The 461,373-nt window shown below is 43.3% G+C and carries 410 protein-coding genes, 2 pseudogenes and 5 riboswitches (2 of these 417 only partly in view); of the genes and pseudogenes, 325 read left to right on the top strand and 87 right to left on the bottom strand.

The genetic code is table 11. The features are described 5' to 3' along the window. Nucleotides 1–130 carry the 5' end (the start) of an SGNH/GDSL hydrolase family protein gene (locus tag K2225_RS10005; RefSeq protein ID WP_220584597.1) on the bottom strand. Its footprint begins 785 nt before the window's first position, so 130 of the gene's 915 nt are visible here — the first part of the coding sequence; the start codon lies at nt 128–130; its stop codon lies off the left edge, out of view. Nucleotides 131–303: 173 nt separating this feature from the next. Here K2225_RS10005 and K2225_RS10000 point away from each other — a divergent pair, with 173 nt between their 5' ends. Then, a complete protein-coding gene (locus K2225_RS10000) occupies nt 304–2,583 on the top strand; it encodes an ATP-dependent DNA helicase (RefSeq protein WP_220584596.1) in 2,280 nt (759 codons plus the stop codon). A gap of 54 nt (nt 2,584–2,637) precedes the next feature. Here K2225_RS10000 and K2225_RS09995 read toward each other — a convergent pair whose 3' ends face one another. Continuing rightward, on the bottom strand, nt 2,638–4,086 hold the full coding sequence (locus tag K2225_RS09995; protein WP_220584595.1) for an HsdM family class I SAM-dependent methyltransferase: 1,449 nt from the start codon (nt 4,084–4,086) through the stop codon (nt 2,638–2,640). A gap of 112 nt (nt 4,087–4,198) precedes the next feature. Here K2225_RS09995 and K2225_RS09990 point away from each other — a divergent pair, with 112 nt between their 5' ends. Then, a complete protein-coding gene (locus K2225_RS09990) occupies nt 4,199–4,696 on the top strand; it encodes a carboxymuconolactone decarboxylase family protein (protein ID WP_220584594.1) in 498 nt (165 codons plus the stop codon). Between the two features lie 127 nt (nt 4,697–4,823). Then, a complete protein-coding gene (locus K2225_RS09985) occupies nt 4,824–5,411 on the top strand; it encodes a biotin transporter BioY (protein ID WP_220584593.1) in 588 nt (195 codons plus the stop codon). Between the two features lie 33 nt (nt 5,412–5,444). Here K2225_RS09985 and K2225_RS09980 read toward each other — a convergent pair whose 3' ends face one another. Continuing rightward, a complete protein-coding gene (locus K2225_RS09980) occupies nt 5,445–5,846 on the bottom strand; it encodes a hypothetical protein (protein ID WP_220584592.1) in 402 nt (133 codons plus the stop codon). A 181-nt stretch (nt 5,847–6,027) separates the two neighbouring features. Between K2225_RS09980 and K2225_RS09975 the strand changes: the two genes are divergently transcribed. Then, nucleotides 6,028–7,128, top strand: coding sequence for a M24 family metallopeptidase (locus K2225_RS09975; protein WP_370632736.1), 1,101 nt, complete (start codon nt 6,028–6,030; stop codon nt 7,126–7,128). Nucleotides 7,129–7,288: 160 nt separating this feature from the next. Here the strand turns inward: K2225_RS09975 and K2225_RS09970 are convergent, their stop codons facing one another. Beyond that, on the bottom strand, nt 7,289–7,468 hold the full coding sequence (locus tag K2225_RS09970; RefSeq protein ID WP_220584590.1) for a hypothetical protein: 180 nt from the start codon (nt 7,466–7,468) through the stop codon (nt 7,289–7,291). Between the two features lie 179 nt (nt 7,469–7,647). Beyond that, complete coding sequence (locus tag K2225_RS09965; RefSeq protein ID WP_220584589.1) at nt 7,648–8,247, bottom strand: nuclease-related domain-containing protein; 600 nt, start codon at nt 8,245–8,247, stop codon at nt 7,648–7,650. Nucleotides 8,248–8,379: 132 nt separating this feature from the next. Here K2225_RS09965 and K2225_RS09960 point away from each other — a divergent pair, with 132 nt between their 5' ends. The 10 genes from K2225_RS09960 to K2225_RS09915 all read left to right on the top strand — a co-directional run bounded on the left by K2225_RS09960 (nt 8,380) and on the right by K2225_RS09915 (nt 18,387). Continuing rightward, nucleotides 8,380–8,727, top strand: a complete 348-nt coding sequence (locus K2225_RS09960) for a lmo0954 family membrane protein (protein WP_220584588.1) — start codon at nt 8,380–8,382, stop codon at nt 8,725–8,727. 22 nt (nt 8,728–8,749) lie between these two features. Beyond that, a complete protein-coding gene (locus K2225_RS09955; RefSeq protein WP_220584587.1) occupies nt 8,750–9,391 on the top strand; it encodes a PspA/IM30 family protein in 642 nt (213 codons plus the stop codon). A 67-nt stretch (nt 9,392–9,458) separates the two neighbouring features. After that, nucleotides 9,459–10,178 (top strand): cell wall-active antibiotics response protein LiaF, encoded by a 720-nt coding sequence (liaF, locus tag K2225_RS09950; protein WP_220584586.1) that lies wholly within the window; start codon nt 9,459–9,461, stop codon nt 10,176–10,178. Continuing rightward, entirely contained in the window at nt 10,175–11,215 is a 1,041-nt protein-coding gene (locus K2225_RS09945) for a sensor histidine kinase (RefSeq protein ID WP_220584585.1), read from the top strand. Before liaF ends, K2225_RS09945 begins: the two co-directional genes overlap by 4 nt. Beyond that, nucleotides 11,212–11,844: a response regulator transcription factor gene (locus K2225_RS09940; protein WP_220584584.1), complete on the top strand. Its 633-nt coding sequence runs from the start codon at nt 11,212–11,214 to the stop codon at nt 11,842–11,844. Before K2225_RS09945 ends, K2225_RS09940 begins: the two co-directional genes overlap by 4 nt. Before the next feature lie 656 nt (nt 11,845–12,500). After that, entirely contained in the window at nt 12,501–13,199 is a 699-nt protein-coding gene (gene rpiA / locus K2225_RS09935) for a ribose 5-phosphate isomerase A (RefSeq protein WP_220584583.1), read from the top strand. Between the two features lie 82 nt (nt 13,200–13,281). Further along, nucleotides 13,282–14,808, top strand: coding sequence for an RQC-minor-2 family DNA-binding protein (locus K2225_RS09930; RefSeq protein WP_220584582.1), 1,527 nt, complete (start codon nt 13,282–13,284; stop codon nt 14,806–14,808). A gap of 405 nt (nt 14,809–15,213) precedes the next feature. After that, entirely contained in the window at nt 15,214–15,858 is a 645-nt protein-coding gene (locus tag K2225_RS09925) for a DUF4166 domain-containing protein (protein WP_220584581.1), read from the top strand. 13 nt (nt 15,859–15,871) lie between these two features. Continuing rightward, a complete protein-coding gene (kynA, locus tag K2225_RS09920) occupies nt 15,872–16,708 on the top strand; it encodes a tryptophan 2,3-dioxygenase (RefSeq protein WP_220584580.1) in 837 nt (278 codons plus the stop codon). Between the two features lie 296 nt (nt 16,709–17,004). Next, a complete protein-coding gene (locus K2225_RS09915; RefSeq protein ID WP_220584579.1) occupies nt 17,005–18,387 on the top strand; it encodes a polysaccharide deacetylase family protein in 1,383 nt (460 codons plus the stop codon). Between the two features lie 54 nt (nt 18,388–18,441). On the opposite strand, the gene metX is transcribed toward K2225_RS09915, so the two are convergent. Together metX and K2225_RS09905 are read right to left on the bottom strand one after the other, a co-directional pair. Next, on the bottom strand, nt 18,442–19,494 hold the full coding sequence (gene metX, locus K2225_RS09910) for a homoserine O-acetyltransferase MetX (RefSeq protein WP_220584578.1): 1,053 nt from the start codon (nt 19,492–19,494) through the stop codon (nt 18,442–18,444). A gap of 23 nt (nt 19,495–19,517) precedes the next feature. After that, complete coding sequence (locus K2225_RS09905; RefSeq protein ID WP_220584577.1) at nt 19,518–21,212, bottom strand: O-acetylhomoserine aminocarboxypropyltransferase/cysteine synthase family protein; 1,695 nt, start codon at nt 21,210–21,212, stop codon at nt 19,518–19,520. Between the two features lie 108 nt (nt 21,213–21,320). Further along, nucleotides 21,321–21,431, bottom strand: a riboswitch (SAM riboswitch). A gap of 136 nt (nt 21,432–21,567) precedes the next feature. Between K2225_RS09905 and K2225_RS09900 the strand changes: the two genes are divergently transcribed. The 3 genes from K2225_RS09900 to K2225_RS09890 all read left to right on the top strand — a co-directional run bounded on the left by K2225_RS09900 (nt 21,568) and on the right by K2225_RS09890 (nt 24,171). Further along, entirely contained in the window at nt 21,568–21,765 is a 198-nt protein-coding gene (locus K2225_RS09900) for a DUF2188 domain-containing protein (RefSeq protein ID WP_220584576.1), read from the top strand. A gap of 694 nt (nt 21,766–22,459) precedes the next feature. After that, entirely contained in the window at nt 22,460–23,680 is a 1,221-nt protein-coding gene (locus K2225_RS09895; RefSeq protein ID WP_220584575.1) for an NAD(P)/FAD-dependent oxidoreductase, read from the top strand. A 35-nt stretch (nt 23,681–23,715) separates the two neighbouring features. Then, entirely contained in the window at nt 23,716–24,171 is a 456-nt protein-coding gene (locus K2225_RS09890; RefSeq protein ID WP_115823467.1) for a hypothetical protein, read from the top strand. 60 nt (nt 24,172–24,231) lie between these two features. Here the strand turns inward: K2225_RS09890 and K2225_RS09885 are convergent, their stop codons facing one another. After that, the gene (locus K2225_RS09885; protein ID WP_220584574.1) at nt 24,232–25,077 is read right to left on the bottom strand and encodes a TetR/AcrR family transcriptional regulator; all 846 of its coding nucleotides are present in this window, start codon (nt 25,075–25,077) and stop codon (nt 24,232–24,234) included. 115 nt (nt 25,078–25,192) lie between these two features. On the opposite strand from K2225_RS09885, the gene K2225_RS09880 reads away from it, so the two are divergent. Next, entirely contained in the window at nt 25,193–28,336 is a 3,144-nt protein-coding gene (locus K2225_RS09880; protein ID WP_220584573.1) for an efflux RND transporter permease subunit, read from the top strand. Nucleotides 28,337–28,462: 126 nt separating this feature from the next. Beyond that, a complete protein-coding gene (locus tag K2225_RS09875; RefSeq protein WP_220584572.1) occupies nt 28,463–29,428 on the top strand; it encodes an NAD(P)/FAD-dependent oxidoreductase in 966 nt (321 codons plus the stop codon). A 123-nt stretch (nt 29,429–29,551) separates the two neighbouring features. Here the strand turns inward: K2225_RS09875 and rarD are convergent, their stop codons facing one another. Then, entirely contained in the window at nt 29,552–30,457 is a 906-nt protein-coding gene (gene rarD / locus K2225_RS09870; protein WP_220584571.1) for an EamA family transporter RarD, read from the bottom strand. Between the two features lie 108 nt (nt 30,458–30,565). Next, nucleotides 30,566–32,155 (bottom strand): FAD-dependent oxidoreductase, encoded by a 1,590-nt coding sequence (locus K2225_RS09865; RefSeq protein WP_220584570.1) that lies wholly within the window; start codon nt 32,153–32,155, stop codon nt 30,566–30,568. Nucleotides 32,156–32,301: 146 nt separating this feature from the next. On the opposite strand from K2225_RS09865, the gene K2225_RS09860 reads away from it, so the two are divergent. From K2225_RS09860 to K2225_RS09840, 5 genes are all read left to right on the top strand, one after another. Beyond that, the gene (locus K2225_RS09860; RefSeq protein WP_220584569.1) at nt 32,302–33,552 is read left to right on the top strand and encodes an EAL and HDOD domain-containing protein; all 1,251 of its coding nucleotides are present in this window, start codon (nt 32,302–32,304) and stop codon (nt 33,550–33,552) included. 105 nt (nt 33,553–33,657) lie between these two features. Beyond that, nucleotides 33,658–34,086 (top strand): MarR family winged helix-turn-helix transcriptional regulator, encoded by a 429-nt coding sequence (locus K2225_RS09855; protein ID WP_220584568.1) that lies wholly within the window; start codon nt 33,658–33,660, stop codon nt 34,084–34,086. Beyond that, complete coding sequence (locus K2225_RS09850; protein WP_220584567.1) at nt 34,086–35,279, top strand: MFS transporter; 1,194 nt, start codon at nt 34,086–34,088, stop codon at nt 35,277–35,279. Before K2225_RS09855 ends, K2225_RS09850 begins: the two co-directional genes overlap by 1 nt. A gap of 73 nt (nt 35,280–35,352) precedes the next feature. Next, nucleotides 35,353–36,537: a methionine gamma-lyase gene (gene megL, locus K2225_RS09845; protein WP_220584566.1), complete on the top strand. Its 1,185-nt coding sequence runs from the start codon at nt 35,353–35,355 to the stop codon at nt 36,535–36,537. 189 nt (nt 36,538–36,726) lie between these two features. Then, the gene (locus K2225_RS09840; RefSeq protein WP_146815125.1) at nt 36,727–37,224 is read left to right on the top strand and encodes a PTS sugar transporter subunit IIA; all 498 of its coding nucleotides are present in this window, start codon (nt 36,727–36,729) and stop codon (nt 37,222–37,224) included. Nucleotides 37,225–37,258: 34 nt separating this feature from the next. Here K2225_RS09840 and K2225_RS20050 read toward each other — a convergent pair whose 3' ends face one another. Then, a complete protein-coding gene (locus K2225_RS20050) occupies nt 37,259–37,393 on the bottom strand; it encodes a hypothetical protein (protein ID WP_255574373.1) in 135 nt (44 codons plus the stop codon). Between the two features lie 103 nt (nt 37,394–37,496). Here K2225_RS20050 and K2225_RS09835 point away from each other — a divergent pair, with 103 nt between their 5' ends. The 3 genes from K2225_RS09835 to cls (K2225_RS09825) all read left to right on the top strand — a co-directional run bounded on the left by K2225_RS09835 (nt 37,497) and on the right by cls (K2225_RS09825) (nt 41,182). Continuing rightward, the gene (locus tag K2225_RS09835) at nt 37,497–38,954 is read left to right on the top strand and encodes a glycoside hydrolase family 32 protein (protein ID WP_220584565.1); all 1,458 of its coding nucleotides are present in this window, start codon (nt 37,497–37,499) and stop codon (nt 38,952–38,954) included. An 81-nt stretch (nt 38,955–39,035) separates the two neighbouring features. Continuing rightward, nucleotides 39,036–39,578, top strand: a complete 543-nt coding sequence (locus K2225_RS09830) for a transcription repressor NadR (protein ID WP_220584564.1) — start codon at nt 39,036–39,038, stop codon at nt 39,576–39,578. A gap of 161 nt (nt 39,579–39,739) precedes the next feature. After that, nucleotides 39,740–41,182, top strand: a complete 1,443-nt coding sequence (cls, locus tag K2225_RS09825) for a cardiolipin synthase (RefSeq protein WP_146815130.1) — start codon at nt 39,740–39,742, stop codon at nt 41,180–41,182. A 780-nt stretch (nt 41,183–41,962) separates the two neighbouring features. On the opposite strand, the gene K2225_RS09820 is transcribed toward cls (K2225_RS09825), so the two are convergent. Continuing rightward, complete coding sequence (locus K2225_RS09820; RefSeq protein ID WP_220584563.1) at nt 41,963–43,111, bottom strand: S1C family serine protease; 1,149 nt, start codon at nt 43,109–43,111, stop codon at nt 41,963–41,965. A gap of 192 nt (nt 43,112–43,303) precedes the next feature. On the opposite strand from K2225_RS09820, the gene K2225_RS09815 reads away from it, so the two are divergent. The 3 genes from K2225_RS09815 (at nt 43,304) to K2225_RS09805 (ending at nt 45,905) form a co-directional block, all read left to right on the top strand. Continuing rightward, complete coding sequence (locus tag K2225_RS09815; protein WP_220584562.1) at nt 43,304–43,990, top strand: response regulator transcription factor; 687 nt, start codon at nt 43,304–43,306, stop codon at nt 43,988–43,990. Further along, the gene (locus K2225_RS09810) at nt 43,987–45,318 is read left to right on the top strand and encodes a sensor histidine kinase (protein ID WP_146815136.1); all 1,332 of its coding nucleotides are present in this window, start codon (nt 43,987–43,989) and stop codon (nt 45,316–45,318) included. Before K2225_RS09815 ends, K2225_RS09810 begins: the two co-directional genes overlap by 4 nt. Before the next feature lie 65 nt (nt 45,319–45,383). Continuing rightward, nucleotides 45,384–45,905, top strand: coding sequence for an acyl-CoA thioesterase (locus K2225_RS09805; protein ID WP_089653695.1), 522 nt, complete (start codon nt 45,384–45,386; stop codon nt 45,903–45,905). 38 nt (nt 45,906–45,943) lie between these two features. Here the strand turns inward: K2225_RS09805 and K2225_RS09800 are convergent, their stop codons facing one another. The 3 genes from K2225_RS09800 to K2225_RS09790 form a co-directional block, all read right to left on the bottom strand. Then, entirely contained in the window at nt 45,944–46,666 is a 723-nt protein-coding gene (locus K2225_RS09800; protein ID WP_220584561.1) for an ABC transporter ATP-binding protein, read from the bottom strand. Between the two features lies 1 nt (nt 46,667). Next, the gene (locus K2225_RS09795; RefSeq protein WP_220584916.1) at nt 46,668–48,278 is read right to left on the bottom strand and encodes an ABC transporter permease; all 1,611 of its coding nucleotides are present in this window, start codon (nt 48,276–48,278) and stop codon (nt 46,668–46,670) included. 191 nt (nt 48,279–48,469) lie between these two features. Continuing rightward, entirely contained in the window at nt 48,470–49,594 is a 1,125-nt protein-coding gene (locus K2225_RS09790) for a Fe(3+) ABC transporter substrate-binding protein (protein ID WP_220584560.1), read from the bottom strand. Between the two features lie 325 nt (nt 49,595–49,919). Between K2225_RS09790 and K2225_RS09785 the strand changes: the two genes are divergently transcribed. The 3 genes from K2225_RS09785 to K2225_RS09775 all read left to right on the top strand — a co-directional run bounded on the left by K2225_RS09785 (nt 49,920) and on the right by K2225_RS09775 (nt 54,821). Next, on the top strand, nt 49,920–51,341 hold the full coding sequence (locus K2225_RS09785) for an alanine/glycine:cation symporter family protein (protein WP_220584559.1): 1,422 nt from the start codon (nt 49,920–49,922) through the stop codon (nt 51,339–51,341). Nucleotides 51,342–51,537: 196 nt separating this feature from the next. Continuing rightward, nucleotides 51,538–53,430, top strand: coding sequence for an ABC-F family ATP-binding cassette domain-containing protein (locus K2225_RS09780; RefSeq protein ID WP_220584558.1), 1,893 nt, complete (start codon nt 51,538–51,540; stop codon nt 53,428–53,430). A 143-nt stretch (nt 53,431–53,573) separates the two neighbouring features. Beyond that, nucleotides 53,574–54,821: an aminopeptidase gene (locus tag K2225_RS09775; protein ID WP_220584557.1), complete on the top strand. Its 1,248-nt coding sequence runs from the start codon at nt 53,574–53,576 to the stop codon at nt 54,819–54,821. A gap of 42 nt (nt 54,822–54,863) precedes the next feature. Here K2225_RS09775 and asnB read toward each other — a convergent pair whose 3' ends face one another. The 3 genes from asnB to K2225_RS09760 form a co-directional block, all read right to left on the bottom strand. Continuing rightward, nucleotides 54,864–56,747, bottom strand: a complete 1,884-nt coding sequence (asnB, locus tag K2225_RS09770) for an asparagine synthase (glutamine-hydrolyzing) (RefSeq protein ID WP_220584556.1) — start codon at nt 56,745–56,747, stop codon at nt 54,864–54,866. A 107-nt stretch (nt 56,748–56,854) separates the two neighbouring features. Beyond that, nucleotides 56,855–58,015 (bottom strand): hypothetical protein, encoded by a 1,161-nt coding sequence (locus tag K2225_RS09765; RefSeq protein ID WP_220584555.1) that lies wholly within the window; start codon nt 58,013–58,015, stop codon nt 56,855–56,857. Then, nucleotides 57,997–58,545: a sigma-70 family RNA polymerase sigma factor gene (locus K2225_RS09760; RefSeq protein WP_370632733.1), complete on the bottom strand. Its 549-nt coding sequence runs from the start codon at nt 58,543–58,545 to the stop codon at nt 57,997–57,999. The genes K2225_RS09765 and K2225_RS09760 overlap by 19 nt, the downstream gene beginning before the upstream one ends. Nucleotides 58,546–58,804: 259 nt before the next feature. Here K2225_RS09760 and K2225_RS09755 point away from each other — a divergent pair, with 259 nt between their 5' ends. The 3 genes from K2225_RS09755 to K2225_RS09745 all read left to right on the top strand — a co-directional run bounded on the left by K2225_RS09755 (nt 58,805) and on the right by K2225_RS09745 (nt 62,204). Continuing rightward, nucleotides 58,805–60,283, top strand: a complete 1,479-nt coding sequence (locus tag K2225_RS09755; RefSeq protein ID WP_220584553.1) for a phytoene desaturase family protein — start codon at nt 58,805–58,807, stop codon at nt 60,281–60,283. Between the two features lie 62 nt (nt 60,284–60,345). Beyond that, on the top strand, nt 60,346–60,519 hold the full coding sequence (locus K2225_RS09750) for a hypothetical protein (RefSeq protein ID WP_220584552.1): 174 nt from the start codon (nt 60,346–60,348) through the stop codon (nt 60,517–60,519). 158 nt (nt 60,520–60,677) lie between these two features. Continuing rightward, nucleotides 60,678–62,204: a BCCT family transporter gene (locus tag K2225_RS09745; protein WP_220584551.1), complete on the top strand. Its 1,527-nt coding sequence runs from the start codon at nt 60,678–60,680 to the stop codon at nt 62,202–62,204. Nucleotides 62,205–62,332: 128 nt separating this feature from the next. Here K2225_RS09745 and kynB read toward each other — a convergent pair whose 3' ends face one another. The 3 genes from kynB to recQ are packed head-to-tail and all read right to left on the bottom strand — an operon-like array spanning nt 62,333 to nt 66,415. Then, nucleotides 62,333–62,965 carry an arylformamidase gene (kynB, locus tag K2225_RS09740; protein WP_255574371.1) on the bottom strand — a complete coding sequence of 211 codons (633 nt, stop codon included), beginning with the start codon at nt 62,963–62,965 and terminating at the stop codon, nt 62,333–62,335. An 11-nt stretch (nt 62,966–62,976) separates the two neighbouring features. Beyond that, entirely contained in the window at nt 62,977–64,254 is a 1,278-nt protein-coding gene (gene kynU, locus K2225_RS09735; RefSeq protein ID WP_220584550.1) for a kynureninase, read from the bottom strand. Between the two features lie 19 nt (nt 64,255–64,273). After that, nucleotides 64,274–66,415 carry a DNA helicase RecQ gene (gene recQ, locus K2225_RS09730; protein ID WP_220584914.1) on the bottom strand — a complete coding sequence of 714 codons (2,142 nt, stop codon included), beginning with the start codon at nt 66,413–66,415 and terminating at the stop codon, nt 64,274–64,276. A 111-nt stretch (nt 66,416–66,526) separates the two neighbouring features. Between recQ and K2225_RS09725 the strand changes: the two genes are divergently transcribed. From K2225_RS09725 to K2225_RS09710, 4 genes are all read left to right on the top strand, one after another. After that, nucleotides 66,527–67,462 (top strand): NADP-dependent oxidoreductase, encoded by a 936-nt coding sequence (locus K2225_RS09725; RefSeq protein WP_220584549.1) that lies wholly within the window; start codon nt 66,527–66,529, stop codon nt 67,460–67,462. Nucleotides 67,463–67,756: 294 nt separating this feature from the next. Continuing rightward, nucleotides 67,757–69,217 (top strand): circularly permuted type 2 ATP-grasp protein, encoded by a 1,461-nt coding sequence (locus tag K2225_RS09720; RefSeq protein ID WP_220584548.1) that lies wholly within the window; start codon nt 67,757–67,759, stop codon nt 69,215–69,217. Next, complete coding sequence (locus K2225_RS09715; protein ID WP_220584547.1) at nt 69,210–70,172, top strand: alpha-E domain-containing protein; 963 nt, start codon at nt 69,210–69,212, stop codon at nt 70,170–70,172. The genes K2225_RS09720 and K2225_RS09715 overlap by 8 nt, the downstream gene beginning before the upstream one ends. A 23-nt stretch (nt 70,173–70,195) precedes the next feature. Continuing rightward, nucleotides 70,196–71,047 (top strand): transglutaminase family protein, encoded by an 852-nt coding sequence (locus K2225_RS09710; protein ID WP_220584546.1) that lies wholly within the window; start codon nt 70,196–70,198, stop codon nt 71,045–71,047. 37 nt (nt 71,048–71,084) lie between these two features. Here K2225_RS09710 and brnQ read toward each other — a convergent pair whose 3' ends face one another. Then, nucleotides 71,085–72,404, bottom strand: coding sequence for a branched-chain amino acid transport system II carrier protein (brnQ, locus tag K2225_RS09705; protein ID WP_220584545.1), 1,320 nt, complete (start codon nt 72,402–72,404; stop codon nt 71,085–71,087). Between the two features lie 670 nt (nt 72,405–73,074). Between brnQ and K2225_RS09700 the strand changes: the two genes are divergently transcribed. Further along, complete coding sequence (locus tag K2225_RS09700) at nt 73,075–74,931, top strand: cation:proton antiporter (protein WP_220584544.1); 1,857 nt, start codon at nt 73,075–73,077, stop codon at nt 74,929–74,931. Nucleotides 74,932–74,970: 39 nt separating this feature from the next. Here K2225_RS09700 and K2225_RS09695 read toward each other — a convergent pair whose 3' ends face one another. After that, the gene (locus tag K2225_RS09695) at nt 74,971–75,153 is read right to left on the bottom strand and encodes an SE1832 family protein (RefSeq protein WP_220584543.1); all 183 of its coding nucleotides are present in this window, start codon (nt 75,151–75,153) and stop codon (nt 74,971–74,973) included. A gap of 127 nt (nt 75,154–75,280) precedes the next feature. Between K2225_RS09695 and K2225_RS09690 the strand changes: the two genes are divergently transcribed. The 4 genes from K2225_RS09690 to K2225_RS09675 all read left to right on the top strand — a co-directional run bounded on the left by K2225_RS09690 (nt 75,281) and on the right by K2225_RS09675 (nt 79,309). Then, nucleotides 75,281–76,126 (top strand): GNAT family N-acetyltransferase, encoded by an 846-nt coding sequence (locus K2225_RS09690; RefSeq protein ID WP_220584542.1) that lies wholly within the window; start codon nt 75,281–75,283, stop codon nt 76,124–76,126. 219 nt (nt 76,127–76,345) lie between these two features. Beyond that, the gene (locus K2225_RS09685; protein ID WP_220584541.1) at nt 76,346–76,900 is read left to right on the top strand and encodes a TRAP transporter small permease; all 555 of its coding nucleotides are present in this window, start codon (nt 76,346–76,348) and stop codon (nt 76,898–76,900) included. Between the two features lie 30 nt (nt 76,901–76,930). Further along, nucleotides 76,931–78,196, top strand: coding sequence for a TRAP transporter large permease (locus K2225_RS09680; protein WP_220584540.1), 1,266 nt, complete (start codon nt 76,931–76,933; stop codon nt 78,194–78,196). Between the two features lie 75 nt (nt 78,197–78,271). Then, nucleotides 78,272–79,309: a DctP family TRAP transporter solute-binding subunit gene (locus K2225_RS09675; protein WP_220584539.1), complete on the top strand. Its 1,038-nt coding sequence runs from the start codon at nt 78,272–78,274 to the stop codon at nt 79,307–79,309. A gap of 219 nt (nt 79,310–79,528) precedes the next feature. On the opposite strand, the gene K2225_RS09670 is transcribed toward K2225_RS09675, so the two are convergent. Together K2225_RS09670 and K2225_RS09665 are read right to left on the bottom strand one after the other, a co-directional pair. Then, entirely contained in the window at nt 79,529–80,713 is a 1,185-nt protein-coding gene (locus K2225_RS09670) for an MFS transporter (RefSeq protein ID WP_220584538.1), read from the bottom strand. 79 nt (nt 80,714–80,792) lie between these two features. Continuing rightward, nucleotides 80,793–81,869 (bottom strand): AI-2E family transporter, encoded by a 1,077-nt coding sequence (locus tag K2225_RS09665; RefSeq protein ID WP_220584537.1) that lies wholly within the window; start codon nt 81,867–81,869, stop codon nt 80,793–80,795. 137 nt (nt 81,870–82,006) lie between these two features. Here K2225_RS09665 and pepT point away from each other — a divergent pair, with 137 nt between their 5' ends. From pepT to K2225_RS09640, 5 genes are all read left to right on the top strand, one after another. After that, entirely contained in the window at nt 82,007–83,239 is a 1,233-nt protein-coding gene (gene pepT, locus K2225_RS09660; RefSeq protein WP_220584536.1) for a peptidase T, read from the top strand. Nucleotides 83,240–83,554: 315 nt separating this feature from the next. After that, entirely contained in the window at nt 83,555–84,331 is a 777-nt protein-coding gene (locus K2225_RS09655) for a TerC family protein (protein WP_220584535.1), read from the top strand. Between the two features lie 107 nt (nt 84,332–84,438). Further along, on the top strand, nt 84,439–84,633 hold the full coding sequence (locus K2225_RS09650) for an SE1561 family protein (protein ID WP_146815196.1): 195 nt from the start codon (nt 84,439–84,441) through the stop codon (nt 84,631–84,633). Further along, the gene (locus K2225_RS09645; RefSeq protein WP_220584534.1) at nt 84,630–85,085 is read left to right on the top strand and encodes a GNAT family N-acetyltransferase; all 456 of its coding nucleotides are present in this window, start codon (nt 84,630–84,632) and stop codon (nt 85,083–85,085) included. Before K2225_RS09650 ends, K2225_RS09645 begins: the two co-directional genes overlap by 4 nt. A gap of 17 nt (nt 85,086–85,102) precedes the next feature. Next, nucleotides 85,103–85,552 carry an OsmC family protein gene (locus K2225_RS09640; protein WP_220584533.1) on the top strand — a complete coding sequence of 150 codons (450 nt, stop codon included), beginning with the start codon at nt 85,103–85,105 and terminating at the stop codon, nt 85,550–85,552. Between the two features lie 66 nt (nt 85,553–85,618). On the opposite strand, the gene K2225_RS09635 is transcribed toward K2225_RS09640, so the two are convergent. Next, nucleotides 85,619–87,280, bottom strand: coding sequence for a glycoside hydrolase family 13 protein (locus K2225_RS09635; protein WP_220584532.1), 1,662 nt, complete (start codon nt 87,278–87,280; stop codon nt 85,619–85,621). Nucleotides 87,281–87,575: 295 nt separating this feature from the next. Next, nucleotides 87,576–87,725: riboswitch (FMN riboswitch) on the top strand. Between the two features lie 165 nt (nt 87,726–87,890). Here K2225_RS09635 and ribD point away from each other — a divergent pair. The 9 genes from ribD (at nt 87,891) to K2225_RS09590 (ending at nt 97,010) form a co-directional block, all read left to right on the top strand. Continuing rightward, on the top strand, nt 87,891–88,967 hold the full coding sequence (gene ribD / locus K2225_RS09630) for a bifunctional diaminohydroxyphosphoribosylaminopyrimidine deaminase/5-amino-6-(5-phosphoribosylamino)uracil reductase RibD (protein ID WP_220584913.1): 1,077 nt from the start codon (nt 87,891–87,893) through the stop codon (nt 88,965–88,967). Then, entirely contained in the window at nt 88,967–89,617 is a 651-nt protein-coding gene (gene ribE, locus K2225_RS09625; RefSeq protein ID WP_220584531.1) for a riboflavin synthase, read from the top strand. Before ribD ends, ribE begins: the two co-directional genes overlap by 1 nt. A gap of 12 nt (nt 89,618–89,629) precedes the next feature. Beyond that, nucleotides 89,630–90,823, top strand: coding sequence for a bifunctional 3,4-dihydroxy-2-butanone-4-phosphate synthase/GTP cyclohydrolase II (locus K2225_RS09620; protein WP_220584530.1), 1,194 nt, complete (start codon nt 89,630–89,632; stop codon nt 90,821–90,823). Between the two features lie 16 nt (nt 90,824–90,839). Next, the gene (gene ribH / locus K2225_RS09615; RefSeq protein ID WP_146815208.1) at nt 90,840–91,307 is read left to right on the top strand and encodes a 6,7-dimethyl-8-ribityllumazine synthase; all 468 of its coding nucleotides are present in this window, start codon (nt 90,840–90,842) and stop codon (nt 91,305–91,307) included. Nucleotides 91,308–91,493: 186 nt separating this feature from the next. Beyond that, nucleotides 91,494–92,918 (top strand): cryptochrome/photolyase family protein, encoded by a 1,425-nt coding sequence (locus tag K2225_RS20200; RefSeq protein ID WP_220584529.1) that lies wholly within the window; start codon nt 91,494–91,496, stop codon nt 92,916–92,918. Nucleotides 92,919–92,992: 74 nt separating this feature from the next. Continuing rightward, the gene (locus tag K2225_RS09605; protein ID WP_220584528.1) at nt 92,993–94,234 is read left to right on the top strand and encodes an aminopeptidase; all 1,242 of its coding nucleotides are present in this window, start codon (nt 92,993–92,995) and stop codon (nt 94,232–94,234) included. Between the two features lie 170 nt (nt 94,235–94,404). Next, the gene (locus K2225_RS09600) at nt 94,405–95,418 is read left to right on the top strand and encodes an acyltransferase family protein (RefSeq protein ID WP_220584527.1); all 1,014 of its coding nucleotides are present in this window, start codon (nt 94,405–94,407) and stop codon (nt 95,416–95,418) included. A 68-nt stretch (nt 95,419–95,486) separates the two neighbouring features. Next, on the top strand, nt 95,487–96,287 hold the full coding sequence (locus K2225_RS09595) for a GNAT family N-acetyltransferase (protein ID WP_255574451.1): 801 nt from the start codon (nt 95,487–95,489) through the stop codon (nt 96,285–96,287). 57 nt (nt 96,288–96,344) lie between these two features. Further along, nucleotides 96,345–97,010, top strand: a complete 666-nt coding sequence (locus tag K2225_RS09590; protein WP_220584525.1) for a type 1 glutamine amidotransferase domain-containing protein — start codon at nt 96,345–96,347, stop codon at nt 97,008–97,010. A 279-nt stretch (nt 97,011–97,289) separates the two neighbouring features. Here K2225_RS09590 and K2225_RS09585 read toward each other — a convergent pair whose 3' ends face one another. Beyond that, a complete protein-coding gene (locus K2225_RS09585; RefSeq protein ID WP_220584524.1) occupies nt 97,290–98,642 on the bottom strand; it encodes a YjiH family protein in 1,353 nt (450 codons plus the stop codon). A 196-nt stretch (nt 98,643–98,838) separates the two neighbouring features. Between K2225_RS09585 and K2225_RS09580 the strand changes: the two genes are divergently transcribed. After that, nucleotides 98,839–99,807, top strand: a complete 969-nt coding sequence (locus K2225_RS09580) for a YbgA family protein (RefSeq protein WP_220584523.1) — start codon at nt 98,839–98,841, stop codon at nt 99,805–99,807. Between the two features lies 1 nt (nt 99,808). On the opposite strand, the gene K2225_RS09575 is transcribed toward K2225_RS09580, so the two are convergent. The 3 genes from K2225_RS09575 to K2225_RS09565 form a co-directional block, all read right to left on the bottom strand. Further along, complete coding sequence (locus tag K2225_RS09575; RefSeq protein ID WP_220584522.1) at nt 99,809–100,675, bottom strand: fructosamine kinase family protein; 867 nt, start codon at nt 100,673–100,675, stop codon at nt 99,809–99,811. A gap of 13 nt (nt 100,676–100,688) precedes the next feature. Continuing rightward, nucleotides 100,689–101,588 (bottom strand): GNAT family N-acetyltransferase, encoded by a 900-nt coding sequence (locus K2225_RS09570; protein ID WP_220584521.1) that lies wholly within the window; start codon nt 101,586–101,588, stop codon nt 100,689–100,691. A gap of 205 nt (nt 101,589–101,793) precedes the next feature. Then, entirely contained in the window at nt 101,794–103,911 is a 2,118-nt protein-coding gene (locus K2225_RS09565) for a choice-of-anchor J domain-containing protein (RefSeq protein ID WP_220584520.1), read from the bottom strand. Between the two features lie 224 nt (nt 103,912–104,135). On the opposite strand from K2225_RS09565, the gene K2225_RS09560 reads away from it, so the two are divergent. The 5 genes from K2225_RS09560 (at nt 104,136) to K2225_RS09540 (ending at nt 109,617) form a co-directional block, all read left to right on the top strand. Continuing rightward, nucleotides 104,136–105,800, top strand: a complete 1,665-nt coding sequence (locus K2225_RS09560) for an ABC1 kinase family protein (protein WP_220584519.1) — start codon at nt 104,136–104,138, stop codon at nt 105,798–105,800. Continuing rightward, on the top strand, nt 105,797–106,105 hold the full coding sequence (locus K2225_RS09555) for a phasin family protein (RefSeq protein WP_220584518.1): 309 nt from the start codon (nt 105,797–105,799) through the stop codon (nt 106,103–106,105). The genes K2225_RS09560 and K2225_RS09555 overlap by 4 nt, the downstream gene beginning before the upstream one ends. Before the next feature lie 312 nt (nt 106,106–106,417). Continuing rightward, nucleotides 106,418–107,116: a cytochrome c oxidase subunit II gene (gene coxB, locus K2225_RS09550; RefSeq protein ID WP_220584517.1), complete on the top strand. Its 699-nt coding sequence runs from the start codon at nt 106,418–106,420 to the stop codon at nt 107,114–107,116. A gap of 24 nt (nt 107,117–107,140) precedes the next feature. Further along, nucleotides 107,141–109,048 carry a cytochrome c oxidase subunit I gene (locus K2225_RS09545; protein ID WP_220584516.1) on the top strand — a complete coding sequence of 636 codons (1,908 nt, stop codon included), beginning with the start codon at nt 107,141–107,143 and terminating at the stop codon, nt 109,046–109,048. Beyond that, a complete protein-coding gene (locus tag K2225_RS09540; RefSeq protein ID WP_220584515.1) occupies nt 109,045–109,617 on the top strand; it encodes a cytochrome c oxidase subunit 3 in 573 nt (190 codons plus the stop codon). Before K2225_RS09545 ends, K2225_RS09540 begins: the two co-directional genes overlap by 4 nt. Nucleotides 109,618–109,805: 188 nt before the next feature. Here the strand turns inward: K2225_RS09540 and K2225_RS09535 are convergent, their stop codons facing one another. Beyond that, entirely contained in the window at nt 109,806–110,522 is a 717-nt protein-coding gene (locus K2225_RS09535) for a YwaF family protein (protein WP_220584514.1), read from the bottom strand. Between the two features lie 73 nt (nt 110,523–110,595). On the opposite strand from K2225_RS09535, the gene K2225_RS09530 reads away from it, so the two are divergent. From K2225_RS09530 to K2225_RS09515, 4 genes are all read left to right on the top strand, one after another. After that, nucleotides 110,596–110,814 carry a uracil-DNA glycosylase gene (locus K2225_RS09530; RefSeq protein ID WP_220584513.1) on the top strand — a complete coding sequence of 73 codons (219 nt, stop codon included), beginning with the start codon at nt 110,596–110,598 and terminating at the stop codon, nt 110,812–110,814. A 124-nt stretch (nt 110,815–110,938) separates the two neighbouring features. Further along, nucleotides 110,939–112,282 carry a sodium-dependent transporter gene (locus tag K2225_RS09525; RefSeq protein WP_220584512.1) on the top strand — a complete coding sequence of 448 codons (1,344 nt, stop codon included), beginning with the start codon at nt 110,939–110,941 and terminating at the stop codon, nt 112,280–112,282. 652 nt (nt 112,283–112,934) lie between these two features. Then, complete coding sequence (locus tag K2225_RS09520) at nt 112,935–113,234, top strand: YwdI family protein (RefSeq protein WP_220584511.1); 300 nt, start codon at nt 112,935–112,937, stop codon at nt 113,232–113,234. Nucleotides 113,235–113,246: 12 nt separating this feature from the next. Then, entirely contained in the window at nt 113,247–113,615 is a 369-nt protein-coding gene (locus K2225_RS09515; protein WP_220584510.1) for a DUF423 domain-containing protein, read from the top strand. Here the strand turns inward: K2225_RS09515 and K2225_RS09510 are convergent, their stop codons facing one another. From K2225_RS09510 to hemQ, 4 genes are all read right to left on the bottom strand, one after another. Continuing rightward, on the bottom strand, nt 113,616–113,864 hold the full coding sequence (locus K2225_RS09510; protein ID WP_146817745.1) for a hypothetical protein: 249 nt from the start codon (nt 113,862–113,864) through the stop codon (nt 113,616–113,618). Nucleotides 113,865–113,953: 89 nt separating this feature from the next. After that, nucleotides 113,954–114,466 carry a spore coat protein GerQ gene (gerQ, locus tag K2225_RS09505; protein WP_255574362.1) on the bottom strand — a complete coding sequence of 171 codons (513 nt, stop codon included), beginning with the start codon at nt 114,464–114,466 and terminating at the stop codon, nt 113,954–113,956. Between the two features lie 21 nt (nt 114,467–114,487). Next, nucleotides 114,488–114,910, bottom strand: a complete 423-nt coding sequence (locus tag K2225_RS09500; RefSeq protein ID WP_220584509.1) for a cell wall hydrolase — start codon at nt 114,908–114,910, stop codon at nt 114,488–114,490. Between the two features lie 215 nt (nt 114,911–115,125). Beyond that, nucleotides 115,126–115,863, bottom strand: coding sequence for a hydrogen peroxide-dependent heme synthase (gene hemQ / locus K2225_RS09495; protein ID WP_220584508.1), 738 nt, complete (start codon nt 115,861–115,863; stop codon nt 115,126–115,128). Between the two features lie 257 nt (nt 115,864–116,120). Here hemQ and pta point away from each other — a divergent pair, with 257 nt between their 5' ends. Continuing rightward, nucleotides 116,121–117,092 carry a phosphate acetyltransferase gene (gene pta, locus K2225_RS09490; protein ID WP_146817739.1) on the top strand — a complete coding sequence of 324 codons (972 nt, stop codon included), beginning with the start codon at nt 116,121–116,123 and terminating at the stop codon, nt 117,090–117,092. Nucleotides 117,093–117,171: 79 nt separating this feature from the next. On the opposite strand, the gene lipL is transcribed toward pta, so the two are convergent. Further along, nucleotides 117,172–118,014 (bottom strand): octanoyl-[GcvH]:protein N-octanoyltransferase, encoded by an 843-nt coding sequence (lipL, locus tag K2225_RS09485; RefSeq protein WP_220584507.1) that lies wholly within the window; start codon nt 118,012–118,014, stop codon nt 117,172–117,174. A gap of 234 nt (nt 118,015–118,248) precedes the next feature. On the opposite strand from lipL, the gene K2225_RS09480 reads away from it, so the two are divergent. From K2225_RS09480 to K2225_RS09450, 8 genes are all read left to right on the top strand, one after another. Continuing rightward, on the top strand, nt 118,249–119,544 hold the full coding sequence (locus K2225_RS09480) for an HD domain-containing protein (RefSeq protein ID WP_220584506.1): 1,296 nt from the start codon (nt 118,249–118,251) through the stop codon (nt 119,542–119,544). Between the two features lie 13 nt (nt 119,545–119,557). Next, nucleotides 119,558–120,058 (top strand): YwgA family protein, encoded by a 501-nt coding sequence (locus K2225_RS09475; RefSeq protein ID WP_220584505.1) that lies wholly within the window; start codon nt 119,558–119,560, stop codon nt 120,056–120,058. Nucleotides 120,059–120,159: 101 nt separating this feature from the next. After that, a complete protein-coding gene (locus K2225_RS09470; RefSeq protein WP_220584504.1) occupies nt 120,160–122,184 on the top strand; it encodes an ABC transporter permease subunit in 2,025 nt (674 codons plus the stop codon). Then, nucleotides 122,181–122,390: a GNAT family N-acetyltransferase gene (locus tag K2225_RS20035; protein WP_255574360.1), complete on the top strand. Its 210-nt coding sequence runs from the start codon at nt 122,181–122,183 to the stop codon at nt 122,388–122,390. Before K2225_RS09470 ends, K2225_RS20035 begins: the two co-directional genes overlap by 4 nt. Then, nucleotides 122,383–122,742, top strand: a complete 360-nt coding sequence (locus tag K2225_RS09465; RefSeq protein WP_370632732.1) for a GNAT family N-acetyltransferase — start codon at nt 122,383–122,385, stop codon at nt 122,740–122,742. The genes K2225_RS20035 and K2225_RS09465 overlap by 8 nt, the downstream gene beginning before the upstream one ends. An 82-nt stretch (nt 122,743–122,824) precedes the next feature. Next, nucleotides 122,825–123,367 (top strand): YwhD family protein, encoded by a 543-nt coding sequence (locus K2225_RS09460; protein WP_146817727.1) that lies wholly within the window; start codon nt 122,825–122,827, stop codon nt 123,365–123,367. 100 nt (nt 123,368–123,467) lie between these two features. Next, nucleotides 123,468–123,695 carry a hypothetical protein gene (locus tag K2225_RS09455; RefSeq protein ID WP_220584503.1) on the top strand — a complete coding sequence of 76 codons (228 nt, stop codon included), beginning with the start codon at nt 123,468–123,470 and terminating at the stop codon, nt 123,693–123,695. 152 nt (nt 123,696–123,847) lie between these two features. Then, nucleotides 123,848–124,189, top strand: a complete 342-nt coding sequence (locus tag K2225_RS09450; RefSeq protein ID WP_220584502.1) for a YolD-like family protein — start codon at nt 123,848–123,850, stop codon at nt 124,187–124,189. 393 nt (nt 124,190–124,582) lie between these two features. Here the strand turns inward: K2225_RS09450 and K2225_RS09445 are convergent, their stop codons facing one another. Further along, nucleotides 124,583–126,634, bottom strand: coding sequence for a transglycosylase domain-containing protein (locus tag K2225_RS09445; RefSeq protein WP_220584501.1), 2,052 nt, complete (start codon nt 126,632–126,634; stop codon nt 124,583–124,585). Between the two features lie 139 nt (nt 126,635–126,773). Here K2225_RS09445 and speE point away from each other — a divergent pair, with 139 nt between their 5' ends. The 6 genes from speE (at nt 126,774) to K2225_RS09415 (ending at nt 131,817) form a co-directional block, all read left to right on the top strand. Continuing rightward, nucleotides 126,774–127,604 carry a polyamine aminopropyltransferase gene (gene speE / locus K2225_RS09440; RefSeq protein ID WP_220584500.1) on the top strand — a complete coding sequence of 277 codons (831 nt, stop codon included), beginning with the start codon at nt 126,774–126,776 and terminating at the stop codon, nt 127,602–127,604. 5 nt (nt 127,605–127,609) lie between these two features. Beyond that, on the top strand, nt 127,610–128,482 hold the full coding sequence (gene speB, locus K2225_RS09435; protein WP_220584499.1) for an agmatinase: 873 nt from the start codon (nt 127,610–127,612) through the stop codon (nt 128,480–128,482). 98 nt (nt 128,483–128,580) lie between these two features. Then, a complete protein-coding gene (locus K2225_RS09430) occupies nt 128,581–129,027 on the top strand; it encodes a hypothetical protein (protein WP_146817680.1) in 447 nt (148 codons plus the stop codon). An 84-nt stretch (nt 129,028–129,111) separates the two neighbouring features. Then, entirely contained in the window at nt 129,112–129,552 is a 441-nt protein-coding gene (locus K2225_RS09425) for a YwiB family protein (protein ID WP_146817678.1), read from the top strand. Then, a complete protein-coding gene (gene argS / locus K2225_RS09420; protein WP_146817675.1) occupies nt 129,549–131,216 on the top strand; it encodes an arginine--tRNA ligase in 1,668 nt (555 codons plus the stop codon). Before K2225_RS09425 ends, argS begins: the two co-directional genes overlap by 4 nt. Nucleotides 131,217–131,637: 421 nt before the next feature. After that, entirely contained in the window at nt 131,638–131,817 is a 180-nt protein-coding gene (locus K2225_RS09415; protein ID WP_089654841.1) for a XapX domain-containing protein, read from the top strand. A gap of 4 nt (nt 131,818–131,821) precedes the next feature. On the opposite strand, the gene cls (K2225_RS09410) is transcribed toward K2225_RS09415, so the two are convergent. After that, nucleotides 131,822–133,006: a cardiolipin synthase gene (cls, locus tag K2225_RS09410; protein ID WP_220584498.1), complete on the bottom strand. Its 1,185-nt coding sequence runs from the start codon at nt 133,004–133,006 to the stop codon at nt 131,822–131,824. 211 nt (nt 133,007–133,217) lie between these two features. Here cls (K2225_RS09410) and K2225_RS09405 point away from each other — a divergent pair, with 211 nt between their 5' ends. The 8 genes from K2225_RS09405 (at nt 133,218) to icmF (ending at nt 144,734) form a co-directional block, all read left to right on the top strand. Further along, nucleotides 133,218–135,350 carry a heterodisulfide reductase-related iron-sulfur binding cluster gene (locus K2225_RS09405; protein ID WP_146817668.1) on the top strand — a complete coding sequence of 711 codons (2,133 nt, stop codon included), beginning with the start codon at nt 133,218–133,220 and terminating at the stop codon, nt 135,348–135,350. A 171-nt stretch (nt 135,351–135,521) separates the two neighbouring features. Then, a complete protein-coding gene (locus tag K2225_RS09400; RefSeq protein ID WP_220584497.1) occupies nt 135,522–136,709 on the top strand; it encodes an acetyl-CoA C-acetyltransferase in 1,188 nt (395 codons plus the stop codon). A 13-nt stretch (nt 136,710–136,722) separates the two neighbouring features. Further along, nucleotides 136,723–137,574: a 3-hydroxybutyryl-CoA dehydrogenase gene (locus tag K2225_RS09395; protein ID WP_146817663.1), complete on the top strand. Its 852-nt coding sequence runs from the start codon at nt 136,723–136,725 to the stop codon at nt 137,572–137,574. A gap of 21 nt (nt 137,575–137,595) precedes the next feature. Continuing rightward, on the top strand, nt 137,596–138,741 hold the full coding sequence (locus K2225_RS09390) for an acyl-CoA dehydrogenase (RefSeq protein WP_220584496.1): 1,146 nt from the start codon (nt 137,596–137,598) through the stop codon (nt 138,739–138,741). A gap of 12 nt (nt 138,742–138,753) precedes the next feature. Continuing rightward, nucleotides 138,754–139,893: an acyl-CoA dehydrogenase gene (locus K2225_RS09385; protein ID WP_146817659.1), complete on the top strand. Its 1,140-nt coding sequence runs from the start codon at nt 138,754–138,756 to the stop codon at nt 139,891–139,893. A 12-nt stretch (nt 139,894–139,905) separates the two neighbouring features. Further along, the gene (gene meaB / locus K2225_RS09380) at nt 139,906–140,844 is read left to right on the top strand and encodes a methylmalonyl Co-A mutase-associated GTPase MeaB (RefSeq protein ID WP_146817657.1); all 939 of its coding nucleotides are present in this window, start codon (nt 139,906–139,908) and stop codon (nt 140,842–140,844) included. Nucleotides 140,845–140,846: 2 nt separating this feature from the next. Continuing rightward, a complete protein-coding gene (locus K2225_RS09375; RefSeq protein ID WP_220584495.1) occupies nt 140,847–141,473 on the top strand; it encodes a TetR/AcrR family transcriptional regulator in 627 nt (208 codons plus the stop codon). A 15-nt stretch (nt 141,474–141,488) separates the two neighbouring features. After that, nucleotides 141,489–144,734, top strand: coding sequence for a fused isobutyryl-CoA mutase/GTPase IcmF (icmF, locus tag K2225_RS09370; RefSeq protein ID WP_220584494.1), 3,246 nt, complete (start codon nt 141,489–141,491; stop codon nt 144,732–144,734). Nucleotides 144,735–144,829: 95 nt separating this feature from the next. Here icmF and K2225_RS09365 read toward each other — a convergent pair whose 3' ends face one another. After that, nucleotides 144,830–145,144, bottom strand: coding sequence for a hypothetical protein (locus K2225_RS09365; protein ID WP_220584493.1), 315 nt, complete (start codon nt 145,142–145,144; stop codon nt 144,830–144,832). 251 nt (nt 145,145–145,395) lie between these two features. On the opposite strand from K2225_RS09365, the gene rpoE reads away from it, so the two are divergent. The 49 genes from rpoE to K2225_RS09120 all read left to right on the top strand — a co-directional run bounded on the left by rpoE (nt 145,396) and on the right by K2225_RS09120 (nt 191,423). Further along, nucleotides 145,396–145,938 (top strand): DNA-directed RNA polymerase subunit delta, encoded by a 543-nt coding sequence (gene rpoE / locus K2225_RS09360; RefSeq protein ID WP_220584492.1) that lies wholly within the window; start codon nt 145,396–145,398, stop codon nt 145,936–145,938. Between the two features lie 312 nt (nt 145,939–146,250). Continuing rightward, nucleotides 146,251–147,855, top strand: coding sequence for a CTP synthase (locus tag K2225_RS09355; RefSeq protein WP_220584491.1), 1,605 nt, complete (start codon nt 146,251–146,253; stop codon nt 147,853–147,855). A gap of 445 nt (nt 147,856–148,300) precedes the next feature. After that, nucleotides 148,301–148,672: a response regulator gene (locus K2225_RS09350; protein ID WP_220584490.1), complete on the top strand. Its 372-nt coding sequence runs from the start codon at nt 148,301–148,303 to the stop codon at nt 148,670–148,672. Between the two features lie 158 nt (nt 148,673–148,830). After that, complete coding sequence (gene fba, locus K2225_RS09345) at nt 148,831–149,694, top strand: class II fructose-1,6-bisphosphate aldolase (protein WP_146817642.1); 864 nt, start codon at nt 148,831–148,833, stop codon at nt 149,692–149,694. A gap of 122 nt (nt 149,695–149,816) precedes the next feature. Further along, on the top strand, nt 149,817–150,458 hold the full coding sequence (gene fsa / locus K2225_RS09340) for a fructose-6-phosphate aldolase (RefSeq protein ID WP_220584489.1): 642 nt from the start codon (nt 149,817–149,819) through the stop codon (nt 150,456–150,458). A gap of 67 nt (nt 150,459–150,525) precedes the next feature. Further along, nucleotides 150,526–151,812, top strand: a complete 1,287-nt coding sequence (locus K2225_RS09335) for a UDP-N-acetylglucosamine 1-carboxyvinyltransferase (protein WP_146817638.1) — start codon at nt 150,526–150,528, stop codon at nt 151,810–151,812. 57 nt (nt 151,813–151,869) lie between these two features. Beyond that, on the top strand, nt 151,870–152,838 hold the full coding sequence (gene glpX, locus K2225_RS09330; RefSeq protein ID WP_089654857.1) for a class II fructose-bisphosphatase: 969 nt from the start codon (nt 151,870–151,872) through the stop codon (nt 152,836–152,838). A 456-nt stretch (nt 152,839–153,294) separates the two neighbouring features. Continuing rightward, nucleotides 153,295–154,581 (top strand): transcription termination factor Rho, encoded by a 1,287-nt coding sequence (gene rho / locus K2225_RS09325; protein ID WP_220584488.1) that lies wholly within the window; start codon nt 153,295–153,297, stop codon nt 154,579–154,581. A 177-nt stretch (nt 154,582–154,758) separates the two neighbouring features. Further along, nucleotides 154,759–155,004: a type B 50S ribosomal protein L31 gene (locus K2225_RS09320; protein ID WP_220584487.1), complete on the top strand. Its 246-nt coding sequence runs from the start codon at nt 154,759–154,761 to the stop codon at nt 155,002–155,004. Nucleotides 155,005–155,301: 297 nt separating this feature from the next. After that, nucleotides 155,302–155,925: a thymidine kinase gene (locus tag K2225_RS09315; RefSeq protein WP_220584911.1), complete on the top strand. Its 624-nt coding sequence runs from the start codon at nt 155,302–155,304 to the stop codon at nt 155,923–155,925. Between the two features lie 722 nt (nt 155,926–156,647). Continuing rightward, nucleotides 156,648–157,334, top strand: a complete 687-nt coding sequence (locus tag K2225_RS20195) for a Na-translocating system protein MpsC family protein (protein WP_220584486.1) — start codon at nt 156,648–156,650, stop codon at nt 157,332–157,334. 15 nt (nt 157,335–157,349) lie between these two features. Then, on the top strand, nt 157,350–157,640 hold the full coding sequence (locus K2225_RS09305) for a four-helix bundle copper-binding protein (RefSeq protein ID WP_220584485.1): 291 nt from the start codon (nt 157,350–157,352) through the stop codon (nt 157,638–157,640). A 991-nt stretch (nt 157,641–158,631) separates the two neighbouring features. Next, nucleotides 158,632–159,033 (top strand): LptM family lipoprotein, encoded by a 402-nt coding sequence (locus K2225_RS09300; protein ID WP_220584484.1) that lies wholly within the window; start codon nt 158,632–158,634, stop codon nt 159,031–159,033. 221 nt (nt 159,034–159,254) lie between these two features. After that, nucleotides 159,255–160,325 (top strand): peptide chain release factor 1, encoded by a 1,071-nt coding sequence (prfA, locus tag K2225_RS09295; protein WP_220584483.1) that lies wholly within the window; start codon nt 159,255–159,257, stop codon nt 160,323–160,325. Nucleotide 160,326: 1 nt separating this feature from the next. Beyond that, on the top strand, nt 160,327–161,187 hold the full coding sequence (gene prmC, locus K2225_RS09290; protein ID WP_220584910.1) for a peptide chain release factor N(5)-glutamine methyltransferase: 861 nt from the start codon (nt 160,327–160,329) through the stop codon (nt 161,185–161,187). An 88-nt stretch (nt 161,188–161,275) separates the two neighbouring features. Continuing rightward, nucleotides 161,276–161,872 (top strand): stage II sporulation protein R, encoded by a 597-nt coding sequence (gene spoIIR / locus K2225_RS09285; RefSeq protein ID WP_220584482.1) that lies wholly within the window; start codon nt 161,276–161,278, stop codon nt 161,870–161,872. Between the two features lie 54 nt (nt 161,873–161,926). Further along, nucleotides 161,927–162,238, top strand: a complete 312-nt coding sequence (locus tag K2225_RS09280) for a hypothetical protein (protein ID WP_220584481.1) — start codon at nt 161,927–161,929, stop codon at nt 162,236–162,238. Nucleotides 162,239–162,467: 229 nt separating this feature from the next. After that, nucleotides 162,468–163,502, top strand: a complete 1,035-nt coding sequence (locus K2225_RS09275; protein WP_370632749.1) for an L-threonylcarbamoyladenylate synthase — start codon at nt 162,468–162,470, stop codon at nt 163,500–163,502. A 69-nt stretch (nt 163,503–163,571) separates the two neighbouring features. Continuing rightward, the gene (locus K2225_RS09270) at nt 163,572–164,099 is read left to right on the top strand and encodes a manganese efflux pump MntP (protein ID WP_255574445.1); all 528 of its coding nucleotides are present in this window, start codon (nt 163,572–163,574) and stop codon (nt 164,097–164,099) included. A 71-nt stretch (nt 164,100–164,170) separates the two neighbouring features. Then, nucleotides 164,171–164,779, top strand: coding sequence for a low molecular weight protein arginine phosphatase (locus K2225_RS09265; RefSeq protein WP_220584478.1), 609 nt, complete (start codon nt 164,171–164,173; stop codon nt 164,777–164,779). A gap of 275 nt (nt 164,780–165,054) precedes the next feature. After that, on the top strand, nt 165,055–165,495 hold the full coding sequence (gene rpiB / locus K2225_RS09260) for a ribose 5-phosphate isomerase B (RefSeq protein WP_220584477.1): 441 nt from the start codon (nt 165,055–165,057) through the stop codon (nt 165,493–165,495). 157 nt (nt 165,496–165,652) lie between these two features. After that, the gene (locus K2225_RS09255) at nt 165,653–166,216 is read left to right on the top strand and encodes a TIGR01440 family protein (RefSeq protein WP_220584909.1); all 564 of its coding nucleotides are present in this window, start codon (nt 165,653–165,655) and stop codon (nt 166,214–166,216) included. Nucleotides 166,217–166,239: 23 nt separating this feature from the next. Continuing rightward, entirely contained in the window at nt 166,240–167,496 is a 1,257-nt protein-coding gene (locus tag K2225_RS09250) for a serine hydroxymethyltransferase (RefSeq protein WP_220584476.1), read from the top strand. Between the two features lie 300 nt (nt 167,497–167,796). Then, on the top strand, nt 167,797–168,429 hold the full coding sequence (upp, locus tag K2225_RS09245) for a uracil phosphoribosyltransferase (RefSeq protein WP_220584475.1): 633 nt from the start codon (nt 167,797–167,799) through the stop codon (nt 168,427–168,429). A 30-nt stretch (nt 168,430–168,459) separates the two neighbouring features. Then, the gene (wecB, locus tag K2225_RS09240) at nt 168,460–169,608 is read left to right on the top strand and encodes a non-hydrolyzing UDP-N-acetylglucosamine 2-epimerase (RefSeq protein ID WP_220584474.1); all 1,149 of its coding nucleotides are present in this window, start codon (nt 168,460–168,462) and stop codon (nt 169,606–169,608) included. Between the two features lie 178 nt (nt 169,609–169,786). Next, on the top strand, nt 169,787–171,946 hold the full coding sequence (locus K2225_RS09235) for a S8 family serine peptidase (protein WP_220584473.1): 2,160 nt from the start codon (nt 169,787–169,789) through the stop codon (nt 171,944–171,946). A 294-nt stretch (nt 171,947–172,240) separates the two neighbouring features. Beyond that, nucleotides 172,241–172,459, top strand: a complete 219-nt coding sequence (locus K2225_RS09230) for an AtpZ/AtpI family protein (protein ID WP_089652065.1) — start codon at nt 172,241–172,243, stop codon at nt 172,457–172,459. Nucleotide 172,460: 1 nt separating this feature from the next. After that, on the top strand, nt 172,461–172,829 hold the full coding sequence (locus K2225_RS09225) for an ATP synthase subunit I (RefSeq protein ID WP_146817601.1): 369 nt from the start codon (nt 172,461–172,463) through the stop codon (nt 172,827–172,829). 24 nt (nt 172,830–172,853) lie between these two features. Continuing rightward, complete coding sequence (gene atpB, locus K2225_RS09220) at nt 172,854–173,576, top strand: F0F1 ATP synthase subunit A (RefSeq protein ID WP_089652063.1); 723 nt, start codon at nt 172,854–172,856, stop codon at nt 173,574–173,576. 50 nt (nt 173,577–173,626) lie between these two features. Further along, nucleotides 173,627–173,839, top strand: a complete 213-nt coding sequence (gene atpE / locus K2225_RS09215) for a F0F1 ATP synthase subunit C (protein ID WP_014644824.1) — start codon at nt 173,627–173,629, stop codon at nt 173,837–173,839. A gap of 21 nt (nt 173,840–173,860) precedes the next feature. Then, nucleotides 173,861–174,034: a hypothetical protein gene (locus K2225_RS09210; protein WP_220584472.1), complete on the top strand. Its 174-nt coding sequence runs from the start codon at nt 173,861–173,863 to the stop codon at nt 174,032–174,034. Between the two features lie 36 nt (nt 174,035–174,070). Beyond that, nucleotides 174,071–174,592: a F0F1 ATP synthase subunit B gene (gene atpF / locus K2225_RS09205; RefSeq protein ID WP_220584471.1), complete on the top strand. Its 522-nt coding sequence runs from the start codon at nt 174,071–174,073 to the stop codon at nt 174,590–174,592. Further along, a complete protein-coding gene (locus K2225_RS09200; protein ID WP_220584470.1) occupies nt 174,589–175,137 on the top strand; it encodes a F0F1 ATP synthase subunit delta in 549 nt (182 codons plus the stop codon). Before atpF ends, K2225_RS09200 begins: the two co-directional genes overlap by 4 nt. 15 nt (nt 175,138–175,152) lie before the next feature. Further along, nucleotides 175,153–176,661, top strand: coding sequence for a F0F1 ATP synthase subunit alpha (atpA, locus tag K2225_RS09195; RefSeq protein ID WP_146817597.1), 1,509 nt, complete (start codon nt 175,153–175,155; stop codon nt 176,659–176,661). A gap of 33 nt (nt 176,662–176,694) precedes the next feature. Continuing rightward, entirely contained in the window at nt 176,695–177,558 is an 864-nt protein-coding gene (locus tag K2225_RS09190) for a F0F1 ATP synthase subunit gamma (RefSeq protein WP_220584469.1), read from the top strand. Nucleotides 177,559–177,599: 41 nt separating this feature from the next. Next, a complete protein-coding gene (gene atpD / locus K2225_RS09185; RefSeq protein ID WP_146817593.1) occupies nt 177,600–179,009 on the top strand; it encodes a F0F1 ATP synthase subunit beta in 1,410 nt (469 codons plus the stop codon). 72 nt (nt 179,010–179,081) lie between these two features. Next, a complete protein-coding gene (locus K2225_RS09180) occupies nt 179,082–179,486 on the top strand; it encodes a F0F1 ATP synthase subunit epsilon (protein ID WP_146817591.1) in 405 nt (134 codons plus the stop codon). A gap of 205 nt (nt 179,487–179,691) precedes the next feature. Continuing rightward, on the top strand, nt 179,692–179,925 hold the full coding sequence (locus tag K2225_RS09175; RefSeq protein ID WP_220584468.1) for a DUF1146 family protein: 234 nt from the start codon (nt 179,692–179,694) through the stop codon (nt 179,923–179,925). A gap of 102 nt (nt 179,926–180,027) precedes the next feature. Continuing rightward, the gene (locus K2225_RS09170) at nt 180,028–180,735 is read left to right on the top strand and encodes a YwmB family TATA-box binding protein (RefSeq protein WP_220584467.1); all 708 of its coding nucleotides are present in this window, start codon (nt 180,028–180,030) and stop codon (nt 180,733–180,735) included. Between the two features lie 34 nt (nt 180,736–180,769). Further along, on the top strand, nt 180,770–182,080 hold the full coding sequence (gene murA / locus K2225_RS09165) for a UDP-N-acetylglucosamine 1-carboxyvinyltransferase (RefSeq protein WP_220584466.1): 1,311 nt from the start codon (nt 180,770–180,772) through the stop codon (nt 182,078–182,080). 127 nt (nt 182,081–182,207) lie between these two features. Then, nucleotides 182,208–183,233, top strand: a complete 1,026-nt coding sequence (gene spoIID, locus K2225_RS09160) for a stage II sporulation protein D (RefSeq protein ID WP_220584465.1) — start codon at nt 182,208–182,210, stop codon at nt 183,231–183,233. A gap of 584 nt (nt 183,234–183,817) precedes the next feature. After that, nucleotides 183,818–184,756, top strand: coding sequence for a stage II sporulation protein SpoIIQ (spoIIQ, locus tag K2225_RS09155; RefSeq protein ID WP_220584464.1), 939 nt, complete (start codon nt 183,818–183,820; stop codon nt 184,754–184,756). A 339-nt stretch (nt 184,757–185,095) separates the two neighbouring features. Beyond that, on the top strand, nt 185,096–185,377 hold the full coding sequence (gene spoIIID / locus K2225_RS09150; protein ID WP_220584463.1) for a sporulation transcriptional regulator SpoIIID: 282 nt from the start codon (nt 185,096–185,098) through the stop codon (nt 185,375–185,377). Nucleotides 185,378–185,632: 255 nt separating this feature from the next. After that, on the top strand, nt 185,633–186,631 hold the full coding sequence (gene mreB / locus K2225_RS09145) for a rod shape-determining protein (RefSeq protein ID WP_220584462.1): 999 nt from the start codon (nt 185,633–185,635) through the stop codon (nt 186,629–186,631). A 30-nt stretch (nt 186,632–186,661) separates the two neighbouring features. Beyond that, complete coding sequence (locus K2225_RS09140) at nt 186,662–187,486, top strand: flagellar hook-basal body protein (protein ID WP_220584461.1); 825 nt, start codon at nt 186,662–186,664, stop codon at nt 187,484–187,486. Nucleotides 187,487–187,503: 17 nt separating this feature from the next. Continuing rightward, nucleotides 187,504–188,322, top strand: coding sequence for a flagellar hook-basal body protein (locus tag K2225_RS09135; RefSeq protein WP_220584460.1), 819 nt, complete (start codon nt 187,504–187,506; stop codon nt 188,320–188,322). A 21-nt stretch (nt 188,323–188,343) separates the two neighbouring features. Beyond that, on the top strand, nt 188,344–188,679 hold the full coding sequence (locus K2225_RS09130; protein ID WP_220584459.1) for a DNA-directed RNA polymerase subunit beta: 336 nt from the start codon (nt 188,344–188,346) through the stop codon (nt 188,677–188,679). 321 nt (nt 188,680–189,000) lie between these two features. After that, nucleotides 189,001–190,332: an FAD-dependent oxidoreductase gene (locus tag K2225_RS09125; protein ID WP_220584458.1), complete on the top strand. Its 1,332-nt coding sequence runs from the start codon at nt 189,001–189,003 to the stop codon at nt 190,330–190,332. Next, nucleotides 190,329–191,423: a class I SAM-dependent methyltransferase gene (locus tag K2225_RS09120; RefSeq protein ID WP_220584457.1), complete on the top strand. Its 1,095-nt coding sequence runs from the start codon at nt 190,329–190,331 to the stop codon at nt 191,421–191,423. The genes K2225_RS09125 and K2225_RS09120 overlap by 4 nt, the downstream gene beginning before the upstream one ends. A 44-nt stretch (nt 191,424–191,467) precedes the next feature. Here K2225_RS09120 and K2225_RS09115 read toward each other — a convergent pair whose 3' ends face one another. Continuing rightward, nucleotides 191,468–191,614 carry a lmo0937 family membrane protein gene (locus K2225_RS09115; protein WP_115823967.1) on the bottom strand — a complete coding sequence of 49 codons (147 nt, stop codon included), beginning with the start codon at nt 191,612–191,614 and terminating at the stop codon, nt 191,468–191,470. 145 nt (nt 191,615–191,759) lie between these two features. Here K2225_RS09115 and fabZ point away from each other — a divergent pair, with 145 nt between their 5' ends. Continuing rightward, complete coding sequence (gene fabZ / locus K2225_RS09110; protein ID WP_160910949.1) at nt 191,760–192,182, top strand: 3-hydroxyacyl-ACP dehydratase FabZ; 423 nt, start codon at nt 191,760–191,762, stop codon at nt 192,180–192,182. 306 nt (nt 192,183–192,488) lie between these two features. Next, the gene (locus tag K2225_RS09105; RefSeq protein ID WP_220584456.1) at nt 192,489–192,779 is read left to right on the top strand and encodes a hypothetical protein; all 291 of its coding nucleotides are present in this window, start codon (nt 192,489–192,491) and stop codon (nt 192,777–192,779) included. Between the two features lie 236 nt (nt 192,780–193,015). Here K2225_RS09105 and K2225_RS09100 read toward each other — a convergent pair whose 3' ends face one another. Then, nucleotides 193,016–193,195, bottom strand: coding sequence for a YjfB family protein (locus tag K2225_RS09100; protein WP_220584455.1), 180 nt, complete (start codon nt 193,193–193,195; stop codon nt 193,016–193,018). A gap of 209 nt (nt 193,196–193,404) precedes the next feature. Here K2225_RS09100 and K2225_RS09095 point away from each other — a divergent pair, with 209 nt between their 5' ends. The 3 genes from K2225_RS09095 to K2225_RS09085 all read left to right on the top strand — a co-directional run bounded on the left by K2225_RS09095 (nt 193,405) and on the right by K2225_RS09085 (nt 198,765). Further along, complete coding sequence (locus K2225_RS09095) at nt 193,405–194,025, top strand: hypothetical protein (protein WP_220584454.1); 621 nt, start codon at nt 193,405–193,407, stop codon at nt 194,023–194,025. A gap of 328 nt (nt 194,026–194,353) precedes the next feature. After that, entirely contained in the window at nt 194,354–195,688 is a 1,335-nt protein-coding gene (locus K2225_RS09090; RefSeq protein ID WP_220584453.1) for an efflux RND transporter periplasmic adaptor subunit, read from the top strand. Then, nucleotides 195,688–198,765, top strand: a complete 3,078-nt coding sequence (locus tag K2225_RS09085) for an efflux RND transporter permease subunit (RefSeq protein WP_220584452.1) — start codon at nt 195,688–195,690, stop codon at nt 198,763–198,765. Before K2225_RS09090 ends, K2225_RS09085 begins: the two co-directional genes overlap by 1 nt. 127 nt (nt 198,766–198,892) lie before the next feature. Here the strand turns inward: K2225_RS09085 and K2225_RS09080 are convergent, their stop codons facing one another. Both K2225_RS09080 and K2225_RS09075 read right to left on the bottom strand, forming a co-directional pair. After that, nucleotides 198,893–199,264, bottom strand: coding sequence for a PilZ domain-containing protein (locus tag K2225_RS09080; RefSeq protein WP_220584451.1), 372 nt, complete (start codon nt 199,262–199,264; stop codon nt 198,893–198,895). A gap of 89 nt (nt 199,265–199,353) precedes the next feature. Further along, the gene (locus tag K2225_RS09075; RefSeq protein ID WP_220584450.1) at nt 199,354–200,076 is read right to left on the bottom strand and encodes a CBS domain-containing protein; all 723 of its coding nucleotides are present in this window, start codon (nt 200,074–200,076) and stop codon (nt 199,354–199,356) included. A gap of 879 nt (nt 200,077–200,955) precedes the next feature. Between K2225_RS09075 and K2225_RS09070 the strand changes: the two genes are divergently transcribed. After that, nucleotides 200,956–201,285: a helix-turn-helix domain-containing protein gene (locus K2225_RS09070; RefSeq protein WP_089652036.1), complete on the top strand. Its 330-nt coding sequence runs from the start codon at nt 200,956–200,958 to the stop codon at nt 201,283–201,285. 15 nt (nt 201,286–201,300) lie between these two features. Here the strand turns inward: K2225_RS09070 and K2225_RS09065 are convergent, their stop codons facing one another. Together K2225_RS09065 and K2225_RS09060 are read right to left on the bottom strand one after the other, a co-directional pair. Beyond that, nucleotides 201,301–201,834, bottom strand: a complete 534-nt coding sequence (locus tag K2225_RS09065) for a phosphatase PAP2 family protein (RefSeq protein ID WP_220584449.1) — start codon at nt 201,832–201,834, stop codon at nt 201,301–201,303. A gap of 50 nt (nt 201,835–201,884) precedes the next feature. After that, nucleotides 201,885–202,649, bottom strand: a complete 765-nt coding sequence (locus K2225_RS09060) for a sugar phosphate isomerase/epimerase family protein (RefSeq protein WP_220584448.1) — start codon at nt 202,647–202,649, stop codon at nt 201,885–201,887. A 212-nt stretch (nt 202,650–202,861) separates the two neighbouring features. On the opposite strand from K2225_RS09060, the gene K2225_RS09055 reads away from it, so the two are divergent. The 3 genes from K2225_RS09055 to K2225_RS09045 are packed head-to-tail and all read left to right on the top strand — an operon-like array spanning nt 202,862 to nt 203,608. Next, a complete protein-coding gene (locus tag K2225_RS09055; RefSeq protein ID WP_220584447.1) occupies nt 202,862–203,059 on the top strand; it encodes a hypothetical protein in 198 nt (65 codons plus the stop codon). Nucleotides 203,060–203,095: 36 nt separating this feature from the next. After that, nucleotides 203,096–203,341 carry a hypothetical protein gene (locus K2225_RS09050; protein WP_220584446.1) on the top strand — a complete coding sequence of 82 codons (246 nt, stop codon included), beginning with the start codon at nt 203,096–203,098 and terminating at the stop codon, nt 203,339–203,341. Between the two features lie 48 nt (nt 203,342–203,389). After that, complete coding sequence (locus tag K2225_RS09045) at nt 203,390–203,608, top strand: hypothetical protein (protein ID WP_220584445.1); 219 nt, start codon at nt 203,390–203,392, stop codon at nt 203,606–203,608. Here the strand turns inward: K2225_RS09045 and K2225_RS09040 are convergent. From K2225_RS09040 to K2225_RS09030, 3 genes are read right to left on the bottom strand one after another with little or no spacing between them, the layout of a single operon-like run. After that, nucleotides 203,593–203,883, bottom strand: a complete 291-nt coding sequence (locus tag K2225_RS09040) for a hypothetical protein (protein WP_220584444.1) — start codon at nt 203,881–203,883, stop codon at nt 203,593–203,595. The genes K2225_RS09045 and K2225_RS09040 overlap by 16 nt on opposite strands. Nucleotide 203,884: 1 nt before the next feature. Continuing rightward, nucleotides 203,885–204,208, bottom strand: a complete 324-nt coding sequence (locus K2225_RS09035) for a hypothetical protein (RefSeq protein WP_146817536.1) — start codon at nt 204,206–204,208, stop codon at nt 203,885–203,887. 5 nt (nt 204,209–204,213) lie between these two features. After that, nucleotides 204,214–204,411, bottom strand: a complete 198-nt coding sequence (locus tag K2225_RS09030; RefSeq protein WP_146817534.1) for a hypothetical protein — start codon at nt 204,409–204,411, stop codon at nt 204,214–204,216. A gap of 43 nt (nt 204,412–204,454) precedes the next feature. On the opposite strand from K2225_RS09030, the gene K2225_RS09025 reads away from it, so the two are divergent. Further along, nucleotides 204,455–204,871: an Hsp20/alpha crystallin family protein gene (locus K2225_RS09025; protein WP_220584443.1), complete on the top strand. Its 417-nt coding sequence runs from the start codon at nt 204,455–204,457 to the stop codon at nt 204,869–204,871. On the opposite strand, the gene K2225_RS09020 is transcribed toward K2225_RS09025, so the two are convergent. After that, a complete protein-coding gene (locus tag K2225_RS09020) occupies nt 204,865–205,302 on the bottom strand; it encodes an Hsp20/alpha crystallin family protein (protein WP_220584442.1) in 438 nt (145 codons plus the stop codon). The genes K2225_RS09025 and K2225_RS09020 overlap by 7 nt on opposite strands. 365 nt (nt 205,303–205,667) lie before the next feature. Here K2225_RS09020 and K2225_RS09015 point away from each other — a divergent pair, with 365 nt between their 5' ends. The 15 genes from K2225_RS09015 to K2225_RS08945 all read left to right on the top strand — a co-directional run bounded on the left by K2225_RS09015 (nt 205,668) and on the right by K2225_RS08945 (nt 221,314). Next, nucleotides 205,668–206,975, top strand: coding sequence for an ABC transporter substrate-binding protein (locus K2225_RS09015; RefSeq protein WP_220584441.1), 1,308 nt, complete (start codon nt 205,668–205,670; stop codon nt 206,973–206,975). A 176-nt stretch (nt 206,976–207,151) separates the two neighbouring features. Continuing rightward, nucleotides 207,152–208,012: a carbohydrate ABC transporter permease gene (locus tag K2225_RS09010; protein WP_089652024.1), complete on the top strand. Its 861-nt coding sequence runs from the start codon at nt 207,152–207,154 to the stop codon at nt 208,010–208,012. After that, nucleotides 208,012–208,836 carry a carbohydrate ABC transporter permease gene (locus tag K2225_RS09005; protein ID WP_220584440.1) on the top strand — a complete coding sequence of 275 codons (825 nt, stop codon included), beginning with the start codon at nt 208,012–208,014 and terminating at the stop codon, nt 208,834–208,836. The genes K2225_RS09010 and K2225_RS09005 overlap by 1 nt, the downstream gene beginning before the upstream one ends. Nucleotides 208,837–208,940: 104 nt before the next feature. After that, nucleotides 208,941–209,981 carry a LacI family DNA-binding transcriptional regulator gene (locus K2225_RS09000; protein ID WP_220584439.1) on the top strand — a complete coding sequence of 347 codons (1,041 nt, stop codon included), beginning with the start codon at nt 208,941–208,943 and terminating at the stop codon, nt 209,979–209,981. A 49-nt stretch (nt 209,982–210,030) separates the two neighbouring features. After that, nucleotides 210,031–210,753 carry a ThuA domain-containing protein gene (locus tag K2225_RS08995; protein ID WP_220584438.1) on the top strand — a complete coding sequence of 241 codons (723 nt, stop codon included), beginning with the start codon at nt 210,031–210,033 and terminating at the stop codon, nt 210,751–210,753. Nucleotides 210,754–210,767: 14 nt separating this feature from the next. Beyond that, the gene (locus K2225_RS08990; RefSeq protein ID WP_220584437.1) at nt 210,768–211,808 is read left to right on the top strand and encodes a Gfo/Idh/MocA family protein; all 1,041 of its coding nucleotides are present in this window, start codon (nt 210,768–210,770) and stop codon (nt 211,806–211,808) included. After that, nucleotides 211,805–212,842 carry a Gfo/Idh/MocA family protein gene (locus K2225_RS08985; protein WP_220584436.1) on the top strand — a complete coding sequence of 346 codons (1,038 nt, stop codon included), beginning with the start codon at nt 211,805–211,807 and terminating at the stop codon, nt 212,840–212,842. Before K2225_RS08990 ends, K2225_RS08985 begins: the two co-directional genes overlap by 4 nt. 22 nt (nt 212,843–212,864) lie before the next feature. Continuing rightward, nucleotides 212,865–213,833, top strand: coding sequence for a sugar phosphate isomerase/epimerase family protein (locus tag K2225_RS08980; protein WP_089652018.1), 969 nt, complete (start codon nt 212,865–212,867; stop codon nt 213,831–213,833). A gap of 186 nt (nt 213,834–214,019) precedes the next feature. Beyond that, complete coding sequence (locus K2225_RS08975; protein ID WP_220584435.1) at nt 214,020–214,715, top strand: YesL family protein; 696 nt, start codon at nt 214,020–214,022, stop codon at nt 214,713–214,715. A gap of 100 nt (nt 214,716–214,815) precedes the next feature. Further along, nucleotides 214,816–215,253: a histidine utilization transcription antiterminator HutP gene (hutP, locus tag K2225_RS08970; RefSeq protein WP_220584434.1), complete on the top strand. Its 438-nt coding sequence runs from the start codon at nt 214,816–214,818 to the stop codon at nt 215,251–215,253. 119 nt (nt 215,254–215,372) lie between these two features. Continuing rightward, the gene (gene hutH / locus K2225_RS08965) at nt 215,373–216,914 is read left to right on the top strand and encodes a histidine ammonia-lyase (protein ID WP_220584433.1); all 1,542 of its coding nucleotides are present in this window, start codon (nt 215,373–215,375) and stop codon (nt 216,912–216,914) included. Further along, the gene (gene hutU, locus K2225_RS08960; RefSeq protein ID WP_220584432.1) at nt 216,898–218,562 is read left to right on the top strand and encodes a urocanate hydratase; all 1,665 of its coding nucleotides are present in this window, start codon (nt 216,898–216,900) and stop codon (nt 218,560–218,562) included. The genes hutH and hutU overlap by 17 nt, the downstream gene beginning before the upstream one ends. Next, complete coding sequence (gene hutI / locus K2225_RS08955; protein ID WP_220584431.1) at nt 218,562–219,842, top strand: imidazolonepropionase; 1,281 nt, start codon at nt 218,562–218,564, stop codon at nt 219,840–219,842. The genes hutU and hutI overlap by 1 nt, the downstream gene beginning before the upstream one ends. Further along, on the top strand, nt 219,805–220,743 hold the full coding sequence (gene hutG / locus K2225_RS08950) for a formimidoylglutamase (RefSeq protein WP_370632731.1): 939 nt from the start codon (nt 219,805–219,807) through the stop codon (nt 220,741–220,743). The genes hutI and hutG overlap by 38 nt, the downstream gene beginning before the upstream one ends. Nucleotides 220,744–220,900: 157 nt before the next feature. After that, nucleotides 220,901–221,314 (top strand): hypothetical protein, encoded by a 414-nt coding sequence (locus tag K2225_RS08945; RefSeq protein ID WP_220584429.1) that lies wholly within the window; start codon nt 220,901–220,903, stop codon nt 221,312–221,314. 59 nt (nt 221,315–221,373) lie between these two features. Here K2225_RS08945 and K2225_RS08940 read toward each other — a convergent pair whose 3' ends face one another. Next, the gene (locus K2225_RS08940; RefSeq protein WP_220584428.1) at nt 221,374–222,309 is read right to left on the bottom strand and encodes an LCP family glycopolymer transferase; all 936 of its coding nucleotides are present in this window, start codon (nt 222,307–222,309) and stop codon (nt 221,374–221,376) included. A 224-nt stretch (nt 222,310–222,533) separates the two neighbouring features. Between K2225_RS08940 and K2225_RS08935 the strand changes: the two genes are divergently transcribed. Further along, nucleotides 222,534–222,905, top strand: coding sequence for a hypothetical protein (locus K2225_RS08935; protein WP_220584427.1), 372 nt, complete (start codon nt 222,534–222,536; stop codon nt 222,903–222,905). Nucleotides 222,906–222,949: 44 nt separating this feature from the next. On the opposite strand, the gene K2225_RS08930 is transcribed toward K2225_RS08935, so the two are convergent. Next, a complete protein-coding gene (locus K2225_RS08930; RefSeq protein WP_220584426.1) occupies nt 222,950–224,161 on the bottom strand; it encodes an ROK family transcriptional regulator in 1,212 nt (403 codons plus the stop codon). 249 nt (nt 224,162–224,410) lie between these two features. Between K2225_RS08930 and K2225_RS08925 the strand changes: the two genes are divergently transcribed. The 9 genes from K2225_RS08925 (at nt 224,411) to K2225_RS08885 (ending at nt 236,748) form a co-directional block, all read left to right on the top strand. Next, the gene (locus K2225_RS08925; protein WP_220584425.1) at nt 224,411–225,724 is read left to right on the top strand and encodes an ABC transporter substrate-binding protein; all 1,314 of its coding nucleotides are present in this window, start codon (nt 224,411–224,413) and stop codon (nt 225,722–225,724) included. Between the two features lie 381 nt (nt 225,725–226,105). Continuing rightward, nucleotides 226,106–227,071 carry a carbohydrate ABC transporter permease gene (locus K2225_RS08920; RefSeq protein ID WP_370632730.1) on the top strand — a complete coding sequence of 322 codons (966 nt, stop codon included), beginning with the start codon at nt 226,106–226,108 and terminating at the stop codon, nt 227,069–227,071. Beyond that, nucleotides 227,068–227,898, top strand: a complete 831-nt coding sequence (locus tag K2225_RS08915) for a carbohydrate ABC transporter permease (RefSeq protein ID WP_220584424.1) — start codon at nt 227,068–227,070, stop codon at nt 227,896–227,898. The genes K2225_RS08920 and K2225_RS08915 overlap by 4 nt, the downstream gene beginning before the upstream one ends. A 15-nt stretch (nt 227,899–227,913) precedes the next feature. Then, entirely contained in the window at nt 227,914–230,130 is a 2,217-nt protein-coding gene (locus tag K2225_RS08910) for an alpha-galactosidase (RefSeq protein ID WP_255574352.1), read from the top strand. A gap of 17 nt (nt 230,131–230,147) precedes the next feature. After that, on the top strand, nt 230,148–231,320 hold the full coding sequence (locus K2225_RS08905) for a galactokinase (RefSeq protein ID WP_220584423.1): 1,173 nt from the start codon (nt 230,148–230,150) through the stop codon (nt 231,318–231,320). Further along, complete coding sequence (gene galE / locus K2225_RS08900; protein WP_220584422.1) at nt 231,317–232,306, top strand: UDP-glucose 4-epimerase GalE; 990 nt, start codon at nt 231,317–231,319, stop codon at nt 232,304–232,306. The genes K2225_RS08905 and galE (K2225_RS08900) overlap by 4 nt, the downstream gene beginning before the upstream one ends. 15 nt (nt 232,307–232,321) lie before the next feature. Continuing rightward, nucleotides 232,322–233,830 (top strand): UDP-glucose--hexose-1-phosphate uridylyltransferase, encoded by a 1,509-nt coding sequence (gene galT, locus K2225_RS08895; RefSeq protein ID WP_220584421.1) that lies wholly within the window; start codon nt 232,322–232,324, stop codon nt 233,828–233,830. Between the two features lie 14 nt (nt 233,831–233,844). Next, entirely contained in the window at nt 233,845–234,795 is a 951-nt protein-coding gene (locus K2225_RS08890) for an aldose epimerase family protein (protein ID WP_220584420.1), read from the top strand. Then, on the top strand, nt 234,796–236,748 hold the full coding sequence (locus K2225_RS08885) for a beta-galactosidase (RefSeq protein ID WP_220584419.1): 1,953 nt from the start codon (nt 234,796–234,798) through the stop codon (nt 236,746–236,748). A 158-nt stretch (nt 236,749–236,906) separates the two neighbouring features. On the opposite strand, the gene K2225_RS08880 is transcribed toward K2225_RS08885, so the two are convergent. Both K2225_RS08880 and K2225_RS08875 read right to left on the bottom strand, forming a co-directional pair. Beyond that, the gene (locus K2225_RS08880; RefSeq protein WP_220584418.1) at nt 236,907–238,277 is read right to left on the bottom strand and encodes an LVIVD repeat-containing protein; all 1,371 of its coding nucleotides are present in this window, start codon (nt 238,275–238,277) and stop codon (nt 236,907–236,909) included. 247 nt (nt 238,278–238,524) lie between these two features. Next, nucleotides 238,525–239,946 carry a hypothetical protein gene (locus K2225_RS08875; protein ID WP_220584417.1) on the bottom strand — a complete coding sequence of 474 codons (1,422 nt, stop codon included), beginning with the start codon at nt 239,944–239,946 and terminating at the stop codon, nt 238,525–238,527. Between the two features lie 149 nt (nt 239,947–240,095). Here K2225_RS08875 and K2225_RS08870 point away from each other — a divergent pair, with 149 nt between their 5' ends. Further along, nucleotides 240,096–240,905 (top strand): DUF3100 domain-containing protein, encoded by an 810-nt coding sequence (locus K2225_RS08870; RefSeq protein WP_220584416.1) that lies wholly within the window; start codon nt 240,096–240,098, stop codon nt 240,903–240,905. 3 nt (nt 240,906–240,908) lie between these two features. Next, a complete protein-coding gene (locus K2225_RS08865) occupies nt 240,909–241,361 on the top strand; it encodes a lysine exporter LysO family protein (protein WP_220584415.1) in 453 nt (150 codons plus the stop codon). A 156-nt stretch (nt 241,362–241,517) separates the two neighbouring features. On the opposite strand, the gene K2225_RS08860 is transcribed toward K2225_RS08865, so the two are convergent. Further along, on the bottom strand, nt 241,518–242,240 hold the full coding sequence (locus tag K2225_RS08860; RefSeq protein WP_220584414.1) for a DsbA family oxidoreductase: 723 nt from the start codon (nt 242,238–242,240) through the stop codon (nt 241,518–241,520). A gap of 115 nt (nt 242,241–242,355) precedes the next feature. Between K2225_RS08860 and K2225_RS08855 the strand changes: the two genes are divergently transcribed. From K2225_RS08855 to K2225_RS08835, 5 genes are all read left to right on the top strand, one after another. Further along, nucleotides 242,356–242,727, top strand: a complete 372-nt coding sequence (locus K2225_RS08855) for a cbb3-type cytochrome c oxidase subunit I (protein WP_146817472.1) — start codon at nt 242,356–242,358, stop codon at nt 242,725–242,727. Nucleotides 242,728–242,775: 48 nt separating this feature from the next. Then, entirely contained in the window at nt 242,776–243,597 is an 822-nt protein-coding gene (locus tag K2225_RS08850) for a peptidoglycan-binding protein (protein WP_220584413.1), read from the top strand. Nucleotides 243,598–243,817: 220 nt separating this feature from the next. Beyond that, nucleotides 243,818–244,003 carry a hypothetical protein gene (locus tag K2225_RS08845; protein WP_146817468.1) on the top strand — a complete coding sequence of 62 codons (186 nt, stop codon included), beginning with the start codon at nt 243,818–243,820 and terminating at the stop codon, nt 244,001–244,003. Nucleotides 244,004–244,024: 21 nt separating this feature from the next. Further along, nucleotides 244,025–244,321 (top strand): DUF4212 domain-containing protein, encoded by a 297-nt coding sequence (locus K2225_RS08840; protein WP_220584412.1) that lies wholly within the window; start codon nt 244,025–244,027, stop codon nt 244,319–244,321. A 15-nt stretch (nt 244,322–244,336) separates the two neighbouring features. Further along, entirely contained in the window at nt 244,337–245,998 is a 1,662-nt protein-coding gene (locus K2225_RS08835; protein ID WP_220584411.1) for a sodium:solute symporter family protein, read from the top strand. A 68-nt stretch (nt 245,999–246,066) separates the two neighbouring features. Here K2225_RS08835 and K2225_RS08830 read toward each other — a convergent pair whose 3' ends face one another. Both K2225_RS08830 and K2225_RS08825 read right to left on the bottom strand, forming a co-directional pair. Then, on the bottom strand, nt 246,067–247,548 hold the full coding sequence (locus K2225_RS08830) for a gluconokinase (RefSeq protein ID WP_220584410.1): 1,482 nt from the start codon (nt 247,546–247,548) through the stop codon (nt 246,067–246,069). Nucleotides 247,549–247,562: 14 nt separating this feature from the next. Continuing rightward, a complete protein-coding gene (locus K2225_RS08825) occupies nt 247,563–248,420 on the bottom strand; it encodes a MurR/RpiR family transcriptional regulator (protein WP_220584409.1) in 858 nt (285 codons plus the stop codon). Between the two features lie 350 nt (nt 248,421–248,770). Between K2225_RS08825 and K2225_RS08820 the strand changes: the two genes are divergently transcribed. The 5 genes from K2225_RS08820 to K2225_RS08800 all read left to right on the top strand — a co-directional run bounded on the left by K2225_RS08820 (nt 248,771) and on the right by K2225_RS08800 (nt 253,161). Beyond that, nucleotides 248,771–249,820, top strand: a complete 1,050-nt coding sequence (locus K2225_RS08820; protein WP_220584408.1) for a TRAP transporter substrate-binding protein — start codon at nt 248,771–248,773, stop codon at nt 249,818–249,820. Nucleotides 249,821–249,895: 75 nt separating this feature from the next. Then, nucleotides 249,896–250,435 carry a TRAP transporter small permease gene (locus K2225_RS08815; RefSeq protein WP_220584407.1) on the top strand — a complete coding sequence of 180 codons (540 nt, stop codon included), beginning with the start codon at nt 249,896–249,898 and terminating at the stop codon, nt 250,433–250,435. Beyond that, complete coding sequence (locus tag K2225_RS08810; RefSeq protein WP_115823919.1) at nt 250,432–251,712, top strand: TRAP transporter large permease; 1,281 nt, start codon at nt 250,432–250,434, stop codon at nt 251,710–251,712. The genes K2225_RS08815 and K2225_RS08810 overlap by 4 nt, the downstream gene beginning before the upstream one ends. 273 nt (nt 251,713–251,985) lie before the next feature. Continuing rightward, complete coding sequence (locus K2225_RS08805; protein ID WP_115823988.1) at nt 251,986–252,882, top strand: AEC family transporter; 897 nt, start codon at nt 251,986–251,988, stop codon at nt 252,880–252,882. A gap of 15 nt (nt 252,883–252,897) precedes the next feature. Next, nucleotides 252,898–253,161 carry an HPr family phosphocarrier protein gene (locus tag K2225_RS08800; protein ID WP_220584406.1) on the top strand — a complete coding sequence of 88 codons (264 nt, stop codon included), beginning with the start codon at nt 252,898–252,900 and terminating at the stop codon, nt 253,159–253,161. 23 nt (nt 253,162–253,184) lie between these two features. Here the strand turns inward: K2225_RS08800 and K2225_RS08795 are convergent, their stop codons facing one another. The 4 genes from K2225_RS08795 to K2225_RS08780 all read right to left on the bottom strand — a co-directional run bounded on the left by K2225_RS08795 (nt 253,185) and on the right by K2225_RS08780 (nt 254,984). Then, nucleotides 253,185–253,745: a transposase gene (locus K2225_RS08795; protein WP_220584405.1), complete on the bottom strand. Its 561-nt coding sequence runs from the start codon at nt 253,743–253,745 to the stop codon at nt 253,185–253,187. A gap of 197 nt (nt 253,746–253,942) precedes the next feature. Next, on the bottom strand, nt 253,943–254,140 hold the full coding sequence (locus K2225_RS08790; protein ID WP_220584931.1) for a hypothetical protein: 198 nt from the start codon (nt 254,138–254,140) through the stop codon (nt 253,943–253,945). 35 nt (nt 254,141–254,175) lie between these two features. Beyond that, nucleotides 254,176–254,460, bottom strand: a complete 285-nt coding sequence (locus tag K2225_RS08785) for a hypothetical protein (protein ID WP_089652072.1) — start codon at nt 254,458–254,460, stop codon at nt 254,176–254,178. Nucleotides 254,461–254,504: 44 nt separating this feature from the next. Then, nucleotides 254,505–254,984, bottom strand: coding sequence for a sigma-70 family RNA polymerase sigma factor (locus K2225_RS08780; protein WP_220584404.1), 480 nt, complete (start codon nt 254,982–254,984; stop codon nt 254,505–254,507). 162 nt (nt 254,985–255,146) lie between these two features. Here K2225_RS08780 and K2225_RS08775 point away from each other — a divergent pair, with 162 nt between their 5' ends. Then, nucleotides 255,147–255,641 carry a sigma-70 family RNA polymerase sigma factor gene (locus K2225_RS08775; RefSeq protein ID WP_220584403.1) on the top strand — a complete coding sequence of 165 codons (495 nt, stop codon included), beginning with the start codon at nt 255,147–255,149 and terminating at the stop codon, nt 255,639–255,641. Between the two features lie 32 nt (nt 255,642–255,673). Here K2225_RS08775 and K2225_RS08770 read toward each other — a convergent pair whose 3' ends face one another. After that, nucleotides 255,674–256,054: a hypothetical protein gene (locus K2225_RS08770; protein WP_220584402.1), complete on the bottom strand. Its 381-nt coding sequence runs from the start codon at nt 256,052–256,054 to the stop codon at nt 255,674–255,676. A gap of 150 nt (nt 256,055–256,204) precedes the next feature. On the opposite strand from K2225_RS08770, the gene K2225_RS08765 reads away from it, so the two are divergent. After that, nucleotides 256,205–256,693 carry a VanZ family protein gene (locus K2225_RS08765; RefSeq protein ID WP_255574348.1) on the top strand — a complete coding sequence of 163 codons (489 nt, stop codon included), beginning with the start codon at nt 256,205–256,207 and terminating at the stop codon, nt 256,691–256,693. A gap of 91 nt (nt 256,694–256,784) precedes the next feature. Here K2225_RS08765 and thrB read toward each other — a convergent pair whose 3' ends face one another. The 3 genes from thrB to K2225_RS08750 are packed head-to-tail and all read right to left on the bottom strand — an operon-like array spanning nt 256,785 to nt 260,042. Then, nucleotides 256,785–257,696 (bottom strand): homoserine kinase, encoded by a 912-nt coding sequence (gene thrB / locus K2225_RS08760; RefSeq protein ID WP_220584401.1) that lies wholly within the window; start codon nt 257,694–257,696, stop codon nt 256,785–256,787. After that, nucleotides 257,693–258,748, bottom strand: coding sequence for a threonine synthase (gene thrC / locus K2225_RS08755; protein WP_146817438.1), 1,056 nt, complete (start codon nt 258,746–258,748; stop codon nt 257,693–257,695). The genes thrB and thrC overlap by 4 nt, the downstream gene beginning before the upstream one ends. A 1-nt stretch (nt 258,749) precedes the next feature. Next, a complete protein-coding gene (locus K2225_RS08750; RefSeq protein WP_220584400.1) occupies nt 258,750–260,042 on the bottom strand; it encodes a homoserine dehydrogenase in 1,293 nt (430 codons plus the stop codon). A 454-nt stretch (nt 260,043–260,496) separates the two neighbouring features. Here K2225_RS08750 and K2225_RS08745 point away from each other — a divergent pair, with 454 nt between their 5' ends. From K2225_RS08745 to K2225_RS08710, 8 genes are all read left to right on the top strand, one after another. Next, nucleotides 260,497–260,736 (top strand): hypothetical protein, encoded by a 240-nt coding sequence (locus tag K2225_RS08745; RefSeq protein WP_220584399.1) that lies wholly within the window; start codon nt 260,497–260,499, stop codon nt 260,734–260,736. A 466-nt stretch (nt 260,737–261,202) separates the two neighbouring features. Beyond that, nucleotides 261,203–262,909, top strand: a complete 1,707-nt coding sequence (locus tag K2225_RS08740) for a phospho-sugar mutase (protein ID WP_220584398.1) — start codon at nt 261,203–261,205, stop codon at nt 262,907–262,909. A gap of 231 nt (nt 262,910–263,140) precedes the next feature. Beyond that, nucleotides 263,141–263,596: an IDEAL domain-containing protein gene (locus tag K2225_RS08735; RefSeq protein WP_220584397.1), complete on the top strand. Its 456-nt coding sequence runs from the start codon at nt 263,141–263,143 to the stop codon at nt 263,594–263,596. A gap of 254 nt (nt 263,597–263,850) precedes the next feature. Next, nucleotides 263,851–263,985 (top strand): anti-repressor SinI family protein, encoded by a 135-nt coding sequence (locus K2225_RS08730; RefSeq protein WP_220584396.1) that lies wholly within the window; start codon nt 263,851–263,853, stop codon nt 263,983–263,985. A gap of 82 nt (nt 263,986–264,067) precedes the next feature. Beyond that, on the top strand, nt 264,068–265,258 hold the full coding sequence (locus K2225_RS08725; protein ID WP_220584395.1) for an AraC family transcriptional regulator: 1,191 nt from the start codon (nt 264,068–264,070) through the stop codon (nt 265,256–265,258). A 443-nt stretch (nt 265,259–265,701) separates the two neighbouring features. After that, entirely contained in the window at nt 265,702–265,938 is a 237-nt protein-coding gene (locus K2225_RS08720; protein WP_220584394.1) for a helix-turn-helix domain-containing protein, read from the top strand. A 70-nt stretch (nt 265,939–266,008) separates the two neighbouring features. Further along, nucleotides 266,009–266,569 carry a hypothetical protein gene (locus K2225_RS08715; RefSeq protein ID WP_220584393.1) on the top strand — a complete coding sequence of 187 codons (561 nt, stop codon included), beginning with the start codon at nt 266,009–266,011 and terminating at the stop codon, nt 266,567–266,569. 588 nt (nt 266,570–267,157) lie between these two features. Then, on the top strand, nt 267,158–268,243 hold the full coding sequence (locus K2225_RS08710; RefSeq protein WP_220584392.1) for a glycosyltransferase family 4 protein: 1,086 nt from the start codon (nt 267,158–267,160) through the stop codon (nt 268,241–268,243). Nucleotides 268,244–268,281: 38 nt separating this feature from the next. On the opposite strand, the gene K2225_RS08705 is transcribed toward K2225_RS08710, so the two are convergent. After that, on the bottom strand, nt 268,282–269,298 hold the full coding sequence (locus K2225_RS08705; RefSeq protein WP_220584391.1) for a GNAT family N-acetyltransferase: 1,017 nt from the start codon (nt 269,296–269,298) through the stop codon (nt 268,282–268,284). A gap of 502 nt (nt 269,299–269,800) precedes the next feature. On the opposite strand from K2225_RS08705, the gene K2225_RS08700 reads away from it, so the two are divergent. The 9 genes from K2225_RS08700 (at nt 269,801) to K2225_RS08660 (ending at nt 283,383) form a co-directional block, all read left to right on the top strand. Beyond that, complete coding sequence (locus tag K2225_RS08700) at nt 269,801–271,078, top strand: nucleotide sugar dehydrogenase (protein WP_220584390.1); 1,278 nt, start codon at nt 269,801–269,803, stop codon at nt 271,076–271,078. A 12-nt stretch (nt 271,079–271,090) separates the two neighbouring features. Further along, nucleotides 271,091–271,801 (top strand): WecB/TagA/CpsF family glycosyltransferase, encoded by a 711-nt coding sequence (locus K2225_RS08695; protein ID WP_146817402.1) that lies wholly within the window; start codon nt 271,091–271,093, stop codon nt 271,799–271,801. Nucleotides 271,802–272,391: 590 nt separating this feature from the next. Further along, nucleotides 272,392–274,617 (top strand): cell wall-binding repeat-containing protein, encoded by a 2,226-nt coding sequence (locus tag K2225_RS08690; RefSeq protein ID WP_220584389.1) that lies wholly within the window; start codon nt 272,392–272,394, stop codon nt 274,615–274,617. Between the two features lie 35 nt (nt 274,618–274,652). Further along, nucleotides 274,653–275,513, top strand: a complete 861-nt coding sequence (locus tag K2225_RS08685) for a hypothetical protein (RefSeq protein WP_220584388.1) — start codon at nt 274,653–274,655, stop codon at nt 275,511–275,513. A gap of 20 nt (nt 275,514–275,533) precedes the next feature. Next, the gene (locus K2225_RS08680) at nt 275,534–277,915 is read left to right on the top strand and encodes a cell wall-binding repeat-containing protein (protein WP_220584387.1); all 2,382 of its coding nucleotides are present in this window, start codon (nt 275,534–275,536) and stop codon (nt 277,913–277,915) included. Nucleotides 277,916–278,410: 495 nt separating this feature from the next. Then, nucleotides 278,411–279,937 (top strand): murein biosynthesis integral membrane protein MurJ, encoded by a 1,527-nt coding sequence (gene murJ / locus K2225_RS08675; RefSeq protein WP_220584386.1) that lies wholly within the window; start codon nt 278,411–278,413, stop codon nt 279,935–279,937. Beyond that, nucleotides 279,934–280,830, top strand: coding sequence for a PIG-L deacetylase family protein (locus tag K2225_RS08670; RefSeq protein ID WP_220584385.1), 897 nt, complete (start codon nt 279,934–279,936; stop codon nt 280,828–280,830). The genes murJ and K2225_RS08670 overlap by 4 nt, the downstream gene beginning before the upstream one ends. Before the next feature lie 16 nt (nt 280,831–280,846). Beyond that, entirely contained in the window at nt 280,847–282,289 is a 1,443-nt protein-coding gene (locus K2225_RS08665) for an O-antigen ligase family protein (RefSeq protein ID WP_220584384.1), read from the top strand. Nucleotides 282,290–282,300: 11 nt separating this feature from the next. Next, the gene (locus K2225_RS08660; RefSeq protein WP_220584383.1) at nt 282,301–283,383 is read left to right on the top strand and encodes a glycosyltransferase; all 1,083 of its coding nucleotides are present in this window, start codon (nt 282,301–282,303) and stop codon (nt 283,381–283,383) included. A 234-nt stretch (nt 283,384–283,617) separates the two neighbouring features. Here K2225_RS08660 and K2225_RS08655 read toward each other — a convergent pair whose 3' ends face one another. Next, nucleotides 283,618–284,421 (bottom strand): nuclease-related domain-containing protein, encoded by an 804-nt coding sequence (locus K2225_RS08655; RefSeq protein WP_220584382.1) that lies wholly within the window; start codon nt 284,419–284,421, stop codon nt 283,618–283,620. Nucleotides 284,422–284,675: 254 nt separating this feature from the next. On the opposite strand from K2225_RS08655, the gene K2225_RS08650 reads away from it, so the two are divergent. The 17 genes from K2225_RS08650 (at nt 284,676) to wecB (K2225_RS08570) (ending at nt 308,299) form a co-directional block, all read left to right on the top strand. Next, complete coding sequence (locus tag K2225_RS08650; protein WP_220584381.1) at nt 284,676–286,280, top strand: ATP-binding protein; 1,605 nt, start codon at nt 284,676–284,678, stop codon at nt 286,278–286,280. Then, nucleotides 286,261–286,938, top strand: a complete 678-nt coding sequence (locus tag K2225_RS08645) for a response regulator (RefSeq protein ID WP_220584380.1) — start codon at nt 286,261–286,263, stop codon at nt 286,936–286,938. The genes K2225_RS08650 and K2225_RS08645 overlap by 20 nt, the downstream gene beginning before the upstream one ends. Before the next feature lie 227 nt (nt 286,939–287,165). Further along, nucleotides 287,166–288,173: a tripartite tricarboxylate transporter substrate-binding protein gene (locus tag K2225_RS08640; protein ID WP_220584379.1), complete on the top strand. Its 1,008-nt coding sequence runs from the start codon at nt 287,166–287,168 to the stop codon at nt 288,171–288,173. A 55-nt stretch (nt 288,174–288,228) separates the two neighbouring features. Continuing rightward, nucleotides 288,229–288,687, top strand: coding sequence for a tripartite tricarboxylate transporter TctB family protein (locus tag K2225_RS08635; RefSeq protein ID WP_220584378.1), 459 nt, complete (start codon nt 288,229–288,231; stop codon nt 288,685–288,687). Between the two features lie 16 nt (nt 288,688–288,703). Beyond that, entirely contained in the window at nt 288,704–290,221 is a 1,518-nt protein-coding gene (locus K2225_RS08630) for a tripartite tricarboxylate transporter permease (RefSeq protein WP_220584377.1), read from the top strand. Nucleotides 290,222–290,695: 474 nt separating this feature from the next. Then, nucleotides 290,696–292,141, top strand: a complete 1,446-nt coding sequence (gene zwf, locus K2225_RS08625; RefSeq protein ID WP_146817702.1) for a glucose-6-phosphate dehydrogenase — start codon at nt 290,696–290,698, stop codon at nt 292,139–292,141. 39 nt (nt 292,142–292,180) lie between these two features. Beyond that, entirely contained in the window at nt 292,181–293,593 is a 1,413-nt protein-coding gene (gndA, locus tag K2225_RS08620) for an NADP-dependent phosphogluconate dehydrogenase (protein WP_220584376.1), read from the top strand. A gap of 259 nt (nt 293,594–293,852) precedes the next feature. After that, on the top strand, nt 293,853–294,302 hold the full coding sequence (locus K2225_RS08615) for an RDD family protein (RefSeq protein ID WP_220584375.1): 450 nt from the start codon (nt 293,853–293,855) through the stop codon (nt 294,300–294,302). A gap of 476 nt (nt 294,303–294,778) precedes the next feature. Beyond that, nucleotides 294,779–295,948, top strand: a complete 1,170-nt coding sequence (locus K2225_RS08610; RefSeq protein ID WP_370632729.1) for a glycosyltransferase family 4 protein — start codon at nt 294,779–294,781, stop codon at nt 295,946–295,948. Further along, on the top strand, nt 295,949–297,262 hold the full coding sequence (locus K2225_RS08605) for a glycosyltransferase (protein WP_220584373.1): 1,314 nt from the start codon (nt 295,949–295,951) through the stop codon (nt 297,260–297,262). Nucleotides 297,263–297,265: 3 nt separating this feature from the next. Next, nucleotides 297,266–298,210, top strand: coding sequence for a hypothetical protein (locus K2225_RS08600; RefSeq protein WP_220584372.1), 945 nt, complete (start codon nt 297,266–297,268; stop codon nt 298,208–298,210). 2 nt (nt 298,211–298,212) lie between these two features. Further along, on the top strand, nt 298,213–300,912 hold the full coding sequence (locus K2225_RS08595) for a glycosyltransferase (protein WP_220584371.1): 2,700 nt from the start codon (nt 298,213–298,215) through the stop codon (nt 300,910–300,912). An 11-nt stretch (nt 300,913–300,923) separates the two neighbouring features. Beyond that, the gene (locus K2225_RS08590; protein ID WP_255574342.1) at nt 300,924–303,389 is read left to right on the top strand and encodes a heparinase II/III domain-containing protein; all 2,466 of its coding nucleotides are present in this window, start codon (nt 300,924–300,926) and stop codon (nt 303,387–303,389) included. A 16-nt stretch (nt 303,390–303,405) separates the two neighbouring features. Beyond that, nucleotides 303,406–304,686 (top strand): nucleotide sugar dehydrogenase, encoded by a 1,281-nt coding sequence (locus K2225_RS08585; RefSeq protein ID WP_220584370.1) that lies wholly within the window; start codon nt 303,406–303,408, stop codon nt 304,684–304,686. Then, nucleotides 304,683–305,486 carry an ABC transporter permease gene (locus tag K2225_RS08580; RefSeq protein ID WP_220584369.1) on the top strand — a complete coding sequence of 268 codons (804 nt, stop codon included), beginning with the start codon at nt 304,683–304,685 and terminating at the stop codon, nt 305,484–305,486. The genes K2225_RS08585 and K2225_RS08580 overlap by 4 nt, the downstream gene beginning before the upstream one ends. A 15-nt stretch (nt 305,487–305,501) precedes the next feature. Continuing rightward, nucleotides 305,502–307,145: an ABC transporter ATP-binding protein gene (locus tag K2225_RS08575; protein ID WP_220584368.1), complete on the top strand. Its 1,644-nt coding sequence runs from the start codon at nt 305,502–305,504 to the stop codon at nt 307,143–307,145. Nucleotides 307,146–307,204: 59 nt separating this feature from the next. After that, nucleotides 307,205–308,299, top strand: a complete 1,095-nt coding sequence (gene wecB, locus K2225_RS08570; protein ID WP_220584367.1) for a non-hydrolyzing UDP-N-acetylglucosamine 2-epimerase — start codon at nt 307,205–307,207, stop codon at nt 308,297–308,299. A gap of 36 nt (nt 308,300–308,335) precedes the next feature. Here wecB (K2225_RS08570) and K2225_RS08565 read toward each other — a convergent pair whose 3' ends face one another. Next, entirely contained in the window at nt 308,336–310,285 is a 1,950-nt protein-coding gene (locus tag K2225_RS08565) for an InlB B-repeat-containing protein (RefSeq protein WP_220584366.1), read from the bottom strand. A gap of 277 nt (nt 310,286–310,562) precedes the next feature. Here K2225_RS08565 and K2225_RS08560 point away from each other — a divergent pair, with 277 nt between their 5' ends. The 28 genes and pseudogenes from K2225_RS08560 (at nt 310,563) to K2225_RS08430 (ending at nt 339,412) form a co-directional block, all read left to right on the top strand. Next, nucleotides 310,563–311,321, top strand: a complete 759-nt coding sequence (locus tag K2225_RS08560) for a YveK family protein (protein ID WP_220584365.1) — start codon at nt 310,563–310,565, stop codon at nt 311,319–311,321. After that, a complete protein-coding gene (locus K2225_RS08555) occupies nt 311,311–312,006 on the top strand; it encodes a CpsD/CapB family tyrosine-protein kinase (RefSeq protein WP_220584364.1) in 696 nt (231 codons plus the stop codon). Before K2225_RS08560 ends, K2225_RS08555 begins: the two co-directional genes overlap by 11 nt. Before the next feature lie 199 nt (nt 312,007–312,205). Next, on the top strand, nt 312,206–312,973 hold the full coding sequence (locus K2225_RS08550; protein WP_220584363.1) for a tyrosine-protein phosphatase: 768 nt from the start codon (nt 312,206–312,208) through the stop codon (nt 312,971–312,973). A 253-nt stretch (nt 312,974–313,226) separates the two neighbouring features. Continuing rightward, nucleotides 313,227–315,065 carry a polysaccharide biosynthesis protein gene (locus tag K2225_RS08545; protein WP_220584904.1) on the top strand — a complete coding sequence of 613 codons (1,839 nt, stop codon included), beginning with the start codon at nt 313,227–313,229 and terminating at the stop codon, nt 315,063–315,065. A 21-nt stretch (nt 315,066–315,086) separates the two neighbouring features. Continuing rightward, nucleotides 315,087–315,971, top strand: coding sequence for a UTP--glucose-1-phosphate uridylyltransferase GalU (galU, locus tag K2225_RS08540; RefSeq protein WP_220584362.1), 885 nt, complete (start codon nt 315,087–315,089; stop codon nt 315,969–315,971). 145 nt (nt 315,972–316,116) lie between these two features. Then, nucleotides 316,117–317,232 (top strand): DegT/DnrJ/EryC1/StrS family aminotransferase, encoded by a 1,116-nt coding sequence (locus K2225_RS08535; RefSeq protein ID WP_220584361.1) that lies wholly within the window; start codon nt 316,117–316,119, stop codon nt 317,230–317,232. Next, a complete protein-coding gene (locus tag K2225_RS08530; RefSeq protein WP_220584360.1) occupies nt 317,232–317,903 on the top strand; it encodes a sugar transferase in 672 nt (223 codons plus the stop codon). Before K2225_RS08535 ends, K2225_RS08530 begins: the two co-directional genes overlap by 1 nt. Then, a complete protein-coding gene (locus K2225_RS08525; RefSeq protein ID WP_220584359.1) occupies nt 317,896–318,978 on the top strand; it encodes a DegT/DnrJ/EryC1/StrS family aminotransferase in 1,083 nt (360 codons plus the stop codon). The genes K2225_RS08530 and K2225_RS08525 overlap by 8 nt, the downstream gene beginning before the upstream one ends. After that, nucleotides 318,978–319,955, top strand: coding sequence for a GNAT family N-acetyltransferase (locus K2225_RS08520; protein ID WP_220584358.1), 978 nt, complete (start codon nt 318,978–318,980; stop codon nt 319,953–319,955). The genes K2225_RS08525 and K2225_RS08520 overlap by 1 nt, the downstream gene beginning before the upstream one ends. Before the next feature lie 4 nt (nt 319,956–319,959). Beyond that, nucleotides 319,960–320,430: a GNAT family N-acetyltransferase gene (locus K2225_RS08515; protein ID WP_220584357.1), complete on the top strand. Its 471-nt coding sequence runs from the start codon at nt 319,960–319,962 to the stop codon at nt 320,428–320,430. Nucleotides 320,431–320,432: 2 nt separating this feature from the next. Beyond that, complete coding sequence (locus K2225_RS08510) at nt 320,433–321,437, top strand: GNAT family N-acetyltransferase (protein WP_220584356.1); 1,005 nt, start codon at nt 320,433–320,435, stop codon at nt 321,435–321,437. Continuing rightward, on the top strand, nt 321,437–322,651 hold the full coding sequence (locus tag K2225_RS08505) for a glycosyltransferase family 4 protein (RefSeq protein WP_220584355.1): 1,215 nt from the start codon (nt 321,437–321,439) through the stop codon (nt 322,649–322,651). Before K2225_RS08510 ends, K2225_RS08505 begins: the two co-directional genes overlap by 1 nt. Before the next feature lie 14 nt (nt 322,652–322,665). Next, nucleotides 322,666–323,751 (top strand): glycosyltransferase family protein, encoded by a 1,086-nt coding sequence (locus K2225_RS08500; protein WP_220584354.1) that lies wholly within the window; start codon nt 322,666–322,668, stop codon nt 323,749–323,751. A 106-nt stretch (nt 323,752–323,857) separates the two neighbouring features. Then, nucleotides 323,858–325,051 carry a glycosyltransferase gene (locus K2225_RS08495; protein ID WP_220584353.1) on the top strand — a complete coding sequence of 398 codons (1,194 nt, stop codon included), beginning with the start codon at nt 323,858–323,860 and terminating at the stop codon, nt 325,049–325,051. Continuing rightward, entirely contained in the window at nt 325,038–326,384 is a 1,347-nt protein-coding gene (locus K2225_RS08490) for a hypothetical protein (RefSeq protein ID WP_220584352.1), read from the top strand. Before K2225_RS08495 ends, K2225_RS08490 begins: the two co-directional genes overlap by 14 nt. Further along, nucleotides 326,381–327,379: a beta-1,6-N-acetylglucosaminyltransferase gene (locus K2225_RS08485; protein ID WP_220584351.1), complete on the top strand. Its 999-nt coding sequence runs from the start codon at nt 326,381–326,383 to the stop codon at nt 327,377–327,379. The genes K2225_RS08490 and K2225_RS08485 overlap by 4 nt, the downstream gene beginning before the upstream one ends. A 48-nt stretch (nt 327,380–327,427) precedes the next feature. Beyond that, nucleotides 327,428–328,756 (top strand): glycosyltransferase family protein, encoded by a 1,329-nt coding sequence (locus K2225_RS08480; RefSeq protein ID WP_220584350.1) that lies wholly within the window; start codon nt 327,428–327,430, stop codon nt 328,754–328,756. After that, nucleotides 328,756–330,213, top strand: a complete 1,458-nt coding sequence (locus tag K2225_RS08475; protein WP_220584349.1) for an oligosaccharide flippase family protein — start codon at nt 328,756–328,758, stop codon at nt 330,211–330,213. Before K2225_RS08480 ends, K2225_RS08475 begins: the two co-directional genes overlap by 1 nt. 167 nt (nt 330,214–330,380) lie before the next feature. Beyond that, nucleotides 330,381–330,518, top strand: a complete 138-nt coding sequence (locus K2225_RS08470) for an NAD-dependent epimerase/dehydratase family protein (RefSeq protein WP_220584348.1) — start codon at nt 330,381–330,383, stop codon at nt 330,516–330,518. Next, complete coding sequence (locus K2225_RS08465) at nt 330,514–331,197, top strand: nucleotide sugar dehydrogenase (protein ID WP_220584903.1); 684 nt, start codon at nt 330,514–330,516, stop codon at nt 331,195–331,197. Before K2225_RS08470 ends, K2225_RS08465 begins: the two co-directional genes overlap by 5 nt. Then, nucleotides 331,176–331,569: pseudogene (locus tag K2225_RS08460) on the top strand (UDP-N-acetylglucosamine 2-epimerase); the annotation flags it as partial. The gene K2225_RS08465 and the pseudogene K2225_RS08460, both read left to right, overlap by 22 nt. A 28-nt stretch (nt 331,570–331,597) precedes the next feature. Further along, nucleotides 331,598–332,593, top strand: a complete 996-nt coding sequence (gene galE / locus K2225_RS08455; protein ID WP_220584347.1) for a UDP-glucose 4-epimerase GalE — start codon at nt 331,598–331,600, stop codon at nt 332,591–332,593. 355 nt (nt 332,594–332,948) lie between these two features. Beyond that, a pseudogene (locus K2225_RS08450) lies at nt 332,949–334,225 on the top strand (nucleotide sugar dehydrogenase). A gap of 740 nt (nt 334,226–334,965) precedes the next feature. Beyond that, nucleotides 334,966–336,003, top strand: a complete 1,038-nt coding sequence (locus tag K2225_RS08445) for a GDP-mannose 4,6-dehydratase (RefSeq protein WP_220584902.1) — start codon at nt 334,966–334,968, stop codon at nt 336,001–336,003. A 1,158-nt stretch (nt 336,004–337,161) separates the two neighbouring features. Continuing rightward, complete coding sequence (locus K2225_RS08440; RefSeq protein ID WP_220584346.1) at nt 337,162–338,295, top strand: Shedu immune nuclease family protein; 1,134 nt, start codon at nt 337,162–337,164, stop codon at nt 338,293–338,295. 591 nt (nt 338,296–338,886) lie between these two features. Next, nucleotides 338,887–339,021 carry a hypothetical protein gene (locus K2225_RS20020; protein WP_255574339.1) on the top strand — a complete coding sequence of 45 codons (135 nt, stop codon included), beginning with the start codon at nt 338,887–338,889 and terminating at the stop codon, nt 339,019–339,021. Nucleotides 339,022–339,024: 3 nt separating this feature from the next. Continuing rightward, a complete protein-coding gene (locus K2225_RS08435; protein ID WP_220584345.1) occupies nt 339,025–339,252 on the top strand; it encodes a DUF6241 domain-containing protein in 228 nt (75 codons plus the stop codon). 16 nt (nt 339,253–339,268) lie between these two features. Then, on the top strand, nt 339,269–339,412 hold the full coding sequence (locus K2225_RS08430; RefSeq protein WP_220584344.1) for a DUF6241 domain-containing protein: 144 nt from the start codon (nt 339,269–339,271) through the stop codon (nt 339,410–339,412). A 179-nt stretch (nt 339,413–339,591) separates the two neighbouring features. Here K2225_RS08430 and K2225_RS08425 read toward each other — a convergent pair whose 3' ends face one another. Together K2225_RS08425 and K2225_RS20135 are read right to left on the bottom strand one after the other, a co-directional pair. After that, on the bottom strand, nt 339,592–339,999 hold the full coding sequence (locus tag K2225_RS08425; RefSeq protein ID WP_220584343.1) for an ATP-binding protein: 408 nt from the start codon (nt 339,997–339,999) through the stop codon (nt 339,592–339,594). Next, complete coding sequence (locus tag K2225_RS20135; RefSeq protein ID WP_370632748.1) at nt 339,989–340,051, bottom strand: hypothetical protein; 63 nt, start codon at nt 340,049–340,051, stop codon at nt 339,989–339,991. Before K2225_RS20135 ends, K2225_RS08425 begins: the two co-directional genes overlap by 11 nt. 425 nt (nt 340,052–340,476) lie before the next feature. Between K2225_RS20135 and galE (K2225_RS08420) the strand changes: the two genes are divergently transcribed. The 12 genes from galE (K2225_RS08420) to K2225_RS08365 all read left to right on the top strand — a co-directional run bounded on the left by galE (K2225_RS08420) (nt 340,477) and on the right by K2225_RS08365 (nt 355,943). After that, nucleotides 340,477–341,466, top strand: coding sequence for a UDP-glucose 4-epimerase GalE (gene galE, locus K2225_RS08420; RefSeq protein ID WP_220584342.1), 990 nt, complete (start codon nt 340,477–340,479; stop codon nt 341,464–341,466). 192 nt (nt 341,467–341,658) lie between these two features. Next, complete coding sequence (locus K2225_RS08415; RefSeq protein ID WP_220584341.1) at nt 341,659–342,198, top strand: hypothetical protein; 540 nt, start codon at nt 341,659–341,661, stop codon at nt 342,196–342,198. Nucleotides 342,199–342,776: 578 nt separating this feature from the next. Beyond that, nucleotides 342,777–344,006, top strand: coding sequence for an ABC transporter substrate-binding protein (locus K2225_RS08410; protein WP_220584340.1), 1,230 nt, complete (start codon nt 342,777–342,779; stop codon nt 344,004–344,006). A 12-nt stretch (nt 344,007–344,018) separates the two neighbouring features. Continuing rightward, the gene (locus tag K2225_RS08405) at nt 344,019–345,755 is read left to right on the top strand and encodes a cache domain-containing sensor histidine kinase (protein ID WP_220584339.1); all 1,737 of its coding nucleotides are present in this window, start codon (nt 344,019–344,021) and stop codon (nt 345,753–345,755) included. Next, nucleotides 345,745–346,899: a response regulator transcription factor gene (locus K2225_RS08400; RefSeq protein ID WP_220584338.1), complete on the top strand. Its 1,155-nt coding sequence runs from the start codon at nt 345,745–345,747 to the stop codon at nt 346,897–346,899. Before K2225_RS08405 ends, K2225_RS08400 begins: the two co-directional genes overlap by 11 nt. Before the next feature lie 300 nt (nt 346,900–347,199). Beyond that, the gene (locus K2225_RS08395) at nt 347,200–348,471 is read left to right on the top strand and encodes an ABC transporter substrate-binding protein (protein ID WP_220584337.1); all 1,272 of its coding nucleotides are present in this window, start codon (nt 347,200–347,202) and stop codon (nt 348,469–348,471) included. 79 nt (nt 348,472–348,550) lie between these two features. Continuing rightward, nucleotides 348,551–349,468 carry a carbohydrate ABC transporter permease gene (locus K2225_RS08390; RefSeq protein ID WP_370632728.1) on the top strand — a complete coding sequence of 306 codons (918 nt, stop codon included), beginning with the start codon at nt 348,551–348,553 and terminating at the stop codon, nt 349,466–349,468. A gap of 12 nt (nt 349,469–349,480) precedes the next feature. Beyond that, a complete protein-coding gene (locus K2225_RS08385; RefSeq protein WP_220584336.1) occupies nt 349,481–350,326 on the top strand; it encodes a carbohydrate ABC transporter permease in 846 nt (281 codons plus the stop codon). A gap of 19 nt (nt 350,327–350,345) precedes the next feature. Continuing rightward, nucleotides 350,346–351,755, top strand: coding sequence for a glycoside hydrolase family 32 protein (locus tag K2225_RS08380; RefSeq protein WP_220584335.1), 1,410 nt, complete (start codon nt 350,346–350,348; stop codon nt 351,753–351,755). A 15-nt stretch (nt 351,756–351,770) separates the two neighbouring features. Beyond that, nucleotides 351,771–352,379 (top strand): YesL family protein, encoded by a 609-nt coding sequence (locus tag K2225_RS08375; protein WP_220584334.1) that lies wholly within the window; start codon nt 351,771–351,773, stop codon nt 352,377–352,379. Nucleotides 352,380–353,109: 730 nt separating this feature from the next. Continuing rightward, nucleotides 353,110–353,520 (top strand): DUF6241 domain-containing protein, encoded by a 411-nt coding sequence (locus K2225_RS08370; RefSeq protein ID WP_220584333.1) that lies wholly within the window; start codon nt 353,110–353,112, stop codon nt 353,518–353,520. Between the two features lie 563 nt (nt 353,521–354,083). Next, nucleotides 354,084–355,943 carry a zinc ribbon domain-containing protein gene (locus tag K2225_RS08365; protein ID WP_220584332.1) on the top strand — a complete coding sequence of 620 codons (1,860 nt, stop codon included), beginning with the start codon at nt 354,084–354,086 and terminating at the stop codon, nt 355,941–355,943. Nucleotides 355,944–356,101: 158 nt separating this feature from the next. On the opposite strand, the gene K2225_RS08360 is transcribed toward K2225_RS08365, so the two are convergent. Continuing rightward, complete coding sequence (locus tag K2225_RS08360) at nt 356,102–356,956, bottom strand: hypothetical protein (protein WP_220584331.1); 855 nt, start codon at nt 356,954–356,956, stop codon at nt 356,102–356,104. A gap of 496 nt (nt 356,957–357,452) precedes the next feature. On the opposite strand from K2225_RS08360, the gene K2225_RS08355 reads away from it, so the two are divergent. After that, complete coding sequence (locus tag K2225_RS08355; RefSeq protein WP_220584330.1) at nt 357,453–358,565, top strand: hypothetical protein; 1,113 nt, start codon at nt 357,453–357,455, stop codon at nt 358,563–358,565. A 184-nt stretch (nt 358,566–358,749) separates the two neighbouring features. Here K2225_RS08355 and K2225_RS08350 read toward each other — a convergent pair whose 3' ends face one another. The 5 genes from K2225_RS08350 to K2225_RS08330 all read right to left on the bottom strand — a co-directional run bounded on the left by K2225_RS08350 (nt 358,750) and on the right by K2225_RS08330 (nt 365,042). After that, nucleotides 358,750–360,249, bottom strand: a complete 1,500-nt coding sequence (locus tag K2225_RS08350) for a sodium:solute symporter family protein (protein ID WP_220584329.1) — start codon at nt 360,247–360,249, stop codon at nt 358,750–358,752. 95 nt (nt 360,250–360,344) lie between these two features. Further along, nucleotides 360,345–360,767: a Zn-ribbon domain-containing OB-fold protein gene (locus tag K2225_RS08345; RefSeq protein ID WP_220584328.1), complete on the bottom strand. Its 423-nt coding sequence runs from the start codon at nt 360,765–360,767 to the stop codon at nt 360,345–360,347. Beyond that, on the bottom strand, nt 360,764–361,924 hold the full coding sequence (locus tag K2225_RS08340; RefSeq protein WP_220584327.1) for a thiolase family protein: 1,161 nt from the start codon (nt 361,922–361,924) through the stop codon (nt 360,764–360,766). The genes K2225_RS08345 and K2225_RS08340 overlap by 4 nt, the downstream gene beginning before the upstream one ends. After that, on the bottom strand, nt 361,924–363,867 hold the full coding sequence (locus K2225_RS08335) for an acetoacetate--CoA ligase (protein WP_220584326.1): 1,944 nt from the start codon (nt 363,865–363,867) through the stop codon (nt 361,924–361,926). The genes K2225_RS08340 and K2225_RS08335 overlap by 1 nt, the downstream gene beginning before the upstream one ends. A 20-nt stretch (nt 363,868–363,887) precedes the next feature. Continuing rightward, nucleotides 363,888–365,042: a thiolase family protein gene (locus K2225_RS08330; RefSeq protein ID WP_220584325.1), complete on the bottom strand. Its 1,155-nt coding sequence runs from the start codon at nt 365,040–365,042 to the stop codon at nt 363,888–363,890. Between the two features lie 71 nt (nt 365,043–365,113). Next, nucleotides 365,114–365,221, bottom strand: a riboswitch (SAM riboswitch). A 67-nt stretch (nt 365,222–365,288) separates the two neighbouring features. Continuing rightward, nucleotides 365,289–365,393, bottom strand: a riboswitch (SAM riboswitch). Nucleotides 365,394–366,901: 1,508 nt separating this feature from the next. Here K2225_RS08330 and K2225_RS08325 point away from each other — a divergent pair. After that, nucleotides 366,902–367,609, top strand: a complete 708-nt coding sequence (locus K2225_RS08325; protein ID WP_220584324.1) for an EAL domain-containing protein — start codon at nt 366,902–366,904, stop codon at nt 367,607–367,609. A gap of 167 nt (nt 367,610–367,776) precedes the next feature. Here the strand turns inward: K2225_RS08325 and K2225_RS20190 are convergent, their stop codons facing one another. Then, on the bottom strand, nt 367,777–369,195 hold the full coding sequence (locus K2225_RS20190; protein WP_220584323.1) for a cell wall-binding repeat-containing protein: 1,419 nt from the start codon (nt 369,193–369,195) through the stop codon (nt 367,777–367,779). A gap of 399 nt (nt 369,196–369,594) precedes the next feature. Between K2225_RS20190 and K2225_RS08315 the strand changes: the two genes are divergently transcribed. The 7 genes from K2225_RS08315 (at nt 369,595) to K2225_RS08285 (ending at nt 378,557) form a co-directional block, all read left to right on the top strand. Continuing rightward, nucleotides 369,595–369,813: a hypothetical protein gene (locus K2225_RS08315; protein WP_220584322.1), complete on the top strand. Its 219-nt coding sequence runs from the start codon at nt 369,595–369,597 to the stop codon at nt 369,811–369,813. A gap of 366 nt (nt 369,814–370,179) precedes the next feature. Next, nucleotides 370,180–370,959 (top strand): halocin C8 precursor-like protein, encoded by a 780-nt coding sequence (locus K2225_RS08310; protein ID WP_220584321.1) that lies wholly within the window; start codon nt 370,180–370,182, stop codon nt 370,957–370,959. 257 nt (nt 370,960–371,216) lie between these two features. Continuing rightward, entirely contained in the window at nt 371,217–371,396 is a 180-nt protein-coding gene (locus K2225_RS08305) for a hypothetical protein (protein ID WP_220584320.1), read from the top strand. A gap of 832 nt (nt 371,397–372,228) precedes the next feature. Next, a complete protein-coding gene (locus tag K2225_RS08300; RefSeq protein WP_220584319.1) occupies nt 372,229–373,863 on the top strand; it encodes a cell wall-binding repeat-containing protein in 1,635 nt (544 codons plus the stop codon). A gap of 315 nt (nt 373,864–374,178) precedes the next feature. Continuing rightward, nucleotides 374,179–374,784 (top strand): pyroglutamyl-peptidase I, encoded by a 606-nt coding sequence (locus K2225_RS08295; protein WP_220584318.1) that lies wholly within the window; start codon nt 374,179–374,181, stop codon nt 374,782–374,784. Between the two features lie 171 nt (nt 374,785–374,955). After that, nucleotides 374,956–375,411: a recombinase family protein gene (locus tag K2225_RS08290; RefSeq protein WP_220584317.1), complete on the top strand. Its 456-nt coding sequence runs from the start codon at nt 374,956–374,958 to the stop codon at nt 375,409–375,411. 326 nt (nt 375,412–375,737) lie between these two features. After that, entirely contained in the window at nt 375,738–378,557 is a 2,820-nt protein-coding gene (locus tag K2225_RS08285; RefSeq protein WP_220584316.1) for a PQQ-binding-like beta-propeller repeat protein, read from the top strand. 130 nt (nt 378,558–378,687) lie between these two features. Here K2225_RS08285 and K2225_RS08280 read toward each other — a convergent pair whose 3' ends face one another. Continuing rightward, the gene (locus tag K2225_RS08280; protein WP_220584315.1) at nt 378,688–380,103 is read right to left on the bottom strand and encodes an alanine/glycine:cation symporter family protein; all 1,416 of its coding nucleotides are present in this window, start codon (nt 380,101–380,103) and stop codon (nt 378,688–378,690) included. Nucleotides 380,104–380,309: 206 nt separating this feature from the next. Here K2225_RS08280 and K2225_RS08275 point away from each other — a divergent pair, with 206 nt between their 5' ends. Further along, entirely contained in the window at nt 380,310–380,603 is a 294-nt protein-coding gene (locus K2225_RS08275; protein ID WP_220584314.1) for a YrhK family protein, read from the top strand. A 150-nt stretch (nt 380,604–380,753) separates the two neighbouring features. On the opposite strand, the gene K2225_RS08270 is transcribed toward K2225_RS08275, so the two are convergent. Beyond that, complete coding sequence (locus K2225_RS08270) at nt 380,754–381,617, bottom strand: 5'-methylthioadenosine/S-adenosylhomocysteine nucleosidase (RefSeq protein ID WP_220584313.1); 864 nt, start codon at nt 381,615–381,617, stop codon at nt 380,754–380,756. Nucleotides 381,618–381,767: 150 nt separating this feature from the next. Beyond that, nucleotides 381,768–381,871, bottom strand: a riboswitch (purine riboswitch). An 858-nt stretch (nt 381,872–382,729) separates the two neighbouring features. After that, nucleotides 382,730–383,107: a PilZ domain-containing protein gene (locus tag K2225_RS08265; RefSeq protein ID WP_220584312.1), complete on the bottom strand. Its 378-nt coding sequence runs from the start codon at nt 383,105–383,107 to the stop codon at nt 382,730–382,732. Nucleotides 383,108–383,326: 219 nt separating this feature from the next. Between K2225_RS08265 and K2225_RS08260 the strand changes: the two genes are divergently transcribed. From K2225_RS08260 to glpK, 5 genes are all read left to right on the top strand, one after another. Further along, nucleotides 383,327–384,367 (top strand): lactonase family protein, encoded by a 1,041-nt coding sequence (locus K2225_RS08260; protein ID WP_220584311.1) that lies wholly within the window; start codon nt 383,327–383,329, stop codon nt 384,365–384,367. Between the two features lie 315 nt (nt 384,368–384,682). Continuing rightward, the gene (locus K2225_RS08255) at nt 384,683–385,297 is read left to right on the top strand and encodes a hypothetical protein (RefSeq protein ID WP_255574333.1); all 615 of its coding nucleotides are present in this window, start codon (nt 384,683–384,685) and stop codon (nt 385,295–385,297) included. Nucleotides 385,298–385,426: 129 nt separating this feature from the next. After that, nucleotides 385,427–385,591: a hypothetical protein gene (locus K2225_RS08250; protein ID WP_220584310.1), complete on the top strand. Its 165-nt coding sequence runs from the start codon at nt 385,427–385,429 to the stop codon at nt 385,589–385,591. A 330-nt stretch (nt 385,592–385,921) separates the two neighbouring features. After that, nucleotides 385,922–386,752 (top strand): MIP/aquaporin family protein, encoded by an 831-nt coding sequence (locus tag K2225_RS08245; protein ID WP_220584309.1) that lies wholly within the window; start codon nt 385,922–385,924, stop codon nt 386,750–386,752. Nucleotides 386,753–386,776: 24 nt separating this feature from the next. Then, entirely contained in the window at nt 386,777–388,270 is a 1,494-nt protein-coding gene (gene glpK, locus K2225_RS08240) for a glycerol kinase GlpK (RefSeq protein ID WP_220584308.1), read from the top strand. Between the two features lie 128 nt (nt 388,271–388,398). Here glpK and K2225_RS08235 read toward each other — a convergent pair whose 3' ends face one another. After that, complete coding sequence (locus K2225_RS08235) at nt 388,399–390,135, bottom strand: ABC transporter ATP-binding protein (protein ID WP_220584307.1); 1,737 nt, start codon at nt 390,133–390,135, stop codon at nt 388,399–388,401. Between the two features lie 198 nt (nt 390,136–390,333). On the opposite strand from K2225_RS08235, the gene K2225_RS08230 reads away from it, so the two are divergent. The 4 genes from K2225_RS08230 (at nt 390,334) to K2225_RS08215 (ending at nt 399,567) form a co-directional block, all read left to right on the top strand. Next, nucleotides 390,334–391,263 carry an aldo/keto reductase gene (locus K2225_RS08230; protein WP_220584306.1) on the top strand — a complete coding sequence of 310 codons (930 nt, stop codon included), beginning with the start codon at nt 390,334–390,336 and terminating at the stop codon, nt 391,261–391,263. A gap of 234 nt (nt 391,264–391,497) precedes the next feature. Then, the gene (locus K2225_RS08225) at nt 391,498–392,619 is read left to right on the top strand and encodes a M20 peptidase aminoacylase family protein (protein WP_220584305.1); all 1,122 of its coding nucleotides are present in this window, start codon (nt 391,498–391,500) and stop codon (nt 392,617–392,619) included. A 457-nt stretch (nt 392,620–393,076) separates the two neighbouring features. Continuing rightward, a complete protein-coding gene (locus tag K2225_RS08220; protein WP_220584304.1) occupies nt 393,077–397,057 on the top strand; it encodes a cell wall-binding repeat-containing protein in 3,981 nt (1,326 codons plus the stop codon). A gap of 32 nt (nt 397,058–397,089) precedes the next feature. Then, nucleotides 397,090–399,567, top strand: coding sequence for a cell wall-binding repeat-containing protein (locus K2225_RS08215; RefSeq protein WP_220584303.1), 2,478 nt, complete (start codon nt 397,090–397,092; stop codon nt 399,565–399,567). Between the two features lie 110 nt (nt 399,568–399,677). On the opposite strand, the gene K2225_RS08210 is transcribed toward K2225_RS08215, so the two are convergent. Beyond that, a complete protein-coding gene (locus tag K2225_RS08210) occupies nt 399,678–402,221 on the bottom strand; it encodes a cell wall-binding repeat-containing protein (RefSeq protein WP_220584302.1) in 2,544 nt (847 codons plus the stop codon). Nucleotides 402,222–402,472: 251 nt separating this feature from the next. Between K2225_RS08210 and K2225_RS08205 the strand changes: the two genes are divergently transcribed. The 3 genes from K2225_RS08205 to K2225_RS08195 all read left to right on the top strand — a co-directional run bounded on the left by K2225_RS08205 (nt 402,473) and on the right by K2225_RS08195 (nt 409,640). Beyond that, nucleotides 402,473–402,991 carry a BsuPI-related putative proteinase inhibitor gene (locus tag K2225_RS08205; RefSeq protein ID WP_220584301.1) on the top strand — a complete coding sequence of 173 codons (519 nt, stop codon included), beginning with the start codon at nt 402,473–402,475 and terminating at the stop codon, nt 402,989–402,991. Further along, nucleotides 402,988–405,051 carry a S8 family serine peptidase gene (locus K2225_RS08200; protein WP_220584300.1) on the top strand — a complete coding sequence of 688 codons (2,064 nt, stop codon included), beginning with the start codon at nt 402,988–402,990 and terminating at the stop codon, nt 405,049–405,051. Before K2225_RS08205 ends, K2225_RS08200 begins: the two co-directional genes overlap by 4 nt. Before the next feature lie 353 nt (nt 405,052–405,404). Next, nucleotides 405,405–409,640 (top strand): cell wall-binding repeat-containing protein, encoded by a 4,236-nt coding sequence (locus tag K2225_RS08195; protein WP_370632747.1) that lies wholly within the window; start codon nt 405,405–405,407, stop codon nt 409,638–409,640. A gap of 438 nt (nt 409,641–410,078) precedes the next feature. Here K2225_RS08195 and K2225_RS08190 read toward each other — a convergent pair whose 3' ends face one another. After that, entirely contained in the window at nt 410,079–412,406 is a 2,328-nt protein-coding gene (locus K2225_RS08190) for an immune inhibitor A domain-containing protein (RefSeq protein WP_220584899.1), read from the bottom strand. Nucleotides 412,407–412,670: 264 nt separating this feature from the next. Next, nucleotides 412,671–413,783: a hypothetical protein gene (locus K2225_RS08185; protein ID WP_220584298.1), complete on the bottom strand. Its 1,113-nt coding sequence runs from the start codon at nt 413,781–413,783 to the stop codon at nt 412,671–412,673. Between the two features lie 694 nt (nt 413,784–414,477). On the opposite strand from K2225_RS08185, the gene K2225_RS08180 reads away from it, so the two are divergent. From K2225_RS08180 to K2225_RS08125, 12 genes are all read left to right on the top strand, one after another. Then, nucleotides 414,478–415,242: a tyrosine-protein phosphatase gene (locus K2225_RS08180; RefSeq protein ID WP_220584297.1), complete on the top strand. Its 765-nt coding sequence runs from the start codon at nt 414,478–414,480 to the stop codon at nt 415,240–415,242. A gap of 211 nt (nt 415,243–415,453) precedes the next feature. After that, nucleotides 415,454–416,395 (top strand): hypothetical protein, encoded by a 942-nt coding sequence (locus K2225_RS08175; RefSeq protein WP_220584296.1) that lies wholly within the window; start codon nt 415,454–415,456, stop codon nt 416,393–416,395. A gap of 354 nt (nt 416,396–416,749) precedes the next feature. Beyond that, the gene (locus tag K2225_RS08170; RefSeq protein WP_220584295.1) at nt 416,750–417,676 is read left to right on the top strand and encodes an NAD-dependent epimerase/dehydratase family protein; all 927 of its coding nucleotides are present in this window, start codon (nt 416,750–416,752) and stop codon (nt 417,674–417,676) included. A 32-nt stretch (nt 417,677–417,708) separates the two neighbouring features. Continuing rightward, nucleotides 417,709–418,464 (top strand): YveK family protein, encoded by a 756-nt coding sequence (locus K2225_RS08165; protein WP_220584294.1) that lies wholly within the window; start codon nt 417,709–417,711, stop codon nt 418,462–418,464. Further along, nucleotides 418,448–419,083, top strand: coding sequence for a CpsD/CapB family tyrosine-protein kinase (locus tag K2225_RS08160; protein WP_220584293.1), 636 nt, complete (start codon nt 418,448–418,450; stop codon nt 419,081–419,083). The genes K2225_RS08165 and K2225_RS08160 overlap by 17 nt, the downstream gene beginning before the upstream one ends. A gap of 29 nt (nt 419,084–419,112) precedes the next feature. After that, complete coding sequence (locus tag K2225_RS08155) at nt 419,113–420,606, top strand: oligosaccharide flippase family protein (protein WP_220584292.1); 1,494 nt, start codon at nt 419,113–419,115, stop codon at nt 420,604–420,606. After that, the gene (locus K2225_RS08150) at nt 420,578–421,819 is read left to right on the top strand and encodes an O-antigen ligase family protein (protein ID WP_220584291.1); all 1,242 of its coding nucleotides are present in this window, start codon (nt 420,578–420,580) and stop codon (nt 421,817–421,819) included. The genes K2225_RS08155 and K2225_RS08150 overlap by 29 nt, the downstream gene beginning before the upstream one ends. A gap of 24 nt (nt 421,820–421,843) precedes the next feature. Continuing rightward, nucleotides 421,844–422,905, top strand: coding sequence for a glycosyltransferase family 4 protein (locus K2225_RS08145; protein WP_220584898.1), 1,062 nt, complete (start codon nt 421,844–421,846; stop codon nt 422,903–422,905). Between the two features lie 738 nt (nt 422,906–423,643). After that, nucleotides 423,644–424,573, top strand: coding sequence for a glucosamine inositolphosphorylceramide transferase family protein (locus tag K2225_RS08140; protein WP_220584290.1), 930 nt, complete (start codon nt 423,644–423,646; stop codon nt 424,571–424,573). 43 nt (nt 424,574–424,616) lie between these two features. Then, nucleotides 424,617–425,969: a sugar transferase gene (locus tag K2225_RS08135; RefSeq protein WP_220584289.1), complete on the top strand. Its 1,353-nt coding sequence runs from the start codon at nt 424,617–424,619 to the stop codon at nt 425,967–425,969. A 17-nt stretch (nt 425,970–425,986) separates the two neighbouring features. Further along, on the top strand, nt 425,987–426,760 hold the full coding sequence (locus tag K2225_RS08130; RefSeq protein ID WP_220584288.1) for a glycosyltransferase family 2 protein: 774 nt from the start codon (nt 425,987–425,989) through the stop codon (nt 426,758–426,760). Nucleotides 426,761–426,799: 39 nt separating this feature from the next. After that, a complete protein-coding gene (locus K2225_RS08125) occupies nt 426,800–427,855 on the top strand; it encodes an acyltransferase family protein (protein WP_220584287.1) in 1,056 nt (351 codons plus the stop codon). Nucleotides 427,856–427,896: 41 nt separating this feature from the next. Here K2225_RS08125 and K2225_RS08120 read toward each other — a convergent pair whose 3' ends face one another. Continuing rightward, nucleotides 427,897–428,235 carry a VanZ family protein gene (locus K2225_RS08120; protein ID WP_220584286.1) on the bottom strand — a complete coding sequence of 113 codons (339 nt, stop codon included), beginning with the start codon at nt 428,233–428,235 and terminating at the stop codon, nt 427,897–427,899. 230 nt (nt 428,236–428,465) lie between these two features. Between K2225_RS08120 and K2225_RS08115 the strand changes: the two genes are divergently transcribed. Beyond that, a complete protein-coding gene (locus tag K2225_RS08115; protein WP_220584285.1) occupies nt 428,466–429,407 on the top strand; it encodes an LCP family glycopolymer transferase in 942 nt (313 codons plus the stop codon). A 349-nt stretch (nt 429,408–429,756) separates the two neighbouring features. Here K2225_RS08115 and K2225_RS08110 read toward each other — a convergent pair whose 3' ends face one another. The 3 genes from K2225_RS08110 to K2225_RS08100 all read right to left on the bottom strand — a co-directional run bounded on the left by K2225_RS08110 (nt 429,757) and on the right by K2225_RS08100 (nt 433,422). Continuing rightward, nucleotides 429,757–431,115, bottom strand: coding sequence for a GntP family permease (locus tag K2225_RS08110; RefSeq protein WP_220584284.1), 1,359 nt, complete (start codon nt 431,113–431,115; stop codon nt 429,757–429,759). Nucleotides 431,116–431,131: 16 nt separating this feature from the next. Beyond that, nucleotides 431,132–432,253: a glycerate kinase gene (locus K2225_RS08105; RefSeq protein WP_220584283.1), complete on the bottom strand. Its 1,122-nt coding sequence runs from the start codon at nt 432,251–432,253 to the stop codon at nt 431,132–431,134. Nucleotides 432,254–432,375: 122 nt separating this feature from the next. Beyond that, nucleotides 432,376–433,422, bottom strand: a complete 1,047-nt coding sequence (locus K2225_RS08100) for a CdaR family transcriptional regulator (protein WP_220584282.1) — start codon at nt 433,420–433,422, stop codon at nt 432,376–432,378. A 304-nt stretch (nt 433,423–433,726) separates the two neighbouring features. Between K2225_RS08100 and K2225_RS08095 the strand changes: the two genes are divergently transcribed. From K2225_RS08095 to K2225_RS07970, 26 genes are all read left to right on the top strand, one after another. Next, nucleotides 433,727–434,896, top strand: coding sequence for an acyl-CoA dehydrogenase family protein (locus K2225_RS08095; RefSeq protein WP_220584281.1), 1,170 nt, complete (start codon nt 433,727–433,729; stop codon nt 434,894–434,896). 19 nt (nt 434,897–434,915) lie between these two features. Continuing rightward, the gene (gene fabG, locus K2225_RS08090; protein WP_220584280.1) at nt 434,916–435,680 is read left to right on the top strand and encodes a 3-oxoacyl-ACP reductase FabG; all 765 of its coding nucleotides are present in this window, start codon (nt 434,916–434,918) and stop codon (nt 435,678–435,680) included. A gap of 18 nt (nt 435,681–435,698) precedes the next feature. Continuing rightward, nucleotides 435,699–436,133 carry a MaoC family dehydratase N-terminal domain-containing protein gene (locus K2225_RS08085; protein ID WP_220584279.1) on the top strand — a complete coding sequence of 145 codons (435 nt, stop codon included), beginning with the start codon at nt 435,699–435,701 and terminating at the stop codon, nt 436,131–436,133. Beyond that, on the top strand, nt 436,130–436,549 hold the full coding sequence (locus K2225_RS08080) for a MaoC/PaaZ C-terminal domain-containing protein (RefSeq protein WP_220584278.1): 420 nt from the start codon (nt 436,130–436,132) through the stop codon (nt 436,547–436,549). Before K2225_RS08085 ends, K2225_RS08080 begins: the two co-directional genes overlap by 4 nt. A 15-nt stretch (nt 436,550–436,564) precedes the next feature. Next, nucleotides 436,565–437,794 (top strand): acyl-CoA dehydrogenase family protein, encoded by a 1,230-nt coding sequence (locus K2225_RS08075; RefSeq protein ID WP_220584277.1) that lies wholly within the window; start codon nt 436,565–436,567, stop codon nt 437,792–437,794. Next, nucleotides 437,784–438,557 carry an SDR family oxidoreductase gene (locus K2225_RS08070; protein WP_220584276.1) on the top strand — a complete coding sequence of 258 codons (774 nt, stop codon included), beginning with the start codon at nt 437,784–437,786 and terminating at the stop codon, nt 438,555–438,557. Before K2225_RS08075 ends, K2225_RS08070 begins: the two co-directional genes overlap by 11 nt. 21 nt (nt 438,558–438,578) lie before the next feature. Continuing rightward, on the top strand, nt 438,579–439,751 hold the full coding sequence (locus K2225_RS08065; RefSeq protein ID WP_220584275.1) for a thiolase family protein: 1,173 nt from the start codon (nt 438,579–438,581) through the stop codon (nt 439,749–439,751). 74 nt (nt 439,752–439,825) lie between these two features. After that, nucleotides 439,826–440,395 (top strand): TetR/AcrR family transcriptional regulator, encoded by a 570-nt coding sequence (locus tag K2225_RS08060; protein WP_220584274.1) that lies wholly within the window; start codon nt 439,826–439,828, stop codon nt 440,393–440,395. 71 nt (nt 440,396–440,466) lie between these two features. After that, a complete protein-coding gene (locus tag K2225_RS08055) occupies nt 440,467–440,889 on the top strand; it encodes an acyl-CoA thioesterase (protein WP_220584273.1) in 423 nt (140 codons plus the stop codon). A gap of 1 nt (nt 440,890) precedes the next feature. After that, nucleotides 440,891–441,658, top strand: coding sequence for an SDR family NAD(P)-dependent oxidoreductase (locus K2225_RS08050; RefSeq protein ID WP_220584272.1), 768 nt, complete (start codon nt 440,891–440,893; stop codon nt 441,656–441,658). A 57-nt stretch (nt 441,659–441,715) separates the two neighbouring features. Then, entirely contained in the window at nt 441,716–443,395 is a 1,680-nt protein-coding gene (locus tag K2225_RS08045; RefSeq protein ID WP_220584271.1) for a long-chain fatty acid--CoA ligase, read from the top strand. A gap of 66 nt (nt 443,396–443,461) precedes the next feature. After that, nucleotides 443,462–444,325, top strand: a complete 864-nt coding sequence (locus tag K2225_RS08040) for a branched-chain amino acid ABC transporter permease (RefSeq protein ID WP_220584270.1) — start codon at nt 443,462–443,464, stop codon at nt 444,323–444,325. Continuing rightward, nucleotides 444,326–445,354 carry a branched-chain amino acid ABC transporter permease gene (locus K2225_RS08035; RefSeq protein WP_220584269.1) on the top strand — a complete coding sequence of 343 codons (1,029 nt, stop codon included), beginning with the start codon at nt 444,326–444,328 and terminating at the stop codon, nt 445,352–445,354. 2 nt (nt 445,355–445,356) lie between these two features. Next, a complete protein-coding gene (locus tag K2225_RS08030) occupies nt 445,357–446,121 on the top strand; it encodes an ABC transporter ATP-binding protein (RefSeq protein ID WP_220584268.1) in 765 nt (254 codons plus the stop codon). Next, nucleotides 446,114–446,821 (top strand): ABC transporter ATP-binding protein, encoded by a 708-nt coding sequence (locus tag K2225_RS08025; RefSeq protein ID WP_220584267.1) that lies wholly within the window; start codon nt 446,114–446,116, stop codon nt 446,819–446,821. Before K2225_RS08030 ends, K2225_RS08025 begins: the two co-directional genes overlap by 8 nt. A gap of 51 nt (nt 446,822–446,872) precedes the next feature. Further along, nucleotides 446,873–448,096, top strand: a complete 1,224-nt coding sequence (locus K2225_RS08020; RefSeq protein ID WP_220584266.1) for an ABC transporter substrate-binding protein — start codon at nt 446,873–446,875, stop codon at nt 448,094–448,096. A 332-nt stretch (nt 448,097–448,428) separates the two neighbouring features. Further along, a complete protein-coding gene (locus K2225_RS08015; RefSeq protein ID WP_220584265.1) occupies nt 448,429–449,637 on the top strand; it encodes an acyl-CoA dehydrogenase family protein in 1,209 nt (402 codons plus the stop codon). 159 nt (nt 449,638–449,796) lie between these two features. Further along, nucleotides 449,797–451,023, top strand: a complete 1,227-nt coding sequence (locus tag K2225_RS08010) for a hypothetical protein (RefSeq protein ID WP_220584264.1) — start codon at nt 449,797–449,799, stop codon at nt 451,021–451,023. A 34-nt stretch (nt 451,024–451,057) separates the two neighbouring features. After that, on the top strand, nt 451,058–452,734 hold the full coding sequence (locus K2225_RS08005; RefSeq protein WP_220584263.1) for a sigma-54 interaction domain-containing protein: 1,677 nt from the start codon (nt 451,058–451,060) through the stop codon (nt 452,732–452,734). 2 nt (nt 452,735–452,736) lie between these two features. Then, on the top strand, nt 452,737–453,645 hold the full coding sequence (locus K2225_RS08000) for a ketopantoate reductase family protein (protein ID WP_220584262.1): 909 nt from the start codon (nt 452,737–452,739) through the stop codon (nt 453,643–453,645). A 315-nt stretch (nt 453,646–453,960) separates the two neighbouring features. Beyond that, nucleotides 453,961–455,109 (top strand): acyl-CoA dehydrogenase family protein, encoded by a 1,149-nt coding sequence (locus tag K2225_RS07995; RefSeq protein WP_220584261.1) that lies wholly within the window; start codon nt 453,961–453,963, stop codon nt 455,107–455,109. A gap of 48 nt (nt 455,110–455,157) precedes the next feature. Next, complete coding sequence (locus K2225_RS07990) at nt 455,158–457,122, top strand: TRAP transporter permease (RefSeq protein ID WP_220584260.1); 1,965 nt, start codon at nt 455,158–455,160, stop codon at nt 457,120–457,122. Nucleotides 457,123–457,143: 21 nt separating this feature from the next. After that, nucleotides 457,144–458,151, top strand: coding sequence for a TAXI family TRAP transporter solute-binding subunit (locus tag K2225_RS07985; RefSeq protein WP_220584259.1), 1,008 nt, complete (start codon nt 457,144–457,146; stop codon nt 458,149–458,151). 19 nt (nt 458,152–458,170) lie between these two features. Continuing rightward, entirely contained in the window at nt 458,171–459,814 is a 1,644-nt protein-coding gene (locus K2225_RS07980) for a long-chain-fatty-acid--CoA ligase (protein ID WP_220584258.1), read from the top strand. After that, nucleotides 459,789–460,655: a 3-hydroxyacyl-CoA dehydrogenase family protein gene (locus K2225_RS07975; protein ID WP_220584257.1), complete on the top strand. Its 867-nt coding sequence runs from the start codon at nt 459,789–459,791 to the stop codon at nt 460,653–460,655. Before K2225_RS07980 ends, K2225_RS07975 begins: the two co-directional genes overlap by 26 nt. Before the next feature lie 14 nt (nt 460,656–460,669). Next, a protein-coding gene (locus K2225_RS07970; RefSeq protein WP_220584256.1) for an adenine nucleotide alpha hydrolase family protein crosses the window boundary here: on the top strand, nt 460,670–461,373 show its 5' portion. The gene runs 556 nt beyond the window's last position; only the first 704 of its 1,260 coding nucleotides appear in the window; it begins with the start codon at nt 460,670–460,672; its stop codon lies off the right edge, out of view.

Here is a 461,373-nt window from a genome sequence, read left to right as displayed (position 1 = left end):
CCTTTGTTTGCTCTGAGACGTTATATTCAGGCGACGGTTCTTCTTCGGGGGTATATATAAAAGCGGCTACGATAAAAAAGGCGATCACGAAGGAGAGTGCGACGGCTGCCATCCATCTCCATTTTTTCAATTCTGAATCCCTCCTGAAGGGTAATCTCACTTCTATTATATGTTCTTCCCATCCGATGGGAAATGAAAAGTTTTAACCACAATTATATCATGGTCCTATACAATAGACATACGGAAAAGAGTGTAAGAAGATGAGGGTAAGAAAACAAAACCACTTAGCAGGGAGGGAAATCGATGGACACACAAATGACGATTTCCGTTCGAGACCTTGTTTCTTATGTGTACAGGACGGGAAGTATAGACGAACGTTCCCAAACGAATACATCGCTCGTGGAAGGAACGGCCATACATCAGGAAGTACAAAAGAAATACAAAGAAAAGGACGAATCAGAAGTATTTCTGGAATATGAGTTTCATCAGAAAGGGGTAAACCTAAAGGTCCAGGGCCGATGCGATGGTTTATTGGACACGGAGGAAGGGCCGGTGATTGATGAAATCAAGTCTACTTCAAGGGATCTTGAGGAAATTGATGATACCACTTATCCCCTATACTGGGCTCAGGCAAAAGGGTATGCCTTTATCTATGCAGCCCAGAAAGAGCTTAAGAACATCCGGGTGCAGTTGACGTATGTCCAGAAAAAAACGAAAGAAAAGAAGCGGATTCTACGGACATTTACATACGAGGAATTGCATCAATTCATGGAAGATACAGTCAGTGAATACGCGTCTTATGCGAGGATTCTTCTTCATATTCGAGAGCAAAAAGAAAAAACAGTCCCAGATTTAAACTTTCCATTTCCGAGTTATCGTGAAGGTCAGCGTAAACTAGCGGGTAGTGTTTACCGCACGGTTGAAGAGAAGAGGAACCTGTTTGCGCAAGCGCCGACAGGGATTGGAAAGACGATCTCCACCCTCTTCCCGGCAATTAAAGCGTTGCAGCTGGAAGGCTTGGAGCGAATCTATTATTTAACGGCCAAGACGATTACAAGAGCCACAGCTGAAGAAGCTCTACTGAAGATGGCAGAGAGGGGACTCAGGCTCCGGTCGGTTACTTTGACGGCCAAAGATAAAATCTGTTTCCAGGAAGAGACGATATGTCAGCCGGAATACTGTGAGTTTGCCGACGGTTACTATGATCGAATTAATGGAGCTGTCGTCGATATTCTCCTTCATGAGACACAAATGACACGTTCGGTTATTGAATTCTATGCAAGGAAACATAAGGTTTGCCCTTTCGAATTTTCATTGGACCTTACAGATGTGTGTGATGTGATCATTGGTGATTATAATTACATCTTTGACCCTAGGGTTTCTCTGAAACGTCTGATGCCAGATCGGAAGAAAAAAACAGCACTGCTCGTGGATGAAAGTCATAACCTTGTAGAGCGTGCTCGTGAGATGTATTCAGCTTCCGTTGCCAAGCAATCTTATGAAAGGATTGCGGTAGATTGGGAAGGCGAGGAAGAGAACTTGGTTAAAGTGGCTGACGCCATCGGAAAAGACTTAGAGCGTTTTTATTCTCGCAAGGAGGAAACCATACAACTGGAACAGGTGCCTGGAGAGTTGGAAGAAAACATAGAACGCTTCCTGGCAGAGGCGGAGTCGCTTTTGCAGGAGAGCACGGAAGGGGAAAGATCTGAACAGCTGCTGGATGTATATTTTCAGTCGCAGAGATTCCTGAAAATCCTCGAATATGTAGACGGACACTATCGATTGTTGGGGGAAAGTACGGGTGAGGGAGACTTTATATTAAAGCTGTTTTGTCTCGATCCTTCACACGTCCTGCGGGAAACGACGAAAACCTTCAGGTCAGGGGTGTTTTTTTCAGCAACTCTTTCACCATTTGCTTATTATAAAGAGATGCTCGGGGGGACCAAAGAAGATTATATCTTACATTTACCATCACCTTATGACCCATCGCAAATTGATGTAATGATCACCCCTTTGTCGACCAGGTACAAGAGCAGGGAGAAGACGGTTGGCGAACTGACCAAGCGCCTCCAAGATCAGGTGGAACTCCACGAAGGGAATCATCTTTTCTTCTTCCCTTCCTATCATTACATGGAAATGGTTTATCGCGAATTCAAAAACATCTCTTCTGTGGATGCGGTCATGCAGGAGCGTGGAATGGATGAAGAAAGAAGAGAAGACTTCCTTGCTCAATTTGAGGAAGGAGGACGACTCGTCGGTTTCGCCGTGCTGGGAGGTATATTTTCTGAAGGTGTAGACCTTCGAGGAGATCGGTTAAACGGCGTAGCTGTAGTAGGTATCGGACTTGCTCCCAGGAGCTTTGAAAAGGAATTGATCAAAGATTACTTTAATCAAAAAGGGAGAAATGGCTACGATTATGCTTATGTTTACCCAGGTATGAACAAGGTGTTGCAGGCGGGAGGGCGGTTGATCCGTTCAGAAGAAGATCACGGGTCGATTCAGCTTGTCGATGACCGCTTTCTTTCGCGCAAATATTTGCAGCTTCTACCTGATGATTGGGGAAATTATCGAATTCTTAAATGATTTGATTTCCCAGGAAATATTGTGGCGGAAAAGAAGAGGAGAGGGGGAGAAGAGTCAAATCTTCTCCATAATATCATGGCAGAAATCATGGACTTTTGAACGACTGGAATTCGAGATTTTATAAATTTCATAAACGGTTTGATCCACCAGCGACTGCCATTCATTCGTTTGAAAAGATGGATCCTCTTTCTTCTTATCAACGATACTCCGAGCTGTTTCAATCATTACCTGCTTTTGCAGAGGGTCGGGTTCTATGTACGGAATCTTTTTGATGTAGCCAGACGTGATCATGTTGGTTCGGTTGAGGACTTTTCTCACCATATATTTCATCAACTTGCTGTTTAACAGACTGAGAAAGTAGTACAGATCTTCCTCGTGTTCTGGAAAGAGGTTGGCGTTCACACCGAACAAGGATCCTTCTGGAAGTAAGGCAGCGGAGAAGTCCACCCCCATGGACGAGCAGGTAATGCCTTTCTGGTAGAAATAGGAGCGGTTCCGGACCGTGAAGTTCGTATTTCTCTTGACATATTCCGGCCAATTTTCGTGAATGTAGTATTTTGGTTCATAATACCAGGCATCTTTCCTTCCGCCATTTTTATAAAAAGGAATCCATCCGGGAGGCACCTGTCCGTCCTTGAATGACCGTAAGAAAGAACGGTCGTTTCCGGTGGATATACCTGTCCCTCCTTTAAGGACATTTCCCAGGTTTCTGTAAGAGCCTTCGAAGTGTTTCAGGATATCTTCAGGCACATTGATCGCAAAATTACTAGCAGGCATCTGCTTATACTTTTGCTGGGATAGGTACTGGATGTGGTCCGCTGGTGGATGATTGTAATTTTGCTCGTACAGACGGTCCACCAACCTCATTTGTGTGGGGGTAACTGCTCCTGTTCCTTTTTTCTTAAGAGTAATGATGGCTGTCCGTACATCAGCCTTCCCTTTATGGAAAAGACGTCTTGGAGCGAGAACGATTTCTCTGATTTCGGTCTCTTTTAGTAGAAATTCACGAAAGCTTTTGTAGTAGATATTTGTAAGGAATGAGTCTTGTACAATCATTGTCATTATTCCGCCGGGTTTCAAGCATTGTATGCCTTTATGAATGAAGAGGGAATATAAGTTATGAATACCAACCTTTCCAAAATCACGTTGAATTCTTTCTCGATTTTGGGAAAAGTAAGGACTTTGACGTTTAGATTTGTAGGGAGGATTGCCGATGATGGCGTCATATTGCCCTGGTTGAACAACCTTTAGAAAATCTTCATAGTGGAAATGAATATCAGGATGAGGAGCAGCTGTTTTCCGGTCGATATCAAAAGCATAGAGGTTTTCTGGTGAAAGGCCTTCTTCCAACAATGTATGGATGAAAATGCCGTCCCCGGTTGCGGGGTCAAGGATCTTCATGTTGCTCTTTGTAGGGAGTTCTGATAAAAGCTTCCGAGTCATATAATGCACCGTTTCTTTCGGGGTTGTATATTGCCCCATCGTCCTTTGAGGAGAAAACATATACTCCCCCTCCTACTTTTTGAGTCTATACTACTATAAATTAAGGAATAAGTCACCATTTATTAAGTAATTATTACCTAGTTAAAAAGAATGATGAAGGAGTGTTTCAGCAATGCCATGGATTAAACCTGTAAAACAAAAAGATATGAAGGAACTTAACGTACAAAACACTATTCCAAACCCGGCTCCGTTATTTGATCGGCTGCTGGCGAATCATGAAAAATTATATGAAGCTTTTCTCCCTTTGCAGAAAGCGATGAAAGAAACAGACTTTCCGGACGACTTGCGAGAAGCGGTAATCACGTTCGTTTCCATGAAGAATGGCTGTAAATACTGCACGGATAGTCACTCCAAATTACTTGAAGAGCTGGTAGATCAAGAAGATGTGTTGAATTGGCTCAGCCATTACAAGGAATCTGACATGAGTGAGGAATGGAAAGCTGTACTCACTTATGCGGAAGGCTTAATTGCAAAACCCGTAGAAGTGACGAAAGAAGATGTGGATCGTTTGAAAGAGCAGGGGTATGATGAGGAGGATATAGCAGCGTTGAATCAAATCGTTGCTTATACAAGTTATACGAACCAACTTTCGATGGGGTTGGGTTTATAGAAAAAAGAGCGCCGGTTTTTAATGGCGCTCTTTTTGTTAACTGCAAAAAAACTTAGTTGACATTATGGTGTGAATTCTCGTATCTTAATAATAGTTAAAGAGATTTTATATGTAGGAGGACACCGTAATGAAAACATCTCGTTTATCGGCTTACGACATTACCTTGGGAAGCTTATTCGTTGCTCTCATGGCGATTGGAGCCAACATCACCGCATTCATGCCATTTCTACAAGTCATGGGTGTACCGCTGACGCTTCAAACATTCTTTGCTATTCTCGCAGGACTCGTGCTGGGAAGCAGATTAGGCTCATTCTCTGTATTTGTCTATGTTCTTTTAGGACTGGCAGGAGCGCCGATTTTTGCTGGATTCTCGGGGGGGATCTCGGTTTTGATATCCCCGACTTTCGGATTTATTGTTTCCTATGTAATCTTAGCGTTCTTTGTTGGTAAGATTGCGGAGTCTAAACGAAACCTGCCGACTTATATCACCGCAGCCCTTGTCGGCATTGTGTTGAACTATTCTATCGGTGTCAATCTTTTCTATCTCGCTCTGAATTTCTGGGTTGGAGGAGACGGAATTGGGTTCGTTTTGGCTTGGTCAAGCATGGTGCCATTTTTAATTAAAGATATAGCCTTAGCCATTGTAGCCGCTTATTTTGCTATCCGACTAGAAAAGACACTGTTACAACGTACGCCGTTAAGGCAAGCCGCCTAAGAAAAAAGATCCGCTTCTATGAGCGGATCTTTTTTATGCGTTTTCTGAGATTTGTTTTCCATGTACGAAAGTCATGATCGCAAATAGTACAAAAGCAATTAGAAGGACTGTCCCTCCAACGATGAAGAAAATTGTATTGAACGTGCTCAAGCCTGGAAGTGGCTGGGTATAGTACAGCCACATTCCAAGGGTTAAACCGAACACACCAAAGAAGGATGTCCATACGTGCGCTGTCGCGAGCTTAGAATCCTTGGGTATGGAGAACACTCTATAATAAATACCGAACGCAAAAAGAGAAAGCCATCCAACAACGAGGATGTGAGCGTGAATCGCGCTTAGTTGCAATCCCCCACCGCCGGCCATATGAGAACCCATAAATGCGCCAATTAGTGCATAAATGGCAGCTACCCGCACAAAAAAACGAGTACGGTCCATAACTGTTCACCTCCTATTTTTTATTCACCTTTCGCCATTATATCGGATGCTCTTCGTAATGAGAATGGAAAAGGTGAAAGTGTCGCTAAACGTTCACTCTCATTTTTCGGACTTTTGTGTCATTTGGATTGGTACAAAGATTGAGCTATGATGAAAAAAGAAGCGAAGAGGAGTGATGAATGTGGAACATCGATTAGAACAATTTTCTCAATACCTAAAAGATACGAACGTTGATGCAGCGTTTATTAATTCAACAGAGAACTTTTTCTATTTAACAGGATTCCATACGGATCCTCATGAAAGGTTGCTGGGATTGCTTGTTTTCCCTGAAGCAGATCCGATTGCAGTCCTGCCTGGGATGGAAAAAGGGCAAATCCGTGAGGCTGGATGGACCAAGGAAGTGATTGGATATGCCGATCACGAAAACCCATGGCAGTTGATGGCGGACAAGATGAAAGAAAACGGCATTGCAAATGTGAAAACAGTAGGGATAGAAAAACAAGTTCTTTCCTACGGCCGCAGTGAATCCTTTTTTGAGCTCTTTGAAGATGTGAAGATTGAAGATATTGAAGGGCAATTGAACGACATGCGTGTTGTCAAAGATGATCATGAAATCAGCATTATGAAAGAAGCGGCGGAGCTTGCTGACTTTGGTGTGAGCGTTGGTGTGGAAGCCCTTGAAGAGGGAATCACCGAAATGGAAGTTCTCGCTAAGATTGAATATGAATTGAAGAAAAAAGGCGTCGCGGAAATGTCCTTCTCCACGATGGTCCTGTTCGGTGAAAAGTCAGGTCAACCCCACGGGAATCCTGGTGACCGTCGTCTGAAACCAGGGGACTTTGTTTTATTTGACCTTGGCGTTGTATGGAAAGGATACACATCCGATATTACCCGTACCTTTGCCTATCGTTCGGTGAGTGAGGAGCAAAAGGCGATTTACTATAAAGTAAAGGAAGCCTTGGACGCTTCACTTGCAATCAGTAAGCCTGGAACTCGAATCGGTGATCTTGACCAGGTCGCACGTGACATCATTTCCGATGCAGGTTACGGGGACAAGTTCCCGCACCGCATTGGGCACGGTCTTGGAATCAACGTCCATGAATTTCCATCCATGAGCCACTTGAATGATGGCGTCTTGAAGGAGGGCATGACATACACGATTGAACCCGGGATCTATGATCCGGAAGTCGGCGGGGTTCGTTTGGAAGACGATGTACTCGTTACAGCAGACGGATATGTGACACTGACGAAAACGCCAAAGGAACTGCGTATTATTGAATAAAAGAAAGGCCGCCTTTTTTGGCGGCCTTTTTTTTATGAATGGGGGTGAATGTCCTCTAACTAGCAGTCAATGTCCTCGTTCTCGTCTTCATTGTCCTATAACTCCGTTTTAATGTCCCCTAACTACCGTTCAACGTCCTCTAACAAGTGTTTAATGTCCTCTAACCCAAATCGGGGAGGATATATTTCGAATACTTTCCTCTTGCAATTACTTTTACACAAGCGTCTCTTAATAGTTTATGAGCGACTTTTCTAGATTCAAGTCCTACAAACCAGCGAAACTCTGCATTCGTAATCTCATTTCTACAGAAAATCAGTTGGTAATCTTTTAAAGCTCTCATGTGGGCATTCCTAGACTTCGCTCCGCATTTAGGGCAACACCAGTGATCGCGCCTTCGTTCCACGCCTATGATGTGGCACCCAAGGCACGAGACACCGGGAAGCAGATCATCCTTAGTCAACTTAAATTTGTTCATCACTGATGATGGATAAGAGGAACGTTTTTGCTTGATCGTCTTCATTAAATGTTCCTGTTGGTGGGGCAGAGAGGTGGCACCATGATGAGAAAGTTGTTCAATGATTTTTGGCAGTTGTTTTGGTCTGACGATCTAGCTCTCTTATTCTCTGCGTCCTCGCCGATGGTTGTAACCTTTGTTCCATGATTGGGAATGACAATCAGAGAATGAATGGGGAGCACAGGGAGTTGATTCATATGGAGCCAACGGGAAAGTTGAAAGGTTTGATGATGGACTTGTAAAAATGGATCTTGGAACACGTCTTGTCGGTCTTCCATAATTCTAACGAGCTGATGGTTATCAAAATCAAAATTGAGCTCACCCTTCATGTTTTTTACTTCAAGGATGATTAAAGAAGAAGGGGTGAAGAGAAGGAGGTCCAGTTGGAAGTGTTGGATGCCATCGAACAATTCGACGTTCTTCATCGTGGGAAGGTCGGGGAGGTACTGAAGGTAGAAATCTGTGGTGGTTTCACCGTGATGACCGGCATTCAGTTTCATAAGGTGTTCATGAATGTCTTTATGGAAAGGGTGTGTTCCATCCAGGCGGGGAAGTAAAGCCTCTGCTTGTCTATGCTCCTTCGATTTGGTTCTGCTCTCAATCAATAAAATCACTCTCCTTTTCCTTTATCATACTATACGTCTCTGGTCTTAGTTGAAAATATATCTCTGGCTCATTACGGCAGAAATTTATTCTCGATATGATAAAGACAAGAAATCAGCAAGGAGGGAAAAACGATGAAGAAATTTTTACTATTCCTGACCGGATTAGTCGCCCTTACCGTATTGCTCGCTAATTTAGGACCGATGATCCTCCTGGGTGTCAGTGTCTGGTTGCTCTATGTTGTGTTCAAACAGTTCATGAAAAGTGATTCCACAGCCGGAAAGATCGGCTGGGTCGTTGTCGGACTGATCATTCTCAGCGTAGCCGTCTCTAATATTTATGCTGTGATTGGTGTAGCCGCTGCTTTTGCGCTTTACTGGATCTATAAAAATTGGACAAGCAAAAGCGAAGAGATACGTTCAACCAAATCTGATGATCCTTTTACCAACTTTGAACGTCAATGGGCAGAAATGAACAAATAAACAAAAGGAGAGATACACAGTTATGGCTAATTTATTTACGAGGTTAAAAGACTCCATTACCGCTGACTTGCATGAGGCGTTGGATCAAAAAGAACAAAAGAACCCAATCGCGATGTTAAATCAATACTTGCGTGAAAGTGAAAAAGAAACCGAGAAAGTAAGGAAACTTGTGGAGAGGCAGTATCGGTTGAAAGATGAGTTTTCCCGTGAATTCCAGAAGGCACAGGATATGGCGGACAAGCGCAGACGTCAGGCTGAAGTTGCTGAAAAAGCAGGGGAATCCACGATGTATGAATATGCCGTCAAAGAGCAGCAGGAATATGAATCAAGAGCCGATCGCCTTCAAGCATCAAGAAGAGACAGCATCGAACAGCTGGAAGCTCTTGAGCGCAAATACGAAGAAATGAAGCATAAACTGAAGGACATGCATTTGAAACGGATGGAACTGATGGGGCGCGAAAATATTGCACGTGCTCATCACCGGATGAATCGTGTGATTGAGGACACAGCGGACAAGCCTTATTCCAGATTTTCAGAAATCGACCGTTACATTGAGGACTTGGAGTACAAAGTGAACAGTGCCTACTACCACAATACGTTTGACAGTAAGATGGCACAGTTGGAAAAAGAAATGGAGAAACGGGAGGAAGTACCTGCTAAATAGAAAACATGGTATGATGAAGGCGCAGATTTCTGCGTCTTTATCGATTTAAGAGAGGAGGATGACCTTTATGCTTAAAAAGCTATCGACTGATACGATCAACACAATTTTAATCATAGGGGTGATTCTCCTCGTTGTGGAGATCGTCTTCTTCAACGGTGGACTTGTATTTTCTGTCCTTTTTTCCGGAGTTCTTATGTATATCGGATGGAAGAACTACCGGCCGTTGTGGAGAAAAATCCTTTTTTGGATTGGTTTGATCAGTTTAATCTTCACAGTTTTAAGTATGATTGCTGTAAGATTTCTCGTCATAGCATTGATTCTCATGTTCCTGAGAGATTATTTTAAATCCAAAGAAAATCCGGAACATATCCGACCTGAAATCATTGATCATCACCAGGAAATCCCTGACCAGGAACCCGTGTTAAGGCAGAAGTTCTTTGGAGATGATGCTACACCTAAAACCTCTTATGAATGGACGGACATTAACATTCATGGTGGGTTTGGGGATAGAATTGTTGATTTGAGTCAGACGGTGCTCCCTCACGATGAGGCGGTTATTTCCATACGTCAGTGGATTGGTAACCTGACCGTTTATGTCCCTTATGAAGTCGAGGTCAGCATCCACCATAGTGCGCTCATTGGACGTGCTTCCATCTTTCAATATAAGAAGTCGAAAGTGCTTAACCAGGTTCTCTCTTACCAAACCGATGGGTATCGAAAAGAAAAGCCGCGCGTGAAAATTATCACGTCTGTAGTTTCCGGAGAGCTTGAGGTGAAACGCGTATGAATGTATGGCAAAGACAATTGTTGTCCGGCATCCTGACTTTTTTCGGGTTCACTATTTTGTTGTTGGCCATTACATTCTATGCCTTTCCATTTGGCTCGTGGGGAGAGCTTTTGGAACAGGAGGTATTTGATCTTCCATATATTTTCTTCGTTTTATTCATTTCTTTATCTTTCGGGTTTGTAGTCGGAGTCATCCAGGGATGGTTTTGGCGCAGGCAGCTCTTCAACATTGAACATCGTGTGTCAGAATTAACGAAGGGAAACGAGCTTGTGGATGAAGAGGTTGATCTGAAAGAGATGGAGCAGATCGACCTTGCTCTTAAACAACTGGAAGAAAAAATGACGAAACAAACGGAGCTTGCTCAACGTATGGTTACAGAGAGAGCGGAAGAACGTGAAAAGAGTCTGCAGGAAGTGGTGATTCAGGAAAGGAATCGTCTTGCTCGGGAACTTCATGATTCCGTCAGTCAGCAATTATTTGCAGCGTCTATGATGATGTCTGCCATTAATGAAACCGATTCAGGTGATTGGCAGGCAACGAAAAAACAAATGCAGATGGTTGAACGCATGATCCACCAGTCTCAGCTTGAAATGAGAGCCTTGCTTCTACATTTAAGACCAGTGGCACTCAAGGATAAGTCTCTGTCAGAAGGGGCAGAAGAGCTGCTTTATGAACTCACACAAAAAGTACCAATGAAAATTGATTGGTCCGTAGAACCTTTGCAACTTGAAAAAGGCATTGAAGATCAGCTTTTCAGGATTCTCCAAGAATCGGTATCCAACACCTTAAGGCATGCAAAGGCTCATTCCTTGAGTGTCATGTTAATTGAAAGGGATCATAACATTATCCTGCGCATCGTCGATGATGGCATAGGTTTTGATGTGGAAGAAGCGAAGACGAGTTCATATGGACTGCAGAACATGCAGGAACGAGCGTTTGAAATCGGGGGGACATTAAAAGTTGTAAGCGTGAAGGCACAGGGAACCCGCTTAGAAGTGAAAGTCCCTCATCGGATAAAAGGAGGCGAGGAAGAATGATTACCGTATTATTTGCTGATGATCATGAAATGGTGCGCATCGGTGTATCTGCCTATTTATCTGCACAACCAGATATCGAGGTTATTGCGGAAGCGGACGATGGAAAAGCGGCGGTGCAACTCGCATTGGAACATCGGCCTGATATCATCTTGATGGATTTGGTCATGGACGAGATGGATGGTATTGAAGCGACGAAACGTATTACCGCGCAATGGCCGGAAGCAAAAGTTATCATCGTCACAAGTTTTCTGGATGATGAAAAAGTGTACCCCGCACTCGAAGCAGGAGCGACGAGTTATATGTTGAAAACTTCGAAAGCAGAAGAAATTGCCAAAGCGATCCGTTCTACATATGGAGGCCAGTCCATACTAGAGCCTGAAGTAACAGGCAAAATCATGACAAAAATGCGTACGCCAGCTGAAGTGGAACTTCACGATCAGCTTACAGCAAGAGAGAAAGAAGTTCTCCTTTTAATGGCGGAAGGAAAAACCAACCAGGAAATCTCCGATCAATTATTCATCGCCCTGAAAACCGTAAAAGTACACGTCAGCAACATCCTTGGAAAACTCCAAGTATCCGACCGGACCCAAGCTGTCATCTATGCCTTCAAACACGACTTAATCAAGTAAAACCTCGACCAAGGAGCGGTCGAGGTTTTTTTGGATATATAGATGACCCGACATTAATTAAACGCTTGTTCAATAATGTGGCAGGATTGTTGAAGACTCAGTTTCGATGCTTTTTTTGAGTGGATGGGGTTGCGGGGAATAGCTCGCTTTCGGTAAAGGGGTTTGTTTCTCTATACAACGAATGGGGTGGTTGGGAAGCAGCGAAACTTCCGCGTGAATGGATTGGCTGGCTGGAGAGATCCCACAGAGCTCTAGATCGAGGAGGATCTCCATCATTCCCGCAGGAAAGCGAGTAGCTTTCCTGCCACCCCTGACGCTCAGTTCAGGCAACGAACTCCGGGTATTTAGAAACTGATTCCTCAATAAATGAGCTTATATGGAGAATCATCTTCGGAGTTATTGATTTAATGTAACGAGTACGATGGCTGAGATGAGGATGAGATAGAAGATGAACAACTTCCAGTATACTCGTTTCAATTCCATCCCCTTCTTTCTTTAGAACAATGGATTACCTTATATTTATGTGAAGGCAACGTTAAGAATGACAAAGTTTTGTTATGTGAAAAGGAAGGGGGTACTTCATCTGATACACTTTCTTTACCACCCATGCTTGTTTTCCAAGTCGTTCGGGAATACCAAAGAAAGAGGTGATACCTGTGAAATGGAAAAATAAACTAGCTGATCAGGCGATCTGGTCAGGGGAAATTTCAAATCGTGAACGAAAAGATAGAGTCGCTCAACAAGTGAGCCGCTTTGTAAAAAATGGAGATGTCATTGGTATTGGATCGGGATCGACATCATTTCTTGCTCTTGAAAAGATTGCTAAAAGAGTAGCGGAGGAGAAGCTGGAAATATTGGCCGTCCCTACTTCAAAGGAGGCGGAAATGAACTGCAGTTACTATGGACTGACAACGACTTCTCTTCTTAATCATCAACCGGATTGGGGATTTGATGGTGCGGATGAGGTGGATAGGGAAGGTCGTCTCATAAAAGGAAGAGGGGGAGCGCTATTTGCTGAAAAGCTTGTGATGGCAAGCGCTGCAAAAACGTATATTTTAGTTGACGAAAGCAAGCATGTAGCTAAGCTGGGAGAAAAGTTTGCGATTCCATTAGAAGTGGACCCACGAGCGGTTCATCTTGTAGAAACAGCCTTGCAAAAATTTAATTGTCATGATGTGCAGCTGCGTATGGCGAAAGCAAAAGACGGACCGGTTATAACCGAGGCTGGCAATGTGCTGATGGATGTGGGGTTTGCTCAGATACCCGATACGTTGGAAAAAGAGCTGAGTGCCATCCCAGGTGTCATAGAAACGGGGCTTTTTATTGGGTATTCCGTGGAAATTTTAACAGTATGACGCCCATTTTACTTATATTTATTGGTACATCGTAATACTTTTTCTATAATAGTAGTAAATCCTTATTCAAAGGGGAATCATTATGGGACTGCCAAACAGGATTGCTTACCAGGATCAACGATACCCGTATGTAGTACTTGCACCGATCGGAAAGAAGAACAAACAAATCCGGTCGATTGGACATAAATTTGAACGGGGGTTACTATCCAGGCTTAACGACGCAATCGTGGATCAAATCAACGACAATGCTCTTGATGTTGCGAAAATTCGCCCCTACCTAGGGTTGTCAGGAAGAGCTGTCCTACCGGTTTCTTTTGAAAAAGAAGAAACAATCCACCCACATTTGTTGCGCCCAGAATTGTTTTTATGGAGGTCCTTGTCGGAAGAACATGGACTACCTTTTAAAGAAGAGTTTTTATACAGTACAGATTTCACTCAACTCTCCTCGGAACAACTACACGAACATGTAGGGGAGGTACTTGAGGACTATCTGTTCTTATCCCATATAAGTAAACACGACCGCAAGGATTGGATCGATAAAATAGCTGTCGCTTTTCATAATCACCCCATCGTACGATTGTTCCATGAAAAAAGGGAAGTCATTGATGCGGTTGAAGTCATGAATCAATCCGCCCTCATATCGGTTCTTAATTACCCGGAGGATGTGGCCTATTGGCGGCACAGAGTCAACATCGTCATGCGCCCTTTCCGCACTTTACCGGCAGATTGGTTGGAAGGAAGAGAAGGAAGCTGTGCTCATAAGAAATCACTCACCTTTCTTTCAAAGGAGCGATGTATCTGTTGTTCTTGTGAAAGATGCGACTATACCCTGCTTTATTATATTGATGAAGACAGAGTTGCTCTTGAAGAGGAGTTTGATGTGGAGCGCGCCACAAAGCGAGTGATAACCATTGAGAAGCAGTTCAATGAAATCGCTGAACAAAATCAGCGCCTCCTCGAACAATTGGTTCAGTTAAGGGGTTTGAAAAAACAGTTGACTGTCGCCAGAAAAACGCTTGATGAAAGTTTAGATCTCGTCAAACAAATTCAACGCTACCAGCGGAAAGCAGAAGATATGGAATCGCATCCCCTCCTTTACATGTATGATAAATTAAATCGGAGCCGGATCCCAGAACGGACGTCTGACTCTGAACTGTTGTGGCTTTCTAGAATAGAGCTCGATGACGTAAGAATGTTAAAGGAACTACGGAATTGGCAAAAGATTGTTCCGGAAAGTGTATATCCAATGACAAGCCACGTATTAGAAGAGTTGAAAAATAAGTTGAATGAGGTTCGCTATGAAGAGGATGATGTGATCATTACCGTCAAAGGGAGATCGCTCACCTATGCAGAAACTCAACAAGTGCTTGACTTGATCTACTATTATGGAACAGATTACCCGGCCCATACCTTAGTACAAGTGCTCGCTGGAAAAGCGACTAACAAGCTGAGACAACTCCATTTACACGAAACGCGGTGGTTCGGCATCCTTGCAAGCTGGCCTGAAAAACATATTCAAAAGCTTTTCAATCAGCTCGAAAAACAGGGGTGGCTTATGAAACAACAAAAAGGCTACACCATCAGCGACTACGCAGAAGAAGTCATGTGATGGCTTTTTATGATGGGAGGTAAAAGCAAGGTTCGAGTGGCCGTTTCTCACCATCTTTCGTCAGCTCTTATCACGGGGGTCCTCTCAGGCACTCCGTGAATTTGATATACGGTAAGCGCTTTTGTGAAACTCCCACTATTCTACAAACTCAAGGAATAAGACCTGCTGAAAGGCAGGTCTTATTTCGTTGCATGTATAATAGAAAGCGGTTACTTATGCTATAATGCCATTACATACATCAGAGAAAAGAGGTTTCTAAATAAAACCATATTCTGATTTGATTCATTTCATGCTTTATATTCACCCTATTTAAAAATGGAACGTTACATAAATGCGCAGGGCCATTAATGGATAACCATCCACAATGAAATACCGATGGCACCCTGTTATGGGAGGAGTTTTTCTATGAAGTCGATTTTTCATCGAGCACTAGGTGAGCAATTCCATCATCTTCATCCTGAGCTTCAAAAGAAATACGGTTTGACGAGTAAACAAAACTTAATGATCCTTGGACAAGGGAGAATGACTGAAATCAGAGGGACACATCCATTGCTTCGTCCTTTTCTTCAGGTAGGAACAAAAGATCACCTCGTCTTTGCAGAACGAGGGAAAGATGTCCCGTTCACCCTTGAGAATTATATCTATGAAGATGAAAGAGGACGTGAAACAATCAGTTGGATTCGGAGGTTTTTCTTTCCGTACTCTATTCGAGGGTTTGATGCAGCCATGCGATTTGATGAGGAAAAGGGCTGTATCGTTGATGATCTAGGAAAAACAGGACTCATACAAACCGAGCTGGACCTCCATGTCACAGCAGAAGGCGGTCTTTATATGGAGTCGAAAGCAATGAATGTGGATGGCCTTTTGTCCATGGCCAATCCGACGACCAGTGTGTACGAACATTATGATGAAGAGGAAGGCGCTTTTCGAGTTCATGTACACGCCGAACACCCCGTCTTAGGGACGCTTCTTATGTATGAGGGGACGGTTCATACGGAATTTCTACCGATGACTTTCAACAACATCCCTGAACGTGGGGTATTGGATTAAAGGAGGACCACCAGTGACCACTCGTAAAAATGATGGCAGCGAGAAAGTCCATACTGATTTTTCAAGCCGAATGACCTATGGGGAATACTTGAACTTGGAGGAACTGCTATCTGCTCAAAATCGTCTATCCACTCACCATGATGAAATGCTTTTTATTATCATTCATCAAGTCAGTGAACTATGGATGAAGTTGACTTTGCATGAACTTCAAGCAGCTATAGAAGCGATTAGAAAAGATCACATGCAGGCGGCTTTTAAGATGCTGGCTCGAGTATCCAGCATTCAGAAACAGATTATTCAAGCCTGGGATGTCCTTTCAACATTGACTCCATCAGAATATATGGAGTTCCGCGATCACCTTGGGCAGGCTTCCGGCTTCCAATCTTATCAGTACAGAATGATTGAATTTGCATTGGGGTACAAAACTTCTCATGTTTTAAAGATCTACGAGAAAGATCCTGATTTGCAACGTCATCTCGAAGCGGCCTACCGTGCACCAAGTCTCTATGATGTTGCCATCGAAAAGCTATCTGATTCCGGTTTTCCGATCCCAGGAAAATTATTGGGCCGAGATTACACGCAGCTGTATGAAAAAGATGCCAGCGTAGAAGCTGCCTGGACAAATGTCTATAAAGATGTGGAACAATACTGGGACTTGTACCAATTGGGGGAGAAGCTTGTTGATATTGAAGACAGTCTCCAGCAATGGCGTTTCCGTCACATGAAAACAGTCGAACGAATCATCGGTCACAAAAAAGGGACAGGCGGCTCCTCCGGTGTGGGCTATTTAAAGAAAGTCCTCGATCATCGTTTTTTCCCCGAATTATGGGACGTCCGCACCAACATCTAGAACTCTCCTTATGGGAGAGTTCTTTTTTTATTTCGCTATATGATAGGATTCTGGATGACTCAGAAACCCCACAGGACGCAGTCCCAGAAGACTCAACGCGCTCCCACGGAAAGCATGCCATTCCTCGGTGCTCCAATCTAATCAACCAAAGAAACTGAGTTTTTAAGAATAGGGAGCGATTTAGGAAAAGGGAGTTGCCGAATTAACTTAATTTACTGAATATATCTAAGCGATTACGCCTTTGTTACATTTGTGTTACAATAGATTGTGTGACTATGAGATAAAGAGGGAAAAGCATGAGACAACCGATTATATATACCATCTTGTTTGTTTTGTTGACGGCGTCCGGCTGTTCTTTCATTGCAAATGCTAATGAAGAGTCGGGAGAAAAGACGGATATTCAGGTCATGTATGACGTTAATATAGAAACAGATATTAGTGAGTTTGAAGAGTATCATATGACCGCACATTATCCACAAACACCGAATAACCAAATCGACCAAACCATTATAGATTATGTAAATCAGCAGAAAGCTTTATTTAAACAAGAAAGTTATAAAAGTAAACAAAAGAATGATGGAAGCCAGGCGCATGAATTGCACATTGATTTTGAAGTCATTCATCAAAATCAACGTTTTTTCGTTGTAAGGTTCATAGAAACGATAGACCTTGGTGCAGGCGGAGTTACGACCAACCAAACCATCATGAATTTTGATAAAAAGAACGGAAAAGCTTTATCACTGGAAGAATTATTTAAGGAAGATATCTATTATGTCGATCGTCTCCACGAGTGGACGAAAGAGAAGATGAGCGACTCAGGTGAAGGAAACTCAAAGCTTATGGATAAGGTTGAGGCGAAACCTGAATTTTACGAAGATGTCGCTTTTACGGGGGAAGGGGTGCTTGTTTTTATAGATGCCCCAGCTAGTCAAGAACCATACCGTGTGATGATCGAGAAAGATAAAGTATCCAGGCTTCTTCGTTCAGAGTACACAGATGCCTTTAAAGAGGCACCTGATGTAGCGGATAACACGACTTCAGAGGACCAGGGAACCGACAATCATTACAAGGACTTTTCTCTAGATAACCATTTACATGGGGAAAGGAAAGAAGTGGCTTTAACCTTCGATGATGGTCCTCATCCGGGAGTAACGAGGGAAATCCTTGATGTACTGGACAAGTATGAAGCGAAAGCCTCTTTCTTCATGATCGGGAAACGGGTAGGTTACTATCCTGAAGTGGCTCGTGAAGTGAGTGAACGCGGGCACGAGATTGGAAACCATACGTGGAATCACCCACGTTTGGGACGCTTGTCAGACGATCAGATCAACCAGCAGCTTACTTCTACTCAAACGATTCTGGAGCAAGTGACAGAGCAGAAGGTGGATTTACTACGTTTACCTTTTGGAAACCTTCCTTCTGCGAACGATCAGGAAGAAGGCATTATTGTGCCATGGACGATTTATAGTGAGGATTGGGAAGATCTAAAACCGGAGACAGTCGCTGAGGATATCCTTTCAGAAGTGGAAGAAGATTCCATTGTTCTGCTTCACGATCTTCAACATTCTACAGTAGAAACCGTAGATCTCTTATTAGAAGGGCTGTACGCTGAAGGGTATGAAGTTGTTCCTGTCGGTCATATCATTGATAAACAAGAAAACCGTTCCGTTTTAGATTGAAAACGGAACGGTTTTTTATTTTGCACTTCTTCAGATAGAGTCATCACGGTGAAATTATATTAATTGTTCTGCTACCCATTTGCCCCAACGGTCAAACTCTACAAGAAATCCGTCATGCCCATAGTCGGTGTGTATGTGGTGGTGCTCTCCTTTTTCGCAGGTGGCAGAGAATGGCTGGATTAATGCTTCTGGATAAAGAAGGTCATGTTCAAAACTGAAGGTGTGAACCTCTGCTTTGTATTGCTTCGCTGCTTGTGCCCATCCATTTCTTCCTCGGCCGATATCATGGTTGTTCATCGCCTCAAGAAGGTAAAGATAGCTGTTGGCATCAAAACGTTCTTTAATCTTATCCCCTTGGTAATCCAAATAAGATTGAATTTCATAAGAGGTATCGGCGTGATAGGACCGGTCAAACCTTTTTTCAAATAAGGTACTGCTTCGGTACGTGACCATTCCGGTCATTCGGGCAATCTCGAATCCCCTTAAGTCTTCGTTTGAATGATAGTCTCCATTTCGAAAATGAGGATCACTCTTTATCGCTCTAGCACCAATATGATTAAAAGCGATGCCGTAATCACTTAGATAGGGAGTTGCTGCGAGGATAAATAATTTTCCCATGAAATCAGGGTAAAGGAGCCCCCATTCGTACGTCTGCATACCTCCAAGTGATCCTCCTGCTACCGCATGGACATGATTGATGCCTAAGCAGTTTAATGCTTCATATTGAGCGTGAACCATATCACGAATGGTTACTTTGGGAAATGTCTGACGGTACGGTTTGCCTGTGTCCGGGTTAATGCTCGCAGGCCCAGTAGACCCGTGACACCCGCCAAGAACATTGAAGGTGATTACTTGGTATCGATTGGTATCAATTGGACAATCTTCACCAATCAAACCGGCCCACCAGCCACGTTCATCCCTTGAACCGACAGCGAGCTGGTTGCCCGTTAATGCGTGGCATACGAGGATGACCGGAGCATTTGTCGGCCCGTATCTCTCGTAGGCAAGTTCGACATTCCCGAGCGTTTCACCAGACTCGAATGTGAAAGTGCCAATCGATATCGTTTGATTGGTTCGTGGGTGACTGGCGGGGTTTTTTAATGACATGCTTATCATTCTCCTTTCTTTCACTAGACTGATACGAGGGAAGTGGAAATATCTTTCCCCGATCGGATGTTCACGATAGCTTCATAAAGGCTTACCCCGGAAATGATGGCTGCATCTTCGTAGTTGATTGGTTTTCGTGACCAGAGTAGTGTCGGTTTTACTTCTTTCGCTATGTTCAAGATCTCCTCATCCGCTTCCTCAACATAGACAATATCCCAGTTGACATTCGTTTCCCTTTGGAGTTCCTCAATGTTAGAGAAGGACACAACTTCAAATCCCAACCTTTCCAACTTGTGCTGCTCCACAAGATGAGAACTCGCGCCTACAATCCCGATTACTCTTTTTCTCAACTCCCCGTTCGAACGGTCCAGGGATGAAGATAAAACGGGCACCGCCGCGTGTTTGCTTTTACCGTATGCTTTTCTATATCCGTTGGCATGATAAATGGCATTGTCCAGGTCCTGAATTAAATCTTCTACAGACTCTAACCCGACAGACAAGCGGACAAGCTCTTCTGTTACCCCAGATTTACTCAGGTTTTCATCGCTTAATTGCTGGTGAGTGGTAGAGGCTGGATGGATAATTAAAGATTTGGCATCCCCGACATTGGCTACATGCGACCAGATGGTGCTTTGATCGATAAGTTTCCGACCGGCATCGCGTCCTCCTTTAATCCCGAAAACAACGATTGATCCATGGCCGTAATGAAAGTACTTTTCGGCTAAGGAGTGAGTGGGGTGGTCTTTTAATCCTGGATAATTCACCCATTCGACGCCTTCGTGTTGGCTTAAATATTCGGCAATTTCCAAAGCTTGATTCGCATGTGTCTTCACTCGTAAGTGTAAAGTTTCCAGTCCCTGCAGGAGTAAGAATGCATTTTGAGGGCTCAGGCAGGCGCCGATATCCCGAAGTAGCTGTACACGCAATTTTATAGCAAAAGCAGCAGGGCCAACATCCACCCCGAATCGGATGCCGTTATAGCTTTCATCCGGTTCTGTGAATCCTGGGAACTTTTCATGGTTCCAGTTAAAACGTCCACTATCGACGACAACTCCACCGATGGCCGTTCCGTGTCCGCCAATCCATTTCGTGGCGGAGTGCACGACGATGTCAGCACCCCAGTCGATCGGTCTGCACACATACGGGGTAGCGAATGTGTTATCAATGATAAAGGGGATGTGGTGGTCATGTGCGACATCTGCAATCGCTTCAATGTCCAGTATATTTAAACTCGGATTTCCGATGGTTTCCGCAAAAATTGCTTTTGTGTGAGGAGTAATCGCCTTGGCGAATGATTCGGGATCCTCTCCTTCAACAAAATGGACATTGATTCCATAACGGGGAAGGGTGTGGACAAATAAATTGTATGTCCCTCCATAAAGGTTTGTGGAAGTCACGATATCGTCTCCGGCTTTAGCGACATTCAGGATGGCCATGGTGATGGCAGACATGCCGGATGCTGTCGCTACTGCAGCAGCGCCGTCTTCAAGAAGGGCGATCCGCTGTTCAAAAACATCGACGGTCGGGTTTCCGATGCGTGAATAAATGTTGCCCGGTTCCGCCAGGGAGAAAAGGTTTTGAGCATGTTCCGTGTCATTGAAAACGTATGATGTCGTCTGATAAATCGGTACAGCACGTGAACCCGTAGCGGGATCAGGTTCTTGACCACCGTGAAGCAAATTTGTTTCAGGGCCGAACGTATGGAATGGTAAACTCATGGGAAAATTCCTCCTTTGATTTTTTCCTAGGGTATCCGCTTTCTCGAAGAGGGAAAACAAAAAGCCCTCTTCTGTAAGTAAGAAGAGGGCTTATGTATCTCATACCTCCCCTTATCTTTCAGATCATGTGACCTGTAGGATGTAGCACCTTTTCAAGGTTTTCACTTGAAGGTTGCCGGGCGTCGTAGGGCCTAATCCCTCTGCCGCTCTCGATAAGAGTTGTTTTTATTTAATTTTTCTGACTTGTTTTAAAATTATAAAGCCGTCCTTTCTTATTGTCAAACCATTTCAATACGTTTGAACCCTCCCTGCTGTGGGAATGGATAATTAAGTCTATGAGATAGGAGTGAAGTTCATGAAACAATATAGTGTTGTACCTAATAAAGATGTAACCGGCTGGTTTGTAAAGATCGAGGATGTCGCTCCGACAGACCTTTATGATGAGCGTGATACCGCTGTTACTAAAGCGGAAGAAATCGCAAAAGAAAACAAACCGAGCAAACTTCAAATCTTGGATCAAAACCATGAAGTTGAAGAAGAGCGCACCTACTAACTAAAACTCCCCACCGCGGGAGTTTTTTTATGGGCAATTATCTATAATCATTTATTAAAGTATATGGCGGGATTGTGTAAGACTCGATTTCGAGATGTTTGAGTGCGTTTAGGGGCTCCGGGAAACAGTTCGCTTTCCATGGGGTGGGCGGTGAGCCTCCTCGGACTTCGTCCTGTGGGGTCTCACCTGTCCCACATGTCCCATAGGAGTCTCACCGTTTCCCTCCGCCCCTTGGCCGTATGAGTGTCTCGAAACCACTTCTAGAATATGCAGTTATTCAACTTGATGGGAGTATAAGGATAAAACTCCCATGCCCAGGTTTTTGAATCCCGGGAGCTTGATACAGGGCGCTTTATGCTTATAACAGTAGTATAGTGGAAGACGATCCAAATGGGTAAAGGGGTTCGTTTCTCACATTCATCGAATGGGGTGGTTGGGAAGCTGCGAGACTCCCGCGGGAATGGATGGGCTGGCTAGACCCCACAGAGCGGAGCTCGAGGAGGCTTGCCGCCATCCCCGCAGGAAAGCGAGCGGCTTCCCAACCACCCCTAGCGCTTATTATGGCAAGGAACCACGGAAACATTTCGAACTGAGTCTTCAACTTAAGGGAGCTTATCTACAACTAACCACTCTAGAGTTTTCGTGGTGCTGCAGTTATCATGGAGGTAAACGATACTTGAAGGTGTGTTCAATTATGAATGATCAATATGATGTCATTATCGTCGGTGCACGTGTAGCCGGCGCAAGTTTAGCTATTTTATTAGGAGAGATGGGGAAGAAGGTCCTCCTTGTTGATAAAGCCAGTTTTCCAAGTGATACATTATCCACACATTTTATGTCCCACACAGGATTCTTAGAAAAATTAGGTGTGCTTGAGCAACTCGAAAGGTCAGGTTTGAGAAAAGTAGCGAGAATGAGGACCTATATTGGAAGTAGTTTCGTAGAAGGGCCGAGGACCTCCTATACCATCATCCCTAGAAGAGACAAACTTGACTCTATGCTGATACAACGTGCGCTCACTTTCCCATCCGTCAATTTTAAACCTGAGACGTCGGCAAGAGAACTGATCTGGGAAGAAGGGAAAGTCGTCGGTGTCCGTCTATTAGAAAAAGGGGAAATTAAAGATGTCCATGCTGATCTAGTTGTTGGGGCTGATGGGAAAAACTCGAACATTGCTCATTGGACAGGTGCAGAGAAGTATGAAGAAACGAAGCCTTTGCGCCCGGTGATCTACGGATATTTTGAGGGGATAGAACCTTTACCCGAACCTGCTACAGAGATCTTTCTTCATGAAGGTAGAATCGGCTTTGTTTTTCCAATGGAGTCGAACCGGGACTGCCTGGGCATAGAAATCCATCCAGAAGAATTCAAAGCGATGATGAAAAACCCGGAAAAATCTTTTAAACAAACGTTTGATCAATTGTACGGAATGAAAGCAAGAATGAAAGGTGCTAAGCTTCAAGGGAAAATCATTGGAACACCTGGCATGCCGAACTTTTTCCGAACGGCTTATGGTGAGGGCTGGGCGTTAATTGGAGATGCTGGTCACAGCAAAGACCCGAGTACAGGTTTAGGAATCAATGATGCCTTTATGCAGTCATTTTTATTGGCCGATGCCTGCTTGCAAATAGATGAAGGAATCTTGAAAGAAGAGGCGATGAAGGATTTTGCAAGGAAGAGGGATGAGCAGCTTCTCCCTGGTTTCCAAATGACGCTTCAATACATCCAGTCCCTAAGAAAATGGACAGATAATGAAGTGGCTCTGTTTCAATCGATGGCAGCAAATCCAATGGTATGGAACAAACTTGTCCCGAATTTATCCCGCCATTTAGAAAACGATGCTGCTGATTTTCCTCTTCTTCATACAGCGATGCAAATGGAAGCAGAACAGTTCGGTTTTAAAAAGGAATCCTAGCAATAAAAGTCGAATGTAGTAATGAGGTGATCAAGGTGGAATGGACGAAAGAAACTGCATTTACGAAATTGCAGGAAATCTATAATGATAAAGTCATGCAGGATGAAAAACGGAGAGTCTTCCAACAAGTGCACAACCATTTGCAGCAACATCTCGATGATCTGGCGGTCCAATCCGGGTTGAAAGAAAAAGCGCAGGAACAGCTGAAATTCTTTAAGGAATATACGTTTATGCCAGGAGACAACTTGTTTCAGTCGATGCGCTATGTATTCTTAATTGCTCGTGGTGAAAAAGAAAGAGATCCAGAAGAGACACGACAGCATTTGAATCGCATTTACCGTTCGCTTTACCAACCGGCAGGACTTAAGAATCCTTATATTCCTGATTCCTTTTGGGAAACCCCGCTTGGTGTAGCTTGTTTAGTAGCAGAAGAAGGCGTAGAAGCTGTCTATCCAATTCTCGATGAAGTACTAGAAGCAGAACGTGTATAATAAAAAGCTCAGGCTAGTCCTGAGCTTTTTACTATAACCATGGTCCTGTACAAAGATTTTTTATAACTGGTAGAACTTTTTCATACGGTCAATGGCTTCTGTGAAACGTGAGTATTCCTCAAGGTTGGTAATCATTCCCTTTAAAATGGCAGAGCGAGGCTGATCCCTCTTCATCTCTTCCGTCAGGACATGCACCGTATCTTTAATCTCCTGGTCACCTTCATTGGCTAGTTCTTCTAAAATCAATAGCAGCCGCTCTTTTTCTTCCCCGGTGAAGTTAACAGGTAAGAGCTGGTGCATGGTACCTCCTGTAATGACTGGTTGGTCACCACTCTTTTCAAAACCTTCGACGATATAGTCTGTCCTACGTATCATCGCTTCCGAAAGGGCTTCAAGGTTCAAATCAGCCCCCTCGATAATAATTAGATCCATATATCCTTTGAACATCCCCTGCAGAATTAGACTGACTTCCCATACAATTTCATCCACCCGCTTATGATAGATGTTTTCCAAGTGGCTTTTGTAGAAAAGATAAGAGTTCACCCGCATTTGAGTAAGGAATTGCTCAATATTTTCATTGAACGGTATGGCTTGTTCCCGGATTTGCATAATGATGAATTCACGGTGATCGGCCAGTTCTTCAAATGTGACCTGCAACTGTTTCTTGAACTTAGTACGGTCATCAGCATCGAGTTTTTGAATTTCATCAATGCGCGTCTGAATCCGCTGATAGTAATAATTAAAAATGTCCAGGAGCAAAGCGTCTTTCGATTTGAAATGGAGATAGAATGCTCCCTTCGATATCCCGCATGCACTTGCGATTTCCTGGACGGAAGTAGAGCTGAATCCTTTTTTTGCAAACAGCTTGATGGACTGTTCGATAATATATATTGACTTTTGTTCCATGGTTGTCGCTCCTTCAAACTTGGAGAAGTTGATGTTTTCTCTTGACCTCTGACCGGTTGGTCATTTATATTTTATAGTGTTGTGACTAACTGGTCAATAAAGGGGAGAGTTGAATATGAGACGAATCATCGATTTTTCGATGAATAACAAATTTGCGATTTGGCTTATGACAATCCTCATTACCGCTGCAGGATTATATGCAGGATTGAATATGAAGCTTGAAACGATACCGGATATTGAGCCGCCGATCATTACGGTGACCACGACGTATCCAGGGGCTACACCAGAAGAGGTGGCTGATCAAATATCAGAACCACTTGAACAGCAAGTGAGCAATTTGAGTGGAGTGAAAACGGTCAGTTCTTCCTCTTTTCAAAATGCTTCTTCGCTTCAGTTGGAGTATAGCTTTGATAAAAGTTTAGACGAAGCAGAGGATGAATTGCAAGAAGCTGTCGATCAGGTGACTTTACCGGAAGGAGCAGAAGAGCCTTCCGTATCCCGTCTGAACTTCAACGCTTTTCCTGTCGTGAGCTTGAGTGCCATCAATGGAGATGGATCTCTTGAACAATTGACGACAACTGTAGAAGAAGAGGTTGTCCCTTCTCTTGAGGGACTTGAAGGTGTCGCGGATGTGCAGGTTTCCGGGCAGCAGCTTGAGGAAGTCCGAATCGACTTGAATGAAGAAGTATTGAATGAACGGGGGCTCGACCAAGAAACCATTACACGTTTCATTCAAGGGTCGGATGTTTCTTTCCCGTTAGGTTTGTACACGTTTGATGATACTCAAAAATCTGTCGTCATTGATGGAAATCTTACAAGTGTAGAAGAATTGAGAGAATTGCAGATCCCTGCTATTCCTTCTGCGGGAGGGGCTCAACAAGGTCAACAAATGCCTCCAGAAGCGCAGCAAGGAGGTCAGGGACAGGGAGCGGCGACTGGTGAGATGCCGGCCATGGATGGCATCCCGACCGTTACTCTAGGTGAAATTGCTGATGTGGAGATCGTTGGAGAGGCTGAATCCATCTCCCGTACCAACGGGGAAGATTCCATTTCCCTGCAGATTATCAAATCACAAGAAGCGAATACAGTTGATGTCGTAAACCTTGTAAAAGAAGAAACAGAATCTTTCCAGGAAGAGCTGGATGGGGTCGAGTTTGTTTACTCCTTTGACCAAGGCGAGCCGATTGAAGAGTCTGTCAGTACCATGCTTAATAAAGCGTTGTTTGGTGGGATTTTCGCTGTACTCGTCATTTTGTTGTTCTTGCGCAACATCAAGACGACACTCATTTCAGTCATATCCATTCCACTATCTTTACTGATTGCCATTCTGTTCTTGAACTGGATGGACATCACATTGAATATCATGACTCTCGGTGCCATGACGGTCGCCATTGGACGTGTGGTGGATGACTCGATTGTCGTTGTTGAAAATATATACCGGCGGATGTCGTTATCGGAAGAGAAGTTAAAAGGAAAAGCATTGATTCGTGAGTCGACCAAGGAGATGTTTATGCCGATCCTTTCTTCGACGCTTGTAACGATCGCTGTGTTCCTGCCACTGGGCCTTGTTGAAGGTACAGTCGGTCAAATATTCTTACCGTTTGCACTAACCGTAGTTTTTGCCTTGTTAGCATCTTTACTTGTGGCTGTTACCATTGTACCGATGCTTTCACATTCTCTTTTAAAAGAATCGAAGATAAAGGGACGTTCACATGAAGAAGGGGCAGGAAAACTCGCTCTCTTTTATAAAAAAGTCCTTAACAGCACACTGAACCATAAAATCATCTCAAGCATTATTGCTGTCTTGGTTCTTGTCGGAAGTATCGCACTTCTTCCACTTGTAGGAACAAGTTTCCTTCCTGAGCAAGAACAGAAGATGGTCGTTGCAACATTCAGTCCTGAACCGGGCCAAACGTCAGACGACGTGGAACGGATCGCTGAAGATGCACAGCAGTTCTTCATGAACCGTGATGGAGCAGAGACGGTTCAATACTCTGTCGGTGGCGAAAACCCAATGAACCCTGGGGCTTCCAATCAAGCAATGTTCTACGTGGAATATGCTGATGACACCGAAGAATTTTCGGAAGAAACGCAGCGCGTCATAGATAGCTTGAATGAACAGACCGAAAACGGCGAATGGATGAGTCAGGACTTCTCTGGAGCAGGATCAAGCAGTGGCCTTGAACTGCGTGTGTACGGCGATAATACAGAAGAAATTAAACCGGTCGTAACTGAAGTTGAAGAACTTCTTGCCGATGAAGAGAATTTGAGAAACGTCGATTCCAGCCTTTCAGAATCCTACGAGGAATACACCCTTATTGCTGACCATGAGCGTCTAAGTGAATTAGGGCTTACAGCCGCTCAAATCGGTATGGAGCTCGGACAGAACCGTCAGGAGCCCGTGATTACGACAATTGAACGGGATGGAGACGAACTGAATGTCTATCTTGAAGTAGAAAAAGAAGACATTACTGGAATTGAAGACTTAACTGAGAAAGAAATTACCTCCCCAACGGGTCAGACAATCGCCATTAGTGAACTTGTCGAAGTCGAAGAGGGAACAACTGCTGATACGATTACACGGAGAAATGGACGCGTGTATGCAAGTGTCAGCGCAGAGATTACGGTGGATGATGTAGGTGCCGTTTCTCAACAAGTCAATGAAAAAGTACAGGATATTGATACGCCGTCTGGAGTTGAAATTACCCAAGGAGGAGTAGCGGAAGACATCAATGAATCCTTTTCCCAATTAGGGTTAGCGATGCTCGCTGCTATCGCGATTGTGTACTTGATCCTTGTTGTCTTCTTTGGCGGAGGACTTGCGCCACTAGCAATCCTATTCTCCTTGCCGTTTACCATTATCGGAGCGGTTCTTGGATTATTGATCAGTGGAGAAACGCTTAGTATTTCTGCCATGATCGGTGCATTGATGCTGATCGGAATTGTTGTGACCAATGCGATCGTTCTCATCGACCGTGTCATTTATAAAGAGAAAGAAGGCTTCTCTACACGCGAAGCGCTGCTCGATGCTGGAATGACTAGACTCCGCCCGATCTTGATGACAGCCCTTGCCACAATTGGAGCCCTGCTTCCACTGGCGCTTGGATTTGAAGGTGGTTCAATCATCAGTAAAGGTCTTGGAGTTACGGTTATCGGAGGGTTAGCGAGTTCCACACTGCTAACACTACTCATCGTACCGCTTGCGTACGAAACATTAATGAAGTTCCGTAGACAGAAAAAGACAGAAACTACGAAATAGATTTTGGTAGAATAAGAACATCCTCACATGATGAGGGTGTTCTTTTTTGTATTTAATAGAACGTTGATTGTTTTTATTGATATGGCAGTGGGAATGGACTATAAATCGTTGAATGGAGGGGTTCGGATGGAACATTATGAAATTACGATCGTAGGTGCCGGACTGTCTGGGATAACAGCAGCACGGAGACTAAAGAAACAAGGAAGAAGCAATCTATTGTTAACAGATAAAAGTAAGAGTGTTGGCGGACGATTGGCAACGAGAAGAGTAGCAGATGGACGGGCCGATCATGGTGCGCAATTTTTCACTGTGAGAACAGATGAGCTTGCAGAAGAGGTGCAGGATTGGCTCGAACAAGGGTGGATAAAACAATGGTTTGGAGAGAAATACCCTCGCTATACCGCTGTTCAGGGAATGAACGGCCTTGCTAAGCAGTTAGCCGCAGATCTTCCAACTTCCTTACATACAAAAGTAGTCAAACTGCTTGAAGTAGAGGGAGGATACCGCCTTTATAGTGAAGATGGAAAGGAGTGGCAATCAGATAAAGTACTTCTGACGATGCCCGCCCCACAAATCATCGAACTTTTGAAAAAAAGTGAGGTGGAGGTGGATGAAGAAGAATTAAAACAACTCAAGGACATTTATTTCGAACCGACGTATGTTGGCATCTTCCAATTCAATGAAGAGACGGAACTGCCAGACGGTGGTCATGTAGATGTTGGCTTGCCTGAAGGAATGGAACGGATGGTCGATCATCGGAAAAAGGGGATATCAGATGATACCATTGTAAGCGTCTATATGGAATCGGAATGGTCCCGTAAACATTATGGCGAAGATTATGTGATGTCATTAATTAAAGAAAAAGCCGCTGGGTACTTGAACTGGAAGCAGCTCGAGTCTGAACAGTTGAAGCGTTGGAGATACGCCCAGGCCAAAAAAGTAATGCGGCAGCCTTACGTCGATCTATCCGGGGATGGACGTCTCGTAGTCGCCGGTGATGCGTTCTTAAGATTGAATGATGAAGCCGGACGTACGCGCTTTGAAAGTGCTTATCTCTCAGGAAAAGATGCGGCAGCCTATTTGAGTTGGTGAGTTTATTTCAGGCTTTCTGCCTAACATAGCGAAAGGTCATCCGTTTCGAGGATGACCTTTCGCGCCAAAGGAGCCCCGGTCAATCTGAAAAAAGGTTGGGCGCATGCATGACGCCCAACCTTTTTAGCTTGCTTTCGCTTCATATTTTTTCAATCGTTTCATTCGTGTGACAGTATAAACTGCGAGTCCTGCCCAGATGAGGGTGAAGGACACAGCGTGAACATCCGTAAATGGCTCATCATATAGGAAGATGCCTATAATCAACATAATGGTAGGGGCGAAATACTGAAGGAATCCCACCATTGATAAGGGGATTCTTTTTGCCCCTGCCGAGAATAAAAGGAGAGGAATCGCTGTGACGATGCCGGCTCCGAAAACGATAGCCGTCGTCCATGACCAAAAGTCGATCGATTCCCATTGTCCGGTCTGCTGTTGAAAAAGAAAGACCATAGCTATTGGCGTGACAATCAACGTTTCGATCGTCAAACCGAACATGGCATTCAGAGGTACGAGTTTTTTCAGAAGGCCGTAGGATCCAAAGCTGAAGGCAAGTAGCAAAGCTAGCCACGGGACGGAACCGAAGTTGACCGTCATATAGATCACCCCTAAAGCTGCTAGTAAGAAGGCGAGCCACTGGGCTTTTGAAAATTTTTCTTTTAACACAATCATGCCGAGCAGAATGCTGACGAGTGGATTGATGTAATAACCGAGACTTGCTTCAACGACGTGGTCCGTGTTGACCGCAAGAATGTAGGTGACCCAGTTGATACTGATCGTGATGGAGGCAAGGGTGATGCCGATCACCTGTTTTTTATTTTTCACGATTTGCCGGCATTCCCTCATAAATTCCTTATGTTTCCTAGCAATTAAGATGACAAGTCCCATGAAGAGGAAGGACCAGATGATGCGGTGAGCCAGGATTTCGAAAGCGGGAATCTCCTGAATCATTTTCCAGTATATGGGCAGTACGCCCCACAATATGTAAGCTCCGGCCGTATAAAAAATGCCAAGTTTTTCTTCATTGATCATGGTGAGGACCCTTTCGTGTGTCGGGATATTTGTTTATCCGGTTCATTATATCACCGTTCGAAAGGGGAAGCTTGAAAAATGCATGGCCCATAAGATGGGCCATGCATATTAAGGTTGTTCCCCATGTTCTTCCTCGTTACTTTCTCCTAAAGGAGCGTGGAAATCCTGGGGTTCTTCTAATGCAATTTTCATTAGAGGCTGATCAGCGGGTCCTTCGACAACCGTTCCATCATAGGAAAAGCGCGAACCGTGACATGGACAATCCCACGTATGTTCCCCACTGTTCCATTCCACTTCACACCCCATGTGGGTGCAGGTGGTGTCGAGGACATGCAGCTTTCCTTCGTCATCTCTGTACGCACCGGCTCTTTCTCCGCGCCACTGGACGACCATTCCTTCTCCTTTTTTGAGAGAATTCGGGCGATCCGCTACAAGTTCCAGTTTCCCTTCGACCAGGTGTGTAGCAACATCGAAGTTCTGGGATAAGAATTGTTTCATGCTTGGATCGGACTTGAAGCGTGTAGGTTTGAACAGTTCATGAAAGAGAGATTCCTCACCAAGAACATAATCACAAAGCAGCTTGGCTGCGAGTGTCCCATTCGTCATGCCCCATTTACGGAAACCTGTAGCGATAAATACGCGATCATTGTTCCTTGTGATCGGTCCAATGTAAGGGACTTTATCAAGTGTGGTGAGATCTTGCGCCGACCATTGAAACAGTTTCTTTTTAATGCCGAACGTCTGGGCAGCGAATTCTTCCAGCGCATTGTAATGGAACGATGTATCCACCCCTTGGCCCGTTTTGTGGCTTTCCCCACCGATCAACAATACAGGTTTTCCATTGTACTCTGCCGTACGGATCGAGCGTTTCGGCTCATCGATCGACAAATACATCCCCTCAGGCACTTCTTTCTCGGGTTCAATGGCAAGGAGGTAGGAGCGCTCGGCATACATGCGGCTGAAATAGAGCCCTTTTCCATCATAGAAAGGGAAATGGCTGCATGAAACCAACTTCTCGCAGGCAAGCGTATGGCCATCTCCTGTTTGGATTTCAATACGGTCCTTCTCTTTCACATCTGTTGCTTTTGTATGTTCAAAAATCTCTCCGCCCAGATGAACAAATTCTTCAATGAGTGCAGCTAAGTATTTGATAGGGTGGAAGCGGGCCTGATTCTTCATGCTGAGTGCTTTGGTTGCTTCCATGTCAAAAGGGAGGGCGTCAATCGTGCCACCTGGAATGCCCAGCTTTTGATAGGCCTCGTACTCATTTTCCAGTTTATGTGCGCCTTTTTTCGTAGTAGCGAAGAGGTAAGCCTCTTCTTTCACCCAGTTGCAATCGATTTGATATTTATCAATCCATTCCTCCATGGACTGCAAGGCGCTCATTTGGGCCTGATAATATAGCGAAGCTTCTTCTTCACCAAAGTGTTTTATCAATTCATGGTAGATCAACCCGTGTTGAGCGGTTACTTTTGCATTTGTATGACCGGTCGTACCATTTACCAGTTCATCCGCTTCAATAAGGGTTACTTTTTTGCCTGCTTTTGCTAGAAGGTAAGCGGTCGTAATCCCGGTGATCCCGCCACCGACAACAGCCACCTCTGTCGTTGTATCCTCTTTCATAGCTTCAAAAGACGGTAATGACATATTCTCGCGCCATATAGGTTCTGGTTGAGTCCATTTCTCGTGTTGTTCCATGAGTTTCCCTCCTGAAGTGACTCGTTTCTCTCAGTCTTTCCCTCTCCAAAGGTTTCATGTATTTTTCCATGGAAAAATTAACAACATTTAGGCTTTATAGTATACTTGAACAAGATGGGAAGAAACGCATGAAGGTGGTAAGCAGGATGGAAGTATTCGTGGCGCGGCAGCCGATTTTAACAGTCGAGAATGATGTATATGCCTATGAACTACTGTACCGGAACAGTGAAGAAAATCGGTTTGTACCGATGGATGGGAGCCAGGCAACCTCAGAAGTGTTGATGAACAGTTTTGTTACGATCGGCTTAGAGCGCTTGTCACACAATAAGCCGTGTTTTATCAACTTTACGGAGGACCTTCTGCTCGAACAAGTCCCTGAATACTTCAATTCTGAACAACTGGTGGTGGAAATCCTTGAACACGTTTCTTTCAGCCTCGATCTCATCAGAGTGTGCAGAACTTTGAAAGAAAAAGGGTATTTGATTGCTCTTGATGATGTCATCAATATAGACCAGCCATCCGTCTATGAATTACTGCATTATGTCGATATTTTAAAGGTGGACATCCGTGCAGTGACAGACGAGAACCGGTTGCGTATCATTCAGTTGGGAGAAGAGTATGGGGTGACGTTGTTAGCTGAAAAAGTGGAAACGCACGACGAACATCAACGTTGTATCGAGGAAGGGTTTTCGCTATTCCAGGGATTTTATTTCAGTAAACCAGTCATCGTGAAGGGGATGGATATCCCATTTCTTTCGTCCACCTATTTTCAAATGATTAAAGAGCTCACAGCTACAGATGGCGAAATTAATATTGAAAAAGTAACGGAAATTATGGAACAGGATCTAGCCCTTACCTATAAATTGCTGCGATTGATCAACTCGTCTCAACAACGGACAAGAGTCCCGATTCAATCCATTAGACAAGCGGTGATGCTCTTAGGAACAGAGGGTTTGAAAAAGTGGCTGTATGTATTATCGGTCGAACAAACGACAGCGGCCACTTCAACACAGTCTCAGCTTGTCATCAAAACAAGTCTCGTTCGTGCCAAATTGTGTGAACAGATGGCCGTGAGAATCAGGGCGGAGAAGAAGGCGGATGGATATTTCCTGACAGGGTTCATGTCACTGATCGATGTCATCACTCAACGTCCTGCCCACGAAGTGATTGGGTCGTTACCGCTCGATGAAGAGATCAAAAAAGCGCTAGAGGGGCAGCAAAATACATACCGGGTCGTGTTGGATTTGGCTGTAGCGATGGAAAAAGCAGATTTTGAATGGTTGGAAAACCACTTGGTTGAATGGAATTTATCCTATTCGGAAGTGTTTGAAGTATACGGCCAGGCCATTGCATGGTCCGAACAGCTCTATCAAGATCACTTTACCCACAAGGTGTAAGATGGATGAAACGGACGATTTATGATAAAGTTTTTAGATGCTCTCGTAAAGGGAGCGCTTTTTTTGCTGAGAATGTTACCTAGGTAATGAAAAGGGGGGATCATTTTGAGTTTAATCTTTCACCACATCCAACAATTGTCAAGAAAGGTAAACCAATTCCTGAATGAAGGATTGCAGGATGAGGACATTTATATGTCTCACTGGGCGGTATTGTTTCAATTGCACAGCCATGGAGGATCAATGACACAGGCGGAACTCAAAGAGCGTTTGAATATTGAAGCACCACCATTATCGAGGGTCATAGCTAAACTTGAGTCTCTCGGGTATATCCATAAAAACAAGAGCACCGATCAGCGAACGAATGATATTACGATGACGAAAGCAGGAGAAGACCGTTATCCGGTATGGCAGCAGGCCATACAAAAAGCGGAAACGCGGTTATTGGAGCGTTTTGGAGCGCAGAGGGAAACCGTATTGGAAGAGCATGTGCGCACGCTCTCACGCTTGATTGAAGAAGAAAGGGGAAGAAGCTGATGGAAAGACAACCTCGTTTATGGACGGCTAGTTTTCTTAATGTATGTGCAAGCAATTTCCTCGTATTTTTAGTCTTTTATCTTCTGTTCGTCACCATGCCGATCTATACGATTGAATCCATCGGAGTGGCCGAGGGAGAAGCAGGATTAATTATCACGGTCTTCCTGCTTGCAGCCATCCTCATTCGTCCATTTTCGGGGCAGTGGGTGGAATCCTCTGGACGTAAGCCTGTGGTCGTGATTGCTTTAAGTATATTTTTAGGGAGTTCTTTTTTGTATCTATGGTTTGACTCCTTTTCAGCGCTTCTAGTCATTCGTTTCATCCAAGGCATCGGTTTTGGGATGGGGACGACAGCTTTAGGGGCTATTGCTGCTGATGTGGTTCCAGATCAGAGAAAAGGGGAGGGGCTCGGTTATTTTGCGATGTCGATGAACTTCGCGATGGTCATCGGTCCTTTCCTGGGACTTACTTTAATTCAAAATGCAGGCTTCACAGTGATGTTCTATGTTTGTGTTGCTCTTGCCGTTCTGGCGCTACTCACAGGGATTGTTATCCGCGTGGATCCTCTGGCTGCACCTGCAAAGAAAAGCATAGTACCTAGCATGCACAACCTTTTAGAAAAGCCTGTCATTCCCATCGCGTTAACAGGTGCCGTCATGGCGCTAGCCTATGCGGGAGTGTTATCTTTTGTTTCTGTCTATGCAAACCAGCTGGGCCTTGCGGAAGCGGCTAGCTACTTTTTCGTCGTCTATGCTTTAGTGCTGCTTGTCTCCCGTCCCTTTACAGGAAGATGGTTCGACCAATATGGAGAAAATGTCATCGTCATTCCATCCATTCTTATTTTTGGTGCAGGGATGCTGATTTTAAGTTTTGCTAACACGGCTTTTGTGCTGCTGTTAGCCGGCGGGTTGATTGGACTGGGGTGGGGCACGCTCGTCCCGAGTTTGCAGACTATCGCGTTGAAGAAAGTGCCAGAAAGAGCAGGTTCAGCTACAGCGACCTTCTTTACGATTTTTGATATTGGCATTGGAGTAGGCTCATATGTCGTTGGAGCGATTGCAACAGGGATCGGATTTTCTTCCCTTTATTTCAACAGTTCTTTTGTCGTCTTGGGAGCTGTCGTCCTTTATATGCTCCTGCACGGAAGGAAGGTTCGTTCGAACGCTGACCATAGAATTGAATATAGTAGATAAGAAGGAGGTCTTTTTCTCCTTCTTTTGTTAAAATTAATTGAAAACGCTTACAAAGTGAAGGGGGAAGACCGTTTTGAAAAACAAAGAGAAGCGGATAGAAACAGCGATGATTCATAATCATGAAAAAGCAGAGAAATATGACGGAAGCTTGACGACACCAATCTTTCAAACCTCTACCTTTTCTTTCTCTTCTGCGGCTGAAGGGGAGAGGAGATTTGCTGGAGAAGAGGAAGGCTTTATTTATACAAGACTCGGGAACCCGACGGTACGAACATTGGAAGACCGCATCGCTACTCTCGAGGGAGGAGAGCGGGGCCTTGCTTTTGCTTCAGGCATGGCTGCGGTATCAGCGGTATTAATAGCACTCACAAAAGCTGGTGACCATGTGTTATGCTCGAACGGTCTTTATGGCTGTACTTATGGTTTGCTGCAAATGTTTGAAGAAAAATATTCGATCACGCACGACTTCAGTTATATGGAAACAGAGGAAGACGTCAGGGCGAAAATCACTCCTGATACCCGATGCATTTTTATTGAGACCCCCATCAATCCCACGATGAAAATCATTGATCTAGCCATGGTGGCACGTGTTGCGAAAGAGCATGATATACCTGTGGTTGTCGACAATACTTTCTGTACCCCATATCTACAACGTCCATTGGATCTTGGGTGTGATATTGTTTTGCATAGTGCTACCAAATACATCGGTGGGCACGGAGATGTCATTGCCGGTCTTGTCGTGGGCAAAAAAGCGTTTATGGATGACTTGGCGATGTCGCAACAGAAAGATATCGGAGGTGTCCTTTCTCCATTTGATGCGTGGCTTTTACTTAGAGGCTTAAAGACTCTCCATGTCCGTATGGACCGCCACAGCATAAATGCTCATGATTTGGCCAAAAGGTTGGAAAACCACCCTGAAGTAAAACAAGTGTATTATCCAGGGATGGAAGGGAACGGGCAATTCCCTATTGTTCAAAAACAAATGAAAACAGGGGGAGGCGTGCTCGCTTTTGAAATCGAAGGGGGTAAAAAAGAGGCGCAGGAATTTATGGACCGGCTGAAACTGATTCAGATTGCCGTCAGCCTGGGGGATGCAGAAACTCTGATCCAACACCCCGCCACCATGACCCATGCCGTTGTCCCAGAAGAAAAGAGGCAGGAAATGGGTATTGGGGACACCCTCATACGCTTATCCGCCGGCCTCGAATCTGTTGAAGATCTTTGGGAAGATCTCGAGCAGGCTTTGAAGGACGTATAACTTCATACAAACAATCAAGAGCTCTATGGCTAAATCATAGAGCTCTTTTACTATTCACAAGAGAGTCTTCCATAATAGAAAGCTGATATGTGTTTATCCATCATCACATGGGGAAAAGTAATACCAGTGTGAAGAGAAATAACGCTTAAGCTTGTAGCTTAAAAAAAACATAGAAGGGACGATGGAGTTATGTTAAAAAAACTATTTGGTAACAACAAGAGTGTTGAGGAACAGATTATTGCTCCGGTAAATGGAAAAGTGGTTCCTTTAGATGATGTTGACGACCCTGTATTCAGCCAGCGAATGATGGGGGATGGCGTAGCCATTGAACCAACCGACGGAAAAGTAGTGAGCCCGGTATCCGGAGAAATCGTCCAGCTTTTCCCTACCAACCACGCTGTAGGAATTAAAACAAAGTCAGGTGTGGAAGTCCTTGTACACATCGGTCTTGAAACGGTTTCTATGGAAGGCGAAGGTTTTGAAGGGCATGTGACTACCGGAGACAAAGTAAATGCCGGCGACCATCTGATCACGTTTGACATGGACCTTGTAAAAGAAAAAGCGAAAAGTACGATCACGCCTGTAGTGATCACTAACTATGACGATGTCGTCGAAAACTTCGATCCATCTTATAGTGACGACGCCAATGCTGGCGAATCTACCATCGCGACACTGAAAACGAAATAATCAAATCCGCAAAGCCTGAGGTACCTCTAGTACTTCAGGCTTTTTCTACATATAAAACTTCACAGAATTTATCAGTGGGTGGCAGGTATTTATCAGTGACTTCAGGCCCTTTATCGGTGACTTTGGCACATTTATCAGTCACTTCAACGATTTTATCAGCATCAGCCATCCGTCCCGAGAGTAATTGGAGCTTTCATGGCGGAGGAGGATGGGATGTTTTATAATGGGGCAGGAAGGAAGACGGATAAGTTAGAAAAAGGAGGAGAAGATTTATGTCTAAACAGGACAAAGAGCTGCGTAAGAAAGTGGAGACAGAAATACAAGAACATAATCAAACTGTAGAAGCGGACACATATCGTCAGAATTACCATCATATGCCGCCTGTCGGGTTAATGAACGACCCCAATGGATTGATTCAATGGAAAGGTACCTATCACCTCTTTTATCAATGGATGCCTTTCGATACAGCTCATGGCACAAAATACTGGGGGCATTACACATCTGAAGATCTTGTGAATTGGAAGCATGAAGAGATTGCTCTGACTCCTTCTGATTGGTATGACAAGGACGGTGTTTATTCGGGCAGCGCGATTGTTCATAATGATCAACTGCACCTTTTCTATACCGGAAATATTGAAGGAGAGGATGGACCGGAGGCAGAATATCAATGTCTTGCTATGTCCCGGGATGGCCTGAACTTTGAGAAAAAAGGCGTCATTATCGAAACTCCCAATGGTTATTCGAGCCATTTTAGAGACCCTAAAGTATGGAAAAAGGGCGATCAATGGTACATGGTTGTCGGAGCTCAAACAGTAGACAAGCAGGGAAAGGCCGTCTTGTTCCGCTCCAATGATCTCTATACATGGGAGCACGTAGGTCCCATCGCTGGCGGTCATGAAGGGAAACTGGGAGAGTTCGGTTATATGTGGGAGTGTCCGGATCTATTCGAACTGGATGGTACAGACGTGCTTATGGTCTGTCCGCAGGGCCTTGAGGCTGTTGAAATGGATTATGCTAATACATATCAGAGTGGGTATTTTCTTGGGCAATGGGACGAAACTGCTGAAACATTCCACCATGAAGATTTTCGGGAGCTTGATCGAGGCTTCGAGTTCTATGCTCCTCAAACCACACGAGATGAAAAAGGGAGAAGGATACTATTTGGATGGATGGGGGTTCCGGATCAATATGAACAAGCGCATCCGACGGTTGAGCATGGATGGGTCCATTGCTTGACGATTCCGCGCGAATTGAAATGGAATGGTGAAAGACTTATTCAAACTCCCGTTCCTGAGCTTGCCCATATGCGTGGACCAGTATTGATGCATTCATCAATTACGATTGAAAATGACCAAAAAGCGGTAAGAGGAGTACAGGGGAGATCGATTGAGTTGAATATTGATTTTGAATCACTGGAAGACATGTTCGCTATCGAACTTTTCCAATACGCCTCTTTAAGTTACAAGGACCATGTTGTCACATTATCGAGGCCACATTTAGAAGATCGATCAAAAACAGAGTTCCGTCGGGTGAGATTGGAAAAGGGATTGAAGGATCTTCGTTTGTTTATCGATCAGTCGTCACTGGAAATTTTCATCAATGGTGGGGAAGAAGTATTTACTTCTAGAATTTATCCTCAAGCGGAAGAAGAACACATCCTCTTCACATCATTAGGATCCACCACTTTCTCTGTTGAAAAGTGGGACTTGAAAGGTTACGAGTATTCTTAATGGCACTCGAGGGTTACTTTCTGAATGCCTTATTAATGTGGTAAGATAATTTTATGCAAATTGGACGAAGGGGTCATGTCTATGAGTCAATCTTCAAAGAAAATGAAAGCGAATGAACGAAGAGAGTATATTCTCGCTTTATTAAAACAAAAAGGTGCTCCTGTTACAGGTAGTTCTCTTGCAGAGGAAATGAACGTGACCCGGCAAGTGATTGTCGGTGATGTTTCCCTGCTGAAAGCAAAGAATGAGCCCATCGTCGCTACAAGTCAAGGGTATATGTACATGATGGATGGAAAAGAGGAATTGCCTTATCAGCGTACGATTGTTTGCCAGCATCAAGGGGAAGAAACAGAACAAGAACTCAATATCCTGGTCGACCATGGTGTCCATGTCCAGGATGTCGTTGTCGAGCATCCGATTTATGGTGATTTAACAGCAAGACTGAGAATTTCGAATCGCCGGGATGTAAAGAAATTCATCGAGAAAGTAAACAGCACCAACGCCTCTTACTTACTTGAATTGACAGACGGCATCCATACCCATACCATAGCGGCGGACAGCCAGGAAGCCCTCGACGAGGCAGAAACGGCATTGGAAGAAGTAGGTATATTGATGACGAAATAGAAGTGAAATCTTGAAAAGAGATAGGCGTTCTGAAAGGAGTGCTTATCTCTTTTTACTATTGTTTACAATGAACAAATGCCAGGCATGTCTTAATCAATGAATGAACGGAATATGATATATTTAAATCATGATTTCTTGTTAGAAAAAGGAAGGTGGCCACGTTGAACATCCTGCCTATTTTTGTAAGTATTATTCTGACCTTGAACGTGCTTCTTGCTTTAGCCATCATCTTCCTTGAACGAAGAGATGCTAGTGCAACATGGGCCTGGTTGATGGTATTACTATTTATCCCTGTAGCAGGTTTCTTTCTTTATTTAATTTTCGGGCGCCGACTCAGCAATAAGGAAATATTCACCTGGGACAAAAAAAGTCGTCTTGGACTTCTTACAGCTGTACAGGAACAATTGACAGCCATCAAAAATAATGATTTGAAAGTCCAGCATAAAGATATCATTCCATATGAAGACTTGATCTATATGCACCTGAAAAACAATGATGCGCTATTGTCGCAGAATAACGAAGTTGAAATTTTCACAGATGGTCAAAAGAAGTTTCATGCACTTATTGAGGATCTTGAAAAAGCAGAAAATCATATTCACTTGCTTTATTATATTTTAAGAGACGATAACCTGGGCCATCGCCTTGCGGATGTGCTGAAAAGGAAAGCAAGGGAAGGGGTGGAAGTTAAGCTCTTGTATGATGACATGGGTTCGAGATTGTTGAAGCGTTCATACAAGAAGAGCTTAAAAGAAGCCGGCGTGCAAGTCGAGTCGTTTTTCCCTTCCTTCATCCCTAAAGTGAACATGAAAATCAACTACCGCAATCATAGAAAACTTGCAATTATCGACGGGGAAATAGGCTATATCGGCGGTTTCAACATCGGAGACGAATATTTGGGCTTTAATAAAAGGTTTGGATATTGGCGGGATACCCATTTGCGTGTGGAAGGAGAAGCGGTGAATAACATGCAGACACGCTTCATCCTGGATTGGAACCATGCTTCACGCAGGGATATTGTCTATGAACAGAGATATTACCAGGCCAAACCGAAAGGCGACGTCGGGATGCAGATTGTCTCTAGTGGTCCTGACTCGGAGTGGGAACAAATTAAGCATGGATACTTAAAGATGATTCTTTCAGCCAAAGAGTATGTGTACATTCAAACCCCATACTTTATACCAGATGACAGCTTGCTTGATGCGCTCCGCGTAGCGGTCCTGTCAGGCGTGGACGTGAGAATCATGATCCCCAACAAACCGGACCATCCATTCGTGTACTGGGCAACATTTTCAAACATTGGGGATATGTTAAAAGCAGGTGCCAGCATTTATGTGTATCAAAAAGGTTTCTTACATGCCAAAACCATTGTCGTTGATGGGAAAATTGCTTCCGTAGGTACAGCCAATATTGATGTGCGAAGCTTCCGGCTAAACTTTGAAGTAAACGCCTTTTTGTACCATCCAGAAGTCGCGCAATCATTAGCCGACCGTTTCCATGAGGACATTGTCGAGTCGACAGAGCTTACATTCAAGCTCTATCAATCCAGAACAAAATGGATCCGCTTCAAAGAAGCCATCTCAAGGCTATTATCACCAATCCTATAATTATTTTACTCTTCGAGATTGTAAGAGAACCAGTTTCGAGGCGTTTTCGGGGTTCGTTGCTTAGTTTAGCGCCAGGGGTGGTTGGGAAGCCACTCGCTTTCCTGTGGGGGAGCGCCGAGCTTCCTCGGGCTACGCCCTGCGGGATCTCGCCTATCTCCTTCTCCCACGGGAGTCTCGCAGCTTCCCTTCCACCCCTTTCTATGTAAGGGAGAAACGAACCCCTATAACTCAGAAAGAATGTTATCTACAGCTCCTGTGCTATAGGCAAAAAGCGTTCTATATCAAGTAGCTGAAATCTAATTACCTGTTCCATGTGCTCAAACAAACACCTCCATTTAAGTTGGAAGTAGGTTGTCTTAGAAGTGGTTTCGAGACACTGATATGGGAAAAGGGGCGGAGGGGAATGGCGAGACTCCTGCGGGAACAGAGTGCTTGGTGAGACCCCGCAAGGCGTTAGCCTGAGGAGGCTCACCAAGCTCCCGCGGAAAGCGAGCTATTCCACGGAGCCCCCATCCACTCAACAAAAGTCTCGAAACTGATCCTTACACAATCCTGCCATATTTAAATAAATTAAAAAGCCCTGCGCATCTTGCGCAGGGCTTTTTGAGAGAGGTTGTTTTGGTATTGGTTTTCCTTTGTAACACGAGAAAGGCTGAAGGGGATCCTTTAATCTAATAGCTATTTGGAGGGGGGATCGTTCGTATCTATTGGATGCGGAATCCCCATCAGCGTTTCTACTTTTCAATCTTTCTTCATCACGTATTCTTCATATCTGTTCAATTATTGAGAGGTTAGCGTGATTTGGACGGTGGTTGGTTTGCCGTCACGGTAAACTTCAAGCTCAGCTGTATCTCCGTCTTGTGCTTGGTTGTAGAGATACTGTCGCAAGCTGATGAGAGACTCGATTTCATTGCCGTCGATGGCGGTGATAACATCATACTTTTCGAGTCCTGCTTCATCAGCAGGGGAACCTTTTTCGACGCCTTGGACGAGGACGCCTTCAGTCACTTTTTCTGGCAACCCTAGTTCACGTTGTAACACAGGGTTAGGGATTTGGTTCAAGTCTTGCAGGGAAACTCCCATATAAGGACGCTCAACTTCGCCGTTTGTCTCTAAGTCTTCGATGACAGGTTTAGCAACGTCCATAGGGATTGAGAATCCAATTCCTTCAACTTCTGCTTTTGCGATTTTCATAGAGTTGATTCCGATGACTTCGCCTTGCAGATTGATGAGCGCACCGCCACTGTTACCTGGGTTGATGGCTGCATCGGTTTGAAGGACTTCGGTCTGCCAATCTGGCTGTTGGTCACCGTTAATATCGACTGGAATATTACGGTTCAATCCACTGACAATTCCTTTCGTCACGGATCCTGCGAACTCCATGCCCAACGGGTTACCGATGGCAATGGCTGTTTGCCCGACCTCTACGTCACTGGCTTTACCTAATTCAGCAACCTTTTGCACATGTTCGCTATCTATTTGTAAAACGGCCAGGTCTGTTAAAGGGTCACTACCTTTTAGTTCGGCTTTCACTTTTGTTCCATCACTCAGAATGACTTCAAGTTCGGAAGCATTTTCGATGACGTGATGGTTGGTGGCAACAAAAGCTTTTCCGCCTTCCTTCTTATAAATGACCCCGGAACCTGTACCGGCTTTTTTAGCCCCTTGTCCTGTATTCTGGACATTACTGATTCCGACAACCGCTTCGGAAGCTTCATTGACTGCTTGAGTCACTTCCTCCTGGTTTTTCCCGAGATTCAGTTCATTGGCTTGTGCTGTGGGCTTTTCTGTATTGATATCTATGGAAATGCCCTGCCACTGAAAAACGGTGGTGACTAGAAAAACAGCTGCAATGGCTCCTAAAACACTAAAAGCTAAACCGGAACGTTTGTATTGTTTCTTATCATTTCGCTTCTGCTCATCAAACATTAGAGAAACGACGCCCCTTTCAATAAAATTCGCTGTTGTTCTTTGGTGTTTCCCTCTGACAATTTTTATTCTACGACAGAGATATGGAATGACTTTGGTGTAAATGTGGAAAAAGTGTGGAATGTAGGAGTAATCCATTAAAATATGAGAGAATAAAGCAAAAGCAGACGTGGATAGAGGAGGATACCATCTATGAATCAGATGATTGGACTTGTAGAAGATGATCCGAATATTCGAGATATTGTAGAAGGTTATTTAAATAAAGAAGGGTATCAGGTTATAGCTGTTGATACGGCAGAGAAGGCCTGGGATATTTTTCAGGAACAGACCCCTGATCTTTGGGTGCTGGACATCATGCTTCCTGGGATGGATGGCTATGAGTTTTGTAAAAAAATACGTCAGACTTCAGAAGTTCCGATTATTATTATTTCAGCCAAAGATGAAGAGGTAGATAAAATCCTGGGTCTGGAACTGGGTGGAGACGACTATTTAACCAAACCTTTCAGCCCAAGAGAGTTAGTGGCAAGGGCGAAGCGCCACTTGAAGCGTTGGCAGGCCATGAAGCCCAGCGCAGATGATGATCAGGACACCATCGTAGCTGGTGAACTTGAATTGAAGGATGCGGAGAGACAAGCTTATTTCCAGGGGGAAGAGATCGAAGTGACAACAAAGGAATTTGAAATGCTTAAAATCTTAGCATCTCAAGAGAATCGCGCCTTTGCCCGTGAAGAACTGTTGATCAAAGTATGGGGAGAAGATTATTACGGAAGTGATCGTGCGGTCGACGACCTGATCAAGCGATTACGCAAAAAGATGAAAGACCTGCCGATTGAAACGGTTTGGGGACATGGATATCGATTGAAGGAGAAGCGTACATGAAGCTTTTGTATCAATTGAATGCCGCTTTTGCAACGTTAATCATTGTCATTATGTCTATCACTGCATTTTTTATCTACTCGCTGCTTATGGACATGCTTATTCAAGATGAACAGCGCCAATTGAAGGGGAGAGCAGATCTTCTTGTGGACATCATCAATGATCAAGATCCTGAGAGGAGTCCTGAACTCTCCCAACTATTGCAGGACCGAAATTACCCGATCGTCTTATTCGATCGTGAGAACGACGAGATTTTGTTTCGTACTATGCCTGCAGTGGTTGCATTTGCATGGGTAGAGCGTTATGAAGAGGAACTCATCGATCAGGAAGTTTGGGAAACGATGGGGGAAAAATACGTGGCTTATGATTTTCCTGTAAGTAAAGACGAGAATCAGGTTCTGGTCATGGCGACCCCCCTCAATGATTTACAGGCGGTCCAATCTGTTTTCGCCTCGCGTATGATCGTTGTTTTCCTCATTGGGTTATTGCTCGCGATCGTCCTTAGTTATGTATTGACATGGCGCCTTGTAACCCCTCTTACGAAGCTGAAAGAAGAAGTGAAAAAAATTGAGAAACGCCAGTTTTCCGATGTGAAAAAGGTACACGCTTCTGGTGAAATTGGTGAAGTGGAGCAAAGCCTCAGGCACATGGCTGCAGAACTCTCGAGGTACATACATTCCCAAAAACAGTTCTTTCAAAATGCTTCCCATGAGCTTAAAACCCCATTGATGTCCATTCAGGGGTACGCGGAGGGAATCAGGGATGGAGTATTTGAAGGAGAAGCGGCAGAAAAGGGCTTGAATGTCATGGTGAGCGAAACCGATCGTTTGAAAAAGATCGTCAATGAAATGATCCTGTTAGCAAAGCTCGACAGCAGCGAGGACGTGTATAACCCGGAAGGAACGGAGATATCTGATGTCATTAGTCAAGCGAGGGACCGGTTGTACCCACTTGCTAAGGAAAAAGGGATTGAACTAAGAACGGAAGACATTCATTCCTACTATACATTCGTTGACAGAGAAAGAGTGCTGCAGGCGATGATCAATATATTGAGCAATGCTGTCAGACATGCGGAGAGTACGGTAACGATGACAACGGAGATAGGGAAGGGCTCGTATAGAGTGAAAGTACTTGATGACGGACACGGCATCCCGGAAGAACTTCTGCCTCAACTTTTCGAACGTTTTATCAAAGGAAAAGAAGGGGAAACAGGGCTTGGGCTTGCCATATCCAGAGCGATTATTGAACGGAGTGGCGGGGAAATCCATGCCTACAACCGAAAAGACGCAACGGGTGCAGTTTTTGAAATTGTATTCCGTGAAAAAGAGTGAGAAATACCAAACATGGTATAATAGAAGGCAGAGAACGATTCCATATGGAAGTGAGGGAATACAGAATGGAAGCAAAACCTTGTATCGATTCATTAACAGTAAAAAGTTCACACGTTTTACCTCCGGATACCAATAGTCATGGTACGTTATTCGGGGGAAAGCTAATGGCACATATTGATGATGTAGCAGCGATTGCAGCTGTAAGACACGCCAGAAAGCCGGTCGTGACGGCGTCTACAGATTCCGTCGATTTTCTGCAGCCGGTTTTTGAAGGAGACACCATTTGTCTGGAAGCGTTCGTAACATGGACCCACAATACGTCCATGGAAGTGTTCGTCAAAGCAACAACTGAAAACCTGCTGACTGGTGAAAGAAAGGTTTGTACGACTGCTTTTCTATCCATGGTAGCCGTGGATGAGAAAAATGAACCTTCCCCTGTACCAGGGGTGTATCCTGAATCAGACGAAGAAAAGTGGCTGCATGAGAACGCTCAGAAACGCCATGAACATCGGAAAAACAGAAGAAAAGAATCCAAAGAGCTTGCTGAGAAGTTTGGTACCAGCCTTCCTTGGAAACGCGATTGCTAAAAAAGCTTGGCTGCCGTTATAGGTAGCCAAGCTTTTCTTTATTTGAGCCGAACGAGCTCAGGTTGACGCACTTCATCTTCAGCACGGGTCGTTGTACAAAGGGAATCCCAATCGTGGGCAGCCCCGTCTCTCATGGTAATGATACGGTCAGCAATGGCTCTCGAGTCTTCACGGTCGTGAGTGACGAAGATAGAGGTCGTACCTGTTTGTTTAATGATTTCTTTCAATTCACTTCTAATTTTGATTTGAAGGTCTGCATCCAAGTTACTGAACGGCTCATCCAAAAGAAGAAGGGAAGGTTCAGGTGCAAGAGAGCGAGCCAGAGCGATTCGCTGCTGCTGTCCGCCACTTAATTCATGAGGGTATCTCTTTGCATAGCTGCTCATGTTCACCAACTCAAGCACTTCGTGGACGCGGTTCTTTCTTTCTTTTCTTTTCCAATGCTTTAATCCGAATTGCACATTTTCATAAACCGTCATGTGGGGGAACAGGGCATAATCTTGAAAGACCATGCCAATCCCTCTTTTTTCGGGAAGGACAAAAGTCCGTTCATCAGTCATCGTCTCGCTGCCGATTTTTATGATTCCCTTGGAAGGTGTTTCAAGACCACACAAAAGGCGGAGCACGGTACTTTTTCCACTGCCACTTTCACCAAGAATGGAGATGATCTCTCCTTTTTCAATATCGAGGTTGAAATGGTGGATCGTCAAATTTTTTGCGTTTTTATAACCGAAACAGAGATCTTTGATTTGAACGTACATATCAATTCGACTCCTTTTCTAAAACTTGATGAAAAACAAAAACGGCAATGGCACTGATGACAACGATAATGATAGAGGCAAGAGCGGCCTCATGGATTTGTTCATCACTCGCATATTTAAAGGCATTCGTGGAAAGCGTTCCAAAATTAAAGGGCCTCAGGATCAAGGTGAGCGGCAATTCTTTAATGATTTCGATAAAAGCGAGCAGGAACCCACTGATCAGTGGTGCTTTGATCATTTTCAAATCGACTTTGAAAAAGGTACGTGTCATGTTCATGCCGAGCATTCTTGAAGCTTCCGTGTACTTATTTCCGATCTTATCAAAACCAGATTCGATGGAATTGTACCCAATCGCAAGGAAGCGGATGATGTAGGCAGAGATTAAGATGACCAGACTCGTACTCAGGAATAGACGACTTTCTAAACCAGTAGATTCATAAAAGCGTGAAAGCCCACTGTCTATACCGATAAACACGGTACTGATTCCGACCGCGATGACGGCCCCCGGAATGGAATATCCTAAGATCGTAACTTTTGCTGCGGACTTTGATAAGGCGCTTTGATGCATTCTGGAAAAGTTCGCGATAATCACAGCAAACAGGACAATCAGTAAGGCACCAACGAAAGAGACGAGCAGTGAATTCCATATGAGTGTCGTAAATTCAGGAGATGCGATTTTTTCAAAAGTTAACAACATCCAGTCGATGAGTTGCACGAATGGAATGAGAAATCCTAATAAGAAAATAAACAAACAGTATCCAAAAGCCCCCCATGCCTTCCAACCGATTAAACGGGTAGGGTGGAGGGGACGAGCTTTAGCCGTTGTCGATGCATATTTTTTACGGCCACGGAGAACTTTTTCTAAAGTAAGGATAGCAAATACAATAAACATGAGGGTCGCTGATAGTTTGATGGCTGAATTTAGATCATTCATTCCAAACCATGTTTGAAAAATCGCTGTACTGAACGTCGGTACACCGAAATATTGGACCACTCCATAGTCATTTAAAACTTCCAAGAGCACAAGACTCACGCCACCGACAATCGCTCCACGCGATATAGGGAGTACTACTCTGAAAAAAATATCTACCGGAGAGCGGCCGAGGAGCCTGGCATTTTCAATGAGTGATGCGGACTGGTTAGCTAGAAAAGCTCTTGTGATCGTGTACACATAGGGAAAGAGAAAGAGCGTGAATATAAAGACGGCCCCCGGCAGGTTGAGAATATTGAAATAGACTTGATCCACCTTAATGTCCCAGTTGTTTCTTAATGTCGTTTGAATGACGCCTGTATAATTCAAGATTCCATTGTATGTGTACCCCGCAATATAGGGCGGGATGGCCAGTGGCAGAATCAGCCCCCATTTGAAGAACTTCTTCATAGGAAACTCATAGGCTGACACGATCCATGCTAAACTCGTACCGATGATGATGGTTAGAATACCTGTAAAGACTATAAGCAAACCGGTATTTTTTAATAAATCCGGCAAGATGTATTCCTGGATGTGATTCCAGTTTTCAGCCTTTTGTGTAAAGAAGTTGAAGAGGATCGTCATGTTGGGAATGAGAATCAGAATGACAATCGCCAGGCTGAGGATCGACCAAATATTCATATACCCAGGAAGCTTACGTAACAAATTCAAGCGTGACACGTCCTTTATCCTACCAATCGCTCAGCCTTGAATGAAAAAAGCCGGAAAACTTTCTTCATTCAAGGTTGAGTCCGCTTTAATGATAACAGTTCTCAACTGTTTTGTATAGAAAAAACCGCATCATGGTGGGCATGATGCGGTTACAAAGCTTATTATTTCCAACCGACTTCATTCATGATTTGAATCGCACGGTCGTTGTTCTCCCCAAGTTCATTCAGACGAATGTCTTGTTCTTTGAACTCACCCCAGCTTTGCAGAAGCTCGGAAGGCTCTACATTAGGGTTGACTGGGTATTCATAGTTTGCTTCAGCAAATTGTTTTTGTGCTTCCTCATTGGAAAGGAACTCAATGAACTTCTTCGCGTTTTCTGTGTTTTGGCTGCTCGCTGTCACACCCACACCACTGATGTTTACGTGAGTACCTGTTGTATCCTGGTTAGGGAACATAATTCCTAACTGTTCAGCAACTTTAACTTCTTCTTCATCTTCAGAATTCAACATTTTACCCATGTAGTAGGTATTCATAACGGCAACATCACCTTCACCGGCAGCTACAGCTTTTGCCTGGTCACGATCTCCGCCTTGAGGCTCACGGGCCATGTTATCCACGATACCTTGTGCCCATTCTTTCGCAGCTTCTTCACCTTCAGTAGCAATCATAGAAGCGACAAGGGACTGGTTGTAGATGTTAGAAGATGAACGAATCAAGACTTTATCCTGGAACTCATCTTTTGTAAGATCCATATAAGTCTGAATGTCTTCTTCATTTACACGTTCTTTGTGATAAGCAATGACACGAGCGCGTTTCGTTAATCCGAACCAGTTGTTGTCTTCATCACGGAATTTCTCCGGAATGTTTTCACTTAAAACATCACTTTCAATCGGCTGCAGAAGCTCTTGGGACTTCGCGCGGTGCAGACGGCCAGCATCCGCTGTAATCAGAAGGTCAGCTTCAGAAGCTTCGCCTTCACGGTCAAGACGTGCAATCAACTCATCGTCTTTTCCTTCAATAACGTTAACTTTAATGCCTGTTTCTTCCTCGAACTTGTCGTAAAGCTCTTGGTCTGTGTCATAGTGACGGCCAGTGTAAAGGTTTACTTCTCCACCTGTTTCTTCAGATGCGTTTTCTTCGCTAGTCTCTTCGTTACTTTCTTCCGTCTGTGTTGTCTCTTCTTCATTTGATTCTGTAGCTTCTTCCTGATCGTCTCCGCCGCAAGCAGCGAGTACAAACATAGAAAGGATAAGGATGAAGCTCATTAAAAACCATTTGTTTCTCATGTTCTTTCCACCTCTTATGTAAAATTTTTATCATCCATTGATAATGATTTTCATTCCAGATTCAATTCTAATAGATTTAGCAAAGAAGTCAAGTGAATATTGAGAATTTTTTTCATTTAGATGATCAGGCAGGGTTCTATAAGACTCGAAACCGATGTACAAACGAATGGGAGTATGGGTGGAATATGGGTTGTATGATATAGGAAGTAGAGGAGGGGAGATACATATGGTAAAATAGTTGAGTTCTTGTCATCGTGTGTTTGTTTGTAAGCGATTATGGGAAAAGACTTAAAATGGAAAATATTATTTAAAAGAGGTGAAGGATATGGTGGAAAATATACTTACTTTTCTGAACGATTGGATGTGGGGGACCATTCTCGTTGCCGCCTTGCTCGGCCTAGGGTTATGGTTTTCGATTAAGCTGAATTTTGCCCAGTTCACATACATACCGGAAATGTTCCGCGTTCTTTTTGATAAGCGGTCAATTTCTGCAGAGGGCAAAAAGGGAACCTCTCCCTTCCAGGCTTTTGCCATCAGTACCGCATCCCGTGTCGGTACGGGAAACTTGGCAGGGGTAGCCGCTGCGATTACGGTCGGTGGGCCTGGCGCTGTTTTCTGGATGTGGATTGTAGCTATTCTCGGCGGAGCCTCAAGCTTTATCGAAAGTACGCTTGCACAAATCTACAAAGTTCCCGAAAAGAATCAGTATCGAGGCGGCCCGGCCTATTATATTGAAAAAGGGTTGAAGAACAGAGGACTGGGAATTGTTTTTGCCATAACGATCACATTTACGTATGGGTTGGTTTTCAGCTCTGTACAGTCCAATACGATCCGTCTAGCTTTTGAAAATTCCTTTAATATGGACAAATGGTTACTTGGTGGAATTCTTACTTTTATTGTAGCTCTTATTATTTTTGGTGGGTTAAAACGAATTGCACAAGTAACTCAGTTCATCATTCCGATTATGGCTATTTTCTATATCATCCTTGCAGCCTACGTATTGGTTGTGAATATCGGACAGGTGCCAACGATGTTTGGACAAATCTTCGCTGGTGCTTTCGGTTTTCGTGAAGTTGCTGGAGGTACTTTCGGGGGGATGATTCTAATTGGAATTAAGCGTGGGTTATTCTCCAATGAAGCAGGTATGGGTAGTGCGCCAAACGCAGCCGCTACATCTGAGGTCACGCACCCGGTCAAACAAGGTTTGATTCAGACGTTGGGTGTATTTACAGATACGTTGCTCATTTGTAGTGCTACTGCCGTCATTATTCTCTTTGCTGGAGATTATGTAGGCACAGACCTTGATGGAATTCAACTGACTCAGGAAGCGTTTGAATCCCAGCTTGGCGCATGGGCGGCTATTTTTATTGCTATAGCCATCTTTCTTTTCGCATTCAGTTCGATCATCGGGAATTACTACTATGGAGAGACGAACATTGAATTCATTAAAACAAGCAAACCAGCGATCTTTATTTACCGAGTAGCTGTATTGTTTATGGTCATGTTCGGTGCGATTGCTGAATTTGGTCTTGTGTGGTCACTGGCTGACTTGACGATGGGGATCATGGCGTTGATTAACTTGTATGCAATTTTCCGTTTGTCATCTGTGGCGTATGCGGCATTGCAAGATTATCGTAAGCAGAAGAAAGCAGGAAAAGATCCGGTCTTTTATCAAGATCACCTTCCGGGTGTCGACGGGATGGAATACTGGAGAAGAGATCAATCCTCAGAGAAAGAACAAGGATAACAAACATAAACAGCCTCAGGATTTCGTTCCAGAGGCTGTTTTTATTATTGCGCGAACGGGCATCCATTTATAGGATGCCCGTTCGCGCCAAACGAGGTCCGAATCGCGCCAAACGAGAGTAGGAACGCTCCATCAGTCTTTACACTCACAGATGTGATATGATGGAAAGAGATATTCAGTAAAAGGAATGAGCGGAATGAGTTTATTATCAGTCAATCAATTGAGTAAAAGTTATGGAGATAAAGATCTATTCGACGACCTTACCTTCACGATTTCCAATCAGCAGCGAATCGGCCTAATCGGAGTGAACGGGACAGGGAAATCTACGCTTATGAAGATTCTAGCAGGCATAGAGAGTGCTGATTCAGGGGATATGGATCATGCGAAGGATTTCACTGTGGAATATCTGCCACAGGAACCTGAACTGGATGAGAGCCATACGGTTCTTGAACAGATCTATCACGGTGATGCTGAGATTATGGTCATCATGAGATCCTATGAAAAAGTGCTGTTGGAACTAGCCGCTCATCCTGAGGATCCCAAAGTCCAGGAACGTATGCTTGACCTACAGCAAAAGATGGATGAAAAAGGAGCCTGGGAAGCGAACACGGTGGCTAAAACAGTTCTATCCAAATTGGGGATCGAGTTTTTTGATAAGAAGATCAGCGAACTTTCTGGAGGACAGAAAAAAAGGGTCGCTATTGCGAAAGCTCTGATTCAGCCGGCTGACTTGCTATTGCTGGATGAGCCTACCAACCATCTTGATAATGAAACCATCGAATGGCTGGAAGAGTATCTAGCTTCCTATAGAGGATCACTCGTTGTCGTCACACACGACAGGTACTTCCTGAATCGTGTGACGAATTTGATTTATGAACTTGATAAAAGCCGCTTATATATTTATGAAGGAAACTATGAAACATTCCTTGAAAAGAAAGCGGAAAGAGAAGAGTGGGAGCGTCAGGCTGAGCAAAAACACCAAAACACGCTCAGGAAAGAGCTGGCCTGGTTGAAAGCTGGTGTGAAAGCGAGAACGACAAAACAAAAAGCTCGTAAACAACGAGTAGAAGCCATGAAGGAAGAAACCTTTGATACGAAGAAAGAAAACGTTGATATGGCGATTGGTTCTACAAGATTAGGAAATCAGGTGATTGAGCTGGAGGGAGTCTCTCACAGCTTCGGAGATCAGTCGCTGATCGATGCTCTGGACTACCTTGTGGTGCCGGGTGAAAGACTTGGAATCATCGGTCCGAATGGATCAGGAAAAACGACATTGCTGAACATCATGGCTGAACGCATTCAACCGGATACAGGGAATGTCCACATCGGTTCAACCGTGAAAATAGGCTATTATACACAGGATCATGGAGAGCTTGATGAAAGTCTGAAAGTCATTGAATATATAAAAGAAGTAGCGGAAGTCATTACGACAGCTGATGGTGATGAAATTACAGCGGAACAGATGCTTGAGCGATTTTTATTCCCTCGCCCGCAGCAGTGGACGTATATCAAACGCCTATCTGGCGGAGAGCGTCGCCGTTTGTATTTGCTTAGAGTGCTGATGAGCGAACCGAATGTCCTATTCTTAGATGAACCGACCAACGACCTCGACACAGAGACGCTCAGTGTGCTGGAAGACTACTTGGAACAGTTCCCTGGTGTCGTCATCACCGTTTCACACGACCGTTATTTCCTGGATCGTGTTGTAGATCGCCTGCTAGCTTTTGAAGGTGATGGAAAAGTCCGGAGGTTTTATGGCAATTACACGGAATACCTGGAAAAGAGGAAAGATGAAAAGCAAGAAGAGCAGGTTGACAAGAAGCCTTCCGCCCAAGAAGATACACGCCGTGCCAATCGGAAACGCAAGTTATCTTATCGTGAAAAGCAAGAATGGGAGACGATTGAAGATGATATAGCGGCTCTTGAGGAGAAGGTTGTGAGCCTCGACGAACAGCTTGCGGCAGAAGCGACAAACTATGACCGGGTCCAGGAACTATCCAAGGAAAAAGAAGAAGCCGAATCAGAACTGGAAACAAAAATGGAGCGTTGGGAAGAACTATCCTTAATTGTTGAAGGGGTAGACGAATAGTAAGGGAAAGGAGAGTGGGAAGCAATAGTTTTCCACTCTCTTTTTTCAATGAGGAACAGTGCCATTCACTTGCTTCTTTTTGTAGTTCCGTGCGTTTTATGGAATAATGAATACGGATACAAGCTAACAGGAGGAATGTGAAAATGAAAATGCCAAGCATTGAAAACTTGGAAAAATATGCGGAATTAGCTTTGCGTACAGGCGTCAATTTGCAACAGGATCAATTGCTAATGATCAATTCTACGATTGCCGGTGCGGAATTCACACGCATCGTCGCACGTAAAGCTTTCGAAATGGGAGCAAAAGATGTACATATTAACTGGGGAGACGATGAACTGACGCGCATGAAATACGAACATGCCGACCAGGAGACGTTATCTGACGTTCCAGAATGGCAGAAGCAGCAATACACGTACTTCGCAGAACAGGGAGCGGCCATTCTTTCCATTCGCTCGACAGACCCTGATCTTCTAAAAGGCATTGATGCGAGCAAAGTTGCAGCTGCAACCAAAGCGAGATCAGAAGCGATGTCCAAGTTCCGTGACTATACGATGAATGACCGCATTCAATGGTCGATCGTCAGTATCCCGATCCCTAAATGGGCACAGAAGATCTTCCCTGGACAAGATGAAGATACAGCGGTTGAAAAGCTATGGGAGCAAATCTTCAGCATTGTCCGTGTCGACAGAGAAGATCCGGTATCTGCATGGGAAGAGCATAACCAAACATTGATCAAAGCTCGTGAATACTTGAATAAAAAACAGTACCAGAAGTTGATTTACAAAGCACCAGGTACAGATCTTGAAGTAGCTCTGCCTGAAGGGCACATTTGGAAGGGCGGACCTTCGAAGACGGTGGAAGGTAACGTTCAATTCAACCCGAACATGCCGACGGAAGAAGTGTTTACAGCACCGCATAAGTATGGGGTAGATGGGGAAGTTTCCAGTACGAAACCGTTGAACTATGGTGGAAACGTCATCGACAATTTCACACTGACGTTCAAAGAGGGGAAAGTCGTGGACTTTACAGCGGAAGAAGGCGAAGAAACCCTCAAGCACCTTCTGGAAACAGATGAAGGATCACGCAGACTGGGAGAACTTGCACTTGTCCCACACGAGTCACCGATATCTCAGTCTGGTCTGATTTTCTACAACACACTTTATGATGAGAACGCTTCTTGTCACCTTGCGCTTGGAAAAGCTTATCCGAATAACATGACAGGCGGATCAGATATGAGCGCAGAAGAGCTTGATCAAAATGGTGTAAATGATAGTTTATCTCACGTTGATTTCATGATGGGATCCGGTGAGCTTGATATTGATGGCGTACGAGCAGACGGAACGACAGAACCCGTCATGCGAAAAGGAAGCTGGGCAATTTCATTTGAATAAAACTACAAAAGCCGGCAGCGTGTCAGACGCTGCCGGCTTTTTTTATGCATAAGCGAGTTGAGTTTCTTCTTCTTGAAGGTGAACCTCTCCTCCAAAATAGACATCATACCATTGAAGGAACACATAAACCGTCCAAATATAACGGTGATGATTTCCTTTTCCTTCATAATGGTCGTCCAAGTATTGGACTAATGCTTGGGTGTGGAAAAATTCCTGAGCTGTTTCAGATGTTAAGGATGTTTTCACTAAATCATAGTATTCTTTCTGTCTCAGCCAATCCCGGATAGGGACTGGAAAGCCGACTTTTTTACGGTTCGCCCATTCTTCAGGGAGCACAGCCTTAGCGGCTTCTCTGAGGGCATATTTCGTGTCCTTGCCATTTGCTCTTAAAGAAGGAGCGAGGGAGGAAGCGACTTCCATTACTTTTGCATCCAAAAAGGGAACGCGTAACTCAAGAGAGTGGGCGGAGCTCATTTTATCCGCTTTTTGAAGGATATCCCCAGGAAGCCAATGATGAAGGTCAGCGTATTGCATCTTCGTCGAATCGTTCGCTCCCGAAACTTGGGCATAGGTCTTTGATAAAAGGTCTGCTGGTTTGCGATTTTGCCGGTAAGCAGGTTTAAGGACTTTGTGAGCGTCTTCAGGGCGGAAGACTTTCGCATGGCCGATGAATTTCTCTTCAATCTTCTCTCCACCACTCGTCAAAAATGAGGTGATCCTATTTTTAGGAAGCTTAGAAGAAACACTGGCAATGGATTTACGAATCGTAAACGGCACTTTTTCATAAATCTTCTGTTCAGGACTGATCTTATACCAATCATACCCTCCGAAAAGTTCATCAGCTCCTTCTCCTGAAAGAACAACCGTCACATGTTCTTTAGCCAATTCACTTAAGAAGAAAAGAGGGACGGAGGACAAGTTCGCATGAGGTTCATCCATATGATACTGAATGGTAGGGACCGCCTGGAAAAAATCATCGGCTGATATCAACCGTTTATGGTTTTCAACTTCTATTTTTTGTGATAATTCTTCAGCAAGGGTCGTTTCATTAAACATGCCTTCATAATCTTCAAAGCCGATCGAGAACGTTTTATTCGGTTTCAATAGGCTCGTCACATAGCTAGAATCAATGCCACCTGAAAGGAAGGAACCTACTTCAACATCACTGATTTTGTGATGCCGGATGGAATCATCCATCGCTTCCTGGATATTCTTAATGGCTTCGTTTAAATTTGTTGTTTCCTCAGAATAAGAGGGCTCCCAGTATGGCCGTATTTCATAATTACCACCATCATGAATCATGTAGTGCCCGGGAGGAAGTTTGTAAACTCCTTCAAAAAATGTTTCCTCCATAGCTGAATATTGAAAGGTGAGATAAGGTTGCAAGGCTTCATCATTAAAGGACTTCCGAAATTGAGGGTGAGCAAGAAACGATTTAATTTCAGACCCAAATAAGAAGGAGCCGTCTGTCGTTTCCTGTGTATAATAAAGCGGTTTAATTCCAAACATGTCTCTGGCAATAAAAAGTTGTTTTTCAACTTTGTCCCATATGGAAAAAGCGAACATCCCCCGTAACTTCTGCAAGATATCAGGACCGTATTGCTCAAAGCCGTGAAGGACAACTTCACTATCCGCCTGACTATGAAACGTGTGCCCTTTTAGTAGTAAATCCTCTCTCAAATTCTGAAAATTATAGATTTCCCCATTAAAAACCATCACATACCGTTCATTTTCACTAAACATTGGCTGGTTACCATTTTCAGAAACATCGATGATCGTCAGTCTCTGAAATCCTAAGCTGATTTCTCTGTTTGTATATGAACCTTGATTGTCTGGTCCGCGGTGATGAATTTTTTCCATCATGTCCTGGATAAGCGTGTGGTTTTCCACTCCTTTTTTATTGAATATTCCAACGATTCCACACATGGAAATACCTCCTTTAAAAATCCTATTCCTATTATAAGTAGGGGAGGGGATTGAAGTTCGCCTCCGGTTGGAAGCGGATCCCCATACCCTTTTCTGTTTTTCTGTTCTTACCACCGAACATCCATACCTTCAAATTGTAATTCTTCGTAATTAGGAACAACGGCCGGATCGACCCTGACGATATTCAAAGATTTCAGTTCAAGAATGTCTTCAGCGGTTCCTCTAAAGGAAGAATTAATCAAATTCAAATACGTAATGGTTTGTAGGCCTTCTTTAACACGACTCAAATCGTCGACGGTAGGACCGATGAAAGTCGCCTGATCCAAGTAAGGAACTTCTTTTAATAACTCGCCAGGAATAATGGCTTGATTAAGCTTCAGAACGAAAAGCGACTGCATTGCTTTGAAATATTCAATATCTTCATCCACTTCATAGATGCCACTTAAATGGGAGGCGTTAATCGTCAATTCTTCTAAATATAATAGATCGCGCTTGGTGATGGCATCCGGCTCTTTATCTACGGATCTTGCGATGGAGCGAAGGATTAAGTCATCCATGACAACGAGGTCATCGGGATTTTTAACCTTGATGAAGTTTCGATTGCGCTCGTGTACTTTGTAGTTTTCTTCAATTAGATCTCCTTCTTCTGATAGGTAAAGGATTGTCGCTTCATTTAATAAAACACGCTCTCCCCCCTCTACCCAGTTAAGCTTCATAGATATTTCTATCTCGCCATTTTCAAAGGCCTCTTTTGGGGGAGGTGAAGGGCCTTCATAAGCAGACTGGTTTCCTGATTCGTTCGTGCTGGCGAATGCATAATAACTCTCAAACAATTTATACTCGTTTCCATTTGCATTCTCTGTATCTGCTAGTTTGGATTCAACTTCGGTTCCTGAAAATTGATCAATGACGACTTTCATCTTACTTTTGCTCGGCATAGATGTAATAACTTCCTTGAGCTTTTCAACCTTTACAAGAGTAGGTTCTTCTGGATCCGGACTAGGAGGAGGTGGCGTTTCTTCCATTGGTTCTGACTCCTCTTCTGTAGGTGAAGAAGATTGCTCAAACCAGTCCGTCTTCAGAAAGGTATAATAGGATCCGCTCAAAACAATGAAAGCAAGGAGGACCGTAACCAGTTTCGGAACAGCAGGGAAACGTAACCGCCGATTGGGCTTCTTTTTATAAAAGCGCTGCTTGTCTTTATCTGTGAATAAAGGATCCTCGCCAATTTGACGATTGATTGCTTCTTTTATTCGTTGATGATCCACGGGTCTATCCCTCCTTCATCTGCCTTTTCTCTAAGCAGTTGACGTGCACGCTGCATCCTTGTTTTGATCGTGCTTAAAGGCGTTCCGGTCGCTTCAGCAATCTGTTTCTGCGTCATATCTTGTTGGAAAGTGAGAATCATGACTTCCCGATATTTGATTGGGAGGTGAAGGATGGCTTCCGCTATTTCATCCCACTGTTCTTTTTGCACGACTCTTTGCTCCGTGTAGTTCGGGGCTTTTTGTTCCCGCCATTTATCTGTAGCGATTTTGATGCGGTGAATAGGGGATCGTAAATAATCTTTGCATCGGTTGATGGCGATTCTCATCGCCCAAGTTTTCAATTGGGAATCTCCGTTGAACCTATCCCACTTGCGATAAATCTGTAACAAAACATCCTGAAAGATATCGTCTGTGGTATGGTGATTCTTCACATATGTAAAAATGGTTCTTTTCAACGTTTCTCCGTATTGGTCCATTATGTACTCAACCGCTTGCTCGCGTGTGTAATGAGTTTGTGTATGTCCGGACACCAGGCGTTCCTCTCCTTTCCTCTTCATTAGACGAGAGTCTCATCCAAAAGGTCTGCAAAAATACAAATTTCTTCTAAAATCCATTAATCTTCTCCACTAAAGCTCCAGCCCCATGGAAAGCGAACTGTTTCCTGGAGCTCCTAAATGCACACAACCATATCGAAATCAACTCTTACACAATACTTCCAAATTATACAAGAACATTCGTTACGCCTAAAAAGGGGATGATGGGGGAAAAGAAGAGGAGGGAGGTGAGCGGATGATTTATGATGTTGGAGTTGTAGGTGCAGGCTTCGGTGGGCTGGCAGCTGCCGCTTCACTCGCCAAAAAAGGAATGAAAGTGGCCGTTTTTGAAGCCTCGAATGAACTTGGGGGTAGTGCAGGAAAATTCGAACGCAACGGCTACCGGTTTCAGTCAGGGGCCACCCTTGGTATGGGATTTGAAGAAGGAGGGGTTCTCCGTCGACTCTTTGATCAGTTAAACATCGATCCTCCTGCCATGACGTTATTGGATACGATCATGGATATCCACATGCCGGATCGCACCATTCATTATTTTCGTGAGCGAAGCCGCTGGTACGAAGAGATTCAACGAGTCTTTCCAACACAGTCTTCTGCTATACAAGCGTTCTATGATGAAGTGTACAGGGTGGGGGCAGTGGTCGATCAATTAACGGAAGACCTTCCTGTGTTTCCTCCACGAACCTTCAAAGATTTCATGCATTTCGTACCTTTAGTAAAAAAAGAAGCATTGAAACTGCTCCCATTTATGAACCAGACGGTAGAAGAGCGGCTGAAAAAGTATGACCTTCATAACCATCGTCTCTTCCGCGTGTTTTTGAATGGTGAATTAATGGATAGTGTACAAACAAGCGTTGAATACTGCCCTGCGTTTCTCGGGTATGCCGCGTTACAAACATTCCATAAAGGCGCTTACGCTGTGCATGGGGGTCTTGCAGCGGTTGCCGAACGTTTGGCATCTTTCATTAAGGATTCAGGGAGCGACCTTTATATGCGGCATCCTATTCATAAAGTAGAGAAAAACGGCGGGCACTTTGAGTTTCATACGAAACGGGATCGAGTCTTTCGGGCGCAAAAGGTGCTATTGAACAATTCTGTTCACAATTTCCATGATACGGTATCAAAGGATATGGGTAAACAATCCTATATTAAAGCGTTAAAAGAAGAAAAAAGGGATTCATGGGGAGCGTTTATCATACATGGAGGCGTGGACGGGGAAGTTTTTGAGGGAGAAGACGCCGTGTACCATCAGTTTATTGACCCGCAAAAACCGGACGACCTCCATGATGGGGGGCAGTTTTTAATGTCATTATCTGACCCTCAGGATTCGATGATGGCCCCTCCTGGAAAGCGCTCGTTAACGATTTCTACTCACACATCCATTTCACCCTGGTGGAATTCAGAACAATACGAAGCAGATAAGGAACATATGAAGAACCGACTCCTGGAGACGGTGGATTTTTACTTTCCGAGCTTTAAAGAAAAGTTAGACATCGTTCTGCCGGGAACTCCGATCACTTTTCAAAAGTGGTTGAGAAGAAAATATGGAAAAGTGGGCGGCTACACCCCAACAGGAAAATATAGCTGGCTCAACAGCTATTCCATTCGCACCGGAATTCCGGACGTTTATCAGTGTGGGGATACGGTTTTTCCTGGCGCAGGCACACTTGGGGTGACACTGTCAGGCATGACCGCAGCAAAGGAAATGATGAGATGATTAATGAAAAGCGAATAGGGAATAAGAAAAGAAAAGGTGAAAGAGAAAGGAGATAAACTTGTATGTATAACGATGGAAGTAATGAAATGCCGGGATTCCAAACAAATCCTAATAACTATGATGAATGTCAAAGGTGTGGCAAACCGCTTCAGATTAAAGAAGAAAGAGAGATCAACCTTTGTAAGGAATGTCAGAATAGGCAGGAAGATCATAAGGTGGAGTCAAGAGAAGATTAAAGAGAAGCGATCTCTTGTAAGGGGTCGCCTTTTTCATGCCTTTTTTTCTAAAAATCATTCCCGTAAAGGATAAAGGAAATATCTTTACACCATAATAAAAATAGTGATAGAGTTGTACATTGTGCATTCAAACACATTATGAATTAAAGGAGATAATTATGGATAATAAAAACTCAGGCCGTATTGACTGGCCGGTATTTGTCATAAGTGGAGGATTATTAGTCCTTTTCGTTATTCTTGCACTCATTGATATTGATCTAATCGAAATGATCGTTAGTGATAGCTTTGCATGGTCAGCCAAGTACTTCGGTGCTTTTTGGCAAGTGCTCATGCTTGCTACATTCTTTGTTGGTTTATATTTAGCCTTTTCCCGTTATGGAAAAATCAGAATGGGGGATATGGAGAAACCTGAAATAGGATTGTATAAATGGCTGTCGATCATTATGGCAACCCTATTGGCAGGCGGAGGTGTTTTCTGGGCAGCCGCTGAACCGATGTGGCACTTTTTGACTGTGCCTCCATCTCAGTCAGGAATTGAAGCCGGAACAGAAGCGGCAATCAACCCGGCCCTGGCGCAAAGCTTTATGCACTGGGGATTCCTGGCATGGGCTATTCTAGGTACGATTAGTGCTGTTGTTATGATGTATGGTCACTATCATAAAGGAATGCCGATGAAGCCTAGAACGTTACTCTATCCGATTTTCGGTGAAAAATTACGCCACAGCTGGATCGGGACGGTCATTGATGCCTTCTCCGTGATCGCTGTAGCAGCAGGAACGATTGGTCCAATCGGTTTCCTAGGTTTGCAAGCGAGTTACGGTCTTCAGGAAATTTTTGGAATTCCTAATCAGTTCAGCACGCAATTTTCCATTATTTTTGCCGTTGTGATTATCTCGACGATTTCAGCTGTCACTGGTTTATATAAAGGGATACAAATTCTAAGTAGCTTTAACGTACGCATGGCGATTGGACTAATGGCGTTTATTGTCATCTTTGGACCAGGTGGTTTTATTATTGACCACTTCCTGGCAGGATTCGGGTATTACGTGGATCAATTCATTCCGATGAGTACGTATCGAGGAGATGAAGGTTGGCTATCTCTATGGACAGTCTTCTTCTGGGGATGGTTCATTGGGTATGGACCGATGATGGCCATCCTTGTGAGCCGTATTTCAAGAGGCCGGACAATTAGGGAGATCATCATAGCCGTATCTGTCTTTGCTCCTGTTATTTCTACGTTCTGGTTTACAGTGCTTGGCGGATCAGGGATTTTCTTTGAATTAAACAATCCTGGATCTGTATCCAACGCACTGAATGAAGCAGGGAACCCGGCAGCAATGTTCGCCATTACTGAACAGTTCCCATTAGCGACCGTTATTTCTCCGTTATTCCTGATTTTAACGATTCTGTTCGTTGTAACGACGAGTGACTCCATGTCCTACACGATTGCCATGGCCGTCACAGGAGAAGGAAACCCGCAAAGCTGGCTTCGAGTGTTCTGGGCCGTTTTGATGGGCGCGATCGCTGTCATTTTGTTAATCACAGGAGACAGTGGGATTACTCAGCTCCAAAACTTCATTGTGGTAACAGCTGTTCCAGTATCCATTCTTCTACTGCCAATGATTTGGCTCGCCCCTAAAGTAGCGAAGAAGATGGCCATCGACCAGCGAATTACGAAGAAATAATATAGGATGCAAAAAATGCCCAGGATAACCTCCTGGGCATTTTTTATACAATCATTTCACTTTCCTGAAAACCACGTCATCATAGTAGTTTCACCCATACATTAGGGAACAGATTTGGGTGAGGCTGACTAGGATGCGTCGGTGCTGCGTAAAACGGCACGGACGGGGCTGCCGTCGGCTTGTTCCATTTTTAGTGGGAATGCAAAGAGCTCATAAATTCCTTCCGGTACTTTAGAAAGATCAATTCCTTCAAGGATCAAGATGTCATTCTGATACAAGGTGTGGTGTCCTTTTAACTCTTTACTCGTTTCTGGATCAACAGAAGGGGTATCAATGCCGATGAGGTCGATGCCCTGCTGTTTTAAAAATGGACCTACATCATCCCCAATGACCGTGTACTGATCAGGGAAGCGGGTGCGGTCTTTCCAGCTGCCTGTATGGAACAAAACTTTACTTACCTTGCTGAAGTCTACGTCTTCCAACAACTTTCCAGTAACGACCGGTTCATCTTGTATACACACGACTAGAGCCTGACCGGAAAAACGGTCGACGGGAAGGTCTGCGATTTTTAAGCCATTTGAATCATAGTGGTAGGGGGCATCCACATGTGTGCCAATGTGGTTGCTTCCTTTAAATTGGCCGACATTAACTGATCCTGTATCTTCCATGGACCATGTCAGCTTGTATTCAAATGGCTCGTCTCCCGGCCAGGGAGGCGTATTATTGTTCAGTTTCATCGTAATATCAATGAATTTCATCATCATAGACCTCCTTAGGCGATGGTGTCTCTTTCATTTTTGAACTGCTTTTGCTTTTCACTCTCCATGATTTCTTTCAAGCGTAATACAACGTCATACACATCTTCGTAAGATGTATAAAAAGCGATCGGCGCAAGGCGGATGACGTTCGGTGAGCGAAAGTCAGGAATGATCGCTTCTTGTTTGAGAGCTTTACAAATGCTTGCGGCCTCGTCATGGACAAGACAGACATGGCCTCCGCGGCGTTCATCATTCAAAGGGTTGCCGATTTTGAACCCGTATCCCGATAGTTCCTGATGGATGAGATCCATCAATAAACGAGTGAGCTTCAATGATTTGTTTCTAATCTGCTGGATGCCCGCTTCTTCAAAAAGTTCCAGTGACCCTATGAGCGGTGCTGAACTGAGCACATGAGGGGTTCCGATCTGAAAAGCTCCTGCGGATTCAGCAGGAGTAAGTTCGTGGCTCATGTCGAACTGCTTGTCTTTATCTGAACTGAACCAACCTGCAAGCCCCGGGGTTTTTCCGAGGTGCTTTTCGTTCACATACAGTCCGCCCACCCCGCCGGGTCCACTGTTCAAATACTTATACGTACACCATACAGCAAAGTCAACACCCCATTCGTTCAAGCGGTGAGGAAGGGCTCCGATTGAATGGGCAAGGTCAAAACCGACGATGATGCCGTATTCATGAGCTGCCTTGGTTATTTTCTCAATATCCAGCAGCTGCCCACTACGATACAAGACAGAAGGCAGGAGGAGAACAGCAATGTCTTCGTCCATTTCTTTAATGATGGTATCTTCCGATAATGTATAGCCATCTTCACTTTTGACGCGGATCAAATGTTCTTGAGGGTCTAACCCGTGCCATTCGATTTGGCTCTTCATAGCGTGAATGTCCGAGGGGAAGTTCAGTTCATCCGCCAGAATTTTCGTCCGTCTTCCGGCCGGCTTATAAAATGTCGCCAGCAACTGATGAATATTGGATGTAATGGAACCGGTATTGATGACTTCCTCAGGTTTTGCTCCGATAAGAGGCGCGGTCAGAGCCCCGATTTTCTCTGACATGTAAAACCATGGTTCTTCTCCTTCCGTCCATCCCCCGATGGCATGTTTCTTCCAATCATTTAGTGAGGTGGAGAGGGTTTCCTCAGAACGTTTCGAAAGCAAACCAAGGGAATTCCCATCCATATAATAAAAACCTTCCTGGTAAAATTCACGTTTAAATGGCTTTAGCGGGTCTTGTTGGTCCAATGCTTTTACATCTTCTCTTGAAATTACAGGTTTAGTCATCAATTTTCCTCCTCGACGATCATTCATTAATCAAGTTATGCTTCATAAGGACAGCCTTGATCATAGAGTAGGAATACCCCTCAGGCAGAGACTCTTTCAAGGGCTTCAATTTACGCTCCTCCATTTGATCGTAGGCTTGCAAAATATGACGTTCTTGTTCTTCATCAAACCAGCGGTCCCAATCGATCTCATACCCCTCTTTTCCCGCTCGGAAAATATGGTTCTCAATCGTTTGTTTGCCTATGCCTCTTTCTTTTGCTATTTCTTTCACGTCATTTCCCTGTTCCCAAAGCTCGTAAGAAATGATGTGACTGGGGCGATCATCAAACGGATCTTTCTTTTGAACAGAAGGTTCCGTCGAGCGAGTCGGAGTGGATTTCGTCTCTGTCGCTTCGCCCCACGGGCGCGTTTTTTCTAGGAACTGCTCTCCATACTTCTCGAACTTTTGCTCCCCGATCCCTTTGATGTTCATCATCTCTTCTTTGCTTTCCGGGAGATGAATACTCAAGTCCTTAAGGGTGGCATCAGAGAAGATGACGTAAGGGGGGAGGTTGCTTTCATCTGCGATCGACTTACGTAACTGTCGCAACTCTTCAAAGTATTGCTCATTGTATTCGGTTTTCTGTTTCTTCGTTGTGGATTCAACCAGCATTAAGACAGGTTGATTTCCTTTGATGACAGAAACAGCTTCATTTGTCAGTTTTAATGAGGGATAACGTCCTTCGCCTGTAGATAGGTAACCTTCCGCGGTTAAAAACTGAATGAACCGAGTCAGTTCTTTTTCTGTATAATTCGGCATGATGCCATAGGTCGATAACTGTTGGAAGTGGAACTGCTTTACTTTTTGGTCGGAAGAACCTTTGAGAACCTTTGCTGTAAGACCTGTTCCGAACCTTTCACCCATGCGTTTCACACAGGACAATACCATTTGTGCTTCTTTAGTCATATCCTGTTCTTCACCATCGTGGGTGCAATTCGTACACTTCCCACACGGCTCAGAGTCTGTCGGATCATCAAAGTAATCGAGAATGTATTGCTGTAAGCAGGAATGGGTATGACAATAATTCACCATGGCTTGAAGTTTCGTGTACTCATCCTTTTTCTTTTCTTCATTGGGGGACTGATCGATCAAAAAACGCTGCAGGTTAATATCCTGGCTGGAGAAAAGCAATACACAGTCGCCAGGCTCACCATCACGACCGGCACGGCCGGCTTCCTGGTAATAAGATTCAATATTCATCGGCATGGAATAATGAATGACATAGCGGACGTTTGATTTATCGATGCCCATCCCGAAAGCATTGGTTGCAACCATCGTAGTCACTTCATCCTGAACAAAATCCACCTGTGCTTGTTTCCTTTGATGCTCTGTCATTCCCGCGTGATATTTTCCAGCGGCATACCCTTTTTTCGTTAAAAGGTAATGAAGCTGATCGGCATCCTTACGCGTGGCCGTGTAAATAATACCGGATTCATTGGGAATTTGAGTCAAATATTCACTGATGAATTCTCGTTTGTCACGACCTTTAATAATACGGAACGATAAGTTGTCCCTTGCGAACCCTGTATTGATGACATTCCTATCCTCAACATCAATCAATTCTTTAATGTCTTTAATTACTTCCTGGGTCGCTGTGGCTGTCAGCGCCATGAGGACGGGAAGGTTAGCGACCTTCTTTAAGGTAGGTACAATAGACCGGTAGCTTGGACGAAAGTCATGTCCCCACTGGGAAATACAGTGGGCTTCATCAAAGGCGATTAACGAAAGGGGGATACTGTTAATGGCAGCTAAAAAATTTGGTGAGTCAAACCGCTCAGGAGCGACATACACGAAAGAATAGCGGCCGTTTTCCATATCCCTCAGTCGTTGTTGCTGCTCTTGGTGGGAAAGGGAGCTGTTGATGTAAGTAGCGGCCACTCCATAGGAATGGAGGGCATCCACTTGGTCTTTCATCAAAGAGATCAACGGGGATATGATGATCGCTGTTCCTTGCAAAGTGAGTCCGGGGATTTGATAGCAGAGGGATTTTCCGCCTCCTGTAGGCATAACCGCCAAAGTGTTTTTTCCTTCTAAAACATGAGTGATGGCCTCTTTTTGACCAGGGCGGAACGAGGGATAACCGTAGTATTGTTGGAGAATATTTTCGGCCTGCTGAATCATCGTGATCATCCTTTTATACATAATCTTCTTTCTCCCACATCTTATCATGTTTCACGTGAAAACTGTGGGGAAAACTAAAGAAGTCATACTTCTAAAAAGGAGAGATTATACATGAAGGCTATTGTTATTGAGCAATATGGAGATAGAAATCAATTAATTGAAAAAGACGTGGAACGCCCGGTTCCAAGTGAAAGTCAGGTCATCGTGGAATTGCATGCGACATCCATCAATCCAATCGACTGGAAATTGCGTGAAGGGTACTTGAAAGAAATGTTGGATTTTGATTTTCCTATCATTTTAGGATGGGATGCAGCGGGAATCGTCGCGGAGGTTGGTTCTGCAGTACAAAACTTCAAAGTAGGCGATCGCGTTTTCGCTCGCCCGGATACAACGCGATTCGGGACGTATGCTGAGTACACAGCTGTGGATGAGCATCTTTTAGCCCATCTTCCTGAGAATGTTTCATTTGAGGAAGCGGCAGCGGTACCATTGGCAGGTCTTACTGCATGGCAATGCCTAGTGGATTTTAGTGACATTAAAGAAGGAGATCATGTGCTCATCCATGCAGGTTCAGGTGGTGTCGGCCATTATGCGATTCAGATTGCGAAACAAAAAGGAGCTTATGTAGCAGCGACAGCCAGCGGAAAGAATCAGGAGTGGGTAGAAAAACTGGGTGTCGATCGCTTTATCAATTATAAAGAAGAGGACTTCTCCGAGATATTGAGTGACTATGATATCGTCCTCGATACCCTCGGGGGAGAAATTCAGGAAAAAAGCTTTTCTGTCCTGAAAGAAGGAGGCCGTCTACCGTCCATCGTTCAGCCACCGGATGAAGATCTCGCAGCCAAGCATGGTATCAAAGCAGGATTTGTCTGGCTTGAGCCGAGCGGAGAAAAACTGGAAAAACTGGCTTCCATGATGGAATCAGGAAATTTAGTATCTGTCATCGGACATCGCTTTGATCTTAGTGAGGAAGGGTTGAAAGAAGCTCACAGCGTCAGCGAAACCCACCATGCTAAAGGTAAAATTGTCATCAACATTAAATAGGGTCTACCCCTTCACACCGGACCAGGTCATACCAAAAACGGATGACCTGGTCCGGTTTTTTTATCTAAATATGAACTTCGCATAAGCTCCCTTTACCAAGTTGGATTGTCTTCCGCTATCCCGATTGTTAAAAGTCCACTCACTGAAAGTCTCAAAACGGAGTCTTCCACAATCCTGCCAGTTACTTTAAGAACTCGAAACGACAATTGTTGTGTAAATTTTCTTACAATTTATGAGTGAGTAGAGTAAACTAAGGGTAAAGGATTTGTAGTAAGTAGGAATGGAGGAGAGGTCGTGCTAACTAATTATCAAACGGGAGTTTACTTTGATGAAATGATGAAACAAGATGGTGAGCCGAAAAGGCACTACCAATGGTTTTATCAACTGGTCAATCAATTTACAGAACGCGATTTGATGAAAAAGCATGAAACAGCTCAGCTTAATTTTCTTAGACAGGGCATTACATTCACCGTGTATAACCACACGGGGGGAACAGAGAGGACGATGCCGTTCGACTTTGTTCCAATCATCATTCCGAGGCAGGATTGGGAAGAAATTGAAAAAGGGATGAAGCAGCGGATGACTGCTCTCAACCATTTTTTAGAAGATATTTATCATGATCAGGAAATAGTAGAAGCGGGAATCATACCAAGAGAGTTGATCGAGAACAATCCTTATTACTACAACAAACAAGTCAGTGGGATAGACATTCCTTTAAGGAATCATATATTCCTTGCCGGAGTAGATTTGATTAGAGATGAAAATGGTCAATATCGAGTATTGGAAGATAATTTGCGTAATCCTTCTGGGATGTCTTATGTTTTCCAAAATCGTTACGTTATGAGACAAGTGTATCCTGAATTATTCTTCCAACATTCCATTGAAACGTTGGAGCATCAATTGTCAGAGCTTCACCAGGCGGTGACCAGTCATTTGCCTGCCAACGCAGATCCTCATAAATCGGCGACCGCTGTTTTATTGACGCCGGGAATTTACAACTCTGCTTATTATGATCATGTCTTTCTTGCTCAGCAGATGGGAATCGAACTGGTCGAAGGTAGAGATTTGATTGTCAAAAATGATGTTGTCTACATGAAGACCATTAAAGGGTTGAAGCGTGTGGATATCATTTATAGAAGAATCGACGATGACTTCCTTGATCCTGAAGCGTTCCGGCCTGACTCGGCCCTCGGGGTATCCGGGTTGCTCAGGGCTTATCGAAAAGGGAATGTATCGATACTTAATGGCATTGGCAATGGTGTAGCGGATGATAAAGCGATGTATGTGTATGTTCCGGATATGATTCGCTTCTACCTCGAAGAAGAGCCAATTATCCCGAACGTTGAAACCTACTTCCTTAGTGATCCTGAGCGTCTGGATTATGTGCTGGACAACATCCATGAACTGGTTGTGAAAAATGTAGGGGCTTCAGGTGGTTATGATATGCTGATAGGTCCTCAGTCCGAAGAAAGTGAACGAGAAGAATTCAAGAAGAAGATCATTGAAAATCCTCATCAATATATTGCTCAACCCACCATTAAATTATCAAGGGCTCCTGCTTATCAGGAAGGTAGATTTTATCCATGTCACGTGGATTTACGCGTATTTGTCATGAATGGTGAAAAGACAAATGTACTTCCTGGCGGGTTATCACGAGTAGCGCTCAAAGAAGGCTCTCTTGTGGTGAACTCCTCTCAAGGTGGAGGAGGAAAAGATACGTGGATTTTGACAGAAAGTGGTGATCACCATGCTTAGTCGTGTAGCAGATTCTCTTTACTGGATGTCACGAAATATAGAACGAGCTGAAAACAATGCAAGGGTCCTAAGTGTCCAGCTCATTCACATGTTGGAAGCACAAAATCAGGAGGCAGCGGATCGGGACTGGGAAGAAATTGTGGAAGTCTGTGCTTCCGCCAAAGATTATTACAGCTTATACGATCGCTTAGACAGGGAGACGATGATCCAGTACTTGACTATTAGTCCATTTAACGTTAATTCTCTTATGAATTGTATGAATTTTGCCCGTGAGAATGCCCGTTCGACAAGGGATATACTTCCTGAAGAACTGTGGGAAGTTTTAAATGCCTTCCATTTGGACCAAAAGGATTGGCAGGAGCTCCCGAATACGAGACAGCATACCCAGGACTATCTGGATCGAGTAATTAAAACTTCCATGACGTCACAAGGGGTCATTGAGTCCAGTATGAGCCGTGGAACTCCCTATACTTTTATTAAAGTAGGGAAATGGCTGGAGCGCGCGGAGAAAACGGCAAGAATATTGAATGTGACATGTGAAAAGAACAGAAAAGAGGCGGATGTTCCGACTGATCACTACTATTATTGGCTGACAGCTCTACAGTTTCTAAACGGTTATGACGCATACATTAAGGAACACCCGCCAACGATGGAGTCCAAACATGTCCTCAGCTTTTTGATTAAAGAAGGGACGTTCCCTCGGTCGATTCGTTATTGCATGGATCATGTTATGGAAGCGGTCAACAAACTTGAAGGTGGAAAAATCTCTCACTATTCTGAAGACCTTTTTCAAATGCTTGAGCTCATTCAAGATGAAATTACGAGCACGAACATAGAGGAAATGGATATGAATGAGCTGATGTCATTTCTCGATCATTTCCAAGATCGGTGCATGACACTGAGTCGTATGTTCTCACAAACCTATTATCTAATTGAACCGGTTCACGTCAAGTAAAGGCTATCCAGGAGGAATACACTGTGAAGTTCCAAATTGAGCATACCAACACCTTTTATTATGATAACTTCGTCGATCAAAGCATGAATCATATACGTTTAAAACCAAGAACGGATGAATGCCAGAGGTTACTGGCTTACCGGACTGAAATCACTCCAGGTTCGATGACGAAAGAACATATTGATCTCTGGGGGAATCATGTGGAAACTTTCTTCATTCCCGAGAAACATGAACATTTAACGTTAAAGACAACGTCAACGGTCAGTATCCAAAAAAGCCCATTCATCCGTATGATTGAATGTTCAAGTGAAATGCAGACGATTTTCCATTCAGAACTTTTCCGTCATCACTATTTGGCTTACTTAAATGAAACCCCTTATACTTTCCTGTATAAAGAACAACACGAAGAGATTATCAATGAAGTCGGTGACGCAAAAGATCCAATCCGTTTTTCATTAAGGCTGATGGAATACATCAATCAATCCATAAGATACGATACGACGACCACCCAAGTGAATACCAAGGCGTATGAATCATGGCCGTTAAGGGCCGGCGTGTGCCAGGATTATGCACACGTCATGATTGGGATCTTGAGATCCCAGGGTATACCTGCCCGGTACGTAAGTGGATATCTGTATGTAGGAGAAGATTCAGCACTTGTGGGTGATGCGGCCACACATGCATGGGTAGAAGTGATGGTTCCCGGAATCGGCTGGGTGGGTCTCGACCCTACCAATAATGTCGAAGCATTAGAACAGCATATCAGAATTGGGACAGGAAGAGATTATGCAGACGTCAGCCCGCTTCAGGGAGTATATCGTGGAGGCGGACAAAACCTTGATGTGAAAGTTAGTGTAACGCTTCTAGAACAATAAAAAATCCCTCTCCTTCAAGGAGAGGGATTTTCATACGTCATCCGTTTTGGAAGCTTTCTTTATGACGTGGCTGTCCTTTGAAATAATCGATCAATAAGCCGATAATTCCACCAACAATCGCTGGGAAGACCCAACTTAGGTTCAGTTCAAACAATGGCAGTTGACTGATCAATGGTTCGATGGATGATACATCTGCGCCAAAAGCTACGAGCCCATCATAAACCCCTATGACCGAAGTCAATAGAATCGCGCCTCTGTAAACATAAGGTGAGTGATTGAAGAGGGGGCTCATGAATGTTAGAGCCACCAGAACAATGGTGATCGGATAAACGAACACAAGAACCGGAACAGAATAAGCAATGATTTGGTTTAATCCAATATTAGAGATCGCAAAACTAATCAAAGTTACTACTATGATGACATGGTGATAAGTCATTCCGGGAACACGCTTGGAAAAGAACTGGCCACAAGCAACTGTCAGACCGATGCAGGTTGTCAAACAGGCTAGTCCTACAATAACACCAAGCAATAGCGTCCCTACATCTCCATACATGATTTGTGCAGCACCCGCAAGGATGGCACTTCCATTATCAAAGGAACCTTCTGTTGCCATTCTTGCTCCAATCCAACCAATGGCCACATAAACAGTAGTTAGTCCAATCGCTGTGACTAAACCTGCTTTCAATGTCCGGCGGGTTAATTCTTTTGGATCGGTGACGCCGCGATCGCGGAAGGATGAAACCACAATGATTCCGAAAGCAAGAGAAGCAATCGCATCCATGGTCAGATACCCCTCAATGAATCCTGTGAAGAAAGGTTGAGCCTGATATTTTTCCCCTGCTGGCTGAATCTGTCCATCCAGCATAAAAAAGCTTCCAATAACGAGGCCAAGGATAGCTAAGAATAATGTAGGGGTTAAGATCTGCCCCACACGATCCACTAGTTTAGATGGATTGCGGCTGAGCCAGTAAACAAGTACAAAGAATAAGACCGTAAAAATGAATAGCGTCAACGATTTGCCGTTGGTAAAGGGAACGATGCCTGTTTCAAAAGCAACGTTGGCAGCCCTTGGAATAGCAAAGAAAGGTCCAATGACAAGATAGACCATCGCCGTAAATAATAATCCGAACCTTGGGTGGACACGTCCAGCTAATTGAACAGCCCCGTTGCGGACAAGCGATATCGCCGCGACTGTCACGATAGGTAACCCTACACCAGTAATGACAAAACCGAAAATAGCCGGGAAGTAGGATGTTCCTGACTCAATACCGAGGGATACAGGATAAATCAAGTTCCCAGCACCGAAAAACAAAGCGAACAGTGTGAATCCAATAAAAATTGTGTCTCTTGCTTTCATACTGGCTCCTCCTCATAGATGTCTGTATATTTTACGTAAAAAAAGCGCTCTTATCCAAAAGATGAGCGGCAATAATCAAGGCTTCTGCATGATTTTCGTTATTGAAAAGTGAATGAGATTAACGCACCGCCGTAATACTATCAATGTCATACCTTTCTGTCAATTATTTTTTTAGAAAATTTAAAAGGTTATGATTACCATACCATTTTTTGTGTGATTCCCTTACAAATTAAGGGTTTATTCAACAATCTGGCAGGTTTGTGGAAGGCTCGAATTCAAGATGCTTTGGGGTTCGTTACTGAATTGAACGTCGGGGTTGGCGGGGAAGCTACTCGTATAGCTCCATCGCCTAGACACTCGCGTCATAAGCAGGGCGATTCCGCATTTGAACACTTTCCTGTGGGAGAGTGGCGAGCTTCCTTGGACTTCTTCCTGCGGGACCTCGCCTATCTCCTTTCTCCCACGGGAGTCTCCCAGCTTCCACACACCCCATCCATTCAACAAAAGTCGAAACTAAGTTTTCAAGTAAAGGGAGCGATATTGGAAGAAGGTTTGATGGGAAAGGGAAGTTTTTTACAGACAATTTAGTTTACAGATGCGGGAGAGGCATATAGAATATGTCTATATTACTCGAGGGTCGTACATACACCTTATAGAAGGAGACTGTTCAATGATAGATTCGTTACTATTGCAACTGATGTTAGTGGGGTTTCTCGGCGTAGGATCACAGTGGATAGCCTGGCGCTTTCGATTGCCTGCCATTGTCGTCATGTCCATCGCCGGTCTCTTAGCCGGGCCTGTACTAGGCCTCATGAATCCTGAACAGGACTTCGGAGAACTTTATAAGCCGATCATATCCTTGGCCGTTGCTGTCATTCTTTTTGAAGGAAGCTTGAACCTCGATATGAAGGAAGTGAAAGGTTTAGGCCGTCCCGTATTCAGGATTGTGACATTCGGTGCGTTTCTAAGCTGGATATTGGGTTCATTAGCGGCTCATTATGTGGCAGGTTTGTCCTGGGCTGTCGCTTTTACAATCGGGGGGTTATTCATTGTTACAGGTCCGACTGTAATCCTTCCTTTATTGCGTCAGGCTAAGTTAAAACCTCGGCCAGCTAAAATCTTGAAATGGGAAGGGATCATTGTCGATCCGATTGGTGCACTACTAGCGGTATTTGCGTTCGAAATCATTCTATTCCTGACGAACAATGATCCTTCTGCGTTATTGATGTTCTTTGCCGCTTCCGCTTTTGCTGTCTTTCTTGGCTGGGTTTGCGGAAAAGGGGTTGGCTGGATGTTCGAAACAGGGTACATCCCTGAGTTCCTTAAATCGCCAGCCGTCTTTGCCGTTGTTATTGCTTGCTTTACAATTGCTGATGAAATCATGCATGAAACGGGGCTGTTATCTGTTACTGCGATGGGGATGACTCTTGCGAATATGCACATTTCATCCATTGCAGATATGCGGCACTTTAAAGAAAATATATCTTTATTGTTGATCTCTACCATCTTCGTCATGCTTACCGCTTCCCTCACAGTCGAAACTTTGGTGGAAATCTTCAACATTCAAATCATTGGGTTTGTAGCTCTAATGTTGTTTGTCGTCCGCCCCTTGTCGATTTTCCTATCTACTGTGGGGACGGATTTATCTAAATCAGAGAAGCTTCTGGTCGGTTGGATCGCACCAAGAGGGATTGTGGCCCTGACGGTTGCCAGTTATTTTGCGAGTGTCCTTTTAGAAGAAGGATTTGAAGATGCATCGATTCTTATATCCTTGACCTTTGCTCTTGTATTTACAACCGTTGTGGCACATGGATTCTCTATAGGCTGGCTTGCGAAAAAGTTAGGACTGTCGATGGAGGGGCCACCGGGGGTTCTCATCGCAGGAGGGAGTGCATTTACAACAGGTCTTGCTAAGACATTGGAGGACCTTAAAATTCCCGTTCTTCTTACAGACTCTTCGTGGCAGCGACTGTCCCGTGCCCGTTCCCGTGGGATTGAATCTTATCATGGAGAAATTTTATCTGAACAAACGGAGTATTATTTAGATATGACACCTTATGAGTATCTGGTTGCCGCTACAGAATTAGATTCTTACAATGCCCTCGTTTGTACGACTTTCGTACCGGAATTTGGTCGTAACAACTCATTCCAGCTTAGTTTAAGTAATAAAGAGGGGGACGATTTGGAAGATCTTGTGCATACAATTGGTGGGAGGGTCCTATTTGAAGAAGGGGCTTCCTGGGAAGAATTGAACGCTAGAGTGGAAAATGGCTACGTGTTCCGCAAAACGACGATTACAGAACAATATACTTTCCAAGACTACATGAAGAATATGGATCAACACGCCATGCTCTTATTTTCGAAGAGAGCCTCAGGAAAAGTTGAGTTCTTCACTCCGGAGATGGAGTATAAGGCAGAAAACGGCGATGTCATCGTTTCCTTAATGCCTCCAAGTAAAGAATTTGAAAAAATTCAGGAAAAGCTTGAGGGCCAGCGAAAAGATAAAGAAAACCAAAAGAAATCTTAAATTAAAAAGACGGAGGATAACAGGATCCTCCGTCTTTTTTTATTGCTCTGCCTGAGCCAGTTGCTTATTCAGTTCCTTTAGCTCTTCTTCCATACGAGCCAGCTGTTTTTCTGCATTTTGCACATTACCTCCGGCAGCTTCAAGCTTATCTAAGTCCCCTTGGATGCGGATATAATCAGATTTTAAGAAAGTGATTTGATCTTGGATTTCTTTTTTTGTCATGGTTTATTCTTCCTTTCTTTATGTTGTTCCACTTATCATTGAGACGTATAATGGAAAGAAAAATTCATCTTATTCAGAATTTCACCAAAAAACTGGTTTAAAGCAAAAAGAAAAGGGGTACTTACTGATGACTATAATTTATGAACACGATCCAATCAAGTTTCATGAACAAGTGGAACCATTACTCCTGGATAAGGAAGCAGAAAACAACCTGCCTTTGGGTATTTTAGAACGTCTGAAGAATACTCAAGGAAAAGAAGCTTGTCATTTAATCAGGTTCCAGGACAACGGAAAAACTACATTCATGTCAATGAGAACGCCTCCACATTTATGGATCATTCCCTCGCTCACACATTGGGAACCTGCTCACATCCGTGCATTTGTCCAGTACCTGGTTAAAGAAGAGCATGATGTCCCTGGAGTGCTCGGGGAACGAAAGGCGGTAGAATTTTTCTTGAAAGAATGGATGGATCATACAGGGCAGGAAGCAGAACTACAGATGGAACAAGGAATTTTCAGATTGCATCAATTGAAAACGATACAAAAACAAAAGGGTCATTTAATTGAATCAGATGCTTCTCATCAGCCCCTTGTTGAAGATTGGCTGAGACAGTATGGAAGAGAAACGGGGGAGGATCATGTAGTTGGACGCGCGGAGGAATTGGCTGAAAATCTGATTGCGGATGGGCGTCTTCATTTATGGATCGTCGAAGGGACTGCCGTTTCCATGGCAAGTCGGGCACGAACAACCAAAAATGGAGCGACAATTAATGCTGTGTTTACACCTGATCGGTACAAAAGGAAGGGATATGCCTCTCAAGCGGTTTGGCATCTCACTAATAAACTGTTGAATAGTGGCTACTCTTTTTGTTCTCTCTATACGGACCTTGCCAATCCTACATCAAATTCGATTTATAGAAAAATTGGATATGAAAGAATAGGGGATTCAGTTGTCTATCTTTTTACAAAATAAGGAAAATGTAATAGTGAAATTGGAGTATTCAGCATCTATGATGAGCTATACCGAACATATATACATCCAACAATTACAAGTTCCTTACATGGTAAAATATACATAAAATAGACGAAAAATTCTGTTTAAACTGATTTGAGTGAAGGGAATCAATTTCGGTATTATGTTTAGTAATTGACCTAAAAACTACTACATCAATCATTTAGGAGGATTACATAGTTGAATGTATTAAAAGTAGTAGACAAAATCATTCTAAAGATCGAAGAATTCATATTAAGTTATGCTGTGATCATCATTGCCTTGATGGTCGTAGGAAAGGCGTTAAGCAGGGCGTTGTTCAGCTATTCGCCACCCTTTGCAGACGAAGTGAGTCAAATAGCGATTGTGGTAGCGACATTCATGGGAATTAGTTATGCAGCAAGAAAGGGACGTCATATAAGTATGTCCGCTTTTTACGATCTGGCTCCTTTCAAAGTGAGGAAAGTTCTAGCTGTGCTCATTCCATTAGGAACCGCCGCTGTCTTATTTGTACTCGCTTATTATTCAGGCTTCTACGTCCTCGATGTCTATGAATCTGGCAGGGTAACATCTGCATTGGAGATGCCCGCCTATTACTTGTACATCTTTATCCCGATCGGGTTTTTACTCGGAGGTGTACAGTTTCTAAGAAATGCATGGATCAACATTAAGCATCGTGATGAAGTGTATTTAGGGACAGATGCCAAGGACTATAACGATGAAAAAACAAAAGAACTAGAAGGAACGCACTTGTAAAAAAAATTACGATGAAGAAAGGGTAACGATATGATAGCCACAATGCTCATAATCATGGTGATCCTTCTTTTATTGAACTTTCCAATGATGATTCCGTTGATGGTGGCACCATTGGTCATTATGTTCATTTACTTTCCGAATTTGGATCCTATGATTCTCATGCAACAATTTTCTACAGGGATAGAACCATATGTTCTTCTAGCCGTACCGTTGTTCATTTTTGCAGCGGATATTATGACGACAGGTAAGACATCGAATCGATTGTTAGATTTTATTGGGTCTTTCATTGGCCATATCCGGGGAGGCTATGCGGTTACAACCGCAGCTGCGTGTACCCTGTTCGGTGCGATATCCGGATCCACGCAGGCGACTGTTGTAGCCATCGGTAAACCGATGAGAGAGCGCTTGCTGAAAATCGGCTACAAAGATCCGACAGCGATGGCCTTGATTATCAATTCCAGTGATGTAGCTTTACTTGTCCCACCAAGTATCGGGATGATCATATATGGATTGGTATCTGGAACATCCGTAGGTGATTTGTTTATCGCCGGAATTATCCCAGGCGTGATCGTCTTCTTGTGCTTTTCCATTTACAGTGTCGTTTACGCAAAGATGGCTGACATTCCATTAGCGAATAAAGCTACATGGAGCGAAAGGCTGCAGATGACTAAAAAGGCGTTGCTTCCGTTAGGGTTCCCGGTTTTAATTATTGGTGGTATCTACACGGGGGTGTTTAGTCCCACAGAGGCAGCTGGGATGTCTGTGCTTTATGCCTTTGTCCTTGAAGTGCTTGTTTATCGGTCTGTACATATTAAAGAACTGCCTAAAATTGCCCGGTCTACAGGTTTAGTGACATCTGCCGTCTTCGTTCTTGTCGCCGGTGGTCAAGCTTTTACATGGGTCATTTCATTTGCTCGGATACCGCAGATGATTACTGAAACCGTTCTTGGCTCAGACCCTAGTGCCATTTACGTACTCTTGATGGTGACGATTTTCTTCTTCATTGGATGTATGTTCGTCGATCCAATCGTTGTTATCTTGATATTGACTCCTATCTTCTATCCTGCCGCGATGAGCGCAGGAGTAGATCCTATCCATTTAGGAGTTGTAATCACATTCCAAGCGGCTTTAGGTTCAGCCACACCTCCATTCGGAGTCGATATTTTTACCGCCAGTGCGGTGTTCAATAAGCCTTATTTAGAGGTCATCAAAGGAACACCGCCATATATCCTGATGATGTTTGCTATCTCAATATTACTGATATTCTTTGAGGAACTTTCACTCATTCTTCTTTAATCCAGAGTGGAAGCTGATATACAAAAAAATGGGGAGGTTATTGTTATCTTTAAAAAAAATAGTTTGTTAACATTCATGTCTTTAGTCATGCTCAGCATGGTCCTTGCTGCCTGCGGTGGCAGTGACGGTGGAGACGGCAATGCCAGTGGTGATGGTGGAGAAACCTACAACTGGAAGTTTGTAACGGAAGAAGTGGATGGGCAGGTCCAATATGAATACGCAGAAGAATTCGCTAAGCGTATGAACGAAAAATCAGATGGAGCTGTAAACATTGATGTTTATGAATTTGGTGGTCTTGGAAGTGAGACAGACCAAGTAGAGCAGCTTCAGAATGGAACCGTACAGATGGCGATTATGTCTCCTGGTTTTACAGGTAACATGGTAAAAGAGGGACAAATCTTTGCTTTGCATTTCCTTTTCCCAGATAGCGTAGAAAAGACACAACAAATTTTGAATGATAGTGAAGCATTGAATACAGATCTTCGAGAGCTTTATGAAGAACACAGCATTTCTCCGTTAGCTTACTGGACAGAAGGTGCGATGCAGTGGACATCCAGTAAGTCTATTGAAGAACCTGCCGACTTCGAAAACTTTAAAATGCGTACACAGACGTCTCCATTGATTCTAAAATCCTATGAGGCGTACGGAGCAGACCCTACACCAATGAGTTGGTCAGAGCTTTATACAGCATTGGATAGAGGTACAGTGGAAGGTCAGGAGAATCCAATCTTCTTTATTGGAGACGCTTCTTTCTATGAAGTACAGGATTACATGACACTATCGAACCACAATAACTATGTAGCGATGACGACAGTCAACACAGACTGGTATGCAGGTCTTGATGATGAAATGAAGACAATGGTTGATGAAACGGTTAAAGAAATGCAGGACTGGGTATTCGAAGAGCAGAAGAAGCAGAATGAAGAGTATCTAGAAACGATTAAAAACGATACAGAAAACCCAACAGAAATTATTGAATTGACAGAGGAACAACGCAAAGCTTTCAAAGAAAAAGCGCTTCCTGTGCGTGACTTCTACCGTAGTGATGTTTCTACCGTAGACGGACAAGTTCTTGATAAGCTTCTTGAAGAAATTGAAGCTTCAGGCGAATAAAACACATTGAAAAATGTCCAGAGCCCACCAGCTCTGGACATTTTTCATGATAACTTTACTTCAACTAAAGGTCCCGATTGTGGAAGTGAAGTTTCGAGACTTTTCTTGAGTGGACGGAGTTGAGGGGAATAGCTCGCTTTCCGAGGGAGCGCGGTGAGATCCTCCTCGGACTGCGTCCTGTGGGGTCTCACCATGCCAATAATCGGTGTATAAGAAATCCTATTCCGGAGCTACCCAGGGTTCGGTTTGTTTTCTGTAGTCCAAAATTGTGAGCAGCAGTACGAGAAGGAAGAGAAAGCTGGACAGCTTAAATAGCGTAGCCGTTTCGACAAACTGATAAACAAACCCAAGAATGAATGCACTGGATCCGATTCCGAGATCAATCGATGAATAGTACATCCCGTTAGCAATTCCGCTTCGCTCTGTCGTGGTTTTGGAAATGACCCATGCTTGAAGCGCAGGCATCATGGATCCGAAACCAATTCCAAACAAAGCCCCCGCAATGATTAAGTGGACGTTTGAACTGGCAAGAGCGAGCACCCACATGGCACCGAACGATATGAATGAACAAATCATGATCAATTTCCACGGACCGTTTTTATCAAAGTATCGACCCGTGATCGGTCTCGTTATGGTCGCAAATACAGCATTAAAGAAATAAAAGAGAAAAGTCCCGGTAAGACCTTGTTCGTTGCCGAAAATTACGATATAGGTAACCACAGATCCGTAGCCGAATGTATTCAAAATTGTAACGAGGGCCGGATACCAGCTTCTTTTTTCAATGAGAGAAGCAGTAAAAGAAAAGCGTGGAGGATCTTCTTGGTTCTTATATACTTGCTCTGGTGTTACAAAACGAGTAACAGAAAAGAGCAGGATGGCAATGATTCCCAAGGCAGCAGCAATGCCGACAAGTAGGTCAAAGGAATAATTCTGATAAAGGTAAATGCCCAGGCTTGGAGCCATGATCATCCCCACCGTTACAGAGAGTCCGAAGTACCCCATGCCTTCTCCTACACGTCTTCTCGGAACGAGATCCACGGCAGCGGTCCCGTTTACCGTTGTAGACCATCCCCACGCAATTCCGTGGATGAAACGAATAATCAACAGAATGACAACCACTTGGGTAATCGGGTAAAGGGCGGTCATGACTAGTAGGGAAATCGCTCCGATCAAAACAAGAATTTTACGTGGCCGCGTCATCAGCAGATGGCCGATGAAAGGGCGAATAATGATTGCGGCAAAGGCGAACGTCGTTGTAATCAGTCCTACTTGTAAACTCGAGCCTCCAATGGATTCAATATAGGGGGGCAGGTTTGGAAGAAGCATTTGAAAGCTCATGAATGTGAATAGGTTGGCTAAGATTAAAAAGATGAACGGCCATGTCCAAAGTTTCGGTTGTGGCATTTCTTTTCCTCGCTTTCCGTGTAGTTCGTCTTGTTTGCAAAAAATGAAACCCACTATAAATAGCGGGTTTCAGCAGATATTATTCTGGATTCGTGGTTTCTCTTCTCTCAAGCCATTCTTCGTAAAAATGACTGATGATGGCTTTCAGTACTGCGTAGGTCGGGATCGCGAACAACAATCCCAGAAATCCGGCGAGACTTCCTGCTGCCAGGATCAAGGTAATGATGGTCAGTGGATGGATACTGAGCGCTTTCCCCATGACGTTCGGGGATACAAAGTTTCCCTCCAGCTGTTGGGCGATAATTGTAATAACGGCCACCCAGACAGCAAGGATTGGATCCTGGAACAGTCCTACGAGCAGGGCTGGAATTACAGCTAAAAATGGACCGACAAAAGGAATGACATTCATAACCATGGCAAACAAGGCCAGGGTAAGGGCGTATCTCAAATCTATGATCATGTAGCCGATCAAAAGCAGGAGACCAACGACTATACTTACTGTCATTTGGCCCAAGATGAAAGCGTTCAGCGTGTAGTCCACGGACCGAGCAAGCTTTTCAAAGCTTTTCGCAGCACGAGGACTTAAGAATTTCTTAATGAAGGGCACGAGCTTATCCCCATCTTTCAACATGAAGAAAAGGAAGAAAGGGATAAGTACAAGGGCGAAGACAAATCCAATCAGCTGACTGACGACGTTGATAATGACCGTTGGTGCTCCTTGTAAATAGGTCTCTAAGTTATTGACTACATTATCAATGGTACTGTTGAATTCACTTGGGATAATATCCTGATTTTGCTGCCAGTACGTAACGGTTTCACTTAGCATATCAGCCATATCAGGAATATTGTCCACAAGTTTTGTGAATTGCTCCTGAGCGATGGGAGCAATGAAACGGGTGATCAGGAATCCGATGAATATGTAGAAAAGAAAGATGATCAGAATCCCTAGTATACGTGGGACCCGGTATTTTTCTAATAGCTGCAGCATCGGACGAGAAATATAAAAAAGAATTCCTCCGCCAATGAGAGGAACAGCGATGGCTGCAATATAGGTTAGGATCGGTTCAAAGAAAAAATGGATTTGGTTTAATAATAAAACCAAGAGGGAGAGAAGGATAGCGGTCACAATGACTTGGAACCAACGTTTATGAATCAAAAGCGGACACACCTTTTTATAAGAGTTTAATCACTATGTTAAGAATACCAAAGTTTGCCGGTGAAGCAATACATTTACTTTTAATCTTAGTAAGAATAAACTGAAAAAAGAAGCATGAATTTGGAGGAGGAACTTGAATGAAGAATGAATTACTGGAACGCTTTACTTCTTACGTGAAAATCGACACACAATCGGATGAAAACAGCCCGACCACTCCTTCGACCGAAAAACAATGGGAGCTAGCGAATCAACTGGTGGATGAACTGAAGGAGATGGGAATGGAGGAGGTTACTGTCGATGACCACGCCTATGTGATGGCGACCCTTCCATCGAATACGGATAAAGAAGTTCCTGTTATCGGCTTTCTTGCACACATCGATACAGCAACAGACTTTACTGGGGCAGGAGTGAACCCGAACGTGGTAGAGGATTATGACGGTGGCACAATAGCATTGAGCGAGGATGTTGTGTTGTCACCGGAAGAGTTTCCGGAACTTCCTACATATAAAGGGCAGACTTTGATTACGACAGACGGCACGACGCTTCTCGGAGCGGACAACAAAGCAGGAATTACGGAAATTATGACAGCCCTCCATCATTTGATTAAGAATCCGGATATCAAACATGGAAAAATCCGTGTAGCTTTTACGCCGGATGAGGAGATCGGCAGGGGTCCTCATAAATTTGATGTGGATCGTTTTGGTGCGTCTTATGCTTATACAGTCGATGGTGGTCCATTGGGAGAACTCCAATATGAGAGTTTCAATGCGGCAACAGCTAAAGTGACCTTCCACGGCCACAGCGTTCACCCGGGCACAGCAAAAGGTAAAATGGTGAATGCGGCCAAGTTGGCGGTGGCTTTTCAAGGGTCCTTACCAGAAACAGAAGCGCCTGAGCATACAGAAGGTTATGAAGGATTTTTCCATCTTCACTCCATACAGGGGGATGTAGAGAAAGCTGAATTAACTTATTTAATTCGAGATCATGACAAGACTGCGTTTCAACAGAAAAAAGAGAAGATGAAGCAAATAGCGGAAACCATCCGTGAAAACTACGGCATGAAACGTGTGGAACTGACGATAGAAGATCAATATTACAACATGGGAGACAAAATCGAACCAGTGAAACACATTGTAGATATCGCCCATGAGGCCATGCTGAATAAAAAAGTAGAGCCGCTTGTGAAACCGATTAGGGGAGGAACGGACGGATCTCAACTTTCCTACATGGGACTGCCAACGCCGAACCTATTCACAGGGGGAGAGAACTTTCACGGGAAGTACGAATACATTTCGCTTGAAAGCATGGAAAAATCCACCCAGGTCATTGTCGAGATTGCTCGGTTATTCGAAGATAAGTCAGAAAAGTAACAGAAGCTGCGAATAGCTCAAACGTTCGTTCAATATTGCATAAGGAAACCTTCCTGTCCTCATACTAGAATTATTCTATAATGTGGGCAGGAAGTCGTTGACAAAACACCGTTGCGTGCTATGATGAAGGATAGATGTAGCATTCCTAAAGGGGAGTAGCTGGGACAATAAAGTCGTCATTTCGGGAAACATTCCCCGGCTTTATTGGCAACGGATGTTGTTAGCGAGACCTTTACCCACTGTGGTAAAGGTCTATTCTTTTGGTCCTTACCATAGTGGTCGGGACCATTTTTTATGGAAAAGGAGAGAATCGAATTGGATGCTCAATTATTGATTGAATACGGTTGGGTTTTGATCGTGCTTGTCGGTCTGGAAGGAATTCTTGCCGCAGACAACGCGCTTGTACTAGCCATCATGGTTAAACACCTGCCGGAAGAAAAAAGGAAAAAGGCATTATTTTACGGTTTAGCGGGTGCATTTATACTTAGATTTGGATCTCTGTTTATCATTTCCTTCCTTGTAGACGTATGGCAGGTTCAAGCATTAGGAGCCGCTTACTTACTATTCATTTCAGGAAAACACCTCTTTGATCGGTGGCGGACCAAAGGGGATGATTATGAAGAAGAAATGGAAGAAGATGCAGGGAATCAGAGAGGGAAAAGCTTTTGGGCTACTGTCCTTAAAGTAGAGCTTGCCGACTTGGCTTTCGCGGTGGATTCTATATTAGCTGCCGTTGCTCTTGCTGTCGCCTTGCCTGAAACAGATTTACCGGAAGTTGGAAGCTTGGATGGTGCACAATTCGCTGTCATTCTCGCCGGTGGTATGATTGGAATTATCATTATGCGTTTTGCTGCAGGTTATTTTGTTAAACTATTGAAATCCCGTCCAGGTTTAGAAGTAGCAGCCTTTGTCATTGTAGGTTGGGTCGGTGTGAAATTGGTTGTATCTACACTTGCACATCCAAATATACAAATCCTGGATGAGCACTTCGCTCATTCAGCCCTATGGAAAATCATCTTCTATTCTGTCCTTGTCCTTATCGCAGCACTCGGATGGTTCTTATCAGAGAAAAAAGAAGTGGAAGAAGAATAACAACAAAGCTGTGGCCCTCGCCACAGCTTTTCTTATGGGCAAAATCTTTTACTTTCCTTATGAGCCATGTAAGATGAAAGGAGAGGAAAATAAAGGAGGGCTTACGAATGGGCAAAGCAGCTCAACATCCTTCACAACAGTTTCACTATATAAAGAATAGAATTCAAATGCTTAATCAAGTCGTTTCCAGCATGGATGCAGAAAATGTGGACATCCAAGATTTCAATCGTGTTCTGGATATGATTGAGCAGCTCCAGGTGAAAATGACCCGCTTCAAAAAAGATTGGGAGCAGGAATCTTGAAGGTCCAATGGACACCGATCACCCAACAAGATGCAGAGGAAATTGCAGGCTGGAAATATCCTGACCCCTATAATTTTTATGATATGACGGCTGACGAAGAGGATTTGGAGCTATTCGTAAATCCGGAGAAGCGGAGTCCTCATACGTACAGCGCACATGTAAATGGGGAGTTGATCGGCTTTATGACGTTGGATTTGAGCCATCATCCCACTATTGATATCGGATTAGGTATGCATCCGGATGAAGCAGGAAAAGGGAAAGGGGAGAGCTTTGTTAACTCGTGTCTTTCCTTTGCGGCAGAAAGGTGTCAAGCTGCAGCTTTCACACTTTCCGTTGCTACATTCAATAAGCGGGCCATTGCCGTTTACGAGCGTGTTGGTTTTATAAAGAAGCAGACATTCATGCAGGCAACGAACGGGGGACATTATGAGTTCCTTTCTATGGAAAAATAATTAAGGAGAGTGACATCATGGCTTTGCATCATTTTCACTTAAAAGCTGACTGGCCAGGTGGAAGGAATGAAGTCGGCTACATCGAGTCAGAAAAATTGAAAACAAAAATATCGATCCCGAAAGAGATGGATGGTCCAGATATAGGAACCAATCCAGACGAGATGCTTCTCGGAGCGGCGGCTACCTGTTATATCATCAGCCTCGCTGCTATGATTGAAAGGGCAGAGCTGCCATTAAAAGAAATGGATATGCAGTCAGAAGGAATTGTGGATGTGACTGATGGAGTCTTCACCTATCAAAAAATTATCCACAGACCGAGAGTGGTCCTGCGCGCGGAAGCGGTTGAAAAGGATTTATCCAAACTGAATCGCCTTGTTGATAAGGCTGAAAAGAGCTGCATGATCTCAAAAGCGATTCAGGGAAATGTTGAACTTGAAATGGAAGCAGACACAAGCATTGCTAAATGACAAAAAGGACGGCCTCCTATGGTGGCCGTCCTTTTTAGTGCTCATCAAGCTGATGCAAGAATGAAGTTATTTGTTTAATAAATACACACGCGATTCAAAAGGTTTAAGTGTAAAACTCGTTTCATCCACATGTTTATCTACTATGAGGTTTGACAGAATTAAATCTTTCGAGTTCAGCTTGTAAGAGGACTCGAATGCCGCTGTGTTTTTCGTCAAGTTTGCAATCACTATAGCGGTTTTACCATCAAGTGTTCTTGTATAAGCATAAATCTGTTTGTCGTCCGGGAGAATCAACTCATACGTCCCATAAGTGAACAGGTCATACTGTTTCTTCAGACGAATCATCTCTTTATAATGATTCAGAATGGAATGTGGGTCATCCTGTTGGTCTGCGACATTGATGGTTTTATAGTTTGAATTGATTTTCATCCACGGCGTACCACTAGTGAATCCGGCATTTTCCTCATGACTCCATTGCATAGGCGTCCGGCTGTTATCCCTGGAAGTATTCCAAAGAATCTGCATGATCTCTTCATGGGACATGCCTTGTTCTTTTTTCGTCTTGTACAAGTTCTTCGCTGCCACATCATCATAATCTTCAATAGATGGGAAGGCCACATTTGTCATGCCAATTTCCTGTCCCTGATATATATATGGTGTTCCCTGCATGAAGAAATACATGGTTGCAATGGACGTTGCACTTTCGCGCCAGTAGACTTCGTCGTCGCCCCATGTGGATACTACACGGGCTTTATCGTGGTTTTCTACGAACAGAGCATTCCATCCGTCTCCTTCTAAAGCTTTTTGCCAACGTGTGAGGACTTTTTTCAATCCTGGGATATCCAACTGTTGTTCTGCATCCTGATCCCAAAGGTCCAAGTGTTCAAATTGAAAAATCATGTCCATCTTTCCGTTATCTCCGACCCAGAGGTCTGCCTCATCGGCACTAACACCATTGGCTTCACCGACGGTCATGACGTCATAATTGCTGTACGTTTCGTCTTTGAATTCTTGTAAGAATTCGTGGATGCCTTCCTGGTTCATATGCATATCGAAGGAAGAAACGTATTTCTCTTTCTTTGGGTTTGGCATATCAGGGAAGTCCGGGCGTTTTTTAATGTGACTGATTGCATCAATGCGGAACCCATCAATCCCTTTTTCCAGCCACCAGTTGACCGTATCATACAACGCTTCACGAACCTCAGGGTTTTCCCAGTTCAGATCAGGCTGTTTGGTGGAGAATACGTGCAGATAATATTGATCTGTTTTCTTATCGTACTGCCAGGCGGAACCGTCAAAGATACTTTCCCAGTTGTTTGGCTCTGCACCGTTTTTTCCGTCACGCCAAATATACCAGTCACGCTTCGGGTTATCTTTAGTGCTCCTTGATTCAATAAACCATGGGTGCTCATCACTTGTGTGGTTAAGAACGAGGTCAATGATCAGTTTCATGTCCCGCTTGTGGACTTCCTGAAGCAATCGATCGAAATCTTCCATTGTACCAAATTCTTCCAATATGTCTTGGTAATCGGAGATATCATAGCCATTGTCGTCTTTTGGAGACTTGTACATTGGGCAGATCCAAATAAAATCGATTCCCATTTCTTTAAGGTAATCCAATCTGTCGATCATTCCTTGCAAATCACCGATTCCGTCACCGTTCGAATCTTGAAAGCTACGAGGATAGACTTGATACCCCACGGCTTCCTTCCACCATACACGTTCCATAATATTCCCTCATTTCGTTCTGTTTATAGTTGTCGATTCCAATTATATGCAACCGATTGCGCATCTTGTTAAAAAATAAAACTTGATATTCATTCCAAGTTTTTATAGGTTTGTTATTTTTTAAAGGTTCTATAGAGATTTGTGCAAACGTTTTCCTAATGTTATCTATATTAGACGATTTTATTTGTTTTTACAATAGGGATTGTAATGAAAATTGAAAATAGAAGAGTTCATTTGAATTGCACTTCCAAAACAAATCCGATATGATTTAAAGTGTAACGAATAATTAAATATCGTAAACCTTCGGGGTCGGGTGAAAATCCCAGCCGGCGGTAATGAGCATATGCTCCGAGCCCGCGACGGAGAATCAGTGTTTGGCACGGTTCTCCCTGATTTGGTGAAACTCCAAAGCCGACAGTTAAAGTCTGGATGGGAGAAGGTTGTAGAAACGTAAAGGTACAAATACTACTAAAGCAATCCGTGTACCCTTTTTTAGGTGTACATGATTTACGTTTAACGACCCTGGAGAAGTCTGTCTTCTTCAGGGTTTTTTATTTTTCCTGGACTTAATGAAAAGGAGGTGGAGGTCTTGGATCGGGATGAAAGATACATGAGAATCGCGATAGACATGGCGCGGGAAACGGTTGGTCAAACAAGTCCGAACCCTTCTGTTGCTGCGATTGTCGTTAAGCATAATCAGATCGTGGGTGTAGGTGTGCACGTCAAGGCAGGAGAACCTCATGCCGAAATTCATGCGCTTCGTATGGCAGGCGAGAAGGCGAAAGATGCTGAGATTTATGTCACGCTCGAACCTTGCAGTCACCATGGGCAGACCCCCCCATGTGCAGAAGCAGTCATCGAAGCTGGCATAAAGAGAGTCGTGGTTGCATCCAATGACCCTAATCCTAAAGTGTCCGGCAGAGGGATTCGAATGATGAGAGAACGTGGTCTTGAAGTGAAGACAGGAGTGTTGAAAAGAGAAGCGGATGACATGAATACTTCCTTTTTTCACTTCATTCAAAAGAAAGAACCTTATGTCCGCTTAAAGACAGCAATGAGCCTGGATGGGAAGATTGCCACGTCTACAGGTGAGAGTCAGTGGATTACAGGAGAGGAAGCACGGTTGGATGGCCACCACTATAGGCATCGCTCTGATGCGATACTAGTTGGAATTAACACGGTGCTCATGGATAACCCTAAACTGACGACGCGTATAGAAGGTCAAGGCCGTCACCCGAAAAGGATCGTCCTTGATACCCATCTTAGAATACCGCCTTCTTCTCAGTTGATTCAGGACGACTCGGCACCAACGTGGATTTTCGTAGGGAGTCGTGTAAAAGAAGAAGAGATGAATCTCTATAAAAACCATAAACACGTAACCGTCATCCAGCTTCATAATGAACAGGTTTCCATAGAAGAAGTTCTGCGGTATTTAGGTGAACAAAAAGTCACTTCTCTGCTTGTTGAAGGAGGAGCCACGATTGCTGATGCCTTCGTAAGGGCAGGAAGAGTGGATGAAACGGTAACGTATATGGCCCCTAAGTTAATCGGAGGGAAAGAAGCATTGACGCCTGTAGGCGGTAAAGGAATAGAGCAATTAAAGAATGTAAGCTCCTTTGAAATTGTCTCGACTGAAAAAATGGGAGATGACATTAAAATTGTTTCCGTTAGAAAAGGAGAATCTTAATGTTTACTGGGATTGTTGAAGAAATAGGAACATTAAAATCAGTAAAAAATAAAACAGAAGCTCTCGAAGTGAACATTTCAGCCAAAGAAGTATTATCAGACGTCAAATTAGGCGACAGTATTTCCGTCAATGGCGTGTGTTTGACTGTAACTAACTATACGGGGCAGACGGTCTCTTTTGATGTGATGCCTGAAACTTACAGAGCTACGAACATCCATGAACTGCAGCAAGGAGATCCGGTTAATTTAGAGCGGGCAATGGCTGCGGGTGGACGTTTCGGGGGACACCTGGTATCCGGGCATATTGACGGAACGGGCAGAATTGTATCCAAAAAGCCTGAATCCAATGCCGTTTATTATGAAATTGAACTACCTGAAGAACTTATTCATTATTTCGTTTATAAAGGTTCCATCGCTGTAGACGGCACTTCCCTGACGGTATTCGGTGTTGATGACTCCAAAGTGACGATTTCACTTATTCCTCATACGATGGAGCACACGGTGCTCGGCGCAAAAGGACCTGGAGACAGTGTGAATATAGAGTGCGACATGATCGGAAAGTACGTCGCTCATTTTTTGAGCGGACAAAATAAAGAAGAGCCAAAGTCGAGACTGTCTAAACAGTTTCTTTCCGACAACGGCTTTGCATAAGAGGGTGAAATGATGTTTGATTCCGTTGAAAAAGCGATTGAAGATTTAAAGCAGGGGAAACTCGTCATTGTATGCGATGACGAAGATCGTGAAAATGAAGGAGACTTAATAGGGATTGCGGAGTACGCATCACCTGAAATGATCAATTTCATGATCAAGCATGGTCGTGGACTTGTCTGCGCACCGATTACTAATGAGCTGGCTCAGGACTTAGAGCTGGTGCCTATGGTCGATAATAATTCAGACCCAAATCAAACCGCCTTCACTGTAAGTATCGATCACAAAGATACAACAACGGGAATATCTGCGGATGAACGGGCATTGACAATTAAGGAGATGTTGAATCCCGAGACGACGGCAGCGGACTTCCAAAAGCCGGGGCATATCTTTCCTTTAATAGCTAAAGAAGGCGGCGTCCTGCGTCGAGCGGGGCATACGGAAGCTTCCGTTGACCTTGCCAAGCTTGCTGGAGCACGTCCGGCCGGGGTCATTTGTGAGATCATTAAAGACGATGGAACAATGGCCCGTGTGCCTGATCTTCGAAAGATGGCGGATGAGTTCGATCTACCAATGATCACGATTGCAGACCTTATACAATACCGCCATAAAAAAGAGAACCACGTCAAACGCGAAGTGGAAGTGAAAATGCCGACAGAATACGGAGATTTCCGTGCGATCGGTTTTTCCAATGATATTGACTTTAAAGATCATATCGCACTCGTCAAAGGGGAAATCAATCCGGAAGAGCCAACGCTTGTCCGTGTCCACTCTGAATGTTTGACCGGAGATGTGTTCGGTTCCTACCGTTGTGATTGTGGTCCGCAGCTGCATAACGCACTGAGACAGATTTCTGAGAACGGAAGCGGCGTCCTTTTATATATGAGACAGGAAGGCCGTGGCATTGGACTAATGAATAAACTTCAAGCCTACAAACTTCAGGAAGAAGGTTTAGATACGGTCGAAGCGAATGAAAAGCTAGGGTTCGGTCCAGATTTAAGAGATTACGGTGTCGGCGCACAGATCCTTAAAGATCTCGGAATTACAAAGCTGCGACTACTTACGAACAATCCGAAAAAGATCTCGGGGCTAGGCGGTTTTGGGCTGGAAGTCGTAGATCGCGTTCCAATCCAAATGGAATCGAGAAAAGAAAATGAAAGATATCTAAAAACGAAGCAATCGAAAATGGGACATTTATTTCACTACTAGAAGGGATGAAGAAAACATGGTAAAAACGATAGAAGGTAATCTTGTAGGCACAGGGTTGAAAGTAGGAATCGTCGTAGGTCGTTTCAACGATTTCATTACAGGAAAGTTATATGAAGGCGCGGTGGATGCGTTCAAGCGTCATGGCGTTGAATTGAATGATGTTGAAGTTGCTTATGTACCAGGAGCCTTCGAAATTCCACTCGTGGCTAGCAAAATGGCGAACTCAGGAAAGTACGATGCGGTCGTTACCCTTGGAGCGGTGATCCGCGGTTCCACCCCTCACTTCGATTATGTATGTAATGAAGCGGCTAAAGGAGTTTCGCAGGCTTCGCAACAAAGTGGTATTCCAGTGATCTTCGGAGTCATCACGACAGACACGATCGAACAAGCGATTGAGCGTGCGGGTACGAAGGCAGGAAACAAGGGCTGGGAAGCAGCTACTGCAGCCATTGAAATGGCAACCCTACTGAAAAACTTCGAATAAATGAGGGGAGCTGACCAGGGTGCTGGTCAGCTTTTTTTTGAGCGGAGGGTCTTCCGATGTGAGAATGCCCGTTTACTCATAAACACCAAAGTACGAATAAGGTGATGTCCACATGTGGACAAGTGGTTGGCTGTAGTTTATATCCACAAGTAAAAAGGAAGGGTAAAGAATGAAGGAGGGAGAAGGGTGCCAAGAAGAGCTGTATGGTTTAGGCGGGATTTAAGGTTGACTGACCACACCGCTTTAGCGAAAGCGTTAGAACATACCGAAGAAGACGATGATATTTTACTGTTTTTTCATATCCATCCATCCTTAAATGAATCATTTACACCGAGGCATGATTATTTTTTCCAAACATTAAAGGGTCTTGTAGACAGGGCAGAAGAATTAAAGGCTCCGATTCACTTCATTCATGGAGATACCGAAGAGGCGTTTGAACATCTCCTGAAGGATTTAAAAGTGGATATGGTTTATTTCAATAGAGATGAAGTCGGATTTGGAAAAGACCGCGATGATGCGATTTCTGAATACTTATCGCGGAATGAGGTGAAAGTTCATTCATACATCGATCACCATCTTCATGGGGCCGGTGAAGTGAAGAAAAATGATGGAGGATTTTATAAGGTTTTCTCTCCCTATCTAAAGAAGTGGAAGCAGCTTCAGAAGCCGTCCATTCAGAAGGTGGATCTTGATCTGTTATCTGATTCCGCCCTGGATGAGCGGGAGGCATTTTCTGATGGACGTAAAGCATATGATGATTTGATCAAAAAAATAGACGGCTCGTATGACGGAGTCGGAGAAAAAGACGCGCTCGAAAGATTGGAACATTTTCTGGATGAGGACATTTACGATTATGATGAGCGGCGGGACTTTCCTGCTCTTGATGGGACGAGTCTAATGTCGCGTTTTCTTCGTACAGGGGCGATATCGATCAGAACCATCTATCATAAAATCGAAGAGGATGTAGATTACAGAAAAAATACATCAGGGGTCGACACGTACATTTCTGAGCTTGCCTGGCGGGATTTTTATAACATGATCTACCATTCCTATCCTGATGCCATTTCCACAGAAATGGTGGAAAAATACAGAGGGATTCCGTGGAACAATGATGATGAATTGCTTGAAAAATGGAAAGAAGGTCAGACAGGGTTTCCGCTGATTGATGCCGCAATGCGCCAATTAAATGAAACGGGTTGGATGCATAATCGTTTGCGGATGGCAGTCGCCTCATTTTTAACGAAAGACCTGCTTATGGATTGGCGGGAAGGGGAACGATACTTCTCTGAACGACTGGTGGACTATGATCCAGCTTCAAACATAGGGGGGTGGCAATGGGCCGCCTCTACGGGAACGGATCCTGTCCCTTATTTCCGCGTCTTCAATCCGACTCGGCAGTCCGAGCGGTTCGACCCCCATGGCCGTTTCATAAAAGAGTGGCTCCCTGAACTTGAAAACGTGAATAAAAAACACATCCATGAGCCATCTAAAATGACAGAAGAAGAGCAGGAGGAGGCGGGGTGCATAATCGATGAAGATTATCCAGCACCGATTGTCGATCATAAAACGATGAGAGAACGAGCGATTGAAATGTTTAAAGATAAAGCATGAAGCCGTTCGTTCTAGGAAACATAACCATAGTATGAAATAATAGACAGAGAATGAAGAAGTTGGAGGGTCAGATATTGAGTAATCATCAAAAACAATTAGAAAAGTATGCCGATCTTGCTTTGAAAAAAGGTGTGAATCTACAAAGAGGACAAGGGTTGATTATCAATGCTCCTATTGAAGCAGCAGAGCTCGTCCGCACGATCTCAGCGAAAGCTTATGGCAGAGGAGCGAAGAATGTTCATTTGGAATGGAATGATGAAGTGCTCAGTTTCATGAAAATGAAGAACGCCCCTATGGAAGTGCTCGAGAATTTCCCTAAATGGAAAGCGGAAGGCTTGGAAGAGATGGTTAAGGACGGCTATGCGCTTTTATCCATTTACGGACCTAATCCTGATTTATTCAAGGGCATCGATTCAGAGCGGATTGCTAAGGCGAATAAAGCCAGTGGAGAAGCTCTCACGCAGTATAGAGACTATATTATGAACGATAAAACCACATGGTCGATCATTGCCTACCCACAAGAGGCATGGGCTCAAAAAGTGTTCCCTGATCAATCCCCTGAAGAAGCGCAGGACAAGTTGTGGGAACAAATTTTCCATATTACACGAATTGATCAGGAAGATCCGATCCAAGCATGGGAAGAGCATAACGAAAAGCTTCGTCAGGCTCGCGAGTACCTGAATCAGAAGCAATACAAAAAGCTTCACTATAAGGGACCTGGCACAGAATTGTCCATCGAGCTCGTACAGAACCACATTTGGCATGGCGGTTCGACGACTTCAGAAAAAGGGACGGAATTCAACCCGAACATTCCGACAGAAGAAGTGTTCACCATGCCTCACAAAACAGGGGTCCAAGGAAAAGTGACGAGTACAAAACCTCTCAATTATGGAGGCAACCTGATCGAAAACTTCACGCTGACGTTCGAGAATGGAAAAGTCGTCGACTATCAAGCGGAATCGGGAGAAGAGACGTTAAAACATCTGCTTGAGAGTGATGATGGAGCGAAACGTCTTGGCGAGGTTGCTCTTGTTCCAAATGAATCTCCAATTTCTAAATCAGGGCACATCTTCTATAACACGCTTTATGATGAAAATGCTTCCTGTCATCTGGCTTTAGGAAAAGCTTACCCGACCAATATCCGTGGAGGATCATCCTTCAATAAAGAACAAATGGATTCCCATGGGGTCAATGACAGTTTGATTCATGAAGATTTCATGATGGGTTCCGAGGAGCTGGATATTGACGGTGAAACAAAAGAAGGTGAATTTGAAGCGATTTTCCGTAAAGGTTCATGGGCGATCGACTTCGAATGATTCCAGCGAGGCATCCGTAGAGGGTGCCTCTTTTTTAGACGTAACAATTCATAACAGAAGATAACAATTGGTTTACATATGGTTTAAAAATGAATAAAAGTGCCTTAAAAAGTACAGGAATGTGGTAAACATGAGGTAGAGGATTAATCGATAATGAAGGGTGAGACAACATGAAACGTGATGCCTTTTTTGATAATGCCAAACTCGTTCTTATTTTTCTCGTCGTCTTTGGTCATATCATTCAGCCGTTTACAGACGGATCAAGGCCGATGTACACATTATATACTTGGATTTATACGTTCCACATGCCTGCATTCATCTTTCTCGCCGGGTTCTTTGCAAAAGGGTCAGGAGAGAAAGACTACATCTTACAATTAGCGAAAAAATTGATCTTGCCTTATCTTATTTTCCAACTTGTTTACACGGGATACTATTTCTTCATTGGAAAAGGAGCGACCTTGAGCGGGATTTTCTATCCTCACTGGTCTCTATGGTTCCTGTTCAGTTTGTTCTGCTGGCACATCCTGCTGTATTGGTTCAAAAAGATCCCTCCATTCCTAGGAGTGGCCATTGCTGTGCAAATTGGTGTGCTCGTTGGGTACTTCAGTGACATCGGTCATCATTTCAGCTTGTCCCGGACGTTCGTTTTCTTCCCGTTTTTCCTAGTGGGGTATTGGTTGACAAAGGAACACGTCCACAAATGGAGAACTCGTCGAGTAAGAGAAGTAAGCCTTGTGGTGATGGGCATCGTTGCTTCCGTCATCGCACTATTTCCGGAATTCAGCTCAGGCTGGCTCCTGGGCTCTAAATCGTATGAAGTACTGGGAAGCCCCGAAATGGGAGGCGTGTTCCGCTTAGGTGTTTATGTTCTTGCCGCCGTTATGACCATCAGTGTCCTTGCTTGGATTCCGAACACCCAATACCGTCTCACTTACCTGGGCGGAAGGACGTTATATGTTTACTTGCTGCACGGGTTCTTCATTCAATTTTTCCGTCAGGCCGATTGGTTTAAAGTTGACCATGTGTTTGATGTCTTAGGTCTTGCAATTGTAGCTGCAGCGATTGTGTATGTTTTGTCGAGCGGAATCATCCGCACTCTGACGCAGCCATTTATAGAGGGGCGCATACAGCTCTTGAGGAAATGGTGGCACCGGATCAATCATAAAGATTCCTTTCAGTCCTAAGAAGGGATTCCCTCCTTTTCAGAGAATGTTTAAGTAGAAATAAAAGGAGGGGAATCCTGGTGAAAGTCATGTCAATGAAGGATTGTTCGTTTGAAGATGCCCTTACATCATGGAATGAGGGGTTTCAAGATTATTCGGTCCAAATTCAAATGGATTTGGATGGATTTTTAAAAATGATGAGTTCTAAACGATTGTCTCCTGCTTATTCATTCATCGTGTACGATGGGGATCAACCTGTAGGAATCGTTCTAAATGGGATTCAAGAAATCGTTGGAACAAAAACCGCATACAACGGAGGGACAGCTGTACATCCTTCGTATCGTAAAAGAGGAGTGGGACGCTTGCTGGTTCACTCCTCTTTGTCTATGTATGAAAAAGAAAACGCCTCTCTAGCCACACTAGAAGCGATATCAGATAATCAATCTGCTATCGCTTTATATGAAACTTACGGATATAAGGTCGTGGATCATTTACATATCATGAGATCCCCGGCAGGAAACATTGGAGAAACCCTGAGCCATTTGGAATCCATCGATGAACGTATCTGGAATGAACAAATAACCAAAGGGGAATATCCATGGCAGAATCAACCCTTTTCCATAGAGGGAAAGGAGTTTTACAAAGTCACGGATGGTGTGGCAACCCTTGGTGGTCTGATTTTCACTCGGAATGATAGTGGGAAGATCACATTATTTCAGATGCAGTCTAAAAACAAGGGGGAAGAATGCCTGAAAACGCTTCGTTCAAGCTATCCCGATGCGATCATCACTGCTTTTAATATACCTGAAAGTAACCCAGCCTATGAAGTGTTGAAGCAAGGAGGGTTTGAAACGCAATTGCAGCAGGTTTGGATGAAGAAAGTATTGTGATTGAAATGACTTCAGTTGTAAATAATAGGAGGGATATGTACAAGGAGGTTGCTGATCATGGATCAAAAGATATTAATGATTGTGACGAATGCGGACCAATTGGGCGGAAAACATGAAACAGGACTATGGCTGCAGGAATTTGTGGAGCCTGCAACGGAAATTCAGGAAGCGGGGTATGAAGTCGTAGCAGCCAGCCCCAAAGGAGGGCGTCCTCCCATCGATCCGAACAGCTACAGCAATAGACTGCCAAAGGTTTGGGATGGCGTCATGGAACCAATCAATAAGACAGTTCCTCTAGCGGAAGTAGACCCAACAGAATTTGCTGGAATCTTTCTATGCGGAGGACACGGGACGATGGTCGACTTTCCGGAAAATGATGAGCTTGAAGAATTACTCCGACACTTCTTAACAGAAGGAAAAGTCATTGGTTCCGTATGTCACGGTCCGGCTGGCTTTGTAGGTGTGGAAGACCATAATGGCCAGCCGCTTGTGGAAGGGAAAAAAATCACCGGCTTTACGAATGAGGAAGAAAAAGATACAGGGCTCGATTCGGTTGTCCCCTTTATGCTTGAGGATCGTTTGAAGGAAGCTGGGGCAGAGTTTGATTCTGGTGAAGCCTACTCTGATCACGTCGTCAGTGACGATCCCTTCGTCACCGGACAAAACCCACAGTCTAGCCTCTCAACCGCACAGAAAATGCTGGAACTCCTAAAAAACCGCTAAGCCCCTAAAAGCTTAGCGGTTTTTTTCCATATAGGATCCCAATTGTGGAAGACTCAGTTTTGAGATAACCGGGGTCCGTTTGCCGAGTTAAAAGTCAGGGGTGTTTGGGAAGCCACTCGCTTTCCTGTGGGGGAGTGGCGAGCTATTCCCCGTAGCCCCCGTCCGCTCAATAAAAGTCTCGAAACTGAGTCTTCCACAAACCTGCCGTTTACTTCAAGGAATGGAGATTTTGTGGGGGATATAAAAAAGCACTTCCTCGTTGGAGGAAGTGCTTTTTCTTTAGAATAATAGATGTGCGATTAGAGTGATAATCGGCAGTGTAATGATTGTTCTTAGAAGGAAGATGATGAATAGGTCCTTAATATTAACCGGAACTTTAGAGCCCAGCAATAGACCACCAACTTCAGACATATAGATCAATTGCGTGACAGATAGAGATGCAATGATAAAACGGGTCATTTCACTTTCGATAGAGGAGCCGATGATCGCAGGGAGGAACATATCGGCGAAACCAACAAGGATGGTTTCGGAAGCTTCCTGTGCATAAGGAACCTGCATCAGCTCAAGTAGTGGAATAAACGGCATGCCGATCCATGTGAAAAATGGAGTGAATTCGGCAATCACGAGCGCAATGGTACCCAGCGCCATAACAATTGGGGCTACTCCCATCCACATATCCAGGATGTTCTGGCTTCCTTGCTTCAGAAAGTTCCCAATTCCCCTTGCCTTGCTGCCTCGTTCTACGGCTTTTGTATAACCATAGGTAATCAAGTTGTGATGTTCTGGTACTTCTTCTTTTTGATCGCTTGGTTCTTCCGTTACATACGTATCTGCTTTTCTAGAAAGAGGTGGGATTCTCGGCATAATCAAAGCGGCGATGAAGCCTGCGATCGCTACAGTCAAGTAAAACTGACCGAACATATCGCCAAGACCGACCTCTTGAATGACTACAAGGCTGAAGGTGATGGATACGACGGAGAAGGTTGTCCCGATGACAGCCGCTTCCCGCTTCGTATAATAACCTTCTTCGTATTGTTTACTTGTAAGAAGGACACCAATGGTTCCATCTCCTAACCAGGAGGCTAAGGAATCGATGGAAGAACGTCCCGGCAATCGGAAAAGGGGACGCATGATTTTGGTTAAAATGACCCCGAACAGTTCAAGTAGTCCGTAGTTCAAAAGCAGTGGTAAAAACAGTCCAGCAAATAGAAAAACGGCAAAGAGAACATGCAGTAGGGAATCAAGAAGCAAGCCACCTGTGTTTGGACTTGTGATCGCTTCAGGTCCGATTTGGAAGTAAACCATAATGGCAAAAATCATACCTAATAGGCGAGTAACCACCCATACCCGTGGAACAATAAATAGAGACTGGAAAAATGGTGATCCATTCAGAGCTTCTTTGCCAGCCGCTTTTGCTATGACAGTCCCAATGGCTGTAATGGAAATAATGATCGTCATGATCAAGGATAAATAGTCGGCAAGCCACGTTTCCACCCAACCAGCAAGAATTGCAATTGGAATGGTTACGGCCCCGTCATCCCCGAAGATCGGAAACATGAATAGGAATATTCCGATCAAGGATGGAATTATGAACTTTAAGTGTGATGATGCTTTGAAGTCTTTCGCTCTCATCCAAAATCTCTCCTGACGTTGTCTGATTTTTTTATTTATAAATGCTTGAGAATAATTATGCAACACTATTTATTCTATTACGTTTTCCTTCAAAAACCAATAGGAAATTTGTAGATGATCAGCGAATGGTGTTTATGAAAGTAGAAATTGAGGAACGTTTGCTAGTACTTGTATTTGTCAGAAAGGGGAGAAAGAAATGCGGCATTTCCCTACACCGAAAGTCGTTGTCAGTCGTTGTCTTGAATTTGCAGAAGTCCGCTATAATGGGGCTGTAATTCCAGATAAAGCCGTGCAGCGTATGCAGTCCCATGTGGAATTCATACCCGTATGTCCTGAGGTTGAAATCGGGCTTGGTGTCCCACGTGATGTCATTCGTATTGTGGATGGGGAAGAAGAACAACTCGTCCAACCAAAGACAGGGGAGAACCTTACGGATACAATGAGAGAGTTCTCTAAAGGATTTCTTGACCATTTAGACGATGTGGATGGTTTTTTATTGAAGAACCGCTCACCCACGTGCGGCATGCATGACGTAAAAGTTTATCATAGTGAAGGGAACTCCCAAGTGGTGGGGAAGACTTCAGGTCTTTTTGCCCAAGAAATCCTTCATCGTCATGGGGGGCTGGCCATCGAAGAAGAAGGCAGATTAAAGAACTTCACATTGAGACATCACTTTTTGACGAAGTTGTTTACTTTAGCTGACTTCCGTGAGGTGAAGAAGGAAGCGGGCATGAACGGGCTGCAACAATTCCATGCCCGCAACAAATATCTATTCATGGCTTATCACCCAGGTACGCTAAAAAAACTGGGACAAACAGTCGCGAACCATGATCACCTTGATTATGAACATGTCATAGAAAATTATGAGCCATTGCTCCATCAGCTGTTGGAGAGACCTGCAAAACCGACTGCTCATGTGAATGTTTGTCAGCATATTGCAGGGTACTTTAAAAAAGAATTGTCTAAAGAGGAGAAAGAAAACTTCCAAAGCCTCTTGGAACAATACAAAGAAGAGAAAGTTCCCTTAAGTGCTGTGTTGAGTGTGTTAAATTGTTGGGTTGCCCGTTTCCAAAGTGAGTACCTTAGTCAGCAGACCTATTTTGAACCTTATCCGCTAGAGCTTGTGGAAATTTCCGACTCAGGGAAGGGGAGGGCCTATTCCTGAATCAGCCGACATAGGTTTTTAAGATTCGGTCTACCTGTGATCCATACATCTCTCCAAAGATATTGAGGTGGACGAGTAAGTAGAAAAGCTGATAGATGGGTTTGGTATCTTGATAATCATCAGGAAGCTCGAAATACGCGTTGTACTGATCTAAAAAGTTGGATGGGAACCCACCGAACAGCTCGGTGAAGGCAAGCTCAAACGCATGGTCTCCGTACAGGATAGATGGGTCGATTAAAACAGGATCTCCCTCACGAGAGGTCATCCAATTCCCGCCCCATAAATCACCATGCAGAAGGGAGGCTTTTGGTTTTTCTGGAATCATCTCTTCGACCAGGTCCATCAGCCTGTTCAACCTTTCTTCGCGACGTCCTGAAATTGTCCCTTTGGCCACTCCTGTTTCCAACTGTCCACCTAAACGATAACGGCGGTAGTACTCTGTCCAAGTTGAGCACCACTCATTTTGTTGATTCAGTTCACCTACGAACGTCGGTTTTCCGTACCCGTACTTTTCTAAGGTATGCTGATGCATGTGAGCCAAGCTCTTTCCGAGGGAGGGGGAAGCATCGGGAGAACCTCTTTCGATCCATTCCATGACAAGAGCGGCTTTTTCATCACCATCAGGGCAATCATAATGGAAGACTTCAGGAACTCGGATCGCACCTGTTTCTTTGATCAGACGTAATCCCTCGGCTTCCGCCTGGAAAAAGTGCCTCGCCACTTTTTCGTTGATTTTAATAAAATAAGGACGATGATCTGTTTCTACATAAAAAGACTGATTGATATCTCCTCCGCTCACAGGTTTAATGGAATGTACGGTTGAGGTGTCGTTGACTTTTTCTAGTGTTTTACGAATAAAAAGCTCCATGGAATCCCTCCTTTTAATGGATGGTTGTGGAAAGCGGCGGTTCTGGTTTCATTTCTTTTTGATAGGCAAAAATGGTGTGAATTTCCTTAAAACCGAATTGTTTATATAAGGCTTCTGCCTGTTGATTCTCTGTTCTTACTGAGAGAGTGACAACATCCAATTCAAGGGCATAGAACGCATACTGCAGGGCATGATGGATGAGCTCTGAACCGACACCACTGCTCCGGTGACCGGCGGATACATTCACAAAGCAAATTTCTCCCTCATGGCCGGGGATAATGGTTTCGAAGTAAATGTATCCAATGATCTCTCCGTTCTCTTGGTAACCCCAAAGGTAATTACCCTCCTCTCTGGATAAATGCATCATTTCTTTTGTCGTGTAATAAGCGGCTGAAGGATGGAGGTCATCCAAAACTTCATAATCTTCCTGACTTAGCCCGACAATGGACGTGTTTTTGGTTTCATTGGCTTCATAGGAAGATTTATGAACAGCTAACGTCCGTTCCACATTGTACATTTGAAACTGATGTCTCTCTGAAAAGGAAACGAGTGCTCCATTTGCAGCAAAACAGGCCACCTTCACGACATCAAAGTGCAGCTGCGCCGTTAAAGAAGCTTTGTCCCATAAACGTTCGATGACTTCCTCTTGATCCTTGATAGCGAAAGGTCCGAGTAAGCGGCATAATTTTTGTTCAAAAAAAGGAAGGATCCCGAGGAAACCGATGATCTCTTCTCCTTCCCAGGCGACATAGGCAAGAGGTTCTTTGAACTGAGTTAATGTCCAGATCTGTTCAAAGATCTCATTTTGTTCAGAAGCCATCCAGGCCACGTAATGGTGATCTTGTTCGTTCACTTTAAACAGCCATTCGGCAACGGTATGTAACTCTTTGACTTCCAATTCACGAATATGCATCAGCAACACTCCTTTATATAGTAAATTTTCACACAGTTGGTGTAGAAGGTGCAACTGTTAGGGAGAGGCGTGAGATGAACCAGTCGAGTAAAATAGCGGGTCTCTCAAATGGCTTAAGTTATTTTCAAAGGCTGAAAAGATCCCTCATACTTCACAAATTGATACCATTAAAGAAACCCCCAATCATCCGATTGGGGGGGAGGACTTACTTATTCTTTTCAGGACCTTCTTCCTTGTAATCTACTTCATATTCAAATTCAACAGGGTTCAAGCTATCCTGTGGAGCCGCATAGTAAGTCGTCATGTACGTCTTACCAGGACGGAACACTTGTTGAAGCTCCAATGCCTCTTCTTCCGTCACATTGAATGGGTCGACTTCCACGACTTGATACTTCCCGTTGTTTTTCTCTTTAATAAACGTAACGCCATAGTCTACATAATTTCCGAGAAGTTCTGCTTTAGACATGAATGGCTCTTTTGTCGTGCCATCATAACTTATTCCTACTTCTGGAATTTCGATGTTATCAATGAACCATCCTGTGTCATTGTATCCCCAGTCCGTCAAGTAACGGAATGAGATGTGGACTTCCTGTCCTACATACTCGGAAAGATCGAAGCTTTCAGACTGGTAATCCTCAAAATGTCCTGTGAACCCAGGAACATTTTCTTTGATCTTCGGATACCCTTCTTCCACGACATCTGTACGCGTGTTTTCATTTTCGAGGGACGTCCATGTTTGTCCATTGTCTGTGGAAACTTGAACGACACCATAATCCCAGCTCTCTTCAATGTCTACATAATGGTCGAAGTTCAATGTCGCATCTTCAACATCTGTTAAATCCGCTTTTAAGATCAAATTGTTGTCCAATTCGTCTCCTGTGCCTGCAGAAAGCACTTCATTATCGCTTCCTAAAGGATCCGTTACGCTTTCCCACGTGTTATCTTCAAAATCTACGCCATTAAACTTGAAGGACTCTACGTTCTGTCCAGGTTCGAAGTTGAACTCTTTAAAGTCTGTACCCCAGGCAGGGACACCCTCTTTTTCATAGTCTTTCGCTTTTTCAAAATTGACGGTTTTTCCGCGTGTTTCTCCATCTCCGATAGGAAGGTTGCGCAGGTCGATGTTTTCAAAACCATATTTTCCGCCTTTGAATTTCGGATCATCAACAACTAAGGCTGTAGAGAAGTCTTGGTAAACTTCATTGAATGTTACGTTCAAACCAAAGTCTTTATAGGCGCTTTCGAAACTTTCAATACTGTTCAGCTCATCTTTTGCAACGTGGCGGATGAACTCTTGTCCAAATCTTTCATAGTTGTAAAGGGTAAATAGTTGAACCAGCCCATAATCAGCAATAGTCTCTGGTCCAGTTTCAGCAGTTACGTGCTCGTCCCAGCTTGTCAACGAGTTTTCCGGGTGATCGAGCAGGAAGTTGATCGATCCAGAATCCAGCCCATAGCCGCCCAGGTATTCAGAGAAAGTCGACATTCCTTCATTTAACCAGGAAGTTTCGTCACCGTCGTTATCTGCGTGAATAAGATGCTGTAGCTCATGGATTGTCGTTCCGAAGAATGTGCTTTCCAGGCGTGTATCCCAGTCTCTTGAATCAATGGTGATGATGTTACGGTCCATATAATTTTCTAATGTCTGCCAGAAGAATCCAGCAACAAAGAATGGATAAGTTGGATCTGTATAATTATCATCTTGCACGTTATCGACAAGGATGATGACCTTGTCTCCATCTCCCTGATAGTAACCCTCAGGAACAATTCCCAAATCTTCAAGTTGAGCATTCGTTCCGTCCAATGTATCTGGAGAGCCAAAGAAATCAGTAGCTACAGGATACATGTTTTCATCGAATTCTTTCGCCATTATGTCTGCTTGCTCAGGTGTGACTACATGAGCCGGACGCTCGTCCCCTTCAGGGAAGGATAAGTCATTGGCTACCCAAACTTCCGCATGTTCTCCTACGCTTTGAAGGGTAAACTTTTTAAAAGCTAAATCCCGAGTGAGGAATTTTTTCGTTTCACCGGTGGCAGAAGTACTTGAAGCCTCTTCGTTTGATTCAGATTCGCTTCCTTCTTCCCCATTGAAGTTTACATTAGATGCATTTTCCTTAATCGTTTGCTTTGCTTCTCGCTGGAAGCTTTCGCTCTCGTCCAAGCGCTGCAATTGACCATCAATATCTATCTTTTCACTATACCGTTCGACATTCCAATTTTCCTGTACTTTGCTTGCGCTTACTTCTGTTACCGCAGCTGGGGAGAGCAATGACAGGGTCAAAGCACCCGCTGACAGTAAAGCTGTTAGTTTCTTATTTTTCAAAATAAGATCCCCCTAATGAAAAATTTGTAAAAACATCTAAGTTTTATTATGTAGAATATTCTAAAAAATTAGAATAGTCATTTTGAATGGTTTTTCGGTACTCGAAATAATACTATTGAGAACAAAGTTTTAGGTACATTTTCCTCATGACCTTCAGAATTTTCATGATTGACGAGAATAAGAGAAGGGAAGAATGAAGTACAGAAGTACGAAGGGGGAGGAACATGGGACAACGGTTGAAATACATATCCATATATCGAATTTCCATCATCGTCTGGATGGCGTTGAAATTTCTCATACAAATTTTCTGGTTTGAAAAAAGGCATCGGATTTGGGATCAGGATACAAAGCGGAAATGGGAGGAGATGCTTGCAAAGCAAGCGGAAGAATATCGTAAAAAAGCGGTCTTGTTAGGTGGTCTCCTAATCAAATTCGGTCAGTTCTTAAGCTCCAGGGGAGATCTTTTACCCCAGTCATTTATTAAAGAATTAGAAGGGCTCGTCGACAGAGTCGAACCGGTTCCGTTCAAGTATTCGAAACAGACCATTGAAGAAGATTGGAATGCGCCTCTGGATGAATACCTCTCAAATATCAACGAAGACTCGATTGCGTCAGCTTCGATCGGGGAGGTTTATAAAGCTTATCTGCACGACGGTACTCCTGTTGCGGTCAAAGTTCAGCGATACCGGGTTCGTGATACGTTCCGAATGGATTTCAAAGCATTGAAGATTGTGTTTTGGATGCTGGACAAGCTTACTATATACGGGAAGAAGGCAGACCTGCCCGCTTTATACCGGGAAGTCGTGCGAGTAATCAGCAATGAGTTGGACTTCACCATGGAGCTTGAAAACGGCAATCATTTCAAAAAGAGGTTTGCAGGTTTTGAGGAAGTCTACATCCCTGATTATTTTTCAGATCTATCGACGAAGCGTGTGCTTGTCATGGAGTGGATTGAAGGAACAAAAATTACGGACTTATCTTTTATTAAAAAGCATAAAATCGATCGGGAAAAAATTGCTCGGACGCTGTTTGACTTGTGTGTGGAACAGTTTCTGTATGCGGGCATGTTCCACTCCGATCCTCACCCTGGCAACCTAATGTTAAGAGAAGACGGGACAGTGGTTGTCATCGATTTCGGGATGGTCGGGGAGATCAGAAACGAAGATGCGAATTCAATCCGAAAAATGATTCAAGGTTTCATATTAGATGATTACGACAGAGTCATTGAATCACTGCAGGAAATGGATTTCCTACTCCCTGATGCGGATACTGAAAAAGTTAAGAAGCTCTTAAAACAGACGACAGACATGTACTTGGATGGGAACTTTGACAAGTTGGATGCGCATATGATGAATGATATGCTGGGCGATTTACAAGAGTTTGTGAAAGAACAGCCGATTCAGCTTCCTGCCGATTATGCCTTTTTGGGGCGTGCGACTTCCATTATCGTAGGGGTTCTCACAACCGTGTACCCCCAAATTGATTTAATCAAGTGGGGCAGACCGGTGATTAAGGAATGGATGTCAGGAGAAGCCTCCAGTTTTTCGCTTTATAAAGAAATCGCCAAAGAGACAGCGAGGCCACTTCTTTCCCTGCCGCGAGCTCTGGTGGAGTATCTCGAAGACGGGGATAAAGAAAGGGAATGGAAAAGTTATCATCAAAAAAACCATTTATTCCATCAATACTATTTATTCTATACTTTCTTTTCGCTCGTCATAGCCGGAATCGGTGCTGCTGCTTTATATTACACATTCATTGTTCCAGTCCTCCCGACGGTTTGGATCGGGGGTATCCTATCAGGAGTAGGTGTACTTGGGTTTCTCGTAAGTTCGTTCAATCATTTGAGGATGTTAAAAAGCATCCATCATAATAGGAGGAATGAAGGATGAGTGATTTATTGAAGAAAGGATTCCATCTTGGTTTAGGCGCTGCCATCAGTGGCAAGGAACGTTTTGAAAAAATGGTCAACGAAATGGTGAAGCGTGGAGAAATAAGCCCGTCACAAGCGAAGACAATGGTCAACAATTGGATGAACCATTGGATTTCAAAAGGCCAAAGCAAAGATAAAGAGTGGAATGAACAAGCGAAAGCCAGATTCCAGGACCAAATGAAGGAATTAGGCTTCGTTTCAAAAGAAGAATATGAAAAATTAGAAGCCCGTATCGAAAGGCTTGAGAATCTTCATGGAAGGTAACAAATAAGTCCCCATTTCTGACGCATCAGAAATGGGGACTTTTCTTTATTATATGGATGAAAAACATGATCGACCATATGAGTTTTGCATCACCCGTAGTTGCGAGGTTATCGCGTATAAGATAGTGCGTCGGGAAATCGTTCGTTTCCCAAACGACCAATTTCCTCACACTTGCATCTAAACAACGCCTTATAGATCAGGAGCTTTTGTGGGAGATAAAGAAGGAGTTTTGTTCTGTAAGGATTAGGTAATAGAGCATAACTAGACAGTTCTATAACAACGGATATCTAAACGCATGGGAGGGAAGAGTTGGTGAAGAAACGAGTGTTGTTCCTTTTCGTAATCGCTTTCTTATCTGGGTGCCAAATGAGAGTTCTTAATCCAAAAAGCGATACAGCTGATCAATTGACGGACTTAATATATCTGAGTTTCGGGATTATGATGCTTGTATTAATCGTCGTATTTATTTTATTCGTCCAATTTCTTAGGAAGTTTCGTGAACGAGGGAATAGGAAATTCGATATTCCACCAGACGAAAAGGAGAACAAGTGGCTGGAAATTACATGGACAGTCGTTCCTGTTTTATTGCTTGCAATTTTAGCCGTACCAACGGTGAAAAGTACATATGATATAACCTCAAAAGTCTCAGGTTCAGCAGAAGGATCTCAGGGCGATGCCATGATTGTCAGAGTGGTAGGGCAACAGTTCAATTGGAAGTTCACTTATGAGAACGGAAAAGAATCCTATGATGAGCTCGTTTTACCTGTAGATCAGGAGGTCGAATTCCGCCTGACATCCAATGATGTGATCCATTCCTTCTGGATTCCGAATTTATCAGGGAAAATCGATGTTCTCCCAGGTGAAGAAACGCGATTATCGTTTGAGCCAGGTGAAGAGGGGACGTATCAGGGGAAGTGTGCAGAGTTTTGCGGGGCAGAACATACGCTTATGAGGTTTGAGACAAAAGTGATGAGTCAGGAAGCATTTGAGAGTTGGATGCAAAAAGAATAAACACGAGGGGAAGGGGTGTAAGGGATGAATGTTCCTTTCATAGGGGAAGTACCATCAGACATCGTTGTGTCCTGGATTGTATCTATTTGTTTGGGATTGGCCTTGTTATGGTGGATGACGACGAGAAAGAAATGGCCATTGATTTGGGAGTATATCACCACGACAGACAATAGGAAAATTGGAACGATGTACATTTTGCTGTCCATGGTCTTTTTCATCCGTGGCGGCATTGATGCGATGTTTATCCGGACACAGCTCGCTATACCGGAAAATGATTTTTGGGTCTTCCAATCTCAAAAATATAATGAAGTTTTTACGACACATGGTACAGTCATGATTTTTTTCGTTTCCATGCCATTGTTGATTGGTCTGATGAATATCGCCGTGCCTCTTCAGTTAGGGGCCAATGATCTTGCTTTTCCTTATTTGAACTCGATTAGTTTTTGGTTGTTTGTGTCAGGGGGTGTCATTTTCAATATGGCTTTCTTCTTCAACGCCGCCCCCAATGCCGGGTGGACTTCCTATGCGCCTCTCGCCACAGATACGTTCACGACAGGTCCTAATAACAATTACTACATATTCGGTCTCCAAGTGTCAGGTTTGGGGACGATTTTTACAGCCATCAATATGATTGTCACGATCTTCCGACTGCGAGCACCAGGGATGAAAATGATAAGAATGCCCTTATTCTCCTGGGCTACCCTCGTCACTTCTTTTCTTATCCTGATCGCTTTTCCGGTTTTGACGATCGCTCTGTTGCTATTGATGTTTGACCGAATTTACGGCACGGGCTTCTTTCTCGGGGAATACGGAGATCCTGTGTATTGGCAGCACTTATTTTGGATTTTCGGTCATCCCGAAGTGTATATATTAATTCTGCCTGCCTTCGGGATCTTTTCCGATGTGATTTCCACTTTTTCAAGAAAAAGAGTGTACGGGTACACATCCATGGTGATTGCGATCGCTTTAATCGGACTTCTAGGGTTCATGGTATGGGCGCACCACATGTTTACGGTGGGGCTTGGTGCCTTGGCCAATTCAATTTTTGCCATCACGACGATGTTAATTGCTGTCCCAACGGGGATCAAAGTATTCAACTGGCTGTTTACGATGCGGAAAGGGGTTGTCAGAATAACGACGCCGATGCTGTTTTCATTAGGGTTCATCCCTACATTCGTCATAGGAGGAGTGACAGGGGTCATGCTGGCCGTAGCAGCAGCTGACTATCAATATCACGATTCGTATTTTGTTGTTGCCCATTTTCACTACACGATGATTGGCGGGACGATCCTGGGTGCATTTGCAGGCATTTATTATTGGTATCCGAAAATGACAGGGAAGATGCTTGATGAAAAACTGGGCAAATGGCATTTTTGGCTCTTCATCATCGGTTTTCATTTAACGTTCATGCCCCAGCACTTTGCTGGTTTAAACGGGATGCCGCGACGCGTCTACACCTACACATGGGAAGACGGTGTATTCCTATTGAATTTCGTCAGTACGATCGGAGCCTTCTTGATGGGAGCGAGTATGCTTTTTGTCGCGTGGAATTTGTATAAGACGCACCGCTTTACCGACCCTGTGGGGGCGGATCCGTGGGACGGACGGACGCTGGAATGGACCGTGGGGTCGCCGGCACCTGAGCATCCTTTTCATCCGGTTCCACAAATAAATTCCATCGACGCATACTGGTATAGCAAAGTGGAAAGAAAAAGGCTTCCCGAATCTAATGAGGCCAGACCTTCTCCGATCGCTATTCAAACGGTCGCTCCTGTATTGCTTGCAGGTGTATTGATTGTCATGAGTCTCGGTTTTATATATGGATGGATTTGGATGCAGGTGATGGGAGGAGTCGCCGCACTAGGTTTCTTTATTTACCGTGTATTTAATGATGAAAGGAAAGCTGTGTATCGAAAGGAGGAAGAGTCATGAAGCAAACATCAGAGGTATTATTCAATGACAAAAGACTTGGTTTCTTCCTCTATTTAGTCGTTGAAGCGATTATGTTTGCGACCTTGTTCGCCACCTATATCCTTTACACTCCCTCCCCCCGCGGGGCCAATCCTACTGAAGTGTACGAACTGCGAACCGTTGTATTGACATCCGTTTTCCTTCTTTCGAGCAGCGGTACGTTACTGATAGCGGAAAGTGGGTTGGGAAATTGGAACCGTCTCAAGATCTGGATCGGGCTGGGTACAACCTTCCTGCTCGGGAGTATTTTTATGGGACTGGAAATTCATGAGTTCTACAAATACTGGAGTGAAGGCTACACTCTTACGATGAACAACTTTCTCGCTTCTTTTTATGTCCTCGTTGGACTTCATGCATCACACGTTGCGTTTGGACTGGTGTGGATGATTCTTTTAATGGTGCAGTTCAAGCAAACGATACCGAAGGCTTTGTTCAAAGAGAAACACAAAATCTTCAACTATTACTGGCATTTCGTTGATGTCATCTGGGTGTTGATCATCCTCATCGTTTATACCCCTTACCTATTCTGATATAAGCTATTTACAGAAAAGCTCCCTATAGTGGAAGGCTCAGTTTCGAGGCTTTTGTTGAGTGGATGGGCGATGGAGCTGGACGAGTTGCTTCCTAGCCAACCCTAACTCTTAATACAGCAAACGAACCCCGGGACATCTCGAAATCGAGTCTTGGACAATCCTGCCATTATCTTGCATAGTGGGAGCTATCTAATTTTCTTGATGAGGTTGTAAAGGAGGTACATAAGGGAGAAAACAAAGAATGTCGTAAATACTAGACTGATATAATACATGATTCCCTCTCCCATCCAGTCAAGTGGGGTACCTGCAATGGGAGGCCCATTCAGATACAAATAATTCGTTTGGAAAAATGCATTGAAAAGGAAGATGAATGCACTGTAAATGATTAAATAGAAGAAGGTTTCCAACAAATCTTTTTTTCTAATTGTAACTTTTGTCGATACGATCAAAAAAAGACTGGTCCAGGATATGGCCATGTGATGCACAAAAAACTTCCAGAAGCGAAAGTGTTCATATCCGTGTGGGATATCGGGCGTGATTAACGCAATGGCTGCAGGCAGAATGCCTATGAAAAAAGTGATCTTAATTAATTTCGGATGATAGGTAAGGAGTGCGATCACACCTAACAAAGAAGCAACCCCGCATAGATGGAGGGGGAGGTGGCTTCCTTCCATCCAAAGACCATGGATGATCGTCCAGGTTTGGTAGCTGATTTCAGATAATAGTAACAGGAATAATAGACTGAAACGCACAAGGTTATGTAGTACGCTGGAATTTCTTAAAGGGTGATGCAAAAAAAGGATTCCTAAAGAAACCACCAAGTACATGGAGAGCATCCATGTATGGCTGGTGCCGAATGTGGTAAAGGTTTGATCAATTTGTTCACTGAACCATGCTTCCATAATAGCCTCCTAGAGAGCGGGCTTTAGCTGTGCTATGATTCTACCATATCATTTGGCAGAAGAGAGGGTCGATATGAAAAAGGTTAACTGCTTCCGCTGCAAGCATTTCCGTACCACATGGAATCCTGCTTTTCCGAGAGCGTGCGAGGCTTATGGGTTCAAAACGAAAGAAATGCCTTCTGCATTTGTTTTGAAATCGACGGGCACAGAATGCTTGCAATTTGCTGAAAAGAATCAAAAAAAGAAGAATAAAGAAGTTGGAAACCCTTCCACGATCGATTATCGGCTGTAAATTAAATGAAATTTCAGAATATGTATGTACACTCCCTCATTCTATGGTATGCTGATGAATATTTCACTAAGCCGAAAAATAAAGAGCGGCTGAAAAAGGTGAATGAGTGAGAGGAGTGTAGAGTATGGCGAGAGAACAGTGGGGGACGAAGCTGGGCTTTATGCTTGCTGCAATGGGTTCAGCTGTCGGACTGGGAAATATATGGAGATTCTCTTTCGTAGCAGGTAATAACGGCGGAGGCGCCTTTTTGATTTTGTATTTATTATTTGTACTCTTAATTGGAGTACCCCTGTTATTAACTGAAGTTAGTATTGGAAGAAAAGCGGAGAGCGATGTTGTAGGCTCATTCCAGAAGCTTGCTCCTAAGACTCCCTGGTATTTGACTGGATTCTTTGGTATTGCCAGTGCCTTCTTGATTTTAGGATTTTACGCTGTGGTAGCGGGCTGGGCAATCTTTTATTTCTGGAATTATATCAATGGTTCATTCTTTACTTCGCCCGAAGTCGGGTATGATGGTGCATTTGGTCAATTTATCAGCCACTCTTGGCATCCAATTGCCTGGACAGCCCTATTTATGATTCTGACGATTGTCATCGTATTAAGCGGAGTTAAGAAAGGGATCGAAGCGGCAAACAAAATTTTCATGCCATTACTGGCCATCATTTTGATTGGTCTTGCAGTCTTCAGCCTTTCTCTGGATGGGGCTTCAGAAGGCTTGCAATTCTTGTTCCAACCGGACTGGACGGCTTTTAGCAATCCTTCTATTTATATAGCAGCCCTGGGGCAAGCCTTTTTCTCCTTAAGCCTTGGAATGGGAGCCATGCTGACATACGGCAGTTATTTGAAAAAAGAAAACAAACTTCCGAGTGCAACACTTGGAATTGGGATCATGGACACATTTTTCGCTATCATATCAGGTGTTGTAATTTTCCCGGCCGTGTTTGCATTTGGAATTGATCCAAGTTCAGGCCCTCCTCTTGTATTTATTACACTTCCAAGTATTTTTGAGCAGATGCCGTTTGGTGGAATCATCGGATTGGTCTTCTTCTTCGCTTTGATTTTGGCATCCTTATCATCATCTGTTTCTATACTGGAAGTTCCGACCGCCTACTTTATGAGAGCTTTTGGTTGGACACGTTTTGCTACGAGTGTTTTGGTAGGATCCATCATGTTTGTACTCGGAATTGGCGTTTCCCTTGGCTTCGGCTTATGGTCCGGCGTCACACCGATTGGAGATTTGAATATCCTCGATTCGATGGATTATATCGCCTCCAACATCTTGCTTCCTCTTGGTGGACTATCCATGGCGCTTCTAGTAGGGTGGTACTTCAAGAAGTCCGAAGCATTAGAAGCTACGGATATGAAAAATGGGCTGATTGGCAACGTTTGGTTTACGATCGTCAAGTTCATTGCGCCAGTCATGATCATTGTGATCTTCTTAAACCAAATCGGAGTCATTTCCCTGTAAATCCAAATCTCAAGAACCTCGACCATTCTGTCGAGGTTCTTTTTGCATGAGGGTATATTTGAAGATGCTTTTTAAAGAATAGGCTGGCTTATTGAAGATTCGATTTCGATACTTTCACAGGAGTTTAGGGGCTCCGGGAAAAGGTTCGCTTTCCGTGGGCGAGTGATGAGCCTCCTCGAGCTAACGCTCTGCGGGGTCTCATCTACCACGCACATCCCACAGGAGTCTCACCGTTTCCCTCCACCCCTTTGCCATAAAGAGGTTCTCGAAATTCATCTAACAAACTGACAAGTTCTGTAGGGAAAACCTGCTCAGCCACGCGAACGTGTGTGTTTTTCTATTGACGGATCCAAACCACTGCAAATCGTCGTTTCCCTGACCCCGTATCCATGGCCAGAGAGTGTCATTCATTATTTTAACCAGGCCAGGCTTCCTTTAAGGGAGCTATTCCCCGCAGCGCCACCCGCTCAACAAAAGTCTCGAAACTGAGTATTCAAGTAAAGGGAGCTTATATGGATTATTGGATAAAAAGATAGAGTGGGGTAACTTTTTAACATTTGATGAAACTGCTGGTGATAAAAGGACAGGGGGGAGGGGAACGTGTTAAACTACGACAGAGAACCATCTTTTATGAAAAAGGAGAAAACGATCTATGGCAATTACCAACAAAACCGTCTTGAAAAAGATGTCCAGTGAGATACAGGAAGCGATGCTGCAGCATGGAAATGAGCAAAAAGTGAGGGAACATGTGCGTTCTGTGAAGTTGCTTGCTGACTTACTGCTTGAGGAAGAGGCAGGTACGCAAAGTTCGCCGGCTGCTGTTCAGGAACCAACTGTCGAAGAAATCCGCAAGATGATGGGAGCAGGCAACCCGGAGCCCGTCCAAAAAGAGAATAAAGAAACAAAAATTGACCATGATGAGGCCAATGGGTCTTCCATCTTCGATTTTTAAGGAGGAAAAGAAATGAAGCTTTTATTGATTATAGCCGTCATTAATGGATTTTTAGCTGTCGCTTTAGGTGCGTTCGGAGCTCATGGACTTGAAGGGAAAGTCTCTGAGAAAGGACTGGACCAATGGGGGAAAGCCGTTGATTATCAAATGTTCCACACAATGGCTTTATTTGTCACCGCGTTATTAATGAGCAAAATCCAGACCGGTGCTATGACAGGTGCAGGGTGGTTTTTCTTCATTGGCATCCTGCTTTTCTCAGGAAGTCTTTATATCTATGCTACGTCTGGAATCAAGATGTTTGCTATGATCACTCCGCTTGGGGGTCTGTCATTTTTAATCGGCTGGATTTTGCTGGGTTACGCTGTCGTCAAATATATTTAACTAAAAGTAAAGGATCGTCGTGAAAAATAGTAGGATCACCGCCCTCAAAAGTTGAATGATAGCATTCACTTTTTGCTGACGTTTCATCTCGAGCATACCTTCTAAGGCAAAGCTCCCCGCTAGAACATAGAACATGAGTAAGATGATCCATTGGTGTTCAAGCTGGAATAAACCAACCACGGCAAGAACTACAGCTAACAAAAGGGCACCTAATTGGGCTCTTTGGTAACTCTCATATGGAGGTCGCATCTGTACACCCTTTTCTTTTGGCATTCAGCCAGTAATTTTGAATATGGAAATGAAAAACTCGCTACCGAAATAGCGAGTTTTTTGCTTCATTAACGGGGTTGATAGTTGGCCATTCCTTGGCCGGTGCCAAATGGGTAGTTGTAGTTGATTTCTTCGTCAAATGTAATGTAATCAAGATAGACCATCAAGAGTAAATAACGTTTTCCTGTTTGGGGATCGCTGAGAATGATGTGGTCTCTTCCTGCGGCTTCAACGATTCCTTTGAAAACTTTTGCGTTCCACTGATCGTTGTTTTCAAAAGTCATATACACCGTAGCAGGTTTTCCGGCATTCAGACGTAATATGTTTTCGATGTATGACTCTTCGGAAGGTAACATATTCGGAGGATTTACTCCTTTAGATTGCCCTTGCTGCATTTGTGGAACTTGTAAACCGCCTTGCTGCATTTGTGGCGGTAGAACCCCTTGATGCATCTGTGCACTTGGATAGTATTGCATATACGGGTTTTGGCCGTAATACGGGGAGGATTGGCCGCCATACATCGGCTGTCCTTGACCTTGCCCCTGACCCTGTCCGCCCATTTGCGGTTTCTTCTGTGCCAATTGAATCACTCCTTATTGGAATTAATAAACACTAGGACAGTCAGACCGAGTCGGAGAATAGAAGCAGTGGGATTTGAACCTGCCCGTATTCCATTGGCCGAACCACTGAGCTGGACAATCTCCAGAAGGCTTGAAAAACCAAAGTGAATTCGTGGCAGGGTGGAACCGCTCACCATTGATCGTCCTTCTTGCAAGCCGTTTGTCTTTTTTCCGTGCCCTTTGGTAGAAGTATCCCTTTTGAGTAGCCTCAAAACCGCCGGGACTCTGGTACACCATTTTACGAATCGTATCGATCTCCGTGAAATCGATGCAATCTCCTCGCACACGGTTGACTCCGGTATTTCCGACCATAAGCATGCCTAGTTTACCTTCTCCTTCAGCCTCTGCTCTCATAAGTCTTGCTAATAATTTGACGTCGGCTTGATTGAAGGGGACAACAGCCATGCGGTCACCTCACTTTAATAAAGGCATGATTGCATGTTCTTTAACACTATATGTTGTACGCCCATAGAGATATGATTAAAAATATTATCTGATGGACAACAAAAAAGGACCTCCCAAGAAGGGATGGTCCGTATGATGATCTTCAACAATATGGCAGTTTTGTGGAGGGTATGGGGTAAAAAAAAAGCTGCCAGATGGGCTGGCAGCTTTCTACTTTAGACTTGTAAAAATTGCTCAACAGCGTCTGGCTTGAGGATGTTTCCGATATAGAAAGATCCGAAGTCGCCATAACGCGAAGTTACTTCATCGAAGCGCATTTCATAAACAAGCTTTTTAAATTGAAGGACATCATGAGCAAACAATGTAACGCCCCATTCCCAGTCATCGAAACCGATAGATCCGGTAATGATTTGACGGATCTTGCCTGCGTATTGGCGGCCGGTCATCCCGTGGGCATACATAAGTTTGGCACGTTCATCCTTTTCAAGGACATACCAGTTGTCGTCCCCCTGCCGGCGCTTGTCCATCGGGTAGAAGCAAATATGATTCCACTTCGGAAGGGTAGGGCGCAGGCGTGCCTGAATTTCAGGATCATCCTCGTTTGCACTCCCCATGTAATTGGACAGCTCTACGACAGAAACATACGAATAGGAAGGCTTCGTGAATTCTGCCAGTTTGGATTTGTTAAAAGCTGTTTCGATTTCATTCAGCTCTTCCATAGTCGGACGTAGAATCATCATCATGAAATCTGCTTTTTGTCCAACAATTGTATATAAAGCATGACTACCTTCTTTGTTACTTTCTGTTTCTTCCCATTGTCCGATCAATTCTTTGAATTCATTGATCGCTTCTTCACGGTCTTCGTTTGATGCATACTTCCATGCTGTCCAGTCGACAGCACGAAAATCATGCAGACAATACCAGCCGTCCATGGTAACTACTGCTTCTGGCATAGGATCGATCGCTCCTTTTTACAGTGAAGTATTGTACTAATTAAACATCCTCCATAAATATAACACAATTATATTTGGATAGATAACGATGCGGATATGACAAAAGAGTGAACAGGCAGGGAAGTATCATCTTTGTAGAAATAGGGTAAAGTTATAAAATGAAATCGCTTCAAACGGAAAACTTGATTCGAACCACTTTCATTTGAACACAAAAGGTCTTATCATGTATAACAGAATGAAAAAATGGAGGGTTAATCATGAGTAACCTATTTGATACTTTGAAGTCTAAAATTGATGGAAAAGGCAAGAAAGTCGTATTTCCAGAAGCATTAGACGAAAGAATCCTAACAGCAGTGAGTCAATTGGGTGCTGAAGGAATGTTGACACCTGTATTAGTCGGTAATAAAGAAAAAGTAGAACAGAAAGCCGCTGAGCTGAATGTAGATATTTCCGGTGCGGAAATTCTTGATCCTGCAAACTACGCGGAGTTTGATGAAATGGTCGCAAGCTTTGTTGAGCGCCGTAAAGGAAAAGCGACAGAAGAAAAAGCACGTGAAATTCTTCAAGGCGGGAACTATTTCGGTACTATGCTTGTCTACATGGGTAAAGCGGACGGGCTTGTCAGTGGTGCTGCACACTCTACAGCGGACACCGTACGTCCAGCTCTTCAAATCATCAAAACGAAGCCTGGAATTAAAAAGACATCCGGCGTATTCATCATGGTCCGCGATGAAGAGAAATATGTATTTGCTGACTGTGCCATCAACATCAATCCTGACAGCCAGGATTTAGCTGAGATCGCTTTGGCAAGTGCAGAAACAGCCCAGCTATTTGACATCCATCCAAAAGTTGCCATGTTAAGCTTCTCAACGAAAGGGTCTGCTCAATCTCCTGAAACAGAGAAAGTGACGCAAGCACTTGAAATCGCCAAAGAACAAAACAACGATCTATTAATTGATGGCGAATTCCAATTTGATGCGGCATTCGTTCCATCTGTGGCCGAGAAAAAAGCACCGGATTCTCCTCTAATGGGTGAAGCGAATACGTTTGTATTCCCGAGTCTTGAAGCCGGAAATATTGGTTATAAAATTGCCCAGCGCCTGGGTAACTTTGATGCGGTTGGTCCGATTCTACAAGGTTTGAACCAGCCGGTAAACGACCTATCCCGCGGTTGTAATTCCGATGACGTGTACAAGCTCGCCATCATTACTGCTGCTCAAGCTCTATAAGGGAGGAAAAAGCTCGCGTACGTCCAGCGAGCTTTTTTTGATCAAAACCGTAGGAGAAATAGAAAAGCGCTCGACACCTTTATTTCAGGTTGTCGAGCGCTTTTTCATTTCGTTTAATCATTTGTTCAAACCGTTTGTGGAACCAGTCAATTTCTTCTCCTTCTAAAGCATGGGTAACAAGGTGACCCGAGAGTTCATGTAATTTCATTAAGATACGGTCGCGCACGTCAGCAACGCTTAAATGGGTTCCTAATAGCTCATTCAAAGAAGCCATAACGTTTGGATCGATATTCGGATAGCTGAAACGGGTTTCTTCGTTGCGTTTGCCCAGTTCATAGAACCGCTTCAAAAGAGCCGCACGTTCAGCGCCGCTGCCACTTACGTCAAGATAAATCTGGACAGCGGAACCGTTTTTGACTCGTCGCTGCGAAATACCTGCGAATTTTTTGCCATTAATACTTAGATCATAGGTCCCCGGGCAATAGGATTGAGTAATTTCATAAGCTTCAATGCCGTTCGTCAAATCGGAAAAGAGTAGGCGAATAAACGATACCATCGCCTCATAACCGTCGTGGATATTTACCTGTTTAGAATCAGGGAAGATGAGGGAAAGGTTCAAAACACCGTCATCCAACACGACGGCGAGCCCTCCGGAATTACGGACAATCACATCATAACCGTTCGACTTCAAATGTTGAATGGCTTCTTTTATATAAGGAAGGCGGGCATCCGGAATCCCGAGTACGATCGTATCGTGGTGGACCCAGAGTCTTGCCGTTGTCGGGCTTATACGTTCACCGACACTTATGGATAATGCATCGTCCATAGCAAAAGACTGTAGAGCCGAAAATCCGGGGCCTAAATTGCTTTGGTCGATGAAACGGTACGTATCTGTTTTTAATAGTGGATGTAGTTCACTCATAGCATTCGTTCTCCTTTTCGAGTAGCAACGTCCATTATACCAAAACTCGCCTCTTGCATGAATGGAAGATCGATTGTAAAATTCTCTGTTGGATAAAAAATTCATATCGAATGTTAGAGCGCTTATAGACAGGTTTCCCGTCGAATACCTGTCAATATCTGTCTGTCAAGATGTTTTTTTGTCGGAATTTAAGGTATATAATAGATAAAAATGTCGTGTAGAAAGGACAAGCTGATGGTCTATCGTGATGAGAAGTTAAGTGAAGAAAAGGTTTTTAAAGACCCCGTACATCGATATGTCCACGTTCGAGAACGGGTGATTTGGGATTTGATCGGAACAGCTGAATTTCAGAGACTCCGTAGAATCAAACAGCTCGGCACATCCTATTTGACGTTCCATGGAGCTGAACACAGCCGTTTCAACCACTCCTTAGGTGTTTATGAAATTGTGAGAAGGATCATCGAGAACTTCAAGGACCGTCCGAACTGGAATCAGGAGGAGCGGTTGCTATGTCTTTGTGCGGCTCTTCTGCATGATCTTGGGCATGGACCTTTTTCGCATTCCTTTGAAAAAGTGTACAAGCTTGATCATGAAGATTTTACCCAGGCAATTTTACTTGGAGATACGGAAGTGAACAAAGTTCTAAGTAAAGTGGAAAAAGGTTTTCCAAAAAAAGTGGCCGATGTTATCAATAAAACCTACGAAAACAAGCTCGTCGTGAGCTTGATTTCTAGTCAAATTGATGCGGACCGTATGGATTACTTGCAGCGGGATGCTTACTTTACAGGCGTCAGCTATGGTCATTTTGACATGGAACGGATTCTTCGTGTCATGCGCCCGATGGAAGATCAGGTCGTCGTCAAAGAGAGTGGCATGCATGCAGTGGAAGATTATATTATGAGTCGCTACCAAATGTACTGGCAGGTGTATTTCCACCCTGTAACGAGAAGTGCGGAAGTCATATTAACTAAAATTCTCCACCGTGCGAAGGAACTGCACGAAGAAGGATACAGTTTCAAACTCAAACCGGTGCATTTCCTGTCCTTCTTTTCCGGTGAACCTTCACTTAAAGAATATTTGGCGTTGGATGAAGCGGTCGTCCTCTATTATTTCCAAACATGGATGGAGGAAGAAGATACGGTCCTTAGTGATTTATGCTATCGTTTCGTGAATCGGAAGCTTTTCAAATATATCGAGTTCAATCCAAATTCCCAGATGAATGAATGGATGGAGCTATACAAATTGTTCACTAAAGCGGGTTTAAACCCTGATTATTATTTAGTCGTTGACTCAAGTTCAGATCTTCCGTACGACTTCTATCGTCCTGGGGAAGAAGGAGAGAGGTTACCCATTCACCTTCTGCAGCCGAATGACGAGTTGAAGGAACTGTCCAGGCTTTCGGATATTGTTGAATCGATTTCTGGTAAAAAACGGACGGATCATAAATTGTACATTCCTCTCGATCGCCTTGAGGAAATGTCGAATCGAAGTAAAACGAAGAAGCGGATTATGGAAATTTTGTTTGGATAAGGAGTGAACCTCCATGTTGGAGAATCATGCGAAGTTGATGCAGTTTTTCTCAAGCACCGATGAAATTGTAGGCCGAAAGAAGTTACAGAAGATGATTTACATACTGAAAAAGTGTGAAATCCCTTTTGAAGAACGTTACCAATTCCATTTTTATGGCCCCTACTCAGAGGAGCTGACGTTGAGAATAGAAGAAATGTGTAACCTGGGTTTTATAAGTGAAACGAAAGAAGAAAAGAAGAATTATTATCAATACCGGTACGAGCTGACCGATAGCGGGAGAGATTTTTTGACCCACTATGAAATGGATCTTCCACCATTGAATGTCCATATTGAAGAAATGAATGGACGCAGTTCGCGTTTCCTTGAACTGGTTTCTACCATGCTTTTCTTTGAGCACTTGCCGAAAGAAGAGATCACCGAAAAAGTGTTCACGGTCAAGAGCGCTCAAAATTACACACAAGAAGATATTGATGAGGGATGGAAATTTATTGAATATTTGCGTTCCATTCATTAAGATGAAATGTAGGTGTACAATCATGTACACCTTTTTTATTGAAAATGGATGTCAGATAATTGAAAAAACATAATCCGAAAGTAGAGTGGAGGTCTAGGAACATGAGGGTCATAAAATTTTTCGCATACTATGTGTTCGGTATAGTCGGAATCCTATTGATCAGCACTTCACCGGCGTTGTTCAGGCAGGGGGCATTTTTAGATGTAGGAAACTACATGCAAGAGCTGAACCAACTGCTTGCTTTTGCCGGGAGCCCGGGGGAGTGGACCTATCTGTTCAAGGGACGTCCTGTGCCAATACTTGAGTACTTATGGGATCCCTATCAATATTCTATGACTGTTTTTTTTGGTGGGATTTTATTAGGATTCGTTCTCGCCCTGGGAGGCGCATTCTTGACTGTATTCTTACCGAGGTGGTTGCGAGCCGTGGTTGACCGTATTCTTGGCGTGCTTGAGAGCGTGCCGGATTTATTGTTGGCTTTTTCTTTACAATTGTTCATCGTTTGGTTTTATAAACAAACGGACATCCTGGTTATTTCCATTGCTTCCCTTGGACAGGGGGAGCAAGTCTACCTGCTTCCAATGCTCGCCATTGCCGTCCTGCCCATGGTGACGATGTACAAAATAATTCTTGCATTGATCGAGGAAGAATGGACGAAATCCTATGTGCAAATGGCCAGGGGAAAAGGATTGGAGAAGGCTGTCATACTGTGTGTACATATTTCTCGGAACATCGGCAAAAGTGCGTTCTACCATTCTAAAATCATTGTATGGGGGGCATTGTCGAGTTTGTTGATTATTGAATATATCTTCAATATGAATGGGATTACGACGGCATTTCTCAATGACTTTCGGCCGATTGTTTCAAGCTTTATCCTTCTCATGCTGTTTACCCCTTTTTATATCATTTATCAAGGAACTGAATTGTTCCTGTTTAAGGATGAGAAAAAGTCCGAAGCAGTGGCTACCCGTATGAACAGTTTTGTAGGTTCTGTCTCCTTCAAAGGGGGCGGCGGGTGGTTTACCTATGCGTTGTCAGAAATCGTGGCTCATTTTAAGAATATGAAGTTCCTCTTAGGGTTTACAGTTATTATGGGGGCCATCATCGTAAGTATCACTTATACCATGACCGCGGAGCCGCTGATTGATCAATACAGGCTGATCTACGATGATGAAGGGACGCTTGTCAGTTCGATGCCCCACACACCAGAGTATGTGTTTCTAGGTACCGACCCTCTTGGTTTTAGCGTGTTGGACCAAATTCTTGTTGGTGCAAAATATACCATCATTTTCGGGCTCCTCATTGCTTTCTTACGAATGGCGATTGGATTTATTTTAGCTATTCCTTATGCTTTCTTTCTACCTAAAAAGGTACAGCTTGTTATTGAAAAACTGGTGGACAGCATGCACTTTTTACCGATGACGATCATTGCCTTTTTGCTGTTGAGGCCGGTGTTGTGGATGCCACCTGGAGGGTTTACCACCACCGAAACAGAAAGAATTCTATATCAGGGCATCATTTTGACACTTTTAGCTGTCCCCCTTGTCATGACGTTGTTCGGAAATGAAATGAGATTGATCATGAAAGAGGAGTTCGTCACGAGTACAAAGGTCCTTGGTGGCAGTTCTGTTCATCTATTGTGGAAGCATTTGCTGCCTCACTTGAGTGCCCGTATGGGGATTATTTTTGGCCAGCAGTTCATCCAGACGCTGCTTATTTTCATCCACCTGGGTGTTTTTGATATTTATTTTGGAGGGACAAAAGTCAGCTATGATTTTGTGGCGGACCCACCAACGAGTACCACCTATGAATGGTCCGGGATGATCGGAGCAGCCAAAGATTCGTTGATGACTGGGCGATGGTGGCTCATCATTCCTACGCTTCTTTGTTTCATGGCTATCATTATTGCGATGCAGTTGATCATCCAGGGAATCAAGGAAGTACAACAGCGTCGTGTTGGGGTACCTGTAGAACAGAATACATGGATCAAGAAAATTTTTAGTAGAAAGGAAACGCGCGGAAGAAAAGTTGATTCCCTCAAGGAAGGTGATTTTGTTTTTGTGCCAGAACAGAAGAGGGATGATGAGTCTCGGGATGACCATGGATATAGGAGGAAGTCGATATGAACCATATTCCTGTCTTTGAAATGGAAAAGATAAAGTTGCGAGGACTGAAAGTGTCAGATGCTCCTTCTTTGTTTCCGTTCATGAGCCGTCAAGATACAATGAAGTACATCACTCCCCATCCCGTTCTGTCTTTGAGAGAGGTGGAAGCTTACGTAGAAGAAAGGCTGGCTGGATTCCGCAAACAAAAAAGTTCCATGGGTGATTGAGAACGAGGAAGGCAGATGCATCGGATTTTTTCGCTTTCACAAATGGAGTGTTTGGCATAGGAAAGCGGAATTGGGGGCTGTCATTCATCCAGCGTATCAAAAGACAGGAATCATGACGGCGGTCTTCCGTACTGTTCTCCCATATGGGTTTGACATACTGAAGCTGAACCGGATAGTCGGCGACATTTTTGCTGAAAATGAGGGATCACGCAAGCTCTTGAATAAATTCGGCTTCCGGGAAGAGGGAGTGTTAAGGGAAACAGATTTTGATGGAGGGAGATTTCAGGACACCATCGTTTTTTCCATGCTGAAAAAGGAATATGAGCAGGTTAAACAAACGTTTGACCAATAATGGAGCATCTCTTCTAACAAGAACTGTTTTGTATGTTAAAATGGGACAAAATAAGAGGACGATCGAAGAGGAGGATCGCTTTATGAAAGAGTTCGATCAATTTAAAAACAAAGGTGAAAGCAACGATAAAAAGAAGAACCAATTCACAATTATTAAAGATGATTCGACCGATGGTCATGGGGGATATGGTGTCGGTTCCATCAGTTTGGAAAATATGACCCCGGTCATTGTGGATCCTAATGAAGAGGAAGCCTATGTCGATATGGGTGCGCTTCATGCGCGCAGTAAGGTAGAGAAACGTATTAAATTCATCACGGACCGTGAAGTGGTTAAAAACGGACTGCAATATTGGATTGCATGGGTAACGGTGGATCATCAGGAAGGAAAGCCGTGTTACCATGGTGTGGCTGCCAGTGAGATTGTCGTGGACAGGTCCATCAAGCGCGGATACAAATTGATGCCTGAACATGTGAATCATATGGATAAATCTTTGAAGGGGCGCTTTGTCGTCGATCACCTTGATGAAAAGTCCAAGAAGCTGCTTGGTGAATATCTGCGTGACTTTAAACCAGAATTATGGGAGAACACGGCGCAGGAACTAAAAGACTCTCTGGGTGTACAATAATTCATGGTGGAAAGCTCATAGCATCGATACGGAGAGAGGGGAATCTGAAGGGTTTCCCTCTTTCTAATTAGATTTCTCATAGAAGAAAGGAGAAACTCCTATGAAAAGGGTTTTAGAAGATGATGTAGTGTTCCATTTGGTAATTGCTTTTGTGGGTTTGATTTCAGGAATTCTTCACTTCCTGTTTAAATGGTCGTTTTATGCAGACCATGAGTATTTAACATCAGGGCTATGGTTTGTTGCAGGCGCATTCGTGATCTATGTCAGTTGTATTTTCGTTTTCGGATATCAGAAGAAAGCCAACGCAGGAAACAAAGAAATGGAGTAGTCTGATGTGTACTCCCACTTTTTTTACTTTTCTGGACTAGAGAAGGATATGGGTGGACATCGGATGGTTTTCGTAAGTATGAAAATTCCAGTTTACGATTCCCTCTTTTATGATAGAATAAGAACAAACGTTCGTGGTGGAGGGAGCCAATAATGGATAACCGGAATCGTGATCGCGGGACGATCAAGTGGACATCGCTCATGTTACCGGAGCATGTAGAAATGGTGAAAAAACTTTGGAAAGAAGACCAGCGGGTAGAAAAAGGAATCATGGATGAACAGAAAGCTGTCGAGATTGATTTTCTTTTGCAGAGGGCACTAACGGACAATCTTACTGTCCAGGTTAGAGTCCACAATGGTTTCGATTATGAAGACATAAGGATGAAGGTGACCCATGTGAACCGTAACAATCACATGGTAACGGGGGTGGATGGACAAACAAAAGAGACAATCCGTATCCCCTTGGATGATATCGCTGACCTTGCCATTTTGTAAGGTGTTCACGATTTGTTCACAAAATGTTCATGAAAAAAGTGTAAGAATTCAGACGCCCAATCTTGACGAATTAGCGATAAGGGTAATATATTAAGTAACACATGGGTTATACATGTTTACTAGGACAGAGAAAGCGACCGGTTATCCCCGGTCGTTTTCTCTGTCTTTTTTTATTTTCTGATGAACGCTGCCCCAATGTTTCTTAAAAAAAGCGAAAGGTCATCCGATGTGAGGATGACCTTTCGCGCCAAAGGAGGCATGAGTCGCGCCAAAGGAGGCATGAGTCGCGCCAAAGGAGGCATGAGTCGCGCCAAAGGAGGCATGAGTCGCGCCAAAGGAGGCATGAGTCGCGCCAAAGGAGGCATGAGTCGCGCCAAAGCGACCGGAAAAGCATTAAAAGAACCAATCAACAACATCTTTGAACCATGGATCATCTTTGAATTCATCATCAACATCTTTACTTTCGTCCCCGCCACAAACATCCTTAGGTATATCGGATTCTTCCATGTACACTAATCTTTCCTGAGGACAGTTGGGGCCTGCAACATAGCCGGTTTCAGGATCAATGTAGACTCCTTTTACTCCTGGGGGTGGAATGAAGGCTGCTGTAGGCTCATTCTCATGTATTTTCTCCATCGTATCCGCCCAGATAGCCTTTGCATACCGATGGTCATTGAAGCCTTCAAGCGGCTTGCTGCCTTCGTCATACCCGACCCATACAGCGGAGACGTATTGAGGACTGAATCCGATCATCCAGCTGTCGTTGTCGGTGGTGCCGGACTTTCCTCCATACATGCGTGTCAGCTTCCCTTTAATTGGAGTCCCAGTAACCGATGCATAATCAGCGTCTAAAACCGGATCGAACATTCCTGTCATCATATGGGTGACGGTGAATGCCCGCACTCGATCGACAGCATCATCTTTATTGTAAGTCGGTTTGTACTCATAAAGAACATTCCCATGCCGGTCCGTAATTTTAGCGATGGTATGGCCTTCTATGGATTCCGTTCCTTTCACCATTTTTCCATAGGCACTGACCATATCGAAAAGGGAGATGGAAGAGTATCCCAAGGCAAGGGACGGGTGTGGTTTGAACGTCTCCTCAACACCGAACGTCTTCATTGTTTTTCCTAGCTTTTCCGGTCCGATATCCATGTGGGTCTTCACCGCATAAATATTATCGGAAACGGCCAGGGCTTGGGCCATGGAAATCGGTTCCTCTGCATATTGGTCGTTGAAATTAGAAGGGATATAAGGTTCACTTTTACCTTTCACTTCAATTTCAATAGGCTGCGTCTCTTTCATCGTGACAGGGGAATACCCTTCTGCGAGCGCTGCATAATACAGAAAAGGTTTGATGGTTGAACCGACGGAACGCTTCGCCTGGGTGGCTCTGTTGAATGGACTTTCTCCATAATCTTTACCACCGACAAGGGCGGTAATCGCTCCAGAATGGCTATCCATCACCGCAGATGCGGTTTGGATCTCTGCACTTCCTGGAATGGTCCTTTTCACCTGTTCTTCAAGAATCCGTTGATGCTCTTCAATTAAAGTGGTGTGAATATGATAGCCGCCTGTCTGTACACTTTCTCTGTCTACATCAAGAAGCTGAGCCGCTTCGGTAACAACTTGGTCTTGAAAGTAAGGAGCAATCTCCTGGGTTTCATCTTCTTCACCATCTGCATAGGAAATGCTCGCTTCCACGGCTGCTCTTTTTTCAGAGGAAGTGATATAGCCGTTCCGTTCCATTTCAGCTAAGATTTGCTGCTGTCTTGCTTCTGCTCGTTCCGCGTTTGCGAGTGGCGAATAATAGGTCGGGCCTTTTGGGATGCCGGCTAACATGGAAGCTTCCGTCAAAGTAAGATCTGCCGCATGTTTGTTGAAATACTGCCGGCTAGCGGCTTCAATTCCATAAGCCCCGTGGCCGTAATAGATGGTGTTTAGATAACCTTCCAATATTTCATCTTTGTTATAAAAAATTTCTAATCGTAAGGCATAGAGAGCCTCGTTCAGTTTCCGTTTCCATGTTTTATCATGGGAAAGGTATAAGTTTCTTGCGTACTGCTGGGTGATGGTGCTGGCCCCCTCGGCCATCCTCATTTGCTTAATGTCCGTAAGCGCAGCTGCCGCAATACGCTTCAAGTCGAAACCGAAGTGGTTATAGAAACGCCGGTCTTCAATAGCTAATGTCGCGTCTTTAATAGATTCCGGCATTTCCTCTATGTTAATCCAATAACGTTCTTCGGCCCCTTGCTCTTCTCCTATGATTTCCCCATCAGTCCCGTAGAAGACGGTATTTTGTTCAGTCATCAACGATGGAGGTCCCTGGGTGATAGCGTAGATCAGTACGCCGATGATTCCGACAATCCCTATGATTGTGCCAAAGACGGTGAGTTTCATTCCTCGGACCGCCCATCTATAAGTGGTTCTGAAAAATGATCGCATTCTTTTATACTCCTAACTGTTACGAATGTATAAAGACTGCTATTATTATGTGAGAATACGTAGTAAAATAAACTTCTTGAGTGAAACAAACACAAAAGCGATGAAAGTTATTTCATAGATGAAAAAGGAGAAATGCAACATGGGTACTTGGTTTACAGAGAAACAGACCGATCATTTCGGGATTACAGCGAAGGTCAATCGCTCCCTGCATAGTGAGAAAACCGACTTTCAAGATTTAGAGATGCTGGAAACAGCGGAGTGGGGCAATATGCTCGTTCTTGATGACATGGTCATGACGACAGAGAAGGATGAATTCGTTTATCACGAAATGGTTGCCCATGTTCCATTGTTTACTCACCCGAATCCAAAAAACGTTCTTGTGGTTGGTGGCGGAGATGGTGGCGTCATCCGCGAAGTATTGAAACATGAAAGTGTGGAGAAAGCGACACTTGTTGAAATCGATGGAAAAGTCATCGAGTATTCGAAGAAGTATCTGCCTTCCATTGCAGGGGCGCTCGAAGATGCAAGAGTAGAAGTGAAGGTGGACGACGGCTTCATGCACATCGCCAAAAGTGAAAACGAGTATGATGTCATCATGGTCGATTCCACAGAGCCTGTAGGACCGGCCGTCAATCTTTTCTCCAAAGGGTTCTATGAGGGAATTGCCAAAGCTTTGAAAGAAGACGGTATTTTCGTCGCTCAAACGGATAATCCATGGTTTAAAGCAGATCTGATCCGTCAGGTGTATAGCGATGTGAAAGAAACCTTCCCGATCACAAAAGTGTACACAGCGAACATCCCGACCTATCCTAGTGGGCTGTGGACATTTACCATGGGAAGTAAAGTCCATGACCCTCTACAAGTCAAAGAGGAACGTTTTGCAGAAATCGATACGAAATATTACACTGACGAAATTCACCGCGCATGCTTTGCACTGCCGAAGTTCGTCAAAGATCTGACGAAGGAGTGACCCGCATGCGTTTTGATGAATCCTACTCTGGAAAAGTATTTATCATGAGCCGGGCGACGGAAGAGGAAGCGGATGCTGTCATTTACGGGATGCCGATGGACTGGACTGTCAGCTTCCGCCCAGGGTCACGCTTCGGCCCGAACCGTATTCGTGAAGCTTCGATTGGGCTGGAGGAATACAGCCCGTATCTCGATCGTCACTTGGAAGAAGTGAACTATCATGATGCCGGCGATCTGATGCTGCCTTTCGGAAATGCAGCACGGAGTCTGGATATTATTGAAGGGTATCTCGATGAGTTGATTGAAAAAGGAAAATTCCCTCTTGGTCTTGGAGGGGAGCATCTCGTCACATGGCCTGTCATTCAGGCGATGTACAAAAAACATCCTGACCTCGCGATCATCCATATTGATGCCCACGCGGATCTGCGTGAGGAGTATGAAGGGGAAGTGTTGTCCCACTCGACACCGATTCGTAAATCGTGTGAGTTGCTGGGTGCAGAAAATGTGTATTCATTTGGCATCCGCTCCGGTATGCGTGAAGAGTTTCAATATGCAGAAGAATCCGGGATGTATATGGCAAGGTTCGAGGTGCTGGAACCTTTGAAAAAAGTGCTTCCTGAACTGGCCGGCCGTCCGGTATACGTCACGATTGATATTGATGTGCTCGATCCTGCCTTCGCCCCAGGAACAGGGACCGCAGAAGCGGGCGGCATCTCGTCGAAAGAACTGCTTGCAAGCATCCATGCCTTAGCGGGCAGCGATTTGAACATTGTGGGGGCGGATCTCGTTGAAGTGGCTCCGGCCTATGACCCGACAGAGAAGACGCAGATTGCTGCCAGTAAGTTCATTCGCGAAATGCTTTTAGGGTTCGTCAAATAAATGATAGAATGGAACAAGCCACTGTGAGAGGTCTTCATAGTGGCTTTTCTATATGGATCGACCTAGTTGAAAAGACACGATACAAAGGAGCTTTTGTTTTGGATAAAAAGACGATTGGAGTAGCAGCGATTTATGTATTGATCATGCTCCCGTTGTTGCTTCTCACTTATGGAGCAAACTGGAACCCATCCAACATTTCGTATGAGTTGAATGGAGATACACTAGTGATCAACGAAGGAATAGGGAAAGCAGAGGTGGCTGAAGTGAACGTGGCAGAACGTATGAACGAGCTTCTGCAGTTCACCTTGGCTGTTTCTGTGGAGAATAAACAGTGGAGTACAGATGTATGGGTGGTCGGCCTCCTGCTTCCATTCTTACTATTCGCCATTGTGCCGGACCGCCGTCCGCTCAAAAAAAATCTATCATTCAAGTGGTACTTGACGATTGTTTTGGCTATCCTAGTTCTATATGCGGCTTATTCGATTCCGAATCACGTCGCCCAAGTGAAGGAAGTCCATGAATACGTCAACCTTCTGCTACAATGATGCTTGCGTTTTTCTGTTCGAGTTCTTATAATATATTAGTTATATCATGTACGTAAAAATGGCGATAGAAAAGGTGGAGGGAACATGCCAAGTCACGCAAAAGATGTCCAGGTGCAGCTTGTTACAGAGATACAGGATGGGGATCGTAAAGAAACGATGAAGATCCAGGAATCTGGGCAGTTTTTTAAACGAGGCGATACGCAAGTGCTCACCTTTACTGAGCACCCGGAAGACGGAGAACCGGTCAGTACGATGGTGACGATTAAACCGGAACATGTCAGCATCAAACGAAGCGGTGGCGTGGAAATGCGCCAGGTTTTCCAGACATCCACGGAAACGGAAAATTTATATCACCATACGTATGGTGATTTTCATATGAAAACCTTAACAGATAAAGTGGAATTCCGTTCTTTGGAAGAATCCACACAGGGCCGACTGTATTTAAGTTATACCATGACTTTAAACCATGAAGTGACTCAAGCCCACCGCTTGACGTTGACGTTTGAGGAGGAGAGCGATTCATGAATATCGTTGAACAAATGGAACAGAAACTGAAGGATGAAATTGTGCGCTCAGTCCTTGCTGCTGAGCTTGCATCTGAGGAAGAAATGCCTGAAGTAATCCTGGAGCAGCCGAAAGACAAAGCGCACGGAGATTATGCCACAAACATGGCGATGCAGCTGGCACGCGTAGCCAAAAAGAACCCACGTGCCATCGCGACCGATCTCGTAGAGCAGTTCGACAAGTCCAAAGCGTCTATTGAGAAAATTGAAATTGCCGGACCAGGGTTCATCAACTTTTATATGAACAATCAGTATTTGACTGAATTGGTGCCTACGATTCTGGATGCTGGAGAAGAGTATGGACGCAGCAATAGTGGAGAAGGGCATAAAATCCAGGTGGAGTTTGTCTCTGCCAACCCGACAGGAACCCTTCACTTAGGTCACGCACGTGGTGCGGCTGTCGGTGATTCCCTTTGCAATGTATTGGATGCTGCAGGATACGATGTTTCCCGTGAATATTACATTAATGATGCCGGGAACCAAATGGCCAATCTGGCGAAATCTCTGGAAGCCCGCTATATGCAGAACCTCGGAAAAGAGTGGAGCATGCCGGAAGATGGCTACCACGGCCGGGATATCATCGGTTTAGCTGAAAAGCTCGTCAGTGAAGACGGTGAAAAATGGGTCGATGTTGCGGAAGAAGAGCGCCTTCAGTTCTTCCGTGAGTATGGATTGAAGTTCCTTTTGGATAAAATTAAAACAGACCTGGAAGAATTCCGTGTTCCATTTGATGAGTGGTTCTCTGAAACTTCCCTTTATAACGATGATCAGATCACAGATGCGCTGGCGGTATTAAAAGACCAAGGCTATGTGTTTGAAAAAGATGATGCGACATGGTTTGAAACGACGAAGTTCGGAGATGACAAAAATCGCGTACTCATTAAAAATGATGGAACGTACACGTACTTGACGCCGGATATCGCTTACCATAAAAACAAATTGGATCGTGGGTTTGATACACTGATCAACATTTGGGGAGCCGACCACCATGGCTACATTCCACGAATGAAAGCAGCCATCCAGGCGCTTGGTTACGAAAAAGATACGTTGGAAGTAGAAATCATCCAAATGGTGAATTTGTTCCAGGACGGCGAAAAGGTGAAAATGAGTAAGCGTACAGGAAAAGCGGTTACCCTTCGTGAACTGATGGAAGAGGTAGGAATTGATGCCATGCGTTACTTCTTCTCCATGCGCTCCAGTGATTCCCACCTGGACTTTGACATGGACCTTGCCCGTTCAGAGTCGAACGAAAACCCTGTGTATTACGTACAATATGCACATGCCCGCATTTGCACGATGCTGAAGCAGGCAGAAGAAAAGGGTCTAGTGAAAGATTCATTTGACGGAAGCTATCTCACAGCTGAGAAAGAAGAAGACCTTCTCAAGCGTCTCGGAGAATTCCCGCAAGTGGTGGCAGATGCCGCAGAAAAACGCACGCCACACCGCGTGACTCAATATGCATTCGATCTCGCATCGAACCTGCACAGCTTTTATAATGCTGTCAAAGTACTGGACGATGAGAATCCAGAGCTGACAGCAGCGAGAATTGCCTTGATGAAAGCTGTCCGTACAACTTTGAACAATGCACTTCGATTAATCGGAGTTTCTGCACCAAACCAAATGTAATTCCATATACTAGGAAAAGGGCGTCTTTGCTAATAGAGCAGGGGCGCTCTTTTTCTATATTTACACAAAAAGGTATTATGTTATTGAAGGATATGGCAGGTTTTGGAATACTCAGTTTTGAGACTTTTGGGGTTCGTTTGCTTTATTAGGAGTCAGGGATTGGCTGGGAAGCTACTCGCTTTCCTCCGAGGAGGCTCACCGCGCTCCCGCCGAAAGCGAGCAATTCCCTGTAGCCCTCATCCACTCAACAAAAATCTCGAAACTGAGTCTTCCATTATAGGGAGCTTATGTAGGAATCAGTTGGCTTTTTTGGTGAATCAATAGAGGAGGGGTTTCGTAACATAAAAAGAAGCTTGCATGACAAGGAGCATGCAAGCAAAAACTAGTACTGGATCTTACATATCGAAAGGTTGTGGAAAAGGTGAAAGAAGTCATTCTCGCATTGATTACAGGGTTCATCGTTGGATTGGTTTTTGCAGGGTTCAAATTACCGATTCCAGCTCCGCCTGCGTTTGCCGGAGTTGCAGGAATCATTGGGATCTACCTCGGTTTTAAAGTTATGGCGTGGGCAGGTCCCATGTTCGCTGAATTTTTCAAGTGAAGGATTACAAGAACGGTCTCAACAATACGGCAATTCTCTGGTTCAGGCGGGTGGTGAATGAACGGCGCTTGAGCCAGTGTTCATTGAAAGGAATGGCGTCACCAGCATCTTCAAAGTAGGCCGCTCGCAAGTCATTGATGAAGTCCTCATCATACACATAGGTGTTGATTTCCTTGTTTAAAAAGAAACTCCGACGGTCGAAATTGGCCGTACCAATATCGGCAAATGTTCCGTCTATGATGATGATTTTAGAATGATAAAAGCCTGCATCAAATAAACGAATAGAGGCTCCACTATAGTAAAGCTCTTTTAAATAAGGGATGGCTGCAGGCTTTACAAATGGATGATCGGCCTTCATTGGGATCATAATGTGAAGCTCAACGCCACGGTCAATGGCCTGCTTTAAGTCGTTTTGTAACCTGGGTGTCGGAATGAAATAGGGAGAGCCGATCAGAATTTCTTTTTTTGCAGAGGTAATCATCTTCGAAAATTCTTGTTCCAGCTCGACACCGTCGGTCGCCATAATGTTCATTTTATACTCTCCGTCATCAGAAGGCTCACAAGGAGAGAGTGTTTCTCCTGAAGCCAGGTACCAATCATCCAGCATGACCTTATGGATTTCTGAAACGACGGGGCCTGTCAAACGCAGGTGATAGTCTCTCCAGTCTCCGAATTTTGCTGATTCCCCTATATAATTCTTTCCGATGTTAAATCCACCTACATATCCTACTTTTCCGTCAATAACCGTAATTTTTCTATGATTTCTCCTATTTAATCGATAAAAAAAGAAGGGGAATCCGGGAGTTTCGGCGAAATAGAAATCAACCCCTGCGTCTTTTAGTTTCTTTCTGGCTGACTTATTAATTTTGTATCCTCCGAGCCTGTCGACAAGCAGACGCACAGGAACACCGTTTCTGGCCTTGTTCTTCAATACATCTAAGAAATTCTCACTAATATAATCGTTATCGATCAAGTAGAAATAGACGTCGACTTGTTTCTTAGCTTCAGAAATTTCCTGGAACATCTGCTCAAAAAGGACCGAACCATTCTTATATAATTTGTAATTACCGAGGGTCTCCGGTAAAGGAATGGGTCTATGGTTTTTCTTGTGCTTTGCCCGTCCCATTCTAAAGTCGATGAAAAGAAGGAATAGAAACAAAAGGATAAATAATATGATAGTGACGAGCATCTTTCTTCCCTCCTAAAAAATATCTTCCTGATAGTTTCCCCGTTTTTACAGGTTTCAAAAGGAAAAACACGAAAATATGTTGACTGAATGCTCATTCATAATTTATAGTAAAGCTATAAGATTCAGAAAATTATAAGATTAATTGTCGATTTTCTGATCGGAGAAAAGGGAAGTCGCCATCGCGCGACAACAACAAAGAGGGGGAGAACCAATGAATCCGTTGTTGGTGGCAAACTGGATTTTATTCCTTGGCGTCCTTGTCTACGGCCTGTACTTGTTCGTCCGTGTCGTTCAGACCCGCGTCGCTTACATTAAACTGGGGAAAAAATTCGAGTATGACAGACAGCTGAAGAGGCGTTTGCAGAAGATTTGGATTTATGTTTTTGGACAAAAGAAGTTATTGAAAGATAAGAAGTCGGGCATCATCCACGTCATGATGTTTTATGGATTTATCCTCGTCCAATTCGGGGCAATCGACTTTATCTGGAAGGGACTGGCTCCAGATTCTCATCTGCCTTTAGGGCCTTTCTATCCAGGCTTTACATTCTTTCAGGAAATCGTGACACTGACGATCCTAGTCGCTGTCATTTGGGCGTTCTACCGCCGTTATATTGAGAAGTTGGTTCGCTTGAAGCGTGGCTTCAAGGCAGGACTTGTCCTGATCTTTATTGGGACTTTGATGGTCACCGTTCTTGTAGGAAATGGCATGGGGCTCATCTGGCATGGCCATGAAGGTGCATGGACAGAACCTGTTGCGTCCGGAATTGCAAGCGCTTTCGGCTGGCTGCCTCCTGCAGCTGCTGCAACCGTGTTCTTCATTATGTGGTGGATCCACCTGCTCATCCTGCTTACATTCATGGTTTATGTACCTCAGTCGAAACACGCACACCTGATTGCAGCACCAGTCAACGTGTTTTTGAGCCGTGAAGAACCACCTGGAAAACTAAAACCGATTGATTTTGAAATCGACGAAGATGCAGATGAAGAAGACGTATCTTTCGGAGTTGGAAAAATCGAAGACTTCAATCAGCTGCAAATGATCGATTTTTATGCCTGTGTGGAATGTGGACGCTGTACCAACGTCTGTCCGGCATCAGGCTCCGGTAAAATGCTTTCGCCAATGGACCTGATCGTAAAATTGAGAGATCATCTGACAGAAAAAGGAGCGGCTGTGACCGGCCAATCTCCATGGGTGCCTGCTTATGCGTTTTCCGGAACAGAAGGAAATACGCTCGCACAAATGTCCCGCTCTCAAGGATCAGATGAAGCAGCAGCTACGCTGGATGCAGTCAACAATAAGAGCTTGATCGGAGATGTCATCACAGAAGAAGAGCTTTGGGCTTGTACGACTTGCCGTAACTGTGAAGATGCCTGCCCGGTCATGAACGAACACGTCGATAAAATCATCGACCTTCGCCGTTACTTAGTTTTGACAGAAGGAAAAATGGATGCTGATGGACAGCGTGCGATGATGAACATCGAACGTCAAGGAAATCCGTGGGGACTTTCTAAGAAAGAACGTGAAGACTGGAGACAGTTGGATGAGGATGTTCAAATCCCTACTGTGAAAGAATTGAAAAAATCAGGAGAAGAATTCGAATACTTATTCTGGGTTAGTTCGATGGGCTCTTACGATAACCGCAGCCAGAAAATCGCGATGGCTTTTGCCAAACTGATGAATGCAGCGGATATCAAGTTCGCAATTCTTGGTAATAAAGAGCAAAACTCCGGAGATACAGCCCGCCGTATGGGGAATGAATTCCTTTTCCAGGAGCTTGCTGAAAAGAATATGAAAGAATTCGAAAAACATAACGTGAAGAAAATCATTACGATCGACCCGCACGCCTACAACATTTTCAAAAATGAGTATCCGGACTTTGGACTTGAAGCTGAAGTTTATCACCATACGGAAATGCTTGCCGAATGGTTGAAAGAGGGCCGCTTGAAACCAGAAGGGGTCGTGAAAGAGAAAATCACTTACCACGATAGCTGTTACCTCGGTCGCTACAACGAAGTGTACCAGCCACCGCGTGAGGTGTTAGAAATGATTCCTGGCGTCGAAGTGGTTGAAATGAAGCGTAACCGTTCCAACGGCATGTGCTGTGGAGCTGGGGGCGGGATGATGTGGATGGAAGAGAAATCCGGAAACCGTGTCAACGTCGCCCGTACCGAACAGGCGCTTGAAGTTGAACCGACAATGATCTCCAGTGGCTGTCCATTCTGTCTGACGATGCTTTCCGATGGAACGAAAGCGAAAGAAGTGGAAGAGGAAGTCAGCACGATGGATATTGCCGAGATCCTCGCAAAATCCATGTTTGAGAAAACAGAAGAGAAGACCGCTTAATCAAACGTTTGACCAATTTTTTGACCGTCGAACGATCCCGTTAAAAGAAAAAATAGTATGAAAATTGTGGAAAGTGTACAGTGTTTTATGTACACTTTCCTTATGGGGCGATTTTGAGCGAGCGTTCAATCGTCAATTTTGAAAGCGTTATCAATAAGAGGAGGAATAAACATGCGTAAAACTGTAATTGTTGCTGGAGCCCGTACCCCTTTTGGAAAATTAGGAGGATCGCTTGCACCTTTGACAGCTGCACAGCTTGGAGGTATTGCGATCAAGGCAGCTTTGGAACGTGCCAACGTAAAAGCAGAAGATGTGGATGAGGTCATTATGGGGACTGTCCTTCAGGGCGGTCAGGGACAGCTGCCTTCCCGCCAGGCTTCAAGGGAAGCTGGCATTCCTTGGGATGTAAAGACAGAAACCGTAAACAAAGTATGTGCCTCTGGTATGCGTAGTGTGACGATGGGCGATCAGTTCATCCGTTTAGGGGAAGAAGATATCATCGTTGCTGGAGGTATGGAGAGCATGAGCAATGCGCCTTACTTTATGCCGAAAGCACGCTTTGGATTCCGTATGGGCGACGGCGCCGTCAAAGATATGATGGTGCATGATGGTTTGACATGTTCCTTTGAAAATGTCCATATGGGAAACTACGGAAACCGGACAGCTGAAGAATTTGAATTAACAAGAGAAGCGCAGGATGAATGGGCGTATCGTAGCCACCAGAGAGCTGTGAAAGCTATAGAAGAAGGAACGCTTGGGGAAGAAATTACAGCAGTTGAAGTTCCTCAAAGAAAAGGCGATCCGAAAGTTGTCGATACAGATGAGGCGCCAAGAAAAGATACGACGGTCGAAGCTTTGGCTAAACTTCGTCCTGTTTTTGATAAAACGGGAACGATCACGGCAGGAAATGCCCCTGGGGTCAACGACGGAGCTTGTGCCATGCTGCTCATGTCTGACGAAAAAGCGGAAGAATTGGGTGCGGAGACACTGGCCACGATTCTCGCGCACGATGAAATTGCTGTGGAAGCTCAGGACTTCCCACAGACGCCTGGACTCGTCATTAATAAATTGTTGAAAAAAGCCGGGAAATCCATAGAAGAGATCGATCTGTTTGAAGTGAATGAAGCTTTTGCTGCCGTTTCCTTAGCAAGTGGCAAAATTGCAGGACTTGACCACGATAAAGTGAACGTCAATGGTGGAGCTGTTGCACTGGGTCACCCGATTGGAGCCAGTGGTGCGCGTATTCTTCTCACCCTTGCTCACGAATTAAAACGCCGTGGCGGTGGACTTGGAATCGCAGCGATTTGTTCTGGCGGAGGTCAAGGAGACGCCGTATTGATCGAGGTACCGAAACAATAAGGAGGAATGAGGGATGACAATCAATCAAGTCATGGTCATAGGGGCAGGCCAGATGGGTGCGGGAATTGCTCAGGTTTTTGCTCAGGCCGGATTGAACGTAAAAATGAACGACATGAGCCAGGATGCACTGGATCAAGGGCTGGCGGGTATTGAAAAGCGCCTGAAGCGGGCGGTTGAAAAAGGAAGAATGAGTGAAGAAGATCAAAAAGCGGCGTATGGCCGCTTACAGACAACGACTGACTTGAAGGACGCCTCTGACTGTGACCTTGTCGTGGAAGCGGTCGTTGAGAACATGGATGTGAAGGTAAGCGTCTTCCAACAGCTGGATGAGATTACTCCTGCACATGCCATTCTGGCAACCAATACATCTTCCTTACCGATTACGGAAATTGCTGCCGCGACTAAGCGTCCAGATCAGGTGATCGGCATGCACTTCATGAACCCTGTACCTGTAATGAAGCTGGTGGAAATCATTCGTGCCATCCAGACGAGTGACGAAACGTATCAGGCGATTGAAGATATGACGAAGAAATTGGAAAAAACCCCTGTCGAAGTCGAGGACTTTCCAGGATTCGTGTCCAATCGAATTTTAATGCCGATGATTAACGAAGCGATTTATACGGTTCACGAAGGAGTAGCATCTCCTGAAGATGTGGATGCCGTCATGAAGCTTGGGATGAATCACCCGATGGGACCACTTACGCTTGCTGACTTTATCGGTCTTGATACGTGTCTATATATTATGGAAGTCCTTCATGAAGGATTTGGAGACAGCAAATACCGTCCCTGTCCGCTTCTGCGTAAATACGTGAAAGCAGGCTGGCTCGGGAAGAAGTCTGGACGCGGTTTTTACACCTACGAATAACGTGTGAAGGGGAGAGCGAGAATGAATTTGCAGTTCACGGATGAACAGGAAATGATGAGAAAAATGGTCCGCGATTTTGCGGAAAAAGAGGTGGCACCTGCCGTGGAGCGGATGGAACGGGAGGATCGGTTTCCTTCCGAGCTGCTTCCGAAAATGGGGGAACTCGGGTTGATGGGCGTGCCTATTCCAGAGAAGTACGGCGGCGCTGAGATGGATTACATCTCCTATATCATCGCGATTCACGAAATTTCAAAGGTGAGTGCGACGCTCGGAGTCATTCTATCTGTCCACACCTCAGTTGGAACAAATCCAATTTTGTATTTCGGTACAGAAGAACAGAAGAACAAATACATTCCGAAACTGGCATCAGGTGAATATTTAGGAGCATTCGCCCTGACAGAACCGAGTGCGGGTTCTGATGCGAGCAGTCTGAAAACACGAGCAGTAAAGCAAGGGGACCATTACATTCTCAACGGTTCTAAAGTGTTCATCACCAACGGAGGAAATGCAGATACATTCATCGTTTTCGCCCGTACGAATCCGGATGTGGAAACAAAGAGAGGATTGAGTGCGTTTATCGTAGAGCGGGACACCCCTGGCTTTTCCATCGGAAAGGCAGAGAAAAAGATGGGGCTGCACGGGTCCAGTACCGTTTCGTTGAACTTTGACCAATGCGAGGTTCCCGTTTCCCAACGACTCGGAGAAGAAGGGGAAGGGTATAAAATTGCGCTGGCCAATTTGAACATCGGACGAATCGGCATTGCCGCCCAGTCCCTTGGAATTGCGGAGGCGGCGCTTGAGCATGCGGTCTCCTATGCCAAAGAACGAGAGCAGTTCGGGCGTCCCATCGCCCATTTGCAAGGCGTATCGTTCAAACTTGCCGATATGGCGACAGAAGTAGAAGCGTCGAAGCTTCTCGTCTATAACGCCGCTTCTCTGCAGGCGGCCGGCAAAAAGTGTGGAAAAGAAGTGTCAATGGCCAAACTGATGGCATCCAAAACAGCGGTGAAAGCGTCGATTGAAGCTGTGCAGGTCCATGGAGGATACGGTTATACGGAAGATTATGCGGTCGAGCGCTTCTTCAGGGACGCCAAAGTTTGTGAAATATATGAAGGTACAAGTGAAATACAAAAAATCGTCATAGGCAATCATCTGATCACAGACTAGGAGGATGACAGAATGAATTTTACTTTAACAGAAGAACAAGAAATGCTTAGAAAAATGGTTCGCGATTTTGCAAAGAATGAAGTGGAACCAACAGCTGCTGAAAGGGACGAGGAGGAACGCTTCGATCGTGAAATCTTCAATAAAATGGCAGAGCTTGGTTTAACGGGGATTCCATGGCCGGAGGAATATGGCGGTATCGGATCTGATTTCGTCAGCTATGTGATCGCAGTTGAAGAACTTTCCCGCGTCTGTGCTTCGACAGGGGTCACCCTTTCAGCGCATATTTCTTTAGCAAGCTGGCCGATCTACAAATTTGGAACAGAAGAACAGAAGAAAAAATATTTGACTCAACTCGCATCAGGAGAAGCGCTGGGAGCTTACGCTTTATCTGAGCCGGGAGCAGGAAGTGATGTTTCCTCCATGCGTACGCAGGCGAAACTTGATGGCGACCACTATGTGTTGAACGGAAGTAAGGTATGGATTACCAATGGCGGCGTCGCGGACATCTATGTTGTCTTTGCGAAAACAGATCCGAATGAGGGCAATCGTGGCATCAGCGCCTTTATCGTGGAGAAAGATACACCAGGATTCACCACAGGCAAGAAAGAGAAAAAGCTTGGAATTCGTTCGTCTCCAACGACAGAACTGATCTTCGAAGATTGCAAGATTCCTAAAGAAAACCTGCTCGGCGAAGAAGGAAAAGGATTTAAAGTGGCGATGATGACCCTTGATGGTGGTCGTAACGGCATTGCAGCACAGGCTGTTGGAATTGCGCAGGGGGCACTCGATGAATCCGTCAACTATGCTAAAGAGCGTGAACAGTTCGGCAAGCCGATCGCTCATCTACAGGGAATTTCTTTCAAGCTCGCTGATATGGCGACAGAAATTGAAGCTTCTCGTCTGCTTACTTACCAGGCCGCTTATTTAGAGTCTGAGGGACTGCCATATTCCAAGGCTTCTGCTATGGCCAAATTGTTTGCAGGAGACACAGCGATGAAAGTGACGACAGAAGCGGTCCAGGTCCACGGGGGTTATGGCTACACGAAAGATTACCCTGTCGAGCGTTACATGCGTGATGCGAAAATCACTCAAATCTATGAAGGAACACAAGAAATCCAAAGACTCGTTGTCGGCCGTATGGTCACCCAATAGAAGGTCTGTGTGATGCATCCACTGGCTGAACGAATCCAAAAGCAGGATATGAGGGCGTTGGCCCGAGCGATTACGTTGATCGAAAATGACGATGAAGAAAAACTCACGCTGATGAGCGATGTTTTTTCTATACAAAAACAGGCGCATTACATTGGCATTACAGGTTCACCGGGAGCGGGGAAAAGCTCGCTCATCAATCAACTGCTCACTTATTTAAGGCAGCAGGACCTTACAGTCGCTGTCATAGCGGTCGATCCTACCAGTCCATTCAGTGGAGGAGCACTGCTTGGCGATCGTACGAGGATGAACCAGCATTTTCTCGACCCCGGCATCTTTATACGAAGCATGGCGACAAGAGGAAGCCTCGGTGGTTTAGCACGGGCGACGAAAGACAGTATCCGTGTATGTGATGCTTACGGATTTGATGTGGTTCTCGTTGAAACGGTCGGTGTCGGTCAGTCCGAACTCGATATTATGAAGGTCGTTGACACGACAGGCCTGGTGCTGACCCCGAATAGTGGGGACGTCCTGCAAATTTTCAAAGCAGGGATTATGGAAATTGCCGATTTGTTCATCATCAACAAAGCAGACTTACCGGGAGTAAGAAAACTAAAATCCACACTAGAAGAATACATGATGATCGTGCAACCGGAAGGATGGGAACCGCCGATTGTTCAAACGATCTCGACCGAAGCGAAAGGGATGGCGGAACTCTACGAAAGTATGAAAAGCCACCGTGAGTTTTTGTATGAGACGAACAAAGGGGCGGAGCGTCGAAAACAGCAGCTCCAGCTGGAAGTGTACGATTTGATCCGGGAAGAAATTTGGCGGGAAGTCAAAGGTGAAATTGAAAAAGATACACAGAAGCTTGAAGCTTTTCAAAACCCGGATGCGGATCCATATGAACTGGCCAGGTCCTGGTTTCGTGAATGGGTAAGGAAGGGGGAGTGAGTTTGGCTGAAAAACAAGTACCTTCAACCATTAAAGATGAAGCACTCGTCTCCAAGCGTAGGAATCAGATGATCAAGGGCGCGGTCACTCTATTCATAGAAAAAGGGTTCCATAAGACGACGACCCGTGAAATTGCGAAGGCTTCCGGGTTCAGTATCGGAACCCTCTATGAATACATCCGAAAGAAAGAAGACGTCCTGTTCCTCGTCTGTGATTCCATTTATCAGCGAGTCAAAGAGCGGATGGAAGATGCAATCGATCCTCATCAGACGAGTGTACAAAGTTTGATTCATGCGATTCGCTCCTACTTTCAACTGATGGATGATATGCAGGATGAAGTCCTCGTCATGTATCAGGAAGTCAAGTCCCTGCCGCGCGATGCTCAGGATTACGTGTTGCAAAAGGAGCGCGATATGGTGGCGATGCTCGAACAAGTCATCGTCAACAGTCTTCCTGGAGAGCACCCGGATGAAGAAATCAAGCTGATCGCCAACAATATTTTTGTCCAGGGACAGATGTGGGGATTCCGCCGCTGGATTCTGCAGCGCACGTTCACGATCGAAAGCTACACCGATACGCAAATTCAATTGTTGTTGAAAGGTCTCGATAAAGAAGAAACACTTCAATAGAAAGGATGATCGGATATGGAACAACCGACAGTCTATAAGCCGAAAAACCCTGTCCGTTTCGTGACGGCCTCTAGCCTCTTTGACGGCCATGATGCATCGATCAATATTATGAGGCGGATTCTACAGGCGACAGGGGCAGAGGTCATTCACCTCGGCCATAACCGTTCCGTAGAGGAAGTGGTCAATGCGGCGATCCAGGAAGATGCCCAAGGGATCGCGATTTCATCGTACCAGGGAGGTCATGTGGAATACTTTAAGTACATGGTCGATCTGCTGGAACAGAAGGGCGCAGGCCACATCCGCGTTTACGGTGGAGGGGGAGGCGTCATCATCCCTCGTGAAATTAAAGAGCTTCATGAGTACGGGGTAGCACGCGTGTTTTCGCCAGAAGATGGTCGCACACTAGGCCTTCAGGGCATGATCAACTTGATGATTGAAGAGTGCGATTTCCTGCCACCTCTTGATGTGGAAAAAGGAGTGGAAGGCCTCTCATCCGGAGACCATCAATCCATTGCCCGTTTCATTACTTATGTAGAGAATACACCGAAGAAAGAAAGGGAAGCCGTTGCCGCATTTGAGAGCGCTGTTGAAAAAATACAGGAAAAAACGATTCCCGTTCTCGGCATTACAGGTACAGGGGGAGCGGGAAAGAGCTCACTTACCGATGAATTAATCCGCCGCTTCGTCAATGAAATTCCTGATAAAAAAATCGCGATCTTATCTGTGGATCCTACCAAAAAGAAAACAGGCGGGGCCTTACTTGGCGACCGCATCCGTATGAACGCCATTTTCAACCCACGTGTATACATGCGTTCTCTGGCAACCAGAGATGCCCGTTCCGAACTTTCCACAGCCGTTGAAGAAGCGATCCAAGTCGTTAAGGCGGCTGGTGTCGATTTCATCATCGTTGAAACGAGTGGAATCGGACAGGGGGATGCGGCGATCACCGATGTGACCGATTTATCGATGTATGTCATGACAGCGGAATTCGGTGCACCATCACAGCTTGAGAAGATCGATATGATTGACTTTGCTGATTTTATTGTCATCAATAAATTTGAACAAAAAGGATCAGAAGACGCTTTTAATCAAGTGAAAAAGCAGTACCAGCGCAGCCATATGCTTTTCCATGAAGACGACAGCAAGTTCCCGGTTTATGGGACAATTGCAAGCCAATTCAATGATCCTGGAACCAATACGCTGTTTGCGGCCATCATTGATCAGCTGAACGATAGATTTTCATGGCAGGATGAAACCTCATTTTCCGGTCTTGAAAAAGTAGAAAAGCAGAATGTTATCATTCCGAATGAGCGCAAGCAGTATTTGCGCGATCTTGCGCTAGCCGTCCGCAATTACCATAAAGAAACAGACGACCAGGCAGAAAAAGCGCGTAAACTCTATCAGCTGAAAGGTACGGCTGAGCTCGTGGAAGATGAAGCAACGAAAGAAAGTCTTCAGCGCTTAATCGAAGATTATGAACGTCATCTTTCTCGAGGTGCGAAAGAGAAGTTGGAGGACTGGGACGCCCTTCACGAACGATATAGTGGGGACACGTACACATTCAAAGTCCGTGATAAGGAAATTACGATGGATATCACGACGGAGAGCCTCAGCGGGACGAAGGTTCCAAAAGTCGCCCTTCCAAAATACAACGACTGGGGAGACCGTCTGACGTGGCTGTTACGTGAAAATGTTCCGGGTGCTTTTCCTTTTACCGCCGGTGTATTCCCGTTCAAGCGGAAAGGGGAAGATCCGAAGCGTCAGTTTGCGGGAGAAGGAACGCCTGAACGAACGAATCGTCGCTTCCATTACTTATCAGAAGGCGACGATGCAAAGCGTCTCAGTACCGCTTTCGATTCAGTCACCTTATATGGAGAAGACCCGGATGAAAGGCCGGATATTTACGGAAAGGTCGGGGAAAGTGGAGTCAATATATGTACGCTCGAAGATATGAAAAAGCTGTACGATGGATTTGATCTGGTTGACCCGTCCACATCCGTTTCTATGACCATCAACGGTCCGGCACCGATCATCCTTGCGATGTTCTTCAATACTGCCATCGATCAGCAGCTTGAAAAGTTCAAGGAAGAAAACGGCCGGGAGCCGAATGCCGAAGAAGCGGCTTCCATTAAAGCGAAGACAATTAATGTTGTCCGAGGTACCGTTCAGGCGGATATTTTAAAAGAAGATCAAGGACAGAACACATGTATCTTCTCTACAGAATTCGCGCTTCGCATGATGGGGGATATTCAGCAATACTTTATCGACAACGAAGTGCGTAATTATTATTCTGTGTCCATATCCGGCTATCATATCGCAGAAGCAGGAGCGAACCCGATCACCCAGCTTGCTTTTACACTCGCTAACGGATTCACCTATGTCGAGTACTACTTGAGCAGAGGAATGGACATCAACAAGTTTGCACCAAACCTGTCGTTCTTCTTCTCCAACGGTCTGGATCCGGAATATACCGTGCTTGGCCGTGTAGCCCGCCGCATCTGGGCCATCGTCATGCGTGATAAATACGGAGCGAACGAAAGAAGCCAGAAGTTGAAGTATCACATCCAAACGTCCGGCCGCTCCCTGCACGCTCAAGAAATTGACTTCAACGATATCCGTACAACCTTGCAGGCGCTGATTGCGATCCAGGATAACTGTAACTCTTTGCATACGAACTCCTACGACGAAGCGATTACGACGCCGACAGAGGAGTCTGTCCGAAGAGCGATGGCCATTCAGATGATCATCAGCAAAGAGTTCGGCCTGACGAAAAACGAAAACTCTCTCCAAGGATCCTATATCATCAGAGAGCTGACCGATCTCGTTGAAGAAGCGGTATTGCAGGAGTTTGAGCGCATCAATGACCGCGGAGGAGTTCTTGGTGCGATGGAACGCCAGTATCAACGAGGCAAAATCCAGGAAGAATCTCTGTATTATGAAGGGAAAAAGCATTCCGGGGAACTCCCGATCATTGGGGTGAATACGTACTTGAACCCGAATCCGCCTTCTGAAGAAGAGATCGACTCCATGGAACTGGCTCGTGCCTCTAAAGACGAAAAAGAGCACCAGATTACAGAATTGCGTCGCTTCCAAACTTCGAATGAAGGAGAGGCTGGGAAAGCGTTGGAGCGTCTGAAGCAAGTGGCTTCCAGCGGAGGAAACATCTTTGAAGAATTGATGGAAACTGTCAAAGTCGCAAGCCTCGGTCAAATTACGAACGCGCTTTATGAAGTAGGCGGGCAGTATAGAAGAAATATGTAGGCCGGACTAATAAATAGGTTCGAGTCGCTAATATAAGGATGAAACCTGATAATAAAAAATTAGCCCTCGCTAAAATGCTAGCGAGGGCCATTCTTTTAGTGACCTCCGACCTGATCATCGTCATGGGCCTGATTCACTTCGGTTACATAAGGTTTTTTCATTCCATACCATTCGTAAGTAAGGTTATACGTTTCGCCTTCTTTTAACAGCATCCATGTACTCGTATCTTTGACGTGGATTTTCTTGTCATCCACTTCTACAAAATACCCTTCATCATTATGAGTTTTGGATGTAATTTCTGCTTCTTCTTTATGTTCCTCATGGATCATACCGAAGCTTGTAAACAGCCAGATGCCTATGGCTAGAGCAGCTATAATGGTGGCTACCCAGTTAAAAGGATGATTTTGCACAGTACGTCTCTCCTTCTTTCGATCAATTCTACCTTTATTTTAAAATAAAATAGCTGGAACACCAACATTTATGTCTAACCTCTATTTTATATCGAAAGTTTAAATTCATGTAGGTTTGTCTAGAAAAGGTAAGGAAGACTCTATTTGATTTTTGTAAGGCCAAATCATATAATGGATGGTATGATTAAATGTGATTCGTATGCCCATGAGGTCACTTATTCTATTTTGTTTATATAAAGGAGTGCTGGACCGTGAGCTTAAAAGAAATGAGCCGAGAGCAAATTGAAGAAACTTCCATGATTGTACTGGCTACTAAAATCCTAGAAGAAGAACGAGAAGCGATTGACTTTAATGAAATCTTCAAGCGCATCGCAGACATGAAAGGTTTTACTGATGCACAGAGAGAACAATACATCGCCCAGTTCTATACGGACATGAATATCGACGGTCAATTCATGACAATCGGAACGAACCGTTGGGGATTGAAGAAGTGGTACCCTGTAGAGCAAATGGAAGAGGAGATTGCCAACCTTCCACAAAAACGTAAAAAGAAAAAGAAGAAGAAAAAGCCTTCCAAACTGCTTGAAGATGAGTTGGGTGTATCCGAATTCGATGATGCAGAAGAGGACGAGCTTGAAGATGATCTTGAGCTGACAGATGAAGATTTAGATCTTGATGACGACGATGACTTCGAAGGTGATTATGAAGATGATGACCTGGATGAAGAAGAGGAAGAAATCGTGGAAGATGACATCAGCTTCATTGGAGATGACGACGAAGAAGAAGATAAATAAGGTGGTTGACTTTTAAAAGTCAAATCAGTAGAATCTTATTTGGGCTCTTTAATTTCCTTAAACGAAATTTCCAAACGCTCCCCGAGAGAGGGGAGCGTTTTTTGTTTTTTATATACGAACACAAGAGGCGCCTTGGTTATGGCTAAGGCGCCTGTGCTTTTGTATCATTCAGCGTCCAACCTTCTTTTACAGGCATGAAGTCTCGCCATGGAGGTCTTCCTGGACGCTTATGCATTTATATAATTGCCCCTTATCAAATCGCAAGGATTAGTGAATAACTAAATAAGACAAATAGAGAAAGAGGGATTCAACGTGGCAACAAAATACATTTTCGTAACTGGCGGTGTCGTATCATCTTTAGGTAAAGGAATTACGGCAGCATCTTTAGGTCGTTTGTTAAAAAATCGAGGCATGAAGGTAACGATCCAAAAATTCGATCCTTACATCAACGTAGACCCGGGGACAATGAGTCCTTATCAACACGGGGAAGTTTTCGTAACGGATGATGGTGCGGAGACGGACCTTGACCTTGGTCACTACGAGCGTTTCATTGATATTAACCTGAATAAATTCAGCAACGTCACGACAGGAAAAGTTTATTCCAACGTCATTAAAAAAGAGCGTCGTGGTGATTATTTGGGAGGAACGGTCCAAGTCATCCCTCACATTACGAACGAAATCAAAGAACGTGTCTTCCGTGCTGGTCACGAAACGAACGCGGATGTCGTCATCACGGAAATCGGCGGCACGGTCGGGGACATTGAATCCCTTCCATTCCTTGAAGCCATTCGACAAATCAAGAGTGACATCGGCCGTGAGCATGTGATGTACCTGCATTGTACACTTGTTCCTTATTTGAACGCAGCAGGAGAAATGAAGACAAAGCCGACACAGCACAGTGTCAAGGAGCTTCGCTCACTAGGAATCCAGCCGGATGTCATCGTCCTTCGTACAGAAATGGCGATTTCTGAAGATATGAAAGAGAAAATCGCTCTGTTCTGTGACATTAATAAAGATGCCGTTATTGAAGCGCGAGATGCTGAGACGCTTTATAATGTACCAATCACTTTGCAGGAACAAAAGCTGGATGAGTTGACTTGTCAGCACTTCGGTTTAGATTTGCCACCGGCTGATATGACAGAGTGGAACAAATTGATTGACCAAGTGAAAAACCTTCAGCACAAAACAACCATTGCGCTTGTCGGTAAATATGTAGAGCTTCCGGATGCTTACATTTCCGTAGTAGAAGCATTGAAGCATGCCGGCTACAGCTACGACTCCGATGTAGACGTGAAATGGGTGAACTCTGAAAACCTGAACGCCCAGAATGTTGCAGATGAACTGCAGGGTGTAGACGGAATTCTTGTTCCTGGAGGTTTTGGTGACCGAGGAATTGAAGGTAAAATTGATGCGATTCGTTATGCGCGTGAAAACCATGTGCCTTTCCTTGGGATCTGCCTTGGTATGCAGTTGGCAACGGTCGAATTTGCCCGGAACGTCCTTGGTCTAAAAGGAGCGCACTCAGCAGAAATCGATCCTTCCACAGAGCACCCGATCATCGATCTTCTTCCGGAACAAAAAGAAGTGTCTGATCTTGGGGGTACTCTTCGTCTTGGTATCTATCCATCCCGCCTGCAGCCAGGCACGAAAGCGATGGAAGCTTACGGCGAAGAAGTTGTATATGAGCGTCACCGTCACCGCTTTGAATTTAACAACCATTACCGTGAACAAATGGAAGCGGCTGGATTCAAATTCTCAGGTACAAGCCCGGATGGCCGACTTGTTGAAATCGTCGAGGTGGAAGATCATCCTTGGTTCGTAGCCAGCCAGTTCCACCCAGAATTCAAATCACGCCCGACCCGCCCTCAGGAACTATTCCATGGCTTCGTCGGTGCAGCAATGAAAACCAATCAATAATAAATGAAAGAGAGCCGATGTCCCCTATAGGGATACCGGCTCTCTTTTTTTATTGAGTTCTTCAAGTGTATGGCAGGATTGTGTAAGACTCAGTTTCGAGATGTTTCCTGGGTTCGTTGCCTTCTTGGGCGTCAGGGGTGGCTGGGAAGCTACTCGCTTTCCTGTGGGGGAGTGGCGAGCTTCCTCGGACTTCGTCCTGTGGGATCTCGTCTATCTCCTTTCTCCCACGGGAGTCTCCCCGCAGCCCCATCCACTCAACAAAAGTCTCGAAACTGAGTCTTCAAGTAAAGGGAGCTTTAATGGAAGAAGAATGAATGACAGAAATTTTGACAAACAGAACGTACGTGCGCAGGAATATGGAATAACTGTATAGAAAGTAAAAGATAGAGATAGATAGTGATAGGAATTGGGATTAAAAAAATGAATAGAAGGGAAGGGAATAGGCATGGCAAATCGAATCCTTATCGTGGACGACCAGCCCGGCATACGCCTCCTATTAGAGGAGATTCTGAAAACAGAGGGCTACGAAACCATTGCTGCAAAAACAGGCCGGGAAGCATGTGACCTTGTGGAAGAACAGGAACTGGATCTCATCATTATGGATTATAATCTTCCCGTTATGCATGGCAAGGAAGTTTTGCTCTACTTAGAAGAAATGCATTTTGACTCACCCGTCATCATCATTACGGGGGCATCCAGAGAGTCGATTGAGAAGGAAGTGGAATTTCCTTTTGTAACAGATATCATAACTAAGCCATTTGACATCCATAAATTGAAAGAAATGGTTAATGGAACCCTTGTTCACAGCCGATCATGACTTTTTTCTTGATGTAAGCGCTATATAATTCTCCTGCTGTTGCACCATAGAAAGGGTATTGGTATTCTATTACTGTAACCAAACTTACATGGTGTGTTTTCGTATGGAAACAGACTTGTAAATACAATGCAGTACGCTAACTAAAGGAGGATTCTTTCATGCCACTAGTATCAATGAAAGAAATGCTAGAAAAAGCTAAGGAAGAACGCTACGGCGTAGGTCAGTTCAACCTTAATAACTTAGAATATGCTCAAGCGATTCTTCAGGCTGCTGAAGAAGAGCAGTCTCCAGTAATCCTGGGTGTATCTGAAGGTGCAGCACGTTACATGGGCGGCTTCAACGTTGTTGTCGACATGGTTAAAGCACTTATGAAGTCTTATGGTACAACGGTACCTGTTGCGATTCACTTGGACCATGGTTCAAGCTTTGAAAAATGTGCAGAAGCGATCCACGCTGGATTCACTTCTGTAATGATTGATGCTTCCCACGATCCACTTGAAGAAAATATTGCAGTTACCCGCAAAGTTGTTGAACTTGCACACATCCATGGTGTATCTGTTGAAGCAGAGCTTGGCCGTGTAGGTGGACAAGAAGACGACATCATCGTTGACGATGCGGAAGCAGCATACGCAATCCCTTCTGAGTGTAAGCAATTGGTCGACGAAACAAACGTTGACGTATTCGCACCAGCACTTGGTTCTGTACACGGACCTTACAAAGGTGAGCCGAACCTTGGCTTTGACCGCATGGAAGAAATCATGGGACTTGTTGACAAGCCACTTGTTCTTCACGGTGGTACAGGAATCCCAACAGCTGATATCAAGAAAGCTATTTCTTTCGGTACAGCTAAAATTAACGTAAACACGGAAAACCAAATGGCTCAAGGTAAAGCCGTACGCCAGATTCTTGCTGAACAGCCTGAACAGTACGACCCACGTAAATATCTTGGACCTGGTCGTGACGCGATCAAGGAAACGGTTATTGGTAAGATGCGTGAATTCGGATCTTCTCAAAAAGCGTAAAAAATAGTTTGAAGGAAGCCGCTACACTGTAGCGGTTTCCTTTTCATCATGTATGAAAACGCCATCATTCGACTTTTTTCATCAACTTGGAGCAATAAAATGAAGCGAAGAGGAGTGGGGATATGAAATTTTTCATTGATACGGCAAACATAGAAGATATTCGAGAAGCGAATGCATTGGGGCTCTTAGCGGGTGTAACGACAAACCCGAGCCTAGTAGCGAAAGAAGGAGTATCTTTTCATGATCGGCTGAAAGAAATCACGGATGAGGTCGATGGTTCTGTCAGTGCGGAGGTCATCTCTGAAGATGCGGAAGGGATGATTCAGGAAGGGAAGGACCTTGCTGCTATTGCCCCGAACATTACAGTAAAAGTGCCGATGACACTGGAAGGTCTGAAAGCGGTGAAAGCTTTCAGTGATTTGAATATCAAAACAAACGTAACCTTAATTTTCTCTGCCAATCAAGCGTTGATGGCTGCCCGTGCCGGTGCCTCCTACGTATCACCATTCCTTGGAAGGCTGGATGATATTGGCCATAATGGAATGGAACTGGTTGCACAGATCTCAGAGATCTTTGATCGCCATGCCATTGACACAGAAATCATTGCTGCCTCTGTCCGGCACCCCGTTCACGTAACCGAAGCGGCTATACACGGGGCCCATATTGCTACGATTCCTTTTAAAGTACTGAGTCAGATTGTTAAACACCCATTAACAGATCAGGGGATTGAAAAATTCTTGAATGACTGGAATAATCAAAAATAGTCGTGTGTTTTGGAAAATATTGCACATACTAAAATCATAATCTTCACCTTAAAGCGAGGAGTTTTACATGCATAAACTATTAGTGGAAGGCGGAAGACCATTACGTGGACAGGTACGGGTCAGCGGTGCTAAAAACAGTGCTGTCGCCTTGCTGCCAGCGGCAATTTTGGCAGAAAGCCCTGTGACAATTGAAGGTCTTCCGGACATTTCTGATGTCGGGATCTTGTCGGACTTGTTAGAAGAGATTGGTGGCTCGGTACGTAAAGACGGAAGAACCGTACATATCGATCCATCTGAAATGGTCGACATGCCCTTGCCGAATGGGAAAGTAAAAAAGCTTCGCGCTTCCTATTATTTTATGGGAGCGATGCTTGGCCGCTTTAACAAGGCTGTCATCGGATTACCAGGCGGCTGTCATTTAGGGCCTAGGCCGATTGATCAGCACATTAAAGGATTTGAAGCTCTTGGTGCCAAAGTGACTAATGAACAAGGTGCGATCTACCTTCGTGCCAGAGAACTGAAGGGTGCCCGTATTTATTTAGATGTCGTCAGTGTCGGAGCAACAATCAATATCATGCTTGCGGCCGTCCGTGCAAAAGGGAAGACGGTCATCGAGAATGCGGCGAAAGAACCAGAAATCATTGATGTGGCCACCCTTTTGACAAGTATGGGGGCTAAAATCAAAGGGGCAGGAACAGACGTCATTCGTATTGAAGGTGTGGATACACTGAAAGGGTGCCTTCACACGATTATCCCGGACCGGATTGAAGCAGGTACGTACACGATTATGGCCGCTGCTCAAGGTGAGGAGATGATCATCGACAACGTCATCCCGCAACACCTGGAGTCGCTCCTGGCTAAATTGAGAGAGATGGGAGTCACCATCGAGGAAAATGATGAGCAGCTGTATGTCAAACCAGGCAAAGACTTGAGAAGCGTCGATATCAAGACACTTGTTTATCCAGGTTTTCCGACAGATCTACAGCAGCCGTTTACTTCTTTACTCACACAGACTCAGGGCACAGGTGTCGTCACGGATACCATTTATCAGGCCCGTTTCAAGCATGTCGATGAATTGAGGCGTATGAATGCTTCAATCAAAGTCGAAGGCGGTTCCGCTATTGTGACAGGTCCTTCTAAGTTGCAAGGAGCGAAAGTGAAAGCGACAGACCTTCGTGCAGGGGCAGCTTTGGTCATAGCTGGGTTGATGGCTGAAGGTGTCACCGAGATTACAGGTGTCGACCACATTGAACGAGGATATGAAAACATTACGAACAAGCTGATCGATTTAGGTGCAAAAGTCTGGTATGAGGAGATGTCAGACGAAGAAATCGAGCAATTCCAAAATTCATAGGTTCATGATTTCCATGGGGAGATGAGGAAAAATCATTGAATGATTGGGGAGATCACCATGGAAAGAAGTCTATCGATGGAATTAGTAAGAGTCACCGAAGCAGCAGCATTATCATCTGCGCGTTGGATGGGAAGAGGAAAGAAAGAGGAAGCCGATGATGCGGCGACCTCGGCCATGCGCGATGTGTTCGATACGATCCCGATGAAAGGGACAGTCGTGATCGGAGAAGGGGAAATGGATGAAGCGCCTATGCTTTATATCGGTGAAAAGCTCGGCAACGGTTACGGAGCAAGAGTCGATGTCGCTGTCGATCCACTCGAAGGGACGAACATCGTAGCTCAAGGAACGTGGAATGCCCTTGCTGTCATAGCGATCGCTGATCATAAGCAGCTTTTGCATGCCCCTGACATGTATATGAACAAAATAGCCGTCGGCCCGGAGGCTGTAGGGAAAGTGGATATCAATGCCTCCATTGCAGAAAATCTGCAAGCCGTTGCTGAGGCGAAGAAGAAAGATGTGGAAGATGTCGTTGCCGTCGTTTTGAATCGCGAACGCCACCAGGGGATCATTGAGGAGATCCGCGAGGCGGGCGCAAGAATCAAGCTGATCCCTGACGGTGATGTCGCCGCAGCTATCAATACAGCCTTTGATCATACAGGTGTAGATATTCTGTTTGGCATCGGCGGCGCTCCGGAGGGAGTGCTCGCAGCTGTCGGTCTAAAATGCCTGGGAGGCGAAATCCAAGGCAAGCTTCTTCCCGCCAATGATGAGGAACGTCTCCGTTGTGAACAAATGGGGATTGAAGATGTCGACAAAGTCCTTTACATGGAAGATTTTTGTGGAGGGGATGATGCCATCTTCGCAGCCACCGGTGTCACCGACGGAGAACTTCTCAAAGGCGTCCAGTTTAAAGGTCAAAAAGCAACCACGCAAACGTTAGTCATGAGGGCGAAATCAGGAACCGTCCGTTTTATCGACGGAGACCACAGCCTGAAGAAAAAGCCAAACCTAGTCATGAAACCATAAAGAAAACATCCTTCATCAAAGAGAGAGGAAGCTGTGGTCAAACCAGCTTCCTCTTCATCTACAAAAGCCCACCTTCAAAAAACATTTCATAAAATAGCATTGAAACTGTAGAAAGACAGGAGTACAATAAAGGTTGTTTGATTAGGATAGAAGATAACGACACCCGTCTCCTTATGCTTCTATTTTCCGACTTCACTTAACTTCTTCTCATTCTTCTAACAAAAAGTTCTGCTGTAGGATAAGATCCTTTGTTAGGAAGCAGATCTTCTATTAAAGCAGGACCTTTCAATAAATCCTTTAGAGAAGTTACAAATTTATATGTAAAAAGAATGTCATGCCCCGGATTTTCACCTTCCACCTTTAGGAGTGTGAAATACATGGCGCCCCATAAAAACTTTTGCGGGGTCGTCTGCATGGCTCGAAAATAAAGAAAAACTAATAAAAAGTGGTGATCACGTGGCGGATTTAACAATCTCCAATTTAGAAACAATGACATTGAAAGGGCTTTATGCGAAAGCTAGACAATATAAAGTCTCTTACTATGCAAAACTGACAAAACGGGAATTGATCTTTGCGATTTTAAAAGCACAGGCTGAAAAAGATGGTTTCCTTTTCATGGACGGGATTCTTGAAATTATACCTTCAGAAGGATTCGGATTTTTAAGACCGATTAACTATTCTCCAAGTGCAGAGGATATTTACATTTCGGCCTCGCAAATCCGTCGTTTCGACTTAAGAAATGGGGACAAGGTTTCTGGTAAGGTACGGCCACCGAAAGAAAATGAACGTTATTACGGTCTTCTACACGTCGATGCCGTAAACGGGGAGGACCCAGACTCTGCAAAGGAAAGAGTACACTTCCCTGCATTGACCCCATTGTATCCGGATCGTCAAATGAAGCTTGAAACGGAGACGAAAAAGCTATCGACACGAATCATGGATTTGATGTCGCCCGTTGGTTACGGTCAGCGTGGTCTGATTGTCGCTCCACCAAAAGCAGGAAAGACGATGCTTTTAAAACAAATGGCCAACAGCATCTCTACGAATCACCCCGACGCGAAGCTCATTATTTTGCTTGTTGATGAACGCCCGGAAGAGGTGACAGATATCGAGCGCTCGGTAGCACCGGATGTGGATGTTGTAAGCTCCACGTTCGATGAAGTTCCTGAAAACCACATCAAGGTTTCTGAACTGGTATTGGAAAGAGCGATGCGTCTCGTTGAGCATAAACGCGATGTCATTGTTCTCATGGACAGCATCACCCGTTTAGCCCGTGCGTATAACCTGGTTATCCCACCAAGCGGACGTACATTGTCAGGAGGAATTGACCCAGCTGCCTTCCACCGTCCAAAACGATTCTTTGGTGCTGCTCGTAATATTGAAGAGGGAGGAAGCTTGACAATTCTTGCCACTGCTCTTGTAGATACAGGTTCGCGCATGGATGACGTCATTTATGAGGAATTTAAGGGGACAGGAAACATGGAGCTGCATCTTGATCGCAGTCTTGCGGAGCGTCGGATCTTCCCTGCGATTGATATTCTTCGTTCAGGAACAAGAAAAGAAGAATTGCTTCTGCCTCAGACCCATTTGGATAAAATCTGGGCCATCCGGAAGTCGATGTCTGATTCGCAGGACTTCACGGACAGGTTCCTGCGTCGCTTGAGAGCATCGAAAAATAATGATGAATTTTTCGATCTCATGGATAAAGATATGAAAGGGAAAGCAACAGCTACCCGCCGTTAAAAAGATTTTATGGTAAGATCGATTGTCTGTTTCTTGAAACTGGATGTTGCATCAGGGGGGAGCCCCTGTTATAATCATTCTATGTGAGTTTCAGTACAAGGTGTTATCACGAACCTTCGACGGCTCTTACAATAACTCTGTTTCCAAAGGACTCAGGGCAAAAAGGAGTGGAAGAACATGAAAGCAGGAATTCATCCAGAATACCGTAAAGTTGTATTCCTAGACACAAGTTCTAATTTCAAGTTTCTAACAGGGTCTACTAAGTACTCTGAAGAAACAATCGAGTGGGAAGATGGAAACACATATCCATTGATCCGCGTAGAGATTAGTTCTGCGTCTCACCCGTTCTACACAGGTAAGCAGAAAGCTGACAAAGCTGGCGGCCGTGTGGATCGCTTCAAGAAGAAATATAACCTTTCATAATTATGATACCCTCTCTTTAGGGAGGGGCTTCATCATTTTGAACAAAAACAGGCAAATTGTCTCAGATGTTTGCCTGTTTTTTTGTCAAAAAATAGGGGTATGAAAGCCTTTGTTACAAAGGAACTGAATGATACTCTTTAAAGGACTTATCAATAAGGGGAGCTGTCCTTGGTGATTAAAGCCGCCGTTCGATTGGCGCCATCAAGGAAGCTCTTTTTTGTTGAAATAAAGGGGAGGATACCGGATGATCCCCCCATATGTGAAGCTTGATTGAGTGAGAAGGGAGCGACAGTAGACGTGTATGTAATGAAACAAAGTGGGTGGGTTGAACTCATCTGCGGAAGTATGTTCAGCGGGAAATCAGAGGAGTTGATCCGTCGTGTCAGGCGTGCGACATTCGGTAATTTGACCGTCCGCGTTTATAAACCTGCGATTGATGACCGGTACAAAGAAGATGCGGTTGTATCACATAATGGCACTTCTGTGATGGCTCGTCCTGTAAAAAGCTCGCTGGATATCCTTCAGCATGTGACGGATGAAGTGGATGTCGTAGGAATCGATGAATTGCAGTTTTTTGACGAGCATATTGTAGAGGTCGTGGAGTGTTTGGCAGACAAAGGCATACGCGTCATCGTCGCTGGACTGGATACCGACTTCAGAGGGGAACCTTTTGGTAAAATGCCCGAAATGATGGCACTGAGTGAGAGTGTTACAAAGTTAAACGCCATCTGCCCTGTTTGTGGTTCACCGGCCAGCCGTACTCAACGCTTGATCGATGGGGCGCCCGCTTCCTATGACGATCCAATCATCTTAGTCGGCGCATCGGAATCATACGAACCGCGTTGCCGCCATCATCACGAAGTACCGAATAAGCCCAGGCAACAGGAAGTGAAAAAGGTTTACGCTGAAAAAACAACATAAACCACTACTCAGACAGCTGATCTCAGCTGTCTTTTTCTTTTTCACTATTCTAAATAGAAGCTCCCGTTTGTTGAAGACTCAGTTGCGAGATGCTTTCGGGTTTCGTTTGCCATAATGGGATTTAGGGGTGGCTGGGAAGCTACTCGCTTTCCTGTGGGGGAGCGCCGAGCTTCCTCGGACTGCGTCCTGCGGGATCTCGCCTATCTCCTTCTCCCACGGGAGTCTCGCAGCTTCCCAACCACCCCAATCAATGTATGTGAGAAACGAAGCCCTTTACCAAGTTGGGTTGTCTTCCGTTATCCCGATTGTTAAAGACATAAAACGCTCAGTATCAAGATTTCAGAATTCTAATACCTGAGCATAGGAGTTTTATCCTTATACTCCCATCAAACTAAATAGCTGTTTTTTAGGGAAGTGGTTTCGAGACGGCGCTATAGAAAAAGGGGCGGAGGGGAATGGCGAGACTCCTGCGGGAAAAAAGTGCATGGTGAGACCCCACAGGACGCAGTCCGAGGAGGCTCACCGCGCTCCCGCGGAAAGCGAGCTATTCCCCGCAGCCCCCATCCACTCAACAAAAGTCTCGAAACTGAGTCTTCCCACAATCCTGCCAGTTAGTGGAATGAATGTGCTGTCTTATTTACTCGATGTGCTCGGTTCCGTTTAAAAAACGGTGTTATGTGATACTTTAAGTGTAGATAAATGTTTGGTCTGGGGGGATAAGGGTGGATAAGCGATCCATTCAATCAGAAATGTCGAGCTATATTGGTAAGCTGTTACGTGACCACTTTGGAAAAGGACCCTCTTCTGTGTTCGTTTCCATTGAAGGTAAATTCCTCACCATTTACTTAAAAGATTTTCTTGCCCCAATGGAACGGGTATTAGTAGGTCAGAAAAATGATAAAAAAGTGGAAGAAACGCGTGACCTCATGATGAGAGAATTGATTCCTGATATAAAAGCAACGTTTCGCGCCAGTGCGGGAATATATGTCGACAATCTGTATTACGACTGGTCTCTGTCAAGACAAACCGGTGTAATCATCGGAGTGATTACCGCGGATAACCCTGAAGACGATGACGGATTGAAATCTTATGAACACAAAGACGCTGTACATGAAGAAGTGGAAAAACTGAGCAGGAAAGCAGAAAAAACACCTGCTTCTATTCGGTCATTTCTGCTGAATGAACGGACACTACTGATTGAGCGAAATGGAATATTGGTGGCCATTGAAAAGGAAATGATCAACGCAGGATATGAGCAGCCCTTGAAAATTTCCAAACGGAGGCTGGAAAAACGGCTTTTAAATCATGCCTCTTTCGAAACAATTCTCGGCGCAAGCGTAGAAGATGTCTTTGTAGATTGGGATTTCAATAAGGACCGAAGTTATATGGTTCTGATCTTGAAACCATAAAGAGGGGGATGTAGAATGGTCGGCGAAAAAAATACCAAGCTGCTGGAAAAAACACTTTTGCTTGAAGAATGCATGAATGCTTATAAGTATGCCGTGGAAACTGTCCAAAAAAACAGCCTGCTTATGGATGAAATGGCTGCTTCATGTGCAGAGGTTTGCAGGGAGGCAGCAGAAGAGTGTTTAACTCTAGGGGAAAGGGAAAATGACAGAGTCTATCTTATGTGTTTAGAGTATGTCCGCTTATGTGAAGAGCTTGAAAGCTCCCAAAGGTTTCCGCAGCAAAAGGATATGAAAAAATCAGTGTAAGAGACCTGTTTTCATATGATCAATTCTGTACTATAATAGTACTTGGGATGAAACGGAGATGTTTGATCCTTACACGTGCTTAACCATTGAACGAAGATAACATTTTTATATAGTATTCGGTATCATTGATCTGGACAATAGAGCTAGACAAAAGCCGAAAAGTATCTTTCTTTCCACAAGTGGATACTTTTCGGCTTTTTTGTGTTTTCCGAGCTGATTATGCTCAACGAAAGGAGTATGCGCTCTGTATCGTATAGTTGGATTAGATAGCGACCGCATCGTTATCGAATTTAGGAAAGATAACAAGGACTTGGTCTTTGAAAATTATTCCGAGGCTGAAGAGTACTTGAAAAAAATTAAAGAGGAAGACATCATTCCAAAGAAATATCACTTACTCATCCAAGAGTAACCACCCAAACCAAGCGGCCCCACCCGCTTGGTTTTTTTACGCGTCATTCACTAACGCTCCCTTTACTTGAAGACTCAGTTTCGAGACTTTTGTTGAGTGGATGGGGCTGCAGGGAATAGCTCGCTTTCCGCGGGAGCGCGGTGAGCCTCCTCGGACTGCGTCCTGTGGGGTCTCACCCTGCACTTTTTTCCCGCAGGAGTCTCGCCATTCCCCTCCGCCTCTTTACCTTGGAAGATTCTCGAAACCACTACTAAAAGGTCAGCTCGTATGATTATGGGAAGTGGATCATAGCAGACCTCCATAATACTTAAAAGCTTGATTCAGAACGCTTTAAACCTCTAACAGCTGGATAGTGGAAGACCCTCCAAATTGGTACAAGGGTTCGTTTCTCCCTTAAATCAAAAGGGGTGGCTGGAAAGCGAGTAGCTTCCCAGCCACCTCTGACGCCCAACAAGGCAACGAACCCTGGAAACATCTCGAAACTGAGTCTTCCACAATCCTGCCATTATGTTGAATAACGAATGGAGCATAAGTGGAGTGGTTTCGGAGACAATAACGGTAAAAAGAGAAGAGGTGCAAGAGATGAGACGATTTTTACTAATGGCAGGTATGGCTGTCTTTTTGTTAAGTGCGTGCGGGTTGCAGGGAGATAAATACCAAGGCATGACGAGCCGGGATGACGTAGAGAACATGGGCTACAATAATGAAGTGACTCGCGGACAGGAGAGCCCACGTTCCATGAATAAAGTCGGCCATACGTGGGGGCTCAAACAGGATAGGGAGAATATGAAAGCAGCAGCCCAGCAGCTTTCCGGGGTCGAAGTAAAGAGGGTTACGCTTGAGGCTAATCAGGCATGGGTGACGGTCCACATCGAAGGGGATGAGGATCTTTCCAAAGAAGAGAGAGCTGATTGGAAAAATCAAATCCAAGAAGCTGTTTACCAGGCTGTCCCCCGTTATGACATTCACGTGAAGATCAAATAACTTTTCCGGATGGTCTGTCCAACCGTTAGATGGGGGAATGACTTAGTTCCTGCGGGAGAACCGCGGAAGAAAGTTGTTTCCCTTTTCCTACTCTATGGAAAAGCTGGGGGGACCGAATCAAATTCCGTGAGATCATCTTTGCTGAGGAAGGGGTCGAGCGGTTGTAACCATGACCTCTCTATAATATAATTAGAATGTTATGGAGAAAGAGGTGCATACCATTGATCGAACGTTTACAAACATTAGAAGATCGTTATGAAAAGTTGAACGAATTACTTAGTGATCCTGAAATTATTTCTGATACCAATAAACTACGTGAGTATTCCAAAGAACAATCTGGACTGCAGGAAACAGTTGCGGCTTATCGTGAGTATAAAGAAGTGACAGAGCAGCTGGATGATGCCAAAGCCATGCTTGATGACAAAATGGATGCGGATATGGTGGAAATGGTCAAAGAAGAAATTCATGAACTGTCCACCCGCAAACAAGACCTTGAAGAACGCTTAAAAGTTCTCATGCTGCCGAAAGACCCGAACGATGATAAAAACGTCATCATGGAAGTGCGTGGCGCAGCAGGTGGAGATGAAGCCGCTCTATTTGCGGGTGATTTGTACCGTATGTACGCACGCTATGCAGAGGCCCAAGGGTGGAAAACGGAAGTCATTGAAGCGAATGCAAGTGATGTTGGTGGTTACAAGGAAATCATCTTTATGGTGTCTGGAAACATGGCTTATTCCAAGCTGAAGTTCGAAAACGGCGCTCACCGCGTCCAGCGTGTACCTGAAACGGAATCAGGTGGGCGTATTCATACTTCTACAGCGACTGTCGTTGTCATGCCTGAAGCGGAAGAAGTCGAAGTCGAGCTGCACGATAAGGATATTCGTGTTGATACCTTCGCTTCAAGTGGACCGGGAGGACAGAGTGTTAACACCACCATGTCTGCTGTACGTCTGACTCACGAACCTACGGGAACCGTTGTATCGTGTCAGGACGAAAAATCACAAATCAAGAACAAAGAGAAAGCGATGAAAGTTCTTCGTGCTCGTGTTTATGATAAGTTTCAGCAGGAAGCTCAGGCAGAATACGACGAAAACCGTAAGTCAGCTGTAGGTACGGGAGACCGCTCCGAGCGAATCCGTACGTATAACTTCCCGCAAACACGTGTGACGGATCACCGGATCGGTTTGACGTTACAGAAGCTTGATCAGATTCTCCAGGGAAATATGGATGAGATCATTGATGCTCTGTTGATTGAAGAGCAAACGAAAAAAATGGAGCAGATTGGTGAATAGTATGCAGCCTACTTTTACGTCGATTCGGGAAGCCCGCCGCTGGGCTTCTCTTTTTTTACAACAACATCAACGGGAACCGAGGGTGGCTGATTTATTACTGGAACACTTTTTGAATTGGACGCCCTCCCAACTTCTTGCTTTTGACAATGAACCGATGCCTGAGGAAATGAAAAGGGATTTCGTGCAATCTGTCCGGCAGCATGCGGCCACAGGGGTGCCTGTCCAGCATCTTACAGGAGTCGGTCACTTTTATGGACGGGAGTTTCAAGTCAATGAGAACGTACTGATTCCAAGGCCTGAAACTGAAGAGCTGGTCCTTGGCGTTATGGAATATGTCCGTGGTAAAAACTTGAATGCTCCTAAGATCGTCGACCTTGGAACAGGAAGTGGTGTCATAGCGATTACGCTTGCGGCTGAACTCCCGGGAAGTGATGTAAGAGGGGTGGATCTATCAGAAGAAGCCCTCAGGATAGCACAAAAGAATGCCACACAGCACGGGGCAGATGTTCAATTTTATCAAGGGGACTTTCTTGAACCGCTGGTTGAAGAGTCCTTTGATGTCATTGTTTCTAATCCTCCTTATATCGCTTACTCTGAAAAAGAACAAATGGCTGATACCGTGGTGGATTTTGATCCAGGGTTGGCTTTATTTGCGGAGGAAGAAGGATTGGCTGCCTATAAAACGATCCTCACTCAAGTCACACATATGAAACAAAAGCCGAAATGTATCGCTTTTGAAATCGGTCAGGAGCAGGGGGAATCGGTGACAGCGCTCTTCGATGCCCTCCTTCCCGAACTCTTTACAGAGGTGCGGCAGGATATTAACGGGAAGGATCGCATGGTCTTTGCCTTTTCCAGATGACTAAATGCAAGATTGATAGATTTATGGTTTAAACTCTATGCTTCCTGTCCATACTAGCGACTAGTAGAGGGACAGGGAGGAAATGAAAATGAAAAACAGTTGGCTCTTATTATTATCTTTATCTATTATTATTACGGTCCTCCCATGGGGACAACAATCGAAAGCGCAGCCTGAATTTCAAGTCATCCCGGATGAAGCCATCCGTCTTCGTATATTAGCGGATAGTAATGATCAAGCAGATCAAAAAGTCAAACGTATGGTTAGAGACGAGGTCAATGCTGAAATCACCGAATGGGTAGCTGAATTGACTTCGATTGAAGCAGCGAGGGAATTGATTCAGAGCCGTCTGCCAGAGCTTCAAGAGATTGTAGGAGAGACTTTGGAAAGGGAAGGGATCGAACAGGATTTCACCGTTGATTATGATTCCACTGTCCAATTCCCTACAAAGTTGTATGGTTCTTTTATCTATCCAGCTGGAGAATATGAAGCCATTCTCATCACATTGGGAGAAGGAAAAGGTGATAATTGGTGGTGTGTCTTGTTTCCGCCTCTATGTTTCCTTGATTTCTCAAATGGGACGAGTGTAGCAGAAGCGGAAGAAGTGACGGAAGAGGAAGTAGAGAAAGAAGAGGAAGAAGAAGTACAATTCTTTGTCGTAAAAATATGGGAAAGCATCTTTTCCTAGCATACAATCCACATCCCTTTTCATAGAGTGAAACAAAGGGGTGTGGATTCTATTATGTATATCGAACAAGTAGAAGATGAATTGTATCAATTGAAAAAAGCCGACCAGCCGATTGGATCGTTTCGGCTGACCCAATTATCCAAGGGAGCAGGAAAGCTTGAACAGCTTCAAGTGAAAGATCATATTTCTCCAGGTAGGATTTTAGAAGTGTTCGAAGTGATACAGACTTATGTGGAAAAAGTGGGGTTAAAAGAACTGCATGTGGAAAGTCATTCAGACACGCTTGACTTTCTTTTGCAACATCAACAGTTCAAAAAAAGGGATGTCGAAAAAAGATTGTGGATCTATGAAGTTAATCACAGTTAATTGTGTATAAGTAGCTTATTTATTCACAAAGAGGGTATTATTTGTTAACAACTTGTGAATAAAAATTTTTACCTTTCAAATTTACTAACGGATTCTTTGGATATGTGGGTAATATTGTGGATAACTTGAGGACATCTTGTGAATAATGTCTAAATTTGCGATATTTTGTAGAATTAATCATAATAGACAATAACATAAGATACGGAATAAAGGAGTACGTACGATGAGGATGGAAACGAAATGGTGGAAACAAAATAAAAACTCAAGTGATCTCGATGCTCAAATCCAAGAAGCCGCGGCTCTTTTGAGGGAAAATCAGGTAATCGCTTTTCCGACAGAGACGGTCTACGGTTTAGGTGCAGATGCAACGGAAGAAGCGGCAGTACAGCGAATTTTCGAAGCTAAAGGGCGACCAGCAGATAATCCTTTGATTGTGCATGTGGCAGATCAGGATCAAGTGAGTCAACTCATTTCAGAAATTCCCCCTGTGGCAAAGAAGCTGATGGACGAATTCTGGCCTGGACCGTTGACGCTCGTTCTTAAGAGTAATGGGACAGCCGCAGAAAATGTGACGGCGGGCTTATCCACAATTGGCATTCGAATGCCGGATCATCCACTTGCTTTAACCTTGCTTCGTAAAACTGGAAGACCATTAGCGGCACCGAGTGCCAACCGATCAGGTCGACCAAGCCCGACAACGGCCGATCACGTCTATCAAGATTTGGATGGGAGAATTGCCGGCATCCTGGATGGAGGTCCTACTGGGATCGGAGTAGAGTCGACTGTCGTCGACTGCACGACTGAAATCCCTATCATTTTAAGGCCTGGAGGAGTAACAAAGGAAGATTTAGAAAAGTATCTCCCAAAAGTCATGATGGATCCCGCTCTGGCTGATGAAAAACAGAAGCCAAAATCACCAGGGATGAAGTACACACACTATGCACCTGAATCCCCGCTCTGGCTGGTGGATGGCACGGACGATTTCTTTGTTGAACAGCTTCATCAATTAAAGGAAGATGGAAACAGAGTCGGAGTCATTGCAAGTGATGAATTAGCAGAAAAACTTGACCATCTTCCTCTTATAAGATGTGGTTCAAGGTTTCAGCTTGATCAAGTAGCAGAAAAACTTTATGGAGCTTTAAGAGAATTCAAGAAGTCGGATGTAGACTTGATTCTATGTGAAACTTTTTCTGAAAAAGGTGTTGGAGCGGCGATTATGAACCGATTGAATAAAGCCGCAGTCAAAAGAGTCCAGACCTTCTGACATACGCTCCTCCTCTCATGCATACGATGATATAGCATGTCCGGGGAGGGGAAGTTTCAGTTGGAGCATATGACATCACTAATCTTGTTATCGATTGCTTTAGGTCTGGATGCATTCTCTGTGTCTTTAGGGATGGGGTTACAAGCAGTAAGGTTAAGGCACGCTTTCTTCACTGGGATTGTCATCGGAGTCTTTCATATGGTCATGCCAGGATTGGGAATCTTACTTGGTAAATGGCTGTCTGATAGTGCGGCTGAATGGGCTGAGTTGTCAGGAGGAGTTATGCTGTTCGGCCTGGGTGCTTATGCAGTTTTTGCTTCGTTCACAGAAAAGCACTCGGTTTCCTATCGAATGACGGGGATCGGAATGTGGTTATTCGCATTAAGTGTAAGCATTGACAGCTTTCCGGTTGGATTCAGTTTAGGCTTAAGGGAAGCAGAAATGTTTATATCCGTCTTTTCCTTTGGTGTATTCAGTATGGCGCTGACGTGGACAGGCTTCATTATTGGCCGTAGAGCGGGAGGTTTACTTGGGACTTACAGTGAACTTCTTGGAGGAAGCATTTTATGTGCTTTAGGTTTGAATGCCATTTTCTAACAAGTTTTTCGTCTAATCTATACCTATGGTACTATAGAGAAAATGGACTATCGATGAGGGGAAGATTGGCTATGAATATATTGTTTGTCTGTACTGGAAATACATGCCGAAGCCCGATGGCTGAAGCGTTGCTCAAATCGAAGCTAGAAGAAGGAAATGTTCAATCCGCTGGTATTTTCGCAGGAAAAGGAGAACCTCTGGCAAAGAATTCGGAACTCGTTCTTAGGGAAATCGATTTAGTTCTGAACCATCAAACAAAGCCTATTGACCAAGATTTGCTTGAATGGGCGGACCTTGTACTCACTATGACAGACCGCCATAAACAAACCCTCGCACTCCAATACCCGGACGATCAAGAAAAATATTACACGCTTAAGGAATATGTCCTCGTAGATGAAAGTCAATGGCAGCATCTAAAGAACCTTTATGCAGCCTTTGAAGAGAAACGTTTGTCGATCATTAATGAATATAAAGGCAAAATCGACGATCAAGAAATCGAGCAAAAATTATATGATGAACTTGAGGACGAAATCAAAGAAATCGAACAGACGGAAAAAGAACTGCCGGACTTGAATATCATAGATCCTTTCGGTGGGAACATCACCATCTACCGGAATACCCGTGATGAGCTTAATCACTACATTGAACGTCTCGTAGAGAAGCTTCGCGACGAGGAATAAACCGGTTTCTTAAAGCGGATCATCCTCGTCGCCCACTGTTTTTATGACATCATTCATACATACCTGAAAACCCAGAAGTCTCTCTGGGTTTTTTATCTTTTTAATAATCTTCCCGCGTTTCCGGATATCCTTCAGTAATAACAAAATCTATTCTTTCACGACTCACCTCATACATATAAAATTAGATAGATGGAAGGAGTCGGATGGAGAGCATTGACAGGGGGAAGTGAAACTGTCACGATAAGATTGAAATTAGAAGACGGGAGTGTCTATAGATGAAAGTGATCCTTGCCTCCGACCATGGCGGAGTGAACTTACGGAAAGAAGTAGCAGACGTTTTGAATGAACTTGAAGTAGAATTCGAAGACATCGGGTGTGATTGCGAAGATTCCGTCGATTATCCAGACTACGCAATCCCAGCAGCAGAACGTGTAGCAAACGGAGAATTTGATAAAGCGATCCTCATCTGTGGAACTGGAATTGGGATGTCGATCTCGGCTAATAAAGTGAAAGGAATTCGTGCTGCATTGGTGCATGACCTCTTCACTGCTAAAGTCACACGTGAACATAACGACTCGAACATTCTATGTATGGGCGAACGTGTCATTGGGCCAGGTTTAGCACGCGAAATCGCGAGAATATGGGTTTCTACAGACTTTGAAGCAGGTCGGCACGAAAGACGTGTGAGTAAGATTGCCGAATATGAAAATAAGTAATACAATGGGATATAGAAAAGCTGAAGCTTTTTAATAGCTGATGCTGACAATTGAAGGAGGAGCCTGATGCTTCTCCTTTTTTTGTAAAAACAAGCCGCGTATAGGGTGTATTCCCCTATTTGTGCTCACATATAGAGGAGGTAGAATGGTGACGGATATGGAGAAGATTCAAACGGATGTCCGATCTGTTGTTGATCAACTTATGGATACAGGCAGCCTTCAATCGGGTGTTTTTGTCATTGGTTGTTCCACAAGTGAAATTGCAGGGGAAAGAATCGGTACTTCAGGAAGTGAAGCCATTGCTGAAGTGGTTTATAGTGAACTGCAAAATCTCTCGGAGCGCTCCGGCGTCCATCTCGTATTCCAATGCTGTGAACATTTGAATCGTTCATTAGTTGTCGATCGTTCCGTGATGGAAGAGCAAGGTTTGACAGAAGTCTCTGCTATTCCTGTTCCGACTGCGGGTGGATCGATGGCCTCCTTCGCTTATAAGCATATGAAAGATCCGGTGCTTGTGGAGAGGATAGAAGCCAAAGGTGGACTGGATATCGGGGACACACTCATTGGTATGCATTTAAAGCGTGTAGCTGTTCCGCTCCGTATATCTCAAAAAAACATCGGCCACGCCCACATTACGGCAGCGAAAACCCGACCTCCTCTCATTGGTGGGGCACGTGCGGTTTATGTAAGTCAAGAAGAAGCAGGTTCTTGTGATCATTAGGAATGGAAAGGGGAAGCTAGACCATGAATCATGTAAAATCAGCAGATGCAGAAATTTTTGCAGCCGTCCAAGATGAAAGACAACGCCAACAGGATAATATTGAATTGATTGCTTCAGAAAACTTCGTTTCAGAAGCAGTGATGGAAACGATGGGTTCTGTGCTTACGAATAAATATGCGGAAGGCTATCCGGGCCGTCGTTACTACGGAGGTTGTGAACACGTAGACGTTGTTGAAAACTTAGCCCGTGACCGTGCGAAAGAACTGTTTGGTGCCGATCATGCAAATGTTCAGCCGCACTCAGGTGCACAAGCAAATATGGCCGTTTATTTCACCGTGCTTGAGCATGGAGATACAGTACTCGGTATGAATTTGAATCACGGCGGTCACTTGACCCATGGCAGCCCCGTCAACTTCAGTGGTAAGTTGTACAATTTTGAAGAGTATGGTGTGGACGAGAAAGATGAAACGATCGATTATGAAGCTGTGCTTCAAAAAGCCAAAGAAGTACAACCTAAACTAATCGTTGCAGGGGCCAGCGCTTACCCGAGAGAAATTGATTTTGCTAGATTCCGTGAAATCGCTGATGAGGTCGGAGCTTATCTTATGGTCGACATGGCTCATATCGCAGGGCTGGTTGCTACAGGTCTACACCCGAATCCTGTACCTCACGCTCATTTTGTTACGACAACGACCCATAAAACATTGCGTGGCCCTCGTGGTGGAATGATTCTTTGTGAAGAATCATTCGCTAAGAAGATCGACAAGACGGTTTTCCCGGGAATGCAAGGTGGTCCTTTAATGCACATCATTGCAGCTAAAGCCGTTTCCTTTAAGGAAGCCCTACAACCAGAATTTAAAGCATATTCCCGACAAATCATCGCCAATGCGAAGCAGCTAGGCGAATCCCTTGTTGAAAAAGGGGTAGATCTAGTTTCTGGTGGCACAGACAACCACTTACTCTTACTTGACTTACGCAGCAAAGGCTTGACCGGCAAAGTAGTAGAAAAAGCTTTAGACGAAATCGGTATTACGACAAATAAAAACGCCATCCCGTTTGATCCTGAAAGCCCGTTTGTCACAAGCGGAATCCGTATCGGTACAGCGGCTGTTACGAGCCGTGGCTTTAAGGAAGCGGAAATGGAGGAAATTGCAGATCTGATCGCCTTCACCCTGGACCATCATGAAGATGAAGCGAAAATGAAAGAAGCGGAAAAACGTGTACGTGAATTAACGTCCCGCTTCCCGTTATATCAGACACTCAACTTCTCTTCCATTTAATAAATGGATCCAACAAGAGCCACTAGATCAATCTAGTGGCTCTTACTGAAGGATTTGGCAGTATTGTGAAAGAGTGGTTTTGAGATGTTTTCGGGGTTCGTTGCTTGATTTGTGCCTTAGGGGTGGTTGGGAAGTTACTCGCTTCCCCGCAGTCCCTAAACTCACACGAACATCTCGAAACATAGTCTTCAACAAACTTGAGCGAATCTGTAACAATTCGTAATCGAATCATAGGTTGCGGAGAGGTTTCTTTTTCTGTACAATTTAAAGGATGTAAATTTTCAGAAGGAGTGAATGGCAATGGCAAACGTTTATGTACTGGATCACCCATTGATTCAACATAAGTTGACGTACATACGTAAAAAAGAGACAGGGACGAAAGACTTCCGTGAATTAGTAGATGAAGTAGCAGCACTTATGGCCTTTGAGATCACCCGAGATCTTCCATTGGAAGAAGTGTCTATCGATACACCAGTCGTACAAGATGCGAGGGCAAAAGTACTGACAGGTAAAAAGATCGGACTTGTTCCTATTCTGAGAGCCGGGCTTGGTATGGTAGATGGAATTATCCAATTGATTCCAGCTGCTAAAATTGGGCACGTCGGACTTTATCGCGATCCAGAAACACTGCAGCCCGTCGAATATTATGTGAAGCTTCCTAGTGATATTGAAGAACGTGAACTGATTGTCATCGATCCGATGCTTGCGACAGGCGGATCAGCCAATGAAGCAATCCACTCCTTGAAGAAACGTGGAGCACGACAAATTCGTTTGATGTGTCTAGTAGCTGCCCCTGAAGGTGTAGAAGCTGTACAGAAAGAACACCCTGATGTGGACATTTATCTTGCCGCTCTTGATGAGAAATTGAACGAAAAAGGATATATCGTACCAGGTTTAGGAGATGCAGGAGACCGCTTGTACGGAACCAAATAAAACCACTTCCTCATTAAAGGAGGAGCACTCATGACAGAACGCATTAAAGTAATGACGATATTTGGGACAAGACCGGAAGCTATAAAAATGGCACCGCTCGTTCTTGAATTAAAAAAACGTACGGAACAGTTTGAGCCAATTGTTGCAGTAACCGCCCAACACAGAGAGATGTTAGATCAAGTGTTGAACATCTTTGATATCGAACCTGATTTTGACCTGGATATCATGAAAGCCCGTCAGTCACTTGCTCAAGTGACGACACGTGCTTTGGAAGGTTTAGATGAAGTGATGAAGGAAACGAAACCTGATGTTGTGCTTGTCCATGGGGATACAACAACAACATTTGCCGCTTCCTTGGCTGCTTACTATAACCAAATTCCTGTCGGGCATGTGGAAGCTGGACTACGTACCTGGAATAAGTACTCACCGTTCCCTGAAGAAATGAATCGCCAGTTGACCGGTGTTATGGCGGACCTTCATTTTGCACCGACGAATAAATCAAGAGACAATCTTCTTGCTGAAAATAAGTCGGAAGACAATATCTTTGTTACCGGGAATACAGCTATTGATGCTTTACAGACGACGGTAGCGGAAGACTATGCGTCTGAAGTGCTTGATGAAGTAGGGGATAAACGCCTTGTGCTGATGACGGCCCACCGTCGTGAGAACCTTGGGAACAATATGAAGCAGATGTTCCGTGCCATCAAGCGTCTTGTGCAGGAACATAATGACATACAAGTGGTCTACCCGGTTCATTTAAATCCGGTGGTTAAAGAAACAGCGGACGAAATCTTAGGGAATGACGATCGAATCAAGCTGATCGAACCGCTTGATGTTATCGACTTTCACAATTTCGCTTCAAGAGCACACCTCATTTTGACTGATTCAGGCGGCGTGCAGGAAGAAGCACCTTCACTGGGTGTTCCTGTCCTTGTCCTTCGTGACACGACAGAACGTCCAGAGGGAATTGAGGCCGGTACATTGAAGCTTGCAGGAACAGAAGAGGATCACATCTTCCATCTCGCTCATGAATTGTTATCGGATGACGAAAAACATGAAGCGATGGCTAAAGCCTCCAACCCGTATGGCGATGGGCAAGCTTCTGCCCGCATTGCGGAGGCGATTCGTTATTTCTTTAAACATCGTGAAGACAAACCAGCACCATTTGAAATTGAATAAGAATTTCTCTAAAGGACGAGGTCACCAAGACCCCGTCCTTTTGCTTTATCGCCCATCCACTCACTAAATGTCTAGAAACTGGGTCTTCCACCATCCTGCCATTTTGTTTAAGATCCTTTGAGGCTTTCGCATAAACGTGTAGCTATAACAAATGCTATGGAAAAAGGAGCACAAACTTATGCGATATGGGATTATCTTTTTCACATGCCTATTTTTATTGACCGGATTCAGTGCTCCTGAACCGAACGATGAAGTTACCATCATTGTCGAACTGGACGAATTACCCGAGCGTTTCCTGAAAGAAGTAGAGCGAAGGCTTCCAAGACTTGAAGTGGTGACAAGTTACGACACGATTTTTTATGGAGTAGCGATTAGAGGGACGGCAGAAGAACTGGAAAAAGTGGCAAGGATGGAATTTGTGAAAAACCAGCATCCCGTTCACATCTATGAAGCGCTAGAAGTGGAAAAGGGTCCGCTTTTTTCTACAGAAGTCATTAGAAACCATATGCGCCATCCGCAAACAGGCAAAGGCGTTAAGGTGGGGATTATAGATACAGGGATTGACTACACCCACCCGGATTTAAAAGAGAATTTCAAGGGTGGTTATGACACGGTTGATTTTGACGACGATCCCATGGAAACCGTAGAGGAAGGGGCGACGATTCACGGCACGCATGTCGCAGGTGTTGTAGGGGCAAATGGAGAGATGAAAGGAATAGCACCAGATGTTGATCTTTATGCCTACCGGGCTTTAGGGCCTGGGGGAGTAGGGTCGTCTGTACAAGTGATTGCAGCCATAGAGGAAGCGGTTAAGGACGGAATGGATGTCATCAACCTTTCTTTGGGGAACGACGTAAACGGGCCGGATTGGCCAACCACCCATGCGGTCAATAAAGCTGTGGAGTTAGGTACAGTAGTTGTGGTAGCGGCGGGCAATTCTGGACCGAATGGCTGGACGATTGGCTCACCGGCTACTTCTTCGGATGCCATCACGGTAGGAGCTTCTGCTTTATCTATGAAGGCCCCTGTTCTAAAAGTCCCAGGTGAAAGGGAGAGGGTTTTGATTCAAACAATGTCTGGATCTGTTCCATGGGATTTATCCAAAAAATATCCCGTCATTTATGCAGGAACGGGGGAGGCTGAGTATGGTGATGTACGTGGGAAGATCGTCTTGTTTGAAAGAGGAGGTATCCCTTTTAGTCACAAGGCTTTAAAGGCCTACCAAAAAGGTGCGGTTGCTGTGCTCATATTCAATAATGAAGAAGGGAATTTCCAGGGGGGGTTAGATGGAGTGAAGCTGCCGATCCCTGTAGCCTCTCTTTCGAATGAAGCCGGAAATTGGTTGAAGGAAAAAGTCATACAACATAATCAATGGGTCGAGACAATAAATGTTTCTTTAGGAGACCAGGTTGCTCCCTTCAGTTCGAGAGGGGCAGTCACAACGAATTGGGAAATTAAACCGGATATTCTGGCTCCCGGGGTTAATGTATATAGTACAGTTCCAGGTGGATATCAATCGTTACAAGGCACAAGTATGGCTGCTCCTCATGTGGCCGGAATGGCCGCCTTAATAAAAGAGGCCCATCCGGATTGGACACCTGCAGAAATCAAACAGGCGCTCACAAGTACAGCGGATTTAATACGGACAGAAAAACAGCCTTTTCCACCCACAGAGCAAGGGGCTGGTTATGTAGACCTCAATGAAGCTATGGAACCTGAATTGCTTATTGAGCAAGGCTCCCTCTCATTTGGGAAAATTGAAGATCGGATTTATAGAAAGCAATTGCCTTTAACGCTAAGAAACTTGAAAGATGAACCTGTCACCATTTCAATTGAAAAGCCGGTAATGGAAAGTGGAGTTTCCTGGACTGTGCCAATGTCGACAACGATCGAGCCAGGAAAAGCGAAAGAATTGTCAGTGGAACTCCGTGTATCTGCTGCTTTTTTAGATGAGGGGGTTCATGAGGGCTTCCTTAAAGTTCAAGAGGGAGAAAATGCATACAGCGTCCCGTATGTGTATGTGAAAGAAACTTCAAGTTATGAAGTTGTTTCAGGGTTTGAACTGGAGACTTCCTGGCAAAGCGATCGGCAGGCTTCCTATCGGTTCCACTTGGCGGAAGATGTGGATGAATTGAGAGTCGATTTATATCGGGCAGGTACGATGCTGACTGCAGGTACCCTATTAGAAATAAAAGATTTGCAGTCCGGGCTGATGGAAGGTGAATTGAATATCGATGACCTCAACTTAGAAGGAAGTTATCTCGCCATCGTCACTGTTGAGACGGATAAAAAAGAATCGATCTACCCGTTTCCTATTTATATAGAAGGAAGACGTTAAAAAACGCTGTGCCTGAAAGCGCAGCGTTTTTTTAATGAGAGAAGAAATTCTATGTGAAAAGGGTGATTGAAATAGATAATATCTGTATTGTGTCCCATATATTAGGATGTTGTGTAAATTCGACGTAAATGTGACGAAAATGTGATCGAATTTTGTCTGTCATTTGTACTTTTACTCACAAACTCATTGACATCATACCACCCCTATTGTATTCTTAAATAGTGTGGAATGATAAGGTTTTCATAGGTGACATACAAGGTTTTCAGCCACTAGAAAATTGTGGAGGAAGAACGGATGAAACAGACCGAACCACCTTTCAAAGCAATGGCTTTAACCAGCATGATCACATCCCAACTCGCAGGCGGTCCTTTAGCCGGCGTTTTCCTCGGGAAATGGATCGATGGTCACTATTCCACGGAACCCATTTTCTTAATCATAGGATTACTCCTCGGGTTAGGTGCAGGTACATATGGGACCATTCATTTAGTACGAACGTACACGGGAGACGATTGACATGCAAGGATATCAACAGATGATGACCCGTCAGCGAAAATGGATGTTCTACCTTCTGGCTTTATTTGTACTTGGTTGGGGCATCACCCCTTGGCAACCGATTTTCCTCGGACTTCTGTTAGGAAGTGCATTGAGTTTCTACAACCTCTGGCTCATGCAAAGAAAGATCCGCAAGCTTGGCGAAGCTTCCGCAGATAACCGCTCCGTAAGAGGAATTGGTACGTTTACGCGATTGGCTTCCGGCGCATTAGCCGTAGTCATTGCCCTTCAGTTTGAAGAATATTTCCATTTGATTTCAGTAGTTTTGGGCTTAATGGCAGCCTATATTGTCATTTTAATAGATTATCTGTTCAATAAATCAACAGTTTAGCATGATGGAAGGTAGGTGAACAGTTTGAATCACGAAGCACCGATGTGGGAGGATGCGTTTGGAATTTCTTGGTTGGATTTCAACTTATCAAACGTTCTGATGATGTTTGTCGCGTCATTGATCGTATTCATCCTCGGCGTAGCGGCGACAAGAAACATGCAGCGATATCCGACAGGTTTTCAAAATTTCATGGAATGGCTGATCGATTTCATTAAAGGAATTATCGGTTCCAACATGGATTGGAGAACAGGTAGGCTCTTTTTACCGCTGGGACTGACATTATTCGCCTACATTTTCGTAGCGAACATGCTCGGGGTTGTCACCAACGGTGTGGTTGGACACACACTATGGTGGAAGTCACCGACAGCTGATCCCGGAATCACATTGACACTCGCGACACTGGTTGTTGTGTTGTCTCATTATTATGGTGTGAAATTACGGGGCGGTAGGGAATATGCAAAAGGATTTGTACGTCCATTGCCATTCTTGCTACCATTCAAGATTATTGAAGAGTTCTCAAATACGTTGACTCTTGGTCTGCGTCTATACGGGAACATTTACGCAGGTGAAATCCTATTGAGCTTACTCGTTGGACTTGCAGCGACTGGCGTAGGAGGGTTTATCGGAGCGACCGTTCCGATGATTGCATGGATGGGCTTTAGTACTTTCATAGGTTTTATCCAGGCATTTATTTTTGTTATGTTAACGATGGTTTACTTGTCTCACAAGGTGAGCGAAGACCATTAATATAAAGCATTATAATAATTTTTTTAAAAATATTGAGGAGGATTTTCATTATGGGTCTTTTAGCAGCTGCAATTGCAGTAGGTTTAGCAGCACTAGGTGCTGGTATTGGTAACGGTTTGATTGTTAGTCGTACAGTAGAAGGGATTGCGCGTCAACCAGAATTGCGCAGTGCACTTCAAACAACAATGTTCATCGGTGTTGCCCTAGTAGAGGCGATTCCTATCATCGGCGTTGTTATTGCATTCATCGTAATGGGACAATAATTAGGACGAGCATATACGCTTTTGGCGAAGTTCAACTCCATCGATCTTCGCCTTTCCTTTATACCTTACGAAAACTTTATACCCGAAAGTCACGGTAAGAAAACTTCGACGGAAGCTGTATTTACAGCGGAAGCCGGGTTTTTCGCTTGTCTAGCCCTAGCAACATTGAAGGGCTACGGAATTAATGAAGTGTAAACCTGTTACGAGATGGTGTGGAGAGGAGTGAAAACTGTGCAAGGATTCACAGAGAGTCTGGTCCTCGGAGCTGGAGGACTTAACATAGGTGACATGATCATTCAGCTTGTTTTCTTCCTTGGTCTACTTGCTCTTTTAGGTAAGTTCGCATGGGGACCATTGATGAACATGATGAAAGAACGTGAAGATTACGTAGCAAATGAAATCAACACGGCCGAAAAAAGTCGTGAAGAAGCGCAACGCATGCAGCGTGAAGCTTCTGAAGAGTTGAAAGCGACACGCCAGGATGCACAGAATATCATTGAGGATGCTCGTAAAACAGCAGGCCAGCAAGAAAGAGATATTCTTGAGTCAGCACGTGCTGAAGCTGACCGCATCAAGGAATCTGCTCGTCAGGAAATCGAGCAGGAGAAAGAAAAAGCTGTTCAAGCCCTTAAAGATCAAGTGGCAAGCATGTCTGTCATGATTGCATCGAAAGTAATTGAAAAAGAACTTTCCCAAAAGGATCAAGAGGCGCTGATCAACCAATATATCGATGAGGCAGGCGAAGAGCGATGAGTCAAACTATCATTGCTAAACGCTATGCAGACGCACTTTTTCAACTTGGAAAAGAAAAGTCGAAACTAGAACAATTTGAATCCGAATTGATAACTCTACGTGATGTTTTTCGCGGCAACAAGGAAATCATCTCATTCCTGAATCACCCACGGTTCTCCATGGATCAGAAGAAAAAGTTGGTCGGCGATTCTTTTCAGTCTTTTTCTGCTGAAATCGTCAATACTTTAAAACTGTTAGTGGAAAGGCATCGTGAGGATATCATAATTGATATGATCGGATTTTATGTTGAAATGATGAACGATGCGAAAGGCATTGCAGATGCGGATGTTTACTCTGTAAGGGAACTTTCTGAAGCTGAAAAACAACGTATTTCAGAAACATTTGCACCAAAAGTAGGTAAACAATCCTTGAACCTTACGAATATCGTAGACCCTTCCATCCTTGGCGGCCTTCGCCTGAGAGTCGGTAATCGCATATTTGATGGTTCTGTCAGTGGAAAACTTCGCCGCATAGAGCGCAAGTTAGTTTCTGCGAACAATAGATGATAGGGGTGAAATGGCATGAGCATCAAAGCTGAAGAAATCAGTGCGCTGATTAAGCAGCAAATTGAAAACTATGAATCAGATATAGAAGTCAATGATGTGGGAACCGTAATCGAAGTTGGTGACGGTATTGCCCGTGCTCATGGTCTTGATAATGTCATGGCTGGTGAGCTCGTTGAATTCTCTAATGGTGTCATGGGATTGGCACAAAACTTGGAAGAAAGTAACGTTGGTCTTGTCATTCTAGGACCATATACAGATATTAAAGAAGGCGACGAAGTACGTCGTACAGGCCGAATCATGCAAGTACCTGTCGGGGAAGAAATGCTTGGTCGTGTCGTAAACCCACTCGGACAACCGGTCGATGGACGCGGACCGATTGAAACGACAAAAACACGCCCAATCGAATCTCCGGCACCAGGAGTTATGGATCGTAAATCCGTTGATGAGCCACTTCAAACAGGTATCAAAGCCATCGATGCTCTTGTACCGATCGGACGTGGTCAACGTGAGTTGATCATCGGTGACCGTCAGACAGGTAAAACATCTGTCGCAATCGATGCGATCCTGAACCAGCATGACCAGGATATGGTATGTATCTATGTAGCGATCGGTCAAAAAGAATCAACTGTTCGTGGAACAGTAGAAACTCTACGTCGTCACGGTGCGCTTGATTATACGATCGTAGTAACGGCAAGTGCTTCTCAGCCTGCTCCACTACTATACCTTGCACCATATGCAGGTGTATCCATGGGTGAGGACTTCATGTACAACGGCAAGCACGTATTAGTCGTTTATGATGACCTTTCTAAACAGGCGGCTGCCTACCGTGAACTTTCTCTACTTTTACGTCGTCCTCCAGGCCGTGAAGCTTTCCCAGGTGACGTATTCTACCTACACTCTCGTTTGCTAGAGCGTGCAGCGAAACTTAGTGATGCGAAAGGCGGAGGTTCCCTGACTGCACTTCCTTTCGTAGAAACACAAGCAGGAGATATCTCTGCATATATTCCGACAAACGTAATTTCCATTACCGATGGTCAGATATTCTTGCAGTCTGATTTATTCTTCTCCGGTGTACGTCCAGCGATCAACGCAGGTCTTTCTGTATCCCGTGTTGGTGGTTCCGCACAAATCAAAGCGATGAAGAAGGTCGCCGGTACGCTTAGACTTGACTTGGCTTCCTATCGTGAATTGGAGGCATTCGCTCAGTTCGGTTCTGATCTGGATAAATCCACTCAGGCCAAATTGAACCGTGGTGCTCGTACGGTTGAAATCTTGAAACAAGGTCTTCACCAACCACTAGCCGTTGAGAAACAAGTCATGATCATTTACGCACTGACAAAAGGATTCTTAGATGAAATTCCAGTCGCAGATATCACTCGCTTCGAATCTGAATTCCATAACTGGTTGGATAACAACCGCAAAGAGCTTCTGGCTCAAATCCGTGAGACAGGTAAGCTTGCAGACGATGAAGATATGAGTGGTGCTGTGAAAGAATTCAAGAAAACGTTTGTCGTTTCTGAATAAATGAATCATAGCTAGAAAGGGTGGTGAAACAGCGTGGCATCCCTTAGAGATATTAAAGGTCGGATTACGTCAACAAAAAAGACGAAACAAATCACGAAAGCAATGCAGATGGTATCTGCCTCCAAGCTTAACCGTGCCGAGCAGAATGCAAAGAAATTTGTTCCTTACAGCGAGAAGATCCAGGAGGTTGTGGCAAGTATCGCCCAAGGTGGTGGAGATGCGAGTCACCCGATGCTCGAGGCCCGTGATGTCAAAAAGACAGGGTATCTTGTCATCACTTCTGACCGTGGACTTGCGGGAGCATTTAACAGCAGCGTTCTTCGTAAGGTGTACCAGCAGATCAGAAGCAACCATACGTCAGCGGAAGAATACACCCTGATTACCATCGGACGTATCGGGCGTGACTTTTTCCGTAAACGAAATATGCCTGTCGATATGGATATCACGGGAATATCGGATCAACCAGATTTCTCTGATATCAAAGATATCGCTTCCGATACCGTACAGCTGTACACAGATGAGAGAATAGATCAGCTTTATATCTATTACAACCATTATGTCAGTGCCATCACTCAAGAAGTGACAGAGAAGAAAATTCTTCCACTGACAGACTTGAATAAAGAGGGCAAAGCGAGTCAAAGTTCGTATGAGTATGAGCCGAACCAAGAAGAGATTTTGGAAGTCTTGCTTCCTCAATACGCTGAGAGCTTGATATATGGCGCTTTACTCGATAGTAAGGCCAGTGAGCATGCAGCACGTATGACGGCAATGAAGAGTGCGACAGATAATGCTGATGATTTGATCGGAGATCTTACTCTTTCTTACAACCGTGCCCGTCAGGCTGCTATTACCCAGGAGATTACCGAAATTGTCGGCGGTGCAGCTGCCCTTGAATAGGATCTCTCGGATTTTTGAACAGTAAGTTAGGAGGGAAATCGATGAGTAATGGACGCGTGACCCAAATCATGGGACCCGTTGTTGACGTAACGTTCGATGATGGACATCTCCCTGATCTTAATAACGCATTGCACGTAAGTTACGAAGCGAAAAACGAAAACGAAAAGAGCGTCGACCTTACATTGGAAGTTGCCCTTCACTTGGGTGACAATACCGTTCGTACCGTTGCCATGTCATCTACGGATGGTGTCATGCGTGGTACTGCAGTTACGGACACAGGTAGCCCGATTTCTGTACCTGTAGGAGAAGTAACGCTTGGACGTGTATTTAACGTAGAAGGCGACACAATCGACCTTGATGAGCCAATCGGTGATGTCCGTCGTGACCCAATTCACCGTGAAGCTCCTAAATTTGAAAACCTGGCTACAGAAACTGAAATTCTTGAAACAGGAATTAAAGTTGTAGACCTTCTAGCCCCTTATGTAAAAGGTGGTAAGATCGGTTTGTTCGGTGGTGCCGGAGTAGGTAAAACCGTACTGATCCAGGAATTGATCAACAACATCGCCCAAGAACACGGAGGTATTTCCGTATTCGCAGGTGTTGGTGAACGTACACGTGAAGGAAACGACCTTTACTATGAAATGACTGACTCCGGAGTTATCAAGAAGACAGCCATGGTATTCGGACAGATGAACGAGCCGCCTGGTGCACGTATGCGTGTGGCCCTATCTGGACTAACGATGGCCGAATACTTCCGTGATGAAGAAGGACAGGACGTTCTATTCTTTATCGATAACATCTTCCGATTCACTCAAGGTGGTCTTGAAGTTTCTGCCCTACTTGGACGTATGCCATCAGCCGTTGGTTATCAGCCGACACTTGCTACAGAGATGGGTCAGCTTCAAGAGCGAATCACATCGACAGACAAAGGATCCGTTACTTCCATCCAGGCCATTTATGTACCTGCCGATGACTACACGGACCCGGCGCCAGCGACAACTTTCGCTCACTTGGATGCAACCACAAACCTTGAGCGTAAGCTATCTGAACAAGGGATCTACCCAGCCGTGGACCCGCTTGCTTCCACATCTCGCGCTCTAGACCCTGAAATTGTAGGCGATGAGCACTATGAAATCGCCCGCGAGGTTCAGCGTACGCTTCAACGCTACAAAGAGCTACAGGATATCATCGCGATTCTAGGTATGGATGAGCTTTCTGATGAGGATAAATTGACAGTATCCCGTGCACGTCGCGTACAATTCTTCCTTTCTCAGAACTTCCACGTTGCTGAACAGTTCACTGGCCAGCCTGGTTCTTATGTGCCTGTTTCAGAAACAGTTAAAGGCTTCAAGGAAATCCTTGACGGCAAATATGACGATATTCCGGAAGATGCGTTCCGTCTTGTTGGACGAATCGAAGAAGTCGTCGAAAAATCAAAACAAATGCAATAAACAGGTCTGATGGATAGAGGGACTTGAATAAAGTTCCTCTACCTCTTCATGATCAGCCAAGGAGGAATACGAATGAGCACACTGACGGTGAGTGTAGTCACTCCTGATGGCCCGGTGTTGGAAGATGCATTTGAAATGGTAAGCTGTAAGGCGGAAAGCGGTGAACTTGGAATCCTTCCAGGCCACATCCCGATGGTCGCTCCTTTGACGATCAGTGCTGTTCGTCTTAAAGGGGAAGGCAGATCAGATCGTATCGCTGTAAGCGGTGGTTTCTTGGAAGTTCGTCCAGACAAAGTCACGATTCTTGCTCAATCTGCTGAAAAACCAGCGGATATTGATATCGATCGTGCCCGTATGGCCAAAGAACGTGCCGAACGTCGCCTTCAGGACAAACAAGCCGACATTGATTTCCAACGGGCTGAAATGGCACTCAAGCGTGCCTTGAATCGCTTGAATGTTTATGAGAACAACTTTTAAACTGCTTTCTTTATGAGAGCAGTTTTTTTGTGAAAAATACCAGCTTTTTTCGTCAGCGAATTTTGGATAGTCTCGTCTAAAAGATGTGAAATATCTATTATTGCCCGGGAAATGGAGTGGAATATTCCCTCTTTTGTCAATTTATCTTGAACAATTGATGGATAGATGAGGAATCTCGACATACCTCAGGGAAGGAGCAGCACCTATGGAACAATACTTTGCGGAAGAAGCAATTCTTAGCATGACATCGCATTTGATTTTTATTATTATTACCTGGAGGGTATTACAGTCCATCAACTTTGATGCATTCTTCAGGAAAAACAAAGTTTTTGAAGCAAGAGCATTGCTCATAATAATAACCATCGCTTTAGGTACAACGGTGAGCAATTTCTTTCTTGATTTTATTAAATGGTCTAACAGCCTCATTTATCTATTTTAAAGACAGATGACAAATGTCTAAAGTTGTTAGGAAATGTATCGTATGAATGTCCTCTTCTCAGGTCAAACTTATAGTAAGAAAATGCTTGGGGAGGCATTCAAAATGAAAAGTGTTTTGGCTGGAATAATTGCTCTATTTATTATAGGAACAGGTGCTTATCCACAGGAAATGACAGAGGCTCAAGAAACTCTCATGGAGTTTTCGTCGTTTGCTGCGGATAAGCAGCTTGAAGTGAGTGGCTGGACGATCACGTTGAAAGAGAAGGTGTCTAGAGAAAAGGCAGACCAATTGAAGAAGGATCTCCTGAATGTTTGGTCTAAATCTGTCATTACGGAAGAGAAAACGTTGAATGCCGTAAAATACACCGTCAAAAACAGTCATAAAAACGAACAAATCATCGAAAGATTTAGCATGATTGTTCCAAAAAATGCTTGGAGCGATGTGGAAGTGGTTTATACCACAGAAGGACAGGGAACACCTTCATTAACAAACATTAATCAAACAAACATGAATGAAATATCTCGTCGATTTTTCTCAGAAAATGTCACTAATTTCTCTTGTATTAAGACCAAATTTAGTGGTATTATTGATGATGTTTTAGTGTATAAAAAATTCAAACAAGCTTTCGACATAGCAACGATAGATGAAATCGACGAAAACGGTTGGACGAGCAGGACCGGCTACACCAAAAAGTGGGATCAGGCCATTGATGCTGGGGATCGAATAATGAACGTACAATTCGCGACCCGAACTTTGGGCGGGGAGACAAACATCACGATTGGCACACCCATAATAACTGCTGAATATTAATAATAGTGAATATGGACGCGGAGGAGAATGAACCTTGGAAAAAATCATCGTCCGTGGTGGGAGGCAGCTGAATGGTACCGTGAAAGCAGAAGGTGCCAAGAATGCCGTACTGCCTGTCATCGCAGCAAGTATTATTGCAAGTGAAGGAAAAAGCGTACTGCACGAAGTACCCGCTTTAGCTGATGTATATACGATCAATGAAGTGATCCGACATATGAATGCAGATGTAAATATGGTGGGGAACACAGTCACGGTAGATGCTTCTAATGAATTGGAAACAGAAGCACCAATTGAATATGTAAGGAAAATGCGCGCCTCTGTTCTTGTATTGGGACCACTTTTGGCCCGGTATGGCCATGCTAAGGTTGCTATGCCAGGAGGATGTGCGATCGGTTCACGGCCAATTGATCAGCACTTGAAAGGCTTCGAGGCAATGGGAGCTGAAGTAACCGTTGGAAACGGCTACGTTGAAGCTGAAGTAAACGGCCGCTTAAAAGGTGCGAAAATTTACTTCGATGTTCCTAGTGTTGGTGCAACGGAAAACGTCATGATGGCTGCAGCTCTTGCAGAGGGAAGGACGATTCTTGAAAATTGTGCGAAAGAACCGGAAATTGTCGACCTTGCAAACTATTTGAATAAAATGGGCGCAAACATCGTTGGTGCAGGAACAGAAACCATTCGCATCGAAGGTGTAGAGAAACTTGTTGGTACGACTCATACCATTATCCCCGACCGTATCGAAGCAGGTACATTCATGGTAGCTGCAGCGATTACCGGAGGGAATGTTCTCGTACAAGGTGCGATGCATGAACACCTACGCCCCCTTGTTTCAAAAATGGAAGAGATGGGCGTCATTATCCATGAAGAAGAGAGTGGCCTTCGTGTTATTGGTCCAGATATTCTTCAAGCTACAGACATTAAAACGATGCCACACCCCGGCTTCCCAACAGACATGCAATCTCAAATGATGGCTCTTATGCTGAATGCAGCAGGTACGAGTGTCATTACAGAGACGGTATTTGAAAATCGCTTTATGCATGTCGAAGAATTCCGTCGTATGAACGCGAATTTGAAAATCGAGGGTCGTAGTGTCATTGTAGAAGGACCATCTTCCTTACAAGGTGCAGAAGTTGCCGCAACCGACTTGAGAGCCGGAGCTGCATTAATTCTAGCTGGATTAGTGGCTGACGGATATACAAGGGTGACGGAGCTTAAGCATCTGGATCGTGGATATGTGGATTTTGCTGAGAAATTAGCTGCCCTAGGCGCTGATATTGAGCGTGTCAGAGAAGAAGAAGTATATTCAGAAGATCACGAACCAAGCGAATCAGTATCGACATTATAATATATACATCTTTATGGCTTGCCTGTTTCAATATTTTTGAAATAGGTAAGCTTTTTTAGTTCTATCATCTTCTATTTCTGGATACATTTTTAGTAGAGGGATTTACTATGTAACCAGGAGGATGCGGATGAAAAAAAACAATGGAATTGGAATACTTGCTGTATGTGGTTTATTCACAATAATACTAATCCTACCAACGATGATCGTCGTCCCATTTACGAATTCCGGGGGTACGGAAGAAGTGAAGGAAACCCCGCAAACTGAAGAAGTAGCGAGCGTAGAGGAATCTCCGTTTGCTGTCAAAGTATTACGTAGCACGACAAAAGAGGTCGAAGAAGTTCCTTTAGAAAGTTATGTGGCTCGAGTTGTTGCTTCTGAAATGCCTGTAAATTTCGAAATGGAGGCACTCAAAGCCCAGGCCCTTGCTGCAAGGACGTACATTACCCGTCACCTAGTTCAAGGTGAAAAAGTTTCGGCAGAAGCAGATGTTACAGATACGGTCAGCCATCAAGTGTATAAAGATGAGAATCAACTACGAAGTCAATGGAAAGACAGATATGAAGAAAACATGGGAAAAATCACAGAAGCAGTCAAGGCAACAAAAGGTGAAATCATTACGTATGAACAACAGCCGATCACAGCAGCTTTCTTTTCAACGAGCAACGGCTACACAGAAAACGCAGGAGATTATTGGGAGCATGATATTCCATACCTTCAAAGTGTAGAAAGTCCATGGGACCAGGAATCACCCAAATTCGCCGATCAAAAAATAATCACCGTTGCAGAGCTTGAGCAGACCTTGGGAGTAAGCATAGGGGCAGGAATCCAACAGTCAACAATGACGAAGACAGAAGGAAACCGGGTGGATGAAGTTCATTTCGGTGATCATACATTCTCTGGAAGAGAAATTCGTGAAAAAATCGGGCTGCCATCCAGCGATTTCAGTATTAAGCAAAAAGGGGACCATGTCATCTTCACAACGAAGGGCTACGGTCATGGGGTAGGAATGAGTCAGTACGGGGCCAATGGCATGGCAAAATCAGGGAAGGATTACAAAGAAATTATCCATCACTATTATCAAGATACTGAAATTGCACCATTAAGCACACAAACGGCTTCCTTAACCATTGAAAAAGAAGACACCGTAAACTAAAGAGCTGCCCAGAGCAGCTCTTTTTCGTTGCTCAAATTTATTGTCTTCAACAATATGGCAGGATACTTGAAGACTTAGTTTGTAGACTTTTATTGAGTGGGTGGGGCTGCGGGGAACAGCTCGCTTTCCGCGGGGCCCCACACGAAGTGGGGTCGTTCGATGTTGGCCCAGGAGATGCCGAATTTAATCGAACTTCCTCTATTCTTTTGAGCCTCCTCGGACTGCGTCCTGTGGGGTCTCACCCTGCACTTTTTCCCTCTATGATATCCGGTTCCGGCGCCTAGTGGCTATTGAGACTTCCCTCGCTTCTGTACGATAAGTCAACATCGAATCACTCCGTTCTTCGTGTTTCTTTTATCTCCGCCAGCTCAGTCCAGTCCACACGCCGCTGATCGAGGCGCCTGCACACTTAAATTAGGAGTCTCGCCATTCCCCTCCGCCCCTTTACCATGGAAGATTCTCGAAACTGAGCATTCCACAATAGGGAATGATTCTTGAACAAGCACTCTATGAATTATAAATTTTTTTCTGTAAATGTATATAATCCCAAAGAAGTGTTCAGAATGGTTTTTGAGGTGATGAACATGAAAGAAGAAGGTAAGAAAAGCGTGACTAAATTAAAGTTCAAACGCTTGATGCGCAAGAAGTGGTTGTACCCAGCATTGTATTTGTCAGTGGCTGCATTAGTACTTGTCGGAGTGTTCTGGTATCAGCAGGGAGCCAGTGATTTGGAAGACCAAATCGCAGAGCAACCAGATTCCAAAGTCCAGGATGAGTTTTTGACGGCAGATAATGAGAAAGATACTGTACCAGTCATGGAACATCAGGAAAACTTGGAAATGCCTGTAGCTGATGAAAAGGCAGCATCCATTGTCACTAAATTCTATGATTACAACGCTTCCGAGCAAGATCAAGAAAGTGCACTGGTCCTATACAACAATAAGTACTACCAAAGTGAAGGCGTAGACATTACTAGAGAAGATGGAGAAGCTTTCGAAGTGACAGCAGCTTTGTCAGGAACAGTTACAGAAGTTAAAGAAGATCCGCTATACGGCAATGTTATTGAAATCACACACGATGAAAACATTTCAACTGTGTATGCTAGTTTAGAAGATGTCGATGTATTAGCAGGATCCGATGTAGCCCAAGGTGAAGTTCTTGGTTCTGCAGGTAAGAACTCCTTCGGACAAGCGAGTGGTGTCCACGTACACTTTGAAGTACGCAGTGATGGACAGCCTGTCAACCCTGAAGAATTCTTCGGTCAGCCAATGAGTAAAATCATTGAGAATGCTGGACAAGAAGCTCAGGAAGAAGACGCTCCAGCTGAAGAGCCACAAGAAGATGGCGAAGAGCCTTCTGAAGGTACAGAGCAGTCTTCTGATGATGCCGAACAACCTTCTGACGATGCAGAGCAGTCTACAGAGGAAGAATTGAATACGGATGAAGATCCAGCTGGTTCTGAAGATGAAGAGCAAACACCAGATGAAGATAGTGCCTCTTCCATCTCTACCACACAGACTTAAAAAATGAGGGTTCTGCCCTCATTTTTTTATTTGGTTAAAAGGCAGGTGTTTGTTAGGGTTATGCGTTTAAGCATGTAGGGGGCTGTTTGTGTTACATAAGATGAAGGAATGGTTTTCAGTTACGTGTATCGAGCATAAAATTACAAGAAATCACATCGGCCCTTGCATCATCTGGCATATCTTAGAACTTTTATTAATACAATGAGGATAACCGAGCACTCGGTAACATCCAGGGTGATCCAGCATGATTTAACTTCCAGAGTAAACACCCACACATAATAGAACCGCTTTCCTAAGAATCCCACCCCCTTGGATAGTCAATCACAGGAGGCGAGTGGAGTGCATGATTACATCAAAGAGAGGACCATCAAGATTGGAGAGCACATTGTTGAAACGAAAAAAACGGTAAGAGTCATTGCCAAAGAATTTGGAGTTTCTAAAAGTACGGTCCACAAAGACTTAACGGAAAGACTTCCGGAAGTGAATCCCGAACTTGCCAAGGAAGTGAAGAAGATCCTCGACCACCATAAAGAAATCCGCCACCTCAGAGGTGGAGAAGCAACCAGGAGAAAGTACAAAGCCCAATTGGTGGATGATCAACCTGTTCAACCTCTCGCATGAACACTGTTTTCCTCCCTTTGTCACAATTCCTCGATATTTGGTAACTTTTTTCATATCTCAAGAGACGGATGTCGTAATTTTGTGATAGAATAAAGAACTAGATGTGCATGATTTAAATCGAAAATAGAACTTGAAACAATAGGGAAATATAAGTTGAAGGAGACTGATCTCCATTGCCGTTGTAACGTAACGGATTACGAGGGTCCTGCACGTTACTAGGATTATGTTTTTTACAATAGGGAGGATCTACAGAACATGTTTGCGAGAGATATAGGAATTGACCTGGGTACAGCGAACGTACTCATCCACGTAAAAGGTAAAGGAATTGTATTGAACGAACCGTCTGTGGTTGCCATGGACCGTAATACTGGGAAGGTGCTGGAGGTAGGTGAGGAGGCCCGCCGGATGGTCGGACGTACGCCTGGCAACATTGAAGCCATCCGACCTTTGAAGGACGGTGTCATTGCAGATTTTGACGTTACTGAGGCGATGCTTAGGCACTTTATCCAAAAAACGAACGTGAGAGGATTCTTATCAAAACCGCGCATGTTGATCTGTTGCCCAACGAACATTACGAAAGTGGAGCAAAAAGCGATCAAAGAAGCGGCTGAGAAATCCGGTGGTAAAAAAGTATATTTAGAAGAAGAGCCTAAGGTAGCAGCGATTGGTGCCGGGATGGATATCTTCCAACCAAGCGGGAACATGGTTGTCGATATCGGAGGTGGCACAACGGATGTCGCTGTTTTGTCCATGGGTGATATTGTTACGGCTTCTTCCATCAAAATGGCCGGTGATAAGTTTGATCATGAGATTCTACAATACATTAAAAAAGAATATAAACTGTTGATCGGAGAGCGAACAGCTGAGGATATTAAGATCAGCGTGGCCACGGTTTTCCCTGGTTCAAGAAACGAGGAAATTGAAATTCGCGGCCGAGATATGGTTTCCGGTTTACCACGTACGATCTCCGTCAATTCTGAAGAAATTGAAAGGTCTTTACGCGAGTCTGTACAGGTCATCATTCAAGCAGCGAAACAAGTGCTGGAGCGCACTCCACCTGAACTGTCTGCGGATATCATTGACCGTGGAGTCATCATGACAGGCGGCGGGGCACTTCTACATGGCATTGACCAACTGCTCGCTGAAGAGCTGAAAGTTCCTGTCCTTGTGGCTGAATCCCCGATGGATTGTGTGGCTACAGGTACAGGCATTATGCTCGAAAATATTGATAAGCGTATTTCAACGAAACTCTAGTTTAGATAGGGCGGAAGGAGTGAAGACACCTTGTTAAGGGGATTTTACACAGCAGCAGCAGGTATGATGGCCAACCAGAGGATGCAGGAAACGTTGTCGAATAATATGGCGAACGCCTACACACCAGGCTACAAAGCAGACCAGGGGACAATGCGTGCTTTTCCAGAGCTATTAATAGAGCGGATGGGAAGCAAGACGGTTCCGACGAATAATGGATTCAAAATACCTGATGGCGGACATGTAGGATCCCTTAACACAGGGGTGTATATGCAGGAAGCCGTTCCTTCGTTTGTACAAGGAGATTTGAAAGAAACAGGGGTGGGGACAGACCTTGCCCTTGTACAAAATGAGGTACCTGACGAATCTGGTTCCCTTTTTTTTCGTGTCCAGAATGAGGATGGGGAAGAGCGGTACACACGCAATGGGAACTTCACTGTAGATGGCGAAGGGTTTTTGACGACGAACCTCGGGTACTATGTTTTGGATAGAAACGGAGATCCGATGGACACGGGTGGCATGGAGTTTGATGTTTCGCAAGATGGAGAGCTTACCGTAGATGGACAGGCTTTCGCACTTGGGTTGTCTTACACGCCGGATGCTTCTCAAATGGTGAAAGAAGGGAACGATCTATTTCGTCTTTCTGAAGAAGGGAACCTCATCGTGAACCCTGGAGCGGAAGATGGAGTGGGTTACTCGATTCGTCAACACCATCTGGAGCGTTCCAATGTTGATCCGAACAGAACCATGACTGAAATGATGAATACATACCGTTCGTTTGAAATGAACCAGCGTGTCTTAAAAGCTTATGATCAAAGCATGCAAAAAGCAGTGACGGAAATCGGAAGACTTAGTTAAGGAGTGTGGCAACCTTCATGAATCGTTCAATGATCCAATCGGCTGTAACGATGGGACAGCTGCAGAAGAAGCTAGATCTTGTCGGAAACAACTTGTCCAACAGTGAAACGACAGGATACAAAAGCCGCAGCGCCGATTTTTCTTCATTATTGTATCAACAAATCGATAACCAGTCTCATTCTGATGCAGAGGTCGGACGGCTGACACCTGAAACCATCCGAATTGGTGCGGGAGCAAAGCTTGGCCACACAAACCTTGATCTGACTCAGGGCAGCTTGAAAAACACCGGCCGGGAACTGGATGTGGCTTTATTGGAAGACCGACATATGTTCAACCTTCGAGTCACGACAGAACAAGGAGAGGAAGTTCACTTCACCCGTGCAGGAAACTTCTATTTGAACCCGGTTGACGATGGGCAACTGCTGCTGACAGATGCAAAAGGTCATCCTGTCATCGGAGCGGACGGCGAAAACATTATACTTGAAGACAACTTTCAAGCGATCAACATCGATTCGAATGGAAGGATTCTCGTAACGAGAGATCAAAACCAAGTGATTGAAGGTACATTGGAAGTTAGTGAAGCTGTCCGGCCACGTATGTTAGAATCGGTAGGTGCGAATCGTTTCCGTATTCCTGATGAAGCAGAGGATGGAATTATGGGAGATGTGCTTACTGGAGATGTAAATATGCAGTCCAAGGTGCTTGAAACATCGAACGTGGATGTAGCCAAGCAAATGACAGAAATGCTGATGGCTCAGCGTGCCTATCAATTTAACGCAAAATCCATATCCACAGGTGATCGAATGATGGGGCTTGTGAGTCAACTGAGATCATAAACGTAAGGAGTTTGACGGACCATGGCAATAGATCCTAATTCAAAAGGCAAAAAGCTAAATAAAGATCAGGAAAGAGAAAAAAAGCGTCAAGCTTTAGATGAAGCCACGAAGCAGAAGCCTGCGAAAGCATCGTCCAAAAAACAGAAATCGGAAGCTAAAGAGAAAGCTCCGAAAAAAGGACGGCGGCGTGTCCTGCCGATATGGCTGCGTATCATCCTTGTCCTTCTTTTCAGTGTGGCTGCCTTACTGATTGGATTGATGGTCGGATATGGAGTTATTGGTGATGGAAACCCAACAGACGCGCTTGAAGTTGATACATGGCGCCATATTTGGGATATTGTTACGAAAACAGAATAACCTCAAGCTTGTACTTCATTCTATGATATGAGCCTATTAAATATGCAGAACACGAGCCGCTACGGCTCGTGTTCTTTTTGATTGCATTTTGTGATTTTCTGAACAAAAAGTCTGGTACCTTGCGTACGGCTGAAGGTGCCTGGCACTGAACATTCATATTCACACCTTTTGTGGTGCCAGGCACCGCTCACTATCAACAGCGTGCCAGGTACGGATATTTCACTTCTCGTACCGGTTAAGCAAAGCATCGGATGTTTTCAAGCCGAGGATTAGGGAATTACACCCGTACAGAGGACAAAGCAGCGGGGAGGGATCATAATCATGAGAGCAGATGTATTTATTGCAGGTGGTGGTGTAGGGGGACTTGCTCTTGCAGCGAAGCTCGCGAGCCGCGGTGTGCACGTGGTCATAGCGGAGCAGCTCAAAAGGGAATCTCCTGTATATAAAGGTGAACTTTTGCAACCGAAGACATTAGCTATTCTTGAAAGGTTGGGCGTATTGGACGAGGTGGAAGAGAACGGTCATGTGATCGACCAGCTCCGTTTTCAGGAAGTTCAACGCAACCGTGGCAGCACTCCTGAAGAAATCAACCTGACAGAGCTTAGTTACAGTCGTGTAGCAAGCACCTACGATCACGCCTTGATGGTTCCGCATGAAAAAACGAAAGAGATTCTCAGGAATAAGGGCAAGGAGTATGATGAATTTTTTCATTACCTGCCCGGAGCCCGGTTCACGGGTTTTGAAAATGGGATGGCAAAAGTAAAGCGTAAAAAGGAGACATTCTACGTCCAGGCTCAAGTGTACATAGGGGCAGAGGGACGAAGCTCACCCACGCGTGATGCGATGAATGTCCACGTAAAAAGGAAGGACTACAACCACCATTTTCTGACGGTGACTATTCCCCGGCCAGAATCATTCACAAAAGGGAAGATCATTACAACACCCAGCTGCTTTTTAGGATTATTCCCTCTCCCTGATAATGAAGTACGGACCGTATTTTTAATCAAAGCAGGCGAGTATAAAAGAATTCAGGAAAAAGGCTTGGAGTCTCTCTATCAAGCTTATAGTGAACTAGAACCTGAGCTTTCCGAAGGGGTTCGGACCATTGAAGATTGGAAAACGGTTCAGCTGATGATTCCGTTTACGTACCATGTCGATCGTTATTATTCCGGAAATGTAGCTATTCTTGGAGACGCTGCACACACCGTCCATCCCATGGCAGGAGAAGGGATGAATCTTGCCATACAGGATGCTGATGTTTTAGGTGAGCTTCTGGCCTGGTGTAAGGAAGAGGGAAAAAACTACACAGATTACCTCCATTATTATGAAGATATTCGCAGACCCCGCGTAGAATTTTTACTCAACTTGAGTCACTTATCCGCTCTCGTGTACTCGTTCCAATATGAATGGTGGAGGAAGTTCCGAATGAAAGCTGTTCAAAGGATTTATGATGATGACCAGCTTCACGTCAAACAAATGCTGAACATTTCAGGACTCGGAAAATGGGATTTCTCTTTGGTGGACAGAGCCGTCCAAGGCAGTATGCTTCCACCAAGAAGAAAAAGGGTATCAGATCAGAAACAGCGTCAGTATCTCTTTTCTGAAGCGGAAGATTATCCTTGGAAAAGAAACGAGAAAGGAAGGATATCATGAATGAATGGGTAACGGCGATGCAGGCAAGGAAATGGATGAAAAAGAACGAATCGTTTTTGCCAAGCTGGCACGCTTATGTGGGGTCAGAACTCGGTCTTTTTGATGAATTCAGGACAGCGAGGACGGTTGAAGCGATCAGTGAGAAAACGGGCTACCCATATGACCTTCTCGCCTCCTGGGTAAAGGTGGGGGTGGCCGTCAAGCATATGAAGAAACGTCCGAACAACCGCTATCGAACATCAAAGAGAAAATGTGCAAGTTTGATGGGAGACGACCAGTCCCCTGGCGTCAAAGCTTTATTAAAAGAAATCATGGAACTACACCTGCCAACATTGTTGAAGTATCCAGAAATCATGAAATCCCAAGAACGGGCAGAATTCAATCATGAACGCCATGGGGAAGTGGTAGCAGAGACTTCCGCACTCCTCGAGCATTTTGCTATTAAGAAAATTAAGCGAATGATAAAAGATAAAAAAGTGACTTCTGTCGTAGATTTAGGTTGTGGCCATGGGGGTTACTTAAGGAAGCTGGCCATGGAATATCCGCACCTCGAAATGATTGGGGTAGATATCAATCAGAAGGTTATTGAAAAAGCGCGTACCTTATCAGAGGGTTATCCGAACATCAGCTTTGAAGTCGGAGACATTAGCGAGTGGAAACCTCGGGATGGCGAGAAGGTGGATGTTGTTCTCCTGCATAACATTTTCCACTATATCCATCCAGAAGACCGCAGGGGGCTATTGAACCACCTCCACACCTATGTAAGTAAACAAGGACTCATATCTGTCATTACACCAATCAATGAAACGGAACATGGAGAAGCGTTTTCCTCAGCATTTAACAGCTTCTTTGTCGCTCACTCCAACCTATTTGCCTTGCCGAACAAGGGAGAGTTGAAAGAGATCTCTCAAAACTGCAAATATGAAATGTTCGACCTTGATCCGATTATTAAAGAAGGATCCTGGTACACGTTTTGGTTGAGCCCGACAAGTCCTGTTAGGGAAATGAAACAGACGCAAATGGCAGGAAGTAGTGAACAAACCCTTTCGACCAGCACTTCCTCTACGAATGAACTAACACGGAGTTCATAAATAAAACCGCTATGGAGGACTCCATAGCGGTTTCTTTCATTTGGCTATAAACGCCCGCGCCCTTGTACAAGACGGACGATGAGAACGACGAGAGCTACCACAAGAAGAATATGAATCAAATTCCCGGCAATCCCTCCAAGTAAGCCTAACAGCCATAGAACGAGGATAATAATTAAAATCGTCCAGAGCATCGCAGTGGCCTCCTTTTTGTAATAGGTAAACTTACTTGTATATTTTCCCTAAATCACTAGTTTGAAACGAGACCTCAGAAAAAACTTTGTCCCTGGCTTGTGCTTCTTTTATAATGAAAGCATGGAATAGGAAAGGAGCCTGATCATGCTAGACATACAACAAATCAAAGAAATCATACCACACCGTTATCCATTTCTACTGATTGACCAAGTAGAAGAGATTGTAGAAGGTGAGCGCGCAGTCGGATATAAAAATGTGACAATGAACGAACCCTTCTTCCAGGGACACTTCCCAGATTATCCTGTCATGCCGGGGGTGCTGATCACAGAAGCGATGGCCCAAATGGGAGCTGTAGCCATGCTGAAAAAGGAAGAAAACCAGGGCAAACTTGCCTTTTTTACAGGAATTGACAAATGTCGTTTCAAACGTCAAGTAAAGCCTGGTGACCGCTTGAAATTGGAAGTGGAAATCGTTCGTTTGAAAGGTCCTGTAGGAAAAGGAAAAGCAACAGCCTCCGTCGATGGAGAAATCGCATGTGAAGCGGAAATCATGTTTGCTTTGAAATAATCAAGAAAAAGAACGCAGCAGCCGCTGCGTTCTTTTTTAGTACTTGCAGAATGGTAGAAGGCTCACTCTCGAGAAGCCATCGGATTCGTTGCCCTGGAGGACGCAGTCCGAGGAAGGTCGCCTCCCGCCCGATGGAAAGCGATCCTTCTCCTGGAGCCCCTCGAATCAAAAACATCTCGAAACTATGTCTTCAAGTAAAGGGAGTCTTATTCGAATAATGAGATAGAAAAATTTTCAATATATATGGATGAACTTACAGGATATGGACATAATAGTTTGGGAAATCATTAAAAGGAGGAAATACCGATGAAAGCATTACTTATGAAACTGTTAGTCGCGTTTTTTGCCGTATCCCTACTAGGAGCATGTGCTTCTGAAGAGGAGCCTCAAGAAGAAGAAAACAACATGGAAGAAGAAGAAAATATGGAAGAAGAGAACAACAACGAAGAGGACAACATGGGAGAAGACGGTATGGATGAAGAAGGCGACATGAACGAAGAAGAAAAAGAACAAGATGATATGACAGATGGTGAGAACGGGGAAGACGGCATGACAGATGATGGTGCTACAGAAGACGAAGAAAATAATAATGAATAAAAGAAAGCCGCCTTTTCAGCGGCTTTTTTTCATGGAAAGAAAGGTGGAAATGGCTACCATACATACTCCCCCAATTGTAAAGACTGGGATGAGAAACCTTAAAACATAGAGGGGTTGGAGAAGATAGAAGCCTATTCCAACCATAAATAAAATGAAACCACTCATAGCCAGGCGTTGTCCGATGTAAACCACCCCTTAAAGAGAGACAGTAAGAGGTCTCTACTGTCTCTCCCTTTTTATCCTCTCAAATTAAGCCGGTTACCGAGATCAGGGTGAGGAACGGATTGTTTAAGCATTTCAACCATTTGGTTCCCTTTTTCTTCTGCATCTCCTTTTACTTTATCCATTAAAGCTAGACTGGATTGTTGTTTCAGGCTTGTCGTACTCATAGCCATGGATAGTGCCGCGATGTCCATCTTATCCCTCCTTTTCTTATACCATCGGTTGGTTCTTGATAAACTAAAGCGAGATTGCGCACGAACGATATCTCAGTCCGGAAGTTTGAAAACCTTTGGAAAACGTTAGAATCTTATGTAAAATGGAAATAGAAATATTCATTAAAAATTTACAATCAGGCGTTTTCAGGTTTCTCATGTGTGGAATAAGCGAATAGAGGTGATTATTGATGAAATACAGAACGGCAAACGACCTGAAAGATTTGATCTTGGAAGACTATGAAAAAGTGGTGAACCGGATCCCACTCGAAAAATTGGACGTGTATCTCTATCTTCATACGGTCTTTCAGGATACTTATGTACCTGACGACACGCTCTATCAATTCATCTTTCGGCACTTTTTCCGTCTCGACAATCCAAGTTTGACGAAAGAGTTTGAAACGTATTATTTCAAACTCATGGAAGAGCAACGTGGATATGAACGCCCGAACATCGTCCACATTACGAAAAGTCTTTACGAGGTGAAAAATCACAAAGGAAACCCGACCATGCAATTTCCATTAGCTGCTTCTATGCTGCATACCATTAACCCGAGTTTCCCAACGTACGATAGTGATATTGTCAAAGCCTTCGATTACTCATCCACCTATCACTTATCAGGCTTTGATAAGAAGATGAAGCGTTATATAGGACAGTACCAACATACGTTCCGAACTTATGAGGAACTCCTTGAAGATGAAGCATTAGCCCCTGCTTTTGCTCACTTTGACGAACGTTTCCCCGGCTACGAGCTCCCGAAAGTCAAGAAGCTGGACTTAATTGTTGCCCAGCTTGGTAATAACCTGCAGTAAAAAATAGAAAGCTGAACCTGATTCAACAGGTTCAGCTTTTTTGTGCATTTTTTTATTCGTACCCGGTTCAGTGTAGGAAGAATTACTATAGAGCGGTGCCAGGTATGAAAGTGGTTGACTTCCAAAATTAGTCACAATTTTGTCATTTTCGAAGGAATACTACAAGTTGCATTACAAATCGCGATTTAGTAACATTAATCGTAATTATGACTACATGGTCAGTACGTCTGAATGGGTATCCTCTCACCGGTTGAGGGGAAAAATAAAGAAGGTTATAGATAACAGTTCGGGAGATTTACGAGAGTCTGATATGGAGAGGAAGTCTTAGATGAAACGGTTGATTTTCATGTTCATGGTGCTCTTCTTTGTAACCGCTTGTAACCAGGAAGAAACCAATGAGGAAATAGAGGAACGGATCACGCCGGTCAAGGTGGAGTCCGTGAAAAAAGAGGATTTTGTTGTGGAACGTAAACTGGTGGCCCGTGCGACCGCTGCCGACACTTCACCTGTCCTGCCTGAAACCCCAGGAGAATTAGCGACTTTGAATGTTGCTAAAGGGGACAGAGTAGAAAAAGGAGAAACTATAGCCGTCGTACGTCCAGGAGGCAATGTAGATAATCAGGTAGAATTGCAGCAAATCGCCCTCCGGCAAGCACAAACGCAGCTTGAAAATGCTCAAGTATCCAAAGAGCAGGCGGCGGAAGGTGTTGAAAATGCAAAGGAGCAGGTCGACCTTGCTGAACAGGCCTCGCAGTCGCAGGCTAGTCAAACGGCTCAGGCAGCGGAAGCAGCCAAGCAACAGTACGAACAAGCGAAGCAACTGGCTGATGAAACAAAAAAATTGGCTGATGAAGGCACGATCCCCGATGCGCTCTATCAACAAGCGAAGAACCGCGCAGATCAAGCGTATGCTCAATACCAGCAGTTACAAGGGAAGCAGCCTCAGTCTTCGTCCGCAGTAGCACAAGCAGAGGCGCAAGTCGATCAAGCGGAACAACAATTGGAGCAGGCCCGTGTAGCCGTCGAGCAGGCGGAGCTTCAGGTGGAACAAGCCAATGTTCAATTGAACCAGGCTCAGGAGCAAGCCGAGAATGAAGCGATCACCGCCCCTACGTCAGGCGAAGTGTCGACATTGAATGCAAGTGAAGGGGATATGGTAAGCAATCAACAGCCACTTGCCACCATCGTCAGCCTGGATCCCATGACGATTACAGCTTCTGTCACCGCTGATCAACTCACTCTTTTTGAAAAAGGAGCGGAACTGACCGTCGACCTTCCTTCCCTGGAAGAGCAGGTCACCTCAACCGTCAGTTACGTCTCTTCCGTACCTGATGATACTGGCCTATACCCCGTTGAAGCAACGGTAGGGAATGGGGACGAAAAAATTAAACCAGGGATGATGGCCACTTTTTTACTTCCTGAAAATGTGGTGGAAAATACGCTTATTGTCCCGACAGACAGTCTTGTAGAACAGAATGATGAAACATTCGTTTATCAGGTAGTGGATGAAGAAGCCGTCCAGGTTCTCGTTTCCGTTTTAGAATCTCAGTCGGATTTCACAGCGGTGTCCGGAAACCTTCCTGAAGATGCGACGGTGATTACGACAGGGCAGCTGACCTTGTCAGACGGGGATCAAGTCACCATCATGGAGGAGGATTCCTGATGAAGCTTGTGAACCTTTCCGTCAAAAGACCTGTCGGAGTCATCATGATCGTTGCTGCGATCCTTGGTCTTGGGTTTGTATCACTTCGGAGTTTGACGATTGATTTATATCCTGAAATTGACCTGCCTATTGCCGTTGTGTCGACTTCCTATGAAGGCGCGGCACCTCAAGAGGTTGAGAAACTTGTCAGCAGGCCTGTGGAATCTTCTGTCAGTAGTATTGAAGGGCTCGAGGTGCTCCAGTCTCAATCACAGGCTGGGGCGTCACTCGTTCTTATGCAGTTCAATACAGGTGTGGACCTTGACAGCACACTCTTACAAGTGAGGGAAAACGTGGATCAAGTGACAGGGCTTTTACCAGAAGGAGCATCAGATCCAAGTGTTCTCCGTTTTGATCCGCAACAGCTGCCGATCATGACGGTCGGCCTGTCAGGCGATACGCCGGATGAGCTCCAGAAAATAGCAGAAAACCGGCTGGTTCCTTTTCTTGAAAGGCAGGAAGGAGTCGCCTCAGTCAGCATTGAAGGCGGACAGACAAAAGAAGTCCAAGTCCTCGTCGATCGTGCTCAGATGGCTACATACGGCTTGGATTCTCAAACGTTGATTCAGGCGCTGAATGCGGCCAATCAATCAGCCTCAGCTGGAACCATCGAGAAAGGGCAGAAGGACTTGCAAATCCGGATTGATGGGGAATTCAACTCAGTGGAAGATGTGAGAGAAACAAGGATTCAATCTCCGACAGGGGCGCAAGTGACGCTTGGTCAAATTGCTGAGGTGAACGAAACGCTTACCAATTCCAACACCATCAGCAAGGTGAATGGTTCGTCTTCTGTTGTGCTTTCCATTCTGAAGAAGACGGATGCCAACACCGTTGAAACCGCTGATAACGTCCGGGAAGCGATGGATGAGCTGAAATCAGACCTGCCCGAAGGTGTGGGAACAAGCATCGTTTTAGATACATCCGAGTTCATTAAAATATCGATCAACAGCGTCGTATTGAACATCATCCTCGGCGGTATTTTTTCCGTCTTAGTCTTGCTTCTGTTTTTGAAAAGTGTGCGCGCGACGCTCGTAATTGGGTTGTCGATCCCGATTGCAATCATATCAACGTTTACCTTGATGTATTTCACAGGTGAGACGTTAAACGTGCTTACAATGGGGGGACTTGCCCTCGGAATAGGGATGATGGTCGACAGTTCCATCGTCATCTTGGAGAACATCGTCAGTTATCGCCAGCGGGGTTATTCCATGGTGGAAGCGGCTAAACAAGGAGCCTCCGAGCTTGCACCCGCAGTTGTGGCATCAGCGACAACGACACTCGTCGTCTTTTTACCAATCATATTCGTTGAGGGCATCGCATCTGAATTATTCACCCCGCTTGCGTTGACGATCATGTTTGCACTCATTGCTTCCTTAGCGGTTTCTGTAACTTTGATTCCCATGCTGTCTTCGAAACTTTTAACAAAATCTTTGAAAGAAGAAGGACGACGGTACTGGTTTGACCGCTTTTTAGAAAAAGTGAATGATGGCTACCGCTCGATGTTAAGGTGGGTATTGAAATTCAGGAAAACAACGATTGCGATTACCTTCGCCCTCATTGCAGGAAGTGTAGCTCTCATCCCTTTGATTGGAACAGAGTTCATTCCCCCTTCCGATCAAGGACAGGTCGAAGTTCGAGTAAACATGCCTGAAGGGACATCTCTTGAGGAAACGGAAGCTCTTACAGAAGAAATTGACGCAGAGATAGAGAACTATAGTGAAATCATAGATGTGAGCTACCTTTCTATTGGGGGAGGATCAATGGGAAGTATAGGTAACGGCTCCTCTGACTTTGCTTCCTATACGATTCAGCTTGTCGAACCTTCCCAGCGGGAAAAAACGACCCAAACCGTTATGGAAGAATTGAGTGATTCACTCGCGGGCATCCCAGGTGCTGAAATAGAAGTGAGTGAGTTGGATGCAGGTCTCGGGACGGGAGCACCATTGCAAGTGCAAATTAATGGTGGGGAATATGAAGTATTGGATGAGCTTGCTGGCCAAGTCGCTTATTTGATGAATGAGATCGACGGGGTACAAAATGCTACGTCCTCAACGGATGAAGGCCGTCCTGAAATGCAGATTGAAGTGAACCAGGATAAAGCCTCGCAATATGGTCTGACGGAACAACAAGTCATCAGCCAGGTACAGATCGGCTTCAATGGTCAGGTGGCGACGCGATATCGAAATGGGACGGATGAAATCGATGTCCGCTTTATTCTTCCTGAAGACGAGCGTCAGACCATTGCAGATTTAGAAGGGATGTCGGTCCAGACACCAAATGGGTCACTCATTCCACTTGCGACTATTGCGGAGTTGAACCAGGTTCAAGGACCTGTGTCTTTACTCCGTCAAAATCAACAGCCACAAGTGAATGTGGAAGCGGAAATTTCTAATATTGATCTAGGCACCGCGACGGAAGAAGTAAGGGCAGAACTCGAACGCCTTAATTTTCCTGATGGCTACTCCTACACAATAGGAGGACAGGCGCAGGATATGCAGGAAGCTTTCGGAGACTTGTCTCTTGCCTTGATTTTCTCAATCTTCCTCGTCTATGCCGTCATGGCGATTCAATTTGAGAACTTTTTGTTCCCATTTATTATCATGTTTTCTTTACCGGCCACCATTATCGGAATTTCAGGCGGTTTATTTATAACGGGCTTGCCTTTCAGCTTACCAGCCTTTGTTGGAATCATTATGCTGGCGGGGATTGTCGTAAACAACGCCATTGTATTGGTCGATTACATCAACATCCTTAGACGGAAATCGTACGATCGTTATGAAGCCATTTTAGAGGCAGGACCTAACCGTCTGCGTCCAATCCTGATGACGACTTTGACGACCGTACTCGGCATGGTCCCGTTAGCCATCGGCATTGGGCGTGGAGCAGAAGCTCAACAACCTCTAGCGGTCACCATCATCTTCGGTCTGACCGTATCGAGCTTCTTCACACTGGTGCTCATTCCAGTCGTCTACACATACTTTGACGACCTATCCAACAAAATCACCGGCTTCTTCCGAAAGAGAGCCCAAAAAGAATAACTTACATTTTTTGGTGTACCAGGTCATCCAAATATTGGATGACCTGGTACACCATTTTTTTACAAAATAATGAGGGAGCCAAAGAAAAAGACACCAATCAATTGACTGCAAACTAAAAAAGCCCCCATCACGGAGACTTCGTTTCCATTGGATCATTTTGAACAGCCTCAAGGGATTCTCCCAGCTTTTCAATGATCTGTTTTAATTGATCTGGAAATTCAAACACGTGTACACCACACGTCATCCGTTGCTCTTCCGTTTTCATCCATATGAGTCGTCCTTCAGCAGTGAAAGTTTTATTTTCATAAATGAAGGTGAGAAACAACTCATCTTTCATAGACAGTCCTGGTTGAGAATCACAAGAAAAGCGTAATCCGTTCATACTGATGTCTTTCACTTCCATAGGACCTGACACATGACTGCTTAATTTCTTGTTGTAAAAACCAGGGAGCGGTGTTTGGAATGGATACCGGAAGGGTTCATGTCTGCGTTCGTTCATGCTTTCATCCCTCTTCCTAAACTAAGATGGTTTTATCATATCCTTTCAAGAGTGAAGGTTCAATCATTTAGCTTTTTAACTAAAAAATTTTAATCTTCATCACTCTCACGTCTGTCCACTTTAATCAAATCCCAGGTAGTGACTATTCCCACGGGCAAGTCATCAGGACTTCCTGTTTCAGTTAAAATGACGGCTTTCAGTTTCCGGTTTTCATTCAAACTTCTCTCAAACCGCTCTTCTAAATCAAATACAGTGGCACTTGCTTTTAAAAATTCCACACTGCGATCCTTTTCTACGGGGAGGACGTCTGAGGCGCAAATGTCTTCAAGAGCAATTTTACCGTTTTTATGATTCTGTGATAACCAGCGGACGATGCCGTCATTCGTAAGTAAGCCTGAGAAAGCCCGTTCTTTCGTATAAATAGGAAATTGAGAGATGCCATGCTGATCGAAAGCCTCCATCACATGACTAAGAGCTGTGTCTTCTTTGAAATAAAGGACGGAACGAGTGGCAAATTCCAGGGCTTCGGGCGGTTGGTCAAGCGTTCGTTTAATTCTTTGCAAAGCCTTTACGACATCCTCATGAGGGGTGGCAATATAATAATCTCCACTGATGCGCTCGTGGACGATGGCATTTCTGAGTTTCGCATACTGTTTCAACTGATCGAAGTGGACACGGATGACGCTATGCTTCAGTTTGGAACGCTGAAGAAGCTCCACGAAATTATCATTTTTCGGGAAGCCATTCAGTTCTTTCAAATGTTGATGGATCTGGTTGAATGTGATTTCAAACTGTTCCACAATGTCATTCATCTTGTTCACCTTTTCCTAAGAATTCTCACTCATTTTTACAGTTAGTGTGTGATACCTACACAAAAGTGATTCATCTTAACCTAAATTTGATCTCCCGTCTATTGAACTAAAGCTCCCGTTTGTTGAAGACTCAGTTTCGAGACTTTTGTTGAGTGGATGGGGCTGCGGGGAATAACTCGCTTCCGCGGGGCCCCACACGAAGTGGGGTCGTTCGATGTTGGCACAGGACGTGCCGAATTTAATCGAACTTCCTCTATTCTTTTAAGCCTCCTCGGACTGCGTCCTGTGGGGTCTCACCATGCACTTTTTCCCCGCAGGAGCCTCGCCATTCCCCTCCGCCCCTTTGCCATGGAAGATTCTCGAAACCACTACCAAAAGGTCAACTCGTAAAATTATGGGAAGTGGGTTATAGAACACCTCCATAACACTTAAAAGCTTAATCCAGAGCACAAGGGTTCGTTTCTCCCTTACATTGAAAGGGGTGGTTGGGAAGCTGCGAGACTCCCATTGGAGAAAGGAGATAGGCGAGATCCCACAGGACAAAGTCCGAGGAAGCTCGCCACTCCCCCACAGGAAAGGCGAGTTGCTTCCCAGCCCACCCCTGACGCTCAACATCGCAACGAACCCCGAATGGTCTCGAAACTGAGTCTTCAAGAATTCTGCCATATACTTGAACAAATGCTAAAAAACGTTCGTTAAAGTAAAACTTTCACTAAATAATTGGTAGGATTGGACGATAATAAAAGATAGGGAATAGGAAGTATACATAAAAGGGAAAACCAAAGCATACATAGGACTCCGTATTGATTTTTCGTGCTTTAAATAGAACGGTTGTTCAATCTGTGCTATACTCAAATCAATAGGAAAGAAGGTGAGATCATGATCGGTGAACGCATTCAAAAAATTCGCAAAGACCGACATATGTCGCTATCTGAATTGGCCGAAAGGGCAGGAGTCGCAAAATCTTATTTGAGTTCGATTGAGCGTAATATCCAGACGAACCCTTCCATTCAGTTCTTGACTAAAATATCTCAGGAACTAGACGTTTCCATCAACTTTTTACTCCACGGAGAAAATGAACCTCAGGATGAAACGCTGGACAAGGATTGGATGAATTTGGTTCAAGAAGCGATGAATTCAGGGATCTCTAAAGAACAATTCCGTGAATATCTGGAGTTTAATAAATGGAGAATCCACCAGAATAAATAAAAGCCTGACTCTTTTTTAAGAGGTCAGGCTTTTCTCTTTTTCTAACCGCAAACTCTGCTGGGTGTTGGATAAGTTGTAGAGGGTGGCGAAAAGAAACCCACCCAAACCAGCACCGATCAGCACATCTGAAACATAATGATGACCAAGATATACTCTTGAAATAAGAATAATCACCCCAAGAAGAACACCGATCCATCTAAATCTGCTTCCGATCATCCACACCAAGGCGATAAAGATGCCGACAAATAATGCTTGCTCACTGGGAAAAGAAGCACTTGCTTCTTTTTCGATCAAGGGCGTGATCTCTTCAAGGGCTACGAAAGGTCTTTCCCTCGGCGCTATCCAGCGAATGGCTCTGCTGATGACTAGTCCCATCAAAGATGCAGCTATGGCTGCAATTCCGAGCTTCCGAGTCTTTTTAGCAAAAATCAATAAAAAAAATAAAGCAATCATTGCTTTGTAGCCCCATGATGAAAAGAAAACCATGAGTGCGTCCACCCATTCAGCTTCAGAAAAATCATAAATCCATAATACAAGTTCGTTGTCCATTCGTATCTCCTTACATAAAGAAGGAGCGTGAAGAAATCACGCTCTTCTGTTTATTTATTCAGTTGAGGAAACTTCTCTTTCAAGTAATTCATACTGATCTCCAAGCTTTCTAAAGGAGTGCGTCGGCTTTCATCCTGCTCGACGATCCAATACTTAACCCCGGCTTTCTCACCAAGGACGAACACGGTATCCAAATCAACGCCGCCTGTCCCGAGCTCCGCAAAGTATTGTTCTTCGTCAAGGGTCATGTCCTTCAAATGAATCAATGGTGTACGCCCCTGGTAGCGGTCAATCCATGCAGAAGGTTGGTCCCCTGCCTTTTGAAGCCAGTAGATATCAAACTCCGCCTGGACTTGGTTCTCATCCGTTTCCTCAAGGATCGCGTCCAGTGGTTTTCTTCCGTCCGGCAGCGGATCTAATTCAAAGTCATGATTATGATAGCACAAAGTAAGGCCATGTTGACGGCATTCATCACCGATTTTTTTCAAATCCTCAATTAAATGCACATAATCAGATTCACTTCGATCCTCGATGTACGGACAAACCACATATTCGCTTCCAATCGTTTTTTGATCCTCAATGACCTGGGGGAGATTGTTCTTCAGTTCATCCAAGGGGACGTGGCTGGAAGCGGCTTTTAAGCCAAGTTCATCTAATAAACGTTTGACCTCGGATGCGGTCATGTCACCAAAACCGGCAAACTCCACGGCATCAAAGCCTAAATCGGCGACTTTCCTTAACGTGCCGGCGAAGTCTGTAGCCGTTTCATTTCGTAAGGTGTACAGCTGTACTGCGATAGGTATAGGTGTATTCATATCGATCCCTTTCCTTTCATCCTCATTTTCTACTCCACTTATCAAGATTAGATTTCCATTGTCGAATTCCCTTCCGAAAATGAAAAATAACCAGTAGAAAGTAGAAAAATGACAACCAAAGGTAAAGGGAATTAGCTGATTTACTGACTTTGAAAGTGTTTACGGACCGCGTAAGATAACGCTATAACTAAACAACTAAAGGTGGAATACGAATGGACTGGAAAGAGACGATGCAGGAAATGAATGAAATTCACAGCGTTTGCTGGAAGTGTAAAAAAGAGCTTCGTGACTATGAAGTGTGTACAGTTACAGATGGATCGCCCCTTGAGATTGATTTGTGCTTTGAGTGTTACGGGAAGCGCGGTGGAGAAATAGGTTTGTCCGAAAAAGACACATTCCAAATGTTCTAGAATAGGATATCAGAAGAAAAGGTGAGGTGAATAGGAATGCCCGTATCTGTCGTCTTCAACCAAATCGCTGTCAACTCTATTACTGAAAATGGAATCATATCTACTGGGCAAAACAATCAGCCGGATTGGTCCTGGCAAGGGAAGAACAACAATGCTGCAGGGATTCCCGTCGGCTTTTTCATTGCGACCAACAATGTGAATACCATTATTGATAATGATGTTAATGATACACCAATCGTAAACCCTACCATCAGCAACCCTCAACCGAACGTCCAGGTATAGGGGGGGATTAGAATCGATATTCGGTTTGATTCCATCTATGTCAATCATATGACGAATAACTCCGGAATATTTGTTGGTCCGAATACCCAAACCCATTGGGAAACACAGGAAAAGCAGAATGCGGCCCTTGGTACAGTCGTAGGGGATGGGAATATCATTTCTTATAATGTCAATGTCATTCATGATAATGATGAAGTTGATATGCCGATCACGAAAATGGTGCCTCCTTCAAAAAAGGAGAATGGAGCCAATCATTCTACAGGATGATCCTCCATTTTCTTTTCTATTAGTTTTTGCACCCACTCTGGAATTTCCTGATCGTTTTCCTGTGACATTAGATCAAGGATGGCAGAGTCACTTAAAATAGAACGTAATCCTTCAAGGGTATTGCCGTCTCCAAATACGTTCCCGAACCCTTGGTTATGTTTTTGGTGACTCTCAAATCCTGTCGGGATATTGTTTCCCATGTTCAAACAAGAGGCATTTTCGATTGTTCCAATCCTTATGTTTCCTATAAAAAAATAAGGAGATAAACCGGCCATATTAGGAATCCTCCTTTGATTTGAAGCTGAACTTTAACCCGTTGTCCGTTCGACTAAGTTCCGGGCGGGAAGAATTCTTCGGTTTGACATTGACACCGAAATTGTTCCCCATGTTAAGGGCTCCACTCAATTCATCGATATCTAAATGGTCCAACTGGAACGTCAGCTGCTCAAGGTTGGGATCGTGGATATCCACTTGGTCAAAATGAATATGGTATTCCACATGCTTCCCCTGCATCCCTTGGATGACTTGTTTTAATTCATGTATTTCCTTTACAAGATCATCAATATCCGTTTGCTTGTGACGACGTTTTTTAAAGAACATAACATCTACACTCTTTTAGAAGGCCGTTTGATGACTAAATGTTTATTGTGTTGAAGGGTATTTTTGTGACCGATGATTCTACCGTTTCCTTCCCAACTTTGTTGCACGGCTTTAAATCCAGACTGGAGGTTTGTTCCTGAAAAGATTCCCGATGTGGCACTGATTTGGTCAACGGACAAATTCTTAAATTGAATATGACTCATATCATCACCTCCTATCACTAATGTATGAAAGGAAAAGATAAGCATGAAAGACATTATGAATTGGTTTAATCCTTTAGGGAAAGAGAGTTCTTTTCTTCCTGATGATCTCATGGATATGGGGAAAATGAATGATTTCGTACAAAAGTCAATTCAGGATGCTTTGACACCAAAAGACCAGCAGAAGACGAAGCAACCGAGCAGTGATTATAAAGTGGTGGAACTGATGAGGGAAGTAGTCGTCACCATCCCCGTTCCTTACGAAGTGGATGTAGAAGAGATAAGGTTGAGTGTTGGAAGTGGGAAGCTGTTTGTAAGCGGGATTTGGGCTGAACGAATGGAGATTGCGCTGCCTGTTCAGACGAGTAGAAGAAATGGGTATGCACAATACCAGAACGGCGCCATTGAAGTTCGTCTACAAAAAAAGAGCTCTGATGAAAAAGAGATTTTTCTGCATTATTGATGGTCTTCTAATTCAATCGGAATGTCCCTGTTTTTCTGGCGTTTAAAAATGGTGACGGTCAACAGACCATCTTTGTAGGCGGTCACGATATCTTCCGCCGTATAGTGGAAGGGGACGGGAATGACACGTTTAAAGCTTCCTTTCATCCGTTCGTTATGGATTAAATCTTCTTCCGCTACAGGGTAATTAGGAGTGATCTCCCCTCTGATTATCATAGAAGTGCCCTCCTGGGTCAGGTAGACCGGGTCACTCTTTGTTAGGCCGGGCAGTTCTATAACAAGGACAGCTTGATCTTCTGTTTCAAAAAAGTCGTAAGAAGGACCGCGCTTTGGAATGACATGATGCATGTCGTTCCAGAAATCTTCTCCTAAAACCTTCTCTACATTTTCCGAAAAAGCCTCCCAATTAATCGGACCATTCTTTTTCTTCATTTCTTTCACCTCACTCTTACAAAGTATGTGGAATCGTGTATGTTCATGACACGACACATAAAAGGCAGGAAAAAACGAATATATGAAAACGCTGTCTATTTGGAGAATTATTTGAAAAATGGTGTTGTATTTGTATTATCCCCGTGTTATGATTTACTCAACTTCATTAATCAATGGATTTTGTGCAAACGTATTCACATCTTAATCAATAGCTCTTTTTATACTCATTGTGGACAAGCTGATGAGTTTTTTAACTACCATTTGCGCAAACGTATGCGCGATGTTTTCACAAGTTGAAAAACTCTTTTCTTAGATGTGGTATGTAAGCGGATTCAATGATTGATAAAAAAATAGGGGTGGATGAGATGAAAAGAAACAAGTTTTATTCTGGGATTGCGACAGCACTGTTAGCGTCTACTGTAGCTCTTTCTGGTTGTTCATTTGGATCCGACGACAGCAGTAGTTCAGACGACAATGCTTCGGGCGATGCCGTTACCGTCGATGTTTTTCAGTTTAAAGTAGAGTTCAAGGACCAGTTTGAAGAGCTTGTCTCCATGTACGAAGAAGAAAACCCGGACGTGAACATCAACGTTAAAACCGTTGGTGGAGGAAACGACTACGGTGCTTCACTGAAGACATCTTTCTCTTCTGGAGAAGAGCCTGACATCTTCAACGTCGGTGGACCGACAGACGTCGATGAGTATGAGCAATACTTAGCAGATCTTTCTGATACAGATGCAGCAAACGCAGCTCTAGAAGGTACACTTTCCGGCGTATCTCGTAATGATCAAGTTTTAGGGCTTCCTTTCAACCAGGAAGGATACGGCCTTCTTTATAACAAGAAAGTTTTTGAAGAAGCAGGAATTAATCCTGAAGAAATCACAACATTTGAAGCTCTAGAGGAAGCTGTTCAAACGTTGGAAGATCAAAAAGGCGATCTTGGAATCGATGCACCTTTCGCCTTCCCGGCTAAAGAGAAGTGGGTCATCGGTAACCACTTAGCCAATGCGTATATTGCAGATGAATTCAACAATGACATCATGGAAGCTTATGAAGCGGATACGATTGAGTTCCAGATGGGTGACCAAATGAAGCGTTTCGTAGACCTTCAAAATGAGTACTCTGTTCAACCGACACTGAGCCTTGACTACTCTCAACAGGTTGAAGAAAACTTCTCCCTTGGTAAAGTGGCGATGATTCAGCAAGGAAACTGGGTTTACAACACAATTGAATCCATGGATCCTGAATTTGCTGAGAACAACGTCGGCCTTCTTCCAATTCCTGTAGAAGGTTACGAAGGAAGCATCCCTGTTGGTGTACCAAACTACTGGGTTGTGAACAAAGAGTCTGAAGATGAAGTTGTACAAGCAAGTAAAGACTTCTTAGATTGGATGTACACATCTGAAAAAGGGAAGCAATTCGTAACAGAAGAATTCAAGTTCATTCCTGCTTACGAAGGTTATGAAGATCAGGAAATTGCAGATCCGATTTCTAAGGAAATCTATGAGTATGCGAACGAAGGCAACACACTTGGATGGGTCTTCCTTGGAGCGCCGACGGGCTGGACTGAGGACGCATTCGGAGTGGCTGTACAAGAATACCTTGCTGGAGACATCAGCTGGGAAGAAGTAGAACAAAGAGCGACTCAAGCTTGGGAAGATGCTCGTCAATAATTAGGTGAATTGGAACCAGTAAGGGCTTGCTGCCCTTACTGGTACTATAAAAGATCCCCTCTATTAGGATATTTAAATAGGTAAGTATGTTAATAGATGGGATGTTTTATCCAATCATATGAGATCGATATCATAACGCGCGGTTCGTGCCGCTTAAAGCATTGGAGGAGTAATACATGCAGAATCGAAGTTTATCTTTCTGGCTGTTCCTGACGCCGGTGATCATGGGTCTTGGTATAGTCGTTGTCATTCCTTTCTTATATGGTCTCTTCTATTCCTTCACGGATTGGAACGGGATTACAGCAAATGCATTCATTGGTTTTGAGAATTACATTAACCTTTTCCAGGAAAGCGAATTCATGGATTCGATCTGGTTCACGGTTAAATTCGCCGTAGTAACCGTCATTCTCTTGAACATCATGGGTCTTGGGCTGGCTCTTCTTGTTACTCGTAACATCAAGTCAGGCAACCTTCTGCGTACCGTCTTCTTTATGCCGAACTTGATCGGTGGTCTGATTTTAGGGTTTATCTGGCAGTTCATTTTCATCAGTGTATTCGGAGATATTGCCGGTCTGACTGGGATTGAAGGATTGAATGGTTGGCTGTCTACGACGAACACTGGTTTCTGGGGCCTTGTCATCCTGACCGCATGGCAGATGGCTGGGTATATCATGATCATTTACATTGCTTACCTTGAAAACATTCCAAAAGAGTTGATTGAAGCAGCGAAGATTGACGGAGCAAGCAGTTTCCAACGCTTCAAAAACATCACATTCCCGCTTGTTGCCCCGGCATTTACGGTTAGTATGTTCTTGACGCTTTCCATGGCCTTCAAGATCTATGACCAGAACTTGTCCCTGACAAACGGCGGACCATTCAACTCGACGCAGATGGTAGCAATGGAAATTGTCCGTACCGCGTTCTCTGATAATCAAATGGCTTACGCTCAGGCTAAAGCCGTTATCTTCTTCTTGATCGTTGCTGTCATAGCATTGACGCAAGTGTATTACAACAAGAAACGGGAGGTTGAGATGTAATGAAAAAGAATAAAGAAAAGCGGAATTTAATTTCCATTGAAATTCTCGGCCTTCTGCTTGGTCTCATCTGGATTGCGCCTTTCTATTTGATGATCGTCAATGCATTCAAAACAAAGCGTGATATCTTTTCTGGTGTTCTAGGGTTCCCTGAAGAAGTCGTATTCTCAAACTTTGTAGAAGCTTTCATTGATTTGGCTTTCTTGAAGTCACTGTTCAACTCGGTTTTGATTACAGGTTTGAGTATCGCGATCATCATCCTGTTCTCTTCCATGGCGGGATATGCACTAGCCAGGAACAAAAGTAAACTCAGCGGCGTCATCTTCTTCATCTTCGTTGCTGCGATGTTGATCCCGTTCCAGTCGGTCATGATTCCACTCGTCTCTATTTTCGGACAGGCGGACATGTTGAACGCTGGTGGATTGATCTTCATGTACCTTGGTTTCGGGTGTAGTTTGTCAATCTTCCTTTATCACGGTGCGATGACAGGGATTTCTAAATCCATGGACGAAGCGGCCATCATCGATGGAGCGAACCGTTTCCAAACGTTCTGGTACATCATTTTCCCATTGTTGAAGCCAATTTCCGTAACCGTGGCGATCTTGAACGTTATTTGGATCTGGAACGACTATCTATTGCCTTCCCTTGTGTTGAGTGAATCCAATGCGACGATTCCATTGAAGATGTTCTACTTCTTCGGTCAATACACGAAACAATGGCACCTGGCACTTGCTGGTCTGACGATTGCCATCCTGCCGGTCATCATCGGATACTTTTTCGCTCAAAAACAAATCATCAATGGCGTATCCGAAGGTGCGGTCAAGTAAGCTTTTCATCCCTTCTAAAAGAGGGGTGTGATCGGACATTCCGATCCATGGAATGGATTTGAATTAGAAAATGAAAGATGAATAGAGGAAAGGAGGCGATGGGCGTGTCTGTCACGATTAAAGATGTGGCCAGAGTTGCGAATGTCGCTCCTTCTACGGTATCGAGAGTCATCTCCGATAGTCCGCGGATCAGCGAACGGACGAAACGGAAAGTGAGAAAAGTGATGGAGGAACTGGGGTATCACATCAATTACAATGGCCGCGTCCTCGTCAGCCAATCGACGCAGACGATTGGCATTGTAACCAAAGTTTCTACCGTCCACTCTTTTGATAACCCCTTTTTCTCAGAACTGCTGAGGGGAATCAGTGATGCATGTCATGAAGAGGATTACAGCATTTATTTGACGACAGGCAACACGGAAGAAGCGATCTTTAAAGAAGTTGTCAAAATGGTGCAGGGCAAGCGGGTCGATGGTGTCATCGTTTTGTATTCCCGTGAAGATGATCAAGTCGTCCCATACTTGCGGGAGTGCAATTTCCCTTTTGTGATGGTTGGAAAACCTGTGAATCGAGCAGGTGAAACGATGTTTGTGGATAATGACAACATCCTCGCAAGTAAAGAAGTGACGGATTATTTGATTCAACTGGGTCATGAGAGAATCGGCTTTATCGGAGGAGACTATCATTTTGAAGTGGCCAGGGACCGTTTAGAAGGATTTCGACAAGCTTTGGCGAATGGTCATTTAGAAGAAGACAAAAATTTACAAAAAAATATCCAATCGGGGTTGGCGGATGCCGATCAAGTGGTGGAGGAACTGCTGCAGGTAAAAGACCCACCGACAGGCCTTGTCATCACCGATGATTATAATGCATTGACCGTCATGAGAGCGTTGTCCTCCAAAGGTTTGAAGCTGCCGGAGGATATGAGCATTGTCGGGTTCAACAATACGATGATTGCTCAACTATCCAATCCCGCACTTACGACAGTGGATACGCAGTCGTTTCAATTGGGCCATGAATCAGCCAGAAGCTTGATCGATTTATTGAACCGGCCGGATATGATCAAAAAAAGCGTGATTATCCCTACAGTCATCGTTGAAAGGGATTCCTGCTACCCAAGAAAAACAATCAAACAAGCAGATTAATTTTTTCTCAGAAAGAAAGCGCTTATTTTTAAAGAAAAGGGGAATGAACATGAACGTACTAGTATGGAATGAAAACCGTCACGAAAAAGAAAACCAGGTCGTTGCTGATATTTATCCAGAGGGCATTCATAGTGCAATCGCGGATTTTCTTGGGGAAGATCATGAGAATGTAAAAACAGCGACATTGGATGAGGAAGAGCATGGTTTGACCGATGAGGTGCTTGCCGAAACGGATGTACTCGTTTGGTGGGGACATAAAGCCCATGATGAAGTGCAGGATGAAATCGCGGAAAAAGTAAAACAGCGCGTACTGGAAGGCATGGGACTTGTCGTTCTCCACTCTGCTCACTTTTCCAAGCCGTTCAAAAAGTTGATGGGCACGTCCTGTGATTTGAAGTGGCGTGAAGCGGATGAAAAGGAACGCATCTGGGTCGTTGATCCAAGTCATCCGATCACCGAAGGCATCGGCGAGTTCATCGAAATTGAAAAAGAGGAAATGTATGGCGAACATTTTGATATTCCAACACCTGAAGAATTGATTTTCGTCAGCTGGTTTGAAGGTGGAGAAGTGTTCCGTAGTGGGGCTACTTTCCGTCGTGGAAGAGGGAAGGTCTTTTATTTCCGTCCGGGACATGAAACGTATCCGACGTATTACAACAAAGAAGTACAAACCGTCATCCGTAATGGGGTGAAATGGGCGAAGAACACAGAAACGCCGACACCTGTGTACGGAAATGCGCAACCTTTAGAAGAAATTTCAACTAAATCATAAAGGAGCTTTTTACTATGACACAATTGAAAATTGCTGTAATTGGATGCGGAAGTATTGCTCAAAACCGTCACCTTCCAGAATACGTAGCGAATGAAAATGTCGAGGTCACGGCTGTATGTGACATTGTTGAAGAACGTGCAAGAGAAGTAGCGCAAGTGCACGGTGCGACTCTTTACACTGATTATGAAGAACTGTTAAAGAAAGAAGAAGTGGACGCGGTGAGCGTGTGCCTGCCGAACTATTTGCATGCACCCGTCTCCATTGCTGCGTTGAATGCCGGTGCTCATGTCCTTTGTGAGAAGCCGATGGCAACCTCTAAAGAAGAAGCGGAAGAAATGATTCAAGCAGCTGAAACGAACGGTAAGAAATTGATGATCGCCCACAACCAGCGTTTCGTTCCTTCACACGTGAAAGCGAAAGAGCTGATTGAAGCAGGCGACATTGGAAAAGTGTACAGCTTCCGTACGGCTTTCGGTCACGGTGGGCCGGAAGGATGGAGTGCAGAAGGAGAAGACAGCTGGTTCTTCAAGAAGGATCAGGCGTTCATCGGTGCCATGGGTGACTTAGGAGTACATAAAGCAGACTTGCTCCGTTACATCCTTGGCGAAGAATTCGTCGATGTGGCAGGTTTTGTCGAGAACAATGCGAAGAAAGACATTACTGTTGATGACAATGCTGTCTGCATTCTACGCTCTCAATCTGGCGTTGTCGGAACGATGGCAGCAAGCTGGGCGTACAATCCGAACGAAGACAATTCGACAGTAATCTATGGGGAAAAAGGAACGCTTCGCCTTGAAGACGATCCCGAATACTCTTTGATTGCGCAATATACGAATGGTGATATCGTCAATTATCAGCTAGGAAAGATTCAATCCAACGAAGAAGGCGGACAAAGCAATTCTCACGTCATCGACCACTTCGTTGACAGCATTGTGAATGATACCGAGCCTCTTATCACCGGAGAAGAAGGTATGAAATCACTGGAAGTCATCCTCGGTGCCATCCGCTCAGGCGAAACGAGACAGATCAGCAGCCTGGAGAAAGTCACCAAATGACACGCTTGAAAATGGGAATCATCGGAGTAGGGGGAATTGCCCAGGGACGGCATATTCCCTCTTTCCTTGATTTAAAAGACAAAGTGGAGCTTACGGCTGTCCAGGATGTGAATGAACAACGAGCGGAAGAAGTAGCCGAAGCCCATCAGATTCCCTACGTTTTCAAAGATTATAAGGATATGTTTGCAAAAGTCGATGCGGTCACGATTTGTACGCCGAACAAGTTCCATGCGGAGATCTCCATCGCCGCCCTTGAATCTGGGGTCCACGTGTTATGTGAGAAACCGATGGCGATTACGACAGAAGAATGCGAAGCGATGATGGAAGCAGCGGAGAAAAATGACCGCCTTTTATCAATCGCTTACCATTACCGCTATACACCGGAAGCGCAGCTGGCAAAAAAAGCGATCCTCAATAATGAAATTGGAGATCCTCTCGTAACGAGAGTACAAGCGATGCGACGCCGGAAGGTTCCAGGTTGGGGTGTGTTTACGAACAAAGATCTGCAAGGCGGCGGCAGTTTGATCGACTTCGGCTGTCATTTGCTCGACCTTGCGCTTTGGTTGCTGGATGATCCAAAACCTGTCGAAGTGATGGGACGTACGTATGACCGTTTAAGCAAAACTCCAGGACAGGTGAACGACTGGGGAGCGTTCGATCATGAATCGTTCAACGTTGATGATCATGTGACGAGTTACATTACGTTTGAAAATGGAGCGTCCTTGCAGTTTGAATGCTCGTGGGCGGCCAACATCAAGGAAGACCATACGTCCCTTTCGATCTCTGGTGTCGACGGTGGCCTCAGTGTTTATCCATTTGAACTTTATCAAGCCAAATACGGCGCGCTGGTTGATAGTACAGCGAAAATCCGTGAAGGCGAACCGACACCTGGTCTCGCTCAGGCAGAAAACTTTATCGACAGCTGTTTAGGAAATGACGAATTAGTCGTGAAGCCGGAACAGGCGTTGAAAGTGACGAAATTGATGGAAGCGATCTATCAAAGCAGCGAAACAGGAACGAGTGTGAAACTATAAACCTAGCAGGAGGAGATTGTTCATGAAATTAGGCGTTTTTACTGTATTATTTTCCGATAAATCCTTTGAAGAAATGTTGGACCATGCAAAAGAAGCAGGCTTGAAAGCGGTCGAAATCGGGACAGGCGGCTACCCTGGCAATGCTCACTGTAACGTAGATGAGCTCCTTGAAAGTGAAGAGAAACGAAACGAGTACTTAAAGAAAGTTCATGACCGTGGGCTTACCATCAGTGCTTTCAGCTGTCACGGCAACCCGGTTTCACCGGATAAAGCCTTCGCTGAAGAATCTCATGAAGCGTTTGTAAAATCAGTGAGACTGGCAAGCTTGATGGATGTGCCTGTTGTAAATACATTCTCCGGGACACCTGGCGGGCACGAAAACGATACGGCCCCGAACTGGCCGGTTACTCCATGGCCACCGGAGTATTCAGATGTGTTAGAATGGCAGTGGAACGAAAAACTGATCCCTTATTGGAAAGAACAAGGGAAGTTTGCCGAAGAACATAACGTAAAAGTCGGTCTTGAACTGCACGCAGGATTCCTTGTCCATACGCCATACACGATGTTGAAGCTGCGTGAAGCGACAAGTGACGCCATCGGGGCGAACCTTGATCCAAGTCACCTTTGGTGGCAGGGCATCGATCCAGTAGCGGCGATCAAGATTTTGGGTAAAGAAAATGCGATCCACCACTTCCATGCGAAAGACACGTACATTGATCAGGATAACGTGAACATGTACGGTCTGACAGACATGCAGAATTATGGAAACGTACAGACACGCGCCTGGAGTTTCCGCTCTGTCGGTTACGGTCACGGAATTGAAGAATGGTCCAACATCATCAGTGCTCTTCGTACGTACGGCTACGATCATGTCGTAAGTATCGAGCACGAAGATCCGATCATGTCGATCAATGAAGGATTCAATCAAGCCGTGAAAAATTTGAAGTCCGTGCTGATTGAAGAACCGGCAACGGAGATGTGGTGGGCTTAATTTGGAAACAGTAAAACCCCTCTGACTTTTGAGGGGTTTTTATATTTACTAAAAATCACAGAAGTGAGGGCGAGCTTCAGCGCCCAGACACTCGCGACATAAGCAAAACGACTGAAGAAAGGTAATCTTCCAACAGACGATTTTTGCTTATGCGCTTGCGTTTTTCTAATTAGGAAGGGGAAGATTATGAAACAGTCATCAGGAATCCGAGGCGGCCTTTATGCCGTCAGTGAGTGGATCAGTAAATTTGCATTAACCAACCTTCAATGGGCGTTGTTCAATTTGCCTGTGGCGCTATTATTGTTGAGCATACTGAACATCGGAGACACAAGAGAATTGTGGTATTTGTTGCCACCGCTTGTCCTTTTGCTGCCTTTCATTTTCTTCCCTGCCACAACCGCCATGTTCGCAAAAGCACGCGATTGGGTGAGGAAGGATCATAAAGAGACAGCTGACCGGTCATACCTCAGCTATTACAAGGAAAATTACAAAAACAGCATGAAGGCTGGAATCGTTCTTACCATTCTGTGGAGTGTGCTTGCCGCTGATCTTTATTATTTTTCTACGACGAGTTCCCTGCTCATGAATCTGTTTCTGATTTTGGGAATTTTACTGTTCGTGTACACGATCAACACGTTCAGTACGCTCGTCCATTTTGATTTAAAAGTCGGAGCGGCGCTGAAAAAAGCGTTTATGCTTACGTTTGTCAGTCCGGTATTGTTTTTGACGGTTGCCATCAGTTCGGGATTCATACTGGCTGTCAGTTTGTACATCTTCCCGCTGATCATCCCAATCTTCACCGGATCCATCATCGCCTTTCTCGCCTTCTCCGCCTATTACAGGCTTTATTTGAAATTAAACAATATGGAAAATACTGTATGACCTGGTCCATTTGGATGAGGTCATCTTTTTTGTATTGCGGTCATTTAAGAAAGCGGTTACAATTTAGGTAGTTATTAGTGATGAGTAGGGTGGAGATGGTATGACCCAGACGGTGAAAATAGGAAAGCTTGCGATGCTGCTCGCTTCTTTGAATGAAACCGAAATGGAGCTTTTTGCTTCCGCATTTGAACAGGTGGATTACTGCCAGGGGAAAGCGGGTTCGATGGAAGTCCAAAAGGTGATTGCGGCAGTCGAAACAGCCGCCAAACGGAATGGAATTATCGCAGAAAACATCTACAGGGAGACACATGCGCTTTATCACGCAATCTTAGAATCTTTGCAGGGCGTGACGCGGGGCCAAATTGGTGTGGGCAATATGATGCGGACCGTTGGACTGCGTTTTGCTGTCGTGCGTGGAAAGCCTTATGACAGATCCGAAGAAGGCGAGTGGATCGCTGTCGCTTTTTACGGAACGATCGGGGCGCCGGTAAAAGGTTTGGAACATGAGACATTTGGACTCGGTATCAATCATATATAAAGAATAGGTGGCCTATAGTCATGAGCGATGAGGGGGCGACAATGGTATTTCGTATGCCATTGTCGCCTCTTTTTGTAGAAAATCCACCAGAATCTTTTCGTGTGAAAGGGGGATTGTGGATGATCGAACTGAATGGAAGAGACTTATCCATCGAACAAATGAAGGAAATATGCTTTGAAAATGCCAAAATCGGCTTATCAAAAACGAGCCTGATCGATGTGCGGGCAAGCAGAGAAACCGTCGAAGAAATCGTGACGAGAGGGCACTCGGTGTACGGCATCAACACAGGGTTCGGAAAATTGAGTGATGTCCGAATTGCTGCGGAAGACGTCGACAGCCTGCAGCACCATCTGATTCGTTCGCATGCGTGCGGAGTGGGGGAACCTTTTCCTGAAAAAGTGAGCCGTGCCATGATGGTTCTCCGGTTGAATGCTCTCATGAAAGGCTATTCGGGCGTCCGGGAAGTACTTGTTCAGAGGTTGTGCGATCTTGTTAATTCGAACGTCCACCCGGTCATTCCGTCACAAGGATCACTCGGGGCTTCCGGGGACTTAGCTCCGCTTGCCCATTTGGCGCTCGTCCTGATGGGGGAAGGGGAAGTTTTTTACGAAGGTGATCGACATCCAACGAAGGATATTTTGCAGAGGCTATCATTGAATCCATTATCGTTAAAGGCAAAAGAAGGGCTTGCGCTCATTAATGGGACACAGGCGATGACGGCGGTCGGAGTGATCAGTTACATCGAAGCGGAGCGGCTGGCTTTGCAATGTGACTGGGTGGCTAGCCTGACGTTGCAGGCGCTGGAGGGCATTCGTGATGCTTTTCATCCGAGTATCCATGAAGCGCGTGGCTATCCGGAGCAAATGGCGGTGGCTGAGCGGATGCGGCATCTAATTAACGGCAGCCATCTCGTCACTTTTCAAGGGGAAAAAAGGGTGCAGGACGCTTATTCCTTACGATGTATTCCACAAGTGCACGGTGCCACGTGGCAGACGCTGCATTACGTACGCGAAAAATTGACGATTGAAATGAATGCAGCTACAGACAATCCGCTGCTTTTGGAAGGTGGAAAAGTAGTTGTGTCCGGTGGAAACTTCCACGGCCAGCCGATCGCTTTTGCCATGGACTTTTTAAAAATAGCGATCAGTGAACTGGCTAATATTTCTGAGCGCCGGATCGAACGGCTCGTCAACCCGCAGTTGAACGACTTCCCCCCGTTTCTCAGTGCCAATCCGGGTTTGGAGTCAGGATTGATGATTGTTCAGTACGTCGCTGCTTCGTTAGTTTCTGAAAATAAAACGCTCGCCCATCCGGCAAGTGTCGACTCGATTCCATCGTCTGCGAATCAGGAAGATCATGTGAGTATGGGTACAACGGCAGCCCGGCATGCGGCCATGGTCAACGACAACGCGGCAAAAGTTGTAGCGATTGAATTGATCTGTAGTCTGCAGGCGCTTGAGCTCAGGGGGATCGAGCGGGCATCGCTACTTGCCCAGGATCTTTGGAAATCTGCAAGAAGTGTCGTGCCGAAAGTGACGCAGGACCGGGTGTTTTCTAAGGATATTGAAAATGCAGAGAAATGGTTGAAGGAGAGTGCTTTTGATTGGAGAAAATGGCGATCTGTCCATGAAGGAGGAGAAACATATGTCGACAACTCGTAAGGTGAAAGCCAAAACTGGCGTGCAGTTGGAATGTAAAGGATGGGAGCAGGAGGCGGTCTTAAGGATGCTCTGCAACAACCTTGATCCGGAGGTTGCAGAGATGCCGGAAGAACTCGTCGTCTATGGCGGCATTGGAAAAGCGGCACGGAACTGGGAAGCATTTGATGTGATCGTTGCAACGCTGAAGCGTCTGGAAAAGGATGAAACGATGCTCGTCCAGTCCGGGAAGCCTGTGGGTGTCTTTAAAACGCATGAAAACGCGCCGAGGGTGCTGCTTTCAAATTCCGTACTGGTCCCGAAGTGGGCGAATTGGCAGCATTTCCATGAGCTTGATCAAAAAGGGCTGATGATGTACGGCCAAATGACCGCAGGGAGCTGGATCTATATTGGGTCCCAGGGCATTTTGCAAGGGACGTATGAAACGTTCGCATCCCTTGCTGAAAAACATTTCGGAGGCTCTTTGAAAGGAACAATTACATTGACGGCAGGCCTTGGCGGTATGGGAGGGGCTCAACCGCTTGCGGTCACGATGAACGGTGGAGTCGTCATTGCGGTGGAAGTGGACTCTGAGCGGATTTCAAAGCGCCTTCAGTCCGGCTACTGTGATGTGAGCACAGAGTCAATGGACGAGGCGGTTTTATGGGCAAAAGAAGCCAAGGCGAATGGAGAGGCTCTTTCAATCGCTCTGTTAGGAAACGCGGCAGAAATGCATGAACGACTTTTACAAAATGGGGTGGAGATCGATATTGTTACAGACCAAACGTCTGCTCATGACCCACTGAATGGCTATGTACCTGTTGGTTATTCGCTGCAAGAAGCGGAGTCCTTGAGGAAGAAGAATCCGAATGAATACGTCCGCCTTTCATCAAAATCCATGGCCAAACATGTAGAAATCATGCTTCAGTTCCAGAGGAAAGGCAGCATCGTTTTTGATTACGGCAACAATATCCGCCAGGTCGCATTTGAAGAGGGCGTAAAGGATGCCTTCGATTTTCCTGGCTTCGTGCCCGCCTACATCCGGCCGTTGTTTTGTGAAGGGAAAGGGCCGTTTCGATGGGCGGCTTTGTCAGGAGATCCCAAAGATATTTATCGTACCGACCAGCTGATCAGAGAGCTTTTTCCTGAAAATGAGAAGCTGTTGAGATGGATAGATATGGCGCAGGAAAAAGTCCAATTTCAAGGACTTCCATCAAGGATATGCTGGCTCGGATACGGGGAGCGGAAGAAGATGGGGATGGCAATCAATGAGCTTGTGAGAAAAGGAGAATTGAGTGCGCCCGTGGTGATCGGACGGGATCATTTGGATTGTGGATCGGTCGCCTCACCAAACAGAGAAACGGAATCGATGATGGATGGCAGTGATGCGGTCGGTGACTGGGCTGTACTGAACGCGCTCATTAATACAGCGGCCGGCGGATCATGGATTTCGTTCCATCATGGCGGTGGTGTCGGAATGGGCTACTCCCTACATGCAGGAATGGTCGTTGTAGCTGATGGTACAGACCTCGCCGAAGAAAGGTTGGAACGTGTCCTGACGACTGACCCTGGCATGGGCATTCTTCGTCATGCCGATGCTGGTTACGATAGAGCGATGGAAGAAGCGGATAAACATAAGATTGATATTCCGATGAAGAGGAGGGGACAGTGATGTACGATACGCTGATTGAAAATATTGGGCAGTTGGTTTTACCCGCCGAAGGTCCGTTAAAAGGAGATGCCATGAAACAGTTGGACGTGAAGGGAAACATGGCCATCGCTTTTGAAGGTGGCAATGTCGCCTGGATCGGCACAAACGAAGAAGCGCAGAAACTGAAAGCCAGCGAGCGTATTGATGCGATGGAAAAAACCGTAACACCTGGTCTCGTTGATCCGCACACCCATCTCGTCTTCGGAGGATCGCGGGAAAATGAGCTGGCATTGAAACAGGCGGGGGTCCCTTATTTGGAGATTTTGCAGCAAGGAGGCGGGATTTTATCCACCGTGGAAGCGACGCGGGCAGAGAGTGAGACAAGGCTTTATGAAAAAGCAAAACAGACGTTGGAGCAGATAGCGGCCCACGGGGTGACGACACTTGAAGCCAAAAGCGGCTATGGACTGGAGAGGGAAGCGGAGTTGAAACAGCTGCGTGTCGTCAAACGATTGAACGAAGAAAGCCTGCTTGATTTAGTTTCTACTTTTCTAGGTCCTCATGCGATCCCACCGGAGTACAAAGGGAAGGAAGAAGCATTTCTTGATGAAATGATCCACCTGCTTCCTGAAATCAGTGAGGAAGGGTTGGCGGAGTTCACGGATATTTTCTGTGAAACGGGTGTCTTTACCATTGAGCAGTCCCGTCGTTTCATGAAAGCTTCTCAGGAACTTGGATTTCAAACGAAGATTCATGCCGATGAAATCGATCCGCTCGGAGGAACAGAACTTGCCGTATCTATGGCAGCGGCATCAGCCGATCATCTAGTTGCAGCTTCTGATGAGGGAATCGATAGCCTTGCTGATGGCGACACGGTCGCTGTGCTGCTTCCGGGAACAACCTTTTACTTAGGAAAAGACCATTACGCGAATGCTAGAAAAATGATTGACAGCGGAGCGGCCGTCGCCCTGGCCACTGATTTCAATCCGGGCAGTTGTGTGACCTACAACCTGCAGATGGTTATGTCGCTTGCCGCATTGAAAATGAGAATGACCCCGGAGGAGATATGGAATAGTGTCACGGTCAATGCCGCCCATGCGATTGGTAGAGGAGATGTTGCCGGATGTTTGTGTGTGGGGAGAAAAGCGGATGTTGTTTTGTGGGACGTTCCGAATTATAAATACATCCCGTATCACTATGCGGCGAACCATGCCAAGGCTGTATGGAAGAGTGGAAGAAAGGTGTGGGAGAGGAGGGGCGCCCGTGTCTTTTCAGTACCTCAACCCGGGCAGGGATGCTAGATTCAAAGATCGTCATACGACGAAAGTTGATGAAACGGTTTCGGATTACGAGCCTGGGAAAACCGGGGATATAGGGCTTATCGGCCTGCCTTTATCTAAAACTTCTATTTCATTGTCAGGCGCATCGGAAGCCCCTGGGTCCATTAGAAGGGCGCTCGGGGCTTACAGTACCTATTCAGGGGAGAAAGACAAAAGTTATGAAAATGTACATTTATTGGATTTTGGGGACGTCCCGGTACATCCAACGGATAATGAAGAAACACGGAAGCGGTTGAAGACGAGTGTGAAAGAAATGATCGACACCGAAGCTTGTTCTAAATACATCATGCTTGGCGGGGATCATGGGGTGAGTTTCCCTAGTATTTCAGCCTTTCACGGGAAATACGGGAGAATTGGAGTCATCCAATGGGATGCTCACCATGATCTGCGAAATGTCGAGGATGGCGGACGGACAAACGGAACCCCCTTTCGTAGTTTGATTGAAGAAGGAGTCATCCGCGGCGAAGATCTCGTCCAAATCGGCATCCGTGACTTCTCCAATGCCAAAGCCTACGCCGACTATGCCAGAGAACACCACATCCACACCTACACCATGGCCGACGTGGAAGAGAAGGGTATCCATAATCTAACAGACCAGGTCATACAGATATTGGAAAGTAAGTGCGACATCATTTATTTGTCTGTTGATATGGATGCGGTTGATCAGGCGTATGCCCCTGGGTGTCCGGCCATTGGGCCGGGAGGATTGACGGCGAGAGAGTTGCTGAATAGTGTATCTATTGCTTCCCGCCACCCTTTGGTCAAAGGGATGGACATTGTAGAAGTCGACCCTACCAAAGACTTCAGAGATATGACAAGCAGGCTTGCCGCCCATGTTATGATGCGGTACATGTATGTGTGATATGGAAATAACTGTTAGACCTGGTCATCCATTTCATGGATGACCAGGTCTAACAGTATTTGTAAGAAACCATATACAAGCGATGATCCTTATGGTATTTTTAGTTTATTCTTGGGATTGGTTTTAGTTTTAGAGATGGGAGAATGAGAGACTAGCAATGAGAGAAGTTATTTTATTGTTGGCTGATGTGGTCAATGTTTGGCATGACGTCATTATGAAATTCACGGAGATGATGGGGTGGAATTTATCTGATAAGGATCTCCACTTCTGGGTTATTGGGATTCTTGGAATCATCGGCCTTATTTTCGTAGATATTCTTTTCCATGCCTTAGCAAAATGGAGCATAACGGCCATTTCGTTTTTATTTACTTTTGCAATGGTGCTTGTCTTTGTTTTTGCGGTTGAGATTCAGCAGAAAATCACCGGTAGTGGAAACATGGAGTTTGCTGATGCCGTTGTAAGCATACTGGGGTTCTTTTTGTTTTGCGGCATCTATTTTGTTTTCATTGGAATCATACGAGCCATAAAAAAATATAAAGCAAATAAAAAGGAAGACCAGGATGCCGCTTAAGCCGGACGACCTGTCTTCAAAAGAAAAGCCCCCTTCTCAACCGAGAAGGGGGCTTCGTATTATTCTGAACCAAAATTAACAATCATGTCATGCGTTTTTTGAATTTCTTCTTCCGGCATGTCAATCAAATACATGCCATTTGCCCGGAAGTTTTCTCCCTCCATTTGATAGGTGGCCGAATTTTTACGGGCACTGCTGTAATTGGTAACGAGCCTGCGCATATCTGCGAACTGCATGTTTGTACTCACATTGTCTCCGAGTACCTCCATGACGTCACCAACTTTGTTTACAGCGTCAAGACGCGCGCCTTTATCGATGATTCCCTGGATAACCTGACGTTGTCGTTCATTACGTCCTAAGTCTCCGTTCGGATCATTCTTACGCATGCGTACGAAAGCAAGCGCTTCACGTCCGTCCAGGTTAATTTCGCCTTCTTTGAAACTAAAATTACCTGAAGTAAACGCACGGTCGTTATTTACTGTGATTCCATTCACCGCATCGACAACTTGAGATAAACCTTCCATATTAACCCGGATGTAATAATCCAATTCAATATCAAGGAAGTTCTCAACTGTGTTTACGGCCATGTCGCTACCCCCGTAGGCGTAGGCATGGTTGATTCTTGTCTTACGACCGTCGCCGGCAATTTCTGCGTACGTATCCCTTGGAATACTGACCATCTGCATTTGGTCATTGTTCGGGTCAAGCGTCATGACAATCATCGTATCAGAACGACCGACATCATTCTCCCGTTCATCTACCCCGAGAAGGAGAATGTTCAACGGTTCCTTATTATCTACTTTTTCTTTGGTTTGCTTGGTATCGATGGACGTGACATCTTCGTGTAAATCCTGGTTCACTGTCGTACGAACTTCGTTATAGATGGTATATAAATAAACGCCTCCGATTAAAAATATGAGTGCTACTACAAATAGGAGGACTTTCCAACGTCTGCGTTTACGTCTTTTCTTTCTCTTAAGCTCCCTGCGTTCCATTCACCCACCTCTTTCTATAAACTACTATCCTATTATACGATTTTTGTAGATACATGTAAAAACTCTCCTAAAAAAAGAGGGACACATGGAGTGGAATTGTAAATGATTGGTGTACCAGGTCATCCAGAATATGGATGACCTGGTACGTTATTTTCTGGAAGGTGTGGTACGAGGAAGAGGTTCGGCATATAGTGGTATAAGCTATTCTTTTGGAGGAATGTAAATTGAGAAAGTGGTTGGGGCTGTTGCTCGTTTTGGGTCTTTTAGTGGGATGTGCACAGAATGCGACACAGAGGTCGATCCAACAGTTTACATCCTCTACGGAGAATGAACTGCACTTTGTTTATTTTTATGATGAAGAGCCGCCGGACAAAAAAATCCGTTCGCAATTGAACGGAATGAAGGTGTATCTGGCTCGGAAAAACGTCATCGCCACCATCAGCTATCAAAAAATCGAGGGCGAAAAAAATTATGGGGAACTCCTCAATGTGAAAGATAAGCAGATTCTCGTGTTTGATTACAAAGGGATCCGGTACAATGCAAGGAACATCCACGTGTTAGAGGGAATGGTCCTGCAGATGCAAATGAACCCATAAAAAAAGAGCCAGTCGACAGTTTCACACTGCCGGTTGGCTTTTTCTTATCTCGAGAAAAATTCTTCTAATATTAATACGCAGGCCCCGATCGCTGAGGCGTGCTCTTCTAATTTGGATAAAACGATATGCGTTTCCTTCGCTTTACTTGTCAGCCCCCGGGAATGGATCGTTTCTTTGATTCCATCCATCAGGAAGTCCCCGGCTTTCGAAACGCCCCCACCGATAATAATCCGTTTCGGGTTCAAGGTATGAATTAAATTGGTCAAGCCGATTCCGAGAAACCGGCCCGTCTGATTCAAAAGTTCAATGCTGAACTCGTCCCCTTCGCAGGCCGCTTCATACACAAGCTTCCCGTCCACCTTTTCAAAATCATGATCCACAAGGTCACGAATCATGGATGGCTTCCCTGTTTTCAATTCTTTGCGCGCTCTTTCTGCAATGGCTGGACCGGCAGCAAGCGTCTGTAGACACCCGTAATTCCCACACGTACATTTCGGTCCGGAAAGGTCGATCGTAATGTGACCGATTTCTCCTGCGATATTGTTTTCTCCATGAAAAAGTTGTCCTTTGATCATCATCCCTGCGCCGATTCCATTCCCGACGTTGACACCGACCATGTTATCCGCATCGTTTCCGTTGCCGAACCAATACTCCCCAAGAGTCATTGCCTTCGCGTCGTTCTCCACTTTGACAATCATATCAAACTCGTTTTCTAGCTCTGCTTTGATCGGGATATCGTAGAGCTGGAAGGATGGAGCGAAACGAGAGACTCCTTCAATCGGATCTACAATCCCGTGCATCCCGATGCCGATTCCGAGAAATTTGTTTGGATCGCATTTACCTGATGTGAAGAATTCGCGAATGCCGCTTTTCATTGTTTCTAAAATATCCTCTTTCGAAGGATAAGAAGGGATCTCTTTTTTCGAGGCATCCTTCAGTTCCCCATATAAATTCGTAACGACAAAGTTCATATGGAAGGTTCCAACATCGACGCCGATAATGTAAAAGTGATCCGCGTTAATTTCAAGTAATGTAGGTTTACGCCCGCCCTTAGACTGCCCCTGGGTGGTTTCAATGACAAATTGGGTTTGGATAAGTTCTTTAACAATATTGCTCACGGTTGGCGGAGTCAATCTCGACTGCTTCGCGATATCCGCACGGGAGATCGGGCCATGCTCACGGATCATATTCAAAATAATGGAGCGATTCATCGATTTCATCAACTGAAAACTGCCTCTGGTATAGTGCGTGCTCATACGATTCCTCCAACTATGGTGTACTGCTTCCATTTTACCATAAAATGATACTTATTAAATTTATTTTACTAAGTTCCTGACGTAAACACCGCCCGTACGGCATCTATTATAGAACAGTTCTCTTCCTAAAAGAGTTAATTTTGAAAAAACTCTTTTCTTTTGTATGGTTCTGTGCTACCTTATAACTAGTTAGTTAATTTATTTTATTAAGTTTTGAAAACGCTATCAAATAAGGGGGAGGAAGACAGAATGAAAAATTGGTTGAAGAGTTTTCTTTTGGTAGGCCTTGTGGCTGGTGGGCTGGCTGCTTGTTCCGGTGAAACAGGAGGAGAGTCCTCTGGAGAGAGTGGCGAAAGCGGAGATCCATCCGGTGAAATTACCGTTTGGGGCTGGAACGTAGCTGCGGAATCGATGGAGCTTGCGGTTGACGGGTTCAAAGAACAATACCCGGATGTTGAAGTAAATGTAGAAGATATCGGACGTTTGGATGTTTATGAAAAGTTAACCGTAGGACTAGCTTCCGGTGGGAATGGACTTCCGGACGTAGTCATGGTTGAATCCGATCGTCTAGCCAACTATCAGAATCAATTCCCGGATGCAATTGCTAACCTGTCTGAGCTTGGTTACGATGAGCACGCAGATCAATTTGGGGAGTATAAAAAGTCGGTAACACAAAATGAAGACGGTGAATTTTTCGCAGCTCCTTGGGACGTAGGACCTGCAGGTGTATTCTATCGTACAGATATTTTTGAAGAAGCAGGCGTAAACCCAGAGGATATCAAAACGTGGGACGACTACATTGAAGCAGGTAAAACCATTCAAGAAGCAACAGGAACAAAAATGGTTCCAATTGATGTTGCAGCGGATGATGCGCTTTACCGTATGATGCTGAACCAGCAAGGAGCTTTTTACTTTGACGAGGAAGGCAACATTGATGTGGCTTCCGAAGAATCACAAAAAGCCTTTGATGTGATCCAACGTTTGCATGATGAAGATCTTGTCCTGAACAACAACGGTTGGGATGGTGTCGTATCTGCAACGGTTAACGGCGAAGTAGCAACTGTTCCATTCGGTGTATGGTATTCCGGAACGATCATGGATCAGGCTCCTGATCAAAGTGGAAACTGGGATGTCTTCTACTTGCCGGCATTTGAAGAAGGCGGAAACCGCGCAGCCAACCTTGGTGGGTCAGACTTAGTGATTCCGTCTTCTACAGACAATGAAAGTGCAGCCTATGCATTCGTTGAGTATTTCACAACAGAAGTAGATCCACAAATGAAGGCACTTAAAGAAAAAGGAATCTTCCCATCTTTAGAAACAACGTATGAAGAAGATTACTTCAGCCAAGAATCCGAATTCTTTAACAACCAACCTGTTTTCCAACTGTTCGCGGATGAAGTATCTGATATTCCTGTAGCGAATTACACGGCTGATTATGCACGTGCGTTCGATACGATGTCTGATACGCAAGCATCCATCCTGCTTGACGGCACGCCGATTGAAGAAGCGCTTCAAAACGCAGCGGACAAGCTTGAAAGTGAAACAGGACGCAGTGCAAACTAATTGACTCCCTAAAAAAATAGAACGGAAAAGGTCGATCTCCCGAAGTGGAGATCGACCTTTTTTTACAAGACTTTGGTGTTAAAGGATATCATCCGTCCATTTCAGATCGAAGAGGAACAGCAGCGCTTCAGGAACGGTGGGTTTCCTGGACTTCCCGTTGGTTTGGTCCCTATCGGATACAGCCTTTATGGATCGAGGCTGAACCTGCAACAAAGGAGCTCTTATTAAGGGGAAAAAATGAATGTAATTTTTCTGAAAATGGAGCAGACAAACGGAGGAAGCTATGTTACTATTAAGTAAATTAAATTAATTAACAAAGTATGAAGCCTAAAATGAAAGCGCTTTTAGTACTGACCAATATCTTTGAGGGGGTAGAACATTGTGAGTCAACCGAATGCTGAACAGATGGCAAACGCCAATCACGAACCGAACAAACAGCCATCTAAGAAACCGGGTCCGTCCAATCAAAAAACGAAATCCCGAAAGAAATGGATCACACCGAAAACGGTGCCGTACTTATTTATCCTTCCAGCTGTTACATTCTTCTTGATCTTTACCGTATATCCAGTCATTTCGTCTTTATTATTAAGTTTTCAAACGCGTGCAGGATCAGGGTATGAATTTGTTGGACTGGATAACTACATTCGATTGTTCCAGGACACCTTATTTTACAAAGCCCTCGGAAATACGTTCCTCATTTTGCTTATCCAAGTACCGATTCAGTTGTTCTTAGCTGTTGTCATTGCAGTGGCGCTTAATTCACAACTGGTGAAAATGAAGAGCTTTTTCCGGATTGCTTTCTTCATGCCGGCGATTACGGCACTGGTCGCATCTTCAATCATCTTCATGATCATTCTTGATGAAAACTACGGCCTTGCCAACTATGTACTTTCATTGTTTGGTATTGAGGCAATTGCCTGGTTGTCCGATCCATTCTGGGCAAAAGTCGCTTTGATGGCAGCCATCACTTGGCGCTGGACCGGGTATAACATGGTCATTTTCCTTGCCGGTCTCCAAAACATCCCTGGTTCGCTTTATGAAGCCGCAGAGATGGACGGGGCAGGAAAGGTCCGTCAGTTCTTTTACATTACCGTGCCACAATTGAAGCCGATCTTTTTGTTCACTTTCGTATTATCCACCATCGGTACGCTGCAGTTGTTCGATGAGCCCTACATTCTTACGCAGGGTGGTCCAAACAATGCCACACTGACCATCACGCTTTATTTGTATCAAAATGGCTTCCGTTACTTCGACTTCGGTTACGCATCCGCCATTGCTTATGTTCTTGTATTAATCATCGGGGTCCTTTCCTGGGCACAAATGAAATGGGCAGGTGAAGATAAATGAATCAACAGATCAGTCCACTTAAAAAGACGTTTCTATACGCTTTCTTATTCATAGGAGTCATCATTTCCGTCTTCCCGTTCTATTGGATGTTTGTCGGGGCAACGAACCCGTCAGGAGAGATTTTCAAGGTTCCACCGAACTTCCTCCCTGGTAATTATGGATGGGAGAACTTTAAAAATCTGAATGAAAACATTGGCATCATCCGCGTGATGGGGAACTCCTTGTTCATTACGCTGACGTTTACTGCAATTTCCGCTATCGTTTGTACGGCAGCTGGCTATGCTTTTGCGAAGTTCCAATTCAAAGGACGTAACGCCATTTTCTTCATGCTGCTTGTCGCGATCATGATTCCCTATCACGTGACGTTGATTCCTTTGTTCGAAATCTTCGGAAGTGTCGGCTGGTTGAACACGTTCCAGGCGGTCATCCTTCCGCAGGTCGCTTATCCATTCGCCATTTTCCTAATGAGACAGAACATGCAGTCCATTCCGGATTCTTTGCTTGAAGCTGCGCGTGTCGATGGGGCCGGAGAGTTTCATATTTTCTTCCGCATCGTCCTTCCAGTGATGCGTCCGGCGCTCGCTGCTGTTGCGATTTTCTTGTTCATGTTCCAGTGGAACAACTTCATTTGGCCGCTCGTCGTTCTGCAATCACAGGAAATGTACACCTTGCCGGTCGCCCTCTCAAGTCTTGTCGGGATGTCACGGATCGACTATGGGCAAGTCATGATGGGAACGACGCTCTCTACTTTACCGATCATGATTTTCTTCTTGTTGTTGCAAAAGCAGTTCATTTCCGGAATTCTCGGTGGATCTGTCAAAGAGTAGAAGGAGGAGCAGCCGTTGATCTATATTAATGAAGAAACGCAACAATTTCATCTAACCAACGGACGGATCAGTTATATCTTCCACGTCATGAAAAACGGACAGCTCGGCCACCTCTACTATGGCAAAGCTCTCCGTGACCGGGATTTCCGTCATTTTCAAGACTATGAAAATACCAACCCTTCAACGACACATGTGTTTGAAGGGGACCCCGGTTTTTCATTGGAAACTGTCAGGCAGGAAGCGCCAGTTTACGGAAAAGGAGACTTTCGTACGCCAGCGATCATTTTAGAAGAACCAAAAGGCGCGTCCGTCGCTGATTTTCGCTATAAACATCACCAAACGATAAAAGGGAAGCCGAAGTTAGAAGGTCTTCCGGCAACTTTTGCTGAAGAATCAGAAGCAGAAACCCTTGTAGTAACGCTTGTAGATGTCCAGGCGCAGGTGGAGTGGGAGCTCATGTACACCATCTTCCGTAACCTTCCTGTCCTCACAAGAAGCAATCGCCTCACCAATAACGGCGAAGAGCCGGTAATCTTGAAGCATTCCATGTCTGCTTCCATCGACCTCCCTGACGCGGATTATGAAATGGTTCATCTATCAGGCGCATGGGCCCGGGAACGACATATCGAGACGAGGAAATTAACTCCAGGCGTTTCGTCGATCGGGAGTATGCGCGGAGCGAGCTCGCATCAGCACAATCCTTTTCTCGCTTTGAAGAGGAAGGAGACGACCGAAGACAGCGGGGAAGCGATGGCTATGCAGTTCGTCTACAGTGGGAATTTCCTCGCTCAGGCTGAAGTTGATCAATATGATACCACACGCTTGTCGATGGGCATCCATCCTCAGGCTTTTCAATGGAAACTGGCGCAGGGTGACAGCTTTCAAAACCCGGAAGTGATTTTGACATATACCGAAAATGGTTTGAATGAAATGAGCCAGTCGTTTCATGACTTGCACCGCAGCCATTTGATTGCACCTCGTTGGATGAAAAAGGAACGCCCGGTTCTAATCAACAACTGGGAAGCGACGTATTTTGATTTTAATGAAGAAAAATTGGACCGTTTTACAGATGAAGCGCGGGATCTCGGAGTCGAGCTGTTCGTTCTTGATGACGGCTGGTTTGGAAAACGCAATGATGATACCACTTCGCTTGGCGACTGGTTTGTCGATGAAAAGAAACTCCCAAACGGAATTGGAACGCTTGCGGAAAAAGTAAAAGCGAAAGGACTTCAATTCGGACTCTGGTTTGAGCCGGAAATGATCAGTCCTGAAAGTGAACTGATGAAACAGCGTCCTGAATGGATCGTCGGTCCACCGCACAGACATCAGACGTTGGAAAGAAACCAAAAAGTGCTCGATTTCGCCAACCCTCAGGTCGTCGATTACCTGTTCGAGCGGATGTGTGCACTCATTGACGAAACCGAACTCGACTACATCAAATGGGACATGAACCGCAACATCACCGAACCTTATTCCCAATATCTGTATGACCAGGTCAACTTTTTTCACCAGTACATTCTAGGAGTCTATGAGTTGTATGAGCGTTTGACGACGAAATATCCGGATGTATTGTTCGAGTCTTGTGCGGGCGGAGGCGGACGGTTTGATGCGGGGCTTCTTTATTATGCTCCCCAGGCATGGACGAGTGACGATACGGACGCTGTAGAACGGTTGAAGATTCAATACGGTACTTCTCTCGCCTACCCTTTATGCAGCATGGGGTCGCACGTGTCCGCAGTACCGAATCACCAGACGTACCGAAACACGCCTTTGAAGTTCCGTGCTGATGTCGCTTACTTTGGGACGTTCGGCTATGAATTCGATCCCAGTCAATTGAATGAGGAAGAAAAAGCGATTGTAAAAGAACAAATCACTGAATTTCAATCGCTGCGTCGTTTGATTCACTCGGGGACGTTTTATCGCCTCGCGAGTCCATTTGAAAATCAAGATACAGCCTGGATGGTCGTATCAGAGGGAAAAACAGAGGCCGTCATCGGCTGGTACCGGGCTCATTATTTTCCGAATCCGAAGAATGACCAGGTGTTAAAACTAAGCGGTCTGGATCCTCGGAAACGGTATGAAATCGAAGGAATGACCGCCACGTTCTATGGCGACGAACTGATGCATCGCGGTCTCCCGCTCGGCGTGGAATTCAATGGGGCAAATCATACAAAAGCAGAACGTAGCGGAGATCATCAGTCTCAGCTTTTCGTTATCAAAGAGAAAAAATGAAGAAGGAGGGAATAGAAATGGAAGATTTACTTTCCGTTTTTTATGAGAAATTCAACGGAGAACAGGACGCCCGTAAGTTTTTCGCTCCAGGTCGTGTGAATTTGATCGGCGAACACACGGACTACAACGGAGGTCATGTGTTTCCGTGCGCCCTGAGTGTAGGAACGTATGTCGCAGCAAGAAAAAGAGATGATCAAAAGCTTCGATTTTATTCTATGAACTTTCCAGACAAAGGAATTGTAGAATCTCATCTAGAAGGACTAGTATATGAGGAAGATCATGACTGGGCCAATTATCCGAAAGGCGTCATTGATGTTTTTCGAAAAGCCGGTTACGACATCGATTCAGGACTCGATCTTGCTTTTTACGGCAATATCCCGAACGGCGCCGGCCTTTCCTCCTCTGCATCGATTGAACTTGTTACCGGCGTCGTGCTGGAAGAATTGTTTGATTTATCGATGGACCGCGTGAAAATGGTTCAGCTTGCTCAACGAGCAGAAAACGAATTTGTCGGCGTCAACTGCGGCATCATGGATCAGTTCGCGATAGGAATGGGGAAAAGTGATCATGCTCTTCTTTTGAACTGTGACACTCTGGATTATCAGTACACGCCTGTTCAACTCCAAAATCATACGTTGATCATTGCGAATACGAATAAACGACGCGGTCTTGCGGATTCCAAATATAATGAGCGTAGAGAGGAATGCGAACAGGCCCTGAAGCAATTGAAGCAAGTCGCTTCTATTCGTAGTTTAGGAGACTTGAGCGTTGAAGATTTTGAAACACACAAATCAATCATAAAAGATGCGACCGTTCGGAAGCGCGCAAAGCATGCGGTCTATGAAAATGAACGCACGATTGAAGCGGTTCATCAGTTGAATGCCGGCGATATGGAAGGGTTCGGCAAGTTGATGAACGCTTCTCACGTATCACTGAGAGATGATTATGAGGTAACAGGAAAAGAACTGGATGCCCTCGTTGAAGCGGCCTGGAACGAAGGAGCTGTCGGATCCCGCATGACAGGAGCCGGATTCGGTGGTTGCACGATCAGCATCGTCAAACGAACGCATGTGGATGGTTTCATCGAGGCGGTCGGACGACGATATCAACAGCAAACAGGGTTAGAAGCCGATTTTTATGTCGTAGAAATCGGAGATGGAGCGAAACGATTAGAGGAGGAGAAAATATGACTGTACTTGTATGCGGGGGAGCGGGGTATATCGGAAGTCATGCGGTAGCACAGCTCCTGGACCAGGGCGAAACCGTCATCGTCGTGGATAACCTTCAGACAGGTCATCGCCCTGCGGTGCTCGATGGGGCAAAACTCTATGACGGAGACCTCCGGGATGAGACGTTTTTGAACACCGTATTCCGAGAGAATGACATCGACGCCGTCCTCCATTTTGCTGCCGATTCCCTTGTCGGAGAAAGTGTGGAGAAACCCCTCCAATATTATGATAACAATGTCGGGGGAGCCACCTCGCTTTTGAAGACCATGGCCGCCCATGACGTGAAGCGGATCGTCTTTTCTTCGACGGCCGCTGTATATGGGGAGCCGGAACAGATTCCGATTCAGGAAAACGATCCAACCATGCCGACCAATCCTTACGGGGAGACGAAACTTGCCATCGAAAAAATGCTCAAGTGGGCTGAACAGGCTTACAGCATTCAGTACACAGTCCTGCGTTATTTCAATGTGGCAGGAGCGGACGTGAAAGGACGTATTGGAGAAGATCATCGTCCGGAAACGCACCTTATTCCAATTGTTCTACAAGTGGCGCTTGGTCAAAGGGAGAAAATCATGATCTTCGGTGACGACTATCCGACCGCAGACGGTACATGTATCCGTGATTACATTCACGTTGAAGATTTGGTAGCTGCTCATCTGCAGGCGATCGATCGCTTGAAAAAAGGAGGCGCAAGCGCCATTTACAACCTTGGCAACGGGCAAGGTTTCAGTGTGAAAGAGATCATTGGAGCGGTCCGGAAAGTTACGGGTCATCCGGTCCCGGCGGAAGTTGCGCCGAAACGTCCCGGGGACCCGGCACAGCTTGTCGCATCCTCTGAAAAAGCGAGGAAAGAGCTTGGCTGGGAACCTCATTATCCAGAAGTCGAAAAGATGATAGAATCCGCATGGAAGTGGTTTCAAGAACATCCACATGGGTACGAAGAGTAGAAGGGCGGTGAGGGTATGACGATTTATCAGGATATTGAACATCTCATTCATTACGGTCTGCACAAAAAGATGATCTCCGTATGGGACGTTGTTTATGTACGGAATCGTCTATTCCATTTATTCCAGCTTGAAGGCGCTTCCGTAGAAGTTTCTCCTGAAGACGAAGACTACACGACTCCTGTTGCTATCCTTGATCGCATGCTTTCTTATGCGGTGGAAAAAAGGATCATCGAAGAAGATACCGTCACAGACCGGGATCTCTTTGATGCGAAAATCATGGATATTCTCGTACCGCGTCCCTCAGAGGTAAACCGGAATTTCTACTACAAATTCGAAAAAGAAGGACCGCAGGCAGCAACGGATTATTTTTATCAACTATCCAAGGACTCCCATTACATCCGCACAGACCGCATCGCTAAAAACAAGCATTGGTTCAGCCACACAGAATATGGAGATTTAGAGATCACGATCAATCTATCCAAACCAGAAAAAGATCCAAAAGCGATTGCAGCGGCGAAAGCGAAGAAACAAACATCTTATCCGGATTGTCTGCTATGTAAGGAGAATGTCGGGTACGCCGGCAGGCTCGATCACCCGGCGCGGGACAACCACCGGATCATTCCGGTTGATCTCGAAGGCGAGCACTGGTTTTTGCAGTATTCCCCGTACGTGTACTACAACGAGCATGCGATCGTTTTATCACGGGAACACCGTCCAATGAAGGTTTCCAAGGAAGGCTTTGATCGTCTCCTCGATTTCACAGATCAACTGCCCCACTATTTCGTCGGTTCCAATGCCGATTTACCGATCGTTGGTGGATCGATTCTGAGTCACGACCACTTCCAGGGGGGGCACCATGAATTCCCGATGGCGAAAGCGCCGGTGGAAGAAACCTTCGATATTCCAAGATTCAAAGATGTTGAGGCAGGAATTGTCCGCTGGCCGATGTCTGTCATTCGCCTGCGAGGTGAGGACCGTCACCGGGTATCGGAACTCGGAGATGTCATTTTACAGTCGTGGCGGAATTATTCGGATGAAGAAGTGGAAGTTTTCGCAGAAACGGAGGGGGAACCTCATAACACGGTAACCCCGATTGCCCGTTACAAAGATGGACAATATGAGCTCGATCTCGTCCTCAGAAACAACCGGACGAACGACGCGCATCCGCTTGGCATCTTCCACCCACACGAAGAAGTGCATCATATCAAAAAGGAAAATATCGGCCTCATTGAAGTCATGGGGCTTGCCGTACTGCCTGGACGGTTAGTCGAGGAAATGGAGCAGCTCAGTCGATACATCAAAGAAGAAAAATTAGACGTGGCGGCAAATGATGGAGCAGTCGCAAAACACGTGCCATGGGCGAAACAGATCGAATGGGATACAACGACAGAACAAGCCGTCTGGGAACAATTGCAAGAAGAAATCGGACGACGTTTTTCAACAGTTTTGGAACATGCAGGGGTGTTCAAACGTACAGAAGTAGGGAAGGAAGCGTTCCAGCGTTTTATGAAACAATTAGGTTAAGGAGGCGGTGACCAATGGTCGATGTGTGTACGTACCAGAAGACGAAATTCAAAAGTCTGGATGCCGTTGTACTGGAAAATGAGAGTGTAAGAGCGGTAATCCTGCCGGGGTACGGGGGGAAGATGGTCAGTTTCTTTGATAAAGAAGCCGATTATGAATGGCTGTATCAGACCGATCGTCCGAACCTCGAAATCCCGCCATATGGAGCGGATTTTTCCAAATATGATTCCAGCGGATTTGACGAAATGTTTCCTGGAATCGACAAAGGTCCCCACCCGACCAACTGGAAAGAGGTCCCTGATCACGGTGAAGTATGGACACTGCCGTGGGAATATAAAGCAACCCATGACGGTGTTTCCCTGGAAGTTCACAGTCCGGAATTTCCTTATGCATTGAAAAAGAAAATCTGCCTTCATGGCGATGGTGTGACAATTAAATATGAAGCGATCAACAAGAGTGACGAGCCTTTTCCATTCATTTGGACACCACATGCGCTGCTCAACCTGGATGAATACACAGCCATCGAAGTACCTGAAGACTTGAAGCAGGTGATGAATGTTGAAAAAGGATCCCAGCATCTCGGCGACTGGGGGAAAACACATGATTATCCGGAGACAGAATCAGCGAAAACAGGCAGTAAAATTGACCTGAGCGAGCTTGAGCCGATGGAGGAAGGGACAGCGGAGAAATTTTATTTCACTGAGCCGCTTTCTAAGGGATGGTGTTCACTCGTCCAACCCAACTTGAACAGAAAATTGACCTATCGTTTCCCTGAGAACAAGGTGCCGTATCTCGGCGTTTGGAAAACGCGCGGCGGCTACCGTGGAGAGCACAACATTGCATTGGAACCATGCACCGGCGTGTACGACGATGTGTATCTTGCTGAAAAAATCGGCAAAGTATCCTACATCCCGGCCCACGGGTCTTATACGTGGACATTGAACATCGAAACAGGAGGCTTATAAATGACGTATTTAGGTGTCGATTACTATCCGGAACACTGGCCGGAAGAAATGATGGGTGAAGACCTTCAGGGCATCAAAGACATGGGTGCCAACATCATTCGGATCGGAGAATTTGCATGGCATCTCATGGAAAAAGAGGAAGGCGCCTTCGATTTTTCCTACTTCGATCGTGTGATTGAAAAAGCGAAACAGCACGGCCTTGATGTCATGTTCGGGACACCGACAGCAACATTCCCAGCCTGGCTCGCTCAGAAACATCCATCCATTTTGTCTGAGAATGAAAACGGTAACAAGAGGGTGTTTGGCGGTCGCCGCCAATATTGCTTCAACTCAGACAAATACCGTCAATACGCAGCAGGGATTACGAAAAAACTCGTCCAGCACTATAAAGATGAAGAAGCGATCGTCTCTTGGCAGATTGATAACGAATTCGGTCATGAAGGAAGCGACATGTGCTACTGCGATCAGTGTTATGCCGCTTTTCATCAGTATTTGGAAAACAAATACGACAGTGTAGGACAGCTGAATGACGAGTGGGGAACGATTTTCTGGGGACAGACGTATAACGACTTCTCTGAAATCCCGATTCCAAAGCCGACGGTAACGACTCACAATCCGACATTGAAACTGGAGTGGGCGCGTTTTCGTTCCGCTTCTGTCAACGAATTTACGCACGAGATGACGGCGATTGTCAACGAACATAAAGGAAGCCATCAGACAGTGACCACAAATGTGTCCGGCGGGTTTTTCGATAAGTGGTTCGACCACGAGGAAAATGTGAAGCCGATGGATTTCGTATCCTATGATAACTATCCGGTATGGGGCGGACTCGAAAAACCGATCCCTCCAGAAGCGATTGCCATGACACACGATTTCAACCGTGGTTTATTGGACCAGAATTATTGGATTGTCGAAGAACTGATGGGAGCCCAGGGTCATGATGTCATCGGCTACCTGCCACGTCCGAACCAGGCGAAAATGTGGTCCTATCAAGCGTTCGCACATGGCTGTTCCAATATGCTCTACTTCCGCTGGCGTGGCATGACGAAAGGCGCCGAGCAGTTTTGTTACGGTGTGGTGGATCATGACAATGTATATGGTCGCAAATATAAAGAGGTCCAATCTCTTTTCAACGAAATCAAAGAGCACGAAGAATTGTTGAATGCGGAAATAAACTCTGACGTTGCGGTTCTCTATGATTATGACAACATCTGGTCATGGCGTTCGCAGATCCAGAGCAAAGACTTTGATTTCAACGAAGAATTGCTTCGTTTGTACCGACCGTTTTACCGGAAAAATACGAACATCGACGTCATCCCGGCCAGCCGTGATCTCAGTACATACAAAGTCGTACTGGTCCCAGTCATGCAGTTGATGGATGATGCACTCGCCAGTCGTCTCCGAACCTTTGCAGACGAAGGCGGTACCGTCATCTTTTCCTACCGTGCCGGATTGAAAGGCAGGGACAACAACATCCGGCTTGGCGAAGTTCTGCCAGGCCCAGTCCGTGAGTTGATCGGTGCTCGCGTGGAGGAAATTGAATCTTTAACCGCCGCGCACCAGCTTGAACTGCAGGGAGAAGGATCGTTTGCTGACGTTCCCGCTCACATTTCCGTGTGGCGCGACCTCCTCGTTCCTGAACAAGCAGAAACGCTCTATTCGTATCAGGATCAATTTTACAAAGGGTACGCAGCCGTGACGAAAAACTCGTTTGGAAAAGGGAGTGTCTACTACGTCGGTGGTGGTTTGAGTGAAGGGGCTTTGGAGAAAATTGCTGCTGATGTGACGAGTGACCGCGGCATTCAAACGATCGAGTCTGAACGTGATGTGGAAGTGTATCGCCGTCATATCGGTGGGGATTCATACCTATTTTTGATGAATCACAGTGATAAGGAAAAGTCGTATGGTATGGAGAAGCTGGGTCCATTTGAAAGTAGAATTGTGAAGGGATAAGGAAAGTGCAGGAGAGAGCTCCTGCACTTTTTTTGTTTAATTGATATATTTTGGATTTGGCCGATATATTAGGAGTTTGGTTGGTATATTCAAGATTTGATTGATATTTATAATTTCTGGTTGATAAAAGCCTCCTGTATAAACAGGAGGCTTGATCTTTACTTATCACTATTATTCTTCTGTAGTACTTTCAAACCTTGGTTCATGTCAGAGCCAAGGACGTAGTTGCGATCAACGAACGTCCCCCAGAAATAACCGCCGGCAGGATTATAAACACCCACCTGCTCCGGATTGCTGGGATCTGTGATATCCACCGCACGGATTCCTCCCGCATAGTGGGACAGATACAAAGTGTTGCCATGAACTTTTGGATCGTGGACGGTATTAGCGAAAGTGATGCCATCTTCCACGTCATCGACGAGTTCTGTTTTGAATGTGCTCAACAGCTTCGGATTCTGCTTATCTTTAATATCAAAGATTCTTGTGTAGCCATAGGACTCTTCATAGCCAGCCTTTGTAGGATTATAGACTTCGCGTGTCTCAATCAGGACATTGCCGCCTTTGGCAAGGGCAGCGGAGTGTGCGGATCCCTGGACATCAGGGGCATAGTCCGTCCGGCCTTCGAACTTCACATTGTAAGGGTCCGAGATATCGAGAATGATTGTTCCAAGATCCCAGAAGGATAGAAGAGCAGTATCTCCATTGTTGTCCGTCATCGTACTGTGGTTAAAGACAGGGCGTGTTTTTCCATCAGGAGAATTCCAGTGATATCCGTTGAAATCTTCATCGACTTCAGGTAAAGTGCGCGGGTCAAATTCGTAAATCGTTTCCGGAGCAGAAGGATCGCTGACATCAACTAAAGCGAAATCCTTTTCTTCCCCGTGGGTATAATAATCCGCATACGGATTTGCCGCTAATACGAAAGGCTTTCCTTCTTTTACCGTAAGATAAAGTTCATGGGTACCTGGCACACGCTTGTCCATTTCCCAGAAACCGAGTTTTTCAGGTGACTCAGGATTGGATACATCATACAAAAGAAAGCCGCCTTTGGATTCAGGATTGTCGCGGTCCAGCTGTTGGACACTAACCACAGCAAGATCGCCTTTGAACTCTTCTGTGTTCACTTTTTTCACAATGACTTTTTCCTGCCATGTGCCAGGAATATCGTCAGCAAACTTGGCGATTTCAACTGGATTCGATGGATCTTTCAAGTCAAAGATGCGGACGCCGCCTTCGCCACTATTCTGTGTATGTGTACCCACATAAGCATAGCCATCATAGGCATAAACGTCAGCCGTATTATTCTGGACACCATCATATTGTTTCAACTGCGCGGAACCGACTTCCTTCCAGTTCCCCACATTTTTAGATCCTTCCAGAACAGGCACCTGATTCAGTGCTTGAGACCCTTCCTGCCCTTTCTCTACTAGTGCATCATCAAGCATGTCATGAGCAAATGTAGTTGGTGTGGCAGAAAATACTAGAAGTCCAGCCATAGCCGAACTGAGAACGATGTGTTTTTTATTCATCAAATTTCCCCCTCTATTGAAAATACTTACCAAAATATAACATGTAAGGAAATCGGTTTCACTAATATTCAGAAAAATGAATCATATGGACAGGTGTTCGCTAGGAGTTCTATCCTACGCAATATTATTTCGCAAGTCTAAAGAAACACAAACCAATAACCAAAATAAGGAAGAAAGAGAGATTGACAAAAAATGGTGTACCAGGTCATCCATATTATGGATGACCTGGTACACCATAAAAAGGAAGTTAAAACAGCAGCAAGGCAACGAGGGTGGAGACGATTAATCCGAGGGTGACGGGGATGAAGTTTTTCCGGACGAGTTCCATGACGGGTACGCCGCAGAATCCGGCGATCGCGATCAAGGAGGACCAGGCGATGATGGTACCGCCTCCTGTCCAGATGGACCCCATCTGTCCGATGGCAGCAAGGGTGGAAGCGTCGATTGTTCCGTTAGCGAGCGAGGCAGACAAAGCACCGGTAAGCGGAAGTCCTGAGAAACCGGAGCCATCCAACCCTGTAATAATTCCGATAATCAAAATACTAAATGCGGTCAGAAAAGCACTTTGCGGCAAATAATCCTGACTTGATTGGACGAGATCAAAGAGGAAGGAAGGGGTCGCTTCTGCTGGCAGGACAAGGATATCTTTGGCGAAATCCCCACTGCCAAGAAAAAAGAAACCAGCAATCGGAATCACGGGCCCCATCGCTTTAAAGGCGAATACGAAACCTTCCGTAATGTGTGTGCTCACATCATCTAGCGCTTTCTGCTTTCCGAAAGCTAAGCTTGAAAGCAACAATAAAACCACAGCGACGCCTCCGATGAAAGCCGCTCCGTCTCCTCCTTCGAATCCGCCCATCCGTCCTGAACTGAGCTTGGTCGAAACCATATAGACCATTACAGCAAGCATGGATAGCGGGACGAGGACGGCGAATATTTTGCTCCAGATGTGAACGCGTGAACTTGGCGCTTCCCCTGTTTCTTTCAGTCCCTGCATTTGAACGATTTCCTGGTGGTTCTGAGGGTCATCTTTGGAACGGAAACTTTTCCTGTTAAAAAGATAAGCGAGCCCAATAGCAACGACACCTGTCACGACTGATAAAAGCAGTGCCTGATCCATGACGCTTGCTGTATCGATCCCTGCCGATTTTGCAGATAGCTCAGGCGCTACCTGAATGATGTAATCTGAAGATAACGCCATTCCCTGTCCGGCAAGGGCCACAGCCATCGCTGCCACCATCGCAGGCAGTCCCGTACGGATAGCAGCAGGAACAAGGAGGGCACAAATGAGCGGGACGGCAGGAGTCGGCCAGAAGAAAAGGGAGATGACATAGGTGACGGCAACGAGAATAAAAAACGATACATGACTGTTGACCATCACTTTTTGAATCGGCTGAATCATGCGGGTATCCGCCCCGAGATCTTTCAAAGAACGCAACAAGGCGACCATAAAAGTGATAATCAAAAAGATATTGAACAGTTCCTTGGCGGCCACTAGGTTGGCATTGAAAACACCGACAAACCCGCTGATCAAACTGCCATTAAACATCCAGGCGACTAAAAAAGTACCAAGTAAAGTAGGGAGAACCACCCCTTTACGGAAAATCATCGTCAAAATGATGAGAAGTGTGAACAGCCCGTAAATCCAATGAGACATTGTCAATTCCATAAAAATGCCTCCTCTTTTTTACATAGGCTATTCAATCAGTTCCAGAGGGGTGAAACGCGGAGCTCTGTTTTTGTCAAAAATTGACCTTGAAATAAATTTTCTGAACATTATAATGATTAGTATTATTTATTTTTTAGGGGGGATCACCAATGAAACAACAACTGACGAACATTTGGAAAGATTGGAGGCTGCATGCGGTCGTGCTTGCGATCGTTCTCGTTACGGAGATCATCGGCACACACTCCTTCAATGTCGGTCCTGGTGTCGTACTTTTATTACCCATGCTTTATGCCATCATTATTGGTCTTGCTTTATTCTTCACACCAGTGATCAAAGAGAAACAGTCGAAAAATGCTGAACCGCTCATCGTGCTTGGCGTCACGGTTCTCATTGCGAAAATCGGTGTCATCATCGGTCCGTCACTTCCGCAGATCATTGAAGCAGGACCAGCTTTACTTTTACAGGAATTCGGGAATCTCGGAACGATTCTAATCGCCTTGCCCGTAGCCGTCTGGCTTGGGTTGAAACGTGAAAGCATCGGGATGGCCCACTCCGTCGCACGCGAACCGAACGTAGGATTAATCATGGATAAGTATGGTTTCAACTCCCCTGAAGGGCGCGGAGTCATGGCAATTTACATATTCGGTACCGTGTTCGGAGCTGTATTTATGGGGTTGATCTCAGGTTTTCTTGCCACTTGGACACCGCTCCATCCGTTGTCTTTCGCCATGGCTTCTGGAATCGGAAGTGGAAGTATGATGGCAGCCGCCAGTGGCTCGCTCGTTGCGGCCTTTCCAGCGATGGAAAATGATATCCTCGCCTTTGCAGGGGCCAGTAACCTTTTATCCTTATCGACAGGGCTGTATATGAGCATCTTCATCGGACTGCCGCTTACAGAACGCTTATATCAACTCATGACAAAAAAGAAACACAGCACAAGTGTAAGGAAAGGGGCATAAACGATGTTGAAAAATGTACAAGAATGGGTACTGCTGCTGGGGATTTTCGGGGTTGTTGCACTGATTGGAAACTGGGTTGGCTACGAGATTCTTCCGACAGCTGCGGTTCCGGGGATGCTGATTCTCATCGGCATCTGCCTCGCCGGGTTAATTTTAGGTGACGTCCTTCCAGGTTCGCTGCCAAGTATCGCTTATGTTGCGCTCGTAGGCGTTCTCCTTTCGATGCCGTGGATGCCGGGGTCCGACTACATCGTATCCGCAACAAGTGAGGTGGAGCTGCTTGCATTGACGACACCGATCCTTGCTTATGCAGGAATCGCCATCGGCCGCTCCTGGACAGACTTTGTCAAACTCGGCTGGCGAAGCATTGTGGTTGCCGTTTGTGTCATGCTTGGGACGTTCTTAGGCTCTGCGCTCATTGCAGAAGCGATATTGAAATTTCAGGGAATCATATAAAAAAATAACGCCCTATGGTTCGCACATAACGCCTTAACGAGCACCAGTAACACCCAATCGCTCTCATATAACGTCCTAACTCAAACAAGTAACGTCCTAACGCCATATAACATCACAAAAAAAGCCGCGGGAGACAACGATCCCGCGGCTTTTCTTCTATTTATTTTCTTCCCCAGGCACTTCACAGCCATCTTCTGTACAAGCTGCTCCGCTTTCACTCGATAAATCCTCGAATGCAGGCGTCTCTTCTTCTTCAGCAAAAGCTTTTTCAAGCCCTTGAACGAAGACTTCTGTCGGCTGGGCGCCGGAAACGGCATATTTCCGGTTGATGACGAAAAACGGTACGCCCTGTACACCGATCTGCTGTGCTTCCGCTTCTTCACGGCGAACCGCTTCCGTATAATCAGATCCTTCAAGAACAGAAACCACCGCATCACGATCAAGTCCGACCTCGACGGCTAGCGCTGTGATCGTTTCATGATCCCCGACATCTTTACCATCGGTCAGAACCGCTTTGAAAAAGCGCTCGGCGAATGCTTTACCTAACCCTTTTTCATTGGCGAGTTGAGATACGCGATGGGCATCGAACGTGTTTGTCGGCACGACTGAATCAAAGCGGAAATCGAGACCGACCATCTTCGCCTGCTCGGTCATGTTCTGTGTCATCTCACGCGCTTCATCCAGAGAACGGCCGTATTTAGCGGCAAGCTTCTCATGCATGTTTCTCCCCGTGTTCCGCTCTGCATTCGGATCCAGTTCAAAACTCTTGTACACGACATCTACCTGTTTGCCAGGGAAATGTTCCAGGGCCTCTTCTAGTCTGCGTTTTCCAATATAACAAAAAGGACAGACGAAATCTGACCAAATTTCTATTTTCATTGCGTTCACCTCTTCATTAGATTCTTCTCCATTTTACGATGCTTACCGATGGAATTCCATGATTCTGTTTGAGAGACAGCCAGCGTATATATGGGAAAAAAGGAGGTTGGACTTTATGGGCATTACGTTGATCAAAATTTCAGCCGTCTATTTTGCTATTGGAATCGCTGTCGGTTACTACATGTCGAGTGCGCATGACTATGCGCTGACACCGGTGCACGTCCATATCAATTTACTCGGATGGACCGCCCTCACCCTAGCTGGTATTTTATATCACCTTTTTCCTGCACTTGCGGAATCGTTATCTGGAAAAATTCATTTCTGGCTTCATAACGTCGGTCTTCCGATCATGATGCTCGGCCTGTTTTTTGTCATCGCTTTTAAAAATGAAGCCCTGCTGCCACTAGTGGCCACCGGTGCCACGGTGACATCCCTCGGCATTTTTTTCTTTGTATTCAATGTGTTGAAAAACTTGAAAGCTTCCTGACACCAAATCCCTCTCCGCTTCGATTATAGAAGCAGGGAGGGATGTTTAATGATCGCTGTAGAAACGTTAAAACAACGAAGTCTGAATAAAATGGGAAGCGTCCAGCCGATTGTGAAAGAAAAGGTCGAGGAAATGATCGACCAAGCCTATACGGAAGGGATATTTGTCCAAATTTCCTCCGGCTACCGAACGTATGAGGAGCAGGCCCACTTGTATGGACAAGGCCGCCCGGATTATTACTGGAATGGTAAAAGGTACGGACACAGCGGGAACATCGTCACCTACGCCAAACCAGGGAAAAGCAATCATCACAGCGGGAGAGCGGTCGACTTTTTCCTTCTCAGCTCAGATGGAAAAAAAGCGCTCTGGACCGTGAATAAGGATTGGCGCCACGTAGCGGGTATCGCTAAGTCACTCGGTTTTCAGTGGGGCGGAGACTGGTCCAGCTTCAAAGATTATGCCCATCTCGAATGGACGGAAAAATCCCAGGATGTCCGTGACCTTCAAAGAAAGCTGCAGAAATTAGGCTACAATCCAGGACCGATTGATGGCATTTATGGGCCGCGAACAAAACAAGCGGTCATCGCTTTTCAACATCAGGAAGGACTGGAAGTGGACGGCAGCGCAGGCCCGATAACGACAAACAGGCTCCACGCGCGCACCTATCCCGGATCACCCGTTCACTTCGGCGCGAAAGGATCAGTGGTCAAACGAATCCAAGGGGCGGTAGGAACAACGGATGACGGTCATTTTGGTCCATTAACAGAAGCGGCCGTTTGCGCATTCCAGCAACAGCATCGTCTTGAAATTGACGGTGTCGTCGGGCCCCGCACATGGCGGAAGTTGTTTGGAAATCAGCATCCTTCTTAGGGTGCTGGTTTTTTAATAACATCGCTGAGAAGTGGATGGAAATCGACCGAACGCAAGGAAACACCATACAAATCCTCGAAGATTGTCTAATCATATCTTACCTGTTGACAATTTATGAGAATTTTAGAATAATACAAGTTGTAATATTCAGTTTAATCTAAATATTCTCAAAAATTTTTACGCACTTATGTTAACGCTTACAAAAAGGAGGGTAGAGTCGTTGCTGATTCCTATTATTCTTTCCGTCATCACCGTACTTTCTGTCGTTTTCGCACTGAAAAAAAAGAAGCCGTTTTTACTGGCGGTTCCGTTCATTGCGCTCTTAGGTGTCGCTCTTGTCAAAATCATGATGGTACCGATGCCTTTCTGGGAAACCGTGCAGTTCATTTTTAACTTAAGAGGATAATGCGAAGGGAGGTGAACGTTTATGAAGAAGATGGATCCACAGAAGGCGAAAGCCTATTTCCGTCTACGGACGACTTTGATTATCATCTACCTTGCCATTGGGGCAATCGTTTCTTTCGGTGTGGTTCTTTTCGCCGAAAGTCTTCAGTCCTTTACAGTGATGGGCATCCCCCTTCCTTATTACATGGGAGCACAGGGCGCGATCATTACGTTTATTGCACTTCTTTTCTTCAATGCCCTCATCAGTGATGTCGTCGATAAAAAATTCGGTTTAATACCAAAAGAAGATGCCAATCAAAATCAAGCGGTTAACCAATAAGATAGGGGGAGAAATATGGACGCACAGTTTATAGTCTCCCTTGCTTTAATTGTTGCTACTTTTGCATTGTACATAGGTATCGCTGTCTACAATAAAGCAAGGGCTACATCAGATTTCTACGTTGCCGGCCGCGGGGTGCCGCCCGTTTACAATGGGATGGCCATTGGAGCGGATTGGATGAGTGCAGCTTCATTCATCGGCCTCGCCGGTACGGTCATGATTCTTGGATACGATGGACTCGCATACATTATGGGATGGACAGGCGGGTATTTGCTGCTTACGTTCCTTTTAGCTCCACAGTTAAGAAAATATGGACGGTACACGGTGCCGGAATTCATTGGTGACCGTTACCGCAGCAACACCGCACGATTGATTGCCGCTGTAGCAACAATCATCATCAGTTTCACCTACTCGGTAGGACAACTGTCCGGATCGGGCGTGGTTATCGGACGTCTGTTTGAAGTGGACACCGTGATCGGAACGTTAATCGGCGTTGTGTTGATCGCCTTTTACTCAGCGATGGGAGGAATGAAGGGGATCACCTGGACACAGGTCGCCCAATACTTGGTCTTGATCATCGCGTATTTGATTCCGGTCATCTTCATGTCGCTGCAGCTGACGCAGAATCCTGTTCCTTGGATTTCTTACGGAGACGTCGTTTCAGAGATGCGTACGATCGATCAGGAGTTGGGCATTTCTGAATACATCGTTCCATTTACGGAAGGGTCGAAATGGCAGTTCATCGCTCTGATGTTCACACTGACGGCGGGAACAGCCGGTCTGCCACACGTCATCGTCCGCTTCTATACCGTAGCGACAATGAAAGCGGCCCGCTGGAGTGGAGCATGGGCTCTATTATTCATCGGATTACTCTATTTATCTGCTCCAGCTTACGCCGCTTTCTCCCGTTTCATCTTGATGACAGAAGTAGCAGGTTCCCAATTAAACAACCTGCCCGCATGGACACAAGCGTGGGTGGATACCGGCCGGCTTTCCCTTGCCGACAATAATAGTGACGGCGTACTTCAGTGGTCGGAACTTGTCATTAGTAATGACATCGTCGTTATGGCGACACCTGAGATTGCAAACCTTGGCATCTTCGTCATCGGTTTGATGGCTGCCGGTGCGATGGCCGCTGCCTTATCGACAGCCGGTGGTTTGATGATTGCGATTTCCGCAGCCTTGTCCCACGACATTTATTACCGTTCCATCAATCCGAATGCGAGTGAGAAGAAACGTCTCGCTGTCGGACGCTGGTCGATCGTCCTTGCTACCGTAGCCGCAGGTTTGATTGCATTGAACCCGCCAGGTGCGATTACACAGATCGTCGCATGGGCTTTCGCCTTAGCATCCGGATCGTTCTTCCCGGCGCTCCTTCTTGGGGTATGGTGGAAGCGAGCCAATGGACCGGGGGTTATTGCCGGTTTGGTTGTCGGACTTTCCGTGACACTTGGATACATTTTCGCAGCAAAATACGGCGGATTCACTATCCTTGGAATCATCGATACCGGTGCTGGAGTCTTCGGAGCAACAGCCGCTATCATAGCGAACGTCGTTGTCTCTCTGATGACCGCACCACCATCCAAACAAACCCAGGACGAAGTCACAGACCTTCGCTACCCGGAACAAATCGAATACAAAGACGGAGAATACTGGCTCAAAGAAAACGCCAAATAAAAATGGAAAAAATAGGTGTACCAGGTCATCTAATATTTGGATGACCTGGTACACCATTAATTTACCTATTACATACGATGAAGTCTTTCAAAGTCGGTTTGCAGTTTGCCTGAAACGGACTCGTACACGTCAAAAAGGGCTTTGTATTTCTCATGGTTCTCAGCGTTTGGTTCATAATGTTCCTTCATTGGAATGGAAGACTTAATGGAGGCCAAACTGTCGACATGACCGAGGCTGTACAAGGCAACCCAGGCCGCACCCCAGGCGGAACTCTGATGGCTTACCGGAATATCGATACGCTTGTTGAAAATGTCTGCAAGCATCTGAACCCATGTCTCTGAACGTGCAAATCCGCCGCTTGCGTAAATTTTGTCATGCTTATTGCCTAGACGCTCCAAGGCACTTCCAATATGTAAAATGGAAAACAGCACCCCTTCCATTGCAGCTCTCGTCATATGTCCCTTGCCGTGAGCGGGAGTCAGTCCGATGAAGGATCCCTTCGCTTCCGCGTTCCAGAACGGCGCACGCTCACCGTTCAAATAGGGAAGGAAAATTAAATTCCCTGCACCAGCTTCCACCTCGCTCGCAAGCTTCGTCAGTTCTTCAACGGGAATCTCATCCTCATTCGAAAATAGCTGCTGGATCCATTTCAGCACAAGACCACCGTTATTAGACGGTCCGCCGGTAATCCACAAATCATCAGTAAAGCTGTAAGAGAACACTTCCTGTTGGTCATCGAGGAGCGGTTCACTTGAAAATTGACGGATCGCTCCACTCGTTCCAATGGTAATCGCTGTCTCCCCAGGTTGAATGGCACCAATGCCAAGGTTCGCAAGCGGTCCATCACTACCTCCGATGACAAAGGCCGTATCCGCATCGAGACCGGACTTATAAGAGGCCTCTGCACTCATGCCTTTCATGGCGTACGTAGGCTCAACCGGTTGGAAAAGCTGTTCACGACCAATGCCCGCAATAGCGAGCGTTTCTTCATCCCAGGTATGTTCGTGAATGTTGAAAAGACCGGTGGCGGCAGCAATCGAATAGTCGACCACTTTTTCCCCGAACCATCGATACAGCAAAAACTCTTTCACTGATACAAAGTAATCAGCCTTCTGCCAAGGTTCGTAGTCGTTGTTTTTCATCCATAACAATTTCGATAACGGAGACATCGGGTGAAGGGGAGTCCCTGTCCGCATATACACATCCGGATGGCTTTCCTTCAACGTGGATGCTTCGCTTGCGCTGCGCGCATCCGCCCAGATCATCGACGGAGATAATGGCACTCCTTTTTCATCCATACAAATGAGGGAATGCATGGCGGCAGAGATCCCGACGCCGACAATGTCCTTCCGCTCGATGGATCGAGTACTTAAATTCATCGCTTCAAGTGCAGCTTGTTCCATTTGAAGCGGATCCTGTTCGGCATGGCCGACGACAGGGTGGGAGAGAGGGTAGGCCACTTCGTACTCCGCAGCAACCTCTCCATTTTTATGAAAGACCACGGATTTGGCACTCGTCGTTCCAAGATCTAATCCAATCACATAACTCATGTAAAACTTCCTTTCTACACACGCTTCCTTGAAATGGCATCACGCATGCGCTGCGTAGCGGTCTGCGCTTGTTCCTTGTTTTTCACACTATAATTGACAAAAAGGGAGTCGATCAGCGAGAGGCCGGCGATCCTTGAAGCGAGGGCTTCTGAACGGAATTCCGTTTCCTCTGCGACGGTGTATAAAGACAGATCGACCACTTTAGTAAGTGGAGATTTAGCGAAGTTCGTAATGGCGATAATCTTCGCATTGTTTTCTTTTGCGACATCCACAATATCTAGAATATCCTGATTTGATCCGGTATGGGAAATGACGACCGCCACATCCGTTTCTCTCATTTGAGAGGCAGACATCAGCTGCACGTGCGTGTCGGGATATGCATACGCTTCCATTCCTGTTCGCATAAACTTGTGCTGAGCATCCATAGCGAGAATGTTCGACCCACCACTTCCGAAAAAGAACACCCGGTCGGCTTCAATCAAATATTCCATCGCTTTTTTTAAGGAAAGTGGGTTTTGCACATCCCGGGACGTCTCTAAAGCCCGGATATTTGCCTGAAATACTTTTTCAGTAATCTCGAAATCGGTGTCTTCTTCCGATATTTTTTCATGAATATCCTGAATCGGATTGACGATTTCTGAGGCTAAAGCAATTTTCATCGCCTGGTAACCTTTAAAACCTAAGCGCTTACAAAATCTGAAAACGGTTGCATCAGCGACCATAAGATTATCCGCGACCTGGTTAATGGTAGAGTGAACGATTTCTTCTGTATTTTCCAAAATGTAATCAGCGATCAGCTTTTCTTTTTCACTGAATTGTGAATAAGAAGAACGAATTCTGCTGATGACGTGTTTCGTGGGAGCTTCAATCATAGGGATTCCTCCTTCGAATCTCAACTTTCTCTTATTGTATATGAAATTTATTTCAAAAGAAAGTTTGGGTGGGTGAAATTTTTTTCTAAAAAACTATTGAACTAAAAAAGATTTATTGTATAATCGAAATTACAGAAAATAATTTTCAGAGTTTTCCTGAACGCTTCTTTTTTTAGAGGTCCTTTGAAAGCGCTTCTAATATAGAGATGGGTAGAGGGTGAACAAAGAAAAACTATTTTCTATGGAATCGATTCCTGCATAGTGGGCTGTGGATTGAAAGCGGTTACTGATTCAGGGATAGTACGTAAGCTTTGTGAAAAAAATTTTACATACAAGGAGAGAGGTTGAACATGAAGAAATTATTTGGTTTATTGTCTATGGTTCTTTTGATTACAGTCCTTGCCGCATGTGGTAACGGCGGAGCAGAGTCAAGCAGTGGCGAAGGTGAAAGCGCTTCAGGTGATAGCGGCGAAACAAAAACGATTAAAGCCGGAATCGGTCTGAACAGTGATCACCCTCAGTACAAAGGTCTATTGAAGTTTAAAGAAATCGTTGAAGAGAAAACAGACGGCGCGATCAAAGTGGATACCTATCACAGTGGTCAGCTTGGTGACGACCGTTCCATGACGGAAGCCCTTCAGCTTGGTACACAGGAAGTGGTTGTTCCATCTACAGCTCCACTAGCGAACTTCGTACCAGAATTCAGCGTATTCGACATTCCGTTCCTTTTCCCTAACGAACAAGTAGCCGACAAAGTATTAGATGGGGAAGTTGGACAAGAATTGCTTGGAAAACTGGAAGAACAGAACCTTGTAGGTCTGGCTTATTGGGAAAATGGTTTCCGTGACCTTACAAACAGTGAGCGTGCGGTAGCATCTGTTGACGACTTCGATGGTCTTAAAATCCGTACAATGGAAAACGACCTTCACCTGGATGCCTTCAAAGCACTAGGAGCTAACCCAACACCAATGGCATTCACAGAATTGTTCACAGCGATGCAGCAAGGTACAGTTGACGGTCAGGAAAACCCTTATGCAACCATCTATCTTCAAAAATTCTATGAAGTTCAGGATCACGTTTCTAACACGCACCACATCTACAGCCCATTCGTATTCTTGATGAGCAAATCTTTCTATGATGGTCTGACAGAAGATCAGCAGAAGATCGTTAAAGATGCAGCGGTAGAAGCAGGAAAGCACGAGCGTAAGTTGAACCGTGAAGCGAACGAAAAGTATTTGAAACAGCTTCAAGAAGAAGGCATGGAGTACACAGAAATCTCTGATGAAGCACGCCAGGAAATGGTCGATGCGGTAGCTCCTGTCATTGAAGATTATAAGAGCAAGATCGGTGAAGAAACGGTAGACAAAGTTTATCAAGCGATTGAAGACGCGCAAAAATAATAGAATGACTGAGAGTACGCTGTAGCGAGACTGCAGCGTATTCTTCGCCATTCAGGGTCAGTTGAGGTGAAGAAAATGAACATCATTCGAGCGATCGACCGGAGATTAGAAGAAGTATTGCTCGTCATTTTCTCGACCATCATGGTCAGTGTCATTTTCCTGCAAGTCGCGATGCGTGTGTCGGGAAATTCATTGTCCTGGTCAGAGGAACTCGGACGGTACTGCTTTATTTGGTTAGTGTATATCGGAATCAGTTACGGAGTGAAAAAGCAGCGTCACATCAAAGTGGACGTCATGTTGCTTCTACTTAAAGGAAAAGCAAAACTATTGCTCGCGATTATTGCGAATCTATTATTCTTAGTTTTCAGTTTGTATGTAGTTGTCAATGGATACAGCATCGCTTCCCAGCTACTATCGTTCGGCCAGCAGTCACCGGCCTTACATATACCGATGGGTCTTGTTTACATGGCGACACCAGTCGGATTTGCATTGACAGCAATCCGTCTCGTACAAAACTTGATTGTTCAGTTCAAAATGTTAATGGGTAAGAAAGAACTCGATGTGGACGATGAACGCGATCGTATGCAGCAGCAGGAAGGAGAGGATGAATCATGACAACAATCGTATTATTCGGGACATTCGCCCTCTTCCTATTGCTTAGTGTACCGATTGGAATCGCTCTCGGATTATCGACACTTGCGACCATCTTCTATACGGGTGCCATTCCCGTCCAATTTTTAATGAAGGAACTCGTCACATCTGTCGACTCATTCCCATTAATGGCCGTTCCCTTTTTCATCCTAGCCGGTGAAATCATGGGGAAAGGCGGCATATCCGAAAGACTGTTCAACTTCGCGAACGCTCTCGTTGGTAACAAAACGGGTGGATTTGCGATGGCGACCATCGTTACATGTATGTTCTTTGCTGCGATTTCCGGTTCTGGACCAGCAACGGTTGCAGCCATCGGTGGAATTATGATTCCAGCCATGGTGAGACAAGGGTATGACAAAAAGTTCGCGACAGCTACTGTAGCTGCAGCGGGTTCCATTGGTGTCATCATCCCACCAAGTATTCCGATGGTCATTTACGGAGTCGTGGGTGGAGCTTCCATTGGTGACATGTTCATCGCAGGGATCATCCCAGGATTCATCGTCGGTGGAGCACTTCTTGCTTGGGCGTACATTTATTCAAGACAACAAGGGTATAAAGGTCTGGCAGAAAAAACGTCCCTCGCAAACATCGGAAAAACATTCTGGGAAGCCAAATGGGCGCTTGTCATTCCAGTCATTATCCTGGGTGGAATTTACGGCGGAATTTTCACACCGACAGAAGCGGCCGTCATCGCCGTTGTTTACGGAATGATCGCCGGCTTGTTCCTATACGGTGAACTCAGCATCAAAGACATGCCGAAAATTTTCGCAGATTCAGCTTTGACGACTGCGACTGTCCTGATCATCGTTGGATCCGCAACAGCCTTCGGTCGTTTGCTTACGATTGAGCAGATTCCAACACAAGTGGCCAACTTCATGTTGTCCATCTCAGAAAATGAGATCATTCTGATTCTGTTGATCACATTGCTTCTACTTATTGTCGGATGTTTCATGGATACACTGGCAGCGATCATCATTTTGACGCCGATCCTGCTTCCGATTGCCGTAAACCTTGGTTACGATCCGATCCATTTCGGAATCATCATGGTCGTGAACCTGGCCATTGGTTTCATTACACCACCACTTGGCGTAAACTTGTTCGTCGGCTCCGGAATATCCGGGCTCTCAATCGAGCAGCTGTCACGAGCGATCATCCCATACTTTTTCGCGATGATCTTCTCGTTACTGATGATAACGTTTATACCAGAATTATCACTATGGTTGATCAGCTTCGCTGAATGATGAAAAAAGGACTGACCCTCCTTGCACGTCACCCGAGATCCCTTGCTTTTAGGCAAGGGGTTTTTCGGTTTTAGAGTAGTTGTTTGAAAGGATCGATTTCGGTGAGTTGGGTAAGGAAGAAAATGGAATAACCTTCTCAACCGCCATTATTTTTCACGGGGAAGGCTCACACCTGAGATGTAAAGGATAAATTGAAACCCCTTAGTTTAAAAGGAAAGGCGGTGCGGGCGCTGTCTCTTTGATGGCGCCACGCAGCCGAACGGTAATTTTGTTATGAGTGTATTCATCCAAGTTGTATTGCCAGTCATTCTCATTTTCGGAGCTGGCTTTACGATCCAAAAAATCGCTAAATTAGATGTGAAATCTGTATCGACGATCGCTCTGTATGTGATGCTGCCATGCTTGGTATTCCAAACCTTTTACGAAGCGGATTTGAATGGAGAATATTTGATGATGCTCGTCTTCTCGGGATTGCTGCTTTTCAGCATTCTTGGAATCAACAAGATTGTCAGTAAGGTGAAGAACTACGACCAGAGCATGGAGAGTGGATTGATTTTATCGACGGCGTTCATGAATTCCGGGAACTACGGCGTGCCGATCATTCTGTTTGCTTTCGGTGAAGAGGGATTTGTTTACTCTGTTTCCTTTATGGTACTTCAAGCGATCATCATGAACTTTTTCGGGGTGTATTATGCAGCTAAAGGTACCTCCGGCCTGAAAATGGCGCTGCTTTCTGTTTTGAAAATGCCACCGACGTACGCAGTACTTGTGGCACTTCCGATGAACCTTGGAGGAGTGCCCGTGCCTGAAAATCTGATGAACAGCATCGATCTGCTTGCAGCTGCAACGGTTCCGATGGTGATGGTCGTACTCGGTATGCAGCTTGCAGGGATTCCTTTGAGAAATCTGGAATGGCCGAAAGTTTCCTACGCCACGACCCTTCGTTTGATCGGCTCACCGCTGATCGCTTTCGTACTTACATTAGTATTGCCGATGAGTGACATGATGGCTGCCGTGCTGATTGTTTCCGCTGCCATGCCATCAGCGGCAACGACGACGATTTATGCCGTCCAGTTCAATTCGAAGCCCGACCTTGTTTCAAGCATCACCTTAGTGACGACGTTATTCAGTATCGTCACCATTCCTATACTATTGAACCTATTCATATAAGGGAGGAATAAAGTAATGAGCGAAAAAGTATCTAAAGATGTGAAAGTCCACATGAAAGAAACCCAAACAATCATGGAGCTGTCCCAAATCATCCAGAGTTATGATTCAGAAATCATATTGAAGAAGGTTGTTCAGGGTAGCGTGCACGAAGCTAACTTGAAAAGCTTCCTGGGACTGATCAACTTGAGACTACAAGAAGGCGACGAAATCGAAGTCACCTGCATCGGCCCAGACGCCGTCCAAGCCCTCAAAGAAGTAGAAACCTTCCTGCAGCCTTAATTGGGATTTTATGTAAGACCTGGTCACCCATGATTTGGGTGACCAGGTCTTACTTTATTTGCCAGTTGAACGAAAAACTCATACTGCTTTACGTCTTTGAAGTAAGAGAGAATAGTTGAGGTGGTAACGAACTCGGAGTAATAAGGGGTGGGGGATAAGTAATGAGCGTAACTGCTCCACTTGTAATCTTCAGGCTGAAAGGTGATGAGGGCCCGGCAAGGGTTCAAGTGAATGTAGCGACTGACTTGAAGTACAGCATTCACATCATCCTCAAGCTTCGCTTTATAGGGTCCTTCAAAAAGATGACCAACATATCCATATTTCCTGTTGAAGTACATCGCGTATTGGGAGTGAAGATCTTTCATGAAGGTACCTGGTGGAAGTTCGATCGTTTCAATAAGGAGGTGAACGTGGTTGGACATGAGGCAGAAAGAGTGGAGGTGAAACGGGTGGGAAAGCTTGGCTTCTTGCAACAGGGTTAAATACTTATACCTGTCTTTGTCATCATAAAAAATATCTGTTTTTCGATTTCCTCTAGCCGTTATATGATACCAGGCCTTCGGAAACCATCGACGTTTCCGCATAACATCAATCCTTCCATACTTAAATATGACACCTATCCTTTATTCGACAAAACCACCCAAACTCCTGCACTATTTCCAAATATTGTCGTACCAGGTCTTGCAATTTATGGTGTACCAGGTCATACAAATATTTCCACATACAACCAACTCCACAGCATCTCAACAAAAAAAGATCCGTCATTTAAGACGGATCTTTTTTAGGTGGAGCTTTGTTTTTTCTTATCTTTCCAGAACATATAAAGATTCAGACATAGAAACGCAACACTGAAGATGGCGCTGAACGTTGACATTTCAACGACGTCCGTGAACCATCCCAGAATTAAATAAATGAGAAAAAATCCGGCAAAACCGAGATAAAGCATCGTCTCTTCCTTTCCATAAAACGTCACATCCATTATAACATTCTATGGAACGTGGAGGAAAATCACGGTCACTCCGGTGGGTACATGTGAAACCGATAAACGGTGAATTCATTGCCGGCTTCGATGCTGTAGGACTGAATGGGGAGGTGGGCAAATAGTGTGCCATCGGTTTGTTCAATGGAGATATCGAGTACAAGTTCTCGATCTTCTAAGAGTGGCAGAGGGAAAGGATTGACGATTTCAACCATCCATTCGTATGCCAGACGCTCGAGGAATGCATGGGTAAACGTTGTTGGTGCATCATCGAGCCAGATATTCGCAAGAGGGAACAAGGATCGGGACGTTTGTTCCAAAGAGGATTCCTCCGTTTTTATTAGGATAATAGTATTTTCCCTATTTATTCCACCGATAAACAGCTGGACACTTTCCTTTTCATCTTTTTACGAGCTCTTTTAATGGTAGAAGGACTGACTCCGATTAGTAGAGCGATTTGGTTCACTGTGCAACCGGCATAGCTTTGTTCGAAAATGACCTGTTCCATAAGAGTGAGTGAAGAGTAATGGAGGAAATCTAAAAGAAGAAGAGGTTCTTGCAGAGGATCATTTTCAAGAGGGTGTAATTGGTGGATGGAGAAAAAACGAACAGCTTCTCTGCCCCGGTGATTTTTCCGGTTCATTGTTTGAAAATGTCTGTACAAAGATTGAATAAAATACGTGGAAAACTTACTTCGTTCGGGGTCATACCTTTCTACACAGCGGGAGTAAATGAGGTAGCTCTCCTGCAGGCAGTCTTCATAAGGCTCAGGGAGATTCCAACGACGGAGGTGGGAATGGATGAGACGTTGATAAGCGTGAAAATCGAGAATAGGATCTTTCATGACACACTCCTTTCTATATAGCTATTATCCTGTATTTCCCAACAGATGGGAAGCAAAAATCAACTTTTCCCTAGATAAAATTGAAAAATTTGCAAAATCATGACACCAAAATCCCGTTTTCTATCGATTATAGTATGAACGATCATTTAGGGAGGGTGTCTTATGATCACTGATGAGATATTTGAAAGAGTTGTAGCAGAAAGTGAAGACTTGATCCACTATCACATTCATAAGCTGAATATCAGAGATAGAAACGGAGATTTCTATGCGGAAGGTCTTTTCGCCTTATGGAACGCCTACCGTACATATGACCCTGAAGCGGGAACATTGAAGTCTTACATGCACTGGAAAGTCCGCAACGCCTTGATTGATAAAATACGCAAAGATTCAAGAACGTATGAGCGGGAGGAAGGGATTGCCGAGCGGATGGTGCAGGAAGGTTGGGGCAAGTGGGAAGATGAGATTACTGATGAACTCCTCTGGAACCAAGTGAAGGCAAGTCTCACTACTAACCAGTGGAAGTGGGTCTATCATTCTATTGTTATGGACCGGTCCATTACACAGATTGCTCGTCTGGAAAAAGTAACGCAGGATGCCGTGAAGAACTGGGGCAGACACGCAAGGAAAAAACTGAAGGAATTAGGTACGAACATGTAAAAAGCCTCGGAGAGACCCCCGAGACTGTTCGCTTATTTGTTAATGGTTATGTTTATTTTACTCAATCCAAGTGCACGTGCAGCTTTTATCATTTTAGCAGCTTCTTGCTCGGCATCCTGAATTTGAACGTCATTTCTGGAAATGCTCAACGTCGTCCCGCCAGACAACATCGTTGCTTCCTCTGATGTAGGTTGTTCCTCTTTAACTGATAAAAACGATTGTGGTTGTTCTTCTATCATATCTTCCTGACGCATACGATTGACACGTCCACGAATCTTGCGACCGTGATAGACAACGCTCGCGTACGGACATCCCGTCTCAGCAGCGATTTCTCGGTAGTTTTTATCTGTCTCTCCGATCAGCCGCTTGACTTCGCTGAGGTCATAGTCGTATTGTTTGCTCTTCTTCGCCATTTCGAATCCCCCTTTTTTCATTTTCTAGTAACATTGTATACAAGTTTCACCCATAATAATAGTCGTAGTTAGTAATTCTTTAAATCTTTTAAATTTAATTACAGTTGTTGTAAACTATTTGGTATAGATAATAGGAAAGTGTGACTTGTTTTGTATAAAAGAATTATTTATGGTTTATTACCCCTGGGTGTAATGGGATTAATCTTTTATTTTTCTTCACAACCTTATCAACAACAGGACCTTCGTCCAACAATGAACCTTTATTTGAATTTGGATCTGCTGAAACCGGTGTTATCTCCAATCGAATTTACGTACCATGGGGAGACGATCAATGTAGCGAACCGTGGCGTTGACGGCATGCTTGAGTTTCTCATTCGGAAAGCGGCACACCTTACTGTGTTCTTCCTCCTTATGGTCACGACATTTCTCGCTCTCCATCACAATACGGGCTGGGGGTTAAAAGGGAAGCTGATCACGTCGTACGTCATTACTGTTCTGTATGCTTGTTTTGACGAGTTTCACCAGTCGCTCACTCCAAACCGCACGCCCTATGCAGGAGATGTCGTCTTAGACAGTGCAGGAGGTTTGGTAGGGGGCGTGTTGATTTTTCTCTTCTTTACTAGGAGGAGGAGAAAATGATAAAACGCACCTTCACCCAATAAAATATCAAAAGATGAATCCCTCGTTGATGAAAAAAGAGAACCAGCACTTTATGTACTGGTTCTCTTCGTCATTTTTCAGGAGCTAATACGAATGTTTCTGCACCACTCAAATTTACTTGAAGCGGTTCGACTTGGTAATCTTCCAAAGCAGCGTCAAGTCGCTGCCGTTTACTGTCATCCCATTGATTAAAAAGGGCGACAGTGGTCGGTCCGGCTCCACTGATGTAGTGGCCGAGCGATTGTTCTTTTTCCAGGATCTCCTTAAAAGAAGAAAAGCCGGGGATGAGAATCTGCCGGTAAGGCTGATGCCAGCGGTCGCTCTGCATCATTTTTCCGGCAAGCGGCCAATTTTTCGTAGCTAATGCGGCAACGAGGACATTGGCGCTGCCACTATTATTGACTGCCTGTTTATAGTCTATTTCCAAAGGCAGCAATCCACGTGCTTTTTCCGTTTCCAAATGATAGTCCGGAATAATGGCAAGCCAGGTCAAATCATCCATTCCTTCTGTGAAATGGACATAGTCCAAATGCTCGCCATCGTAATTCGATACCATGATACCGCCGAAAATTGCGGGACCGACATTGTCAGGATGTCCCTCGATTTCGCAGGCGATTTTGAATTTCTCATAACGGCTCAAGCCAAGACCAAGAAGGTGATCAGCGAGTTCGATGCCACCCACGACGGCGGTGGATGAGCTGCCGAGCCCACGGGCAATCGGCACATCATTGGTAAGCTCTACATGGGTCGCTGGAAGCTCTTCATACCCCATGGCTTCTGCTGTAAACAATGCCGTTTTATAAATCAGATTGCTTTTGCCCGAAGGAATATAGGGCTGGTCTTCTTCAGGTACTGAAAAAAACCACTCATCGGCAGGCTGACAGTCAAGCGTCACGTACTTCGACAACGCAATGCCGATGGAATCAAATCCCGGGCCGAGGTTCGCGGATGTCGCAGGCACTCGGATTTGAAAGCGGCTCATGTTTGGACACCTGTAACAGCAGAAGCGAACATGTTGTAATCATTCTCAATCCGTGTCGGCTTGACCGGACTCTTATCAATGGCTGTATTCGGATCTTTCAAACCATTTCCTGTCAACACATGAACGATTTTCGAACCTTGTGGAATCGTGCCGTCCTTCACTTTTTTGATCATGCCTGCGATGGAAGCACAGGACGCCGGTTCAGCGAACACACCTTCTTTTTCCGCTAAATATTGATACGCTTCAACGATTTCTTCATCTGTTACTTCGTCGATCAGACCATTCGATTCATCACGTGCGCTCAACGCTTTATCCCAGCTTGCCGGGTTACCGATCCGGATCGCTGTCGCCAGCGTTTCCGGATCCTCGATGATTTGATTGCGGACGATGGCGGCAGAACCACTCGCCTCAAAGCCCATCATCTGAGGCAGACCGGAACCATGGCGCTCGTTGTATTCCTTGAATCCTTTCCAGTAGGCCGTAATGTTTCCGGCATTACCGACGGGGATACTCAAGATATCCGGTGCAGAGCCAAGAGCATCACAGACTTCGAATGCAGCCGTTTTCTGACCTTCAATGCGGTAAGGGTTCACGGAGTTCACAAGTGTGACCGGCTCATGCTCCGCCATTTTCCGGACCATACGAAGAGCGTCATCAAAATTTCCTTTGATAGCAAAAATCTCCGCCCCGTACATGACGGCCTGCGCTAACTTTCCTTCTGCAATCTTCCCATCAGGAATGACGACGATGCAGCGAAGGCCTGCCCGGGCAGCGAATGCAGCCGCTGAAGCGGAAGTGTTCCCGGTAGAGGCACAAATGACAGCCTCTGAACCTTCCTCAATCGCTTTGGCCATCGCCATCACCATGCCGCGGTCTTTGAAGGAGCCCGTCGGGTTCGCTCCTTCAATTTTTACATAACCCTCGATTCCGAGGTCCTGAGAGATGGACGGAATCGGAAGAAGCGGGGTATTCCCTTCATGCAACGTCAGCTTTGGTGTCTTTTCGGATACAGGTAAAAACTCGCCATACTCATGAATCAATCCACGCCACATGTCAGTTTCCTCCTTCTACACGGAATATGCTGTCAACGCTTCTTACAGAATCAAGCGTCTCAATATCCTGAATGGCTTTTTCAAAATCTTCCTCGCTCACCTGATGAGTCACCATCATCAATTCACGCTCTCCATCCTGATCGGTTGAACGTTGAGTGAACTGATCAAAGGAGAGATCATATTGAGCGAAAATGTTCGTCAAATCGTTCAACATGCCTGCTTTATCGTCAACGTGAAGACGAATATATTTCTTCGTCAGCTGTTCCTTCTTCGTTTTCACCTGCTTAGGAAACTGTGGCTGCACATAGGCTGTACCTGTTGTCCCGAGGCGGATGTTTTTCAATACAGCAATCAAGTCGGCAACAACAGCTGTGGCTGTCGGAAGTTTACCGGCACCTGGTCCGTAGAACATCGTTTCGCCGACGGCATCCCCGTATACATAAATCGCATTGAATTCATCATTAACAGAAGAGAGCGGATGTTGAATAGGAAGCAATGTCGGCTCGACACTAACAGAAACTCCATTGTGGTCATTCTCAGCAATCCCGATCAGTTTGATGCGATACCCAAGCTCTTCCGCGTAGGTAATATCATCCGAAGAAATGCCGCGGATTCCTTTGATATCTACATCTTCTAAACTGTAAGGCATAGAGAAACCTAAGATTGATAGAATCGTCATCTTCCTCGCCGCATCCAGACCGTCCACGTCAGCCGTCGGGTCCGCCTCCGCAAACCCTAGATCCTGAGCTTCCTTTAAGACGCTGTCAAAATCAACGCCGTCCTGCGCCATCTTCGTCATGATATAGTTTGTCGTTCCGTTCACGATCCCCATCATCTTTGTAATGCGATCGGAGGACAGGCCATCCATAATGGAACGGATGATCGGAATTCCACCGGCTACACTCGCTTCATAATACAAGTCACAGTTATGCTTCTGGCAGGCTTCGAAAAGCTGCTCTCCGTGCTGGGCGACAAGATCCTTGTTCGCAGTCACGATGTGTTTTCCATGTTCAATGGCTTCTAATAATATAGTAAGCGTGTGATCGATCCCACCCATCACCTCTACGATGACATCAATCTCCGGATCTCTCGTAATATCCTGGTACTGATCCGTCAACTGGGTCTCAGCCGGAACCTCGCGGGGTTTAGACATGTCACTGACAAGCACAGACTTAATCGTGACATCACACCCTGTCTTATGTTCAATGCGTTCTTTATGATCGCGGAGGATCTCAATCACTCCACTTCCGACCGTTCCAAGTCCTAGTAGTCCTACGGTAATGGCTTTATTCATCGTTCACACTCCTTGTCTACTTGAAATAAACATTATTCTTTGTATAAAGGACATTGTAACGGAAAGGAAATTGAAGCACAAGACCGAATTATCCGACGATTTAATTATCCATAATATGTAAGACCTGGTACACCACTAAATGGTAGTTTCAACTTTCTACTATAGTGATTTTTCATGGTGACCTGTTCATACATATTTTGGAAGTTTAGATATGTAAAAGGAATTTACATAACATTTACAATTAGTTAATAAACAACTGAAAACAGATTTTTACCGCAATATCGTCTCTGAAGAAACTAAATTTCGAAATGATAGTGAGGGAAAAACACAATTTCTTAGGATAATTTATTGTAAATTTTGTAAGGTCGAATAAAGGTGAAGATTAGGAGATATTGACTATTTCTACAAGGTACTTTATAACTAATATGAAAATATATTCCAGGAGGTGATAAAGATGAACTACGGGGGTCCCCCAATGCTGCCATTTTCATTAATGCTGTACGATCGTTACATTAATGATCTCGTGCAGAAATGGGGCGTATATACGAGAAAAGATGAATTTATTAGAGAAGGCATGAAGACGGCCTATCGAGTACACAGAGAAAAAGAAAATAGCTGTAATCAGGATACGATGCATATGGAAGTTTGTGGTGAAATCCACAAATCCCTACTTAATTTTTTCCCCGCAGATTAACATCATCCATGGAGCAACAAAGGAAAGAAGGCCGCTAGCCAACCACAGCGGCCTTCTTTTTTTATGTAAATGATAGGTGACCAGGTCATACAAATATTACCACCTACCGTTTCCTTATTAGGAACGCCTAACCAGGGTGAATTCTATTGATGGGAACAAATGGTGTACCAAGTCATACAGATATTTCCATGAGAGAACCCTCTTATTTAAATGTTACAATAATATAAGCGGATACATAGTTTGCTAGCCCTAAGTGTAAAAGGTAAAGAAATTGAAAAGATTTCTATCTAAATGCGCCGAAAAAACAGGAATTCAACCAAATAATGGCGAATGAAAGGACTAGAGAAGAACGAGTAGGAATCTATGTCGGGCTCATTCCCTGTCACTAGAAGAATTTCCACTCATAGAATAAAGACTTCCCTAAACTAAATAGTTAATGAAAAATAATCACGAAGGAGTGTTGTGCATGTGGAAAAATGATTACAACCGTTGGAAAGAATTTACCGAACTTGATGCCGATCTTGCATCAAAGCTAGAAGAACTTACATCAGATGAACAATCTTTGGAAGATGCTTTCTACAAGAACCTGGAATTCGGAACTGGTGGAATGCGCGGAAAGCTCGGACCAGGTACGAACCGCATGAACATCTACACGGTGAGAAAAGCAGCCGAAGGCCTGGCTACGTATGTCAACGACCGGGGCTTGTCCAACCGGGGCGTAGCCATTGCTTATGACTCCCGTTATATGTCCAAGGAGTTTGCGGTAGAAACCGCTCGTGTCCTCGGTCACCACGGCATTCCTTCTTACGTGTTCACATCTTTAAGACCGACACCGGAACTTTCGTTCGCTGTCCGTCACTTGAACGCAGCGGCAGGTGTGGTCGTGACAGCAAGCCACAACCCTCCGGAATACAATGGTTTCAAAGCCTATAACGAAGATGGCGGCCAACTTCCACCGGAGCAGGCGGAAATCATGATCGATTTTGTCAACAAAGTGGAAAATGAATTGAAAGTTGAAGCGGCTGATCAGCAAGAGCTTGAAGAAAAAGGCCTGCTTCGCTGGATTGATGATGAGGTAGATGCAGCATATCTGGAAGCATTGAAAGGCGTAACCGTCCAGCCGGATATCAAAAAGGATCTATCTCTTGTATTTACACCACTGCACGGTACGGCCCGTCATCTTGTAGAAAAAGGGCTAGAGCAAAGTGGGTTCACTTCCATCCACATCGTAGAGGAACAAGCAAAGCCGGATCCTGAATTTACTACTGTCGCATCCCCGAATCCTGAAGAACATCAGGCTTTCGAAATGGCGATTGAACAAGGAAAAGCGATCGATGCTGACTTGTTGATGGCCACAGATCCGGATGCCGACCGCCTTGGAATTGCTGTCCCGAATGAAAATGGAGAGTATGTCGTTCTCACAGGGAACCAGACCGGCGCGCTTTTATTGGATTACATTCTCGGTCAATCTGAACAATTGCCGAAAAACGGTCTACTGATTAAAACGATCGTAACGTCTGAGTTCGGACGCGTCATCGCAAACGCTTACGGTATCCGTTCCCTCGACACGCTGACAGGCTTTAAGTTTATCGGCGAAAAGATCCGTGAATATGAACAGACCGGTGAGCACACATTCATGTTCGGCTACGAGGAAAGCTACGGCTATCTTGTAAAAGACTTTGCACGTGATAAAGATGCTGTGCAAGCAGCTGTTCTTGCAGCAGAAGTCGGGGCGTACTGGAAGAACCAGGGCAAGACGTTGCTCCATGCTCTAGATGAGTTGTATGAAAAACATGGCTACTTCCTTGAAGACCTTCAGTCGATGAAGCTTGAAGGAAAATCAGGAACGGAACAAATTAAAGCCATTATGGACGACTTCCGTAACGCAGATATTAAAGAAGCGGGTGGTAAGAAAGTCGTTGCCATCGAAGATTACGCAACGACCATTCGTAAACATGTCCAGGATGGAACGGAAGAAGAAATTGATCTTCCGACGTCCAATGTCGTCAAGTTCATCCTTGAAGACGATTGCTGGTTCTGCCTGCGCCCATCGGGTACAGAACCGAAGATCAAGTTTTATTATGGGGTGAAATCCGGCTCAAGAAAAGAAAGTGAAGAGCTACTGGCTGCAGTAAAAGCAACCGTAAGCGAACGCTTGCATGCGCTTATCTAAAACACAGAACCTCGATCCGTTTCTCACGGATCGAGGTTTTTTCATGAACCTATGTTAAGTGGCTATTCCGCTTAGTCAGGAAGTATCTATCCTCCCTATCCTTTACGCCCCTTCCTTCGAAAAAGCCACCCCAAGCCCATTCCAGATAAATCGCTTTCATTTTGTTGACAAATACGTAATAATGGAATAAAATACTGAAAATTCAGATTTAATGAAAAAAGGGGTGGGCCCATGTTGAACATAAAAATGCTTAAGCCATACTATGTTAAAGAAGACAAACGCTTCATTCGAGTCGTTCTAGCCTACCAGTACTTTTCGCTATTCATTGATAACGAGTTGTATCAGTTCATCCCGGTGGAATCAAGAGAAATTATAATCGACCGCAATCGTCAACGGGTGCATAACGTTTTCGATATATTCGTCTTTCAACGGGGCAAGAAAATGGTGTATGTTTCTGTCTCCGATTTACTGCAACTGCCTGAGTTTCTCAAGCACCTTCATACGATTGTGTCGCCGTATTATGAAGAGGGGATCGAAATCAGTCAGCAATCATCTAAAGAAGTGAAGGAAATCATCCGTGAATTAGAAAAAAACAACCTTCGACGCCTCATCGACAAGGCGATCGATCAAAATGATGAAGACGCCTTTCGTCTTCTCACTGAAAAATGGAATAACATGTACACGTGATTACAACCAGGTGGGATTTATCCCACCTGGTTGTTTATTTCCTATACTTTATTCGCCAAAAAAATACAACATATTTGATGGGAAAATCAAAATTTATATGAAATAAATGAAAAATATATGAGTATTGTACAAATTCCATTTCTATCCATCCATTATAATGGTACTAAGAATAAGGACAAGGAGAGCTCAGTGATCCAGATGTCACCGTTCACATGTTCAACTCATCGAATTGATCATTAGGGGAGGGTAAGTGGATGGAAAAGGTACCTAGAGAGAAGTTGGATAAAGAGTGGGTTTCTTTATTAAAAGAAGCCAAAGCCTTGGGGTTAAGTACGGAAGAGGTAAGAGATTTTTTGAAAAATCATACGAAATCAGCGAAAACGGTCTGACACCCTTTAACTTGAAAGGGTGTCCTTTTTTTGACATGATAGAAGTAATGAGTAAAAAGCAGGGGCAGAAAGAGGGGTCCTTATGACCAAATATGAGCTGATAAACTTACTAAAAGATTGTTCAATTGCTATGAACATCCCCGTTTTATTGTTCAATGAACGCAATAAAATGGTCTATTGTTTCCCGGATAGTTTTCAGAAGCCGCCTAAAGTGCTGAGAGATATACATAAAAGTTACATTGATGAAAGTAGAAAACAGCCGTTCACCATGCAGTTGTACACCGATCACTATCACCAACATCTGCTCTTATACCCGTGCATGGATGACGATGGGAAGGACTACGTGGTAGGGATAGGACCGTTCGTCCAGCAAGAAGTGCTTAGAAAACATGTGAGGATGAACCTTGTCATGAACGATTTGGACTCCGATTTGGAAGAACAATTCGTTGAATATTTTGATCAACTTTCGATGATCAATCAGGTGCAGGTCAGCGCCCTCAAACGGGTACTTAACCAACTATTACCGAAGCGGAAGAAAATGACCAGCCAAGGTTTTTCACAAGAAAGAATGCGAAAGGAATACCAATCCTACACCCAAACACTTCCTTCTTACCACAAAACAGTGGCATCTAAACAAAGATTTACCGAACTATTTAAAAATGGTGATGAAGAAGCGGTTGAAGAGTATCAAGGACTAAGAGAGAAAATCATGGCCGCCAAGGATGTTCGTCAGCATAAAAATCAACTGATTCGTTGGATTTCTGAATTAAGCTATTTATGCATGGAAAAAGGAGCACCGCAGGATGAAATTGATTCGCTGTGCGATTTCTACATTAATTTCTTAGAAGCTAGAGAAACCACAGAGGATCTGAAATTCTTGGAAATGAATATCCTTCAATCTTTTTTGGAACGGATGAGGAACAGTAAGAACCGTCGTTTGCACTCCCCTTTAGTTGAAAGAACACAGCGGTATATCTTTCAAAACTTAACTAAAGATTTGAACTTAAAGGGGATTGCTGAAACCCTCAATGTAAACCCGAACTATTTATCAGGCGTTTTCACGAAGGAAAAAGGGGTTTCCATCACGCAATTCATCAATCAGCAGCGAATAAAAGAAGCGAAAGAATTGTTATGTATCACCCACCATTCTCTCATGGATATCAGTATCCTGCTTGGATATAACAGCCAAAGTTATTTTACGAGAGTGTTTAAAAGTATAGTCGGTGTGGGGCCGAAAGAGTTCCGCCAAAAATACAGAGTGCACGAAGAGTAAAGATGGACGAACGATCACCGTTCGTCTTTTTTTGTTGTCTAGGAATGAAAATTGACAGATCCCCCTTCGAAAAACCTTCACCCTTATCCCTACACTGTTTTCCAGATAGCCATCTAGTTGTTTTTCTTAACGTGTCTTTAAGAGTTCCTGTGGCCATGTCGTCCAACATGGACCTAAATATTCTAATGAGAGCTTCTTCTAGAGGATGAGAACACCTTTAATGCCAGAAGCGTTTCTATCCTTATCATCGCCTTTGTTCTCAAAAAAGAAATAATAAAAGAGGATGGGAGAGCTAAAAGAAGGGAATCAACTGGAATTTGTTCGAAATACTGAGAATTCACTGTTTCTTTTAGCGAAAAATAGTATTATAATATTCTTAATAAAGAACAATGGTCTGTCGAAATGAAAAGTCAAACCTATGACGAAGAAAGTGAGGAACGGTTATGACCCCTATCGGTGAAAAAATACGAGTATTGAGAGTGGGGAAAAATCTATCAGTTAATGAATTTGCAAAACAGTCAGGAGTGTCAAAGTCCTATATCAGCAATATTGAACGCGGGGTCCAGGCGAACCCTTCTCTTATTGTGATGGGGAAGTTGGCCAAAACGCTTGGTGTTCCGTTGGAAGAGTTGTTGACACACAAGTATGCACATGTTGAAGAAGATAAAGATGCAAAGTGAATCTCTATGGAAGAGACAAAAACCAGCGATCAACGGCTGAAATATTCTTTTTTATGAAAGGAGGGGGAGCTTGAGAAACAAGACCATATTCACTAGAGAAGCGGCAAGGAGAAATATTTGCTCAAATCCTCTTCCATTTTTGTTGGATCCATCCGAAGAATCACTAAAACTGAATTCAATCGTTTCCCATTATTCCCAGTTACGTTTAAAAGCAGGTTGGAACTTGTTTAGACGGAGCGGACAGATTTATGCTGAAAATGAGGGTGTGGAAGTAGAGGAACCGGATTGGATGGATGGAATTATCGGGGATGAATCGCCTCTTTCTTATTTACAGGCGGCGGTTTGTTACCATCATGTAAAAGAATACAGTGACCAAAAGACGGATGTTATTCAGCAGGCAATCATTGATGACGCATACGTGAGGGAACTGGATTTGTTCAACCAATGGATGTTTGGGAAAGTGAAAAGAAGCTTTAACCCTATCTTCTTTTATGATTCCCTCCACCATCCGGCGGTCATCTTTTTCACTTTTCATCAAGAAGGCGTGGAAGTGATCCAGAAACATGTTCACAGGTTCAGTACAAAAAGTTACAAGCTGAAGACCCTGAGAAGGGCGTGGACGGATGTTTGATAAGCATCGTAAGCAAAGAACCTGACGACCGCCATATTTGGTATGTCAGGTTTTTTGCGTTTTCATTTAGGCTTATCAGCAAGAACCCACACGATTGAATTCGGGAGTTCATATTATATTCTGACATTTTCATTTAAATATGTAGAGAAATAGTATAAGATAAGAGAATGATTTAACATATTTCCCCGGAAATAATCATTTTTTGAAACTTTTTGTGTGCTGTTACGTCTAATAGAATAAGAGATACATAGAACAACAGACAGAAAAAGTCGTTTAGTGACGAACGTTTAAGTAAATAGAAGACATAAAGGAGATTAGAGAAAAGGTGGGGAGCATGGATAATTTAAAAGACGTACTGCAAAACATTATTCAAAAGACGGAAGACGCCGAGTTGTTAACTTCTAAAGAAGTCATCGATCATTTAATCGAACAACTTCAACAATAATGAAGGAACAAGCATCGCCACAGTGGACAAGGTGTGCGATGTTTTTTGTGCGTTGATGTACATAACGGACCTCTATACCTCCATCTATCTATGTTATAATTTTAACCGCTCAGAGGAAACTTAAGATGTAAGTGAGGATTATTATGAATATCTATGTAGACATTATGATTGCTATAGTTTTGTCAATGGCTGTCAGTTTCATTCTTGTTTTTCCGGTTATGAAACTTGCAGTGAAGTGGAAAATGATGGATTACCCAGAAATGAGGAAAATTCATAAGGAAATCACTCCGAGAATGGGTGGACTTGCCATCTTTGGAGGGGCTGTGGCTGGTATGCTTTACATTCGCCCGGATCTTCCTTATCTCATTCCTATTTGTATAGGGGCATTTATTATCGTTCTTACTGGTCTCCTGGATGATCGCTACCAGATTCGACCTTTATTCAAACTATTAGGCCAAGTGGCTGCGGCAGGCGTTCTCATTTTTTCTGGTTTGAAGATTGATGTCTTGAGTATTCCATTCATTGGGATGGTGTCGTTAAGTGACCCCATCAGCATTATCTTTACGTTCGTTTGGATCATTGGAATTACCAATGCGATTAACTTGATTGATGGATTGGACGGGCTGGCCGCTGGTGTTTCAACCATTTCATTGATCAGCATTGCCGTAATGGCACTCGCAATCGAGCCTCAGGTGGCGATCGTGTACTTGTGTGTCGTCTTGATCGGAAGCAATATTGGTTTCTTATTCCATAATTTTCACCCTGCCTCCATTTACATGGGAGATACGGGTTCCTTGTTTCTCGGTTATTCCATGGCCGTCATTTCTATGGTCGGCTTGTTTAAGAATGTCACACTGTTTAGCTTTGTCATCCCAATCATCGTGTTAGCCATTCCCGTTTTTGATACGTTGTTCTCAATTGTACGGAGACTGATCAATAAACAGAAGATTATGATGCCGGATAATAAACATATTCACTATCAAATCCTGGAAGCGGGATTCAGCCATAGAACGACAGTCTTGATTATCTATGCGTTCAGTGCCGTTTTCGGCTTACTTGCGTTGTTGTTCTCTCTCACTTCTTTCGGGATCTCATTAATTATTACTTTTATCATTCTATTCTTACTCCATCTGTTTGCAGAGATGACAGGTGTGGTGTATCGAGGAAAACGTCCAGTGATCGGGTTGTTTTCTAAGACACAAAGAGAAAAAGATCGGGATAAATCATAAAAGAAGCTCGTTGACGTGCGGCGTCAACGAGCTTCTTTTTAATAGGAGTCGACATCTCCAGGAGTGATAAACCATTGGTCGGCATTGTCCATCGTACTTAGTGAGGGATCAATGGCTTTTCCGACGAGTGGCATGGGACTGTCTTTATGAATGAAGCCGTCTTGTTTTAACGTGTTGGCGGCAAGAGTGTGGGGCAATGCCCAGGATTGAATCACATCTGAATCTTTTAATTCAGCGCGGGCAGCCGCTAACAGCACCGGCCATAACTGCTCATCTTCGGCAAGCCAATCCACGACCATACCGTTCGTAAAGGAACTGGATTTTTGATGGGTGACCACATACCCGATTAAGCGGCTGTCTTTGTAGATCCCAATCACTTTATATTGGTTTTCAGGGTGGTCAAAGTAACGGTAGTTTAAATAAGCGGCGTCTCGCACGACCAAACCCTGGGCCACTTGTTTTGATTTTTCGGCCAATTGGTCAAATTCTTCCTCACAACGCTTCACTTTTTTTACTTCATATCCATCGGTATGAAAGTTCGATTTTCTAAACAATTGAAGGATTCGATCCAATGGTTTGAAAAGGGCAAGGGGTGAGAATTTGGAAGCCAGCAGGTGGATCGGTTTCTGGATCAACATCCAGCGTGGCATGTCGGTCAGATGACTGGCTCCTGTGTAACGTAAAAACAACTCCTTCGCTTTTGGGGCAGGGAATCCATAAAGATAGTCAATGCCATCCTTTTCGGCTTCCGTAATCAGCGCATCATTCAGCTTTTTATAAATCCCTTTCCCACGCGCATCCGGGTCGACCATTGTATCGACACGAAGGCCTACTTTTTTCCTTTCTCCGTTCAAGTAGGCATCCGTCACCCACAGGCTGATATGGCCGAGAATTTGATTCTCTTCCTCAAACACAAGAATAAAGGGGCGTTCCTGTTTAGGGTTATCTATGAATTTCCACTGCCATGTAGCAAGTGGACGTGTATGGTTGAATGTTTTCTTGAAAAGGGATTGAATTTGGTCTTCGTCTCCCTTATGGTACCGTCGAACTGTCATCATTCGTCGTCCTTTCTTTGTAAAGCATACTTCATAAGAGTATATCAAAAAAATTCTCCTCCGCGCATGACCACTTCATTACAAGTTTTTGACTTTTCATTTAAGATTGGAAGGAAGAATAGCGCACTTGAAATGAATCAGATATAATGAAGAGTGGAAAGTATCGACTTTTTTTATTGGCCATACATTTATAAAATTCCGTTCTATGAATCCATGGTCGACAACCGTTCCGTTCCTACGTGAAGGTCTAATGACTTTCTACAAGGTTTGCCTTTTCTCAGTAAATGACGTTTAAAGAAACAACCAGGACGGGAAGAGGGAAGTGGATAAAAAATGTCGAGTTCAATCCATAAATGTGTCATTAATGACAGAAAACGTCATAAAGTTCCAAGTTTAACGAATGCTATAAAGAACAGAAAGAACGGAAAGATGAATAAATAAATCTTTTATGAAAATATATGTCTACGGAGTGTAGGTGCAAGAGAAAGGGAGTATTTGTTGTATGAAAAAGTCACTGTGTGTGGTTGGTTTAGGCTATATCGGTCTTCCGACTTCCGTCATGTTTGCGATTCACGGCCATAAAGTCCATGGGGTGGATGTCAATCAGAAAGCTGTTGAAATGATCAACGCCAAACAGCTTCATATAGAAGAGAACGGACTGCAGGAACGGTTAGAAGAAGCGGTTGATGCCGGGAACTTTAAAGCATCTATGGAACCGACGGAAGCAGATGTTTTCGTTATTGCTGTTCCATCGCCGATCAGGGAAGACAAAACAGCCAACCTGGATTATGTCCGTAAAGCGACCGAAGCCATTGTTCCTTTCGTTAAAGAAGGAAACCTGGTGATCCTTGAATCGACCGTGCCTCCACGGACAGTGGAAGACGTGATGCTGCCTGTACTTGAGAAAACCGGTCTTGAAATCGGGGAAGAGCTCTTCGTCTCTCATTCACCGGAACGCGTAATTCCAGGGAAGGTTTTTCAGGAGCTCGTAGATAACGACCGAATCGTCGGCGGGATCAATGGGGCGTCTTCTCAAATGACGAAAGAGTTGTACGAGTCCTTTGTTAAGGGTGAGATTCACCTGACGGACGCTACGACGGCTGAAATGGCTAAGGTCATCGAAAACACATACCGTGATGTGAACATTGCTTTCGCCAATGAACTCGCTATGATCAGCGACCGTATCGGCGTGAACTCCTGGGAAGCGATCAAGCTTGCCAATTATCACCCACGCGTTAACATTCACACGCCTGGTCCAGGTGTAGGGGGACACTGTATTGCTGTAGATCCTTGGTTCCTTGCAGAGCTTCAACCAGATCTTGCACAGATCATCCAATTGTCCCGCAACACGAACGACAACATGCCTGTGTACACAGCTAACCAAGTGGAGAAGTTGATGAAAGAGCAGTTCATCCAGGACCCGAAGGTGGCCCTTTTCGGACTATCTTTCAAAGCGAACATTGATGACCATCGTGAGAGTCCTTCCTTGAAGGTCATTTTAGAGCTCGTGGAGCGGGGGATCAGCTTTACGACCTATGATCCTCACATTAAGGAGAACATCGCTTCCAACCAGACGCAGGATATGGAAGAAGCTTTGGAAGGAGCCGACATTCTTGTGGTATTGACAGATCATGATGAATTCAAAGCTTTAGCCCCATCTTCTATTAAAGAAAAAATGAGCAACCGTGTTGTTCTTGATACGAAAAACTGCCTGAATCTCGATGACTGGAAAGAAGCCGGGTTCGTAACGAAGCGCCTCGGCGATTCCAAGAATGTATAAAAAGGTGACGATATGAAAGAACGGTTTTTAGGTGTGGATGTCAGTAGTCATTCATACGAACAGTTAAAGAAAAATGTCATAGACGACATCAATCATAAGAAACAGTCATTCATCGTAGCGATCAATCCGGAGAAGATTTTGAAAGCCCAGCAGGATGAGAACTTGAGGAATCTCTTAAACAAAGCCACCTATCAAATTCCTGATGGCGTTGGTGTCCTGGTCGCTTCCCGCTTGAAGAAAGGAAACATCAAGGAACGCGTAACCGGAATCGATATGCTGTTGACCCTTTGTGAACAAGCGGAAGAGCATGGCAAATCGGTCTTTCTTTACGGAGCGAAGCCAGGGATAGCAGAAGAGGCGAAAGAGGAACTGGTTCGAAAATACCCCGGGTTGAAGATTGCCGGTGTTTTAGACGGCTATGAAAAAGATGAACAAAAAGTCATCCAGACCATCAACGAATCTCAAGCCGACATTCTTTTCGTGGCCCTCGGCAGTCCGAAGCAGGAATATTGGATTGTTGATCATATGGATGAATTGAATGTGAGCATCTTTCAAGGAGTAGGTGGATCGTTTGATGTCATATCAGGAAGAATCAAGAGAGCGCCCGACTTCTTCCTTCGTTTCGGTTTAGAGTGGTTGTACAGGCTCATTGCTGAACCCTGGCGGATCAAAAGACAGATCAAACTCCCTGCCTTCCTGTTGAAAGTATGGAGAGATAAATAAAGAGAGCAGCTGCATCAAGCAGCTGCTCTTTTTTTTGTGTGTATGTATGTGCTTTATTCCAACCATCTACTTTATTCCCAACCAACGAGAATCTAGTACAATCTTTCCAGAAATGGCATGATACTTTTGTACGGATTCATGAAAATGAATAAAAGTTCGCAAAGGAACGGTTGTTAGTTACATTTTCGTTATATATAATTACATATTGTAATTCGTTTGACTAAATTCGACATATTCATACCACATAATTAATAAAATGATAAAAATTTCCGGGTGTGTTCAACAATCGACTTGAATCGTCCGATATTACATATAGGAAGAGATTCTTCTAATCTTTGAAAAAAACAGACAGAATCTGTGATGTTTCCATTGGGTGCCTGTTCAATTTTACCTTTTAAAATACCTGTCCAAACCTACCCTACAATTACACTACCCGATCTAAAGTAAACTGAAACTTACATAAACAACCCGAGTAAAACATCGTCGCATTTAATATGAACAGATGAGGTGGTAAGCGAGAGAGAAATTTTTTTTAGCTTGATTATTTTTACATGAAAACTATGAAATTATAACCCTATTAGGAGGCTATTATGAGAAAACTGTATATGTTGCTGTTCTTTGCACTCTTTACTCTTTTTGTGCTTTTCCCTACGGCGGAAGCGAGTGCAGAGAAGACTGTTGTTATTGACCCGGGTCACGGCGGAAGGTTTTCAGGTACGACTGGTTACTCTGGAGGATCTACAGGTTATTATGAAAAGCATTTTAACTTGGAAGTCGGAAAAAAACTTTACGATGCTTTGAAAGCAAAAGGTTACAACGTACATATGACACGCACCACAGACAAGCACTTTGCTTATGATCTTCATGATGATTTGCAGGCAAGGGTCGACTTTTCGGACCAATCAGCGAATAACGATCATGATAATGCGATCTTCCTTTCCCTTCATTCGAATGCACTCCCTTCGAACCCATACATGAGAGGTTATGAGACGTATTATTTTGACATGAGCAATATCAGCACGACTTATCCACCCTCACCAGAACAAATTGAATATGCTCCTGAAAGTAAGCGTCTCGCCCAAACGATGCACCGTCATATTCTGGATGGAACACCGCTTGGAGAAGGACGAGGAATGGTTCCGAGTAATTTATACGTAACAAGAAATGCCGTCATGCCGGCAGCTTTGCTGGAGTTCGGTTACATGTCGAACCCGACAGAAGAAAAGCTCATCAAAACGGATAGTTTCCAGGAAAAAGCGGTACAATCCGTGACCGAAGCGGTCGACAGCTATTTCAGCGTCTATGAAGTATTCGACCATGAAGGCGAAAAAGTCAAACTGACTTCTGAAAAAGAAGAAGCGATCAACCATGCCGAGAGTATGGGGAATGCGTATGTTTTTGATAAGTATGAGCAGAAAATCATTTATGAAAATATGAGTAAACGCTACGGCGTCTATCATAAGACCGATCAATCGAAAGACCGTCTGTTTATGTCTCGAGATGAAGCGATCGCCTTTGCGAAGAATTCAAGTGATGTAAGAGTCGTAGATAACGATCAGGGAGAAGTGATCTGGTCTGATTACTTAGCCAAAGCTTATGAAGTGAAGCACTCCTCTCAAGGTGTCTTGAAAGAGACACACAGCTTAGAAGAAGCCCTGGATTACGCTGGGGATTGGAGAAATACAGCTGTCATTGATAAAGAAAAAGATGAAGTGATCTGGAGCAATTATTTAAGTGAAGACTTCGAAGTCGTTCATTCAGCAAAAGGAATATTGAACACGTTCTACCGTGAGGAAAAAGCGATTGCCTATGCGGAAGAATGGAAGAATACAAAGGTCAGAAACCGTACAACAGAAGAAGTCCTGTGGGATAATACCTCTTCTGACTATCAGTATCTGTTCAACACATCTGAACTAGCCGGGAAAGATCGAATCAAGACGGCTATTGAAGTCTCCAAGAGTCTTTACCCGAACGGTTTTGATGGAGATGACGAACGTACCGTTGTTCTAGCGACAGCGTTTGAATTTGCGGATGCCCTTTCTGCAGGACCATTGGCAGCTGAGCTCGGCAATGCACCGATTCTACTAAATCGTGATGACCGTCTTGATCCTGCTGTAGTGGAAGAACTGAAAAGGTTGAAGGCAAATAAAGTGGTCATCCTTGGTGGTACCAATGCCATCTCAGAAAAAGTTCAAAATGAATTAAGCAGTCACGTTTCTGTTGAACGTATTTCCGGTAAAGATCGCATTCAATCTAATCTAGAAATCAACCAACGTTTGTCTGATGTGGAAGGCGTATTTGTTGCTTCAAGTACAAGTTTCCCTGATGCACTAGAAGCATCTTCTGTAGCAGCAGCTAACGGATGGGCGATTGTTTTGACAAACCAGGAGAAAATGACGGAAGAAAGTCTGCAGTTTCTTCATGGCAAGGAAGTAGCCATTCTTGGAGGAACAGCGGTTGTTTCTGAAGAAGTGGAAGAGACATTGATTGAACGTAACGGTGGGGATCGTGTGGTCCGTTTGTCTGGCATAAATCGTTACGAAACTGTAGCAGCGACCATCGACTATTTCAAAGACGACATGCGTTCGAACACGATGCTTGTAGCGACCGGCCGTAATTATCCGGATGCATTGACGGCATCTGCCATTTCAGCCCGCACGAAAGCGCCACTCGTTTTAGTAGGAGACGACTTGAATCCAGAACTTCAAAAAACGTTGAACTGGTATGGAGCTGAAAATGTTGTTCAAAACCTCCAAGTGATCGGCGGAGTCGTGGACAACGCTCAACGTGATGAAATCGCTGGTTACCTCAAATAAGAAAGCATCTTGGATACAGCAAAGGAGAGGTGTCGATGAAGAAACTGTTAACCATCATGCTGTCCGTCGCTTTTATTTTAAGCGCCTGTGCAGCAGATGTGGATCCGGAAAACCTGGAAAGCGACCAGGCCGATCAGGGAACATCTGAAGAACCTGCAGAAGCTGAGGAAGCAGAACAGCCTGAAAATGTAGAAGATGAAAACGAAAGCAAGGAACAGGAAGAAAGCACGGATTCTGCAGAGCCAGAGGCGGAGGAAGATCCCACAGATTCCGGCGAAGAAGCAGCGAGCGAAGATTCAGCTGAAGACACAGAAGAAGAAACGGTCGAAGCTTCAGGGAATGAAAGTGATTCTGAAGAAGAAACAAAAGAAGAACAGACGTCAAACGTTGGCTTGAAAGCTTACATGCCAAAAGAGCCAATGACGAAGACGTTTATGCAGAATGATGAATTTGAAGCGGTTTATGAAGTTGTAGATATCCAGGGGGATTATGTTCAACAGGTCATCACTTTCGGAGATATGATCACACTTCAAGTCTTGGAGTGGACAGAAGGTACGGTTTCCGTTGTCTATGAAGAGTTCAACCCAGAAGAGACAGCAAGCATGCTGGATGGATTCGAGCCGGTGGAGACGGTAAATGTGCTGATGGATGTGACGCAATCAAGCCAATCCGATAGTTCATTTAAGCTCATAGATGAAAATCAGACAACGTCTACACCCGTACGTGATTTTGAAAACGTGTTGGTTGTACAGAAGATAGAAAAAGCGGATTCATCCGGAGCCGAAGTCCGGTCTACGTTCCACTATGCCCCTGACTATGGATTGATTAAAGAAAAAGTCGAGGACAAAGGCGAGAATGGGTACACCATGAACTCCGAATTGATAGATATTAAGTAACTATGCAAAGGACGGTATGAATGTTAAGAAAATTGATTACTTCAACTTCCGTGTTATTAGCCACAAGTCTTTTGCTTCCTGCAGCGATCAGTGCCGAACAATCGGAATCATGGGTCGTAGAGGAGAGCAATGAATCGATTCAGTTGAATGAAACGATGGATGTAAATGTCGTTAGAAATGAACTGGAGACGACGATTCAAATTGAACAAAATGGACAAACAGTTATAGAAGAAACGGAACAACTGGCTGAAGTCACGGATGTGCATTATGTCGGTGAAGAATCTCTCGTTGTCGTTTATAGGGCCGGAGGATCGGCCAGCAGCTTGTATTTTGATGTGTACGACATCACCCAGGCTGGAATAGAAAAAGTCTATGAATCTCAAAGTTATGATCGAGCTACGATTGATTTAAACGACAATCAACTAGAGATCTCCTATCCTGAATATGATCAGGATGACGTCAGTACAGAGCCATCGGCAATGTTGAATGATGTTTACACCATTGGAGCAGGAGAAGTGGCGAAAAAAGAAGAGCAGGAGAAGTTGTCTGCTCAAAGTACGGTTACGACCCAAAGCACCACAGAAGTGGATGAGAAGTATGAAAATCCAAGCTATGCAGAGATCAACCGCATGCTCACAGAAGAAGCCAAGAACTTCGACATCCCTCCTGAAATTGTCAAAGCAATCGCTTTCCAGGAAAGCGGATGGCAGCAATACTGGGGGCCGGATCGAACGCCTGTCGAACATTATGAAAACCAATGTACAGAAGAGAAAACCCGTGGAATGGCATGGGATGGAACCAACCTGAAACTCGGCTATGATTGTATCGGGATCGGCATCATGCAGGTCTCTGACTATCGATTCATCACGGATGATCAAAAACGTCAGGAAGAAATTACGAAACTGGCGACAGACATCCGTTACAATATCCGTGAAGGTTTGAAAATCCTTGAAACGAAGTGGAACTACGCTGACCACGATTTGATTCCAACCGTTAACAGTGGGGATAGAGATGCGATTGAGAACTGGTACTTTGCCATCCTCGCTTATAATGGTCTATCCCAAAGGAACGACCCGATTGCCAACGGATATATCGCGTATCAAGAGAAAATTTTCAGCCGGATCAAGAGCTATGGATTACTGAACCTGACTCCATTTCCGACACACAAACTGAACCCGGATTCAGATGGGCTGCTTTCTTTCGGTGTCGATAATGTAGACACAGAGGGACCTGTGCACGCGTCCAAGCATTATTTCCGTCCAGGAGAGAAGGTTTATGTAACAGCAGGTAGTTTGAATCTGCGTCAATCTCCGAATGGCCTGGTCCTTACCGGACTTTCCCAAGGGGACGCCGTGACGATCACAGATGTTCCAGTAGGCTCAGACAGCAATACCCAGCACTGGATGTGGTACCCGGTTGAAACAGCGGGTGGCGTAAAAGGGTATGTGGCATCAAGCTATTTATCCAACAAGCAGGAACCGAACGCTTACCGCCTTTCAGGGATTAACCGTTATGAAACAAGTGCAGCCCTTTCAAACTTTGGTTGGCACTGGAACAACCCTGACGTAGCCGTAATCGGCCGCGGGGACCTGCCGATCGATTCATTGACAGGAAGCGTCCTTGCTTCTTATTACGATGCTCCGCTCCTTCTTACTCAGACAGATCAACTGCCTGAGACGGTGAACAAAGAATTGAAGCGGATGGGTCCTTCGAAGATTTACCTGCTTGGAAGCGAAGCTGCGGTTTCTTCTACTGTCGAAACCCAATTGAAGAATGAATATGGCGACGGCAATGTCGTGCGTCTGTCTGGTAAAACTCGATTCGAAACGGCATATGAAGTCGCTGATGAGTTGAGCAGCAATATTAATGTGGATGAAATTTTCATCACGACATCTGATGAGACATCTCCAGATGCTTTGTCCATCGCATCGTATGCAGGACAGGAAAACACACCGATTCTTTTGACACTTCCTTATCGACTGGAAGACCAGATCGTGAAGTTCATCGAAGAACATGGAGTCGAAAAAGCAACGATTATCGGTGGAACAGGAGCCGTTCACAACAAAGTTGAAGAACAGCTGAAATCCGTAGTGAGTCAAGTCGAGCGTGTATCCGGCGACGATCGCTACAGCACAAGTGTTGAAATTGCCGATCGCTACTTCAACGATCGCAGGATTGAAGATGTATTTTTCGCAAGAGGTCAAGTGATTGTAGACGCCCTGGCAGCATCTCCAATGGCAGCTTCCTATGAATCTCCAATCATCCTGACAAGAACGGACAATGTACCATCAAGTGTAAGAAAGTATATCCAAGGACTGCCAATCAGTCCAAAACAATATTACTTAGGCGGAGACGCAGCCATTTCTGATGACACAGCTTATGAGCTCCTAAAAATCCGCTAACCACCCAAGAACGGCCTTCCTCACGAAGGTCGTTTTTTCTATCTACTATTAATCTTCAGCTTCATAAACTGGCTTTGGTAAGAATAGACGTGATTGTAAAGCTCTCACAACCGATACTCCTGGTTTGGTTGTTTGAATTCCAGCACCTATCTCAAGCTGGAAAACGGCTTATCAGTCAGTGGTTTCGAGGGGCTTACATGGCAAAAGCGAGTCATTCCCCGCAGCCCTATCCACTTATGCAAAATCTCGAAACAAGGTCTTCTAAAATAGAGAAACTCTCAAAAACTACAGGGGAGATAGTGAATAGAAGGTTTAGACTAGAGCGGCGTGGGAATACGGAGTGGGTGCATGGTTGTGGTGGTTTTGTATGATAATGGAAAAGATATGACCGAACGATTACGATTCCATTAAGGTTATGGTAAAATCGAAAAGTATGGACTATAGTTATACATAGCATTCTACTCCAGTGGTTTTGCAATAAGAGAGGGTTAGAAATTGAAATCTAAATTAGGCTTAGCAAGCATACTATTTATCGGCGCGACCTTGATTCTGAAAGTGTCCGGACTGCTCCGTGACATGGTCATCGCCTACTACTTCGGTGACAGTTACATCGCCGATGCGTACCTGGCTGCCTTCATCATTCCGAACATGCTGATTCTGTTCATGCAGAACGGGATGAAGAATGCACTCGTGCCCAGTTATATCGATGCCAAAGAAGAAAAGCGCGGCAAATCCCATTTGGGACAAGTGTTTAAAGGAACAGCAGGATTAGCATTAGTCTTTTCCATTCTCGGAATGCTCCTTGCTCCGCTGATGATCCGGCTATTCTACCCGGACTTTAGTGAACCAGCGACAGAAATCGCTACATGGGTGACGGTGATTTTCTTCTCCTGTATCGCTTTTGTCGGAATGAATTCCGTTTTAGAAGCTTTTTTCGATGCGGAGAACAAATTTGCCTTATCGATTGTCTCCCAGATTATCGTTATTTTAAGTTCCATTCTCGGAGCTTTCCTGTTTGCCAATCAAATCGGAGCCTATTCGCTGGCCTTCGGGTACCTGGCAGGAACGATTTTTTCTTTGATCTTCAAGTCCTTCATTGTCATCCCGCAAAGGGCGCTGTCACTTAAGCAGAAAGTCGATTGGCCTGAGGTCAAAAAGTTTTACTGGGTGTTCCTGCCCGTCGGATTGACGGTAGCGGTTGGTCAGGTGAACCTGATGGTCGGTTCTATCTTCGCGAGTTACCAGGGCGAAGGGGCCGTCACGTATATCAACTATGCGAAGAACCTTGTGCATATGCCCCAGGGCATCTTTGGCGTGACCATTGCCACAATTATCTTCCCGATGTTGTCTAAAGCGATTACGAAAAACGATACAGGGCAGTTTAAAAAAGGGATCGAGAAAGGCCTCACGACGATGTACCTCGTTCTCCTACCTGCAATCATCGGCATGATGCTTTTGATGCCGAATCTGATTGAGCTATTTTATGAACGAGGAGCCTTTAATAATTCAGCGACAGCTGCTACATCTCAGGTCGCCTACTTTTACTTTGGTTCGGTGTTGTTCTTCAGCTTGAATAACATCATCAACAAAGGTTTTTATACGATGAAAAAAGGTCACCTGATCTTGATGATCAGTCTTGGTTCGATTCTTTTGAACATCGTGTTCAACTTTATTTTCGCAGAATGGCTCGGGTACTTAGGGATCCCGCTTGCTGCATCTCTCATGGCTCTCTTCTATACAGGAGCCTGCCTGATTGTATTTGTGAAACTTGTGGGTGGACTCGACTTTAAGTACATCACGATCGATTATGCCAAAATTACAGCGGCAGCACTCGTCATGAGTGGAGCGGTTCTTGGGCTGCAGCAGGGAATCGGCAACCTGCCGAACCTTGTGCAGATCATCCTGGTAGCCATCGTAGGTGCAGCCGCCTTTGCAGCGACGGCTTTCGGACTAAAAGCGGATGCCTTTCTGTTCTTATTGAATCAAGTGCGAAGACGCAAAAAGAAAGGAGCAGCCTCATGAATAAAAAAGAACTTCTCATGAACGCTGTAAGACCCGTCAATGCGCCGGTCACGAACGTAATCCTGGGCCGGCATTACAGCGGGGACATGGAAGCAGTCAAAAATGAAAAAGTAAATAATGTGCTTGTCCTCGCTCCTCATATGGATGATGAAACCATCGGGCCAGGAGGGACGCTGAGACAGCATGCGGAACAAGGCGCGAACATCCATTGCCTCTTCATCACAGACGGGGGCAGCAGTGTTTCCGACCGTAGTGCGGAAGAGCTGATGGCTCTCCGTCGCAATGAGATTGACAAGGTTCAGGAGATCCTTGGTTTGGCGAGTGTTACGTACATGAACCAGCCGGATGGACAAGTAAAGAGTACAAGAGAAAGCATGGAACTGTTGAAAGAGAAAATCAACACGATCCAGCCTGAACTTATCTACTGTACACCGTATATCGATGCGCATGTAGATCATACGGCTACAGCGAAACTTCTGAGCGATACGCTTAAGGAGATGGAAGACTTCAAAGGGAACATTCGCATGTACGAAATCAACTGTGCGTTCCCACCGAGTGCCATTAATGTTCTTGTCGATACATCGGCCCAACATGCGAAAAAAGTCGAAGCGACAGAGGTGTTTGACTCTCAGGCGATCGCTTTCGACGGTTTTCTCAGACTGAATCAATACAAAGGGAAGCTGGCTGAACCGAATGTTCAAACAGCAGAAGGTTTTGTCCAATGGGACCGCCGTGGTTTCATTAACCACTGCGAAACGTTGGAGAAGATGGAATACAATTTCCCACGAAGCTTCAAACAGGTCAACAGGACCGATACATTATTATGGGCGATTTTTAAGAATTACGCCATGAAGAAAGATTTGTACCGAAAAACGTCAAACCCTTCAACATAGAAAAGAGGTGCACCGCATGCCAATTGATATCAAAAAACTTTACTTCGTTCCATTGACGCTCCTGCTCCTTATCGGAGGCGCCTACGTGGATGTGACGATTCTCGATCTAGCGATTATGCTGGCTTTTGCCGCTTATGCGATATACAAGCCGAAGAATTCATTGATCATTTTATTTATGTATTTCCCGATCCGTCCGTTCTTATTGGAATTTAACCCGACATTGAAAGGGATCGGCGACATCATTATTTTCGCTCTATTATTCCGGATATTAATCATGTACCGGAAAGACTGGAAGAAGCTGTTCGACTTTTACTGGTTTGAATATGCCTTTTTCGCGTTTTGTGGTGTTGGAGCCGTCTCTGCATTGATTACAGGCGTATCTCCTGTCGCAATCATCTTCCAAATACGTGGAATTCTTCTATTCTATCTCGTTTTCTATATTGTCAGAAGGCTGCACATCACAAGAGAAGATATTCGTAAGTTCATCTTCACGACGCTGATTGTCGCTCTTATGATCAGTATTCACGGAATTATCGAGAAGCTATCATTACGAAGCTGGCTGCTTCCAGAGAGCTGGGAGAACATGCCGCTGTCTTCGAAAAATAGAATCCGCATCTACGGCATGATCGGAAACCCTAATGTTCTTTCATATTACTTGAGCTTTGCCGTTGTTCTCGTGCTTTACTTCCGTAAGATTTTCACAGGGAATTGGCGCACATTCCTTTATGTAAGCATTGCGCTCATGTTTGGCGTATGGTCTCTCACGTACTCACGAGGCACATGGATTGCCTTCGGTGTCGCTTTGCTCATCTATTTGTTGGTGACAAGGACATGGAATTTCCTGAAACCGATGCTTCTCGCTCTTGTAGCTGGTGTCGTGCTGGTTGCCGTTCCAGTCAGTGTCGGTACATCCATTGTCGAAAATACGAATTTCGGACAGGAAAGCAAAGAACGCCAGTCGCAGTATGACGACAGTGAAGGAAGTTTCCGTGATCGTATGGGATCGACGTTCGATAAAGAAACCCGTGAACAGAGCAGTCAGTCCGGACGATTATGGATTGTTAATAAAGGATTTGAAATCTTCCTTGATCACCCGATTATCGGAACCGGATTTGCGACCTTCGGTGATGGGGCGACGTTAAGTTTTGGATCCCCGATCTACGATGACTACAACATCGACAGGGAATTTTATTCAGATAATCAATATATCCAGGTGATCACCCAGACAGGAATCGTGGGTGTCGTTCTGTTCGCCATCTTCCTATTGAATATGTTGTATTTGATTTGGAAACGCAGAAACGTAACCCTGCTTGCTCCCTTCCTACTTGCCGTCCTGATCGGAGCGTATGCAGCCGGAATGGTGTATAACATTTGGGAAGGCGATTCCTTTACGATCTTCTACTTCGCGATGCTTGGGTATCTCTTGAATATGAGGTCCGAGCATGAACACGACATGTAAGGGGGAGGAAGATGAGTAAACGCGTGCTGGTCATCAGCAATATGTATCCAAGCCGGAAAACACCGACCTACGGCATCTTCGTGAAGAACCAAGTCGAAGCTCTAAAACAGAAAGGCCTTCACATCGATACCGCAGTAAATAAGGACAACCGTTCCGGCAAGCTGAACCTTTTAAGAAAATATGCCTTGTGGTTTGTGAAAATCCTGTTCACCCTTCTAACGAAAGGTAGAAAATATGACGTCGTTCATGCGCACTATATTTTCCCGAGCGGTCTTCCCGCTCTCTTTTTCAAAAAGTTGTTCGGAACCAGGCTGATCGTCACATCCCATGGCGGTGATTTGGACCAAATGGCGAAAAAGGGCGGGTTGATCCGCAAAGCGACAGAAAAGATCCTACATGAAGCGGACGCTGTCATTGTGGTCGGAGAAGCTTTAAAGTCGGAAGTGACGGGTGAATTCGGAGTCCCTGCAGAGAAAGTATCGGTCATCAATATGGGAGTCGACCGTGATGTCTTCCAACCGCGCAATGCGGATGAAGCGAAAAAAGAGTTGCAGCTCTCCACAGACAAGAAGCACATCCTTTTCGTCGGCAACCATATTAAAGCCAAAGGACTTCAGGAACTCTTACAAGCGTTTCAAAACTTGAATGTAGATAAAGCCGAGCTTCATTTCATTGGCAGTGTGAAAGATGAAAGCTTTCTCCAAGAACTGAAGCAATCGATACGTCCTGAGTACAAGGAAGTTGTTCATTTCCATGGTACGAAAGATCAAGCGCAGCTGGCTAAATGGATGGCCGCGACTGACGTATTCGTCCTTCCCTCTCATATTGAGGGATTTGGACTTGTCGCTCTTGAGGCGATGTCCTGTCATACACCAGTCGTTGGGTCGGATGTCGGAGGCCTTTCCTACCTGCTTCGTGACGGGACCGGTGTTCTTATTGAACCGAAAGATGCAGATTCATTAAGGGACGGAATCCGGCGTGTTCTCACAGAGCCGGATTTACGAGAAGCAATGATTGAAAAAGGGGAAGCGGCGGCGAAAGAGAATGATAGCAACGTTCTCCTTGAGCGCATTGTTACCCTTTATGCAACGTAAATGTAAGATAACTCGCTCATGTAATGACATGGGACAATAATATTCAAGGAAACACCTTTACAGTTGTACTGAAAAGTGTGAAGGTGTTTTCTTATGAAAAAAGACCATCTTAATTTAGCACCCTTCCATTTATAACAATGATGATGATCTTTATATATGGATGGGTAAGGGTTAGAGCGAAAGGTCCAAGAAATAAAATAAGAGTCCGAAGCGAGGCGTCTTCGGACTCTTATTTTATTTTTGATGCGTATAGCAATATACTTTTCCATCGAATTCTCTATTAGATAAGCAAAACGTTTTTACTCTTTCTGACACTTCCTGATTACAGACAACGCATGAGGCTCGGGGTTTTGTTTGTGCTTTTAAAACATCGACATGGTGATTAAGAGCATCAGAATCAGCAATATGCTGTTTCTTTATGTCTGTATAGATACGGCTGACTTCCTCGGCAGACAGGAGAGGCTGATGATGTAAAAGCTTTTGTACGTGGATTTTACGATTAATGAATTCACTTAATTCGATATCGTAAACGATGAGCTGGTTACTTTTTATATCACGCAAATCAGTTCCAATCATAAAAGTGCACCTTTTAGTGAAGGATACGATTGATATCATACAATGCTCATATTTTTCTCCAATGATTCTAGTAAGTGCTTGTAGGTGTCCATAGTTCTGGATGAAGGGGTTCAACATTGTGAATTTTCCATTCACAGACCATGTCTTTTTATCTCTATCTCCATAAACGGTACCTTGATAGTTTTTTGTTTCAATGACGAAAATCCCATACTCTGTAATAAGTACATGATCAATTTGAGTGTATCCAGATTTTGATTTTGGATTTTTAATAAGTAAATCACTTAAATGTTTGTACTCTTTAGGCATTTGATCCAATTGGATATTGATTTTGTATTCTCCAATCTCACCTTTTCTCATACTCTTAGCATCTCTATCTTTAGAAGATCCGGCACTAGAATGGTGAGGTTTAGAAGAGGTCTTTTTCTTATCGACTTTTTTTCTCGAAAATAGTTTAGAGAACATGGACTCATCCTTTTTTTTGGATTTACCTCATATATCGTCATTAGTAGGTTCTTTTTAAATAGAAAAATTGAAGGGATATAACATTGGGAGAGGATTCTTCACTAAAATTAATAACATACCTAGGCACCTCAATTTTTTTTAAATCCTCAAATTTATTTCATGCAATTTATATAAAATTCAGACTTCGGTCATCCGAAATATATTCTCCTATGTTACGATAAAAAAAGGTAACGTTTTCATAGGTGGAGATGTCAATGAAGTTTTCCCTGCGGACGAAAATCATGGTCCTCATTTCATCCTTACTCATTTTGGTCATCGGTTTGTTGGCGAGTGTTTTTGCCTATATGGAGAAACGCGATGTAGAAAATCAGATGGGGCAACTGGCTCTTCAAGTAGCCAGTACCGTCTCGTTTATGCCTTCCATTAAAGAAGCGTTTGACACAGAAGATCCTTCTGAAGTCATTCAGCCGATCGCTTTGAGTGTGCAGGAGGAGTCCGGGGCGGAGTTTGTCGTAATCGGAAATAAAGACAGCATCCGTTATGCCCATCCCGATGAATGGAAAATCGGCAGGCGGATGGTCGGTGGTGACAATGAACGGGCGCTGAAGAATGGCGAATATTACATATCGAAAGCAGAGGGGACGCTTGGTCCTTCCTTAAGAGGAAAAGCGCCGATCATTGGTGAAAATGGGGACATTATCGGCATCGTTTCGGTCGGTTTTTTGCTGGAGGACGTTCGTTCCATCGTATGGAACAAGCTTGAGAACGTCTTTGGTGTCGCGGTCCTTGTATTAGTGGTCGGGGCTGTCGGAAGCCTTTTACTGGCGCGGAGTATACGAAAAGACTCGCTTGGCCTTGAGCCCTACGAAATTACGTCCTTCTACCAAACGCGCGAAGCCATTCTTTCTTCAATCAAAGAAGGGATCATATCCGTTGATGCAGAGGGGCGGGTGACGATGATCAACCAGTCGGCTATTGAATTGTTGAACTTGCCAGGAGGAGCTGAGGGACAGCTCATTACGGATGTCTTTCCTAACACAGAGATGCTGAAGGTGTTGGAGACAGGAAAAGGAACCAGGGACGAAGAAATGCTTTTGATGGATAAGGTCGTGATCGTCAATCGAACTCCGATTATGCATGAAGGACAGGTCGTCGGCGTTGTTTCCAGTTTTCGTGATAAAACAGAAGTCAGAAACATGGTCCAGGCGTTGTCGGAAGTGAAACGTCACTCGGAAAGTCTGCGCTCTCAGACGCATGAGCACGCCAACAAAATGTATGTGCTGCTCGGGCTTTTGCAGTTGGGGAAACAGGAAGAGGCGATGGGAATGATTCAAGAAGATTTCCATATATCGCAAAAGCATCAAGTCTTAATTTTTGACCGGATCCAGGAAGAAACAGTTCAAGCGATCCTGACAGGGAAAATGAGTACGGCTTCTGAGCAGAAAGTGGACTTCGTGATTCAGGAAGATTCGGGGTTAGGGCGTGTGCCTCCACATATCACAAAGACAGAGCTAGTCACGATGTTAGGGAACATGATCGATAATGCTTTTGAAGCGGTGAGTGGTCAAAAAGAGAAATATGTCGAGTTTTTTGTAACGGATGTAGGGAACGACATCGTTTTTGAAGTATCTGATAACGGGCCAGGCATTCCTGAAGACATCTATACTTCTCTGTTTGTCCGAGGTTTCTCTACGAAAGAGGGAGATGACAGAGGGTATGGTCTTCATAATGTGAGGGAGATTGTCGAGCAGCTGTCAGGGACGATGGAAGTGGACCATAGTGACGACGGCGGTGCGGTGTTCTCGATTTTTTTACCAAAACATACAGGAGGTGGACCGGATGAAGGTGATGATCAGTGAAGATGATTTTAGAGTCGCTGAACTGCATGCGCAATTTTTGCGAGTGGTTGACGGTGTAGAAGTTGTGGGCAAGGCTTTGAATGCGGAAGAGACGTTAGAGATGCTCGAGGAACAACATCCGGATCTCCTTCTGTTGGATGTGTATATGCCTGATCAGCTTGGCGTCGACCTCCTGCATGACATTCGTTCCATTGCACCACAAACAGATGTGATCATGATTACAGCCGCGAAGGAAAAAGAGATTGTGGAAAAGGCGCTGAAGTATGGGGTGTTTGATTATATTATTAAGCCTATTACGATGGAGCGATTTCAGGAGACGATTGAAAACTATCAGGAACGGAAAAAGCAGATGGACCAGATTGAGACCTTTGACCAAACCGCTGTCGATCAGTTGTTGAAGTCTTCGAATGAAGCGGTGGCGACCACTTCTATATCGGTGCCTAAAGGCATCGACCCCTTGACGCTTGAGAAGGTGGAAAGAATGCTTTCTGATGCTAGGGAAAATGGCTTGACGGCTGAGCAGGCCAGCAGTCAGATGGGAGCATCAAAAACGACCGCGCGAAGGTATCTGGAGTACTTGATCAGCATAGGGAAAGGCAAGGCGGAGATGAACTACGGAAAAGTCGGCCGCCCTCAGCGAAAATATTATAAAGGTTAAAGCATTGGGAGGACTCGTCGAAATGACGAGTCTTTTTTTGGTTTGATCAGAGAAAGGAATAAAGGAATGGAAATGTGAATAAATGTTAAAAACTGTAAGAACTCCCGTGAATTTTATTTGGTTAATTGATTTTATGCTTTTAATTTTAGTTATTTTGAAAACGGTTACATTTTAATTTCTATCTTATAAACTATCATCAAATAGCAAGAAGAGAGGGGACTCATTATATGAAGAAGCATGTATGGATGATCGGTAGTTTATTGATTGTTTTACTCTTAGCTGCTTGTGGCGGCGACTCTTCGGAAACGAGCGGAGACGGCGGCGATGGGGAATGGACGCCAAACAAGAATATTGAAATTGTCGCTCCTGCTGGTGCTGGCGGTGGCTGGGATACGACGGCTCGCTCTGTTGGAAAGATCCTTGAGGAAGAAGGCATCACCGAACAGAACGTCGGTGTCGTTAACAAAGAAGGCGGCGGGGGAGCTGTCGGTTGGTCTTACATCAACAGTACGAACAACCCGCACAACATTTTCGTTTCTTCTCCTCCACTGATTTTCGTTCCATTGAATGGCCAGTCAGATTTATCTCATGAAGATTTCACACCACTTTCCAACATGATTGCGGACTATGCAGCATTCGCTGTCGCAGATGACGCAAAGTGGCAGGACTTGAACGAGCTATTTGAAGATATGAAAAACGACCCTTCCAGCGTAACGGTCGTAGGAACATCTTCTCCTGGTTCTATGGACCACATGCAATTCGTCACTATCGCTAAAAAAGCAGGTGTCGATATTCAAAAAATCAAATACGTCTCTGCTCAAGATGGCGGAGGGATGACACAGATCCTGAACGGAAGTGCAGACGTTTATTCAACGGGAATTGCTGAAACGGTCGAACAAGTGAAAGCAGGCAAAGTTCGTGTACTGGGAATTACAGCAGAAGAACGTCTGGAAGGAGAAGTGATTGAAGACTTCCCGACAGCAGCAGAACAAGGCATCGACGCGACATTCGTTAACTGGAGAGGATTTTTCGGGCCTGGAGATATGACGGAAGGACAAGTCGCCTATTATGAAGAAAAACTGAAAGAAGTCAGTGAATCAGAAGCATTTGCCGAGATCCGTAACAATTATGGCTGGGATGAAATGTACATGGATAGTGAAGAGTACAGCCAGTTCCTGGATGAACAAAGAGAGGAACTAGGAAGCTTAATGGAAGAGCTTGGGTTGAATCAATAATAGATAGAAAGGGTCTGTACGCAGGCCCTTTTCTATTAGATTGAAGGTGATGTTCTTGCTGAAAACGTTGAACCAGAAAGTGAGTATTTTCTTGATTTTGTTCGCTGCTGGTTATCTTTATTTGACCTATAACTTAAAGGAATACCCTTATGTGCCAGTTGATTCGGATTTTGTCCCAAAGATCCTGGGCTATTTATTGATCATTCTTGCGGTCTTTTTGTTCTTTGATAAATCCTCAGAGACCGAAGAGGAAAAAGAAAAACGCCAGGTACCGAAAAAAGAAATGCTGGTCTTGCTCGCGGTGGGTGGCATGATCTTTCTTTACATTTTCCTACTGGAAATCATCGGTTTTGTCCTGAGTTCTATGCTGTTCATTATAGCCTGTTCCTGGTTCCTGGGGTACAGAAAGCTCGTCACGACGTTCCTCGTTGCGGTTCTATTTCCACTGATTATGTACCTTTCGTTCAATTACTTATTACAAATCCGTCTCCCGCAAGGAGTTCTACCATTTTAGAAGGAGGTGAGTCACCATGGGTGCAATGGAAGGATTAATGCAAGGAATTCAGGTCGCGTTCAGCTGGCAGGGGATCTTGTTCGTTCTGATCGGTGTCGTAGCCGGCACGCTCATTGGAATGATGCCGGGACTTGGTCCGATCAGTGCCATTGCGATCATGATTCCGATCACATATGGAATGGACCCCTCAGTCGCTCTAGTGATGATGGCAGGTGTCTATTACGGAGCTGTATTCGGTGGATCGACGTCCTCGATTCTCTTAAATGCTCCCGGAATATCGGGAACAGTTGCCACATCCTTTGACGGATATCCGATGGCCCAGCGAGGAGAAGCAGGAAAAGCATTGGCGATTGCTGCGATATCTTCTTTCGTCGGAGGGACGGTTTCTGTTGTTCTTCTGATGTTGTTCGCTCCCGCCTTATCTGCCGTTGCGGTTTCATTCGGTCCGCCTCAATATTTTGCCCTCATGTTCTTAGGTCTGACGGCCATCGCAAGTCTGTCAGATGGCTCAACGATTAAAGCTTTGATCACAGCTACCGTCGGTTTTATGGTAGCGACAATTGGAATTGATGGACAGACGGGGACAAGCCGTTTTACATTCGGCAACCCGAACTTACTGGAAGGCATAGATTTCCTAGTCATCGCTCTCGGACTATTTGCTCTCGCTGAAATTTGTTTTCTCGTCAAAAAACGAAAAGATCAGTCGCTCCAAAACCAGGGCGACATCGGAAGCCTGAAGCTTAGCAAAGCGGATTTCAAAGAGATGCGTGGCCCGATGAGCAGGCAGTCGTTCCTCGGTTTCATTCTTGGGGTTCTGCCCGGAGCAGGCGCGACAATCGCTTCCTTCATCGGTTATATTTCAGAAAAGAAAATCGCCAAAAATCCAAAAAAATTCGGGAAAGGATCAATTAAAGGGTTGTCTGCTCCGGAAACGGCCAACAACGCAGCGACTAGTGGTGCCTTCGTACCGTTACTAAGTCTTGGCATACCAGGATCCGGAACGACAGCCGTGATGTTAGGGGCTTTTCTCGTGCTCGGTATTCAGCCAGGGCCCCTTTTGATGGCCGATCGTCCGGAAGTTTTCTGGGGAATCATCGCGAGTATGTACATCGGAAATATCTTTTTACTAATTTTGAACTTACCACTCATTCCATACATCGCAAAAATATTGAAAATCGCTCGTCCAATGCTGATTTCCTTAGTTGCGATTTTCAGCTTGATCGGTGTTTATGCCATCAGCTTCAGTACCTTTGATTTGTATCTATTGTTGATATTCGGTTTCGTCGGCTATTTAATGAGACTATTCAGCTTCCCGGCAGCTCCGTTCATCTTAGCTTTCATCCTAGGAGGCATGATGGAGCAGTCATTAAGACAGTCTCTTACAGCTGCAGGTGGAGACATGATGATTCTCATCTCAGACCCAGTATCCATCGGACTTTACATCGTGAGTATCCTATCATTCGTTGTTCCGATCATTCGTAACCGAAAAAACACACAAGCCGAAGAGGCAGATCAAGAGTCGAATGCTTCCTAAGAAAAGGAGCGTTCGGCTTTTTTATTTTTGGACGACTAGTGCTTAAAATAAAGGAAAATCACCTAATTCGGTGTAAGGATCCCCTCACAAATCAAATATAATATGAAAATTTTTTTCAATCTATTGCAAATAAGAGTGAAAACGCTCACACTAAGAGTATAGCCGACATACAAAGCGTCACGTTTCTCACATCGCTGAAATTAAGCCTGATGCGGACTGTGTGCCTCCTGTTGCCTCTTTAAAAACAGCCGAATTTTCAGTAAAATAATTTTCATGGCAAACTACACATTTTAGACACATTTCATAAATGTCATGAATGAGGTAAACAATAAAACAGTGTTCCTGGCGCAAGCCTGTTCACTTACATATTTGATACTCATGCTTTATACTAATAAAAGCTGAAAAGTACAGGAGGTAACACGAATCATGGACCAACACAACATGAATAGTCATGGAATCGATACCGCAGAAATGATGGACGACATGACGTTTGTTTTATTCGGAGCAAGCGGTGATTTGGCGAAACGTAAGATCTATCCCGCTCTCTATAATTTATATATCGAGGGGAAAATGCCGAATTCCCTATCCGTCGTAGGCCTTGGACGTAGACCTTACACGCAGGAAGATTTCCATAACATCATTAAAGAGTCTCTGGAAACTTTCTCAAGAAGAGATGTAGACGAATCAAACTTGGACGAGTTCCTATCCTCTTTCCGTTATTTCATTTTTGATGCGATGAAGGATGAATCCTATCAGGGATTGAAAGCCTTTATTGAAGAAAGAGAAAGTGAGCTCTCCATTCCAGACAACCGTCTGTTCTATCTTTCGGTTGCACCGAAGTTGATTGAGCCGATCTCGGCCTCTCTTCACGAGAATGGAATTACAGATACAAGCGGTTGGAAGCGTCTGATTGTTGAGAAGCCATTCGGGAGTGACTTGCACTCTGCCCGTCATTTGAATGCAGAGCTTACGAAAGTTTTCCGGGAAGAAGAGATTTTCCGTATTGACCATTACCTTGGAAAACCGATGGTGCAGAACCTTGAATCGTTGATTCGTCCGAATCCGATTTTGAAGGCGCTCTGGAACCATGAACAGATTGCGAACGTTCAGATTACAGCGAGTGAGACGGTCGGTGTTGGAACGAGAGCCGGTTATTATGATAAGGCTGGGGCCATTCGTGATATGGTACAGAATCATTTGCTTCAGCTAGTGATGATGACCGCGCTTCACCACCCGGAAAAACTGACGCCGAAACAAATTGAAGAGAAGAAAAAAGCGATTATGGAATCGCTGCGCCCGGTCGAGGAAGATGAAATTTCTAAACATGTCGTGCGCGGACAGTATGAAGCGGGTGAAATGAACGCAGAGCCGATTCCTGGTTATTTAGAAGAAGACGGTGTAGCGGAAAACTCCAATAACGACACGTATTTCGCTGCTCGTTTGTACATCGATAACGATTATTGGAAAGGCATTCCTTTTTACATCCGTACAGGGAAACGTCTTGAGAAAAAATCGACACGCATTATTATTGAGTTTAAGAACGAAGTTGCCGCGGATGAAGATGCAGCTGGTGCGGTGTCCAACTTGTTGATGATTGAAATTAACCCGAACGAAAGTGTCGGGCTGCGCATCAACTTGAAAGACGATTCGAATGAGAAATTCGAACCTGCGTACATCAACTTCTCTAAAAACCTGGATGCCCAACCAGAGGCTTATGAAAACCTATTGGAAGACGCCATGCAGGGACACTCTACGTATTTTGCTCATTGGAGCGAGGTGGAGCTTTCCTGGAAGTGGGTTCAGCCAATCTTGGAGGCGTTCGAAAACGATGCTCTCCCTCTTCACGGTTATCAAGCCGGATCCGAAGGGCCGGAAGCAGCTGAGAAGCTCTTGAACGAAGACGGCTATACATGGTGGTAAAAACTTTTACAGATAGAATGGAAAGGATTTGATCGGAACATGGATAAGCAGAACATCGGAGTCATCGGTTTAGGAGTTATGGGGGCAAACCTTGCCCTTAATATCCAGGACAACGGCTACACAGTGTCTGTCTACGATTACTGGACAGACCGTGTGGACGAACTGGTCGGAAATGATGAGAATACAGGGAACATTTCTGGTGCCTACAGCGCTGAAGAATTCGTCGCTTCTCTTGAAAAACCACGCAAAATTTTGATGATGGTCAAAGCAGGAGAAACAACAGATAAAGTGATCGAGAGCCTTGTCCCTCACTTAGAAGAAGGCGACATGCTGATTGACGGCGGAAACACGTACTATGAAGATACTGAACGCCGTGCATCCTACTTAGAAGAAAAAGGCATCCACTTCATCGGAACAGGATTCTCCGGTGGGGAAGAAGGAGCTCGTAAAGGACCATCCATCATGCCAGGTGGACCAAGCGAAGCGTATGCAGAGGTTAAGCCGATCTTCGACGCAATCGCAGCAAACGTTGAAAGCACACCTTGTGCAGCTTACATGGGCCGCGGTGGTGCCGGCCACTACGTGAAAATGGTTCACAACGGCATCGAGTATGGTGACATGCAGTTGATCTGCGAAGCGTACTTCATCATGAAAAATGTTCTTGGTCTCTCTGCTCAAGAGCTTCATGAAGTCTTCAAAGAGTGGAACGAAGGAGAACTCGACAGCTACCTGATCGAGATTACAGCAGACATTTTCACAAAAGTAGATGAAGAAACAGGCAAACCTCTTGTCGATGTCATCCTTGATACGGCTGGTCAAAAAGGAACAGGAAAATGGACAAGTAAGAGTGCTCTTGACCTTGGTGTCCCACTTCCGATCATCACAGAGTCCGTATTCGCACGCTTCATTTCAGCGATGAAAGAAGAGCGCCAGAAAGCAAGCCAATACCTGACGGGTCCAGAAGTCACATTTGACGGAAACAAAGAAGAAGTCATCGAGTCTCTTCGCAAAGCGTTGTACATGAGCAAAATCTGCTCCTACGCGCAAGGCTTCGCACAGATGCGTGCACAGTCTGAAGAAAAAGGCTGGGACCTACAGTACGGAGACATCGCCATGAACTTCCGCGGCGGCTGTATCATCCGTGCCCAGTTCCTGCAGAAGATCAAAGACGCGTACGATAAAGACGAGAACCTGACGAACCTGCTTCTCGATCCTTACTTCCAGGATATCGCTGTTTCTTATCAAAAAGAGCTTCGTGAAACACTCGCTCTTGCGATTCAAAACGGTGTACCGATACCTGCATTCTCCAGTGCGCTTGCGTACTACGACAGCTACCGTACAGCCAAGCTCCCAGCGAACTTGCTGCAAGCCCAGCGTGACTACTTCGGTGCGCACACGTATCAGCGTGTGGATAAAGAAGGTACGTTCCATACCGATTGGATTAACGGATAATAGAAATCGAAGAGCGCAAGCCTGTAATATGGCTTGCGCTTTTTTTATTTTAAACGCGCAAACAAGAGGATAAGGAACGTACATAAGAAGTGTCAGTCCTACACAAGAAAGGAAGTCAACAATGATTCCAAGATCTGGCTTGAATCATTGAAGGTAACTTTAAATATCCCGGGTGCGTGATAAAGTGACCATATCGAAATGACTAAAAATTCCAAAAATGTGGTATATAGTCCTTAACTTCGAAAAAGGAGATGGAACTATGGACATCAAACAACCTGCAGGATTTTGGGCACGCTTTGCTGCCCGGGTATTGGATGGGATTATTCTAGGTGTCATCTTCACACTACTTACTTATTTGATCTACGGAGAATTTTTTAGAGATTATAGCCCACTGGATTCTTTGAATGTCGTTTATTTTGTTGTTCTTCCTATTGTGTGGTCTGGATATACAATAGGAAAGAAAGCAGCGGGAATACGCATCCTTCAAAAGGACGGTACAGAGGTAGGAATAGGGAGGATGTTGTTAAGAGAGGTAGTCGGCTTTCTGGTTTATGCCCTCACTCTGGGTATCGGACTTATCGTCAGTGCGTTTATGGTAGGTATTCGTGAGGATAAACGAGCGATTCATGACTTCATTGCAGGGACCTATGTCACTCATCAGGCACCTGATACAACATCAAAGCAGGTGATGGAAGGTAATCACGCGTGAATAAGAATGGTAAAAAAACGCAAACCTGAAGGGTTTGTGTTTTTTTAATTCCGAATATCCTTTGTAAATATACGTGATAGGCACCATGTCCTGAGGCAGCAATAGTAAGTGTTTACTCATACAGGATATTCGTCAAAATCAAACAAAAAATTGTAAAATATTCTCTCCAAGCCTTCATACAAGGACTAAATACTGTTATAATGTCTAGTATTGAAATATATTTGTAATAATTGCTTTTATAGATTTACGCATTTGTACATACATTATGCCCATCTGATTTCTACCCTTAGACAGTTGGGTTTTTTTATGGAATGGGTAATTTGAAGGATATTGTAGAATTTCTAAATCTTTTGTCAATAAACATACATAATCTATGACTCTATGTTCGTATGTTTATGGAAAGAGGGAATATGCCGAAAAAAATATTGCTAATATCACAAAACTTCTATCCAGAAATCGGAAGTGCAGGAAACAGAATGAAAAACATATACCTCATGCTGAAAAAAGAAGGGTATGAGATTGATGTGTTGACAACGGACCCTACATATCCAAATCGTAACTTTTATGAGGATGAATCTTTTTGGGATGATCAACAACTAAACGAGACGGAAGATGTGACCCGGGTAAAAATCCAGAACCGTAAGTATTCACGCAGCTTTATGAATCGCCTCCTTTATTATTTGGAAATGGCCATAAAGATGATTGGAATTGTCTTAGGTAGAAGAGAGAAATACGATTACATTTATACGACCTCACCACCCATTTTTGTGGCTGTTGTCGGGTTAATCGCTAAAATTAGATTCAAAGCCAAGTTGATTCTAGAAATAAGGGATTTATGGCCGGATTCGCTAAAAGGAGTCGGGGTATTCAATTATCCTTTCATCATACGGTACTTCCGTAGAATCGAGAAATTGTTATATAAACGAGCGGATGAGATCGTTGTCAACAGCAAGGGTTTTATCGATCATATAAAGAATGAACAGACGGGAGCAGGAGAAAAAATCACGTATGTTCCCAATGGAGCGAGAAACTATGAATTCATGAAACCTTTATACAACCCTAGTGGTTTTAAAGCCATTTATGCGGGGAACCTTGGGCTTGCACAAGATAATGAAATCCTTCTCCTATTGGCTGAGAAGCTCAAGTCACGAAATGTAGAGCTAACGATTATGGGATATGGGTATCATAGTCAACATTTAAAAGAGGAAATTAAAGCAAGGTCCTTGGATAACGTCACATTCGTCCACCCTGTAACTCGAGCCGAATGTTTTGAATTAATTGCAGAACATCAAGTAGGGATTGTGACGCTAGTTGATAAAGAGGTATTTAAGACTGTTTTGCCTGGTAAGATCATCGATTATATGACTTGTGGTGTCCCTATTGTAGGTTCTGTGGATGGATTTGCTAAGGATATTATTGAAGCTAATGAAGCAGGATTTGTTTCTGAGACGAAACAAGCAGGGGAGCTGGTCGCTTATATTGATCGGTTACTAGAGGACCCTTTACTACAAAAACGTTTGAGCAAGAATGCGCAGCAATACGTGCAACGAAACTTTCTTTGGGAAGAAAATATTTATTCCCTTATTGACATTATGGAAAAACAGGAAGAAAGAGTACCAAATAAACTACGTAAGGTTGAACTATAAATGAACAAAAATGTATGCATGTTTGTCTGGAACCACTTTACAAACGATGCCCGTGTTTTACGGGAATGTACAGCTTTATCTGAACAGGATTATAAAGTCGATCTCATATGTATTCATGACCCTAAAGATGATGACCTTCCTATGTATGAAGAAAGGAACGAAAACTTCAGGGTCTTTCGTGTGCGAAGATATCCTGTATTGTTAGAGGCGATGCAGAAGGCTTACAGGATTCTTCTCAGTAATAAGATTGTAGCGTTTTTAGCCTTAATCTGTTGGTTAGTGCTTATGTATGTAAATCCTTTCCTTGTAGGTATGTTATCGATCTTAGGTTTTACATTATTAAAAACAAAAGTAAGGGTCGCATGGATCCGAGGCAGTATTATTCTTCGTATGATTTTGAGAGGTTACCAAAGAAATTATTCAATTTATCATTCCAATGATCTCAATACGCTTCCCCAGGGTTACATTTGCTCTAAATTTCGTTTGAAGAGGAAGAGGTTAATCTACGATTCGCACGAGGTCCAAACAAGCCGCACAGGATATGAGAGTGCTTATCATGGCAAGTTAGAAAAGTTTTTCATTTCTAGAATCGATTCCATGATTGTGGAAAATCATACACGCGCAAAGTATAACGAAGACTTGTATGGATTTTATCCAAACGTAGTACACAATTACCCCTTTAAGCAAGAAACGAAACTTACGCAGGAGAAAGCTCCATTACATGATATGTTGGATCTGCCGCAAAACGAGAAGATCCTTTTGTATCAAGGCGGCATTCAAACTGGGCGAGGACTTGATAAATTAGTGAGAGCCATGCCTCATATAAAAGAAGGAACTCTTGTCTTTATAGGCGATGGGAAAATTAAACCCCAACTAAAGAAAATGGTCCAAGAAATGGAATTGGAACACAAAGTGAAGTTCCTTCCCAAGGTACCGTTGAGGGATTTGCCTAGATATACAAGAAATGCTTATGTTGGTTTTCAGGTACTGAACAATGTGTGTTTTAATCATTATTCGGCCTCCTCTAATAAATTATTTGAGTATATGATGAGTGGAATACCTGTTGTAGCGTGCAGTTTCCCTGAAGTGGAAAGAGTTGTAAAAGGAGAAGAAGTGGGGGTTTGTGTGGACTCTCATGATTACGAAGACATCGCTAGAGCTGTAAATCACTTACTAACAAATGAACAACTGAGAGATCAATTGTCTGAGAATTGTTATGATGCAAGTTTGAAGTATAACTGGGAAGAAGAGAAATTTTCATTGCTAGAGGTTTATCAAACGAGTACCAAAAGCTTGGTAGCAGAAGGAGTGTAGCAAATGGTTCAAGTTTATGAAAAGCAAGTACAGCAACGAACAAAAGAACATGCTTTAACATCTAACCCTATTGCATGGTTGAAAGGTCATATTACAGGGCCTTTTATGTTGGAGTCTAGCCTAACTCCTCCTGAATTAGAAAACGACGAAAGTGCTACAACATGGTTAACGGATTCATTGAAAGTAGATATGGACTTTAATAAAGAGATTGCTGTTTCAAAGTCCATTAATTTTATAGAACCAGATGTCTTAGATGGGAATTTCAATACCATTATTATCCAAGGGGACTTGTTAACCCTGGCGGAAAATAAGGATTCCATTGAGAAAGTCCTCGATAGAATATGGTCTAATAGTGGGAATTTGATATTACTTACTACTAAGCCAAACAGGGAAGCTATTCACGAGCGAATGTACTTAATAAACCAACTCATTTCAGAGCTCTCTCTGGGTCGACTAGCCGATTGTTTTGTATCCTTCGATTGGGCAGGTATTGTTTTTACGAATGAAAATATCTCATCAGATACTAACTATGTAACTTCTATATTAGAAAATTCATTAAACAAAGAGAATGAACTGATTAACAAAGTACGTCAATTAGAGAATCATATAGATGAGTTGCAGAAAGAAAAAATATCTCATAATGATCTTGCGAAGTTGATAAAAAAACAAGCAGCTGTAGTCGACAAAATAAAAATCAATCAGGAAAAAGAAAAACCTGTTAAAACTAATTCAATAGATGTTCAACGTTTAAGCCAGCAACTAATCGAAGAAAAAGAGCAGAAAGTTAAGTTGAAAGAACAAATGATGCAGATGTACAAAAAAGAAGCTGTGCTTTTGAAATCGCACAAGAAGCTAATGAAGCGCTATGAATCGTTGAGTACCTCTAAATTAGGAAAAATGACTATTGCATATTGGAAATTTATCAACCGTATGAAGCGAGGTAAATAACTATGAATATCGTAAGTATTGACAAGAGATTAAAGTCGATTGAAAGAGAGCAGAAGGCACTACAACTTTCCATAAAGCAAGAATATAAGGAAATTACAAACTTAAAAAATGGAACACTTCCTCAAAAAAATAAAAAGGAAGTATCAAGCTCAGTAGCTTCAGCTGATGATGAAACTAAAGACTACTTAAATTATAGAAAGAAAACAGCAGATGAAGAGTACTTTTCACGTATTAAAAAGCTAATTACAAAAATACCGGAGAGTAATGGAAGTAAGTTCTTTACAAAGAGAAATGTAAACGTCGGTATCGTTGCGGATGAATTCTTATATCATTCGTTTAAAGACGTAGCTAACTTCAATTATTTAACCAGTAAGAATTATAAAAAATTCAAAGGGAAGTTAGATGTTTTTTTCGTTGCAACTACTTGGAAGGGTCTTAATAGGGAATGGCGCGGAGTAGCTAACTCAAAATCCAATAGGCGTAAAGAGCTTTATGAAATGATTGATTTCTTCAAACAAGATGGAGCGAAGATTGTTTTCTATTCTAAAGAAGATCCTGTAAACTATCATCGGTTTATAGACATAGCTAAAAAGTGTGATCATATTTTTACAACAGCAAAGGAAGTAGTTAATGACTACAGAAAAGAATGCAATAACGAGAATGTTCATGTTCTTGAATTTGGAGTAAACCCTTTATACCATAATCCTGTCGGTATGAAGAGTGTGGAAAAATTCAAGGATGTGTTTTTTGCCGGTTCATGGTTGAATAAATATCCAGAGCGTCAAAAGGAAACTATTACAATTTTTGATGGCGTTGTCGACTCAGGTCGGGATCTAAAAATCATTGATCGGAATTATACTATTGATCACCCTGATTACTTTTTCCCAAGGAAATATTTGAAGTATATTTCGCCAGCTATCCCGCATGAGTATCTGCAAAAAATTCACAAACTCTATGACTGGGCAATTAACCTCAATTCAATTAAATATAGTGAAACGATGTTTGCAAACCGTATTTATGAGTTGCAAGCAATTGGTAATGCAATTATGTCTAATTATAGCGTTGGAGTTAACAATAAATTCCCTAACGTATTTATGGTTCACAATAAACGTGAAGCAACTGAAATTCTTACAAAGATGTCTGACGAGGAAGTTTATCAGCATCAAGTCAATGGGATTAGAAATGTAATGTCAAACCACACGACATTCGACCGATTTGATGATCTATTAGCGAAAATAGGGCTGTCTGGAAAGACGCAAGATTTAACGAAGAGAGTCCTAGTCGTTGCTGATAAGATTACAGAAAGTACGAAGAAGATATTCGAGTTACAAACATACCCTCATAAACACTTAGTGGCTGTGGATTCTTTAACAGAAGAACTCAAGGAACAATTCGATATGATTACTTTTATCGATGGTAGCAGATATTACGGGGACCATTATGTAGAAGACATGGTGAACGGCTTTAAGTATACGAATAGCGATTATGTCACCAAAGATGTATTTTATGAGCGTAACCGATTAACTGAAGGTGTAGAGCATGATTTTGTTTCCGTTGTAAAAGACAAATATCAAACACTGTTCTGGAGCGAGTCATTTAAATTAGAAGATCTAATAAAACTTAGTAGAAATGACCAGGTTCCTAATGGTTATTCTATTGATCGCTTTGAGTATAATTCTATCAATCTCATAGCAGAGAAGCCTACTTCACAGCAAGAATATGACGTTACGGTAATTGTACCGGTTTACAACAATGGTAAGCATCTTTTAAATAAATGTTTCCAATCTTTAAAGAGAAGTAGCATTTTTAACCAAATGGAAATCCTCTTAATTGATGACGGTTCTACAGACCCCGAAACAATTAGGACAACAAATCGTTTAAACGATAGTTTCCAAAATGTGAACTTATACAGGTTTGATGATAATGGGAGTGGAAGTGCATCAAGGCCACGGAATAAAGGTGTAAAACTTGCAACTGCTCCTTACGTGACCTATTTGGACCCAGATAACGAAGCAGTTAATGACGGTTATGCAGAATTATTAGCAATGATGAAACAAGATGATGATCTAGATATCGTTATGGGGAATATGATTAAACTTGATAATGAGCGGCGGAGCACTTTTGACTATCATAAGATTGTAACGAATTGCTTGAACAGTGAAGAAATCATTGATCCAAAAGAGTTTTTGAAGGCAGTAAACCTGCGTGCTCATAGTATTCAAACAATGTTGATGAAGAAAGAGCTTATTATCGATCATAACCTTGAAATGATAGAAAAGGCTGCGGGACAGGACACAATGTTCTTCCAAGAATTATTGCTCAACTCTAAGAAAACCAAAGTAATAAATTTAACTATACACATATATTACGCTGCAGTTGAAGGTTCAGTAACAAATACGATCTCCAAGAAATTCTTTGAGAAATATTTGACATTAGAAAAAGAACGATTGCCATTTTTGGAGAGATATGATCTTTTGGATACCTATATGGAAAAAAGATTCACCTTCTACTTTAAGAATTGGTATTTGAAGAGGCTAAACAGAATATCAAAAGGGGATCAAGAAGAGTCTATAGACACCCTGTACAACATTTATGACTTATACCGTAAACATCTGGTTAATAAGGATAAAAGGTTCAAGGAATTTGAGGATTTATACAACAAAGGGGACTATGAAGAAATTATCAAGAAACTATCTAGCTAGAGGTGGGAATATTGTCAGATAATTATCTACAGCTTGAATTGCGTTTTGAAGATATAGGGAGTACGAACTTCTTTACCGACGAACCAACTATTTTTAGAGTGATGAAAGATGGAGTACCTTTTGAATTCCTTGTACGCTTCCGTAAAGGTTCTGATCGCTTACTGATTATGAATAACGGAGCGTACAATGCTGAAAAAAATAACCCTCCTGTATTTCAAAGACATTCTTGGTTAAATAAGATCATGGGATCCGTAATTATAGTAAGCGATCCTACATTATATTTAGGTGAGATCAATCTTGGTTGGGGCCAGGGCACAAAAGAAAGATTTTATTTGGAAGAGATCTCCAATATATTAAACGAAATTATTTCTATAGTGAATTTTGAAACTGAGAAAGTACAATTTTATGGAAGCTCCGCAGGTGGGTTTATGTCAATGTATTTAGCTACATTAGTTAAGGGTTCTACCGCTATAGTAAACAACCCACAAATTGATGTAAGTAAATACTATAAACAACATGTGGAGGCTATGTACAAGTGCTCCTATCCACAAATGGATAAAAACGAAATTATTCAGGAATATAGGAGAAGGTTATCCCTGGTAGAACTCTTCAATGAACATGATTATATTCCTCAGATATACTATCTGCAAAATCTTGCTTGTAAGCATGATGTTAGTAATCACTTAATGACTTTGCTGGAAGGTATTAAAAATAGAAAAGATAAGAAGAATATATTATTTAATTTTTATCACAATGAACAGGAAGGCCATCTTCCAAAAGGAAAAGAAGAAACGTTACATGTATTGAATGAAACGCCTTCTCTAAGTTCTTTTATTAAGTTAAATTCTTTAGAGACTTCACAACTTATTAAGATTACTAATGTAAATAGTAAGTCGACAGAAATAGGAGACCAAATATTAAAAAATAACTTCTTTCTAAAGAATGGTTTGGACTCTATAGATTTTTCTGAAGGAATAGATTGGGATTATCAACATGGGGCTAGTGGGAACACTTATCAATTGTATTTACATGCACTAAACGTCCTTAGTTATTTGCTAAATGCTTTTGAGCAAACATCAAACATCAAGTACTTGCTAAAAGCACATGAGATCACTGAGTCTTGGATCTCATACAACGAAACGGACCCAGATAACTCTATGTTGTGGTATGACCATCCGACAGCATATAGAGCACATAATTTAGTTTACTTTTTGGTTCTCTCTCAAAAACATATTCGTCTAGATACTAGAAAGTATGCTGAACTGGTGGAGAAACACGCGGAATATTTAATGTCTGATGAAAATTACAGAAAAAACAACCATGGTATTATGATGGATAGAGCCTTGATTTTGTTAGGCATAGTAATGAAGCACCCAAATTCAGATAATTGGATTCAAAAAGGGATTTGGCGTCTGAAGGATACCTTCTACTCTAGTTACAGTCATCAGGGTGTACATCTTGAGAATAGTCCGGAGTATCATCGAATTGTTGAAACTCTCTATCGTTCTACCGAACAATTCTTAAAGAAAAACCATTTGACTCTTGGAAAAGATTTAATTGATTTACTAGGTTTATCAAATGATTATTATCAATATATTACAAAGCCAGATGGGTTTATGCCTCTAATTGGTGATTCAGGTAAATTAGCCGTCAAAGGGACTAAAAAGAAATTTGATAGCTTTCACGATCAAACCGCTGGTATAACTATTATGCAGGATAAATTTGGGGAGGAAGACAAACAATCCACCTGGTTATCATTTGTTAGTGGATACGAAACCATTACACATAAACATTTTGATGACCTATCTATCTCCCTGTATTACAATGGCAGCGATATTCTAGTTGATTCCGGTAAATATAGTTATGGAAAATCAAAGATAAGAGGCTATGTAAAATCACCTAATGCTCATTCCATATTGTCTTTAAGAAATAAGAGGTATAAGTTGGATGAGAGGAAAGGTCAAAAAACAATTGCCACGACATCATTTATGACAAATGACCGCTTAGACATAGTAAAGGGGCATAATCATGCGTATCCAGGTGTTAAGCTTGGAAGAACAGTATTGTTCTTCAAACCTAATATTGTTGTCATTGTAGATGAGATCGATAGTGATAAACAAAGAGATTTTTCTCAGTTGTTCAATTTAGCACCGGGTATTGAAATCTTAGAGCAATCCTCAGGGACAGTGAAACTTAAATCAGAGAATGACCTCATTGAAATGGAACAGCACACTTCTTACGATGATATGCTTCTCCATGAGGGAAACTTAGATGAACCACGTGCTTTAGTAGCTGAAAAGTTCGGGAAAGTTTTAGAGACTAAACAGCTGGAATTCCTTAAAAAGTGCAAAAAGGGGCACCTTTTAACAGTCTTCAAATTAGGTGAAGATTCCATAAATGAATTTCAATCAGCAAAATATGAAAATGGTAAACTTACCATTGAACTATCAAACGAAACAGTAAGTACTTTTATATAAAAACGGGGGAATTACAATGAAATTAACTACTATTGGTCTAGGATATATCGGGTTACCTACATCTGTGATGTTTGCAAAATACGGGGTCGACGTACTTGGTGTCGACGTAAGTGAAAGAGTAGTTGAATCGCTAAATAATGGAAAAATTCATATTGAAGAGCCTGGATTGCAAGACGCTTTAACTGAAGTAGTGGAAGCAGGCAAATTCCGTGCATCTTTGCAACCGGAAAAAGCTGATGCATTCATCATCGCCGTCCCTACTCCTAATAATGACGATGAGCACAAATCTTGTGATTTAACTTACGTTAAAGACGCAGTTAAGAATACACTGCCTTATTTGGAAAAAGGAAATGTATTAATTGTTGAATCAACGATTGAACCTCGAACAATGGATGACCATGTTAAACCATTAGTTGAAGAGGCTGGTTATATTGTCGGGAAAGACATTTTTCTTGTGCATTGTCCAGAAAGAGTCCTGCCAGGGCAGATTATGCATGAATTAATTTACAATAACCGTATTGTTGGTGGTATTACTGAGGCATGTACGGAAGCTGGAGCAGAAGTATATGAAACGTTCGTTGAAGGTGAAATTATTAAGACTAAAGCGAAGACAGCTGAGATGTCCAAGTTAATGGAAAATACTTACCGAGATGTAAACATCGCTCTAGCAAATGAATTAACTAAAGTTTGTGATGAGTTGGAAATCAATGCACTTGATGTCATTGAAATGGCAAATAAACACCCACGTGTCAACTTACACACACCAGGCCCTGGTGTTGGTGGACATTGTTTGGCAGTAGATCCATATTTCATCGTTTCAAAAGCTCCGGAAACTGCTAAATTGATTGATCAGGCACGTGCTGTCAATGTTTCTATGCCTGAATTTGTCATAGGAAATGTTCATAAATTGATGAAGAATGTCGAGGGTAAAGTCGTTACAGTATTCGGTCTTGCTTACAAAGGAAATGTAGATGATATTCGTGAAAGTCCTGCTATGGAAATTTATGAAACTTTGAAGGAACAAAGCAATTTCGAAGTGCGTGCTTACGATCCTCACGTGGATAAAGACTTTGTAGAAAGTGACATAAAAGAAGCTGTCAAAGGTTCTGATTTAGTCTTACTATTAACGGATCATAATGAATTTAAAGAACTAGACTGGGATATGTTAGAAGCATTCATGAACAATGCTCAGGTATTTGACACGAAGAACGTAGTGAGCAATGTAAATGAAGAGGTAGACTATATGAATTTTGGAAACCTTCATCAGTATAAGAAGAAAGCACCGGTCATGGCATGACACCTGCGCTTAGAATCATGAAGGAACAACTAATAAATTTTCCACTGATACTTAGACTCGCCCTTTTCGATATTAAAGGGAAGTATCAAATGCACTACTTGGGTATTTTGTGGCAAATTATTAACCCAATGATTCAAGTAGGAGTTTATTGGTTCGTTTTTGGAGTTGGATTAAGACAAGGAGGGGCTGTAGGAGACACGCCCTTCATTGTCTATTTATTACTAGGGATTGTCCCTTGGTTTTTTATATCACCTAGCATTGTACAAGGGTCAAATAGTATATACAGTAAAGTGAATCTTGTGTCTAAAATGAACTTCCCAGTCAGCGTATTACCTTCTATTACAATTTTGGGAAACGCGGTGAACTTTGCGTTCATGATGATGCTATTGTACATAGTGTTATTTGCACATGGGATTTACGGTGGTGTTTCCTTAATTCAACTTCCGTATTATTTATTATGTATGCTTACATTCATGTATGCATTTACCCTATTTTCATCTACAATATCTGCAATCATTCGTGATTATCAATTGTTAGTGCAATCTGTGATGAGGATGCTCTTTTTTGTAACGCCCATTTTCTGGAGTATGGATAGTTTCCCAGAGAAACTACAAACGGTCATCAAATTAAATCCATTTGCTTATATTGTGAATGGCTTCAGGGATACTTTTCTTGGAAGTGGTTGGTTTTATGAAGATTGGCGTTATATGCTATATTTCTGGTCTATTACCATCCTAGTTTTATTAGTGGGTTCAATATTGCATGAAAACTTTAAGAGCAAATTTGTAGATTACTTGTAATTTGGAGGCTTATGAATGACAAAGCCAGTAGTAAAATTTTCGAATGTCACCAAAGAGTATAGTCTATTCAAAAAGAAATCAGATCAATTGCTGGATATCTTGTCCTTTAAGCGTAACAATAAGAGTTTCTTAGCATTACAGGATATTTCTTTTGAAGTGGACCGCGGAGAAACGATTGGTATTATCGGAACCAATGGATCTGGTAAATCTACTTTGTCTAATTTGTTAGCTCAAGTAGTTCCCCCTTCTTCTGGAAACATCAACATTGAAGGGGAAACATCCTTGGTCGCTATCTCAGCAGGATTGAATAATCATTTGACAGGCTATGAGAATATAGAACTCAAATGTCTAATGCACGGTTTAAGTAAGTCAGAAATTGCCAAAATTGCTCCGGATATTATTGATTTTGCGGATATTGGTGAATTCATCTATCAACCGATAAAGAACTATTCGAGTGGTATGAAGTCTCGTCTGGGGTTTGCGATATCTGTTCATATTGAACCTGATATTCTAATTGTAGATGAAGCCTTGTCAGTAGGAGACTCTACCTTCCATCAAAAGTGTGTTGATAAATTCGAGGAATTTAAGGAACAAGGAAAAACAATATTTTTTATCAGTCACTCCCTGTCCCAGGTAAAGAAAATATCGGACAGAATCATTTGGGTAAGTTATGGGAAGATGAAAATGTTTGATACAACTGCTAAAGTAGCTAAGGAGTACACTGCCTATATTAATTGGTTTAATGAATTGACAAAAGCTGAGAAAAAGAACCATAAAAAGGATATGCTTGCTACACAGTTTGGGAAATGGACTGGTTACAACAACGAATCCACTCCACAAAAGGGAAACGTAAATAGGGAAAAACCTCGGGTTAGGTCATTAATTCCAGCGATCTTTATGATGTTATTGACATTGCTGAGTGCGGCTTCCATGTTTTTGGACAATCCTTCTCAGGCACTACTGAGCAAATGGAATAGTTTGAATTTAAATTCCAAAGAAGCTCAATCAGAAAGTAATGTTGAGGAACCGGCACCGCCTTCTGGAGAGATAAGAGAGGAAATCAATCAAGAAGGGGTCTCGCTTGGGCAACTTACTCTATATGAGGATAGGGAACTCTCAAACCAAATAGAAGTTATCTCTTCCTTTACAAATCTCTATGTTCACAATCTTAGTGGTAATTCTTATGAAGTAGAGTATCAGGGTGACCTTTTTTATACTGCTAAGGACGAATTAGGCTTAGTAGATGCAAAAAATCTGGATTCACAGTTAACCCTTGATGAATTATCTAATTCATTCAGCAGTAGTTTTGTGCAATCATATGAATACTTCTTCGCATTTGGATCGTCAACCATTGATGAGGTTAAGTCCACATTACGTGGATTGACAAGTGAACGTGAATTACCCAAGGGTGAAGTGCTCTTAGAATATTCTAATGATCATTTAGCTTATCTTTTTGACGAGGAAGGCTCAGCAAGAGCAATTCATGTGTATTCCATTGATCTCGATAGTCCGGTTATTGAAGATATAAAAACAAATTCCATAGCGGCTACCGATGATAAAGAAATTTATTACATGAAGATCGATCAATATAATGTCATTATTGATACGGAAGAGAATAGAATGTCCTTCTATCCGGTCAGGAATGAAATCAGCTCCTGATAAAAGAATAACAGTAATAATGTAGTCGTCACTATAAGTTCTGAAATGAGGATATAGAAATGAAAAAAGTCATGGTCGTATTCGGCACAAGGCCAGAAGCCATTAAAATGTGTCCTTTAGTAAAAGAATTAGAAACTAGAAAAAATCTAGATACAACCGTATGTGTCACAGGACAGCATAAAGAAATGTTGCAGCAAGTATTAGACGCATTCGAAGTAGAACCGGATTACAACTTATCCATTATGAAAGATAAGCAGACGTTATTTGATGTTACTACAAATATTCTGGACAAGATGAAAGCCGTACTTGATGAAGTGAAACCTGATGTTGTACTAGTACATGGGGACACTTCAACGACGTTTGTTACTTCCCTAGCGTGTTTCTATCTTCAAATTCCAGTGGGGCATGTGGAGGCAGGTTTAAGAACTTATGATATCTACTCCCCATATCCAGAAGAATTCAACCGTCAAGCGGTCGGATTAGTCGCAAAATATAACTTTGCCCCTACAGAAATGTCTAAAGCCAATCTGTTGGAAGAGAAGAAAGATGAATCTTCTGTGTTTGTCACAGGTAATACAGCCATTGATGCTCTTCAAACGACTGTTAGAGACGATTACAGTCATGAACAGATCGAGTGGGCATCTGACAGCCGTTTGATTATGATTACGGCTCACAGACGCGAAAACCTAGGTCAACCAATGAGAAATATGTTCAAGGCAATCAAACGAATTGTGGATGAAAAGGAAGACATTAAAGTGATTTATCCTATCCATATGAATCCTGTGGTTAGGGAAGCGGCTAATGATATTCTTGGGGACCATGACCGCGTAAGAATTATCGAGCCATTGGAAGTTTTGGATTTCCATAACTTCCTATCAAGATCCTATATGATTTTGACCGATAGTGGCGGCATTCAGGAGGAAGCACCGAGTCTTGGTAAACCTGTACTCGTAATGAGGGATACAACGGAGCGCCCGGAAGGTGTGGCTGCAGGTACGTTGAAACTCGTGGGTACGAATGAAGAGAATATTTATAAGAACTTCAAACTCCTTCTAGAAGATGAAGAAGCTTATAAAGCGATGAGTCAGGCCAGTAATCCTTATGGAGATGGCTTGGCGAGTAAGAGGATTGCGGATGTATTAGAAAAAGACTAGATAAAAAGAGCGGGCATAGTAGCCCGCTCTTTTCTGTTATTCAGGGATTTTCTCAAATATAGCTGTGACTTGTTTGTTCCCGTTCATCGTTAGAGAAGTGATCCGGTTATTACTTTGTATGTCGCCACTCCACCCGGCAAATTTCCAGCCTTCTGCAGGAAACGCTTCTATGGTGATGGTTTCACCGTCATTTGCAGTGGTCTTAGAAGGGATGACGCTCCCTTCTCCCTTTACAGATGTGGAAAGGGTGTAGGTTTTAGGTTCTGGCTTTTTCTCAAAATTCGCCTGGATGTTTTTGTTTCCGTTCATGGTCACTGTGATGGATGAACTTGAGGAGGAAGAACTTCCACTCCATCCAGTAAATATCCAACCTTCATGGGCTTGTGCGGTCAACTGCACTTCCGTTCCTTCTTTAAATTGAGAACGAGAAGGATTTTTACTGATCTTCCCATTTCCATTCACACCGACGGATAATTGATAGTACGTTGGTTCCGGTTCTGGTTTAGGTTCAGGATCCGGTGTGGGCTCAGGCTCAGTGGGTGCTGCGTCCTCATCGGACGTGTTTGAATCCGTCTCTTCTTCGGTGGTTTCCTCGAAAACTGCTCGAACAGATTTGTCGGCAATCATTTCAAGATTGATGTCACGCTCTGTGCCGGTTACGTCCCCTTCCCATCGAACAAATTCCCAACCATCTTTTGCTCTTGCTCGTAGGGAGATAGTTTCACCGTCAGTATAAGTGGTCGCTAAGGAGTCTCTAATGATCCGGCCCTCTCCTTCGATTGATAAGGATAGGCGGTGCTCCATTGGTTCAAAGTGAGCGATTACGTTCATTTCATCTTCTACCGTGAGGTTTAAAGGATTGGTGTTTCCTTCAAAATCCCCACCCCAACCAATAAACTCCCATCCTTCATCAGGGAAAGCTTCAATAGTAACCTCATCTCCAGCTTCATAATGTTCCTTGGCTGGAAAAACAGTTACAGATCCATTACCGATGGTCTCTGGTCGGAAGGTGTTTTCTTCCTCATCGGTGTCTTCTCCAATGGTAAGGGGATAGGTTTCTTTGTAATCCAAGTACAGAAGCTTCAAGTTGTCTGTTCCATTTTCTTTACCTGTTAATTCGATGACATTGTCTTCTTTTTCTGTGATGGAAAACAACTGGTTGGAGGAAGACCAAACAGGTTTGAACTTCATTTCTTCCCCGGCCTCATCCAATCCTGTGTAGGAGAGGGTAAGGGTATCTTCCACCTCGATGTTTTCAAATTCTTCTGGTTCGATTTTCACTTGATCCAATACTTGATCGTCAACTTTAAATTCAACGGTTTCCTCATAGGAGGCCCATGAGACATGAATGGTTGTCCGCCCTGTTTGTTCAGCAGAAAACATCCATAGATTTTCTTCATCCTCCACAGGCGTTAGTGTCCCAATAGATGTGTCCTTATTGGTCCATTCAGCTTTTAAGGGATGCTTTTTCTCTTCCGCATCCTCCCATACTAAAGCGATTTGACGCTCAAACCCTTCTTGGACCAATTGACGGCTGGTATCTACATAGATGCTAGCATTCAGCTCATCCATAGCTTTTTTTACATTGTCTTCTTTACTGTATTGCATACCTTTATCCAATATTTCGTATGCTTCTTCTACTCTTTGTAGGGTGAGATAGATTTCAGATAAAATAGTATAGAACTCTCCTACTTTAGGAGTCTCATAGACACCCTCATTAAGGAATTTGATTGCAGGGTCATATTCTTCTAATGCTATGTAAGATTGACCTAATTCTAGCCGTGCTTCCTTGTGGGTTTTATCCATGGAAAGCACGTCTTGGTATAACTGAATACTTTTTTCATAATTTCCGTCCGCGTAGGCTGCTTTTGCTTTATCATAAATATCATCAATATCGTCGGCTTGAGCTGCGTTCCATGTGAAAGCAGTAATTCCTATCACTAGGAATATACCGAGCAATGTGAATAGCAGGTTTTTTCTGTTCATAATGCACACCCTTCTTTACTATACGAATTTACTCCTATTATACATGCTAATTGACACAATAAGATAGAATCCGAGAAAACAATTATCCTATTTATAGGACTTGAGAACTTATTATCAATTTCACCTTTCAAAACATCCTTTTTACCCGATGAATATAGGGAAGAGAAGTAGATCCCTGTAAATGATTTGAAAATATTGTAATCTATCTTCTTTTACAGAATTGATATATGCTATAATATTCCTATCTGTAATTTCGACAAATATTGGAGGTTTATAAATGGAAGAAACGATTTCCTTGAAAGAGATTTTTGAGGTATTAAAGAAACGATTATGGTTGATTGTAAGTCTAGCCATTGTTGCTGCAGGAATTAGTGCTGCCTATACTTATTTTCTCGTGACTCCTATGTATCAATCCTCTTCACAATTCATCGTCAACGAGTCCCAGGATCAACAGCAAAACGTTCCATACGATATTAATGATATAAGAACAAATATTGAACTGATTAATACTTACAACGTGATTATCCAAAGCCCTAGGATTTTAGATGAAGTTTCTGACCAATTAAATCTGGATATGACAGCCAATGAAATTGCGAATAAACTTCAAGTCTCGAATGCGAACGAATCTCAGGTTGTAAATGTTTCCGCTACCGATGCGAATCCTATGCGGGCAGCCGACTTAGCGAATACGACGGTCAAAGTATTTAAAGAGGAAATTCCTGTCCTTATGAACGTGGATAATGTCAACGTGCTTTCAGAAGCGACGGTCGGACTTGATCCTTCTCCTGTAAGCCCGAATGCTACATTGAATATCGCCATCGCCCTAGTTGTCGGTCTTATGGCTGGTGTAGGGATTGCATTCTTGCTTGAATACTTAGATAACACGATTAAAGACGAGACGGATATTGAGGAGAACCTTGGATTACCTGTTCTTGGAGTGGTTTCGACTATTAGTGCAGAAGATCTGCCTAAACCTGGTCGTTCAAGAAAAGGGACAAATGTGACAGAAATGAGAGGTGAGTCTGTTGGGTCGTAAGAAGAAACAAGCGATTAACTCAAGAGCGCGTAACATTATAGCTGGCGACAATCCTAAATCCCCGATTGCCGAGCAGTTCCGGACGATTCGGACGAACTTGCAATTCACTTCTGTTGATCAGGAACTTGATTCCATGCTTGTGACATCAGCCAGTCCATCAGAAGGTAAGTCAATTACTACCGCTAATACCGCTGTTGTGTTTGCTCAACAAGGGAAGAAAACTTTGTTAGTGGATGCGGACTTGCGTAAACCGACCATTCATTACACCTTTCGTGTCGGTAACACGAGTGGTTTGAGTAATTACTTGGTCGGAAATCAGTGGATTCTTGATCTAGCTAAGGAAACGCATATTGAAAACCTTGATGTTATCACTTGCGGACCTATCCCTCCAAATCCTTCTGAACTTCTTGGTTCAAAGAAGATGAAGGAGTTTATAGAAGAAGCGAAAGAAACCTATGATATGATCATTTTTGATACACCTCCAGTATTAGCTGTAACAGATTCTCAAGTATTGGCCAATTTTGTAGAGGGGGTACTCCTTGTTGTTCGCAGCAAACAAACTGAAAAAGAAGCGGCAGTCAAAGCGAAGGAACAATTGGAACAGTCAAAAGCCAACCTTTTAGGTGTCGTCTTAAATGATCAAGACTTAAAATCTAGTAATTATTACTATTATTACGGTCAATGAAAAAAAGAGAGCTTAAGCTCTCTTTTTTTGTATAAGTTCATGTTATTCCGATGAATTTTAAAAAAAATATCTTTTTTTAAAAATATCTTCCAATCTACTTCAAAATTCTGTATTAAATTGGTATAATCATTAACATAATTTACAAAAAGAGAGAAAAATGCTAATTAGAGGTAAAGGAAAATGGAGGGAGTTAGTTCATTTGATTGATATTCATAGTCATATATTGCCAGGTGTTGATGACGGTGCTCAAACTATTGAAGATAGTATTAAGATGGCGGAAGCTGCTCTACAGGACGGAATTACTCATATCGTTGCTACCCCCCATCACAATAATGGAGCGTATAACAACTATAAAAACAACATTCTACTTCAAGTGGATGAATTAAACCGTACATTTCAGGAGAGAGACATTGAACTGGTAGTGCTTCCTGGACAGGAGACGAGAATCTATGGAGAAATGATTGAGGGTCTAAACGGAGATGAGATTCTGCCAATTAATGAAAAAACGAAATACATATTCGTAGAATTTCCTTCTAACTCTGTACCCCGCTTTTCTTCACAATTATTTTTTGATCTGCAGGTAAAGGGGTATCACCCTGTTATCGTTCATCCAGAACGGAACAAAGCAATTATTGAAAATCCTGAACTTCTTTATTCCTTTATAAAAAAAGGAGCGTACAGTCAATTGACGGCAGGGAGTGTATGTGGAAAATTCGGAAGAAAGATAAAAAAGTTTTCTCAACAGTTAATTGAATCCAATTTAGCACACTTCATTGCAAGTGATGCGCATAATACAAAAACACGTAGCTTCTGTATGAGCGAAGCATTCAATGAAGTAAGAAAAAATTTTGGGATGGATATGGTTTATCAGCTGTCAGAAAATGCAGAGGATGTCATTGCAGATCGCGTGTTGCAATCATATCCCCCGCATCATGTAAAGAGGGAAAAAATCTTGGGATTGTTTTGATAGGAAATGGTCGGTAGGTAGTGGTTTTAGTATTTAAACTAAAGCCATTTTTTTGAAGGTTAATTGTTAATTTATGGTTTTTCTAGCCCTTTTATACTTATGCATTGCTCTACTTTAGTAATGATAATTGCCTGGATAAAGGGCTAAGCACGAAAATGTGCTGATACCTTAAAAAATCAGTTATATATTGACAATAAGGAAAACATCGTGCCAAGGAGTGACTCGATTGACGACAGCTTATAAAAAAAGGCTGATGCTGCTAATTTCCATCGATTCGGTCATCGTGTTTTTTTCTGTTTACATGTCCCATTTCTTTTTAAACCCTTACGTCGCTGTCTTTGACAATGTCATGATTGTTCTCTCTGCTACATTACTTATCAGCCATCATTTATTTTCCAGCCTTACAGGCATGTATAAGAAAAAGTGGCGCTATGCCAGTACCGAGGAGTTAATTGGAATTATTGGTGTCGTTACCCTATCAGTCGTTTCAGCTGTAATTATTCAATGGATTGTGTTTGGGAATGCCTATGAACGCGCTTTGACGATTACGTGGATGTTACATATTTTAATGATCGGTGGCGTACGATTCGCGTGGCAGTATTACAGGAATTATGGTCTGACCGTTCAGCCAAAATTGAAAAAAGCAAAGATTGTAACTGATGATCTAAACAGACAACGCACGCTCATTGTAGGAGCAGGAGCTGCCGGCCGGATGCTTGCAAGGCAGATGAAGAACTCTAAGGAATTTAAAGGGGACCTAGTCGGATTTGTCGACGATGATTTTACTTTACACCATTTAACAATATCCGGTCTATCTGTCCTTGGCAGTACAAAAGATATTGAGCGCTTAGCAGCCAAACATCATATTAATCATATCGTCATGGCAATGCCTTCTGTTAAGCAGGAAAAGATAAAAAAATTGATCCAAATGTCGAAAAAAGCCGTCAAAAATGTTCAGACCCTGCCTATGATTGAGGATATTGCGCTTGGTAATGTCTCTGTCAATCAAATCCGCGATGTCCAAATCGAGGATTTACTTGGCCGTGAACCGGTCGAACTGGACATCGATTCCATTGAATCCCAAATCAAAGGGCGCACAGTTATGGTGACAGGAGCAGGTGGAAGTATTGGATCAGAAATCTGTCGTCAGCTCATGAAATTCGGGCCAGAACGCCTTATTTTACTCGGACATGGAGAAAATAGTATTTACACGATTCATATGGAGTTAAAACAATTCGATATCGATACTGAACTTGTGACCGTCATTGCCGATGTTCAGGACAGAGAGCGCATTTTCCAAGTTGTACAAGACTATGCCCCTTCCTACATTTACCACGCTGCCGCTCATAAACATGTGCCATTAATGGAAGCGAACCCGAAAGAAGCGGTGAAGAACAACGTCATCGGTACGAAAAATGTTGCTGAAGCCGCTCACCATACAGGGGTGAAAGCCTTTGTGCTCGTTTCCACAGACAAAGCGGTCAACCCGCCTAACGTGATGGGATCTACGAAACGCATTGCGGAAATGATTGTGCAGAACCTTGGGCGACAAAGCCAGACAAAGTTTGTAGCTGTTCGGTTCGGAAATGTACTTGGAAGCCGTGGTAGTGTCATTCCATTATTTAAGAAGCAGATTGCTGCAGGTGGACCTGTTACGGTTACTCATCCAGATATGACCAGATATTTTATGACGATTCCAGAAGCTTCAAGGTTAGTTTTACAAGCAGGTGCTCTTGCCCGTGGTGGAGAGGTATTTGTGCTTGATATGGGGGAACCGGTTAAGATTGTTGATCTTGCGAAGAACTTGATTCATCTTTCTGGGTTTAAGGAAGAGCAGATTTCTATTCAGTTTAATGGGATTCGTCCGGGAGAGAAGATGTATGAGGAGCTTCTGAGTGACAAGGAAGTGAATAAAAAGCCGGTGTTTCCGAAAATCTTTATTGGGAAGACGGTGGAGTTTGATTACCAGTTAGTTCAGTATTTGGTTGAGCATCATGAGGAGTCTAGTGTGGAAGATTTGAAAACGTATGTGATTGATTTGGCGAATAATAGACTTCCAGCTAGCAAAAAGGTTTTGGAGCAAGTGTTATAGGATTGTAAGGGGGAGCTCGTTATGAAAAAGGTGAAAAAAGCAATTATCCCAGCTGCCGGATTAGGAACTCGCTTTCTTCCAGCGACGAAGGCTATGCCTAAAGAGATGCTGCCGATTGTTGATAAACCTACGATCCAGTACATTGTTGAAGAGGCGATTGAATCTGGGATTGAGGATTTTATTATCGTGACGGGTAAAGGAAAGCGTGCGATAGAGGATCACTTTGATAAGAACTTTGAGCTTGAGGACAATCTGATACAGAAAGAGAAGTATGACCTTCTCGAAAAAGTGAACGCGACTTCTAATGTGGAGATTCATTTTATTCGTCAAAAGGAGCCTAAAGGGCTCGGGCATGCAGTATGGTGTGCGCGTAAGTTTATCGGTGATGAGCCGTTCGCTGTTCTTCTTGGAGATGATATTGTTCGAGCGGATAAACCTTGTCTTCGACAGTTGATGGATCAACAAGAAGAAACATTATCGTCAGTTATTGGAGTCCAAACGGTTGCGGAAGAGGAAACCCATCGTTATGGCATCATCGATCCGCTCGATCAAGCTGAACGTCGTTATCAGGTAAAAACATTTGTTGAGAAACCTGAGCAAGGCACTGCTCCTTCAAATCTTGCGATTATGGGACGTTACATACTGAATCCTGAGATTTTTATGTTTTTGGATAAGCAGGAGAAGGGTGCTGGTGGTGAGGTTCAGTTGACGGATGCAATTCAGAAGCTGAATGAGATCCAGCGTGTGTTTGCTTATGATTTTGAGGGTAAGCGGTATGATGTTGGGGAGAAGCTTGGGTTTGTGAAGACGACTTTGGAGCTTGCGCTGGAGCGTCCAGAACTGAATGATGACATTATAAGTTATATGGAAGAGGTTTTACAGGAAAACAAAGTACCTATGAATTAATGAAATATATAGAAGGTTGCCAAACGGCAGCCTTCTAATAATGAAGAAGCTTAAGTTGGTTTATTAGGAGTTGTTCGTAAGATATATACATGTAAGTCCAAGCAAACCAAGTATAGAAGAAACGAATGGAAGGAAGTTTGAGACAATGGGAGATCGGATTTTTCTTTCATCCCCTCATATGAGTGATGAAGGGTATGAACAACAATATGTACAAGAAGCTTTTGATACCAACTGGATTGCCCCGTTAGGTACAAATGTTAATGAATTTGAAAATGAACTGGCAGCTAAAGTGGGATTGAAATCTGCAGCAGCTCTATCTTCCGGTACAGCCGCTATTCATTTGGCATTAAAAGCAGCTGGTGTTGGTGAGGGAGATATAGTTTTCTGTCCCACATTAACTTTTTCCGCAACAGCAAACCCTATCATTTATCAAAATGCAACACCCGTATTTATAGATAGTAACTATGAAACTTGGAATATGTGTCCAACAGCTCTCGAAGAAGCTTTTCAGAAATTTCCTGAGGTAAAAGCTGTTATTGTTGTTCACTTATACGGACTTTCAGCCGATATGGATCGAATCATGGAGGTCTGTAATAAACATAATGTCACCGTTATTGAAGACGCAGCAGAATCATTGGGTGGCTATTATAAAGGACAACATACTGGAACGTTTGGAGACTATGGAATCTTTTCTTTTAATGGAAACAAAATCATTACAACATCCGGTGGCGGGATGCTTGTATCTAATAATGAAGAAAAGATTAATAAAGCACGCTTTTGGGCTACTCAATCTCGTGATCAGGCGAGGCATTATCAGCATAGTGAATTAGGGTTTAATTACCGTATGAGTAATGTGGTGGCTGGTATAGGTCGTGGGCAACTGAAAGTTTTGGAACGAAGAGTAGAAAAGAAAAAATATATCTTTGAATACTACAAAAGTGAGCTTAGTCACCTTGATGGTGTTGGTTTTATGCCAATTAATGATTGGGATCAACCGAACTATTGGTTAAGCGGAATGACATTGAATGGCGATGTTAGACCAATTGATGTTATGGAAGCTTTGGAGAGGGAAAATATTGAGTCTAGACCGATTTGGAAGCCGATGCATATGCAGCCGTATTTTGAGCAGTATGATTTTGTAGGTAAAGGAGTTTCTCAAGTATTGTTTCAGAATGGAATTTGTTTACCATCGGATACAAAAATCATAGAACATGACCTTGAAAGAATCGTAAAAGTTATAAAAGGGTTGTGGTTTAAGTAATGAAAAAGTCAAAATGTGGTTTTTATCGAAGGTTTATAAAAAGACCGATGGATTTTATACTTTCTTTAATCGCTATTATTCTTCTTAGTCCGGTATTACTAATAGTTGCTTTACTTGTGAGAACTAAGTTAGGTAGTCCTGTGCTATTTAGGCAGAAACGGCCAGGTTTAAATGAAAAGATATTTATGATGTATAAATTTAAGACTATGACGGATGAGAGCGACGAAAATGGAAATCTACTTCCTGATAGTGTAAGGCTAACAACGTTTGGGAAATTTTTGAGATCTGCTTCTCTAGATGAACTACCTGGGCTTATTAATATTCTAAAAGGTGACATGAGTATAGTAGGGCCCAGACCATTATTAGTAAGGTATTTACCTTATTACACGGTTGAAGAAAGGCATAGACATGATGTTAGACCTGGACTAACAGGACTTGCACAGGTGAGTGGAAGAAATCTACTTAGGTGGGAAGAAAAGTTTCAAAAGGACTTAGAATATGTTAATAAATGCAGTTTGAAAATAGATATATTAATAATATTATTAACTCTAAAAAAGGTAATAAGACGCGATGATATTGTTTCATCGGAAATAATAAATTTAGGTAATTATACCTTGCAAGCACTAGATGTTGAAAGAAAGTCTTTTAATAAGGAGACCAAGAATGTTTAATGAAATTGGTAGCAACTATCACCTAAATTCAATAGAAGGAATTACACACACAACACAAGACTATTATATTGATAGTCCTAAGCAAGTTTACTTAGACACAGGAAGAAGTGCAATAAGACTGGCATTGAATAATATTAATGATAAAAGAAAAGTGGCAATTCTTCCAATGTTTACATGTCATACAGTAATTCAACCTTTTATAGAATTTGGCTATGAAGTAAGCTTTTATGATGTTGATACTAAATTTAAGGTTAATAAGAACAAATTTGAAAAATTAATAGGTGAAGTAAATCCAAGTGTGATTCTCGTTCACGCATATTTTGGCTTTGATACATTAATAGACATAAGAGAGTACCTTAAATCTTTACGAGAGAGTGGTACCTATATTATAGAGGATATAACACAGTCATATTTTTCAAATATTGACTATGAAACCGCTGATTTTTATGTTTGTAGTGTTAGAAAGTGGTTAGCAATTCCAGATGGTGGATTCTTAAAATCAAGTAATGTTGAAATTAAAAGGCCATCTCTTGTTGCTAACGATAGATATACCAAAAAACAGGAAAAAGCAATGTTGCTAAAAGGTGAGTATGTCAATAATATATATCCGATTATTAAAGAACAATATAATAAAACCTTTAGTGAAGCAAAAAGAATAATAGATCGCCAAACAAATATATATGCAATGTCAGGCATATCTAGAAAGCTGTTGTATAAATCAAATATTGGAGAAATAAAGAGTAGAAGAAAAAGAAATTATAGATTTTTACTTCAACATCTGATAGACGAAAAAAACATTATAGTACCTCTTAATTCACTTGGTGAAGATGATACACCTTTATTTTTTCCAATTTTTATAGATAATAGATTGGACTTTCAAAAATACATGGCTAAAAGTAATGTTTATTTACCAATAATCTGGCCAAAGTCAGATTTGTGTTTGAGTGAGCCTGAATCCAATAGTAGATATATTTATGAAAAGATTTTATGCATTCCTTGTGATCAACGATATAACGAAAATGATATGGAACGGGTTGTGAATTTAATTAAAAAGTATTTGAAGGGGGAGGGGTAATGGATTATCTTGATATTTATTATAACCCTGAATGGGTGAGATTATATGCAGGTAAGGATAATGGTGATCCCGGTTATTACAAATTAGAAAATGAATATGGAGTAATAATTTACCCTTATGTTAAAAGAGTTGCTCCTTATACAATTAATGGAACAAAGTATTATGATATTATTACTCCTTATGGCTTTAATGGTCCGTGTATAATGAATTGCAAAGACAACAATACAAAAGAGTTACTACTGAGTTCATTTGAAGAGGATTTTACTAAGTATTGTATTGAAAATAATATTGTAACTGAGTATGTGCGTTTTTCTCCATGGTTACAAAATCATTTGGATTTTCAAAACTATTATTTATTAAGAGATAATAAAAAAACAATTGCTATTAATTTATCAGTTGAAAGTATTTTGAAAGATGAAGTTTCCTCGAAAAGAAGAAACTTAATCAGAAAAGCAATAAAATCAAATGTAAATATACAATTTGACTTTACTGGTGAGACAGTCGACGATTTTTATAATTTATATCAAAAGACCATTAAAAAGAATGGGATAAGTAGTTATTATCAGTTTGATATTTGCTTTTTAAAGCAGAACTTTAAGATGTTGTCAGGAAATATTTTCATAGTAAATGCAATTTATGAAGATGAGATTATCTCTGCAAGTATCTTTTTACAGGAAGGGAATAATTTACATTATCATTTTTCAGCGAATAACTATGAAAAGACAAGTTTAAATGGAAATAGCTTAATATTGTTAAGCGCTGCTGAATGGGGAAAAGAAAATAATAAAAAATATTTACATTTAGGAGGAGCATCTAGATCAGAAGATTTAATGAAATTCAAGCTTTCTTTTACCAAAAGTAATGGTTTCCCTTTTTACGTTGGAAGTAGAATCAGACAGGAGCCAATTTATAATAAATTAGTTCAAATTAGTGGAAAAGCCAATTCTAATTATTTTCCAGAATATAGAGAGGGTTAAGCTTATGGAAATAGTCATTAATCAATTAGGTGAAAACGATTTTAATTCAGTAAAAGAACAGTTAGTAGAATTACAATATGAAAATTCACAACTTCACTTTCCTAATAAATCAATAAAAAGTGATTATGCTATTAATAAAATAGAAGGTATGTATACATTTATAACAGAAAATAAAGCAAGTGCGTTTATAGCAATAGACAAGAATAAGGTTATAGGTTTCATATGGTGTTATCCACGAGTATTTTTTGATGAGCAGAGGGTTTACATCAATTCACTAATTGTTTCAAGAGAATATAGAGGCAAGAAAATAGGTGAAAAGTTAGTTGATAGTGTTGAACGCTATGCAAAAAGTTTAGGAGCTGTGGCAGTTGATGTTTCAACAGCGGCTTTTAATACTGGTGGATTAGGTTTTTATAGAAAAAGAGGTTTTGAAGATGAAAGAGTTCAATTAGTTAAGCCAATAGGAGATTTTTAGAAATGGATATTTATTTTGATATTAATTATGGAAAGGTATATGAAAAAGTTGAAAATGGTGTGTGCGATGAATTTGAATATAATTGCTCACTCGGAACTGTAAGAAACATATTCATTAAACGTGAGATACCTGTGAAAATTGACAATAAAAATTATTATGATCTTGTTACACCCTATGGATATGGTGGACCAATTATTACTAAGTGTTTAGAAGAGCATAAGGACGAACTTATTGAAAAATATGAACAATCATTTAAGGAATATTGTAAAAAAAACAATATCATAAGTGAATTTGTACGTTTTCATCCTTTAGTACAAAATGCGAACGATTTTAAAAATTGTTATGACATCTCTCATATAAGAAATACTGTAGGAACTAATTTAAAAGATTATGACGATCCGTTTCAATCTGAATTTTCTAAATCATGCAGGAAGAATGTTAGAAAGACATTAAAAGAGGGAGTTAGTTATAAGGTTACTGAAAATCCAAAAGATGTAAACTCTTTTATGAGAATATATTATTCCACGATGGACCGTAATAATGCATCTGATTATTATTACTTTGATGAAAATTATTTTAGGCAATGCCTCGATTTATTAGGGGAAAATATTATTATTGTGGAAGCTATTTATCAAGAACAAACAATTGCAATGGGTTTTTACTTCGCGTATGGGAAAAACATCCATATTCACTTATCAGGTACCCTAAGTGACTTTCTATTTTTGTCACCCGCCTATATTTTACGATACGCAATTACTTTATGGGGAAAAGAAAAAGGATATGAACTAATTCATCACGGTGGGGGAAGAAGCAATAGTATTGATGATAGTTTATATCTATTTAAAAAGCAATTTGGTAAAAATACAGAATTTAGTTTTTTTGTTGGTAAAAAGATATTGAATGAAAAGATATATAATAAATTAACTAGAACATTAGAGATTGATGAAAATACAGAATACTTCCCTGCATATAGATCTAAGATGTTAGCTGTAAGAAGGTGCACTTAATGAAAGATATATTAATTATTGCACATTTCACACAAGTCCCAGGTGAATTAGGAAATGGTAGGTTTCATTATATTGCTGAAAAAATTGATAAAATAAATTCACGTGTAGAAGTAGTAACTACTAGTTTTTCACATAGGACAAAGAGTCAAAGAAAAGTGACAGATGAACAATTAAAAAGTATTAATTATCAGCTAACAATGTTAAAAGAACCCGGCTATAGAAAAAATGTTTCCGTAAAGCGCTTTTTCAGTCATTATATGTTTGGACGAAGCTTAAAACAATTTTTAAAAACTAGAAAAAAGCCAGATGTAATTTATTGCTCTGTCCCCTCTCTTGATGCCGCGAAGATAGCTGCAGATTATGCAAAAGAAAAAAATATTCATTTTATAATCGATATTCAAGACTTATGGCCAGAAGCATTTAGAATGATTTTTAATATACCATTAATAAGTGATGCCTCTTTTTACCCAATGAAGAACAAGGCTAATTATATTTACTCGATAGCAGATAATATTATTTCAGTTTCTCAAACTTATGCCGATAGAGCTCTAATGGTAAATAAGAAATGTAACACAGCTCAAAGTATTTTTTTAGGAACAGATCTAGCATATTTTGATACATTGTTTGTACAAAATAAATTAATAAGAAAACAAATAGGGGAATTATGGATAGTTTATATAGGCACATTGGGTTATAGCTATGACATTTATAGTGTAATAGATGCTTTACGGATATTAAAAGATAAGGGGTTTAACAATATTAAATTTCTTGTTATGGGAGATGGGCCGCTTAGAGATAAATTTGAAAAATACGCACAAGAAAAAAAAATAAACACAGAGTTTACTGGTAGATTAGACTACAATAAGATGATTGGTTATTTAAAGTCATGTGATATTGCAGTTAATCCAATCAAGGCTGGATCTGCTGGGAGTATAATAAATAAAGTGGGAGATTATGCAGCGGCAGGCTTACCAGTTCTTAATATGCAAGACTCTCCAGAATACAGGGAATTAGTGGATAGTTACCAAATTGGATTAAATTGTGAAAATGGAAACGCTCAGGATTTAGCAAAGAAAATTCTAAAGTTAATAAATAAAAATGAATTAAGATTTGTTATGGGTGAGAATAACAGAAAACTAGCTGAAGAAAAATTTGATAGAAATAAAACATACCAAGAAATAATAGAAATGATTGATATTAATGCTAGTAATTAAAGGGGAAAGTTATGATGATTGGTTTGGTATTTATAGGTAACATTGAATATTGTCCTTACTTAGAAAAATATAAGCAGGTCCTAGACAAAGAAAATATAGAATTTGAAGTACTTTATTGGAATAGAGATGAGTTGAAAACAGAATATCCAGACAATTACCTCTCTTTCAATGAAAGGTCGAGACGATCTAAGAAAAAATTATTAAAGATAATGGACTTTATAAAGTTTAAAAAATGGTTAACTAAAAATATCAAAACAAATGGTTATGAAAAAATAATAATATTAGATACATTATCTGGAATATTAATATCAAAATTATTACAAAGAGAATATAAAAAAAAATATATTTTTGACATCAGAGATTATAGTTATGAAAAGATAGAATCATTTTTTAGAGTTGAGAAAAAAGTTATTGATTCATCATATTTCACTTGTATTTCATCTGAAGGATTCAAAAAATTTTTGCCCAAAGACTACAATTATATAATGGCTCATAACTTTAATTATAATAACTTATCAATTAGTTCGAATTTTGTAAAAAAGAAAAAGGGTGAGAAACTAAATATAGTTTGGATAGGGTCAGTTAGATATTATGAACATCAAAAAAAAATTATAAGTAAATTAAAAAACGACTCTAGGTTTCATTTGATATTTCATGGGGCAGGGCCTTATTTGGACAAATTATTTGAATACACTAACCAAGAGGGTGTAAAGAATATTACTTTTACAGGTTTTTATAACAACGAAGATAAAGCATCACTACTACTAGATGCAGATATAATTAATAATAGTTATGATCCTGAAGTTGGGTATGCAGTAAAATATGCAATATCAAACAAATACTATGATGGCGTTATATTTAAAATACCTCAACTAGTGGAGGTAGGTACTTATAAGGATAATAAGGTTAAAGATAGTGGAGTGGGGTTTAGCATTGATGTAAACAATGATAACTTTGCAAATATATTATACGATCACTACTTTAATATAAATGAAAGAAAATTTAATGAAAATTGTAATTTAGAATTAAAAAAATTCACAAGTGAAGATAGTGATTATATTAAAGGTATCAAGGGGTTTTTGAAAAAAGAGTTATATTGAAATTAACTTCTTATTTTCCACACGTTTATAACATAAAAATGAAATACAAAATTTTGATGATTATAGCAAAGGGTGCTAATAATAGAAAAGTGTAAGGAGAATAATTTTGAAATCAATAATAATAGTGAATAACAACATGAATATCGGAGGCATTCAAAAATCTTTATTAAATTTATTGTATGAAATTAAGAATGATTATGATGTGACTTTGTTACTTCTTAACAAGAGTGGAGAATATATTACTAATATTCCAGAGGAAATAAAAGTTATTGAAGGCTCATCTTATTTGAAGTTATTAGGAATGTCATTCAGAGACTCAAAAAGGTTGGGCTTGAAGTATTATTTTATTAGATCTGTTTTGACAGTATATACTAGGGTTTTTAATCACTATTTACCTATAAAATTATTAATGAAAACTCAAAAAAGATTAAGTGAATTTGATTATGCAATATCTTTTATGCATAGTTCTACACCCGAAAGTTTATATGGAGGAGCAAATGAATTAGTATTAGATAAAATAAATGCAAGAGAGAAAATCGGATTTATACACTGTGATTTTACAGAGTATGGAGGTAATACTGCATATGTTAGAGCACTTTATTCAAAATTTGATAAGGTTGCTACTTGTTCAGAAGGATGTAGAGATAAATTTATACTAACAATGCCGGAATGCGAGAATAAAACATATAGTGTTAGGAACAGTAATAATTATGCTGACATTATGAGGTTGGCCGAAAAAAATGCTATTAACTACGATCCGGATTATGTGAACATTATTAGTGTGGCGAGATTGAGTAAGGAAAAAGGAATTGAACGTGCTTTAACTGCAATATATAAATGCCTATCTTTAGGTTATAAAATAAGGTATCACATAGTCGGGGATGGATCTCAACGGAAGGAATTAGAGAAACTTGTTGAAGATCTAAAAATTTCAAAAAGTGTATACTTTTATGGTAATACAAATAATCCATATCGTTACATGAAAAATTCCGATTTATTCTTACTCCCTTCTTATCATGAGGCTGCACCGATGGTTATTGACGAAGCCAAATGCTTAGGAATACCTGTGCTTTCAACTAAAACCACATCAACAAAAGAGATGATAGAAGATAATGATGCAGGGTGGGTTTGTGAGAATTCTACTTCCGGTATACTTAAATCTCTAAAATCTATTTTGGATAGCAAAAGTAATCTATTAAAAATAAAAGATAGTTTATTAGCGAAAAACTATAATAATAAAAAATCTATAAAGCAATTTCTATGTCTGTTGAAGGGGAAACAGCCATATGGTCAAGAGTGATATTGATAAGATAATTAATGTAAAGTTATTACTTTTACTCATAATAGATGTAACAATTTTATCCTATGGGCACTTCGTTAGTAATAAAATAATAATATTTATTGCACTTTTATTTTTTATATTTATAGTAATTTCAAATCGTAATTCTAAGTTTTTTCCTATAATGCTATTCTACCTGCCCTGGTCTCCGATAATGAAATTTACACCTGGGACACTTACGTTATATAGTATCATAATACCCATATTCTTTTTATTGTTCTTTTATCAAAACAAAAAAATATCAATAAATTATAACGTTTTAATTATTACTAGTATAATGGGTGTTCTCACCTTATTTGTTAAGTTTTTCCATGGTTATACACCTTCATCAGGATACTTTATGTTCATTATCATGTTGTTTTTCTTACCAACCTATTTTAATACCTATAAAGGACAAATTTCATTTGAAAAGTCTGTACTTTATATGTCGATTGGTGTAATAGGTGCATGTATTTCTTCAGAAACCCTGATGAAATACCCCCATATGAGAGGGTTTATAAATGTTAGCACTTGGGACAGTTTAGGACTAACAAGATTAAGTGGATTTAATGGGGACCCTAATTATTATTCTGCGCAAATTTTAGTTGCAATTGCAGGTTTGTTAATAATTTTATTAACAAAAAGAAGTATCCCATTGTTATTATTAACTCTTCCTCAACTGTCAGCTTTAATCTATTTTGGATTACAATCGATATCAAAAATGTTTTTGTTTATTTTAATAATTCTAATTGGTTTGTGGGGAGTTGCATTAATACATTTACTAGGTATTGTGAAAAGTAAAAAATATTTAGTATTACTTTCAGTAGTTTGTATTATAGGATTCTTTATTTTTCTAAATAATTCAAAAGAATTAATTGATATGTACTTGATAAGATTTGAGCTTAGTAATAATGTTAATTCCTTGTCCTCTGGTAGATCCAATATAGCAATAAAATATTTAATATTTTTTGAAAACAATCTATTAGATTTACTATTTGGACAAGGATATACTGAAAAATACCCTGCTTTCGGTAAAAGTTCTCATAATGTAATAATAGAAATAATATATCAATTCGGTGTTGTAGGTTCAATATTATTAATTGTATGGATTTATTATCTAAATAAATCTGTTTTATTAAAGAAAAAGTTTTTCTCTTATTTTACTATTCTTCCAACTTTAATATTAATTATAGCTTGTTTCTTACCATGGCTTTCATTAGATGTAGTATTTGCAGATGAATTCTTTTATGTTACTTGTTTATTCTTACTGGGAAAAAGTTATTTAATACAATGTATGGGAAAGGAAAAAAAATGAAGATAGAATCAAATGGTATTAACAATAAAAAGTTTGCAATATTGATAATTGCGCATAAGAACTTCAAGCAACTAAAGCGTTTAGTTGAAAAAATTAACCACAAAAATATAGATATCTTCATTCATATTGATGAAAAATGGGATTTATCAGAAAGTAAAATCAATGAATTATTATCTGTTATGGAAAATATATATTTTCCAGAAGATAGGATATCAGCGAATTTAAGCGATTGGTCACTTATTGAAGTTACTATGTCGTTAATAAAGAAAACAAAAGAAATTGAAGAGGAAAAAGGAATTCAATACAGCTATACGATGTTGATTAGTGGACAAGATTATCCAATTAAACCCGTTAATGCTCTAGTAGAAGAGTTGAATAATTCATATCCAAAACCTTTTATTGATTGTCAACCATGCGTAAATAAGAATTGGGTTTATAAGTTATATGAAAAATTACCGATTGAAATTAAGTTAAATAAAGATATTAACCAATATATGAAAAAAGGATTAAAAAGGAAAATGTTGAAAACGCCCCTTTATATATTCTTTAAGTTTTTAAGATTTTTTATAGTTCACCCATATAAAGAACTTAAAAATTTAAATTGCAGTGTATATGGCGGATCATCATGGTGGATTTTGCCGGATATTGTAATAGATGATATTTATACTCAATATTATGAATCGAATAACAGGATAATATCAATTTTTAAAAAAAGTCTTACACCTGAAGAAACATTCTTTCAAACATTAACTATGCGAACGAGTGTTTCGGAATATGTAACGATTAATTTCAATAATAAGTTCACGAGAGATTGCAATGATAGCTTGATATACCCTAACTTTTATGATGAAAAGAAACCTTATATGGGTCATCCTCATATTTTAACTGTAGAGGATTTTGATAAAATTTCTAAACTACATCATTATTTTGCTAGAAAATTCGATGATTCAATTGATTATAAAATATTGGATTTAATAGACGAATATCTCCTTTGAATATTAGGTTGTTGGTGTTTATATAATGTATAAAAAGTAGGTGAATATATGAAAAAAATATTAATAGTTAGCTACTTGTTTGCGCCTGAAAATCAGGTAGGATCTATAAGAGCTACAAAATTAGCAAAATATTTAGCTGAAAAAAATGATTATCAAATCGAGGTAATTACGACTTCATTGAAAGTACATTTAGATAAGTCTTATGAAAAAAAAGATTACGAAAATGTAAATGTGACTGAACTAAATCATTCAAAGTTTATAGAAAGATATATAAAACGAATAAATGGTACAGGTAAAAGGAGTACTTCTAGAGAGAAAAGTGTTATTAAAGATAATAATAAGAATAAACATTATTTCAATAAAGTAATAAAGGTTTTAAGAATTTATATGCTTTTTATATTGAATATAATGATAAACTTGGATTTTTACCATTCGTTTAAAAAGCATGTTAACGCTAATAAGGACAAATACGAAGACTATAATGTATTAGTCTCGACTTATGGCCCCTTAACATCAGTACTATGTGGAATAGCCTTTAAAAAGAAACATCCTAAAATCTCTTGGATCTGTGATTTTAGGGACCCAATGGTTACTGATTTACGTTTGCCTATCGATAACAAAATAAATTCCTTTCTACAAAAAAAAGCATGTAAATTAGCAGATAAAATTGTTACGGTTTCAAATGGTTACTTAGAAAGAATATGTAATGGGAAGTATGATTATAAGTCATACGTCATTCCAAATGGATTTGATGAGAATGATTTACTGGATAATAAATCTATTAATAAGTCGGATGCTAAATTTTCTTTTACTTATACTGGCTATTTATATGGAGGAAAACGTGACTTAACTCCCCTATTCAAGTGTCTATCAGCTTTAATAAAAGAAAAGGTGATTCAAAAAAATGACTTAATTTTCAACTATGCAGGAACTGATTATTCAAACCTAGTTAATCAAGCAAATGAATTTAAACTGCAAAGTATTTGTGTGAACCATGGATTTTTGACACATAGGGATGCTATTAACTTACAATCATGCTCTCGGTTTTTAATTTTATCCACATGGAACAGCAAAAGTGAAATAGGAGTGTTTCCAGCTAAGTTCCTAGAATATATGTTAAGTAATAAGCCGATAATTGCAATTGTTAATGGAGATTTACCAAATAGTGAGGTTTCTAATGTTATGAATAAAGCTGCATTAGGTTTTTCATTTGAAATAGCAAGATATGACAGAGATTTTAAAGCCTTAAAGGCATATATAAAAGAAGAATATTTAAGATTTAAAGGCGGAATGGAAACTAATTTCAATCCAAATCAGTATGTGATTAAACGCTATGATTATAAAAATATAGTAGCAGAATTTGAAGAGATAATATAATGCCAAAGGAATCAATTGGTAATGATGCTATTAAGCTCACAACTTCTAAGGTGGTTACTTTAATAGTATCTTTCATTACAGCAATGTTACTCTCAAGAATGTTGACCCTGAAAGAATATGGAACATACTCCCAAATACAAGTGGTAGTTAATTTAACTACAGTTATCTTTATGTTAGGTTTACCAAATAGTATTAATTTTTTCCTTGCGAGAGCTGAAACAAACAAAGAAAGAGAACAGTTTTTATCAGTTTATTATACCTTTACAACTTTACTGAGTATAATAGTGGGTTTATTCTTAGTCTATCTTACACCTAAGATTGTTGATTTTTTTGATAATAAACTCCTTAACAACTTTATATATGTTTTAGCAATTTTCCCATGGGCACGAATTATTATAAGTAGTATTGAAAATATCTTAGTTGTTTATAAAAAGACTAGTTTAATAGTGTGGTTTAGAGTATCTAATAGTATTTCACTTCTAGGTATTATTTTAATAGTTCATTTTTTTAATCTAGCTTTCAGCGTATATATGTTTTTATTTATCATTGTTGAAGCTTTGTTTGCAATAATTGTATATATAATAGTGAAAGATTTATCGAAAAGACTAAAAGTAAATATTGATATCGCCTATATAAAAAAAATATTATTGTTTTCTATTCCAATAGGTCTTTCATCTATTATTGGAACTATTAATATCACACTAGATAAACTTATGATTGGGAACTTTTTAGACACAGAACAATTAGCTATATATACCAATGCCTCTAGAGAAATGCCTGTTACTATTATTGCTTCATCACTTACTGCTGTTTTGTTACCACAATTAGTTCGTTTTTTAAAGCAAAAAGAAAATGATAAAGCAATAAGTATATGGGGGAACGCATCTGTTCTTTCTTATTCAATTATATGTATATTTGCAACGATGCTTATTATATTTTCTCCTGAAGTGATAACACTGTTATATTCTGAAAAATATTTGCCAGGAGTCCCAGTATTTATTATTTATAGTTTAGTTTTATTATTAAGATTTACTTATTTCGGTATGATATTAAATGCATTAGGGAAAACGAAATTTATACTTTATAGTTCAATAATTTCATTAATTTTAAATATTATTTTAAACTACGTCTTGTTTTTAATTTTCGGTACAATTGGTCCAGCAATTGCAACACTATTGAGCCAGCTATTTGTTAATGCTATACAACTTATCTATACTTCAAACTTTATTAAAGTTAGTTTTTTTAGGATATTCCCGTGGAAGGTATTATCTATGATTACAATAATTAACATGATACTTGGGTTTCTTTTCAAGTACATAAAGGGTTATCTAAATATTAATATTGTATATGGTGATATTCTGGAAATAGTATTCCTTGGGATAGTATGGCTAACAGTATATATATTTATCTTTGCAAAAGAACTAAAAAAACAATGGGAAGCATTAAATAGACTGTGAATCATGGTATATACAAAGTAACCATGCATCTAATGAAGAAAAAGGAATGAGTTCAACCAGCTAGCTCAATTATTGTCTTAGTTTTCTAATAATAGAGTTCCCTTCGTTGTGAGTAGTTGATAAAGTGGGTTCCTAAAACCACTTTAATTAATGAAAGGAGTATATCAATGAATATATTAGTAACTGGTGGTACTGGAGATATCGGCTCGCAAACTTGTATTGCTCTGTTAAAAGCTGGGCATAAAGTAGTTGTTGCTAATAACCTCTCCAATAGCAAGGAAGAAACTCTAGATAAAGTAAATTGAAAGAAAACTAGAGGAATTATTTAATGAAGCTCTTTCAAATGATTTTGAATTTACAACGGAGTATAAGAAGACTCATACTTATATTATTGCAGTTCCAACTCCATATCTTAAAGACAGTAAGAAGCTTGATCCGAAATATATTATTTTAGCATTAAATAGTGTGCTCGATGTTTGTGAAAAAGGTGCAGCAATAATTATTGAATCGACAATATCGCCTGGTACTATCGATAAGTATATTCGACCAGTAATAGAAAAAAGAGGCTTTGCTATTGGAGAAGATATACACTTATTACATGCACCAGATAGAATAATACCCGGAAATATGAGCTATGAACTTGAGTATAAGTCAAGAACTATAGGAGCAGATAATCCAGAATTAGGTGTGAAAGTTAAAAGATTGTATTCGAATTTCTGTAAGGCTGAAATTGTTGTAACGGATATCAGATCAGCAGAAATGTCAAAGGTTGTTGAAAACACCTATAGAGATATTAATATTGCATTTGCAAATGAACTAGATAAGATTTGTCATAATGACAATATGGATGTTTATGAGATTATTAGAATTGCCAATATGCACCCAAGAGTTAATATAATGCAACCTGGTCTAGGTGTAGGAGGGCATTGTATTTCAGTTGATCCGTGGTTCTTGGTGGGGGAGAAGCGGCTAATGAAATTCTAGGTAGTTGTGATAGAGTAAGAATCATTGAACCATTGGAAGTATTGGACTTCCATAATTTCCTTTCAAGGTCATATTCAATATTAACCGATAGTGGTGGTATCCAGGAAGAAGCTCCAAGTTTAGGGAAGCCAGTTCTTGTGATGCGTGATACGACAGAGCGTCCTGAAGGTGTAGCAGCTGGCACACTGAAATTAGTCGGAACAGATGAAGAGAAAATTTATAAGGCCTTTAAGCAACTCTTAGGAAATAAAGAAGAGTAAAAAATATGAGTCAAGCAATCCATATGGTGACGGTTATGCAAGTAAACGTATAGCTGATATTATAGAATTTCAAAAGATTTTTAAAAAACGTATATGTCGGAAATATAAATGAATTTTTAAGCAGAAGGGAGGCTTAATTTATGAATATACTAGTTACAGGTGGTGCAGGATATATTGGTTCACACACATGTATAGCCTTGTTGGAGGCTGGGCATTCTTTAATTATTGCTGATAACTTTTGTAATAGCAAACGTGAAACTGTTGAGAAAATCATAGATATTACAGATAAAGAAGTAACTCTGTGTGAGGTTGATGTAACAGATGAACAAGCTGTTGATGTTATTTTTAATAATCATAAAATAGATGGTGTCATTCATTTTGCAGGATTGAAAGCAGTAGGGGAGTCCGTCGAAATGCCACTAACCTACTATTACAATAACATTGGAAGTACAATGGTTCTTGCTAAGGCCTGTCTAAAGTATAGAGTGAAACGTTTTGTCTTTAGTTCATCTGCAACAGTTTACGGGGATAACGCTGTTCCATTCATAGAAACAATGGATCTCTTACCAACTACGAATCCTTACGGTGAGGCAAAAGCTATGAGTGAAAGAATACTAACTGACATAACTAAAGCAAATCCGGATTTTTCAATTGCTCTCCTTCGATATTTTAATCCTGTAGGTGCACATGAGAGTGGATTAATTGGTGAAGCACCTAATGGCATTCCCAATAATCTAATGCCTTATGTCACTCAAGTTGCCAAAGGGAAACTTGAGAAACTCCAAGTTTTTGGGAACGACTATCCAACAGTAGATGGTACGGGAGTAAGAGATTATATACATGTGTTGGATCTAGCAGAAGGACATGTTGCAGCGTTAGATAATCTTAAAGATGGTGCTCATGTTTATAATTTGGGAACCGGTCAGGGTACCAGTGTATTAGAATTAGTGAAAGCTTTTGAAGAAGCTAATGGTATTAAAGTTCCTTATGAAATTGTAGATCGTAGACCCGGGGATATTGCTTCATGCTATGCTGATGCTTCAAAAGCCAAGAGAGAACTTAGCTGGAAGGCAAAACGTGATATTATAGCCATGTGCCGGGATGCGTGGCGATTTGAGAAGAATTACAAAGAATAATGAGACTAAAGTTAGATTTTGGTGCCTGTTACCACCCAAGAAGCGTGGGGACGGTTCTTGAGCGTCCCAAGCATATAAATGATACATATTGAGAAATTTTATTAGATTTTAAGTAAATCAGTTGTTTCAATCATACTCCACTTCTTCTAATAAACTATTTGGAAGGATAGAAAATGCGCTCCATACAAGAGGGCATTATAATTGGGATTTAGAAAAAATCTTTTCTTTTTGTCTATCATTCAACAATCACGTAATTAGTAATGAAACGTTATATAAAATAAAAGTTATAGATAATTTAACGTTATAGAAAATCTTATTATATATAATTAATATACGCCTCTAGGAGGGCTTTTTAATGAAAATTACTATACTAGGTTTAGGCTATATTGGACTACCTACTTCTATCATGTTTGCAAAATATGGAGTAGAGGTAGTAGGAGTCGATGTTAATCCATCTGTTATCGAGTCATTGAATGATGGGCAAATACACATCTAAGAACCAGGTTTACAAGAAGCATTGATAGAGGTAGTAGAAAAAGGGAACTTCCGAGCAGACCTTGAGCCAGCTAAGGCTGATACCTTTATTATTGCTGTCCCTACTCCAAATATGGATGACGAGCATAAATCCTGCGATTTGACATACGTAAAATCTGCCGTCAACAATACCATACCTTATCTTGAAAAGGGGAACGTCGTCATTGTTGAATCAACCATCGCACCAAGAACCATTAATGACCATGTTCAGCCATTAATTGAAGAAGCTGGCTTTGTGGTCGGGGAAGATATCTACCTTGTCCACTGTCCGGAGCGTGTATTGCCAGGTCAGATTATGCATGATTTGATTTATAACAACCGGAATGTAGGTGGAGTAACTTCCGCATGTACAGAAGCTGGTGCCCAAGTGTACGAAACGTTTGTAGAAGGAGAAATCATAAAGACGAATGCGAAGACAGCCGAAATGTCCAAATTGATGGAAAACACTTATAGAGATGTGAATATTGCTCTTGCCAACGAATTGACTCGAGTTTGTAACGAACTGGACATCAATGCTTTGGATGTTGTGGAAATGGCCAATAAACATCCACGTGTGAACTTGCATACTCCAGGACCAGGAGTTGGCGGTCACTTTCTTGCTGTCGATCCGTATTTCATTGTTTCTAATGCCCCTGAAACGGCTCAATTGATCAGTCTTGCCCGTTCTGTCAATGTGGGTATGCCAGAGTATGTTGTCGGCAATGTCCACAAATTGATGAAAAACGTGGACGGCAAACGGTCAGCGTATTCGGTCTGGCTTACAAAGGAAACGTTGACGATATCCGTGAAAGCCCGGCTATGGAAATCTACAAGATGTTAAAAGAACAAAGCAATTTTGAAGTGAGAGCATTCGATCCTCACGTAGAAGCAGAAATGGTAGAAAAGGATATGGAAAAAGCGGTTCAAGGAGCTGATTTAGTGCTTATTTTGACAGATCATAATGAGTTTAAAGAGATGGATTGGGATAAGTTTAAGGGTATGAGCAATTTGCAAGTGTTTGACACGAAGAATGTGGTCTCTAATGTAGATGAAGATGTAGCGTATATTAACTTCGGAAACCTTCATCAATACACGAAGAAAGAACAAATTCTGGTTTAAAATCGGTGCCTGCAGGACTGTTGATTAACCACAATATTTGAAGCGCGGGGACGGTTCTAGCGCTTCCTGAATGCCGGTGCCTCCCCCACCACACAGCTTAGAGAACTAAAGAATGGCTTACCACCAAGGGTTTTAGCTCTTGGTGGTAAGCACTTTTTGGATTTATATATTAAAATATGTTCATATATATGTAGTGGTGTTGTTATGATTGAAAAGATCTATGTATATTTGGTTGGAGAGATTGGGCTATTGAAGCTCCAGGACGGTTTGTGTGCTTTCTAAGCATATGAATGATTGTTCGTCATGATGCCATGTTGAATAATTAAAGGTTGGGTTTCTATAAAAGAGAAACAAGTTCACTCTGCACTTAGCAAAAACAAAGATTTATTTGGCTCCAAGATACACAGAGAATGATGTATTTACATAATAGAACACTTTCATACCATGTGGATTGCAGTGACTAAAGCGCGGGGACGGTTCCTGCGCTTCCTGAAACACATAATTTTTCTATATGTGAAGCTTTGAAAGGTAGGTCTCTATAGGGGGAAGCAAAGTTCATTTTGCACTTAAAAAAAGAACTAAACGATTTAATTTTGCTACATGATACAAAGGGACGTGATTGAAATGAGGAAGCACTAGAACCGTCTCCGAGCTTTAGTGGACGTAACATCTATGATATCGACGAAATGAAAAAAGCGAAGGTAGAATACCACTCTGTTGGTAGTGAAACAGAGCAGCATATGAGCTACAAACCACTAGATTCTAATAAAGTTTATTTAGTAACCGGTGCTGCTGGCTTCATTGGTTATTACCTCTCTAAGAAGTTGCTTGATAAAAGATGTAAAGTTGTCGGTCTTGATAATGTGAATGACTATTATGATGTAGGTCTTAAAGAAACACGTCTTAGTTTACTAGAACCTTATGAGAGTTTCACATTCCTTAAGAAAGATATATCGGATAAAGAATCCATAGATTCCGTCTTCAAAGAATACCGACCAGATATTGTTGTTAACTTGGCAGCACAGGCTGGGGTCCGGTATTCTATCAAGAATCCAGACATGTATATGCAAAGCAATGTCATTGGATTCTATAATATATTAGAAGCTTGTCGTCATAACCCTGTCGATCATTTGGTTTATGCGTCGTCAAGCTCTGTTTATTGTACGAATAAAAAGGTTCCCTTTGAAGAGAAAGATTTTGTTGATCACCCGGTATCTTTATATGCTTTATATGCTTCTACTAAAAAGTCGAATGAATTGATGGCTTATACGTATAGCCATCTTTACAATATCCCCGCAACAGGGTTAAGGTTCTTTACCGTTTATGGTCCTATTGGAAGACCGGATATGGCTTACTTCGGGTTCACTGATAAGTACTTTGCTGGTGAATCGATTAAGATATATAACAATGGGGACTTCGAGAATGATCTTTACCGTGATTTTACATATATCGATGATATTGTAGTCGGTATAGAGCGTCTGTTAAGCAGTGAGCCAGGAGATCAAGGTGCTCCACATAAAGTTTTCAATATCGGTAACAACAGTCCTGAGAAATTAATGACGTTCATAGAATCATTAGAGAAAGCATTAAGCAATGCACTTGATAAAAACATCGAGTTCAAGAAAGAGTATGAACCGATTAAGCCAGGCGACGTTCCTGTTACTTATGCTTCCACTGACCAGTTACAAGAAGCAGTAGGGTTTAAGCCGGAAACGACTATTCAGGATGGTTTGCATAAGTTTGCAGATTGGTATGTAGATTACTATAACAAGATGTAAAGTTTTCGTGCCTGAGCCCGAAGACTTTATATGACTAAAGGATGGCGCGGTAACAATATTTTAATATATGTGTAAATACTCATATATACATGTTAAAGGTCATGAATTTAGAGAGGATAAGAACTTCTTTCAATTAAAGCTAGTAATTTTTTACGGCTTCGATTTTCGTATAGGACTCTATTCGGTGTATTTCCAACTGGTCATAGACATAGTAGGATTTTTACCGAGGAGTTCGATATAAAGAGAAGAATATGAAGTGGGGAGGAGTAGATACTCTTTCTTTAGATAATCAGTCATCGAATTCCTCGCCTTTGGTGTCCAATTTAACCGAAGGGATGGAGTAATTGTGGTAAACTTCCAGGGCATGAGCTAAATAGTAGAAGTAGTTCGTGATGGGTTTCTTCGCTCTCTTCCTATGCCACTAATATACAGAGATTGCATGCCTGCTCGATAAGCAAGTTTTTCTTGGGAAAGCCCTTTTTGCAAAAGGCTAGCCAAATAAATCACGGTAGATTTCAACAGTTGGTTAAGGTTCTAACCATTCAGGTACAAAAAGTGAGTATCTGCTGATCGGCAAGTAACTCCATGACATCCTTTAAGGTTTCTACAAAAACAAATAGGGTTCGAATGGCAAATACAATGTCACAAACCCAAGCTTTTTGGAAACGCCCCAGCGTTTTGGAGGGTACCCTACTTGCTTCCTTGCTCATTAAGATAATGCAACCTATATCCTTTAAGTTCTCCATGTTTATCCCAGACAAAAAAATCATCCCATCCTTAAGATAACCACATAACTTGGCTCATCGTCTATGGTTGTTCATCTCGATCCATACGATGATTTTCTTATGAAACCAATACCTCATAAACTCATTCAAAAAACTGTCACTGGAGCTTGCTTGATGTGGGAAACGGTCTGTTGTCTTCTTAGTGCCCTCTCCAAATTTATCTGAAAAAGAATCCTTGAGTTTTGAGTGAGGGCCAGACGTGTTGAGATAAGGAATTACATGCCTTCCCTGCGCTTTTTCTTTTTAAATAAACACATTATTTTCTATATAAATTACCTGATTTTTATCTGTGATATAATATAGAATATTATTATTTCTAATATTTAGAATAATGGCATTCTAAAACAATAAAAAAGAAAAAGGAGACTCTTAAATGGCTTATGAGTTTATTTATATAGAAGAAAATAATTGTTGGGAACTTTCTCGTCAGCAGAGTAGTAAATATAGAAGCCAATATGACACGGTATTGGACCGCAATATTTTCAAATTACCTATTGAAGCTTTGGATTTAATTAGTATTGGGGATATCCCTAAAAAAACTAGAATTTATTTGGATAACTCAGCAACTGTGCATGGTTTTCAAACTGTTTACCCATTTGACGACTTTTACTTTGAAGTGAATGAAAAAAACTTTAATATAGTATTTCGATGTTTTAGAGGTTACCACCACCATATGGATAGTAGATATAACCTTAATAGGTACTTTGAAGACTTATTATCTTTTAGCGAAGAGTCTCCAGATATAGAAGTTGTTCCTAAGGGTGAAAATGAGGATGGTGGTAGTTATTATGGACTTGCGAATATAAGATTTACTGAAGGTACTTTAGATACAGCAACAGAAAATGCTATATCTAAACTGTGTGGTATTATTGATGATTTCGAAAAAGAAATATCAGGCCTGCGAGGGTTTAGATACCTTTTGAATATATGGGATAAGCATAAAGGAAAAAATGAAAGTGAAGAATTTTGGCAACAAAAGTTTAGTGATAACCCATGGGTGTTAGCACAACTTTTTGCTGTGCCAATTACATATTTTAATGAAAAATTTTATGCGGGTGGTAAAAATATAGATAACGAAGGTGGGGTTTTTCCAGATTTTTTATTCAAAGAACAGTATACTGCTAATGTAGCACTTGTTGAAATAAAAACACCAAATTCCAAATTGGTAGATGATAAGAGATATAGAAACGGTGCACATGGGATGGCAGAAGAACTTAATGGTGGAGTTGTTCAATTATTAAAGCAAAGGGACATACTACTAAAAGATGTGAAAAGTGTAAGAAAGCCTTCGTCAGACCCAAATAAATATTATGACCCTATTAATCCAATGTGTTACTTAATAATTGGATCAAACAAACAATTTGGAACTGATTTATCAGATGAGAAAAGAGAAAGTTTTAATTTATTTAGAAATGAACTGAGATCAATAGAAGTGTTAACATTTGATGAAGTTTTTAAAAGAATAGAAACGGTACTGGAAATTTCAATGAATGTTTCTAAAAGTTAAGTTTATTATTATCAGCGCGGCGACCGTACGGTCGATACCTACCCCCGTCGCGTTAGAGTGTTAAAGGATGACGTAGTGTCAAAGGTTTATAGGTGATACTACGCTCTTTTTTATAGCTTATATTTGTGTATCTGCGCATATATACATATTTACTTTTGAATGGTAGCGGTATCTGTTAGCCTCCTATTCAATTTTTTCATTCGATCCCCGTCTTTTCTTCTAATAGGATCGTCTATTTGTTAGCGGTGGAAGGCTCTTTTATTGATTTTATGGGGAACATTGGAGCAATACACTGCATAGGGTTGAGGAAATAAGCTGTCATTTTGTAATGATTTTATCTCAACAAATAAAAATAAAAAGAAGAAACGCTTGAAGGAAAAGAATGCTTCGTGCAAGTGACTGTAAAGAATTCGTAGTTGAAAAAACTTCATAGAAAAGGAAATGAATAAGTTGGTCGCACCTGCTAGTGAATGAAGAAGGATTATCAGACACGCATAATTATCGAATTTCAATGTGAACAAAGACTTATTGTCGAACGACTTATTTGCGTTTCACACTGGAAATAAACAATTAAAGGAGACGAGGAATTATATGGCGGAAAAAATTCTGAAGTGGTCGTTGTATTCGTTAGGAGCAGTATCTCTTATTGTAATTGTGGCAATTGTTTGGGTTCTGGTTTCAGGATTTCAAGCAGAAGGTAATTCCATGACAAAAGCACAGGAATAAATCATGAAGGAAGTCAACGACTCAACGGAACAAAAAGAAATAAAAGCAATTGAAAAAGATGGTATTCCTTCTGAACGTGCTTTTAGACAGGAACTACATGAAATTACGCACCAAAAGGTTCGAGCTAACGAAAAACGCGGAAGTCAGCAAATGACGGCGGAACAAATTGATCGTATGCTTGGGATATTGAAATCAGTTGAAGGAACCGAAGAATCATTACGAACAATATGATTTTTATAAGGAGTCGTTGGAAGCATGGGACAAGGGTGACTTCTCCAACGCCGTGACTGTTCACAATACCATTTGGGAATGGCAGAACGGAACAATCGGTAGGGCGACAGGGCTTATGAGCGAAGAAGAAGAACGTGAATGTATCAAGCGAAATTTTTAACAAACAACTCTTTAGAAAAATTCTGCCTTCGAGATAAGAAAAACGCTCCAAAGCATCGTAGCTTTGGAGCGTTTTTTGGTGTGTGTTCAATAAAGCACCAAACAGTAATATCTATTCGAATCAAGCTGTCAACAACGGTTTAAAACTCCCTTTTTTCAACGGAAACAAATTCCCTATTATCAGCGGATTTTGGCTGGCTGTATGCCAGCCTTTTTCTTTTCCCTCAGACGATAAGAGTCTCCTTTAATATTAAAGGTCGTGGAATGATGGATTAGACGATCCAGTATGGCCGTTGCTAAAACTTCATCTCCAAAGATCTTACCCCATTCAACGTACGATTTATTTGAAGTGATAATCATCGCTCCATGTTCGTATCTTCTTGATATGATTTGGAAAAGTGTGTGCGCGCTTAGCTCATCGAAACTGAAGTAACCTAATTCATCAATAATTAGTAATTCTGGTCGACTATACCTTTTAATAAACCTTTGGATTAACCCTTGTTGCTCTGCCTTTTGGCACTCAGCTATAAAATCATTGGCTTTGATAAAAAGTGCTTGGTGTCCATGCGTGATAGCTTCAAAAGCCATAGAAAATGGCTAAATGTGTTTTCCCTACTCCTGGTGGCCCGAGAAGTAGAATGTTATCTCCATTAGGTACAGGAAGCGGCGGGACGGTTCTTGCGCTTCCTAAGCATATAAATGCTAAAGGATAGTTTGTCTTGTGAAATGTCGAATAATTAAAGTTAGGGTCTTAGAAAGAGAAATAATTTCACTCTGCACATAGTAAGGACCCAACGATCTATTTTGATTGATTCAAGATAGCAGGTAAAGGTGTATTTTCATAATTGAACACTCCAATTTCATGTGACAGATAGAAACTATACCAGCCGGAAGATCTCTAAAGTTATGTATAGTAGCTGAAGGTAAGGATTACTTTTATTTACGCTTATTGTTCAAAATACCTCGCGAAAAAGTAGATATTACAAACGAGAACAAATCTCTTGTTTTAAAAAAAACTTAATAAAACCATCGTTTTAGCATACAAACCTAAAGGAGTGTTGTTTTATGAAAGTGTTAGTTTGTGGTGGTTGTGGTTACATCGGGAGCCATGCAGTAATAGAATTAATAAAAGCTAGTCACGAAGTTGTAGTTTTCGATAATGTAGAAACAGGGCATACAGATTCCATCCCTCGAGGAATTGATTTTGTAGAAGGTGACCTTCGTCAAATTGAAGAAGTTAGAGACGCTTTTAATAACTATCAAATTCAAGCAGTCATGCACTTTGCAGCTAATTCGTTAGTAGGAGAAAGTGTAGAAGATCCATTAAAGTATTATGAGAATAATGCCTTTGGCACAATGAATCTCTTAAAAGTAATGGCTGAAAATAATGTAGATAACATAGTCTTTTCATCTACAGCAGCTACTTATGGTGAACCAGACCAAGTACCAATCGTTGAAGACTCCCAAACTAAACCAACTAACCCTTATGGTCAAACCAAGTTAGCGGTAGAGAAAATGCTAAATTGGACAGAAAAGGCTCATGGCATTAAGTATGTTGCTTTACGTTACTTTAATGTTGCCGGAGCTCATGAAGAAGTTGATATAGGAGAAGATCATGAGCCAGAGACTCACTTAGTTCCTATCATCCTTCAGGTTGCACTAGGGCTGCGTGACCATATCTCTATATTTGGTAATGATTATGATACTGAAGATGGGACTTGTATCCGTGATTACATACATGTTGTCGATTTAGTCAAAGCGCACATCCTTGCTCTTGAGCATTTAATAGCTGGGAAACCTTCTAATGTATTTAACTTAGGAAATGGAAAAGGCTTCTCGGTAAAAGAAATAATAGATGCAGCTAGAGAAGTCACGGGTCATGAAATACCAGCAATTATTGCACCTAGAAGAGCGGGAGATCCTGCTCAATTAGTGGCATCTTCTAAGAGGGCACAGAGAGATCTTGGCTGGGTGCCAGAATATAATTCTATAGTAGATATTATAAGAACTGCTTGGGCTTGGCATCGGAGGCATCCTAATGGCTATCAAAATTAGAAATTTCACTAGGGAAGCGAGGGTGTCAAAAACGGTTTAAAGTTCCCTGTTTTCGACGGAATCAATTGCCCCATTATCAGCGGATTAGGGCTGGCTATATGCCAGCCCTTTTCTTTTCCCTCAGACGATTCGTACGTTATTTTACCTTTTCTTGTATAATTTATTTTATAATATATATAAGGAGGGGTAACTTTGTACATTAATGGTTTTCTATTCATTTTTATGGTGCTTTGCTTCCCAAATTTAATATTGTTCTTTATTACTGAAAAGAATGTATTTTTTTTTATTGCACTGATTTTATTACTTATAGTACTCACATGGTATTATTCAAATTTACTTAAGTGTAAATTTAAGGGGGTACCGGGGGATTCTAGGCTGTTCAACAATGTTCTTGAAATACATATTGGGAAAAGGGCAAAGAAAAATCCAGTAAGATTTATCATTTTATTTATTGATTCTATTTTGTGGGCAAAACAAAATGGTATAAACAAAGCTGTATTTTTCACTTGGTATGGAAAAGAAGGAACATTTGAAAAGTATTTCAATGATAAGGTTGATGTTTCTAATCCAAATTTATTTGAAAGGGTTAGTAATATCATGATAAATAAATACTATTGGTTTAACAAAACTGGAAATAAGCCAATCAAAGTTCAAGTTAGAGTTAATGAGTTAACACAGGAGGAAATTCAAACGATTCAAAAAAAGAGAGAAAGGTTATCTAAAAGAGCTTAGTTAAGGAGTCATCAGAAAATCTGTTAAAAGGGTTAGGAGTAAGCGAGGGCAGTTCTTTCGTTTTCTATATATGTAAATGATACTATATTGCTCTTCATGGGGCGTTTCTACTGGTAGACAGGAAGGTGTGGTGGTCGTTAACTTGTCACATGCTGAACAGAAGAAGAACGGGCCTCTTTTTAAAAGAAACCTTGAGCCCTCTTGGACCTCAGTCTCTTCCACTCTCCCCAACACCTTCTTATTTGATGAACTCAAGGTGTTGATTTCATGAAGGACAGACCTGATTGAGATGAGGAAGCGCAAAAACCGTCCCTGCGCTTCCCACCTATGGCACAACTCATCATCGAGTTGTGCTTTTTTGCTTACTACTTAAGAGGGAATATAGTGTTACATATAAGGTATATAAATGGATTAGAATCTGGTCATAATGGGCAAGTAATGTGAGATTCTATTAATAAGAATAGAAGAAAACCTATGAATTACGAAGTTTCTCCTTTACTTATCTGAAAACCCTTTCTTTACAGAGGCTCTCCACTCTATAATTAGGTAAATACTTAAATATCTAGGTGGAGATGGTTATGAGGAAATACTTCCTTTTGTTTTTCGGAAGTCTGTTGCTTTTATCCTCTTGCGATGAAACTGAAATCTCTATGAATCAATCAAATGAGGAGCCGGTGGTCCTGGAGTTTTTCACACCGAAAGTGGAAACGGAAGAGGTTTTCAATCAATTAATCGAAAAGTTCGAGGAGCAGCATCCGAACATTGAGGTGAGGCAAGTTGTCGTTCCGGGGGGAATGACGGTTTTGAAAACAAGAATAGCCCAGGGGGATACCCCTGATTTATTCATCACTTATCCGATTGAACAAGATTATCTCACCCGAGTACGAAAAGGGTATGTCATGGATCTTACTGATGAACCTTTCTTATCCCGGATTGAACCGGCGATTCAAGAACGTTACTTGGTAGATGGCCGCATTTATGGGGCGGCGCTGACTCAAAATGCGGTTGGAGTACTGTATAATAAAGACCATTTTAAGGAAGCAGGTCTATCCACACCGGATACTTGGAGGGAGTGGGTGGAAGGAATGAAGGAATTGAAACAGAAAGGATATACGCCTTTACTGATGCCGAACAAAGATGTGGAACAAACGAGTGTGTTTACGTTGAACCTTGTTGCTGATGAATTTTCAGCGTCGTATTGGAACAAGGATAAAGAGGATTTGGCGGCGGATAATCGCTGGAGAGAGAGCTCGAAGAAGGTTTTATCCGTGCTTCCCTATACCCAGCCTGGTTCCTTTGAGGATGGGTATTATGCCACAAATGAACGATTTGCCAAGGGAGAAGGCACCATGCTGGTGATGGGGACATGGGCTTTGCCGTTGATCGAGCGGATCAACCCAGATTTGAATTATGGCATCTTTCCTTTTCCGGCAGATAACTCAGCCAGCCATAATGTTCTTGGAGGAGTAGATATCGGCATTGCGATTTCCTCGGAAACTCCACATCCGAAGGAAGCGAAAACTTTTTTATCTTTTTTAACAGAGAAGGAACAAGCCTCCCGGTTATCGAGCTATGAAGGGTCGATTAGCACGATTAAAGGGGTGGAGGTGAATCGACAGGAGATAGAAATCATCCATAAGAAAATTCTTTCAGGCCAAACGGTCAATTGGCCGAACCATTATTGGGATGGGGGAACGGAAGCAGAAGAAGAGTATCGGAAACTCACGCTTCAATTTCTTATTGATCAGGATATCAACGTTTATTTAAACGATTTAGAAGAGATGTTCCAACGCTATGAAGTGGAATGAAGGTGGGTGTCCATGAGTTTCCGTAGAAAAATGTTATTCGCTTTTTTAGGTTTTGTCCTGGTGCCCCTCCTTATATTGGGAGGGGCCTCCTACCAGATTTCTTCCTCGGCATTGAAGAAAAATATTAGTGAACAAACGGTACAGACATTAAAGGCGGTTGACCGTAACTTGATGAATGAGGTTTCTGAGGTGAATTCATTCTCGGATTATGTTATAGCGTCGGGGACAATCCAAACCTTTCTTGAAGTCAATGACACAGCTTCCATTATTGATTTCTATAATCAACAGCAATCGATCGCCGGTATGATGTATGGAAATGTGCACATTGATGATTTTGTTATTTATAGTAAAAATGGTAGACAGCTACACTTGAAGAACTCCCCCGTCCCCACGTTTCAAGGATTGCTCGACAGCCCATTTTATGTTGAAATGGTCGCCCAAAGAGGCCGCCCGGTATGGCTGCCTCCAACTGAAAATCGAGAATGGACGAGTGGAGAAGAACCGCTCCTCACACAGGGGCGTGTAATCAAAGATCCTCAGACGTTAGAAGACATTGGTTACTTAGTGATGAACATGAAGATTCGGTTGTTTGATGATATTTTTGATCCGGTCAGCATGAATCTTTCTCAAGAATTTATCGTAGATCCAACCGGAAGCATCCTATATTCAGCAGATCATGAAAAAATCGGACAGGAACTGGCTATGGACATATCTTCTTTTTCCTCTCAGGAAAGCAGGTATATGCTGACAGACTGGGAGGGACAAAAAAGCTTAGTGACCGCAATTCCGTCCCAGTTTAAAACGATGGGCTCGGAAGACCTCGTCCTTGTATCCATCAAGCCTTGGGACGTGTTAGCTGATGAAATGATTCATATCCGTAATACAACCCTATTCCTATCTGTCGCTGCAATTCTCATTGCCCTGTTATTCAATATCTTCTATTTACGACGCGTGTCCCAGTTTATACAGGAATCATTGGCGAGCATGAAGCAGGTGGAACAAGGGTCACTCCAGGTGCGGATGAAGTCCTTCAAATTGAAAGAGCTGAAGGATATTTCGACAGGGTTCAATCACATGATTGAACGGATTCACAGGCTGGTAGAGGATGTTAAGAAGGAGCAGATTGATAAAAGGGAGGCACAGTTTCAAGTCCTTCAAGAACAGATTAATCCCCACTTTCTTTATAATACCCTGGAATCGATCAATGCTTTGGCTGCCATGAATGGCCAGAAGGAAATTAGCAAGATCACCATCAACTTAGGGAAGCTGCTACGGATCAGTATCAATGGGGGTTATGAAGTCATGGTAAAAGATGAGCTCAGGCATGTCGTCAGCTACCTTGAAATCCAGAAAATCCGTTATGATCATGCCTTCCAGTTTCATGTTGAGATCGATGAGGACTTAAAGAAAGCTTACGTGCTGAAACTTATTTTGCAACCTATAGTGGAAAACAGCCTTTTGCATGCGTTCGATTCCGAAGAGAATGGAATGATTGCTATCAAAGGATATAGGGAAGGAAACGATGTTGTCATTGTAATCGAGGATAATGGAAAAGGGATGCCTCTGGATATTCTAGAAAGCTTGAATGGAGTTGGCGATGCTGAACTCGGGCACGGGATCATGAATGTTCAGAAGCGTTTACAGCTTTATTATGGAAAAGCTTATGGGTTAATTGTCTGTTCCGATTCTTTGTACGGGACAATCATTAAAATCAAATTTCCTTTAAAGGGTGAAAAGGATGACGTATAAAGTAGTGATTGCGGATGACGAACCTTTGATATTGAAAAATCTGAATGGGATCATTGATTGGGAAAGATTGGATTGTGAAGTGATCGCCTGTGTGAAAAATGGGAAAGAAATTCTGGAAACATTGCAGCAACATCACGTCGATCTTTTACTCACGGATATTTCCATGCCGGAAAAGTCAGGGATAGAAGTATTGAAAGAAATTCACACATGGCCAGCATCACCGCTGTCAATCTTACTAAGCGGGTATGATGAATTCTCCTATGCCCGTGAGGGATTGAAGTATAATGCTTTGGATTATTTCCTGAAGCCGATCGATTATGATGAGCTGGAAATGCGTATAACTCAGGCCATCACGATTATTAAGGAAAAAAGAGAACAATCCTATGATCAAAAAAAGCAGTGGATTTATGATCAAATCACTTCAGGGATCGATGCACCAGTGAAGGAACCTTTATATTCCTATGTCGCGCTCCTGGTATGGCACCCTCACTGGAAGGAAGAGGAAGGATTGCAGGATCTTCGTGCTTTTCTGAATGAGTGGGAAGGGGAGTTTTTCCTTTATCCATGGAGTAGTAAGAAGGCTATGCTCGTTTTGCAGTTGGAAGAGTCCGTGGAGACTGGGAAGAACGTAAGCTTTTTTGCTGAAAAAGGGGCTCAGGCCATAGAAGGCAGTGTCTGGACTGTCGGCCGTGTGGTGGAAGGGTTGAATTCCTGTAAGGCTTCTGCCGATGATGCAAAGGAATTAGCTTCACTAGCCTCTTTTACGAATAAGAAAGTGATTACAAAAGAGCTGGTTGGACATATTTATACCTCAAAAGCGAGTGCAGCAGAAGCGATCAATCAAGCGACAACGTTCATCAAAGGCCATTTCCATGAGGATTTGAGTATCGAGCAAGTGGCAAATCACGTCGGAATCAGTGTTAGCTATTTCAGTCAGCTCTTCAAACAAAAAGAAGGCATGACTTTTCTCGAATATATAAGAAAGGAACGAGTCAAGTATGCCTGTACGTTTTTGAGAAATTCGGATTTAGAAACCTATCGCATTGCTGAAAAAGTCGGCTATACCGATCAGCGTTACTTCAGCCAAGTGTTCAAAAAGACGATGAACATGACCCCGAGCCAATATCGGAAGCAGTACCAATAAGAGTAAACAGCTGTTCTGTAGAGGACAGCTGTTTTTTTGTGGTCTAAGAAATTAAAAGTTCAAAGCAGTGAATGGTTAAAAACAATAAGGACAAGTGATCTGGAACAAATGAAATGCCTAAGCCATCCGATTTTTAGAGGTGGCTTTCCTTTTAAATCGGACGGCTTATGATGTATGGCTGTAAATCTATTCTGTAGAAATTTAAACATTCATCATAGATATACCTCGTTATAAAAGCGCTTTCATTCATTTACGATAAATACATGGAAGCGATTTACTAATAAAGGGAGGGTTTCATGAATGAAGAAATTTTCTATAGGAATCATGTTTCTGTTGTTTATGGGAGTGTTGATCGGGTGCAGTTCAAGTGAAGAAGCATCAGGTGAAGACGGAGGAGAGGTTAAGCTTTCCTTATGGCATCCAGAGGGGGATACGAGTGAGGCTTATAAGGAAATTATCAAAGAGTTCAATAAGGAATACGAAGGTGAAATAGAGGCAGAAATGACCTTTATCCCACGGGGAAACAAATACGCCTATGAAGATAAAGTGTCGGCAGGAGCGACGAGTAACACATTGCCGGATCTTCTAGCCCTCGATGGTCCTAATGTAGCGAACTATGCAGATTCTGGAATTATCCAGCCAATCGATGGACTGGTGGAAAATCAAGACGATTTCGTAGATTCCATCATCCAGCAGGGGACGTTTGAAGATCAGTTGTACACGGTTGGACCGACAGAATCGACGGTCGCTTTATTCTACAATGCAGATATGTTGAGCGAAGCGGGGATTGAACCGCCAAAAGCAGGAGAGGAAGCTTGGACATGGGAAGAGTTTTATGAAGCTGCTAAACAGCTGACAGATAAAGAAAAAGATATCTATGGTGTCAATTGGACACTTGATTATGGAGAATGGATCATTTACTTCACAGGACCTGCGGTATGGAGCAACGGCGGAAGCTTCATCTCGGAAGATGGCTCAGCCGCTGATGGGTATGTCAATGGACCAGAAGCTGTCGAAGCGCTAGAGTATTTGCAAAAGTTCACGGAAGAAGGGCTTGTTAATTTGCAACCGACGCCGACCGAATTTGAAGACGGAAAAGCAGCGATGATGCTGATGGGGTCCTGGGAGTGGTCGAAGTTGCAGAACTATCCTGATACCGAGTGGGGCATCACTTATTACCCGAAAAGTCCAGATGGAGAGCAGGTTTCCCCTTCAGGTGATTGGAACTGGGGAATCTCAACAAGCACTCAGCACAAAGAAGAAGCTGCTACATTGTTGAATTATATGATGAACAAAGAAAATGTCGTGAAGATTTCAGAAGTGGAGAACAAACCGGCAGCCCGCCATTCTTCTTTTGAAATGATGGAGGAATGGGAGCAAGAACCTTTGAATGTATTGAAAGATCAGGTGCTGAATAGCGCCCACCCGCGTCCGACCACTCCATCTTACCCAGTGCTTAGTACGAAGTACGGGCAAGCCGTACAGAATATTTTCCTCGGAGGAGATGTCCAGGAAGAGTTGGACAAATTAGCTGAAGAAGTAGAAAAGGATATGCAGCGGAAAGGCCAATAAAGGGATGGTGGGAATGGGGGGAAGAGGCCCCTTGTTCCTGTCTGCGTTCCTTCCAATACATGTATAGGTGGTGACTCACGTGGAATGGTTATTGAATAGAATTCAAGGAGGAAAAGCTGTTCGTCTCTCATTGACTTATGGTCAGCAGAAAAAGTGGTTGGGTTTCTTGTTCTCTGTGCCCGCTCTTGTGTTACTTTTTACTTTTCTTATTTTACCTGTCGGATTGGCTTTCGTTTACAGCTTTATGGAATACAACATGTTGAATCCACAAGGGAAGACGTTCACAGGGCTAAGCAACTATGCCCGTTTGTTTCAAGATGCTATTTTCTTTACAGCGTTGAAGAATACCTTATATTTTTCTGTGCTCGTCGTGCCCTTACAGTGTGCCGTGGCTCTTGGCTTAGCAATTCTTGTGAATAAAAAAGTGAAAACCGCAGTCATCGGCCGGGTCTTTTTCTTCAGTCCTGTGGTGACATCCATGGTGGTAGTCGCGATTTTGTGGACGTTCCTATATAACGTCGACAGCGGTTTGATCAATAGCGCACTGAATTTCTTCGGTATCCCGAGTCAACCTTTCCTGCTGAGTGAAGGGCAGGCAATGAATTCGATTATCTTTATGTCCGTCTGGCAGGGTGCAGGGTTTCAGATGATGATATTTCTCGCTGGTCTTAAAGATGTGCCAGAGACGTTATATGAAGCGGCTGATATCGACGGAGCTAATGCCTGGCAAAAGTTTTGGAATGTTACGCTGCCTTCTTTAAAGAATGTGACAGGTTTCGTCTTGATGATTACGACGATTCAGGCCTTCCGATTATTCATCCAACCTTACGTTATGACTAATGGAGGACCGAGTGATTCGACGAAAACCCTTGTCTTCATACTTTATGAAAATGGCTTTCAGTTCAGGGATGTCGGCTATTCCTCTGCGATAGCGGTCGTGTTCTTCCTTGTTGTGCTGAGCGTATCGTTGATTTTGAAGAAAGTTTTGAACCAATAGGAGGGAAGATGGATGAATCGAATATGGAAAAAACGTATGAACAAACTGGGAGTCTCCCTTGTTATTGTCCTGCTGGGTCTCTTATTCATATCCCCTCTTCTTTGGATGATTGTTGCCTCATTAAAACCAGAAACGCTGATTTTCAAAGACATGGGACTGGAGTCGTTTTTACCGAAGCAAGCAAACTTTGATAACTATTTAGCAATCTTATTCACCGACAGTGTGAACTTCTTAAAGTATATGTGGAACAGTTTGTTCTCTGTTGGAATGATTGTCATCCTCGGAACAGTCGTCAATTCGTTATGTGCTTATGCCCTGGTCAAGCTCAAGTTTCCGGGAAGCGGGTTCATTTTAGTTGTCATTATCGCTCTTTATGTCGTTCCTTTTGAAAGTGTCTTGATCCCTTTGTATGTTGTAGTAAACAGCTTTGGGTGGATCAATGAATTTCCGTCTTTGATCGTGCCTTTCATTGCAGAAGCGTTTAGCATCTTCTTATTTATTCAATTCTTCAAAGGGATTCCGAATGAACTGGAGGAAGCGGCACAGATTGATGGTGCGAATCCGTTTCAGGTTTTTTGGAAGATTGTCGTTCCAAACTCGAAGCCTGTGTTTGCGACCGCTGCGATTTTATCCTTTGTGACCCATTGGAGTGACTTCATGTGGCCGTTGATTGTCGCGACAGATGAGTCGATTCGCACGGTTCAGGTAGGAATCCAGTACTTGTTTACAGATAACAACATTGAATATGGTCAGATCATGGCTGCCTTGACGTTAACGACTATCCCTGTCGTATTGATATTTATCTTCTTCCAGCGTTACTACGTACAGGGAATCACATCAAGCGGTGTGAAAGGATAACAAAAGGAGGATGTAAAAGATGGAAAAACAACTTTATCGACCGCATTTTCATTTCACCCCAGAATCAAACTGGATCAATGACCCGAATGGATTATGTTATTTAGAAGGAGAATACCACTTATTCTACCAACATCATCCAAAAAGCAAAGTTTGGGGACCCATGCATTGGGGACATGCTGTCAGCCGGGACCTTCTTCATTGGGAACACCTGCCGATCGCCTTATACCCTGATGAGAATGGCCAAATTTTTTCAGGAAGTGCTGTGGTGGATGAGCAAAATACCAGCGGATTGCAGGAAGGCGAAACACCCGTGATGATCGCCCTGTTCACCCATCATCAGGAAGGGTACGAAACCCAGAGCATCGCCTATTCCAAAGATAAAGGGCGCTCGTGGACGAAGTATCCCCACAACCCTATCATTGAAAATCCCGGACTGAAGGACTTTCGCGATCCAAAGGTGTTTCGTTATGAGAACGTATGGATGGTGACGCTCGCATGTGGGGATCACATCCGTTTTTATCAATCTGAAAATCTGCTGGACTGGGCATATGTCTCCTCGTTTGGTCAAGCGTATGGAACCCACGGTGGTGTATGGGAATGTCCAGATCTGATTCGTTTTCAAACGGATGAGGGAGAAAAATGGGTGCTGATCGTCAGCATCAATCCTGGAGGACCTAACGGAGGCTCAGCCATCCAGTACTTCACAGGTGACTTTGATGGGAAAGTCTTTCATTGTGATCAACCGAAAGACCAAGTGAAATGGGCTGATTTTGGAAGAGATTTCTATGCCGCGGTTACGTGGAGCAATCTTTCTTATCCCCTATGGATCGGGTGGATGAGTAATTGGCAGTATGCGAACGAAGTCCCTACACATCCCTACCGTGGGTCGATGTCCATTCCGCGCAAACTTTCTCTCCGAAAAGTGGAAGGCGACTACCAATTCGTTCAAAAACCGGTAGACGTATCTCCATTGGTGGAAAGGACAGAATCCAAGTCTCTTCATTTAATAGCAGCAGAAACTGCTTCTCACAAACTATCAAAGCAAAGCCATATCATCATTGATTACGAGTATCCTTCTGTTCCATTTGAGCTTTCTATAAAAGGAGAAGGAGAAAAAGTAACAATGAAGTTTGATCCATCCACAAGTACTTTTTCTTTAGACCGGACAGGGGTGAAGAATATCCAGTTTTCTGAGCATTTTGCCAGTGTCGATTCGGCTCCTTTAAAGCATATGGAAGATATGGAGTTGATCATAGATGAGTGCTCGGTGGAAATTTTCCTCAATCAAGGAACTTTCGTAATGACAGAGCTTTTTTATATGGATACAGAGGTGTTTACGCTGGAGTGGGAAGCGGGAGATTCGGAAGTTAAGGTTGATTATCAAGTACAGGAATTATCCACCGCTCTTCAGAAGGCGGAGAAATCATAAGAAGGAGCGAGTAACATGTTCGGAATAGACGGAAAAGCTGCAAACTTCATGAAGACAATCTCCAATATGATTGTGCTGAATCTTCTATGGGTAATCGGCTGTTTACCAATCATCACCATCGGTCCTTCTACCGCCGCTATGGTCTATGTCATCCGCAGTTGGAAAGTCGGCCAAAAAGACAGTGTATGCAGAAATTACTTTCGTAGTTTACGAAGCTATATAAAAACCGGGTGGATCGTTTCGGCCTGGTTTCTAGTAGGTTTCGTATTAGTACTGGATACTCTCTTTTTCTTACAGATGGAAGGCATAGTTAAACTCGTCCTCTCATCCATTATAGGAGTTGCAATTATCCTTTTCCTTTTAACCACCACATTTCTCATACCCATATTCGTTCATTTTGAGATACGTGGCTGGGAACTGATCAAACACTCATTTGTTCAGGCATTCATAGATGGTTCGACCTCGTTCGGCGTTATGCTCTTGTGGCTGGCGGCTGGAACCATGGTCTATGTTATGCCAGTCTTAATGTTTTTTCTAGTCGTTCCGGTGTTCATGCTCACTTTCCGTTTTTGTTTGCAGTCCTTTGAGAAATTTGGGAATAAAGTAAACTTGGAAGTAAGATGACGATTAATAAGGGATCTTTCGCTTAGTTGAGCGGAGGATCCTTTTTTATGAGTGCCTGACCACCGCTACGTTAGAGCGCTAATACTAATGGCGGTGCCTGACCTGCAGGACGTACATATAACCATATTTAATTTGAATGGTATCTGTTAGACTCTTCTTCAAAAATTTCTCATTAGATTCCCGTCTTTTCTCTTAATAAAATCGTCTAATTATTAGTGGGGTGAAGGCTCTTTTATTTCATTTAATGCGACCAATGGAGCAATACCGTACATAAGGTTGGGGAAATAAGCACGATATCATAGAAGCTACTTACAATGAGGGAATTATCGTCAACGATATTTTTGGTAGTTTGTAATGATTCTAACGCAACAAATAAAATGGAAGGAAGAAAAGCTTAAAGGAAAGGACTACTTCGTTTCTTTTCATGTGAAGAATTTGTAGTTGAAAATACTTCATATAAAAAGAAACGAAGAAGATGGGAACGTGCTAGTTGAATGATGAACGATCATCAGACACGCATAAGTATCGAATTTTAATGTGAACAAAGACGCAATGTCGAACGACTTATTTGCGTTTTCACACTGAAAATAAACAATTAAAGGGGACGGGGAACTATATGGCGGAAAAAATTCTAAAGTGGTCATTGTATTCGTTAGGAGGAGTATCTCTTATTGTAATTGGGGCCATTGTTTGGGTTGTGGTTTCAGGATTCCAAGGAGAAGGTAATTCCATGACGAAAGAACAAGAACAGATCATGAAGGAAGTCAACGAACCCACGGAACAAAAAGAAATAAAAGCAGTCGAAAAAGATGGTGTTACTTCTGAACGTTCTTTTAGGCAGGAACTACACGAAATGACGCATCAAAAGGTTCGAGCAAACGAAAAGCGCGGAAGTCAACAAATGACGGCAGAGCAAATTGACCATATGCTTGGAATATTGAAATCAGTGGAAGGAACCGAAGACCATTACGAACATTTTGATTTTTATAAGAAGTCGTTGGAAGCATGGGACAAGGGTGACTTCTCCAACGCAGTGACTGTTCACAATACCATTTGGGAATGGCAAAACGGAACGATCGGAAGGGCGACGGGGCTTATGAGCGAAGAAGAGGAACGTGAATATATCAAGCGAAACTTCTAACAAACAACTCCTTAGAAAAATTCTGCTTTCTAGATAAAAAACCGCTCCAAAGCTAGGATGCTTTGGAGCGGTTTTGACGTATTTTCAATAAAGAACCAAACAGTAATATCTATTCGAATGAAGCCAGAGAACTGTGCCGCGCCTCATTATAAAACGTTTAAATTTCGAAATAATAAGAGGGAAGGGAGGGATAATAATGGCGCAAGGAAACAAAAAACTTTCGAATAAAAATGCAAAAATTCATGATCGTAAAGAAGAAAAACAGCCGCGGACAAAACGATAATAGGATAAAGGCTGGCACATGAGCGTAAAATTCATATTTTTAACCCTCAATAATGAGCACAAGAACCATACAACTTGTGCTCATTATTCCAGCATCACCTGTAATGTGATTACCTTTTTATCTTCCAGTCCATATAGGATTTTCCCCATTAAAGTAAAAATCGTTTTAAACCAAATAATGTAATTGTACAAATTAAATTATCGTATGATTATCCTCTCATTTTCATAGGATGCTTTGAAGGGTATGACCCGTCAAAATTCCTATGATCAAGGAGGTCTTTATGAATTATTGTAGAGAGTGTGGAAAAGAACTGGTCGAAGGTAATAAGTTTTGTTTAGAGTGCGGGCATCCTGTCGAGCCTGTATCTGATTCAACTTCTAAAAAATCATTCCCTCAATTTAGCAGTCCTAAGAAGAAACTTACAAAAAAACAGAAACTGTGGTGGGGCGTTGGCATCATTGGTTTTCTCTTTCTAGTCACAACATACATAATAGCATCCGATATGACTTCGAAACCCAAGCTTGTTCAAAAGTACGAAACAGCAGTCGGGCAGGATGATGCCAAGGCTCTGGCTGATCTGTTTATTTTTGAAGACTCTGCTGAGAAAGTAGATGAAGAGGGGACGCAGGCGTTTTTGGATTACCTTAAAGAATATCCTGAGGAAGCAGAAGCATTATTGGAGGAACTGCAAGGGCAGTTAGATAAGACTCAGTCGCGGGAAGATGAATTCTGGGATGAATGGCTGGATGAAGATCATTTCATCACCATCGTACAGGACGGGAAGTTCTTATTTTTTGACCGATATCGACTTGCCGTGGAGCCGGTCTATGTCACCCTACACACGGATTACAAAGGAACAAAAGTGAGCCATGGAGAAAAAGAGGTGTACACTGCTTCCGCAGACGATGAAGGACTGGAGTATGGACCGCTATTTCCCGGGATCTATCAATTTGCTGCTACTTATAAAAATCAAACCGCTGATTTGAATACTACGGAAAAAGTGGAGCTTTGGGGTCGTTACAGTAATGATGTGTACTTTCAAATGGAAGCAGACACGGTCACTTTTCTAACAGAATCCATGCCTGTTGATTCAGCCAAGCTGTATGTAAATGGACAGCTGGTAGACTTCGACCCTTTTTCAGGGGAACCGTATGGACCCGTCATGCTGGATGGTTCGTTAAACGTGGAAGTGGAGGCGGAATTTCCTTGGGGCGTAATGAAGTCAGACACGATTGCATTGGAAGAACAAAATGTTATGGTAACCTTCGAATTCACCGAGGAGATGGAAAGTGAAATCGCGGAAATAATAGGGGAATATTATCAATCCTACTTGAAATCCTTCGAGACCCTGGGAGAGCTCCCATTAAAACATGTAACCGCTGATTTTGGAGAAGATGTAAGGGATAGTTTTTCTGGATGGAATCAAGAAGGACATACGACCCAGCTCTGGGTGAAGAATTTGGAAATGTCGCGGGGAAATAAATATCTGATGGAGCGAGATAGTCAGTATTTCATCCAGGTAGATGTAAGGATGGAAGCTTTTGAAAGTCATTTTTTGACCGAGGACGGACCGGGGGATCCTGGATTTTATAATAACACCATAAGCTATAGCATGGTTTATGACGATGGTTGGAAAATCGATGATGAGGAATATTTCTCTATGGACTTTGAGGAGGACTTTAAGGAAACGGTTCCTATCATGGAAGACTCCGGAGTTTTTCAATTAGAGGTTTCTGTGGAAGAGATACCAGTGGAAGAACCCGTTCAAAATCTACAAGCCACGGATCCTGCCCAGTTTGTGATAGATTTTAGAAATGCTTATGCAGAGGCTTTGAATGCCGTGGATTTTTCGATCGCCGAAGATTATTTACTAGATGATAGTACCGCCTACCATGAATTGAAGGACTATATGGAAACAGAAGTGGAGGACACTTTTGACTTTAACTTCACCCTGAACAAACCATTGGATGTGGAAACTAAGTCTGATGGTGCAACGGTTTTAATGCATGAAAAGTTCATCTTTACTCATAATGGCGATGAGACTTATTATGATCGTGAGAAAGAATACACGCTCATAATAGATGAAGATGGAAACTATAAAATTGAGAAGATTGATATTTTAGAAACTGGACGAGATTAATAGAGGCGCTTAGCGTCTCTTTTTTTGTGTGAAATGTGACGGATAGAGAGTGTATTCTTCCTAATACGATATAAAAGAAGCGTGCGATCAAGATTTCCTAATCTTGATCGCACGCTTTTTCTATTAGCTTGAAGATAAACCTGTTCTTTTTCTATCCATTAAAAGGGCATGAACATATCGGTCATGCTGGCAATGACTTGGTTCACTACCACACGAAGAAGGATGAATAGAATTAAATAAGTAAGCATGGTATGGAGGAAAGGGTCCAGGCCAAGCTTTCTGTCATTATGCAACGAGTAAAGAGTAAATGGAATACTAGCTCCCAGTCCAAACAATATTAGCGCGTTTGTGAATGGAACCAAAGACACAAGACCAAGTAATAAGAGTAAACAAGTAACCGCTAGTAGGATCATTGGTATCGTCAGGAAGGTAACGAACCTGCCGGATACTTCCTTAAAGGATGGGGGTTGAGGATTCCTTATTTTTAGTAAAAAGAACATAGTGACACAGACGCTTGTGATGGCTAGGAGTGCTGTGATTAAGACTGGGAAAAATACGGCCATGAACGGGACATCAAAGCCGAAGCCAAAAAGGCCGAACATATCTGTTACTTTTTGAGTTGCAATATAAACCGCAAGTACAGAGAAAAGAAGGAATAATAAGAACGTATTCCTTGCTCTCGAAAAGTTATCATCAATTCCCTTTTGAAAAGCACTGGTGGGTTCTTTGCAAACCACTTTCAGATACTCGAAGTAACTTTTCACAGATTCAATAAAATTACCTTTCGTCTCCTGGATACTCCCTGTTCTGGTTACAGCCGGTAAAGCTGCGCCTCCTTGTCCAAATGGTTGAGGAGAAATTTGATTTGCTTCCGGCATGGCTGAAGCAGCATCGCTGCTATTGAAAGTTGTGCCCGGGTTAGCTTCGTTTTCCAGGGGTTCAAAAGCCCTGCCACAGTTCCCACAAAATTTTCCTCCTTGATAGGCTGCTTCACAGTTAGCACAGTGTTGCATAGCTACCACTCCTCTTTGAATATAAGTGCTGCTTATGTACCCCTCCTTTCGTTTGAAAACTAATCAAAGGCAATCATGTAATTATACTCATCTAATCTTGTGTTAATGTCCTAAAAATAAAAAATAAGAAGTGCTTAGTGTCCATAGTTTAGGGGCAGAGGTTTGAAATGGAGGTAACGAATCCTCTCCAGTTTACCTAATGCAAAATTACACCCCCTACAAATATATTGTTTGTAGGGGGGTATGGGAACGGTCATTGTTTGATAAGGTCCTGTTACAATTATATTTTTGGGATCAATCTTTTGTTGTTTAGCTCTTCATTGGATTGTAGTGACTTTTAATCCCGAACGTGCTTTTTTCGAAAATATTGGATACACAATCTACAAATGTATAGTATAATATTCCTGGTATATTCTTATTATGGTGAATTTGAATTAATTCAATATTCTAATCCAAGAGGGATATATAATCGCAGATTATATGAGGGGGTTATTAAGTGGATTCATTAATTTGGGTTTTGAGTTGGATTTTCCTTTTTGGATTTGTCTTTTTTTTAATAGCAGGTGTTGTATCTCTTATTAAAAAGAAAAGGAAGAAAGCTTTAAAGTTGTTTGGTATTAGTATTGGAAGCGTAGCTGGGATAATAGGATTGATCTTGATATCTATCCAGTTTTCCTCAGCAGAAAATCAATATGGAGAAGTTGCAGAAGGGACTGAACTTTCAGATCGTGGGGAAGAAGAGTCTGTAGAACTTGATAAGAACAGTTTTAATATATCACTAAAAACATCAGATTATAATGTAGAGGAAAATTCTTTCCACGTTGAATATGAAACAGGACTACCTGAGGGGACAGTAGTTGAAATCGCGCGTTTTTCAACTTCATTTCCTGATAGTTGGGGAGAACAATATGATCCATATTTTTCATATACACTGCGGCTAATTCCAGAGGAAAAGGAAACTACAGTAAAAGATGGTTTGATTACTTATACATATGAGAATGCTGACTTTAATGGTTTGCTATTGCCTAACTCAATTTTGTACACAACAATAAATATTAATTCTACAGGAGAAGTCAATTCATTCATAAAAGAGCAGATTGGCTCAGAAGATGAATTTAATCAAAAGTATTCTGAACTTATTAATACAATGGAAGAAAAAGGTCAAGACTTTTTTGCCTCGGAAAATGATGAGGGTTTAAAAGTTTACTTTTATGATAACTATGAAATTAAAGATGCTCACCCAATTGATGATATTTATGCACATTATAAAACAGAACAAATATCATACAAGGAGTTAGAAAAAAATCCTTCCAAATATGAAGGAACACCTCTGTCCTTTACAGGAGAAGTTCTTCAAATACAAACAGAAGAAGTAGATAATTCCACTTTTAGGTATTTGGATAATTATTCTGTTATTCGATTAGCTATTGATGGAGATTTAGATCAAGTGGTGTATGTAACTGTAGAAGATGCAGATGGAATGGAAGGAATAGTTAGTGAGGATACTATTACCGTGTATGGGGAAATGACTGGTTCAAAAACTTATGAGTCTGTGGCGGGTTATGAAATTACCATTCCTTCCATGGATGCAGTTCTATATGAGGAATAAGATTGGTTTTGTTGAACAAACAATTATACAAAGTAGAGTTTTGTAGAATTCTTTAGAGTTTTTAATTTAGCGTGGTAATAGCGTTTAAGCGACTATTACCACGCTTTTTTAGATTATATTTAGATATGAACATGTACACCACTAATAATCTTGATTTACACGTCAGGGACAGACACTTTCAAGGTTAACTAGATTTCTCCAACACCAACTTCTCTTCCATCGCTTTTGCAGTCAGTACACTCACTATGCCCATGATCACAAAGGCAGCAGCTGCACTAAAGAACATCGCAATAAAGATATTTCCAATTAAGTTAAGAGTCGTAAAGGTGACATACAAGGAAGCCCCGGTAACGACAGCTGCGATGGCTCCATAATGATTCGCCCTGTTCCAGAAATACCCGAGGGTGATTGGTGCGATGATTCCGGATATGATCGCAGAAAAGCTGAATTGGATCAGAAAGGCCAGGGACTCTGGTCGTTCTAAGGAGAAGTAGAGGGACAGGAGTCCGACGACAATCAGGGATCCTTTCGCAACTTTCAACGATTTATTGTCCAGTTCTTGCGCAGACATTTTCCTTGAAGTCAGGAATGGTGCGACAACACGGTACAAGTCGTTGCCGATACTTGTCGTGATTCCTAAGTACAGACTGTCCGTACTGGATAAAATCGCCGAGATGATTCCGACAATCATGATGGCTGCGATTACACTTGGGAAAGCCTCAATGACATAGGTTGGAATGGCCGCATCGGCACTTTGCAAGCTCGGGAAAAGTACGCGGGCAGCGAGTCCACCGAGGACCATCAGTGTAGAAATGATGCAGAGCACCAACCCTGCGGATAACGTGAATGGAGCCAGGTCTTCCTCTTTTTCAATAGACAGCACTTTGTTCAACAGGTGTGGCATCAGTACGAAACTGAATAGAAGGAACTGCACGGCCATGATAGCGAGCGCACTGTTATAAGGACCGCCGTCTGCAATAGCAGCGGTCAGGTTCGGGTCGATGCTATGCAGGCGATCGGTCAGCACACCGAAGACATTCCAACCTCCACCGATGGTCCAGAAAAAGGATACAACGATGAAGATTGAGGTGATCGCCATAAGGATGCCTTGGATGCCGTCCGTGATGATTTGCGCGAAGGCTCCGCCAAGACCGATGTAAAGAATCGTGATCGCCACACCGATGATGATGCCCCAGAAGTAGGGGATCCCGATGACGGTTTCAAAAATGGTCGCAAGTCCGACATTCTGCCCGACGATATAATAAACATTGAATAAGATTAGTAAAGAGACGATGGCTTGCAGGGCTTTTGAGTTATAACGTTTTCCAAGCCACTCCGGAAGTGTCGACACATGACCGAATTTTTTCCCGTAACGCCAGAACGTTTTGGCGAATAGAAGGAGTCCGACCCAGGAAACGCCAAAGCAGCCAAGGGTGTACCAGAGTACGGCGGTCCCGTGTTCGTAGGCGAGGCCTGGGACTCCGATGAAAAGGTTGGCACTGGCGTAAGAGGTGGCAAAACTTGCGCCGACAAGCCAGGGACTCACTTTTCCCCGGGCCGTAGCAAAGCCGGACATCGACTGGCTGTGAGCCCGCCCTTTTTTACCCACCCACGTCACAGCGGCAAAGTATACAGCTAATAAAAGGATGACGGTCCATAGTAATACACTGGAACTTGTAAGCATCGTTTATCGTTCTCCTTTCTTCGTCGTGTAAAAATTCTTCCATATGAATAGTCCGAGCAACCAGAATAAAGCAACAGCTATGAAATAAGTAAGGATCATATCGTTTCCTCCTGTTTTTTGAAGAATGGTAATGGGTGTGGTCCGATTTCACTGATTTCCATTTCCACTTTCATGTTATAAGTTAAGTCTGTTTCGTCTACCAACACATGCGTCAATAGAGAAGGTCCTTCCTCAAGGACGACCACGCCGACCACATAGGGCGTATGTTCCTGCCAGGCTGGATGTCCGGCCCGGTGGATCACACTCCACGTTTTCAACCTGCCTCGTCCGGACGCTTTTTTCCATGTTAACGAATCATGAAAACAATGGGGACAATGTTCGCGAGGGTAGAAGACCCATTGCTCACATCTGTCACATTGTTGAAGGCTGAGGTGTCCTGCTTGGATGCCTTCCCAAAAAGGCTGACTAACGGGTGTAATCGTGGGACTTGGTAAAGAAATGTTTGGGTGTTGGCTCATTGTTCTCCTCCTAACACAAGGGCCGTTGTTTCACTTAAGGTGGCTCCGTTCCCTGTCACGAGTGCTTTTTTAGCATTAGGGATTTGTCGGTTTCCAGCTTCGCCTCTTAATTGATGGACAGCTTCTACGACATGCGACATGCCGCCTGCCAAATCCGCTTGACCAAAGCCTAGCTGGCCGCCATGCGTGTTCAATGGATAATCTCCGTCATGACCGAAGCTATGGTTTTTGACAAACTCTCCGAACTCACCTGGCTTACATAGACCTGCACTTTCAAGGGTTGTTGCAACGACACTTGTATAACAGTCATACAGGGAGAAAAGGTCAATGTCTTCCACGTTTGTCCGCGCTTGTTCAAGCGCTCTCGGGATGGAGTAATTGAATGGAAGAGCGTCTATACTTGGCGCCTGGCTGACCGCCCGGTGGGTGATCTTTTCACCAGCTCCTTTTAAATAGACTGGTTTATGCTTCCCTTCGGCAGCTTTTTCCGCAGATGTGACGACGACAGCTGCTCCACCGGCAACAGGCATGACGATTTCCAGCAGGTGAAGCGGATCGGCAATCATAGGAGAGGCGAGGATACCTTCGACTTCAACGGGTTTATTATAAAAAATCGCGTCCGGGTTCAACTGGGCATTCTTTCTGGCCCAATAAGCGATCCTTGCAAAGTCCTCCTGGGTGGATCCGTGCTCTTCCATGTGCTGTCTCTTTAAGAGGGCATAGGAAGTATTCGCTCCCGATGCCCCGAAAGGCACATCAAATTCGCGGATTGGATTACGGTTTGGAGACCTTAGTGTTTCGCCTTTTTCATTTTTGTTGGCTAAGACACAGACGACGGTTTCGCACATGCCTGCCTGGATGGCTGCGGCTGCTCTCCAGATCATCCCCGGCCCGGTCGCTCCGCCGAGATCCACCGTGTTGGACATGGTGGGATCGATTCCTAGATACTCAGAAACCGTCGCCGGCACATGCTGCGGGGTTTCCCCGACTTGTGGTCCGACGAGCAGACCGTCGATATCTTCCTTTGAGATGCCGGCATCCTGGATGGCGAGACGGACGGATTCGGCAATTAAACTTAAGGTGGTTTTTCCTTCTGAATAACGGACGGGCTTCAGCTCACCAATTCCGGTGATCGCCCCTTGAATTTGGCTGGCCATTACACGAACTCCCTTTCTGAAAGCTGACGAAATGCTTGTAAGCTGGATGGATTACGTAAGGACGCTTCGTTTTTTACTTCTTCTCCTAAAGCGGCTGTTTTCGCTGCTCCTTCGACTCTTTTTCCATTGATGGTATGAGGAATTTCTTCCACTTGATAAATCCGCTTCGGTACATGACGGGGAGAAGCTTTCACCTTGATTTGCGAGCGTATTTCTTTTGCCGAATCTTCTGTAAGGTTTTCCGTCACCACACAAAGGATGATTTCTTCGTCGTTATCTTTCGGTAATCCGAAAACGACGCTGTCTTTGACTTCTTTGATATGATCGACGACACCGTAAATTTCTGCCGTACCAATCCGGACGCCACCTGGATTCAATGTCGTATCGGCACGTCCATAAATGATGAACGATTGGTCAATGGTCTGTTCCGCTAAGTCCCCATGTGTCCAGATCCCTGGTCGTTTGGAAAAATAGCTCTTCCGGTAACGTTCCTCTCCACCTTCACCGAAAAAGGTGAGCGGCATGCTTGGGAATGGCTTCGTACAAACAAGGTCGCCCTTTTCTTCGTAAACAGATGCTCCTCGCTCATCCAATACATCCACCGCCATTCCTAAAGCTTTACATGCGATTTCACCTTGCTTCAGTGGATGAACGGGTGATCCCATCACAAAACAGCCGATGATTTCCGTTCCGCCGGAAATGGAAGCAAGGAAGAGGTCCTGTTTGATTGTTTGATAGATCCAGTTGTATTGCTCTGGTGCTAGGGGAGCCCCGCAGGATAGTAGACTTTTCAAAGAGTCAAGCGAGTGACTGCTTTTCAGATCGACACCTGCTTTCATCAATGTATCTAGGTACTTAGGACTTGTGCCGAAATGGGTGATGCCAACTTCATCGGCAATGTCCCACAAATGGGTGAGGGAATCCTGCCTTACAGGGGAGCCGTCATACAACAGGATGGCCGCTTCACTGGCTAACCCTGAAACGAGCCATGGGTACATCATCCAGGCGGTATTGGTGTACCAGAACAACACATCATTTTGCTGGACATCGCAATGCAACTGGTGCTCTTTCACATGTTGCAGGAGGGTCCCACCGACTGAATGGACAATCGCTTTCGGCAGTCCCGTTGTTCCCGATGTATATAAAATATATAAGGGATGGTTAAAAGGGACGTGTTCGAACGCTGGCTCTTTTGCTTCATTATGGCAAAGCTCGTTCCAGGAAAGAGATTCTATTCCTTCGATATCCGTTTCTCCTCCGAAAGTGACAAGCGCGGATAGTCCTTCCAGATGTTCCGTCGTCTGCTTGATTTTGTCCTCGATTTGGAATGGTTTTTGCTTATATTGATAAGACAGTGTAGCAATCAATACTTTCGGTTTCACCTGACCAATACGGTCGACGATTCCTTTCGTCCCGAAGTCAGGGGAGCAGGATGTCCAGGTCGCCCCGAGTGAGGTCGTAGCAAGCAAGGCGACCAACCCCTGGATATCGTTCGTTGTGACCCCGGCGACACAATCGCCTTTTTGTACACCTAACTGTTTTAAACCTTCCTGTGCTTTGGCAACGGATGTCCTTAGCTCTTCTAAAGTAATGCTTCGGTGAACGCCTTCCTCATTCGCTTCATAGGCAACGGTCCGATCAAGAGAACCGCGCAGCAGGTTTTCGGCGAAATTCAATCGTGCTTCCGGAAACCATGTACTATCCGGCATCGAAGATCCAGGGATAAACACACGGTCTCCCTTTTCTCCGATAATTCCTGCATAATCCCATACGGCTGACCAAAACTCTGAAATGTGGGAAATGGACCAGCGATGGAACCGTTCATATGGAAAAAGCGGCTGACCGGTATTTTCAGCAAAAGCTTTAATATGCGATTGTTCTATTCGTTCGCTCAATGGCTCCCATAGATATGGGGAACGTTGAGCTGTAATCGTTGTATTCATTGGATTTGTCTCCTTTCTGGTTACGAATGTGGAACTTCAATCAACAGGGCCATTCCCTGTCCGCCACCGCCGCAAAGGGAAGCGATGCCTTTCCCACCGCCACGCCTTTTCAGTTCATGGGCAAGGGTCAAAACGAGTCGGAAGCCTGTGCCACCGAGCGGGTGCCCAAGAGCAATCGCGCCTCCGTTCACATTGACCCGGTCATAATCGATGCCAAGGTCGCGGCAGCTCGCAATCACGACACTGGCAAACGCTTCATTGATTTCAAAAAGATTGATATCGTCAGTGGTCAACTGGTGTCTGTCTAATAGTTCTTGGATCGCTTGCGAAGGTTTCGTTTGTAAGCTCGGATCGGGTCCGGCGATCTCTGACCAATCGATGATTTCTGCGAGCGGTTCCTGTCCGAGTGATTCTGCTTTCTCTTTCGTGGTAACGATCCCAACGCTCGCCCCGTCCGTCATTTGAGAAGCATTGCCTGCGGTAATCGTGCCTTCGTTGGAGAAGGCGGGGGAGAGGCTGGATAACTTTTCGACTGTCGTTCCTTTGCGGATACCTTCATCTTCTTCAAGCAAATCTGAAAAGGGAGCGATCTCTGGCTGTAGCCATCCTTTTTCTTGAGCCTTAGCTGCTCTTTGCTGGGAAAGGGCAGCGTACTCATCCTGCTCTTCTCGACTGATTTCGAAGGAGCGGTTTTTCTCATCGGTAAGAGCTCCCATCGATACATCCGTTAAAGCGCACCACAAACCATCGTTCAGTAACGTGTCTTGGAGAATACTATGACCGAGTCCTGAAGAAGCCCGTACAGGAGCGGTATGAGGAGCGTTCGTCATCGAGTCGAATCCACCGACGATGTATAATTCTCCCTCGTTCAATTGCAGCCTTCGGGAAGCATCTGCAATCGTAGCGATTCCACCCAAACAAACATTGTTCAATGTTATGCCGGGTGTGCTGATATCCACCCCCGCCTTATAAGCAACTTGCCGGGCAGGGTTTTGGCCGCCCCCAGCCTGAATCACTTGGGCAAGCAGCACACCATCTGCCTGTTTAGCTATCGGATTTCTCTCAAGTAAAGCGTGTAGCGCGTGCGCTCCAAGTTCTGCTGCGGATTTCTTTTTCAAAGCTCCTTTCCACTTGCCGAACGGTGTACGGATGCCATCTAAAAGTACGGTACTCATCTATGTAGCCACTCCTTTTTGTAAAATAGAAAGAGCCCTCTTCACGAAAATAAGAAGAAGGCTCTTAGCTCTTCTTATCTTCCAGGATCATCTCCTGCAGGAATTAGCACCTTTTCAAGCAATTGCTTGATGGTTGCCGGGCGTCAACGGGCCAGTCCCTCTGCCTCTCTGGATAAGAAATAAGTATTCAATTGGAAAATATAAAACCTCTCTATCAATGATAGAGAGGCTAGAGATTATGTAAATCTCTTATCTTCCTGAGCGTTCACTCAGTAGGATTTGGCACCATGCTATGAATATAGCGGTTGCCGGGTTTCACAGGGCCAGTCCCTCCACCTCTCTGGATAAGATGTTCTTTCGTTATTTGGTTAAGTGCCATGTTAGCAAGGGAAAGGGGAGGTGTCAATGCATTTTAGTGAAAAGTTTGAAAATTAATTTTATTTAGGTGTGGTAGAAATGTTAATGTTCCCCGGCTATTAAAGAATCAATGGTCTTTCCATAATCTTTCACTTCGGGTTGCGTTTTTAGTAAGTGATTAACCAAATTATGAGTCATTTTTGAGTTTTTCAGTATAATCCATAAAAAAACGACACTAAGCCATATTGACTACTTGGTGGTGTTTAATCTGTTCTTACTTAATGATTTCACTTTGCATTCTGTTAAGGCTGACTATAGAACAGTAAAGTTTTAGACACCTATTCCTCCAGAATCTCACCCTCCACATTTTCACTGACAACTGCCGTGCCACCAAGAATAGTGAAGTAAAGGTTTCGTTCTGCTTAACAAAAATCATCCTTCACTACAGGCGAAAGGTAATTGGAAGAAGTCAACAATAATGGTTTACCATTCGTGTAAGCTGCCCCTGCAAGGGCGTCTGAAAAATCCCCTCCAGTCGCAATATTCACAAATGTTTGTTCTAGTCTATATTGCTTGCAGCTACGGGTTAAATAGACGCAACTTACGAAATCAACGATTGATGTATTAGGTGCCAAGCATTTCACGATCCTTGGCGTTACGGGGGCAATTCACAAGAACGTCGAAAACTCCCTTTTGGAATTAGGATTGGACGTCTAAAGAATTTCAGGTCTGACCGGTACCAAACTGCAACGACTAAAGCCGTAGTGCTTACCCCTTAGTGATGTAACTGTGGTCGCGTACGGTAGAAACTCTGGGTGCCCAATGAGTTTTTTCCTGATTAAAAGCAGGCAAGCGGTGCCCCTGCAAGCGCATCAGGAAAATCGACTCCTATTTCCAGTGTGATATGATCACTTGTCCACCCACCAAAGAGGCGAACGGCAATCGCTGCCGCTGTATTGATGCCCGGGGGCGGTCTGTATCAAAGGTTAATTATTAAACTTCATCTTGCATTTTGATTCAACTCGAACATTTCCCAGCTTTTATATGGATTTTCATTCGTCTTAACTTGAACCTGCCCTGCACGGGAACCACTATCTATTCTGATAGCTATGATGAAATCATTATCAACTTTGTTATCGAAAATGACTTTTTAGATAACTCTCAGTATTTATTTGATGGGCATAAGTTGGGATCACGTTATGTCTTAAATGCAGGTGTCGAGGATGGTATGGGATGGGAAGCCCACAAACTTAGTCATTTTTATCATTTCACAAAAGCCATGGATCAAGTTTAAATAATAGAAGGTGCGGGTTATTCCCGCACCTTCTATTATTTCACCGACGTAAATTCCGAACAGAAATATTCTTGACATCATTTTAAACATTCTTTACTAAGCACGAGATCACAATGGACGGCTTGTGTCGAATAATAAAAATAGAAAGTTCGTTCTTTATAACGTAGCATTTAAGGTGAATGCCATTACTCTTGAAGGGAGATAGAAAATGGAAATAAAAACGGATTATTCGGGTGTTGAGATTATACCGTTGTATCAACCAATTATTGATGTGAAAGAAAAAAGGATAGTGGGTTTTGAAGCAACAACAAAAGGGAGAATCGAGAGCACAAACGAAGAGGTGAGCTACGATAAATTAAAAGAATGCAACATTGATAACTTGGATTTTCATGCGAGGGATATAGCGGTTAATGAATTTGAGTTATACGAAGATTACAAGTTGTTCGTTAATATAACGCCGAAAGAGTTAGTTAATCCCCTTTTTTATGAGGACATAGACATTACACGATTAGTTTTAGAAATAACTGAGGACTCCACTTATCCCGAAGAGGAAGAATGGCGAATCCTTCAACGGATTGATAGGTTGAAAGAGGTAGGGCTAGATATTGCTGTTGATGATTTAGGTAAACAGAACTCTAATATAGACACTATAAGTACATTCAAGCCTCGTATCATTAAAATGGATATGGGTGCTAAAAATAAGGAGCCAGCTATAGCGAAAGGATATCTCATGCAAAATGAGTATGAAGTGGTTATAGAAGGAATCGAAGATGAAGAAGAATATAAAGAATGGTTGAATGCTGGATGTCGCTATATGCAGGGATTTTATTTTGCAAAGCCTATGGAGTATAAACAATTGATAAGTGGAATAGCTACTAGGAAATTATTAAATCATATCAAAAGTATTATTGAATAATCATTTTATATGAGTCATACAACTTGGCATAAAAAGACCGGTTACAAAAAATGGTTATAAAATGGATGAAGTTGTGAAATTTTCATCAGAATAAATTTTTTAATCATACCAAAACCCCCTAAGGGTAATTTTTTTAATGACTACTTAGGGGGTATTTTAATGGATTTCTATTCAAATAGCCTGAGAATCTCATCCTCCACATTTTCACTGACAGCTGCCGTGCCACCAAAAATAGTGAAATAGAAGGTTTCATTCTTTACGAAATAATCTTTCGCCTCAGCGGAAAGGTAATCAGAAGGAGTCAACAATAGCGGTTCGCCATACGTATAAGCTGCTCCAGCAAGGGCGTCTGCAAAATCCGCTCCAGTTGCTATATTCACAAACGTTGGTTCCAGTTCAAAATGCTCAGCGATTGCAACCGATGTGCTGTATCTATTTTTTCCTGAAATTCGCTCTGGATTTGGAAGTTGAGAGAAAACCTTTTGCTCGACAACCCCGGAGCCTCCTACAACGTAGGTGAAGTCGTAATCGTTGACGGCCTGTTTTGTCGATTCTGGAAGTTTACTTTTTTCTGTCAAAAGGATCGGCATCATGTTGTTTGCGGCTACGGGGGCGATGGAAAGGGCGTCAGGGAAGTTTCTTCCGTAAGCGACCACGGCTCCATCACTAGGTGGAAGCACATCAGCAATGGCCGTTGCGGTTTCGTAACGGTCAGATCCTGAAATTCTTTCAACATCCAGTCCTGATTTCACCAGGGCGTTTTCTACGTCTTTGGAAATAGCCCCCGTGCCACCAAGGATTGTGACAGACTTGGCATCTAATACATCAATCGTTGATTTTGTAATCTGTGGAAGAGCGTTTTTTCTCGTCAAAAGAATAGGAGCATCATAGTAGAAAGCGAGGGGTGCACCTGCAAGCGCATCCGGAAAATCTGCTCCTGTGGCAAGGATGATATGGTCACTTGGATATCCACCACTTCGACGTACAGCGATGGCTGCTGCTGTATGATAGCGGTCTTCTCCTGCTATACGGTCAATCAAAGGTTCATCATCGAAAACATGTGGGCTCAACATATACGTTTCCCCATTATTCAGGTTAGCTAAATCAGAAGCCTCAAAATAATAGACACCCGGGTCCAGAAAAAATCCGCCCCCGTATCCATATTCATCGCTACCTTCAAAATAGCTATCCATTTCTTTACCAGTGGAGTCATAAACATTTACATTCAGCTGCATATTTGTTTCATCTTCATATATAGAGGATAGAGTCACAGATAAATCCACTTCCTCATTCCCATTGATTTCGATCTTGTAATAATCCTTATCATCCTTCGAGAGTTTCCCAGTGGCGTAATCCTCAGTTGTAATCTGATTGGCCTGAGCCATTGTGTTATTAGGCTCTTCCTCTTCAAATTCTCCCGATTCATTATAACCAAGCAAATTCACTTCCTGAGCGTTAGGAATCTGCTTTTGTTTTTTGAAATCTTCCAAGCTCTTAAAAGGTGTTTCGCTTGTGGCAAGAGCAGGAGTGGTGAATAAAGTAGACGTTAATAGAGCAGCAACTGTAAAACCAACAAATTTTTTCACTCGTTTCATTTTCCCCTTTACTTATAGCTTCCTTAGGACTTAAGCAACAGTGTAACCGCTGATTCTAACGGGTTCATCACCTTCCATTCGAGTTCACTAAAAGGATTATAAACCAGTCCTCGAGGTAAAGCTATCTATTTTTTATGACAAATATCGACTTGTTGGTTTATGCGTTTCATAGATTTAAAGAGTCGCATAATGAGTTAGGATCATCTCTGTTGATGCTCTCCAGAGCCTTTGATTGTCGGGATGAGAAGCAGGATTTTGGGAGAAAGATGTAGTAAATAGTATATACAGGATTGTGTGATTCCTGGTTTCCTCAAGTTTTCACTGTTTTATTGATTGGAAGGCTTTGTTAGATGAGTGTGCAAAAGACTAATACGTTGAGGGGGCATACAAATGGCAGAAGTATCTTCAATGAAGCAGGCCGTAGATGCATTATTACAAAAGGGGTTATCCAAACGGGAGATTTTAACGAATGTAGATAACAGCCATTTCCCGTTTGAGGATCAGGAAATTGTGATGACCTTTATCGATCTACAAATTGAATGTTCCTCTGATGAAGAATTTAATAAGTTAGTCGCGTATTTATATGGGTTTAGTTCAAATCTATCATAGTTAGGTTCATTTTTTATTTAAAATAGGGTGATTTTCACAATGAGATATTTAATGAAAGAGCATGGCAACAACGAAATGTATGTTGCCATGCTTTTTTTAATAGAATCTTAAGTCTCATTAATTAAGAATAGAGTGAGCATGCTTCCTTGTGAATGAAAACTCAAACCTACCACGATAAACCAATATTTGATAATAAATTACATATTTTGGTTTAAGTGATTTTCCAGGGGGTAAAAGGAACCTGAACGAAAGGAGGAGGGAGATATGGACTGGACAATAGTGTTGATCACATTTTTTATTATTTTCTTTGGGACTTTGGCCTTGTTGAGGATTCGTAACAAAAAGAAAAATTAGGAGGAATGAAATGTGAAAGAAAGCTTTTTTAAGCCCGTCTCGTTTGTAGTATTGGTGTTAGCATTGATCGTGTCGAGTATGAGTTTTTCCACCCCAGTTCTTGCCCACGGAGATTATGTTGTGAAGGATGATTTCGAATCTAATGTTGATCGTAAAGAGTTTAACAAGATTAGGAACGATTTAAAACATACGACCGCTTATAAAAAATATAAAAAAGTATCGATGATCAACGCTATATCTCCGGAAAATATCATAATAACCAAAGTGGACAGCGGGGACTATGCTTATATCGAATTCATTTTCGATAAAAAGAAAGCGGAAAAAAGCAGTCACTTGGTGTACGCACAGTTTACTTATGATCTGAATAAGAAAGAAGTGGTCTCAGATCAGGGGATGTATGCAGAATCATTAGATACAGATGGAAGCTTTAATATGAAAGTGATGTTCAGCATAGGTGGTCAAGAAGTCGAACTTTATAATCTGGATGTGGACAAAGAGGGAATGCTGACTGACATAGATGGAATAGAGGTGGCCCAGGAGAAGGTCATCGAGGATGCAGGTGTTAAGATTAAAGAATTGATTGATGGTCAAGGAAGTGCATCATTTTCCAGCCTGGGAGTTTGTGAATACACGCTTGCTGCTCTTTGCGGGGCAGGTGGGAGCGCGGGATGTTACGCCATTGCGGTCGGACTAGGAATAACCTCTGGAGTAGGTGGTTTCGCTCTGGCAACTGTGTGTGGAATGATTGGGAGTATAGGGTGCACGGCAGCTACAGATGTGATCTGTGGTTAAGTATTGAAATGCTGTGCATCTGACAACAAATGTATTTGCAAATTTATGGAGGGCGTAATATTGATTCTGTAGATGTTACGCTTTTTTCCTTTTGCATGAATGATTTCATTTCGTGCAGGTAAGTGGCTTTACACTTGGCACCAGCGATCATACATCATCTTATGTCCTTCTTTTTTTAGTACAATGGCACGCATCCACACGTTTCCTGTAACCATTCGTATTGTAAAAGGGAAGCCAATACGATGGGGGAGATCCATATGGGGGATCTGGTTCCGTTTCGACGGACAGGTAATAAAAAGGTTGACGATGCTATTCTGAAATTCCTAATGCATGTCGAAAAAATGAATAAAGGGAAATCACATGCAGAAATCAACTATCACTACAATGAGGCGTTGTATGCCTTGGAAGAAGCACGAAATAAAAGAGAAGAAGGATAAGTGGGGGAAGCGAAGCTGATGTAACGCTTTTCCTGCCTAGGCCCGTCTATGATTATTGTTGATTGGATACAAAACAAGGCTTCCACATTCAGGGAAGCCTTGTTTTGTATGATTTTTTATTAAAAACATAAGCACCAGTTTGATGAAGTTCCGATTTATAAATCATTTAACCTAGTTGCTGCCGTTCGATTAGCCTTTCTTAACTTGTTTAGTGGACCGAACTTGTTTCATACGCCTGCGCTCTTCTCGGGATATGAGGTTGTGAATCCCTCTGCCTATTAAAAGACCGAGGTAGGCGGAAGCGAACGAAAGGGGGAAATATAAATAATACATATAAAAAATCATAGGGAACATGAAAGAATAAAAAAGCAGAACGCCTGCGTTGATCAGAGATATCCATCTTTTTTGAAGTCTGGGATAGAAAAGTCGAATCAATAATCCCAGGTAGACAGACAGAAAGAATAGGGCAAAGATATGTAGGATGGGAGTGATGTCAACGATAGTGGGCCTCCTTAATAAGAAATGTTGCACGCTCCATTCTTGAACGAAACTCAAGTTTACATGGCAAGTCTTATAGGCCAAGCGTATCATATATGCAAGCATTTAGGATGAATCCCACAGAAACATCAACCATCATCTTCAACACCACCCTGGCTTCTTACCATTTGAACCGTCAGGAATTCCTTTTAATCTGGTACATATGTATGATGCATTGGTATCGGATCAAGAGAATTTTGCAGGAATAAATAAGAAAAGGTCTAATTATATAAAGAAGTGTTCTTTATTGGATTTCGGTCGTGTTTGTTAAAGAACACACAAAGGAGGGGACATGTTGGACCATAAAGTTATTGGGAGGAACAAAGTCCGGTTCGTTGCCATTCTGTCACTCGTTTTCATGATGTTAGCCCCGTCGTTTGCTTTTGCAGAGGAAACGGACGATTCGACTAAGGATTGGAACTATGTCGCGCTTGGAGACTCGTTAGCTTATGGTATTCAATTCGATAATACGGCAGGTTTAGGTTATCCTGATTTCATTGCGGAGGATTTAGAGAATATCTATCGTTTGGGTTCATTTACGAAAGAATACGCTGTGCCGGGTTTAACGTCTGAAGGCTTGTTGACACAACTGCAAAATGATACGGAGACGCAGGCTGCTGTTAGTGACGCAGACCTCATTACTTTAAGTGTCGGTGCCAATGACTTTCTTGAAATTCTAAGAAATAACCCTGAGGATTTGCAGGACCCTGAAGTTGTGAAAGCTAAGCTTGAAGACGTAAGGGACAATTACATTGGAATCATGGGTGCGATTCGTACCTTGAATCCTGATGCGAAGGTTTTTGTGATGGGGTATTACAACCCTTTCTATGCTTACCCTGCCGAGCAGCAGGCAACTTTTATTCAGTTGATGAATTCATTGAACCAGGTCATTGAGACCATTGCTACACAATCTGGGAGTGGTTACGTCCCGACATTCGACGCCATCGCTGAGAATTATCAGAAATACCTCCCGAATCCACAGAACGTCCACCCTGGACAAGAAGGGTATATGAGGATTGCGGAAGAATTCTGGCAAGCGCTTAAGCCGATCATTCCGATATCTTCTGAACGAATCGCAGGCATGGATCGTTATGAAACCGCAGTGAAGATTTCCACCCATGGATGGGATACAGCAGATACGGTCATCATTGCCCGTGGAGACGACTTCCCTGACGCGCTTGCTGGAGCACCGCTTGCCTATAAGTTGGATGCACCGATTTTACTAACAGGTTCTAAGCTTCCTTCCTTGGTGAAAGAAGAGATTGAAAGATTGGGAGCGAAGAAGGCTGTGATTTTAGGAGGAGAAGGGGCAGTAGATACGTATGTGGAAGACGAGTTGAAAGGCATGGGGCTTGAAGCGGAGCGGATTGGCGGAAAAGACCGTTTTGAAACAGCCGCCTACATTGCAGCTGTTCTAGATGGAGAGCCGGAGAAAGCAGTTGTAGCAAACGGCTTAAACTTCCCGGATGCTTTATCAATCGCTTCTCATGCAGCGGAAAAGGGTTATCCCATTCTATTAACCCGTCCAAATGAACTTCCTGAAGTTACTGAGACATCCTTATCCGACTTTCAATCAAGTATAGTCGTTGGTGGAAGCAGTGTTGTGTCCGATGGAGTTCTTAATCAACTACCCGAAGCTGGCCGCTATAGTGGGAAAAACCGTTACGAAACATCTGCAGAGGTTGCAACTATGCTCAATCCGGCTGACAAAGCGTTCATTGCCACTGGTGCTGACTTTGCTGATGCTCTTACAGGTTCCGTCCTTGCAGCGAAAACGAATAGCACGTTCCTGCTTGTCCCTCCTACTAGAGTGGATGAATCCATAGCTGAAGCAGCGGATATGCTCGGTGTGCGTCACTTTACCTTGTTAGGTGGTACGGGAGCCATTGATGAGACGGTTTCTGAGGAGTTGCTTGAACAAGTAAAATAAAGTGGCAGAGAAAACAAGCACATCAGAGTGACCTATTCTTAAAGTGCCGGGTGAAAATTTCACAATAAAACTAAATAGAACAAAAGCAGCGTAACATCAACATCTAATTATTTGTGTTACGCTGCTTTTTTGCTTGATATTATTCTATTAGTTATCGTTTTGAGGAGTAATTGCTGTCATTATGCTGATATTCGGTGTTTTAATTAGCTAGAGAAGGTTTAATAGAATACTTTCCGGGTGAAAAATCCTAAGTAGTAAAGCATTAAGACAATACAAACCATAGAGAGAAAACTTAAGGGAAAGGAGAAAGATTCAATGAAGAAACTCTTACTCACAGGCTTTGAGCCATTCCTCGACTTCCCGATCAACCCAACAACCCACATCGTGGAGGAATTGAAAGGCAAAGAGATGAATGGATATCAGATAGAAGGAAGGATCCTTCCCGTAGATTACAACAAGTCAGGGCAAGAAATTTTAGAACATATCCAAGATGTCGAACCAGATGCTGTCATCTCGCTTGGTCTTGCTGCCGGCCGTTACAAAATTACACCAGAGCGAATTTCCATCAATTGTAATGAAAGTAATGAGAAGGATAACGAAGGGAACACACCTGATGGGGACCGGATCCAGGAAGAGGGACCGGATGGATTGTTTTCTACACTGCCAATTAAGAGGTTTGTTGAAGACCTACAATTAAAAGGGTATCCAGCTGAGGTATCCAATACCGCCGGGACTTATCTGTGTAACCATGTGATGTATCAAGCGCTCTATCATTTCCATGAGAACAATCTAGAAGTTCCATCAGGTTTTGTCCATATTCCAGCTTCCCATGATTTGGCGGTTCAGCATGGGAAACTGCCAAGCTGGTCTCAAAAAGACTTAACGGGTGCCGTCAAACATATCATTCAATTGCTTCCTTAGGTAAAGGGGGAATCCTGACCAAAATCTTTTTCTAAGCCCCATAAATCTATTACGTAGTGAATAGGTGATCAGTGAACGAGGCCATACTAGCATATGAATCCAGATGATTGGATGCATATGCTTTTTTTGTCTTTCATTTTAAAACGATCACGCTTAATAGGATGTGGGCAATTGATGAAAAATGTTTTCTGTTATTACAGGAAGTCTATAAATTTTGGAAACTCATGGACTCCAGTTGAGCGCATTATCTATCAGGATAAAATGTTGTTTGATTACTGTTCATCCAATAATATAAATGTCCTCAAAAGGTTCAGTGATTTAGGGTATTTAGGTGCACCATTTCAACGTCCTGAATTGCTGCAAATTAGAAAAATAATAGAAAAACCTAATAATAGAGCGGACTTACTCTTGTTTTATAGTATTGCCGGATTGAGGACGGAGATGAAATCGAATGCGGAACTGCTTTTAGAAGTGGTGGAGGTCTTAGGAGATGTACACTTTTTTAGAGAAGGGTTGAAGCTTGATTATATGAGATTCGAGATGTATTTGAAAGGTGCTATAAACATTGATTTACCTGGTTATGAGGAGACTACAGCTCCTATGCTGGGTAAGAGGGAAGAAGCTTGATAAAACTTTTCACCTTTAATATTCCTTATAATGGAAGTAATAACTAGACTGAGTAAATGAGGAAACCCCTAACCTGTCCGGAGGCAGAATGTTTTTAGCATTTTTTCAGCTTGCTTTATATTTTGCAAATAAAACTGATAAAGGCAGGAAATAGACAAAAAATGATTGGTGAAATTTAGTTATTTAGTTTTAATACTATATCGTAAACATACCTGATAAAAAGTTCAGTTTATGTGACATGTTTTGTAGAAAGTATTTACTTCCGGGTATGAAAGACCTACGATTATTGAGTAATTACTTAATAGAATAAGGAGTGGTTAGGGAAGATGAAGTACACAAGAACTTGTATTACTTTTATGCTCTGCTCGCTTTTATTGCTTTTTGTAAGTGAAAGTGTATTAGCTAAGGAAGGAAAAGTGGGCTCATCATTTATTAAGGGAAATCAATCCATGGAATTATCGACGCTTGAAGAAGGTGAATTCTTGAACATGTTGTCAGGGAATGTAAATCCTGATCATCCAGTTAGTCGTGAAGAGTATATTAAGGTCTTAGTGAAATCTAGCCATATCCCCCTTTCTTTGGAGAAAGAATCGAGTTTCAAAGATTTAATGTATAGTTACAGTCTCCCCTATATTAATACCGCTGTTAAGAAGAAGTTCCTAATTCCCGAAGAATTTAACTTCAAATTTCAACCCCAGAAACCTATCACGAAGATCGAATCAGCAATCATGATTGCACGCTTGCTTGATATCGATAGTCCAACAGAAGAATTGCCGTTTAAGGATGAAAAAAAATTCAAAGAGCATCGCTCACTGGTTAAAGCGGCTTTTGATGCTGGATATGTGGAAGTACATAGTAACGGAAAGTTCCTACCGAACAAACCACTTACTTACCGCGAACTTAATGCACAGGTAGGAAAGCTTAAGGAAGACTTGAAGAATGAGATGGATGAGGCAATTGCTGACGTCACATATCTTGATACTGTAAAAAAGGTACCCGATATTTTCTTGTACAACCTAATCCAAATAACACCAAAAGGAGATATTCAGTTAAGGAATGATCAAGATCTAGAAAACTATCAGGAGGGAGACATACTAATAATTCCTCCATTAGATAATTTTATGGAAGGTCTCTCCTTAAAAGTTTCTAGTGTGGAAGAAAAAGAGGATTATTTAATTATTAAAACAAAAGATCCTAGCTTCAATGAGATTTTTTCTGAAGTTGGTCTAGATTTTACAAAGGCGGTTACACCAGAGGATATTGTAATTGAAGAGGGGATAGAGATGGAAGCCATCCCTATTTCAGAAGAAGAACAAACACTCTCAGTACAATCCATAAGTTCGGAAGAGCAATTATCAATCACAGGATATAGATATCTTTTCAAATTTGATAAATCACTTATGGAATACGAGGACGATAATGAATTAGCTTCTTTAAGATTAGAGGGAGAATTCTCTATGGAAGGCCCAACGCTAACAGTTAAAAGTGTGTATGAAAATTTCTTATTAAAAGAAGGATCTGTGTCTCTATCAGCAAATCAAAAGTCTAATTTAAACTTGAGAGGAGATATAGCAACAGATTATGAAAATCGAATTAAATTGGCTAAGATTAAATTCCCTGTAAAAAACGCTTTTTCTGCTGAGGTGGTCCTAAGCATGAGAATCACCGCAAGTGGAAAGGGGTATCTAGAGGTTGGAATGGAAGAAAATGCAGAAATTAATACGGGTGTAAAAATTACCGGGCATGTGACTAACGCTGGGCTAATAAAATATGAGAAAAATGTACAAAAACCCAGAGGAACACTAAATGCTGAAATAAAACCTGTTAAATATAGTTTTACAGGTACAGCAACTGCAGGGCCAACGCTCGATTTTAATGTCAAATATAATCAATTGAACATGATTAGCTCTGAGAATGCTGTTGGTGTAATAGGAAAGGTGGATAAAAATGAGAACGAGGCCCTATGCTTAAGTACTGGGAAATATATTACCTCTGATATTGTTTGGAAATTCATTACTTATGAAAAGTTCCCTATTTGGGATCTATCTACGGAATGGAACGAACCTATTTGTTCTAATGCTGACGAGTCGGAACAACCAGAAGATCCTTTAAAACCGGAACTGATTTGGACGAAGCAACATATTGGTGTGCCCTATAAAGTTCAGATTGGACCTGATGGGAATTTATATTACGCTCAGTCAGGCGGTAGGATCTTATCTCTAAATCCAGATGGAGAAGTAAGGTGGGAACGTTCCTACGCCATCCCTCGTGATTATCTTATTACTCGAGAAGGTGAGTTCTTTATAAGTAATATTTCTGGAGTGATGGCTTATGATTTGAATAATAACCCTTTATGGTCTACACCATTAACCTTTGGATCTGGAAAAGTAAAGGGGGGATTAGCCATCATGGAAAATCTCCTAATCGTAGCTGTTTCATCTAGTTATCAGGATAATAAAGGTGCCTCTGTTTACGCTGTAACAAAAGAAGGACGTGTTGTATGGGAAGCAAACCTTTTGTCAGAGGGGGCATATGTGTCTATATCCAATATTGAAGTAAGTAACGGTCACGTATATATAGTTGCAGATGGCAGTTTGTTTAAAATAAACTCTCAAGGTGAAGTGGAAGTTCTTTTGAAGAATCATTATTTAAGAGGGAAGCCAGTCATAGGCGACGATGGAACGGTTTATGTACTATCCTCTGTACGTAGTAGACTTTATGCTGTATCCCCTAATCCTAAGAATTTGGACAAAGAGGGGGTATTGTGGAGTGTATCTACTGACTACCTTTTTTCCAATGGTTCTGAACCTAGAATTTCACCTAATGGAAAGATATATATCAATGGGGCTGACAAAATTACAGTCGTTAATCCAATTTCTCAACAAATAGAAGCTTCTTATGGTGTAGAGTATCGCACGTATCCTGTCACCTTTGATGATGTTGGTAATACTTACGTGGTTTCAAATAATTCAATGACCGGAATTTCTAGTATTGTTGTTTTTGATGAGGAACATAATAGGTTATCTTCTTATATTGGTAATGGAGTAAGTGAAAAACTTGGTGGTCCATTGACTCTAGGAGGTGATGGAGTGGTTTATTCTCCTGGAAGACACCTTTTCGCTCTAAGGTTTCACAATATCAATTAATAATACACCGAAAAAAATAATGCTGCTCTTTTAATTGAGCAGCATTATTTTTAAGTTTTTTGTAAGAATTTATATCTTGTTCTTTAAATGTAAAACCACCTGCCTCCAGACAGGTGGTTTTATAAATAGATTAGCTTGCTTTTGATCGAGTGTAGTGCTGCTGATGAATATAGTCATTAAAGTAATTGTTCGTTTCGTTCACAATGACCTTATAAAGAAGCAATAAAGCGATTAAGTTCGGAATCATCATCAAGGCATTAGCCATGTTCGCAAACGCCCATACGAGGTCAAGCTGCATGACAGCACCCATAAAGGTTGCTGTGATGTAAATGAACCGATAGGGTACGATGTAGCGCAGACCTAATAGATATTCAAAACACTTCTCTCCGTACATGTACCATCCTACAATTGTTGAAAAGCCGAAGAAGATGACGGAAAAGGCTACGATGTATTCGCCTATCGTTCCTAGTGCATGTCCGAATGCTGCACTTGTTAGCGCGCCGCCGTCCAGGCCAGTCGCATGTTGAACGCCTGAGATCGCTCCACCGGATGGATCCCAGAATCCTGTCATGATCAGGACAAGACCTGTCATGGTACAAACGACGATCGTTACGATGAATGTACCTGTCATGGCCACGAGCGCTTGTTTTACTGGGTGATCGGTTTTAGCATTTCCAGCAATCAAGGCGGCCGTACCTAAACCGGCTTCGTTTGAGAAAATTCCTCGTGATACACCGCTTCTGACGGCTTCCATCACGACAACACCTGCAAATCCACCAGCGGCGGATACCGGGCTGAACGCGTATTGGAAGATCATTTCAAAAGCAGGGACGATCGCTTCGTAATTGGCGATGATGATGAATAGAGCTCCGCCAATATACAGAAAAGCCATGATTGGAACAAAAAATCCTGCCACTGTACTGATCCGCTGGATGCCTCCGAAAATAATCAGCCCTGTCAAGATCGCAAGCACGGCTCCAGTAAACCAGCCATTGATATGGAAGCTTTCTGTCATAACATCGGAAATGGTATTAGACTGAACACTGTTTCCGATTCCTAAAGCGGCAAAGGCACCGAACAACGCAAAAGCGACGGCGAGCCATTTCCACTTCTTGCCGATCCCTCGTTCTACATAATACATCGGTCCACCGGAATATTCTCCGTTTTCATTTTTTACACGATACTTCATCGCAAGGAGGGCTTCAGAATACTTGGTCGCCATCCCTAACAGGCCGACGATCCACATCCAGAATATCGCGCCGGGGCCACCGAGCGTCAAAGCTGTAGCGACACCTGCGATATTTCCGTTACCTATGGTCGCTGATAGCGCTGTCATTAAAGTTTTGAAGTTACTGATATCTCCTTGGGAATCTTGAGATGTTTCGGTTTTATCCTCTTTGGTAAATGCAAGTTTAAAGGCATAGAACAGCTTACTGAACTGCAGCCCTTTCAGCATGATGGTCAAGAAAAGCCCTGTCCCGAATAGCAGGACCAAACTGGGTGTTCCCCATAGAACATCATTGATTTGATTCAATACGTCTAACATCATTACCCTCCTAATCCTGTTGTAACCGTCTATGTAGGGCGGTCTTTAATCATGTCCATGTACTACCCTATCATGTTTTCATCTATAAACGTTCGTTGAAACAACAAAATATAAGCGCTTACATTTGTGCATAATCAACAAATGCAAAATTTTATCGTTATAAAACGAGCGGAGAGGGGGAATGAATCTAAATAGGAGGTGAGAGGATGTCGAACCAAAAGTCAGACAAGCAGAGGTACATCGATCTTCATGTAGGGAAACATGATGTCTTTTTTAAAAAAACGTACGACATTCTTTATACCATCAATGACGTCTTGCTTGGACTATGGTTTTTGATCGGTAGTATCTTTTTTTATTTCGAACCTTTAAAAAACTGGGGTGTGACACTCTTTGTCCTCGGGAGTATTCAAATGCTCATCCGTCCGACGATCCGGCTTGTTCATTATTTTCATATGAGGAAGGAATATGGGAAGCAATATGAGAAGACGAATGGTTCATAATCATTCGTGTGAAACCTTCAGTCCTCATCGCTATGATCTGACTCGGAACATAAGAAATCGAAGCATCCACTGGGATCGTGGATGCTTCGATTTTTTTGGCAATAGTTATGAGGGTTAAGTTTATTCATAGGCTATGGTCATCCATAAACTCTATTTAGAAATGTACTCCTTCACAACTTCATAGACATACTCCTGGTTCGCTTCAGCCGTGTCGGGATTATATTCGCCGCCGTTCGTTTTGTTATTGGATAGCGTACGAATGCCGAGGTATGGCACGTCATAGGCTTTGGCGATTTGTGCACCGGCCGCTCCTTCCATCTCCTCGACGGATGTGCCGAAGTTCTCATGGAACCACTGGATGCGGTCGACTTCATTGTTCCAGACGTCTGCAGAACCAATCGTACCCTCTACGACTTTTCCTTCTTCATGAGTATCCTTAACGGCTTTCGCTGCTTCGAGCAGTTCTATGTCTCCTTCAAAATAACGAATATTTTCAGCGTCCGGGTCTTCTCCCGCACTGCCTTCAGACGCCATGAGATCCATCGGAATCCATTCTTTCGGTGCGATGCCTTCTTCATCTTCTCTGTGTCCAGTCTTCAATGAGCCGATGTTGACCGTTCTTTCACCTAAGACGATATCAAACACATGCAAGTCAGGATCGTGACCGCCGGATGTTCCTTGGTTGATGATGGCAGCTGGATCGAATTTTTCGATAGCAATCGCCGTAGCGGCGGCTGTATTTTCCATTCCTTTTCCTGTTTTCATGACAATGACAGGATAATTATCGACTTTCCCTTTATAAAAGACGAAGTTGCCGGAAGTTTCTTCTTCTACATCATCAAGCTTTGCTGCAAAATTTTCTGCTTCAATAGGCATCGGTCCCTGGATGATGATTGGCTGCTGTTCGTTTTCTTCAGCGGATGCTTCCCCTTCTGTGGAATTTTGGCATCCGGCCAGGAAAGAAAAAATGAGTGTGATGAATAGTACGAATGCAATGGTGCGAATGTTCTTCATAAGTAGCTCTCCCTTGATGTAATTCAACCCCAGCGTAGCTCGTTTTTAAGGTAATAAAAAAGTCTGGAAAGTAGAATACACTACCTTCCAGACTAAAAAGTTAAAGCTTGATTTCAGCGGAATGCTGAAAAATCACAGCTGCATGACAGCAGCTGTATAGCTTCAACTCGTAGTCTGGTTCTTTCAATGGGAACCAGGTAGAGACGCTCAGACCTTATTACTGAGAATATACGAGTACGTGATGTGATTGTGTTGCTACTATAACAAACGCTTGTACGATAATCAACCTAAAAGGGAACGTTTTATGAAATTTAAATTTAATTGTTCGGTTTTAGGGTTTGTTTTTGTAGTATCAGGAGTTTTTAAATGGTATTTATTAGTTAATTGCGGATGTTTTTTAATAAGAAAAGTGGAGGTTGATTTTCATTTTTTTCTACCGATCATTTGTGAGAAAATAAAAGATATATAAATAGATAGGAAAAGAGAGTTTTGTCATGCGGAATTTACTAGCGGTTTTATTAAGTGGGAATGTAGCATCATTTATACTTACGATTTGCCTTACATCCGAATATAACCATTTTATAGGGAATTTATATATGAATGCCTGTTTCATTTTTTTAGGGCATGTTGTATATGCTCTCCCAGTCTCGTTCTTCACCGACCGGTTAATAAGACGATTGGTTATGGGAAAGTTTTTTATAGGGTTTGGGATGTACCTGATCGTGGCAGTTATTCTTTTAGTAATTCTGACTCCATTCTTCATCTTCTATACCTTTTACATCATACCGGTGGCCTTTGCTTTTCCGATAACCTTTGAACTGGTAAAGAGAATACCTGGAGAATATGTTGGGAAAAGTCTGATAGGAGCAAGTCTTTTCACCTTCTGTTTGTTTATAGCTATGTACTCTAGCCTATGATGCGGTGTGGTATGAAGAGCGGCTTAAAGAGAGGAAGAATAAATGATGTCAGGAAAACGCAGGGCAAACACTTTTCATTAGCCCTGCGCTTTTTCATGCCATTATTGAAGGGGAACTTTTCCTAGGAATGTTCACGATGGTAGAAATCGTGTGTGATAGGAAAGGCGGGAAGTTGTTTTACCGACAGGACTTCGTTTAAATCTCATCTACATTGTCCTGGCTGCTCGCATAAACCTTGAGCGCTTTCACTAACCCTTGGCTTTCCGCTTCATCCAGATCCATATAGATCCCATAATTGAAGGCAGCAACTTTTTTCTTCCAAACAATCGTCCCGGGTAGGTGGAAATGTTGATCGTTCAAGTGGAAACTGATGGACAGTTTGACCTCATGCCCGTCCTGGTGAGGGAGGTCCAAGTTTGTATTCAACTTCATCCCATGAGGACTGATATTGATGATCCTGGCCTCGCCTTTTGAGGTATTAACCTCTTTTCTGCCCACTCTATGAATACGGAAGAACGCTTGTAGCGGTTTTTTGAACTCATACCGGAAGTAATCTTTTCTTTTATATCTCATGTTCCTACCTCCCTGTCTGTTCTTTTCACCTGTGTCTATTCATCATACGTTCCTGCGATCATGATGACAAGATATGGATGTAGCGTTAAGAGGAGGAAATCCCGGGTATAAATAAAGGGAAATCGAAGTGATTTAGAAGACCAAGCGTTTATGAGATAATGAATGGGAATGCTCGATCTGAAAGGATATATGAATACAGCTGATAAAGGAGTTTTGGTAATGGCAAAGTATGTTGGATATGTTGGAACTTATACAAAACAGGATAGTAAAGGCGTGTACCAGTTCACGCTGGATACAGACAACAAAGAATTGAAAGATGTGAAGTTAGCGGCAGAGTTGGGTAACCCGACATATGTGACCGTGAGTGACGATCAAAAGAATTTATATGCCGTCACGAAAGAAGGAGAAAATGGCGGGGTGACGGCCTTTTCCATTCAAGGTGGAACAGGTGAGCTGACCAAATTAAATACTCAAACCTCTGCCGGATCCCCGCCGTGCCATGTGAGTGTCGATCATGAGAACAACACAGTGGTAACAGCTAATTATCATACAACGAATATCGTCTCTTACTTAACGAAGGAGGATGGATCTTTGAATCCAGCTGCCGCCGTGGTCGAACACGAGGGTACTGGTCCTCATGAACGACAGGAAAAACCGCACATGCACTATGCTGGTTTTACACCTGATGAAAAATACGTGATTGCGATCGACCTTGGAAGTGACCGGGTGATCACTTATGCAGCTGATGAGGGGGATCTTACTCAGGTGCAAGTATTCAACACAGCGCCTGGCAGTGGTCCAAGACACATCACTTTCCATCCGAATAAAAAGTATGCGTACGTGATGACAGAACTGAGTTCAGAAGTCCTTGTTCTTCATTACGATGAGAAAGATGGAAGTTTTACTCAACAACAAGCCATTAAAACAATTCCGGAAGGTTTTAATGAAACGAATGACGGAAGTGCCATCCATATTTCTTCCGATGGACAATTTGTTTACGCTGGAAACCGTGGGCATAACTCCATTGCCTCCTATAAAGTTGATCAAGATACGGGGCAGCTGACGTTTGTCGAATGGACGTCCACAGAAGGGAACTGGCCGCGCGACTTTGTGCTGGATCCTACCGAGAAATTCGTGATTGCTACGAATCAGAAATCGAACACGATGACATTGTTTGAAAGAGACACAGAGACAGGGAAGCTTTCCCTCCTTCAATCGGACGTTCATGTTCCAGAGCCTGTTTGTGTGAAGTTTATTTAGGAACGATTCTCCCTATAAAACAATAAAATCCAATGAATTTTAAAACGAATTAGAATCTTCTTCATTTGGAAAAAGAAGACTTGAAACACCTATCCTAAAATCGCTCTTAAAAACTAGAGAAAAGCGCAGCATTCGCAATCAAGTGGGTGCTGCGCTTTTTATTGTTTAATTATAAAGGGGTCTGAAGCCTGCTTATATAAGGAGATGGATAGAGATTTTTACAGAATGGAGACAAAGAACGAGGTGTTTTACCTTTTAAGCGGGGGTAAAACGTTTTATACTCTTTTCATTAAATCAAAGGATGGGTGAAGACGAATGAGTTTGCGACAAATGATATTTTTGACCGGTTGGATTGCCTTCCTCTTGTACGCTTTTTTTCTAGCCCCTCAAGGAAGCTCTGGATATCTTCAACAACTGATGAAAATGGATGAACCTGATCCCCTTTTATTGATGGTGTTCAGCTTCCTCGGCATCTATCCCCTCGTTTTTGTAGCTCTGCTTATCGGAGAAGATCGTAGTCGTCTTCCGTTATGGCCGTTCCTTTTAGGCATGTTCGTGCTGGGAGCTTTTGCATTGATGCCCTATTTTTTCTTATCAAAAACAAGGGAGATGAAAAGAGGAAGAATCCCAGACTGGTTCGTGAAGGTCTTCCATACTCGTTTTTTTATTTTTGTTCTTATGGCTGTAACTGCCGCTTTATTATGGCATGGACTGGTCAGTGGAGACGGTCAGGCTTATTGGCGGGCTTTCCAAACGTCTAACTTTGTCCACGTAATGACCATGGATTTTGTGGTCTTAACCTTGTTGTCTATTTTCGTCATCTACTGGAAGGAGCGTAGGAATGGAAGAGCAAACCAGCGACACTGGTTCGGGGCCATCCCTATCTTCGGAGCGCTTGTCTATTTGTTGCAGCTGAAAAAGGAAGAGTAGTATGATTATAATTTATCATTGAATGTTTGAGATGTGAGAAGGCGGGGTACTTATATCCTATGAAATCATAAACCGTCATTTTTCTACAATTTACCATAAAATCCTCGCTTTTATGAAAGGAGAACGAAAATGAGAGAAGATATGCTGAGAGTGTTGGACCAAAGAGACTTGCTTGTTAAAGAAAACAAGAGGCTTCAGGAAGAGTTGGAAGCAGAGCGAAACAAGGTACAGCAGTTGAAAAAAGAACAAGAGCAACAAGAAAGCAAACGTGCCCTTTCCTCTATGGGTGCCTAAATGAATGAAGAGTCAAGCGCAGCTGTTAAGTCAGTTGCGCTTGACTTTTTTTCAGAGTTCATCGAAGGGGGATCGTGTTTCCAAGCTTCATAAACATTCTCGCGATTCGCTGGTGTTAAGAAGCTATTCATCTTTCCATTAAGCAATAACCCTTTTAAATAGTTATTGACACCGCTTACATAGTGTCATATAATTAGCAACAACAAGTTAAGTATGTGACGGAGATTTGGAGACTCACACTTTTGCCGGACGTTTATCGTCCAGGCTCTTTGTGTGGGTCTCCTTTTTTGTTCATATACTACCATATTTTACAAAAAGGGAGTGTTGAGTATGTCAGAGTTTGTCGCGGAACTGATTGGTACCATGATTTTAATTATTTTTGGTGGCGGCGTAGTCGGTGGCGTTGTTCTAAAGAATTCGAAAGCAGAAGGAGCCGGATGGGTGGTTATCACTATTGCCTGGGGGCTTGCCGTTACTATGGCGGTCTACGCTGTCGGTGGATTTTCTGGAGCGCACATTAACCCTGCCGTTACATTAGGTTTGGCGTCCATCGGAGATTTTCCTTGGTCGAAGGTACCGCTTTATATTACGGCTCAGATGATTGGAGCTCTTATCGGGGCAGGCATTGTCTTTCTTAACTATCTGCCTCACTGGCGGGCCACGGAAGATCAAGGAGCGAAGCTTGCGGTCTTTTCTACAGATCCAGCGATTCGCAGTCCTTTTTCCAATTTAATCAGTGAAATGATCGGGACATTTGTCCTTCTCATGGGTCTATTATTTATTGGTGCGAATGAATTTACGGAAGGCTTGAATCCACTTATTGTTGGTGCGCTCATTGTAGCGATCGGGATGTCCATCGGGGGAACGACCGGTTATGCGATTAACCCTGCACGTGACTTAGGGCCGAGAATTGCCCATGCCCTGCTTCCGATCCCAGGAAAAGGTGGTTCCGATTGGAGTTACGCCTGGATCCCAGTCGTAGGACCAATTTTAGGTGGAATCTATGGAGCTCTTTTTTACCGAGCCATCTTTATGCAGGAACTGTCCGTTGCTTTTTGGATCTTGTCCGTGATTGTCGCATTCATCCTGATTGGTGCTGCAAGTTCTGAATTGAAAAAAGGACAAACCTACAGCGACAAAATAGAAAATAAAGTGAGCTAATTAAAATTTAAGGAGATGATTGATATGGAAAACCAATACATTCTTTCAATTGACCAGGGCACAACGAGTTCCCGAGCGATTCTTTTTAACAAAGCAGGGAAAATTGTAGAGACAGCTCAAAAAGAATTTGAACAGTTCTTTCCAAAACCAGGCTGGGTAGAGCACGATGCGAATGAAATTTGGACTTCTGTCCTTGCCTGTATTGCAGAGGTATTAAGAAAATCCGATGTAAGTCCACAGCAAATCGCGGGAATCGGAATTACCAACCAGCGGGAGACCGCTGTCGTATGGGATAAGAATACTGGAAAGCCGATTTACAAAGCGATCGTGTGGCAGTCCCGTCAGACCGAAGATATTTGTAAAGAGCTGCGAGCGGCTGGTCACAATGATCTTTTCCGTGGAAAAACCGGTTTGCTTTTAGATCCATACTTCTCTGGAACAAAAGTGAAATGGATGTTAGACAACGTTGAAGGCGCAAGAGAAAAGGCAGAGAACGGGGAGCTATTATTCGGAACGATTGATACATGGCTTGTGTACAAGCTTTCCGGTGGAAAAGCTCATATCACGGATTACTCTAACGCCTCTCGTACGTTGATGTACAACATTTATGACTTGAAGTGGGATGAGGAACTTCTCGACATTTTAGGTGTCCCAGCGTCCATGCTTCCAGAAGTGAAACCATCATCGGAAATTTACGCTCATACGGTTGATTATCATTTCTTCGGTCATGAAGTTCCTATTGCGGGAGTCGCAGGTGACCAACAGGCAGCGCTGTTCGGCCAAGCTTGTTTTGAAAAAGGGATGGCGAAAAATACTTACGGAACGGGCTGCTTCATGTTGATGAACACAGGAGAAGAAGGTGTGGCTTCAGACCACGGTCTATTGACGACGCTTGCCTGGGGTCTTGATGGAAAAGTCGAATATGCCCTTGAAGGAAGCATCTTTGTCGCTGGATCAGCGATTCAATGGTTGAGAGATGGTTTGAAGATGATTGAGGATGCTCCACAAACAGAAGCCCTTGCCACTTCCGTAGATTCTTCCGACGGGGTGTACTTGGTTCCCGCTTTTGTTGGGCTTGGAACACCATACTGGGATAGTGATGCAAGAGGCGCGATGTTCGGCCTGACACGTGGCACAACGAAAGAACATTTCGTCCGCGCAACGCTGGAATCCCTCGCATACCAAACGAAAGATGTGCTGGATGCGATGATCGCCGATTCAGGCATTGATTTGAAAGCGCTTCGTGTGGATGGCGGTGCAGTCAAGAACAACTTCCTGATGCAGTTCCAAAGCGATATTCTCGGCGTACCGGTCGAGCGTCCAGTCGTTCAGGAAACGACCGCCCTCGGCTCCGCCTTTTTGGCAGGGCTAGCGGTTGGTTATTGGAAAGATAAAGAAGAAATTAAACAGCAATCTGAAAATGACCGAACGTTTACGAGTGAGATGAGTGAAGAAGAGCAGCAAAAGCTCTACAAAGGCTGGCAGAAGGCTGTCGAAGCGACAAGACAGTTTAAATAAAGCAATAAGAAAGAGCGTCCTCCTAGGTGGGCGCTCTTTTTTTTGGAGTAATCCGCGAGAATGGATGCGAATACGGTTTTGGTAAAGCGGATGATTCAGAGGCCGATGCTGTTGGATGAAAAACGTTTCTAGCTGGTTCCTACATCTGTTTTTAGCTGCTGCCTGGCAAAATTACGGTAAAGCGTATGCTTCTGAAACAACTCTTCATGAGTGCCGATTCCTGTCACTTTTCCTTTCTCTAAGAAAACGATTTGATCCGCATCGACAATCGTAGAGAGGCGATGGGCGATGACAAGGGTCGTTCGTCCTTTCATCAAATTCTTCAAGGCTTGTTGAACCACGATTTCTGATTGACTGTCGAGACTCGAGGTGGCTTCGTCCAGCATAAGAATTTCAGGATCCCTGAGAAGGGCGCGGGCAATCGCGATGCGCTGTCTTTGCCCACCGGATAATTTGATGCCTCGTTCGCCAACCTCTGTATCATATCCGTGGGACAACGATTGGATAAACGTATCAGCATAGGCCATTTTCGCGGCGGCATGAATTTTTTCTATAGGAATGTCCCCATCAAGGCCATAGGTTAAATTGTCTCTGATGGTACCTGCATAAAGTGGACTTTCCTGAGATACGTAGCCGATCATCGTGCGCCAGGATTTAAGGGTGTAAGTGGAAATGGGTTCTCTGTCATAGAGAATATTTCCGTCAGAGGGGGAGTAAAACTGTTCAATCAAAGAGAATAGCGTCGTTTTCCCGCTCCCACTAGGACCGACAACCGCCGTTACCTCCCCTTTCTTCGCTGTAAAAGAAACGTTCTCTAAAATAGGTTCTTCAGGATGGTAGCTAAATGATAACCGATCCACAATCAGGCTGTGGTCGAAAGACTCGACCTCACGTCCAGCCTGCAAATCTTCCCCGTCCAACGATAAAATCGAAAGCACTTTTTCCGTAGCCCCGACCGTCTTTTGAAATTGGGTGGTGAATACGACAATCTGTGTAATCGGCATGATGATCTGGAACAAGTAAATGAAGAAAGCAGCGAGCTCCCCTGGAGTCATGGCTCCTGAAGTTACCCGTACACCACCGAAGCCGATGATCAAAACAAGCACAACAATGATCAGCGAAGAAACTAGGGGCGACATCAAAGCCTGGATGACACCTTCCCGTAAACCGAGGGCATACAATTTATTGATTCCTGATTTTCCTTTGTTCCATTCCCGCTCTTCGGCATTGGATGCTTTCACAAGGCGTATTTCTGATATGACCCGGGTCAAATGAGCAGAGAAGCCGGCAGTTTCCTTTTGCAAGTTACGCGAGATGTTCGCCATCTTTCTACCAATCGGAATGAGGAACAGGAGAGCTAGAGGAATAATGGAAAACATCACAAGCGTTAACGGCCAGTCCAGGTAGAAAAGAATGACGATTGCCCCGACAACGGAAATGATCCCGGTTATGAAACCTGTGAAATGCTCGGTAATCAGGTTTTTGATGACCCCTGTATCGTTCGTCATCCGGCTGACCGCGTCCCCCGTCTCGTGGGAATCATAATACGACACCGGAAGGACGAGAAGCTTTTCCCATAACTGCTCCCGCAATGAAGCGATGATATGCTGTCCGACTTTGGCCAGGAAATAGACAGAGACCCCACCTGCCAAGGCTTGGACGAAGAAAGCGATGACGATGCCTGCAATGACGGTTTTATTTAAATCGTTCAGATCAAAGTTGTCGATTAACTGGCTGGCGAGTAAAGGAATGGCCAGGCCTGCCATCGTTGTGAGTAAACTTAAGAATAATGCGATCGAGAAAATCAGTTTTGGTGGATGGGTCGCACGAATCAAATGTACGAGCTGTTTCCATTTTGGCTGCATAGGTAGTCATCACCTTTGATTAATTGGATCCTTCTATTATATCGGATGTTGTCCTTCCGCTTACAATTATTAGCCTTTTCCTATTTGGTAAAAGTAACGTGGGAAGGTTATAGCGTCATAAAAATAGATCGTTTGGTTTTTTCTTCCTTCTATTGTGGAATGTAAATAACACCAACTTGTAGAAGGAGACATGTTTACATGGACAGACAAACCCGCCTTGGAAAATCAGAGCTCTATGTCAATCCGATCGGCCTTGGAACCAATGCCGTCGGTGGTCACAATATATATCCGAATCTTGATGAAGAAGCAGGAAAGGAAGTTGTACGCACAGCACTCAACCATGGGATGAACTTTCTGGATACAGCGTTTATCTATGGTCCTGAACGATCGGAAGAGCTGGTTGGAGAAGTGATGAAGGAATACAAGCGCGAGGACATCATTCTTGCTACGAAAGGTGCGCATCAGTTTAAAGGTGAAGATGTCGTTTTCAACAATTCCCCGGACTTTCTGAAAAAATCTGTGGAAGATAGCTTGCAGCGTCTCCGTACAGATTATATCGATTTGTACTATATCCATTTTCCAGATGACAAGACACCTAAAGATGAAGCTGTCGGTGCCTTGAAAGAATTGAAAGACGAAGGGAAAATTCGTTCCATCGGTGTTTCGAACTTCTCGGTCGATCAGTTGAAAGAAGCGGATAAAGATGGGTACGTGGATGTGATCCAAAGCGAATATAACCTGTTCAAACGCGAAGCGGAGAAGGAGATGCTTCCCTACACGGCTGAAAATCAAATCTCTTTCATCCCATACTTCCCATTTGCCTCCGGTCTTCTCGCCGGAAAGTATAATGAAAATACGACGTTTGATGACTTCCGAGCGAAGAATCCTCTCTTCCATGGAGAGAATTTCAAACGGAATTTAGAAAAGGTGGAGCAGCTTCGACCTATAGCGGAAGAGAAAAATGTAGGGATTCCTCATATTGTTTTAGCCTGGTACTTGAATCAGCCTTCGATTGATGCTGTGATTCCTGGAGCTAAGCGCACGGAGCAGGTGGTTGATAATTTGAAGACGCTTAATGTTGAATTATCAGATAAGGAATGGAGTAAGGTCGACAAGGTGTTTTCGTAAATTGTCCATCAATGATTTCATAAGGTAATTCGATCAGGATAGGTAATGGCTTCAAATGAAACCGGCATAGAGCGAGAGGAGAAATCAGTAAACCAGAGCGGGAGTGATCCTGACTCTGGTTTCATTTATGTTTACTTTTTCTTGTTCCAATTCAATAAATCTAACTATAAAGGAGGGAAAGAAAGGAAAAAGGGGAAGTGTTTCATACAATCCATTGTGAAGAGGAGTGTATTTATGAAGAAAAACGTCCGACCGACGGTACATGAAATCTTTGAACACCTTCATGATCATCCAGAAGTCAGCTGGAAGGAAACAGAGACGACCCATTATATTGCATCATTGCTGGAAAAGACGAATGCGCGAATCAGGCAATTCGATGATTGCACAGGTTTAGTTGCGGACTTTGGTCAAGGCGACCCCGTGATCGCTGTGCGTGCTGATATAGATGCCCTATGGCAGGAAGTGGATGGACAGTTTAGAGCGAATCATTCCTGCGGTCACGATGCCCATATGGCGATTGTTCTTGAAGCTCTTTACAAGTTAGAGGAACGAAAAGATTCATGGAACGGGACGATTCGCTTCATCTTCCAACCGGCTGAAGAAAAGATTGAAGGGGCCTTAAAGATGGTGGAGGAGGGTGTCATCGATTCTGTGGAATATCTTTATGGTCTGCACCTTAGACCTATGCAGGAGCTTCGTACTGGTGAATTCGCCCCAGGGATTCAGCATGGAGCGGTGCGATTTTTGAAAGGAGAGATCAAGGGAGAAGATGCCCACGGGGCACGCCCGCATCTCAACAAAAATGCGATCGAGCTGGGGACGGAAGTTGTCCAGATGATGAACTCCATTCATTTAGATCCAAAAATTCCTTATTCAGCAAAAATGACTTCTTTTCAAAGTGGAGGAAGCAGTGCAAATATCATTCCCGGCAATGCCACTTTTTCTATCGATTTACGTGCCCAGACGAATGAAGCCATGTCAGAACTGTTGTCGAAAATTGAGACCATTGCTGATTGTGTTTCCAAATTACATGGTTCTGAGGTAAAGGTGAAGGTCGCTTCGGATGTCCCGGCAGCAGTCATGAGCGAGGAAGCAGTCATGCACGTGGAACGTGCGATTAGTGAAGTGAAAGGCGAAGACCATGTAAAACCTGTGATCGAGACGACAGGGGGAGATGACTTTCATTTCTATTCCATTATGAAGCCAGAGCTCAAAGCGACGATGCTGGCTATCGGATGCGATCTTCAGCCGGGTCTGCATCATCCGGATATGACCTTTGATCGAAGGGTATTAGAAGAAGCTTCCGATGTTATCGTTGAAACCGTCTTGCAACATGGGCGCAGGCCTGAGCGATGAAGGGTGGTGATCCACGATTTCTTTCAAAAATCAAGTGATCATCGATACGCTTATCGCCTCTGCCTTCCTTCTGATCTTCTATTTGATCGATCGATTTATTTATTCTATGGATGGCTATGTTTTCATGGTGCTCATGATGTATGTAGGAAGTCTTACTATAAGAAGATGGGAGCACAACTTTGCTGTTAGAAATAAAACAAAAAACCCCGAACACCATTGATTGGTATCGGGGTTTTTTATTATGGACGTTTATACTTAATAGTTTGGTGAACGCAGGAGAAGGCTCTTCATTTTTGAGATGAAAAAAACAGCTATTTATTAATCTATAATTGTAAGCGATTTCAAACTGTTTAGCAAAGATTTACACAATTAACACAAATTAAACAATATTTCCTATATAATGGAGGTTGTTGAGGAGTTTTGTAGAATTATAAACAATATTGGGAGGTTATCTCTTTTGAGAAAGAAAAACTTTGTACGTGGAGTCAGCTCTGTCGTTGTCAGTTCAATGGTGCTTGGGATGTTCTCGGTCCCTGCTCATCCGGTTAAAGCAGAATCAACGTCGCCGGATTCGCTATTGGTTACAGAGTATGTAGAAGGTAGTTCTTACAATAAAGCTCTGGAACTCTATAACGGTACTGGGGAAGATATAGATCTGAGTCAATATACTCTCGAAGTGTACTCGAACGGAAACACTTCTGGTCCAGCTTCGTTATCTTTAGAAGGTACGCTTGCAGATGGTGATGTTTTCGTGTTGGCCAACCAGCGTGCTACAGCTAGTGAGCTGGATGATGCAGACCTCAGGACAGGAAACGGCGTTGTGAACTTCAATGGAAATGATGTCATCTTACTAAAGAAAGGTGATTCTATTGTCGATTCACTTGGTCAAATCGGGTCAGCGGACAACTTCGGAAGTGATGTAACGCTGACAAGGAAAGCAGATCATCTCGATGGAGATACGAACCCTGATGATGCATTCGACCCGTCTGTGTCTTTTGAACAACATGGAAAAGATGAATTTTCCTATATTGGTCAATTCCCGGACGAAGGCTCTGAAGAAGAACCACCTGCACCAAGCGAACCCGTTGAACTTTCCAGTATTGCTGATGCTAGAAGCTCCGAAAAAGGTACGGATGTCAAAATTAAAGGGATTGCAACAGCAACTTTTGTAGGTGGCGACAAAACGAATGTGTACATACAGGATGAAACAGGCGGCATTGTCGTTCGTACGTCCCAAAAAATCAACATTGGTGATGAGTTTACCGCAGAAGGTGCTTTGTCTGATTATTATGGACTTGAACAAATACAAACAGAAAGCATTGTAATTACAGAAGAAAATAAAGGTGTACCCGCAGCTCTTCAAGTAGAAGGAGCTGATTTCAGTAAGGAATCAGGCGAAGATTTCGAAGGGGAGTATGTTGAACTCACCGATGTGAAAATCGTTGGTGAAGGAGACGGTGGTGATTATTTAGCTGAGGAAAGTGGTACTGAATTTCTTATCTCTCCAAACGAGGGTAGTGTTGATTTCGAAGTAGGGAAGACCTATGAGTTGTTACGCGGAGTGGTCACCTATAGCTTTGATGAATATCGTTTAATCCCTCGCAGCCAGAGTGATGTGATTGAAGAGATTTTCTCAGTTATAGCTTCTAAGGACTCTGGGAACATTCCAGAAGGGTCCGAAGTCACGCTCAGCACGGCTCAACCGGATGCAACCATTCATTACACAATGGATGAATCGGAACCTACAAGTGAAAGTCAAGTTTACGATTCTCCTATCACTATCAATAAAGATACGACAATCAAAGCGGTTGTAGTCAAAGAGGGCGGAGAAACGAGCGAAGTATTTACTTACTCCTATGAAGTGCTGAAGGCTGTTGATTCATTGGAAATTCATGATATCCAAGGATCCTCCCATATATCTCCATACGTAGATATGAATGTAGAAGGTGTCACCGGGGTTGTCACAGCTCTGGATGGTACTTATGGCTATTATATTCAAGGGACAAACCCTGATGATGATATTGCAACATCAGAGGGGATCTATGTTTATGATCGAAACTCTGGTGTGAGTGTCGGGGATGAAGTATCTGTGAATGGTGAAGTTAAAGAGTGGCGTGAAGATGGATACGATGATGCGGATGATCTTTTAACCACACAAATCACTGCTTCTGATTCTACGATTCTATCATCTGAAAACACCTTACCAGATACGGTCGTCATCGGAGAGGATCGCATCCAGCCGAAAGTGAACATTGAGGACGATGGAATGGAAAGTTTTGATCCTGAAACAGACGGTCTTGATTTCTATGAAAGTCTTGAAGGCATGCGGATTGAGCTGAAAGATGCTCACGTCACTTCTCCTCCGAAGTACGATGAAGTTGCTGTCTATGTAGATACCAATGAGGATCAGGCCATGACAGATGCCGGCGGCCTGTTGTTGACAGAAGAAGACGCGAATCCGGAGCGTGTGCTCTTGGATGTTGATGGTTATGACGTCAATGTCAAAGTGGGAGATCAGCTCGAAGGGTCTGTCACGGGTATCGTCAGCTATGACTACAGCAACTTTAAAGTCCGCACCACCGGCGACTTCCCTGCCATTATTGATGGTGGTACGGAAAGGGAAACGACTGACCTTGCCGTTGAAGAAGGAAAGTTGAATGTAGCTACTTATAACATGGAAAACTTTTCAGCAGAAACTTCTATGGACAAAGTGAATCGTATTGCTGACTCTATGGTGAACAACTTGAAGCAGCCGGATATCATCGGATTGGTAGAGGTTCAAGACAATAATGGCCCGACAGACGATGGTACCGTTAAGGCAGATCAGTCTTATCAGAAGCTCATTGATGCGATTGAGGCAAAGGGTGGACCAACTTATGAGTTTGCAGAAATTGCTCCTTTGGATAAAACGGATGGCGGTCAGCCCGGAGGAAACATTCGCGTCGGGTTTATCTACAACCCTGACCGTGTGTCCATGGTCGATAAGCCGAGTGGGGATGCCACCACGGGTGTAGAGGTTTCAGCGGAAGGGCTTAACCTTAACCCAGGTCGTATCGATCCAACGAATGAAGCCTTCGATGATTCTCGTAAATCATTAGCTGCGGAATTCGAATTCAAAGGACAAAAAGTCCTTGTTGTGACCAACCACTTCAATTCCAAAGGTGGAGATGATGCCCTCTTTGGTGCCAGTTATCCAATTGAACTGGGAAGTCAGGTCCAGCGTCTGAAACAAGCCCAGGTCCTTAATGATTTTGTTGATGAATACGAAGAAAAAGTGGATGGGGCGAACGTCGTTGTATTGGGAGATTTGAATGACTTTGAATTCTCTGAACCTCTTGAAACATTAAAAGGGGACGTTCTGACAAACATGACGGAAGAACTTCCGCTGGAAGAGCGTTATTCCTACAACTATCAAGGGAATTCTCAGGTTCTTGATCACATTTTGGTCAATAACTCTCTGGCTGAACAAACGAAGATTGATAGTGTCAACATCAATGCTGACTTCTCGGAAGCGGATGGACGTGCAAGTGACCATGACCCAATGCTTGCTCAAATTGAATTTGGAACAGATGTGGAACGTATTTCAGGAGTCAATCGTTATGAAACAGCCATCGAGGTTTCTAAGAAAGGCTGGGATCAGGCCGACACCGTGGTTATTGCTAGAGGAGACTCCTTCCCGGATGCTTTGGCTGGGGCCCCGCTTGCTTATAAACTCGATGCACCGATTCTATTAACGAAAACCAGCACACTACGATCCGAGGTGAAAGCTGAAATTGATAGATTAGGAGCGAAGCATGCCGTCATCCTGGGTGGAGATGGAGCTATTTCTGATTATGTCAGTTACCAATTAGAAGGAGAAGGCTTGTCTGTTGAACGTATCTCAGGAGAGGACCGTTATGAAACAGCGGCCAACATTGCTGCCCGCTTGGATGGATCACCAGAAAAAGCAATCATTGCGGACGGAAGAAACTATCCAGATGCGCTGTCCGGTGCTTCCTATGCAGCGGAGCATGGCTATCCTGTTTTATTGACGAACACGAAAAAGCTGCCTTCAGAAACGAAACTGGCTTTGTCTGACATTGGTGAAACGATTGTTCTTGGTGGGACGAATGCGGTCAGTGAAAAAGTAATGAAAAACCTACCTAACCCAACCCGTTACAAAGGATCTGATCGTTACGGAACGTCTGCAGAAATTGCAGAGGAATTAGTCGGCGATACGAACACTGCTCTGGTTGCAACGGGCCGGGATTTTGCAGATGCTTTAACAGGATCCGTGCTTGCAGCGAAATTGAAAGCTCCAATGCTTCTCGTTAAGCCGGATGACCTTCCGGATGAGATTGAAGCACTGATCCAGGAGAAGGATTACACACAATACCATGTTCTTGGTGGAACAAATGCCGTAAGTGATGAAGTGAAGAACGAACTGGATGACAAATAAAAAACTGTGAAACTTTGAAAGGATGTATTTTTATGAAAATGGTAAAACCACTTGCAACTGTAGCTGCATCAGGGGCGATTGCTCTTGGTACTTTGGCTTTCCCTTCCGGGGAAGTCAAAGCAGCTGAAGGAGACTTTGATCTGACAATCATGCACAGCAACGATACACACGCTCATTTGGAAAACGTACCAAAGAAGGTTTCTTTAGTGGAACAACTTCGTGCTGAGCGTGGAAATTCAGTATTACTCGATGCTGGTGACGTTTTCTCAGGTACACTTTTCTATAATGAATTTAAGGGTCTTGCTGATCTTCAATTCATGAACATGATGGAATATGACGCTATGGTTCCAGGAAACCACGAATTTGATGATGGTACAGAACCTCTGGCTAAGTTTATTGATGAAGCAGAGTTCCCAATTGTCAGTGCAAACATTGACTATAGCAAAGATGTAAATCTGAAGGATTTGTTCAAGAACGAAATAGGAAAGCCTGGTGAGGGTGGAAATATCTATCCAGCGACCATCCTGGAAGTCGATGGCGAGAAAATCGGTGTATTTGGTTTGACCACAGAGGAAACAGCTTTTCTTTCGAACCCGGGAGACGACCTTGAATTTCAAGATTACTTGAAAAAAGCGGAAGATACAGTGACGATGCTTGAAGGGGAAGGGGTCAATAAGGTTGTAGCTCTTACTCATATCGGTGTCACTTATGATCGTACATTGGCTGAATCAGTAGATGGAATTGATGTTGTTGTAGGAGCTCACAGTCATACCACAGTAGAAGAAACTGAGGTTTTCAATGATGGCGAAGGTGATGAACCTACCCTTGTTGTACAGGCTGGAGAATACAACGAATTCTTAGGGGACCTTCAAGTTACATTCGATGATGAAGGTGTCTTACAAGAATGGGACGGCCAGCTGATTGATATCGAAGAAGCGGACGTAGCACCGAATGCAGAAGCTCAAGCATTACTTGAAAAATACCAGGAGCCTCTGGAAGAACTTAAGAATGAAGTGGTCGGTGAAACTACTGTTGCATTAAATGGAGAACGTAGTGACGTTCGTCAAGGCGAAACAAACCTTGGAAACTTAATTACGGACTCTATGCTTGCTAAAGCTCAAAAAGCAGTTCCTGAAACAACCATTGCGATCCAGAATGGTGGAGGTATTCGTGCATCCATCGATGAAGGTGACATTACAATGGGTGAAGTTTTGACGACCATGCCTTTTGGAAACCAGCTTGTCACTCTTGAGTTGACGGGTGAGCAGCTAATGGCCGCACTCGAAAATGGAGTGAGTGATTTAGAAAACATGGGAGGACGTTTTGCTCAGGTCTCCGGCTTGCAGTACACGTTTGATCGTAACCAGCCTGCAGGGGACCGTGTTGTGGAAGTACAGACAAAAACGGACGATGGTTATGAGGCACTGGATATGAACGGCACTTACACCATTGCAACGAACGCATTCATCGCGGATGGCGGAGATGGTTATGAATCCTTTGCAGAAGCGAAAGCTAATGGAAAGATGAAAGAGCTTTTCTTTGTTGACTATGAGGTCTTCAATGAATACTTAGAGGAGCAGGGAACCGTTTCTCCAGAAGTGGAAGGACGTATTATTGATCAAGTAGCAGAAAATATGAATGATGTAGAACGCATTCAAGGACAAGACCGTTATGAAACAGCTATTGAAATCTCTAAAAAAGGCTGGGAGCAGGCGGATACCGTTGTTATCGCAAGAGGAGATCAGTTTGCGGACGCCCTGGCTGGTGCACCTTTAGCTTATAAAGAAGATGCTCCAATTCTATTGACAAAATCGAACAAGCTTGATGCAAGAGTGAAAGAAGAAATTGAACGTCTTGGTGCGACGAATGCGATCGTATTAGGTGGAACAGGAGCCATTTCCTCTTATGTGAAATATCAATTAGAAGGTTTGAACCTGAATGTGGAACGTATTTCCGGTAAGAACCGATATGCCACAGCTGCAAGTATCGCGGCACGTCTAGGCGGCAATCCGGATAACGTCATTGTTGCAGACGGACGTAATTATCCAGATGCCTTGGCTGTAGCTTCCTATGCGGCTAAAGAGGGGTACCCGATTCTTCTTTCCCAAACCGATAAACTACCTGGAATCACAAAGACCGCTCTTGGTGGATTTGACCAGAGTATCATTGTCGGTGGTACAAATGCCGTTTCTGAAAAAGTAGAATCCATGCTGCCTGATCCAACAAGGTATAAAGGCGAGACGCGTTACGAAACAGCGGCAGTTATCGCTAAAGATCTAATGGCAAGTGAAGAAAATGCTTTTGTTGCTACAGGTACAAACTTTGCTGATGCCCTTGCAGGATCTGTTCTGGCAGCGAAGCACGATGCATCGATGCTTCTTGTAAAAGAAGACCAACTGCCTCAAGCTACACAAAAAGTCATTGAGGACATGGGTCTCAGCAACTTCCATGTACTTGGTGGTACCGGAGCTGTTAGTGAGGAAGTAGAAGAAGAACTTAAACAGAAGTAATGGTCTATGTAAGAAGCCTCCACTTAAGTAAAAGTGGAGGCTTCTTTTTGTTCTAACGTCTTTTTTATGTTCATCCTTCTGGACCACACGGAAAGAAGGAATCTTTGGACTTACTCCAAAGACAATTGTAATAAGTGGGCGCCGACTTCTTCATTGACCGCCCCAAACCCTCCAAGGATGGTGTAGGCTTGTGGCTGATGGCGATCAATAAAGGCTTCCATCTCTCCAGGTATTTGATTAGTACGGACAAGGAGAATAGGTTGCTGGCGACTGGCTGCGAGAACAGATCCCGTTAAGGCATCAGCAAAGGATTGCCCAGTAACGACAAAAACCTCATCCGTATTCATGTCCAACCCCTCCATGATCTCGACAGCCGTTGCATAACGGTTGCTTCCGGAGAAACGGACGCCGTTTGGCAAATCCGTAAGAATTCGATCGCTGACTACACTTTCTCCACCGACAACAAACGCTTGATTTACACCCTTTGCAATCGGGCGGATTTCTTCTGGTAAGGCCTGTGGTCTTGTTAGTAAGATTGGATACCCCTCTTGTGCCGCATAAGGAGCTGAAGCCAGGGCATCGGGGAAGTTGTGCCCGTATGAAACGAGAGCCTTATCAAAAGAAGAACGACCCTGAAGACTGAGGAGCTCTTTAGCTATTTCGGCTGAGGTTTGATAACGATTTTCTCCTGATATCCTTTTCACCTGCAGCCCCATCTGTTTCAATTCCATTTCCACATCTGCATCGATCGCACCGTTTCCTCCAAGAATATAAGCTTTATTTGCTCCAAGTCTTTCAATCTCGTTTTTCGTTTCCTCACTAAGGGTTTTCGAACGTGTCAATAATATTGGTGCATCCAGTTCATAGGCGAGAGGAGCTCCTGAGAGGGCATCAGGGAAGTCTTGACCTTGCGCGAGTACAATGGTATTTGTTCCATTCCTAAAGCCTTCTCTGGATATTTCAACTGCTGTTTCGTAGCGGTTTTTCCCGTATATTCTAGCAGGCTGGTCCAGCTTTTGTTTCACTTCCAGTTCATAGGCTGTTTTCGACCAGTTTGCATAATAATCTCTCACACTAATATAATACTTACCTCTGTCAGCATAAAAAGACAATGTTTCTGGTTCGCCTTCATAACGGCTGTCTATGGAATAAAGTTCATAAATGACACCATCCACTTCTTGATAGACATTCATGACAGGGTCCATATGTTTCTCGCCATGAGAAAGATTGATGGAAAGCTCTCCTGGATATTTCATCGTAAATGCATACAAATCATTGTCATTTGGGAAATTGAACTTCTCGTAATAGGTTCCGGCCGAGATTTTCTTCGCTCCATCCACCGACCATGTAGAAGTATCAGGACCCATATCGGAAAGTGTGGTAGTAAGGGACTGATAGCCATTGACCTGGCCAAAGCCAACATAGGGGTGGGATTCCTGCCCATAGAGCTGTTCCGCACCATTTTGAAGGGCAAATTCAACTTGATCCGGGTTCCAACCTGGGTGTTTCGATTTGAGTAATGCGGCAAGACCACTGACAATCGGCGCAGAGAAGGAGGTCCCGTCCCCACTTCCATAACTCCCGAAACGGTCAGTACTCACGATCCCCACTCCCGGGGCGGCTACATCGATATGGAGCCCATAATTACTGAATCCGGCTGCAGTTGTTGAACTTCTTGTGGTATCGGTTGCTCCTACGGCAATGACCCAAGGGTAACCGGCAGGGAAGGAGAAAGCGGACGTATCATCATTTCCGGATGCTGCAACAAGCACGATTCCCTCTTGATAGGCCTGCCAAAGAACATCCTGTAGAAGAGGATCGGGTGTATAGCCACCAAAGCTCATGTTTATAACATCAACGTTTCTATCGATGGCATACTGCACGCCTCGTATAATTGCGGTGGTAGACAAGCCATCCGATGTACCGACTTTAATCGGCTCCACCTTGACCTTAGGGGAAACGCCGATCACCCCTTTGGTGTTCGCATTGGCAGCAATAATTCCTGTTACGTGAGTCCCATGCCCCACTTCGTCAGACCGTACAGGCCCTGACAAAATGCCGTCAAAACCATCTGTTAAACGAGAGGTCAAATCTTCGTGGGAAGGAGTGACACCTGAATCAATGACAGCTACTTTTACCTGACTGGTTCCTTGAGTAATTTCCCACGCTCTTTCCATATCGATTTCTTTTAAGTAATCCTGCTGACTTCTATAATAAGGATCGCTTGGAAGGTAACTAGGTTGATAGATTTGGTCAGGAGAGGCAGACTCAACTCCAGGAAACTCATCAATTGTAATAAGTTCTTCTTCATAATCGAGCGATTCAGGAATACGAACGGTCATCCACATTCCAGGGGCCAGTTTCTCTAAAACATCGTTGTCTACAACCTCATATTTATGTAATTTAAGAGTAACCCCGGCATCTTTCTTTTTAATGACTATTTGTCTATCATAAATCTGATCCAAAGGAATGGGTTTCTTTGATTGTGACGTAACTTTTTTAGGCTTGAACTGTGACCTGAATTGATCTTCCTCATGTTGAAAGCTTTGAATTTTCTTAGGTTCTTTTTCAGCTAAAACATAGAAAGGATCAAGGAACATAGACAGACTGGAAAGGAAGAACATCGTGACAACTACCTTTAAAAGATTCTTCATCGATACATCCTCTCTTCTATTGGAATGGGTCAGCCTATAAAGTATATTCCCCTAAATACATAAAATTCCAACCTGTTTTTAGTCATTTAATGTGTGAAAAAATGGGTGAAACGGCTGACTTTCCATGAGCGTATGAAAACGAACGTTAATAGGAGAGCGTTTATAGAGAAGTTTGTAACAAAAGTAGCTTCATATATTTAAAAATGATGGAATTGCGTGTAAACTGTAAGAAAATGAGAGGAGGAAAAGACTTGGCAAAATTCTGGAGTGTTCTATCTCTCATTCTATTACTTGGTGGGGCAGTCTGGTGGGTCAACGCCTCCTACAACACCCCCCAACAGCGCACCAGTTCAGAAACATCAGGGAGGGAGACGGCATCCAATGATCATAAGAAAGAAGTTCATGCAACCCTTGAATGGAAGGGGGCGAAAATGCAGTCCAACCATTTTGAATACGCCATCCATAACGATACGGATGAGCCAGTCACTTTACCCTTTCGATCAGGGCAGCGATATGAATACTATGTAAGAGACGGCCAAGGTCAACTGGTTGACACGTATTCAAAAGGGAAAATGTTTACACAGGAAGTGACTGAAAAAGTCATCGAACCTGGAGAAACATACACAGAAAAAATTATGCTCTCCCCGCTGCCGCCAGGATCCTATGTATTAGAAGTGGAGTCTGTATCCCAATATAAGAATAAATTTAAAAAGATCGCTAAATTTGAAGTGGAAGATCAAGAGAAAAATAAAGGGGAAGAAACAACATGAAGCATTATCAGTACACAGCTATCCTGATGATCCTTATAGGATCTATTTTTTTTTCGTATACGGAAGTGGCACAAGCAGAAGGAAATGAAGTCAAAATCATCGTAAAATATAAAGACAAAATTACAGCTGCATCTAAAAAATCTTCTTTTCCTGTAGATATTATTTCAACGCATAAAGAAGATGTTCAAAAAAAAGTGGCTGCTTTAAAAAAAGACCCTGATATTGAATACATAGAAATGGATACGAAGGTTTACTCACAAGGAGAGTATCCTAACGACAACTATTACGATAAACAAGAAGATACGCTTGAAGCCATCCATGCCCAAGAAGGATGGGAGACTTTCCAAGAGGAAAAGTTTGATGAAGATACAGTGGTCGCCGTTATTGATTCCGGGGTTCAGTTGAATCACCCGGACTTGAAGGGACAACTGTTGCAAGGGAGAAACTTCGTAAATCCTGATCAGCCGCCTGAAGATCATTATGGACACGGCACCCATGTGGCTGGTTTGATCAGTGCACTGACAAATAATGAAGAAGGCGTCGCTTCCGTATCACACGGGAAAACGAAAATCCTACCCGTGAAGATTATGGAAGCAAATGAAGGGAATGTGACGGATCTTATTGATGGCATTACCTATGCAGTTGATCAAGGGGCGGATGTTATCAATTTGAGCCTTGGTACATATAACTATAAGTTCGGTTTAGCTGATGCTATTCAATATGCACAGGAGCAGGGGGTTCTCGTTGTGGGTGCTGCAGGGAATGACAATCGCAATGAGACCCTGTATCCGGCCGCTCTCGAAGGGGTGCTGGCTGTTGGAAGTTTTAATACAGAGACACAATCCAAGGCCTCCTTCTCCAATTATGGTTCAGGCGTGGATGTAGTGACACCAGGGGAAGGGATCTGGAGTACATATAAAGAAAGTGGATATGAAGCTATGGATGGGACGAGCATGTCGACAGGCCATGTGAGTTCACTTGCCGCTTTGCTGATGGAAAACTCTCCCTATCTAACAGGAAAACAAGTGGGCAAAATAATACAAGCCTCATCGACAAAGCTTAGTGGCGAGTTTCTGTTAGGGAATGGAATGATTCATGCAGGCGATACCTTGAGTAATGTGAAACAGTACCAACGAATATCAGGTTCGACTTCCGTTGAAACTTCTGTGGAAGTTTCTCAAGAAGGGTGGACAGGTTTGGAGGAGAAGGAGCTTACCATTAATGGAAAAGAAGTCAAAGGGAAGTTTGTTATCCTGGCCACAGCCAAGGATTTCCCTGACAGCTTAGCCGCGTCTCCGCTCGCTTCTTATTTGAACAGTCCAGTTCTGCTTGAACTGAAGCAGGAAATATCACCTTCGATATTAAAAGAACTAGAAAGATTGGATGCGTCTGATGTGCTTCTTATTGGAGGGACCAACGCTTTGTCGAAAGACGTGCAATCTTCTTTGGCATCTAATGGATACAACACTCACCGTATATTCGGGGAAGATCGGTACCAGACAGCTGTGGCTGTCAATCAATTGATTCCATTTGATACCAATAAAGCGTTCATTGTTTCTGGACAAGAATTCCCTGATGCTCTCTCTGCTTCCGGATATAGTGCGATGAATGGATACCCTGTCCTTTATGTGCGCCATGACCGGATCCCAGGTGTTGTGAATGATTATATGAAAGCTGAAAATATAACGAAAAATTACATTGTGGGCGGATCCGTTCCTGTTTCTGAAGAAGTGGAAAAGGAGCTGCCGGACGCGAACCCTCTAAGAATTGCAGGAGAAGATCGTTACGAAACGAACTATCAAATGCACCGCATCTTTGGAAATGAAGAGGCGAGAACCATTTATTTTGTGACTGGTCGTAACTTCCCGGACGCTATGGCAGCCGCTCCTCTTGCCGTTCAATCAGAGAGTCCAGTGATGATCACCCACGAAAATCAAGAGATCATAACTAGAAAAAATATACAGTTGTTCGATCGTAGAGTGGATTATCATATCGTAGGAGGAACGGTCCCTATTCCTGCTCCTTACGCATGGAAGATCGACCAGGCTTTTTACCAGTGAGAGAGAAGCTTGCTCCCTGACTATGATGGACATCTGAATTCTTAAAAAATAACTAGAATAAAGGTAGAAAGCACCTGATGGATATATGTCTTTCTACCTTTATTTTTTGATGAATATTTTAACCAATGACCTTTTCCAATTTATTGAAATGGGTCATTGGTTTTATTTAATGGCAGGCTTTTCAGCCTATGTATTTACAATTATCAAAATTGAGTGAATATTCATTGACGTAGACACATCTTTACATTACAATAAAAATTGTAATTTTTTGAAATTGTTTGTTAATAAAGGAGGGAAAGGGCTAGGTAGATTTACACCGATTTGCAGAAAAATTTGGGAGGTTATACACTTTGGTGTCAAACAAAAAGAATGCTAAGAAAAAAGCCTTAAGTGTTTTCGCCAGTGCAGCTATTGTCGCTTCTTCTTTCGCTGGAGTGAGTACATACAGTCCAGGAGCCGTTCAAGCAGAATCAAGCGTTGTGAAGAAGTTCAACACTCTATTAAACTATAATGAAGTCGTTTCTCTTGCGAATAATGAAGAAGCGGTTCAAGAGCTTGTCATTATTGGTAATGGAAAGACGGATGCAACTAAACAACTAGAAAAGCTTGGAGTTACAGTCAAACAGAATCATAAGAACTACGGGTATCTCGCCGATGTCCCTACAAATAAAATTTTTGACGTCGTGAAATTGGACGCTGTACGAACTGTAGGAGACAATGCGGAATTGCAGCTTGCTCCTCCTCCAGAAGATTCTGAATCAAAAGGAGAAGGGGATGTCGATACGGAGAGTACGGTAAGTCCTGATCAGTTGGAAACCCATCCTGCTACTGGTGTAGATGATTTCCATGGGAAATTTGATGGGGAAGGCACAACAGTTGCCATTATCGATTCCGGACCAGACCCAGGACATGAATCCTTTACAGATCTCCCTGAGGTAGAAGAAGGAGAAGATCCGAAAGAAGAATTTGCAGAGACCAGGAAATTCGGAGAATCCAAGATTGTTAACGTAAGAGATTACACAATCTCTAACTACTGGACTTTTGAGGTGGGAGCCGCTTACCCAGTAGAAGAGCGTTATCAAGAATTTATTGAAGGTTCAGAAGTCAACTACTTCTCAGAAGGAGATGTCCTCTTCTTTGAATTGACTGAAGAAGAAAAATCTGCAATGGGAATTTCTGAAGAAGGTCCTGTTTATTATGGACAGACGCATTTCAATGCATTGGCTGATCTAAATGGAGATAGTGGAGAAAATCAGGATAACTTCGCTGTAGTCCTTATTGGTGACACGGTCTATGTTGACACCGACTATGATGGAGACTTTTCTGATGAAACTGGCTACAACGAAGGAGAAACAGGTACGTTTGATGTAGACGTAACTGATGATGTTGTCGGTGCAAACTTCCGTGTTAATGACTTGGATTTCCTTGTCAATGATGATGCGGGACTTAGAACTGTCAACTTGTTTACAGACTTTAATGGTCACGGTTCCCACGTAGCAGGGATTACTGCCGCCAATGGTCCTCTGAGAGAGAATGGAACAGGAGCAGTAGCCGGTGAAGGTGTCGCGCCTGAAGCAGACCTCGTAGGTATGCGTGTTTTTGAAGAAGAAGGTGGCGCTTATACGTGGAGCATCCAAACAGCTATGATTGATGCTGCTCTGCCTGAAGATAAAGGTGGATTCAATGCCGATGTAGCTAACCTGAGTCTTGGATCATTGCCTGATTTGAATATTGGTGAAGGCAGCTATGGAGAGCTGATGAATGTCCTAAGTGATGATTATGACATCGTCTTCGTTACTTCAGCAGGAAATAGCGGACCTGGGATTGATACAGTAGGTTCCCCAGGGGATGTCGGCAGTGTCATTTCAGTAGGGGCGTACATCAACTCTGAAATGTGGGCCAAAGAATATGGGGACTACCCATATGGCAAGGATGCAGAAGGGAACCCTCTTGATGGAGAAGGACTATGGTATTTCTCCTCTGTAGGACCTAACGAACTAGGGAATCAGAAACCGGATGTTGTCGCACCTGGTTCCGCACTTGCTGCTTATCCAGCCCATTATTTTAATGACAGGGAAGGTGCATACGCAGTCCTTCAAGGAACAAGTATGTCTGCACCGTATGTTGCAGGAGCCGTTGCTTTATTGAAATCCGCTGCTCTGAAAGATCGTATCCCGTTTGATTACGAGCTGGCTAGAGAAGCATTGATTCAAACATCAAGAGAGCTTGAGGGTTATGATCGTGCTCAGCAAGGGGCTGGACTGATCGATGTACCAGCAGCTTACGAATATATGCGCGAAAACTTTGTCAATGAAGTCAAGGATGTAGAAGTCACTGTTTACCACGGAGAGAAAGTCGCTGGTGGTCCTGGACTTTATGTTCGTAACAAAGATATCCCTGAAACTGTCGAAGTTCTTGTTGAAAACCCTTCAGATGAAGAGAAGAACTTGGAGATTTCGGCCACTCATGATTGGTTTACACCTTCCGTTAGTGAATTGACTCTGGGAGCAGGGGAGCATGAATATATCACTGTAAGTTATGATGCTTCTAAGCTTGAAACAGGTGTAAATGCAGGTAATTTGATTTTCAATGACCCATCTACCCCTTATGTAGAAGCGAGAAGTGCTCAGACAATCATGACAGGTTATGAGTTTAATGAAGAAAATAAACACCGATTCCGCGCAACAGATGAAGTACAATCGTCTCAAACAAAAGGGTATACGTTTGATGTGGAACCCGGATTAAGTGAATTGCGTTTCTCTTTGAATGCAATTGTTGAGAATGGGGACTATGAAGGTCGCGTCCGCATGATGGTCTTCAATCCGAATGGGACACAAGTCAATGATTATGTTGGTTATGCTGGATATGGATCCAATGGTTTAGATGTGGAAGACTTTGTCGTTCCATCTCCTGAACCTGGCGTATGGGAAGTCCATGTTTATGGTACAACCGCTCCTGAAGAAGGTAAGGAAGTCCATGAATATACCCTTGAAGCTGTAGCTCAAGATGTAGTTGCTAGTCCAGGGCGTATTGACCTTGGCAAAGTGTCAACTTCCCAGGAGTTCAATGAAGAAATCACTTTCACCAATTACTTGAAAGATTCTGCCGAAGTTAAGTTTGAAACGGTAGGGTTCTCAGGTCCTATTTCAAAAACAATCACTGGTGAGGTAACACAAAATGCCGCTGATATCCCAGATGATGGTGACTTGATTGATATTAAGATTGAAAATAACGTGTCCCTAAGTGTAGATGTATCTCCAGAAACATCTGCGGATTTAGATCTGTTCCTGCTTAACGAAGATGGAGACATTGTTGCATCAAGCGCAACAGCTTCTGATAGTGAAGCCTTCTCTGTCACAGGTCTACCTGATGGAAACTACCAGATCGCTGTAGACTATTTCGGTGATGGTTCAGGTACAGTCAATTACACGCTAAACATGACAGAAGAAAAAGTACAATCCTATGATTCTAATGAAGAGACAAAAGGTTCAGTATCTACAGATACAGGTACAACAACGATTGGTGTAGGTGAGTCTGTCGATGTTCCTGTTTCCATTACAACACCGGATGAACCAATTAAAGGTTATGCGGCATTGTATATGCTTGATGCGAATACAGATGAAGTGCTGGATCTTGTACCAATCACTACGGATGCTGATGTCGTAGACGTGCTTTCTGGTGCGACCCGTACAGAAACAGCCATTGAAATTTCCAAGGATCTTTATCCTGATGGTGGAGCTGATACAGTCATCGTCACAACTGGCTATGACTTCCCGGATGCTTTATCTGCCGGACCGCTAGCTTCCGCTACCAATGCACCAATTATCCCGGTTAACAGCAAAGGAACATTGGATGAAAATGCCCTTGCTGAAATCGAGCGTCTTGGAGCTGAAAATGTATATGTATTAGGTGGAACAGGTGCTGTTGATAAGGAAGTATTCACTCAATTGAATACCATCAGTATCGCTTCCGATAATATCAAGCGTTTGTCCGACGATACACGTTACGGTACAAACCTTGAGATTGTCAAAGAGTTGCAAAGTGAGTATGGCTTTGAAGGAAATGGTGTTTTCTTAGCCACAGGTAAGAACTATGCAGATGCGTTGAGCGCAGCTTCTATCGCTGGTGCAAACGGCATGCCAATTGTTCTTACAAATGGTGAAGAACTTTCTGAAGAAGCTCTTGAAATACTTGAAAATGAAGATGTGTATGTCGCTGGTGGTACGGGAGTTGTATCTGATGAAGTCTTAGCTCAGGCAGATGAAGTAGCCTTGTCTGTAGAAAGACTGTCTGGTCCAAACCGTTACGGCACGCTTGTAGCATTGCTTAAAGAGTTTGGTCACAGCACAGATCAACTTTATGCAGCAAGTGGAGCGAACTATCCAGATGCACTAGCTGCTGCTCCTCTGGTCACAGCAAATGACGGTCTGCTTCTATTGGTTGACGACGAAAGACTTCCAAAAGAAGTAGATGCTTATCTTACGAAGTACGTCTACACGAATGACATTTCTTCTGTAACCGTACTTGGTGGCGACGGAGCTGTCAGCCCAGAAGTAAGAGAAGCTCTTCAGAAGAAAGTAACAGAATAATCGGTTGAGAGGCACTCTTAGATTGTAGAGACCCTCAAAAAAAAGAGCGCAAGCCTATTATAGGCTTGCGCTCTTCTTATGTTAGTCTATCGGTCCTGATCAATCTGTCATCTTCAGTCCATGATGCCCCATCGGCTATTGGCAAGTCTATAGTATTACAGTATCTAAGCTGATCACTTAGGGCTGACCAAGCTTTACAAGTAAAACCCTGGAAGGAGCTACACCCCTCTTGAATTGTTTCATGTACAATGGATGGATTAAAACTGTTATTAAGAATCCAGAGTGAAGTAGGCTGCGCCTTCTTCTTAAAGAATAAAAAGAGTTTATCTTTTGATGATCGTCCCTTCATGATGAGGGAGTTTAATACAAGGTTTATCTAGCAAAGAAAAAAGTCACGGAAGAGGTACCTCTTCCGTGACTTCTTAGTTCGAAGATCATTTACTTAAAGATCAACACTTGACCAACTGTACCATCTTCACTTTGACCAGTGACTCTGAACTTCAGTCCATACTCAGGAACATTTCGGCCCGCATCTACAAGACCTTTGTTCGAGTAATCTGCACTGTCATCAAAAAGTGGTGTGCGTTTTGTGTAATTATCCTTCATCGTTACACCTAAAAGATTTCTATAATCTAAATACATTTTTTTGGACTTATCAAGGCTGAATGCAGCATCATGTACTTGGAAACGAGTGGCACCAATGCTGCCATCACTCCACTTGTTTACATGCTGGTCTGCATCAACCACTCCTACAAAACCATCTCCTGGGTGGATCCCTGTCCAGTTCTCAGAGTATTGATTATCCACGTACCATACGACAAGTCCATCATCGAATGTCATAAGGCTGTCCCCGCGGCGGATGTTTGCTAATCCTTCATCCACGCCATTGTGACTTCTCCACTCAAGGAGGTAGTAGTGATCGGAACGTTTAATTCCATCATTCTTCGTGAAACCTTCAAGGCCGAACTTCGCATCACCTTCTGCATCATCAAACACAACTTCTTCTCCGTCCACAACGATGGAAAGGTCGTCTGCATAAAGACCTGGGTTCGATACAGCCGCATCTGTTACGTATTCAATGGCCACTTCAACTTCCTGACCTGCGTATGCAGAAAGGTCGAAGGAAGCGTCAATCCAACCATCAGAGCTTCCAGTGATTCCATTACCGAGGTTAGAACCATATGGATTTGTGTTTGTCGTAATATCACTTGCGACTGGCTCACCATCAACAGTCACATATGCATAATCCCAGTCTGTTTCAATGTCATACCAAGTTTTGAAATTAAATTCCGCACTGGTTGCATTAGTTAGATCTATTGTTTTTGTTAAGTAGTTGTGTAAACCATCTGCACTGCCAGAGAAGTACTCATATTCACCACTGGCCGGCTCATTAATGACCGTTTCTTTTTGTGGCAAGTTGACTTTGACGACATCATTGTTCGTACCTTTTGTATTGGCTTCGTCTAAAAGGAACTCACTACCATTACCACTGACATCTTCAACATCGATTTCTGATCCTGATAACCAGTTTCCTTCTGTACCCTGATTATCTACTACTGCAGAAGCTTGTAGCATTTCCTTCATATAAGGACTGAATCCTGTCGGCATGGTACCTGGAATGTCCCCAGCCCAGCTTCCACTCGACATGATAGACCAGTAGCTGACCGGCTCACCTGCGCCGGAGTACTGAGTATCATATTCGTCTGGAAGACCAAGGTCATGTCCGAATTCGTGCGCCATAACTCCGACAGCACCGTCTTCAGGCTCGATCGTGTAATCGTAAGCTGCCATCGATCCGCCCCAGTAACCAACAGTGGCTTCTGTCCCTGAGATTGGAGTTACTTCTCCAAGATTCCAACGGTGAGACCAGATCGCATCAGAACCAAGAGATCCACCACCGGCTTCTTCACCAACACCAGAGTGGATGACCATCAAGTGATCAACTAATCCGTCCGGTTCTAAGTAGTCACCATCATCGTCCAGGTCATAGCGATCCCATTGGTCATAGTCCGCAATGTCTACTGTAGGATCAGCTGCAGCAGCTTTAAGAGCTTCTTTAACTAGCCCACGAGCATTGACATCACTACCATCTTCTGTCGGATAGTTCCCGCCATAGGCAGCAGCAGGTTTACTAGCTGTGTACCAGCCAGCGACTTCACCTTCCACAGAATAACTTCCACCCGATTGTTGTTCATAATATTGTTTCATAGATACATAGTTCTTCCCGTCTGGACCTGTCCAGCCGCCTGTACCGAACAACATGTCCTGGTAATGTTCACGGGAGTACGCATCTTCCCCGTCGTAATACATGTCTGTCTCATCAGCAGACATAGAGTTATGAGGTTTATCAGGATAGTCGACCAGAAGAACTAGAACTTTGTCTGTTCGCATTTCCCCGTCATAAACTTCTTCCTCTACACTATCAGGGGTGTCCGCTTGTCCGAGTTTATTTCCTTTTCCTTTCGTTAAGCTATTATTGTCCATAGCCTTTTCTAATTTGGCCTTGGTATCTGCTTTTTCATCATCTAACTGACCTTTCGCTTTTTCAGCAGAAGCCTGTTTAGATTCAAGGAATTTCTTCAAACCTTTCTCAGCCTCGGCAGGTGAAGCATCTTTCGCGATTTTGCCATTTTCTTTCAACATCTCAATCAACCGCTCGTCATTGGCGATTGCTCCGTCAAACGGCATGCCGCCATAAGAATGTGAATGAGTTTTATGTACGTTCTCATGACCGGTTGTCGGCATTTCGAAAGCACTGGCGCTCATTGGCCCTACTGCGAGTGCTAAGGCTAAAGCGGATGTTACAATCTTTGACGTTTTCTTCAATAAAATGACCCCTTCCTTTAGAACCTCTTTTTATCCTACATTTTCTAATTTATCAAAAAGGGGATATTATTCAACATAATCTACTAATTATTCAGAAAAATAAAAAAAGACTACCGTTCGCAATAAAGTTGTAGTCTTAAGTGTTCATCATTTGACACAATTTATATTTAGATATAGGTTTCCCAAGAATGTAAGGACTTCTAATCATACTGGTTTTAAAGGAAGATGCATAACTCCTGCGCTGGTCATGATTCGATAGACAGCATCTGTCGTTGGATTAAGGTCTGTTCTTAGCCATACTTGCCCCAACACGGGATTCAGAGGGTCACTCGTTCTTTTTTCAACTATAGTCGTATCGTGACTAACGACAAGGTTCTTTCTCCCTTTATCATTGACTCGATCCAGGGGCACATTTCTGGATAAGTCTACGAAATTATAAGAAGACCTAGAAGTGAAATCTACGACAGATCCGGAATGTGTAATCTCAAATAAATCCCAAACCATACCTGTAAATCTGTTATCTTGGCCACTGACTGTAATGATTTTCTTCGTGGAATTAGAGGGTTGGATTTGAAGGTTTGAGAATATATTACCTGTTGTTTCAAATGGGACCGTTTCGCTTCCTTCTAGCACAATCATGTGGACACAATCTTCAATGGCAATATTGTCAAAATTATTTGCGTTTACCCAAGCCCTGCCGCTGCTAGGTTTTGTCGCGCGAAGGTGTATGCCCTTTTCAAAACCTACGATTTTAATGTTGCTGAAGTTTACAAATGAGATTTCGTGCTCGTTTCCTCCAGAGTAGAGGTAAATCCCTGTGCCCCCGTTATCCCCCATCCAGTTCAGGATCGTAATATCATCGATCTGTGTATTGTTCCACGTATTATAGAACTTTTGTGATCCATTCAAAGAAATCGCTTTTTTTGTATAACCAGATACGTCAATAGCAACTTTTCCACCCAAAAAAGAAGCATCTTGCTCTATGATAAATCCGTCCACATTCGCTCCCAACGTGTATACGGTGGAGTAGGCAGACAATAGACGTACCCCTTTTTTTATAGTAATTGTGCTTTCTAGATAAAAGCTAAGATCATCAGAAAATACGGTTTTAATAGAATGTTGTTCTGCGTAGTCAATCGCTTTCTGTAACCGATCTGCGTCACTTACTCCTGAAAAGTCAGATACGCGAATATAGACGGGTTGGGAACCCTGAGAATTACTATCCTCAATTTTCGAGGATAAAAGTGACACAATCCCATTTATGGCACTTGTCAAGTTGTTGATTTCATTCTGAATTTCTTCATTAGAATATACCAATTGGTACACCTCTTCTTATCATTTTTCCACTGACTTTCTATCTTATTTCTTCCATACCAGGAAGTTGAAATCTTTCTTACATGAAATAACTACGATTATTTACTCCTGTATTATATGAACATGTAATAAAGTTGGTTCGGGTTCATACTAGAAATATATAGAGCTAATCAAATATATTACCTAATTCTGAGAGTTTATTTACTCTTTTGTTGAGTAAAAGTAAAGTCGTATTCGCTTCTCAAAATTAGTCTGTTCTTTTAAAAGAATAAACAAGGAAATAATTTACTTATTTTAATGTTATAGGGAGTATATAGAAGATTTTTATATGAAATTGTTCTTTAAAGGGAAATTTGAGTGTTTTTGAGGGTTCCCATATATCTCTGCAAGATATATAATCATTTTATACCATTCTTAATAAAGAACACTTAACGATCGTGAAGAGCTAAATGGATAAGAAGTAAATACCAGACCAAATATATGCAGGTTGCGCCTGGATCACATTCTTTCTAGAGCAGTTATCTATATGTATGAATATCCGTGAGGCCATCAAATGATGTTGTTTTGTTTGAAAAACTTGGATTAAGGTTAGTAGCTAATTAATAGATAAATTACATTATTTTCTAGTTAGTGTAGATGTTAGGAAAGGGACTATTGTCCATTTAAGTTCAAAAAAATACAAAGAGGTGGAATGTAAATGATCGATCTTCACTGTCATATATTACCTGGATTGGATGATGGGGCTCAAACGATGGAGGAAAGCGTTGAAATGGCTAAAGCGGCTGTTGACCAAGGGATCGATACAATTGTCGCTACTCCCCATCATCTTCACACACGGTATAGCAACCCTAAATCACTCATTATCCAGAAAACCGCCCAGCTAAATGATGAACTCTTTCAGCAAGGAATTGACTTGACCGTATTACCAGGACAGGAAATTCGACTTAATGGGGATCTTGATGCGTTTAAATCAGAAGAATTATTAACGATTAATCAAAGTAGCGGCTATGTTTTTCTCGAATTGCCGAACCACGAAATTCCCCATTATGCTAAAAAGATGATTTATGAGATTCAATTGCTTGGTTACAAGCCTGTACTCGTTCATCCGGAGCGTAATAAAATGATTCGTCAGCAACCGAATGAACTTTATAATTTAGTAAGGAATGGCGCCATAACTCAAGTAACCGCTGCTAGTATTGCCGGGAAATTAGGGAGAGAAATTCAAAAGTTCTCTTTTCAAATGATTGAATTAAACCTGACCCACCTTGTAGCTTCTAATGCCCATGACTCTAAGAAGCGTGGTTTCTTCATGAAAGAAGCCTATACTAAAATCGAGAAAAAGTTTGGGACTGATCTCGTTTATCAACTCATGGAAAATGCTCACGTAGTTCTTGATGGGGAAATGGTGTATACGGACCCACCTGAGCGCAGCAGAAACAAAAAAAGGCTGGGGATTTTTTAGTAGTTGACCTACATTTAAGACCAAAAGTGAATGTTAGACCTTATGTACATGTCTTAAAAAAACGCAAGCCCTTACTGGAGAGGCTTGCGTTTTTCAGTCTTTATTTGTTCCCAAACAAGACTAGAGGTGATAGAACCATCGGTCTATTTACGTACGGTAGAGCTTTATACTAAAGGCTTCCTTACCAAAATATTCATAAGGAGCGTATGCGGTGAATTACAAGGTTTTAATGCTCTCACTAGCTGTACTCATTCTCGGTACTTTATATGTTTACGAAAAGTTTGATGGGAAATCAAGGAAAGAGAGTGTGTATATTGAGGACTTTGGTGCTGAAGGAAATGATGATGAGGATGACTCAGCAGCTATCCAAGAAGCCATTAATTATAGTGCGGAATCTGGATTAGGAAAAGTAAAGGCGACAGGGAATCAACGTTTCATCCTTCGTAAAGGTATTGTATTAAAACAAGGAATTGAGTTGGAATTAGGAAAGAATACCACTTTAGAAGTTCAAGGGGACTTCAGGGTTTTTGAAATTATGAAAAATGCTTCAATCACCAATGGGATGATAGCAGTGTCTGACCCGAAATTCTCTTCTGAAGTCCTTTACTTTGATGGTGAACAAAAGTTCTGGTCTTGGGAGACCTCTCGCATTGAAGGGGTGAATATTATAAATATGAGTGATGAAAATACGGGAACAGCTATAGCACTTATAGCAGACGATTCCGATGAGTTTATTAGTTTTATTGATTTCTTATCGTTAAAAATTGTAGGTTTTCATACCGGAGTTCTCGTCAAGGCTGAAATTCCAACGGAAAAATACAACTTCGTTAATGGCAATCGTTTTATCAACCTTACGCTGGACGATTGCGTCCAATGTATCGTCTTGGAGAGTTCAAAATCCATTCCTAATGAGGTGTCGGGGAATCAATTTACTGACTTTCAAATTCAATTATCGGATGCTACTGAAGAAGTTTTGCGCGTATCTGGATCAGATAACCGCTTTCAGGGGATGATTTGGGATGCTGAGTCTTATGTCTCGGAAACTAAGATTGTAAATTTCTCAGCACAGTCTATGAGGAACACTCTGATTTCTAATGTGAATGAGACATATATTGTCGACCAGGGGGATGATAACTCTTATTCTCCAGAATAAGTGTACTGTGCTTATGCAGCTGATTATATTTATTATTATAGGTAAAACCGCTCCATATTTCCTCCTATCTATGTAGAAGCAGGAGGGTATGGTGATCTAACACTAAAAAAGAGTGATCCGTTTTGATAATTTGAAACGGATCACTCTTTTAGTTCTTAAAAAAGAACGAAAAAGATAAAAAAAGAGAGGTAATGGAAGTATTATCCCCGAAAAGTGTCTTATTGAGAACAAATATCCTGGATTTGGAGTTTGTAATTGTCAGGATACGCTCTATAATGAACATAACAATACTTTATTGAGAACGAAAATCGTTTTGTTCTTTATAAAGAAGATGAGAAGGGCAGGTGGATAGTTGTGAAAGTATTGGTGACCGGTGGAGCTGGATTTATTGGATCACACATCGTTGATGAATTACTTTTGCAAAATTTCGATGTTGTCGTTTTAGACAATTTATCGACAGGATCGAAAGAGAACATTCCTGATCGTGTGACTCACTATAACATGGATATCAAGGATCATTTGGATTTAGTGTTTGCTCAGGAAAGACCGGATATCGTTATCCATCAAGCGGCTCAAGTATCGGTTTCTTTTTCTATGGAATATCCTGGATTTGATGCGGAAGAAAATATAATAGGGACAGTAAACCTGTTAGAAGCCTGCGTGAAATATGGAGTGAAGAAGTTTGTTTTTGCCTCTTCCGCAGCTGTTTATGGAGCGCCTGAATATTTACCAATAGGTGAGGAGCATTCTATTCATCCATTATCCTATTATGGGTTGTCCAAGAGTCATGCAGAACATTATATTCAAATGTTTTCCAACACATTCGGTCTGAACTATACGATTCTTCGCTATTCCAACGTCTATGGAATGAGGCAGAATACAAAAGGAGAAGCGGGGGTAGTGGCGTTGTTCATCGATCGAGCTTTGAGGGGAGAAGCTTTATCCGTTTTTGGGGATGGGAGGCAGACGAGAGATTTTGTCTTTGTTAAAGATGTAGCTAAAGCAAATGTAGCCGCCTGTCATGATGGCGATCGTAAGACGCTTAATATCAGTCAAGGTTCAAAAACTTCTATCGTAGAACTTATCGAGGAACTGTACTTAAACATAGGCGAGTCCATGATGCCCTCTTTCCAAGATGAACGCCCAGGTGATATCCGCCATAGTCTGCTTTCAAACAGGGAAGCTGAACAATGCCTTCATTGGAATCCTTCCTATACATTATCGGAAGGTCTTCAATTAACCATAGACTATTGTCGAAGTCGTCAAGTCCAGACGTACTAGATATAAACTTTAATGAATAGGTGGAGGTTTTCATGCAAGATCAGATGGATATCAAAGCTTTCTTCTCTGTCCTAAAAACGAGAATCCTTACAATCGTTTTCGTCACCTTTTTCGTGTTTATTTTAGTAGGAGCGGTTTCAATATTTCTTATGAAGCCCACGTATGAATCGATGGAGAGTATCGTTGTCGGCGATTTGAACAAACAAACGACGGAATATTCAGAGTCAAGAGAACTTAATATGCTGCTCGCCTCTACGATCGACTTTATTAAAAGCCCCAGCGTACTTAATTCTGTGAGTAATGAATTTAATATCAGTTATGAAGACATAGAAAAGCAGGTAGTCGTACAGAATACGAGGAATTCACAGATTGTGAATGTTGTCGTAAGAGGAAGCAGTTCGGAGGAAACAGAAGAAATAGCGAACATGATTGTTGCTACTACTGTAGACAAGATGAATCAATTATTTGATGTCCAAGATATATACATCTTAAACGATTCTTCTAATGGCACCACCGCTGAAAAAGTCGGTAGTACTATCCTGAACTTAGCCATTGGTTTAGTCATTGGGTTATTGGCTGGAATTGGAATGGCCTTTCTTAGAGAACATTTGGATGATTCTATCCGAACCGTTGCACAAGTAGAAAAAGAATTAGGGATTCCGGTCCTTGGTGATCTTCATTTGAAAAAGAAAATTTCAAAAAAGAAGTGGCATGAAAATAACCTGACCCAGAGAGGTAGAAGAATGGAAGTTGTAGAAGGGGAGAAAAAAAATGAGGTCAGTGTCTGAGAAAATCAAACAAAGACTATTGCTCAAGGAACAATATGTGAGCACTCAGCAAATACGGATGATTCAAATACAAGTGAATCGGTTCATCCGTAACGAACCTTCGGCCTTGATGCTTACATCAGTAGATGAACATACGGAAAATTCTTTGATAGCTGCTAAATTAGCTATAGCAATGGCTCATCAAGGTAAAAGAGTGTTGTTGGTCGATGCGGATCTATCGTCTCCTACAGTTCATGATCTATTTCAAACAAAGAATGGATTGGGGTGGGCAGATGCTGTTCTGGAAAGGAGAGGTGTGAAAAATATGCTCAGGGAGACACTGGTCCCTAACCTATGCCTCTTAACCAGCGGGTCTCCCCAGAGATTTTCACATGACATGTGGATACCTGAAAAAATTCAAGGGGTCGTTGAGGAATGTAAGAGAGCTTTCGATCTCATATTATTCAAAGCGCCAACGTTTACATCTAGTGCTCATGCTCAATTGTTAGTCGAGTGCTGTGAAGGGGTTGTTTTGGTCGCCCGTACAAATAAGAGTAAGAAAGAAAAGTTAGTGACCACTGTAGATGCCATTGAAAGGTCTGGCAGAAAAGTATTCGGCACTATTCTACAAACGGGATAGATTTAATTTGGAAGGAGGTGGAGGAGAAGGTGGGGAAGGGAAAGAAAAACTCTATTGCATCAAACATCCTTCATCTTTTTTACAGCACGGCCTTATCGAGTATTTTGAATGCTGCTGCTCTCATTGTCCTGGCTTCCTACCTCCAATCCAACCATTATGGAACGTTTAGTGTCGCTTTAGCCTTTGCCATGATTATGGGGTACTTTACTGATGCAGGGTTGAGCGATATCACGCTTCGTGAAGGCTCTAAGCCAGGGGTGAAATTATCGGCACTGATTTCGTCTTATGTAAAGATGAGGTTGGCTCTTCTTGTTGCCACCTTTTTCATAGGTTTCTCCGTCATTCACTTGTTCAACTCAAGTAACGATGAGTTGATTCGAACGGCTTACTATTTAATTATTCCTATGGTTACTGGTGTCGCTTTACAAAGTATAGGAACGACCTTCTATCAACTTATTGAAAAAATGCAGTACTACGGCTTGATTCGTATGGTTTCATCATTTTGCCTTGTTACAGCAATGGTAATCGGGATGGGGTTCCAGTTAAATCCTCTCATTATGTGTACGTTATATGGATTATCTTATTTAACGGCCGGAATTTTTGGTTTGATCTTAGTGATGAGGGAAGTATCCATTCGGTTTTCCTATCCTTTCCATAAAGGTCTATTCAAAAACCTGGGTTCCTTCACATTGGGAGGCCTCCTGTTCGTTTTGCTGCCACATATCGGGCCGATCATTCTTGAGAAAACGATTCCGATTGCTGCAGTGGGATTGTTCGCTGTAGCTTATCGAATCCCACAAGCTTTGCAGCAAATCCCTTTTATTGTAGCAGGAGCATACTATCCGGTTTTATTTCGTTCTTTCCAAAATCAAAACCTAAAAGAACATCTCAATCATCAAATTTCGCAGACGAAAATCATGTCATTGGTCGGTATGATGATGGTTCTTCCTTTTTTTTATCTTTCAGAATATGTCATCAAGGTTTTGTTCGGGACGGAATGGTTGGGGGCCGCTTTTCCACTTAAAGTCCTTTCCCTTATGCTTTTACTTCAATCGATTAATATAGCATTAGCGGACGGTTTGACAACGATGGAAAAACAAAACTCCCGTACATTTATTCAACTTGTCACTGTGATTGTGGGTGCAGGGTTGTACATAACCCTAAGTCTTTCTTATGGAGTAATCGGTGCGGCCTTTACTGGAGTGGCGATCGAAGTCTTGGCTCTTTTAGGATTTTGGTTATGTTCACCAAATCGGTGGCTGCTGTTCAAAAAGTCCTTATTTCCTTATCTGTCCTACTTTTTTGCTGGTTTACTTCTAATGGAATGGCTGGAGTTCTTTCATCCCATGCTTACGCTTAGCCTCCATACAATCCTTGTGCTGCTGCTTCCTATGCTGGACGCTGAACTAAGGGGAAAAATCTATGTTTATACTCAACAATGGCTATCGAAATACAAACAAGGACAGGTACCCAAGCATGCAGGAGGGGTGGAAAATGGACCTTCAAAAGCCAACGGATCATAAAGGGAAATGGACAGTTTTCTTACTGTTCTTGCTGATCACTTTAGCTAATTATGGTGTCCATATTGGGTTTTCCTTGAAACCTTATATGATATTTTCCCTCCTCTATTTTGTCATTTTGATCAGTCAGTTCCGGTTCTATCATTTGCAATTGTATGAAGTGGCCATGCTTGCATTTTATCTGATTTACTCGTTTACGGGTGCATTCTCACTGTATCCTGCCTCAAGTATAAGAATAATGGCTGGTGCCTTCATTTATCTATTTTGTTATATGGTGATGAAATCCATATTAGAAGGCGTCCATCAATCGATTATTGATAAGAGTATTGGGTATGTAGGGGTGATCTTCAATTCAGCCAGCCTTCTATTGTACGTCATTGGACTTAAAAGTGTCGGCTACTTTTTTGATACCGAAGGCATCCGTATATCTCAATTCGGATTAATGATCGATCGCAACTATCCTAGATTGATTGGCTTACTCCAAGATCCTAACTTTTTCGTTTTTTATAATACTGTTTTCTTTGCCTACTATCTATGTAACTCGAAAGGATGGTTGAATAGAGCAGGGCTGATCTTGTGTGTCACAACGAATATTCTCACTTTTTCCAGAGGTGGGTTACTCGTCATGGTGGTTCTTTTTGTTTTATATGGAATGATCAACCACCCTTTCAAACAATTGAAAATGACCATGGGTGTCATCATTTCTGTTTCCTTTGCTTGCTATATAGCAATCGTTTACTTGAGATTTGACTTGCTTTCAATACTAGAATCGAGAGTGAACGACTTTACGAGTGACGGGGGTAGTGGTCGAATTGCGTTATGGGGGCGGGCCTGGGAATATTTCACCACCCACAAAATTGTAGGAATTGGTGCCTTCAACTTTGCAGATTACAATTCTTTTGAGTATGGGGATGACCTCTCTGTACACAACACCTTCTTGGATGTTCTTTCAGAATCCGGACTGCTTGGCATATTCTTCTACCTCTTGTTTTTATTCCTTATCGTTTATCAACTGTATCAAAACAAAATTTACAAATATAAGCCTTATCTTTTTTTAACAGTTATAGGCATGGTCCTTCAAATGGGATTTCTATCTGTAATCATCAATGACATCTTCTTTATGGTTTTGGCGATCTTATCGACCTATTTGAATCAATACAGAATGGGAGGACATGAAAGTACATCCTCTATCACAGCGGTACGAAGAGTGTCATGACTGATATACGTGGAGGTGATTGCAATGAATGTGTTGTTACTAACGGATAAATTGAGCTTCGGAGGAGCAGAAATTTACTTTTGCAAGCTCGAAAATCATTTGGAACATCCAGACATCAATTTTTACTATGCTGCGGGTCCAGGTGACTTGCAAAATAGGATTGCAAATAAGGACCATTATGTTGAATTAAAAAGAGATAAACATTATGGGAATTTATTGAAGTTGAGAAAAGTGGTAAAGCTCAACGGTATATCTATCATTCATGCCAATAGCTTAAGGATGGTTATGTATGGGATCGCTTTAAAGATGATGACACGTAAGCCTATTAAACTTCTCTACACCAAGCACAATATCACTTGGTTGGAATTAAAAAGCAGACGAATTTTTTCAACAATAATGAATAGGTTTGTCGATCGAATCATAACCGTGAGCGATTTTGAAAAGAATTCTCTCTTAGACTCCGGGGTTCGAAAGGATATTCTTAAAACCATATATAACGGCGTAGACCTGGAACAATTTATCTTTAGAGAAAAGAAAGAAGGTCAGGCCTTTAATGTGGGAGCATTAGCTAGATTATCTGAAGAAAAAAACCTTGAATTTTTTATTGAAATTGCCAGGAAGTGCAATGGGATGAAAAATGTCAATTTCGTAATTGGTGGCGACGGACCGGAAAGGAACAAGTTGGAAACATTGATTAACCGATATGGCTTATCTGGAAATGTAAAGATGCTAGGTTCAATCAACCATCCAGAAAAATTTATCGGAGACATGGATGTTATGCTGCTTACTTCAAATCGAGAGGTTTTTCCAATGGTCGTTTTGGAGTCCATGGCTGTAGGAACCCCCATTATTTCCATAGACCGGGGTGGTATAAGTGAAGCACTCCTTGAAGGACAAACGGGTTATCTTGTTTCCGAACATTCAACGGAAGCGTTCCATGAAAAGATTTTGACTTTGTTTTCAGATTCGTCAAAGCAGCGTGAACTATCTATGAAAGCACGGAGTCGGGTGGAAAAGGAGTTTTCGTTAAAAAAAATGGTCGATGAGACCCTGCAAGAATATCTGGAACGAAAAGATATTGTATAGAGAGGGGGAGGGTTCTTGAAGGGGAAGAAAATGAAGTTTGGTATTATCGTCCATTCACTCTCAGGAGAGAAGTGGAAATATGAAATGCTCCAAAAGCTAAATGAGATGGAAGGTCTAGAGTGTTCTTTAGTTATTAAGGTTCATGCTGGAGGAAAGCACCTCCCTTATAAAAATAAGGACTACAATATAAAGGACCTATTTCCTCATTGTAGTTACAAAAGATGCGAAGTTGAGAAAGGCATACTAAGGCAAAGGGACCTCTTACATTTAAGAACATATCCTATTGATTTTTATTTGGATTTGAGTGATGTAAGATTTGAAGGCGAATTTCTTTATCTCCCCACTTACGGTGTGTGGTCCTTCCGCCACTTGAAAGAAAAAGGACCTATTTTAGATGAACTATGGAAAGAATCGTCTTATACGGAAGTATTTTTTGATCGCTTACTTCCCGCTGGTAAAGTTCAAAATTTGATGAAGGGTTCCCTCCCCACGTTTCTTTTTTCAGCTAAAAAACAAAAGTCACAAATAGAACAGGCGATCCTGGAGTGGCCGGCTCAGATTTGTAGAAAAATAAACCAAGGTGTCTCGGAGACACCTGCTCTATATGAATGTGTGTTACAAAAAAACACGCCTGTCTCACCAATAAAACGAATGAGGTATTCACTTCGAATAGGAAAACATCAAGTTAAAAGATGGTATAAGCGCTTGTTTGGGTACGAGTACTGGAATATCGGGATCGTGAGACGACCTTTGTATGATTTCTTGGGTGGAGATCCATTAGAAATTGAATGGTTGTTCCCTGATAAAAAATTATATTATGCAGACCCCTTCGCCTATGAAGCAAATGGCGAGTTACGTCTGATTTTTGAAGAAGTGGACCATAAAGTTGTAAAAGGATTTATCAGTGAATTCCATCTGATGAACGAAGGTGAAGATAAGGGGAAGTATATGTTGAGGAAGGGAACGATGAACTTACCTTCACATATGTCCTACCCTTATATTGTTGAGGATGGGGATCACTACTACTGTATTCCTGAGACATCAGAGTCGAAAAAGGTGACGCTGCACCAATGGAATGAAGTGGATAAGAAATGGAAAGAAGTTAAAACCATCTTGAAAGGAATGGCCGCTGTAGATTCTACTATTATCCATTGGGAAGGAAGATGGTGGCTGTTTTGTACAAGGGCTTCCTCGTACCAAACCGAGAATTATGAGCTTCATATCTTTTACTCGGATCACCTTCTCGGTGAATGGGAAGAGCACACTGCAAACCCGGTCAAGCATGATATTCGTTCAGCAAGACCAGCAGGTACTCCGTTTGTGTGCAATGATGTATTATATCGGCCGGCGCAAAATTGTTCATCCACATACGGTGGGAGTATTGTTCTTAATAGAGTAGAAAAGTTAAGTCCTGATGAATTTCAGGAAGAACCAGTTTCGCAATTGAAACAGCCACCCGGAAGCCTTTATCCAGATGGATTACACACGATGTCTTATGCAAGAGAGAACATTTCTTTAGTTGATGGGAAGCGAATTGATTATCATCCTTTGAATTTGATTAAGAAAATTTATATGTTAAAATCAAAACCTTTTGAAAAAGTGAAAAAAGCTAGTAATAGGGAGAAAATTTCTACACAATCGTTCTCAATTAAGAACTTAAATTCTTAATTGAGTTGTAAAACTTAGCAACTCAAGAGAGGAGAGGGGTAACATGAATCAATCGTTCAAAGGAAACTATGCCCCCTTTATTTTTATTGATCTGGCTCTGCTCTTAAGTGGATTTTGGATAACCTATACCTCTTTTAAGGATAGCTCCATCATTGATTTTCCGTTTCACACAGCATCACTTCCTCTCGCATTAGGAATGGCTTATATGATTTTTACATTCTCTGATTCTTATAAGAACTGGGAAAGGAAATCGGTCAAGGATTTTATGTATTCTGTCGTTTTCTCAATGGCCTTCTTAGGTTTCTTCATTAGCTTGGGAATCGTTTTCACATCATGGTTCACTTTCGGTATTAGCTATTTGATTGTTTCTATAAGCCTACAGACTCTCTTATTACTACTCGTAAGAGTGCTAGCCTGGTCGTTCATTAGGAAAAGATCTGTAAAAAGGATCTGGTTAATTGGGGATGATGATTCAAAAATACATCATTATCTTGAGCAGAATGAAAATTGGTATAGAATTTGTGGTTCCTCTCAAACCTTGGATGAAGATGTTTTAAGGAAATATGGTAAGGATACGGATACGTTGTTGATTAGTTCTGGTTTTAGTGCAAAAGAAAAGGTGGAAATGGTACAGCTTGCTACTAAATATGGGAAGGAAGTTTTGGTGGTACCTGAGCTTTATGAACTGGGGATTCAAGGGGCTGAAACCTATCAGATGGAAGACTTAGTCGTCTTCTCAATTCAACCTTTTCATATTCATCCTATTCAGCAATTACTTAAAAGGGGGATGGATGTCATTGGTTCCATAGGGTTAATCCTCCTTACCAGCCCACTATTGATTTTATTAGCATGGCTGATCCCTTTGACTTCTCCCGGCCCTGCTTTATATAAACAACAGCGTCTAGGCATGAAAGGAAAGCCTTTTTGGATTTATAAGTTCCGCAGTATGGTTGCCGATGCGGAGAATAAAACAGGACCGGTTTTAGCAACTGTCAGGGATCCAAGGATCACTCCAGTAGGCTCATTTATTCGAGCCACAAGAATAGACGAACTTCCGCAATTGTTCAATGTATTGAAAGGTGAGATGAGCCTGATTGGTCCTAGACCTGAAAGAGAATATTTTGTGAAACAGTTCAATAAGCAATTTCCTGACTACCACCACCGGCTTGAAGTTAAACCTGGGATTACGGGTCTAGCTCAAGTCCATGCAAAATACACCACATCAGCTGAAGATAAATTGCGGTTTGATTTAGCCTATGTAAAGAACTACAGCCTTTTGGCAGATTGGAAAATATTGATTTCAACATTGAAAGTCGTTTTCCACCGCGAACAGGCCCAAGGCGTTGATGTGAAAGAGACCGTGAAAAGCGTGGGCAAGAAAAGGGCGATTCATTAAAGAGGAGAGATGTTCAAATGGATTTGAAAGATATGGGGAAAGTCTCCGTCATTACTCCGTCGTACAATTCAGCCAATTTTATTATGGAGGCGATTGAATCCGTTCAATCTCAAACGTACACGAATTGGGAAATGATTATCGTGGATGACTGCTCTAATGATCATTCAGTAAAACTTATTGAAGCCAAACAATCGGAAGATCCACGGATTAAGCTTATTCAACTCGCGGAAAATGGAGGCCCTGCTTTTGCGAGGAATCAAGCGATTCTAGCTGCAGAAGGTAGATACCTTGCTTTTTTAGATAGTGATGATCAATGGCTTCCACAAAAACTGGAGAAACAAATTTCTTTTATGCATGAAAATGATTATTCTTTCTCCTACACGGCTTATAGAATTATGGAGGAAGAAGGCAGACGTACAGAGGTCGTGTTCCATATGCCTAGTCAGATCACATATAAAGACTTACTCAAGAATACAGCAATAGGGACTTTGACGGTGGTGCTCAACCAAGAAAAGTTAGGTAGCGTGCAGATGCCTCTTTATAGAGATTGTTCTGAAGATTATGGGTTGTGGATGTCCATTCTCTCACAAGGGGTTACTGCATTTGGAATAAATGAAGAACTGGCTTTATATAGGAAATGTGATGAATCGCTATCCAGCAACAAGTGGAAGTCAGCACGAAAGACTTGGAATACTTACAGGAAAGTCGGACGCAGCAACCTACCTTCCACGCTGTGGTATTTTTTGAATTATTCCGTCCGTGCGATGAGGAAACATACGCGAACTTCTTGAACTTAAACCTTCAGTAAGTAAGCATAGGAGATGAAAATCATGAAACAACGCAACTCCGGTAAAATGGAAATTATCCAGATCTCCAGAGCTCTTGCTATCGTATTTGTACTTATCGGCCATGCGAACAATAATTTTTATCAGGAAATTGGTTATGATTGGTTTAACGTATCCCAATGGGATCGAACAGGGGGCGTAGATTTCTTTTTTATTGTCACAGGATTCATGATTTATTACCTCTACAATAAGCATGCTGGAAACAAAGAAAAAGCCACTCAGTTTCTGATTAAAAGATTGTTGAGGATTTTCCCTTTATATTGGTTTTTTACGACCTTAGCATTAATCGTTCCTATCGCCTTTCCCATGCTGCAGGAAGGTTATCGTATGGAGGTCATCCTCAAGTCTTTTCTGTTATTGACGAATGAGCCTATCTTAAGCTCAGCATGGTCATTGACTCACATTGTATTCTTTTATCTCTTATTCTTTGCTTATATGTATAAACCAGTAATCATGAAACCTTTCATAGGCTTATGGATAGGCCTTACAATTCTTGGAGAAATGAACATCGTTTCCTTCTTTCCAAGCTCCATTTTCAGTATTAGTGTAGTGGAAATCTTTTGTGGGTCGCTCGTAGCTTACTTCTCTATTCATTACAAAAATAACTACGCTGGACTTTGTATTGTAACCGGGCTGGCCGGCTATTTGCTGGTATGGGTTCATAATGTTTACTCGCTAAACTTTATCCCATTATCTCTAGCGTACGGATTTTGTTCCATGTTAATGATGTATGGGATAGCTGAAAAGGATAAGATCAAAAGAAATGTCCCGCACTTCTTATCTTATCTGGGTGGAGCATCCTACTCCATTTATATTGCCCATGGTCCGTTTGTAAAAGGATATTTGCTGATATTTGTTGAATTGCATTTCTTTGATCACATCCATCCATTCTTCGGGATGATTACAATCATTCTGTTGGTTATTGCTTCGTGCTGTATCGTTTATAACGTGGTAGAGAAACCTTTGGTAGAAACTTTGAGAAGAAAGGTTCTTGGGAAGAAGAGAGTTACACAACCAGTCCCTCATTTAGTGGCGAAATAGAAAATGATCAATCATCCCTGCTCACATTGGGTGATTGATCGTTATAACTTGTGTTTTAATGAAGCCCATCCATTTTCAACGTCTTCCTCCGTAGTACCGTGAAAATGTTTATTCCTTCTTAAATACTTGAGCTTAACAACAAAATAAGTGATCCATACTCCACACCAGTCTTTGATCAGGTCATTGATTGTAAATGAGCGGCCGTCAACGAACAATTGATGAACTTCATCAATGAAACCATAGGAAGAGGCAAGAATGGCAGCCAGCAAATTGGTGGTATTCGAGAAACGGTTATGGACTTGAAGAGCAAGAACAATGAGAACGTATAAGAATGCGAACTCAACCAGGTGCAAACTTTCCAGGAAAAACCCTAGAGTCATAAAATCCACTCCTTAATGGTTTCGATAGACAGACTCGATTGAAGCCAGATAAGAATCATGTAGAGGATTGGCAGTATGGTAAATAGCACTTTTTTCACCCTTCAAATCTCCTTGTCATCTTTTTAATAGTATGGGAGGTCATCTATGTTTTTATAATTGTAGAATTGTAAGTTTTTTCTTCTCGCTATATAATAGAATGAAAAAGAGAGATAAGGTGGAGAGGATTGTAAATGAAACGTTCTAACAAACATAAGAAGAGAAAAGCACGCTGGTGGAAGGTTTCACTTGTTTTATTGGTATTGTTATTGGTACCGGCAGGTGTATATAGTTACTCCCTTTACAGCGGGGCAAAGAACACAGTGGATGCAAAGATGCACAAAGAAGTCGCATCCATTGATCATGAACTAACAGAAAAAAAGCGTAAGGAAAAAGAACCACTCAACATTTTGCTGATGGGCGTCGATGAGAGAGCCGGAGATTCAGGGCGTTCCGATGCTTTAATGGTTTTGTCCGTCGATCCAAACGCTAACCGCAGCCAAATCATCAGCATTCCGCGTGACACACGTACGGAGATGGTCGGCGATTCTTCTCATGCAGGCAATTTAGACAAAATCAATCATGCTTACGCCTTTGGTGGAGCAGATATGGCCATTCAAACAGTAGAGAATTTTCTTGATATAAATCTTGATTATTATGTTCAAGTGAATATGGAAGGTTTGGAAGAAATGGTCGATGTCGTTGGTGGAATTACCATACAAAATGATATCGAGTGGATGGGGAAAAATAATTTCCATTATAAAAAAGGTGAATTGACCATGAACGGGAAAGAAGCCCTTGGCTATGTACGTATGCGGTACGAAGATCCACAAGGTGACCTTGGGCGTAATGAACGCCAACGTAAAGTTATCCAGGGAATCGTTGATAAAGGGATGAATGTTGGCTCCATCAGTAAAATCGGTAACGTCATGGACGTACTTGGAAAGAATGTCTCTACGAATATGGACTTCACTACGATGCAGGATTTAATGAAGAATTACAGTGGGGCGAGAGAAAATCTGTCCACATACCAGATGACAGGTACAGGCACTAAAATCAATGGAATCTATTATCTGGAAGTGCCGAATCAGGAAGTGCAGGATGTTCGAGAAATGATTCTGGATTATAATTCATAAGCTACTCTTTACAGGGTAGCTTTTTTTTGTGCGAAATTTGATGACAAGTGACAAGACTGAATTATTACCTGGGAAATATACGTCGGATTTTGTGAAATAATCTAGGGTAAGTTTATATATGGAATGGCCCATACTGTTTGCTTAAGAGGTGATGGTATGGAGGAATATGAAGGAAACTTTTTTAAAGGTCTTGTATGGGCGAGTTTTCTTTCTCTTCCGATTTGGGGAATAATGGTTATGATTGTTTATTTCATTTGGTAAGGGAATTCTCTTCAGTAAAGCTTCACAGGAGATCGTGTGAAAAAGTCAAAAAAGGGAGGCCTCCAATCTGGAGGTCTCCCTTTTTATGTTACACCAAAACGAACCATAAAATTGAAGTGACAACAATGGCTGTCAGTCCTTGAAGCAGTGTTCCCATCGTTTGCGCTTTGTAGGCTTGTGTGATGGACATCCCGCTGAATTCTTTAACGACCCAGAAATAACTGTCGTTGACGTGAGAGACAACCATGGCACCTGCACCGACGGCCATGACGATGAGCGCTAGTGGTACAGCTCCTTCGATTCCAATCTGCGGAAGGAGAGGTGCAATCAAAGTGGATGTAATGACAATCGCTGCTGTAGACGATCCTTGAGCACTCTTCAAGGCGGCTGCGATGATGAATGGAATGAAGATGAATACAGCTCCAACCGCCACCTCATTCCCAGCTATTCCTTTAATGAGATCAGCGATGCTTGTAGAGCTGATGACAGAACCGAAAGCTCCACCTGCTCCTGTAATCAACAGAATAGGAGCGGCTTCTTTAATTCCTATTCCAACCCATTGGGTAAGCGTTTCTTCATCAAATTTCGGAAGAAGAGTGAAGGCGAATAAGACGCCAACAAGAAGGGCGACAACAGGCGAACCTAGGAATAAGAAAAAGGAAAAGAGCGGGCCTTCCCATCCAGCAAATGTGATGACAGAGCTGAATCCAATCAGAAGAATGGGAACTAAAATAGGAGCGAAAGATTTAGCTGCCGAAGGCATATCACCAAAGCTGCTGACGACCTCGTCATAATCATACAAAGCATCATCTTCACTTTGCTCAATGTGGATCTTAGTACCAGCTTTGACCGCCCAAAGGTATCCAACGAGGATAGCAGGAATGGCAACGATGATCCCGAATAAAATGACCGTTCCTAGATAGTTTTGGGCACCGATATTCCCTGCAGCTGCGATGGGTCCAGGTGTCGGTGGCACTAACGTGTGCGTGGCGAACAGACCAGTAGATAAGGCGATCGCCATGGATGCAACGGTAACCTTCGTTTTATTTGCAAGCGCTTTCTTTAATGAGGATAAAATAACATATCCTGAATCACAGAACACCGGAATACTCACAATACTGCCGATGGCACTCATGGCAAGCTGTGGTCTTTTTTCCCCAACGATCCTTAAGACGACTTCAGCCATACGTAAGGCAGCTCCTGATTTTTCTAAAATGACACCGATGATTGTACCGAATACGATGACGAGTCCGATTCCTCCCATCAATCCTCCGAAACCGCCATTGACGGCTGCTACGACATCCCCAAGTGGCATACCGGATAAAATCCCGATAGCAAAAGCAGAAATCAAGAGGGAAAGGAAAGGGTGAAGGTTGAATTTTGCCGTGGCTACAATAACAAATAAAACACCGAGTAAAATAATAAGTACAAGTCCGAAACCTTCCATATACTTCTCACTCCTTTTATTGTTTGGTGATTAACCTTGCGATTTGTCTTGTTGTCTCATATAAATATTCTTCTGCGTTTTTTAGGCAGTCCTCCAATGACACAGGTCCTGGAGCTATAGAAAAACAGCTGGTGAATCTCTCATTTAAAGCGCCATAATTTGCGCCTAAACTCCCTGATACGAGAATAACGGGCGTATGGTTTTCATTTGCCAGTTCCGCTACATACCCTGGTGCTTTTCCATAAAGAGTCTGTTCATCGCTTTGTCCTTCGCCAGTAATGATATAGTCAGCATCACGGATGGACTCTTTGAGCTGGATGGCTTCACCAATCAACCCAGCTCCCGATTCAAGCTGAGCACCAATTGTAAGAAAAGCAAATCCAAGTCCACCAGCTGCACCGGCACCAGGTGTGTTCATGATGTTTTTAGCAAGTTCTTCTTCCATGAGTTTTCCATAGTGGTCCAGCGCATGATCATAAGCATATACTTGCTGCTCTGTCGCTCCCTTTTGTGGTCCATAGATATGACTTGCTCCTCGAGGACCAGTCAGTGGGTTGTCTACATCAGAAGCCACACGGATCGTGACGTCTTTGAGGCGGGAATCCAGTTCAGAAACGTCAACTCTTTTTACGGCATGAAGGTCCTTTCCGTACATCCCTGTCTCCCGGCCACTTTCATCGTAAGTCTTCATACCAAGTGCCTGTAACATTCCCAAGCCGCCGTCGTTTGTTGAGCTTCCACCAATGGCTACCATGATATTCGTGCACCCTTCATCCAAAGCATGCGTGATGGCCTGCCCGATGCCATAGCTTGTTGTGTGGTCGGGATTGCGCTTTTTTGTTGGGACGAGTGGTAAACCGGCAATTTCTGCTCCTTCGATTACCGCCTGATGGTCTTCTAATTTTACATACCAGCTTTCTCTTTTTTCTCCTAGAGGACCTTTACAAGAAAAGAAGACTTTTTCATGGCTCACAGATGCAGAAAAGACCTCCAGCGTCCCTTCTCCGCCGTCAGCCATTGGCTTCACTATTGTATTCACAGATGGAATGACCGAATGAAAAGCTTTCTCCATGACTTCTGCAACCTGAATGGAAGACAAACTTCCTTTATAGGAATCAGGGGCAAAAACAACCTTCATCATTCACCCTCCTTTTTTAATGTGATTACTTTCTATTCAACAGGAAATGAGAAACGATAACAATTGATGAGAGCTACAAAATATCAGAAAAATGTAAGCGTATTCTTGTGCAAATGCACAAATCAACGGTTGATTAAAATGATTTGCAGGAGAATAGCATCTTTGAAATTCCGTGGATCCAGTCCTACTTTCTTATGGACTTGATCGAGCCGGTAATGAAGCGTATTTCGATGGACATGCAATTCATCAGCTGTCCGACTCATTTTCAAATCGTTGTTGAAAAAAGTATGAAGCGTTTCCAGATAGGGTGTTTCTAATCGATCCAGACGAATGGCATAAGGTTCTGTGATTTCTATGTAGGTCTCCTTTGTAATGCTTGAAAGAAGCCGTTCGACTTTAATTGTCCCACTGGGGATGATTTCTCCGGCTTTTCCTGCAATATCAATCGTCTGCGCTGCTTGTTTGAAGGATGTATAAATACCTTTAGCACTATACCCCGGCTCACCAATAGCTGCAGGTCCATCTGCTTTGATTGGCGGGATCTGCTCTTGAAATGGAAGAGGCATGACCACTAGATTCTCGTGAAAAGGAAGAATGAAGAGCGGTTTTAGTTGCAGATGTTCGGACTGTGTGCGCAGTCGCTCAACGAAATCAAAGGGTGCGTTTGTTTGGAAAACATAAACCTGCCATGCCTTCTTAAGGTCTGCACGTAATGAATAGCGGGCTTCTTTCTCCAGGTCTTCGGTTTCTTCGTCTGAAATGAGCCGATGAAACCAATGGTTCCATTGTCTTTCCTGATAAAAACTCTGCTTCTGGATATAGAGTTGTTCGAGCGCAATTTCAACCGATCCTTGAGTCATACCTGCTGCTTGATACACTTGATCTGGATCTCCTGTTAAACCGACGACACCTGCGAGTTCGCCCTTATGAAAAATGGGAAGGTTGACTCCAGGCTTGGTGTTTGAAAATTGGTTCACCATTTTGCTTGTAATTTGCTGGGCTTTCAATGTTTTTATCACCTGTTGAGCTCCACCGTGTGTTTGGTAAATGCGATCGGGATCGGTGCTGGCGACAATTTTTCCGGTAGGGTCCATGAGGTTGATCGGTACGTCGATATATTGCGAGAGACGGAAAATAATTTCCTTTCCTAACTGAGCGGTGAGTTCCACGGGTATCCATTCCTCCTTTTGTATTATTTTATCAAATTGTGGCTGAGTAGAAATGAAATCATTTTTGATATAAGATCCCTTCATTTCCTTTAAGGACCAACGTGACAGCCGTTTAGGTACGGAGTTAATACGATCTTTTCCAATGAAACGGACGAGTGCCTCCTCCTTATAGAATTCTTATTTCCCTTAAATTATCCAATAATTTATCAAAAAGTGTTGTATTTTTTGAATATTTAAAATAATATAAAATAAAACATACCAACCGGTAGGTATGTTGATTTCATACAGAAATGAGGATGATTGTATGCATTTGCGTTTGACCGATGAACAGGAAATGGTGAGAAAAACCATTCGGAAATTCGTTGAGAAAGAATTGATTCCTCTGGAAAATGAGGTCTTGCGTAATGAAAGGGAGGGAAGGCCGAGTCTCCCTGAAGGAAAGATGGAAGAACTTCAGCAGAAAGCGAAAGACGCAGGCTTTTGGGGCATCAATACACCGGAAGAATACGGCGGAGCGGATCTTGGGCAGATGATGCTTGCCATCGTCCAAATGGAAGTGGCCCGTACTTTTGTCCCCTTCAAATTTGGTGGGTCTGCTGACAATATTTTGTATTACGGAAATGAAGAACAAAAGGAAAAATACCTATTGCCAACCATCAATGGTGAAAAGAAATCGTGTTTTGCCATGACAGAGCCTGGGGCTGGTTCTGATACGAGGAACTTGAAAATGACAGCAGTCAAGGATGGCAATGACTGGGTGCTCAATGGAGAGAAAACTTTCATCACCGGTGGAAACGAGGCTGATTTTGTGATGGTCATTGCCATCACTGACAGAGAGCTTCATCAATCTTCGGATGGCAGAAAAGGAGTGACATGTTTCATCGCTGATCGTTCTATGGGATGGAAGTCTGAATACATCCACACCATGGGAGAATGGGGACCTGCGGCTCTCATTTTTGATAATGTCCGCGTGCCTGAAGAAAACATTCTTGGGGAAATCAACCATGGATATGATTTAGGACTTGAGTGGATTGGTTTTGCTCGTTGGATTGTCGGGGCCCGTGCAGTAGGAGCAGCCGAGAGGTTGTTGAACATGGCGATTGATTATGCGAATGAACGGGAGACTTTTGGTAAACCAATTGCGACACGGCAAGCGATCCAGTGGCAAATCGCTGATTCAGCCGTGGAAATTGAAGCAGCGAAGTGGCTTGTTCTTAATGCTGCTTTCACGCTCGATCATGGGGAAGATAACCGCCACTATGCATCCATGGCAAAGTTGTACGGCGCGAACATGGGCAATAATGTCATCGACCGTGTCCTGCAAATTCACGGCGGCATGGGATATACAAAAGAGTTACCGATCGAGCGCTGGTACCGTGAGGCAAGACTTTGGAGAATCTATGATGGAACCGATGAAATTCAGCGCTTGATTATTTCTCGTAATCTATTAAAAGGGCATGTGAAAATCGGCTAGGACAAGAGGAGGAATGGGAATGAGTGGTAGATTTGAAAACCGATCCGCTTTTGTAACAGGCGGAAGTCGTGGAATAGGAAAAGGAATTGCACTAAGTTTGGCAGAGGAGGGAGCCAAAATCGGCATCATTGATGTCAATGAAGAGGCCCTCAAGGAAGTGGAATCAGAATTCAGGGAAAAAGGGTATGAAGTCTTCTGTCAGGTAGCGGATGTCGTCGATTATGAACAAGTGGATACAGCTATGCAGGAGGCCTTCAACCGATTTGGATCTTTGGATATTCTCGTCAACAACGCAGGAGTCATCCGTGATAATATGCTGTTCAAGATGACGGATGAAGACTGGGATACCGTCATGAATGTTCATCTGAAGGGGTCATTTAATGCCGCCCGTGCTGCACAGAGAATCATGGTTGAGAATAAATACGGGCGTATCATTAACATCTCTTCTACATCTGCTTTAGGCAACCGTGGTCAAGCGAATTACGCCACGGCGAAAGCAGGACTGCAGGGCTTTACCAAGACGCTGGCGATCGAGTTAGGGAAATTTGGAATCACGGCCAATGCGGTCGCACCGGGCTTTATCGAAACGGAAATGACGAAAGAAACGGCAGCACGCATCGGCATATCATTCGAAGACCTTGTCCAGGCAAGCATCAATAAAATCCCTGTCGGCAGGAGTGGGAAGCCGGAAGACATCGCCAATGCCGTCGCATTTTTTGCAGATGAACGTTCTTCTTTTGTAAATGGTCAGGTGATTTATGTCGCAGGTGGTCCTAAAAATTGACGATAAAGGAGCGGCTATATGTTTGAACAATCGATTGGAAAAAGATCAAAAACAGTGAAGAACATGGTCGAGCGGGGAGCCGTGAAAAAGTTTGCAGAAGCGATCGGTGATCCTCATCCCATATTCATGGATGATGTATCGTACTCCCGTAATATGGCTCCACCGACTTTCCCTAGAGTCTTCGATTATGGAGTCATCGAGGGACTGGATCTTCCTAAAAAAGGGTTGATCCATGGGGAGCAAAACTATCATTATGAACGTCCTCTATACGTTGGAGAAGAAATTCTATGCTATGCGGAAGTGGAAGATTATTACGAAAGAAGTGGAAAAAGCGGCGACATGGGGTTTCTGAAAGTGAAGCGTTACGGGGAAGACCTGGAAGGGCAGCGGATTTTCTCTGAAGAACAAGTCGTTATTATTACGGAAGCGGTAAGAAGGGGGATGCGTGTATGAGTCCTTTGTATGGTGTTCAGCCTGGCGATAAATTGAAAGCGGTTACGTTGCCCCCTGTAACCAGACTGGATTTGATCAAGTACGCAGGTGCCTCCGGAGACTACAATCCTATTCATACGATTGACGAAGAGGCGGAAAAAGCAGGTTTGCCTGGAGTTATAGCTCATGGAATGTGGACGATGGGGAACTTGGCCAAATTATTTACCCCGTTTTATGAAGAAGGTTTTATCCAGAATTATTCGATCCGATTCCGAGGCATGGTGTTTCTGGAGGATGTCATCACTCTTCATGCGGAAGTGGAAGGAAAAGATCAAGAAACCATCACTTTCAATGTCCGTGCCAAAAACCAGAATGAAGAAGATGTCATTAAAGGGCAAGTGGTTTTCCGGAAGACAGAAACAAGAATCGCTACATAAACAGGGAGGAACCTTATGCACTTTGAACATTCTCAAAAAGTGAAAGATCTGCAGGATCAATTGACAAGGTTCATGGAAGAGCATATCTACCCGAATGAAGATTTGTATGAAGAACAATTGAATGCACAGAACCGTTTTGCAGACATCCCTCCGATTATGGAGGAGTTGAAAAACAAAGCGAAAGATGCGGGACTATGGAATTTATTCCTTCCTGACAGTGAGTATGGCGCAGGGCTTACGAACATGGAATACGCCCCCTTGTGTGAAATCATGGGGCGATCGTTCATTGCACCAGAAGTTTTCAATTGTGCAGCGCCCGATACAGGGAACATGGAGGTCCTCGTCCGGTATGGGTCTGAAGAACAAAAAAAGCAATGGCTCGAGCCGCTGCTTCAAGGGGAGATCCGTTCCTGCTTTTCGATGACAGAGCCCGATGTCGCGTCTTCCGATGCTACGAATATCCAAACGAGTATTACGAGGATAGGCGATGAGTATGTGATCAATGGGACGAAGTGGTGGTCTTCCGGGGCTGGAGACCCAAGGTGTAAGATCAGCATCGTCATGGGGAAAAATGATCCGGATGCAGCGAGACATGAGCAGCAGTCGATGATTCTCGTACCTTTGGACTCAAAAGGTGTAACCATTAAACGGCTGCTGCCTGTATTCGGCTATGACCATGCCCCTCATGGACATGCGGAAATTGAGTTCAAGGATGTTCGTGTACCTGCTTCCAACTTGATCTGGGATGAAGGGAAAGGATTCGCCATCGCTCAAGGGCGATTAGGACCGGGGCGTATTCATCACTGTATGCGGACGATCGGGGCAGCGGAACGGGCACTTCAAGATATGTGTGCAAGGGTCAACGACAGACAGGCGTTTGGTAAAAAGCTCGCCGATCAGGGAGTGATCCGCGAATGGATTGCTGATTCCCGTATCGAAATTGAGCAGGCCCGCCTCCTCACGTTGAAAGCCGCTTATATGATGGATACCGTGGGCAACAAAGAAGCAAAATCTGAAATTGCTATGATTAAAGTGGTCGCTCCGAATATGGCATTAAAAGTGATTGACCGTGCCATACAAGCTTTTGGAGCATCCGGTGTCAGTGATGATCAACGATTAGCTGCAAAGTGGGCGAATATAAGAACGTTACGTTTAGCGGACGGACCCGATGAGGTACACCGCCGGGCCATTGCGAAATATGAACTGGCCAAAGTCTCGGAGAGGAGCGGAATGTATGCACGCTAAAGATCTCTTTCGTTTAGAAGATCAAGTGGCGGTTGTTACAGGAGGCGGAAGAGGTCTTGGTAAACAGATTGCCGAAGGGCTTGCCGAATGCGGGGCTCATGTGGTGGTGTGTTCAAGGAAGCTTGAGGCCTGTGCGGAAGTGAGTGAACAGCTGAAAAGTCTCGGGGTTGATTCTCTCGCTTTTGAATGTGATGTCACAAATCCGGACTCGATGCAGAAAGTGGTGGATCAGACGGTCGAGCATTTCGGACGAATTGACATTCTCGTCAATAATAGTGGCGCTACATGGGGAGCCCCAGCAGAAGATATGCCTCTTGAGGCCTGGCAGAAAGTTTTCAATGTAAACGTCACTGGAACGTTTCTCATGTCTCAAATGGCAGGAAAAGTCATGCTTGAGCAAGGTTCAGGAAAGATCATCAACATTTCTTCGGTCGCTGGGATGAAGGGGTCGGATCCAAAGTACATGGATACCATTGGCTACAATTCAAGTAAAGGAGCGGTACTCACCTTTACAAAAGACTTAGCTGTAAAGTGGGGTCCGAGAGGCATACGCGTGAATGCAATTGCCCCTGGATTTTTCCCGACGAAGATGTCGAAGGTTTTGATGGATCAAGGGGAAGAGGCTTTCCTTCAAGGTACTCCTTTACGTAAATTCGGGGGAGAAGATGATTTGAAGGGGGCCGTCATTTTCTTAAGTTCAAAGGCTTCCGACCATATTACAGGTGATGTGATCATCGTCGATGGCGGCACACATGCCACGTAATCATAGAAAAGGAGTGAAAGGATGTCACATAGAGATGCGGTTATAGTATCCGCTGTCCGGACAGCGATCGGTAAACAAGGCGGGACGCTTGCGGGGGTTCCAGCGCATGTATTGGGATCTGAAGTCATTAAAGAAGCGGTTCAGCGTGCGGGGATTGAACCTGATGCGATTGAAGATGTGATTTTTGGAAATGTGTTGAGTGGTGGGGGGAATGTCGCGCGATTATCTGCCTTAGAGACAGGGCTTTCCCTCAAGCTTCCTGGTTTGACGGTAGACCGTCAATGCGGTTCAGGGCTGAATGCCATCCACTTAGCTGCTCAGGCGATTCAAGCAGGGAATGGAGAGGTGTATGTAGCAGGGGGAACAGAAAGTATGAGTCGGGCTCCTTATTTAATGGACCGGGCAGAGCGCCCCTACAGTCCAGCACCGCCTAAGTTCAGAAAATCCCAGCTTTCACCAAAAGAAATCGGAGATCCCCCTATGGGAATAACAGCCGAAAACTTAGCGGAAAAATACCAGATCTCAAGAGAAGAACAGGATCGTTTCGCTCAAAACAGTCAGGAGAGAATGGCTCAGGCAATGGAAGAAGGGCGGTTTGATGAACAAATCGTACCTTTGAAAATCCCGGTAAGAAAAGGAGACCCGATCGTTTTCAAAACCGATGAACATCCACGGCCCTCTTCTACGATGGAAGGGATGGCAAAACTATCTCCTGCTTTTCTCGAAAATGGGACGGTGACAGCGGCAAACAGTTCGGGGTTAAATGATGCTGCCTCCGCACTGATACTGATGTCACGCGAAAAAGCGGAAGCCATCGGGGTGGAACCGTTGGCGAAGGTTGTGGCCTGTACGGTCGCAGGTGTTGATCCGAATATCATGGGAATCGGCCCCGTACCAGCTGTACGTAAGGTCCTGGAGCAGTCAGGGCTTTCCCTTGAAGATATGGATCTGATTGAAATTAACGAAGCCTTTGCCGCTCAAGTGCTAGCCTGTCAGGCAGAGTTGGAAATGGACATGGAGAAGGTGAATGTCAATGGAGGCGCCATCGCCCATGGTCATCCGCTGGGGGCGACGGGTGCAATCCTTGCTACCAAAGCCATCTATGAACTGAAGATCCGGGAAGGCCGATTTGCTCTGATTACGGCTTGTATCGGCGGTGGTCAGGGGATTGCCATGATTCTTGAGCGTGGCTGATCTTACGGACTCTTTCAGAGATTTTAGGGATGTTATAATGGGATATCATCCTTAAAAGAGAGGACCATGTATCTATGAAACAAGAAATCATCCAAACGAGTATTCATTTATTTGATAAAAAGGGATTTACAGAAACATCGCTCCAGGAAATCGTAGAGGAACTTGGAGTAACGAAAGGGACCTTCTATTATTATTTTAAAAACAAGCAGGAGCTGCTGACTGATATCCACTTGGAATTCATTGAGTTTCTTCTTCACAATCAGCGGGAGATTTTGAATGACCATTCTAAAGACAGCAAGGAAAAGCTTCGTTCCATGATTTATATGGTCATCCACAGCATCAAAGACCGGAAGAAAAGTGCTAGGATATTCTTTAGGGAAATGCGGAACCTTGGCCCCGATTACTTGGAACAGATTGCTCAAAAGAGAGACCAGTTCCGTGTTCATGTCCAGGCGGTGGTTGAAGAAGGCATTGAGAATGGAGAGTTCCAGACCGATTTGGATCCTAATATGGTGACAAGAGGAATTCTGGGCATGACGAACTGGAGTTACTATTGGTTTGATCCTGAGGGAGATGTCTCAGCAGAAGAACTCACTTCCATTTATATGAACATCATTTTGAATGGAATCAACTCCAAAGATTGAACCTCACCAGCCTTTTCTAATAAAGGCTTTCTATTCATAACATACTGACTGGTTGGAATGGAGGAGATGGCATGAAACATGAAAGCAGTCTAAGAGTCAGGTTTTGCGAGACAGATATGGCAGGGCATGTCAATAATACGAGCTATTTCATTTACCTGGAAGAAGCGAGGGGGAAGTTTTTTCGTGAGGTTCTGCCAGGAGATGTGAATTCTGTCGGACGTTTTATCATTGCATCAACCAAATGTGATTTTGTGAGCCAGGCGTACTTTGGGAACCCTTTGATCATTTCCTCCTGGATTTCACACATAGGTCGCAGCAGTTTTACTTTCACTCACCATATCCTGGTCGAAGGCACAAATGAACGGGTCGCCCAGGCGGAGGCGGTCATTGTCCATTTCAATTATGAGAAACAGCAGAGTGAGCCGCTTAGCGGGGAGCTGCGTGCGTGTTTAGAATCATATTTGGAAACAGAAACGGCAGAAAGGAGTGTATGAAGTGGGGAGATTCGAGAAAAGCATTGCAGTCGTTACAGGATCAGGAAGCGGAATCGGTGAACAAACCGCTGTGAAGCTTGCGGATGAAGGAGCGAAAGTGATTCTTGTCGGAAGGACGAAAAGCAAACTGGAAAGAGTGGCCGCACAGATTAATGAAGGTTTAGAGGAACCGGCCGCAACGGTTTATCAAGCGGACGTCACTCAGGAAGACCAGGTGAACCAGCTCGCCGGTTTCGTAGAAGAAGAGTATGGTGATCTGCATGTTTTGGTGAACAATGCAGGCATATCCGGCAAATCTTCCATCCTTGATATGGAAGCAGAGGAGTGGGACCGCATCCAGGATACGAACCTGAAGAGTGTGTTTCTTGTCTCTAAAACGCTTGGACGCTTAATGAAGGAAGGGGAAACACAGAAGGACCGTGCCATCGTAAATGTGGCTTCCCTGTCTGGTCACAAAGCCGGGGCAAAAATTCCTCATTACAGCTCGTCGAAAGCCGCGGTAATTAATTTCACCAAAGCACTGGCTTTGGAATTCTCAGTTTCCGGGATCCGCGTGAATTCTGTATCGCCGGGATTTGCTGAGACTCCTTTGACGGAAGAGGGCTTAAAGAACAAGCGGTTTGAGGAGGCGATTCAAAAAAATACGGCCTTAGGCCGGGTAGGCCGACCGGGAGAAGTAGCCAACGTCATCTGTTTTGCTGCCTCTCAAGAAGCTTCCTATATGACAGGTTCTGATTTACTGGTGGACGGCGGCTGGCTGATTAAGTAAACCATAAAATGATAACGCTTACAAAAATGTAGAAAATATCAATAAGGAGTGGTCTTCTTGCGAACGAAACATTATGAATTTTGGCCGAAGTTGACGAAGTCCTTAACCGTTCCGGAAACATCTATTTACGACAACCTGAGGGTATCCGCCACACGGTACCCTGAACACGAAGCCATTTATTATTATGGCGCTGGATTGACTTATCGGGAGCTTTTGGAGCAGGTCGATGCACTGGCCGGCTACATGCAGCTTTATATGCAAGTGGAGAAAGGAGATAAAGTTCTGCTCCTCATGCAGAATTCTCCTCAGTTCATCATTGGTTATTATGCCATTTTAAGAGCAGGGGCTGTGGTCGTTCCCATCAATCCGATGTTAAAAACAGAAGAACTTAAATTCTACGTGAAAGATGGAGGCATTGAGCATGCCATCATCGGCCAGGAGCTGATGGATGTTGTACAACCTCTTGTCGAAGCGACGACTTTACGCAACATTGTTGTGGCTGCCTATTCAGATTATACAGGGAAGATGAAGGAAGAACGGCTTCCGGTTGAAGTTTTTGCTCCACGAAATGTTTATGAAGATGATGCCGTACACATATGGTCAGAAGCACTGGCGTTAAAAGCCCGGCCAAAAGAGATTGAAATTCATGCCGATGATCTGGCTGTGCTTCCATACACTTCAGGTACAACAGGGCTGCCTAAAGGCTGCATGCATACGAACCGGACGGTGCAGGCCAACATCCTCGGGGCTTTTTACTGGTCCCGGGCCACGATGGATTCAAGATCTTTGGCAACACTGCCATATTTCCATGTCACCGGCATGGTTCACAGTATGCACATGCCCCTTTTCAGCGGGAACAAGATTGTCATTATGACGCGCTGGGACAGGGAAACCGCACGGCAGTTGATTCGTGATCAACAGTGTACCCATTGGGTGACGATCAGCACCATGCTCGTTGATTTTCTTGCAAACCCTGAAGTGAAAGCGGAAGACTTACGCTCTTTATATGCGATATCAGGTGGGGGCGCGGCATTTCCAAAAGCCTTAGGCGAGAAGCTTTATCAACTGACCGGCCTTGAGTTTGTGGAAGGATACGGTCTTTCCGAAACGATTGCACAGACACACTTCAATCCGCCAGATCGTCCTAAGATGCAGTGTCTTGGTATTCCTTCCTTTGATGTGGATGCGAGGATCATTGATCCGGCCACGCTGGAGGAAGTGGGGACCGATGAAATCGGTGAAATTGTCGTGAACGGTCCGCAAGTGATGATCGGCTACTATAATCGAGCAGACGAAAATGAGAGTGCTTTTGTCGAGATTGACGGGAAATCTTTTTTCCGAACGGGCGATATCGGCCGCTTTGATGAGGAAGGGTATTTCTTCATCGTCGACCGATTGAAACGGATGATCAATGCTTCCGGATACAATGTCTGGCCGACAGAAGTGGAGTCCGCTTTATATGACCACCCGGCTGTTCAGCAGGCGTGTGTCGTCGGTGTACCAGATCCAAGAAAAGGAGAGAACATCAAAGCCTTTGTCATCCTGAACGACCAAGCCAAAGGTGAAGTCTCTGAAGAGGAGATTGTTGCGTGGTCGAAAGAAAAAATGGCTGCGTATAAGTATCCGAGGATCGTTGAGTTCATCGAAGCGTTCCCGATGACCAACAGTGGGAAAATCCTGTGGAGGAAGCTCCAGGAGGAAGAAAGGCAGAAAATGAATGCCGATCAGAAGACCTGAACACCTGTGCCTTGGAGAGGATCCAAGGCACAACCGCATCAAAATTGATGGTAAAGGAGAAGTTGAATGGACATTTTAACTCAGCAGCTTTTCAACGGATTGACGATCGGCAGTGTCTACAGCTTAGTTGCTCTTGGGTTGACCCTGGTCTACGGGATCTTGCACATCCCTAACTTTGCCCATGGCGCATTATATATGCTTGGTGCGTACATTACGCTGACGATGATGCTCCTCTGGGGAGTTCATTATTGGATTGCGATGGCCGTCTCCGTTTTAGTTGTCGGATTGCTTGGTGTGTTGATGGACAGGCTTGTTTTCCACCCGCTCCGGAATGCTCCACCAATTCATGATAAGATCGCAGCCATTGGGATTCTGCTGTTCTTGGAAGCTTTTGCCCAGCTGATCTGGGGGGCGGATTATCGTACGATGGAGACTCCTTACGGGCAGGTCATTGACATCTTCGGCATGACCGCAACAACTCAACGGGTGCTCATAAACATTGGAGCCATAGCCGTCATGATCCTGCTGTATTTGTTCCTGAAGAAAACTTACATCGGATCCACCATTATTGCGATGGCACAGAACCGGGAAGGAGCTCACCTGGTCGGCATTAACACGAACAAAGTAGCCATGTTGACCTTCATGATTTCCGGAGGACTGGCTGCTATAGCCGCGTCACTTTCTGCACCGATCAATCTCGTATTTCCGGGGATGGGACACCTGGTTATATTGAAAGCTTTCGTTATCATTATTCTCGGAGGCATGGGCAGTGTCCCTGGTGCTATTTTAGGCGGATACATTCTTGGGTTTACAGAAAGCCTCGGAGCTACTTATATTTCCAATGATTATAAAGATATCATCGCCTTCCTGCTTCTTGTTGTCATTCTATCCATTAAGCCAAAAGGACTGTTTTCGAGGGAGGATTTTTAATTGGGCTCACTACTGAAAAACAGGGGATGGGTGATTGGTGCTCTGGCCGTTGCCATCCTATTTCCATTTGTTCTTCCGAATGCCTACTTCCTTCACATTCTAACACTTGCTTTTATATGGATGATCGCCGTGTACGGCTTAAACCTGTTAGCTGGTTATACAGGATACCTTTCTCTTGCACACGCTGGCTTTTTTGCAATCGGAGCCTATGCTTTAGGATTATTAACCGTCAAAACTGAAATCAACTACTGGCTCGCACTCGTTCTCGCCTGTTTAATTACCAGTGCGATCGGAGCGGTTGTGGGATTGGTAGCTTTAAGGACGAGGGAGCACTTTTTTGCCATCTACACGTTATGTGTCGGTTACATCATTTATCTTGTTATTGATAAATGGGATGGCTTGACGGGCGGTGTACGGGGATTGATCGGCATTCCGGTTCCTTCAAATATCGGTCCCTTGTCTTTTGAAACCCCTCTGTCCCAGTACTATCTTGTCTTGTTTTTCCTGATCTTCACGGTACTTGTCATGTACCGGATCGTCCATTCTCTCACAGGGCGTACGTTCATCGCTATACGTAATAGTGAAGATTTAGCTCAAACCATCGGCATTTCCACAATGAAAAACAAACTGTTGGTTTTTGTCCTCTCCACTTTCTTTGCAGGCTTAGCGGGTGCCTTATATGCGTCATTCATCCGCTTTATCGGTCCTGACATCGGCTACATCACCATCATTTTCGACCTTCTAACCTATTTGTTAGTCGGCGGTATCGGCACTCTTGCAGGGCCGATTGTTGGTACGTTCCTCATCGTTGCTGTTTCCCAGTCCCTTCAATTTTTGCAGGATTACCGTATGCTCATTTTTGGTCCACTGCTCACATTACTGATCATTTTCTACCCGCGTGGCATTGTTGGTGCTTATTATGATTGGCGGATGAAACATACAGCTAAAAAAGTGAAACGGACCAGGAAAGAACAGCGCTATTTTGAATCCGAAACCGTAGACGCTGAGAAAAAGGTCAAGGAGGGATGAGTGTGCTCATTGAAACCAAAAAACTGACGAAAAGATTTGGAGGGAATGTTGCGGTCAATGAGGTGGATTTCACCATTGAAGAGGGAAAAATCAATGCGATCATCGGTCCGAACGGCGCTGGAAAATCCACTTTCTTCAACCTCCTCAGTGGCTCGTATACACCATCAGCAGGTCAGGTTATCTACAAAGGAAAAGACATTACCAAGTTATCCCCTGACCGCATCGCCAAACTTGGGGTGGCCCGAACGTTTCAGACGACGAACTTGTTTGAACAATCCACGGTTCTAGATAACGTCATTGTCGGCCACCGCCTGCGGACCAAATCGAATCTGTGGGATGCGGTTCTACGGACGAAAAGATTTGCAAAAGAAGAAAAAAAGTGCCGGGAAAAGGCGATGGAAGTGCTTGATTTCGTTGATTTGACGCATGTGATGAACCAGCAGGCAGGTAGCATCACACAGGAAGAGAAGAAGCGTGTGGCTTTTGCTCTGGCTCTGGCCACAGACCCGGAGGTCGTTTTCCTTGATGAACCAACGGCAGGCATCAATCCAGGGGAAACAGAGGGATTGGCGGACTTGATGGAAAAGATGGTCAAAAGAAAAATCACGGTCTGCCTGATTGAACACAAAATGAAGATGATCATGAAGCTTGCTGATAAGATCATGGTTCTCAATTACGGAGAGAAAATCGCCGAAGGTACGTCGGAACAAATCATGAATGATCCAGCTGTCATTGAAGCGTACTTAGGAGGGGATGCGAGTGCTTGAGTTATCCAACGTTTCCGTAAAGTACGGAGGGTTTTCGGCTGTCCAGAATATTGATATTCATGTTGAAAAAGGGGAGCTGGTCGTCCTGTTAGGGTCCAATGGTGCCGGGAAAAGTACAACGTTCAATGCCATCAGTGGTCTTCAAAAACCGAGTACCGGAACCATCACCTTTGAAGGCTCACCCATCCATGGAAAAGCTCCGGATAAGATCGTGCAATCAGGCATTGTGCAGTGCGCCGAGGATCGGAAATTGTTCCCCCAGATGACCGTCAAGGAAAATTTAATCATGGGAGGGTATGTACACAGGAGAAAGCGCAAGCAGGTCAACCGGTCCTTGGAAGAAGCCTTTGAACTGTTTCCCATCCTATATGAAAAGAAAGATGATGCGGCGGGTTCCTTAAGTGGAGGGCAGCAGCAAATGCTTGCCATTGGAAGAGCCCTGATGTCAAAGCCGAAGCTGATGCTCCTTGATGAACCTTCCATAGGGCTTGCCCCCTTGATCGTGGAGCAGATGTTTGAAGTCATTCAAAAGATTAATAAAGATGGAACCACGGTTCTTCTGGCTGAACAAAATGCCTTTGCCGCTTTAAAAATTGCGGACAGAGGCTATGTATATGAGAGTGGGTCCATTGTTGTCAAAGGATCATCGGATGAACTGCTCGCGAATGATACGGTACGGAAAGCTTATATTGGTGCTTAAAGAGTGTGGGGACGTTTTACAAGAAAACACCAAACCATGGGAGGATCCAAAATGAACTATATAAAAATGTCGGCTTTTTTAATGGTACTGTCTGTATTACTGGTGATGAGTGGTTGTATTGATAACCCATCGAATCAAGCTTCCAGTGAAGGTGAAAATCAAACGGAATCAGAAGCTCCCGAAGTGGAAGAAGGCGAAGAAGTGGTAAATATCGGCTATAGTGGGCCTTTAAGCGGTCCGGCAGCTTACTACGGAGAAAGGACGTTAAACGGACTGACGATGGCGGTAGAAGAAATCAACAACAATGGTGGGTTTGAAATTGATGGACAAACCTATAAATACAACCTTGTGTCTTTGGACGACAAGTATCTGCCGAATGAAACGGCTGCCAATGCTAAACGTTTATTACAGGAAAATGATACACCCATCATTTTTTCACCTCACAGTGGAGGCATCAAGGCGATGCAGGTGTTCAATGAACAGGAGAATTTCTTAATCGGCGCTTATACGAGTGAACCAGCGGTAACAGAAGAAGGGAACACATTGACGGTTCGTATCCCACCAAGCTATGCCGGTTATTTGGATCCATTCACAAGCTATGCGATGGAAAACCATGGGACGAAATTAGCTGCGCTACCTACAGCATCTCAGTATGGGAAAGACTGGACGGAAGCTCTCGTACCATACTGGGAAGAACAAGGTGGGGAAGTCGTTTATAACTCTTCCATCGATTTTTCCAAGGATACCGACTTCTTTACCCTCGTCACCAATGCTTTGAAGGAAGAGCCGGACGTGTTGTTTATCGGTGGACCATCAGAACCGACAGCGAAAGTGGCGAAGCAGGCCAGGGAGCTTGGATTTGAAGGTGGGTTCATCATTATGGACCAGGCGAAGCTTGATGAAATGGAAAGTGTTACCGGATCCTATGAACAGCTGGAAGGATCTGTTGGTGTCACACCTCTTATCCATTCTGATTACCCAGGCACCGATCAATTCATCGAAAAGTACAAGGAGAAGTATGGTGAAAACCCTGGATCTGAAGCTGGCTATCACTACGTAGCTATGAATGCCTTTATGGAAGCGATGAAAGCTGCAGGCACAGTTGATGATCCTGAAGCCATCCGTTCTCATATGCAGGACGGCCTCGATGCCCTGCCGGAAGAAAAGCAAGTGTACACGATAGAGGAGATTGGAGAAAATGGAGGTTTTTCCACTGCTCTGCGTATCGCAGCGGTTGAGGATGGAGAAGTCGTTACGATCGATGTCGATGAATAAAAGGTATAAAAGTCTGATTAGACAGAAAATTATAAAAAGTATATAATAGAAAGACATTCACATCTAGAAAGACGGACTCTTTCATGACCCGTGGATGATGCTGATGACAAGATTATGAAATTTAAATAACTGAGAATCTATGCCCCTGAGGGAATGACGTAGATCGGAGCCAGTTATATCAAGATTTCTTTGATATGGCTGGCTTTTGTTTTGGGATGATAGATAAAGAGTTGATTCAAGAGTGAGATTCATTTCGTATACCGTGGGATAACAGACCCGAATGGAAACGGGAAATTTGAAAGAATGATAGAAAATAATTGGAGGGGTGCAAGGTGAACTTTGAATTGTCACAAGAACAGGAAATGGTCAGGCAAGTGGTGCGTAAATTCGTAGATCGGGAGATTCAGCCACACATTCAGGAATGGGATGAACGAGGCCACTTTGAATCTTCTATTATGAAACGGCTGGCGGACCTTGACTTAATGGGGGTCTGCATTCCAGAGGAATACGGTGGGAGCGGGATGGATTATAATACGCTTGCGATTGTTTGCGAGGAGCTTGAGCGCGGGGACACGGCCTTCCGGACAGCTGTTTCTGTTCATACAGGGTTAAACAGCATGACACTTTTACAATGGGGAAATGAAGCCCAAAAACAAAAATACCTCATTCCTCAGGCAAAAGGAGAGAAGGTGGGGGCTTTCGGTCTGACAGAACCTGGGGCGGGATCTGATGTTGCTTCATTAAAGACCACCGCTGTCAAAGAAGGGAATCATTATATTTTAAATGGTCAGAAAACGTGGATCTCTCTTTGTGATCATGCCGATTATTTCCTCGTTTTTGCCTACACGGATAAAAGTGCTGAACATAAAGGTATTTCTGCTTTTATCGTGGAAAGAACCATGCCTGGGTTTACATCGAAAGCCATCAAAGGGAAATTGGGAATCCGTGCTGGGAATACCGGGGAGCTGTTCTTTGATCAGGTGAAGGTTCCTGAAGAAAACCTGCTGGGAGAAGAGGGGGAAGGCTTCAAAATTGCGATGTCGGCTCTGGATAATGGACGCTTTACAGTAGCCGCCGGTGCCTGTGGTCAAATCCTCGCCTGCTTGGAAGAAAGTGTCAAGTACTGCCATGAAAGGGAAACGTTTGGAAGAGAAATAGGCAAACATCAGCTGGTTAAGCAGATGATTGCAAAGATGGAAGCCGGGTACCACATGTCGCGGCTACTTGTATTTAAGGCAGGGGAGTTGAAGAATCAAGGGAAGAGAAACACAAGGGAAACATCCCTTGCCAAGTGGCAGGCGTGTGATTTTGCCAATGAGGCTGCCAATGATGCCGTTCAGATTCACGGCGCTTATGGGTACTCCAATGAGTACCCGGTTGAAAGATTCTTGAGAAATTCGAAGGCGCCTGTCATCTATGAAGGTACAAGGGAAATCCACACGGTTATGCAGGCGGATTATGTTCTTGGATATCGGTCTGATAAGCCTTTATCTAAGGGATTGCCGGCATGGCCCTATTCGCAGATGAAGGAAGAAGTATAACGATTTCCGATGAGGAGCGGCTTTTGGAAACCAAGTTTGATCCTTGCCATGTGCGGCACATACCTGTTTTACTTTTTTATTCCCTTCCCTCCCCTATTTGTTTTATTGTCTGTTTTGTGTTTGCTGGTTTATTTTTATAGTGTTCTGGCAGTCAAGGGAATGGCGAAGGTGGTTACGTTGACCTTGTTCGTCTTAGCTTTAGTGATTAATGGTATGACCAAATCTCAGCCAGTGATCACAAGTCTTGAAGGCATTCAACAGAACCTCCCTCTCTTGGCTTTGATTTTGCTTGTTCCACTGCTTTCCATCCCCCTAAGAGCGGGAGGGTACTTTCATTCTATTAAATTTTTCCTGGAAAAATGGGAAGACCGTCCGAGGCTAGCTTTTTTTGGCCTTTCCAGTTCGCTGGCGTTGATCAGTCCTATTTTGAATATGGGTTCTGTGAAAATTGTTCACGAAATGGTAGAAGAGCTTAAGATCAACCCTGTCATTCTTGGTAAATCCTACTTGATAGGATTTACCTCTTCCATGCTCTGGTCTCCTTACTTCGCGTCTGTAGCCATCGTCCTGTATGAGGTAGGAGGGCAATTCAATCAATATATCGCTCTTGGTTTGACGGCAGCTCTCATACAGTTGGTGATCGGAAACCTGCTGTTCAGGCATTCGTCGAAGAAGATGGGACCTGGGAAGGAGCTGCGGGATAAAGGAGCAAAAGCAGGCGAGAAAGAGGAAAGGGAAGAAAAAGCTCATTTTAAAAATTTGTGGAAGATTTTTTTCATGATTATCAGCATGATTTTCAGTCTCCTCCTATTCGAATATGTGACGCACATCTCTATGCTGACGCTGGTCAGCCTTATTGCTGTGATCGTCCCGATAGCATGGGCTATGCTCTTTCATAAGTGGGGGAGGCTTCAGCAAGAGTTTAAAGGATACATTGAAAAAATCTCAGTCATGAACCACGAAATCACATTGTTTTTAAGTGCCGGTTTATTCGGCTTAGCGATTAGAGATACCGCTTTTTCCGCTTACCTGCAATCCTTTTTATTGTGGAATGCGGAACAATCGTTGTTATTTTTTGTCCTCGTCATATTTATGGTGGTTCTGCTCTTTGCACTGATCGGAGTCCACCAAATTGTGGTGATTCCGATTTTAGCCAGTCAAGTGTCTGGTATTAATATAGGATTCTCTCCAGAGTTTCTGGCGCTTATTTTCATTATGTCCTGGTCATTATCCGCGGTTTTGAGTCCGTTAAATGCGATTAATATTATTGTCAGTCACTGTTTACAAAGAAGTGGTTTAACCATCGGATTCCGCTGGAACGGGACGTATATTATGAGTATCATCAGTGTGTTGATGGCGGTCATAGTCTTTTATGGGTTTTTATAACACTTATAGTTGATAAAGAAGAGGCGGTGAACCAATGATTCTCATAGATTTAGTCGATCAAATCCCCTTTCCTGCTATGATTCTTGACGGGGAAGAACGTGTGCTGTCTTTTAATGAGAAAATTAAAGCTGGAATGTCCACAGGATCTCATGTGAAGGAAATCTTTCCTTCGTGGGACATCAAAGCAGATTCCAAACTAGTGACAGCGGAAAATGGAGACATGCGTTATGTCTTTATGAAGAGTCCACTGGAAGAAGAATGCGATTTATTCATCGGAACCGAAACATCCGAAATCTCTGCCTTGAAAAATGAAAATGAGGACTTAAAGAAGTTGACCCGTGAACTTGATGCGATCATAGAAAATTCCTATGATGGCATCTATATCACGGATCAAAAAGGAATCACCTGGAAAACCAACTCAGCGATTGAACGAATCACCGGCATACCGAAAGAGTATTACATAGGCAAGAATGTAGATGCCCTGATCAAGCGGGGCATTCTGAAAAGTTCTGTCACCCATCGTGTGGTCAAACAGAAGAGAATCGTCTCACTCGTTCAGGAGAATTATGAAGGCAAGGAAACATTGATTACAGGGGCGCCTGTGTTTAATGACAACGGAGAAGTGGAGAAAGTCGTTACGAATATCAGGGACCTTTCTGATTTGAATGAACTGCAGACAAAGCTGAGCAGAATGAATCAGTTGAACGACAAATACAAAAAAGAGTTGGACCTGCTGAAAAATCGGAAGTCAAAGATGGACGGAGTGGTGGTCAACAGTGAATCCATGAGAATGATCTATGATACCGCTGAACGGATTGCTCATGTCAACGCCACTGTCTTGATTCTGGGAGAAACAGGGGTGGGAAAAGATATCCTTGCCAAATATATTTACTCGGAAAGCGCTCGTTCCAAAGAAGGGGATTTCATCAAGATCAACTGTGGAGCTATTCCTGGAGATCTGCTCGAATCCGAGCTCTTCGGTTATGAACAGGGGGCTTTTACGGGTGCCAATCGTCAGGGGAAGGCTGGAATGTTTGAATTGGCAGATAAAGGTGTTCTTTTTCTGGATGAGGTCGGAGAACTGCCGTTAATGCTTCAGGTTAAACTTTTAAGAGCTTTGCAGGAAAATGAAATTCAGCGTATTGGAGGAACAAAGCCAAGGAAAGTCGATGTGAGAATCATTGCTGCCACCAACCGTGATTTGAAAGAGATGGTTAGGGAGGGTGATTTCCGTGAGGATCTGTACTATCGACTGAATGTGCTGCCAATCTCCATTCCACCCCTGAAAGATCGACGTGATGATATTCTCCCGCTGATCGACTTGTTTCTCAAACAAGTGAATTACCGGTACGGGATGAACAAGCGGGTGGATTCCAATCTGCACGATTTCTTTTTCTCTTATGACTGGCCGGGAAATATACGGGAGCTCTCCAATTTAATTGAACGACTGGTGGTGACCACACCAGAGGACTTGCTGAAGGCCGAACATCTGCCCCCGGAATATCAGGAGACAAAGCACACAGCGATCGCACCGAATTCTGTTGTCCCTTTAAAAGAAGCTGTGGAGCTTACAGAATCAAGAGTCTTGGAACTAGCTGCCTTAGAGTATAAAAACACCTATGAAATAGCAAAAGCGTTGGAGACGAGCCAACCTACGATCGTCCGAAAACTGAAGAAATATAACATACAAGTATCCAGAGGAGAGGAATAGTTATGAACATAGCGGTTGCAGGAGCTGGTGCTGTCGGGTGTTATTTTGGAGGACGGCTTGCGAAAGCGGGTTATGATGTCACGTTTTTAGCGAGAGGGGGACATTTGGCTGCTATGCAAGAGAATGGACTCAGGATTAAAGAAGAGGCGGAGGAGTATATCATCGAGAGCAGGTTTACGGACGACATCCGTGATCTTTCGGAAGCGGATCTCGTACTGTTTTGTGTGAAATCCAATGATACAAAGAGGATGGCCGATGCGTTACAACCCATTCTGAAAGAAACAGCGGCTGTCATGACCTTGCAGAATGGTGTGGAAAATGAAGAAATCCTCGAAGAAGTTTTTGGTGCAACGCGTGTTTTATCAGCTGTCACCTATGTGCAGTCATCGGTTGTGTCTCCAGGTGAAATAAAACAACAAGGAAGAGTCAAATTAGTGATTGGTTCTCTCTCCTCACAGACAGAACTTGCTTCGATCATCGACCTTTTACAAGCGGCAGGCATCGACTGTGGAGAATCCAGTCATATTATGAGTAGAAAATGGAATAAGCTGATGTGGAATGCAACGTTCAATCCACTCTCTGCTGTTTCTGGTGCACGTGTGGGAGAAATCCTTGAAGATGAACAGTTGTATAAAACAGCAAAAAAGATATGTGAAGAAGTGGTGGAGGTTGGAATTCACAAAGGACTTCCGATCGATCCTGAAACGACCATATCGAAAATTTTCTCCCGTGCTGAATTTGCAAAGCAGCACCAGACGTCGATGCTGCAAGATCGCCTTCGTGGAAAGCCTATGGAAGTAGAGGCGATGTGTGGTTACATAAGAAGGCAGGGAGAGCTGCTCGGTGTGGAAACGCCTGCGAACCAATCGATCTACAGTGTGTTGAATTATATGAATCAAAAACTGATATGAAGCTTGAGGAGCTCCCTCCATATAGTCCCCAGGGTCTGGGCGGTGATTGATTCAAAAATGAATCGCTCCATACAAATACGAATCAACAGATTCCTACAAAACTCCCGATTGATTCATTAGTGAATCGAAAGCCCTGTGAACAAGGTTTATACATTTTAATCTTTTTTACCCGATATAAAAAAATTTAAACGAATGAACCCTCTGGGAGTCTGCTTATGCAGACTTTTTTTATTGGAATTTTATTGTGATTGATAGAATTGGCATGGAAATTGCATGTATATAAGTGTAGACCAAATCATGAAAGGATGTTTTGAAATGACCGTAACGATTGCAGATGAAATAGAACAAATGAAAGTAATGATCCGAAATTTTGTGGAAAACGAGGTAGAGCCTTACGCTCAACAAATCGAAGACGAGGATGCCATTCCTCCTCACCTGGTAGACAAAGCTAAAGAATTGGGATTGTTTGGGATGAGCATTCCGGAAGAATATGGCGGAATCGGTTTAAATACAGTCGGAAAAGCGGTTGTATTAGAGCAATTAGGCAGAACACACAATGGATTTGTCTCTTTAATCAGCGCACACACAGGGATCGGGAGCACAGGTTTGGTTAAGCTCGCTTCAGAATCTCTGAAACAAAAGTATTTGCCTGAGATGGCCACCGGAGAAAAAATTGCAGCTTTTGCCTTGTCCGAACCAGGGGCAGGATCAGATGCAACGAATTTGGCGACACAGGCAGAGAAGAAGGGGGACCATTGGGTCGTCAACGGGACGAAACACTTCATCACGAACGCACCTGTAGCGGACGTATTTACTGTTTTTGCTCTAACGGACCGTGAAAAAGGAGCGAAAGGGGGCATTACAGCCTTTTTGATCGAGAAGGACTTCCCGGGGCTGATCGTAGGAAAGAAAGATAAAAAAATGGGGCTGAGAGGTTCTTATACGGCTCAAGTCATCTTTGAAAACTGCATTGTTCCTGAAGAGAACGTCATCGGGGAAGTAGGGATGGGATACATTAATGCTTTGAGAATTTTAGGAGAGGGACGGATTGGACTTGCTGCAAGAGCGGTAGGATCCTGTGACAAGCTGATTGAATTATCAGCGGGTTATGCCAAGGAACGCATCCAGTTCGGAAAGCCGATTGCAGACAACCAGGCCATCCAATGGATGTTAGCCGATATGGCTACGGAAACAGAAGCGGCCCGAACGCTAACGATGATGGCTGCAGGAAAAGTGGATGCAGGTAAAAAAGTCATTAAGGAAGCGTCGATGGCCAAGCTGTTCGCTTCTGAAGTCTTCAATAAAGTCGCAGATAAGGCTGTACAGATTCACGGAGGGATCGGCTACATTGGTGAATACCCTGTAGAACGCTTTTACAGAGATGCCAGAATCACTAAGATCTATGAGGGAACAAATGAAATCCAACGACTTCTCGTAGCTAGAAAAGTGTTGGAAGAAAATTAAACCCCTTTTTGTAAGCCTTTTCAATAAAGGGAGTTGGAGGTGAACGTTATGAATCGCCAATCAATAAAGTCTGAAAAACTGGACACAACCATTACAGAAAAGCCCGCTTACGTGCAAACACTGTGGCAGGAGCGGAAGGAACGGTGGAATGCTCCAAGGGTTTTCATTCTGATGATCAGTCTGCTTGCCATCGGCTTGTCCATTTTCCATGTGTACACAGCAGGTTTCGGTACATTGCCATCCTGGCAGCAGAGGAGTGTTCACGTCTTATGGGCATTGCTTCTGATCTTTATGTTGTTCCCTTTTAGAAAGGGGAAGAAGTTCGGGGTGATGGACGTTTTGGTTGTCCTGATCACTTTAGTCACTGCTTATTACATGATTTCAGGAGCGGAGATGATTCAAAGCCGGCAAGGCAATATCAATCAGAGTGACGTCATTTTCGGGACTATTTTTATTGCGCTGGTCCTGGAAGCCACTAGAAGGACAAATGGGATTCTGATGTCTCTGATCGGCTTGTTCTTCATTGCCTACATCTTCTTAGGCAGGTATTTCCCAGGAGCTCTTGCTCATCCTGGCGTGCGCTATGAAAAGATGGTGGATCATATGTTCAATGGGACCTTGGGAATTTTCAGTGCTCCCATCTATGTCAGTTCCACTGTGCTCATTTTGTTTGTCATTTTCGGTTCCTTTCTAATGAAGTCAGGAGGCGGTCAGTTTTTTACAGATTTTGCTTTTGGATTGTTCGGTAATAAAACTGGTGGTCCTGCGCTTTCTGCGGTAGGTTCCAGTGCGCTGGTTGCTACCATTACAGGAAATGGAGCGGCAAACGCAGCGATTACAGGTTCCTTTACGATTCCTTTAATGAAAAAACTCGGTTACAGCAAACGATTCTCCGCAGCAGTTGAAGCCGTGGCGTCCCAAGGAGGGCAGATCATGCCGCCGATCATGGGGGCCTCTGTTTTCATCATGGCCGAGACGATTGGAATTCCTTATATCCAAATTGCCCTCTATGCCCTCATTCCGGCGGTCGTCTACTTTTTTATTGCAGGCATGGTCGTTTACTTTCATGCCAAACGTTTAAAGATGGAAGGTATTCCTAAAGAACAGCTGCCTGACCTTAAAGCTGTTCTATTGAAGCAAAGCTATTTGTTTCTGCCGATTCTATTAATCATCGGTCTGATGATTTATGGATACAGTCCAATGAAGTCCGGGTTCTATGCCATTCTAGCCACTGTGCTGCTGAGTTGGATCCGGAGTGCAACTCGAATGAGTCTGCTTGATATCCTGGCAGCGCTAGAAAATGGAGCGAGAAACGCCCTTGTCGTAATCGCTGCCTGTGCAACTGCCGGAATTATTGTGGGTGCTGTGTCCTTAACAGGGCTTGGCATCACGTTTTCAAGGTTTGTCATTGATGTCGCAGGTGGATCGCTGATTTTGCTGCTCGTTTTAGTAGCAGGGGCCTCCATCATCATGGGTATGGGCATGCCGACCGTCTCTGCCTACGTCATTCTCGCTGTTTTGGGCGCACCGGCGTTAATTGATTTAGGGGTAAACGTCGTCGCTGCTCATATGTTCGTGTTCTACTTTGGCGTCTTATCCGGATTGACTCCACCTGTGGCTATTACGGCTTATACGACAGCGGGCATAGCCGGATCAAACCCTACAAAGACCGCTTTTTACGCGATAAAAATCGGATTGGGTGGATTTTTTATTCCTTTCCTCTTCGTCTATAATCCTGAGCTGCTTCTACAAGGGGGAGACACCACACGGATTGTCATCGCTGTTTCAAGTGCGTTCTTAAGTTGTTTGTTTTTCGCAGGGGCACTGGAAGATTATTTTCTCGGCCCGTTACATTCCTTGAAAAGGTTGTTATTGTTTGCAAGCGCCATTTTGTTGGTGATGCCGGGATTAATGGGTGACTTGGTCGGTCTTGCCCTCGTCATCTTTCTAATCATCTGGCAGAAAAGAACCACATCCTATGTGGCTGAAAACTCAAAGCAAATGAGTGGATAACTCAAGAAGGGTGGATATTGAATGAAGAAATATATGGGCTTTCTATTGATTGTATTGTCTTTCGCCTTAGCCGCGTGTGGGAGCAGTGATGCGACGTCTGGTGATTCCTCTGATCAACCATCTGCACCGGACAAATTTCTGAAGATCGGAAGCGGTCCAATGGGGTCTGGATGGTATCCGATTACGACCGTTATGTTGGATGTTTACATGGATGGGTTTTCTGGACTGAATGTCTCTCAGGTGGAAGGTGGTTCAACAGCGAATCTGAAATCTTTGGAAGTCGGAGATATTCAACTGGGTCTGAACTATACTTCTGATTTCACTGCCGCCTTAGATGGCAGCGGGGGTTTTGATGAACCGTTGAGCCAGCCGGCTGCTGTAGGGTCTTTGTATCCGGTTTATCAAACGATTGCTACGACGACCGATCATGAAGATATCAATAAAATTGAAGATATTGTTGATCAGCACATTTTCCTTGGTCCAAAAGGAGGCGGGGGCCCCGTTGCGTTCTGGAACATGATGGCGGAGTACGGAATCGATGAAGAAACCATCAATGAAGCAGGAGGAGAGATCTCTTACGGAAACTATTCCGATGGATCTTCAATGCTTAAAGACAACAATGTGGATGTTTTTGTTGGAGGCGGTGCTCCATTCATTCCAGCCCTGCAGGAAATAGAAATCACCAAACCTATTAAAGTCCTTCCTATTGATGCAGACAAGCTGAAAAGCATTGAGGAAAAGGGAATCGGGATTTCTTCGGGCGACATTCCAGCCGATACTTACAAAGACTTGAGTGAACCTGTTCCTACTTACACGATGGTTACGATGATGACAGCCCGGAAAGATCTGGATGAAGAGTATGTGTATAACATGACGAAAATGTTCTGGGATAACATCCCGGCCTTTGAGGAGCAGATTCCAGGAAGAGCCGCCCACTTTACGGTGGATACGGCATTGGATGGGATTGATCCGGAATCCCTGCATCCAGGTGCTGAGAAATATTATAAAGAAGTCGGAGAACTAGAGTAATAAGGAGGGAGGAGTCAGATTGAAATCTTTCGAGAATCGGAAATGGTACGAGTTTTATACTCCTGAAATGAAGAGAGAGTTGACCTTTCCCGACGTTCCATTGTATAAGCTATTGGATCAAACCGTGGCCCAATATGGAAAAAGAACGGCCGTTGTATTTGAAGAACATGAAATGACTTATGAGGAATTGAAAGATCAAGTGGACCGGTTAGCTGGGGCGTGGGATGCTCTGGGGTTTGCTAAAGGCGAGCGTATTGGCCTGATGATCTCCAACCATCCTGAATATATTATCGCTTATTATGCTGCTCAAAAGCTTGGGTTGATCGTGGTGCAAATTAATCCCCGATACACGGCAAGAGAACTTTTGCAAATCATGGATGACTCTGAGATGAGTTACTTAATTACGGAGAAAGAACAATTCCCGATGGTTGAAGAACTCAAAGAGATGAAGGAGTTGAAGCATTTATTACTAGCTGGAGGGAGCGGTGATGACCAAAGGTCCTTGTCTTACTTGATCCAGCGTTCCGCCCCTATCACAAGAGATGTGGATATTTCTATGAAAGAGGATGTCGCGGTCATTCAGTACACAGGAGGCACGACAGGAAAGATGAAAGGGGCTATGCTTACTCACCATAATTTAGTCGCTAATGTCGTGCAAAGTTATGCCATGTATGGAGAGAAAATGGTGAAAGGCGAAGAAATGGTGTTAACAGCTACCCCTCTCTATCATGTTTACGCGATGACGAGTGCGATGAATCTGGGAATCTATATCGGCGCAACGAATCTATTAATTCAAAAGTTTCTCGTTGACGATGTATTGGAAAAAATCAAGAAGTACCAGCCGACGTTCTTCCCTGGAGTTCCCGGGATGTATAACGCTTTCGTCAATCATCCGGACGTAGAAAAATACGGCCTGGACTGCTTGAAGTTCTGTTCCAGTGGTTCTGCCCCGCTTCCCATAGAGATTATTAAGCGTTTTGAAAGTTTAACAGGAGCTGTTATTGGAGAGGGATTCGGTTTAACAGAAGCTTCTCCCTCCACGCATCGAAATCCTACCAGCGGGGTGAGGAAAGTGGGCAGCATCGGGATTCCACTGCCCGGGACCGATAGTAAAGTCGTGAACGAAGATAACCAGGAACTCCCGGAGAACAGTGTGGGGGAACTGGTCATTAAAGGACCTCAGATCATGAAAGGGTACTGGAGAAAGGAAGACGAAACGAGCCATGCTCTAAGAAACGGTTGGCTTTACACGGGAGACTTAGCGATGACAGATGAAGACGGCTATTTCTATATTGTCGGTCGGAAAAAAGAAATGATCATCAATGGCGGTTTCAACATTTATCCGCAAGAAATTGAAAGCGTTTTATATGAACATCCGGATGTCAAAGAATCAGCGGTTATAGGGATTCCCCATAAGGAAAAAGGGGAAATCGTTAAAGCTTATGTCGTAGCTAAGGAAGGACATGATCTTGATTTAGAAGAATTAAAAGGTCACTGTTACCGCAACTTAACCCGTTATAAAGTACCGAAGGAATTTGTGGTTACCCATGAGCTTCCAAGAAACACGGTCGGGAAGCTGCTGAAACGTAAGCTTGTGGAGGAAGAAAAAAGAAAACGATTGAAGGAGGAGACCCCGAATGGAATCCAACAATCCTATTCATAAAGTGGCTGTGATCGGCGCCGGAGCGATGGGATCGCAGATTGCTATGGTCTGTGCTTTGCAAGGTCATCCTGTCTATCTGAATGACCTCGATCCTCAGCAATTAAAGCAGGCTGAAATTGAGCTGAAAAAAAGAATGGAGCGAAGCATCGAAAAGAAACGGCTGACAGAGGAGCAAGTAAACGAAGCTTTTCATCTTCTTGAGCTTGGAACAGAACTTTCCCACATTCACGATGCAGATCTGGTCATTGAAGCGGTCGTGGAGAAGCTGGATGTAAAGAGGGACTTATTTAAGAAGATAGATGAAGTGACGGCTCCTCATGCCATTCTAGCAACGAACAGTTCGACGATCGTCAGTTCTAAAATGGCCGATGTGACCACACGCCCAGAGCGGGTATGTAATCTCCATTTTTTCAACCCACCACTGGTCATGGAACTTGTTGAAGTGGTGAAAGGGCCGCATACATCGGAGGAAACAGCCGAGAGAGCATTCCAATTTGTTGAAGGGATCGGAAAAACCCCGGTCATGCTTCAAAAAGAAATTTCCGGATTTATTGCGAACCGCATTCTTGGAAAGCTGATGGATGAAGCCGTCTACTTACTGGAGAATGGCTATGCCACACATGAAGAAATCGATACGGTCTGTACAAAAGCATTGAACCATCCGATCGGACCGTTTTCGTTGATGGATCTGACGGGCATCGATGTGAATTATTTCGTTCGTATGCAGCGTTATGAGGAGACCGGAAACGAGAACGATCGGCCGGCAAAAATTGTGGAAGATAAAGTGAAAAAAGGAGAGCTTGGACGTAAAACTGGACAAGGCTTTTACCAATATACCTGAACAGGAGGATCATCATGAAGCAATTTGTCCTCATCGATTTTGTAGTAGATGCAAAAGACAACCGGACGACAAAAGAGAATAGGCTTATGGGACGCAGAGGGGCGAATAAGCTTCATCCTGACGATGCGTACGCCGTTGAAGAGGCCGTTCGTTTAAAGACCAAACATGGTGGAAAAGTGACGATCCTTTTTTTAGCTGAAGATGCCACAGAATATCCATATCCCCACGTGCGAGATTCGGGGGTGGATGAAACGGTTTGGTTAAAGAAAGAGACATGGCATGAGGATGTATTTACAACCGCCTCGATGCTCTCCGAATATTTAAAAGAAGAAGAGGCGGATTTGATTCTTACAGCATCCGATATTTGGGGGACCATGATCGCTGAATTATTGGAAATTCCATCGGTTACTCGTGTGCTGGATGTGGATATACGGAGAGGAGATGCTTTTCTAAAACGGAAAATGGAGGAGGAAGAGGAATGGATGAAAACTTCCTTTCCTCTCTTCATCACTCCTCCCCCTCAAGTTGGTGAAGCGGAAAGCACTTTTATAAAGAGATTGAAAATAGCCGTACAAACTACAGAAGTTAAAGTGGATCATCGTTTGAAAGGAGAAGATTCTGGTCGTAGGGATGCTGGTGGAATTTCCAGGGCTTCATATGGGAGTGATCAGACGTTACAGAATATTCTTGTTGTTGGAGAAATCCAGAATCAACGGGA

Source organism: Halobacillus sp. Nhm2S1, assembly GCF_019599545.1.
In the GTDB taxonomy this organism is placed as follows: domain Bacteria; phylum Bacillota; class Bacilli; order Bacillales; family Halobacillaceae; genus Halobacillus.
The sequence above is the reverse complement of the archived record's forward strand: the minus strand, read 5'-3'. Positions and strand labels throughout refer to the sequence as shown.

Excerpts from the sequence above, each read along its gene's own strand:
- K2225_RS10000 (WP_220584596.1), top strand. The coding sequence starts at position 304 with ATGGACACACAAATGACGATTTCCGTTCGAGACCTTGTTTCTTATGTG.
- K2225_RS09995 (WP_220584595.1), bottom strand. The coding sequence starts at position 4,086 with ATGTTTTCTCCTCAAAGGACGATGGGGCAATATACAACCCCGAAAGAA.
- K2225_RS09990 (WP_220584594.1), top strand. The coding sequence starts at position 4,199 with ATGCCATGGATTAAACCTGTAAAACAAAAAGATATGAAGGAACTTAAC.
- K2225_RS09985 (WP_220584593.1), top strand. The coding sequence starts at position 4,824 with ATGAAAACATCTCGTTTATCGGCTTACGACATTACCTTGGGAAGCTTA.
- K2225_RS09980 (WP_220584592.1), bottom strand. The coding sequence starts at position 5,846 with ATGGACCGTACTCGTTTTTTTGTGCGGGTAGCTGCCATTTATGCACTA.
- K2225_RS09970 (WP_220584590.1), bottom strand. The coding sequence starts at position 7,468 with ATGAGAGCTTTAAAAGATTACCAACTGATTTTCTGTAGAAATGAGATT.
- K2225_RS09960 (WP_220584588.1), top strand. The coding sequence starts at position 8,380 with ATGAAGAAATTTTTACTATTCCTGACCGGATTAGTCGCCCTTACCGTA.
- K2225_RS09955 (WP_220584587.1), top strand. The coding sequence starts at position 8,750 with ATGGCTAATTTATTTACGAGGTTAAAAGACTCCATTACCGCTGACTTG.
- liaF (WP_220584586.1), top strand. The coding sequence starts at position 9,459 with ATGCTTAAAAAGCTATCGACTGATACGATCAACACAATTTTAATCATA.
- K2225_RS09945 (WP_220584585.1), top strand. The coding sequence starts at position 10,175 with ATGAATGTATGGCAAAGACAATTGTTGTCCGGCATCCTGACTTTTTTC.
- K2225_RS09940 (WP_220584584.1), top strand. The coding sequence starts at position 11,212 with ATGATTACCGTATTATTTGCTGATGATCATGAAATGGTGCGCATCGGT.
- K2225_RS09930 (WP_220584582.1), top strand. The coding sequence starts at position 13,282 with ATGGGACTGCCAAACAGGATTGCTTACCAGGATCAACGATACCCGTAT.
- K2225_RS09925 (WP_220584581.1), top strand. The coding sequence starts at position 15,214 with ATGAAGTCGATTTTTCATCGAGCACTAGGTGAGCAATTCCATCATCTT.
- K2225_RS09915 (WP_220584579.1), top strand. The coding sequence starts at position 17,005 with ATGAGACAACCGATTATATATACCATCTTGTTTGTTTTGTTGACGGCG.
- metX (WP_220584578.1), bottom strand. The coding sequence starts at position 19,494 with ATGTCATTAAAAAACCCCGCCAGTCACCCACGAACCAATCAAACGATA.
- K2225_RS09905 (WP_220584577.1), bottom strand. The coding sequence starts at position 21,212 with ATGAGTTTACCATTCCATACGTTCGGCCCTGAAACAAATTTGCTTCAC.
- K2225_RS09900 (WP_220584576.1), top strand. The coding sequence starts at position 21,568 with ATGAAACAATATAGTGTTGTACCTAATAAAGATGTAACCGGCTGGTTT.
- K2225_RS09895 (WP_220584575.1), top strand. The coding sequence starts at position 22,460 with ATGAATGATCAATATGATGTCATTATCGTCGGTGCACGTGTAGCCGGC.
- K2225_RS09885 (WP_220584574.1), bottom strand. The coding sequence starts at position 25,077 with ATGGAACAAAAGTCAATATATATTATCGAACAGTCCATCAAGCTGTTT.
- K2225_RS09880 (WP_220584573.1), top strand. The coding sequence starts at position 25,193 with ATGAGACGAATCATCGATTTTTCGATGAATAACAAATTTGCGATTTGG.
- K2225_RS09875 (WP_220584572.1), top strand. The coding sequence starts at position 28,463 with ATGGAACATTATGAAATTACGATCGTAGGTGCCGGACTGTCTGGGATA.
- rarD (WP_220584571.1), bottom strand. The coding sequence starts at position 30,457 with ATGATCAATGAAGAAAAACTTGGCATTTTTTATACGGCCGGAGCTTAC.
- K2225_RS09865 (WP_220584570.1), bottom strand. The coding sequence starts at position 32,155 with ATGGAACAACACGAGAAATGGACTCAACCAGAACCTATATGGCGCGAG.
- K2225_RS09860 (WP_220584569.1), top strand. The coding sequence starts at position 32,302 with ATGGAAGTATTCGTGGCGCGGCAGCCGATTTTAACAGTCGAGAATGAT.
- K2225_RS09850 (WP_220584567.1), top strand. The coding sequence starts at position 34,086 with ATGGAAAGACAACCTCGTTTATGGACGGCTAGTTTTCTTAATGTATGT.
- K2225_RS09840 (WP_146815125.1), top strand. The coding sequence starts at position 36,727 with ATGTTAAAAAAACTATTTGGTAACAACAAGAGTGTTGAGGAACAGATT.
- K2225_RS20050 (WP_255574373.1), bottom strand. The coding sequence starts at position 37,393 with ATGGCTGATGCTGATAAAATCGTTGAAGTGACTGATAAATGTGCCAAA.
- K2225_RS09835 (WP_220584565.1), top strand. The coding sequence starts at position 37,497 with ATGTCTAAACAGGACAAAGAGCTGCGTAAGAAAGTGGAGACAGAAATA.
- K2225_RS09830 (WP_220584564.1), top strand. The coding sequence starts at position 39,036 with ATGAGTCAATCTTCAAAGAAAATGAAAGCGAATGAACGAAGAGAGTAT.
- K2225_RS09820 (WP_220584563.1), bottom strand. The coding sequence starts at position 43,111 with ATGTTTGATGAGCAGAAGCGAAATGATAAGAAACAATACAAACGTTCC.
- K2225_RS09815 (WP_220584562.1), top strand. The coding sequence starts at position 43,304 with ATGAATCAGATGATTGGACTTGTAGAAGATGATCCGAATATTCGAGAT.
- K2225_RS09810 (WP_146815136.1), top strand. The coding sequence starts at position 43,987 with ATGAAGCTTTTGTATCAATTGAATGCCGCTTTTGCAACGTTAATCATT.
- K2225_RS09805 (WP_089653695.1), top strand. The coding sequence starts at position 45,384 with ATGGAAGCAAAACCTTGTATCGATTCATTAACAGTAAAAAGTTCACAC.
- K2225_RS09800 (WP_220584561.1), bottom strand. The coding sequence starts at position 46,666 with ATGTACGTTCAAATCAAAGATCTCTGTTTCGGTTATAAAAACGCAAAA.
- K2225_RS09795 (WP_220584916.1), bottom strand. The coding sequence starts at position 48,278 with ATGAATATTTGGTCGATCCTCAGCCTGGCGATTGTCATTCTGATTCTC.
- K2225_RS09790 (WP_220584560.1), bottom strand. The coding sequence starts at position 49,594 with ATGAGAAACAAATGGTTTTTAATGAGCTTCATCCTTATCCTTTCTATG.
- K2225_RS09785 (WP_220584559.1), top strand. The coding sequence starts at position 49,920 with ATGGTGGAAAATATACTTACTTTTCTGAACGATTGGATGTGGGGGACC.
- K2225_RS09780 (WP_220584558.1), top strand. The coding sequence starts at position 51,538 with ATGAGTTTATTATCAGTCAATCAATTGAGTAAAAGTTATGGAGATAAA.
- K2225_RS09775 (WP_220584557.1), top strand. The coding sequence starts at position 53,574 with ATGAAAATGCCAAGCATTGAAAACTTGGAAAAATATGCGGAATTAGCT.
- asnB (WP_220584556.1), bottom strand. The coding sequence starts at position 56,747 with ATGTGTGGAATCGTTGGAATATTCAATAAAAAAGGAGTGGAAAACCAC.
- K2225_RS09755 (WP_220584553.1), top strand. The coding sequence starts at position 58,805 with ATGATTTATGATGTTGGAGTTGTAGGTGCAGGCTTCGGTGGGCTGGCA.
- K2225_RS09750 (WP_220584552.1), top strand. The coding sequence starts at position 60,346 with ATGTATAACGATGGAAGTAATGAAATGCCGGGATTCCAAACAAATCCT.
- K2225_RS09745 (WP_220584551.1), top strand. The coding sequence starts at position 60,678 with ATGGATAATAAAAACTCAGGCCGTATTGACTGGCCGGTATTTGTCATA.
- kynB (WP_255574371.1), bottom strand. The coding sequence starts at position 62,965 with ATGATGAAATTCATTGATATTACGATGAAACTGAACAATAATACGCCT.
- kynU (WP_220584550.1), bottom strand. The coding sequence starts at position 64,254 with ATGACTAAACCTGTAATTTCAAGAGAAGATGTAAAAGCATTGGACCAA.
- recQ (WP_220584914.1), bottom strand. The coding sequence starts at position 66,415 with ATGATTCAGCAGGCCGAAAATATTCTCCAACAATACTACGGTTATCCC.
- K2225_RS09725 (WP_220584549.1), top strand. The coding sequence starts at position 66,527 with ATGAAGGCTATTGTTATTGAGCAATATGGAGATAGAAATCAATTAATT.
- K2225_RS09715 (WP_220584547.1), top strand. The coding sequence starts at position 69,210 with ATGCTTAGTCGTGTAGCAGATTCTCTTTACTGGATGTCACGAAATATA.
- brnQ (WP_220584545.1), bottom strand. The coding sequence starts at position 72,404 with ATGAAAGCAAGAGACACAATTTTTATTGGATTCACACTGTTCGCTTTG.
- K2225_RS09700 (WP_220584544.1), top strand. The coding sequence starts at position 73,075 with ATGATAGATTCGTTACTATTGCAACTGATGTTAGTGGGGTTTCTCGGC.
- K2225_RS09695 (WP_220584543.1), bottom strand. The coding sequence starts at position 75,153 with ATGACAAAAAAAGAAATCCAAGATCAAATCACTTTCTTAAAATCTGAT.
- K2225_RS09690 (WP_220584542.1), top strand. The coding sequence starts at position 75,281 with ATGACTATAATTTATGAACACGATCCAATCAAGTTTCATGAACAAGTG.
- K2225_RS09680 (WP_220584540.1), top strand. The coding sequence starts at position 76,931 with ATGATAGCCACAATGCTCATAATCATGGTGATCCTTCTTTTATTGAAC.
- K2225_RS09675 (WP_220584539.1), top strand. The coding sequence starts at position 78,272 with ATGTCTTTAGTCATGCTCAGCATGGTCCTTGCTGCCTGCGGTGGCAGT.
- K2225_RS09670 (WP_220584538.1), bottom strand. The coding sequence starts at position 80,713 with ATGCCACAACCGAAACTTTGGACATGGCCGTTCATCTTTTTAATCTTA.
- pepT (WP_220584536.1), top strand. The coding sequence starts at position 82,007 with ATGAAGAATGAATTACTGGAACGCTTTACTTCTTACGTGAAAATCGAC.
- K2225_RS09650 (WP_146815196.1), top strand. The coding sequence starts at position 84,439 with ATGGGCAAAGCAGCTCAACATCCTTCACAACAGTTTCACTATATAAAG.
- K2225_RS09640 (WP_220584533.1), top strand. The coding sequence starts at position 85,103 with ATGGCTTTGCATCATTTTCACTTAAAAGCTGACTGGCCAGGTGGAAGG.
- K2225_RS09635 (WP_220584532.1), bottom strand. The coding sequence starts at position 87,280 with ATGGAACGTGTATGGTGGAAGGAAGCCGTGGGGTATCAAGTCTATCCT.
- ribD (WP_220584913.1), top strand. The coding sequence starts at position 87,891 with ATGAGAATCGCGATAGACATGGCGCGGGAAACGGTTGGTCAAACAAGT.
- ribE (WP_220584531.1), top strand. The coding sequence starts at position 88,967 with ATGTTTACTGGGATTGTTGAAGAAATAGGAACATTAAAATCAGTAAAA.
- K2225_RS09620 (WP_220584530.1), top strand. The coding sequence starts at position 89,630 with ATGTTTGATTCCGTTGAAAAAGCGATTGAAGATTTAAAGCAGGGGAAA.
- ribH (WP_146815208.1), top strand. The coding sequence starts at position 90,840 with ATGGTAAAAACGATAGAAGGTAATCTTGTAGGCACAGGGTTGAAAGTA.
- K2225_RS09600 (WP_220584527.1), top strand. The coding sequence starts at position 94,405 with ATGAAACGTGATGCCTTTTTTGATAATGCCAAACTCGTTCTTATTTTT.
- K2225_RS09595 (WP_255574451.1), top strand. The coding sequence starts at position 95,487 with ATGTCAATGAAGGATTGTTCGTTTGAAGATGCCCTTACATCATGGAAT.
- K2225_RS09590 (WP_220584525.1), top strand. The coding sequence starts at position 96,345 with ATGGATCAAAAGATATTAATGATTGTGACGAATGCGGACCAATTGGGC.
- K2225_RS09585 (WP_220584524.1), bottom strand. The coding sequence starts at position 98,642 with ATGAGAGCGAAAGACTTCAAAGCATCATCACACTTAAAGTTCATAATT.
- K2225_RS09580 (WP_220584523.1), top strand. The coding sequence starts at position 98,839 with ATGCGGCATTTCCCTACACCGAAAGTCGTTGTCAGTCGTTGTCTTGAA.
- K2225_RS09575 (WP_220584522.1), bottom strand. The coding sequence starts at position 100,675 with ATGGAGCTTTTTATTCGTAAAACACTAGAAAAAGTCAACGACACCTCA.
- K2225_RS09570 (WP_220584521.1), bottom strand. The coding sequence starts at position 101,588 with ATGCATATTCGTGAATTGGAAGTCAAAGAGTTACATACCGTTGCCGAA.
- K2225_RS09560 (WP_220584519.1), top strand. The coding sequence starts at position 104,136 with ATGGGACAACGGTTGAAATACATATCCATATATCGAATTTCCATCATC.
- K2225_RS09555 (WP_220584518.1), top strand. The coding sequence starts at position 105,797 with ATGAGTGATTTATTGAAGAAAGGATTCCATCTTGGTTTAGGCGCTGCC.
- K2225_RS09545 (WP_220584516.1), top strand. The coding sequence starts at position 107,141 with ATGAATGTTCCTTTCATAGGGGAAGTACCATCAGACATCGTTGTGTCC.
- K2225_RS09540 (WP_220584515.1), top strand. The coding sequence starts at position 109,045 with ATGAAGCAAACATCAGAGGTATTATTCAATGACAAAAGACTTGGTTTC.
- K2225_RS09535 (WP_220584514.1), bottom strand. The coding sequence starts at position 110,522 with ATGGAAGCATGGTTCAGTGAACAAATTGATCAAACCTTTACCACATTC.
- K2225_RS09530 (WP_220584513.1), top strand. The coding sequence starts at position 110,596 with ATGAAAAAGGTTAACTGCTTCCGCTGCAAGCATTTCCGTACCACATGG.
- K2225_RS09525 (WP_220584512.1), top strand. The coding sequence starts at position 110,939 with ATGGCGAGAGAACAGTGGGGGACGAAGCTGGGCTTTATGCTTGCTGCA.
- K2225_RS09520 (WP_220584511.1), top strand. The coding sequence starts at position 112,935 with ATGGCAATTACCAACAAAACCGTCTTGAAAAAGATGTCCAGTGAGATA.
- K2225_RS09515 (WP_220584510.1), top strand. The coding sequence starts at position 113,247 with ATGAAGCTTTTATTGATTATAGCCGTCATTAATGGATTTTTAGCTGTC.
- K2225_RS09510 (WP_146817745.1), bottom strand. The coding sequence starts at position 113,864 with ATGCGACCTCCATATGAGAGTTACCAAAGAGCCCAATTAGGTGCCCTT.
- K2225_RS09500 (WP_220584509.1), bottom strand. The coding sequence starts at position 114,910 with ATGGCTGTTGTCCCCTTCAATCAAGCCGACGTCAAATTATTAGCAAGA.
- hemQ (WP_220584508.1), bottom strand. The coding sequence starts at position 115,863 with ATGCCAGAAGCAGTAGTTACCATGGACGGCTGGTATTGTCTGCATGAT.
- pta (WP_146817739.1), top strand. The coding sequence starts at position 116,121 with ATGAGTAACCTATTTGATACTTTGAAGTCTAAAATTGATGGAAAAGGC.
- lipL (WP_220584507.1), bottom strand. The coding sequence starts at position 118,014 with ATGAGTGAACTACATCCACTATTAAAAACAGATACGTACCGTTTCATC.
- K2225_RS09480 (WP_220584506.1), top strand. The coding sequence starts at position 118,249 with ATGGTCTATCGTGATGAGAAGTTAAGTGAAGAAAAGGTTTTTAAAGAC.
- K2225_RS09475 (WP_220584505.1), top strand. The coding sequence starts at position 119,558 with ATGTTGGAGAATCATGCGAAGTTGATGCAGTTTTTCTCAAGCACCGAT.
- K2225_RS09470 (WP_220584504.1), top strand. The coding sequence starts at position 120,160 with ATGAGGGTCATAAAATTTTTCGCATACTATGTGTTCGGTATAGTCGGA.
- K2225_RS20035 (WP_255574360.1), top strand. The coding sequence starts at position 122,181 with ATGAACCATATTCCTGTCTTTGAAATGGAAAAGATAAAGTTGCGAGGA.
- K2225_RS09460 (WP_146817727.1), top strand. The coding sequence starts at position 122,825 with ATGAAAGAGTTCGATCAATTTAAAAACAAAGGTGAAAGCAACGATAAA.
- K2225_RS09455 (WP_220584503.1), top strand. The coding sequence starts at position 123,468 with ATGAAAAGGGTTTTAGAAGATGATGTAGTGTTCCATTTGGTAATTGCT.
- K2225_RS09450 (WP_220584502.1), top strand. The coding sequence starts at position 123,848 with ATGGATAACCGGAATCGTGATCGCGGGACGATCAAGTGGACATCGCTC.
- K2225_RS09445 (WP_220584501.1), bottom strand. The coding sequence starts at position 126,634 with ATGCGATCATTTTTCAGAACCACTTATAGATGGGCGGTCCGAGGAATG.
- speE (WP_220584500.1), top strand. The coding sequence starts at position 126,774 with ATGGGTACTTGGTTTACAGAGAAACAGACCGATCATTTCGGGATTACA.
- speB (WP_220584499.1), top strand. The coding sequence starts at position 127,610 with ATGCGTTTTGATGAATCCTACTCTGGAAAAGTATTTATCATGAGCCGG.
- K2225_RS09425 (WP_146817678.1), top strand. The coding sequence starts at position 129,112 with ATGCCAAGTCACGCAAAAGATGTCCAGGTGCAGCTTGTTACAGAGATA.
- argS (WP_146817675.1), top strand. The coding sequence starts at position 129,549 with ATGAATATCGTTGAACAAATGGAACAGAAACTGAAGGATGAAATTGTG.
- cls (WP_220584498.1), bottom strand. The coding sequence starts at position 133,006 with ATGCTCGTCACTATCATATTATTTATCCTTTTGTTTCTATTCCTTCTT.
- K2225_RS09405 (WP_146817668.1), top strand. The coding sequence starts at position 133,218 with ATGAATCCGTTGTTGGTGGCAAACTGGATTTTATTCCTTGGCGTCCTT.
- K2225_RS09400 (WP_220584497.1), top strand. The coding sequence starts at position 135,522 with ATGCGTAAAACTGTAATTGTTGCTGGAGCCCGTACCCCTTTTGGAAAA.
- K2225_RS09395 (WP_146817663.1), top strand. The coding sequence starts at position 136,723 with ATGACAATCAATCAAGTCATGGTCATAGGGGCAGGCCAGATGGGTGCG.
- K2225_RS09390 (WP_220584496.1), top strand. The coding sequence starts at position 137,596 with ATGAATTTGCAGTTCACGGATGAACAGGAAATGATGAGAAAAATGGTC.
- K2225_RS09385 (WP_146817659.1), top strand. The coding sequence starts at position 138,754 with ATGAATTTTACTTTAACAGAAGAACAAGAAATGCTTAGAAAAATGGTT.
- meaB (WP_146817657.1), top strand. The coding sequence starts at position 139,906 with ATGCATCCACTGGCTGAACGAATCCAAAAGCAGGATATGAGGGCGTTG.
- icmF (WP_220584494.1), top strand. The coding sequence starts at position 141,489 with ATGGAACAACCGACAGTCTATAAGCCGAAAAACCCTGTCCGTTTCGTG.
- K2225_RS09350 (WP_220584490.1), top strand. The coding sequence starts at position 148,301 with ATGGCAAATCGAATCCTTATCGTGGACGACCAGCCCGGCATACGCCTC.
- fba (WP_146817642.1), top strand. The coding sequence starts at position 148,831 with ATGCCACTAGTATCAATGAAAGAAATGCTAGAAAAAGCTAAGGAAGAA.
- fsa (WP_220584489.1), top strand. The coding sequence starts at position 149,817 with ATGAAATTTTTCATTGATACGGCAAACATAGAAGATATTCGAGAAGCG.
- K2225_RS09335 (WP_146817638.1), top strand. The coding sequence starts at position 150,526 with ATGCATAAACTATTAGTGGAAGGCGGAAGACCATTACGTGGACAGGTA.
- glpX (WP_089654857.1), top strand. The coding sequence starts at position 151,870 with ATGGAAAGAAGTCTATCGATGGAATTAGTAAGAGTCACCGAAGCAGCA.
- K2225_RS09320 (WP_220584487.1), top strand. The coding sequence starts at position 154,759 with ATGAAAGCAGGAATTCATCCAGAATACCGTAAAGTTGTATTCCTAGAC.
- K2225_RS09305 (WP_220584485.1), top strand. The coding sequence starts at position 157,350 with ATGGTCGGCGAAAAAAATACCAAGCTGCTGGAAAAAACACTTTTGCTT.
- K2225_RS09300 (WP_220584484.1), top strand. The coding sequence starts at position 158,632 with ATGAGACGATTTTTACTAATGGCAGGTATGGCTGTCTTTTTGTTAAGT.
- prmC (WP_220584910.1), top strand. The coding sequence starts at position 160,327 with ATGCAGCCTACTTTTACGTCGATTCGGGAAGCCCGCCGCTGGGCTTCT.
- spoIIR (WP_220584482.1), top strand. The coding sequence starts at position 161,276 with ATGAAAAACAGTTGGCTCTTATTATTATCTTTATCTATTATTATTACG.
- K2225_RS09280 (WP_220584481.1), top strand. The coding sequence starts at position 161,927 with ATGTATATCGAACAAGTAGAAGATGAATTGTATCAATTGAAAAAAGCC.
- K2225_RS09275 (WP_370632749.1), top strand. The coding sequence starts at position 162,468 with ATGGAAACGAAATGGTGGAAACAAAATAAAAACTCAAGTGATCTCGAT.
- K2225_RS09270 (WP_255574445.1), top strand. The coding sequence starts at position 163,572 with ATGACATCACTAATCTTGTTATCGATTGCTTTAGGTCTGGATGCATTC.
- K2225_RS09265 (WP_220584478.1), top strand. The coding sequence starts at position 164,171 with ATGAATATATTGTTTGTCTGTACTGGAAATACATGCCGAAGCCCGATG.
- rpiB (WP_220584477.1), top strand. The coding sequence starts at position 165,055 with ATGAAAGTGATCCTTGCCTCCGACCATGGCGGAGTGAACTTACGGAAA.
- K2225_RS09255 (WP_220584909.1), top strand. The coding sequence starts at position 165,653 with ATGGAGAAGATTCAAACGGATGTCCGATCTGTTGTTGATCAACTTATG.
- K2225_RS09250 (WP_220584476.1), top strand. The coding sequence starts at position 166,240 with ATGAATCATGTAAAATCAGCAGATGCAGAAATTTTTGCAGCCGTCCAA.
- upp (WP_220584475.1), top strand. The coding sequence starts at position 167,797 with ATGGCAAACGTTTATGTACTGGATCACCCATTGATTCAACATAAGTTG.
- wecB (WP_220584474.1), top strand. The coding sequence starts at position 168,460 with ATGACAGAACGCATTAAAGTAATGACGATATTTGGGACAAGACCGGAA.
- K2225_RS09235 (WP_220584473.1), top strand. The coding sequence starts at position 169,787 with ATGCGATATGGGATTATCTTTTTCACATGCCTATTTTTATTGACCGGA.
- K2225_RS09230 (WP_089652065.1), top strand. The coding sequence starts at position 172,241 with ATGAAACAGACCGAACCACCTTTCAAAGCAATGGCTTTAACCAGCATG.
- K2225_RS09225 (WP_146817601.1), top strand. The coding sequence starts at position 172,461 with ATGCAAGGATATCAACAGATGATGACCCGTCAGCGAAAATGGATGTTC.
- atpE (WP_014644824.1), top strand. The coding sequence starts at position 173,627 with ATGGGTCTTTTAGCAGCTGCAATTGCAGTAGGTTTAGCAGCACTAGGT.
- K2225_RS09200 (WP_220584470.1), top strand. The coding sequence starts at position 174,589 with ATGAGTCAAACTATCATTGCTAAACGCTATGCAGACGCACTTTTTCAA.
- atpA (WP_146817597.1), top strand. The coding sequence starts at position 175,153 with ATGAGCATCAAAGCTGAAGAAATCAGTGCGCTGATTAAGCAGCAAATT.
- atpD (WP_146817593.1), top strand. The coding sequence starts at position 177,600 with ATGAGTAATGGACGCGTGACCCAAATCATGGGACCCGTTGTTGACGTA.
- K2225_RS09180 (WP_146817591.1), top strand. The coding sequence starts at position 179,082 with ATGAGCACACTGACGGTGAGTGTAGTCACTCCTGATGGCCCGGTGTTG.
- K2225_RS09175 (WP_220584468.1), top strand. The coding sequence starts at position 179,692 with ATGGAACAATACTTTGCGGAAGAAGCAATTCTTAGCATGACATCGCAT.
- K2225_RS09170 (WP_220584467.1), top strand. The coding sequence starts at position 180,028 with ATGAAAAGTGTTTTGGCTGGAATAATTGCTCTATTTATTATAGGAACA.
- spoIID (WP_220584465.1), top strand. The coding sequence starts at position 182,208 with ATGAAAAAAAACAATGGAATTGGAATACTTGCTGTATGTGGTTTATTC.
- spoIIQ (WP_220584464.1), top strand. The coding sequence starts at position 183,818 with ATGAAAGAAGAAGGTAAGAAAAGCGTGACTAAATTAAAGTTCAAACGC.
- mreB (WP_220584462.1), top strand. The coding sequence starts at position 185,633 with ATGTTTGCGAGAGATATAGGAATTGACCTGGGTACAGCGAACGTACTC.
- K2225_RS09135 (WP_220584460.1), top strand. The coding sequence starts at position 187,504 with ATGAATCGTTCAATGATCCAATCGGCTGTAACGATGGGACAGCTGCAG.
- K2225_RS09130 (WP_220584459.1), top strand. The coding sequence starts at position 188,344 with ATGGCAATAGATCCTAATTCAAAAGGCAAAAAGCTAAATAAAGATCAG.
- K2225_RS09125 (WP_220584458.1), top strand. The coding sequence starts at position 189,001 with ATGAGAGCAGATGTATTTATTGCAGGTGGTGGTGTAGGGGGACTTGCT.
- K2225_RS09120 (WP_220584457.1), top strand. The coding sequence starts at position 190,329 with ATGAATGAATGGGTAACGGCGATGCAGGCAAGGAAATGGATGAAAAAG.
- K2225_RS09115 (WP_115823967.1), bottom strand. The coding sequence starts at position 191,614 with ATGCTCTGGACGATTTTAATTATTATCCTCGTTCTATGGCTGTTAGGC.
- fabZ (WP_160910949.1), top strand. The coding sequence starts at position 191,760 with ATGCTAGACATACAACAAATCAAAGAAATCATACCACACCGTTATCCA.
- K2225_RS09105 (WP_220584456.1), top strand. The coding sequence starts at position 192,489 with ATGAAAGCATTACTTATGAAACTGTTAGTCGCGTTTTTTGCCGTATCC.
- K2225_RS09100 (WP_220584455.1), bottom strand. The coding sequence starts at position 193,195 with ATGGACATCGCGGCACTATCCATGGCTATGAGTACGACAAGCCTGAAA.
- K2225_RS09095 (WP_220584454.1), top strand. The coding sequence starts at position 193,405 with ATGAAATACAGAACGGCAAACGACCTGAAAGATTTGATCTTGGAAGAC.
- K2225_RS09090 (WP_220584453.1), top strand. The coding sequence starts at position 194,354 with ATGAAACGGTTGATTTTCATGTTCATGGTGCTCTTCTTTGTAACCGCT.
- K2225_RS09085 (WP_220584452.1), top strand. The coding sequence starts at position 195,688 with ATGAAGCTTGTGAACCTTTCCGTCAAAAGACCTGTCGGAGTCATCATG.
- K2225_RS09080 (WP_220584451.1), bottom strand. The coding sequence starts at position 199,264 with ATGAACGAACGCAGACATGAACCCTTCCGGTATCCATTCCAAACACCG.
- K2225_RS09075 (WP_220584450.1), bottom strand. The coding sequence starts at position 200,076 with ATGAATGACATTGTGGAACAGTTTGAAATCACATTCAACCAGATCCAT.
- K2225_RS09070 (WP_089652036.1), top strand. The coding sequence starts at position 200,956 with ATGATCGGTGAACGCATTCAAAAAATTCGCAAAGACCGACATATGTCG.
- K2225_RS09065 (WP_220584449.1), bottom strand. The coding sequence starts at position 201,834 with ATGGACAACGAACTTGTATTATGGATTTATGATTTTTCTGAAGCTGAA.
- K2225_RS09060 (WP_220584448.1), bottom strand. The coding sequence starts at position 202,649 with ATGAATACACCTATACCTATCGCAGTACAGCTGTACACCTTACGAAAT.
- K2225_RS09055 (WP_220584447.1), top strand. The coding sequence starts at position 202,862 with ATGGACTGGAAAGAGACGATGCAGGAAATGAATGAAATTCACAGCGTT.
- K2225_RS09050 (WP_220584446.1), top strand. The coding sequence starts at position 203,096 with ATGCCCGTATCTGTCGTCTTCAACCAAATCGCTGTCAACTCTATTACT.
- K2225_RS09045 (WP_220584445.1), top strand. The coding sequence starts at position 203,390 with ATGACGAATAACTCCGGAATATTTGTTGGTCCGAATACCCAAACCCAT.
- K2225_RS09040 (WP_220584444.1), bottom strand. The coding sequence starts at position 203,883 with ATGGCCGGTTTATCTCCTTATTTTTTTATAGGAAACATAAGGATTGGA.
- K2225_RS09035 (WP_146817536.1), bottom strand. The coding sequence starts at position 204,208 with ATGTTCTTTAAAAAACGTCGTCACAAGCAAACGGATATTGATGATCTT.
- K2225_RS09030 (WP_146817534.1), bottom strand. The coding sequence starts at position 204,411 with ATGAGTCATATTCAATTTAAGAATTTGTCCGTTGACCAAATCAGTGCC.
- K2225_RS09025 (WP_220584443.1), top strand. The coding sequence starts at position 204,455 with ATGAAAGACATTATGAATTGGTTTAATCCTTTAGGGAAAGAGAGTTCT.
- K2225_RS09020 (WP_220584442.1), bottom strand. The coding sequence starts at position 205,302 with ATGAAGAAAAAGAATGGTCCGATTAATTGGGAGGCTTTTTCGGAAAAT.
- K2225_RS09015 (WP_220584441.1), top strand. The coding sequence starts at position 205,668 with ATGAAAAGAAACAAGTTTTATTCTGGGATTGCGACAGCACTGTTAGCG.
- K2225_RS09010 (WP_089652024.1), top strand. The coding sequence starts at position 207,152 with ATGCAGAATCGAAGTTTATCTTTCTGGCTGTTCCTGACGCCGGTGATC.
- K2225_RS09005 (WP_220584440.1), top strand. The coding sequence starts at position 208,012 with ATGAAAAAGAATAAAGAAAAGCGGAATTTAATTTCCATTGAAATTCTC.
- K2225_RS08995 (WP_220584438.1), top strand. The coding sequence starts at position 210,031 with ATGAACGTACTAGTATGGAATGAAAACCGTCACGAAAAAGAAAACCAG.
- K2225_RS08990 (WP_220584437.1), top strand. The coding sequence starts at position 210,768 with ATGACACAATTGAAAATTGCTGTAATTGGATGCGGAAGTATTGCTCAA.
- K2225_RS08985 (WP_220584436.1), top strand. The coding sequence starts at position 211,805 with ATGACACGCTTGAAAATGGGAATCATCGGAGTAGGGGGAATTGCCCAG.
- K2225_RS08980 (WP_089652018.1), top strand. The coding sequence starts at position 212,865 with ATGAAATTAGGCGTTTTTACTGTATTATTTTCCGATAAATCCTTTGAA.
- K2225_RS08975 (WP_220584435.1), top strand. The coding sequence starts at position 214,020 with ATGAAACAGTCATCAGGAATCCGAGGCGGCCTTTATGCCGTCAGTGAG.
- hutP (WP_220584434.1), top strand. The coding sequence starts at position 214,816 with ATGACCCAGACGGTGAAAATAGGAAAGCTTGCGATGCTGCTCGCTTCT.
- hutH (WP_220584433.1), top strand. The coding sequence starts at position 215,373 with ATGATCGAACTGAATGGAAGAGACTTATCCATCGAACAAATGAAGGAA.
- hutU (WP_220584432.1), top strand. The coding sequence starts at position 216,898 with ATGTCGACAACTCGTAAGGTGAAAGCCAAAACTGGCGTGCAGTTGGAA.
- hutI (WP_220584431.1), top strand. The coding sequence starts at position 218,562 with ATGTACGATACGCTGATTGAAAATATTGGGCAGTTGGTTTTACCCGCC.
- K2225_RS08945 (WP_220584429.1), top strand. The coding sequence starts at position 220,901 with ATGAGAGAAGTTATTTTATTGTTGGCTGATGTGGTCAATGTTTGGCAT.
- K2225_RS08940 (WP_220584428.1), bottom strand. The coding sequence starts at position 222,309 with ATGGAACGCAGGGAGCTTAAGAGAAAGAAAAGACGTAAACGCAGACGT.
- K2225_RS08930 (WP_220584426.1), bottom strand. The coding sequence starts at position 224,161 with ATGAGCACGCACTATACCAGAGGCAGTTTTCAGTTGATGAAATCGATG.
- K2225_RS08925 (WP_220584425.1), top strand. The coding sequence starts at position 224,411 with ATGAAAAATTGGTTGAAGAGTTTTCTTTTGGTAGGCCTTGTGGCTGGT.
- K2225_RS08915 (WP_220584424.1), top strand. The coding sequence starts at position 227,068 with ATGAATCAACAGATCAGTCCACTTAAAAAGACGTTTCTATACGCTTTC.
- K2225_RS08905 (WP_220584423.1), top strand. The coding sequence starts at position 230,148 with ATGGAAGATTTACTTTCCGTTTTTTATGAGAAATTCAACGGAGAACAG.
- galE (WP_220584422.1), top strand. The coding sequence starts at position 231,317 with ATGACTGTACTTGTATGCGGGGGAGCGGGGTATATCGGAAGTCATGCG.
- galT (WP_220584421.1), top strand. The coding sequence starts at position 232,322 with ATGACGATTTATCAGGATATTGAACATCTCATTCATTACGGTCTGCAC.
- K2225_RS08890 (WP_220584420.1), top strand. The coding sequence starts at position 233,845 with ATGGTCGATGTGTGTACGTACCAGAAGACGAAATTCAAAAGTCTGGAT.
- K2225_RS08885 (WP_220584419.1), top strand. The coding sequence starts at position 234,796 with ATGACGTATTTAGGTGTCGATTACTATCCGGAACACTGGCCGGAAGAA.
- K2225_RS08880 (WP_220584418.1), bottom strand. The coding sequence starts at position 238,277 with ATGAATAAAAAACACATCGTTCTCAGTTCGGCTATGGCTGGACTTCTA.
- K2225_RS08875 (WP_220584417.1), bottom strand. The coding sequence starts at position 239,946 with ATGGAATTGACAATGTCTCATTGGATTTACGGGCTGTTCACACTTCTC.
- K2225_RS08870 (WP_220584416.1), top strand. The coding sequence starts at position 240,096 with ATGAAACAACAACTGACGAACATTTGGAAAGATTGGAGGCTGCATGCG.
- K2225_RS08865 (WP_220584415.1), top strand. The coding sequence starts at position 240,909 with ATGTTGAAAAATGTACAAGAATGGGTACTGCTGCTGGGGATTTTCGGG.
- K2225_RS08860 (WP_220584414.1), bottom strand. The coding sequence starts at position 242,240 with ATGAAAATAGAAATTTGGTCAGATTTCGTCTGTCCTTTTTGTTATATT.
- K2225_RS08855 (WP_146817472.1), top strand. The coding sequence starts at position 242,356 with ATGGGCATTACGTTGATCAAAATTTCAGCCGTCTATTTTGCTATTGGA.
- K2225_RS08850 (WP_220584413.1), top strand. The coding sequence starts at position 242,776 with ATGATCGCTGTAGAAACGTTAAAACAACGAAGTCTGAATAAAATGGGA.
- K2225_RS08840 (WP_220584412.1), top strand. The coding sequence starts at position 244,025 with ATGAAGAAGATGGATCCACAGAAGGCGAAAGCCTATTTCCGTCTACGG.
- K2225_RS08835 (WP_220584411.1), top strand. The coding sequence starts at position 244,337 with ATGGACGCACAGTTTATAGTCTCCCTTGCTTTAATTGTTGCTACTTTT.
- K2225_RS08830 (WP_220584410.1), bottom strand. The coding sequence starts at position 247,548 with ATGAGTTATGTGATTGGATTAGATCTTGGAACGACGAGTGCCAAATCC.
- K2225_RS08825 (WP_220584409.1), bottom strand. The coding sequence starts at position 248,420 with ATGATTGAAGCTCCCACGAAACACGTCATCAGCAGAATTCGTTCTTCT.
- K2225_RS08820 (WP_220584408.1), top strand. The coding sequence starts at position 248,771 with ATGAAGAAATTATTTGGTTTATTGTCTATGGTTCTTTTGATTACAGTC.
- K2225_RS08815 (WP_220584407.1), top strand. The coding sequence starts at position 249,896 with ATGAACATCATTCGAGCGATCGACCGGAGATTAGAAGAAGTATTGCTC.
- K2225_RS08810 (WP_115823919.1), top strand. The coding sequence starts at position 250,432 with ATGACAACAATCGTATTATTCGGGACATTCGCCCTCTTCCTATTGCTT.
- K2225_RS08805 (WP_115823988.1), top strand. The coding sequence starts at position 251,986 with ATGAGTGTATTCATCCAAGTTGTATTGCCAGTCATTCTCATTTTCGGA.
- K2225_RS08800 (WP_220584406.1), top strand. The coding sequence starts at position 252,898 with ATGAGCGAAAAAGTATCTAAAGATGTGAAAGTCCACATGAAAGAAACC.
- K2225_RS08795 (WP_220584405.1), bottom strand. The coding sequence starts at position 253,745 with ATGCGGAAACGTCGATGGTTTCCGAAGGCCTGGTATCATATAACGGCT.
- K2225_RS08790 (WP_220584931.1), bottom strand. The coding sequence starts at position 254,140 with ATGGATGTGACGTTTTATGGAAAGGAAGAGACGATGCTTTATCTCGGT.
- K2225_RS08780 (WP_220584404.1), bottom strand. The coding sequence starts at position 254,984 with ATGAAAGATCCTATTCTCGATTTTCACGCTTATCAACGTCTCATCCAT.
- K2225_RS08775 (WP_220584403.1), top strand. The coding sequence starts at position 255,147 with ATGATCACTGATGAGATATTTGAAAGAGTTGTAGCAGAAAGTGAAGAC.
- K2225_RS08770 (WP_220584402.1), bottom strand. The coding sequence starts at position 256,054 with ATGGCGAAGAAGAGCAAACAATACGACTATGACCTCAGCGAAGTCAAG.
- thrB (WP_220584401.1), bottom strand. The coding sequence starts at position 257,696 with ATGAGCCGCTTTCAAATCCGAGTGCCTGCGACATCCGCGAACCTCGGC.
- thrC (WP_146817438.1), bottom strand. The coding sequence starts at position 258,748 with ATGTGGCGTGGATTGATTCATGAGTATGGCGAGTTTTTACCTGTATCC.
- K2225_RS08750 (WP_220584400.1), bottom strand. The coding sequence starts at position 260,042 with ATGAATAAAGCCATTACCGTAGGACTACTAGGACTTGGAACGGTCGGA.
- K2225_RS08745 (WP_220584399.1), top strand. The coding sequence starts at position 260,497 with ATGAACTACGGGGGTCCCCCAATGCTGCCATTTTCATTAATGCTGTAC.
- K2225_RS08740 (WP_220584398.1), top strand. The coding sequence starts at position 261,203 with ATGTGGAAAAATGATTACAACCGTTGGAAAGAATTTACCGAACTTGAT.
- K2225_RS08735 (WP_220584397.1), top strand. The coding sequence starts at position 263,141 with ATGTTGAACATAAAAATGCTTAAGCCATACTATGTTAAAGAAGACAAA.
- K2225_RS08730 (WP_220584396.1), top strand. The coding sequence starts at position 263,851 with ATGGAAAAGGTACCTAGAGAGAAGTTGGATAAAGAGTGGGTTTCTTTA.
- K2225_RS08725 (WP_220584395.1), top strand. The coding sequence starts at position 264,068 with ATGACCAAATATGAGCTGATAAACTTACTAAAAGATTGTTCAATTGCT.
- K2225_RS08720 (WP_220584394.1), top strand. The coding sequence starts at position 265,702 with ATGACCCCTATCGGTGAAAAAATACGAGTATTGAGAGTGGGGAAAAAT.
- K2225_RS08710 (WP_220584392.1), top strand. The coding sequence starts at position 267,158 with ATGAATATCTATGTAGACATTATGATTGCTATAGTTTTGTCAATGGCT.
- K2225_RS08705 (WP_220584391.1), bottom strand. The coding sequence starts at position 269,298 with ATGACAGTTCGACGGTACCATAAGGGAGACGAAGACCAAATTCAATCC.
- K2225_RS08700 (WP_220584390.1), top strand. The coding sequence starts at position 269,801 with ATGAAAAAGTCACTGTGTGTGGTTGGTTTAGGCTATATCGGTCTTCCG.
- K2225_RS08695 (WP_146817402.1), top strand. The coding sequence starts at position 271,091 with ATGAAAGAACGGTTTTTAGGTGTGGATGTCAGTAGTCATTCATACGAA.
- K2225_RS08690 (WP_220584389.1), top strand. The coding sequence starts at position 272,392 with ATGAGAAAACTGTATATGTTGCTGTTCTTTGCACTCTTTACTCTTTTT.
- K2225_RS08685 (WP_220584388.1), top strand. The coding sequence starts at position 274,653 with ATGAAGAAACTGTTAACCATCATGCTGTCCGTCGCTTTTATTTTAAGC.
- K2225_RS08680 (WP_220584387.1), top strand. The coding sequence starts at position 275,534 with ATGTTAAGAAAATTGATTACTTCAACTTCCGTGTTATTAGCCACAAGT.
- K2225_RS08670 (WP_220584385.1), top strand. The coding sequence starts at position 279,934 with ATGAATAAAAAAGAACTTCTCATGAACGCTGTAAGACCCGTCAATGCG.
- K2225_RS08665 (WP_220584384.1), top strand. The coding sequence starts at position 280,847 with ATGCCAATTGATATCAAAAAACTTTACTTCGTTCCATTGACGCTCCTG.
- K2225_RS08660 (WP_220584383.1), top strand. The coding sequence starts at position 282,301 with ATGAGTAAACGCGTGCTGGTCATCAGCAATATGTATCCAAGCCGGAAA.
- K2225_RS08655 (WP_220584382.1), bottom strand. The coding sequence starts at position 284,421 with ATGTTCTCTAAACTATTTTCGAGAAAAAAAGTCGATAAGAAAAAGACC.
- K2225_RS08650 (WP_220584381.1), top strand. The coding sequence starts at position 284,676 with ATGAAGTTTTCCCTGCGGACGAAAATCATGGTCCTCATTTCATCCTTA.
- K2225_RS08645 (WP_220584380.1), top strand. The coding sequence starts at position 286,261 with ATGAAGGTGATGATCAGTGAAGATGATTTTAGAGTCGCTGAACTGCAT.
- K2225_RS08640 (WP_220584379.1), top strand. The coding sequence starts at position 287,166 with ATGAAGAAGCATGTATGGATGATCGGTAGTTTATTGATTGTTTTACTC.
- K2225_RS08630 (WP_220584377.1), top strand. The coding sequence starts at position 288,704 with ATGGGTGCAATGGAAGGATTAATGCAAGGAATTCAGGTCGCGTTCAGC.
- zwf (WP_146817702.1), top strand. The coding sequence starts at position 290,696 with ATGGACGACATGACGTTTGTTTTATTCGGAGCAAGCGGTGATTTGGCG.
- gndA (WP_220584376.1), top strand. The coding sequence starts at position 292,181 with ATGGATAAGCAGAACATCGGAGTCATCGGTTTAGGAGTTATGGGGGCA.
- K2225_RS08615 (WP_220584375.1), top strand. The coding sequence starts at position 293,853 with ATGGACATCAAACAACCTGCAGGATTTTGGGCACGCTTTGCTGCCCGG.
- K2225_RS08610 (WP_370632729.1), top strand. The coding sequence starts at position 294,779 with ATGAAAAACATATACCTCATGCTGAAAAAAGAAGGGTATGAGATTGAT.
- K2225_RS08605 (WP_220584373.1), top strand. The coding sequence starts at position 295,949 with ATGAACAAAAATGTATGCATGTTTGTCTGGAACCACTTTACAAACGAT.
- K2225_RS08600 (WP_220584372.1), top strand. The coding sequence starts at position 297,266 with ATGGTTCAAGTTTATGAAAAGCAAGTACAGCAACGAACAAAAGAACAT.
- K2225_RS08595 (WP_220584371.1), top strand. The coding sequence starts at position 298,213 with ATGAATATCGTAAGTATTGACAAGAGATTAAAGTCGATTGAAAGAGAG.
- K2225_RS08585 (WP_220584370.1), top strand. The coding sequence starts at position 303,406 with ATGAAATTAACTACTATTGGTCTAGGATATATCGGGTTACCTACATCT.
- K2225_RS08580 (WP_220584369.1), top strand. The coding sequence starts at position 304,683 with ATGACACCTGCGCTTAGAATCATGAAGGAACAACTAATAAATTTTCCA.
- K2225_RS08575 (WP_220584368.1), top strand. The coding sequence starts at position 305,502 with ATGACAAAGCCAGTAGTAAAATTTTCGAATGTCACCAAAGAGTATAGT.
- wecB (WP_220584367.1), top strand. The coding sequence starts at position 307,205 with ATGAAAAAAGTCATGGTCGTATTCGGCACAAGGCCAGAAGCCATTAAA.
- K2225_RS08565 (WP_220584366.1), bottom strand. The coding sequence starts at position 310,285 with ATGAACAGAAAAAACCTGCTATTCACATTGCTCGGTATATTCCTAGTG.
- K2225_RS08560 (WP_220584365.1), top strand. The coding sequence starts at position 310,563 with ATGGAAGAAACGATTTCCTTGAAAGAGATTTTTGAGGTATTAAAGAAA.
- K2225_RS08545 (WP_220584904.1), top strand. The coding sequence starts at position 313,227 with ATGCTGCTAATTTCCATCGATTCGGTCATCGTGTTTTTTTCTGTTTAC.
- galU (WP_220584362.1), top strand. The coding sequence starts at position 315,087 with ATGAAAAAGGTGAAAAAAGCAATTATCCCAGCTGCCGGATTAGGAACT.
- K2225_RS08535 (WP_220584361.1), top strand. The coding sequence starts at position 316,117 with ATGGGAGATCGGATTTTTCTTTCATCCCCTCATATGAGTGATGAAGGG.
- K2225_RS08530 (WP_220584360.1), top strand. The coding sequence starts at position 317,232 with ATGAAAAAGTCAAAATGTGGTTTTTATCGAAGGTTTATAAAAAGACCG.
- K2225_RS08525 (WP_220584359.1), top strand. The coding sequence starts at position 317,896 with ATGTTTAATGAAATTGGTAGCAACTATCACCTAAATTCAATAGAAGGA.
- K2225_RS08520 (WP_220584358.1), top strand. The coding sequence starts at position 318,978 with ATGGATTATCTTGATATTTATTATAACCCTGAATGGGTGAGATTATAT.
- K2225_RS08515 (WP_220584357.1), top strand. The coding sequence starts at position 319,960 with ATGGAAATAGTCATTAATCAATTAGGTGAAAACGATTTTAATTCAGTA.
- K2225_RS08510 (WP_220584356.1), top strand. The coding sequence starts at position 320,433 with ATGGATATTTATTTTGATATTAATTATGGAAAGGTATATGAAAAAGTT.
- K2225_RS08505 (WP_220584355.1), top strand. The coding sequence starts at position 321,437 with ATGAAAGATATATTAATTATTGCACATTTCACACAAGTCCCAGGTGAA.
- K2225_RS08500 (WP_220584354.1), top strand. The coding sequence starts at position 322,666 with ATGATTGGTTTGGTATTTATAGGTAACATTGAATATTGTCCTTACTTA.
- K2225_RS08490 (WP_220584352.1), top strand. The coding sequence starts at position 325,038 with ATGGTCAAGAGTGATATTGATAAGATAATTAATGTAAAGTTATTACTT.
- K2225_RS08485 (WP_220584351.1), top strand. The coding sequence starts at position 326,381 with ATGAAGATAGAATCAAATGGTATTAACAATAAAAAGTTTGCAATATTG.
- K2225_RS08480 (WP_220584350.1), top strand. The coding sequence starts at position 327,428 with ATGAAAAAAATATTAATAGTTAGCTACTTGTTTGCGCCTGAAAATCAG.
- K2225_RS08475 (WP_220584349.1), top strand. The coding sequence starts at position 328,756 with ATGCCAAAGGAATCAATTGGTAATGATGCTATTAAGCTCACAACTTCT.
- K2225_RS08470 (WP_220584348.1), top strand. The coding sequence starts at position 330,381 with ATGAATATATTAGTAACTGGTGGTACTGGAGATATCGGCTCGCAAACT.
- galE (WP_220584347.1), top strand. The coding sequence starts at position 331,598 with ATGAATATACTAGTTACAGGTGGTGCAGGATATATTGGTTCACACACA.
- K2225_RS08445 (WP_220584902.1), top strand. The coding sequence starts at position 334,966 with ATGAGCTACAAACCACTAGATTCTAATAAAGTTTATTTAGTAACCGGT.
- K2225_RS08440 (WP_220584346.1), top strand. The coding sequence starts at position 337,162 with ATGGCTTATGAGTTTATTTATATAGAAGAAAATAATTGTTGGGAACTT.
- K2225_RS20020 (WP_255574339.1), top strand. The coding sequence starts at position 338,887 with ATGGCGGAAAAAATTCTGAAGTGGTCGTTGTATTCGTTAGGAGCAGTA.
- K2225_RS08435 (WP_220584345.1), top strand. The coding sequence starts at position 339,025 with ATGAAGGAAGTCAACGACTCAACGGAACAAAAAGAAATAAAAGCAATT.
- K2225_RS08425 (WP_220584343.1), bottom strand. The coding sequence starts at position 339,999 with ATGGCTTTTGAAGCTATCACGCATGGACACCAAGCACTTTTTATCAAA.
- galE (WP_220584342.1), top strand. The coding sequence starts at position 340,477 with ATGAAAGTGTTAGTTTGTGGTGGTTGTGGTTACATCGGGAGCCATGCA.
- K2225_RS08410 (WP_220584340.1), top strand. The coding sequence starts at position 342,777 with ATGAGGAAATACTTCCTTTTGTTTTTCGGAAGTCTGTTGCTTTTATCC.
- K2225_RS08405 (WP_220584339.1), top strand. The coding sequence starts at position 344,019 with ATGAGTTTCCGTAGAAAAATGTTATTCGCTTTTTTAGGTTTTGTCCTG.
- K2225_RS08400 (WP_220584338.1), top strand. The coding sequence starts at position 345,745 with ATGACGTATAAAGTAGTGATTGCGGATGACGAACCTTTGATATTGAAA.
- K2225_RS08395 (WP_220584337.1), top strand. The coding sequence starts at position 347,200 with ATGAAGAAATTTTCTATAGGAATCATGTTTCTGTTGTTTATGGGAGTG.
- K2225_RS08385 (WP_220584336.1), top strand. The coding sequence starts at position 349,481 with ATGAATCGAATATGGAAAAAACGTATGAACAAACTGGGAGTCTCCCTT.
- K2225_RS08380 (WP_220584335.1), top strand. The coding sequence starts at position 350,346 with ATGGAAAAACAACTTTATCGACCGCATTTTCATTTCACCCCAGAATCA.
- K2225_RS08375 (WP_220584334.1), top strand. The coding sequence starts at position 351,771 with ATGTTCGGAATAGACGGAAAAGCTGCAAACTTCATGAAGACAATCTCC.
- K2225_RS08370 (WP_220584333.1), top strand. The coding sequence starts at position 353,110 with ATGACGAAAGAACAAGAACAGATCATGAAGGAAGTCAACGAACCCACG.
- K2225_RS08365 (WP_220584332.1), top strand. The coding sequence starts at position 354,084 with ATGAATTATTGTAGAGAGTGTGGAAAAGAACTGGTCGAAGGTAATAAG.
- K2225_RS08360 (WP_220584331.1), bottom strand. The coding sequence starts at position 356,956 with ATGCAACACTGTGCTAACTGTGAAGCAGCCTATCAAGGAGGAAAATTT.
- K2225_RS08350 (WP_220584329.1), bottom strand. The coding sequence starts at position 360,249 with ATGCTTACAAGTTCCAGTGTATTACTATGGACCGTCATCCTTTTATTA.
- K2225_RS08345 (WP_220584328.1), bottom strand. The coding sequence starts at position 360,767 with ATGAGCCAACACCCAAACATTTCTTTACCAAGTCCCACGATTACACCC.
- K2225_RS08340 (WP_220584327.1), bottom strand. The coding sequence starts at position 361,924 with ATGGCCAGCCAAATTCAAGGGGCGATCACCGGAATTGGTGAGCTGAAG.
- K2225_RS08335 (WP_220584326.1), bottom strand. The coding sequence starts at position 363,867 with ATGAATACAACGATTACAGCTCAACGTTCCCCATATCTATGGGAGCCA.
- K2225_RS08330 (WP_220584325.1), bottom strand. The coding sequence starts at position 365,042 with ATGAGTACCGTACTTTTAGATGGCATCCGTACACCGTTCGGCAAGTGG.
- K2225_RS08325 (WP_220584324.1), top strand. The coding sequence starts at position 366,902 with ATGGAAATAAAAACGGATTATTCGGGTGTTGAGATTATACCGTTGTAT.
- K2225_RS08315 (WP_220584322.1), top strand. The coding sequence starts at position 369,595 with ATGGCAGAAGTATCTTCAATGAAGCAGGCCGTAGATGCATTATTACAA.
- K2225_RS08305 (WP_220584320.1), top strand. The coding sequence starts at position 371,217 with ATGGGGGATCTGGTTCCGTTTCGACGGACAGGTAATAAAAAGGTTGAC.
- K2225_RS08295 (WP_220584318.1), top strand. The coding sequence starts at position 374,179 with ATGAAGAAACTCTTACTCACAGGCTTTGAGCCATTCCTCGACTTCCCG.
- K2225_RS08285 (WP_220584316.1), top strand. The coding sequence starts at position 375,738 with ATGAAGTACACAAGAACTTGTATTACTTTTATGCTCTGCTCGCTTTTA.
- K2225_RS08280 (WP_220584315.1), bottom strand. The coding sequence starts at position 380,103 with ATGTTAGACGTATTGAATCAAATCAATGATGTTCTATGGGGAACACCC.
- K2225_RS08275 (WP_220584314.1), top strand. The coding sequence starts at position 380,310 with ATGTCGAACCAAAAGTCAGACAAGCAGAGGTACATCGATCTTCATGTA.
- K2225_RS08270 (WP_220584313.1), bottom strand. The coding sequence starts at position 381,617 with ATGAAGAACATTCGCACCATTGCATTCGTACTATTCATCACACTCATT.
- K2225_RS08265 (WP_220584312.1), bottom strand. The coding sequence starts at position 383,107 with ATGAGATATAAAAGAAAAGATTACTTCCGGTATGAGTTCAAAAAACCG.
- K2225_RS08260 (WP_220584311.1), top strand. The coding sequence starts at position 383,327 with ATGGCAAAGTATGTTGGATATGTTGGAACTTATACAAAACAGGATAGT.
- K2225_RS08255 (WP_255574333.1), top strand. The coding sequence starts at position 384,683 with ATGAGTTTGCGACAAATGATATTTTTGACCGGTTGGATTGCCTTCCTC.
- K2225_RS08250 (WP_220584310.1), top strand. The coding sequence starts at position 385,427 with ATGAGAGAAGATATGCTGAGAGTGTTGGACCAAAGAGACTTGCTTGTT.
- K2225_RS08245 (WP_220584309.1), top strand. The coding sequence starts at position 385,922 with ATGTCAGAGTTTGTCGCGGAACTGATTGGTACCATGATTTTAATTATT.
- glpK (WP_220584308.1), top strand. The coding sequence starts at position 386,777 with ATGGAAAACCAATACATTCTTTCAATTGACCAGGGCACAACGAGTTCC.
- K2225_RS08235 (WP_220584307.1), bottom strand. The coding sequence starts at position 390,135 with ATGCAGCCAAAATGGAAACAGCTCGTACATTTGATTCGTGCGACCCAT.
- K2225_RS08230 (WP_220584306.1), top strand. The coding sequence starts at position 390,334 with ATGGACAGACAAACCCGCCTTGGAAAATCAGAGCTCTATGTCAATCCG.
- K2225_RS08225 (WP_220584305.1), top strand. The coding sequence starts at position 391,498 with ATGAAGAAAAACGTCCGACCGACGGTACATGAAATCTTTGAACACCTT.
- K2225_RS08215 (WP_220584303.1), top strand. The coding sequence starts at position 397,090 with ATGAAAATGGTAAAACCACTTGCAACTGTAGCTGCATCAGGGGCGATT.
- K2225_RS08210 (WP_220584302.1), bottom strand. The coding sequence starts at position 402,221 with ATGAAGAATCTTTTAAAGGTAGTTGTCACGATGTTCTTCCTTTCCAGT.
- K2225_RS08200 (WP_220584300.1), top strand. The coding sequence starts at position 402,988 with ATGAAGCATTATCAGTACACAGCTATCCTGATGATCCTTATAGGATCT.
- K2225_RS08190 (WP_220584899.1), bottom strand. The coding sequence starts at position 412,406 with ATGAGCGCCAGTGCTTTCGAAATGCCGACAACCGGTCATGAGAACGTA.
- K2225_RS08180 (WP_220584297.1), top strand. The coding sequence starts at position 414,478 with ATGATCGATCTTCACTGTCATATATTACCTGGATTGGATGATGGGGCT.
- K2225_RS08165 (WP_220584294.1), top strand. The coding sequence starts at position 417,709 with ATGCAAGATCAGATGGATATCAAAGCTTTCTTCTCTGTCCTAAAAACG.
- K2225_RS08160 (WP_220584293.1), top strand. The coding sequence starts at position 418,448 with ATGAGGTCAGTGTCTGAGAAAATCAAACAAAGACTATTGCTCAAGGAA.
- K2225_RS08150 (WP_220584291.1), top strand. The coding sequence starts at position 420,578 with ATGGACCTTCAAAAGCCAACGGATCATAAAGGGAAATGGACAGTTTTC.
- K2225_RS08145 (WP_220584898.1), top strand. The coding sequence starts at position 421,844 with ATGAATGTGTTGTTACTAACGGATAAATTGAGCTTCGGAGGAGCAGAA.
- K2225_RS08135 (WP_220584289.1), top strand. The coding sequence starts at position 424,617 with ATGAATCAATCGTTCAAAGGAAACTATGCCCCCTTTATTTTTATTGAT.
- K2225_RS08130 (WP_220584288.1), top strand. The coding sequence starts at position 425,987 with ATGGATTTGAAAGATATGGGGAAAGTCTCCGTCATTACTCCGTCGTAC.
- K2225_RS08125 (WP_220584287.1), top strand. The coding sequence starts at position 426,800 with ATGAAACAACGCAACTCCGGTAAAATGGAAATTATCCAGATCTCCAGA.
- K2225_RS08120 (WP_220584286.1), bottom strand. The coding sequence starts at position 428,235 with ATGACTCTAGGGTTTTTCCTGGAAAGTTTGCACCTGGTTGAGTTCGCA.
- K2225_RS08115 (WP_220584285.1), top strand. The coding sequence starts at position 428,466 with ATGAAACGTTCTAACAAACATAAGAAGAGAAAAGCACGCTGGTGGAAG.
- K2225_RS08110 (WP_220584284.1), bottom strand. The coding sequence starts at position 431,115 with ATGGAAGGTTTCGGACTTGTACTTATTATTTTACTCGGTGTTTTATTT.
- K2225_RS08105 (WP_220584283.1), bottom strand. The coding sequence starts at position 432,253 with ATGAAGGTTGTTTTTGCCCCTGATTCCTATAAAGGAAGTTTGTCTTCC.
- K2225_RS08095 (WP_220584281.1), top strand. The coding sequence starts at position 433,727 with ATGCATTTGCGTTTGACCGATGAACAGGAAATGGTGAGAAAAACCATT.
- fabG (WP_220584280.1), top strand. The coding sequence starts at position 434,916 with ATGAGTGGTAGATTTGAAAACCGATCCGCTTTTGTAACAGGCGGAAGT.
- K2225_RS08085 (WP_220584279.1), top strand. The coding sequence starts at position 435,699 with ATGTTTGAACAATCGATTGGAAAAAGATCAAAAACAGTGAAGAACATG.
- K2225_RS08080 (WP_220584278.1), top strand. The coding sequence starts at position 436,130 with ATGAGTCCTTTGTATGGTGTTCAGCCTGGCGATAAATTGAAAGCGGTT.
- K2225_RS08075 (WP_220584277.1), top strand. The coding sequence starts at position 436,565 with ATGCACTTTGAACATTCTCAAAAAGTGAAAGATCTGCAGGATCAATTG.
- K2225_RS08070 (WP_220584276.1), top strand. The coding sequence starts at position 437,784 with ATGCACGCTAAAGATCTCTTTCGTTTAGAAGATCAAGTGGCGGTTGTT.
- K2225_RS08065 (WP_220584275.1), top strand. The coding sequence starts at position 438,579 with ATGTCACATAGAGATGCGGTTATAGTATCCGCTGTCCGGACAGCGATC.
- K2225_RS08060 (WP_220584274.1), top strand. The coding sequence starts at position 439,826 with ATGAAACAAGAAATCATCCAAACGAGTATTCATTTATTTGATAAAAAG.
- K2225_RS08055 (WP_220584273.1), top strand. The coding sequence starts at position 440,467 with ATGAAACATGAAAGCAGTCTAAGAGTCAGGTTTTGCGAGACAGATATG.
- K2225_RS08040 (WP_220584270.1), top strand. The coding sequence starts at position 443,462 with ATGGACATTTTAACTCAGCAGCTTTTCAACGGATTGACGATCGGCAGT.
- K2225_RS08020 (WP_220584266.1), top strand. The coding sequence starts at position 446,873 with ATGAACTATATAAAAATGTCGGCTTTTTTAATGGTACTGTCTGTATTA.
- K2225_RS08010 (WP_220584264.1), top strand. The coding sequence starts at position 449,797 with ATGGCGAAGGTGGTTACGTTGACCTTGTTCGTCTTAGCTTTAGTGATT.
- K2225_RS08005 (WP_220584263.1), top strand. The coding sequence starts at position 451,058 with ATGATTCTCATAGATTTAGTCGATCAAATCCCCTTTCCTGCTATGATT.
- K2225_RS08000 (WP_220584262.1), top strand. The coding sequence starts at position 452,737 with ATGAACATAGCGGTTGCAGGAGCTGGTGCTGTCGGGTGTTATTTTGGA.
- K2225_RS07995 (WP_220584261.1), top strand. The coding sequence starts at position 453,961 with ATGACCGTAACGATTGCAGATGAAATAGAACAAATGAAAGTAATGATC.
- K2225_RS07990 (WP_220584260.1), top strand. The coding sequence starts at position 455,158 with ATGAATCGCCAATCAATAAAGTCTGAAAAACTGGACACAACCATTACA.
- K2225_RS07985 (WP_220584259.1), top strand. The coding sequence starts at position 457,144 with ATGAAGAAATATATGGGCTTTCTATTGATTGTATTGTCTTTCGCCTTA.
- K2225_RS07975 (WP_220584257.1), top strand. The coding sequence starts at position 459,789 with ATGGAATCCAACAATCCTATTCATAAAGTGGCTGTGATCGGCGCCGGA.